Annotated in this window: 357 protein-coding genes, 1 other RNA gene, 1 pseudogene and 1 riboswitch (2 of these 360 running past the window's edge); of the genes and pseudogenes, 129 read left to right on the top strand and 230 right to left on the bottom strand. The window is 53.6% G+C overall.

The features are described 5' to 3' along the window. On the top strand, positions 1–736 hold the 3' portion of the coding sequence (locus H144_RS0106450; protein ID WP_019941234.1) for a nucleoside hydrolase. It extends 206 nt beyond the left edge of the window; the window shows 736 of its 942 coding nt (coding positions 207–942); the start codon falls outside the window, past its left edge; it ends in the stop codon at positions 734–736. Here H144_RS0106450 and H144_RS0106445 read toward each other — a convergent pair. The 18 genes from H144_RS0106445 to flxA form a co-directional block, all read right to left on the bottom strand. Then, entirely contained in the window at positions 733–1,965 is a 1,233-nt protein-coding gene (locus H144_RS0106445) for a multidrug effflux MFS transporter (protein ID WP_019941233.1), read from the bottom strand. The two genes, H144_RS0106450 and H144_RS0106445, sit on opposite strands and share 4 nt — an antisense overlap. A gap of 231 nt (positions 1,966–2,196) precedes the next feature. Beyond that, positions 2,197–4,425 carry a sodium-translocating pyrophosphatase gene (locus tag H144_RS0106440; RefSeq protein WP_026350462.1) on the bottom strand — a complete coding sequence of 743 codons (2,229 nt, stop codon included), beginning with the start codon at positions 4,423–4,425 and terminating at the stop codon, positions 2,197–2,199. Between the two features lie 280 nt (positions 4,426–4,705). Further along, on the bottom strand, positions 4,706–5,866 hold the full coding sequence (locus tag H144_RS0106435) for a DUF2062 domain-containing protein (protein ID WP_019941231.1): 1,161 nt from the start codon (positions 5,864–5,866) through the stop codon (positions 4,706–4,708). Between the two features lie 24 nt (positions 5,867–5,890). Beyond that, positions 5,891–6,247 (bottom strand): ApeI family dehydratase, encoded by a 357-nt coding sequence (locus H144_RS0106430; protein WP_019941230.1) that lies wholly within the window; start codon positions 6,245–6,247, stop codon positions 5,891–5,893. Between the two features lie 2 nt (positions 6,248–6,249). Continuing rightward, complete coding sequence (lolA2, locus tag H144_RS0106425) at positions 6,250–6,882, bottom strand: flexirubin biosynthesis/transport protein LolA2 (RefSeq protein ID WP_019941229.1); 633 nt, start codon at positions 6,880–6,882, stop codon at positions 6,250–6,252. After that, positions 6,869–7,639 carry a polysaccharide deacetylase family protein gene (locus tag H144_RS0106420; RefSeq protein WP_019941228.1) on the bottom strand — a complete coding sequence of 257 codons (771 nt, stop codon included), beginning with the start codon at positions 7,637–7,639 and terminating at the stop codon, positions 6,869–6,871. The genes lolA2 and H144_RS0106420 overlap by 14 nt, the downstream gene beginning before the upstream one ends. Further along, complete coding sequence (locus tag H144_RS0106415) at positions 7,629–8,564, bottom strand: beta-ketoacyl synthase chain length factor (protein ID WP_019941227.1); 936 nt, start codon at positions 8,562–8,564, stop codon at positions 7,629–7,631. The genes H144_RS0106420 and H144_RS0106415 overlap by 11 nt, the downstream gene beginning before the upstream one ends. After that, positions 8,557–9,741, bottom strand: a complete 1,185-nt coding sequence (locus tag H144_RS0106410; RefSeq protein WP_019941226.1) for a beta-ketoacyl-[acyl-carrier-protein] synthase family protein — start codon at positions 9,739–9,741, stop codon at positions 8,557–8,559. Before H144_RS0106410 ends, H144_RS0106415 begins: the two co-directional genes overlap by 8 nt. A 12-nt stretch (positions 9,742–9,753) precedes the next feature. After that, positions 9,754–10,014, bottom strand: coding sequence for a phosphopantetheine-binding protein (locus H144_RS0106405; protein ID WP_019941225.1), 261 nt, complete (start codon positions 10,012–10,014; stop codon positions 9,754–9,756). 23 nt (positions 10,015–10,037) lie between these two features. Then, positions 10,038–10,664, bottom strand: a complete 627-nt coding sequence (locus tag H144_RS0106400) for a hypothetical protein (protein WP_019941224.1) — start codon at positions 10,662–10,664, stop codon at positions 10,038–10,040. Further along, the gene (locus tag H144_RS0106395; protein WP_019941223.1) at positions 10,661–11,743 is read right to left on the bottom strand and encodes a beta-ketoacyl synthase N-terminal-like domain-containing protein; all 1,083 of its coding nucleotides are present in this window, start codon (positions 11,741–11,743) and stop codon (positions 10,661–10,663) included. Before H144_RS0106395 ends, H144_RS0106400 begins: the two co-directional genes overlap by 4 nt. Further along, positions 11,740–12,153: an acyl-CoA thioesterase gene (locus H144_RS0106390; protein ID WP_026350460.1), complete on the bottom strand. Its 414-nt coding sequence runs from the start codon at positions 12,151–12,153 to the stop codon at positions 11,740–11,742. Before H144_RS0106390 ends, H144_RS0106395 begins: the two co-directional genes overlap by 4 nt. Positions 12,154–12,169: 16 nt before the next feature. Next, entirely contained in the window at positions 12,170–12,589 is a 420-nt protein-coding gene (locus H144_RS0106385; protein WP_019941221.1) for a hotdog family protein, read from the bottom strand. Further along, the gene (locus H144_RS0106380) at positions 12,589–13,455 is read right to left on the bottom strand and encodes a lysophospholipid acyltransferase family protein (protein ID WP_019941220.1); all 867 of its coding nucleotides are present in this window, start codon (positions 13,453–13,455) and stop codon (positions 12,589–12,591) included. The genes H144_RS0106385 and H144_RS0106380 overlap by 1 nt, the downstream gene beginning before the upstream one ends. Before the next feature lie 2 nt (positions 13,456–13,457). Continuing rightward, the gene (locus H144_RS0106375) at positions 13,458–13,724 is read right to left on the bottom strand and encodes a phosphopantetheine-binding protein (RefSeq protein ID WP_019941219.1); all 267 of its coding nucleotides are present in this window, start codon (positions 13,722–13,724) and stop codon (positions 13,458–13,460) included. Positions 13,725–13,939: 215 nt separating this feature from the next. Continuing rightward, entirely contained in the window at positions 13,940–15,157 is a 1,218-nt protein-coding gene (locus H144_RS0106370) for a beta-ketoacyl-[acyl-carrier-protein] synthase family protein (protein ID WP_019941218.1), read from the bottom strand. Positions 15,158–15,160: 3 nt separating this feature from the next. Beyond that, the gene (flxB, locus tag H144_RS0106365) at positions 15,161–15,892 is read right to left on the bottom strand and encodes a flexirubin biosynthesis SDR family reductase FlxB (protein ID WP_019941217.1); all 732 of its coding nucleotides are present in this window, start codon (positions 15,890–15,892) and stop codon (positions 15,161–15,163) included. Continuing rightward, entirely contained in the window at positions 15,889–17,418 is a 1,530-nt protein-coding gene (flxA, locus tag H144_RS0106360; RefSeq protein WP_019941216.1) for a flexirubin biosynthesis tyrosine ammonia-lyase FlxA, read from the bottom strand. Before flxA ends, flxB begins: the two co-directional genes overlap by 4 nt. 146 nt (positions 17,419–17,564) lie before the next feature. Between flxA and H144_RS0106350 the strand changes: the two genes are divergently transcribed. From H144_RS0106350 to H144_RS0106340, 3 genes are read left to right on the top strand one after another with little or no spacing between them, the layout of a single operon-like run. Then, positions 17,565–21,413: a trifunctional MMPL family transporter/lysophospholipid acyltransferase/class I SAM-dependent methyltransferase gene (locus tag H144_RS0106350; protein WP_019941214.1), complete on the top strand. Its 3,849-nt coding sequence runs from the start codon at positions 17,565–17,567 to the stop codon at positions 21,411–21,413. Between the two features lie 22 nt (positions 21,414–21,435). Next, positions 21,436–22,965 carry a phytoene desaturase family protein gene (locus H144_RS0106345; protein WP_019941213.1) on the top strand — a complete coding sequence of 510 codons (1,530 nt, stop codon included), beginning with the start codon at positions 21,436–21,438 and terminating at the stop codon, positions 22,963–22,965. A 2-nt stretch (positions 22,966–22,967) separates the two neighbouring features. Then, positions 22,968–24,212 (top strand): NAD(P)/FAD-dependent oxidoreductase, encoded by a 1,245-nt coding sequence (locus tag H144_RS0106340; protein ID WP_019941212.1) that lies wholly within the window; start codon positions 22,968–22,970, stop codon positions 24,210–24,212. 3 nt (positions 24,213–24,215) lie between these two features. On the opposite strand, the gene H144_RS0106335 is transcribed toward H144_RS0106340, so the two are convergent. Then, entirely contained in the window at positions 24,216–25,259 is a 1,044-nt protein-coding gene (locus H144_RS0106335; RefSeq protein WP_019941211.1) for a beta-ketoacyl synthase chain length factor, read from the bottom strand. A 29-nt stretch (positions 25,260–25,288) separates the two neighbouring features. Continuing rightward, positions 25,289–26,920: a glycerol-3-phosphate dehydrogenase/oxidase gene (locus H144_RS0106330; protein ID WP_019941210.1), complete on the bottom strand. Its 1,632-nt coding sequence runs from the start codon at positions 26,918–26,920 to the stop codon at positions 25,289–25,291. A gap of 198 nt (positions 26,921–27,118) precedes the next feature. Here H144_RS0106330 and lysM point away from each other — a divergent pair, with 198 nt between their 5' ends. Beyond that, a complete protein-coding gene (gene lysM, locus H144_RS0106325; RefSeq protein ID WP_019941209.1) occupies positions 27,119–27,586 on the top strand; it encodes a peptidoglycan-binding protein LysM in 468 nt (155 codons plus the stop codon). Positions 27,587–27,740: 154 nt separating this feature from the next. On the opposite strand, the gene rplI is transcribed toward lysM, so the two are convergent. The 4 genes from rplI to H144_RS0106305 all read right to left on the bottom strand — a co-directional run bounded on the left by rplI (position 27,741) and on the right by H144_RS0106305 (position 29,916). After that, positions 27,741–28,187 (bottom strand): 50S ribosomal protein L9, encoded by a 447-nt coding sequence (gene rplI / locus H144_RS0106320; RefSeq protein WP_019941208.1) that lies wholly within the window; start codon positions 28,185–28,187, stop codon positions 27,741–27,743. A gap of 20 nt (positions 28,188–28,207) precedes the next feature. Then, complete coding sequence (gene rpsR / locus H144_RS0106315) at positions 28,208–28,459, bottom strand: 30S ribosomal protein S18 (RefSeq protein ID WP_015811483.1); 252 nt, start codon at positions 28,457–28,459, stop codon at positions 28,208–28,210. A gap of 3 nt (positions 28,460–28,462) precedes the next feature. Next, the gene (gene rpsF / locus H144_RS0106310) at positions 28,463–28,843 is read right to left on the bottom strand and encodes a 30S ribosomal protein S6 (protein ID WP_019941207.1); all 381 of its coding nucleotides are present in this window, start codon (positions 28,841–28,843) and stop codon (positions 28,463–28,465) included. Between the two features lie 131 nt (positions 28,844–28,974). Next, positions 28,975–29,916, bottom strand: a complete 942-nt coding sequence (locus H144_RS0106305; protein ID WP_019941206.1) for a DUF8428 domain-containing protein — start codon at positions 29,914–29,916, stop codon at positions 28,975–28,977. A gap of 140 nt (positions 29,917–30,056) precedes the next feature. Between H144_RS0106305 and H144_RS0106300 the strand changes: the two genes are divergently transcribed. Then, positions 30,057–30,719 carry a YggS family pyridoxal phosphate-dependent enzyme gene (locus H144_RS0106300; protein WP_019941205.1) on the top strand — a complete coding sequence of 221 codons (663 nt, stop codon included), beginning with the start codon at positions 30,057–30,059 and terminating at the stop codon, positions 30,717–30,719. On the opposite strand, the gene H144_RS0106295 is transcribed toward H144_RS0106300, so the two are convergent. Next, positions 30,711–31,784 (bottom strand): glycosyltransferase family 9 protein, encoded by a 1,074-nt coding sequence (locus H144_RS0106295; protein WP_019941204.1) that lies wholly within the window; start codon positions 31,782–31,784, stop codon positions 30,711–30,713. The genes H144_RS0106300 and H144_RS0106295 overlap by 9 nt on opposite strands. Positions 31,785–31,975: 191 nt before the next feature. Here H144_RS0106295 and H144_RS0106290 point away from each other — a divergent pair, with 191 nt between their 5' ends. After that, positions 31,976–32,353 carry a DUF423 domain-containing protein gene (locus H144_RS0106290; RefSeq protein WP_019941203.1) on the top strand — a complete coding sequence of 126 codons (378 nt, stop codon included), beginning with the start codon at positions 31,976–31,978 and terminating at the stop codon, positions 32,351–32,353. A 182-nt stretch (positions 32,354–32,535) separates the two neighbouring features. Here the strand turns inward: H144_RS0106290 and rodA are convergent, their stop codons facing one another. From rodA to H144_RS0106255, 7 genes are all read right to left on the bottom strand, one after another. Further along, positions 32,536–33,819, bottom strand: a complete 1,284-nt coding sequence (rodA, locus tag H144_RS0106285) for a rod shape-determining protein RodA (protein WP_019941202.1) — start codon at positions 33,817–33,819, stop codon at positions 32,536–32,538. Between the two features lie 22 nt (positions 33,820–33,841). Further along, positions 33,842–35,842: a penicillin-binding transpeptidase domain-containing protein gene (locus H144_RS0106280; protein ID WP_026350458.1), complete on the bottom strand. Its 2,001-nt coding sequence runs from the start codon at positions 35,840–35,842 to the stop codon at positions 33,842–33,844. A 120-nt stretch (positions 35,843–35,962) separates the two neighbouring features. After that, on the bottom strand, positions 35,963–37,531 hold the full coding sequence (locus H144_RS0106275; protein ID WP_019941200.1) for an NFACT RNA binding domain-containing protein: 1,569 nt from the start codon (positions 37,529–37,531) through the stop codon (positions 35,963–35,965). A gap of 406 nt (positions 37,532–37,937) precedes the next feature. Beyond that, positions 37,938–39,506: a DHA2 family efflux MFS transporter permease subunit gene (locus tag H144_RS0106270; RefSeq protein WP_229207848.1), complete on the bottom strand. Its 1,569-nt coding sequence runs from the start codon at positions 39,504–39,506 to the stop codon at positions 37,938–37,940. Positions 39,507–39,554: 48 nt separating this feature from the next. Then, entirely contained in the window at positions 39,555–40,658 is a 1,104-nt protein-coding gene (locus H144_RS0106265; protein WP_019941198.1) for an HlyD family secretion protein, read from the bottom strand. Between the two features lie 96 nt (positions 40,659–40,754). Next, a complete protein-coding gene (locus H144_RS0106260) occupies positions 40,755–42,095 on the bottom strand; it encodes a TolC family protein (protein WP_229207847.1) in 1,341 nt (446 codons plus the stop codon). Continuing rightward, entirely contained in the window at positions 42,073–42,717 is a 645-nt protein-coding gene (locus tag H144_RS0106255; RefSeq protein WP_019941196.1) for a TetR/AcrR family transcriptional regulator, read from the bottom strand. The genes H144_RS0106260 and H144_RS0106255 overlap by 23 nt, the downstream gene beginning before the upstream one ends. Positions 42,718–42,964: 247 nt before the next feature. On the opposite strand from H144_RS0106255, the gene H144_RS0106250 reads away from it, so the two are divergent. After that, on the top strand, positions 42,965–46,138 hold the full coding sequence (locus tag H144_RS0106250) for a zinc-dependent metalloprotease (protein WP_019941195.1): 3,174 nt from the start codon (positions 42,965–42,967) through the stop codon (positions 46,136–46,138). 1 nt (position 46,139) lies between these two features. Here H144_RS0106250 and ruvC read toward each other — a convergent pair whose 3' ends face one another. After that, positions 46,140–46,724 carry a crossover junction endodeoxyribonuclease RuvC gene (gene ruvC / locus H144_RS0106245; RefSeq protein WP_019941194.1) on the bottom strand — a complete coding sequence of 195 codons (585 nt, stop codon included), beginning with the start codon at positions 46,722–46,724 and terminating at the stop codon, positions 46,140–46,142. Here ruvC and H144_RS0106240 point away from each other — a divergent pair. Next, positions 46,723–47,727, top strand: a complete 1,005-nt coding sequence (locus H144_RS0106240) for a lysylphosphatidylglycerol synthase transmembrane domain-containing protein (protein WP_019941193.1) — start codon at positions 46,723–46,725, stop codon at positions 47,725–47,727. The genes ruvC and H144_RS0106240 overlap by 2 nt on opposite strands. After that, positions 47,728–48,882: a glycosyltransferase family 2 protein gene (locus H144_RS0106235; protein ID WP_019941192.1), complete on the top strand. Its 1,155-nt coding sequence runs from the start codon at positions 47,728–47,730 to the stop codon at positions 48,880–48,882. Positions 48,883–48,963: 81 nt separating this feature from the next. Here H144_RS0106235 and H144_RS0106230 read toward each other — a convergent pair whose 3' ends face one another. Together H144_RS0106230 and H144_RS0106225 are read right to left on the bottom strand one after the other, a co-directional pair. Then, positions 48,964–51,045 carry a choice-of-anchor A family protein gene (locus H144_RS0106230; protein WP_019941191.1) on the bottom strand — a complete coding sequence of 694 codons (2,082 nt, stop codon included), beginning with the start codon at positions 51,043–51,045 and terminating at the stop codon, positions 48,964–48,966. A gap of 436 nt (positions 51,046–51,481) precedes the next feature. Further along, complete coding sequence (locus H144_RS0106225) at positions 51,482–52,303, bottom strand: XRE family transcriptional regulator (protein ID WP_019941190.1); 822 nt, start codon at positions 52,301–52,303, stop codon at positions 51,482–51,484. A gap of 131 nt (positions 52,304–52,434) precedes the next feature. On the opposite strand from H144_RS0106225, the gene H144_RS0106220 reads away from it, so the two are divergent. Genes H144_RS0106220 through H144_RS0106195 form a run of 6 tightly spaced genes read left to right on the top strand, consistent with a single transcriptional unit; the run spans position 52,435 to position 57,453 of the window. Then, positions 52,435–53,325: a MerR family transcriptional regulator gene (locus H144_RS0106220; protein WP_019941189.1), complete on the top strand. Its 891-nt coding sequence runs from the start codon at positions 52,435–52,437 to the stop codon at positions 53,323–53,325. Next, positions 53,303–54,802, top strand: a complete 1,500-nt coding sequence (gene crtID / locus H144_RS0106215) for a bifunctional phytoene desaturase/3,4-desaturase (protein WP_019941188.1) — start codon at positions 53,303–53,305, stop codon at positions 54,800–54,802. Before H144_RS0106220 ends, crtID begins: the two co-directional genes overlap by 23 nt. Positions 54,803–54,805: 3 nt before the next feature. After that, positions 54,806–55,642: a phytoene/squalene synthase family protein gene (locus H144_RS0106210; RefSeq protein ID WP_019941187.1), complete on the top strand. Its 837-nt coding sequence runs from the start codon at positions 54,806–54,808 to the stop codon at positions 55,640–55,642. 60 nt (positions 55,643–55,702) lie between these two features. Continuing rightward, complete coding sequence (idi, locus tag H144_RS0106205; RefSeq protein WP_019941186.1) at positions 55,703–56,218, top strand: isopentenyl-diphosphate Delta-isomerase; 516 nt, start codon at positions 55,703–55,705, stop codon at positions 56,216–56,218. 30 nt (positions 56,219–56,248) lie between these two features. Further along, complete coding sequence (locus tag H144_RS0106200) at positions 56,249–56,722, top strand: sterol desaturase family protein (RefSeq protein ID WP_019941185.1); 474 nt, start codon at positions 56,249–56,251, stop codon at positions 56,720–56,722. Further along, a complete protein-coding gene (locus H144_RS0106195) occupies positions 56,719–57,453 on the top strand; it encodes a lycopene cyclase domain-containing protein (RefSeq protein WP_019941184.1) in 735 nt (244 codons plus the stop codon). Before H144_RS0106200 ends, H144_RS0106195 begins: the two co-directional genes overlap by 4 nt. Here H144_RS0106195 and H144_RS0106190 read toward each other — a convergent pair. The 7 genes from H144_RS0106190 to H144_RS34235 form a co-directional block, all read right to left on the bottom strand. After that, positions 57,415–58,554, bottom strand: a complete 1,140-nt coding sequence (locus tag H144_RS0106190; protein WP_019941183.1) for an NAD(P)/FAD-dependent oxidoreductase — start codon at positions 58,552–58,554, stop codon at positions 57,415–57,417. The two genes, H144_RS0106195 and H144_RS0106190, sit on opposite strands and share 39 nt — an antisense overlap. Next, positions 58,538–59,233, bottom strand: a complete 696-nt coding sequence (locus H144_RS0106185; RefSeq protein WP_026350455.1) for a methyltransferase domain-containing protein — start codon at positions 59,231–59,233, stop codon at positions 58,538–58,540. Before H144_RS0106185 ends, H144_RS0106190 begins: the two co-directional genes overlap by 17 nt. After that, the gene (locus H144_RS33785; protein WP_019941181.1) at positions 59,220–61,190 is read right to left on the bottom strand and encodes a UbiA family prenyltransferase; all 1,971 of its coding nucleotides are present in this window, start codon (positions 61,188–61,190) and stop codon (positions 59,220–59,222) included. The genes H144_RS0106185 and H144_RS33785 overlap by 14 nt, the downstream gene beginning before the upstream one ends. A 61-nt stretch (positions 61,191–61,251) precedes the next feature. Beyond that, entirely contained in the window at positions 61,252–62,055 is an 804-nt protein-coding gene (locus tag H144_RS0106175) for a serine O-acetyltransferase (protein WP_019941180.1), read from the bottom strand. Between the two features lie 31 nt (positions 62,056–62,086). Continuing rightward, positions 62,087–63,943, bottom strand: a complete 1,857-nt coding sequence (locus tag H144_RS0106170) for a family 2A encapsulin nanocompartment cargo protein cysteine desulfurase (RefSeq protein WP_019941179.1) — start codon at positions 63,941–63,943, stop codon at positions 62,087–62,089. Further along, the gene (locus tag H144_RS0106165; protein WP_019941178.1) at positions 63,927–64,847 is read right to left on the bottom strand and encodes a family 2A encapsulin nanocompartment shell protein; all 921 of its coding nucleotides are present in this window, start codon (positions 64,845–64,847) and stop codon (positions 63,927–63,929) included. The genes H144_RS0106170 and H144_RS0106165 overlap by 17 nt, the downstream gene beginning before the upstream one ends. Continuing rightward, positions 64,810–65,100, bottom strand: a complete 291-nt coding sequence (locus H144_RS34235) for a hypothetical protein (RefSeq protein ID WP_157504471.1) — start codon at positions 65,098–65,100, stop codon at positions 64,810–64,812. Before H144_RS34235 ends, H144_RS0106165 begins: the two co-directional genes overlap by 38 nt. Before the next feature lie 137 nt (positions 65,101–65,237). On the opposite strand from H144_RS34235, the gene H144_RS35245 reads away from it, so the two are divergent. Beyond that, on the top strand, positions 65,238–65,687 hold the full coding sequence (locus H144_RS35245; protein WP_019941176.1) for a transposase: 450 nt from the start codon (positions 65,238–65,240) through the stop codon (positions 65,685–65,687). Between the two features lie 4 nt (positions 65,688–65,691). On the opposite strand, the gene H144_RS0106150 is transcribed toward H144_RS35245, so the two are convergent. Next, complete coding sequence (locus H144_RS0106150) at positions 65,692–66,105, bottom strand: hypothetical protein (RefSeq protein ID WP_019941175.1); 414 nt, start codon at positions 66,103–66,105, stop codon at positions 65,692–65,694. Positions 66,106–66,201: 96 nt separating this feature from the next. Beyond that, positions 66,202–67,311, bottom strand: a complete 1,110-nt coding sequence (locus tag H144_RS0106145; RefSeq protein WP_019941174.1) for a glycoside hydrolase family 26 protein — start codon at positions 67,309–67,311, stop codon at positions 66,202–66,204. 214 nt (positions 67,312–67,525) lie between these two features. On the opposite strand from H144_RS0106145, the gene H144_RS0106135 reads away from it, so the two are divergent. The 4 genes from H144_RS0106135 (at position 67,526) to H144_RS0106120 (ending at position 70,471) form a co-directional block, all read left to right on the top strand. Beyond that, positions 67,526–68,002, top strand: coding sequence for an Lrp/AsnC family transcriptional regulator (locus tag H144_RS0106135; protein ID WP_019941172.1), 477 nt, complete (start codon positions 67,526–67,528; stop codon positions 68,000–68,002). Positions 68,003–68,009: 7 nt separating this feature from the next. Next, positions 68,010–68,957 (top strand): EamA family transporter, encoded by a 948-nt coding sequence (locus H144_RS0106130; protein WP_026350453.1) that lies wholly within the window; start codon positions 68,010–68,012, stop codon positions 68,955–68,957. A 1-nt stretch (position 68,958) separates the two neighbouring features. Continuing rightward, positions 68,959–69,822 carry a chromate resistance protein ChrB domain-containing protein gene (locus H144_RS0106125; RefSeq protein WP_019941170.1) on the top strand — a complete coding sequence of 288 codons (864 nt, stop codon included), beginning with the start codon at positions 68,959–68,961 and terminating at the stop codon, positions 69,820–69,822. Between the two features lie 79 nt (positions 69,823–69,901). Then, positions 69,902–70,471, top strand: a complete 570-nt coding sequence (locus H144_RS0106120) for a hypothetical protein (RefSeq protein ID WP_019941169.1) — start codon at positions 69,902–69,904, stop codon at positions 70,469–70,471. Positions 70,472–70,480: 9 nt separating this feature from the next. Here the strand turns inward: H144_RS0106120 and H144_RS0106115 are convergent, their stop codons facing one another. After that, positions 70,481–70,732, bottom strand: a complete 252-nt coding sequence (locus H144_RS0106115; RefSeq protein ID WP_019941168.1) for a hypothetical protein — start codon at positions 70,730–70,732, stop codon at positions 70,481–70,483. Between the two features lie 261 nt (positions 70,733–70,993). Further along, the gene (locus H144_RS31505) at positions 70,994–72,172 is read right to left on the bottom strand and encodes a cysteine desulfurase family protein (RefSeq protein WP_019941167.1); all 1,179 of its coding nucleotides are present in this window, start codon (positions 72,170–72,172) and stop codon (positions 70,994–70,996) included. 114 nt (positions 72,173–72,286) lie between these two features. Continuing rightward, positions 72,287–72,380: riboswitch (SAM riboswitch) on the bottom strand. A gap of 202 nt (positions 72,381–72,582) precedes the next feature. On the opposite strand from H144_RS31505, the gene H144_RS31500 reads away from it, so the two are divergent. Both H144_RS31500 and H144_RS0106100 read left to right on the top strand, forming a co-directional pair. Continuing rightward, entirely contained in the window at positions 72,583–73,005 is a 423-nt protein-coding gene (locus tag H144_RS31500; protein ID WP_157504469.1) for a hypothetical protein, read from the top strand. Continuing rightward, positions 72,984–73,346 (top strand): hypothetical protein, encoded by a 363-nt coding sequence (locus H144_RS0106100; protein ID WP_019941164.1) that lies wholly within the window; start codon positions 72,984–72,986, stop codon positions 73,344–73,346. Before H144_RS31500 ends, H144_RS0106100 begins: the two co-directional genes overlap by 22 nt. A 33-nt stretch (positions 73,347–73,379) precedes the next feature. Here the strand turns inward: H144_RS0106100 and H144_RS0106095 are convergent, their stop codons facing one another. The 21 genes from H144_RS0106095 to nirB all read right to left on the bottom strand — a co-directional run bounded on the left by H144_RS0106095 (position 73,380) and on the right by nirB (position 102,265). Next, positions 73,380–74,753, bottom strand: coding sequence for a sulfatase family protein (locus H144_RS0106095; RefSeq protein WP_019941163.1), 1,374 nt, complete (start codon positions 74,751–74,753; stop codon positions 73,380–73,382). A 1-nt stretch (position 74,754) separates the two neighbouring features. Next, a complete protein-coding gene (locus H144_RS0106090) occupies positions 74,755–76,218 on the bottom strand; it encodes a sulfatase family protein (RefSeq protein ID WP_229207846.1) in 1,464 nt (487 codons plus the stop codon). Further along, positions 76,215–77,636, bottom strand: a complete 1,422-nt coding sequence (locus tag H144_RS31495; protein ID WP_019941161.1) for a sulfatase — start codon at positions 77,634–77,636, stop codon at positions 76,215–76,217. The genes H144_RS0106090 and H144_RS31495 overlap by 4 nt, the downstream gene beginning before the upstream one ends. A gap of 18 nt (positions 77,637–77,654) precedes the next feature. Beyond that, positions 77,655–79,037, bottom strand: a complete 1,383-nt coding sequence (locus H144_RS0106080) for a sulfatase (protein ID WP_019941160.1) — start codon at positions 79,035–79,037, stop codon at positions 77,655–77,657. 270 nt (positions 79,038–79,307) lie between these two features. Beyond that, complete coding sequence (locus tag H144_RS0106075) at positions 79,308–80,675, bottom strand: sulfatase family protein (RefSeq protein ID WP_019941159.1); 1,368 nt, start codon at positions 80,673–80,675, stop codon at positions 79,308–79,310. Positions 80,676–80,786: 111 nt separating this feature from the next. Then, positions 80,787–82,424 (bottom strand): arylsulfatase, encoded by a 1,638-nt coding sequence (locus tag H144_RS0106070; RefSeq protein WP_019941158.1) that lies wholly within the window; start codon positions 82,422–82,424, stop codon positions 80,787–80,789. A 22-nt stretch (positions 82,425–82,446) separates the two neighbouring features. Beyond that, the gene (locus tag H144_RS0106065) at positions 82,447–84,786 is read right to left on the bottom strand and encodes an arylsulfatase (RefSeq protein ID WP_019941157.1); all 2,340 of its coding nucleotides are present in this window, start codon (positions 84,784–84,786) and stop codon (positions 82,447–82,449) included. A 22-nt stretch (positions 84,787–84,808) separates the two neighbouring features. Continuing rightward, positions 84,809–86,272 (bottom strand): sulfatase, encoded by a 1,464-nt coding sequence (locus H144_RS31490; protein WP_019941156.1) that lies wholly within the window; start codon positions 86,270–86,272, stop codon positions 84,809–84,811. Positions 86,273–86,294: 22 nt separating this feature from the next. After that, positions 86,295–87,722 carry a RagB/SusD family nutrient uptake outer membrane protein gene (locus H144_RS0106055; protein ID WP_019941155.1) on the bottom strand — a complete coding sequence of 476 codons (1,428 nt, stop codon included), beginning with the start codon at positions 87,720–87,722 and terminating at the stop codon, positions 86,295–86,297. A gap of 13 nt (positions 87,723–87,735) precedes the next feature. Further along, positions 87,736–90,765: a SusC/RagA family TonB-linked outer membrane protein gene (locus H144_RS0106050; protein WP_019941154.1), complete on the bottom strand. Its 3,030-nt coding sequence runs from the start codon at positions 90,763–90,765 to the stop codon at positions 87,736–87,738. A 361-nt stretch (positions 90,766–91,126) separates the two neighbouring features. After that, entirely contained in the window at positions 91,127–91,807 is a 681-nt protein-coding gene (locus H144_RS0106045) for a hypothetical protein (RefSeq protein WP_019941153.1), read from the bottom strand. Between the two features lie 57 nt (positions 91,808–91,864). Continuing rightward, positions 91,865–93,256: a sulfatase family protein gene (locus tag H144_RS0106040; protein ID WP_019941152.1), complete on the bottom strand. Its 1,392-nt coding sequence runs from the start codon at positions 93,254–93,256 to the stop codon at positions 91,865–91,867. After that, a complete protein-coding gene (locus H144_RS0106035; protein ID WP_019941151.1) occupies positions 93,253–94,185 on the bottom strand; it encodes a type 2 periplasmic-binding domain-containing protein in 933 nt (310 codons plus the stop codon). The genes H144_RS0106040 and H144_RS0106035 overlap by 4 nt, the downstream gene beginning before the upstream one ends. A 315-nt stretch (positions 94,186–94,500) precedes the next feature. After that, on the bottom strand, positions 94,501–94,899 hold the full coding sequence (locus H144_RS0106030; protein ID WP_019941150.1) for a type II toxin-antitoxin system VapC family toxin: 399 nt from the start codon (positions 94,897–94,899) through the stop codon (positions 94,501–94,503). Then, on the bottom strand, positions 94,896–95,093 hold the full coding sequence (locus H144_RS0106025) for a hypothetical protein (protein WP_019941149.1): 198 nt from the start codon (positions 95,091–95,093) through the stop codon (positions 94,896–94,898). Before H144_RS0106025 ends, H144_RS0106030 begins: the two co-directional genes overlap by 4 nt. Positions 95,094–95,154: 61 nt before the next feature. Continuing rightward, a complete protein-coding gene (locus H144_RS31485) occupies positions 95,155–95,910 on the bottom strand; it encodes a hypothetical protein (protein ID WP_019941148.1) in 756 nt (251 codons plus the stop codon). Between the two features lie 129 nt (positions 95,911–96,039). Beyond that, positions 96,040–96,951, bottom strand: a complete 912-nt coding sequence (locus H144_RS0106015) for a ThuA domain-containing protein (protein WP_019941147.1) — start codon at positions 96,949–96,951, stop codon at positions 96,040–96,042. A 78-nt stretch (positions 96,952–97,029) separates the two neighbouring features. After that, the gene (locus H144_RS0106010; protein WP_019941146.1) at positions 97,030–97,692 is read right to left on the bottom strand and encodes a response regulator; all 663 of its coding nucleotides are present in this window, start codon (positions 97,690–97,692) and stop codon (positions 97,030–97,032) included. A gap of 28 nt (positions 97,693–97,720) precedes the next feature. Beyond that, the gene (locus H144_RS0106005; protein WP_019941145.1) at positions 97,721–99,151 is read right to left on the bottom strand and encodes an ATP-binding protein; all 1,431 of its coding nucleotides are present in this window, start codon (positions 99,149–99,151) and stop codon (positions 97,721–97,723) included. A gap of 52 nt (positions 99,152–99,203) precedes the next feature. Then, positions 99,204–99,557 (bottom strand): nitrite reductase small subunit NirD, encoded by a 354-nt coding sequence (gene nirD / locus H144_RS0106000; RefSeq protein WP_019941144.1) that lies wholly within the window; start codon positions 99,555–99,557, stop codon positions 99,204–99,206. Between the two features lie 179 nt (positions 99,558–99,736). After that, positions 99,737–102,265, bottom strand: a complete 2,529-nt coding sequence (gene nirB / locus H144_RS0105995; RefSeq protein WP_019941143.1) for a nitrite reductase large subunit NirB — start codon at positions 102,263–102,265, stop codon at positions 99,737–99,739. Between the two features lie 275 nt (positions 102,266–102,540). Between nirB and cobA the strand changes: the two genes are divergently transcribed. The 6 genes from cobA (at position 102,541) to H144_RS0105960 (ending at position 112,169) form a co-directional block, all read left to right on the top strand. Next, positions 102,541–103,299: a uroporphyrinogen-III C-methyltransferase gene (gene cobA, locus H144_RS0105990; RefSeq protein ID WP_019941142.1), complete on the top strand. Its 759-nt coding sequence runs from the start codon at positions 102,541–102,543 to the stop codon at positions 103,297–103,299. A gap of 33 nt (positions 103,300–103,332) precedes the next feature. Further along, a complete protein-coding gene (locus tag H144_RS0105985; RefSeq protein WP_019941141.1) occupies positions 103,333–104,685 on the top strand; it encodes an alginate export family protein in 1,353 nt (450 codons plus the stop codon). Positions 104,686–104,720: 35 nt separating this feature from the next. Beyond that, the gene (locus H144_RS0105980; protein ID WP_019941140.1) at positions 104,721–106,034 is read left to right on the top strand and encodes a NarK family nitrate/nitrite MFS transporter; all 1,314 of its coding nucleotides are present in this window, start codon (positions 104,721–104,723) and stop codon (positions 106,032–106,034) included. Positions 106,035–106,326: 292 nt separating this feature from the next. Then, positions 106,327–109,953, top strand: a complete 3,627-nt coding sequence (locus H144_RS0105975) for a nitrate reductase (protein WP_019941139.1) — start codon at positions 106,327–106,329, stop codon at positions 109,951–109,953. Positions 109,954–110,190: 237 nt separating this feature from the next. Continuing rightward, positions 110,191–111,687 (top strand): rubredoxin, encoded by a 1,497-nt coding sequence (locus H144_RS0105965; RefSeq protein WP_019941137.1) that lies wholly within the window; start codon positions 110,191–110,193, stop codon positions 111,685–111,687. A gap of 2 nt (positions 111,688–111,689) precedes the next feature. Continuing rightward, positions 111,690–112,169, top strand: coding sequence for a nitrate reductase associated protein (locus H144_RS0105960; protein ID WP_019941136.1), 480 nt, complete (start codon positions 111,690–111,692; stop codon positions 112,167–112,169). 16 nt (positions 112,170–112,185) lie between these two features. Here the strand turns inward: H144_RS0105960 and H144_RS0105955 are convergent, their stop codons facing one another. From H144_RS0105955 to H144_RS0105945, 4 genes are all read right to left on the bottom strand, one after another. Then, on the bottom strand, positions 112,186–113,640 hold the full coding sequence (locus H144_RS0105955; RefSeq protein ID WP_019941135.1) for a TlpA family protein disulfide reductase: 1,455 nt from the start codon (positions 113,638–113,640) through the stop codon (positions 112,186–112,188). Positions 113,641–113,711: 71 nt separating this feature from the next. Beyond that, positions 113,712–115,283: a M1 family aminopeptidase gene (locus H144_RS33190; protein WP_019941134.1), complete on the bottom strand. Its 1,572-nt coding sequence runs from the start codon at positions 115,281–115,283 to the stop codon at positions 113,712–113,714. Between the two features lie 141 nt (positions 115,284–115,424). Beyond that, the gene (locus H144_RS33185; RefSeq protein WP_019941133.1) at positions 115,425–115,949 is read right to left on the bottom strand and encodes a gluzincin family metallopeptidase; all 525 of its coding nucleotides are present in this window, start codon (positions 115,947–115,949) and stop codon (positions 115,425–115,427) included. A gap of 102 nt (positions 115,950–116,051) precedes the next feature. After that, positions 116,052–116,726, bottom strand: a complete 675-nt coding sequence (locus H144_RS0105945; RefSeq protein WP_229207845.1) for a hypothetical protein — start codon at positions 116,724–116,726, stop codon at positions 116,052–116,054. A 381-nt stretch (positions 116,727–117,107) separates the two neighbouring features. Here H144_RS0105945 and H144_RS0105930 point away from each other — a divergent pair, with 381 nt between their 5' ends. Then, on the top strand, positions 117,108–117,491 hold the full coding sequence (locus tag H144_RS0105930) for a hypothetical protein (RefSeq protein ID WP_157504467.1): 384 nt from the start codon (positions 117,108–117,110) through the stop codon (positions 117,489–117,491). A gap of 31 nt (positions 117,492–117,522) precedes the next feature. Here the strand turns inward: H144_RS0105930 and H144_RS31475 are convergent, their stop codons facing one another. Together H144_RS31475 and H144_RS34230 are read right to left on the bottom strand one after the other, a co-directional pair. Continuing rightward, positions 117,523–117,717: a hypothetical protein gene (locus tag H144_RS31475; protein WP_033402456.1), complete on the bottom strand. Its 195-nt coding sequence runs from the start codon at positions 117,715–117,717 to the stop codon at positions 117,523–117,525. Between the two features lie 85 nt (positions 117,718–117,802). Next, positions 117,803–118,414 carry a KAR9 family protein gene (locus H144_RS34230; protein ID WP_157504465.1) on the bottom strand — a complete coding sequence of 204 codons (612 nt, stop codon included), beginning with the start codon at positions 118,412–118,414 and terminating at the stop codon, positions 117,803–117,805. Between the two features lie 216 nt (positions 118,415–118,630). Here H144_RS34230 and H144_RS0105910 point away from each other — a divergent pair, with 216 nt between their 5' ends. Both H144_RS0105910 and H144_RS34225 read left to right on the top strand, forming a co-directional pair. Next, entirely contained in the window at positions 118,631–119,407 is a 777-nt protein-coding gene (locus H144_RS0105910) for a DUF899 domain-containing protein (RefSeq protein ID WP_019941125.1), read from the top strand. Next, positions 119,367–119,525 carry a hypothetical protein gene (locus tag H144_RS34225; RefSeq protein ID WP_157504463.1) on the top strand — a complete coding sequence of 53 codons (159 nt, stop codon included), beginning with the start codon at positions 119,367–119,369 and terminating at the stop codon, positions 119,523–119,525. Before H144_RS0105910 ends, H144_RS34225 begins: the two co-directional genes overlap by 41 nt. A 1-nt stretch (position 119,526) precedes the next feature. Here the strand turns inward: H144_RS34225 and H144_RS0105905 are convergent, their stop codons facing one another. Further along, entirely contained in the window at positions 119,527–119,898 is a 372-nt protein-coding gene (locus tag H144_RS0105905; RefSeq protein ID WP_229207844.1) for a DoxX family protein, read from the bottom strand. A gap of 99 nt (positions 119,899–119,997) precedes the next feature. Between H144_RS0105905 and H144_RS0105900 the strand changes: the two genes are divergently transcribed. Continuing rightward, positions 119,998–120,396, top strand: a complete 399-nt coding sequence (locus H144_RS0105900) for a winged helix-turn-helix transcriptional regulator (RefSeq protein WP_019941123.1) — start codon at positions 119,998–120,000, stop codon at positions 120,394–120,396. Here the strand turns inward: H144_RS0105900 and H144_RS0105895 are convergent. Continuing rightward, complete coding sequence (locus H144_RS0105895) at positions 120,368–121,315, bottom strand: hypothetical protein (protein ID WP_051100045.1); 948 nt, start codon at positions 121,313–121,315, stop codon at positions 120,368–120,370. The two genes, H144_RS0105900 and H144_RS0105895, sit on opposite strands and share 29 nt — an antisense overlap. Positions 121,316–121,736: 421 nt before the next feature. Here H144_RS0105895 and H144_RS33180 point away from each other — a divergent pair, with 421 nt between their 5' ends. Next, positions 121,737–126,800, top strand: coding sequence for an ExeM/NucH family extracellular endonuclease (locus H144_RS33180; RefSeq protein WP_019941120.1), 5,064 nt, complete (start codon positions 121,737–121,739; stop codon positions 126,798–126,800). Positions 126,801–127,001: 201 nt separating this feature from the next. After that, a complete protein-coding gene (locus H144_RS0105885) occupies positions 127,002–128,594 on the top strand; it encodes a DUF4394 domain-containing protein (protein ID WP_026350450.1) in 1,593 nt (530 codons plus the stop codon). 85 nt (positions 128,595–128,679) lie between these two features. Here the strand turns inward: H144_RS0105885 and H144_RS0105880 are convergent, their stop codons facing one another. The 20 genes and pseudogenes from H144_RS0105880 to H144_RS0105780 all read right to left on the bottom strand — a co-directional run bounded on the left by H144_RS0105880 (position 128,680) and on the right by H144_RS0105780 (position 156,996). Further along, complete coding sequence (locus H144_RS0105880) at positions 128,680–129,939, bottom strand: ankyrin repeat domain-containing protein (RefSeq protein WP_019941118.1); 1,260 nt, start codon at positions 129,937–129,939, stop codon at positions 128,680–128,682. 229 nt (positions 129,940–130,168) lie between these two features. Continuing rightward, positions 130,169–132,142 (bottom strand): CotH kinase family protein, encoded by a 1,974-nt coding sequence (locus tag H144_RS0105875; RefSeq protein WP_084599912.1) that lies wholly within the window; start codon positions 132,140–132,142, stop codon positions 130,169–130,171. Between the two features lie 201 nt (positions 132,143–132,343). Beyond that, positions 132,344–135,312, bottom strand: a pseudogene (locus H144_RS32955) (glycosyltransferase family 117 protein). A gap of 435 nt (positions 135,313–135,747) precedes the next feature. Then, a complete protein-coding gene (locus tag H144_RS0105865; RefSeq protein ID WP_019941116.1) occupies positions 135,748–136,398 on the bottom strand; it encodes a response regulator in 651 nt (216 codons plus the stop codon). A gap of 84 nt (positions 136,399–136,482) precedes the next feature. Next, complete coding sequence (locus tag H144_RS0105860; protein WP_019941115.1) at positions 136,483–137,796, bottom strand: sensor histidine kinase; 1,314 nt, start codon at positions 137,794–137,796, stop codon at positions 136,483–136,485. 338 nt (positions 137,797–138,134) lie between these two features. Next, complete coding sequence (locus tag H144_RS0105855; RefSeq protein ID WP_019941114.1) at positions 138,135–138,341, bottom strand: hypothetical protein; 207 nt, start codon at positions 138,339–138,341, stop codon at positions 138,135–138,137. Positions 138,342–138,703: 362 nt separating this feature from the next. Next, positions 138,704–141,250 carry a zinc-dependent metalloprotease gene (locus tag H144_RS0105850; protein ID WP_019941113.1) on the bottom strand — a complete coding sequence of 849 codons (2,547 nt, stop codon included), beginning with the start codon at positions 141,248–141,250 and terminating at the stop codon, positions 138,704–138,706. A 33-nt stretch (positions 141,251–141,283) separates the two neighbouring features. Continuing rightward, the gene (locus H144_RS0105845; protein WP_019941112.1) at positions 141,284–141,730 is read right to left on the bottom strand and encodes a hypothetical protein; all 447 of its coding nucleotides are present in this window, start codon (positions 141,728–141,730) and stop codon (positions 141,284–141,286) included. 1 nt (position 141,731) lies between these two features. After that, the gene (locus H144_RS0105840) at positions 141,732–142,838 is read right to left on the bottom strand and encodes an ABC transporter permease (protein ID WP_211220676.1); all 1,107 of its coding nucleotides are present in this window, start codon (positions 142,836–142,838) and stop codon (positions 141,732–141,734) included. Between the two features lie 22 nt (positions 142,839–142,860). Beyond that, complete coding sequence (locus H144_RS0105835; RefSeq protein ID WP_019941110.1) at positions 142,861–143,529, bottom strand: ABC transporter ATP-binding protein; 669 nt, start codon at positions 143,527–143,529, stop codon at positions 142,861–142,863. 120 nt (positions 143,530–143,649) lie between these two features. After that, positions 143,650–145,242, bottom strand: coding sequence for an amidohydrolase (locus H144_RS0105830; protein ID WP_019941109.1), 1,593 nt, complete (start codon positions 145,240–145,242; stop codon positions 143,650–143,652). 93 nt (positions 145,243–145,335) lie between these two features. Continuing rightward, positions 145,336–146,976 carry an amidohydrolase gene (locus H144_RS0105825; protein ID WP_019941108.1) on the bottom strand — a complete coding sequence of 547 codons (1,641 nt, stop codon included), beginning with the start codon at positions 146,974–146,976 and terminating at the stop codon, positions 145,336–145,338. Positions 146,977–146,978: 2 nt separating this feature from the next. Then, on the bottom strand, positions 146,979–148,457 hold the full coding sequence (locus H144_RS0105820; protein WP_019941107.1) for a RagB/SusD family nutrient uptake outer membrane protein: 1,479 nt from the start codon (positions 148,455–148,457) through the stop codon (positions 146,979–146,981). 2 nt (positions 148,458–148,459) lie between these two features. Then, on the bottom strand, positions 148,460–151,978 hold the full coding sequence (locus tag H144_RS0105815) for a SusC/RagA family TonB-linked outer membrane protein (protein ID WP_019941106.1): 3,519 nt from the start codon (positions 151,976–151,978) through the stop codon (positions 148,460–148,462). Between the two features lie 171 nt (positions 151,979–152,149). Then, positions 152,150–153,106: a FecR family protein gene (locus H144_RS33175; protein ID WP_019941105.1), complete on the bottom strand. Its 957-nt coding sequence runs from the start codon at positions 153,104–153,106 to the stop codon at positions 152,150–152,152. A 66-nt stretch (positions 153,107–153,172) separates the two neighbouring features. Further along, positions 153,173–153,763, bottom strand: a complete 591-nt coding sequence (locus H144_RS0105805; protein ID WP_019941104.1) for an RNA polymerase sigma factor — start codon at positions 153,761–153,763, stop codon at positions 153,173–153,175. Positions 153,764–154,021: 258 nt separating this feature from the next. Continuing rightward, positions 154,022–154,720 carry a DUF4097 family beta strand repeat-containing protein gene (locus tag H144_RS0105800; protein ID WP_019941103.1) on the bottom strand — a complete coding sequence of 233 codons (699 nt, stop codon included), beginning with the start codon at positions 154,718–154,720 and terminating at the stop codon, positions 154,022–154,024. A gap of 24 nt (positions 154,721–154,744) precedes the next feature. Next, positions 154,745–155,533, bottom strand: a complete 789-nt coding sequence (locus tag H144_RS0105795; RefSeq protein ID WP_019941102.1) for a DUF4097 family beta strand repeat-containing protein — start codon at positions 155,531–155,533, stop codon at positions 154,745–154,747. Between the two features lie 184 nt (positions 155,534–155,717). Then, a complete protein-coding gene (locus H144_RS0105785; protein ID WP_019941100.1) occupies positions 155,718–156,494 on the bottom strand; it encodes a HEAT repeat domain-containing protein in 777 nt (258 codons plus the stop codon). After that, complete coding sequence (locus H144_RS0105780) at positions 156,478–156,996, bottom strand: GFO_1088 family ECF-type sigma factor (protein WP_026350446.1); 519 nt, start codon at positions 156,994–156,996, stop codon at positions 156,478–156,480. The genes H144_RS0105785 and H144_RS0105780 overlap by 17 nt, the downstream gene beginning before the upstream one ends. Before the next feature lie 191 nt (positions 156,997–157,187). Here H144_RS0105780 and H144_RS0105775 point away from each other — a divergent pair, with 191 nt between their 5' ends. Next, positions 157,188–157,532 carry a PadR family transcriptional regulator gene (locus H144_RS0105775; RefSeq protein WP_019941098.1) on the top strand — a complete coding sequence of 115 codons (345 nt, stop codon included), beginning with the start codon at positions 157,188–157,190 and terminating at the stop codon, positions 157,530–157,532. Positions 157,533–157,535: 3 nt separating this feature from the next. Beyond that, positions 157,536–160,166: an ABC transporter permease gene (locus H144_RS0105770; RefSeq protein ID WP_019941097.1), complete on the top strand. Its 2,631-nt coding sequence runs from the start codon at positions 157,536–157,538 to the stop codon at positions 160,164–160,166. An 18-nt stretch (positions 160,167–160,184) separates the two neighbouring features. On the opposite strand, the gene H144_RS0105765 is transcribed toward H144_RS0105770, so the two are convergent. The 14 genes from H144_RS0105765 to H144_RS0105700 form a co-directional block, all read right to left on the bottom strand. Beyond that, positions 160,185–161,819 (bottom strand): hypothetical protein, encoded by a 1,635-nt coding sequence (locus tag H144_RS0105765; protein ID WP_019941096.1) that lies wholly within the window; start codon positions 161,817–161,819, stop codon positions 160,185–160,187. Between the two features lie 36 nt (positions 161,820–161,855). Next, a complete protein-coding gene (locus H144_RS0105760) occupies positions 161,856–164,054 on the bottom strand; it encodes a hypothetical protein (protein ID WP_019941095.1) in 2,199 nt (732 codons plus the stop codon). After that, entirely contained in the window at positions 164,047–165,168 is a 1,122-nt protein-coding gene (locus H144_RS0105755) for a BatA domain-containing protein (RefSeq protein ID WP_019941094.1), read from the bottom strand. The genes H144_RS0105760 and H144_RS0105755 overlap by 8 nt, the downstream gene beginning before the upstream one ends. Continuing rightward, positions 165,168–166,076 (bottom strand): DUF58 domain-containing protein, encoded by a 909-nt coding sequence (locus H144_RS0105750; protein WP_019941093.1) that lies wholly within the window; start codon positions 166,074–166,076, stop codon positions 165,168–165,170. Before H144_RS0105750 ends, H144_RS0105755 begins: the two co-directional genes overlap by 1 nt. A gap of 20 nt (positions 166,077–166,096) precedes the next feature. Continuing rightward, positions 166,097–167,083: an AAA family ATPase gene (locus tag H144_RS0105745; RefSeq protein ID WP_019941092.1), complete on the bottom strand. Its 987-nt coding sequence runs from the start codon at positions 167,081–167,083 to the stop codon at positions 166,097–166,099. Positions 167,084–167,233: 150 nt separating this feature from the next. Next, a complete protein-coding gene (locus H144_RS0105740; protein ID WP_019941091.1) occupies positions 167,234–167,851 on the bottom strand; it encodes a DUF4159 domain-containing protein in 618 nt (205 codons plus the stop codon). 2 nt (positions 167,852–167,853) lie between these two features. Then, positions 167,854–169,191: a TldD/PmbA family protein gene (locus H144_RS0105735; RefSeq protein ID WP_019941090.1), complete on the bottom strand. Its 1,338-nt coding sequence runs from the start codon at positions 169,189–169,191 to the stop codon at positions 167,854–167,856. Between the two features lie 116 nt (positions 169,192–169,307). After that, positions 169,308–170,945: a TldD/PmbA family protein gene (locus tag H144_RS0105730; RefSeq protein WP_026350444.1), complete on the bottom strand. Its 1,638-nt coding sequence runs from the start codon at positions 170,943–170,945 to the stop codon at positions 169,308–169,310. Between the two features lie 137 nt (positions 170,946–171,082). After that, the gene (locus H144_RS0105725; RefSeq protein WP_019941088.1) at positions 171,083–172,399 is read right to left on the bottom strand and encodes a TldD/PmbA family protein; all 1,317 of its coding nucleotides are present in this window, start codon (positions 172,397–172,399) and stop codon (positions 171,083–171,085) included. Between the two features lie 73 nt (positions 172,400–172,472). Then, positions 172,473–174,116: a TldD/PmbA family protein gene (locus H144_RS0105720; protein WP_019941087.1), complete on the bottom strand. Its 1,644-nt coding sequence runs from the start codon at positions 174,114–174,116 to the stop codon at positions 172,473–172,475. A gap of 177 nt (positions 174,117–174,293) precedes the next feature. Further along, entirely contained in the window at positions 174,294–174,647 is a 354-nt protein-coding gene (locus H144_RS0105715) for a response regulator (RefSeq protein WP_019941086.1), read from the bottom strand. A 250-nt stretch (positions 174,648–174,897) separates the two neighbouring features. Beyond that, complete coding sequence (locus H144_RS0105710) at positions 174,898–175,719, bottom strand: sugar phosphate isomerase/epimerase family protein (protein WP_019941085.1); 822 nt, start codon at positions 175,717–175,719, stop codon at positions 174,898–174,900. 11 nt (positions 175,720–175,730) lie between these two features. Continuing rightward, entirely contained in the window at positions 175,731–177,104 is a 1,374-nt protein-coding gene (locus tag H144_RS0105705) for a sugar porter family MFS transporter (protein WP_019941084.1), read from the bottom strand. Between the two features lie 10 nt (positions 177,105–177,114). Beyond that, a complete protein-coding gene (locus H144_RS0105700; RefSeq protein WP_019941083.1) occupies positions 177,115–177,966 on the bottom strand; it encodes a phytanoyl-CoA dioxygenase family protein in 852 nt (283 codons plus the stop codon). Between the two features lie 145 nt (positions 177,967–178,111). Between H144_RS0105700 and H144_RS0105695 the strand changes: the two genes are divergently transcribed. Next, complete coding sequence (locus tag H144_RS0105695) at positions 178,112–179,011, top strand: AraC family transcriptional regulator (RefSeq protein ID WP_019941082.1); 900 nt, start codon at positions 178,112–178,114, stop codon at positions 179,009–179,011. Here the strand turns inward: H144_RS0105695 and H144_RS0105690 are convergent. Then, positions 179,001–181,412, bottom strand: coding sequence for a glycoside hydrolase family 9 protein (locus H144_RS0105690; RefSeq protein ID WP_019941081.1), 2,412 nt, complete (start codon positions 181,410–181,412; stop codon positions 179,001–179,003). The genes H144_RS0105695 and H144_RS0105690 overlap by 11 nt on opposite strands. Positions 181,413–181,701: 289 nt before the next feature. Here H144_RS0105690 and H144_RS0105685 point away from each other — a divergent pair, with 289 nt between their 5' ends. The 5 genes from H144_RS0105685 to H144_RS0105665 all read left to right on the top strand — a co-directional run bounded on the left by H144_RS0105685 (position 181,702) and on the right by H144_RS0105665 (position 186,793). Further along, a complete protein-coding gene (locus tag H144_RS0105685) occupies positions 181,702–182,862 on the top strand; it encodes a homogentisate 1,2-dioxygenase (protein WP_019941080.1) in 1,161 nt (386 codons plus the stop codon). A gap of 142 nt (positions 182,863–183,004) precedes the next feature. Beyond that, the gene (hppD, locus tag H144_RS0105680; protein ID WP_026350443.1) at positions 183,005–184,132 is read left to right on the top strand and encodes a 4-hydroxyphenylpyruvate dioxygenase; all 1,128 of its coding nucleotides are present in this window, start codon (positions 183,005–183,007) and stop codon (positions 184,130–184,132) included. Positions 184,133–184,150: 18 nt separating this feature from the next. Beyond that, positions 184,151–184,879 (top strand): phenylalanine 4-monooxygenase, encoded by a 729-nt coding sequence (locus H144_RS0105675; protein ID WP_019941078.1) that lies wholly within the window; start codon positions 184,151–184,153, stop codon positions 184,877–184,879. 12 nt (positions 184,880–184,891) lie between these two features. Continuing rightward, entirely contained in the window at positions 184,892–186,127 is a 1,236-nt protein-coding gene (gene fahA, locus H144_RS0105670) for a fumarylacetoacetase (RefSeq protein ID WP_019941077.1), read from the top strand. A 63-nt stretch (positions 186,128–186,190) separates the two neighbouring features. Beyond that, a complete protein-coding gene (locus H144_RS0105665; protein WP_019941076.1) occupies positions 186,191–186,793 on the top strand; it encodes a TetR family transcriptional regulator C-terminal domain-containing protein in 603 nt (200 codons plus the stop codon). Positions 186,794–186,831: 38 nt separating this feature from the next. Here the strand turns inward: H144_RS0105665 and H144_RS0105660 are convergent, their stop codons facing one another. The 3 genes from H144_RS0105660 to H144_RS33170 all read right to left on the bottom strand — a co-directional run bounded on the left by H144_RS0105660 (position 186,832) and on the right by H144_RS33170 (position 192,799). Further along, complete coding sequence (locus tag H144_RS0105660) at positions 186,832–187,989, bottom strand: efflux RND transporter periplasmic adaptor subunit (protein ID WP_033402451.1); 1,158 nt, start codon at positions 187,987–187,989, stop codon at positions 186,832–186,834. A gap of 13 nt (positions 187,990–188,002) precedes the next feature. Beyond that, positions 188,003–192,385: a CusA/CzcA family heavy metal efflux RND transporter gene (locus H144_RS0105655; RefSeq protein WP_019941074.1), complete on the bottom strand. Its 4,383-nt coding sequence runs from the start codon at positions 192,383–192,385 to the stop codon at positions 188,003–188,005. Between the two features lie 84 nt (positions 192,386–192,469). Further along, positions 192,470–192,799, bottom strand: a complete 330-nt coding sequence (locus H144_RS33170; RefSeq protein ID WP_019941073.1) for a DUF6660 family protein — start codon at positions 192,797–192,799, stop codon at positions 192,470–192,472. 214 nt (positions 192,800–193,013) lie between these two features. Here H144_RS33170 and H144_RS0105645 point away from each other — a divergent pair, with 214 nt between their 5' ends. Continuing rightward, entirely contained in the window at positions 193,014–193,394 is a 381-nt protein-coding gene (locus H144_RS0105645; protein WP_019941072.1) for a hypothetical protein, read from the top strand. Between the two features lie 104 nt (positions 193,395–193,498). Here H144_RS0105645 and H144_RS0105640 read toward each other — a convergent pair whose 3' ends face one another. After that, complete coding sequence (locus tag H144_RS0105640; RefSeq protein ID WP_019941071.1) at positions 193,499–193,963, bottom strand: hypothetical protein; 465 nt, start codon at positions 193,961–193,963, stop codon at positions 193,499–193,501. Positions 193,964–194,144: 181 nt separating this feature from the next. On the opposite strand from H144_RS0105640, the gene H144_RS0105635 reads away from it, so the two are divergent. Both H144_RS0105635 and H144_RS33165 read left to right on the top strand, forming a co-directional pair. After that, positions 194,145–195,131 (top strand): T9SS type A sorting domain-containing protein, encoded by a 987-nt coding sequence (locus tag H144_RS0105635; protein WP_019941070.1) that lies wholly within the window; start codon positions 194,145–194,147, stop codon positions 195,129–195,131. A gap of 24 nt (positions 195,132–195,155) precedes the next feature. Beyond that, positions 195,156–195,914, top strand: coding sequence for a phage tail-like protein (locus H144_RS33165; protein WP_019941069.1), 759 nt, complete (start codon positions 195,156–195,158; stop codon positions 195,912–195,914). 69 nt (positions 195,915–195,983) lie between these two features. Here H144_RS33165 and H144_RS0105625 read toward each other — a convergent pair whose 3' ends face one another. From H144_RS0105625 to H144_RS0105615, 3 genes are all read right to left on the bottom strand, one after another. Then, entirely contained in the window at positions 195,984–196,886 is a 903-nt protein-coding gene (locus H144_RS0105625) for an oxidoreductase (RefSeq protein ID WP_019941068.1), read from the bottom strand. Positions 196,887–196,967: 81 nt separating this feature from the next. Continuing rightward, on the bottom strand, positions 196,968–197,873 hold the full coding sequence (locus tag H144_RS0105620) for a helix-turn-helix domain-containing protein (protein ID WP_019941067.1): 906 nt from the start codon (positions 197,871–197,873) through the stop codon (positions 196,968–196,970). Positions 197,874–197,934: 61 nt separating this feature from the next. Continuing rightward, positions 197,935–198,486 (bottom strand): carboxymuconolactone decarboxylase family protein, encoded by a 552-nt coding sequence (locus H144_RS0105615; protein WP_019941066.1) that lies wholly within the window; start codon positions 198,484–198,486, stop codon positions 197,935–197,937. Positions 198,487–198,698: 212 nt separating this feature from the next. Between H144_RS0105615 and H144_RS0105610 the strand changes: the two genes are divergently transcribed. Beyond that, on the top strand, positions 198,699–199,067 hold the full coding sequence (locus H144_RS0105610; protein ID WP_019941065.1) for a hypothetical protein: 369 nt from the start codon (positions 198,699–198,701) through the stop codon (positions 199,065–199,067). Positions 199,068–199,076: 9 nt separating this feature from the next. Here H144_RS0105610 and H144_RS0105605 read toward each other — a convergent pair whose 3' ends face one another. From H144_RS0105605 to H144_RS0105540, 14 genes are all read right to left on the bottom strand, one after another. Then, complete coding sequence (locus H144_RS0105605; protein ID WP_026350442.1) at positions 199,077–200,597, bottom strand: RagB/SusD family nutrient uptake outer membrane protein; 1,521 nt, start codon at positions 200,595–200,597, stop codon at positions 199,077–199,079. A gap of 19 nt (positions 200,598–200,616) precedes the next feature. Then, positions 200,617–203,961, bottom strand: a complete 3,345-nt coding sequence (locus H144_RS0105600; RefSeq protein WP_033402448.1) for a TonB-dependent receptor — start codon at positions 203,959–203,961, stop codon at positions 200,617–200,619. A 173-nt stretch (positions 203,962–204,134) separates the two neighbouring features. Continuing rightward, the gene (locus tag H144_RS0105595) at positions 204,135–205,244 is read right to left on the bottom strand and encodes a FecR family protein (RefSeq protein WP_019941062.1); all 1,110 of its coding nucleotides are present in this window, start codon (positions 205,242–205,244) and stop codon (positions 204,135–204,137) included. 96 nt (positions 205,245–205,340) lie between these two features. Continuing rightward, the gene (locus tag H144_RS0105590; protein ID WP_019941061.1) at positions 205,341–205,964 is read right to left on the bottom strand and encodes an RNA polymerase sigma factor; all 624 of its coding nucleotides are present in this window, start codon (positions 205,962–205,964) and stop codon (positions 205,341–205,343) included. A gap of 184 nt (positions 205,965–206,148) precedes the next feature. Beyond that, positions 206,149–207,054, bottom strand: a complete 906-nt coding sequence (locus H144_RS0105585) for a glycoside hydrolase family 43 protein (RefSeq protein ID WP_019941060.1) — start codon at positions 207,052–207,054, stop codon at positions 206,149–206,151. A gap of 26 nt (positions 207,055–207,080) precedes the next feature. Then, positions 207,081–208,130, bottom strand: coding sequence for an ABC transporter permease (locus H144_RS0105580; RefSeq protein ID WP_084599909.1), 1,050 nt, complete (start codon positions 208,128–208,130; stop codon positions 207,081–207,083). A 15-nt stretch (positions 208,131–208,145) separates the two neighbouring features. Next, a complete protein-coding gene (locus tag H144_RS0105575; protein ID WP_019941058.1) occupies positions 208,146–209,711 on the bottom strand; it encodes a sugar ABC transporter ATP-binding protein in 1,566 nt (521 codons plus the stop codon). After that, positions 209,708–210,346 carry a DUF2291 domain-containing protein gene (locus tag H144_RS0105570; RefSeq protein WP_019941057.1) on the bottom strand — a complete coding sequence of 213 codons (639 nt, stop codon included), beginning with the start codon at positions 210,344–210,346 and terminating at the stop codon, positions 209,708–209,710. The genes H144_RS0105575 and H144_RS0105570 overlap by 4 nt, the downstream gene beginning before the upstream one ends. Before the next feature lie 2 nt (positions 210,347–210,348). Then, positions 210,349–211,305 carry a D-ribose ABC transporter substrate-binding protein gene (locus tag H144_RS0105565; RefSeq protein WP_019941056.1) on the bottom strand — a complete coding sequence of 319 codons (957 nt, stop codon included), beginning with the start codon at positions 211,303–211,305 and terminating at the stop codon, positions 210,349–210,351. 67 nt (positions 211,306–211,372) lie between these two features. Next, the gene (locus tag H144_RS0105560) at positions 211,373–212,806 is read right to left on the bottom strand and encodes a DUF1593 domain-containing protein (protein ID WP_026350439.1); all 1,434 of its coding nucleotides are present in this window, start codon (positions 212,804–212,806) and stop codon (positions 211,373–211,375) included. Between the two features lie 87 nt (positions 212,807–212,893). Further along, positions 212,894–213,856 carry a transketolase family protein gene (locus H144_RS0105555; protein ID WP_019941054.1) on the bottom strand — a complete coding sequence of 321 codons (963 nt, stop codon included), beginning with the start codon at positions 213,854–213,856 and terminating at the stop codon, positions 212,894–212,896. 43 nt (positions 213,857–213,899) lie between these two features. Next, positions 213,900–214,727 carry a transketolase gene (locus H144_RS0105550; protein ID WP_019941053.1) on the bottom strand — a complete coding sequence of 276 codons (828 nt, stop codon included), beginning with the start codon at positions 214,725–214,727 and terminating at the stop codon, positions 213,900–213,902. Positions 214,728–214,787: 60 nt separating this feature from the next. After that, positions 214,788–216,257: an L-fucose/L-arabinose isomerase family protein gene (locus H144_RS0105545; RefSeq protein WP_019941052.1), complete on the bottom strand. Its 1,470-nt coding sequence runs from the start codon at positions 216,255–216,257 to the stop codon at positions 214,788–214,790. A gap of 347 nt (positions 216,258–216,604) precedes the next feature. Then, positions 216,605–217,372 carry a DeoR/GlpR family DNA-binding transcription regulator gene (locus H144_RS0105540; protein WP_019941051.1) on the bottom strand — a complete coding sequence of 256 codons (768 nt, stop codon included), beginning with the start codon at positions 217,370–217,372 and terminating at the stop codon, positions 216,605–216,607. A 253-nt stretch (positions 217,373–217,625) separates the two neighbouring features. Between H144_RS0105540 and H144_RS0105535 the strand changes: the two genes are divergently transcribed. Continuing rightward, positions 217,626–218,387: a 3-keto-disaccharide hydrolase gene (locus H144_RS0105535; RefSeq protein ID WP_019941050.1), complete on the top strand. Its 762-nt coding sequence runs from the start codon at positions 217,626–217,628 to the stop codon at positions 218,385–218,387. A 160-nt stretch (positions 218,388–218,547) separates the two neighbouring features. Further along, entirely contained in the window at positions 218,548–218,745 is a 198-nt protein-coding gene (locus tag H144_RS0105530) for a hypothetical protein (RefSeq protein ID WP_019941049.1), read from the top strand. Here the strand turns inward: H144_RS0105530 and H144_RS0105525 are convergent, their stop codons facing one another. The 5 genes from H144_RS0105525 to H144_RS0105505 all read right to left on the bottom strand — a co-directional run bounded on the left by H144_RS0105525 (position 218,746) and on the right by H144_RS0105505 (position 228,764). Continuing rightward, positions 218,746–220,767, bottom strand: coding sequence for an aceric acid hydrolase (locus H144_RS0105525; RefSeq protein ID WP_019941048.1), 2,022 nt, complete (start codon positions 220,765–220,767; stop codon positions 218,746–218,748). Between the two features lie 41 nt (positions 220,768–220,808). Continuing rightward, positions 220,809–222,641 (bottom strand): sialidase/neuraminidase family protein, encoded by a 1,833-nt coding sequence (locus H144_RS0105520; protein WP_026350438.1) that lies wholly within the window; start codon positions 222,639–222,641, stop codon positions 220,809–220,811. Positions 222,642–222,645: 4 nt separating this feature from the next. After that, complete coding sequence (locus H144_RS0105515) at positions 222,646–224,064, bottom strand: glycoside hydrolase family 140 protein (RefSeq protein ID WP_019941046.1); 1,419 nt, start codon at positions 224,062–224,064, stop codon at positions 222,646–222,648. A gap of 55 nt (positions 224,065–224,119) precedes the next feature. Beyond that, entirely contained in the window at positions 224,120–225,532 is a 1,413-nt protein-coding gene (locus H144_RS0105510) for a RagB/SusD family nutrient uptake outer membrane protein (protein ID WP_019941045.1), read from the bottom strand. Positions 225,533–225,617: 85 nt separating this feature from the next. Continuing rightward, complete coding sequence (locus H144_RS0105505) at positions 225,618–228,764, bottom strand: SusC/RagA family TonB-linked outer membrane protein (protein ID WP_229207843.1); 3,147 nt, start codon at positions 228,762–228,764, stop codon at positions 225,618–225,620. A 248-nt stretch (positions 228,765–229,012) separates the two neighbouring features. Here H144_RS0105505 and H144_RS0105500 point away from each other — a divergent pair, with 248 nt between their 5' ends. Genes H144_RS0105500 through H144_RS0105485 form a run of 4 tightly spaced genes read left to right on the top strand, consistent with a single transcriptional unit; the run spans position 229,013 to position 232,404 of the window. Next, a complete protein-coding gene (locus H144_RS0105500) occupies positions 229,013–230,275 on the top strand; it encodes a ribulose-bisphosphate carboxylase large subunit family protein (RefSeq protein WP_019941043.1) in 1,263 nt (420 codons plus the stop codon). Continuing rightward, positions 230,272–231,660, top strand: coding sequence for a four-carbon acid sugar kinase family protein (locus H144_RS0105495; protein WP_019941042.1), 1,389 nt, complete (start codon positions 230,272–230,274; stop codon positions 231,658–231,660). Before H144_RS0105500 ends, H144_RS0105495 begins: the two co-directional genes overlap by 4 nt. Positions 231,661–231,674: 14 nt before the next feature. Continuing rightward, entirely contained in the window at positions 231,675–231,971 is a 297-nt protein-coding gene (locus H144_RS0105490; protein ID WP_229207842.1) for a nucleotidyltransferase family protein, read from the top strand. A gap of 40 nt (positions 231,972–232,011) precedes the next feature. After that, the gene (locus H144_RS0105485) at positions 232,012–232,404 is read left to right on the top strand and encodes a HepT-like ribonuclease domain-containing protein (protein ID WP_169409368.1); all 393 of its coding nucleotides are present in this window, start codon (positions 232,012–232,014) and stop codon (positions 232,402–232,404) included. On the opposite strand, the gene H144_RS0105480 is transcribed toward H144_RS0105485, so the two are convergent. The 14 genes from H144_RS0105480 to H144_RS0105415 form a co-directional block, all read right to left on the bottom strand. Next, complete coding sequence (locus tag H144_RS0105480; RefSeq protein ID WP_019941039.1) at positions 232,385–233,701, bottom strand: bile acid:sodium symporter family protein; 1,317 nt, start codon at positions 233,699–233,701, stop codon at positions 232,385–232,387. The genes H144_RS0105485 and H144_RS0105480 overlap by 20 nt on opposite strands. Position 233,702: 1 nt before the next feature. Continuing rightward, a complete protein-coding gene (locus tag H144_RS0105475; protein ID WP_019941038.1) occupies positions 233,703–234,371 on the bottom strand; it encodes an aspartate/glutamate racemase family protein in 669 nt (222 codons plus the stop codon). A 177-nt stretch (positions 234,372–234,548) separates the two neighbouring features. Beyond that, positions 234,549–236,096 carry a DUF5060 domain-containing protein gene (locus H144_RS0105470; protein WP_019941037.1) on the bottom strand — a complete coding sequence of 516 codons (1,548 nt, stop codon included), beginning with the start codon at positions 236,094–236,096 and terminating at the stop codon, positions 234,549–234,551. Between the two features lie 41 nt (positions 236,097–236,137). Next, the gene (locus H144_RS0105465; protein WP_033402443.1) at positions 236,138–237,649 is read right to left on the bottom strand and encodes an FGGY family carbohydrate kinase; all 1,512 of its coding nucleotides are present in this window, start codon (positions 237,647–237,649) and stop codon (positions 236,138–236,140) included. Positions 237,650–237,773: 124 nt separating this feature from the next. Next, positions 237,774–238,076, bottom strand: a complete 303-nt coding sequence (locus H144_RS0105460; RefSeq protein WP_019941035.1) for a hypothetical protein — start codon at positions 238,074–238,076, stop codon at positions 237,774–237,776. A 27-nt stretch (positions 238,077–238,103) separates the two neighbouring features. Continuing rightward, positions 238,104–238,310 (bottom strand): hypothetical protein, encoded by a 207-nt coding sequence (locus tag H144_RS0105455; RefSeq protein WP_019941034.1) that lies wholly within the window; start codon positions 238,308–238,310, stop codon positions 238,104–238,106. A gap of 115 nt (positions 238,311–238,425) precedes the next feature. Next, entirely contained in the window at positions 238,426–240,789 is a 2,364-nt protein-coding gene (locus H144_RS0105450) for a DUF5703 domain-containing protein (protein WP_211220674.1), read from the bottom strand. A gap of 11 nt (positions 240,790–240,800) precedes the next feature. Beyond that, positions 240,801–241,691 carry a sugar phosphate isomerase/epimerase family protein gene (locus tag H144_RS0105445; RefSeq protein ID WP_019941032.1) on the bottom strand — a complete coding sequence of 297 codons (891 nt, stop codon included), beginning with the start codon at positions 241,689–241,691 and terminating at the stop codon, positions 240,801–240,803. A gap of 10 nt (positions 241,692–241,701) precedes the next feature. Beyond that, positions 241,702–242,790: a sialidase family protein gene (locus H144_RS0105440; protein ID WP_019941031.1), complete on the bottom strand. Its 1,089-nt coding sequence runs from the start codon at positions 242,788–242,790 to the stop codon at positions 241,702–241,704. Positions 242,791–242,832: 42 nt separating this feature from the next. Further along, positions 242,833–244,353: an MGH1-like glycoside hydrolase domain-containing protein gene (locus H144_RS0105435; protein ID WP_019941030.1), complete on the bottom strand. Its 1,521-nt coding sequence runs from the start codon at positions 244,351–244,353 to the stop codon at positions 242,833–242,835. 29 nt (positions 244,354–244,382) lie between these two features. Next, complete coding sequence (locus H144_RS0105430; protein ID WP_229207841.1) at positions 244,383–247,622, bottom strand: DUF6298 domain-containing protein; 3,240 nt, start codon at positions 247,620–247,622, stop codon at positions 244,383–244,385. 7 nt (positions 247,623–247,629) lie between these two features. Then, the gene (locus tag H144_RS0105425; RefSeq protein ID WP_157504453.1) at positions 247,630–249,327 is read right to left on the bottom strand and encodes a pectate lyase family protein; all 1,698 of its coding nucleotides are present in this window, start codon (positions 249,325–249,327) and stop codon (positions 247,630–247,632) included. Between the two features lie 32 nt (positions 249,328–249,359). Next, positions 249,360–251,108 (bottom strand): RagB/SusD family nutrient uptake outer membrane protein, encoded by a 1,749-nt coding sequence (locus tag H144_RS0105420; RefSeq protein ID WP_019941027.1) that lies wholly within the window; start codon positions 251,106–251,108, stop codon positions 249,360–249,362. 15 nt (positions 251,109–251,123) lie between these two features. Next, on the bottom strand, positions 251,124–254,252 hold the full coding sequence (locus H144_RS0105415; RefSeq protein WP_019941026.1) for a SusC/RagA family TonB-linked outer membrane protein: 3,129 nt from the start codon (positions 254,250–254,252) through the stop codon (positions 251,124–251,126). Positions 254,253–254,715: 463 nt separating this feature from the next. Here H144_RS0105415 and H144_RS0105410 point away from each other — a divergent pair, with 463 nt between their 5' ends. Together H144_RS0105410 and H144_RS0105405 are read left to right on the top strand one after the other, a co-directional pair. Beyond that, the gene (locus tag H144_RS0105410) at positions 254,716–255,198 is read left to right on the top strand and encodes a DUF7678 domain-containing protein (protein WP_019941025.1); all 483 of its coding nucleotides are present in this window, start codon (positions 254,716–254,718) and stop codon (positions 255,196–255,198) included. Positions 255,199–255,277: 79 nt separating this feature from the next. Beyond that, entirely contained in the window at positions 255,278–256,303 is a 1,026-nt protein-coding gene (locus H144_RS0105405; protein ID WP_019941024.1) for an ankyrin repeat domain-containing protein, read from the top strand. Here H144_RS0105405 and H144_RS33780 read toward each other — a convergent pair. Beyond that, the gene (locus H144_RS33780) at positions 256,266–256,472 is read right to left on the bottom strand and encodes a hypothetical protein (RefSeq protein ID WP_084599908.1); all 207 of its coding nucleotides are present in this window, start codon (positions 256,470–256,472) and stop codon (positions 256,266–256,268) included. The genes H144_RS0105405 and H144_RS33780 overlap by 38 nt on opposite strands. A 73-nt stretch (positions 256,473–256,545) precedes the next feature. On the opposite strand from H144_RS33780, the gene H144_RS0105400 reads away from it, so the two are divergent. From H144_RS0105400 to H144_RS0105340, 13 genes are all read left to right on the top strand, one after another. Then, positions 256,546–257,787 carry a sensor histidine kinase gene (locus tag H144_RS0105400; RefSeq protein WP_019941023.1) on the top strand — a complete coding sequence of 414 codons (1,242 nt, stop codon included), beginning with the start codon at positions 256,546–256,548 and terminating at the stop codon, positions 257,785–257,787. Positions 257,788–257,813: 26 nt separating this feature from the next. Beyond that, positions 257,814–258,062 carry a hypothetical protein gene (locus H144_RS0105395; RefSeq protein WP_019941022.1) on the top strand — a complete coding sequence of 83 codons (249 nt, stop codon included), beginning with the start codon at positions 257,814–257,816 and terminating at the stop codon, positions 258,060–258,062. A 77-nt stretch (positions 258,063–258,139) separates the two neighbouring features. Then, entirely contained in the window at positions 258,140–258,853 is a 714-nt protein-coding gene (locus H144_RS0105390) for a hypothetical protein (protein WP_019941021.1), read from the top strand. Between the two features lie 64 nt (positions 258,854–258,917). Then, the gene (locus H144_RS0105385; protein WP_157504451.1) at positions 258,918–259,913 is read left to right on the top strand and encodes a TolB family protein; all 996 of its coding nucleotides are present in this window, start codon (positions 258,918–258,920) and stop codon (positions 259,911–259,913) included. A 309-nt stretch (positions 259,914–260,222) separates the two neighbouring features. Further along, positions 260,223–267,296 carry a type I polyketide synthase gene (locus H144_RS0105380; RefSeq protein ID WP_019941019.1) on the top strand — a complete coding sequence of 2,358 codons (7,074 nt, stop codon included), beginning with the start codon at positions 260,223–260,225 and terminating at the stop codon, positions 267,294–267,296. 33 nt (positions 267,297–267,329) lie between these two features. Then, positions 267,330–271,661 (top strand): type I polyketide synthase, encoded by a 4,332-nt coding sequence (locus H144_RS0105375; RefSeq protein ID WP_019941018.1) that lies wholly within the window; start codon positions 267,330–267,332, stop codon positions 271,659–271,661. Continuing rightward, a complete protein-coding gene (locus H144_RS0105370; RefSeq protein WP_019941017.1) occupies positions 271,649–271,948 on the top strand; it encodes a phosphopantetheine-binding protein in 300 nt (99 codons plus the stop codon). The genes H144_RS0105375 and H144_RS0105370 overlap by 13 nt, the downstream gene beginning before the upstream one ends. Beyond that, positions 271,939–272,763 (top strand): alpha/beta fold hydrolase, encoded by an 825-nt coding sequence (locus tag H144_RS0105365; protein WP_019941016.1) that lies wholly within the window; start codon positions 271,939–271,941, stop codon positions 272,761–272,763. The genes H144_RS0105370 and H144_RS0105365 overlap by 10 nt, the downstream gene beginning before the upstream one ends. 77 nt (positions 272,764–272,840) lie before the next feature. Beyond that, entirely contained in the window at positions 272,841–274,037 is a 1,197-nt protein-coding gene (locus H144_RS31445) for a glycosyltransferase (protein ID WP_019941015.1), read from the top strand. Then, the gene (locus H144_RS0105355; RefSeq protein WP_033402366.1) at positions 274,030–275,232 is read left to right on the top strand and encodes a glycosyltransferase; all 1,203 of its coding nucleotides are present in this window, start codon (positions 274,030–274,032) and stop codon (positions 275,230–275,232) included. Before H144_RS31445 ends, H144_RS0105355 begins: the two co-directional genes overlap by 8 nt. A 3-nt stretch (positions 275,233–275,235) precedes the next feature. Beyond that, complete coding sequence (locus H144_RS31440) at positions 275,236–276,531, top strand: condensation domain-containing protein (RefSeq protein WP_019941013.1); 1,296 nt, start codon at positions 275,236–275,238, stop codon at positions 276,529–276,531. Then, a complete protein-coding gene (locus H144_RS0105345) occupies positions 276,528–277,808 on the top strand; it encodes a condensation domain-containing protein (RefSeq protein ID WP_019941012.1) in 1,281 nt (426 codons plus the stop codon). The genes H144_RS31440 and H144_RS0105345 overlap by 4 nt, the downstream gene beginning before the upstream one ends. Before the next feature lies 1 nt (position 277,809). Beyond that, the gene (locus H144_RS0105340; RefSeq protein WP_033402365.1) at positions 277,810–279,084 is read left to right on the top strand and encodes a condensation domain-containing protein; all 1,275 of its coding nucleotides are present in this window, start codon (positions 277,810–277,812) and stop codon (positions 279,082–279,084) included. On the opposite strand, the gene H144_RS0105335 is transcribed toward H144_RS0105340, so the two are convergent. Beyond that, a complete protein-coding gene (locus tag H144_RS0105335) occupies positions 279,077–280,834 on the bottom strand; it encodes an ABC transporter ATP-binding protein (protein WP_019941010.1) in 1,758 nt (585 codons plus the stop codon). The two genes, H144_RS0105340 and H144_RS0105335, sit on opposite strands and share 8 nt — an antisense overlap. Beyond that, positions 280,818–282,563, bottom strand: a complete 1,746-nt coding sequence (locus tag H144_RS0105330; RefSeq protein ID WP_019941009.1) for an ABC transporter ATP-binding protein — start codon at positions 282,561–282,563, stop codon at positions 280,818–280,820. The genes H144_RS0105335 and H144_RS0105330 overlap by 17 nt, the downstream gene beginning before the upstream one ends. A 112-nt stretch (positions 282,564–282,675) precedes the next feature. Here H144_RS0105330 and H144_RS0105325 point away from each other — a divergent pair, with 112 nt between their 5' ends. Then, positions 282,676–284,169, top strand: coding sequence for an arylsulfatase (locus H144_RS0105325; protein WP_019941008.1), 1,494 nt, complete (start codon positions 282,676–282,678; stop codon positions 284,167–284,169). 85 nt (positions 284,170–284,254) lie between these two features. After that, the gene (gene lpdA, locus H144_RS0105320) at positions 284,255–285,664 is read left to right on the top strand and encodes a dihydrolipoyl dehydrogenase (RefSeq protein ID WP_019941007.1); all 1,410 of its coding nucleotides are present in this window, start codon (positions 284,255–284,257) and stop codon (positions 285,662–285,664) included. 31 nt (positions 285,665–285,695) lie between these two features. Here the strand turns inward: lpdA and H144_RS0105315 are convergent, their stop codons facing one another. Continuing rightward, positions 285,696–286,679 carry an NAD-dependent epimerase/dehydratase family protein gene (locus H144_RS0105315; RefSeq protein WP_026350430.1) on the bottom strand — a complete coding sequence of 328 codons (984 nt, stop codon included), beginning with the start codon at positions 286,677–286,679 and terminating at the stop codon, positions 285,696–285,698. A gap of 84 nt (positions 286,680–286,763) precedes the next feature. Here H144_RS0105315 and H144_RS0105310 point away from each other — a divergent pair, with 84 nt between their 5' ends. Beyond that, entirely contained in the window at positions 286,764–287,738 is a 975-nt protein-coding gene (locus H144_RS0105310; protein WP_019941005.1) for a helix-turn-helix transcriptional regulator, read from the top strand. A 3-nt stretch (positions 287,739–287,741) separates the two neighbouring features. On the opposite strand, the gene H144_RS0105305 is transcribed toward H144_RS0105310, so the two are convergent. The 3 genes from H144_RS0105305 to H144_RS34220 form a co-directional block, all read right to left on the bottom strand. Next, a complete protein-coding gene (locus H144_RS0105305) occupies positions 287,742–288,659 on the bottom strand; it encodes a cation diffusion facilitator family transporter (protein ID WP_019941004.1) in 918 nt (305 codons plus the stop codon). Positions 288,660–288,745: 86 nt separating this feature from the next. Then, the gene (locus H144_RS0105300; RefSeq protein ID WP_026350429.1) at positions 288,746–290,062 is read right to left on the bottom strand and encodes a Gfo/Idh/MocA family oxidoreductase; all 1,317 of its coding nucleotides are present in this window, start codon (positions 290,060–290,062) and stop codon (positions 288,746–288,748) included. A 339-nt stretch (positions 290,063–290,401) separates the two neighbouring features. After that, the gene (locus H144_RS34220) at positions 290,402–290,566 is read right to left on the bottom strand and encodes a hypothetical protein (RefSeq protein ID WP_157504449.1); all 165 of its coding nucleotides are present in this window, start codon (positions 290,564–290,566) and stop codon (positions 290,402–290,404) included. Positions 290,567–290,758: 192 nt separating this feature from the next. Here H144_RS34220 and H144_RS0105290 point away from each other — a divergent pair, with 192 nt between their 5' ends. The 6 genes from H144_RS0105290 to H144_RS0105265 all read left to right on the top strand — a co-directional run bounded on the left by H144_RS0105290 (position 290,759) and on the right by H144_RS0105265 (position 299,992). Continuing rightward, positions 290,759–291,412, top strand: coding sequence for a helix-turn-helix transcriptional regulator (locus H144_RS0105290; protein WP_157504447.1), 654 nt, complete (start codon positions 290,759–290,761; stop codon positions 291,410–291,412). 195 nt (positions 291,413–291,607) lie between these two features. Continuing rightward, positions 291,608–293,230 (top strand): L,D-transpeptidase family protein, encoded by a 1,623-nt coding sequence (locus tag H144_RS0105285; protein WP_019941000.1) that lies wholly within the window; start codon positions 291,608–291,610, stop codon positions 293,228–293,230. A gap of 146 nt (positions 293,231–293,376) precedes the next feature. Continuing rightward, positions 293,377–293,976 carry a TetR/AcrR family transcriptional regulator gene (locus H144_RS0105280; RefSeq protein ID WP_019940999.1) on the top strand — a complete coding sequence of 200 codons (600 nt, stop codon included), beginning with the start codon at positions 293,377–293,379 and terminating at the stop codon, positions 293,974–293,976. Positions 293,977–294,071: 95 nt separating this feature from the next. After that, positions 294,072–295,253, top strand: a complete 1,182-nt coding sequence (locus H144_RS0105275) for an efflux RND transporter periplasmic adaptor subunit (RefSeq protein ID WP_019940998.1) — start codon at positions 294,072–294,074, stop codon at positions 295,251–295,253. 137 nt (positions 295,254–295,390) lie between these two features. Continuing rightward, positions 295,391–298,549: an efflux RND transporter permease subunit gene (locus H144_RS0105270; RefSeq protein ID WP_019940997.1), complete on the top strand. Its 3,159-nt coding sequence runs from the start codon at positions 295,391–295,393 to the stop codon at positions 298,547–298,549. 21 nt (positions 298,550–298,570) lie between these two features. After that, entirely contained in the window at positions 298,571–299,992 is a 1,422-nt protein-coding gene (locus H144_RS0105265; protein WP_019940996.1) for an efflux transporter outer membrane subunit, read from the top strand. 127 nt (positions 299,993–300,119) lie between these two features. On the opposite strand, the gene H144_RS33160 is transcribed toward H144_RS0105265, so the two are convergent. From H144_RS33160 to H144_RS0105230, 7 genes are all read right to left on the bottom strand, one after another. Further along, on the bottom strand, positions 300,120–301,586 hold the full coding sequence (locus tag H144_RS33160) for a hypothetical protein (RefSeq protein WP_019940995.1): 1,467 nt from the start codon (positions 301,584–301,586) through the stop codon (positions 300,120–300,122). Between the two features lie 130 nt (positions 301,587–301,716). Beyond that, positions 301,717–302,391 (bottom strand): ribose-5-phosphate isomerase RpiA, encoded by a 675-nt coding sequence (gene rpiA, locus H144_RS0105255; RefSeq protein WP_019940994.1) that lies wholly within the window; start codon positions 302,389–302,391, stop codon positions 301,717–301,719. 30 nt (positions 302,392–302,421) lie between these two features. After that, on the bottom strand, positions 302,422–303,486 hold the full coding sequence (locus H144_RS0105250) for an NADH:flavin oxidoreductase/NADH oxidase (RefSeq protein ID WP_019940993.1): 1,065 nt from the start codon (positions 303,484–303,486) through the stop codon (positions 302,422–302,424). 669 nt (positions 303,487–304,155) lie between these two features. After that, positions 304,156–305,421, bottom strand: coding sequence for an RNA polymerase sigma factor (locus tag H144_RS0105245; protein ID WP_026350427.1), 1,266 nt, complete (start codon positions 305,419–305,421; stop codon positions 304,156–304,158). Then, on the bottom strand, positions 305,396–305,731 hold the full coding sequence (locus H144_RS0105240) for a YciI family protein (protein WP_019940991.1): 336 nt from the start codon (positions 305,729–305,731) through the stop codon (positions 305,396–305,398). Before H144_RS0105240 ends, H144_RS0105245 begins: the two co-directional genes overlap by 26 nt. 81 nt (positions 305,732–305,812) lie before the next feature. Beyond that, the gene (locus H144_RS0105235; RefSeq protein WP_019940990.1) at positions 305,813–306,265 is read right to left on the bottom strand and encodes a carboxymuconolactone decarboxylase family protein; all 453 of its coding nucleotides are present in this window, start codon (positions 306,263–306,265) and stop codon (positions 305,813–305,815) included. Positions 306,266–306,349: 84 nt separating this feature from the next. Further along, entirely contained in the window at positions 306,350–308,032 is a 1,683-nt protein-coding gene (locus H144_RS0105230) for a T9SS type A sorting domain-containing protein (protein WP_019940989.1), read from the bottom strand. A gap of 171 nt (positions 308,033–308,203) precedes the next feature. On the opposite strand from H144_RS0105230, the gene H144_RS0105225 reads away from it, so the two are divergent. Beyond that, positions 308,204–308,641, top strand: coding sequence for an RrF2 family transcriptional regulator (locus H144_RS0105225; protein ID WP_026350426.1), 438 nt, complete (start codon positions 308,204–308,206; stop codon positions 308,639–308,641). Positions 308,642–308,697: 56 nt separating this feature from the next. Then, positions 308,698–309,900: an NO-inducible flavohemoprotein gene (gene hmpA, locus H144_RS0105220; protein ID WP_019940987.1), complete on the top strand. Its 1,203-nt coding sequence runs from the start codon at positions 308,698–308,700 to the stop codon at positions 309,898–309,900. Here the strand turns inward: hmpA and H144_RS0105215 are convergent. Beyond that, entirely contained in the window at positions 309,893–310,300 is a 408-nt protein-coding gene (locus tag H144_RS0105215; protein WP_019940986.1) for a DoxX family protein, read from the bottom strand. The two genes, hmpA and H144_RS0105215, sit on opposite strands and share 8 nt — an antisense overlap. Before the next feature lie 125 nt (positions 310,301–310,425). Between H144_RS0105215 and H144_RS0105210 the strand changes: the two genes are divergently transcribed. Then, entirely contained in the window at positions 310,426–310,761 is a 336-nt protein-coding gene (locus H144_RS0105210) for a winged helix-turn-helix transcriptional regulator (RefSeq protein WP_019940985.1), read from the top strand. 75 nt (positions 310,762–310,836) lie between these two features. Here the strand turns inward: H144_RS0105210 and H144_RS0105205 are convergent, their stop codons facing one another. The 3 genes from H144_RS0105205 to H144_RS0105195 form a co-directional block, all read right to left on the bottom strand. Next, a complete protein-coding gene (locus H144_RS0105205; protein WP_157504445.1) occupies positions 310,837–315,066 on the bottom strand; it encodes a T9SS type A sorting domain-containing protein in 4,230 nt (1,409 codons plus the stop codon). A gap of 18 nt (positions 315,067–315,084) precedes the next feature. After that, on the bottom strand, positions 315,085–316,593 hold the full coding sequence (locus H144_RS0105200) for a glycosyltransferase family 39 protein (RefSeq protein WP_019940983.1): 1,509 nt from the start codon (positions 316,591–316,593) through the stop codon (positions 315,085–315,087). A 114-nt stretch (positions 316,594–316,707) separates the two neighbouring features. After that, positions 316,708–320,172, bottom strand: coding sequence for a ThuA domain-containing protein (locus H144_RS0105195; RefSeq protein WP_019940982.1), 3,465 nt, complete (start codon positions 320,170–320,172; stop codon positions 316,708–316,710). 236 nt (positions 320,173–320,408) lie between these two features. On the opposite strand from H144_RS0105195, the gene H144_RS0105190 reads away from it, so the two are divergent. From H144_RS0105190 to H144_RS0105180, 3 genes are all read left to right on the top strand, one after another. After that, complete coding sequence (locus H144_RS0105190) at positions 320,409–321,143, top strand: NUDIX hydrolase (protein ID WP_019940981.1); 735 nt, start codon at positions 320,409–320,411, stop codon at positions 321,141–321,143. Between the two features lie 147 nt (positions 321,144–321,290). Next, the gene (locus H144_RS0105185) at positions 321,291–321,722 is read left to right on the top strand and encodes a response regulator (RefSeq protein ID WP_019940980.1); all 432 of its coding nucleotides are present in this window, start codon (positions 321,291–321,293) and stop codon (positions 321,720–321,722) included. Between the two features lie 86 nt (positions 321,723–321,808). Continuing rightward, a complete protein-coding gene (locus tag H144_RS0105180; protein WP_019940979.1) occupies positions 321,809–322,459 on the top strand; it encodes a response regulator in 651 nt (216 codons plus the stop codon). Here the strand turns inward: H144_RS0105180 and H144_RS0105175 are convergent. The 5 genes from H144_RS0105175 to H144_RS0105155 all read right to left on the bottom strand — a co-directional run bounded on the left by H144_RS0105175 (position 322,392) and on the right by H144_RS0105155 (position 334,982). After that, on the bottom strand, positions 322,392–325,439 hold the full coding sequence (locus tag H144_RS0105175) for a sensor histidine kinase (protein ID WP_019940978.1): 3,048 nt from the start codon (positions 325,437–325,439) through the stop codon (positions 322,392–322,394). The genes H144_RS0105180 and H144_RS0105175 overlap by 68 nt on opposite strands. A gap of 161 nt (positions 325,440–325,600) precedes the next feature. Further along, positions 325,601–328,624 carry a T9SS type A sorting domain-containing protein gene (locus tag H144_RS0105170; protein WP_169409367.1) on the bottom strand — a complete coding sequence of 1,008 codons (3,024 nt, stop codon included), beginning with the start codon at positions 328,622–328,624 and terminating at the stop codon, positions 325,601–325,603. A 39-nt stretch (positions 328,625–328,663) separates the two neighbouring features. Continuing rightward, positions 328,664–330,322: a RagB/SusD family nutrient uptake outer membrane protein gene (locus H144_RS0105165; RefSeq protein WP_019940976.1), complete on the bottom strand. Its 1,659-nt coding sequence runs from the start codon at positions 330,320–330,322 to the stop codon at positions 328,664–328,666. Between the two features lie 12 nt (positions 330,323–330,334). Continuing rightward, on the bottom strand, positions 330,335–333,781 hold the full coding sequence (locus H144_RS0105160) for a TonB-dependent receptor (protein ID WP_019940975.1): 3,447 nt from the start codon (positions 333,779–333,781) through the stop codon (positions 330,335–330,337). A gap of 190 nt (positions 333,782–333,971) precedes the next feature. Next, positions 333,972–334,982 (bottom strand): FecR family protein, encoded by a 1,011-nt coding sequence (locus H144_RS0105155; RefSeq protein WP_019940974.1) that lies wholly within the window; start codon positions 334,980–334,982, stop codon positions 333,972–333,974. A 146-nt stretch (positions 334,983–335,128) separates the two neighbouring features. On the opposite strand from H144_RS0105155, the gene H144_RS0105150 reads away from it, so the two are divergent. Next, complete coding sequence (locus H144_RS0105150) at positions 335,129–335,728, top strand: sigma-70 family RNA polymerase sigma factor (protein WP_019940973.1); 600 nt, start codon at positions 335,129–335,131, stop codon at positions 335,726–335,728. Between the two features lie 161 nt (positions 335,729–335,889). Beyond that, complete coding sequence (locus H144_RS0105145; RefSeq protein ID WP_019940972.1) at positions 335,890–336,588, top strand: DUF421 domain-containing protein; 699 nt, start codon at positions 335,890–335,892, stop codon at positions 336,586–336,588. A 102-nt stretch (positions 336,589–336,690) separates the two neighbouring features. Here the strand turns inward: H144_RS0105145 and H144_RS31430 are convergent, their stop codons facing one another. From H144_RS31430 to H144_RS0105100, 8 genes are all read right to left on the bottom strand, one after another. Beyond that, positions 336,691–337,920 (bottom strand): mandelate racemase/muconate lactonizing enzyme family protein, encoded by a 1,230-nt coding sequence (locus H144_RS31430; protein WP_019940971.1) that lies wholly within the window; start codon positions 337,918–337,920, stop codon positions 336,691–336,693. Positions 337,921–337,941: 21 nt separating this feature from the next. Further along, positions 337,942–339,363 (bottom strand): sulfatase family protein, encoded by a 1,422-nt coding sequence (locus H144_RS31425; RefSeq protein ID WP_169409366.1) that lies wholly within the window; start codon positions 339,361–339,363, stop codon positions 337,942–337,944. Between the two features lie 103 nt (positions 339,364–339,466). Next, positions 339,467–341,266: an arylsulfatase gene (locus H144_RS31420; RefSeq protein WP_019940969.1), complete on the bottom strand. Its 1,800-nt coding sequence runs from the start codon at positions 341,264–341,266 to the stop codon at positions 339,467–339,469. Between the two features lie 23 nt (positions 341,267–341,289). After that, positions 341,290–342,723: a sulfatase family protein gene (locus tag H144_RS0105125; protein WP_211220673.1), complete on the bottom strand. Its 1,434-nt coding sequence runs from the start codon at positions 342,721–342,723 to the stop codon at positions 341,290–341,292. A 96-nt stretch (positions 342,724–342,819) separates the two neighbouring features. After that, on the bottom strand, positions 342,820–343,062 hold the full coding sequence (locus H144_RS0105120) for a hypothetical protein (RefSeq protein WP_019940967.1): 243 nt from the start codon (positions 343,060–343,062) through the stop codon (positions 342,820–342,822). Between the two features lie 216 nt (positions 343,063–343,278). Beyond that, positions 343,279–344,736, bottom strand: a complete 1,458-nt coding sequence (locus H144_RS0105115) for a RagB/SusD family nutrient uptake outer membrane protein (protein ID WP_019940966.1) — start codon at positions 344,734–344,736, stop codon at positions 343,279–343,281. 18 nt (positions 344,737–344,754) lie between these two features. After that, positions 344,755–348,000 carry a SusC/RagA family TonB-linked outer membrane protein gene (locus tag H144_RS0105110; protein WP_019940965.1) on the bottom strand — a complete coding sequence of 1,082 codons (3,246 nt, stop codon included), beginning with the start codon at positions 347,998–348,000 and terminating at the stop codon, positions 344,755–344,757. A gap of 179 nt (positions 348,001–348,179) precedes the next feature. Then, positions 348,180–349,058: a DUF1684 domain-containing protein gene (locus H144_RS0105100; RefSeq protein ID WP_033402363.1), complete on the bottom strand. Its 879-nt coding sequence runs from the start codon at positions 349,056–349,058 to the stop codon at positions 348,180–348,182. A gap of 243 nt (positions 349,059–349,301) precedes the next feature. On the opposite strand from H144_RS0105100, the gene H144_RS0105095 reads away from it, so the two are divergent. The 4 genes from H144_RS0105095 to H144_RS0105080 all read left to right on the top strand — a co-directional run bounded on the left by H144_RS0105095 (position 349,302) and on the right by H144_RS0105080 (position 354,396). After that, the gene (locus H144_RS0105095) at positions 349,302–350,150 is read left to right on the top strand and encodes an AraC family transcriptional regulator (RefSeq protein WP_019940962.1); all 849 of its coding nucleotides are present in this window, start codon (positions 349,302–349,304) and stop codon (positions 350,148–350,150) included. Positions 350,151–350,232: 82 nt separating this feature from the next. Further along, entirely contained in the window at positions 350,233–351,564 is a 1,332-nt protein-coding gene (locus tag H144_RS0105090) for an amidohydrolase family protein (protein ID WP_019940961.1), read from the top strand. 127 nt (positions 351,565–351,691) lie between these two features. Then, on the top strand, positions 351,692–352,267 hold the full coding sequence (locus H144_RS0105085) for a hypothetical protein (RefSeq protein ID WP_019940960.1): 576 nt from the start codon (positions 351,692–351,694) through the stop codon (positions 352,265–352,267). Between the two features lie 2 nt (positions 352,268–352,269). After that, positions 352,270–354,396: a cation:proton antiporter gene (locus H144_RS0105080; RefSeq protein ID WP_019940959.1), complete on the top strand. Its 2,127-nt coding sequence runs from the start codon at positions 352,270–352,272 to the stop codon at positions 354,394–354,396. A gap of 2 nt (positions 354,397–354,398) precedes the next feature. Here H144_RS0105080 and H144_RS0105075 read toward each other — a convergent pair whose 3' ends face one another. The 5 genes from H144_RS0105075 to H144_RS0105055 form a co-directional block, all read right to left on the bottom strand. After that, on the bottom strand, positions 354,399–356,048 hold the full coding sequence (locus tag H144_RS0105075) for a glycoside hydrolase family 32 protein (protein WP_019940958.1): 1,650 nt from the start codon (positions 356,046–356,048) through the stop codon (positions 354,399–354,401). 86 nt (positions 356,049–356,134) lie between these two features. Beyond that, positions 356,135–357,592, bottom strand: a complete 1,458-nt coding sequence (locus H144_RS0105070) for a DUF1501 domain-containing protein (RefSeq protein ID WP_019940957.1) — start codon at positions 357,590–357,592, stop codon at positions 356,135–356,137. Positions 357,593–357,613: 21 nt separating this feature from the next. Continuing rightward, a complete protein-coding gene (locus H144_RS0105065) occupies positions 357,614–360,877 on the bottom strand; it encodes a DUF1553 domain-containing protein (RefSeq protein ID WP_019940956.1) in 3,264 nt (1,087 codons plus the stop codon). Positions 360,878–361,005: 128 nt separating this feature from the next. After that, entirely contained in the window at positions 361,006–361,800 is a 795-nt protein-coding gene (locus tag H144_RS33155) for a T9SS type A sorting domain-containing protein (RefSeq protein ID WP_157504443.1), read from the bottom strand. Positions 361,801–361,811: 11 nt separating this feature from the next. Beyond that, positions 361,812–362,384, bottom strand: a complete 573-nt coding sequence (locus H144_RS0105055; RefSeq protein WP_019940954.1) for a type VI secretion system tube protein Hcp — start codon at positions 362,382–362,384, stop codon at positions 361,812–361,814. A 217-nt stretch (positions 362,385–362,601) separates the two neighbouring features. On the opposite strand from H144_RS0105055, the gene H144_RS0105050 reads away from it, so the two are divergent. Next, positions 362,602–363,231 carry a LuxR C-terminal-related transcriptional regulator gene (locus H144_RS0105050; protein WP_019940953.1) on the top strand — a complete coding sequence of 210 codons (630 nt, stop codon included), beginning with the start codon at positions 362,602–362,604 and terminating at the stop codon, positions 363,229–363,231. 3 nt (positions 363,232–363,234) lie between these two features. On the opposite strand, the gene H144_RS0105045 is transcribed toward H144_RS0105050, so the two are convergent. From H144_RS0105045 to H144_RS0105010, 8 genes are all read right to left on the bottom strand, one after another. Next, entirely contained in the window at positions 363,235–364,587 is a 1,353-nt protein-coding gene (locus H144_RS0105045) for a hypothetical protein (RefSeq protein WP_019940952.1), read from the bottom strand. Between the two features lie 52 nt (positions 364,588–364,639). Continuing rightward, positions 364,640–365,764, bottom strand: coding sequence for a histidine kinase (locus H144_RS0105040; protein WP_019940951.1), 1,125 nt, complete (start codon positions 365,762–365,764; stop codon positions 364,640–364,642). A gap of 104 nt (positions 365,765–365,868) precedes the next feature. Further along, positions 365,869–366,954 (bottom strand): porin, encoded by a 1,086-nt coding sequence (locus H144_RS0105035; protein WP_019940950.1) that lies wholly within the window; start codon positions 366,952–366,954, stop codon positions 365,869–365,871. 55 nt (positions 366,955–367,009) lie between these two features. Continuing rightward, entirely contained in the window at positions 367,010–367,570 is a 561-nt protein-coding gene (locus H144_RS0105030) for a K(+)-transporting ATPase subunit C (RefSeq protein WP_019940949.1), read from the bottom strand. A 52-nt stretch (positions 367,571–367,622) separates the two neighbouring features. Continuing rightward, complete coding sequence (gene kdpB / locus H144_RS0105025) at positions 367,623–369,662, bottom strand: potassium-transporting ATPase subunit KdpB (protein ID WP_019940948.1); 2,040 nt, start codon at positions 369,660–369,662, stop codon at positions 367,623–367,625. Positions 369,663–369,675: 13 nt separating this feature from the next. After that, positions 369,676–371,364 (bottom strand): potassium-transporting ATPase subunit KdpA, encoded by a 1,689-nt coding sequence (kdpA, locus tag H144_RS0105020; protein WP_019940947.1) that lies wholly within the window; start codon positions 371,362–371,364, stop codon positions 369,676–369,678. A gap of 48 nt (positions 371,365–371,412) precedes the next feature. Then, complete coding sequence (locus H144_RS35065) at positions 371,413–371,490, bottom strand: potassium-transporting ATPase subunit F (protein WP_084599926.1); 78 nt, start codon at positions 371,488–371,490, stop codon at positions 371,413–371,415. Between the two features lie 488 nt (positions 371,491–371,978). Beyond that, a complete protein-coding gene (locus H144_RS0105010; RefSeq protein ID WP_019940945.1) occupies positions 371,979–372,704 on the bottom strand; it encodes a hypothetical protein in 726 nt (241 codons plus the stop codon). 762 nt (positions 372,705–373,466) lie between these two features. On the opposite strand from H144_RS0105010, the gene H144_RS0105005 reads away from it, so the two are divergent. After that, the gene (locus H144_RS0105005; RefSeq protein WP_169409365.1) at positions 373,467–374,531 is read left to right on the top strand and encodes a hypothetical protein; all 1,065 of its coding nucleotides are present in this window, start codon (positions 373,467–373,469) and stop codon (positions 374,529–374,531) included. Positions 374,532–374,573: 42 nt separating this feature from the next. Here H144_RS0105005 and H144_RS31410 read toward each other — a convergent pair whose 3' ends face one another. Next, a complete protein-coding gene (locus tag H144_RS31410) occupies positions 374,574–375,896 on the bottom strand; it encodes an ankyrin repeat domain-containing protein (RefSeq protein WP_019940943.1) in 1,323 nt (440 codons plus the stop codon). A gap of 165 nt (positions 375,897–376,061) precedes the next feature. Here H144_RS31410 and H144_RS33150 point away from each other — a divergent pair, with 165 nt between their 5' ends. The 3 genes from H144_RS33150 (at position 376,062) to H144_RS0104985 (ending at position 381,884) form a co-directional block, all read left to right on the top strand. Beyond that, positions 376,062–378,794 (top strand): choice-of-anchor tandem repeat GloVer-containing protein, encoded by a 2,733-nt coding sequence (locus tag H144_RS33150; RefSeq protein WP_019940942.1) that lies wholly within the window; start codon positions 376,062–376,064, stop codon positions 378,792–378,794. A gap of 49 nt (positions 378,795–378,843) precedes the next feature. After that, positions 378,844–381,009 (top strand): M4 family metallopeptidase, encoded by a 2,166-nt coding sequence (locus H144_RS31400; RefSeq protein WP_019940941.1) that lies wholly within the window; start codon positions 378,844–378,846, stop codon positions 381,007–381,009. A 320-nt stretch (positions 381,010–381,329) separates the two neighbouring features. Continuing rightward, on the top strand, positions 381,330–381,884 hold the full coding sequence (locus H144_RS0104985) for a fasciclin domain-containing protein (protein WP_019940940.1): 555 nt from the start codon (positions 381,330–381,332) through the stop codon (positions 381,882–381,884). Positions 381,885–381,995: 111 nt separating this feature from the next. Here H144_RS0104985 and H144_RS0104980 read toward each other — a convergent pair whose 3' ends face one another. The 4 genes from H144_RS0104980 to H144_RS0104960 all read right to left on the bottom strand — a co-directional run bounded on the left by H144_RS0104980 (position 381,996) and on the right by H144_RS0104960 (position 389,726). Then, a complete protein-coding gene (locus H144_RS0104980) occupies positions 381,996–383,726 on the bottom strand; it encodes a tetratricopeptide repeat protein (protein ID WP_169409364.1) in 1,731 nt (576 codons plus the stop codon). Between the two features lie 47 nt (positions 383,727–383,773). Further along, positions 383,774–385,288, bottom strand: a complete 1,515-nt coding sequence (locus tag H144_RS0104975) for a RagB/SusD family nutrient uptake outer membrane protein (protein ID WP_019940938.1) — start codon at positions 385,286–385,288, stop codon at positions 383,774–383,776. A 2-nt stretch (positions 385,289–385,290) separates the two neighbouring features. Continuing rightward, positions 385,291–388,467, bottom strand: coding sequence for a SusC/RagA family TonB-linked outer membrane protein (locus tag H144_RS0104970; protein ID WP_211220672.1), 3,177 nt, complete (start codon positions 388,465–388,467; stop codon positions 385,291–385,293). Between the two features lie 239 nt (positions 388,468–388,706). After that, positions 388,707–389,726, bottom strand: a complete 1,020-nt coding sequence (locus H144_RS0104960; protein ID WP_019940936.1) for a TlpA disulfide reductase family protein — start codon at positions 389,724–389,726, stop codon at positions 388,707–388,709. Positions 389,727–390,142: 416 nt separating this feature from the next. On the opposite strand from H144_RS0104960, the gene H144_RS0104955 reads away from it, so the two are divergent. The 3 genes from H144_RS0104955 (at position 390,143) to H144_RS0104945 (ending at position 394,819) form a co-directional block, all read left to right on the top strand. Further along, positions 390,143–390,517 carry a hypothetical protein gene (locus H144_RS0104955; RefSeq protein WP_157504439.1) on the top strand — a complete coding sequence of 125 codons (375 nt, stop codon included), beginning with the start codon at positions 390,143–390,145 and terminating at the stop codon, positions 390,515–390,517. 262 nt (positions 390,518–390,779) lie between these two features. Continuing rightward, positions 390,780–393,968 carry a CheR family methyltransferase gene (locus H144_RS0104950; RefSeq protein ID WP_019940934.1) on the top strand — a complete coding sequence of 1,063 codons (3,189 nt, stop codon included), beginning with the start codon at positions 390,780–390,782 and terminating at the stop codon, positions 393,966–393,968. 137 nt (positions 393,969–394,105) lie between these two features. Then, positions 394,106–394,819, top strand: coding sequence for a DUF3891 family protein (locus tag H144_RS0104945; RefSeq protein WP_019940933.1), 714 nt, complete (start codon positions 394,106–394,108; stop codon positions 394,817–394,819). Between the two features lie 44 nt (positions 394,820–394,863). Here H144_RS0104945 and H144_RS0104940 read toward each other — a convergent pair whose 3' ends face one another. Further along, entirely contained in the window at positions 394,864–395,634 is a 771-nt protein-coding gene (locus H144_RS0104940; RefSeq protein WP_019940932.1) for a DUF72 domain-containing protein, read from the bottom strand. A 45-nt stretch (positions 395,635–395,679) separates the two neighbouring features. Beyond that, complete coding sequence (locus tag H144_RS0104935) at positions 395,680–395,880, bottom strand: hypothetical protein (protein WP_019940931.1); 201 nt, start codon at positions 395,878–395,880, stop codon at positions 395,680–395,682. A gap of 182 nt (positions 395,881–396,062) precedes the next feature. Here H144_RS0104935 and H144_RS0104930 point away from each other — a divergent pair, with 182 nt between their 5' ends. Beyond that, positions 396,063–396,680, top strand: a complete 618-nt coding sequence (locus tag H144_RS0104930) for a hypothetical protein (protein ID WP_019940930.1) — start codon at positions 396,063–396,065, stop codon at positions 396,678–396,680. Positions 396,681–396,913: 233 nt separating this feature from the next. Here H144_RS0104930 and H144_RS0104925 read toward each other — a convergent pair whose 3' ends face one another. The 6 genes from H144_RS0104925 to H144_RS31395 all read right to left on the bottom strand — a co-directional run bounded on the left by H144_RS0104925 (position 396,914) and on the right by H144_RS31395 (position 402,343). Then, positions 396,914–397,744: a hypothetical protein gene (locus H144_RS0104925; protein WP_019940929.1), complete on the bottom strand. Its 831-nt coding sequence runs from the start codon at positions 397,742–397,744 to the stop codon at positions 396,914–396,916. 429 nt (positions 397,745–398,173) lie between these two features. Continuing rightward, positions 398,174–399,034, bottom strand: coding sequence for an NAD-dependent epimerase/dehydratase family protein (locus H144_RS0104920; protein ID WP_026350423.1), 861 nt, complete (start codon positions 399,032–399,034; stop codon positions 398,174–398,176). Positions 399,035–399,119: 85 nt separating this feature from the next. Beyond that, positions 399,120–399,851 (bottom strand): helix-turn-helix domain-containing protein, encoded by a 732-nt coding sequence (locus H144_RS0104915; RefSeq protein WP_019940927.1) that lies wholly within the window; start codon positions 399,849–399,851, stop codon positions 399,120–399,122. Positions 399,852–400,046: 195 nt separating this feature from the next. Beyond that, positions 400,047–400,946 carry a helix-turn-helix domain-containing protein gene (locus tag H144_RS0104910; protein WP_308425741.1) on the bottom strand — a complete coding sequence of 300 codons (900 nt, stop codon included), beginning with the start codon at positions 400,944–400,946 and terminating at the stop codon, positions 400,047–400,049. 82 nt (positions 400,947–401,028) lie between these two features. Next, positions 401,029–401,802, bottom strand: a complete 774-nt coding sequence (locus tag H144_RS0104905) for an SDR family NAD(P)-dependent oxidoreductase (protein ID WP_019940925.1) — start codon at positions 401,800–401,802, stop codon at positions 401,029–401,031. A gap of 328 nt (positions 401,803–402,130) precedes the next feature. Next, positions 402,131–402,343 (bottom strand): winged helix-turn-helix transcriptional regulator, encoded by a 213-nt coding sequence (locus H144_RS31395; protein WP_262485417.1) that lies wholly within the window; start codon positions 402,341–402,343, stop codon positions 402,131–402,133. A gap of 26 nt (positions 402,344–402,369) precedes the next feature. Between H144_RS31395 and H144_RS0104890 the strand changes: the two genes are divergently transcribed. The 6 genes from H144_RS0104890 (at position 402,370) to H144_RS0104860 (ending at position 407,339) form a co-directional block, all read left to right on the top strand. Continuing rightward, entirely contained in the window at positions 402,370–402,819 is a 450-nt protein-coding gene (locus H144_RS0104890; RefSeq protein WP_019940922.1) for a hypothetical protein, read from the top strand. Positions 402,820–403,091: 272 nt separating this feature from the next. After that, positions 403,092–403,445: a hypothetical protein gene (locus H144_RS31390; protein WP_019940920.1), complete on the top strand. Its 354-nt coding sequence runs from the start codon at positions 403,092–403,094 to the stop codon at positions 403,443–403,445. A 15-nt stretch (positions 403,446–403,460) separates the two neighbouring features. Then, positions 403,461–404,036 (top strand): Crp/Fnr family transcriptional regulator, encoded by a 576-nt coding sequence (locus H144_RS0104875; protein WP_019940919.1) that lies wholly within the window; start codon positions 403,461–403,463, stop codon positions 404,034–404,036. Positions 404,037–404,181: 145 nt separating this feature from the next. Beyond that, on the top strand, positions 404,182–405,132 hold the full coding sequence (locus tag H144_RS0104870; protein ID WP_019940918.1) for a helix-turn-helix domain-containing protein: 951 nt from the start codon (positions 404,182–404,184) through the stop codon (positions 405,130–405,132). Positions 405,133–405,138: 6 nt separating this feature from the next. Next, positions 405,139–405,963, top strand: a complete 825-nt coding sequence (locus tag H144_RS0104865) for an SDR family oxidoreductase (protein ID WP_308425740.1) — start codon at positions 405,139–405,141, stop codon at positions 405,961–405,963. A gap of 551 nt (positions 405,964–406,514) precedes the next feature. Then, a complete protein-coding gene (locus H144_RS0104860) occupies positions 406,515–407,339 on the top strand; it encodes a hypothetical protein (protein WP_019940916.1) in 825 nt (274 codons plus the stop codon). 259 nt (positions 407,340–407,598) lie between these two features. Here H144_RS0104860 and H144_RS35060 read toward each other — a convergent pair whose 3' ends face one another. Then, complete coding sequence (locus H144_RS35060) at positions 407,599–407,805, bottom strand: ABC transporter permease (protein ID WP_374754581.1); 207 nt, start codon at positions 407,803–407,805, stop codon at positions 407,599–407,601. Between the two features lie 117 nt (positions 407,806–407,922). Beyond that, the gene (locus H144_RS0104850; protein WP_033402425.1) at positions 407,923–409,389 is read right to left on the bottom strand and encodes an MFS transporter; all 1,467 of its coding nucleotides are present in this window, start codon (positions 409,387–409,389) and stop codon (positions 407,923–407,925) included. Positions 409,390–409,551: 162 nt separating this feature from the next. Between H144_RS0104850 and H144_RS0104845 the strand changes: the two genes are divergently transcribed. Together H144_RS0104845 and H144_RS31385 are read left to right on the top strand one after the other, a co-directional pair. Continuing rightward, positions 409,552–410,649, top strand: a complete 1,098-nt coding sequence (locus tag H144_RS0104845) for a glycosyltransferase family 4 protein (protein ID WP_019940913.1) — start codon at positions 409,552–409,554, stop codon at positions 410,647–410,649. Next, the gene (locus H144_RS31385) at positions 410,639–411,712 is read left to right on the top strand and encodes a glycosyltransferase (protein ID WP_019940912.1); all 1,074 of its coding nucleotides are present in this window, start codon (positions 410,639–410,641) and stop codon (positions 411,710–411,712) included. Before H144_RS0104845 ends, H144_RS31385 begins: the two co-directional genes overlap by 11 nt. On the opposite strand, the gene H144_RS0104835 is transcribed toward H144_RS31385, so the two are convergent. Then, positions 411,704–412,534 carry a glycosyltransferase family 2 protein gene (locus H144_RS0104835; protein WP_019940911.1) on the bottom strand — a complete coding sequence of 277 codons (831 nt, stop codon included), beginning with the start codon at positions 412,532–412,534 and terminating at the stop codon, positions 411,704–411,706. The two genes, H144_RS31385 and H144_RS0104835, sit on opposite strands and share 9 nt — an antisense overlap. Positions 412,535–412,872: 338 nt before the next feature. Here H144_RS0104835 and H144_RS0104825 point away from each other — a divergent pair, with 338 nt between their 5' ends. Further along, positions 412,873–414,393: a GH3 family acyl-acid amido synthetase gene (locus H144_RS0104825; protein WP_019940909.1), complete on the top strand. Its 1,521-nt coding sequence runs from the start codon at positions 412,873–412,875 to the stop codon at positions 414,391–414,393. Here the strand turns inward: H144_RS0104825 and H144_RS0104820 are convergent. From H144_RS0104820 to H144_RS0104805, 5 genes are all read right to left on the bottom strand, one after another. Beyond that, the gene (locus H144_RS0104820) at positions 414,370–414,978 is read right to left on the bottom strand and encodes a hypothetical protein (RefSeq protein ID WP_019940908.1); all 609 of its coding nucleotides are present in this window, start codon (positions 414,976–414,978) and stop codon (positions 414,370–414,372) included. The two genes, H144_RS0104825 and H144_RS0104820, sit on opposite strands and share 24 nt — an antisense overlap. Before the next feature lie 107 nt (positions 414,979–415,085). Next, entirely contained in the window at positions 415,086–415,325 is a 240-nt protein-coding gene (locus H144_RS35055) for an integrase core domain-containing protein (RefSeq protein WP_019940907.1), read from the bottom strand. 22 nt (positions 415,326–415,347) lie between these two features. Further along, positions 415,348–415,770, bottom strand: a complete 423-nt coding sequence (locus H144_RS33140) for a hypothetical protein (protein WP_019940906.1) — start codon at positions 415,768–415,770, stop codon at positions 415,348–415,350. A gap of 212 nt (positions 415,771–415,982) precedes the next feature. Beyond that, positions 415,983–416,354: a transfer-messenger RNA gene (gene ssrA / locus H144_RS33685) on the bottom strand. Between the two features lie 101 nt (positions 416,355–416,455). Then, on the bottom strand, positions 416,456–418,750 hold the full coding sequence (locus tag H144_RS0104805; RefSeq protein ID WP_019940905.1) for a TonB-dependent receptor: 2,295 nt from the start codon (positions 418,748–418,750) through the stop codon (positions 416,456–416,458). Between the two features lie 138 nt (positions 418,751–418,888). Here H144_RS0104805 and H144_RS0104800 point away from each other — a divergent pair, with 138 nt between their 5' ends. From H144_RS0104800 to hemF, 4 genes are all read left to right on the top strand, one after another. Continuing rightward, the gene (locus tag H144_RS0104800) at positions 418,889–419,263 is read left to right on the top strand and encodes a BlaI/MecI/CopY family transcriptional regulator (protein WP_019940904.1); all 375 of its coding nucleotides are present in this window, start codon (positions 418,889–418,891) and stop codon (positions 419,261–419,263) included. Continuing rightward, positions 419,256–420,716, top strand: coding sequence for a M56 family metallopeptidase (locus H144_RS0104795; protein ID WP_019940903.1), 1,461 nt, complete (start codon positions 419,256–419,258; stop codon positions 420,714–420,716). Before H144_RS0104800 ends, H144_RS0104795 begins: the two co-directional genes overlap by 8 nt. Positions 420,717–420,791: 75 nt before the next feature. Next, a complete protein-coding gene (locus H144_RS0104790; RefSeq protein ID WP_019940902.1) occupies positions 420,792–421,226 on the top strand; it encodes a PepSY-like domain-containing protein in 435 nt (144 codons plus the stop codon). 106 nt (positions 421,227–421,332) lie between these two features. Beyond that, a complete protein-coding gene (gene hemF / locus H144_RS0104785) occupies positions 421,333–422,244 on the top strand; it encodes an oxygen-dependent coproporphyrinogen oxidase (RefSeq protein ID WP_019940901.1) in 912 nt (303 codons plus the stop codon). Here hemF and H144_RS0104780 read toward each other — a convergent pair. After that, on the bottom strand, positions 422,212–423,312 hold the full coding sequence (locus tag H144_RS0104780) for an o-succinylbenzoate synthase (RefSeq protein ID WP_019940900.1): 1,101 nt from the start codon (positions 423,310–423,312) through the stop codon (positions 422,212–422,214). The two genes, hemF and H144_RS0104780, sit on opposite strands and share 33 nt — an antisense overlap. Before the next feature lie 67 nt (positions 423,313–423,379). On the opposite strand from H144_RS0104780, the gene lpxK reads away from it, so the two are divergent. Genes lpxK through H144_RS0104760 form a run of 4 tightly spaced genes read left to right on the top strand, consistent with a single transcriptional unit; the run spans position 423,380 to position 429,984 of the window. Next, positions 423,380–424,420 carry a tetraacyldisaccharide 4'-kinase gene (gene lpxK, locus H144_RS0104775; RefSeq protein WP_019940899.1) on the top strand — a complete coding sequence of 347 codons (1,041 nt, stop codon included), beginning with the start codon at positions 423,380–423,382 and terminating at the stop codon, positions 424,418–424,420. Positions 424,421–424,441: 21 nt separating this feature from the next. Continuing rightward, a complete protein-coding gene (locus H144_RS0104770; RefSeq protein WP_026350419.1) occupies positions 424,442–426,433 on the top strand; it encodes a putative porin in 1,992 nt (663 codons plus the stop codon). Between the two features lie 19 nt (positions 426,434–426,452). Beyond that, positions 426,453–427,049, top strand: a complete 597-nt coding sequence (locus H144_RS0104765; RefSeq protein WP_019940897.1) for a MiaE family protein — start codon at positions 426,453–426,455, stop codon at positions 427,047–427,049. Between the two features lie 28 nt (positions 427,050–427,077). After that, entirely contained in the window at positions 427,078–429,984 is a 2,907-nt protein-coding gene (locus tag H144_RS0104760; RefSeq protein WP_019940896.1) for a PD-(D/E)XK nuclease family protein, read from the top strand. Between the two features lie 69 nt (positions 429,985–430,053). Here H144_RS0104760 and H144_RS0104755 read toward each other — a convergent pair whose 3' ends face one another. From H144_RS0104755 to H144_RS0104735, 5 genes are all read right to left on the bottom strand, one after another. Continuing rightward, complete coding sequence (locus tag H144_RS0104755) at positions 430,054–430,533, bottom strand: hypothetical protein (RefSeq protein WP_033402361.1); 480 nt, start codon at positions 430,531–430,533, stop codon at positions 430,054–430,056. Positions 430,534–430,653: 120 nt separating this feature from the next. Then, positions 430,654–431,607 (bottom strand): threonine ammonia-lyase, encoded by a 954-nt coding sequence (locus H144_RS0104750; protein ID WP_019940894.1) that lies wholly within the window; start codon positions 431,605–431,607, stop codon positions 430,654–430,656. 93 nt (positions 431,608–431,700) lie between these two features. Next, positions 431,701–432,588, bottom strand: a complete 888-nt coding sequence (locus tag H144_RS0104745) for an OmpA family protein (RefSeq protein WP_019940893.1) — start codon at positions 432,586–432,588, stop codon at positions 431,701–431,703. Between the two features lie 191 nt (positions 432,589–432,779). After that, entirely contained in the window at positions 432,780–433,520 is a 741-nt protein-coding gene (locus H144_RS0104740) for a GLPGLI family protein (protein WP_026350418.1), read from the bottom strand. A gap of 29 nt (positions 433,521–433,549) precedes the next feature. Next, the gene (locus H144_RS0104735; RefSeq protein ID WP_026350417.1) at positions 433,550–436,384 is read right to left on the bottom strand and encodes an outer membrane beta-barrel family protein; all 2,835 of its coding nucleotides are present in this window, start codon (positions 436,382–436,384) and stop codon (positions 433,550–433,552) included. A 277-nt stretch (positions 436,385–436,661) separates the two neighbouring features. On the opposite strand from H144_RS0104735, the gene H144_RS0104730 reads away from it, so the two are divergent. Beyond that, on the top strand, positions 436,662–437,171 hold the full coding sequence (locus H144_RS0104730) for a metallophosphoesterase family protein (RefSeq protein WP_019940890.1): 510 nt from the start codon (positions 436,662–436,664) through the stop codon (positions 437,169–437,171). 211 nt (positions 437,172–437,382) lie between these two features. Here the strand turns inward: H144_RS0104730 and H144_RS0104725 are convergent, their stop codons facing one another. The 3 genes from H144_RS0104725 to H144_RS0104715 all read right to left on the bottom strand — a co-directional run bounded on the left by H144_RS0104725 (position 437,383) and on the right by H144_RS0104715 (position 439,553). Beyond that, positions 437,383–438,606: a M20/M25/M40 family metallo-hydrolase gene (locus tag H144_RS0104725; RefSeq protein WP_019940889.1), complete on the bottom strand. Its 1,224-nt coding sequence runs from the start codon at positions 438,604–438,606 to the stop codon at positions 437,383–437,385. A 166-nt stretch (positions 438,607–438,772) separates the two neighbouring features. Then, complete coding sequence (locus H144_RS0104720; protein ID WP_019940888.1) at positions 438,773–439,084, bottom strand: MerR family transcriptional regulator; 312 nt, start codon at positions 439,082–439,084, stop codon at positions 438,773–438,775. 40 nt (positions 439,085–439,124) lie between these two features. Continuing rightward, positions 439,125–439,553, bottom strand: a complete 429-nt coding sequence (locus H144_RS0104715) for an SRPBCC domain-containing protein (protein ID WP_019940887.1) — start codon at positions 439,551–439,553, stop codon at positions 439,125–439,127. Between the two features lie 287 nt (positions 439,554–439,840). Here H144_RS0104715 and H144_RS0104710 point away from each other — a divergent pair, with 287 nt between their 5' ends. After that, entirely contained in the window at positions 439,841–440,983 is a 1,143-nt protein-coding gene (locus H144_RS0104710; protein WP_033402360.1) for an acyltransferase family protein, read from the top strand. On the opposite strand, the gene H144_RS0104705 is transcribed toward H144_RS0104710, so the two are convergent. Continuing rightward, the gene (locus H144_RS0104705) at positions 440,980–442,089 is read right to left on the bottom strand and encodes an alpha/beta hydrolase (RefSeq protein ID WP_019940885.1); all 1,110 of its coding nucleotides are present in this window, start codon (positions 442,087–442,089) and stop codon (positions 440,980–440,982) included. The genes H144_RS0104710 and H144_RS0104705 overlap by 4 nt on opposite strands. Before the next feature lie 169 nt (positions 442,090–442,258). Between H144_RS0104705 and H144_RS34565 the strand changes: the two genes are divergently transcribed. Then, positions 442,259–442,432 (top strand): hypothetical protein, encoded by a 174-nt coding sequence (locus H144_RS34565; RefSeq protein ID WP_019940884.1) that lies wholly within the window; start codon positions 442,259–442,261, stop codon positions 442,430–442,432. Positions 442,433–442,441: 9 nt separating this feature from the next. Here the strand turns inward: H144_RS34565 and H144_RS0104695 are convergent, their stop codons facing one another. Then, positions 442,442–442,906 (bottom strand): response regulator, encoded by a 465-nt coding sequence (locus tag H144_RS0104695; RefSeq protein ID WP_019940883.1) that lies wholly within the window; start codon positions 442,904–442,906, stop codon positions 442,442–442,444. 387 nt (positions 442,907–443,293) lie between these two features. Between H144_RS0104695 and H144_RS0104690 the strand changes: the two genes are divergently transcribed. From H144_RS0104690 to H144_RS34560, 7 genes are all read left to right on the top strand, one after another. Beyond that, the gene (locus H144_RS0104690; protein ID WP_019940882.1) at positions 443,294–445,576 is read left to right on the top strand and encodes an Rv1355c family protein; all 2,283 of its coding nucleotides are present in this window, start codon (positions 443,294–443,296) and stop codon (positions 445,574–445,576) included. A gap of 6 nt (positions 445,577–445,582) precedes the next feature. Further along, complete coding sequence (locus H144_RS0104685; protein WP_019940881.1) at positions 445,583–446,275, top strand: hypothetical protein; 693 nt, start codon at positions 445,583–445,585, stop codon at positions 446,273–446,275. Next, a complete protein-coding gene (locus tag H144_RS0104680; protein ID WP_019940880.1) occupies positions 446,266–448,446 on the top strand; it encodes a sensor histidine kinase in 2,181 nt (726 codons plus the stop codon). The genes H144_RS0104685 and H144_RS0104680 overlap by 10 nt, the downstream gene beginning before the upstream one ends. Further along, positions 448,443–449,534, top strand: coding sequence for a sensor histidine kinase (locus tag H144_RS0104675; RefSeq protein WP_019940879.1), 1,092 nt, complete (start codon positions 448,443–448,445; stop codon positions 449,532–449,534). The genes H144_RS0104680 and H144_RS0104675 overlap by 4 nt, the downstream gene beginning before the upstream one ends. A gap of 7 nt (positions 449,535–449,541) precedes the next feature. Next, positions 449,542–449,931 (top strand): response regulator, encoded by a 390-nt coding sequence (locus H144_RS0104670; protein ID WP_019940878.1) that lies wholly within the window; start codon positions 449,542–449,544, stop codon positions 449,929–449,931. 394 nt (positions 449,932–450,325) lie between these two features. Continuing rightward, complete coding sequence (locus tag H144_RS0104665) at positions 450,326–450,514, top strand: hypothetical protein (RefSeq protein WP_019940877.1); 189 nt, start codon at positions 450,326–450,328, stop codon at positions 450,512–450,514. Between the two features lie 127 nt (positions 450,515–450,641). Continuing rightward, positions 450,642–450,791 carry a hypothetical protein gene (locus H144_RS34560; protein WP_169409363.1) on the top strand — a complete coding sequence of 50 codons (150 nt, stop codon included), beginning with the start codon at positions 450,642–450,644 and terminating at the stop codon, positions 450,789–450,791. On the opposite strand, the gene H144_RS0104655 is transcribed toward H144_RS34560, so the two are convergent. The 4 genes from H144_RS0104655 to H144_RS0104640 all read right to left on the bottom strand — a co-directional run bounded on the left by H144_RS0104655 (position 450,788) and on the right by H144_RS0104640 (position 455,639). Beyond that, positions 450,788–451,492: an L-ribulose-5-phosphate 4-epimerase gene (locus H144_RS0104655; RefSeq protein ID WP_019940875.1), complete on the bottom strand. Its 705-nt coding sequence runs from the start codon at positions 451,490–451,492 to the stop codon at positions 450,788–450,790. The two genes, H144_RS34560 and H144_RS0104655, sit on opposite strands and share 4 nt — an antisense overlap. A 6-nt stretch (positions 451,493–451,498) precedes the next feature. Beyond that, positions 451,499–452,989 carry an L-arabinose isomerase gene (araA, locus tag H144_RS0104650; protein ID WP_019940874.1) on the bottom strand — a complete coding sequence of 497 codons (1,491 nt, stop codon included), beginning with the start codon at positions 452,987–452,989 and terminating at the stop codon, positions 451,499–451,501. Next, positions 452,989–454,653 carry a ribulokinase gene (locus H144_RS0104645; protein ID WP_019940873.1) on the bottom strand — a complete coding sequence of 555 codons (1,665 nt, stop codon included), beginning with the start codon at positions 454,651–454,653 and terminating at the stop codon, positions 452,989–452,991. Before H144_RS0104645 ends, araA begins: the two co-directional genes overlap by 1 nt. A gap of 281 nt (positions 454,654–454,934) precedes the next feature. Then, positions 454,935–455,639, bottom strand: a complete 705-nt coding sequence (locus tag H144_RS0104640; protein WP_019940872.1) for an NUDIX hydrolase — start codon at positions 455,637–455,639, stop codon at positions 454,935–454,937. 198 nt (positions 455,640–455,837) lie between these two features. On the opposite strand from H144_RS0104640, the gene H144_RS0104635 reads away from it, so the two are divergent. The 4 genes from H144_RS0104635 to H144_RS0104620 all read left to right on the top strand — a co-directional run. Then, positions 455,838–456,425: an RNA polymerase sigma factor gene (locus H144_RS0104635; RefSeq protein WP_019940871.1), complete on the top strand. Its 588-nt coding sequence runs from the start codon at positions 455,838–455,840 to the stop codon at positions 456,423–456,425. Between the two features lie 72 nt (positions 456,426–456,497). Further along, a complete protein-coding gene (locus tag H144_RS0104630; RefSeq protein ID WP_019940870.1) occupies positions 456,498–457,514 on the top strand; it encodes a FecR family protein in 1,017 nt (338 codons plus the stop codon). Between the two features lie 164 nt (positions 457,515–457,678). Next, on the top strand, positions 457,679–461,290 hold the full coding sequence (locus tag H144_RS0104625) for a TonB-dependent receptor (protein WP_019940869.1): 3,612 nt from the start codon (positions 457,679–457,681) through the stop codon (positions 461,288–461,290). Positions 461,291–461,297: 7 nt separating this feature from the next. Next, on the top strand, positions 461,298–461,373 hold the 5' portion of the coding sequence (locus H144_RS0104620; RefSeq protein ID WP_019940868.1) for a RagB/SusD family nutrient uptake outer membrane protein. 1,655 nt of this gene lie beyond the right edge of the window; the window shows 76 of its 1,731 coding nt (coding positions 1–76); its start codon is at positions 461,298–461,300; its stop codon lies beyond the right edge, outside the window.

Raw genomic sequence — 461,373 nt, 5'->3', positions numbered from 1 at the left:
CAAGCCCCTTTTCCGGGAGCTGGTCGTAGCGGATTACGTGCACGGTGAAACCGGTCTGGATGGCCCCGCGCTGCCCGTACCTGTCATACAGGCGCAGCCAGTGAGCGCGGTAGAAGGCATTGCATCTATCCTGTCGGCATCGGAAACGCCCATTACCATTGTACCAACGGGCCCGTTGACCAACATCGCGACGTTCCTTCTGGCCTACCCGCATTTGAAAAGCAAGATCGGGCGGATCTCGCTCATGGGCGGCGGGGCATTCCGCGGCAATATGACACCCCTCGCCGAGTTCAACATCTACTGCGACCCCGAGGCCGCAGCGATCGTTTTCAGGTCGGGCGTGCCCATCACCATGTGCGGACTCGACGTGACGCATAAGGCATTGGTATTCCAGAAAGATATCGACTTGTTCCGGGCGTTGGGCAACAATACCGGCAAAGCGGCCGCCGATCTGATGGATTTCTTCTCCATTTTCTACCGCGAAAACCGCGTGGAACTCAACGGCGGGGCCGCATTACACGATCCCTGCGCTATTGCCTGGCTGATGAACCCCGGCATTTTCACGACCAAATCGTGCTATGTGGATGTGGAAACAAAAGGGGAACTGACCCGTGGGGCCACGGTGGTGGATTTCTATCATACGCTGCAAATGGAACCGAATACGATCGTAGCCTACGATCTCGACCGCGATGCGTTTATGGATATGCTTTTCAATGCCATTAAAGCACTGCCTTAAAGCAGCACCGACACCTCATCTTCCACATCGCGGCGGGAGGCCCGGTAGCGCACCACGGCGTTGCCGGTTTGCAGGATCAACAATCCGCCGAACGCGCAAAATGCCATCATCCCGACCATCGGCATGGCCGTATTGTTGTGCAGGAAGCTCACAATCGCCGAAATCACCGCGCCAGCGCCCATCCGCCAGCTACCCATCAGCGCCGAAGCGCTACCCGTATGCTTGCGGAAAGGCGCAAGCGAAAGTGCGGATGCATTCGGGCCGGTGAGCCCCTGTCCCGTCAGGAACACGAACATGGTACCGATCAGCGAGTAAAGGCCGAACCAGTGGTTATAGACACCGGCAATGAGGATCAGGCCGACGATACTTTGGTAAATGAGGGTAACACGGATGATCTGCTCACTTGTGAATTTTTTGAGCAGAAAGTGGTTCAACTGGGTAGAACCGATCATCGCCACGGCCAGGAATGCGAAAATCCAGCCGTATTGCTGTTCGGAGACCTTATAGATATTCATAAAAACATCCGAAGAGCCCGAAATGTAGGCAAATGGCGCAGCGGTTGCGAGACCGCCCGCCAGCGTGTAAATCAAAAACTGCGGCTGGCTCACCACCGTCATGTAGCCGCCCAAAACCGATTTGGGCCGTAGCGACACCGAGCTATCGGCGTCACGCCCCTGAGGCAGAAAGAAATAGATTGCCGTGATAATGAGGCTGACAATGCCCGCCAGGATCACGAAAATCCAATACCAGGCGATGGAGGCTGTCACATAACCACCGATCGTAGGGGCGATCATCGGCGAAACGGCGATGACGAGCGTGATCAATGAGAAAACTTCCGCACGCTTATCAGATGGAAAAAGGTCGCTGACCAATGCCTGCGACGCAACCAGTCCGACACACCCGCCCATGGCCTGAAAAAAGCGCATGGCAATGAGCGCATCGACGGAGGAAGTCATCGCGCAGCCGAACGACGCGATCACATACAATATCAACCCGGCATACAATGGTTTTTTGCGACCGAAACGATCGAGCAGCGGCCCGTAGAGCACCTGGCCGATACAGATACCGATGAGGTAACTCGTAAGCGAAAGTTGTACTTTATCGATAGTCGTTCTCAGGTCGGACGCAATGCGGGGAAAGCCCGGCAAATACATGTCGATGGAAAACGGGCTGACGGTAGCCAGCGATCCGAGGATCAGGATGATAAAGAAATATTGCTTACGGCTCATGGACTTACAATCACTTAATGCAAGGTTAACCTTTATATGACTATATTAAGTTCCGGCATTTCGATAAGTGCAACATTTTCACCAATAGGCAATAAAAAGCACGTCAAAGTGCTGGATGGACCAGGCAGCGTTTTGGATATATTCAATATACGTTCGCACGAGCGCTGTTACGGCACAAACAGAGAGAGCCCGGCAAACAGCCAGGCTCTCTCTGTTACAAAATAGGTTACCTTACTCCCCTTTCCGCTCCAACCGCACTACCGGCGCGGCCGAATCGGTGCCCGAAGGCACTTCCGCCACGGTTACGACGCGCGCTTTGTCATCGGGTTTCACCTGGCCCATTTCGTGCTTGCCGGTACCGATGTGCGGGGCGATAACCAGGGATACGATGGACATCAGTTTAATGAGAATGTTCATCGACGGGCCCGAAGTGTCTTTGAATGGATCGCCGACAGTGTCACCGGTTACGGCAGCCTTGTGCGGTTCCGACTTCTTGTAGAATGTTTCGCCGTTGATCACCACGCCTTTTTCAAACGATTTTTTGGCATTGTCCCAGGCACCGCCTGCATTGTTTTGGAATATCCCCATTAACACGCCCGAGACGGTCACACCGGCCAGCGTGCCGCCGAGTACTTCCGGCCCAAAGAGGAAGCCGACCGCTACCGGAACGAGCAATGCGATGAGACCGGGCGCGATCATCTCCTTGATCGATGCCTGGGTCGAAATAGCAACGCATTTGTCGTACTCGGGTTTGGTAGTGCCCTCCATAATGCCCGGCAGCTCGCGGAACTGGCGGCGTACTTCTTCCACCATTTTCATGGCGGCACGGCCTACCGCGGCGATGGCCAGGGACGAGAATATGAACGGGATCATCGCGCCTACGAACAGGCCTGCGAGCACATTGGCTTTGTAGATATCAATGGAATTAATGCCTGCCACGCCGCAGAATGCTGCGAACAACGCCAGGGAAGTCAACGCAGCGGATGCGATGGCGAAGCCTTTTCCGGTAGCGGCGGTGGTATTACCTACCGCATCCAGGATGTCGGTACGGCCGCGTACTTCTTCGGGCAAATGCGCCATTTCGGCGATTCCGCCGGCATTATCGGCAATAGGACCGAATGCATCGATTGCCAGCTGCATGGCCGTAGTGGCCATCATACCGGCAGCGGCAATGGCCACACCGTACAGACCCGCCATTTCGTAACTCAGGAAAATACCTGCCGCCAGTACCAGCGTAGGGATCACCGTGGACTCCATCCCAACCGAAAGCCCGCCGATAATATTCGTAGCATGGCCGGTAGATGACTGATTCACAATCGATTGCACAGGGCGCTTGCCCATAGCGGTATAATATTCGGTAACCATCGACATGATCGCGCCTACAACCGAACCCAGCAGGATCGCCCAGTACGCATCCATCGCCGTAAAATCAACGCCGCGGATACTGAGGTTACCCTGCGGCAGCATCCACAATGTCAACGGATAACTAGCAATCAGCACAAGGATAATCGAACCCCAGTTTCCGCGGTTCAATGCGGCCTGCACGTTCCCATGATCGTCGCTTACGCGAACAAGGAACATGCTGATAATAGAAGATATAAGGCCGACACCGGCAATCACCATCGGAAGGAGGATCGGCGCGATGCCGCCGAAGTTATCGGTACCCTCCGATATGATTTCGCGGCCCAGCACCATCGTTGCCAGGATCGTTGCTACATAGGAGCCGAAAAGGTCGGCGCCCATACCGGCCACGTCGCCCACGTTATCGCCTACGTTGTCGGCGATGGTAGCGGGGTTACGCGGGTCGTCTTCCGGGATACCGGCTTCCACTTTACCCACGAGGTCGGCGCCTACGTCGGCCGCCTTGGTGTAAATACCGCCTCCTACGCGTGCGAACAGTGCGATCGACTCGGCACCGAGCGAGAAGCCCGCGAGCACTTCGAGCACGCGCTCCATCGGCAGGCCATTGACGTCGGTGCTATCTCCGATAAAAACGGCGTACAAAATGATAAACAAACCACCCAAACCGAGGACGGCAAGGCTTGCTACCCCGATGCCCATCACGGAACCGCCGGTAAACGACACTTCCAGCGCCTTGGTGAGGCTTGTACGCGCCGCCTGCGTCGTGCGGACGTTGGATTTGGTAGCGATATTCATGCCGATGTAACCGGCAAATGCGGAGATGAAAGCCCCCACCAGGAACGAAACACCGATGAAAGCACTCGAATTTTCAACCAATGTGCCGGAATATCCCAGCAACACACTCACAATCAGACCAAAAACAATGAGTACACGCCATTCGGCTTTGAGGAAGGCCAGGGCTCCGTCGGCGATAGCATCCGCGATGGTTTTCATTTCAGCACTTCCACCATCCTGCCGGACGACCCAGCTTCTTTTGATAAACATAACCAGCAAGCCAACAAGGCCTAACGCCGGCACTAAATAGGTAATGTTACTCATGCTATGATCAAAGATTTGGTTAAATGGTTTATAATTCTCGTAAATATAGAGAAAGGCACCTCATATCAAAATCGCAAAACCCTAATTTTTGATCAATTCGTATAGATTTTATGAAAATTCGGAGAGAATGGAAGGGATTTTAAAGTACCGTTTCGGATAACGAACTGGCTCTCAAGGGATAACAGCGACAGCCAGCGAAGGTAGCCACACCGTCATTTTTTATCACTTTAAAATGAATAAATTGATCTAATCAGAGAAATAGGTCTGAAAAACGGGCGCATTACTGCTTCGGGCGAAGCCATGAGAAGAGCAAAAAACTGACGAGGAACCCGACGGTACCGGCGGCCATTGCAAGGAGCGTGCCACCCAAAAAATATTGTACAATGTTGACATGGATCGACTCCAACGTCAGGTTTTCAAAGGAAGTGAGCTGCACGCCGCCGCGGTAAAACAAACCGCCGAATTTGTAACTGGCATAGATGATAAAAGGAATGCAGGGTGGAATGCTGATGTGCGCGGCAGTCAGGAAAAGCACCTTGTTCATCCGGAAAAGGATCGACAGCGGGATACCGACCATGAGCTGGAAACCCCAGATCGGCACAATACCCATGAAAAAGCCAAAACCGATCGATCTGGCCTTGCTCGCATTGCTCTCGCCGGGTTTCACGGCTTCCTCACGGATGATCTTCCAGAGGCCTTTTTTTTTAATATACTGAAACAGCCGCCGCGGCAGGTAATAGACAAGCGTGAGCGTCACCAGCCAGGTATTGAGGATACTGATGCGGGTAAAATCTCGAAATGGACGGAAATGCGTCACGCGCTCGTTTTTGTCGTAAATGACCTGGATGTTGATGGGGATAATCGGCACGTCGCGCCACGCCATTTTGACGATGACCTCGATTTCCGTCTCGAATTTGGTCGTGAAGAGCGATATTTTTTTTAACGGGCCGAGCGGGTAGAGGCGAAAGCCCGTTTGCGTGTCGGGTAATGTAAGGCCTGTCTCGAATTTGAACCAGAAATTGGAGAACTTGTTGCCGAAAGAGCTTTTGCCCGGCACCCCCTCCTGCTCCATATTGCGCGAACCCATGAGCAAGGCACCCGGATTTGCCTTCGCGGCTGCGATGAAAAGCGGTATATCTGACGGCAAATGCTGCCCGTCGGAATCGATCGAAATGGCATTTTCAAAGCCGAGCCGGATGGCTTCCGCGAACGCTTTCCGCAGCGAAAAACCTTTGCCTTTGTTCACCACATTGTCCAGCACCCGGATTCTGGCGCCGTAAGCGGCCAATATGGAGGCGGTATCGTCGGTGGAGCCGTCGTTCACGACGATGATCTCCTGGCCGGTCGTTTGCTGCAACACGCCGTCGATCACCCGCCGCAAGGTATTGCGGTTGTTGTAAGTGGGAATGATCACGCAGCACTGGATGTCCGACAGGCTCATGGCGATGGGTTTAAGGAAGGTATTTTAAATAAAACTGGCCCTGATTTTGAAAAAAGTCTTGTCGCCTGCGCTGCCCGTGGCCGACACGTCCAGCGCCGCATCGCCTTTGTACTGGATGGAAATGACCATTTCAGGCGTCGCACGCGGGTCGAGGATTTCCAGGAACTTGCAGGTAGTCATGTCTGTCAACCGGATCGGCTTACCCAATGCATTCGCCAGCGCCGCCTTCACCATTTCCACCTGTACCACGCCGGGCAGCACCGGTGAGCCGGGGAAATGCCCCTCAAAAACCGGGTGGCCGGCATCGATCTGCACCCGGCAGGTGATTCGGTTGCCGTCCTGTTCCATGTTTTCGATCGAATAAAGGTCGTGTATTGACATTCTCAGAGGTCTTTGAATAGATTTTCCGCGATCGGCTGGTTGAATTTCTCCTGCTGGAACTTCATGATGCTTTTGTCGCCGCCTTTTTCGAAGAATGCGAGTTCTTTCAGCCGCAGCGTGCTTTTAGGGAATACCATCGTGATTTTGGCATAAATATTCTTCAAACGGCGGTTGACCGGCGTCAGCACGATCTGGTACTCGCCATCGCTTTCCAGGCAGGCCGTAGAAAAGCCCTTATTCTGCTGAAAATCACCATTTACAAGCCCGATCATCAGCTCTTTGATCTGCGCGGCCATGCGACCAGCCTGTCCCACGTTTTTCTCTTTCCCACCCTCCTGCACGCGCAGCTTGTCGCCGTTAATGACAATAATGTATTTCGAAGGCGTCCGCTGTTCCCAGCGCATTTTGTCCTTCTGCTGGTAGTAAAAAACGCCGCTGGATTTCTCGGGCTCTTTGAGCACGGCCAGGTATTTTTCTTCCGTAAAAGACGCCTGAATGGACGTGGTCCCCTGCGAGGTCTTGCGCAGATCGGCCAACGCCTTCTCCGGGTTCGCTGCCGGCTTGAACGACTGCGCACCGGCAAGCGTACACACGCACGCGAGCCAGGTAATGATCAGTAACTTAATGTGTTTCATAAGGTTCCTTCCCGATCAGCCGGGGAAGCGGTTCTATTTTGATACCCATTTCACGGCAATGACCGATGATATCCGGCAGGGTTTCGGCCGTCAGCGGCAGATGGTCATGAAGCAGAACGATGTTCCTGGGCTTTAATTTTGAAACAATAGTGTTGATGAGCTGGTACTTGTTCTTCGCCCGCGTATCCATGCTGCGCAGCGACCATCCGATCGACTGCATTTGCAATTCCTTCAAAACACGGGCGTAGCGCGGGTTCGTCACACCGAACGGGGGCCTGAAAAACACGGGCGCGCGGCCGGTAATGTCACGGATCGCCTCGTTGCAGCGCTGAATGTCCGCTTTGAGCTTCCGGGTTGAAAACAATGCGATGAGGTAGGAATGGCTGTACGAATGGTTGGCAATGGTATGGCCTTCCTCTACGATCCGGCGCAGCAGTTCCGGATGCTCCACGGCTTTTCTGCCAATGACGAAAAACGTAGCTTTCAGGTCGTTTTGCCGCAATGTTTCGAGAATTCGGGGGGTCGAATCCGGGTCCGGACCGTCGTCGAAAGTCAATGCGATAGCCTTGCTGCGCCCTTTATTAATGGATTTGAGAAAATAATTGGCCTGAATCTGCGCCGATCCATAAGCGGTTACACCGACAAACAGCAATGCGATGCCCGCCATGACGATCCACAGGTAATCCGTTTCCCAGAAAATGATGGAACTGAGCGCCGCTGCCGTAATGCAGATGAATATGAGGAGGTTATGCTTCAACGGTCCGCAGCAAGGTTAATCCCAGATTACTTTCCCGCAATGCGTTACAAATCAACACATTCCTGACTCCACGATCGGCTTGCAAAAGATCGGCCGCATAATGCAGTGCAAACGCGGAGGCCGTTGCGTACACGCCCGATAGCGCGAGGTAAGGCACGTTTTTCAACGCACCATCCACCGGATTCCCGGCAAATAGCACCAGATCTACATCTTTCGTAGCCAACCCATTGCGGCCCAGGAATGCGTCCGTTTCCTCCTGAATGCCCGCAACGCCGCCTACCACGTGCACATCTGCCAGTTCTGCCATCGTATAAGCCGTATTTTCACTAGACAATATGAAAAACGAAGCGCCCGACGTGAGCGCCGCACCGGTTTCGAATGCCAGTTGCCCGGTAATGTCATCCAGGATGTCGATATGCTCGTCGGCCGCACCTACCAGCACATTCCTGTCGCCCTCGTGCAGGAGCAGCGAGGCGTCCAGCAACGCGTGTTCGAACGACAATGTGTTTTGTGTGTGCGTCATATTATAACCATGGTTGCCGATGCTGAGCGAAATCTGCCCGGCCATGGTGTTATGCGTCGATTGGATGAATGAGGTCGGCGGAAGCAGCCCCTCGACGGTCAGCGAAGTATTGAGGAACTTCTCCGTATCCTGCAAGCAGCCAAGCCCCGTCCCCACCACGATCGCATCGGGCTGTCCGATACCCGCCTGCGCGATGCATTCTTTGGAACAGGCCACCGACATCCGCAGGATTTTGCTCATCCGGCGCAGCAGCCCCGCTTCAATGTAGGCCTTATAATCAGGACTGATGAGCGCATGATCCGCGCCGACCGGCCCCAATGCCGCCGAGAAGCCCGCATTGCCGAAGGTAGGCTGGTGCGACACCGTGGATGCTGCCGTAATGTACAAGGCCGTTTTATTCATAGCGTGTAAAAACGAGTGATGAATTATTGCCCCCGAAACCGAACGAATTGGACAGTACCGCATTCACAGGGACGGCCGTATTCAGCTGCGCCACCGGTGCGAGGCCCGTTTCGGCGATCGGAGTCTGGTAATTCAGGTTCGGGTAAATGAGGTTTTGCTGAATGGCCAGCACGGAAAATACCGCCTCGATGGCCCCCGCCGCAGCCAGGGTATGCCCGGTAAATGCTTTGGTAGAACTGAATGGCGGGATATGATCGCCGAAGACATTCTTTAATGCCACGGATTCGGAATGATCGTTATTCTTCGTACCCGTGCCGTGCGCATTCACGTATGAGATGTCGCCCAGCCCGATTCCCGCACGGCGGATCGCATTTTCGATCGCCAGCGTGGCGCCTTTTCCGTCGGGCGAAGAAGCCGTTTGGTGATAGGCATCTGCCGCATTGGCCCAGCCGCTTACCTGGCAAACAGGCACATTGCCTGTCAGTTCGAGGCTTTTTTCACCTTCCAGCAAGAGGAAACCCGCGCCTTCGCCCAGGTTCAGCCCCGCACGCGACTCGTCGAATGGCCGGCACCACTGCTCGTCGTAGATCATGAGCGAGCGGAAACCGTCGATTGTGAAGCCGCTCAATGCATCGGTACCTCCTACGAGCACGCGGTCGAGCGTACCTTGCAGGATCAGGCGCGCGCCGAGCATGATCGCGTTCGCACCCGACGAGCAGGCTGTCGAAAGTGTATTGATATAACCCGTAATACCCAGTTCCCTGGCAATGCGCTCGGTGGTACTGCCGCTGTCGTGCGTAGTAAGGAGCTGGTAATCGGGCTTATTTTGGGAAAGGTAATCCTTGTAAAACACCTCGCTGCGGTCCATCCCGCCCACCGACGTGGCCGAGATCAGGCCGGTGCGGATCACACCAGAGCGCTTGTTGTCGCCCCAGGCTTCCCGCGCCGCCTGCAAGCCCAGCAGCGAAGTACGCGAAACATATTCCGTGCTCACGCCCAATGCACGGCGCAGGTCGTCGTTTGAGGCTTTCACCTCTCCCGCCCGCGACGCTTTGGTGCCTTGCAGGTAATGCAGCGGCCCGATGCCCGACTTACTTTCGCGCAACGACCGCAGGTTTTCCTCCACCGACATGCCTATCGCCGACACAACGCCGATACCGGTAATGCTAACGCCCATTCGGTGAAGTAATTAAGCTGCTTTTCTTTTACGGATATAGGCCGCCATCGTGTCGACGGACTTGAATGCTTCCTTGCCCTCTTCGGGGTTCACAAGCTGGATACCGTGGTATTTTTCGAGCAGTACGATCAGTTCGAGCGCGTCTATCGAATCGAGGCCCAGGCCCTGATCGTTGAAAAGCAGCGCGTCGTCCGCGATATCCGCCACCGTCAGATCTTCCAGGTTGAGCTGTTCGATAATCTGTTTCTTAAGGTCTTCTTTTAAACTATCCATTGTGCTGATTAATTGAGCGTCAGTTAAATAGCCGCAGCTTCACGCGCCTGCGACAGTTGAAGGAGGTTATCGTGGCTGAATGCCGGGCCGGTTTCCCGCTCCTCCACCATAAAAAGAAACACGTCCGTACCGGTTGCCGTCACTTCCAGCCAACCGCACAGCAGCGCGCGGCTGCCCGAGGACGACAGTATCTGCCCGTAGTCGAGGTAAAAACCCGGAGCGAATTTAGGCAAAACAGCAAACATATTTTCGCCATACCACTTGTTGGCAATGGCTATTTCCCCCAAAACAATGTTGGGCAATGTGTACACAAAAAGCGATGGACTGGGCGTACCAGCCTCCTCGTAGGACTGCTTAAAACGGCGGTCGGTTTCCGCACTAGACGTCGCATTGGCGAATATCAATGCTATTTCATCGTCGGCGTAAGCATCGACCAGGCCCGGATTTGCCTTCTTAATAAGCTCCGACGCCAGGTAACCGGCCTGCGAGAGCACATCCATTTTATAAAATTTAGGATATGCCAGTGCGTGCTTTTTGTAAATCTGCTTGAACCAGCTATCCTCCGAAGCGGGATCGCGTTCCGCCACCACTTCCCCATTGACCAGGCAGCGATCGGCCCGCAGGTTGCAATATGCCGTTATCACTTTCATATATTCCTGATCATCAAAGAGGCGTTACCTCCACCGAACCCCGAAGCCGTTTTGAGGATGGTATTCAATATTTTCGGCTCGTTTTTTAAAATAATATTCAAAGGCCGGGATGTTCCCGCATCGGTATAACCTAAACTCCTGACAAGCATCCCATTCCGCACCATCTGCATGCAAACTGCCGTTTCGATCACGCCGGCGGCGCCGAGCGTATGCCCGAAATAGCCTTTCAAACTGTTCAGCGGCTTATCCGCCAGCGATAGCCGGTCGAATGCGATGGACTCCATTTCATCATTGAAAAGTGTGCCCGTACCATGCGCGCAAACAAAATCGATTTCGTCAGCCGACACTCCATGCGTTTCGAAAGTACGCTTCACGCTTCGCACCAGCCCCTCCCCCGTCCGCGACGGACCGGAAATGTGGTTGGCATCGTTCGCGCTCGCGCCGGCGAGCAGTTCCAGCGGCGCATTCTCAAATACCGAGCCGGTACCCGAAACGAGCACCGCCGCGCAGCCCTCGCCGAGGGTAATGCCGTTGCGCGCCGCGTCGAAAGGCGCACAGGGCTTGTCGCTTACGGCAAAAAGCGACTGGAAACCGTAGAGTACAAAATCGGAAGCCACATCGCAGCCGACAACGATCACATGCTCGTACTGGCCGGCTTTCACCATATTCGCGGCGACATTCAGTGTGAGTACGCCCGAAATGCAGGCATTGGAGATCACGAGCGGCAAATGCGCCAGCCCGAAATGCTGTTGTAGCAATGCACAGGTAGCGTTGAACTGGTCGTTCATATCGTCGTCCAGCGCGCCTTTGGTGGAGCTGATGAGCACCAGCGTGCGGTTCGAGGGCACGATAGCGGCGTCTATCCGGCTGATAAGGGCGGTTAATGCATTAACGATCAATTGCTGAAAGCGTAACGGCCCTGCAAGGCTGCCGATCCGCGCCAGGTGAATATCCTCGCCGCTGAACCCGGCGGCCGGTACGAGCGCAATACCGCTGCGGTTGGCACTCAGCGCCTGCCAGTTATCTTCCGCATTGTTTCCCAGCGGGCTCACGATCACCTCGGCACCAACGTAAATCATAGCTCGTACTTCACTTTCCATTCCTTGTAAAAATCCGGCGATATCAGTTCCAGCTCGCGCGAATCGCGGTCGAGGAAGACCTGCATCGTTTTGCCCGTAGCGCACAGCTGGCCCGTGGTGACGTTGATCACCTCGTATTCAAACTGGATTTTCGCGGATTTGGCAGGAATATATTTGGTAATGACTTTGATCACCTGTCCGTAATAGACCGGCGCCTTATGATCGATTTCCGACTTGACGATGGGCGTCACGTAGCCTTTGGCGTGAATGTCGAGGTATTCCAAACCGTATTTTTTACCGAAAGCTTCCCGGCCGTCCTCAAAAAATTTCAGGTAATTGCCATGCCACACTACACCCATGGCGTCGGTTTCACTAAATCGGATATCAATATCTATTTCGGAAGAAATCATGCAACAGTTATTAGGGTTATTCGCTTACTACGATTTTCAACTCACAACCCAGCAATATACGCCCATCGGACGAACTTTCGCCTTTTACGAGGTAAATATTTCCCAACTGGTGAAGGGGTGTGACCACCGTCCGGACCGTAGCGCCGACGGGCGGGAGCTCATGCACCACCACCTTGCTCACCGCGCCGATAAACCCGATCTTAGGCTCCCCTCCTTCCGCACTGTCGAGGTAGCCGAACGACGCCGCGCACGTTTGCGCCATGTGCTCGATCAGCCCCGTTTCCAGGAAAAACCCGTTCTGTACCAGCACATTATCCGCGGCAACCGTCAGTTCCGATTCGAACCGCTCGCGGGTGGCGCTTACGAGGCCGTCCACCATCACAAATGGCGCGCGGTGCGGAATGTATCGGGTTATAGCGTCCTTTTCGATGAGCATTATTGAAAGAAATTGAAATAATTAAACCATTGTTCGGGAAATGCCTTCACTTTTCGTTCCAGCTCTTCCACGTACAGCTGCGCGATTTCCTCCGGCTTCATTTTCTTGTCGATCGGCTTCGTAGCACTCAAATGATAGCTGTATTTGCCGTCTTTCGCCGCAAAAACGAATGTCACCGGCGCATTGAATTTCGAGGCAATCACAAACGGGCCGTAGGGAAACTTCGCCTTTCTCCCCAGGAAATCCAGCTCGATAAACTTCGCGCCATCGAGGTACCGATCCGCGTGGATGGCCACGAACTCGTTGTTGACCAATGCATTGCGGATCGAAATAATATGTGAAAGATCGTCCTTGATCGCGATCACCTTGAACCGTGAGCCGCCGGTGGACAGATCCATGTATTTCTTGATGTTTTCGACTTCCGCGTCCAGCATCACAATGTTGATCGTGGGCGTAATGCGGCCTTTGAGCAGGTTACCGGCCGTTTCCCAGTTGCCCAGGTGTGCGCTGAGCAAAATCCCGCCTTTGCCTGCATCCCGGATGTCGATCAGGTATTGTTCGTTTTCAAAAATGTGTGAAAACTGCCGGTCTTTTCCCAGCAGGAACGCCGCGCGGTCGACGAGCGTCTGCCCGAAAATATAGAAGTTCCTGCGGGCCATTGTCCGGGCTTCGGAACCGGCGATGTGAAGGGTGTTCGTATAAAAATCCAGCAAAGCCTTCCGGGGCTTCGCCGCAAAAAGGTAATAGTAGAAAGTAACCACCCGAAGGAGCCCGTATGCGAAGCCGAGCCCCAGGGTATTGATAAAAAACAGGAAAATTTTGTAACCCGTTAACGATCCCTTGGTCTTACCGTCCCAACGGCTCATTCTTACAACGCGAGTTTCTGACGGATAAGCTGATAGAAATCACCGAATGTCACGATTCCTTTAAAGTCCTCGCCGGTGAGCTTTACATTGAGGTTTTCGTCGATGAGCACAACCAGGTCGACGTAGTCGAGACTGTCCAGATCCAAAGTGTCTTTCAGACTGTTTTCAGGAAGAATCGAATCCCGGTCCACCTCAAATTCCTCAGATAAAAAATCTCTGGTTTCTTCAATTACTTCTTCCCAACTCATTTTAACGTCGTTAGCATACATAGCTGCAAAATTAGTTTATTCTTGCCGATAGTTTAAAAATATTCCCAAATTTTCAAATAAATGATAATGGTCACACAATAATTTCCACTGAAAATCATTGCACTTGCATCATGGAATATTGAAGGTTAACAAAAATACAAAATTTCGATAGGCACCGGGTCGCCGTTTACGAAGTTGTAGTAGTAATGCGGCCTTGTCGACGGCTTGCGGGGTGGTCAGATCTTCCGCACGATCAGTGTGGAATTAGTCCCGCCGAAACCAAACGAATTGGACAGGAAACAATTGATTTCCTGCTCCTTAGTTTCGGGAACAATGTTGATCCGGGCCGAATCCTCGTCCGGGTTTTCGAAGTTGATATTGGGCGCGATGAACGAATTCCGCATCATCAGCAGCGAATACACGATCTCGCTCGCACCGGCCATCCAGCACTCGTGCCCGGTCATCGACTTGGTGGAGCTTACCGGCACATCCGCACCGAACACCTCGTAAATCGCCCGCGCCTCGCTGCCATCGCCTACCGGCGTGGAAGTGGCGTGCGCATTAATGTAGTCTACTTCTTTGACGGAAATCCCGGCCTGTTTCAGGGCCATTTGCAGCGAACGGGTCTGGCCGTCGATGCTGGGATTGGAAATATGATCGCCATTGGAAGAGAATCCGTAACCAATGAGTTCGCCCAGGATCGGCGCCCCGCGTTTCACGGCCGCTTCATAGGATTCAAGGATCACCGTAGCCGCACCGCCGCTGGGGATCAGGCCGTCGCGGTCGCGGTCGAAGGGCCGTGATGCCTTTTCGGGTTCCGATTCGCGGACGGAGAAAGTGCCCAGGCCGTCGAAACTCGCCATCGCCGAAGCATTGATCTCCTGCGCGCCCCCGCATATCACGCGCTCCTGCAAGCCCTGGCTGATCATCAGGTAACCCATCCCGATCGAATGGGAACCCGACGCACAGGCGGCGCTCAATGTGAAATTGATGCCTTTCAGCTTAAAAATCGTCGAAAGGTTCATATTCACCGTGCTGTTCATGTTCTGAAAAATGGCACCGGAGCCGATCAGCGTCGTGTCGTGCTTTTCACGGACTTTGTCTACCGCCTCCACCACGGACGCCGCCGTACTGTCGTTGCCGTAGATAATGCCCGTTTCGGTCGTTTCGAGGAAATCGATATCGAGGCCCGACAATGCAAGCGCCTCGTGCGTAGCCATGTACGCGTAGATCGCGGGCTGGTGCATACCAACGCGCTGGCGGCGCGAGAGGTAATTTTTAAGGTCCGGCTCCTCTACCATTCCCGTGAGGGCCGAGCGGAAGCCGAAATCTTTCCGTACCTGATCAAACACGATTCCACTTTTACCGGTATATAATGACTGCGTCACCTCGCCCAGGTTTTTGCCCAGGCAGGAGTAAATGCCAATACCGGTAATGACGACCCTTTGGCTCATGGATTATGAGTAAATTCCTCCGTTGATATTAATAACCTCACCCGTAATGTACGCGGCCTTGTCGGAAACGAGGAAGCTCACCAGGTGCGCTACTTCCTCCGCTTTGCCAAAACGGTTCATCGGTATCATTTGTTTCAATTCGTCCTCATTGAGATCTTTGGTCATGTCGCTCGTGATGAAACCCGGCGCCACGGCATTCACGGTGATTTTGCGCTTGGCGACCTCCTGCGCGAGCGATTTGGTGGCCGCGATAATCGCCCCTTTCGCTGCGGAATAGTTGGTCTGCCCCGCAACGCCCTTCATACCCGACACCGACGCGATGTTCACGATACGCCCCGAGCGCTTCCGCAGCATTTGCTGGATCGCATTCTGGGTCACGTTGTAAAGCCCTTTGGCCGAAATGTTCAGTACATCGTCCCAATCCTGCTCCGACATCCACATAAAGAGGCCGTCGCGGGTAATGCCTGCATTGTTCACCAAAACGCTGATGAACTTGTCTTCGTTCTTTTCGCGCCAGCCATTCAGCGCCGCGTCCACCTCCGTTTTCGTCTGCACATTGAAATGCAGCAGCTCGCCGTCGCCGCCGTTCGAGCGGATCTCGGCCAGCGTTTCTTCGGCGGCAGCCTGGTTGGAAGCGTAGTTGACCAATATATATAAACCGTGGTCCTTGGCCAGCTGGACGGCAATAGCCCTGCCGAGGCCTCTGGATGCACCGGTTACCAATGCGCAATTCATAGGTTGAATGGGGTTTCTTTAATGTATTCAAAAACGGCAGCGATACTTTCGAACTGCGGGACGTCGTCTTTCACAAACTGCGCCCGCCGGCGTATCTGTGCGTACACCGATTTCGCATTCGGCGAAAGCTTCTCCTTCTCTTCCGGATGCAGCAGGTCTATCGCCTGGCAGATCGCCATCATGTGGATCGCCATCACCTGGAATGCGTTTTCAAGCACCTGCTTCGCGATTACCGCCGAGTTGGTGCCCATGCTCACAATGTCCTGGTTGTCGTTGTTATTGGGGATACTATGAATGTAAACCGAAGTCGATAGTGCCTGACTTTCCGCCGTCGTGGACGTAGCGGTGAACTGTACGCCCTGAAAACCGAAGTTCAAGCCCCATGTCCCTGCATTGAGGAAAGGCGGAAATTTGCCGTTCAGCTTGCTGTTCATCAGGAAGTTGAGCTGGCGTTCCATGAGCATGGTCAGCTTGGTCAGCACCAATTTCACCTTATCCATTTCGAGGGAAATATAGTCGCCGTGGAAGTTGCCGCCGTGGAATACATTGTCGTCTTCCGGCCGCACGATCGGGTTGTCGTTGGTAGAATTCAATTCGTTTTCCACCACTTCCTGCGCGTAATGAAGCGTATCCAGCACGGGGCCAAGGATTTGCGGCACGCAGCGGATCGAGTAATATTCCTGTATTTTTCTTTCAAATTCAGTCTTTTGCATCGCGGTATCGTCGCGGAAAAGCTCCTCCCGGTTACGTATGAGCCCGCTGCCGGCCACGAAATCACGCATGTGCTGGGCCACCATCTGCTGGCCTTTGTGATGCTTCACAGCATTGAGCTGCTTCGAAAACGAATCATCGAACGACTCGATGGCCTCGTTGATCATCGACGACGCCGTAATGGCCCATTGCACGAGGCGCTTCGCATAAATAAGGTTGATCGCCGCCATACCCGTCATGCAGGAGGTGCCGTTGATCAGCCCCAGCCCGTCGCGGAGCTCCATTTTAAGCGGTTTGAGGCCTTTTTCCGCCAGTACCTCGCCCGTTTTGCGACGAACGCCCTGGTCGTACACATACCCTTCTCCGATCAGGTTCAGGCCCAGGTGCGAGAGCTGCACGAGGTCGCCGCTGGCACCTACGCTGCCGTGCTCGAAGATTTCGGGAATAACGCCATTATTCAAAAATGCGACCAGCTGCTTGATCACCGCCGTACTCACGCCGGAATTGGCCTGCAAAAATGAGTTCAGGCGCGCGAGCATGACGCTGCGTGCGTATATTTCGTTCAGCGGCTTGCCCACCCCGCTCGAATGGCTGCGGATGAGGTTATATTGCAGATTATTGAGCTGATCGGTCTCAATGCGGTATTGCGCCATAGGCCCAAATCCGGTATTGATCCCGTATATGATTTTGTCCTTGGAGAAATTCGTTAAAAAAGCGAATGATTGGGATACTTGATGGAGGGTGTCTTCGGCTAAGATAAATTCCTTCTTTTCAAAAGCATACTGCTCGATCTGAGCTAATGAAATACGATTCATTTAGTGCTGGCGTAATTAAATATGGTGTAAAATAAATCTTTTTTTGCCGTTTTGGCAAACAGGAACCGGTGACCGGTAGCAGGCATGGAAGTTGCCTGAGTGATACAATTCATTAATTTTGTCGGACATTCACGTTTCCCCTGTCAATGCTAGGAGATCTTCTGTTAAGGCTAAACAAATTCCTGTTCCGTCACAAACCTGCGTTTTTTGTTAGCCTGCTCGTCATTGTCAGTATCCTCGTGGCCGGCATCGGGCGGCTAAAAGTAACCGAAAGTATTTTCGCCACCTTGCCGCAGGGTAAAAGCTTCGAAGAGTTCAACCGGTTGGTAGAAAGTAAAAACATCATCAACCAGATCGTATTTTCCCTCGAAATCCCTGCCGAAACGGACACCGACGCCGCCCGGGAAATAGCCGAAAACTTCACTGATTCGCTGGGGCGCTATACCAACGGCTTCGTGCGCAATATCCAGGCCGAGCGGCCGAACGTGCAGGAAGATGTATATCAATATGTATACAGCCACTTCCCCCAGCTCATCGAGCCTTCCTATTACAAGCATATCACGTCGCGCATTCTGCCCGACTCCATCCGCGCCTCGGTAACATCTACCCATAACCAGCTCATGACGCCGGGCGGCTCGTTCCTGAAACAATTCGTGCTCAACGACCCGCTGGGCATTACCGGCGCCTACTTCCGGCAGCTCAATGCCGCCAACAACAGCAGCGCCATGGTCATGGACGACGGCATGATGTTCACCGCCGACCGCAAAAACATCCTCATTTTTGGCTCCACCAGCTTCGACTCCGGCGCTTCGGACAAGAACGTAGAGCTCTTCGAGCTTATGGAGGCATTCAAAGCCAAATGGAACGGCCAGCACCGGTACAACAAATTCTCCTATTTCGGCACATTCGAAATTGCGGCGCGGAATGCGATCCAGGTTAAGCAGGACTCCTATTTCACGTCGTTCCTCGCACTCGCGGGCATTCTCGCATTACTGATCGCCTATTACCGGAAGCTGCTTATCCCCATATATATAACGATGCCCGGGATTTTCGGGGCGCTATTCGCATTGGGCATCATCGGCTACATCCGGCCGGAGATCTCGGGTATTTCACTTGCTACCGGCGCAGTCATCTTCGGTATCCTGCTCGATTACGCATTCCATTTTTTCACACACCTCCGGCATACTCATTCCATTCCCGTCGCCATCAAGGAAGTAAGCGGGCCGTTGCTCACGGGAAGTTTCACGACGGTGATGGCGTTCAGCGCATTGCATTTCGCCAATTCGACCGTCTTGCAGGATTTCGGGCTGTTTTCTTCGCTCGCACTGCTCGGCGCGGCATTGTTTACGCTTACGGCACTGCCGGTCATCCTCGCCTCCACCCGTTTCGACATTCAAAAAATCCCCGGCGAGCACGGTTCGTTCCGCATTCCCACCATCCCCGATCGCTGGCGCGGCGCTACGTTGGCCGGCATCGCCGTGCTGACGGTTGTGTTCCTGTATTTTTCGGGTGGTACCGAGTTCGACGCGGGTTTTGAAAATCTCAGCATGCAGGACCCTGAGCTGAGCGGCCGGGAACAGGCGCTCACGGGCATCGATCCCCGCAAGCAGAAGCGCATTTACGTGTTCGCGTCCGACCCGCGGCGGGCCGTGGCGGAGGACGTGAATCATCGTACTTACCAGAAACTGGCCGCATTGCACGGCGAAGGCCGCATTGTCAGTTTTGTATCGTCGGGCTCGCTGCTTATTCCGCAAGATCTCAAACGGGAGCGTATGCGCCGCTGGCAGGATTTCTGGACACCCGGCCGCACCGATTCGACATTCCGCGTGCTGAACCAGTCGGCCGCGCAAAATGGCTTCAATGCCTATGCATTCAACGATTTCAAGGGCTGGATTGCCGGTCGGAGCAGTTCGAATGTCTCGCTCGATACCCTTTTCAACGAGCTCGGCGTCGATAACCTGATCGATAGCAAAGCTTCCGGTACGACCTTTATTTCGACGGTGGTCGTGGACCAGGCGAAGCTGGCAGACGTCAAAAAGGAATTGCGGGCAATGCATGGCGTGCAGCTTTTCGACCGCGGAGAGCTGGCGGGCGAGCTGCTCACCATGGTGAAGGACGATTTCAACTACCTGTTGCTGATCTCGGCGGCCATCGTCTTCTTTACACTGCTGATTGTCTACGGCCGCATCGAGCTCACATTGCTGTCGTTCCTGCCGATGGTCATCAGCTGGATCTGGATTCTCGGCATCGCCGCCATTCTGGGCATCAGGTTCAACTTCGTGAATGTGATCGTGACGACGTTCATCTTTGGCCTGGGCGACGATTTCAGCATTTTCGTGACCGACGGGCTTTTAAGTAAATACAAATCCGGCAAAGACACGCTCCGCTCCTACCAGGCCGCCATTGCATTATCCGCCACCACGACATTGATCGGTACCGGCGTGCTGATCTTCGCCAAACACCCCGCCATTCACTCCATTTCGCTCATAAGCGTGCTGGGGATCGTTTGTATCCTGTTCATTTCCTTCGTTTTCCAGCCGGTACTGTTCGATTTTTTTGTCCAAAAACGCATCGCCAAAAAGAAAGCGCCCGTCACGATGCTGCCTTTCCTGATCAGCATTTCGAGCTTTACCTATTTCCTTTCGGGCTGCCTGTTTTTACATTCCAAACTGGTGACGATCCTGCTGCTGCCGATGTCCCGCAAAAAGAAGCAGGCGGCGATCAACAATTCCCTTTCGTTTTATGCCAAAACGGTGATTTACTCCGGCCCCCACGTCAGAAAGAACATTTCGGGCCGGGCAAACCTCGATATGAGCAAACCGGCAATCTTTATCGCCAATCATACTTCGTTCCTGGACATCCTGCTGGCCATTATGCTCCATCCGAAAATTGTGCTGATGGTGAAAGGCTGGGTCTATAAATCACCGTTTTTCGGTCCGATAATCCGCTTTGCAGGCTATGTGTACAGCGAGGACGGTCCGGAAGAAAACATTGAAAAGGTACGCGCATTGGTTGCCGACGGCTATTCCGTGCTCATTTTCCCGGAAGGCACGCGCTCGGAGGACGGCCGCATTGCCCGCTTCCACAAGGGCGCGTTCTACCTCGCCGAGCAGCTGGGCCTGGATATTCAGCCGATATTGCTTCACGGTGCCCACGACGTGCTGCCCAAAAACGACTTCCTCATCCGCCCGGGCGCGCTCAACGTTCGCGTGCTCCCGCGCATCACCTACGCGGACGATCGATGGGGCACGACGCTCCGCGACAAAACGAAGGCCATTTCCGCCTTCTTCAAGCAGGAATATGCCGCATTTCAGTACGAAATGGAGGATGCCCGGTATTTGAAACACAAAATATTCACCAATTACGTCTTCAAAGGGCCGGTACTCGAATGGTATTTCAAAGTAAAATGGCGGTTGGAGAGCGCGAATTTTACTTACTACAACGAGCTGATCGGCGAGCGGAAGCATATTTTGGACGTCGGCTGCGGGTATGGATACCTGTCGTTTTTCCTGCATTATAAAAATGAAGACCGCGTGATCACGGGCATCGACTACGACGAGGAAAAGATCGGGATTGCGGAGAACAGTTACCACAAGACGGATAACCTGCGGTTTGTGCACCAGGACATTATGGCTGCCGGGACCGGCACGCAGGACGTCATATTTTTAAATGATGTGCTGCACTATTTATCCAGGGAAAAACAGCTTATTTTGCTCGATCGTTTAGCGGCGGCCCTCGCACCCGGCGGCATCCTCTTTATCCGCGACGGCATCACCGATCTGACCGCAAAACACGAGAATACACAAAAAACCGAAGCATTGTCGACAGGCCTGTTCGCATTCAACCGCAAAACCGACGATTTCCATTTCTTCTCGTCGCAGGATATCCGCAGCTATGCCGGGCGGCATGGTTTTGGTTATGAAATGCAGGAACATTCGGCCAATACGTCCAATGTCCTTTTTGTATTGCGCAAACCTTCACCGATTACTAACTAGCATTTTTTCAATAGCCATATTAATGCAAACTTCCGCTGTGCAAAAGGAATATGATTTTGTGATTGTTGGGAGCGGACTGGGCGGTCTGGCTTGCGCCAACATCCTGGCAATGGAAGGTCACAGCGTGGCGGTGCTGGAAAAAAACCACCAGATCGGCGGGCATTTACAGGTATACAGCCGCGACAAGAGCATTTACGACACCGGCGTGCATTACGTCGGTGGCCTGGACGAAGGCGAAAATCTCTACCAGTTTTTCAAATATTTCGGCATTCTCGACAAGCTGAAATTGAAACGCCTCGATGAGGAATTCGACGTGATCCGTTTCGGGGACGGCTGCGAATATGCTTATGCGCAGGGAATCGAACATTTTGAGCAGAAACTCATCGAATACTTCCCCGGCGAAGCGGAGGCTATCCGTACCTTCTGCGCGAAATTGGTCGAAGTCTGCAAGAAATTCCCCCTGTATAATCTGGAAACGGCCGGCGAAAGCTACCTCGCCGACGAAGCCGTTCTGAGCCTGAATGCGCACGATTACATCGCCTCGCTGACAGACAATGTACGGCTGCGCAATGTACTCGCCGGCAGCAACTTGCTGTATGCGGGGGTAAAAACTAAAACGCCGTTTTACGTGCATGCGCTGATCATGAAAAGCTACCTGAACGGCGCCTATAAATTCATAGACGGCGGTTCGCAGATCGCGATCCAGCTTAGCCGGTCGCTGCGGCAGCATGGCGGGAAGATTTTCAAGTACAAAAAAGTAACCGGCGCGAACTACGACGAAAAAGGCCGCATTACCGAGGTACTATGCGACAATGGCGAGACTTTCCGCGGGAAAGAGTTTATATCCAATGTACACCCGTCGGTAACGATTGATATTTTTGGGCAGGAGCGGTTTTTAAGTGTATACAAAAACCGCGTACTAGCCCTGGAAGACAGCATTTCGACATTCCTCGTCCATATTTCATTCCACGATCATACTTTCGAATACCTGAATTACAATATTTACCAGCACCACATCGACGACGTGTGGGGCGGTATCGATTACGACCCGGAAACCTGGCCGCAAACGTACTTCATCTGTACGCCTTCTATTTCCAAAAAAGGGAAATACGCCGATTCTATGTCGATCATGACTTACATGAATGCGGAAGAGACGGCACAATGGGCCGGGACATTCAGCACGGTGGCCGAGCCGGGCAAGCGCGGCGAGGAATATGCGCAATTCAAAAAGGAGAAGGAAGCGAAGGTCATAGCGCGGCTGGAAACCGTTTTTCCCGGCATTTCAGCCACAATCAAATCGGTGCACAGCGCGTCGCCGCTCACCTTCCGCGATTATATCGGCAACCGGAACGGCACGATGTACGGGATTATGAAGGATTCGACCTCGCCCCTGCGCACACGTATCAACACGCGCACGAAGATCCCTAACCTGCATTTGACGGGCCAAAACGTGTCGCTGCATGGCATTTTGGGAGTTACCGTGAGCGCATTCGTAACGTGCTTTTCATTTATAGACAAAGAAAAACTCATTCAAAAAGTAAAAAACGCCTGATTATGCAAACTGTCGATGTGCTGGTCATTGGGGCCGGTCCTGCCGGAACGGTCGCCGCTTCTTACCTGAAAAAACAAGGCTACGATGTCACGATACTTGAAAAAGAAAAATTCCCGCGTTTCCAGATCGGCGAAAGCCTGCTTCCCTGCTGCATGGAGCATTTGACGGAATCGGGGCTAAGAGAGGCCATCGAGCCGTTGAATTTTCAGAAAAAAACAGGCGCGGCATTCATGCGGGGCGAAAAACGCTGCGAGTTCTTTTTCGAAGACCAGTTTACCAAAGGCTGGACATGGACGTGGCAGGTAAAAAGGGCCGACTTCGACAGCAAACTGGCCGAAGCGACGCGCGCGAAAGGGGTCGACGTGAATTTTGAATGCGAAGTGACGGCCGTGCAATGCGGACCCGACAAGCAGATTATCGACTATAACGACCCAGCAGGTAACCCGCACCGTATTGAAGCGAAATTCATCATCGATTCGAGCGGCTACGGGCGCGTGCTGCCGCGACTTTTCGACCTCAGCAAACCGTCGGCATTCACGCCTCGCGGGGCGGTTTTCTCGCATTTGGAAGATAAAAACCGCACCGAGAAAGCCAGCAATAACATTTTTGTGCATTCATTCGACAGCAACAAGTCGTGGATCTGGGCCATTCCATTCTCCGACGGCTCCACGTCCGTAGGCATTGTAGGCGACCGCGAGAAGATCGAGGCGCTGGCCGAGAATGGCGGCGAAAAATATAAGGAGTTTGTCAAAAATTTCGAAGACCTCGGCGGCCGTTTTTCCGATTCACAGTTCAAATTCGAACCGCGGGCAATCCTGGGTTATTCCATCGGTGTGAAACAAATGTCGGGCGAAGGTTTCGTGCTTTCCGGCAATAGTACCGAGTTCCTGGACCCTATTTTCTCGTCCGGCGTCACTTTCGCGACGGCTTCGGGGCTGCTTTCGGCAAAAATGACGCACCGGCATTTGCAAGGCGAAAACGTGGATTGGAAAAAGGATTATGAACAGGTGATCCAGAAAGGTATCGACGTGTTCCGAAGCTATGTATCAGGCTGGTACTCAGGAGATTTCCAAACGATTGTTTTTGCAAAATACATCGACGAAGATATCAAGCGCCAAATCTGCTCGGTACTTGCCGGCTACGTTTGGGACCAGAGCAACCCGTTCGTGAAAAAGCACGACACCATCCTGCCTACGCTGGCGAAAGTGATCAAGATGAAGGAAAAAGCGGAAGAAGCCAATTCCTGACGCTCAGGCACTGAGCAATATGAACCCGTGCTGCGAAGCTTTGTAATGATTGTAAATCAGGACATGCTTCGGGGTGCGGGTATTTTTTTGGGCCAACACGCACGCATGAGGCACCTGCCTGCCCGCGATCACCTGCGCCCCCATCCACGTCGCGAACGCGGAAGCCGTCGGGTAATCGCCTACCATGTTCTTATAGGTGTAGCAATTGGCGCCGGCGAACAATGCCTGTTGCAGGTTGAAATACCAATGGTCGGTGCGGTTATCGCCGCTGATACCCATCATAACGGCGTCAATATCTGTCGTATCGAGGTGGTTGTGCCTTAAAAAGGCGCTTACGACGGGCGCCAGCTCCATTTCGGCCAGGTTATTGCTTTGAAATACATCGCGGATCTGCGCTATGGCATTTTCCGGGCGTTCGGCATTCACGACGAACATCGCCGCCCCTTCCCCGTTTGCAGAGCCGGGCGAATCGAGTGTTAACAAGTTTTCCGACGTAAAATGGCCTGTTTTGAATGAACCGGCGAGCAGATCGATGTTATGGTTGTAATCTGAAATCTCTTCAATACTCCCCACGAGGAACTGCTTGCCACGCTTTTCTTCGAGCAGCAGCATGGTATCGAGTAGGGCGGCTTCGAACGCGAGGCCCTTGTGGACGTGCGTGGTGTTGTAGCCCGTCGTTTTGCTCATCAATGCGAGGTTACCGGCCACGGCATTGGGCGTGCTCTGCACGAAATTCGTCGGCGTGAGCGTGCCTTCCTTATAATCGACGATCTGGTTCAGGAATTTGAGACAATCTTCGAGGCCACCGTTGGCAGTGCCGAGAATGATGCCTTCGATCGGCGCATTCTGAATAAGCGGAAGGCCGGCACCGACGCCCATACGGACGGCTTTGCCCATCCTGCGGAGCAATCCGGCGGGAATGAGCTGGCCATAGGCAGGTTCAACGGCCAGGTACCTGTCGCCCTCGTGCACTTTGATATCGCCTTCGAAAAAGGCATCGTCAAAAGTACGCTGGGGTGATATGCAGGCTGAATCGGTAATATACATTCGTGAAAATAACTCCTGGGTGGTTGCTACTATCGGGCGTCGGAGATAAACTTCCCGATTTCCTCGGCGTACGCGTCGGCATATCTCGTCTTTTCCTCGTCCGTCCAGCTCAATTCGCGTGCCATCAGATCAGCAACAACCGGCAGGGAGTTTAAGGTTTCATTCCAATCGGTTATTTCGAGGCGGATACGGCGGGCGAGGAAGTCGCGCGGGGCCACCACCATCTCATTCCGAACGGTGTACACCACCTCGGCGCGGATGTAGGGATAATGCGGACTGAGCCGTTCTTTCAATGCATTATCTTCCTGTGCGAGCAGCGCTACCTGGGGCGCACGCGAGCCGTATTTCAGCACGAGATGCCGTGAAATATCTTCCGGCAACGCATATTTGGCTTGAATGTCCTGCCAGCTTTTTGCACGGTAATTCTCACCACCGGCCAGTACGTAATCCGCTGTTCTACAATCCTTTGCATCACCAAGGACTTTATCGGCCTCATCGAGCGTGTCTTTCGCCATCAGGCGGTAGGTCGTCCATTTTCCGCCCAGCAGGCTGATCAGCCCGGATGCTTCGTCCACCTCCACTTCATGGTCCCGCACGAGGCTTTTGGTCGATTTCGACGGATCCGCCGCCAGCAATGGCCGCAGCCCGCCGAAGCCCGCCCGGATTTCTTTCGGATCAATCGGCTTGGCCAGGTAGGGGTTCAAGGTGGCCGCGAGGTATTCCCGTTCCGCGTGGTTCAGCGTCGGTTCGCGGTTGATTTCGTCGCATTCGGTATCGGTGGTGCCGATCATCGTCGCGCCTTCGAAAGGTATCGCAAACACGACGCGGCCGTCCGAGGTCTTCGGAATGAGCATGGCGTATTCGCTGTTCAACGTATGATATGGCAAAGACAGATGCACGCCTTTGCTCGGGCGCAGCCGCTCGCTCAATGCCGCATTGGCCATCAGCCGCACATGGTCCGAGAACGGGCCGGTGCAGTTGATCACCAGTTTGGTACGGATGGTGATCGCATTCCCGCTGATCGCATCTTTCGCACGCACGGCATTCACCTTGCCGTTTTCCTCTTTCTCAAAACCATTCACTTCGACGTAATTCGCCACCGCGGCGCCGTTTTCGGATGCCGATTGTGCCAGTGCGAGGCAATAGCGGGCGTCGTCGAGCTGGCCGTCGTAATACAGCACGCCGCTATGCAGCTTTTTGCGGTCGAGCGTGGGGATTTTTTCGAGCACTTCCTTTTTACTGAGCCATTTGCTTTTGGGCAAAGTGTCGTTGGTGGCGAAGGTGTCGTAAAGCGACAGCCCGATCTTGAAATACAGGCCTTCGATCCAGGAGCTCACAGGCGTCATGAGCGCGAGGGGGCGTGCGAGGTGCGGCGCATTTTTCAACACAATGTGTCGTTCCTCCAATCCGTGCCGAACCTGCTTCAACTGCGCGAAATCGAGCTTTTTGAATGCCTGTTCCAGGTAACGCACGCCGCCGTGAATGAGCTTGGTGGAACGAGAAGAAGTTTCGGAAGCGAAATCCTTTTTATCGATCAGGGCTACCTTATAACCTCTCAGAACCGCATCCAGGGCACATCCGGCCCCGCTGGCACCGGCGCCGATGATACAGATATCGAACAATTCATTTTGTAACCGGGCAAGCGATGTGGTGCGGTTCATTGATACTTAATGCAGATTCGGCATGGTTGGGACGTGCTGCAAAAGTACAAAGTTGCGCCCGTAAAAACCCATATTATCAAATCAATATCGATTGGCAATTTTGGTATAATAATTGCATCTTACCCCCAGGAAAGATAACATTACCGCTACCTTTCATTCACAAACTCAAATCTATTATTTAACCAAAACCTGAAAAACATGGGCTTAATCTCTTTTATCAAAGGCGTTGGAGAAAAAGTATTCGGCGGCAAGGATGCACCCGCGGCAGCCCCTACCCCCGAAGCGGAACCGCTGCGCGCCAGCGCATTGCTCGCGCACGTGAAGGCGCTCGGCCTTTCCTATAACAGCCTCACGGTGAAAACCTCCGGCGACACCGTCACCCTCGAAGGCGAGGTGGCCAAACAGGAAGATGCCGAAAAAATCGCATTGGCGGTAGGCAATGTGGAAGGCGTTGAAGTGGTAGACAACCGCCTGAAAGTAGCTACGCCCGAACCGGAGGCAACCTATCACACGGTAGTAAAAGGCGACACGCTCTCTAAAATCGCCAAAACCGTGTACGGCGACATGATGAAATACCCCATCATCTTCGAAGCCAACAAACCCATGCTGAAAGACCCGGATCTCATTTATCCCGGCCAGGTGCTGCGGATTCCGGCGTTGAAATGATAGTGACCGCCGACGGCTGATGGCCGACCGCCGATTGTTGAATAAGCTGACGGCTGACCGCCGACCGCAATTTGAAATCGGCGGTCGGCCGTCGGCCGTCAAAAAAAAGGACGGCCCTCTCAGGTCGTCCTTTTTTCATGCATTTCCGAAACGCTTAGTCTTCCGCTGCTACTACGTTCAGGGTAACTTTGTGTTTCACTTCTTTGTGAAGGTCGATCAACGCACCGTAAGTACCGATTGATTTCACGTCATCCACAGTGATTTTCTTACGATCGATATCGAAGCCTTTCGCTTTCAGGCTGTCGGCCACTTGTGTGTTGGTCACACGTCCGAAGATACGGCCGCTTTCACCTACCACAGTTTTGATATCGATTACCAGGTCGCCGATCGCTGCTGCGATATCTTCTGCGTCCTTTTTGAGCTTCTCAGCCTTGTGTGCCGCCTGGCGCACGTTTTCAGTAACAATCTTGCGGTTGGAGGCATTCGCCAGCAGCGCAAAACCTTGCGGGATGAGGTAGTTACGACCGTAACCTGCTTTCACAGTCACGATATCGTTCTTGTAACCAACCCCAGCAATATCCGTTAAAAGTATGATTTCCATTATGATAGCTCTTTACTGTATTATTTCAATTGGTCAGCAACAAACGGCAACAATGCCAGGTGACGTGCTCTTTTGATCGCTTGGGATACTTTGCGCTGATATTTCAGGCTGGTACCTGTAAGGCGGCGGGGAAGGATTTTACCTTGCTCGTTCACCAGCTTCAAAAGGAAGTCAGGGTTCTTGTAGTCGATGTATTTGATGCCTGCTTTTTTGAAACGGCAGTATTTTTTGCGGTTAATGTTTTTTTCAACCGGCTCGTTTACGAGTGACATAGCTTATGCGTTTTCGGTTTTTGACTCAGTTGCTTCTTCTTTCTTCTTGCCTACCAGACCCTTGCGTTTTTTCTCGTTGTAAGCAATTGAATGCTTATCCAGGGCGATAGTCATAAAACGCAAAACGCGCTCGTCACGACGGAATTCGGTTTCCAAAACATCCACCACGTTTCCTTCTTGCGCAGTATATTCTACTACGTGATAGAAACCGGAGTTTTTCTTTTGGATGGGGTAGGCCAGCTTACGCAATCCCCAGTTTTCTTCATGTACAATCTGTGCACCGTTTGAGGTAATGATTGTCGTGAATTTTTCAACGGCGTCCTTTGCCTGGGCCTCAGACAAAATGGGAGTTAGAATGAACACCGTTTCATATTGCTTAGACATACGGTAATTGGTTAATTATGATAAGTTTAAAACCCTCACCTTGACAGAATCGTCAAAATGAGGGTGCAAAAATAGGGCTTGAAATTCAAAATTCCAAGCCCTTGTATGACTTAACCGAAACTTCCGGCAGGTTATTTCACCGTAAAATCGCCCTGGCCGATCTTGAAGCCTTCGCTGTACAGCTCGATCGAATATTTGCCGTCTTTCATCGGAATGCCGCCGCGGCCGTAGAAGATGTCGACGGACTGACCTGTATTCGTGAAGCTAACCGTTTGTTTTGAGCTGTAAATCAACTCCTTACCATTATGAATGAAAGATCCGGAGCCGGTTGCCATGTCGGACAATACCGCGCCATCCGGGTCGAGCACACGCAGGTATATGTCTTTTTCATTCTGCCTTGCTACGGCATTTTCGCCGAGTTTGAAGTTCACTCTCAGCTTATCAATGCGTTTCGCTCGGTATTTGCCGCCTTCGCGTTCTTTACCTTTGGACGACACCGCATTCACGGTTACGCTTTCCGCACGCAGCGCCGATGCCAGCGTTACTTTTTCAGAAAGCTCCTTGTTCTGTGCCGAATAGGTCGACACCGAATCCGCCAGCAGTTGCTTCTCCGATTCGAGGCCGGTCACTTTCTGGTTCAATTCCTCGTTTTTCGTAGTGGCAATACCCAGCTCCTGTTTCAGGCGGGCAATTTCCCCGTCTTTTTCAGACAGCACCGATTCGTAATTCTTGATCTTCTTGTTGTAATTCGCCGCCGAATAGGTATTCGCATTTTTCAGTTCCCGCTTATCCTTTTCAAGCTGTGCTTTCAAGGCCACGAGCGAGTCCACACTACCGCCCAGTTTCTGAATTTCGGCGATCTTAATATCCAGTTCTGTCGAAATGGAATCCAGTTTGGTCTTAATGGAAAGGACTTCCTCCGTTTTGGCGGTGATGATTTCGTCCTTCGCCAGATTTTCCTGCTTTTCGTGATATATAAAGTAAACAAGCACCAAATTAAGCAACAGCAAAACGGCCAGAGCGGCCCATAGGAGTGTCTTTCTGTCTTGCTTTTGTTCCTGGTTGTAGTCCATACAGAAGGTTAAATTTTGAATTTAGTTGGTAAAAGAAGTATGTTTTTTTCAATTTTGAAATAAGCAACCAGCGATTTATAGCGTCCGGTCAATAAATTCTTTGATTAACCGCCTAATTATCAATTTTTTAGTCTCTCCACATGCCTTCCATTGCCGCCAACCTGGCCCAGATCGAACAAGGATTACGAAAAGAAACACGTCTCGTGGCAGTTACAAAAACCAAGCCAACCACCCTGCTGATGGAAGCGTACGAAGCCGGGGCGCGTGTTTTCGGCGAGAATAAGGTCCAGGAAATGGTCTCGAAACACGAGGAACTTCCGAAGGACATCGAGTGGCATATGATCGGGCATTTGCAGACCAACAAGGTCAAATATATGGCGCCATTTGTGGGGCTCGTGCATTCGGTCGACAGTTTCAGGCTTCTCAAAGAGATCGATAAGGAAGCGAAAAAGAACGACCGCGTGATCGACTGCCTTCTGCAAATTTATATCGCCCGCGAGGAGACCAAATTCGGCCTTTCGGAAGATGAGGCGCTCGAAATTATTTCTTCGCCCGACCTTGCTGCATTAGGTCATGTAAGGATCGTGGGTCTGATGGGTATGGCTTCCAACACCGACGACCAGTCCATCGTCCGCAATGAATTCCGCGGATTGAAAGCCACATTCGAATCATTCAAAGCACATGAAAACCAACAGGTTATCATGAGGGAACTATCCATGGGCATGAGCGGCGACTACCTCATCGCCCAGGAAGAAGGCGGCACGCTCGTACGCGTAGGCAGCGCGATCTTCGGTTCACGATAGCACTTTCGGCGCATTATCGGCGCTCTTTTCCAGTACCGCCTTCACCTGGTCGCGCACAAATTCAAAAGATAGCTGCGAGCAGGGCAAACCCGCCTGCCTTACCAGTAATGCATTCTCCTGCCGGCCATATTTACCCGAGTAGGGATTGTAATTCAGAAAGTTGTTGAGTGCGCCCATCAGGATAATGCCGAATGTGCCCGTGGCATTGCCCAAATGCGACGGCCCGCTGTCCAGCCCGATGAAAAACGACGCACGACGGATCACCTCTGCCGTTTCCAGGATGCTCAGCTGGCCGCACAGGTTACGGTAAGCCGGTGTCTGGATAGTCAGATTGCTTTCCAGACCGATCTCAACCAGTTGATAATCATATTCTTCCGACAGCCAGTGCACCAGGCGGTTCCAGCGATCGGCCGGCCAGTCTTTCGGCTCGTAGTTGGAGCGGCAATGCAGCACAATGTATTTTTCCGGCAAATTCAATCGATCGACCTTCTCTTTGTGAGCAGGTTGCAGGTACAGGCGCGGCTGATCGTCGGCCGGGAATGCGGATTTCGGCGGAATGAGGTCGCCTGTTTGCGCGAAAACTTCCAGCAGGTTGCCGTAATCGAAATAATTATGAACGGTAATGTCGCGCTTCAATGCCACCGGATTTTCCGTAAACACCTGGCATTTAGGACAATGGTTATTATTCCTGAATTGCAATTCAATCACTTTATCGAACACGTTTCCTTCCAGCAGGACGCGTCGCTCGGTCACGCAAAACTCCCGGAAAACCTCGTCGACATTCGGATTATGGGCCACCAGCTCGGCAAATGCCGGTTTGGCAAACCACACGATATGCGCATTCGGGTGCTGTTCGCGTACGTAACGCGAAATCGGCTCGGCGGCCACGATATCGCCGAAATGCTCGGTGCGGATGATGGCGATCAGCTCCTGCCCTTTTTTCAGGCTTCGTTTTACGCTGCTGAAATGCGTCCTGGCCTGCCGGCCTTTGATATGCGCCTTGAAAATGTGCGTGTATTTATGATAGCGGTGTGTCCACAGCTGAATGAAGCGTTCTATGGTCATTGGTCGAGTCTTTTCCACGATGAGCGGCATTCCGGAATGCCTTTCCGAAGCGCGCAAGTTAATAAAATTGCCCAAAAGAGTTGGTCGCGCCTGCGCCCGCACCTAACTTTACCCCGATGATTGGGCCGGATTCTATTGAACGGCCGGTCGTCTTCCGTTCCAAATAATCCATACAAATACCGGTTTACGATATGAAATTCATGATACAGGCAGGCGGCATCCTGGGCGCGCTGGCCGTTTCGCTCGGCGCATTCGGCGCACACGCATTAAAAGGCATGCTGGAAGCTGCCGGCAGAACGGAAACGTTTGAAACGGCTGTGAAATACCAGTTCTATCACGCCCTCGCGATGGTGCTCGTGGGCATACTGATGCAGCGTGCAGGCGAAGATGCCGTCAGAATGCTCGGCTGGGCCGGTAACGCCTTCGCGATCGGCGTCATCATCTTTTCCGGCTCCCTTTACGCCATTTGTTTCACCGGCATCACCAAGTTCGGCGCCACGGCACCGATAGGCGGGGTCGCGCTGATCATCGGGTGGGTGTTGCTGATTTTGGCGGCGGGGAAGTTGTAGGTGTGTTTGAGCGAAATAGTCAGGGGTGGTCAGGTATTGCCAGGAATAGTTTCACTGGGCATGGGGTAGATATTGGGGCTTTTAAAATTGCTTACGAAAGCAAAACAAAATCTGACTACTCCTGACTATCTCCGGCAATACCGGACAGCACGCAACAATACCGGACACCCCCCCCCCCCGCATTACGCCCTCGACAGCGTAAACGGCCGCTGCGCGTCGATTTTCAGGAAAATAAAAAGGAGTACGGAAAATGACCAGAGGGATGAGCCGCCGTAGCTGAAAAATGGCAGCGGGATTCCGATTACGGGCATCAGGCCGATGGTCATTCCGACATTCACCAGGAAGTGAAAGAATATAATGCCCGCCACACAGTAGCCATACACCCTCGCGAAGCGGCTGCGCTGTCGCTCGGCCAACACTACCAACCTGGAAATCAATGCAATAAACAGGAATACCACAATAGCGGTGCCTAAAAAGCCATGCTCCTCTCCTACGGTGCAGAAAATGAAGTCGGTGCTTTGTTCGGGTACGAAGTCGAATTTGGTTTGGGTACCCTGCAAAAAGCCTTTGCCGGTAAGACCGCCGGAGCCGATGGCGATTTTGGACTGGATCACGTTCCAGCCGATGCCGCGCGGGTCGGAATCCGGGTCGAGCAGTACCATAATGCGGCCGCGCTGGTGCTTTTGGAGCACATTATTCATAAAGAAATCCACCCCGAACACGATGCCGATCATCCCGATCGCGATGATGATCGTGGCCCATAACCCGCCCCGCCGCCGCGTCATAACGGGCATCAGCCAGATCACCAGCCCGGCGATGACGATAATGGCACCGGCAATATACCATTTGACAAACAACAAGGTGATGATCAGCAATGCCGCGCCGATAATCCCGATTGCCGGGATGAAACCCGGCATTCCCTCGCGGTAGAGCACGATCGCAAACGAGGCGAAAACGAGCATGGAACCCGTTTCGTTCGACAAAAGAATGAGGAATGCGGGCAATGCGATAATCCCCATGATCGGGTAATAATCTTTCAGTTTCCGCGTAAGGCTGATCGCCGGATCGCTCAGGTATTTGGAGATCGCCAGACTGATCGCCAGCTTCGAAAACTCGGCCGGTTGGAGTGAAAAACTGCCCAATTTGATCCACGACCGCGATCCGTTGATGTTCGAACCCGCAAAAAGCACGACGACCAGCAGGAATATCACCACCGCGTAAATGACGAAGGAAAACGTTTCGTAAAATTTATAGTCGATGACAAGTATACAAACAATGAGCAACGCGGCAGTCCCGATCCACATGAGCTGCTTACCGGCGTTGTTCGAAAGGTCGAACATGCTTGTGTGCGCCTCGGGGTTGTACACGGCGGCATAAATATTCAACCATCCGATGGCAAGGCAAGCGATGTAAATCAACACCACCATCCAGTCCACATTCTTGGTAATCGGCTTGCTTTCAGCCATTTCAATATCTGTTTGTAAGTTCTTAAAGCGCTTTCTGCTGATTTCCCTTCGGCAAGGTGGCTACCACCGGCTTTCTCATGGCGGCAGGGTTATTCGGGTGCGGCGTACCGGGCCGGCGGTTTTCGGGACTGTTGGGATCGCCATTTACCGGTTTGGTTTCTTCCGTTTTCTTCTTGGTCGAATCCGCCGAAGCCGGTTTTTTCTGGGTCGGCAAAATTACCTTGCTCATCAGGTCGAGCTTCATCATCCGCTCTTCCAGCGCCTTGTTGGTCACTTTGCGCGAGAGGTATTTTTCAATGATAAGGTTGGCAATGGGTGCCGCTGCCGAACCACCCGCCCCTGCGTTTTCCACGAACACGGCAATGGCGATCTTCGGATCTTCCACGGGCGCGAAGGCGATAAAAATGGAGTGGTCGTCCCCGCGTTTGTTTTGTGAAGTACCGGTTTTACCCGCGATTGAAATGCCTTCCACGCGCGAGCGACGGGCCGTACCGGCCTCCACCGCTCCAATCATCCCCTCGATCACCGGCTCGAAATTGTGCGGTTCCACGCCCGTTTCGTGGCGTTCGAGGAATTCAGGCTTCACGGTCCGCTTGTCGCCGATGCCGTGGATCACGTGCGGCGTGTAGAAATACCCGCGATTGGCGATAATGGCCGCCACATTTGCCATTTTCAACGGCGTGATCAGCAGCTCGCCCTCGCCGATACTCAGCGAGTAGATATTCGAGAATTTCCAGCGGTACTCGCCGTAGAAGCGGTCGTAGTATTTTTTATTGGGCAAATTACCCTTGTATTCGCTCGGCAAATCGATCCCCAGCCGCTGGCCGATGCCGAATTTGGCAATATCGTCGTGCCAGGCATCGAGCCCCACGGCCGACGCGCGGAATGTGTTTTTGATATTGTTTTTATAAATCAATCTCCTGAAAACATTGTAAAAATAAGGGTTGCACGAATGCGCCACGCCCAGGGCCACGGTACTGGTGGCCGGGTGGTTGTGGCAGCCTACCGGGCAGTTGGCATGGGTAAAACCGCTGCCCGGCGTGATCACGCCCTCCTGCAAACCGATCAATGCCTGGATCAACTTAAATGTCGATCCGGGCCGGTAGCTAGCCATAACCGGCCTGTTGAACAAAGGTTTGTAAGGGTTACGGGCCAATGCGGCGAAGTTTTTGGAGAAATAGCGGCTAGCGAGGATGTTCGGGTCGTAAGTCGGCGCCGAAACCATCGAAATGATCTGACCCGTCTTCGGTTCTATCGCCACCACGCTTCCCACCTTGTTCACCATCAGGCTGTCGGCATATTGCTGCACTTCCAGGTCGAGGCCGGTATGCAGGTTTTCGCCCGCTACGGCCATCGTATCGAGCTCTCCGTTCTTCCAGGGACCTTTGTACACGCCATTCACATTCTGCATGACAAACTTGGTACCCCGCTTGCCGCGCAGCTCGTTTTCATAAATCTTCTCTACCCCGCTCTGACCGATGTAGTCACCCTGGCGGTAATAAGGCTCTTCCTGCCTTTCGAGCTGGCCCTTCGTCACCTCGCTCACATACCCGAGCGTATTCGCGAGCGTCGGCGCCGTGTACGTGCGCAGGGAGCTTTTGGCAAATTCAAATCCCGAATAATCAACCATAATATCCTGGATCGAGGCAAAATCTTCTTTCGAAAGCTGCCGCAGGAATAAAGAAGGTTTCACGCGGCTGTAATTGCCCGCAGCGGTCATTAAGCTGTCGAAATCGCGTTTTTCAATACCCAAAACCTTGCAAAAACGCAGCGTATCGTCCATCCGTACCTTGGAAGGCGTCACGAGAAGGTCGTAAACGGGGGTGTTATATACGATGAGCTTTCCGTAGCGGTCATAAATCTGGCCGCGGAAAGGGATTTCGGTTACACGTTTGATGGAGTTGCTGGATGATTCGATGGAATAGCTCTCATCCAGCACCTGGAGGTAGAAAAGTCGTAATAAGTATATAACACCTACTAATGCAAAAAAACCAATAATAACAAATCGACGACTTTCGAGCATTCTGCACTAAAAATTCCGGTTCTCAAATTTCCACGAAGTTCGCAATAGCAAAAGATTATTCAAAGGGTGGCTCGTGTTAATCAATAATAAAAACTTCATTTTTAGGACATTTAACGTAACTCACTCGCCCTTAGCGACGACCATCACGATATCCTCCTTGTCGATCAGCACGAGGCCGTCGGGAAGTCCCTTCGGCTTCCGGACGAATTTCTTCGGCGTCACGATCACCGGGCACAGCGAATCATTCTTTCGTTTGGAGTAAAACGCCGCCAGTTCAGCCGCCCGCTCGATCACCGGCGACGGGAATTTGCGGCCCGGCTGGTTTTTCACCACCACATGCGAACCTGTCACATCCTTGGCGTGCAGCCAAAGGTCTTCCTTATGCGCCTGCTTCGTGAGCAAGTCGCTGTTCTTTGCATTCCGGCCGATCAGTATCGTGTAGCCCATGAAATCCAGGCGCTTGAAAAGTTCGTCTGCCGCCGGCCCCGCATTACCCTGTTCCAGCTTGTTGGCTTTGATGTAAGCCCGCATATCCCGCAGCGATTCCATGCCTTCAATGTGTTCCAGATGCGCCTGCAATTGCTTCCGGTCGGCTTCCCGCGCAGAGAGGCTGTCATTCAGCCGGTCGATCTCGATCTTCTCGTTTTTGGCTTTCCGGTAATACCCTTCCGCATTCTTCTGGGCAGAGAGGTCTTTTTTCAGTTTGATGGTGATGGGCTGATCCCTGTAAAAATCGTAGAGTTCCGCTTTCTCTGCCCGTTCGGGGATAATGTGCAGATTGGCCATGATAATGTTGGCCAATTCGTCATTTTTGGTCGCATTTTCCAGGTCTACCAGCTTTTGAAAGGTATTTTCCAGGTAGTTATCCGTTTGCTGAATGCGTTTTTTCAACAGCCGGACGATATCCGCCTTCTCCTTGTCCAGCCCGCTCAAACGAATGTAAGCGAGGTAGAAGGCATTTAATGCCTCGACCGGATCGTGCAGCAACTGCACCACCTCGCCCGTTTCGAACAGGGTAAGTGCGGGAATGTTTTCTATTTTGGTAATGTAAAAATCCGACGCGTCAAGCTCCGCCAAAACCTCCTGAACGATCGCCCAGCGTTCCGCCAACGCTGCCGTACCTGCGAGTTTTGCCGACAAATATTGATTCACCACCTTCCCGAAAGTAGGGAATAGCGGCTCGAATCGGCCATTATTCGCCACAAACGCTTCCCACGACTGGTCAATGTACCGGTTCAGCGAAGCCACTGTCAGGCTGCGGTCGGTGGCAAGTTTGTTATTAAAAAGCTGCGTCGCCGCCCCTTCCGCATTCAATGCGATGAAGTTGGAACGGTTCCCGAAGAGCTTGAATATCAAATCCCTGCCGCTTTCGAAATGCAGCTGGATCGCCCGTTCATTTTCGCAAACCTTCACAAAATCAACCCGGTCCCCTTCAAAGTCATTGAAGAGGTTCACGCTGTTCCGCCGCGCCCGGTCGAAGCGTTCGGGGAAGCTCAGGCAGGAGAAACTGTTGGTTAATGTGGCTTTGATGAAGAAGGGTTCTATCAACTCCTCGTCGTTATCCTCTTCTGCGAAAACGATGATGAGCTCGTCCTTCTGCTGGCTGAAAGCCTCTACGAAGCGCTTTCCGGCCAGCTCGTCATGCAGCCGCGGGGCAAGTTGTTTGAGGAAATGGTAATTCTGATGCACTTTTTAATCGGGATTGTATGATGGCAAATGTAGGGAGGAATGCAGGAAGGAGGAAAGGGAGGTGCGAATATTCGCTAAGCCAGGGAGCCGAAATTCCGCGAATACAAACTGCCTCCTTATTAGTATCCCTAAACATTCCGCCACACGTGGGTTGTTTGATGCGATACGAACCGGAAAGTTTCAGTTTGCGGTTACCACAGAAATACTGGAAGAATACGAAGAAGTGATCGGCGACTTTTATGCTCCGTCCGTTGCAGCAAATGTCGTGGAGCTATTATGCAAGTGCCGCGGCGCGGCTACCTGGAAACAGGATGGCCCTCCGGGCCAGGTTCCCCTTTCCCATAAAACAAGAGAAGCCCTCCGACACCGGAGGGCTTCTTCTGCAATACTACTACACTTAAAAACACTAGTGCACGGACGATGCGTCGACTTTCGTTTTGCCGCTGCGCGTCCATAACACAAAGGGAACACAAATCAAAAACATCACGCCCAGGTACAGGAACACGTCCATATACGACATTACCTGCGCCTGCTTGGAGACCGTGTAGTCCAGCATTTTGTAGCCGCTGTTCAGGGCCACGTCCGGACTCATGCCTTTCGCCAGGAAACTCCGCTGCAAACCCTCCACGCGCTGCTGCACGACGGGGTTGTTGATGTCCAGCTTACTGACCAGGTCGTTGCGGTGGGCCATGTTCTGGCGTGCGATGAAGGTCGTGATTACCGCCACCCCGAACGAGCCGCCCAATTGCCGCATCATACCGGTGAAAGCGGCGCCTTCCCCGATCTCGCGGCCTTTCAGGGTCGACAATGCGAGGGTGGTAATAGGCACGAACAACAGCCCCAGGCCGATCCCCCGGACGATGAGCATATTGAAAAACGCATCCTTGCCGGTATCCGGCGTCAGGATCAGGTATCCCCAGTAGCTATAAATAAAGAAGAATATCATCCCGATCGCTACCAGGTATTGTTGTTTCACCCCCCGTTGGAGCAGCTGGCCCACTACGGGCATCATCATTGCCGTCACAATCGCGGCGGGCACCATGAGCATACCCGACTGCGTGGCCGTCCAGCCTAATGTGGCCTGGGTGTACAGCGGGATAATGAATGTCGAGCCGTACAAGCCGAAGCCCAGGATGAACGACAGGATCGTCCCGACGCGCAGGTTACCGTTGGATAACACGCGCAGGTTCACGATCGGGTTTTTGTAAGTCCATTCTCTCCAAATAAAGAAGAAGAAGGCAAAAACAGAGGTTACGGAAAGAATAACGATGATTTCGTCGTTGAACCAGTCTTCTTCCTGGCCCTTTTCGAGCACGTACTGCAATGAACCTACGGCCACGGCGAGGAAGATAATGCCCCACCAGTCGATCTCGTTGGCTGCCTTTTTATTGGCGAATTTCGGGCTTCTAACAAATTCCATCGTCAGCATGGCCGCGATGATACCCAGCGGGATGTTGATGTAAAAAATGTAAGGCCAGCTGTAATTATCGACAATATAACCGCCCAGCGGCGGGCCCAGCGTAGGGCCTACGATCACACCCAGACCGTAAATGGCCTGTGCGATACCGCGTTTTTCCGGCGGGTAACTCTCGGTGATCAGCGTTTGCGCCGTTACGAGCAATGCGCCGCCGCCGAAGCCCTGGATCAGTCTGAAAAATACCAGCTCCCAGATATTATCCGCATTACCGCAAAGGAATGAGGCCACGGTAAATATGATGATGGAAGCGGCAAAGTAATTCCGGCGGCCAAACTGCTGCGAGAGCCAGCTGGTCATGGGCACGATGATCACGTTACCGATCGCGTAGGCGGTGATCACCCAGCTCACTTCCGACAACGTGCCGCCCAGGTTTCCGCGCATGTCGTTGAGCGCTACGTTCACGATCGTGGTATCCACGATTTCGAGCAGCGCGCACAATACAGCCGTGATGGTAATAATTACCCTGCGGTAGCCGTATTCGACAAGTGATTCCTGCATTTCCATTGATTATTGATTTTTAGAATCAAAAAATTCCGTTGATGAACCTTAGTTCAGCTCCACATCCACGAACACGTTCATGCCCGGACGCAGCTGCGCGATTTTCTCGTCGTCCGCTTTCGTGAATTCAATGCGGACCGGGAGGCGTTGCACCACTTTCACGAAGTTACCGCTCGCATTATCAGGAGGAAGCAGGGCAAAACGGGCGCCTGTTGCCGGCGAGAACGACGCTACCTGTGCTTCAAATTCGTGCTCGGGATAAGCGTCCACGTGGATCTTCACGTGCTGACCAATTTTCATTCTCGTCAATTGCGTTTCCTTGAAATTCGCCGTCACCCAGGGTTTGTGGGTAGAAATAATGCTGAACAGCGATTGTCCCGCCTGCAGGTACTGGCCCAGCTGCGCATTCACTTTGGACACGCGGCCGTCGGTAGGCGCGGTGATCACGGTGTACGACAGGTTCAACTCCGCATTTGCGATTTCAGCCTGGCGTGCCTTGATATTCGCATTCGCTACGGCCGATTGTACCGAAGTGGCGCGGGTCTGGCGGCCGGCTGCTTTCGCCTGGCGTTCGGCTGCACCTTTTTGTGCTTCCAATACCGCCAGTGCGCGTTCGGCTTTTTGTTTCGTCGCCTGCGCCTGTTCGAATTCCTGCTGGGTGATCGAATGGTCCTTGATCAGGTTTTCGTATCGTGCGAAATCCTGGTTGGCGCGCCATACATTCACTTTCGCCTCTTCGATCTGCGCTGCTACCACCGCAATATTTGCCTCATAGGTAATGCCGCTCGCTGCCGAGGCATTGGTGGTTTCGTGTGCCACGGTAAGGCTGCCTTCCGAACCCAGAAGACCGGCTTTGGCTTGTTCGAGTTTAATGGTCTGGTCGCGGTTGTCGAGCACGATCAGCGTGTCGCCTTTTTTCACGGTCTGGTTGTCTTTCACGCGGATTTCGGTCACATAGCCTGAAATGCGGGGGATTACCGGGCTGATATCCGAATCGATCTGCGCGTCGTCGGTTTCTTCGTGGTGCTGGCCGTGGTTATATTTGGTAAAACCCCAGGTGCCGCCGCCAATGATCAGCACGGCAAGGATGATGAGGAAGCGGGAGTTTTTCTTTTTCGGTGCTTCTTCGGTGGTGTTTTGTTTGGTTTCCATATTAATGACTGAATGAATGACTTGATGACTGAATATCGGGGAGGAAGGAGGATGGAGGAAGCGTCTTCCCCCCTTCGTCCATCTTCCCTTTTTTCCTTAATTAATAATGCCTGCGGTTTGCTCCAATCTCTTGTAAGCGACCACCGCATCTGCTTTCGCCGCTTCATAATCGATGCGGGATTGCACCTGTGCCACGTCAGCGTCGAGCAATTCGGTGGTGGTTACGAGGCTGTTATCATATTTGTTTTTAGTAATGCGATAGTTTTCGTTGGCTTGCTCAACCGCCTTCGCGTACACATCGATCTTTCTTTTGCTCAATACATAATTGTAATAAGCGGTATTGACTTCGAGGTGAATGCGGTCGAGGATGATTTGCTCGTTGGTCTTCATCTGGTAAGCCTTCGTCCGGGCCTGCGCGATCTTCGCACCTGATTTCCAGAGCGATGCCACGTCATATTTGAAGCCGATACCCGCATTCACCGCGTTAGGGACCGTTACCACGCCCGGGATGTTCAGCGCCACATACCCTGCCGACAATGCCACGCTCGGGTACAGGTCCGCTTTGGCTACCTTGATATCCGTATCGGCGGCTTTCTGGCGGATGCCGTTTGCGGCGATATCTTTGCGGTGTGTCAGCGCCGTTTGCTCCCATTCCGCCGCATTGCCTTCCTGTTTCAGGGATACGAAGCTGTTGGAATCGGCGTCGAGGACGGTTTCTTCCGGCAAGCCCAGCAGCAGGTTCATATTAATGGTTGTGATTTTCAAATCATTCTGCGCATTCAGCAGTGCCAGCTCCACGTTCGATTCCTGCAATTTGGCCTTCATGAGATCGTTGCGGGCGAGCATACCGTTCTTTTCCCGGTTGGTAAACTCCTGCACGCGCTCCCGCTCGCTGGCCAGGTTTTCGGTCACGAGGTCAACGGCCTTGCTGGCTTTGTACAAATTGCCATATGCGGCAACGGTATTCTGGATCACGGCGTCACGGTCGTTGTCGGCGTCGAGGCGGGCCGCCTGTTCCAGGTACTTCGCCGATTCGAGGCCGTATTTGAACCGGAAACCGGAAAACAACGGGAGCGATGCGCTCGCCATGCCATACATGGCCTGATGTACATTCGGCATGCTGCCCGAGTTACCGGTGCTGTCGTTGCCTTCCTGCTTGATTTTCAGGTTCACATTCGGTGAATTTACCCGAAGGTATGAACCCGAAACACTCAGGCTCGGGAGCTGGTTTTCCTTCACCTGACGAATGCCCAGCCCGGCCAGGTCTACATTGCTCTGGCTCAATTTCAATTGCTTGCTGTTTTGCAGGCTCATCGCAATGGCCTCTTCCAGCTTGATCGTGCGTGCGCTTTGGGCGTACGAATGGCCGGTCAAAGCAATCCAGACGATCCCGGTTGCCAGACAAACCATTCTGTTAATTCTGGATGTGGTGTTCATTGGTTATTGTTGATTTGAATAAGTTCTTAAGATGCTGGCTGAGCTCCTGCCGGAGGTGCGCCTGAAACTCCTGGTCGGACATGTGGTCCAGGCCATTGATCATTTTGTAAAAATCCTGGGTAGCGATGGCGTAGTTCACCGTGCCGTAAAGCGTCGTCGTGACCAGGCTCACATTAATGTCCTTTTTGAAATCACCCGCTTCCTGTCCTTCGCGCAACATGCGCTGGATCAGCTCCACGTTCCGGAATTTGAGGCTACGGATAAATTCGGAGATCACGGGCGTCCGCTCCGACGACAGTTGCTCGCGCAGCATAATATTGTGAAAGCACTGGTTGCCCATCAGCCGATCGATCACGCTGTCGATGAACATATTGAATTTTTGCAAGGCGGAAAGCTCGCTGGTCATCACGAGCGTTTCGAGCCGGGACCGCGACTCCGTCATACGTAGCTGGAAAAGCGCCTCGATCAGCTTTTCCTTCGAACCGAAATAGTAGGATATCATCGAGACGTTCACATCCGCTTCCTGCGCAATATCCCTCACCGAAGTGCCGGCAAAACCTTTCTGTGAAAACAGCCGCTCCGCCACTTCTATTATCTGCAATTGTTTCGCGTTGTATTCCATTTAAGTACCTCATTAGCAGGGATTATCTTCTTCTTTATTGCTAATGTTGGCACAAAGGTAAAACGCGCTTCAACAAAAATCAAACGATCGTTTGATTTTACTAAACAAACGTTTGATTAATAAAAGCAAATGTTGGATTAGTACCATTAAAGTTTTTTAATGCTGAGATTAAAATCGGTGCAACAGTAGGACGGCGTTTTATGGTCTTAGGATTTACAACTTTCGGTTACATAATCCACAACCCTCGATGAAAGCATCCTTCTTTACTTGTTTTCTATTTTTCATTACCTTACTAAACCTGCCAAAAACGGCATTTCCCCAATCTCCGCCGACTTGCGGCACCAGCGATTCGCTCACCGCCGCTTACCTTGAAAAAATCTCGAAACGCGTCGACCTGACTGCCGCGCGGACACATGCGGGCGAAATGCTGGAATACCGTTTAGCGGTGGATATCAACTATCAAACGGCCAAGATGTATGGCCATGACCAGGAGAAGATCCGGCAGACCGTGTATGACGTATTTGCCGAAACATCCGCCATTTTCGAGCGGGAAATGAATATCAAACTCACCATTACCTATATCCACATCTGGCAGCAGCCCGAGCCGTATGCATTGGTGGACGACTTCGATTATTTCAGTAAAATTCTCGACTACTGGGAACGCAACCGGCGCGAAGAGCGTGATGCCGTCGTGTCATTGTCGGCCAGGAGCGGTACATTCTGGGGCGGTTTCCGCATGTGTACTTCCAATTTTCCAGGCCCCGGCGACCGTTTTACCGTCGACATTCTCGCGCATGAGCTCGGACATACGCTCGGCTCCCCGCATACGCACAGCTGCGCGTGGCCGGGCGGGCCTATCGACCGCTGCGCGCCCATCGAGTACACGTCGGAAACATGCCCGGCGGGCCGTCAGGAATTCGTGAACGGCTCGATCATGTCCTATTGCCGTTCCAAACTCACTTTCCATCCCCTGTGCCGCAACCTGATCAGGGAATTTTCGGAGGGGCGGATCGTCGAGACTTTTTCACTCAAACCCTACGCCGAAAAGCCCACTTCGCCAGGAAGTATCACGGTTTATTCCCCATCCGCCAATGTCACGGGCATAACCCCGTCCTTTGAATGGCAGGCTGCCTGGCGTGCCAAACGGTACCGTTTCCAGATCGCGACGGACGAGGCATTTACCCGCATTGTGGAGGATACGGTTACCAGCCAGTCGTTCTACCGGTCGCCGGGAATGAACGAGGGGAGCTATTTTGCCCGCTATCTGCCGGAAAATGATTTGGGTGGAAGCAACTGGTCGACGCCCGCAGCATTCCGGGTAAATGCCTTTTCCGAAGCAGTAGTACCTTCCCAGCCCTGGGGAATGCGGCGCGACAATTCGGGCATCGTTTACGGCTCGTTCAGGGCATTGGAAGGCGTTTCGGCCTACCAGGTCCAGTTTTACAATACCTTTGACAACGAGTTCCACGAGCGGAGCGGGCAGATTACCCAAGCCGGTACGCACCATTTTGCCGAGCCCTCCGGTTTCTCCAACGACCGTGTTTTTTACCTCCGCTACCGGGTCAGCAGGCAAGGCATTTGGAGCCAGTGGTCGGCTCCGACGTGGTTCGAAACACCGGTATCGACGAGCCAGATTTCATTGAACAGTGATGACGCGCAAGCTACGGCACCCATCCTGGCCATCCGGCAATGGGTACCGTATACCGGCACCCAGCCATTTACCGGCCTGGCGCAAATCGCCACGGATTCACTGTTCCGCAGCATCGTTTTTGAGCAGTCCTTTACCAATAATTCCTTCGGCGATTGGGCTACCGATAAGGAATTACTGCTTCCTTCGCTCAGCGGTAACACCACATACTTTATGCGTTCGCGCATGCTGCAACCAGCCGCGATACAATCTGAATGGGCGGTTTCACGGTTTCGGACGGGTGTCCGCGACAACCGGTTCCGGTTCCTGGGAACGCCGTCCAAAGTGCTGCATACGAGCTCCTACCGTCTGATGTTCTCGCTTTACAACCGGTTTGTAAAATCGGGCGACAAGCTTTATGTATTCAATTTCCAGGGCGGCTACCACCTTACCACCGACCTGCAATCCTGGCAGAGCTTCCTCCCCTCGACGACCAACGGCAGAAGCTCGCAGGTCGTGACCGCATTCGGCGCCTCGCCGGATGGCAATATATTGCTGGCCGACCCTTACCAGGGCTTTCTGTATAAAACGGGAGACCTGTATCAGAGCGTCCCCACGCCGGACGTCATTTATTTTGACGACACCCAGGAAATGATCCATTCGGAGCAGTATGGCTATTTTCTCAAAAATTCGCAAAAACTGATCATTCAGTTCTACAACGGCGGATTTTACTTTCATCGCAACCGGCTGCCGCTGGGCATGGTGCATTGCATGGCCAAAGACAGCAAAGGACGCATATGGGTGATGGGCGATGCCGGTGCCGTATGGCGATTCGAAAACAACGAATGGGCCTACCTGCTCGCGTTCCCCTACCCCGCTAACCTCACCCGAATGGCATTCGACGACAGCGATAACTGCTTCATCTACGGCGATTTTGGCGTGAGCAGGCTTGCAGCGGGGTCAGGGCAATGGGAATTGATTGCGGATTTGCAAAAATTCAACGTCAAAAAGCTGATCTTCGACGACAAGGGAACGATGTGGCTCGCATCCTACCGGCTCAACAGCCAGTTTACAGGTGTAGAAAACGTGGCATTGATCAAATATGCCTACGGCAAGACGACCGCTTACACCGACGGCCTCAATTTCCTGCATGAGCCTTTCGACCTGGAATTTTTCAAGGATCAGCTGCTGATCATGACAACCGGCGGCGAAATACATGCATTCGACGAGCGACAGATATTGTCATTTGTCCCGAAGCAGAAATACTGCCCCGGCGAACCCCTCGACCTGTCCCTGGCGACCAATTCCAGCTTTGGCGCCGGCAACAAAATCAGCGCAGCATTGCGGAAGGCAGGAACGAACCAGACAATTACCTGGCAAATCAGCGGCGACGACAAGCGCAGGTTAAGCGTTTCCCTGCCCGACAGCCTGCCGCAGGGAAATTACTCCTTAGCTATTCAAACGACCAGTCCTGAAATTACCAGTCACCCGAGCGCGGAATTTACCATTCTTCCATCTTCGGCATGCGGCCAGGCGCAGGAGCTGTTACTGCTGCAAAACAAGCCGAACCCGATCGGCACCGGGGGTAGTATTTCCTTTTACCTGCCCAGGCCGGAAACGGTCAACCTGGAACTGTTCAATTTGTCGGGACAGAAGATCAGCGACCTGAAAAGCGGGGAACTGGCGCAGGGCTGGCATAGTGTGGACGTGAATAGCAACTGGCTGGCGCCGGGCCTTTATGTATACCGTTTGAAGGCTGGCAAACAAACCAAATCGCTCAGAATGATGCGCTAGGCTATTTCACGCGCCCGGGATTTTCGGAGACGAATGCACCCCAGCCGCCCTTTTTGGCCTTTTTGGAACCGGGGGTGCTTACGGAAGCAGGGGAATTGGCGTGGTACTGATGGCAAATCGCGATCGCGATGCCGTCGGTAGCGTCCATGAATTCGCGGCTGAGCTCCATTTTGAGGATTTTTTCGAGCATGTAGGCGACCTGTTCCTTGGAAGCATTGCCGCTGCCGGTCACCGACTGCTTCACCTTCTTGGGCGAGTACTCGACGATCGGGATGTTACGCGCCAGCGCGGCAGCCATCGCTACCCCCTGCGCACGGCCCAGTTTCAGCATCGACTGCGCATTTTTGCCGTAAAAAGGGTCTTCGATCGCCATTTCGTCGGGCAGGTACTCTTCGATGAGCTGGGTGAGGCGTTCAAAGATTTTCTTCAACTTCAGTTCGTGCGTACTATATTTGCTCAGATGAATAACACCATACTGAACCAGCGAAATCTGCTGTCCTTTGACCGAAATAACCCCATAACCCATCACCTGCGTGCCTGGGTCGACTCCGATAATGACCTTTTCCGAAACCTCCGTTTTTAACATGGTGCAAGATAAGGAACTCTCCCCTCCAAAGCCAAAAAGCGGCCAGGCAAACCTGCTCTGGGCGATTAAGCTCGTGGTGACGGTGTTGATCCTGAGCTACATCTACCGGACTTTCCGGAACGAACAAAAAGGCATTGCCGACATCTGGAGTGTTTTCGGTGAAATATGGTCTGCTGAAAACATGCCGGTGTTCGTGATAATGGTCTTGCTGGTGCCCGTCAACTGGGCGTTCGAAAGCCTCAAATGGCAGACATTAACCCGCAAAATCATCCCGATCGGCTTCAACGAGGCATTTCGCGGCACATTAACGGGCCTGGCCGTAGGAGTGGCTGTTCCCGCGCAGCTGGGCGATACGCTCGGGCGCGTGGCCGCCCTCAAATCCGACCGGCGGCTGGAAGCGATCGGCGCGGCATTGGTTTCCAATGGCATCCAGTTTTACATATCCGTGCTGGCGGGTGCTGCGGGCTGGCTGTTTTTGCGGGACCAACTCAACATTCCTGAGCGCGTCAAAACTGCGGTGAGTCTTACATTGATCGCCGTACTGGCACTCGGCCCTATTGTATTCGCATTCCGAAAACCATTGCTTGGCTGGCCTGCGCGCAGGAAAGTTTTTCAAAAAATACAGGAATACATCGGCGTGATCGCCAGCTACACGGCGCGCGACGTTTCCACGGCAACATTATACGGGGCCGTGCGCTACCTGGTTTTCCTGTCACAGTTCCTGCTTGCATTGTCCCTCTTCCACTTCCCGGTGCCGGTAGCGGGGCTGGCAGCCTGCGTGACGTTGGTATTTCTGTCCAAAACCCTCATTCCAGCCGTGAATGTGCTGGGCGACCTGGGCTTGCGGGAATTCACGGCGCTGGTCGTTTTTGCCTCCTACCAACTGCCTGCGGAGCAAATCATCGCAGCAACTTTCCTGATATGGATACTGAACGTCCTCGGGCCGATCCTCGTCGGGATATTCCTGATCTGGAAATATAAATGGAAGAAAAACAAAGCGTAAATGGGCAGCTTCGCATTCACTTCATGGATTATCGCGGCCATTTGGCTCCTGCTGGGCAGCTACGCGCTTTTCACCGGTGCATTGGCAATGTTCTGGGCGAGGCTTGCCAGGCCCCTGGCCGGCACAGTCATCCCTGGCGACCTTCTGATCACCGTCATTATACCCGTCCGCAACGAGGCCGGCAATATCGTATCGCTGCTTGAAGACCTCGATCGTCAGACATTACCCGCCGCGCATTTCGAAGTACTCGTGATGGACGACAGCTCCACGGACAACACCGCTGAAATCGTCCGCGCCTTCGCTGCGCATTCCCATGCACAGATCCGCCTCGTTCCCCTACCCGACGTCCGCACCTCTGCACCCAAAAAACGGGCGATCGAAACGGCAATGGCTCAGGCGAATGGCAACCTCATCGTCACTACCGACGGCGACTGCCGGGCGCAGCCGGGCTGGCTTCACGCCATTGCCACCTATTATACCGAAACCGGCGCGAAGCTGATCAGCTCACCGGTCACATTCACGGAAGAGGCATCATTAACCGACCATCTGCAGACCGTCGAATTTGCGAGCCTTATCGGCAGCGGCGCGGCATCGATGTCGGCCGGATACCCATCCATGTGCAACGGCGCCAACCTTGCCTACGAGAAAGCCGCTTTCCTGGAAGTAAGCGGCTATGACGGCGTGCGGCACATTGCATCGGGCGACGATGAGTTCCTCATGCACAAGATTGCCGCGCGTTACCCGGGTGGCGTCCGTTTCCTGCGCCACCCCGAAGCCATTATACGCACGGCTCCCCACCGCAACTGGACGAGTTTTTACCGCCAGCGTAAGCGATGGGCGAGCAAGTGGAAGCATTACCAGAGCAAAACGCCCCTCGTTCTGGCGATCTACATATTTGCCAGCAACTTCGCGCTTATCCTTGCGGGCGCACTTGCCCTCGCAGGCATGCTCCCGCCCGCTGCGTTCGCGGCTATGCTCGCATTGAAATGCATGCCCGAGTGGTTCTTCCTGGGCTCCGTGCTGGCGTTCCTGGAAAAACCTAAATCGCTGGCATACATCCCCGTAACCCAATGCATTTATCCGTTCTATGTGTGCTTTTTCGGCCTGGCTGCCCAGCAGGGTCAATATGAATGGAAAGGCCGCAAACTGGTGTAGTGAGACTGGCATATAAAAAAACTGCCGGCAAAATGCCGGCAGCTTTAAGTTTCACATAACGCTATATAAGATCAATTCATTCTACTTTTTGAGCACTTTGGAGGAGTATTTGCCTTCTGCATTGACCACGCTCACGATATACATTCCCTGTGCAAAAGCCTGAACATTTACTTTGATTTCAGTTTCGTTGGCACCAGGCATTACCTGATAAACCTGTTTTCCTCCCAGTGTGTATATTTCGAGTTTTTTCACCGGTGAGAAGCTCCGGACATTCATTTCATCCTGTGTTGGGTTCGGGTAGAAATCTACTGCCAACCGGCTGTCGCAGCTGCCCGCCTGTACGCTGCGGATCGCGCTGTATTCGAATGTCTCGTCATTATCTACCTGCTTCAGACGATAATAGTAAGCTTTTGCAGGTACAGATTCCGATGAAAATGGTGTGTCGTTGAAACTATAAGTACTCTTAGTGGCGTCGAAATCGATGCGGGCAACCGTGTTGTAAGTCTTGGCGTCTGTCGAGCGTTCAACTTCAAAGTGTGAGAAATTCTTGGCTTCGGTTACCTTCCATTTCAATTCCGCATTGCAATTTACATTTTGTGCGGTAAAATATGCTAATGTTACCGGTAAAGCTGTTGCAGGAGGAGGAGTTGTGTAACATGTTGAGCTTGACACAGGGTAGGTGATGCCTACTTCCACCGATGGGTCCACAGTCACGCGGATGCTTGCGCCGGCTTCGCGAAGTGCGCCGTAACGGTCGCCCGGAACTTCTACCCATTTGCCGTTTTCCTGCTTGAATCCAGGCCATGCGATGCCATTTCCGTTCGCGTCAACCGCTGCACCAGGGAAAAGAACACTTCCGCTCAATGGCAGGCCGCTGTCTTCCTGCACTGTTTTGGCACCGCTTGCGATCCATTCGATCTTCACGCCCTGGCCTTTTGTGTCGTAGTTAGGGGTTACTGTGTAGTCCAGGTAAGCTGCGTTTTTCACGCATTTTGTAGAAACAGCTACTTCAATCTTTTTAGTTACCGGTTCGGCGATCGAAGGCAGGAATGGCCAGAAGTGAACCTCGTCGCCTTTGTGTACGAAGCTTTTTGCGATGATCTGTCCGTTGATGTTACCGTTGTTTTCTTTTACTACATCCGCTTGTGGTGCGAAGATCGTTCCGCTGATCTGTCCGTTGCCGCCCAATGTGATGGATTTCGTTGCGTCAGGGAAGTTGTAAAGAACATAACCGCCTTGTGAATCCGACATTCCGCCGAAGCTTGGGAAGTTGATGCGATCGTTGCCGTTGGATGAAGTAAAGGTTGGAACATCTACAATGTTGATAATCAGACCGAAGTTGGTGTTAGCAGAAGTTTGTCCCAATTGCGGGCCTTGTGGAATGCCTTCGATGTTGGAGTTTCCGATTTTGTTCCAGACGGCAGCCGATACGGTGAGGACATTGATTTTATTGGGGTCTACGATAATTTTAGGGTTGTTGCCGATCACGTTCGGGTTCAGGTAAGGGCCCATCGGCGCAGCCGCCATGATGTTGCCGTTCTGATCGCGGATAGGCAGGTTGTCCGCCATTTCTTTCAGTTGAGAAGATCTTTTGATGAAAGAGATGAATGCGCCGTCGATGTCGATCTGGCCTGCGCCTGTACCGAATACCTGCTCGCAAACAGGGTTGGAAGATTCGCCTACGCTCGGTGACCAGGTGTTGATGTTGGCGTTAATCGTGATGTTGGGGTTCGCATTGTAATCGTTGGTGCTTCCGTTGATGCGGATCGTCGAAGCCGCATTGTTGTTGTCTCTGTACCAAACTTTCAGGGTGTTGCCTGAGCCGTCAGAAGGATTGCAGTTACCGATCTTCACATAGTTGTCGCCATTCACCATCAGGCTTCCGTTGTTCAGCTTTACCGCTCCGCGAACCGCCAGACCGATCGATGCATTGTTTACGAACAGCACTCCGTGTTGTTTGTTGAAGCTGATCTGATACTGGTTAGTGGTTACATTTCCGCCCACTGCGATCGGACCTTCGGTCTCGCTTGATTGCAGGGTAGCGTCACCTTTTACAAATATGTTGAACCGTTGTGCGGCGGAAGTTGGGCTCTGGGCAGATGCTTGATTTGTGTTGAGAGAGAGGAGCGCTAAAAGGCTTACGAATAGGGACTTGGCGTACATGTGTTGAGTCGTTTTGTGTTTCTGACTCGACAAACTTAGACCGCCGTTTTTGATCGATTATTCTTTTTGTGACCACCCCTCGGTTGTTTGGGGTGATGCCGGAGATTTGAGGGGTGACAACTTTTTTAAAAATTGCACTAATCGTAGATAATGTACACTTAGTAACGAAGTTTTCAGATCGGTTACAAACGATTTTTTTGTAGAAAAGTCCGTATTTATTCTACATATTGACCACAAAATTAGGCAGTATTTCTAGAATTTTAAGGGTCACGAAGGTCAAAATGTTCGAAATTGGCGTCTCAACCGCATTTTAACCACTATGACGATTCCAAGACATCGAATCCCGTAGAAACACAAAAAAGCCGGGGTGAAGGCCCCGGCTTGTCCAAGTATTTGTATCGATTTTCAGGGGTTTTCGCCCCGGTTTGAGTGGCGTCTATTTGTAGGTGGATCGTCGCTTCAATTCTTTGATCTCGTTCTGCATTTCGGAGAGCATCCGCATGAGCTGCTGCATGTCGGTTTGCGGCTCCGGCAGGGCCTTGCTGTGGAAGCTGTAATACTCCCAAAGCTCGATCACCTCGCCGATCGGGACGGTGTAGGCAAAGTATTGTTTGTTGAACGATTGCAGGAGCATCGTCCCGGCTTCCTGGTTAATGGTTACTTGTTTGAAAACGAAATCCTGGTCGCCTTTGAGAATGACGATGCAGGGCGTTTCGGGCTTGACGGTCGTCCAGTCCTGCACGTACTTGGTGATAATATCCGCGCCTTCAGGAACGGGCAGCATGGAGTCCCCCACCGTCGGAAACATCCGGAACGTGCCGTTTTTCGGGACGGTCGGCAGGTTGAAACGGGGTAGTGTGGCCAGAAACTCCGGATCGGCGTAACCCGAGCGATAGCCCGCGCGCGCCTGTACGGGTACGTATTCGATATTCTCCTTGTCCTCCTTATCCACCGTAATGGCCAGAACGCGGATCTGGCTGCCTTTCATAAACAGCTCGCTTCCTTCTTCAAGGTCTTTCAGCTTCTGATCGGAAAGCTTGCTCAGCTCTATTTTCAGGAGACTGTCAATGCTCATCCGGAAGTACTCCGAAAAATTGATCAGGTCATCCACCGTCGGATTGGCCGTACGGCCGCTTTCTATCGCGTTGAGCTTCACACGGCTAATGCCGAGCTTTTCCGCCAGGGCCTCCTGGCTCAACTTTTGACGCAAACGAAGGAACTTGATATTGACTGACCAGAATATGTCCTGCGCACCCATGAGATGATATTTATAAAATCAAACATAAGATATTATCAATATCAAAAGTAGCAGCAATTTTTATTTTTCCTACAAAAAAGTAAACAATTTATTTTGTTTAATTATTTTTGAAAAAAGTTAAACAAAACTCTATGTCGACCTATTCGATCCGGGACCTCGAACGCATTACCAGTACCAGGGCGCACACGATACGCATCTGGGAGCAACGTTACGGTCTGCTCGAACCCGAAAGGACCGACACGAATATCCGGTATTACAACGACGACCACGTTAAGAAACTCCTGAATGTGTGTACGTTGCTGAACCGCGGGATGAAAATTTCGCACATCAGTCAGCTCAGCCACGCGCAGATCGGCGAGGAGATAGACCGGATCATCGCGGGCTCATTACAAGACGACCAGGCGGTGGAAGCGTGGATCAACCGGGCCATCAGCGCCGTTGCAGCCTACGATGCGGCTGCGTTTCACCGGCTTTTCGCGGAGGCCGTCGGGCTGCTGGGCATCGAAAAAACCTATCAGCGCGTACTATACCCGCTGCTCGTACGCACGGGACTCATGTGGACGAAGGATGCGATGCTGCCTGCGCAGGAGCATTTCCTGTCCAACCTGATCCGCCAGAAACTGTTCGCGGCGATCGACGCGTTGCCTGTACCTGCGGTGAACGACCAGAAATGGTTGCTTTTTCTGCACGAAGGCGAAGACCACGAGATAGGCTTGCTTTTTGCCTATTACGTATTGCTGCGGGCCGGCAAACAGGCGGTATACCTGGGTACCCGCGTGCCTTACTCCGACCTGCGATCCGTCGCCCGCGATATTACCCCCACCCATATTTATACATTTTTCGTAGGTAACCAGCCCGAAAACCGCGTCCCTGAGCTGCTTGAACGGCTTTCCGCGGACTTCCCGCATTGCAGGATATGCTTTTCGGGTGAAGGCCCCCATTCCCCCCGCATTCATCATATTCAATCCATCGACAAACTGAACGAAATCATTGCAGACAATGCCACACACACCGATTTATAATGGAAAGCGCAATGTAAGCGTCATCGGCGCGGGTTTTGCGGGCATGGCGGCAAGCGCGCTGCTCGCGCGGCAGGGCTGTGAGGTAACGGTTTTTGAGAAGAACGACACCTTAGGCGGCAGGGCGCGCACGTTTTCCGGGCAGGGCTTTACCTTCGATATGGGTCCCAGCTGGTACTGGATGCCCGATGTGTACGACCGCTTTTACGCGCAATTCGGACATACCACGGCCGATTTATATGATCTCAAACAGCTGGACCCCGGTTTTGCCGTCGTATTCTCAGGCAATGAGCTCATGGACATTCCCGCCGATTTCGAGCAGCTCTGCGCGCTTTTCGAACAGACGGAAACCGGTGCGGGTGACAAACTCCGCGAGTTCATCGCCGACGGGGAATTCAAATACCGCGTGGGAATGGATGAAATGGTTTATAAACCCGGCCACTCTTTCATCGAATTCATGAGCCTGAAATTGCTCGCGCAGGCTATGCGGCTGCAATTGTTCAGCTCGTTCAGCCGGCATGCACGGCGGTATTTCAAAGACCCGCGCCTGCTCGCGCTGATCGAATTTCCCGTGCTGTTCCTCGGCGCGATGCCGAGAGACACACCCGCGTTGTACAGTCTGATGAACTACTCGGGCCTCAAACAGGGTACTTTTTACCCCATGGGCGGATTTGGGACGGTGGCCGACGCATTTCGCGACATTGCGCGCTCAGCCGGTGTCAATTTCCGCACGTCCGAAACGGTGGAGAGGCTGGAAACGCACCACGGGAAGGTCAGCCATGTCCATACGGCCAGCGGCTCCATCAAAACGGACGCCATCGTGGGCAGCGCCGATTACCGGCACATTGAGCATGCATTGTTACCCGAGGCCGACCGCCAGTACGCCGACGACTACTGGGAGAGCCGCACGTTTGCTCCCTCCTGCCTGCTTTTTTATCTTGGCATCAATAAAAAAATCGCGAAGCTACGGCACCATAACCTGTTTTTTGACGAGGATTTCGGCCTGCACGCGGAAGAAATTTACAAGGACAAAAAATGGCCGACCGCGCCGCTGTTCTACGTCTGCTGCCCCTCGGTAACCGACTCGTCGGTAGCGCCGGAGGGCCAGGAGAATGTGTTTGTGCTCATGCCCATTGCCACCGGCCTCCCCGACCCGGAGCCTATTCGGGAGCATTATTACCAGCTGCTGATGGACAGGCTCGAAAAGTTTGCCGGTGAAAATATCCGTGACCACGTGGTTTTGAAGAAAAGCTACTCGGTGTCCGATTTCAAAAACGATTACCATGCTTACCAGGGCAATGCCTACGGGCTCGCCAATACGCTCGGCCAGACCGCTATTTTCAAACCCAAACTGAAAAGTCCGAAGGTAAGCAACCTGTTTTTTGCCGGCCAGCTCACGGTGCCGGGCCCGGGCGTGCCTCCGGCCATTATTTCCGGCACCATTGCCGCCCGTGAAGTTCTCAAATACCTAAACAGTTAGCTTATGAAAAGCCTTTTCGATGATTTATCGGCGTCGTGCAGCAAGAAAACCACGCAGCTGTACAGCACCTCGTTTTCCCTCGGTATTTATTTCCTGAAACCTTCGCTCCACAGGGCCATTTACGGCATTTACGGCTTCGTAAGGCTTGCCGACGAGATCGTCGACAGCTTTCACGGCTACGACCAGGGGGTAATGATGGCGCGCATCCGCCGCGAAACGCAGGAAGCCATCCGGGAACGGATCAGCATTAACCCCATTCTCAACAGTTTCCAGCATGTGGTGCACGCCTACGCCATCGAATGGGAGTTGATCGACACTTTCTTGAAGAGCATGGAAATGGATTTGTCCCAAAAAGAACACACGCAGGACTCTTACGACGAATATATACTGGGCTCGGCGGAGGTGGTCGGTTTGATGTGCCTGCGGGTTTTTACGGAAAACGACCACGCCATGTACGAATCGCTGAAACCCTATGCCATGAAACTCGGCGCGGCATTCCAAAAAGTGAATTTCCTGCGCGACTTAAAGGCCGATTATCAAACGCTAGGCCGTACTTATTTCCCGGGAGTGAATTTCAACCATTTCTCCTATGCCGAAAAAGCGGTGATCCAGCAGGAAATCGAAGAGGATTTCGAGGCGGCATTGATTGGCATCCGCAGATTGCCCGCCAGCTCGCGGCGGGGGGTTTACCTGGCTTATTATTATTACAAAAAACTGTTCATGCGGATCAAGGAGACGCCGCCGGAAAAAGTCATGAATGCGCGGATACGCATTCCGGATATCGACAAGTTCGGACTGATGTTTCGGTCGCTGCTGAGGCACCAGTTTGATCTTTTATGACGTTTCTGTGTTGTGTAGGAAGTATATCCCACAATCTCAGAACCTGAAACCCACCATCCTATGACCGACCAAGTTGTCCTCGTAACGGAAAACGACGAAGCCATTGGCCTGATGCCCAAGCTCGAAGCGCACGAAAAGGGTGTGCTGCACCGCGCATTCTCCGTGTTCATTTTCAATTCCAAGAACGAAATGCTGCTGCAAAGACGGGCGTTTGGGAAATACCACTCGGAAGGCCTCTGGTCGAACACCTGTTGCAGCCACCCGCTCCCGGGCGAGGATGTGCATCACGGGGCCGTACGCCGCCTGCGCGAGGAAATGGGCATTGAAACCGACCTGGAATTCATGTACACCTTCCAGTACCGCGCAGACCTTGAAAATGGCCTTACGGAAAACGAACTCGACCATGTGTTCATCGGTACCACCGATGCCACACCGGTAATCGACCCGGCGGAAGCCAGCGATTACAAATACCTGACAATCCCTGAAATACAAACCGATATTGCGCAAAACCCGCAGGCCTACACCGAATGGTTCAAGATTTGTATCCCGGTGATCGCGCGGAGGATTGCGCCCTGATTTTAGTTTTAAACCAAATGGCCAAACATAATGCCCCACTGGATCATTAATTCACTGATTACCCTTGCCGCATTCGTGGCCATGGAATGTGTGGCCTGGCTTGCGCATAAGTACCTCATGCACGGACTTTTGTGGTCGCTCCACCACGACCACCACCAGCGCGACGACGGCGATTTTTTCGAAAAGAACGATTACTTCTTCGTCATTTTCGCCACGCCGGGCATTACGTTTTTATGGCTGGGATTAAATGCGGGGTTCAACTGGCTTTTCTGGGTCGGGTTGGGCATTACCATTTACGGGTTCACGTATTTCATCGTCCACGATATTTTCATTCACCAACGCTTCCGGCTCTTCCGCAACACCGATTCCATTTACCTGAAAGCCATTCGCAGGGCGCACAAAATGCACCATAAGCACCTCGGGAAGCACGGAGGCGAGTGTTTCGGAATGCTATGGGTGCCGCTCAAATATTTCCGCGAAGCCCAAAAAGCGACTGCGAAATGAGGCTGCTCTACCTGCTGGTGGACCTGGGGGCTATTTCGGTACCGCTATTGGCGTCCTTCCATCCCAGAATCCGCCTCGACCGGCATTGGAAAGCACTATGGCCGGCGATCCTGATCACGGCGGTACCGTTTATCGTTTGGGACAGCTATTTCACCAAAATCGGCGTCTGGGGCTTTACACCGCAATATCTGACCGGCATCGGGCTGTTCGGCCTGCCGATCGAGGAGATCCTGTTTTTTATTTGCATTCCATATGCGTGTATGTTCACCTACTACTGTTTCCGGCTTTGGAAAGGGCCGGAAATGCGCGTGAAGGCGACACAGGCCGTAACCTGGACCTTCCTTGCACTTTGCGTAATCATGGGATTAGCGGGTGCCGGGCGTTATTATACGGTTTCGGCGGTGAGCGGACTGGCCATTATGCTGATGTATTTAAAATGGCAGATCAAGCCGAAATGGCTGGGGCTGTTTTACTATTCCCATATGTTTTTGCTCGTCCCGTTTTTCATCGTGAACGGCATTCTCACGGGTACGGGGCCCGAAAAGCCGGTGGTATGGTATAACAATGCGCAAAATATCGGCGTCCGCATTTTAACAATCCCTGTCGAGGATGTTTTTTACGGCATGCTCATGCTGCTGCTGAATGCATTCCTGTTCGAAACTTTTCTTCAAAAATCGGAGAAAAATAATCCCTCAGAACACCGGCCCGTGCGTGAGCGAAACAAGCTTTGAAGTAAGCGCGGGTATGCGATCCAGGAATTTCAATGCCAGATCGGTCGTGCGGCTCTTTCCGAACAGCTTTTGGAGATGGTACCCGGCCCTGATTCTCGTCCCGAAAGCCGCATTCCAGGTGCGTTGATAGTTTTTCAATGCATTATAATGGGTTTGCTTGCCACTTAAAAGAGGTACCAGTTCTGCTGCCAGCAGCTTGGAAGCCCGCATGCCCATGCTCATACCATTCCCGCATAACGGCGTAATAGAGCCCGCTGCGTCGCCGAGCAGAAAGATGCCCTTCGTATCCGTTTGCTTTTTGCTGAATTGCACGTTGCTGATGATGAACGGCTGGCGGTTCACGAAAGTAGAATTCGTAAAGTACTTTTTCAAAAAAGGGTTTTTATACAAAACCGCTTCCTCCATTTGTTTCACATCTTTGCCATTTTCGAGCAAATTCCGCGCGGTAGTAAGGTAGCAAAGGCAATACCAGTCACGGTCGACTTTTGAAATCCCGCAATAACCATCGCTGAAATTATGCAGTTCGATACGGTCGGAAGGAAAATCGGCTTGAATGTGGTATTTGACGCCTATATAGTTCTGGTTATCCGCATTCAATGCATTGGGATTGTCCAGCTGGATAAATTGCGGGGCATATTTCCCGTAGCTTCCGCAAACTGTATTTGAAGTAAAATTTCCGACGGATGTACGGATTTGAAAACCACCATCGAAATTTCCCTGCACGTCTGTCACGCGGCACTCCTGCACGACGCGCGCGCCTTTGCGCAAGGCAATTTCAAAAAGATGGTTATCCAAACTGTACCGGCTGATACCAAAACCGCCCATTCCGAGGGGATGATTCAATAGAAATCCCCGATCAGAGCTAATACCAAGGCTGCTGATCCTGGGTAGCGCGAGATCGCCCAGCGGCAGCCCCAGGCTTTCCAGGAACGGCCAGCTTTCCATCGAGATGTATTCCCCGCAGACTTTGTGAAAAGGATATTTGTGTTTCTCGAATACAATCACGGACCGGCCCGCATCGGCCAGTTGGATCGCCAGACAGAGACCCGCCAGCCCGCCGCCGATGATCGCGCATTCGAAATGTTCAGTCCGCGTTTCCATACACGATCACTTCATGCCTGAATGCCCATTTATTCCGTACCGAAAAGCATTTGGCACCTGCCGCCTGCAAAATTCGTAGCCATTCCTTCTTTTTAAAACCCCGCAATACCGATAATGGCGCGTCATTTTTCACGAGGTAAGATTTCGAGAAAAGTCCGGTAAGCCACCTGATCGAATAATGCGCTATCGGATTTCTTTCCAGATCGTTGATCACCAGGACCGCCCGGTTGTTCAATGCAAATTGTACGAGCTCAATCAACTGGTCGTCCGTGAGGTGGTGGCAAAACAGGCAGGCATGGATCATATCAACCTGCGGTAAGTACCTGTAAATCTGTCGGTAATCATCGCATATCAGCTTTACGCCGCTGCCGTTCAGATTCTCTTCGGCGTAGGAAATGCAATCCGCTTTGAGGTCGATGCCATACAGGTCGAGATCGTAACCGGCCTTCCGGTTCCAGTGGGCAATGCGTTTGAGCGTATCCCCTCCCCCGCAGCCGATATCGACCAGCACGCAGCGCTTGTCTTTTTGCAGCACGCGTTTCAAGGCATCAAATGAAATGCCGTAACCGCCCAGCCAGTGGTTGATAAAATCCAGCTCCCGGAGATTTTGAAAGAGATCCGCCGGCGGAATGTGCTCCGCGTCCAGCAGCTCTTTTTGCAAGCTCCTATGCCTGAACATATTGTAATTGCATGGTTTCGATGCTCAGCCCGGGGCCAAATGCCGCGGCAAATACCCGGTTACCCAAGTGCTCGGATTTCGCTTTTTCCAGTACTTCTTTCAAGACAAAAAGTACCGTCGGCGAAGACATATTTCCATAGTTCCTAAGGACATTGTAGGTAGGCGCGAGCAGACATTTGTCCAATTCCAACGCCGCCGCAAAATCGTCGACAATGCGTTTGCCGCCCGGATGGACAGCCCAATGCCGGTAATCGTCCGCTTTGAGCCCTACCGATCGGAGCATCGGCTGGATGTTGTCGCGGATCAGATCGGGTACATACGACGACAAGTTCATTATAAAACCCGTCTCCGAAAGCTGCCAGGCCATGTCGGAATAGCCATTATGGAGGATCATCGATTTAAAACCATCGATTTTTACCGCATGCTGGTAGTGCATTTCGGGCTGGGACGAAACGATCAGCGCAGCCGCCCCGTCACCGAAAAGCATGTTTGATAGCAGGTAATCGTCATTGTACCGCTTCTGAAAATGGATCGAACAGAGTTCCGTGCAAACGACGAGCACCTTTGCATTCACATTGCTGCGGCAAATCGCATCGGCGTTTTTGAGTGCCAGTACCGCTGCGTTGCAGCCCATGAAATTAACGCTGCTGCGCTCGATGGACGGGTTCAGCCGCAGTTCACGCATCAGTTCCACATCAAGCCCAGGTGCGAACAGCCCCGTGCAAGTGACGGTGATCAAATGGGTAATCTGCTTTTTAGTATATTCAAAATCAGGGATTTGCTCAATGGCCTTCCGCGATAGTGCCGTGGCGTGCTGCTGGTAAAGCTGCATCCGCTGCGAAAGCGTCGGCTCAGGCAGCAGGTCGGCATTGCGGTTGAAAAAAGTGTATTCTTCGGGGCTTTTATCAAAATCCGCGATGACGGAATAGCGCTTTTCGATACCCGTTTTACTGGCTACAATCTTGATTTTCCGACGTGTTGTGAGGTCGTCGGTCGATCGCAGGTAGAAATCGGTGAGCGTTTCCTGTGCATAACCATATTCGGGAACGGCTGTTTCAATAGCGGATAGATAACTCAATGGGATTCTGTTGATAATAATTAAAACGATGAAACAACTATTCATGCAAATCGCCGCGATCCAGTTCATCCGCATCGTGTTACGGAAATTGGCCTGCCGCCGGTCTTTCCACACCAGCGAGAACCACACGCCAAACCAGATCACGATCGGGACGAAGAATACCTGGACGATAAAAAAAATCATTCCAAGCCCCTTGCTGGTAAAGTACAAATAATAGCACACATTACAGAGCAAAAACATGCACGCCGTGAACACAAATGTGCCGATATAGCCCAGTTTGTAACTCAATGTGACCACACCGTCGCGCAGGTCCTGCTCGTGCTGGTATACCTGCGTGAGCGGGTACGCGCCTGCGATCTGAAAAGAGCAGCCCAGCAGCACGAACACATTTGCCATATCCATCCGCAATGCACCGCCCGAAATACCGGCAATCGACATATAGTAGGTAAATGCCCCCTGAAAAAACACTACCGTGAGGAACCCTGCGAACGGGTACTTTTTCAGCCGGACCTGTTTCGAACTATACGCCCGCGATGCGGCGATGTACAACACCATGCAAATAGCGAACAACGTATTTACGAATACCAGCGCCAAAACGGTTGCGGCGGTATCCAGAAATATTGTAAGATAAAAGAGTTGAATGGTAGGCAATGGCGGCTTTTCGAGTCCGCCAATACTGTCCTCGTCCCGGTCGATGTAGCTGTTGTAGCCATTACTGGCCGGATAAACGAGCAAATGGATGATCAGGAAGCTCCACAAAGCCTGCCGGTGCACCACCGTTTCTGCCTGGCTGTAAGCAAACAGAAAGAGCGGTGCCAGGAAAAATGAGAACGGGATTCTCAGCAGTTTAACGGTGTTACGGTCGATGGAAAATGGCATGGAGCCAAGTTAGGGAAAAAAGGGATATGACCGTCGGCGGTCGGCGGCCACCCATCAGCCCTCACCCCTCCGCCTTACTCGTAATGCGCAGCTGGTGCGTATTAAACACCTGCGAATTCGGGGCGACGCTTTTCGTGAGGAACACGCTGCCACCGATCACGCTGTTTTCGCCGATGATAGTGTCGCCTCCCAAAACGGTCGTCCGGGCGTAAATGATCACATTGTCGCCCACTGTCGGATGGCGTTTGGTATTGTGCAACTCCTTCGCAACCTGTAATGCACCGAGGGTGACGCCCTGGTAAATGCTCACATTCTTCCCGATGACCGACGTGGCGCCGATGACGATCCCCGTGCCGTGATCGATCATGAACGGTACACCGATGGTCGCTTCCGGGTGGATATCGACACCGGTTTTGCCATGCGCATATTCTGTCAGGATACGCGGCAGGACGGGGATTTGTAACCGGCTGAGGTGGTTGGCGATGCGGTAAACGGCAATGGCGTAAAAGCCGGGATACGAAACGATCACCTCGTTGACGCTCGTTGCGGCGGGATCGTACTCGTAAATCTTGCTCGCATCGAGGCGGAGGTTGCGGTAGATCGTTTCGAGTTCCTCGTAAAACGAAGCTACTTTCTGCTCGATCGCGCTATGTTTCGGGTCGAGGTAACTCAGCAGGATATTTTCCAGATCGATCTGGTTTTTCTTTAAAATACCCTCATAGGAGGTCTTTTTGGGTAAATGGTTACTCGGGAACAGGAAATGGATCAGGCTGTCGAGCCAGGCGGTGGCATCATGCCAGGAAGGCGTGGCTTCCCATTCGGCATGATGCGTTTTTTTAAGCAAATCAATGAGTGAAGATGGCATTGGGGGTCGTATGGTGAGCGGTCAACAGCAATTATCGGCGGGCGCGGCCTGCGAGCCGGTGCAGCGTCGCTACAAGCACATCGATTTCGCCGCAGGTATTGTAAAATGCCAGCGACGGACGAACGGTGGTTTCGAGGCCGAACCTTCTGAGAATGGGCTGCGCGCAGTGGTGGCCGGAGCGAACAGCGATCCCCTCCTTGTTCAGCGCCGCGCCTACTTCTTCCGTTTTATAACCATCTAAAACAAATGACAATACCGAAGCCTTCTCCCTCGCGGTCCCGATCAGCCGCAGGCCGGGGACCTGCCGCATCAGTCCCGTCGCGTATTCGAGCAGGAAATGTTCGTACTGATGGATATTTTCGATGCCGAGCTGGTTCACATAATCCAGCGCCGCACCCAACCCTACCGCATCGGCGATATTACCAGTACCGGCCTCGAACCGGGAAGGGGCATTATGGTATTGGATATGCTCGAACGTGACATCCACAATCATATTACCACCTCCCTGCCAGGGCTGCGTGGCATTCAGAAGGTCCTCTTTACCGTACAATGCGCCGATGCCCGTCGGCCCGAACACCTTGTGACCGGAGAATACGAACCAGTCGCAATTGAGCATGCTCACGTCCGTGCGCAAGTGAGAAACGGACTGCGCGCCGTCGAGCAGCACTTTCGCGCCCACGGCATGGGCCATTTCGATGATCGCTTTCGCAGGCGTGACCGTTCCCAATGCATTCGAAACCTGCGTGAACGACACCAGTTTCGTTTTGGGATTCAGCAAACCCGCGTAGGCGTCGAGCAGGATCTGGCCGTCGTCGTCGACAGGGATCACGCGCAGTACCAGGCCTTTTTTATCGGCCAATTGCTTCCAGGGGACGATATTGGCGTGGTGTTCGAGGTGGCTGACGATGATTTCGTCGCCGGCTTGCAGGTTCTGGTCGCCCCAGGTCTTGGCTACGAGGTTGATCGCCTCCGTCGTTCCGCGCACAAATACGATCTCGTTGACCGATCGCGCATTCACGAACGCCCGCACTTTCTCGCGCGCCCCCTCGTACGCGTCCGTAGCGCGTGCCGCAAGCTCGTGTGCGGCGCGATGGATATTGGAATTTTCGTGTTCATAAAAATAGCTGATCCGGTCGATCACCTGCCGCGGCTTCTGCGTCGTAGCGGCATTGTCGAACCAGATAAGCGGCTTGCCATTCACCCGTTCCTTAAAAACCGGGAAGTCGTTGCGGACTCGGTTCACATCGAACGGGATCGCGCCGGCAGGCGATTGCACCGACCGTCCGAGCTGGTCCAGGTCGTTACCGACATGGATATTATTGAATGAAAAGGGAGAAAAGCTCTTGGGCACAACATTCGAAGCGCCCGGCACATGCAGCTTCTCCGAAAGGTTTTCATTCAAAAAATAAAACGAAGGCTCGGAAAGGGAAAAGCCCGAAGGCGCTCCGTGCGGCGCACTGCCGAAATTAGGCAGCCGGTTGAAAATCTCCGACAAATCCTGCACCGAATGCGACTGGTACGACGCTACCGGCCCGGATTCGTACGGCAGCGCCGGGTTATGCTGCACTGGGGAAGCGGCGGCATTACCCGGGGATATGCCCGTTCCGGCAGCGGAAGGGGGCACCTTGCCGTCGGTAAAATGCGGGTCGGGCAGGCTGGTTTGCGGCTCGCTGAGATCGAAATCCTCGTGATGGACAGACTGGCCCTGCTCCAATTCCTGCTGGAAAATGCCCAGGATTTTCTGCGCCCGCGGATGGTCTTCCATCCGCGGAGAGAGTACCGGCTGCGGCATTTCGCCCGGCAATGCCTTGAAAAGCTCATTGGCGAGCCGTTCCAGGGCGCCGGTATCGGGCAGGCCGCCCGGTATTCCGTCAATATTTATACTCATGGTAGTTACCGATTTCAACATCCTCTAAAACCGCAATCGCGTCGTCGACCAGCACGGCCAGCGAGCAGTACAGCGACACCAGGTAAGAGGCGATTGCCTTGTCGTTGATGCCCATAAACCGTACCGAAAGTCCCGGCGACTGCTCGCCCGGCAAGCCCGGCTGGTACAATCCTACCACGCCCTGGCGGCTTTCGCCCGTGCGGAGCAGCAAGATTTTGGTTTTACCGTTTTCAATAGGCAGTTTGTCCGAGGGGATCAGCGGAATGCCCCGCCATGTGATGAACTGCGACCCGAAAAGCGAAACGGTCGGTGGCGGGACGCCCTTGCGCGTACACTCGCGGCCGAATGCGGCAATGGCTTGCGGATGTAAAAGGAAGAAGCCGGGTTCTTTCCAGACTTTGGTAAGCAGGTCGTCGAGATCGTCCGGCGTTGGCGGGCCGAGGCGGGTCGAAATCTTCTGCTTGTCGGCCACGCTGGCGAGCAATCCATATTCCTGGTTGTTGATCAGCTCGCTTTCCTGGCGCTCTTTGATACTCTCGATGGTCAGGCGCAGCTGCTCGCTGATCTGGTTGTAGGGCTTGCTGTACAGGTCCGAAACGCGGGTGTGCACATCGAGTACCGTTTGTACCGCCGTGAGGTTGTATTCGCGGGGGTTCTCTACGTAGTCGATAAAGGTATGCGGCAGCTCGCGCTCGTCGCGGCGGGAACAATCCACCTCCGCCGTGCTGCCTTCCTTCACCTTGTTGAGGCGGTACACGCCGGACTCCACGGGAATCCAGTTCAGCAAATGCGTAAGCCAGCGCGGGGTAATCGCCTCGAACTGAGGCACCGTCCTGGTCGCGATCGCGAGCTGCCGTGCTGCTACGTCACCCAAGGCAGTCTGATTTTGGTTTAACTTGGCCATTCTTTATTTGATTATTATTGAGAAACGTGCTGCATTGCGCCGAAAGCGGCGCGGCCGGATTAACGATCACAAACATACGTGAACTATGAATCAGGCATTTAACGAACCCCAAAGCATGCCACCAGCCATATGCAACCCCATTTCCCAAACCGGCCGGCACCCGTAGATTATACCAAGTTAATGCATTTATCCGCCAAACGCCAGCGCTATTATTTGCAAAATCAAAAGATTTCGTTGTTAAAATTTGGCTCATTTTCCTATGGTTTTAATAGAATTCATGGACTGAACGTTTTGAAAGCTTACCACTAAAAATATTCTATATAAATTCGATAGACTTAATATTATATTGTCTTTTTTCTTAGATTTGGATGTCTATATCCATTATTTCATATGCAAGCGGGCAATTTGATCGACATTTACAAGAACGAAACCATAGCCACCGAGGCATTCAAAGATTTCAGGTTACGCAGGGGGATCGTGTGCAAAAAATGCGGCGGCACCCATCATTACTGGCTCGCTCCGAAGCAGCAGTTCCAATGCAAGCAATGCCGGTTCCGCACCACCTTGCAGAGCGGCACCGTGCTTGAAGGAAGCAAATTGCCTATCTCCTACTTTTTCATCGCCGTGTATATGATCCTCAAAAAAGGCAATGCGTTTACTATCCAGGATTTCCAGGAAGAAACCGGCCACAAATACTACGAGCCGTTGTACGACTTTGTGCGAAAAGTGAAGACCTACCTCAACGCCAACGACCCGAACACCGTGCTGATCGATCTGGTCGAATTGTTCAACTACCATCTCGTCAGCCGGAAGTTTCAGGGCCGCGTAGCGCAGGAGTGAAAGGCTAGAAATAAGTAATGATCGGAGGCGCGAAGGTTACATGACCGCCTTTTATTTTCACATATGCCCGGTAACCGAGTGCGTGCACGCCCGCCGGAAAACCGATATTGACTACTTTCTGATTGGAATTCAGCTGGGCGGGCAAGTCAAACACCACCTTCGTGTCGTCAAGGTCCGGGTAGTTGTCTTTCACATCTTCACTGAAAGTATACACAATGCCGTACTCTTCGATCGGTTCGCTTCCCAGCCCTTCAAAAAGGACAGTAAATGTGCTGATCACGCCACCCAGCTGCATGAATACGGCAGGACCGGTTTGAAAAGCGAGTTTAGGCTTCACATGCTCATGCTTCTTCACGCAGGAAACTGACGCTACACTGAAGAGCAAGGCAGTCAAAAGGGTAAATGCTCGGATTTTCATTGCTATCGTGATTTTTGAGGCAATGATAAGTCACCGGGCAAGTCGCCAGGAAATCTAATGTACGAACTAACAGGAATGGTGAGTAAACGGCATTCGCTACTTGTAAACGTCCTTCAAATCCTTCTCGAAAAGCGTGTAAGGATCGTGGTAGAACCTGACAAAATCCGCTTCGCTGAGCTGGCCGGGGAAAGGCGCGTAGTAATGCGTGGGGCTTTTGGTGTCGTTGCGCCAGACGAGCACGTAGGCCAACTGCAGTTTCCGGGCCTTTAACGTTTTCAGCAGGGTTTCGGTCCACCAGGCCGGGTTGGGGATCGATTCCAGGCCGGTTTCCGTGAATGCGGCCAGTTTTCCATGTTTTTGAGCATATTCAGAAACTATTTCCAGCTTTTTCAAACCGGCTTCCAGATTGTATTTGCCGTCGCGGCCGAAGTCGCCGTAGTTGTCCATTCCCACCATATCCACCCATTCGTTGCCGGGGTATCGTTCAAGGAATTCGTATTCGGAGGTGAATTTATTGTCGGGTGAAAATGCGTAAATGAAGTTATGCACGCCGAGCTGGTCGCGGAGGTAAGAGACGGTAAAACGCCAGACCGCGATGAAATCTTCCTTCGAAGTGTGCCCTTTGCCCCACCAGAACCAGTCGCCGTCAAATTCGTGGAACGGCCGGAAAATCATAGGCGCGAGCGTATTGTCCTTCCCTTTAACCGAATGCGCAAAGTCGGCGATCGTTTTAAGGATCTGCCTGTACTGCTCATGATGCGAGCCGCCGGGCTTGATCAGCGCCATCGAGGCTTTCGAAACGCCGTCTTTCCAGTAAAATCCGCCCTCGGAAGCCGGATTGGCGAAATGCCAGGCCACCGTTGTAATGCCGCCCCGGTTATAAGTATCGATCACATTCTTCCGCAATGCCGCCGCTGTCTTCGCGATCTGGTCTTCCGGCTGGCCGGATAGCCCCATGAAATCAACGCCGATCACCGCCGGATGCGAGCCCGTAACCGATTTGACGTCCGAGCGTTCCCCGGCGCCTGTCCACCCGTGCCCGTACTCGGTTGCGTGCTGGTGACCGAAGAGAATGTGTTCCTCCGAAAGCTTTTTCAGGTTGCGATACAACGCCGTCGTCTCCGGCGTAGCTTTCGTATCGATCTGCGCCAGGGCGGCACCCAGGCTAAACCACATCGCTAACAGGCTCATTGCAAGCATTTTCATAGGCTTTTCGGTTCAGGATTGGAAGTAATGCAAATACGGCAATTAATTGAAAACGGACAATTGTTCGCTTTCCGATACCGCTTCCGAAGAAAATTCGAAATTATATACATAGCAACGAACTTTTAGGATATTCACATTGTAATAGCTGAACAATATTCAAATTGATGCAACTTTTTTTGAATATCATTCCAAAAATACCCTAATAAACCGCACAATGATCGGATCGGAAATTGTTCTCGATAAAACAGACCTCAGCATCCTGCGTCTCATGCAGGAAAATGCGCGCATGACCAACGCCGACCTCGCGCGCGAGCTGGAAATGGCGCCTTCTGCTGTGCTGGAAAGGGTCAAGAAGCTGGAACAAAAGCAGGTGATTGTCAAATACACGACGCGGATCAGCCCCGTAGCGCTTGGACAAACGCTCCTGGCATTCATTGCTATGAAATCCTCGGAGGGAATGGGCAGCAACAATACGGCCAAAGAACTCGCCAAAATACCGGAAGTGCAGGAGGTGCACCATGTTGCGGGCGAAGATTGCTACATGGTGAAAGTACGCACGGCCGATTCGGCGTCGCTCATGGAGCTGATGCGCAACAAATTCAGCAAAATACAAAGTATCACATCCACACGCACGACGATCGTCCTCGAAACGGTCAAGGAAGAACAACTATTAGTTATACCAGAAAAATGAAACAGCCATGCAAACATCTGTAAAAACGCCGTCCACACTTATGGTAGTACTGGCATTTGCCACCGTCTACATCGTTTGGGGCTCCACCTATTTCTTCATTCAGAGGGCATTGGAGGGGTTTCCGCCGTTTTTCCTGGGCGCATTTCGCTTCATCATCGCCGGCTTGCTGATGCTGGGTTGGAGCCTTGCGCAGGGAGAAGAAGTATTTTCCTGGAAAGTGATGAAGCCCGCCCTGATCACGGGCCTGTTGCTGCTATTTGTCGGTAACGGTGTCGTCATTTGGGTAGAACAATTCCTTCCGAGCGCCATGGTGGCCATTATGGTTTCCTCGTCGCCGCTGTGGTTCGTGCTGCTGGATAAACCGAAATGGTCGGAGAATTTGAGCAATAAATCGACGATCCTCGGCCTTCTGGTTGGTTTTGCAGGGGTGATATTGTTGTTTTACGAAAAAATCATGGCCACCATCTCGTCGCTGAACAGCGGTCGCGACCTCTTTGCGATGGTGCTCGTCGTGATCGGCTCGATGGCCTGGGCGGGCGGTTCCTTGTATTCCAAATACAATTCCGTTTCCAATTCCGCGACGGTCAACTCGACCTGGCAAATGCTGGCCGCGGGCGTTGCGTTCATCCCGGGCGCGTTGTTTTCGGGTGAATTTTCATCGGTACAACTTTCGGAAATCCCGTTGAATGCGTGGCTGGCTACCGGCTACCTGATCCTGTTCGGATCCATTGCGGCTTTCAGCGCCTATGTGTGGCTTTTAAAAGTGCAACCGGCTACGAAAGTGAGTACTTATGCCTATGTCAACCCCGTCGTTGCCGTGTTGCTAGGCATATTCTTCGCGCACGAAACCATCACGCCTTTACAGATTTCCGGGCTGATCGTGATTTTGGGAAGTGTTCTTTTGATTAATTTACACAAATACAGAAAACCCAAACAAGTAGCTGCTACCTGCTGATATGAAATGGATCACGCGTGAGCGCCCGAAAATTGACCGCCTCGCCTGTCCGTGGCTCATCAGGCGTTTTATTGACGCCCATGCAGAAATTATTTATGTACCTGAAACCGAGGTATTGACTCAGGCGGCGTTGCGCAATGCGACGCCGTTCGATATTCCGGGCGTCGAGTTCACGCATTACGACGACCAATGCACGTTCGATTATTTCATTAAAAAATACGAACTGAAAGATCCCGCCCTGCAAGTGCTGGCACCGATCGTGCGCGGGGCGGACACGGACGATCACGCGCTCGCGTTGCAATCGTCGGGGCTGTGGGCCATTTCGGCAGGACTGGCCTACAATACACCGGATGATGACGAACTGCTGGAAAAAGGCATGGTCATTTACGACGCATTGTACAGCTGGGCGGCACATTTGCGCCAGGAAAAACACACGCAAAGTCCCACGGAGCATTTGCTTTTGCAGATTTACAAGACTTACCTCAGCAACAAAACCGAGAAAAAACCCAGGGTGCCGGCATGGACGACGAATCTCAAAAATATGATCCAGGACCATATTGACACCAATCTCAACCTGAACCTCAAAATTGCGTCCGAAGAACTGGACGTGAACCCGGCCTATTTGTCGCGGGAGTTTTCCAGGTACTTCGATAATCTTTCTTTCGGCGAGTACATCCGCAAGCAGCGCATTGAAAAGGCCATCCAACTGCTTGAATTTTCGGAAGATACGCTGGCAGAAATCGCTTACCTGACGGGTTTTTCCGACCAGAGCCATTTCAACCGCGTTTTCAAGGCGCACACCGGCCAGACGCCGTCGGAATACAGAAAATTTGTCCGGAAAAGTAAAGGAAATACAAAACGTTAAAAACGTTCTATCCTGTCCGGCATTTGGTTTCTAGAATTGCATAGCGGTTTCGGCTGCCTTCATTCTAAAACTGATATTTATGCTCCGTTACTTTACCGGGAAAGTCTTTTTTACATTCATCACATTCATTTGCCTCGCACAGGCAAGCCTGCGTGCGCAGCAATCACAGCCGCAGACGGTAGCGGCAAGCAGCGCTTCCGCAGCCTCGCCCGCGCCCGTATACCCGCGCATAGCCGGCTACGTGGGCATCCTGCACCCGATCGTGACGTTCAGCGACGAGGGCACCACCACCAATTTCAAAAGCTATTACGTGGTGGGGCTGCCTACGGGCATAAATATCTGGAAGAGTCCTAAAATAGGGTTTTCTGCGGAATTTGTGCCGCTGGTGAGGGCTGAAAACGGGAGTAGCAAAATGGCCAACTTCCTCTTCCATCCCGGGGTTCTGGTGACCCTGGCACCCGGACTTACTTTTGCCGGCCGGGCCGCATTCGAAACGTCGGGGCGGTATGGCTTTACGCCGGTTTTAAATAAAATCGTGAAGAAGAACAAGCACAGCGGCTATTTTGTAGCGGTACCGGTGCCATTCCGTTTCGGGAACGGCCACCCGGCTTCCGTTACGGTCGGATTTCAGTTTGGGATCACCTTCTGATCGCGGGCATCAACACATGGAAGCATCCATGATTCTCTCCACTTCGGAAATGTCGCGGTTACGGCGGATCAGCTGCATGATTTTCTCGAAGTCGATCAGCTGGGAAGCTTCGAACGCGATCACGCCCACGAAACTTTTTCCTTTACTGATAAAATTCAAATGCTTGATTTTCGCCCCGTTAACGGATTCCACACTGGAAGTAATTTTGTGCAGATTCCCGGCATTCCGGTAAATAATCCGGAGAAAAAAGGTTTTGCTCATTGTGTTGATGTTTAAATTGGTTTGTTGAGAATATGTTGACTGCGGTATGCTGACGGCTGACGGACGACCGCTGACCGCCGACGGCTGACCGCTGACCATCGATTTTCGTTTGACCGGCCGTCGGTCCGCAGTCGGCGGTCGGCGGTCTGCACTCCCTACTACCATTACGCCCCCCGGCACGGATAAGTGCCGGCACGGTGTATTAAATTTTGTTAAAATTGGAATGCGCCGAACTAAAATCAGCGGCAATGCGCAGGCTCATTATGCCCAGCTGGCAATGCTTTTCCAGGCTTTGCTTGTAGCGATGGCCGGGTCGGATTCGTAAATCCGCACGATGGCATCCACGACATGGTCCAGCTCTTCAAAGGTGTTGAATTTGCTGAAAGAAAACCGCACATTCTCCTTATCGGCCTCGCATGCAAGTGCCTGTATCACGTGCGACGCGCCCCCGCCCGAGCAGGCGCTCCCGCCCGACACCGCGATGCCCACGGCATCCAGCTGCGTCACCACGCTGCCCGAACTCAAACAGGGAAATGATACGCTCAGCACATTCGGGACGCTATTTTCGATGGATTTGCTTTCGCCATTATAACAAATACCCCCTATCCCGCTGATCGCCAGCTTCGAAATCAGGTATTGTTTCAGTTTGCAGACTTTCGCCTGGCTCTCGTCAAGGTTCCGGTACGAGACTTCCAGCGCTTTCGCCAGGCCCACGACCCCGGCGACATTCTCCGTGCCGGCCCGTTGGCCGCGCTCCTGGCCGCCGCCGTAAATCAGCGGTTTAAGTTCGTGTTTTTCGTTAATGTAAATAAATCCGACACCTTTCGGGCCATGGAACTTATGTGCCGAGCCTACCATGAAATCGATGTCGGAATGCTGCAAATCGAAGGCGATCTTGCCCATTGTCTGGGTCGTATCCGCGAAAAAAACGGCATTATAGCGCCTGGCGAGCACGCCGATCGCGTGGATGTCGGTGATGTTGCCGATCTCGTTGTTGCCATGCATGAGCGCGATGAGCGTTCGCGGATTGGCGCGCAGGAGGTTCTCCAGATGGTAGAGGTCCACATTCCCGCGCTCGTCGAGCTTCACGAAACTGGTTTCGATATCGCCCTCCTTCTCGTGGCGTTTCAGCGTTTGCAGCACGGCTTTGTGCTCGATGCGGCTGGTAATGACGTGGTTCAGCTCGTAAGCCCTTATCGCGCCGGTCAGTGCGAGGTTAATGCCCTCTGTCGCACCGGCTGTAAAGTAAATTTCTTCGGGAGAAGCACCCAGCAGGCCGGCAACGGTCCTGCGGGCCTGGTCTACGGCGTCTTTCACTTTCCGTCCGGCCCTGTGCGCCGACGATGGGTTCGCATAATGTGTGGTCAAAAAAGGCAGGATCGCCTCGATCACTTCCGGGGCCAGCGCGGTCGTTGCCGCATTATCCAGATAAATTTCCATGTTCCTCTGGTTGTTGTTGATCAAAGTTTTGGCGGCAAGGACACAGGTCTTCCAAGCCGAAAACAGCCTGGATCACTGCGCATTACCAGTTTTACTACTGTGGTTGGATTTTTAGATTTATCAATAGAATTAGGTTGGGGCACCTTGACGAGTCACAGGTTGCCAGAAGATCACAGAGCCTAACCTCTCCCTTCGTTCTCAATAAATCTACTAATTCGATAGGCAAAGATTAATAAAAGAAATTAGAATGCAAGAGGCTGACAGGAAAGAGTCAGAAAAAATTTCCCGAGGCTCGCCGAACCCCGGTCGTACATCCCTCGTGTGAGTTGGTACATTTGATTATGATTCCAAACCTTAGGAGGGTTAGTTTGGCCGAAGAGTATCTATCTGGCAACTAAACTATCGGATGGTTGGCACGTGCTACTACCTTGAAATTATTAGCGTTGGAACGGCTTTATGATGCGGAATGCCTGATCGCGAATGGTCACGTTGGCGGGGCGTACTATATTGGCGGTTATGCGATCGAATTAGCCTTGAAGGCAATTGTTTGTAAACGGCTCAGAATTGAAATCTTTGATAATAAAGAGATAGTTCGCGGACACATTGCAAAAGCTTTTATGATACATGATCTCCGGGATTTGGCAATTTTGGCGGGCCTGAATGATGATCTGCAAAAAGCCTGCGCAGAAGACGATTACTTTTTAGATTGCTGGTCACGCGTTATCAAGTGGTCCGAGCAGCGCCGGTATGACATGGCTTGCAATGTCACAACCGCCAGAATTTTTGTAAATTCATTAAAAACTGTCCTGCTATGGCTGCAACTGCATTGGTAGAGACGCTCAAAAATGCGTTTCGCTTGGAAAAAAAAGAGGGTCTGATAGTTGATGCCATCGGCCTTGCCCCGGCCTATCATGGCCTTGTAACAGACCAATACATCCTGGGCGTAAGTGCTCCGTCGCTTGCGAACCTGCATGAATCGGACCAAACGCGAAGGATTATAAAATTACTGTTCACCCATCTCACATTGGAAGAGCGGCGAATGATCAATTGTGTCCGCGTTTTCTCCAACGTAAAAGATCTTGATGATCACAAATACAACGATTTTGACGACTACCCCTACGAGGGCTACGAAGGCATCCAACGAAAACTTCCTGATCTGTACCCGGTATACTAAAACGAGGGCGTTTTTCTCTGTTTCTCGCCCTCATCACCGCACCTCCCCCTTCAACTCCTCATACCGCCTCCGCATCGCCTCCAACCGCCCCTGCTCCGAACTTCGCTTTGCCAGGTTCACCGTCTCGTACGGGTCGTTTTTGGTATCGTAAAGTTCCTCATAGCCGTGTTCAACGTAGCGCATATACTTTAAATCCGAGGTAACGACGCCTTCCACTTTCGGCAAACGCGGGCTGCCCAGATAAGTGTGTTCATAGAAAAAATCCTGACGGGGCGGGCGCTTCTTTTGCGCTGCGGCAATGAGGTCGTAGCCCTGCATGCGCGTAGGCGCGGGGATGCCTGCGAAGGAGAGGATCGTAGGCGCAATGTCGATATTCAATGCGAGCTGGGGGGATGACTGCCCCCGCAGAGCGGCGGGTAATGCGCCGCCGGAAATGATCAGCGGCACGCGAATGGATTCTTCAAAACCAAACCACTTTCCTTCCAAACCGTGCTCGCCGAGCGAGAAGCCGTTGTCGCCCATGAAAATGATCAGGGTGTTCTCGTCGATGTGAAGGGTTTTGAGCTGCGCTATCATTTGCCCTACCACTTCGTCGACGCCTGTGATGAGGCGGTAGTAGTCGCGGGTGGTTTGCTGGCGGAGTTCGGGGGTGGAAAGGAGCGGTTTCCAGCGGTCCCGACCGATATTCTGATCCGTGCGGAAGAAGGCGGGGAGACTATCCCAGTACTGCGGCGCGGCGGTAAGCGGATCGGGGATTTTCACATTTTCGTACATGGGCCTGAACCGCTCCTGCACCGGGTAGGTGGGCGGGTTGCCGTCCAGTTCGTGTGGAGCTTTGAAGCTGACCGACAGGCAGAACGGTGCTTCTTTCCCGGCAAAACGGTCGAGAAACTGCGTGATGTCCTTGCCCACGCTATCGGTATGATGGATAGCGTTGCCGCTCGCATTCACCAGCTCATAGGGCGGCTGCCCTTCCTTTTTCGCGGCCCAGTAGTCAAACAGCGTATCCGGCTGGTTCTTGACCCCTATTCCGAATTTACCTACAAAACCAATCTGGTACCCCGCCTTTTTCAGCAAGGCAGGATAAGTCTGCGCCAACGCAGCCGGTTTGAAATCCGTATTGAAATCATTGATCGCATGCCGCGACATATACTGTCCGCTCAACAAACTGGCACGGCTGACCATGCAAATGGCCGTAGTCACGTGTGCATTTTTGAAAAGGATACCGCGCTTAGCCAGCGCGTCAAGGTGCGGTGTTTGAATAATGGAATTGCCCATAGCGCCCAGCGCATCCCAACGGTGGTCGTCCGTGAGCAGGAAGATAACGTTAGGCCTTGTGGCCTTCTGTGCCGCGACCGAAAACGCCTGCGCGAGCAACAGCATAATGATGATGACTATTTTTTGCATACTACAAACCGCTAACCCGGAGACTGTCCTTGCCGTCGTACCGGTAATTCCATTGCTTCATATACGCATCTGCCGTCAGGAAACGGTCCTTCGCTTCGGCCAGTTTCTGACGGAGTTTCTTTTCCAGTTTTGCCTGCACAGCCGCATACGCGGGCGACCCGATGAGGTTCGTCTGCTGATACGGGTCTTTCGCATTGTCATACAAAAGCCAAGGGCCTTTCAAATCTCTCACATAAGTGTACTGCTTCGTGCGGATGCCGCGGTATTCCTTGCCGCCATTCAGGAAGTTGTTTTCATGAAATGGAACGGGCACCTGGATCAGCGAAGCTTCCTCGCCCGTGGGCTTTTGCTTTCCCGCCAGCAATGCGGCATAGTTGGTACCTTCCACCGTTTCCGGAATCCTGATATTGGTGATTCCGAGCAAAGTAGGCAGAATATCGACATTCGAAAACGGCACCGGCAATATGCGCTTGGATTTACCCAAACCAGCCGGATAATGCATCAGGAAAGGCACCAGGATCGACTCGTCCCAGGGTTTCTGCTTTCTCACCTTCCCCTGCGAATAGAGCATATCCCCATGATCCGACGTGAACAGCAGAATCGTATTTTCCTCAACACCAGCCTTTTGCAATGCCGCCACCAGGTCACCGAACGATTTATCCAAAGCCGTACAATGCGCGTAATAACCCGCCAGGTCCTTCCGGGCCCTGGCTTGCAGCGAATCGGGCACATTGGGGCGGAGCTTTAATGTCGCGGGATCGTACATTTTCCGGTAAGCCTCGGGCGCGGTCTGGTAGGGATCGTGCGGCGGGCCCCAGGAGAGTACCAGCAGGAAAGGGTTCGTTTTGTTACGATCGATGAAGCTGACAGCGCTATCGGTCTGGGGAAACGCGTCGTAACCGGGCCATTCGTGGCGGACGTCGTTTTCGTCGAAATAAAAAGAGCTGTTGTAATCGTGCGTCACCTCGCGGGCTTTCCAGTAATCGAATCCCTGGCGGCGGTCGCGGGGCACGGCCCGGTTGCGCGCGGCAAATTGCTTCTCGTAGTTCGCCTGCCCGTTTATGTGCCACTTGCCAATATAACCCGTAGCGTAACCCGCGTCTTTGTAGATTTCCGCCAATGTCAGCGCCTCGTTCCGCAGCGGCCGGTCGTTGTAAAACACCCCGTGCGTAAGCGGGTACTGGCCCGTAAGCAGGCTCGCACGCGCAGGGCTGCACACTGGCATGGACGATACGGCCGTCGTGAGCACCACACTGCTCTGCGCCAGCCGGTCGAGATTGGGCGTTTTTACGTCCGCATTGCCGGCATACCCCAGCGACTGTGCATTCCACTGGTCGGCCAGTACGATCACGATGTTCGGTTTGCGCGAAGGGGCCGTGTTTTGGCCTTTCTTCCACGCAAAACCGGTCGCCAGCAGCAGCATTATGCCCGCCGCCGACAACCGGATTCCATTTCGAAGCCTCATTTACCTGTTTGCTGTTCCGCTTCCGGATACCCTTTTTTCAGCAACGCAGCCATTTCATTCACCGTAATGATCAGGTTCTTATCCTGTGCCAGATTCGTAAATTCGTCCGGGTCTTTTTGATGGTCATACAGCTCCACACCTGCCTTTCCGCCATCCCATTCGGTGTAGCGGAACCGTTCGGTACGCACGCTTCGGCCGAATATCTGTCCTCTCCGCACCTGCGTATAAGCCGGTTTATCCCAAACGGCCGACGGGTTTTTCAGCAACGGCGTGAGGCTTTTGCCCTGTAAATTCTGCTTCGGATCGAGACCGCAAAGCTCTGCCAACGTCGGATAAATGTCCACCAGCTCCACCGTCCGGCCCGACGCTTTGCCTTTGGTACCACCCGGCACCGATATGATCAGCGGCACGCGGGCCGAGTTTTCAAAGAGGCTTTGCTTCATCCACTGCCCATGTTGGCCAACATTGTAACCGTGGTCGCTCCAGAGCACGATGATTGTTTTTTCGGCAAGTTTAAGTTTTTCAACGGCGTCTATCAGCTTGCCTACCTGTGCGTCCATAAAGGTGATCGTGGCGTAGTAGGCCCGCAATGCTTCCCGGCGTTTGGCTTCGTCGAGGCCCCAATGCGGCGGTTTGGTAAACAATGCGGCTTCCGGCACGTCGTCGAGGTCGTTCGGGACTTCTTTCGGCAGCGGTACCTGGTCTACCGGGTACATATCGAAATACTTTTGCGGCGCCACATAAGGCGTGTGCGGCCTGAAAAAGCCCACAGCGAGGAAAAACGGCTCGTTCTTTTTCTCGGTCATGATTTTGATGGCTTCGGTTGCGATCATCCCGTCGGTCTGTTCCTCGTCAGTGCCTTCGGTGGCGCGCCATGCCAGTGCGCTCCCGAGTGCGCGATCGGGCGTGAGGTTCTTAATGAGCGGCTCCTCGGTTTTGTCCCGTCCTTTCGGGTTTATCCGGTGATTCCACGAATCCGGGTCGTCGAGGCCGTCGGTACCGATCTGTCCGGGCACGCCGTAATGGAATATCTTCCCTACCCTCGCACTGTAATAGTTGTTGTTCTTAAAAAGCTGGGGCAATGTCACGATATCCGGCAAATTTTTGCGGAAATGCGTTTGGAGCTCGTAAATCTTCGTCACGTCGGGCCGCTGACCGGTGAGCAGTGACGAGCGGCTGGGGCTGCATAACGGAAACTGCGTATATGCCTTATCGAACCGAACCCCGCGTTTTGCGAGGCGATCGATATTCGGGGACTTGACAAAAGTGTTACCGTAAGTTCCGAGGTCGTTGTTCAGGTCATCGACCGCGATGAACAGGACATTGTACTTCGGTTTGGCCTTATCGTCGCCAGCGAACGATCCCGCCAAAGGGCTCAGTGAAAGCGCCGCGAGCGCGAGCAATGCATATTTGTTCATGATCAATAATGGTTTGATTTATTCCTTGCCCTCCTTCACCGTCGGCGCGTCTTTCGCATCGGTTTTCGGCAGTGACTTCGCCAGTTCCGCCTTCACCGACGCATATTTCGCGTCTTTTGCCAGGTTCTTCCATTCCTGCGGATCGGTATCATGGTCGTAAAGCTCTTCAGAGCCGTCGTTGTAGCGGATATACCGGTACTTCTCCGACCGCACGGCGTGATTGCCGAACCCGTGCGTCGTCACCGACGGATGCGCCCAAGCTCCCGCGGGATTTTTCAGCAGCGGGACAATGCTATTCCCTTCCACGCCCTTTTTGGCAGGCAATTTGCATAGTTCGGTCAATGTCGGATAGATATCCATCAGATTGACAGTCCGTTCCGAAACCCCATTCGTCTTTGACAGCCCCGGCGCATACACGATAAACGGCACGCGTGACGCCTCTTCCCACAATGCGAACTTGCGCCAATGCTCCTTTTCACCCAGATGCCAGCCGTGATCGCCGAAGAAAACGATGATCGTATTTTGGGCATAGGCACTCTTTTCCAGCGCATCCAGCAAGCGTCCAATCTGCCCGTCTGCAAACGTAATGCTTGCCAGATAGCCCTGCACGGCCTTCTCCCACTGCTTATGGGCGACGATGAACTGGTGATCCCCTTTCGGTTTCGCGATTTTCACACCCGCGTCCGGGACGTCCTGCAAGTCGTTTTCAATGGTTTTGGGTAGCTTGATATCCGACAAAGGATATTGGTCAAAATACTTTTGCGGCACGTACCACGGCAAATGCGGCCGCGTAAAACCCACTGCGAGGAAAAACGGCTTGTCGTGTTGGTTATTCAAAAAGCCGATGCCTTCATTGACAACCTTAAAATCACCCATATCTTCATCCTGCACATTCACAGGGCTCCAATCGAAATGCGCGAAACCATTCACCGGCGCTTTCGGCGGCTCAGGCGATTTGGGGATGTCGAAATAGGAAGGCCAGGAAGCCTTGTCGTTGAATGCATTGTGAAAAATCTTGCCCGCGCCCTTCACCTCGTAGCCGTTGGCTGTAAAATACTGGGGGATCGTGACGGCATCCTTCAAGACCGGCCGCCAGGGCTGATTGTTATGGTAAACGCCCGAGCTCGACGGCCTCACGCCCGTCAGCAGGCTAGCCCGCGACGGGTTACACGCGGGCGCTGAACAGTAAGCCTTTTTAAATACCACGCCCTTCCTGGCCAGCTTGTCGATATTGGGCGTATGAATGCCCGGATACCCGCCAAACGGCCCGATCCAGTCGTTCATGTCATCGACCGCGATGAAGAGGACGTTGTATTTGGTGTTTTGGGCGAAAGCGGGGTTAGCCATCGTCAAGATGATCGCCAACAGCGTTCCAAAGGCTTTTTGATATTTTTTTGCCATTTTGTTTATGTAAATTGGTTAAAGTCGACTCCGACGGAGTCTGTTAATCAATCCTTTCCTGTTTGCCAGAAACAGTTTACTCCAGCGGAGCTTACTTCCGAGCTTTAAGGCCGAGCGGCATGCTATTTATCGCATGTTGGCCTGCGACGAGAGCAGACTCCCCAGGAGCCTGCTTCCGCATGTGACCGCCGAGCGGTTTCCTGCTTATAGAAACACGATCACGAACGGCAATTCGGCTCCGTCGGAGCCTCCTAACCACCGGCAGCGACGTTAATCTCCCTTTTCCGCGAATGCCGGATCGGGTTCCAAACCGGGCAATATCACTTTTGGTACGCCGGGGTCGCCGAATTTCCAGGCGGGGAGTTTGTCCATCTCGGCCTGAAAAACCTTTCGGATTTTCTCGCCTTCCGGGCCGGCCTTGCCTATTGCGACGGGATGCTTTTCTTCAATGTCTTTTTGCAAATCATAAAAACGGCCGTCGGAATAGAGCTTGTAGCGGCGATCGCGGAAAAAACGGGCCGAATGCTGGTTGATTGCCTCCACGTGAATGGGCTGGTAATGCGAGAAAATCCATTTGCGCGGCGTACCTTTTTCACCCCTGATCTGCGGTAAAATGCTGGTGCCGTCCGTATTCCAGCCGGCGGGCACTTTCACATTGGCCGCCTGCGCGATCGTCGGGAGAATGTCCGTAAAATCGACGAGGTCGTTGGTTTCGTGGGTTTTATAGCGTCCCTTACCCCAGTTGACGATCAGCGGCACGTGGTGGCCCCGGTCGATCGTCAGGCCCTTGCCGCCTTGTAACTTGCTGCCGTCTTTCAGCTGGGTCACGATGGGCCGGCCTGTACCGTTGTCGCCTGTGAAAATGATGATCGTATTGTCGTAAATGCCCAGGTCTTTGAGTTTCTGCACGATTTTGCCCACATTCTTGTCGAGGTACGAAACCATGTCCCTGAAATTGGCCGTATCCTTCTTGAATCGGCCTTCCACATCCGATTTCCAGCTTTTGCTGTCCGGAGTAGGCAGGAACGGGTCGTGGACGAGGGCCATCGGGTAGTAGGCCAGGAACTTGCGGTCTTTGTTCTTTTCGATAAAATCGAGCATATAATCCACGAAAATATCGGGACCATAATCGTCCGCATCCGTTTTCAGGATTTCGCCGTCACGGTCGATGAGCGGCTTCGCGTAGCGCTCGCCCTCACGCCGGGGCTTGCTGAGCTGCCAGAGGCAATACTGGTCGAAACCGAAGTGTTTCGGCAGCTTCTGGTTGGCGCCGAGCTGCCATTTGCCGGCGATAGCAGTGGTATAACCGGCCTCTTTCGCCAGGTGCGCGAAGGTTTTCTGGTCCTGGTTCAGAAACCCGAACTCGGAGTAATTCTTGTAATTATACTTCCCGGTCATGATCTGCACCCGCGAAGGTGTGCAAAGCGGCTGCGAGAAGCCATAGTTGAACTTCAGACCTTCCTTCGCCAGTTGGTCGATGTTCGGGGTTTGATAACTGCTGCCGTACGTGCCGATGCATTCCTTGCCCATATCGTCGGCGAGGATCAGGACAATATTAGGCGTCTGCTTTTGCGCCAGTGCCGGTACCAGCGCGAAGATCGTCAGCAGCAGGGTGGTCAGGTGTTGTTTCACGGTCATATGTTGTCAGGTGTTGTCATGAAGGTCAGGTGTTATCACGTAGCGTCAGGCGTTGTAAAGTGTTGTTTGTGATCGCTGTTATCTCAGGAGACTCCCAGGGAGTTTCCACTATCAACGCCCTCCACCATTACTTCCGGCGCCGGCTTCCTGTTTGGCTTTGTCATAATCATAAAACCACTTGAAAGTCTTGTCATATTCCTCGGCGCCCACGCGTTTGTACCATTCTTCGTATTTCGCGACGAGCTTTTTAGCAATTTCGGGTTGCTTATCGAATTGGTCGTTCAGTTCCGTGCGGTCCTTTTCCACGTCGTACAACTGCCATTTTTCCGTTTTTTCGGCTACGAGTTTCCATTTGCCGTCGCGCAGGGCACGGTTGCCTTCGTGCTCCCAGAAAATCGGTTTTTTGCGGTTAACAGGCTTGCCGGTAAACGCCGGTTTCAGGCTTGTGCCTTCCAGCGGCTGGATACTGTTGCCCGCATAAGTGGCGGGATATCGGGCATTACCCAAATCCACAAGCGTAGCCATAATATCGATAATGTGGGCCGGCTGGCGCTCGAACCGGCCATTGCGCGACGCGGGGATGCCTTTCGGCCACGAGATAATGCCCGGCGACGAAATACCGCCCTCGTGCGTATGGTGCTTGTAAGCCCAGAATGGCGTGCAAGCCGCCTCCGCCCAACCCTGCCCGAGAAATACCGTCGATTTGGCGGTGCCCGGCTGGTCGCCTTCGTAGCGGCCTTCGATACCCGGCTCGGCATTTCCCCCATTGTCCGACACAAAAAGAATAACCGTATCGTCGAAAACGCCGCGCTTTTTCAGACCGGCCACCAGGTCGCCGATGCTCTTGTCGAGGCGGTAGATTACGGCGGCATAAATGGCCATCATGTCGTCATAGCGCTTCTTCTCGGCGTCGCTCAGGCTATCCCATTTCTTCACATTCGGGTTAATGGGTGGCAGCTTCCACGAAGGGTCGACGAGGCCGAGCCTGATCTGCTTATCGTACCGCTCCTGCCGCAGTTTCTCCCAGCCTTTCAAATACTTGCCCCGGAATTTCGCAATGTCCTCTTCGGGTGCCTGCAAGGGGAAATGCGGCGCATTATGGGCCAGATAGAGCATAAACGGCTTTTTATTCGCCACCGCCTCGTCGATGAACCGCAGGCCGTAGTCCGTCCAGAGGTCGGTCGAATACCAGTCTTTCGGCAGCTTGTCCGAGTCGTTCGGGATTTCCTGGCCGTTCAGGAACAGCCTCGCATTATTTCCATTGGCATAATAAAATCCTCCCGCCGGCGCATGCAGCGAGCGGTCGAAGCCGCGGTTGGACGGGTACACGCCATGCTGGTGGCCCACGTGCCATTTGCCGGTCATCGCCGTGAAATAGCCCGCATCTTTCATCACCTCGGCAATGGTGACGGAGCTATGGTTCAATTGCCCGCGGTATGCCGGGTGCTCCGCGCCCTTGTCGTCCATCATATGCCCGATTCCCGCCTGGTGGCTGTACACGCCTGTGAGCAGCGCCGCGCGCGTGGGGCAGCAGCGGGCCGTATTGTAAAAGTTGGTGAGCCGGACGCCATTCTGGGCCAGCTTGTCGAGATTAGGCGTCGGGATTTCGCTCCCATAGCAGCCAAGATCGGCATAACCCAGGTCGTCGGCGAGGATGACGATCACGTTGGGCTTCTTTTGGGCAAATGCCGCCTGGGCAACTAATGCGACCGAAAGAAAAAGCAGGCGAACGAGTTTCGCGTTGTGCATAGGAATATGGGTATTCAAATGATTAGAGATACTTGATCGTCACCTTCTTCAACTTGCCCGTGAATGCAAACGGTGCCTGGTACTGGTCCGAAACGGCGAACTTCTGGTCGCGGCCCACATCGGTGCCGTCGATCTGCCGGGGACCTTGTACCTGCGCCTGCGTGGCCGCGAAGCTGCGTTCGGCTACTTTTTCGTCGTTGATGTAAACGGTCTCCTTCCCTACCGACTTGCTGCCTTCGGACGGTCCATTGAATTCATAAACCAGTTTGAAATGCACCCGTCCCGTGGGGATATTACCCTGTGCAACAACATGATAGACATCGCGTGCCGTTTTATGGGCGTAGTGCAGCTTACCGTCCTTCAGGAACAGGCTGATCCCGCTCTTTTCTCCGCCCACTGCAAAAAGCACGCCTTCCTCTTTGCCCGTGGCTATATCCGCCTCCGCATCCACGGCGAACGAGCGGCCGTCGTACAGCGGGCTGCTCACACCGACGAGGTTATCCACGCCGGGAAACAGCGTTAGTTCGGGCATTTTGCCGTATACCGTCCGTCCTGCCGGCATGTCGTGCGCCGTGAAATCTTTGAGCGGGTACACATTATATTTCTTCGCTTCCTGGTCGAAAACGGCCTGCAACTCTTTCAGTTTTTCCGGATGTTTGGCGGCCAGGTTCACGCGTTCATTGAAGTCGTCATTGAGATTGTACAACTCCCACACATCCTTGCTGAAATCCACCGACTTACCCGACGGATCGGCCTTGCTGCCCGCATCGAAACCTTCCCAAACCGAATGCCCTTTCGAAGCTTTCCAGCCATCCTTGTAAATCGACAATGCGCCGGCAATCTCGTAGTACTGCACCGTGTGCCGCGAAGGCGCCTTGGCCTGCCCGATCGCGTACGCGAGGCTCGTTCCCTCGAATGGCTCCTGCTTGTAGCCGTTGATCTGCTTCGGTACCTCGGCTTTGGCGAGTTCGAGCGTAGTGGGCAGGATGTCGTTCACGTGGCCGTACTGGTTACGCACGCCGCCCTTTTCCTGAATGCCTTTGGGATAATGCAAAATCATGGGATTGCGGGTGCCGCCTTCGGTGTTAGCGTCGCCTTTCCAGTAACGGAACGGCGTATTGGCCGCCGCCGCCCAGCCGATCGGGTAATCGGTACTCGACTCGTCGGTACCGATCAGGTCGCGGGCGTTGAGTATGGCGTCGATGCGCGCCTCGCCTTGCAGGCGGTTGATCTGCGGGTTAATAGTCCCGTGCTGGGTACCGCCTTTGCTGGCGCCGTTGTCGCCGAGGATTACCGCGATAATGGTATTGTCCAGTTGGTCGATCTGTTCGAGGTAATTCACGATCCGGCCGATTTCATAGTCGGTATAGGAGTAAAATGCGGCGTACACTTCCATGAAGTGCGCATAGGCCTTCTTCTCCTTTTCGGTCAATGCCGCCCATTCCGCTACGCCGGGATTGCGCTCCGGCAGCACGGCGTTTTGGGGGATTATGCCCAGTTTTTTCTGCTTTTCGATCACGATCTCGCGGTATTTGTCCCAGCCCATGTCGAATTTGCCCTTGTACTTGTCGATCCATTCCTTGCCCACCTGGTGCGGCGAATGCGTGGCACCGGTGGCGAGGTATAAAAAGAATGGCCGCTCGGCATCCACCGACTTCTGGTTCGCGATGTATTTGATTGCCTTGTCGGCCAGCAGTTCGTTCAAATGCTTTGTATTCGGCTCGATGTCAAGTTTGGTCACGTCTTCCCAAAGCTCGGGATGCCATTGGTCGGTCGCGCCGGGGAGGAAGCCGTAGTAATGGTCGAAGCCGCGACCGGTCGGCCAGCGGTTGAACGGCCCGGCCTGCGAATTCTCGGTCACGGGCGTCAGGTGCCATTTACCCAATGCAAAGGTGGCATAGCCATTCTCCCGCAGCACTTCCGCGGCTGTCCCTTTCTCAAAGGGGATGTAGGTATCATATCCCGGAAAATCAACCGCAGCGGGCGTTAGCAAACCCACATGTGCCGAATGATGGTTCCTGCCGGTGAGCAGCGCCGCGCGCGTGGGCGAGCAGATGGCCGTCGTATGGAAATTGGTAAACCGCAATCCATTGTTCGCCAGCTTTTCGATATGAGGCGTTTCTACAAGCCCGCCGAATGCCGTCGTCGCACCGAAACCGGCGTCGTCGATCAATATCCAGATGACATTAGGCGCGCCTTTGGCTGCTTTTTTGTTGTATTCGATATGGAACGGTGTCGATTCCTGCAAGGTTTTGCCGGCCTTCCCATTCCAGGGCTGCTGCGGGCTATGCTGCGCCAGTACCGGTTGGATAGCCAAGCTACCAGCCAGCATTGCCGCGCCAATTTTGAAGAAGTTTCTCATTTTATTGGGTTTAAAGAATTGGCTATTCCTCGATATTAACCGTCCGGGCACTACCTGCCTGCACGGCTTTTCCCGGTGCATATTCCGGGTTCAGCTTCGTAGGTACCGGCGCATTCACTTTCTGCTTCCACGCTTCCAGCTTGTCTTTCAGCTCTTTGACTTTGGCGGGACTGGCTTTGGCAAGATTTTTCGTTTCGCCGATGTCTGTGCGGATGTTATACAACTCCACGTGCCCGTCTTCGTAGAACTGGTGCAGTTTGAAATCGCCGGACCGGATCGTGCTCACCGGCCGCGTCCTGAATGCGTCCTTGTTCCGCTTGTCGCCTTTGTAAGCTTCGAGGTATGCAGGAAAATGCCAGAAAATGTCGCGCTGCGCCGCAGTTTGGCCGGAAAGCAGCGGCAAGAAGCTCTGCCCGTCTACCTCCGCATTCAGCGGCTTCCCGATCTTTGCCGCTTCCAGCAATGTCGGATAAAAATCGACGCCGATCACGGGAGAATCCGTCTGCGAACCGGCGCGGGTTTTGCCCGGCCATTTCACGATCAGCGGCACGCGCACGCCGCCTTCGTAGAGCATGCCCTTCGAGCCGCGTAACGGATGCTGGGCCGTAACCGCGCCCATGCCGCCATTGTCCGAGAAGAACACGACGAGCGTATTTTCTGCCAGGTTCAACGCATCGAGCTGCTTCAAAACCCGGCCGATGCCCTGGTCGGCGCTTTCGATCATGGCCGCGTAAACGGGGTTATGGTGGTGGGCGTCGCCCTTTTTCGATTTGTATTTGGCAATAATATCCGCCTTCGCCTCGATGGGCGTATGCACGGCGAAATACGAGAGGTACAGAAAAAACGGCTTTTGCCGGTTGCTTTCGAGGAATTTCAAGGCTTCGTCGGTCAGGCGGTCGGTGAGGTATTCACCTTCGCTTCCGCTGGTAATGCCCTCGTGCGGCGACGTTTTTCCCTCTTTATTATATGGATAAAAATAGGCGCTCGTACCGCCCGTTCCACCGATCACGTGCTCAAAACCCTGCGCATGGGCATCGGCGCCTTTCCCTTTGCCGCCCAGCTGCCATTTGCCGATCAGCCCGGTGCTGTAACCGGCATTTTTAAGCTCTTCGGCGATAGTCACCAATGAGGGGTTCAACACGGTATTGTTCTCGATGGGGATCAGTTTCCGGTCTACGGAATTACCCCGGTCCGAATTGCCGACCGTATAAATGCCGTGGCGCGGCGTGTATTTGCCCGTCATCAGCGACGCCCGGCTCGGCGCGCAGTTCGGTCCGACGGAATAGGCCTGCGAAAACCACATACCCTCTTTCCTCAGCCGGTCGATGTTCGGTGTTTCGTAGTATTTGCTGCCGTTGGCGCTCAGGTCCGTCCATCCCCAGTCGTCGACGAGGATGAAGAGGATATTAGGCTGCTTCGCCTCCTGCGCGAAGGCAGCTGACGTGAGGGCCAGTAACACGATGATTTGTACAAAAAGCTTTTGCATTTCTTCAACTATTTAAAAAACCTCACTCCCACCCCGGATTCTGCACCAGTTTCGGGTTCAAATCCATTTCCCGCTGCGGGATCGGGTGCAGGTAGTGCTTTTCCGCGGCGTTGGTTTTCCCTGCGGCGTGCAGGGCCGTAATCATGCGTTTAGTGCGGACGAGGTCGAACCAGCGCTGGAACTCGAACATCAGTTCCAGGCGTCGTTCCAGGTAAATCGCCTCGCGGAACTGATCTTTAGTCAGCCCGCTCAATGCATCCAGCCCCGCGCGCTTGCGTACGCGGTTCACGGCCGCGAGGGCCTCGGCAGCAGGCCCGCCGGTTTCATTCACGGCTTCGGCGTAAATGAGCAGGATTTCGGCAAAGCGGATCACCGGGATATTCTTGGCTGATTCCGTCGGGTTCACAATCTGCGCCGGGTCGAAATATTTGAAAAAACGGGGCGGGAAGGTGATTTCCTTGCCGGTGGTCGGGCTCACGAGCGACGTAAAGAAGGTGACGGCGCGGCGCTTGTCTTTCTCGCTATACAGCTTGTATACATCGGCATGGGGCTCGTCCGTACCTGCCGAAGCCACACCGGGTATCCCTACCGGCGTAGCCGACGAGGCCAGACGATTTCCCTGCCCATTGACATTAGACTTACATTGTGCCGAGAAAATATGCTCCTTCCCATTCTTGGTAGCCACATTGAACACATCCGCAAAATTTTCGAACAGGTCATAACCGTAGGGCCCGTTGATCACTTCCAGGCTTTTCGCGGCGGCTTTGTCCCACTCCTGGCGGGTGAGGTACACTTTCGCGAGAATGGATTTGGCCGCACCGCCCGTGGCTCGGCCGGCGTCGGCACCCGTGTAGGTATTCGGTAACGCCTCGGCGTCGGTCAGGTCCTGAATGATTTGCTTGTACACGTCTTCTTTCGGCGTGCGCGCCACCTGAATGGCATCCTTGCCCAGCGAACCATTTTCTTCGAGGATCAGCGGCAGGTCGCCCCAGAGACGTACCATGTTGAAATACAGCAATGCACGGAGGAATTTGGCCTCATTCACCAGCCGCGTGCGCAGGGTAGCGTCCATTTCAATGCCCGGAATGCGGGCGATCGCGATATTGGCGCGGTTGATGGCTACATAACTTTCCCGCCACAGCTCATCGACGCGGTCGTTGGTCGTCGAATGTGCGAGCACCGAAATCGTGCGCACGTCGGCGTTCGTCACGCGCAGTCCTGCAATGGCGTCGTCGGACATGATTTCGAATGCGAGGTGAAACAGGCGGTTGTACATCGTGAGGCCGCCGTTGTTAAGCGCGGCGTTGTAAACGGCCGTCACAGCCGCTACGGCGTCGCTTTCCGTTTTGTAAAATTGCTCCGTCGTAATGAGGGACGACGGGTTCTCATTCAGGTCGGTGCAGGCGGTGATGCCGGACAGGCCCAGGAAAAGGAATAATATCTTTTTCATTAATTCAAATCACTTAAAATGAAATACTTAGCCCACCCAAAAACGACTTACTGCCGGGATACACGCTGTAATCGATCCCCTGCGCGAGCGTGCTTTGCTCGTTGCGGCTTACCTCGGGATCGAAACCGGTATATTTCGTCCAGGTCAGCAGGTTAGCGGCCGACACGTACACTTTGATCTGGCTTGCATGGATCTTCGTCGCAATGCTTTTGGGCAGGTTATAGCCGAGCGTCACGTTTTTGAGGCGCAGGAAAGAGGCGTCCTCCACATACCGGCTCGTATTCACCGGCGCAGGATCTTCGAATGCGCGCTGGACGACATTAGTAGGGTTGGTCGGTGTCCAGCGTTCCAGGGCTGTTACCGAGGCATTTTGCTGGCCCGTAAGCAGTTCTAGCTGTTGTTTGTTCTGGTTAAAAAGCTTGTTGCCGTAGGTGCCCTGGAAGAAGAAGCTCAGGTCGAAATTCAGGTAGGAAAGGGTGTTGGTAATGCCTCCCTGAAATTTCGGTTGGGCGTTCCCGATGAGCGTCCGGTCGTCGGCCTGGGTGATTTTGCCGTCGCCGTTAATGTCGACGTAGCGGCGGTCGCCGGGCTTGGTGGTGGCGGGGTTGATGGTCGGCAGGTTGGCGATGTCGTCGCCCGTCTGGAAGAGGCCATTAGCTTGATACCCGTAAAACGACCCCAGCGGCTGTCCTACCTTGGCGATGTTTGCGCCGGAAATGATGTAGTCGGCCCCGTCGCCGAGGGTCAGCACCTTGTTGCGGTTCACGGAAAATACAAAATTGGTGTTCCACGTAAATGCGCCCGCGAAGTTCTCCGTATTGATACCCAGCTCGATCCCCTTATTTTCCACGGAACCATAGTTCTGCAATGCCGTCGATTGCCCGGTAGTGTACGGGATCGGGACGTTCAGGAGCAGGTTCGTCGTCTTTTTGTAATAGGCATCGAAAACGAAATTGATACGGTTTTTGTACAACGAAAGGTCGATACCGGCGTCGTACTGGGCCGTCGTTTCCCAACCGAGGTCGGGGTTGGCGATGCGGTTGGGGGCGAAACCGATGTAAGTCTGCCCGCCGAAGAAATAGGTATTCGAATTCAGCGTCGCCAGTGAAAGATACTGGCCGATTTCCTGGTTGCCCGTCACCCCGGCACTCACGCGGAGTTTCAGGTTGCTGATGGTTTTGTAGGTCGACAGGAAATCTTCCCGCGAAATGTTCCACGCAAATGCCGCGGAGGGGAAATAACCCCACTTTTTATCTTTTCCAAAACGGGAAGAACCGTCGGCGCGGCCACTCACGGTGAAAATGTATTTCTGGTCAATGGAATAGTTGATCCGCCCGAGCCAGGAGTTGAGCGCCCAGGCCGACGAGCCCGAAGAAGGCTGGCTGTACACCGAGCCGCTGCCCAGGTCATTGTATTCCAGCTGGTCAGTCACAAATGCTTCCGAAGCCGCAATGGCGCTTTCCGTTTCAAACGCCTGCTGGGTGTAGCCCACTACGACATTCAGCGAATGACGGTCGTTGATGGTTTTCGAGTAGCTTAATGTATTCTCGTTCAACCAGGTAGAGGAAAACTTGGTCCCTACCGATGCCTTGCCCGTCGGGTTGGAATTTGCGCCCTGGTAAATGTCCGAAGGCACATAGCGGTTCTGCTTGTTGTTGATCACATCCGCCCCGAACGACACCTTGCCGACCAGCCCGTCGAAAAACGTATATTCGCCGTACACATTACCGAGCACGCGGTAGGTTTTCGTCTGGTTCACCTCTTTTTCCAACGTCGCGATGGGGTTACCCAATGGCGTTTCGAATTCGCTTTGATACGTGTACTTGCCATTCGCATCGTACACATTCACGGTCGGCGGCATGGCGAGCAATGCATTCACGACGCCATTGTTGGCCACCTGGGCCGTGATTTTGCTGGCCGTCAGGTTCACACCTACTTTAAATTTGGCAGAAAAGTCGCGATCGAGGTTAATGCGCCCCGAGTACCTTTCGAAATCGGTATTCCGCAGCACGCCGTCCTGTTTGAAATAATTCCCTGAAATAGAATAGCGTGTGCGATCGTCCCCGCCTGTGAGCGATAGCTGGTGGTTCTGGATGGGCGCCGAACGGAATGCCTCGTTTTGCCAGTCGGTGCCCTCGCCCAATGCGTCGAGCTGCGACTGGGTGTAGTATGGCGCTTTGCCGGAATTGGCGCGTGCGTCGTTTTTGAGCAATGCCCAATCTTTCGCATTCGTGAGCACGTCCACCTTTTTCAGCACTTTCTGTGTGCCATAATAGGCGTCGTAGGTCAGTGTATTTTGGCCCGCCTTGCCCTTCTTAGTTGTGATAATCACGACCCCGTTTGCGCCGCGTGAGCCGTAAATGGCTGTTGCGGAGGCGTCTTTCAGTACTTCAATGGACTCGATATCACTTGGATTGAGGCTGGATAGTGCGTTGATGCTAGGCCCGGCCGTCACACCGGCACTGGCGTCGGCGTTGCTGTTGTAGACGGGAAAACCGTCGATCACATACAATGGCTCATTTCCCCCCGTAATAGAGTTTCCCCCACGTATGCGTATGCTCACGGCCGCGCCCGGCTGCCCCGACGTCTGCGTGACCTGGACACCCGCCGCTGCGCCCTGCAATGCCCGGTCAAAAGAACTGATAGGCTGTTTCAAAGCCAGTTGCGGCACCGAAGACACGGAACCGGTAATGTCCCCTTTTTTCTGCGTACCGTAGCCGATCACGACGACCTCGTCGAGCACATTGGCCGTTTTCAATACAATTTCGGCCGGCTCACCGGAGAGTTCGTAGATATCGATTTCCTGCTGTTGGTAGCCGGTCAGGCTCACCTGCAATGTGAAGGGAAAATCAGCGGGCGCGGCAATAGAAAACTTGCCGTCGAGGTCCGTAGCGGCATAGCGCGCGGTGCCTTTCAGCACAACCGTCGCGCCGGGGATCGTCTGCCCGGCAGCGTCCTTCACCACGCCGGTGACGGCTTCCTGGGCATAGGAGTGGCTTAAAAAGCCTGTCAGAAACAGGACCACGTAGAGGTACTTTCTCATTATCAAAGGTTAATCGGGTTTATTGAAACTTTTAACGTAAAACGGGATTGGTTGAATTTCAGAAACTATTATGCGTGCCACTCCCTGATCAGCACGATGGCGCCGACCGGTCGCAGAATGTAACGCTTATCCATATACGCACACGGGCGTATACGCGAAACCCTGCCCCTGTGTTTTCAAGCTTTACAGGCATTTGCAGATGTACCGTCAGGAAATGGTGGTTATTTCCGGTCGACAGGATTTCAATAAAATACTTACTCTATAAATTTGGTGGGCAAAGTAAACTTAACAATCCCAATAATGCAAGGATAGCGTTGCATTATTGGGATATTTTAAGGATTTGCATTTGAATAGGATACAATTAATCCGCTTTGGTTACTTTCAGGTCTGTAAAATGCCCCAGCGTACCCGGCCCGATCCACAATGCGACAGCGCCGCGCTGGTCTTTACCCTGTTTGAGGTCGTTGACGATCAACGCCGGCTGATCGGCTCCATTCACATAGAATTGCGCGGATTCGTCTTTCACGACGACCTTCACCTTCGTCCATTCGGCCGGCAGCATATCGGCGTAGGCCTCGTATTTTTCGGGCGTTTCCTTGCGCAGCTTTTCCCACGGAAAGCCCGGCTGCGACACATACTGCGTTGAATGGTTACGGCGCACCTGATCGTTGGCGCGGCCATTGGTGGGACGAATGTAAAAAAGCTCCATTTTGGAAGTATCGGCCGCTACGCGAAACGCAATGCCTACGAACCCACGCGCACCTTCACCGGAATTGGCTTTGGGCTGGCCGGAAATCGTAGCCTCGATGGTACCGTTATGGAAATCGGTTTCCTTCAATAAGGCAAAAGTTTTCTCGTTGCGGGGCGCTCCGGTCATTTCCAGTGCAACAGCCTGCTTTCCCTTATATTCGACGGCGCTGACGGACACCTGGTAGGGCGTCAGCGAAGCAGGTTTGAGGACAATGTTCTGGGCATGGGCCGCAGTGAACGTGAGCGATAGGGCGAGCGAAAGCCCCAGGGCGGTAGTGACGATTTTTTTCATGGCCTGTAAATGATTGTATTGACATGGTTACCAAATGCGCAACCGTTTCAAAACTACTTATTTGCCATTGTTTTTCCCAGCCGCGCGCTCCGCTCTTTTTTTGATGTGGGAATCGTCCGAAGGCATCCGCTGTACCAGCGCCGGCGGCGTGTCGCCGATCTTCCTTTTGTAGATTTCCAGCGATCCGAGCAGTTCCTTTGCTTTGGCCGGGTTGGATTTCAGGAGGTTGTTCTGCTCGCCAACATCAGCTTTGAGGTTAAACAGCAACGTATCCGTAGCCGGAACGATCACCGCATTGCCTGCTTTCACATCTTTCTGCGGCAGCCTGACCTTCCAGTCGCCCTTGCGGTAGGCTTCGATAATGCCGTTGGAATAATAGGCGAATTCGTCGCCCTTGCGCTTGCCGGTTCCGAACAATACCGGGCTGATGTCCTCACCGTCGAGCGGCTTTTTCGTCTGGGTTTTCTGGCTTCCGGTGAGGCTGATGATCGTCGGGTAAAGGTCCAGATGCGAGGCCAGATCGTCGTAAACCAAGCCTGGCTTGATCTTTCCTGGCCAGTACGCTACCGTCGGCACGCGCTGCCCGCCTTCGAAGGTCGTGCCCTTACCCTGCCGCAACGGCCCGGCAGAGCCGCCTTCCACATCGAATATCAGCCAGGGACCGTTATCGCTTGTGAATACCACCAGTGTATTCTCTTCCAAACCATTCTTTTTCAATGCCTTCACCACCTCTCCCACGCTCCAGTCGAGTTCTTCGATGACGTCGCCATACAATCCGCGCTTCGATTTACCCTCAAACTTAGGCGAGGCGTAAATAGGCACGTGGGGCATATTATGGGTGATATATAGGAAAAAATGCTTGCTTTTGTTCTCGTCGATAAACCGGACGGCCTCTTTCGTGTAGGTCTGCGTGATATAATGCTGGTTGACTTTGATGCTGTCCACTTCGTTGCCGCGCAGGTACGCGACGCCCATCATGTCGTTGCTGTACGGAATGCCGTAGTATTCATCGAAACCGTTTTGCAGCGGTAAAAACTGCCGGTGGTGCCCCAAATGCCACTTCCCGAAAATGGCCGTGCGGTAGCCATTGCCTTTCAGCGCCTCTGCAATCGTTACTTCTCCCGACGGAATACCGGTGAAGCTTTCCGGGAAAAAGACGTGATCGATGCCCAGCCTGCGTGGGTAACGCCCCGTGATGAGCGCGGCGCGGGTGGGGCTGCACACGGGCGATGCGGCGTAAAACGAGGTGAATTTTAATCCATTCGTGGCCAGGCCGTCGATATTGGGCGTGCGGATGTCCGTCGCGCCGAATGTACCGATGTCGCCATACCCAAGGTCGTCGGCCAGGATGACGACGATATTCGGTTTCCGTGCCGTTTGCGCCCGGGCTGCGAAAGCGGAGAGAATGATACCCAGCCCGGAGAGCACGAATATGAAAGCTTTTCTCATTTTACAGCCTGAAATCTTTCCAGTTTTTCCTTCTCCTGGGCCAGACGTTTGGCGTCGGCTTTCAGGTAACCAAATTGGTGGAGGTCTTTGTCGGCATTTTCAGCCACCCAAAGCAGGAATTTTTTCGCCTCCGGGTTGGAGTTATGCTTGTCGATCGAGAAATGGATGTTTTCAACCGGTACGTTTTTCACTTTATCGGTTTCCAATGCCGTAATCACCTGGTCGAGATTTTCCAATGCTTTCTCTTCTTTCGAAACGCGCCCGTTTCCGTCGAAGTCCACCGGGATGATCGTCAGTCCGTCAAGCGGTTTGCGGGTTTGAAGATCGTAAGCGAGGCCGGGCGTCGTATAGGTAATGCCGGTTTCGTCCTTCAAAAGTGCCTTGATCAAATGCTCGTCGGCACCGGCGATGGCTTTGCCCTTGATGTTCTGCTGCTCGTAACCGAAATACCTGGCGAATGTGAGCGGTGCGCCGGCCTTTTGAAGGCGGGTGTAGATCGTGTACTGCGTCGTCAGCGATTTATCTTTTTCTGCGTAAATGTCGTGAAAGAAAATCTGCTTGTAGGTCTTCTCGTTCAGGCCTTTATCGGCATATTCCTTTGCAAACGCCGATTTCGCATTCGCCACCGGCAACAGTGCATACCGGCCGATCGAGATATATTCACGGCTTTCCTTCACTTCTTTTTCCTGGTCATAAGCTTCGATCAGCAGGTCGTATTTGGCAGGATCGGTGATGGTGCGCGTCTCGATCACGATCTGCGCCTTCGGATTGGCAGCGGTGTATTCCTTGATCCACTTATCGACCAGCGGGTAGGCAAACCTTACGCCGGTGATAATGACCTTGTTTTCGTCGGCTTCTTGTGCAAATGCATTCGGGAAAGCGCTCAGTGCGAGACCTGCCGCGAGCAAAACGGATTTAAAGTTTTTCATGATGTGAAATGGTTGGAAGCGCGGACGTCGCCGGCCGCAGCACAATGAATGGTATGTAACAGGGTGAAAATCAGGTCAGCAACAACAGTGCCCTGCTCGGGAATGGCAAAAGGGGAAGCCCACCATAGGCACAGGTGTAACGCGCGAAGAATAACGATCCATCGATTTCATGTTTGAAAAAGATTGTGGTATTGATCCCGTTTGCTGGTGGTTAACAAACAAAATCTACTAATTTGATAGACAAAGTAAGTTTAAAGAAATTGAAATCGCAAGGGGTAGGATTGAAATTCGTAGAAATTTGCCGTAATGAAGCGATTACCAGATCACCTGAAGGCCTTCGGAAGTGTATTTGCGGATGTTTCTATCATCCGTGATGAAGATCAGGTCTTTTCGGATAGCCTGCCAGATCAGCATGCGATCAAACGGGTCATTGTGATAATGTGCTGTCAAATGACTGAAAGTGCTGGCTTGTCCGGGGGTTAGCACTAGCATTTGAAATCCCCAGTCCTTGCAGACCGCAGGGAGCCGTTCCGGACGCAGGCTTCCCAGCGCCAGTTTTCCACAACCGATTTTAATGCAAATTTCCCAAAAGTTGACCGAGCTCACGTAGATTTGATTTGTCTTGTCGGCGATGGTATTGAAACTTTGAACGGATAGTTTTTGGGGTTCCAACAATGTCCAGATTAGAGTGTGTGTATCCAAAAGATATTTCATATATCGAACTCTTCCTTGGTAGTTATGCAAAAATCATCGCTCATAAAGTAACCCGGCATTCCACTGAAAATGCCAAGCTTGCGGCGTCCGGCGTCAATTGTGGCATTAGATTCCTTTGGATATTCTTTTTTCGCTTCGCCGGATGCTATTGTCTTCTTTGTAGCAGCAGTCGATGGATTGCGTACAGCTTTCATGGTAAATGGTTTTTTAGCCAATTTACAAACGACCGGACTGCTATGCAATGCCGAATTAGCACTAATGTCCAACCGGCAACGCTGCGTGATCGAGCGTCTGGGATTTGGGCTTTCGATTGCTCCATTTCCGGAAATCTTTCCAGATGGCTTCCGGGTAGAGGTTGATCCCGTAGCTGTAATAGAAGCCACTGAAACGTTCACGGAAGCCGCCGGAGGAAAGGGCGTTCCGGTAGCCGAGCTGTGAGTTGACGCCGGCCCAGCGCAGTGCACGGTATTCGCCGTAAACACCCACCTGAAGCGGAATGAAATAGTCCTTGCGCGAGCCGGACGTGATGCCGTCGAACAGGTCCCGGAAGCGGGTGCTTTCGTTGCCGATCCCGATTTCAAGCGGTGTGGACAGTACCCAGCGCTTGTTGCGGATGGCCGTGTGCCAGTAGGCGAAGTTTACAAACCGCACATCGGTGGCAGTGTAGTAGGATAAATTGAGGGTATTGGAGAGAATGCGCCGCCAGTTGACGAGCCTCCGTGCCGCATTATATCCAAGCCAGTAGTAGCCTGCCGTAATGCGGTTTCGCTTCTCGCCGAACGTGATCCCGGCATTTACCCCGAAAACATTGATATGCTTTTGCTGAATGAATGTACCCCGCGCGTCGAAGTTGAAGAAGAGCTTTACCCTGGCGGAAGCCCTTGCGCTGGAGTCGGTTTGCGTGGAATCGGTTTGCGCACGTGCCACCTGCGCGCCTGTGAGCAACAGGCAGAATGCAAATAGTATGATTTTGTCAGGGCGCTTGCGTGGTTCGCGGAAACCGTATTTCATCTGGACTTCAAAACAAAGCGGTACGGGCCTGTTTCGTCTTTCGTCTGATCAGGACCACCGGGTATTGTTTCAATTAACGCAAAACCACTTAAAGAAATTTACAGATTAAAAAAATTTAATGCGGACACGTCAAGGAACGCGTTTCGTCAACGCATTCAGCTCATTATCAGTTGGCGTAGCCGAGGGGACACCTTCCGGCGGTATCTCCATTTTCGCAGCCCACACAATGGCATTGAGTACAAGTTTGCGGAAATTATCGTCCTGCCAGTTCCGGTGCATATGCCCGCCCGTGAAACCGAACCCGCGCCCGCCGTCCGGCCGCTCGAATGCCCAGGCGAGGGCCTGCATTTCCTTTCGCACCAGCACCGCTTCTCGAACTGCCGGGTTGTTGGAATGCGTCCCGTCGGGCTGTTTAAGCGTCGATTCAGGGGGTAATGCCTGCAAAATGGGCGTAATACCTTTCATATCGGCGGGGAAGCGCATGTGGTAGTACCACTCGTCGCGGATCGTGAAGGGCTTCACGCCACGGGCAACGGGATGGTCGGGAAAGCTGGCGAAACTGGCCTCCCAAACGGGGTTTACCGACCAGTTGGTTTCGAAATACCCTCCTATCCATTTCAAAAAACGTTCGCCGCCCGCCTTCGCGTCGACTTCCAGGGAAAAATGCAGATTGACAATGCCTGTACCGCGTGACGTAAGTTGCTCCATTTCGGCCGCGTGCACCAGTTCCAGGTGGTCGCTGCCGCCGCCGTCGAGGTAAAAAACAATCGCCGCGGCATTGTCCAGCACGGATTTGTCGCGGGGCCAGCCGTTGCGTACAATGACGGCTTCTACGCCCGGCAGACTGTCGTTCAATGCTTTGGCCAGCAGGGTACAGCCGCCGTTATGCTCGTGCTCGCCCTTGCCGTGGCTGTCGGGGCCTGCGATAAATACGATTTTTTTCTTTTCTGCCGCCCCTTTTGCAGACTGTCCTCTCTCCTGTGCGACCGCAACCGTACAAAGCAGCAAGAGGCTCCATATGAAGGCGCATATCCTGTCCATGATTTTCCCGGTTTAATGAATGGCCCCATCTGGCGGCCGGTAAACGGGTTTCGACAGTATAAAAATCAGGCCACCGGGTTACTTCATAGCGAGGCTGATCAACTCGGCCGTGTTTTTCACATTGGCCTTTTTCATGATGCTGGCGCGCTGATTGGCCACCGTATTGGAACTGATATCGAACTTTTCGGCAATGTCTTTGCTGCTCATGCCCTCGGTGAGGCATTTAAGGATTTGCTGCTCGCGAGGAGTGATAATTTTCCAAATGGATTTTTCCTGCACCGCTTCCTGAGCAGGACGCGTGTCGGGTACGCGGGAGAGCTGTTTGAGCAGATTTTTGATGATGACCGACGACGCGTAGGGAGGAAAATACAGCTCACCTTTCGCAATGGCGCGGATTGCTTTCAGCATTTCGTCGCGGCTCGTGTCCTTTTCAAGATAGCCCGATGCGCCGCTCAATGCCGAGGACAGCACATAGTCGGTGTTGTTGTGCATGCTGAATACCAATATTTTCACCGAAGAAAATACAGGCACGATCTGTTTGATCACATCCAGACCAGGCATTCGCGGCATCGTCAGGTCGAGCAGGATCACGTCGGGCTTTACCTTTTCGACCATATCCCACACCTCGTCCCCGTCCGAGGCTTCCCCGGCGATCACGAGGTCGTCTTCGTCTTCGAGCAGGGTGATGATGCCCTGCCTCACTACCGAATGGTCGTCTACAACTAAAATCCGAATGGGCATACGCGGTAAGCTAATCAGCAATAAGTCACTATAAATCAACCTGAACGACCAGCCTGGTGCCGCTATCTACCTTGGAAATGATTTGCATTTCGCCATGCAGCAGCTGCGTACGGGTGCGGATGTTTTCCATCCCGTTGCGGGTCAGGAACTGGCCTTCTTCTGACTTCAAATTACTAATTAAAAATCCTTTTCCGTCATCGGCGATTTCCAAAACGACGTGATTCTTATTTTGTTCCAATTTTATCTTGATCTCATCCGCATTGGCATGTTTGACGGCATTATTCAAAGCCTCCTGCGCAATGCGGTATAGCCCGATCTCCATCGGCCGCGACATCTGGATGCGCTCGCCCGTTTCGCCCTCAAATACCACCTTTACCCCCGATAGGTCCGCCGCCTGCTGGCAAAGCAGTTTCAAAGCCGACGCCAGCCCGAAATCGCTCAATACCGACGGCATGAGGTTGAAAGATATCTGCCTGGTTGTCTGGATAATATCCTGAATAAGCACCACGAGCTGGTCGAAGCGCTTCTGGTGTTTTTCGTCGTGGAACTGAACGGCTTTCAGTTTTTCCGCGTGGAGTTTCAGCCCGGTAAGCATCTGCCCGATGCCGTCGTGCAGCTCCAATGCAAAACGCTTACGTTCTTCCTCCTGCCCCTCGATCAGCGCCCCGGCACGGACGCGGTCTTCGGTCAGTTGCAGTTCGTATTTTTCTTCTTCCAGCCTGAGGAGTTCTTTTTGTGTTTCAACAAGCTGATTATTAGACTCTTTCAACTTCTGGTTCGAAAGCTGTAATGCATCTTCGGACTCGGTGAGCATCCGCACCACCCGGCGCGTCGTGTTCACCACCGGCCTGAAAATCAGCAAGCCTTCCGCCACGAGCACGAGAATGGTCATGAGATCGAGAATCCATTCGATGCGTTCGAGGTTTTCCAGTCGTTCAAAACTTTCCTTATCGAACTGAAACACAATGCTGTTCATCCGGGAAAGGAAGTCCGGCTCGCTGGCGAGTACCTCCGCCAATGCACGCTCGCGGCCGCCCTGGCCGGATGTGTCGCTGCCGATGATGCTCAGGTTGTTGTAAATGCGGTCGAAAACGGGTGTCAGCTGATGGAACATCGTGTCCAGCGGCGGGCTTTTCCAGGTAACAAATCCCCGGTCGACGGGCAACTTTTTGGAAAGCAGGTCTTCGTGGCTGTCCTTCCACAATGCGAGCAATGCGCCGAAACGCACGGAATCGTGGTGTTCAATATTGTTCACTTTCAAGATGGCCAGCTTGGTAAGGCGCTGGCTGAGCATACGCTGCCGGCCCGCCACATTCACCACGCGGCTGTCGTGGTTGAGGTTACGGATCGTCCTGCGTATCAGGAACAGCCCGCTGATGGTCAGCAAAGCCACCACACACAATGCCACCACATAAAACCGCGTGAGGTTGCCCGCTACACGCTTGTCGAGTCTTTCCATTTGCTTACTGGCCGTGGGTTGAAATCCACGGTAAATGATAGGTCTGCCGCAATCACAGTCCTACATACACGCGATTTTCCTTTACCATCACCGGGAAGGTGTTAATGCGGTATTCGTCGTCGTTCAGGCACTGTCCGGTTTGCAATGAAAAGGTTTTTTTATGAAAAGGACAAGCTACTTTCGGCTCTTCGCCCTGGCTGCCGATCATTCCGCGAGCAATGGCCATCTGCTGGCGGTGCGGGCACTGGTTGTCGGTAGCATACCATTCGCCGCGTCGGGTAAAATTGAAAATCGCGATTTGCCTGCCGCTGATAAACGCACATCCCCCTCCGTCTTCGGGAATATCGTCGACATAGCAGGCCATATGCCAGGTTACTTCATTGATTGTGTCAGTGATCGTTTCCATGATTGCTTGTAGTTTGGTCGTCCAGGCCCCGGGGGTGAAACCCCGGGGTTAAGAATGTGTTTTATCTCTTTCTGATATTAAATCTCCTTGCTGTTGCATTTTTTTAAGGCCTCCCTGGGTTGAAACCCGGGGCATTGGATTGCCGATGCTGTTCATTTGCCATTCCGATTTCGTCGGTTTTAACTGACGGGCAGTGCCCATTCGGCGGCGCGTTTCTGCTCGCGCATACCTTCGAATGCGATGCTCGGATCTTTCATCGGGGTGTTCACGAAATGCGTAAATCGTTTGCGGAGCTCCGGGCTTTCCACTACTTCGCGCCATTCGCATTTGTAGACGTCGATCAGGTTCTGCATGTCGCGTTCGAGCTCGTCGGCGATGCCCAGGACGTCGTCTACGACCACGGCTTTGAGGTAATTCATGCCGCCCTCCATCTTGTTGAGCCACGTCGCGGTGCGGGTGAGCGGGTCGGCGGTTTTGATGTAAAACATGAGAAAGCGGTCGATCAGGCGGAGACAGGTTTCCTTATCCACGTCCGTCGCCAGCAGCTGTGCGTGCTGCGGTTTGGAGCCACCATTACCGCATACGAACAGGTTCCAGCCCTTTTCGGTAGCGATGATGCCGAAATCCTTGCTCTGTGCCTCCGCACATTCACGCACGCAGCCCGACACGGCCGATTTCAGCTTATGCGGCGAGCGTAAGCCTTTATACCGGTCTTCCACCTCAATGGCGAACGACACCGAATCCTGTACGCCGAACCGGCACCAGGTAGAGCCGACGCAGCTTTTCACGGTCCTCAAAGATTTCCCGTAAGCATGGCCGCTCTCAAAACCCGCATTGATCAGTTCTTCCCAGATATCCGGCAGGTCGCCCAGGTGTGCGCCGAAGAGATCGATGCGCTGGCCGCCGGTGATCTTGGTATACAAGCCGTACCGCTGCGCCACCTGACCGATCACGATCAGTTTTTCAGGCGTAATTTCGCCGCCGGGAATGCGCGGAACGACGGAGTACGTGCCGCCTTTCTGGATATTAGCCAGGTAGCGGTCGTTCGAATCCTGCGCCACGGCCCGGTCTTTTGTAAGAATATTTTCATTCCAAAGACTCGCCAGCAGTGAGGCTACCAAGGGCTTGCACACCTCGCAGCCATCGCCCTTGCCGTGGTGGTCAAGCACGGCGCTAAATGTTTTCAACCCGTTCATTTTCACCAGGTCCAGCAGCTCCTGGCGCGAATAATCGAAATGCTCGCACACGACATTGCGGACATACACGCCCTTTTCCTTCAGCACACCTCCTATCAGGTCCTTCACCATCGGAATGCAGCCGCCGCAGCCGGTACCGGCCTTGCAGCATTTTTTGAGCGCATCCACGGTAGTATGGCCATTTTCGCCTACTTCATGGCAAATCATGCCCTTGGTGACGGCCTCGCACGAGCATATGAGCGCGTCGTCGGGCAGGCTCATCACACCCGCGCCCGCTTCCTCGCCCCCGCGGGAGCCGAGAATGAGGTCTTCCGAATCGGGCGGCAGGATCGTTTTGTTTTTGCAGGTTTGAAGGAGCATATTGTACTGCTCCGCCTCGCCTACGAGGATTCCGCCGAGCAAAGTCTTGCCGTCGGAACTCACATTAATGCGTTTATAAATCCCCTTTGCCTTGTTTTCGTAACGGATCGTGCGGCAAGCGGGCTCTTCCACGAACGGATCGCCGAAGCTGGCCACATCGGTACCGATCAGTTTCAGCTTGGTTGACATATCGAAGGGTTGAAAATCCTTTTCCCCTCCGGTGATCAGCGTCGCCACCACATCGGCCATTTCGTAGCCCGGCGCGATGAGGCCGTAGATCATATGGTGCGCCAATGCACATTCGCCGATGGCAAAAATGGCCGGATCGGACGTTTGCAGCTGGTTATTCACGACAATGCCGCCCCGGGGGTGCGTTTCGAGGCCCGCGATTCTGGCGATCTCGTCACGCGGGCGGATACCCGTGGAGATCACGAGCATATCCACGTCGAGGAAGCTGTTATCGGCAAACTGCATGCCCGCAATGCGCTCGTCGCCCTGGATTTCCTGTGTACTTTTGGATAAATGTATCTGCAAACCCAGCGATTCCAGCTGGCTTTGGAGCATCCGCGAACCGGCATCGTCGATCTGCCGGGGCATAAGGCGCGGGGCAAATTCCACGACGTGCGCCTCTTCCAGACCGAGGTCCAGCAGCGCCTTGGCGGCTTCCAGGCCCAGCAATCCGCCGCCGAGCACGGCACCTTTCCGCGCTTTCTTGGCATACGACTGGATCAGTTCGAGGTCCTCGATGGTACGGTACACGAACACCCCGTCCTTTTCGACACCGGGGATCGACGGCACGAACGCGCCAGAGCCCGTGGCCATGATGAGATAGTCATAATAAACTATATGTCCATGGTGCGATCGGACCAGTTTTTCCTCCCTGTCGATATCCACCACGGGATCGGACAAAAACAGCCTGATGCCGTTCTCTTCATACCATCCTGCGCCAGCCATGGAAAGGTCATCGGCCGATTTACCGGCAAAAAATTCGCTCAAATGCACTCTGTCGTAGGCAGCGCGCGGCTCTTCACCGAAAACGGTGATTGAAAATTGCTGACCTTCTTTTCTTTTTGAAAGGAGCTTTTCACAGAATTTGTAGCCCACCATACCATTGCCTACGACTACGATCCGGGTGTCTGAAACAGTTTTCATAGTAAATAATAACTATTAATTTGTGAAAACAGAATTATTTTATTGTATTATTTTAATTTTAGACGTGTTTTATCATCTTATCGATAAGTCAAAAGTAAATCGCATTTTCTCGATTTCCTAATTTTATATTCGTATTTATGGTCAAAAACAAACATAATTTTTGGCAAAATGATTGTTTTATAAAATTTCACTAGTAAATTTGAACCAACAATTGATATAGTAACAAAATACTACATATAGTACATTTCTAATATTCACCCTATTATATATAAGAGATGGAAGCCAAACTGACACTGGTAGGAGCCGGCCCCGGAGATAGCGAACTGATCACCCTGAAAGGCATGCGGGCATTGCAATCGGCCGATGTGGTACTTTACGACGAACTGGCCAACGCGGCATTCCTGGAATTCGCACCGGCACATGCATTGAAAATGTATGTCGGCAAAAAAGTGGGACAGCCTTCCTTCTCGCAGGGCGAGATCAACGGCCTCATCGTACGACTCGCCCGCAAGCGCGGCCACGTGGTGCGGCTCAAAGGCGGCGACCCATTCGTGTTTGGACGGGGGCACGAGGAAATGGAATACGCCCGCGACCACGGCATTCCGTGCACCATGGTGCCCGGCATCACCAGCAGCATCGCCGTACCGGCCTCCCTCGAAATACCCGTAACCCGCCGCGGGGCAAGTGAAAGCTTCTGGGTGATCACCGGAACGACGCAGGCGGGCGAACTTTCGGACGACATCCGGCTCGCCGCCCAGTCCAAAGCGACGGTGATCGTATTGATGGGATTGAATAAACTGGAAGAAATTTGTGCATTATACAAACACTTCGGACGCGGGCATTTGCCGATGGCCGTGATCCAGAACGGCACCCGGCCGGATGAAAAGAGCGTCGTGGGACAGGTTTGGGAAATGCCGCGACTGGTACGCGAAAGCGGTATCAGCACACCGGCGATCATGGTGATGGGCGAGGTCGTCGCACTCAGCCCCGCCTATGCATTGGAATACCTGCAAAATATGCAGATGGCTTTTTGACATGCTTTCACTCCAACCTAAACATGATAAACAATGAAAAAAGCGCTCCTTTTGCTGGGCATGAGCGTGGCCGGTATGCTGGCCACCACGCGGACAATGGCCCAATTCAGCCTTTCGGGACAGCTGCGGACCCGGACCGAACTCCTCGACGGACAGGGCACGATGCTTTCCAAAGGTGAAAAACCGGCCTTCTTCACCTCCCAGCGCACCCGCCTCAATGCGGGCTACAAGGGTTACCGGACGCAATTTTTCGTAGCCGTGCAGGATGTGCGCGTGTGGGGACAGGACGCTTCCAGCAATAACCGCATCACCAATCCGGCATTGAACGGCCTGATGCTGCACGAAGCCTGGGGCGAGATCAGCCTGCTCGACACGAACCAGACGAAGCTCGGCAAGGAGTTCGCATTGAAAATCGGTCGCCAGGAATTCCTCTACGACGACAGCCGCGTGCTCGGCAATCTGGACTGGCTGCAACAAGCCCGGCGCCATGACGCGGCATTGCTGAAATATGGAAATAACGGTTTTACCGCACATCTGGGCGTTGCGTATAACCAAAACCGTGAGCTCAAAAGCGGCACTTTGTACGACGGCGTGCCGGCCGGTTATCCTGCGGGAACGAACGGCATCGGCACGATGTACAAGTCGTTGCAGTTTTTGTACCTGGGCAAAAAATTAAAACAGGGAAATGCCTCTTTCCTCGTTGTGAAGGATGATTTTCAAAAATATACATTGGATACGGCGGGTGTGAAAAAGCTCGCAAACGGCGTACGCAGCCGCGTGACGTTCGGGCCTTACTTGCAAACGAAAATCGGCAAGAGCTGGACGGTGACCGCCAATGCATTCTACCAGGTCGGCAAAGATAAGGATGGCGCTTCGCTAAGCGCGTACATGTATTCTGTCCGGGGGCTGTATGCGATGAACCGGGTATTTTCCATTGGCCCCGGCTTCGACTACACCTCCGGAACAGCATCCGGTTCGCGCAAAAGCCACACATTCGACCCGCTTTACGGCACGCCGCACAAGTTCTGGGGGCAAATGGACTACTTCTATGCCGCGAACGCATTCGGCAAAGGCGGGCTTTCGGACGTGTACATCAGTACGACGATCAAAGCCTCCGAAAAGCTCTCGATCAATACAGATCTGCACCATTTCGCGAGTGCGGCACAGGTACGCGTGGCTGATAACCAGAAACTTTCATCGGCATTCGGCGAGGAACTCGACATCATCGCGAATTACAACCTGACCAAGACCATCAGCTTCCAGGGTGGCTACTGTACCTTCATTTCCACCAGCAGCCTTGCACAGGTAAAAGGTGTGAAGAACCCGCAGAAAATGTCCAACTGGGCTTATCTGATGATCAATATCAAACCTGAATTCCTGAAATAAGTCTGTCCTAACCAACATTTCAAACTCTTATTACTATGGAAACGACCAACAAGCCGCTTGAAAAACTCAACATATTCAGCTTCCGGGGCGTACAGATGCGAACCTTCCACCTCACCTGGATGGCGTTCTTCCTTTGCTTCTTCGGATGGTTCGGACTGGCCCCGCTGATGACGGTCATCAAAACCGACCTGGAACTCACCAAACCGCAGATCGGCAACATCATCATCGCGTCCGTGGCCGCGACGGTGATCGCCCGCATCGCTATCGGCAAGCTTTGTGATACCTGGGGGCCGCGTAAAACCTACACCGCATTGCTGGGGCTCGGCTCCATTCCCGTGATGACGGTAGGTTTGGTGGATTCCTATGAAGGCTTTCTGCTTTTCCGTCTCGCCATCGGGGTGATCGGCGCGTCGTTTGTGGTGACGCAGTACCATACTTCCGTCATGTTCGACAAGAAGATCGTCGGAACGGCGAATGCAGTGGCGGGCGGCTGGGGTAACCTGGGCGGCGGGATCACCAATATGGTCATGCCGCTGATTTTCGCGGCATTCGTCGGCGCTGGCTACCTGCCCGAATCAGCCTGGCGGATCGCCATGGTCATTCCCGGCGCGGCACTGCTGATCTTCGCATTCGTCTATTACTTCTTCACCAAAGACACGCCTGCCGGCAATTTCGAAGACCTGGCCGTTGCCAACGCCAAAGCCGCGAAAACGAAAGGCACATTAGGCATCGCCATGCGCGATCCGCGTACGTGGGCATTGTTTCTTGCATATGGCGCATGTTTCGGCATAGAAATCACTTTCGACAATGTAGCGGCATTGTATTTCTTCGACAACTTCAATACCTCACTGGCAACGGCGGGTATCCTGGCAGGTACATTCGGCTTTATGAACATTTTCGCCCGCGCCGTGGGCGGCATTGTAGCGGATAAGGTAGGCAGCAAATGGGGAATGCTGGGCAAGGGCCGTCTGCTGGCATTGTTGCTCGTCCTCGAAGGGATCGGCATCGCATTGTTCGCGCAGAGCGGCAGTATTGTCGGCGCGGTGATTACGATGCTTTGCTTCGCGATGTTTTTGAAAATGGCGAATGGCGCTACTTACGCGATCGTACCATTCATTAATCAAAAGGCGATCGGTTCCGTAAGCGGGATTGTGGGCGCAGGCGGCAATGTAGGTGCGGTACTGGCAGGTTTCCTGTTCAAATCGAGCACCATCAGCTATTCGCAGGCATTCATGTATATCGGCGTAGCCATTGCTTGTGTGGCTGCTGTTGTGGCATTGATCAATTTTGAGAAAACAGAGCGCATCACGGCAGAAACTGGCCAATTGGAACCAGTGACCATTGATTAAAATCGACTGCAATGAACTGGGAGCTCATTCGCAAAAAATGCCACAGAGTGGCTGCCTGTTTATAGCAAACCCAAAATGCCAATGTATCACCGGACTCCCAAGGAGTTTCCTGATAACAAAAGAGGTGGTGCCACCCAGGAGGCCCGCCGGGGCCAAAACGGCAACCCTCCGGGCCAACAAAAAATCCCATTGCCCCGGGTTTTAACCCGGGGATCCAAATAAAAGAGAAGAAAATATTGCAGCATCAATCCCCATAACCCCAGGTTTCAACCTGGGGATCAACCCAGAAACCATGAAACCAACCCCGGCATCCTACAAATCGACCTGCTGCTACTGTGGAGTAGGCTGCGGGGTCGTGGTGACGAAAGAGAATAATGGGCAGCTGAGCCTGGAAGGGGATCAAGAACATCCTTCCAATAAGGGCATGCTGTGCTCCAAGGGCATGAACCTGCATTATACGGTAATGGACCAGTCGGACCGGCTACTGTACCCGCAGGTGCGGCTGAACCGTTCGATGCCATTGCAGCGGGCGAGCTGGGATGAGGCTTTGGAGCGTACAGCGGCAGTTTTTAAAGCATTAATTAAAAAATTCGGGCCCGACTCCGTGGCGTTTTATGTATCGGGACAATGCCTCACCGAGGAGTATTATCTGGTGAACAAGCTGATCAAAGGCTTCATCGGGACCAACAATATCGATACCAACTCCCGCCTGTGCATGAGCTCGGCGGTGGTGGGCTACAAGCTGTCACTGGGCGAGGATAGCGTTCCGGTTTGCTACGACGACATCGAGGCGGCCGACGTCATGTATGTAACCGGCGCTAACCCCGCCTGGTGCCACCCCATTATCTGGCGGCGCGTGGAAGCCCACAAAACGGCGAATCCGGCTACCAGAATCATTTGCGTGGACCCGCGCGTGACCGACACCGCACGCTCGGCCGACCTGCACTTGCAGATCCGCCCCGGTACCGACATTGTCCTCAACAATGCGATCGGCCGTTTGCTGATCGAAAACGATTATCTCGATGAGCGGTTTATGGCTGACCACACCGATGGTTTTGATCTATTCCGGCTACAAGTAATGCAGCGCACATTGGCGGAAGCGGCCGACATTTGCGGTATCCCTTCCGCCGATATTGCCTTGGCCGCCGAATGGATCGGCCGCTCGAAAGGCTTTCTGTCCTTCTGGACCATGGGATTGAACCAATCGGTAATTGGCGTGAATAAAAACCTTTCGCTCATCAACCTGCATTTGATCACCGGCAAAATCGGTAAGCCGGGCAATGGGCCATTCTCGCTCACCGGCCAGCCGAACGCTATGGGCGGTCGCGAGACGGGCGGCCTCGCCAACATCCTTCCCGGCCACCGCGAGGTCGTAAATGCTGAACACCGTGAGGAAATGGAGCAGTTTTGGAAAACTCCGGTTCGCATTGCCGACAAACCGGGCCTTACCGCTACCGAAATGTTCGAGGCACTGGCCGACGATAAGCTGAAAGCGATTTGGATCATCAACACCAACCCGATGGTGAGCATGCCGGATATCAATGCCGTAGAAAATGCATTGAAAAATTCCCGTTTCGTCGTCGTGCAGGATGTTTCCAATCGCGCCGACACCGTGCAGTTTGCCGACGTGGTGCTCCCGGCGGCGGCCTGGCTCGAAAAGGACGGCACGATGACGAACGCCGAGCGCCGCATCACCTATTTACCCAAAGCCCTCGAAGCACCGGGAGAAGCGCTGCCCGATTCGGAAATTCTTTGGCGTTTCGCGCAGAAAATGGGGTTTGAAGACGCCTTCAACTACCAAAACACCTCAGAAGTTTACGACGAATACGTCCAAACAACCAAGGGAACAACCCTCGACGTGACGGGCGTAAGTCACCATTTGCTAAAAGAAAAACGCAGCATCCAATGGCCGCTACCCGCAACAGGCAGCCAGCCATCAACAATCAGCGGTCAGCCGTCGGTCGTCGGCGGTCAGCCATCAGCAATCAGCGGTCAGCCATCGGCGGTCGGCAGTCAGTCGTCAGCGGTCGGCAGTCAAGAAGGCACCAAACGCCTCTTCACAGACCATCAGTTTTATACCAAAAACAAAAGAGCCCAAATCCACGCCGTACCGGATGAAAACCATTCCGAACCGACAGATAATCTCTTCCCGTTGGTTTTAACAAGCGGAAGAATCCGTGACCAGTGGCACACTATGACCAAAACGGGCCGTGTTGCGAAACTGAACAAGCATATCCCGCAACCTTTCCTGCAAATCCATCCCGAGGACGCGCGCGAGCGGGGCATTACGGAAGGCAGCCTGGTGACCGTGAGCGGCCGCCGCGGGGAGGTGCGCGTGAAGGCGCAGATTACGGAAGATGTGCGGAAAGGCCTGTGCTTCCTGCAGATGCATTGGGGGAAAATACTGGGCAGCAACCTGGCCCGCGCCAACAACCTCACCAGCCCGCTGGTAGACCCGAAATCCAAGGAACCGGATTTCAAATTCACAGCCGTGCAGGTGGCATTATACCAAAAGCCATTTGAAAAAATCATCATCGTCGGCGCCGGATCGGCGGGTTTAGGCTTTATCAATGCCTATCGCCAGCTGAATGCGGACGACGAGATCCATGTTTTTTCCAAAGAAATATACCCGTTCTATAACCGGGTTATGCTCCCCGACTACATCAGCGGCTCGCAAACGTGGGAGCAGCTCGTAAAACTGCGCGAGGACCAGTTTGCCGAAAACCGGATTACCGTGCACAAGGGCGTGAGCATCGTGCATATCGATCGCAAACACAAAACGCTCATCGACAGCAACGGCACGGAGCACCATTACGACAAGCTCATCCTCGGCATGGGCAGCAAGGCATTCACGCCCAAGGGCGTGCCCGACTTGCCCGGGATATTCAATATGCGCTCGCGGCTCGATGCCGACTCGCTGCTGCCGTTCCTGAAACAGCCCGACCCGCACGCGGTGATCGTCGGCGGGGGCATTCTGGGATTGGAACTGGCAGCTTCGTTCCGCGAAATGGACGTGAAAGTGACAGTTATCCAGCGTAGCGGCCGGTTCATGGAACGGCAGCTCGATCCGCTGGCGAGCGAGTTACTGTACCAGGAACTGCTCGACCGCGGGATCGAATGTTATTTCAATGACGAAGTGGCCACCTTCACCGGATCGGACACCGTGGAAGGGATCAGGCTCAAATCGGGGCGGAAAATTGACTGTCAGGTGGTTGTGCTGGCAATCGGTACCGTCCCGACCATTGATCTCGCCAGGGAGGCGGGCCTGGAATGCAAGCGCGGCGTGGTGGTGAACGACTACATGCAAACCTCCGATCCTGCCATTTACACGGCGGGGGAAATCGCCGAATGGAACGGGCAAATGTGGGGCATTACCCTCGCCGCCGAGCAACAGGCAGAAGTGATCGCACATTACCTGGCGGGGGATATTTCGCAGCCTTACAAAGGCAGCACGTCGATGAACATCCTGAAAATGGAAGGGTTACACCTTTGCAGCATTGGTATGACCGACGCCCCGGCCAACGATCCCGCGTACGAGCAGATCGTATTTATAGATAAATCAAAGCATTATTACAAAAAATGCATCGTGCACCGCGACAGGCTCGTGGGCGCGATCCTGATCGGCGATAAGAACGAATTCCTCGAATTCCGCGACCTGATTTCGAACGGTGTGGAGCTTTCGGAAAAGCGCCTGCAACTGCTGCGCGCCAGCCAGAAAGCCGAGCCGCTGATGGGGAAACTGGTCTGCTCGTGCAACAACGTGGGCCAGGGCAACCTGGAAAAGGCCATTGCAGGCGGCTGCGGCGATTTCCAGCGGCTCTGCCAGACCACCGGCGCCGGCACAGGCTGCGGCTCCTGCCGGCCGGAAGTGCGTTCGATACTTGAAAAGGCGTTGGAGGCGAGTTTGGTAACGAATTGAAATTGGGTCAGGTGTGGTCAAGTATGGTCAGATATAGTCAGGAATTGTCAGGTGTAGTCTTTGAGGGCATTTATTGTAAGAAGGAGGGCCCGATGGAGCCGAAAGGTTTCTGGTTACTTAACTCCTATAAACAGGGTGCTCCTCCCGAGCCTACAATGCCCGACCATGTTAATGAGTGAGTGAAATTGGCAACACCTGACCATACCTGACAACACTTACCACAAAACCGTAACAACAATGCGCGACTACTATAACATCAAAATCAACCTGCCGGGCGGCATTGCTTCGCCGGGGTTTCTGAAAGACGTGCTTTCGGCGGCTTGGAACGCGCATGTCCGCAAGGTACGGTTCGGCTCGCGGCAGCAGCTGCTGATGACGGTGCATTATGAAGAAATGCGGTTTTTGGAAAGTGATTTTAAAAAACTCGGCGTTTTTTACGAGGTTAATACCGACCGGCGGCCTAATATCGTGAGCTCCTATTGCGGCGAGGAGGTTTTCCGGACCGGGCAATGGCTCAACGCGAGCGAGTACCATTCGGTCCTCGACAGTTTCGAGCTCGACCGCGGGCTACGGCAGGATATGTTGCCAGGTTTGAAAATCAACATTTCGGATTCCAACCAGAGTTTCACGCCGTTTTTTACGGGTAATCTCAACTTCATTTCCTCACCCGAACCGCATTTTTGGTACTTATATGTACGGTTGAAGCAAACCAATACGGTTTTTAAATGGCATGAACTGATTTACACCAACGAGATCGGCCGACTGTCGAAAGTGTTCGAAGAATGCATGCTCGGCGAAGGCATTCATGATGAAAATGCATTGAAAACGGCGGTGAACGGGCATATCCGCTATGTTTCGAAGCCCGCGCAACACGACCTTGAACTACCTTCTTTTTCATTGCCATACTATGAAGGTTTCAACCGCTACGAATCCCGTACATGGCTGGGCCTGTACCGCCGCGACGAGGAATTTTCGATCGAATTCCTGCTGGACGTCTGTGCCTTGTGCCTGAAAACACGCGTGGGAGAAATATGTACAACACCATGGAAGTCACTGGTTATCAAAGGCATTGAAGACCCGCACCGCGAAGCGTGGAGCAATATTCTGGGCAAGCACAATATCAATGTCCGCCATGCCGCTAACGAGCTCGCCTGGCAGACGGAAGACCATCATGCAGAAGGTGCCGCGCTGAAAAACGAGCTGATCCGGCATTTTTCCAAAAACGACACCCGCACTTTCGGCCTCTGCTTCGGCATTCAGACGCGCCCGAAATCGGAAGTGTTCGGCTCGATATTGATCCGCAAACGGCCGTTGCTGCGGATCGGGCAGCTGCCGCTTTTCAGCGTGTACGACCTTTATTATACCGAACATTTCAACCCCAACAGCCGCTCGCAGGTGCTGTTTGAGAAGGGGTTGTTCAAAATACATTTGCCTGCTCAGCTGGAACGTCTTTGCAGGCGGTTTAACAATCAGCGATCGAGGGAAGCGCTGAAAACTATGCTGTCCGAGCCCGACGAAGCCAAAACGGCCGTCGGATTAGCGAAGACGGTGCACCAATGCCCCGATTGCCTGACCATTTATGATCCCGAGTATGGCGACGTGCTCGGAGATATCCCTCCCGGGACCGCCTTCGAAGACCTTCCGGCAACGTATTGCTGCCCCACCTGCGACAGCGGCAAGGACGCTTTCACCGCCATTGAACTAACAAAATCTTCTCACCTGGAACCCGCCTGATAATGAACACGATAACAACCATCGAGACACGCTATTTCGCATTCGAACGTGATTTTGTCGATAGCCTCCGCTGCATTCCAATGATCGTGCGGTACAAGCTGGATACCTGCCGCGTCAAATTGCAACTATCCGACTGGGCCAAATTCAATTTCGATGAAAAGGATTTGCTTGCCGAAATGCCCTGCCACGCGCCTGATGAAGTTGAAATGTACGCCGATTACGTGAACGAACTCGTATGGAAATACACCAGTACTGTGCCCAGCCTGCTCCAAAACCTCGATCCAGCGTGGGTACGCATGCACGTACCTGCGGAAGTGCACGAGCGCACGCATGAATGGAACTGCCCCGTCATTTCCGCCACCCAATGGACGCAACTCAATGAACTAGAACGCTTTGCACTGGTCAAACTGAGCCGCTCGGGGCACGAAGGAAGAAATTTCCCTCGCGCGCTGGCGGAGTTCGGACTGGCAACGGCTTGTTAGTTTTGAGGCTTCGACTTTACTTTTCTGCAATATGACGGGCGGTAAGCAATTTCCGCAACTCCGCCTGGACATTTCCGGATGATGGCCGTTCCGCATGTGCCGCCACCATCCGTCCGTCCCCATCGATCAGCAAGTAGCGCGGAATGCCCGAGACGTGATACAGATTCCAGATGGATTGCGGGCCATTCGTGCCATGAAGCATATGAAGCCCATTCGGCACTTTTTTGCCGGCCATCATTTTCTTCCAGGCCAGGGTATCCTGATCCACCGACACATACAGGAACGCGACCTTGTCATTGCCTTTAAACTCTTCCTGCATTTTTTGAGAGTCTGGAAACTCTTCGATGCAGTACCCGCACCAGGTTGCCCAAATATCGACGTAAACGATTCTCCCCCGCAAATCCGACAATGCCAGCTTCTTACCGTCGGGTGTGAGGCCGCTAAAATCCGGCGCGGGTTTACCAGGGCCGATTTTTTCCCATTTCGCAACGTCTTCGTGAATTGCATTTTTAAAATCGTCAGAACCGAGTTCCTTTCCAAGTTTCCTTGCCGTTTTCAACAAATCAGGTGTAAGCCCGTTCATCGCAATCTGGACATGAACGCCCATGGCGCGAACGAGATCTTCGACTAGCCCGGGGTACTTCGCAGCTTTTATTTTTTGTTCTACCAATATTGGGAAAATAGTTTCCAGGCTATCACCGTCTACTTCCTTATTTTCTTCATAAATCGCATCGCTGATCTCGTTCCTGTAAAACTGTGAGGCAATCAGGGCGTAATCGAACATACCTGTTTGGATTGCCATTGTATCGACCGGTATTTTCGATACAAACTTCCTGACCTGTGCCGGGATTTCCGCAGAATCTTTTCCAATTGCGAAATTGAATTGGTAGAAAGCGACATGCATATCCATTTGCCGCTTGATCAAATCCAGTCGTTCGGCCGGAATTTGATCGTCCGGTTTCAGTTGAGTCAATAGCTGATCATAATAGCTTCGCAGCGAATCTTTTGCTTTCAGGAATTCATCGGGCGGCAAATGAAAATAATATTTACCATTCCATTTATCGAAGTCGTTCCTATTCTGCTGTGCTTCATGATAAGCCTGATTAATCGCAGCACCATCGCCTTCAAACTGTATATCAACCTTTGTCCCGTTGGCAGAAGGCACAATGACGACATCGTCACCGGGATATAGCAACATACCTGCCGAAATAACATCTCCATTGAGATAGGCAAAGACCGGCGCATCTACCGGAACTTCCAATACGCCTTTTCCGGCACTATCCAACCTAACCCTTCCAAGGATAATGCCATCCATACTCACCATATTCACCCGGCCGACTCGCACCGTATCACCCGCAGCCTTCGGATAATGCACCGATATTCGAACCGAATTACTTTTCTTTCGCCCACAGCCAGCCAATTGAAAAAGAATACCTATAAACAGCAAATACAATAAAAATCGATGGCCCATTTGATCTGACGTTATGTTGAAGGAAGTTTTCGAGTCAATACGCCAATAAAATGGATCTTGTGGAGATAATATTATTCTTTTAAAAATTTAACATTTATTATTTCACCCGTCGTATCGCGGCGAAGTGTGAGGAAATATAGACCGGACGACAGATGCGAGACATTCAAATGCATTGTTCCATTTGCATTAGTAATTCTTTCCGCATTTACAGGAAATCCATTCCCGGAAATGCTGGTGATTGAAACCGGATGCAATACCATTTGCTGATCCGGTAATTTAATTTGCAAAACAGACTGCACCGGGTTGGGTGCAGCTACAATGCCTTTTGCATTCATACATTTAGCCGACACAATCCGTGTTTCCTGCATTTTCCCATCCTCGTCAAATTCCTTAATCCGGTAATAACCATAGTTATAAACCGATTCAACGTTGAAGGAATAATCATTTCTCACATTCGAATTACCAACCGCCTCAACCATTCCGATAGCATTCCATTGCCGGGCGTCTTTACTGGCCTGTATTTCAAAGTAATCCGCATTCACTTCTTCCGCCGTTTGCCATGTCAGCCGTGCATTGCTGCCCTGGCATGCGATGTCAAAGCGGCTAAAAGTTACCGGCAGCGGGCCCGATGTTTTCGTAAGCGTGTTGTTGCGGGTAATAAGCCATACATCCGGGTCGAAAACGACCTCTGTGGCTTCAAATCCCAGATTATCTACAAAAAACTGGCCGTTGACCATGTTGTTCAGCACGACCAGCTTTTGCTGGTTCGTAGTCGTATTTCGGAACAGGAGCGGTACCGGGAGCTGGAAGAAGTTCACCGACGCGTGCGATTGTGTCTGGTTCAGTCTTACCTGCACGGAGTTACCTGTCGGGTACCACTCCACCTGGTACGACGGGTAGCCTTGCCCGGTGAACCACTGGTTGAAAAAATAGGTCAGGTCGATGCCGCTGGCAGCTTCGAGGTGGCTTTTCAAATTGGCCGTCGTCACGTACCCGTAAGCGAGCGCGGGGTCGTGGATGTAGTTGTTCACTGCCGTGAAAAAGGTGGCGTCGCCCAGAATCCAGCGCAGCATGTAGAGCAAATGCGAGCCTTTGAGGTAAGTAAGCCGGTTGCTGAAAATGCGGTTCACGTCGTTCACATTGTCGACCCACACCGACCCGCCCGGCTGCGAAGTGATATTGTTGATCTCGATCGTCCGGCTGGATTTCGTATTGAGCGGATATTTGGCCTCCATATAAATGCTCGCCAGGTGGGTCGCGAAACCTTCGTTGAGCCAGATATCCTGCCAGCTCCCGCAAGTCACCTTGTCGCCAAACCATTGATGCCCAAGCTCATGCGCAATAAGCGTTTCCGACATATTGACCATAAAAGAGCATGTCTGATGTTCCATTCCGCCGCCCCAGCCGAACTGCACATGGCCGTATTTCTCGTTTTTGAAAGGATAATCCCCGAACAAATTGCTGTATTGTACCATCGCATTCAGGGTGTTCTGCACGCCGCCCTGGAAAGTCACCTGGCTTTCGGGGTAACAATAAGTCTTCATCGGCACGCTCGTGCTGCCGATCATGACGCTGGCATCCAGCACATTATAATTTGTCACCGCAAATGCCACCAGGTAGCTGGCAATCGCGTATCGGTGCATCCAGTGCGTCCGGGTTTTCGATCCGGCCAGGGGCGTTTCGCTCCTTAGCAGGCCGTTCGAGGCGGCTTTGTAAGCTGCGGGATGTGTAATAAAAATGTCGACGGAATCGGCCTTATCGTCGAGGCCGTTCTTGCAGGGCCATCAGTCGCGGCTGCCGTAGGGCTCGCTCAGCGTCCATAGCACCGGCGTCGCGGAAGGCCCGTGCGTAGAGACCACAAACGCCCCGTTGGACGCCGGCGGGACACCTTCATAGCTGATAGTGATCGAATCTTTCACCCCCTGCGCAAGCGGTGCGAGTAATGTGATCGTGAGCGCGTCGGCCGCGTGCGTGAATGCCACATTACTTCCATGCTGCTGCACCGACGACACCGTCAGGGCACTTGCAAGATCCAGCGTGATACTATTCCCCGCCGCTGTCATGACAAAATGAGGCGTTACTACCCCTTTTATGTAATTAACTGCCGGATCCACATCCCATTGACAGCGGTAATACCTGACATCAAAGTTATTGGATGCCATGACCCGCAGCGGCGACGCCGCGAGCCGCAAGCCTGCCTGCCGGCTCTCCATCGAGGCAATGTCGGCAGTGGAAATGTCTGTTGCAGGCTCCTGCGCAAACACGCGCAGGCACAGGCAGGTAAAAAGAATCAGGAAAGGTGTTTTCATAGCGCGCCATTTGCTGTAAACAAATCATTGTGAGCACACTAACTTAACCAATCGGCGACAAATCTCCCCGATTTTCCCACTAAATGTTCTAACGGCAGTTTTTTAATCTGTACCGGTCAGGCCCGCGCAAAATCCGATGAGCTTTCGGAGATCCGCCTCATTGTTGTAGTCGATTCGGTTTCTGCTCATGTACCGCGCGAGCCCGCGCCGGTGGCGGGCATACACGGTGAGGAATGTACGTCGCGATGCAGGGCGTACAATTCTGTTTCGATCCATGAGAAAATAAGTCGTTTTTACCCGCGACGGCTGCCCCGAAGCATTGTTCTGCCACTGAAAATTCCCTTCCCTGTTGCTCACCAGCAAACCCGGACTGCCCTCTCCCGCCGATGCCGAATAGTGCTGACCGGAATGGCTAAGACCGTTCCCGGCGGCCTCCGATTGCGTCCTGGCCGCCAGCATCACGTCGCCGGCAACATCGATTACTTCCATATCCGAATCCTTTTCAGTCAGGAGAAAGGTACGTCCCGCCGTTTCGATACGATCGATGAGGTATTTTCCTGTAAAAAGCATCGTATCCGCCTGCAGGCTCAGAAACTGCATTTGACCCTGTATGCGATGATAATTGAGGAAAGCCTCGCGCCGGGTACCGTTGCGGAAATAAACTGTCCCCTTCCCAAACTCCGGAAAACGATAAGGAGCCATCCGACCGGCCTGCGATGCCTGGGCTTTATCGGGAGAATCAGCGGCGCAAACGTTTACGAGAACGTTCAGAAACAAGACAATTTGGGAACTGATAATAGCAAACAAGCGTGTTTTCATGGTGGCCTTGGAAAACGGTGATCACTACAACTATCTGTATTTAAAGACGTTGTAACCTCGTTTCGATACTCTCTTGGATGCTATTTTTTTACAAAAATCTCATAAAAAAAACCGGCACAGCCCGCTTGCCGGATACAGTATGTCGAAATATTCAACAATTCAGGGCCGGAAATTTGCGCGGAATCAAAAATATTCGTCATATTAATACTACATTCATTTTGACAAAACGTATATATTGCCGTTCAAACGGCTAGTTTGAACCAGTCGACGTCAGATCATCATTAAACCTGGAACAGTGGCACGGTTTTGGCGCCTATACGTTCAACATCAACATTGTATATGATGGAAATCGGAACAATCAAAGCGGTACACATTTACAGCCATTTGCAGTATCACGTAACCGCCGAACTAGAACTAAACCTCAAAGGAGTAAAGTATACATTTGGCGGCCACAAAACATTTCTTTCGGGCATGTATGGCGGCGGGCCTTCCGACGCGCCATACCTGGGAAGGTTTCTCTTTCGGTGCATGCAGATATGCAAGGTCGACAGCTGGGACCAGTTAAAAAGCTCCAAAGTACTCGTTGAAGTAAGGAACGGCATTGTCTCTGCCATCGCCGACGTATCGGGCACAAACTGGTTCAATCCCGTCAAGGAATTCCAGGCGATGGATCAGGAAAAAGATCAGACCGAATCTTCGCCGAAAGACGATCGAAATTCGTGACGCTCCGGTTGCTCAGTAATCCTGCCACTGCCTATTCCAACCTGATCTGGTAAACACCATCTTCTGCTCTCTCCGTTACCGCCAGTTCGAGATGTTCCTTCTGATTGGCCCTCAGATAATTCTCGATCACCAGGATCGCCTCATTCTCAGATTCCGCCCCGGATACCGCCAGCACCACCCCCGGTTCCAGCCTGCCTGATTTATCTTGGTTCGTTACGCTTGGCATGATTGGGTTGTTTTTAGTTTGAATTGATTCAATAAGCGCCGGGCGTCCTGAGACACCCGGCGCTGAATTTTCCATACCAGGACTATTATTTCCGGGGAATGCTTGTACCCGTTCCACCCGAACTCGGTGTGGTAGTACTGCCCGGCACGGTCGATGACGGGATCGTCGTGCTTTGCGGTACCGAATTAGGGTTGGTAGTCGTTCCCGGAACGGTGCTCCTAGGGACATTACGGTTATTCGGGTTAGTGCTCTGTTGCATATTACCCGGCGTAGTTCTTGGCACGCTCGTCGGGTCTGTCGGGGTTACCGGCACGGTCGATGGCGAAGTGGTTGAGCCAGGAGATGTTACGCTGCCTGGGGTAGTAGTGTTGCCAGGTGTCGTTGCGCTGCCCGGCACGGTGCTCGAAGGTACTGTCGTGGGCTGCGTAGTGTTGCTTGGCGTCGTTGTCGGCGATGGTTGTGTTACCGTGCTGCCCGGCCTTACTGCACCGGGGAGGTCCGACGGCTGCACAGTACTGCCGGGGACTGTTTTCGGTTGCGTCGTATTGTTCGGATAGGTCGATGGCTGCGTGGTACTTGGTACCGTGCTGCCGGGAACGGTGCCCGATGGCGAGGTCGAAGGCGTCGACGTCTGGGCAAATGCCGCAGATGAACCGATGATCGTTAACGCAATGATATTCAACTTCAAAGCTTTCATGATGATGTATGTTTAGTTGATGAACATTTCAATTATGAGGTGAGACATTAAAAAGAATCGTACCAGCGCCCCGCATTTAACATTAAATTTTCAAATCGGCAGCGACCGTAGACCGTGGTTCGTATTTGGCTTAAACACCCCCCTAAATCGGCGTTTTTACACATCCTATTTGCCTGATTTATTGATGAGATTTGTATAAACTAAATCCGGAAAGGAATGGAAAAGCAATTGGACACCATGGCCGACAGATTGGAGGAAAGCCTCGCAACACATCGCATCGTTTCGCAGGAAGAATGGACAAAAGCGCGCAAAGATCTCCTCAAAAAAGAGAAAGAACTCACCCGCCTGAGCGACGAATTGAGCCGTCAGCGCCGCGACCTTCCGTGGGTGAAGGTCGATAAATCCTACATATTTGAAGGAGTAGAAGGGAAACTCTGGTTTCCGGATCTTTTCTATAGCAAAAGCCAGCTACTCGTCTACCATTTCATGTTCGCGCCTGAGTGGGAAGAAGGGTGCCCCGGGTGCTCGTTCATGGCCGACCATATCGACGGCCCCAATCTGCATTTGAAGCACCATGACGTGTCGGTCGTAGTCGTTTCGCGGGCACCGCTGGATAAGCTGCTTGCATTCAAAAAGCGTATGGGCTGGCAGTTCACGTGGGTATCGTCTTTCGGCAGTGATTTTAACTACGATTTCAACGTTTCGTTCACCAACGAGCAGCTGAAAAATGGCACGGTTTATTACAATTTTGAATACTCCAAACACGACGAAGGAACCGAATCACCGGGTACCAGCGTGTTTTACAAGGACCGGACCGGTAACATTTTCCACACCTATTCCACCTATGCCCGCGGCGGCGATATCCTTATCGGCGCACACAACTTCCTCGACCTGACACCCAAAGGCAGGAACGAGGACGGGATCATGGACTGGATGCGCCATCACGACAAATATGAAGATTTCAAAGGCGATCCGGGGTGTTGCAGCCATTAGCAACAGCCTCCCGCGTCTCTTCCGATACGCCACCATCCGCACCTTCGAAGCGCTCCTGGCCATGCTGAGAGCGCTTCGGGATATTTATCGTAACCTCTTCACCGCTACGACGCCTTAGTTCAGCTGATGCTATTTGATACGCTGGTATTCGGCAAAAAAATCGACCGGTCGCGCAGAAACGCGGCGATCCAGACGAGCGCCATCGGGAGGACCGCGCTGAAGGGCGTTCCATGGGATAGTTCGGTGGCGAGCGCGCCGGCGAAGTAGCAGGTCAGGAGGATGAAGCCGATTTTCATTGTTTTCGGGTAAATAAAGAGGGCTGTAAACCCGATTTCCATCAGGGCGAGGGGCACCAGGTAGTCTCCAACCCCTACTTCTGTCAGCTTGGCGACGATCTCAGGCCCCCGGGTCAGTTTCATGATGCCGCTGAGCACGGCCATTGCCGAGGCAAGTGCGGTAGCCACGATTGCAGCGATTTTTTTAGCTTTCATATTCATTTTGATTTTTTGACAAAACTAGCTACCTTTACTATACAAATGATAGTAGTATACAAAAGGTTAGCAATAACCTTTTGGTTAGCAAAAATCAAAATGGCATTCACCAACCATAACGGCCCAAGGCCTGATACCGCCCAGTGTTACAGCAAGTTGAACGCGGCAGGCGACGCGTTATATGTCATCGGAGGAAAATGGCGGCTGCGCATTATCATCGCCCTTTCGGATGGCAAGCGGCGTTTCAACGAGATCCAGCGGGCCATTAGCGGCATCTCGGCGCGTGTCCTTTCCAATGAATTGAAAGAACTGGAAATCAACGGGTTCGTCACCAGAAAGGTGTACACCGATTTTCCCGTATCCATTGAATATGAACTGACCCCATACAGCGACACGCTTTCACCCGTGATCGAATCGTTGATCGAATGGGGCGAAATGCACCGGCAGCGCATCATGCAGGGTGAGCCAGCTACGGCTGCTCTGGAAGAGACACTGTAATGTGCCACATATCGCCGGAATTGCTCACCTTTTCCGTGCCCCATAGCCCGGGCCCACCGTCTGGCCGCAGGTAGACGTTAAATACCACCGTGCTGATCTGCGAGCCTTTGATCAGCACGCTTCCGCAGGCCGCGCCATTGTCGCAATTGCCGGTAATGGACGTTTTCGCGTGCAGGATCTTCGTTCCGGTCATATCTATCTGCATATCCTCGTTACCGGAAAGGCGCGTAAGTTTGAGCGACTGCGACTGCAGTTCGAGCTCAGTGGCAAAGCCGAGACGCTTGTTGCCGAAATTGGTCGTCGCGCCCAGACCAATGAGCGAAATGACCGGATTGTCGACCGGCCGGCTGAATTGCAGCCGCAGCTTCCCATAATAATAGCGGCTTGTATCGGTTTTCGGCGCATTCGAAGTCAGCAGTGGTTTAGCCGAGAGAAACACCTGCAACCCGGCATTCATAAACAGGTTAACTCCCTTTCCGGCAGGCCCTTGCGGATGTGCCGTAAAAATTTTCCTGGCCGTATCCGCATAGTAGTAATTTGTATTCACGACCGGCACCGCGCGCACCTGGGTACTGCTCGCACCCGAGGCCGCACCGAAAGTCATCCCCGTAACATGCTGCGGCACATTCACATAGGGCTGATCGTCGAAACTGAATGTAACCGTCAACGCCTTTTTCAGGGGGAGGAAGTAGATCCCTTCGTCGGTACTGCCGTTTTTGTTGTAAAAAAATGTCAGCGTCTGGGGAATGGACGTCGGGCCTTTCGGCACCGGCAGCTGGTAGCTGTTGTTGACCCCGTCCTGCACGAGCTCGTAGGTATTCGGTACAATGGCGCCCTGAGCCAATGTGATGTTGCCGGTTACGATGGACAGCGAAATGACCAAAGCCGCCCTAAATAATGATAATGAAGATGTTAGCATGTGTAAAGAGTTAAAGATCGTTGAGAAAACAGATGCCAATATATACTTTCTGAACGACGTCGCCCAGCAATCGGGGCATGTAAGATCATTTTACCTGTATAGTTCTAAATAATACCCGCATCATCCCATCCGGCGCACATGCCAGCCGATTTTCAAACTAAGTATTTGATTATTAATTGAATGTAACGCGACCGTTATTTTTCCCGCTCACTAACCATCATGCGGTACATTTTAGTTTTTCTCCGGCAAAAGGGTTAAGCCAATGTTTCGTCACCAGCCGCATTCATAACACATTGTTGATCCGCTACCGGCCGGCTGCTAAGCCGTTTTGAAGGAAATTTGAAGCCTGATTTTCACCCCACACTGGCAACCCTCCCATCGTTCCGGCTATTATTCAATTTTCCCCAGTTCATTCTAAAACATGAAGAAACGTTTTACCATTTTGTACAAACCCGTACAGACGACCCTGCTTTGGCTATGCCTTATGGTTTCGTCCGTCACCCAGGCCCAGAACCTGACCCAGTCGGGCTTCGTGTCCGTACTCACCCCCCAGTTCCTGTCGAGCGGGAACAACACCCGCCTGCCCGTGATGTACCGGGCTACCGTTACCGGACTGACGCCTTCCACCACGTACCGCTTTTACACACAGGCCGCCATTGCAGACAATCTCGGCGGAACCAATCCCGGGGCCGGTAACCCGCTGCTGATCAGCGCCGATGGGTTAACCTACACTTATACCACCAACCCGGCCGTGACCACCGCGGGTGGTTATGAGTCGTTTGTCACGGATGCCAGCGGAAATTATACGGGCTGGTTCGGTTTTGTCAACACCAGTAATCCACGCTTCACGGCGGGTAATCTTATTCTGCCTACGATCGTGATTGCCAACACTTCGGGTACAATCCTCTCGCGCCGTGCGCTCGACGTGTCGATCCGCGTGCTGGAATACGCCACGGCCGCCGGTGCCAATGCGGGTTCCTTCCTGAAAGAGCAATCGTCGGGCGCTACGGGCAAAAACCTCGTCGCGATTTACGATAACACCGCCGGGACCGGCCGGCCGCTTTACATTGCGCCCGCGGAATCGATCGGCACCACCATTGCCAGCGTGGTGCCGGGCTACACCACTGCCGGCGGCGGCTGGAATGCCATTATCCCCAACAACAACCCGAATGGCGTGCGCCGCATCGAACAACGCAGCGTCACCTCCGGGAATGTCGTAGGCTGCGCCACGGACGACGACGGTACCTGGCCAACCGGATCGACCGATACCTCCGACCCCATCGCAGGCACAGCGGGGCTGACCATTTCCGGAACTGATGCGGCACTCACCTCCTGCACCACACTTCCCGCGGTAACCCTCGAAGTGAGCGCCAACGCGGGTTCGGAAGCCGATCAGACAGTCATTACGGTTACAGCCAGGGCATCTTCCGCCGTGACAGGCAACCAGACTGTTAACCTGGCTATTTCGGGAACCGGCATTACCGCGACGGATTATGTATTGTCCGGTAACACGATCACCATTGCCGACGGCACCACCAGCGGCTCGGTAACTTTCACCATCGCCGACGACAGTGAAGAAGAAAGCCTCGAAACAGCCATTCTGACCATTTCCGACCCTACTACCGGCATTGTGCCGGGATCGCCGGTGAGCCAGTCCATCGCCATCACCGACAACGACGGCGCGCCCAATGCGAATGCGCCGGTGATTGCGGCCGACAATGAGACCGTCATCGACGCAGACCGTACCACGCCGTACCTTTCCATTCCCGACACCAGCCCTGCCGGCGCGGTGGCGGCATTTGTGAGCGGGGTGATCAACGACCCTACCGATCCTGCCCGCACGCTGGGCATCGAATTCAATGTGAGCGATGTGGAAACGGCCGCTTCGTCACTCACCGTAACGGCTACGAGCAGCAATGCAGCGGTGGTGCCGAATGCCAATCTCTCCATGACGACCGGCAATGCCGACAGCCGTAACCTCAAAATCACGCCGGCAGGTGTCGGGCATACCAATATCACCGTCACCGTAAGCGATGGCAGCCTCACCAGCAGCTATGTGATCGCCTACGCCGCATCTGCAGCGTCGGGCACGCCCGCGAACACGCGCTTCCATACCCAGGTGAGCGACGCGTCGACCGCGCAGGCCGTAGATACTGATTATATGCTGGTAGCGGATGACGAAAACCAGGTTTTGAGACTGTACAACCGCCAGAATTCCGGTTTGCCCGTGAACGGTTTCGACTACACGAGCTCGCTCGGGCTGACGGACCTGTCCGGCGGAACGCCACGTGAGGTAGATATCGAATCGTCCCTCATGATTGGCAACCGCATTTACTGGCTGGGATCACATAGCAATGCATCGGGCGGCAACAACCGGCCCAACCGCAGCCGTATTTTCGCAACCGACCTCTCGGGCAGCGGCGCAGCGGCTACATTATCATACGTAGGCCGTTACGACGGCCTGAAAACCGACCTCCTGGCCTGGGATGCTGCTAACGGTAATGCATTAGGCCTTGGCGCAAGTGCGGTAACCGGCAAAATCCCGGAAGATCCTGCCCTCGACGGGTTCAATATCGAAGGCCTCACCGTGGCCCCCGATGGTGTGACAGGCTATATCGGCTTCCGCGCACCTTACCAATCTACCAGCACGCGGACGCTGGCATTGATCGTTCCCTGGACGAATATGACCTCGCTTTTCACGGGAAACCCGACGACCGGCCCGGCCACATTCGGCACGGCGATCCAACTCGACCTGGGCGGACGCGGCATCCGGGAGATCAAACGCAATGCATCCGGTGAATACCTCATCATTGCCGGACCTGCGGACGGCGCCACCGGCACCGCCCCCAAAGACTTCCGTTTCTTCACCTGGACAGGCAATCCCGCCGATGCACCTGTGCTCCGCTCCGCCAACCTGACGGCGCTGAATGCGCAGGGCAGCTTCGAATCGATCGTTGATTTACCGGCAACATTGGCGGCAAACAGCGAAATCCCGGTTTTGGTAGACAATGGCGACAACATTTTTTACAATGACGGTACCATTGCAAAAGACTTGGGTCAATCGAACTACAAAAAATTCAGAAGCGAACGCATTGCCTTGGGTAATGCACCACTCGTGGCAACGAAAATCCATGCTATCCAGGGCTCGGGCAGCACGGCGGCATTGACCGGCCCGCAAACGATCGAAGGGGTGGTAACCCGCACATTCACAGGCTCTACCGGCCTAAATGGCTTTTATGTACAGGAAGAAGATGCCGATGCGGACACCGACCCGGCTACTTCCGAGGGTATTTTCGTATATAATGTAGCCGCCGATCCGGCAGGCGTGGTGCCGGTGGCGCAGGGCGATCTCGTCCGCATTTCCGGCGAGGTGATCGATTTCGTGAGCACGACCAGCGGGTTTACGACTTCATTGACGGAATTAAAAACTATTTCGGCATTTGAAAAGCTGGGCACCGCCCCATTGCCTGCCGTGACGAACGTGACATTGCCCGTGGCCAACACCACCGACCTCGAACGCTACGAGGGCATGCTGGTAAACCTCAGTGCAACGGGCGGTAACTTGTTTGTGACCGAATATTTCCAGCTGGGCCGTTACGGGCAGGTGGTGCTCTCGGCTGATGGCCCGGGCAACCTGGCCGGAACAGACGGCCGCCTTGACCAATACACGCAGTTCAATGCTCCGGGCGTGGCTGGTTACTCGGCTTACCTGGCCGATATCGCCAAACGTAAGATTTACCTCGACGACGGCCGCGCGACGCAAAACCCCGATCCGGTGATTTTCGGCCGCGGCGGCAATCCTTTGAGCGCTACCAATACCCTGCGCGGCGGCGACCAGCTGACCAGCGTCACCGGTATCCTCGATGAGCGTCTGGAAGGTTATCGCATTCAGACATCTGCGGGCGTGAATTTCATCCCTGCCAACGAGCGCCCTACCACACCGCCGAGCCTCGGCGCTACCGCTACTTTGAAAGTGGCGAGTGCAAACGTGCTGAATTATTTCAACGGCAATGGCACGGGCGGCGGCTTCCCTACCTCTCGCGGTGCGGACACGCCGGCGGAATTTACCCGCCAGAGAGCGAAGGTGATCGAAGCACTATACACGTCGCAGGCCGATGTGATCGGTTTGATGGAATTGGAAAATGATGGCTACGGCGCAAACAGTGCCATTCAGGACCTGGTAAACGGCCTCAATGCACGTGCCGGTGTGAGCGGGACGTACGCATTCGTCAACCCCGGAACAATCGCGACGGACGAAATCACGGTAGGGCTTATCTACAAACCTGCCAAAGTCACCCCGGACGGCGCGGCTGCGACCATGCCCGACCATTACGGACAAACGAGCCCAGGCTATCCTGCCGGTCAGACGGCATTCGACGTAACCGGCCGCAAGCCGCTCGCGCAGACGTTCACCGAAGTTTCCAGCACCGAGAAATTCACGGTCGTGGTGAACCATTTCAAATCCAAAAGTTCGAGCGCTGGCGGTGCGGGTGATGCCGACTCCGGCGACGGCCAGGGCGAGTCGAACGGAACGCGGGTGCGCCAGGCACAGGACCTCGCGGCATGGCTCGCTACGAAACCGACAGGCACTACCGATACCGACTACCTCATTCTCGGTGATTTGAATGCTTATGCCAAGGAAGATCCCTTGACGGTACTCGCCAATGCAGGCTACAACAGCGTGCTGCCGGCAACTTCTTACTCGTATGTTTTCGACGGCTTCACCGGCTCGCTCGACCATGCTTTGGCCACATCGTCCCTGGCCCTGCAAGTGACCGGCGCCGATAAATACCATATTAATGCCGACGAACCGAGCGTGCTGGATTACAATACCGAGTTCAAATCGGCCGGGCAAGTGACCAGTTTCTACAATGCCGACCAGTACCGCGCGTCCGACCACGATCCTGTGCTCGTAGGCCTGCACCTGGAACCAGCATTGCCGGTAAGCCTCATTTCCTTCAATGCGACTTCCGCCCAGGACCTTGTGAAGCTGGAATGGGCTACGACGTGGGAAGAGCAGAACGAAGGCTTCGATATCCTGCGCTCTGCCGACGGAAAGAATTTCACGACGATCGCATTTGTCGAAGGTAATGCTACGACGTCCGTGCGTTCGGAATATACCTGGATTGACTCCAATGTGGAACACGGCGTGCTTTACTACTACCGCCTCCGCCAGCGCGATTTCGATGGTTCGACCACGCTCTCCCGTATCGTGGCGGCGCGCGTGAACGCCGGTGCGGATGCATTAGCCTATGTGTATCCCAACCCGAATGCGGGCAGCTTCACCGTATCCGCTCCGGGTGCCACCAGCTTCCGGTTGTGCAATGCGGCGGGAATCCAGGTTCCTGTCGTCATCAAACCGGTTAGCGGCGAAGGGCTTTTTTCAGTAACTGTGAAAGGCCTGGCCGTGTCTGGGATTTATAATTTAGTTATTGAGAGAAAAGCACCTGATGTGTCTTCGAGCGTGAAGGTGTTTGTCCAATAGGCTTAAAAATCAAGTATTTGCAGGCGGCCCGATGTACACCGGGCCGCCTGCTTTTTTAGCTATTCATTAAGATCAGATTGCCTAATCATTAAGATTAAATTAGAATTAAAATTAAATTAAAAATTAATATCCCCAGTTAATCCAAACAGGAATGGACAGCGTATGTGGTTGTGTTCAACTATATCACTAAAACGCGTTCCTATGAAATTACTCGACCTATGCCTGCGGTCAGCATTGATTGCCATGACCGGACTTCTTTCGATCTCGCTCCTTTCCTGCGAAGATCACCGGGTGCCGCCCACAGGGCAGTCGCTGCCCGACAGGATTTTTTATGCCTTGTCGGACGACAACCGCCTGCACGAGATCAACATCAGGAACACCGCAAGCCCCTTGCGCTCATTCGCTGTAATGGGTCTTGAACCGGGAGATATGCTGAAAGCCATCGATTTCCGCCCGGCTACCGGCCAGTTGTATGCCATTGGCTCGCTGAATAATTTGTATCAGGTCAATGTAAATGCCGGCGACCAGGAAGGAAAGGCGACACGCATTGGTATGGCCCCCATTGCTGCTACATTGAGCGGTCATATCGGCTTCGATTTCAATCCGACGGTAGACCGCATCCGCGTGGTGAGCTCTTCGGCGCAGAACCTTCGTCTTCATCCCGAAACCGGCGCAATCGTACCCGGTGACTCTCCTTTAAATGGTTATGCCAACCCGATGATCGGCGCCGTGGCTTATACCAACAGTCGCGCAGGTGTGACTGCCGCACCAATGGGCGCAGGCACCACACTGTACGATATCGACGCGAATACCGACATGCTATACATACAAAATCCGCCTAACCCCGGAACTTTGCTGGCGGTAGGTCCGCTGGGTCTGAACATCCAGGAAGTAGGCGGGTTCGACATTTCGCCGGACGTGAATGCGGCCGACGTGTACCCGATCGCATCCGTGAAGTTCGGCGACAAATGGGAGCTCGACTTTGTGGACCTCGGCACCGGGAAGCTGCAAAAATTGGGAGATCTGCCTGCCAATGTGAATGTGACGGGTATTGCCATTCCGCCGCTTCCCGTTGCCTATGCGCTCACCGATGCCGGCGCATTGAAAATTTTCAACCCGGAAACCGGATTCGAATATGGCTCCAAAATGATCCCGGCCATTCCCGGCGTGACTTTGCAAGGCATTGATATTCGTCCTGCCAACGGCCGCCTGTATGCATTGGGCAGCAACAGCAAAATCTACGGCATCGACCTCGGCACCGGCGCCGCCACCGAGCTGGTAAGCCTGAAACTCACCGACAATACGCCGGTAATGCTCAGCGGCACCTATTTTGGCGTCGATTTCAATCCCGCGGCCGACCGCCTGCGCGTGGTGAGCGACAACGGCCAGAACCTGCGCATCAACGTCGGCGACGGCGTGACGATCGTAGACGAGTCCCTCAAAATCGGTGTAGCAGGCCCTACCCCGTTTGTGACGGCCGTGGCTTATACGAACAGCTACCCCGGCGTAGTCGCAGCGAACACGACGCTGTTCGACATTGATAGTCAATCGAATACACTATACAAACAAACCCCGCCGAACAACGGCATCCTCGTAGATCCGAAAATGCTCGGCGCAGACGTCGACCCGGGCATCGGCTTCGACATCGGCAACAAGTCGGGCAAGGGCTACGGCCTTCTCACCGTTGCAGGCACCACCAGCCTCTACACGATCGACCTGGGCACCGGCGCCGCCACGCACAAATTCCCATTCAGCGGCCCCGTAAAAGGGCTGGCGTTAGGGTTTGGGTTGTAATGGCTTGAATGTGGATGATGGGAATGCAATGCATTTCAAAAGCAGCACAGCCGTCCGGAGCGATCCGGGCGGCTGTGCTGGTGTTTCAATAAACCTTCTCCTGCAATATCTTCGCCACGCTCTCGTGCAAGGGCGGGTGCAGGTCGGCAAGCAGCCACCAGGTATGGATTTTGGCACCGGCGTCCACCAGCTTCCGGACTATCTGAAGATGATGCGGGCGGATGCCTTCGTGCGCGGTCGCCCAAAGCGTCTGGTCCAGTACCGTACCGCCGAATTCATTGCGGGCCTCGAGGGGGGCTTTACAGGCAAGCAGCAAATCCACGACCTCGGGATAGCCGAAATAACCCGCCCAATGCAAGGCGGTCCAGTCGCCGTGATCTTTCGAGGCCGCACTCACGCCGCTTTCGAGCAAAAAATGGACAGTTTCAATGCGATTGAGCATGGCCGCCCACACGAACGCCAATGCGAGGTTGGCCTCGGGCGTCGCGCCTACGCGCAGCCATTCCACATGGATCAGCGGGGCACCGGGTTTCAGCTTGCCGGCTTCGCCCAGGTAACCAGCCAGCTGACCGGTTTTGCCCATGGCACCGGCGGTAACCACATTATCAATCCGTGCGCCACGCCGTACGAGTGTTTCTGCACTGGGTGGATAGTGGAAATAGATCGCCGTGACGAGCGGGGCACCGTCGTTGCGGACGCCGTTGACGGCCGCGCCGTAATCGAGCAGCTTTTCGACCAGTGCCGTTTGCACGCCGGCTTGCGCCGGGTGCGAACTTGATACAAGCAGATCCAGCGTCGTACCCCATTTGGTGTCGTAGGTATCTGCCAGGGCATCCGGCACGGCGCCTGCCGAGAGCAGTATTTCCGCGATTTCTACGGCGTTGGCCGGTGTTACCTGGCGGAAATTTTCGACGCCGTTTGCAGCAATATAATGCAACAATGTAGCCTTGTGCCCACGTGACGATCGTTCGTGCACGAGGCCGGGGTGATTTTGAAGTAATTGTTTTAATACTGGCGCATCTCCGTGGACAACAGCTTCCACGGCGCACTCGAAAATCGCTACCGGCGAACCGGCGTCTTCCAGATCGGCCATGTGCTGGAGGAATGCGGGCCAGTCCGCAAAACCGTGCTCCCGGGCCACCACAAGCCGGGCATCGTCGAGACTGAAATTGGTATCGGGCTTGTTCAGTAACGTAATCCTTTCGGGTTCAGGGTGGTATTTGCGAATGTATTTGGTCGAGTCGGTGTGAATGGAGCGGCAGCTGTCGGCGAGCCGGGCAGCTTCTTTTTCGTAATATTCGGGGGTCGGATCGGATGTGAGAGGGATGATATCGGTAGTGTTCATAAGTTCGGTTTGTTCGCGGCTGAAACATGAGACAATTAGAAAGTTTTCGCATAAAATACAAAATCCGGTTATTATCCGTGGCCAGTTATCGGCATAACAGATACGGGCCATGAAAGCCTCTTTCCCGAAGCTTTCATGGCCCGCGTCCTTTGTACCAAAATTGTTTCAGCATCATCGTGGTTGTTATTGCCTGACTATCCAAAAGCAATGCCAACCCGGAAACGCCGCTTTACCGGTTGATGATAAAATGTTTCTGTAAGTCCACCTTCCCATCCGGCGTCGTTACCGTCAGCACGTAACTTCCCGAATGCAGCGAACCCGTCGCCAGCCGGGCCTGTTTGCCATCTGACGTCGCTCGTTTGACGATTTGCCCGCGGCTGTCGGTGATCAGTAATATAGACCCCACCTGTATATTTTTAACAACAATCTGATCCTGTGCGGGGTTGGGAAACACAACGGCCATTGCGCCCGGCAGCGTGAGCCATTTCACGGACGAGAAACTGGCCGTACCATCCGTATCGACCTGCCTGATTCGGTAATAGCTCGTTCCCGGCAAAGGCGCAACGTCCAGAAAATCATAACGCTGTTCGACGGACGAGTTCCCTTCGCCTTTCACCATACCCAGGCTTTCAAATCGGCGCGCGTCTGCACTTCTCTCCACTTCAAAATGATCGTTACGCAGCTCTTCCGAGGTGGTCCAGCTCACCCGCACTGCCGATTGCTCAGCCGGTTTTACCTCAAAACTTTTGAATGTGACGGGCAGCGGGCCGCAATCCACCGTGGAGATGGACGCGATGTTGGCGTCCATCCAGTTGAGATGGTCTACCAGCCAGGTTTTCAGGTACTGCACTTCCTTCGCGTAGGTATTACCCGGCAGCGGATAATGCTGGTTGAACATTACATCGGTTTCCAGGATGTTCCAGCGCGAAAAGTTGCGCTGCATCGCATTCTGACCGATCAGTTCCGCCTGCTTCTGATCGATAAAACTGCTAATGGACTGATTGCTCCATTGCGTCTGCCGGAGCTGCATATACCGCACGATCAGCTTGTTCTTGAAGTAGCAATCCGTGAGCAGGCGGGCAGGCCAGAAAACCGTCATCGGCGGGCGGTCCGGGCAGTAGTTATTGAACTGCCAGGCCCAGCTGCCCGTCGGCAGCACCGACAGCTCATAGCACCATTGCTGGTTTCCCATCGACTTATCGAAATCCCACGGAGCGCCCATCGCAATCTGTCCGCCTTCGTCATCACGCTGTTTGTAAAAGAACGTACTCGCCCGCCAGTTGTCCGAATTCTTCGTAATCTCCTGCAATAGCAGATAATCGATGAAGGAATCCTCGTCGAGCAGCGGACGGTAGCCAATGTTCTCGTCCGCATAGTTCGCTCCCGCGAGCACGTTTTCGAAGTTATCGATCCGGCCTTTGATATAGTTGAACTGCATATCGCGGACGGCCGTATTCGTGTATTTGTGCAGCTTGGGGTATTCTACATGAAAAAACGGCTTGGGCTGGGCGGGCGCATCGTTGCCGGCGTATTGCGACGTCCATTTCATGTCTTCATCCTCCGATACCTGCAACAGGTAACCGCCTGTGATTTTGGCGGGATCGGTATCGGACTCGGCCAGTTTCTTGATATTGATACGGCTCGATGCCCTTTTGACCTTCTCCATCAAAATATACACACCCTGGTAGGTCATGCCGCCTGTTTCCTGTAAAAATACCTCCACATAGCGCGTCTTGGGCGAATAACGGCCCGTGCGCGTGTACATTTCGTGGGCGAACACGTCGCGGATGAACGATTTATCGCCGTAGCAGGCATTCAGCACCCAGTCGGACTCCGCGGGCATGCCTAGTACGGATACGTCCTCACCGCCGCCCGTGGCGTTGGTGGTTTCTACGCTGTATGACTTTTTGGGCCAGTAAATGGAAGTATTCCCCCGAAGTTCGATCCCGATGGTATGCTCAAACTGGAACACATTCGACGGGGAATTGGCGTCGAATGTGTGCAGTCCGCCGCCACCCGCCGCGGTGATCTTCATCGTCGCGGGGATCTTGTCGATGTCGGGGATCGTGGCGCCGCTGGTGTTGATGACGACGATCGGTAAATTGGAAGTAACGGAAGTCTGGGCAAAACCCATTCTGCTCAGCAGCAGCATCGTGAAAAGGCAAACCCAACTTGTTGCGAAAAAACGTAAACGAGGAGCCATAGATGAATTTGATTAACTTATACACATACCATTTGCGGAGTTTTGTAACCCGCCGAATGATAAAATTAAAAAGTTAACAATTTCTTCATATTCAGTTGATTAATATTCCTATTAAAAGGCACCACAACTTATTTTACGCGCCGGGCTGCTCGTTCAAGGACGCCCTTTCCGCCATGCAGGAAGCGTTTTGCCCGACGGCCGTCACCCGGCGTACATATTGAATGCGAGCAGGTGTTTTTTAAAAATTGCCTCGAAGCGGTCGGCCGCCTGGTCCTGCTTCGCCCGGCGGCATTCGCGGAAGATGCTTTGCAGGATAAACAGGTCCGTATTCACGTCCCTGTTCCGCTGGCCGTTCTTTTCCTTGATCCACGACAGGTTTTCGTCCGAGCGGATCGCCATCGCCTGCGCCGAATCGAGCGCTTTCCGGTTTTCGCCTACATCAAACAATGCCCCCACGAAGCCTGCCGAAATCTGGTCGTACGGGATCGTATCGTCGGGCATGACGGCCATGGCCTTGTTCACGACATGGCGCGCTTTATCCGTCTTCCCTTCGGCGATGAGCTGCTGGGCCAGCCGCAGGAACGACAGCCGTGCCGTAAACACCGGCGAGCCGCGGTAGGTATCGTCGTAATACACTTTCGGGTTGTCCATTTCGCGCCAGTACATTTTGTTCATCAGGTTGTCGTACATAATGTCCGAATTCACGTACCCGTCCGACGCCCCGGCACGCGCACGGGCAGCAGGCGATAGGCATAACCTTCGAGTTGCAGGTATTCCTGCAATCCCAGGTTGTGCGATGAGCCCATAGTCGACGAGAAGTACACGGGCCGCTTCCAGTTATTGCTCGAAATAATATCCAGCATCACGAGATCGCTTTTCAGCAGGTCGGTTTCGCCTATCTTCCAGCTCATGGAATCGCTCAGGTAAGGCAGCAGGTCACTTTTAACGATGTTCAATTTTTTGACATCCTGCGTATCGACGGGTAAAAAAAGCATCGAAGCCGGCAGAATGGACGTCATATCCCCGCTCGTAAGCGGCACCTGGATCGCCTTGTTGTCCTGATGAATCAGTTCCAGGTATTCTTTCAGGTTAATTCCGTTTTTTACGGAGGCGATTTCGTAAAATGGCAGGTATTCATTTTTACCCAGCTGATAGTTACCCGAATCGAGCGATAGCGGCAATGCATCCGACTGGTTGATCTTCCGTTTCAGCTGTTCTATGTACCAGTCCGTGCCCAGGAACGTCTGCACGCATACGCGCACGTCGGTGCGGAAGCCTTCCACTTCCTGCACGTACCAAAGGGGAAAGGTATCATTGTCGCCGCCGGTAAAGAGAATCGCGTTCGGCGCGCAGGAATTGAGGATGTTACGGGCAAAATCCACGGAATGAAAGCGGTCGGTGCGGTCGTGGTTGTCCCACCCGCGCGCCACCATGATCGCCGGTACCGAAAGGCAGGCTATCCCCGCCACGCCTGCCCGCAATGCCGGTTGCTGCACGAGCTTTTCCAGGAACTTCGCCGCAGCCAGTACCCCGAAACCGATCCAGACGCAGAAAATATAGAATGAGCCTACATAAATGTAATCGCGCTCGCGCGGTTCCGTAGGCGGCGAGTTGAGGTAAAATACCAATGCAATGCCCGTCAGCACAAACAGCATTCCCAGCACCAACAGGTCTTTGCGCCGATAGTAATACATATAAACGATCCCCGCCAGGCCCAGCAGGAACGGCAGCATGAGGAAGTTGTTATGCCCGCGGTTTTGCCCGATACGCTTGGGGAACGCGCCTGCCGCCTGCCAGGGCAGCACCACGCCCGCACCCTCCTGGTCGCTCTCCCGCCCGACGAAATTCCAAAGGAAATAGCGCCAGTACATATGTCCGAACTGGTGCGAGAACATGTACGACAGGTTGTGCCTTAGGGTTGGTTTTTCGCCTTCGGCGAGGCCGGTCATTTCCTGATAGCGCTTCGGGTGGCCCGGCTGGGAGCTGTACATACGCGGCAGCAGCATATTGCTTCCGGGCTCGTATTCGTAAATCGGTTTGTAGTCGATCAGTACATACTTACCGTCTTTTTTGGCATAAACCGGCGCCCCGCGTTTCTGGCTGACGGGCCGCGACACGAAAGAAGGGCCGTACAGCAGCGGCCGGCTCTCGTACTGCTCCCGTTTCAAATAATATACAAATCGGAGGACATCGCTCGGATTGTTCTCATTAATAGGCGTTTTGTAGCCTGAACGCACCAGAACGAGTGAATAGGAGGCGTAACCTATAAGGATAAACGCAAGTGAGAGCAGCCCGGTGTTCAGCAGCGCCCGGTTTGAACGGTGCGAATAACGGATGCCCCCTATCAGCCCGCCGAGAAAAAGGACGGTAAAAAATACAATGCCGGTGTTGTAAGGCAACCCGAGTGAACTCACGAAAAAGATCTCGAATTTCGCCGCCATTTCCGGCAGGCCAGGGATAATGCCCACATGGATGACGGCAAGGATAAGCAAGCCTGTCAGGAATGCCGTAGAGGCGCCCCAGAAGCCCGGCTGGGGGTATTTTTTAAAATAATATACCAATGCCAGGGCGGGGATGGTTACGAGGTTCAGCAAGTGAACACCGATAGATAACCCAACCAGGTAGGCAGTCAGGATCAGCCAGCGGTTGCCCGAAGCCGGGTCTTCGATGGTTTCCCATTTAAATACCGCCCAGATCACGATAGCCGTAAAGAAGGACGACAGCCCGTACACCTCTGCTTCCACGGCCGAAAACCAGAACGAATCGGACCACGCGTACGCGAGCGCACCCACGACGGCCGCACCGGTGACGAGCAGCGTGTCGGCGATCGTTGCTTCCCTCTCCTGCTTGCCGGTCAGCTTCCAGGTCAGGAGACTAATGGTTTTGAACAGAAAGAAAATCGTGAATGCGCTGCTCAATACGGAGACCATATTGACCCAGTAAGCGACTTTCATCACATCGCCCAGGGCGAGCAGCGAAAAGAGCCGGCCGATCAGCAGAAAAAGCGGTGCGCCGGGCGGGTGCGGGACCTGTAATTTGAATGCGCAGGCGATAAACTCCCCGCAATCCCAGAAGCTGGCGGTCCGCTCCATGGTAAGGATGTAGGTGGCCAGGCTGACGCCAAATACCGCCCAGGCCGCCACATCGTTCCATTTTTTGAAGGATATCATGTTTGAAGGTGTTTTGGATGAGAACCCAAAACTATTCAACACGACGGGGTGCCGGAAACCCGTAATCTTAAAAAAAGTTAATGAAAGCCCTTGACAATCAGGCTTTAACTTAATTTAACAAACGGCTCAGAAAATGAGTGACAGGCAATAAAACAAGGAGGTCCAGAGAATTGCTCCGGCAGTAATAGTAATGACCACACCACCCAGAAACGGCAATTCAGATTTTGAAAGTTGTACCGATCTTTCCATTCTTCAATTTTTCATTTGTGACAGAGGAAAACTGACTACCAACACGAAGTTGTAGTTTCCATCAGCAAAGTTATAAAATCAAAGGAAAATAGGAAGTAGCCTGAATTAAATTGTAGTTTCCGAATATATCGACGAATATTAGTAGCAATTCGACACGATTATAGTACAACTTCCATAGAACTTGATTTAGCTGGCGCCCGCCTTCCGCCGCTTGTATATTTCCACCTTCTTGAAAAGTTCCAGAATATTGGTCACTTCGAGCTTTTCGAAGATTCGGGCCTTGTACGTGGATACGGTACTTTCTTTGATATTAAGGTCGATCGCGATGTCTTTAGTCCATTTCCCGGTGAGCAGCATATCCATGATTTCCAGCTCGCGGTTGGAGAGAATTTCGAGCGGGCTTTCCTTGCTTTCGCGTTCGAGCAGGGTGTTGTTCACGAGCTGGTCCTGGATCACATTGCTTATGTAGGTCCCGCCTGCCAGCACGGAAGTGATCGCTTTTTCCAGCTCCTCGTTGGAAGTGTCTTTCGGCAGGTACCCGTTCGCACCTGCCTTCACGTAATGTATAGCGTATAATTCCTCATCCTGTGACGAAAAGATCAGGATTTTCACCTTGTTCTGAATGTCGCGGATCTTACTGATCATATTAAATGCCTCCCCGCCCGGGATTTTGATATCCAGGATAACGAGGTCGAAAAATCTTGATTGAAGAAGTTTGAGGGTTTCGCTAAAAGTAGCGGCCTCTATCACCGATACTGAGGGTAAAAAATCTTCAATTAACAACTTTACACCCATTCGCACAATGGAATGGTCTTCTACCAGCAAAACTGTTTTCATTCAAAATGCCTGTTACTTCAAATCAGTTTTAAAAGTAGTTTAATATAAATGAAAAATTGTGTAGAAAAATGACTACATGTCAATTTATTTTGCAAATATAATGTGAACGGACGTTCCCGTGGGTGAGTTGGGTTCCGCCAATAATCGTGCCCTGATGAGTGTACTGATCTCTTTCACGATCAACAATCCCATTCCGAAGTTCTGTGCTGCATTTCCCGAACCGGGCAGCTCCCGGCTGTCGCTGTTGATCCAGTCGCGGACGGAGGCGTCCATACCCGGTCCCGTGTCGTTAACGATCAGGTGCAGCTCTCCCCGATGGTCCTCGTGCGTCACGCTGATGGTCCCGCCGTTTGTCGCTTTATTCGCATTGTCAATGAGGTTATGCAGGATAATACCGACGAGCTGCTGGTTGTTTTTCACAATCACGCCCGGGGGAACCGCGTTGACGAACCGGTTGGCATTCACTTCCGCATCCTGGATGAAAATCGCGAATTTCTGCGCGACCATCTCGTTGACATCCAGGTAAGTAAACTGCACGCCGGCATTCTTGTACCGGAACTCGGTATATTCCAGCAGGTTCTTCATGAAATGGTAAAGCCGGTAGCTCGACTGGCTGATCGCCCGCACGGTCGACAGGTCGGGATGGTTACGGGCCAGGCGGCCGGTGGTGGTCATCAGGAAGCGCAGCGGGCTTTTGATATCGTGCGAAATGCTGGCGATGAGGTGTTTCTGATGGACGTATTCCGTTTCCAGCTTCCGGCGGGATTCTTCCAGGTTCACGAGGCTATGCCGCAGCTCGCCCGTGCGGGCGTCGAGATCGCTGATCGTGTCGTAGAAAGAGCTGAAAAAAAAGTAGTTGATCAGTACGAGCATCGTAAAATTCTGGAACATCAGGATCGAAATCGTAATCCTGCCCGACCCTTCCGGCCCCCAGGAAATGTACGCGCCCAGATGATGTCCCAGCAGCACGAACAAAATGAACGGCACGATCGCGATCGTTGAATAAATAATACCCCACCGGTTGCCTAATCCATAAAAAGCCGCGACGCTGATAATGACCACGTATTGCAGGGTAACCAGGTCGAACCCGTTCTGAAAAAAGTAAAGGTTCGTCCCGATAATGACCAGGTAAATCAGCATGGCCGCGTGAACAGCCTTCCGCCACTGATAGCCGGTCGAGATGGCGACGTAATAGATCAGGATGATGCCGAGCAAAATGCCCGAACGGATCGCCTGCAACTGATAATTCTCCAAGATGTAGAATATCAACAGGAGCGCGGTTGTAAGTATTTTGAGGTGTAGTGCGTAAGAAAGAACTTTGATGCGAGCCCGGTTGAGGATAGTCGGTTCATCCTTTAATTGCTTACGCACAGGCCATTCCAGAAACGTTCGAATCATGTATTCAGATTTAGGTCGATTCAAAAGACGGGGACAAATGACATCGACAAGACCCAAATCTACCTAAAAAACGCAACAGATAATGTAGAGAAATTGCCACAAGCAAAACAATAGCAAACTACAATGGCTTTTTCATGCCAATGCTAAATTTGTAACATTCTGCACGTGAGGCTTAGTGGGATGGCAGCAGGATCACCAGACTTGAACGTAGAAGTACGTTAATAAACGTTGAGTATAACTTACACCTTCCGGTTTTACCGCGAAGGTGTTTTTTGTATACAGAGGGGAGAAACGTAGTAGTGGTAACGAAAGTATGACAACGGACCGGATCAGGATGCTTACTTCCCGGTTTTGTCCTGTGTTTGCTTTTTGGACTTTTTCACTTCGCCCGGTGTAAACTCTCCATTGATCCACCGCACGAAATTTTTTGACTGAACCTGATAAACCTGCGCTGATAGGGGTTTTAGATCTGATTTTTCAATTTCAAGAAGGTAATCAGCCAATAGACGGTTGATCTCTTCCAAATATTTGCTTTGCGTCTTCATGAGAGGATTTATATTTTTACAAAGAAAGAACTATTCTGATACTCAATCAAGTGCGCGATTTTTGTATCACTCTGCAAGTATAAACCTTTCCGGACGATCAGTTCTGGTTTTTGGGGTGAGAACGCTGAATTTGAGGGTGTAATGAGGCCTTCATGGGGAGACGATCAGGCCCTATCAAATCCCTTCAGTGGCCACTAAATTTTTACTACAAAAGCCCATCCAAAGGCCGCTACCGGGCATTTCTATGGTTTTTGATGCGGGCAGTGGACAAAGCTTCGATGCGGCCGTAGCCGCGCAAAAACAAGTCGGGCCGGAACAGGAATGTCCTGCCCCGGCCCGACCGGCACAAATTCGCAATAGTACTATTCGAATGTTTCGCCCGAATGCGTCTGCGAGCAGCCCATGAAATCCATATGGCCCATGATCGGCGCACCCGGCGGCATATCCAGCACCGAACCGGGCTCGAACTTGATCGGATTTTTACCAAATTCATCGATTTGCGCCAGTCCGAAGAGCATGTTTGCCTTCTGCTTGGGCGCAGCCGAAGCCAGCTGCGCTTTCAGCCATTCGCTCAGCTCGCCTACTTTCAGCAATGCCTCCCCGCGCACATTTTCAGGCGCTTTGGGGTCGGCGGCGAGCATAAGCAGGTATTTCAGCGAAAGGTTATTGACCAGTGTTTGCAACTCACCCTTGTAACCCGTCAACGGCGCCGATTTCCACGTTTTTTCAAACAATTTGTCGATCACCGGCATCAGTCCCGGCTGCTTCGCGTCACGCGCATTGTACTCCACGAGCCGCGCGGCGCGCTCGGGATTGAGCAGGTACGACAGGGTAGTTCCCGCGGCGGTTTCGGCGGCGGCAATCGGGTCGAACGTCGGGCCGGTATGGCCCGTAAAAGTTTCCAGGCTGGCCGGATACCCGCTCGGCCGCGGCGGGATTTTGCTGATCAATGCTTCGGGCAACGCCAGGGCATCGGGCGAAATAGTACCCAGCAAAGATTCCAGGGCACGCCATTGCTCTTTCGGCTCCACCATGCGGGTGGTCACCTGGCCGTCGTTTTTCACGGCGTGGGTAAAATACAGCCCGCCCACGGATTTGGCCACAGCTTCCACCTGGTAGCGGTGAAGCAGGTAAATCGGCACCAGTACCTCTTCGATCGTCGCCATCGGTTCGCCCTTCTGTATGGCTTTCTCCGAGAAATTATCCAGCACTTTCCGGCGAACGGCCATGATATTCGTCATCTGGTCGATCGGGTTTGCGCCATCGTCCCACTGGTGCGAGGTAGGGTGCGCATTACCGCCAATGTCCGGAATGTACAAAAAGCCCTGTTTGAGTGTTTCCTGCATAATTTTCTCTAAACCGGCCTCTTCGTCGGCGCCCTTCCCGAATTCGGTGTAGCCCCACATCACGGCGCGCTTGTCCCAGGCCCCGATGCCTTTGCCATAGGCGTCCGAAATATCGATGGTGCCGTCGGCTTTCATGGAGAAACGGGGAAACGGATAGTCCATGACCGAGCCGCGGTCTTTCGGGCTCGCCGCGAAATTGTGGTTAAAACCAAGCGTATGCCCGATCTCGTGGGCCGAAAGCTGCCTTACCCGCGCCAGTGCGAGCTCCTGCATGGCATTGGTCGTCTTCTTGCCGTCTTCATAAGGCTGCAAAAGGCCTTCGGCAATGAGGTAATCCTGGCGATGACGGTCGGAGCCGAGCGTGACCACGCCCTTGATGATCTCACCGGTGCGGGGGTCAATATACGAGGCACCTGAGGAGAAGCCCCGCGGCGCGCCGGTCCGGTTGATCCAGTTCACGACATTGTACCGAATATCCATAGGATCAGCCCCTTCCGGCAATTCCTTCACCTGGAATGCATTCTTGTAACCCGCCGCCTCGAACGCCTCGTTCCAGTAAGCCCCGCCTTCGATGAGCGCGGATTTCACCGGCTCGGGCGCCCCGCGGTCGATATAGTAGACAATGGGCTTCACGGCCTCGCTGGGTGCATTGCCGGGGTTTTTCTTTTCCAAACGATGCCGGCGGATGAAGCGCTTCACGATCGGCTCGGTCATCGGCGCCGAGAAATCCATGTAGCTGAATAGCCCGAATGCCGAACGCGGATCGAAACGACGCGGCTTGTAGTTCCCATCCGGCAACTCTACGAACGACTGGTGCATGTTGATCGTCACCGCACCGGGATCGGGCGCCAGGCCACCACCTCCCCCGCCGAAGCGGTTCACATTCGGTGAGCCACCGATGAATGTCACCAACGCTTCAAACTCGGTATTCTTTGGAAAGTTCTTCGTGTTATCGAGGTATACCACCGAACGGGTTTCATCGAGCCGGTAGCTCCCGCCCCCACCCGACGGCTGCGCCACGCTCACAGGCCCGCTCACGCGACGTACGCCCAGGCGAGCGGCGATGTTCTGGCTATCGCGTATAATAAATGGCGTGAGGTCGATCAGGAACTTCTCCCCTTCGACAGCCACCGGCGCGAAGCCGAAAATGACCGATTTGGCGAACGCGTTCTCCACGGCCCTTTTTTCGTCGGCATTCTGCGTGATGGCCCGGTAGTTGGTCACCGGCTCCACGAGCAGCACTTTCGGCCCCGACTTGATGAATTTGGCCAACGCGGAACTGGCCTGCCCACGTTCGGGGCCGCCATTGCCCACGCCCTCCGAAAGCGACGCGAAATAGAGGAACTCCATGTCGAGCTTGTCCACTTCCAGCAGTACCCTGCCGCTTTTTTCATCATAGTAAAAATTGAAAAAGCCCTCGTACTTTTTCATGCCCTGCGTGGCCGAGGCAATGCTCGTGGCGGGAGCGGCAGTTCTTCCGCCCTGTCCGCCGCCCGGATTCTGGGCAAAACCGACGGAACCAGCCGCCATCAGGACAGCCAATGCATAAAATCTCAACTTCATAGACTTCGGGTTATGGATGATTGATTTTAAATACTACTTCACTTGTTCCGCTTGCAGCAAAAACACCTCCGAGCGGTAATCGCCTGTTTTATTGAGCATTAGCTTACCCCTGATCTTTACCGGCTTGTCGGAATAGCCGATTTCCTTTATCATTTTCACCTCCACCATCGACGGAATGTCCCCCTGCCCGCAATAGGGGCATTGGTCCATCGGCACCACGGCGAGCATAAACTCCTTGTGGTTCAGGTCGGCATTGATCGGGATTATGTAGCCGGGCAGCTCGACGGTCTTGTTCTGCATGGCTTCCAGCGGTGCCGGAAATGCAGGGACCATCTTAAACGCGGCGTTTTTTTGATAGGTACGTTGACCGATGAGCTTCCAGGTGCTGTTCATCAGCGGGATATGCGCCGGCGGCTGGGCCAAACCGGCGTATCCCGACAGCAAGAAAATCAACAACAGCCATTTTTTGATACAATTCATTTTAAATTTTCGACATGGTTTGAGAAATGTCCGTCCGGTAGGCCTGTACGGCCGGTAAAATCGCGGCTGCCAGCCCAATGCCCATCCCAGCCACGAGCAGCCAGCTTTCCTGCGGCAAAAACACGAGGCCGTCCAGCCGTGCCTGCGGTGAGCCCTGCCAGTAACCGATCCCATGAATGGCCGCGTGCCCGAGCAATATGCCCGCCAGCGAGCCTGTGGTGGTCAGCAGCATGCCTTCCACAATGATCATGCCCCATATCGCCCTCCGCGACGCGCCCATGACGCGCATCACCGCGAGGTCGTACACCCGCTCGCGCAGGGAGTTGTAGAGGCTCACGAATACGCTTACCCCGGCCAGCAGCATCAATGCAATGGCCAGCCACCGCACCGTGTCCACACCCACGCCAATCAATGCGAACAACCGCGCGCTTTCCTTGGCCGGCGATGCCGCCTGCATGCCCGTCGACCGGTTGACCATCGCCGGCAAAGCCACCATCGCCAGGCGCGAACGGTACTGCACGAGCATAGCCGTAATTTCCCGGGCTTCCTCCGCCCCGTGCATCTCCCAGATGCTCAGCAGGCTGGTAAGTACCAGGTTATCGGCTACGCTCCCCTTCTTTTTTAAAACACCGCTCACGATGTAGGGATGGTCTTCGTGCACATCCTGCTGCGATGCAAGCCCGTGTGAGCCATACACCCGGTCTCCGGGCTTCAAATGCTGTACCCGCGCCACCTCCGCCCCGATCACGATTTCAAAATCCTCCGACCAGAAGCGCCCCGCGGCCAGTTCGAGGCCGTGCAGGCTCACGTAACCGGTATCGGTCCCCACAATGCGGAAGCCGGCATAATTATCGCCCAATGCAAGCGGTACCGCCTTTTTCACCATCGGGTTCGCCGCCAGCATCCGGGCGTCCTGCTCACTGATGTTGCCGGTTGGAAAATCAATAAAGTAAATGCTGCTGAGTATCAATTGTAACGGGCTTCCCTTCGCTCCCACCACCAGATCCACACCCCTCGCATTGTCGCGCAGGCGGTCGCCTACCTGGCTCACGCCGAGCAGCAGCATTGCCAGCATGCCCGTGCCAAATGCAATGAGTATCAGGTTCAATGCAAGGGACAATGGGTTCGCTCTAAGATTTTTCCAACTGATCTGAAATGCGTTCACGGGAAAGTTCGAATCGGTATTCTTTGAAAAAAGCATCCTTCACCCGGTCGTCGTGGGTGGAAATCACCAGCGTGGAACGCTCCACACCCGCCAGTTCCGACAGCAGCCGCACAACCTGTTCCGCATTGCGATTGTCCAGGCTGCTCGTCGGCTCGTCGGCCAGCAATAATGCCGGCCGGTTAACGAGCGCACGGGCAATCCCGACGCGCTGCGCCTGGCCCTGGCTCAATTCCCCTGGATAACTACGGTATTTATGGCCCATATCCAATGCAGCCAGCAGTTCCCGGATACGCGACGGGTCTTCGGGCATACCCGCGAACGTCTGCGCGAGTTGCAGATTCTCCCCGACCGTCATACTCCTTATCAAATGCGGCTGCTGGAAAATGATGCCGATATTCCGCCCGCGAAAACGGTCGAGCCTGCGGGCCGGAAGCGCGTACAAATCCGTCCCGTTCACCGCGGCACATCCGGCAGAAGGCCGCAGCAACCCGCCCAGCATATGGAGTAAGGTCGTTTTCCCACTCCCCGATTCGCCCAGCAACAGCCATTGCTCGCCTTTCCCGACGGTCCAGTCAGGGAAGTGCAGCGAGGCGCCGTTGGGGAAGGTTTTGGTTAAATGGGTAGTTTGAAGCATCTGGTGGGGTTTGGTCGGGGTGTTGTCAGGGATTGTCTGGTAGGGTCAGGGGGTGTCAGGGATTGTCATTTGTAGTCATTTGTAGTCATTTGTAGTCAGGACTGACCACTCCTAACCACACTATTTCCCCGTCCCCGACGCCTCCCTGACCGTCGGGTATTTGATGCCCAGCTGTTCGAGGTAGGTCGCGTACTTGCCTGGGTCGTAATAGTATTTCTTCATTTCCGGGCGGAATTCGGTCATGATCTTCTCGTTCAGGTGAATCGCCGGCTTGTCGGTAGCGGAAATGAGCGCTTTGTATTTCACGTCTTTGGTTTGGGTATTGTTAAAATAATCCCAGGCGTAGCGCAGCACTTCGGGTTTGACGAACAGGTCCAGCAGCGTCATGGCCTCTACTTTGGCGCCGGCCGTTACGCCCTTGTGGGCGATGGGCGTTGCCATGGCGATGGCGTTGGCCCAATGGTGGCCGGGCAGGCCGGGGATGTTGGCCGGGTAGCGCAACACCACGGTAGGCAGGTTCCACGAAATGTCGGCAATGTCGTCGGAGCCGCCGCCGCCGGTATTGGGCGTGGCCGACGGTTTCGCGAGCTGGCTCAATGTCGTCGCCAGACCATTCGATTCCTGCGGGTTACCTTCCGGGTTCTGAAGTTCTTTCTGAATGGCTTTTGCCAGGGTCTGGTCAGCTTCGGTCCATTTCGGCAGACCTACGGCCTTGATGTTTTCATACATCGTTTCGGCGATAGGCTGGTTGAAATGCCCCGGCCAGGCGCTCCCCAGCACTTCGTAGGTCATTTTCGTTTCGGTCATCTGCGCGGCGCCTTCGGCAATGCGGATACCGTCCTTGAACATCTGGGTAATTTTCGGGTAAGTCCGCTCTCTGAAATAGTACCATACCGACGCTTTCGAAGGCACCACATTCGGCTGGTCGCCGCCGTCCTTGATCACGTAATGCGACCGCTGGGTAGTTTCCATATGTTCGCGATGGAAGTTCCAGCCGATATTCATAAGCTCTACGGCGTCCAATGCACTTTTCCCGCGCCAGGGCGCCGCGCCTGCATGCGAGGCCTGCCCTTCGAAATTGAATTGCACCGATACCATCCCGTTGTTCCCGCCGTCGCCGTAGGATACCGACAGGTTGTTCGCTACGTGGGTAAAAATGCAGGCATCGACATTCTTGAAATAGCCGTCCCGCACATAATAGGCCTTGGTACCGAGCTGCTCCTCGGCCACGCCGGGCCAGAGCATGATGGTGCCGGGGATTTTCTCACGTTCCATGATCTTTTTGAGCGCCAGTACAGCCGTGATATTCAGCGGCTGGCCCGAATTATGCCCTTCGCCGTGGCCCGGGGCACCTTCGATAATCGGATCGTGGTAAGCGACGCCGGGCTTCTGCGACGCCTTTGGAATACAATCAATATCACTGCCGACAGCGATCACCGGCTTGCCCGAGCCCCATTTGGCCGTCCAGGCGGTAGGAATGCCCGCTATGCCCTGCTCGATCGTGAAACCGTTCTTTTTGAGAATATCGGTCAGGTATTTCGAAGTTTCGACTTCCTGGAAACCGAGCTCGCCGAAGCTGAACACCATGTCAACCATTTCCTGCGTGAACTTTTGCCGGCCGTCGATTTCCTTCGCCATCTCGGTTTTCAATGCGTCGATTTTTGCCGGGCTGAGTTTCACTTGTGCCGACAACCCAGTCGGCACAGCCAGCATTGCACCCAGTACGCAAGCTATTCCCCAATGCCGCATCGGCCGCTGCCCGCCATTTGTTTTTAAAAGCATAACCGGAATCGTTTAACTGTGGATCTATTTACCTGTACCTGAATTATTTTCATTTCGAACAGTTGGGTATTTAATACCTAACTGTTCGAGATAGCTGGCATATTTCGCGGGATCGTAGTAATATTTCTTCATCTCCGGCCGGTACTCTTCCATGATCTTTTTGTTGAGGTGAATGGCCGGTTTGTCGGTTTTGGAAATGAGCGCGGTGTATTTGGTATCCTTCGTCTGCACCTCGTTAAAATACTTCCAGGCATTGGTCAGGATTTCTGGTTTGACGAACAGATCGAGCAAGGTCATCGCCTCCGCCTTCGCACCTGCGGTTACGCCTTTATGGGCAATGGGCGTGGCCATGGCGATGGCATTGGCCCAATGATGGCCGGGCAGTCCGGGAATGTTGGCCGGGTAGCCGAGCACGATCGTCGGCAGGTTCCAGGAAATGTCGGCAATATCGTCCGAGCCGCCCCCTCCCGCCGACGCCGTAGCCATCGGTTTGCGCAGCTGGCTGAGCGAAGTGCTCAACCCGTCGTTCGCCCGCTCGCCGCCGAAGCCGGTAGCGGGGCTTTGTACCTCTTTCTGCAATGCACGGGCCAGTTTCTGGTCTTCCTCGCTCCATTGCGGCAAGCCAACGCTTTTGATATTCTCGTACATCGCCTCCGCGATAGGCTGGTTCATGTGCCCCGGCCAGGCGCTGCCCAGCACTTCGTAGGTCATTTTGGTTTCGGTCATTTTCGCTGCCGCTTCGGCAATGCGGATACCGTCCTTGTACATCTGCGTGATCTTCGGATAGCTGCGCTCGCGGAAATAATACCATACCGATGCCTTCGAAGGCACCACATTGGGCTGGTCGCCGCCGTCGGTGATCACGTAATGCGAGCGCTGCGTCGTTTCCATATGTTCCCGGTGGTAATTCCAGCCGATATTCATTAATTCGACGGCATCCAATGCACTCTTCCCGCGCCAGGGCGCACCGCCCGCATGCGAGGCCTGCCCTTCAAAATCGAAACGGACGGAGATCATGCCATTGCCGCCACCATCGCCGTAGGACGTGCCGAGGTTACTGCTCACGTGCGTAAAAATGCAGGCGTCGACGTCTTTGAAATAACCGTCGCGGACGAAATAAGCCTTGGTCGCCAGCTGCTCTTCCGCCACGCCCGGCCACATCATAATGGTACCCGGGATTTTCTCGCGTTCCATGATCTTTTTCAATGCCAGCACGGCCGTCACATTCAGCGGCTGGCCGGAATTATGCCCTTCGCCGTGGCCCGGCGCACCCTCGATAATAGGATCATGGTAGGCGACACCCGGCTTCTGGGACGCTTTGGGAATACAATCGATGTCACTGCCGATGGCGATCACCGGCTTGCCCGAGCCCCATTTGGCCGTCCAGGCGGTAGGTATTCCGGAAATACCCTGCTCGATGGTGAAACCGTTCTTTTTCAGGATGTCGGTCAGGTATCTGGAGGTTTCCACTTCCTGAAAACCCAGTTCGCCGAAGCTGAAAATCATGTCCACCATTTCCTGCGTGAATTTCTTCTGCCCGTCGATGTCTTTCGCCAGTTCCGTTTTCAGCGCGTCGATTTTGGCCGGGGTGAGTTTGGTCTGGGCGGTGGCGAGGCCGGGGAGCAAGGCCAGCGCCGCCAGCCATCTGAATTTATATTTTCTCATGTCTAGATCAGTTTGTTGGTGGACAATTCCGCATTCGGGATCGGGAAAATGTATTCGGGCTGCGTGGGGGCGATGGAGGGGGCTGAAAGGCCGCCGCTGCCTTTGGCGGGGATGGTGAGCATGTTACGCAGCAGATCGTTCGATCGGAGGCCTTCGCCCAGGAGCTCGATGCGGCGTTCGAGCCAGATCGTTTTCACCAATGCATCGGCCGTGGCAATGTCCGCCGCCGGGAATGCGTAGGTCGCGTCGGACCGCAGGCGTACTGCTTTGAGCAGTTCCACCGATTTCGCCAGATCACCGGTCTTGGCCAATGCCTCTGCGTAGTTCAGCAATACTTCCGAATAGCGCAGCAACGGCACGTAATCGATCGTCGGGTTGGTCTGGTTATATTTTTTCAGATAGGTCAATCCGCCTGCTATCCGGGTGAATGCCGTCCTGCGCACGTCGGTAGCGGACCACGATTTTTCCCCCAATATGCCCGTCGGGTTCAGGTTGTATTCCAAATTGAGGTTATACTCGTAAGCGAGTGAATTCTGGCCGCTCACGAGGTTGAGGGCGGTCATCGGCATCGAGAAAATCGATTCCGTAGTCGTATAATCGGTGAAAAACACGGTGGTAATGTTGGCCTGCAACTGGTGCTTCACGCCGGTAGCCGCGCCGAACGGTGCCGCGTCCGAGACGATCTTCTTCGCCTCGGCAACCGTTTTGGCATAATCTCCCATCGTGAGGTACACCCTCGTTTTTAATGCAATGGCCGTGTTTTTATGGGCGCGGGTCGTGGCGAGCAATGCCGTGGAATAGGTTGCAGGCAATCCGGCCTCGGCGTCGTCGAGGTCTTTCAAAATCTGCGCGTACACTTCGGCCACCGTGCTGCGGGCGAGATCGTTGTTGGCCGGCGTGCTCTCACCTTTCAGGCGCAGCGGAATGCCCGGCGAGGCGCCTTTGTCCTTCGCAAAAGGCTGCCCGTAGCGCGTGATCAGCCCGAAATAGCAGAATGCGCGGACAAATTTCGCTTCGGCAATGTACTGCGCGGACGTAGCGGCGTCTACCACGTCCGGGTGCAGCGGCAGGCCGTCGATCAGCAGGTTGGCGGAGTTAATGGCGGTGTAGGACGTTCCCCAGGCCGACGACGCGTCGTTGGAGCCCGACGTAACGGTGTGGCTCCACGCGTCGTAGCCCGTAAATACATTCTGCGTGCGGTTGATAAATTCTTCCCCGCGAATGTCGGCCAGCATAAGATAGCGCCCGCCGTACAGGCTGCCGTTTTTCATGGCGCCGTACAGGCCGTTCACCTGGCCCAGCACCCGCGCCGGGGTGTCGAAAATGTAGGCGTCCTGCAATGCAATGTTCGGAACCGGGTTCAGCAGTTCTTTTTCATCACACGAACTCATCACGCCGGCCATCGGCAATGCGATACAGGCTAGCCTGAAAAAAAACGTATTGACAGGCTTCATAGGAGTGTTTTTGAGGATATTTTTCATGATCAGAAACCGAGGTTTAAACCAAATGTGAATGTGCGGCCTTGCGGAATGGAGTTCTTTTCCACGCCCGGCGTCGTATTGGAATTCCCGTTTACCGAAATCTCGGGATCGGTTCCGGTGTATTTCGTGAGAATAAATGCATTGAAAACCTGTGCGTACAGCCGCACCGAGCTCAGCCCTAGCTTGCTCAGGATCGTCCCCGGCAAGCGGTAACCCAGCGACACCGACTGCAACCGGAGAAAATCACCTTTTTCGGCATTCTCCGAGATCGGCCACGACGAGCCGTTCGAGAGCAAATCGCCATAGACGACCCGCGGGATGTTAGTCACCTGCCCGGGCGTAGTCCAGCGGTCGAGCACCTCGGTGGTGTTGTTCCAGAAACGCTGGTCGCGCCAGGTGCCTTTGGTACCGTTCATGACGAGGTTGCCGCCCGAATAGGTAAAGTTCACGCCCAGGTCCCATTGGCCGTATTTGACATTATTGATAAAGCCCCCGTAATACGTCGGCAGCGCATTGCCGAGCAGGTAGTAGTCGTCCACCGCGATGGCAGGTGCGGGGGAGCCGTCCAGGTACGTCCAGCGGCTGCCTCCCGCAGGTACCACGTGGCTGTATTGCACACGTTCGCCCGCCTTGTTGATGAAGACGCGTTGACCATTTTCGGGATTCACGCCATCCGTTTTCGCCCCGTACAAGCTCCCTACCGAATAGCCAACGCGGGTAATGTTGGTCGCCTCCGCCGCCGTGGACGTGGTACCCACCAGCTCGGTACCCTGGCCGTACAGCTCGGTGACCTTGTTTTTATTATGCGTAAAATTCAGGCTGGTGGTCCAGCTCAGTTTGCCTTTGCGGATAATATTCGCATTCACGCCGAGCTCGATTCCGTGGTTGTACATCGCGCCGATGTTCATGAAGATCGCGTCGCCGGGAATACCTTTCGAAGGCGATTGCGGCACGTTCAGGATCAGGCCGTTCACGCTGTTGGCGTAGTAGGTGGCTTCGAGGGTGAAGCGGTCGTTCAGGAAGCTGATATCCGCACCGACATTGGTCTGGTTACTCGTTTCCCAGCCCAGGTCCGGGTTGCCTCCCTGGCTGAAATTCCACGTAGGCACGGCCGCATACAGGCCCGACTCGTACAATGCGAGCGATCCGTATGCGCTCACGCCCGAGTTGCCCACGCGCCCCCAGCTCGCGCGCAGCTTCACGCTGCTCATGATGTCGGCCAGGGAGGAGTTTTTGTAAAACTCCTCTTCCGAAAGGCTCCATCCGGCCGATACCCCGCCGAAATTCCCGTACTTTTTGCCGCTGCCCAATGCAGAGTTACCGTCGCGGCGGTAGTTGAGCGTGAAGAAGTATTTTTTGTCAAAATCATAAGTCAGACGGGAGAATACTGATACCAACGCACTCTCTGTGAGCACGTTCGCGGTAGGCGAAATTTGTCCGTAGCTCCCCTGAAACTCGTCGAAGAAAGGGTCCGAAAGCTGTGTGCGGGTAGCGCCCCAGCTCGATGTATTGAATTTCTGCACATCGTAACCGGCCAGCAACGACACATTGTGCTTCGTGGCGAAGGTTGTCTGGTAATTCAAGGTATTCGTCCAGTTCCAGTTACCGATGAGCCGGCTGCTGTTGGTGGCGCTGCCGTTGGACGAGTTGCCGGGGCCGTGCACGGGGCTGTTGAAGCTCACGTTTTCCACTTTCAGGCGGTCCATCGCATAGCTCATTTTATATTGCAAACCTTTGAAAATCTTCACAGTAGTACCAAAATTGGCAATAATGCGGTCGTTTTCGGAGGTGTATTTGTTCAAATCCAGCATCGGCACGGGGTTGTAAAAGTTGCTCGCCACTTTGTTGTTGCCCATGCCCAATGTATTCGAAGCACTCACATTGTAGGAGCCGTCGGGGTTCACCGCGTACACGTTCGGGGCCGAAAGCCACGCCAGCCGCGCCGACCCCACCAAACCGAACGCATTGCCGCTGAGCGAGCCGGTATTAGGGGAAGCGTTCAGGCTGGTGTTGTAATTGATATTCCCGGAAAACGACAGCCACGAATTGAGCTTGTGATCGACATTGAAACGGGCTGCCTTCCGGGTAAACTGGTTGGTTTTGAGAATACCTTTCTGGTTGCTGTAATTAGTAGAAAAATAGTACTTCGTCGATTCCGAGCCACCGGACACGCTGATGCTGTGGTTTTGCGAAACGCCGGTCTGGTACACCTTATCATACCAGTTGGTGTTCACGATCGAGCCGTCTTCCTGCACGATCGGAAAAAACAGCGCGGAAGCCACCGCATCGTTATTGGCGTTGCCGCCGAGGATTTTGGCATTCAGCACGGCTTCGTTTTTAATGTCCATAAACTGTTGCGCATCAAGCATGGTCGGCAGGCGGGTCGCTTTGGTCATACCCGTCCAGCCTTCGTAGGTCACTTTCGCCTTACCGGTTTTACCGCTTTTGGTCGTGATCAGGAGCACGCCGGCTGCCGCGCGCGAGCCGTAAATGGAGGTCGAAGCGGCATCTTTCAGCACGTCGATGGATTCGATATCGGCCGGGTTAATGTCGCCCAGCGGGTTGTTGGCTACGGTCGAGTTGGCCGATACATCGCCTGTATTAATCGGTATCCCGTCCACGACAATCAATGGAAACGAGCTCAGGGAGATGGAGTTGATACCGCGGATACGGATCACGGGCGGGTTGTTGAGCACGCCGTTCGGCTGGCCGATGCTCACGCCGGTAGCACGGCCGGCCAGGCCCTGGTCGAAGCTCTGCACAGGCATATCCTTCAATTTATCCCCGGAAACCCGCGCCGCGGAGCCTGTAAACTCTTCTTTTGACTGCGTACCATAACCTACCACCATGAGCTCGCTCAGCTGCCTGGTACTGCTCGCGAGCTTGATGTTGATCGCTGACTGGCTCCCCACGGGTACCTCCTGCGCCACGTAACCCACGTACGAGAACACAAGCACCGGCGCGCCGGAGTCGGACACCTTGATGATGTATTTGCCATTCATATCGGTAATGGTACCGGTGGAAGTTCCTTTCACGAGCACCGCCACGCCTGGTAAGGCATCGCCATTCTCGTTATCGGTTACCACGCCGGCGATCTCCCGGTCAGCCGGGCGTACGAGCGACGCAAGCAATATCTCAGTTTTTTGCAGTTGGCCCGTCGTTTTGGCCTCCTTTTCGATGATCACGACGGTCCCCTTCTGCTCGCGGTAATCGAGGCGGGTGGGGCTGAGCAATTCTTCAAGCACCTCGTCCACCGGTTTGCGGTTGACGGCGATGTTGACGCGGTAAGGCGCCACGAGTTCCTCATTGTAAACAAACTTGAAGCCGGTCTTTTTCTTGATCAGGTTGAAGGCTTCTTTCAGGCTTCTGTCCCGCAGCGTGAGGTCGATCGTCACCTCCTGAAGACTCTGTTTGGTATCGATGCCCGCGTGCGCGGCCGTCGCGGTGACGAAAAGCAGGAAAAACGCGGCCCTGCATGTCCATTTGTATATGGACAGTAAACTTCTGGTACAATTTTTCATACCTTTGAATGAGTTGGGGTTAATCGTGAAACATGGATTCCAGCTTCCGGATAGCAAGATCAGTCAGTGATTGGCGTTACGTTCTGATTTTAACTATCACATGGTCCGGCAGGCTTCGGTTTGCCGGATTTCTTTGTTCTGAGGGCAGTAGTGGCTACATAGGCTCCGGGGTCAAATGGTTTTTCTTCTTTTGCTAAGCGTTATCTGATGGTCTTGCATGCGGTATTCCAGGTTGTTGGCAAGCGATAGCAGGTCGAGTATGCGCGGGAGGGAGTCGGTGGAGGCAAATTCGGCAGACATATGGTATTCCCGTATCGATTCCTCTGCCAGGATCTTTACATCGAATTTGTTTTCCAGAATGGCGATCACATTGCCGAACCGCTCGTTATCGAACAGCAGCTTGCCTTCCTTCCAGGCTACGGCATTGGCACTGTTCACGGTCACTTTCTTAATCTCCCGCGTATCGATGTCGTAATACACCTGCTCGTTCGGGAGCAATATCTTTTTATCGGGTTCCGCGGCACCTCCGGCTTTCTGCACTTCCACCTTACCACGCGTAACGGTAACCCATATACTTTTTAAAAAATGGTACGACCGGATATTGAATGCGGTACCCAAAACGCGGGTCGTGGTTCCTGATGCCTCGACGTAAAACGGCTTTGTCTTGTCGTGCATAATGTCGAAATAAGCCTCGCCATCGAGCAGTACCACCTTCCGGCGGTGGTCCTCGAAATGCCGGGGATATTCCATCCTGCTCGATTCGTTCAGCCACACCAGCGAGCCGTCCGGCAACTTTATTTCCTTTTTCTCGCCCTTCCCGGTGACTACCAAAACCTTGTTTCCAAGCAACTGAAAGGGATTATATTTCCAAATACCTAATGCGATCGAGAGCACGAGCAGCACCGATGCCGCCACGCGGAATGTTTTTGAAACCGTGGACCATGGATGTAGGTGCAGCGGTTTTACCCGCTCCGCTCCTGCCCCGCTTTCCTTGTCGAGCTGTCCCGCCAGCGCGTCGTCCAGTTTACCTTCTGCCATCAGGCGAAAAAAAACATCGAGCTCTTCCCTGCTCAGCGCATTGGCAACGTAACGTTTGACGAGTTCTTCCAGGAATCTCTTGTCGTCCATTTTTCCGGCTATTTATGATGAAGACGTCCGAAGTGGTTTTTAGGGTACCCCGGGGGAAAAGTTTTTTCAAAAATATTTCAACAAACAGATTACCAGCGAATTGAACGACAATCCAAGGCTCTTGTGGGCGGAATATTTAATGAATTTGACAGCTTTCACCATATGCTTTTTGATGGCGTTGCGCGAGATGCCGAGCACTTCGGCGGCTTCGTCGTAGGAATGCTCCATTTCGCGGCAGAGGCGGAAAACCTCCTGGTCGCGGGGGGAAAGCTGGTGCAGGATTTTTTGCAGATAATGCTGGTACTCTTCGTTTTGAAGCGCCTCCTCCACGTGGGTAGCGTGTGCGAGCGATGCGCGGATGATCTCCTCGCGGGCCGTCCGTTCGATAGCGGCGTGGCGCAGGAAATCGAGCACACGGTTTTTGGACACCGTGTACAGGTAAGCCCGGAACGATTGCAGGTTGGGCAGCGTCTCCCGTTTTTCCCATACTTTCAGGAAAATCTCCTGACACAAGTCTTCGGTATGCTCCGTGGATTTGACGAATTTGAAAATATACCGGCTGATTTCACCGTGGTAATGACGGTATACCTCATTGAAAGCCTCACTGTTTCCCAAAGCCAGGTCTTTCAGCAGAACAGTTTCGTCGAGCACGTCCATCGTTGCGGTTGTCTTTTATACCACCAAATATCGTTTCCCTAATTTAGGTACATAATCACTAAAATTTCAAGGTTTTAAAATTTGATAGTGCATTAATTTCGCTATTTCGGAAAATAGATTAGTATAATTATGAATTTTATAAAATAGTTGAAATAATATTCGCAACAACGTCTACTCATAAAAAACAGAGGCTGCCCAAAGACAAGGGGCGCGGCCATTACCTGACCGCGCCCCACTTGCAAAATGTACACCTCCGCACTAATCCTTTTTCCGCAAATACACGTTATTGCTGATCGATTCGAGCTTCACGTCCGGGCCGCCGCCGTTGAATTTGCCTTCGAGCAGGTACCCCACGATCGGGTTTTTCTCTTTTTTGTTGCCGAAATCGATGTCGAGATCCGAATACACCTCGCCGGTGATGGTTTTCACAGCCACATTCGCGCCTTTGGATTTCGGCCACGTCATGTCCACATACCCGCTGATGGTTTTCGCGGCCACGTCGGCCGTAGCGCCCTGGATGTCGATGTTGCCGTTGATCGTTTCGAGTTTCAGCTTCGCATTGCGGGGGAGCGTCACCTGGTAATTGATCTCGCTGCACACATAATAGCGGTTCTTGCCGTCGTCGCTGCTCCATGTGCTTTTCTGCCCCGGGCAGTCTTCGCCTTTTCCTTCTTTCAGTTTTTCCTTGTCAAAATCGGTTTTCAGGATGATTTCATCGGCGGTGGTGCTGGTCGTGACGATAAACCCGTCATTCAGCTTGTTCTGATTGATTTTCACCGACATATGCACCGATACTTCGGCCTTGTCCCAGTACCGCACCTGGATGCTGTCGCCGAAGCGCAGATTGAGGTTCACGGTCTTGCCCGCTTCGTAGGGCAGCTTCTTGTCGATGATTTTCTGGGCAAATGCAGGCGCACAGGCCACGCCCAGCATGGCTATCAAAATGATCTTTTTCATGGTTAACAGATGCAGGTTAGGAAGTTATTTCTGCTTGCGGATGTAAATGTTGCTGCTGATCGTGTTGAGGGTCATCTCCACACCACCGCCGTTGATCGCCCCTTCGACGTTGGCCATACCGCCCACTTTCGACAGGCCGTCCACGCTGTTTTTCTTCCCCAGGTCGAAATCCGTGTACATTTCACCGTTGATGGAACGTAGTTTCAGGTTCGATTTCGCCGTGGCGGGCAGGGTAATGTCGATTTCCCCGCTGATGGACGAAATGGCCGTCGGCTTGCCTTGCGCGAGGCTCGAAAAGCTAGCCGTCACTTCGCCGCTGGTCGTATTGGCTACCACGGGGCCCGTAATGTTGTTCAGGACAATGTTGGAATTATTGGTTTTGATTTCCAGGTCACCGTCCATATTCGACACCGTCAGCCCCGAGCCGCCCTGCCAATTGGTCTCCACGAATTTCACCGACACCTGCCGCGGCATTTTAATCGTGTATTTGATGGATTTCCGGGTCGCTTTCTCAATTTTCAGTCCCGACGCTTCCGGCGTGACAGACAGCCCGATACCCGAATTGTCGACGGCCGAATAATACAACGGTTTCAGCCCCTTGGCCCGGTCCGGAGGCGCCTCGAAGCCCGACGATGCCTGGATAATGACCTCATCGCCATTATAACCTTCGATCTTGACCGAGCTTGCCGAGAGTTCGAGGACGACTTTTTTGTCTTTCGAATTGGCCAGTTTGGTTTTGTACTCCGGGGTTTGCGCACACGCGATGCTCAGGCTCCACAAGAAGCCCGCACTGATTAACAGTACCTTTTTCATGGTTTTTGATATAAAAATTAAAAAAATCCTATCCAACGTCCAGGGGTTAAAATCCCTGGCAATAATATTTTCACCCTTCCAGGATTAGGGACTAAAATTCCCGGCAAAGCAAGGATCAGCGGCCCGGATCATTTTCTATCCAGGAATTTCAATCCCTGTAAAATCCCGGTCGGATGGGACTTTGTCAGACGTCCGCGTTGAGCCTGTTGGCGCCCTCGGTCGCTTTGAGCCGCACGACGTCCAGTACCTCCTGGTTACGGGCAAGCTGCTCGAATTGCTCCACGGCGCGTTTTTCCCTGATCGCCACGAGCGATTCGATGAGCGAAATCTGGATGTTCGGATCGGTCTGGATCGCCAGCGACTGGATCAGTGCTTCCTTCACCTCCGTTTCACCGGCGAAATGGGTCAATGCCTGGCAGGCTGCCAGCCGCACATTCACATTCGGATCAAAGTTCAGCGTGTTGATGAGCAGCTGGGTAATGTCTCGGTCGGCTTCGGAAATGTCGTAGCTCTGGTTCACGGCGTGAATACGTTCGCTGGCCGAAGTACTGTTCATCTGTTCGAATGCGAGCACCTTCTTCATTTCCGTCACTTCCGCATTTTCCTTTCCGCTCAATGCCATCAACCCCTCGCTTCCCTCCTGTTTCGACTGGAACATCCACCCTGCCCCGAAACCGACGACCAGTAATGTAAGCCCTGCGGCAATGCGGATCAGCCAGCCGCCGAACTGCTGTACGGGCCCTTTTTTAGGCGGATCGAGCATGAGTGCCAGTTCGTGGTTGAATGTCAGTGAAGGCTGCTCTTTCCGTGCATTCGCGAAATAGCCGAACTGCGCCGCGTGGCTTTGCAAATGCGCAGGCACATCGCCGTTTTGAAAAAACTGCTTCAATGTGCGCTCCTCTTCCAGCGACGTGTCGCCGTCGTAATATTTTTCCAGTAGTTTCTTAATATCCAGTGCCATAATTTTCTGCTTTTAAATAATTCTCGCGCAGCTTCTGCCTCGCCCGCGAGAGGATCGTCCGGATGTTTGTATTGCTCAGGCCGGTTACCTCCTCGATTTCTTCCAAAGTATATTCCTCCACATCCCGCAGGTGCAGCACCAGCCGCTGCTGCTCGGGGAGCTCGCTGATGAGCCGGTGCATGAGCCCTGCGCTATCGTTGTTCTCGGCCTGCCGGTAAGGCGACGCATCCGCCGCCTGCATTGCTACCATGTCCGCATCGCGGGTTGTTTTCTGTTTGTCATGAGATTTCAGCCGGTCGAGGCAAAGGTTCTTCGTCATCTGTACCGCCAGCGCCTCCACGCTCTGGTAACTTTCCAGCTGCTGCCGGTTGGTCCAAAGCCGCAGGAACACGTCCTGAATGGCATCCTCTGCCTCCTCGCGGTTGCGAAGAAACATCTGCGCCAGTCGGAAGAGGCGTCCCTGAACGGGAAGAATGCGTTGGTTGAAGGCTTGTAAATCCATATTCAATGGCATAGACGATCGCTCCGCGGAAACGTTACAGGATTTACGAAAAAAAAATTATTTCCGAACAACCCTGTCCGGTTTCGGACAGGTGTAACAATCCAAAACCCGCCGTAGCGCGTCTCAGGCGTCATTTTCAAGGTTGGCAAAGTATTTGTTTTGCATAATTACAACTAATAACTTTTCCGGAAATGAAAAGAACTTTTCTAGGGGAATTTGAAGAGATCGTCCTGCTGGTGGTAGCGGGCTGCACCGAAGAAGCCTATGGCGTCACCATCTGGGAGCGTGTGCAGGAACATACGGGCCGCTCCATTTCGCTGAGCGCCGTGCATGCGACCTTGTACAGATTGGAAGAGAAAGGCTTTCTTACCTCCGAAATGGGCGGTGCCACCGCCGAACGCGGCGGGCGCCGCAAACGCTTTTTTACTATTACCAACTACGGCAACCGTGCATTGCAGGAGATCAACGAGATCCGCCAGCAACTCTGGCGGGCTATTCCGGCCGATAAGCTCCAGCCCAAACTCAGCTTTTCTTAAGCCATGGAAAACCGCCCACAACCAAGCCCGCCCCGCTGGATCGACCGCCTGCTGACCGCCATCATCGCGCCGCATTTCCTGGAAGACATTCTGGGCGACCTGCACGAAGTCTATGCCCGGCAAATCAAAAGCGGCCCCGCACGCCAGGCACGCCTGCGCTACCTGCTCGCCGCCGCGCGTTACGTGCGACCCTATTTTATGAAACGAAAACCTGGTTCCTATTCTCCTACCTATATTTTCAGTCCTGCCATGATCAAGAATTACCTCAAAATCTCGCTGCGGACGCTGGCCAAGCAAAAGGCTTACAGCTTTATCAACATTACCGGACTGGCCCTGGGAATGGCCGTGGCGATGCTCATCGGCCTCTGGATTTACGACGAGCTGTCGTTCGACCGGAGTTTTCAGAATTTCAACCGCATTGCCCAGGTGTGGCAGCACCAGACGTTCAACGGGCAAGTGGGCACACAAACCTCGCTGCCGTTCCCGATCGGCGACGAGATCCGGCGGAACTATGGCGCGGATTTCAAACACGTGGTCATGGCGTCGTGGAACAACAAGCATATCCTGGCGGCAGGCGATAAGAAATTCAACAAAGCCGGGTCATTCTTCGAGCCGGACGCGCCCGATATGCTGAGCCTGCGTATGATCAGCGGCACGCGTGCAGGGTTGAAAGATCCCTATTCCATATTGCTCTCCGAGTCGCTGGCGAAGGCCTATTTCGGGGATGCCGATGCATTGGACAGGACCATCAAAGTTGATAACAAGCTGAACGTGAAGGTGACGGGTGTCTACGAAGACCTGCCGCACAACACCTCCTTCCGCGATGTGTCTTTCATGCTGCCCTGGCAGCTGATGGTGATCGCCAACCCGTGGCTCAAAACGATGGACGATCCGTGGCGGCCCAACGCTTACATGACCTACGTGCAGCTCATCGACCATGCGGACATCGACCAGGCGACGGCGCGTATCAAAGACATCAAAAAGCGTAATATCAATAAGGAGCAGCTTAAATATAAACCCGACGTGTTCCTGAACCCCATGCGCGACTGGTACCTCCACTCCGAATTCAAGGAAGGGCACCGCGTGGGCGGCCGCATTGAATTCGTCTGGCTTTTCGGCACGATCGGCCTGTTCGTGTTGCTGCTGGCCTGCATTAATTTCATGAACCTCAGCACGGCACGTTCGGAAAAACGGGCGAAAGAGGTGGGTATCCGCAAGGCCGTCGGATCGGTACGCAACCAATTGATCACCCAGTTTTTCACCGAATCGTTCCTCGTCGTAGGCTTCTCATTTGCCTTATCCATCGCGCTCGTCGTGCTTTTTCTGCCGTTTTTCAATGAAGTAGCCGACAAAAAGATCGCCATGCCCTGGGCCGAGCCGGTATTTTGGCTGGCTGGTATCGGGTTCAGTGCCATCACGGCGATCATTGCCGGCAGCTATCCCGCCCTGTATTTGTCTTCATTCCAACCTGTAAAAGTCCTGAAAGGTACTTTCCGGGCCGGGCGCTTTGCCGCCGTACCGCGAAAGGTGCTGGTTGTGGTGCAATTTGCCGTATCGATCATCCTCATTATCGGGACCGCCGTGGTATTCCGCCAGATCCAGTTTGCCAAAAACCGGCCGGTAGGCTATACCCGCGACGGCCTCATTACCATTTTTACCTCCACCGAAGACATTCACAAGCATTTCGAAGCGGTAAGGCATGACTTGAAAGCCAATGGTGCCATTGCAGAAATGGCCGAATCGGGCAGCCCTACCACGGAAACCTGGTCGTCGACGAGCGGGTTCGAATGGAAGGGCAAAGACCCCGAGCAATCGGTGGATTTCTGGTTCGACGAGGTTTCTTACGAATACGGCAAAACCGTCGGCTGGCAATTTACCCAGGGCCGCGATTTTTCCCGCGAGTTTGCTACGGACTCGGTCGCATTGGTTGTGAATGAAACGGCCGTGAAGTTTATGGGGCTGCAAAATCCCGTGGACGAGCCGATGACGTGGTTCAAAAAGCCTTACAAAATCATTGGCGTGATCAAGGATATCGTCGTCAACTCGCCTTATGCGCCGCACCGGCCGCAATTCTTCTGCCTTTCGGCAGGGCAGGGTAATGTGATCAACATCCGGCTCAATCCTACTTCCGGATCAGCCGCTTCCGTCGCGAAAATCAAGGAAACGTTCGAAAAATACGATCCGGGTTCGCCGTTCGAATACGAGTTTGTAGATGAAAGATATGCTCAAAAGTTCCTGGACGAAGTGCGGATCGGCAAGCTGACCACCTTCTTTTCCGTTCTCGCGATCCTGATCAGCTGCCTCGGCCTATTCGGTGTGGCGTCGTTCATCGCCGAGCAGCGGACGAAGGAAATCGGCGTGCGCAAAGTACTCGGCGCCACGGTATTGAGCGTTTGGGGGCTGCTATCGCGGGATTTTGTACTACTTGTCGGCATCGCATTCCTCATTGCCACGCCCGGCGCCTACTATTTCCTGAACGGCTGGTTGCAGAAGTACGATTACCACACGACCATTTCCTGGTGGATATTCGCATTGACCGGCCTCGGCACGCTGACGATCACCCTGCTGACCGTAAGCTTCCAGGCGATTAAAGCGGCGACGACGAACCCGATCCGCAGCCTGCGCTCAGAGTAGCTCTCAACGCACTGGCTATCACAGCTTCGGCTCGATCCAAAGCGCCGTGAGGCAAAGCATGAGTAATGTAAACCAGACCCAGTCCGGCAGTTTGCGGGTGGCATGCTGCGGCTTCTCGAAGGTTGTATTGAAGGTCGCTTCACCGGCCGTTTGTACGAAATGCTGCATTCCGGCGGCGTGGCGCAATAGCGAATAGTCCTGCACATAGATTTCGGTGTGCAGCGAATCGTGCAACGGTTGCCAGCCGGTCGTGGCCGGCAGAAAAGTTGCATTAGCCGAATGCCCATTCAATGAAGACATTTTTGTGAAAACCGTGTCACTCCCGATGATCAGCCGGCGCGGGATTGCCTGGAAGTTATTCAAATACAATTTCGTGGGAATGCTTTTGAAAGCGGGTGCGTCCGCCGACATAACCGGTCCCTGTGCCGGTCGTGTCCAGGCCATGATTTCATCCCAAACCTTCGCATAGGCCACGCTGTCGCCGGATAACTGCATCGGGAAAGTTTCGTTCAGCAGGCTGACGACCACTTTCCCGGTCGTCTTTTCAGCCGCCACCGGATAATGCGCTGCCTGTGTTTGAAAACTTTGGATTTGAAACCGGAATGGCAGCGCGTTCAATACCGGCGATAATGCGACCGACGCTTCGTTGGACATCCTGACCACCTGAAACCGGGTGCCCAATGCTTCGTTAAGGCCCCGCACCTCGGCCTCGGGATCGGTCATTTGCACAAAAAGCACACTTTTACCATTGCCAATGGCCTTTTTGACCACCGGACCGGACGCATTCGCGGGACTGGTAACGATCAGGTCAGGCTCTTTGGCGCGGTTGATATTCAGGCTGGTTGTGATGTTTTTGGACAATGTAGCGTCATAGCTTACGGAATGGCCGTTTTTCCCGAGCCAGGTAGCCAGGTTACGCGTTTCAAAATCAGGGCTATCGAGTAAAAAACGAATAGTCAGCTTCGCCTCGGGCTGGCTAAAAAACCGGACCGTGTCGATCACCCGGCCATTCAAATGCAAAGTAGTAGTCGTTCTCCCCTCGCTGAATGCCGGGAATGCGAGCCGGAACCGGCTATCCCCCCCGACCAACGCAACGCTGTCAAGCGTGCGGCCGCCGTAACGGATCTGTAAAATTTGCTTTCGCACCGATTGAATAAGTCCCTCCACACGCTGCATTTCGCCTTTTTTCACAATGCCCTTCCACCGCAGGCCAGACAACTCGTCAGGGGCAAAATAGGGTATCCACTTAACTTTCGGCACATTCCGCAGCTGCCGGATCGCGCCTGGCACAGATGCGTCGAATGCCTGCCCCAATATCACCAGTGTATCGGCCTGCGATTCGCGGATTCGGTCCTGCGCAACGATCCGGGCATTCAGCAGACTGTCGCGGAGCCACCCGGTTACCTCGCCGGGCACATTATCGGCCACCAGCAGCCCGACATTTGATTTTGCGGGCGATTTAAAATACGGGCCCAGTACCCACATCGAGACGACAACCCACAACAACACATTCAAAAGCAAACGAATACCGATCCGGCCCGAATGCCGGTGCCGCATGTACAGCCACGCGCATTGCACAGCCAGCAACGCAAGCGCGGCACAGATCAGCAGCAGGTTTACAAGTTCCGTCCAGTTGAAATCGGTATGGATCATTCGGTTTGAATTCATTCAAAAAACTTCCAAATCAGACTAGCGTAATGCTTTCCGGAACGCCGCTTCCAGTTTTTTATCTCCTACCCAGCCCGGCCGGCTCCGCAATGCGGGGCTGGCTCGCTGGTACAAATCGGTTTTAAGATTATTTGCCTCCCTGGCATTCAGCGCCCGGCCGGCAGCGAGTTTCTGCAATGCGGCAATGGTGTTCCAGTTTTGCAATCCGCCATTAAACGGGCCGCTATCCGTCAGCCTTTGCGTCATTTCCATCGCCAGCGCGGCTGTCCGGGCGGCGTCCGCCCTTCGTGATTGGTCCGTTTCCAGGTAACCCAGCAAGGTTGCCGCGAGCTCGGCCGTCGGCTTCTGGTCGAACTGCTTTTCGTACGCCCATTTCGGGACGAGGTCTTTCAGCTCGCCGGTAAGCCGCTTCTCCTGTTCTTTAATCGGCGGCGGGTCGTAACCGCTCTTTTTCACATAGGTACGTGCTTTTTGCTGGGCGGTTTTGAGGTATTCCAATGCCTTATGCTCGAATGGAAGTGCCTTTTCGGGCTCATAAGTACGTAAATGCAGCTCCGACTGCCACATTTGCTCCAAAGCCATTTTCAAAAGGCTGCGTGTCGATTGTTCGTAGAATGTATTCGTCTCGGCATCGTCGTGCGAGTGGGTGTATTGCTCCATCAATGCTGCCAGCGGGTCTTTTTCACCAGCAGGCTCGGCCTTGTGTGCGTGTTCGTCCGCATGCGCAGGTTCGCCCACGCGCGACTCGGCGCCTTCGCCCTGGCCGTCGGAATGGTGCGTGAATGCGTCGATGATATTGCCGTTGTCGGCCGCCGGGTTATCACCGCCGCCGATGCTCGTTTCAAATTCTTCGCCGAGGTATTGCCCGTACCGCAGCCGCAGCACTTTCTGGTCGAAACCGATCTCGTTGGAAGTTGCATTAAACTCATTGGTTTTGAGCCTTTTGCGCTTAGCGATCAACTTTTCCGTGTCGATGATGATCTGGCGCTGGCTGCGAAAATACTCCGGCATTATGTTCACGGCCATCGTCGCCAGCTCGGCTTCCTCCACCTTCGCGGTGTCTTTGTACACGACGAAATAGGTGTCCGACTTACTGAAATTCGCTTCCGGCTGCCGGTTATCGACCGCCGCCCAGTAGTAGTACAGCTCATCGCCCGGCGCGAACTGCAACGCATTCAAGTCAATGGTTTTCTGAATGTTAGCCTCTTTAAAATCGGCTTGACCAAGTCGCATCCTCACTTCCCGGAACTTGACATTCTCCCCCGAACCCCGCGCGACGGTAGCGACAATAAAAGCCTGTTTCACACGAAAATCATCCGATATTCTGGCCGAAACCCGGAAGTTTTTAGGGTCTTTCAAGAAATGGTATCGATATAAATCCTTTGAAGCAGGCTCGATGCGCGGCGCGAGATCGGGCAGCGCTTCGAGCTTGTAAAAATCGGACTGGTACACGAGCGAATCCTTCCAGTAACCCTTGACGGAATACAAACCGGAGCCGGTCAGCCGGTCGCGGTGCACGAACGCCCCGTGCGATTCTTTCAGAAACACCTCCTCACCCCGACTGTTGGCGATGCGGACGCTCAGGCCCTGTGCATGGTCAAAATCCACCGACCATTCTACGACCGACCCCACCAACGAACTGATATTCAAATCCGAAGAATTTTTACCCGGCAATCCCGTGTAGGCGGGCGGCGTTATTTTCACCTGCGCTGCCCGATACCGCGGAGCCTGTGGTGCTGTTTTCGGGGATAAAACCGATGGAGGCCCGGCTGTTTTCACAGGCATTTCACTGCGCGTTTTCCAATGGTCCGCACCTAGATTGATACCGGCGGCAACGATAAAAATCCCGAAATAAACCCAAAATCCGCGGAACAATTCCCTGCGCGGTACTTTTGCAGGGACGGCCGCGATCCGTTGCAGCTGCATTTGCTCAACGGGGTTCAGGTCCAGCCTGTACAAAAGGTCTAAGCTATATTCCAGACCGGGATTATGGCTATGCAGCAGCGTAATAGCATGGCGTTTGCGGTCGGTAAATGCCTTGGTGAGAAAAATCCCGATCAGACAGCCCACGGCGCTGATCATCGTTTCGAGCCACGGATGATCGCCCGGCAGCGCCCTCGCCAGCGACCGGAATGCCAGCCCCAGCAGCAGGCATTTACCAATCGCCACCCACTGGATTTGCATGTTTACCGATTTGATCCGTTTCTGTAAATCAGCCATGAGCAACCGGTTTGCGCAACGCCAGCCAGCGTTCCGTGATCAATAAACCCAAAAAAACCAGCAACAGCCAGGGCCGCAATGCCGCCCCTTTCCGGCCAGTATCCACCCCGGCCTTCTCAAATAATGCATTCAACTGGCTATTAGTCAATGCCGTTATGTCATGATCGAGTCGCGCTTTTTTCAGCATCAACTCCCCCAGCCATTCCGGCAAACGCCCGCTTTCCACGAGCTCATCATCAGCCGATTGCAGCGAATCGGGCAGAAAAATTACCGATGCCGGCGCGCCCCATTCCGGCGCAACGCCCGACACAACATATTGCGTTGCTGCTTTGGCTTGCTTCACGGGTTTATTGGTAAAAACCCAGTCGTAATGCTTGCCGGGGGTAGCATTATTTTCTATTTCAAACGGAAAACCATGCACTTCGTGCAATGCGGCGAGCGCAGCGGCCACCGTCTTATGCTCCTCTGCCTTGGGGTAGTCGAGCAGGATATGGATGTTGTTTTTGAAAACAGGCCTGTTTTCAGATAGGTCGAAACCTGCGCGGCCCGTTGTATCCGGCACCGGGAAAAGCTCGTAATTACCCGGGACATAAATGCGCGGCGCGTCCTCCGGGACGAGGCTGCTGTGAAAATACAATTTGAAAACTGTGCCGTTTTCACTTGCCAACGCATTGATATCTGTTTGCAAATCTGCCCACTCGGCTATCTGCGCAGGTGTTTCTATCAAATCGGTTGTCTTTTGCGGCGAAGCGCCAAGCCAATATACCGGCTCGCCCTTTTGCATCGCACCGTTTAGTTCAAAACGCCAGGCTTCGGTAACAAGCCGGTCGCCTTGTACGATGTGGACGACGCGCAGTCGGTTTGCGCTTTTGAGCCAATGTACCACCGGCTTGCTAAGGACCAATGCGAGTAGTGCCACTACCAGGCAACGCACAAGCATCAGCGCGACCTCGTTCAGCCGGAACCCGCGATGTTGCAGCGTAGTTTGTTCTCCCAGCCAGCGCATGGCCGCCCATTCGATGGTTTTGCCCCTTTTCTGATACCAGAAATGGATCGCCACCGGCACGGCTACGGCCAGCATTCCCCAAAGCCAATAGGATTGCAGGAACGTCATCACCCTTTTCTTCTTGTTAAAAATGCCTTCAATACCATCCCGATCGGGTCGCTCATGTACGCACGCACGAAGCGCACGTGCGGAATCTGCAATGCAGCCTTCAAATCGGCCAGATAGGTCTCCATAGCAGTGCGGTACTGCGTCGCCACGGCGTCCGCATCCAGCTCTACCTCCCGACCGCTTTCCAGGTCCCTGAACCGGTAAAATCCTTTGAGATCGAAATCCGCCTCCCGGTCGCCCAGGATTTGAAACAGCACGATCTCACGGTAAGGCCCGGCCAGTGAGCGCACCCACGACAGCCATTCGTCCTCTATTTGGAGCAAATCGCTCACCAAAATCAGCTGTTCCTTCTTTTTTGACAGAAATTCTCCACCTCCCGGATAAGCCCCGCCCGGCCCCGTCTTTTGCCACGCGCCCGAAGCCGTCGCTTTTTCCAGCCCCACCAATATCTTTTGAAAAGCCTGCCGGGCCGACGCCCCCGAACCAGTTCCGCAGATCGTCTCCGCGGCTCCGTTCTTCAAGCCGTACAGGCTCATCTGGTCGTTCTGAATATAGCACAAATAGGCCAGCGAGGCCAGCAGGATCTGCGCATATTGCAGCCTGCTCACACCATTTTCCGTATAATTCATCGACCCCGACAAATCCAGCACGAACCGAACCTGCCGGTCGCTTTCCGTCGACGATTCCCGCACAAGGTGCTTGTCTGTCCTGGCAAAAAGCTTCCAGTCGATGCGTTTCGGGTCGTCGCCGGGCTCGTAATGCCGGTACTGCTCGAATTCGATCCCGATCCCCGACCGCTTGCTGGAATGAATGCCCAGCATCAGCTCTTCGCTCACCAGTTTCCCGGTCAGTTGCAGGTTTTTGAGCTTTATGAGGCTCGATGCCAGTAGTCCGGTTGTTTTTTGCATGGTTATGTCAAACGGTTAGCCTACCGCAATGCCGCCAGCAAATTATCGATCACCTGATCGGTCGTAATACCTTCGGCTTCGGCGCGGAAATTCATGGCAATGCGGTGCCGGAGCACGGGAAATGCCAGCGTACGAATGTCGTCGGGGACGACCGAAAACCGCTCGTGCAGGACCGCCCGTGCCTTCGCGCACAATACGAGCGCCTGCCCGGCACGCGGGCCCGCGCCCCAGTCGCACCACTCGCGTACGTAATCCGAAGTGGTATTATCGGGCCGCGTCGACCGTACCAGCTGATTGATCAGCACCAGCAGCTCGTCGGCAATATGTACCTGACGTGTGAGTTTTTGAAGTTCCACCATATCCTGGTCCGATAAAATACGCCCGATTTCGGGGCGTGCCGTGCCGGTGGTGGTGCGCAAAACGTCCAGTTCCTCGTCCTCGCTCGGATAGCCGAGTTTGATATACAGCAAAAAACGGTCGAGCTGCGCTTCGGGCAACGGATAAGTTCCCGCCTGCTCGATCGGGTTCTGTGTGGCGATGATCAGGAACGGATTGGGCAATGCGTAGTTCTCGCCGCCGTAAGTAACACTTTTTTCCTGCATCGCTTCGAGCAATGCAGCCTGCGTTTTGGGTGGCGTCCGGTTGATTTCGTCGGCGAGTACCACGTTGGCAAATATCGGCCCCTGGTTGAATTTGAAGAACTTCTTGCCGGTTTCATGATCTTCCTCCAAAATCTCGGTACCGACAATGTCGCCCGGCATGAGGTCGGGTGTGAACTGCACGCGCCGGAAACTCATATGCAGCGCCTCCGACATCGTCTTGACCATCAATGTCTTGGCCAGACCCGGCACGCCTTCCAGCAGGCAATGCCCCGACGCCAGCAGGGCGATCAGTATTTCTTCGATAGCATCCTGCTGGCCGACGATCACTTTCGCGATTTCGGCTTTAAGTAGTGGCAGTTTTGCGACGAGCTCGCGGTAATGGGCTGTTGTCGTTTCGTTTTCCAAGTCTTCAACGTTTTTTGACCGCCGGCCACTGACCGCCGACGGCCGATCACTTATTTGTGATCATTTACAATTGTTTGATTTTGACCGCGGACCACCGAATACTCCCCGCAATCGGCGGTCGGCGGTCGGCGGTCGCGCCGCAGGCGCCCCCTACCCCATCAGCGCATACACGACTATATTCACCCCAAACCGCGTATTGTCAATGGCCAGGAACCGTTTGTTACGGAAATCGTAGTCCCATTCGCAGCCGTAATCCTTATTGCTGTACAGGACGCCGATTTTACCGTTGATGGTGATGGCTTTGAGGTAATCGTGCACGAGGTCGTCGCCCCAGCCGTTCAGCTCGAAGGAGGTGGTCGGCGGGCCGTCGTCGAATTTGAAAAAACTGTGGTAGACAGGGTGGTTATTCGGAATTTTCTGCAATGCTTTCGGGCCGAACGTCCGGGCCATTTCCTGCTCGAACGATTTCGCAAAAAGCCCGTCGATATCGTGGTTGCAATCATCCACAAACACGAAGCCGCCATTCTGCACGTACCGTTTGAAATGGTCGCGCTCCTGGGCCGAAAACTCCACCAGTTTATGCCCGCTCAGGTAACAGAAGGGGCTTTTAAAGATTTCATTACTGCTCAATTGAACCACTTTTTCCTTCTCGTCGACCGGGATTGTGGTGTACTCGACCAGCGAATGCAGCAGATTGGACGGCATTCGCTGGTCGGTATCCCAGTTACCGGAAGTGTATTGGATTCTGGTGAAGAAAAAAGGTTTCAATACTAAACTGCGTCAGATAACGATGAGAATGTGAACTCCCGGATTTTCATCGGCGGGATCAGGTAATTGCTGTTGGTTTCCGTGCTCACGACGCGTTCGGGCTTGCCGAGCGTTTCGAGATTGTTGAGCATGATCACCGGGCTTTCGTTAAAACGGAAGTTTTTGATCGGATGTTTGATCACGCCGTTCTCAATATAGAAAGTACCGTCGCGCGTCAGGCCCGTGAGCAGGAGCGTTTGCGGATCTACCTCGCGGATGTACCACAGCTTGGTAACCAGAATGCCCCGCTGGGTAGATTTGATCAGCTCTTCCATGCTGGCCGTGCCGCCGGCCATGATCACGTTCGTCGGGAATGGTACCGGTTTTACATTGTTTTTCTGTGCCCAATAGCGGGAATACACAAGGTTTTTGACCACGCCTTTCTCAATCCAGTCGATCTTGTTCGCAGGCTGTCCATCACCCGACCAGGGCGACGACGGCAGATCCGGGTGCGTCGGGTCGGAATAAATATGGACGCGTTCGTCGACGATCTTTTCATTCAATTTGCTTTTACCGCCTGCCTTGCTGAGGAATGAGCGGCCTTCGTCGGCGCTTCTTGCGTCGAAATTGAAGAATATGTTTTCCAAAAGCACCGCTGCCGCCGTCGGTTCGAGGATTACCGTGTATTTGCCTGGTTCCAATGCCTTTGCATCGACGGAGCCCTTCGATTTCTGAATGGCGATTTTGGTAGCGGCCGCGGTGTCCAGTTTGGCCACATCGCTATAACCTTTGGCCACGTAACCCGAGCCCTTGCCGTCCGGCGTGCGCACGGTGAGCGAGAAGTTGACGCTCGTGCTTGGGTAGTAGGCAAAGAGGCCTTTGGAATTCATCATCGCCGAATAGCCTTTCTGATTTTCGAGGAAACCCGCGGCGGTCATATTCTGCGTGCGCGTCAGTTCGAGGCTTTTCGATACGGCACCTGCGCGATAGTCGGGGTTAATACCGGCTGTCGATTCGAAGAAACCATTGGATTTCAAATAGGTCTGCGGTTCGAGGACGCCTACATATTCAGGGTTTTCCGGCGCCAGCCGCGCCAGTTCTTCCGACCGGCGCACCACTTTTTCAAAGGACTCTTCACTGAATTCATCGATCGTCGCCACGCCCACCTTCTTCCCGAATGCGGATTGTACCTGTAAATTCTGGTTGATCAATGCGCCGCTGGTCGACACTTCGTTACGGGCATAACGCAGGTTACCCCGCTCCTCACCCAATATATTCACCTCGCATTCATCGGCTTTGGAGTAGCTCAGTACCTTCTGGCACAGTGCTTTCGCTTCTGATTCTGTTAGTATGATGGCCATGTTGGTTTTAAATTTTGAATGACAGAATGAAATAGTCAGATTTGGTCATGAATGGTCAGAATTGTTTTTGTAGTAGTAACTTAATGACTACCCCTGACCTCCTGACAATTCATTCACTATATCTTCCTCCCGGTATTGATCACATTCACCCCGTTAAACCGGGCCGTCGAGCTGCCGTGCGATACGGCGCTGGATTGCGACGGCTGCCCTTTGCCGTCGAAGAACGAGCCGCCGAGGCGGTAGTCGCGGTCGTCGCACACCTGTACGCACGAGTTCCAGAATTCCTGCGTGTTCGACTGGTAGGCCACGTCTTTCAGCATGCCGACGATCTTGCCGTCTTTGATTTCGTAAAACAGCTGGCCGCCGAACTGGAAGTTATAGCGCTGCTGGTCGATCGAGAACGAGCCGTCGCCGATGATGTAAATGCCTTTTTTCACGTCCTTGATCATATCGTCCACAGACAATGGCGTTTTGCCCGCCGCCAGCGACACGTTCGGCATGCGCTGGAACTGCACCGAGCTCCAACTGTCGGCATAGCAGCAGCCGTGCGACTCCTTGGCACCGATAATATGCGCCTGGTCGCGGATGGCCTGGTAGTTCACCAGCACGCCGTCCTTCACCAGGTCCCACTGCTTGGTATTCACCCCTTCATCATCCCAGCCCACGGCGCCGAGCGAACCTACCTGCAACTTGTCGGCCACCAGGTTCACCTGCTTGCTGCCGTACTGGAAGTTTTTGGACTGCCATTTGTCCAGGGTCGCAAAAGATGTTCCCGCGAAATTGGCTTCGTAGCCGAGCACGCGGTCGAGTTCCAGCGGGTGGCCTACCGATTCGTGAATGGTGAGCCACAAATGCGAGGGATCGAGGATGAGGTCGTATTTTCCTGCTTCCACCGATTTGGCGGTCAGCTTATCCTTGGCTTGTTTGGCGGCGGCGGTAGCGTCTTCGAGCATATCATAGCCCTTATTGTAGCGGGTGGTCACGCCGGTAACCTTGTCCGATGGGTTTGCCTGCAAATAATCATAACCCATGCCCATCGGCGCGCTCAATGCATTGCGCGTTTCGAACTTGCCGGTCTTGGGGTCGATGGCCGTCACATTGAAGATCGGCCAGATCCGGTGAATGTCCTGGTCGATGTAGGAGCCGTCGGTAGAAGCGAAATATTTCTGCTCATTCACAAGGAACATAATGGAATTCACATAGTTAGCTCCATTCTTCATCGCCGCATCATTCACCGAAAGCAGCAGATCGACCTTTTCTTTAATGGGTACTTCAAATGCATTTTTCTTGATCGGTGCCTTCCAGCTCACTTCTCCAAATCCCTTCTGGGGCGCGAGCTGTACCGGTTCTTTCATCAACTTGGAATTGGCTTTCGCAATCGCCACCGCATCCTCGGCGGCTTTGGCCATTTGCGCCTCGTTTTTGGCGTCCACCACGGCGGCAAAACCCCAGCAGCCGTTGGCGATCACGCGCACACCTACGCCGTACGATTCGGTATTGACGATATTCTGGACCTTATCCTCGCGCGTAATCACGTATTGGTTCAGGTAGCGGCCAATGCGCACATCGGCATAGGAAGCGCCTTTGGATTTGGCGGCATTCAGGGCGGCGTCGGCTAGCCGCTTTTTCACGGCCACATCGTCGCCCGCGGCCAGAAATGCCTCCGGCGACACCGGACGGCCCGTCGCGAAGCCCGGCAACATGAACGCTCCCGTTCCCAGCCCGGCCAGTTGGATAAAATCTCGTCGTCTCAAAATGTAGATGTTTAGCTAATAGAATTGAATGGGTGAGTTGAAAAAAGTGCAATTCATAAGTTACTGAATGGCTGCACTGAGATCAACTCACCTGGTATGGGTGGCTGGATAGCGGTTTAAATGGATTACGCTTACCGCTAAACCGCGTCGGAAAGGCTTGTAAACGTGAAATCGCGGATTTTCAATGGTGGTATCAGGCTGCCGTTGGTGCGTACGGGCTTGCCGATCGCCTCCACGTTGTTGAGCATGATCACCGGGCTTTCATTGAACCGGAAGTTTTTCACGGGATATTTGATCTGACCGTTTTCGATGTAGAAGGTCCCGTCGCGCGTGAGGCCCGTGTACAGGAGCGTTTGCGGGTCCACGCTGCGGATGTACCAGAAGCGCGTGACGAGAATGCCCTTGTCCGTGCCTTTGATCAGGTCGGCGAGCGAGTCGCTGCCGCCTTCGAAAATAATGCCACCGGGCGACGGAATGGCCTTTACACCCTTCTTTTCAGCCCAGAAACGCGAATAGTACATGTTTTTGACGACGCCTTTTTCAAACCACGTCACTTTTTCCTGAGGACGGCCGTCCGCCGCGAATGGCGAACCGGGGATTTCCGCATTGGCGGGATCGGAGTAAATGGTCACCCGCTCGTCGAGCAGCTTTTCGCCCAGGCGCGTCCCGCCGCCTTTTTTGCCCAGAAAACTCCGGCCTTCGTCGGCGCTGCGGGCATCCATGCTGCGCATCATATTCTGTACGAGGTCGTGCGCGGCGGTGGGTTCGAGGATCACCGTGTACTTGCCCGGTTCCAGCGCTTTCGCATTCACGGACGCAAGCGCCTTTTGCATCGCGATTTCCGTGGCCGTCTGTGTGTTCAGTTTCGACGCGTCATTGTAATCGCGCGCCACGTAGCCCGAGCCCGTGCCGTCGGCGGTCCTCACGGTCACCGAAAAGTCCACGGAGCTGGATTTGTTATAGCCAAAAAGGCCTTTGCTGTTGCCCTGTGCCGAAAACCCGCTATTATCTTCCATATAACCCGCAGCCGTGAGGTTCTTTTTCGCGCAGGGATCGATGCTGCCGAATGCCGCTTTGGCGCGGTATTCAGGGTTAATGGCGGCTGTATTTTCGATAAATGCTTTCGTTTCGATATACTGCTGCGGCCCGAGCATGGGCATGTATTCCGGGTTATCCGGCGCCAGCCTGGCGATCTCCTCGGCCCGGCGCACGGTCTTTTCCAGCGACGCGTCGTCGAACTCATTAATCGTCGCCGTTCCCGATTTTTTACCATAAACCGCCGTCACCGAAAGCGACAGATCGGTCGTTTCTCCACTGGTAGACACCGAATTACGCGCATAACGGATATTCCCTGTACGCTCACCGGACAGCGAAACGCTGATCTCATCCGCCTTCGAATACGCCAGCACCTTATCTATGATTTTCTTTGCTTCTTCTTTGGATAAAATGGCCATTTGATGCTTTTTTATGATCGTTGTAAATGGGAGGAAGGAGGAAAGGGAGGATTCTTTTCCTCCCCCCTTCTTCCTAAATTTTCCGCCCAGTGTTAATAACATTCACCCCGTTAAACCGCGTCGTCGAGCTTCCGTGTGAGACGGCGCTGATTTGGGCCGGCTGACCTTTGCCGTCGAAGAACGAGCCGAACGTGCGGTAATCGTCTTTGTCGCAAAGCTGCGTGCACGAGTTCCAAAATTCCTGGGTGTTCGACTGGTAGGCCACGTCGTCGAGCATGCCGGCGATTTCGCCGTTTTTGATTTCGTAAAATACCTGCCCGCCAAACTGGAAGTTATACCGTTGCTGATCAATCGAATACGACCCTCGACCGATAATGTAAATGCCTTTTTCAACACCTTTGATCATATCGAGCACGCTGCGTTTTTCGGTAGCGGGTTTGAGGCTGATATTCGGCATACGCTGGAATTGAACCGAGCTCCAATCGTCGGCATAGCAGCAGCCGTGCGATTCTTTTTCACCCAAAATCTGCACCTGGTCGCGGATGGCCTGGTAGTTCACCAGAATGCCGTCCTTGATAATGTCCCATTCCTTGCAAGGCACGCCCTCGTCGTCGTAACCGACCGCGCCCAGTGTGTGCGGCTGGGTTTTATCGGCCACAATATTGACCAGCTTACTGCCGTAGTTGAAGTTCCTTGTCTTCCATTTGTCGAGCGTCGCAAAGCTGGTGCCGGCATAGTTGGCCTCGTAACCCAGCACGCGGTCAAGCTCCGTGGGGTGTCCTACCGACTCGTGGATCGTCAATCCGAGGTGGTTCGGGTCCAGTACCAGATCATATTTGCCCGGCTGCACCGACTTCGCCGTCACTTTCTCCTTCGCCTGCTTGGCGGCCATGATGGCATCTTCCACCATGTCGTAAGCATTGCGGTAACCTACCAGCCCGTTCGGGCCGGCGATTTTCTCGGTCGCCATGCCGTCGAGGTATTCGTAGCCCATGCCCATGGGCGAGCTGATCGCGTCGCGGGTTTTGAATTTTCCGGACGCCTTGTCGGTGACCGTCACGGTAAATGTCGGCCAGATCCGGTGCACGTCCTGGTCGATGAATGAGCCGTCGGTCGAGGCGAAATATTTTTGTTCGTTGACGAAAAACAAGTTGGAGGTGACGAAGTTGGCGCCATTGTCGATAGCCGCGCCGTTGACCTTCATCAGCAGGTCGATTTTCTCTTTTACGGGTATTTCAAATGCATTTTTGGTCAGGGGCGTCTTCCAGGTTTTATCGCCTACGCCTGTTTGCGGGGCCAGCACCACCGGTTCTTTCTGGAATTTGGAGTTGGCTTTGGCAATGGCCACGGCCGTGGCGGCACATTTGGCAATGCCGTCGGGCGTCACGTCACTGGTGGCAGAAAAGCCCCAGGTGCCGTTGGCGATCACCCGGATGCCGATCCCGTACGATTCGGCATTCACGATATTCTGGACCTGCTTTTCGCGCGTAAACAGGTATTGCTGCAAATAGCGGCCGATACGCACATCCGTGTACGTCGCACCCTTGTCGCGGGCAGCATTCAGCGCCGTTTCGGCCAGCTTTTTCTTGCTGGCGGCATCCAGCCAGGGCGTGAGCAATTGTTCGGCGTGCACAGGGTTCCCGATGACGGGCACCCCGGGGAGCATCATCGCCCCCAGGCCAAGGCCCGACATCTGCATGAAGTGTCTTCTTTTCATTGGTTAAGGTTATGCCGTTCCGGCAGTAGATGAAGAATTGATCGGATATCGAAACTCCAATGTAGTCAATATATCCTCAACAAATATTGCTGTGGCAATATTTTTGCGGGTTTTACCACCAACAAAAACGCCGGAAGCCTCTCGGGCCCCCGGCGTTCTGAAAATGCCTTTTGGTAATTAGTAAAGTCGTGAAACCATCAGCGTGCGAAGCTGCTGCTCGTCCCAGGGTTTGTTGACATAGCTGTGAAAATACCCCTTACCGGCGGCCCAACGGAATTCGTCGGTGTAAGCGTTGCCGGTGAGCAGTACGCGCATGCTCGCAGGATATTGGTCGGAAGCCAGTTTGAGGAATTCGAGCCCGGTCATTTCAGGCATCTGGTGGTCGGCAAAAATGACGTCGATTTTGTGCTCATCCAGGATTTTGAATCCTTCTTCGGTTGATTTGGCCAGGTAAATCTTGGCATCCCTTCGGAACGTCGCTTTAAAGGAATTCAGATTATTGATTTCATGGTCAACATAAAGGATGCTCATAGTTATTAGATCGATCGGGGTTACTACAAAGCAAATTTATGAATTAACTCATTAACCGGAACTACAATTCCGGCCCGTAAAACAATTGCCTGTACATATTAAATTCCCAAAAGTATACTATTTCTACGCAGCGTCGAAGAAATCAACTCATTGTCAGCATTTTAATGACAAAAAATTTATTTAACGGTAAATACCGATTCCAGCAAAATTTTAAGAAAAATTTAGTGACACTTAACCTTTCGGGCTGTTTTTACAGCGGTATATCCAAATGATAGCGCTCTTTGAGCAAAATCATCATATATACATTTACATCCCACTGGCTCACGAGCGGCATCTTGGTGTAAGGCATCGAGGGCATGTATGGCAAGGGACCGAATTCGGTGGTGATCGTGAGCGACGTGTCGTTTTGGCGGTGCATTTCGACGATGCGGTCCCACCAGTCGAGGTGTGCGTTCACCACTTCTTTCCATTCGGGCGCGCGCGGATCGTTCACCTGCGGGCCTTCGGGATGGCCTACCCGGCTGTGGATATGGTCGGTGCGCGAAATGGCCAGCGCGACTTCGTCGGGCAAATCGGCCAGTAACGACTCGTGAACGCTGCACCAATGGGAAACATCGAAGGCGATTCGCAGGTTGGGATCGGCTTGCAGGTACGGCATCGCCACGTGCGCGGCGAAAAGGCATTTGCCGCGGTGCGTTTCGTGGACGATCGGGATGCCGGATTCGGCCGAAAGCCGGGCAGCCAACGCAAACAACCGCTGATTTTGCGCTTTATTGAAATAGTCCTTACCGGTCTGGCAGTTGATCAGCACCGGCCCGGCCTCGATCAGGTTGCGCAGGTACATTTCGTAATTCCCGGCGTGGGTGTCGAGGTCTTTTTCAAACGACTGCCAGTACTGGCCGATCAGTTTCAGATCATGCGCCTCCAATACATCCAGGATCGCCTGTTTTTCCTCGTCGTCGAGCGGCAGCGCCATTTCCACCCCGTCGTAGCCGGCGGCCCGTACATTTTGACAAAATGTCTCGAAAGGAAGCGTATTACCCCATTCCGGAGCAAAGAATTCGATTTTCATTCAATGGATGGTCAGCTTTTCTGTAATAGTTTTTCAATTTCTTCCAAAGACCTGCCCTTGGTTTCGGGCACGCGGTTCCGGACAAAAAAGAAGTAGATCAGGCAAATGCCTGCATGTACCAAAAAGGTGACCGGCATACCGAAATACTGGTTCATCACCGGGAATAAGGCCGTTGTGAAGAAGTTGGCGATCCATAATGCCAGCGTAGCCACGGCCATGGCGTTGCCCCGGATGCGGTTCGGAAAGATTTCCGAAAGTGCCACCCAGGTTACCGGCCCGAGCGTGGCCGAATACACGCCGATAAACGCCAGTACGAACACGAGTACCCACGTTCCCGACCATTGCAGGTAAAATGCCGCCGACAATGCCACCGCATCTGCAAAAAGCAGGAATGCGCCGTATTGCAGCAGTTTTTTACGCCCGGCCTTGTCGATGGTAGCTATCGCGATGAATGTGAATATGAAGTTGGTAATGCCGATGATGATTGACTGCAAAAATGCCGAATCCTGGCCGACCCCTGCCTTTTTGAACAATTCCGGCGCGTATGAAAAGATGGAATTCTGCCCGACGATCTGTGAAAAAATGGCGATCATAATGCCGATGAACACAATGTGCCACGCGTCCTTCCGGAAGAGATCGGCTAATTGGGACCGGGTCTTATCGGCGAAACTCTTTTCGATCTGCTCCTGCTCTGCCAATGCATAGTCCAGCCCGCCAACGCGTTCCAGCACAATATGCGCCTCAAACTCCCGGCCGGCACGGATCAGCCACCGCGGGCTTTCGGAAGCCGTAAACAGACTGAAATAGAATAGCAGCGCGGGGATCGACTGGGACGAAAACATCCACCGCCAATTGTCCTCGACATTCAGCAGGAGGTAGTTAGACAGGTAAGCCAGCAATATCCCGACCACGATCGAGAGCTGGTAAAACGATACCGTCGTGCCGCGCATGGGTGCCGGCGAGATTTCGGCCAGGTAAATCGGGCATACCAACGCGGCCGCTCCTACGGCGACGCCGCTCAGCATGCGAAAACAGATAAACATCGTAAAGTTTTCGGCCCAGCCGGTGCCGCCGCCGGTGACGGCAAACAGGATCGCGCAGATCATCAGGAGTTTCTTCCGGCCCAGGCGCTCGCAAAGGTACCCGCCCATGATGGCGCCGATGGCCGCGCCGAGGTTAATGCAGCCCACCGCCCAGCCGGTTTCCAGCTCGTTCAGCCCGAAATGCGCCTGAAAGAACGCGACCGTCCCGGAAATGATCACGAGGTCGAAGCCGAACAAAATCCCGCCCAGCGCCGCAATGGCGCTGAGCAGATAAACATAACCTTTGTTGATTCGAACGGGACCGGTTTGCAGGGAGGAAAATGTGCCGGCGGTGTGTGCCATCGTGTGTGTATTATTTGAGTGAAACATCTGCTTCCTTGCTGAGAAAATCGGCGTCCGATTCGGCCAGCCCGGCCGTTTCCCACGTCAGCAGTGCGTCGTCGGGAACGATATCGATGGGCGTAATGCTCGCCGAAGACGACGACGATTCGTTATAACCGATATTGGCGGAGCGGTTGTAGCAGGAAATCAGCGACCAGCGCGCCCGGTCCGACACGTTCGCTTCCGACCGGTGCAGGATATTGCTGTGAAAAAACAGCGCGTCGCCGGCATTCAGCTCCACATACACGTGTTCCATCGTTTTCAGCGCCAGGTCCACATATTTCTGCGACGCCCCTACCTGCTCGCCCGAGAACCCGTGCTCCACGCGGCCCATTTTGTGCGACCCCCTGATCACTTGCAGGCAGCCGTTTTCCACGTTTGCGTCCGTCACGGCGATCATCACGGACATCATTTGCTCGGGAAACAGAAATTCGTTTTTGTACCAGTATCCATAGTCCTGGTGCCATTCCCAGGCCCCGCCTACGCGCGGCTCTTTCTGCATGAGTTTGGAATGGTAATGGCATACTGAATGCCCCTCGTCGCCCCGCTGGCGTTCCAGCAGCTGGTCTACCGCGCCCACGAGCGTTTCGCCGCGGGTCAACAGCCCGTATACATCGTCGCCGGGCTTGTACCAGAGCGAAAGCTTGCTGCGCTTGCCGGTGCTGTCGTTGACATTGATCGCGTGCTTGCTGATTGCCGCGTCGTCGACGGCGATGCGGTACAGGCGGGACACTTCTTCCTCGTCGTAAAACCCGCGGACGATCAGGTAACCGTCTTCGTGGTACTGCTGAATCTGGGCGGGTGTCAAAAGCTGCTTTGCCATGATAGTGGGATTAGAAATAGCCAATTTGTATTATAACCGCACAAAATTCATTTATTCCAAGACATAAACGAATGAACAATTTTGTCCAAAACATGGATTATCTTACCTTTACCCAATCCATTCACGCACATCGGCTACACACATTATGCGCAAAAGCAGGGGCTTCCAGGGCGAGCTCATCATCGAAATACCCAGGGTGGCTACGGCGCATTGCGAGCAACTGCCGCTGATAGGCCAGCTGTACATCGCCCGGATGGGCTATTATCCCAAAGCATTGCACCATTATTACCACCGGCCGCACGGCATTTCCCAGGGCATCCTGCTGTATTGCAGCGCGGGCAGGGGCTGGGTGGAAACCGGCGGCAGCACCTCCCAGGTACACGCGGGCGAAATATTCGTTTTACCGATGGATGCGCCTCATTCTTACGGCGCTGACCCGCTCAACCCGTGGAGCATTTACTGGATGCACCTCGCCGGCGGCCAATGCCAGGCTGCCGTGGCGGCCATCATGGAGCGCGACGGCGAAACGGACCGCAGCGTCCAGGTAGGCTATTCGGAAGAGCGCAATGGGCTTTTCACCCACATTGCCAACACCCTGCTCAAAGGGTACAGCGCCTCCAACCTGCTGCATGCCAACCTCGCACTTCCGCATTACCTGTCGTCGTTCATCGCACCCGAGCATTTCGGCAGGCCGGCGCTGGCGGAAGCCATTGCCAGCCCTACCGAAAAGGCGATCCTGCACATGCAGGAAAATCTTTCAAATTCCCTTTCACTGGATAATATTGCCCGTTCGGTAAATCTTTCCGTGTCGTTTTTTTCCAGGAGATTTAAAAAAGATACCGGTTATGCGCCGATCGAATATTTCAACTACCTCCGCATTCAGAAAGCCTGTCAGCTCCTGCACTTTGGTACGATGCGCGTCAACGAGGTCGCTTCGGCCATCGGTATCGACGACCCTTTCTATTTTTCCCGGCTTTTCAAACAGCAAATGGGCATATCCCCCGCGCATTACAAGCGCGACAAAGGCGGAAATTTCAGTTCTTGAAAATCCGTTGCGTGAAAAGGCGCTCGCTGCCCCGCTCGACCTGCAACAGGTAAATACCCTTCGGCAGATCGGCAATGGACACCCGGCCGCTGCCATTCACGGGGCTGCGCATCAGCTCCACGCCCGACATACTCATGAGTTTCACCGTGGCCGGGCCTACGTGCTTCGGCATTTGCAGGTCTACGAAATCCGTCAGCGGGTTCGGGCCGAGGCGGAATGAAGCGTCGCCGTTGCGGTATAGCGCGATGATTTTGGAATACTCGAACTGCCCATCGGTATCCACCTGTTTCAACCGGTAATAAGTCGTGGTATTGGGCGTTTCGGCATCCGTAAATGTGTAGTAATGGGCCTGCTGCGAAGTGCGGCTACCCGGTACCTCGCCTATCATCCTGAAATCCAGCCCATCCGCCGACCGCTCGACTTCGAAACGCTCATTATCCACTTCCGACACCGTTTTCCAATACAGCTGCGCCTGGCCGCTGGTCAGTTCTTTGACATAAAAATCGGCGAGTTCCACGGGCAGCGGGTCTTCGATCGGCAGGGTCGAATGGGCGAGGAGGCGAACGTAGGCCGCCTGGTAATAGATAGCCGGCTCTGTAATTTCCCAGCTGTTGGTCGGCCAGCCGGTATTGAAATCGAGGTAGCTCTTCTGGCGCGGCTGGCCGTAGGGCGGACTCTGCGTGTTAATGGTATAATCGGCATTCGGGCCGCCGGTGACGTAGCCCGGCGCCGGGCCGTTGGGCGACGTCAGCGCGTTGTCGTATATGGTGCCGTCGTTGAACCACGTATGGTAAATCTCGTTCGCGCACCGGTCGCCGCCCACGCCGTACATATTCGACAGGTATACAATCCCTTGCGGGTTTATTCCATGAAAATAATGGATCTGCTCGGCGGCTTTCCGGCGCAAGCCGGCCGCATTGCCCAGGCCCGCTTTGAGCATCGTGCGGTTCACATTGGCATAATCCGCCTTGGGCATATTGCTGCCCCAGTGGTACGACCAGTCGGGCATGAACGCACGGTATAAATCGGCGTTCGTCCAGCCGAAGAAGTCGTTCCAGTTGTTGTTCACCGCACTGCCGGCCGAATTCAGGATCGCTGTCGCCACGGCCGGGGTCGCATTGGGAAGCCTGGCGTAACGGAGCAGGGCATCCTGCAATTCGGTGGCGTCCACACCCCAGAAGCCCGAGCTCATCACGTCGGTACCCGCGTAATTGTTCGTCACAAACTGGTTGTAAACGGCATTTCCGGTCCTTTCAAACAGGTAAATGGCCGCGATCAGCAGCATGTTCCGCTGCGGGCCCGTGCCCACATCCGCATCGCCCGACACAATGCTGCCGTCGTCGCAATTGGTTTGTAAGGCAGATGTATTGTAAAACGGCAGCACGTAATTGAAACAACTGGCGGCCTTCGCTTCCAGCTGCCCCGCGTACGCGGCGAGCGCGGGGATACCCGCATACACGAGCGACGCGTGCGAGAAAACCGACGCAATGGTGGCGGATGCCGAAGTGCAAACAGGGCCGTAATAGCGGCCGTCGACGTTCACGCTGGGCGGCGAGGAAATGTTTTCGCTGTAATTGCGGCTGCCCATCTTGTTGTGGGTACTGCCATCGGCATTGGTCATTTTAAAAAGCCAGTCGAGCTCCCATTTCACCTCGTCGAGGATGTCGGGGATGCCGTTTTTGCTCTCGGGGATATTGAAATTATCGGTAAAAACGGCCGGATTTTCCTCATAGGCATACAACAGGTCGTGCAGCGGGCTGTGCGTGAACGACACATATTTGTTGTAATCCCCCGCATCGAACCACCCGCCCGTCAGCTCCCTTTCGAGCGCAGCATTGCTCTGGTCGTACACGTAACGGGCATTGGCATCCTGCAATGGATGGGCAAAATTGTTGCCGTCCGTCCATTTGCCGGCAGCATAGGGCGCCGCTTTTGCCATGTTGCAGCGGTTGTAGTAAAACATCTTCATGGCTGCCAGCATCACATTGCCGTAGGGATTAGGGGCAATTTCAAAAACCGCCGAGCGCTGGTTGTTCACCCCGTCGAACACATAATAACTCCCTGCGGCCGTCAATGCCGAAAAATCGAACCACCACCCCTGGTCACCGGAATTGGCTTGCGTATTACCATTGTTCCAGACTGTCACCGGTCCCGAGAATGCGACCGCATGGTTAACACTGTTCCGCACTTCGAGCGTGGCGGGCGGTGTATAGCTCAACGCCGCGTTGTAACCCTGGACGGGGTTGCTCAGCACGGCCACCTTCTCGGCGGCGGGCGCGTAGCCAAACTGGTCGACGTGGATAAACTGGCTAACCTGCGCCCCGGCCCGCAACGTGAACAGCGCGATGAGCAGAAATGTAAAAATGCCCCTTCCGGGCGAATGGAGGTAATGTTTCCGCATGGCTGCGATTTTTTAATGGTGAAAAAAACGGTTGTTAAACAACAGAGCGGCAGGAAGGCCTCGTGAATCAGGATGGGGGAAATCGGCGTTGCTGAAATGGTAGCTGCGACCGAAATGCAGTTCAAATTTATTCTTATTATTTGATCGAACAAATATGAATGCACTTAGAACTTATTAAGCGTTATCAATATTGACATTTTAAAAATAATACAAATTTTTATTTAAATATTGATTTGTTTTTCTTATAATTGCATAGACAACCATTGGCTAACTTACTAATGCGAAGGATATGCCGATTTATCATCAACTAGGAACCATTCCGCCCAAGCGGCACACGCAGTTTCGCAAAAACGACGGCGGGCTTTATTATGAAGAACTCTTCGGAACGATCGGTTTCGAAGGCATGTCTTCCCTCCTCTATCACACCTGGCGGCCCACGCAGGTGAAGTCGATTGGCGAGCCTTACGATGTACAGCCCCGTATTGCAGTCGGCAATAATATGACCATGCGAAAGCTGATTGGCTTCGACATTCAACCGGCGGCCGATTACCTCGAAAGCCGAGTGTCATTGCTCGTGAACCGCGACCTGATATTCGGCCTGGCGGCGCCGCAGGGCCTTCCGATGGATTATTTTTACAAAAATACCGATGCCGACGAGCTGCTGTTCGTACACCGCGGTTCGGGCCGGCTGCGGACGCCGTTCGGGCAAGTGCCGTTTACCTACGGCGACTATGTGCTGATCCCGCGCGGGACGATTTACCAGATCGAATTCGACGGCGCGGACAACCGGCTGCTGTACCTCGAATCGCATTCGCCCATTTACACGCCAAAGCGCTACCGCAACCATTTCGGGCAGCTGACCGAGCATTCGCCTTACTGCGAGCGCGATTACATCCTGCCCCGTCACCTCGAAACGCACGACCAACACGGCGATTTTCTCATCAAAATCAAGAAACAGGGGCATATTCACCCGCTAACCTACGAAACGCACCCGTTCGACGTGATCGGCTGGGACGGTTACAATTATCCCTGGGCATTTTCGATCCATAATTTCGAACCCATTACCGGCCGCATTCATCAGCCGCCGCCGGTACACCAGACGTTCCAGACCGACGCGTTCGTTGTATGCTCCTTTTGTCCAAGGCTTTACGACTACCACCCGCTGGCCATACCGGCCCCATACAACCACAGCAACATCGATTCCGACGAGGTGCTTTACTACGTCGACGGCGATTTCATGAGCCGCAACGACATCGCACAGGGGCATATTACCCTCCACCCCGGCGGCATCCCGCACGGCCCGCACCCCGGCGCATACGAGCGAAGCATCGGTAAAAAAGAAACCCGGGAACTTGCCGTCATGGTCGATACCTTCCGCCCGCTGATGCTGACGGAGCAGGCTGTTGCCATTGATGACGGGCGGTATTTTAGCAGCTGGGCCGAGGGGTAATGTATTCAAGAATTGTCAGTAATGGTCAGGAAATAGTGAGGTGTTGCCAGGAATAGGCATTCAGTTACTTCAACAAAATGACAACACCTGACTAAAAGTGACCATACCTGACCACAACGAACAACCGATCAACAACCACACCATGTCCACCCTGCCAGCACCAACCGCCCCGCCGACAACCCCCGATTTCCTTCCCATCAATGGTACGGATTATGTCGAGTTGTTTGTCGGCAATGCCTTGCAATCGGCGCACTATTTCCGGAATGCATTCGGGTTTCAGCCGCTGGCGATGGCCGGGCTCGAAACCGGGCTCACCGACCGCGAATCCTACGTGGTCGTTCAGGGCAAGATCCGGCTCGTTTTTACTTCCCCACTCCACGGCGGCACGCCCATCGGCGCGCATATCGACCGGCATGGCGATGGCGTAAAGGCCATCGCGCTATGGGTCGACGACGCCCGGCAGGCTTACCGGGAAACGGTGAAACGAGGTGCGCGGCCGTTTCTCGAACCGCTTGCCGAGAAAGACCGCGACGGGCAGACCGTCCGGTCGGGGATCTGCACGTATGGTGACACGGTGCACATTTTCGTGGAACGGAAAGACTATCACGGCACTTTCCTGCCCGGATTTGTGACCTGGCAGCCCGAGCATTCGCCGGAGCCTGCGGGCCTGCGGTATATCGATCACATGGTCGGCAATGTCGGGTGGAACGAAATGAACCGCTGGGTGAAGTTTTATGAGGAGGTAATGGGGTTCAAAATGATGGTTTCGTTTGACGACAAGGACATTTCTACCGACTATTCGGCATTGATGAGCAAGGTGATGAGCAACGGGAACGGACGCATCAAATTCCCGATCAACGAGCCGGCGGAGGGTAAAAAGAAGTCGCAGGTGGAAGAATACCTCGATTTTTACGGCGGACCGGGCGTGCAGCACATTGCCGTCGCAACCGACCATATCGTGGACACCGTGCATGCCCTGCGCGAGCGAGGGGTGGAATTTCTTCGGGTACCGGCGGCCTATTACGACGACCTCGAACAGCGCGTCGGCCATATCGACGAGGATATTGCCAGCCTCCGTGAGCTCGGTATCCTCGTCGACCGCGACGATGAGGGGTACCTCCTGCAAATTTTCACCAAACCCGTGATGCCTCGCCCGACGCTTTTTTTCGAGATTATCCAACGAAAAGGGGCACAATCTTTTGGAAAAGGCAATTTCAAAGCATTGTTCGAAGCGATCGAGCGCGAGCAGATGCTGCGGGGCACGCTCTGATGTAAACCTTTGTCAATCATGAACCAGGACTATCGACATTATACCCCGGCCGACCACCGGATGTGGCAGCAGCTTTTCACCCGGCAAATGGCGCAGCTGCCGCGCATTGCCAGCCGCGCCTACCTGGACGGCGTCGAAAAGGTCGGTTTCGTGGCCGGCCACATTCCCGATTTCGATCGGGAAACGAACCCGGCACTTCACAAATTGACAGGCTGGGAAGTATACGTTGTGCCCGGCCTGATCCCGCACCGCGAATTTTACACGCATTTGTACAACCGGCAATTTCCGGCTACCAGCTGGCTGCGCAAACCCGAGCAGATCGACTATCTCGAAGAACCCGATATGTTCCACGACACATTCGGGCACGTTCCCCTGCTCAGCAACCAGGCATTCTGCGATTTTATGGCGCATTTGAGCGAGGTCGCATTGAAGCATATCGATCAGGAGGAAGTTTTACAGCGCATTTCGCGGCTGTACTGGTACACGGTCGAGTTCGGGCTGATCCGGGAGGATGGTACCTTGAAAATCTACGGCGGCGGCATTATCTCATCGTCGGGAGAGAGTACGTACTGCCTGCGTGAAGACGTGCCCAAGCGCGATTTCGACCTGCCGATGGTGCTGGATACGCCTTACCATATTGACCGCTACCAGGACCATTATTTTGTCATTGATTCCTACGACCAGCTGTACGAATCCGTAACCGGCATCGAGCCATTGCTGGAAGCATATTCGGCCCAGCAGGCTTAACACTTTCAACCTATGCAATCCTGGCTCCCCATCGCACCCGATTCCGACTTTTCCATCCATAACCTGCCGTTCGGGATATTCAGCGACGAACGCCCGGCGCGGGCAGGCGTGGCGATCGGCGACTGGGTACTGGACCTGGCCGCGGCTTACGCATTGGACCTTTTTCCGCATTATCCGGAGGCCGGCGGCGTTTTCCGAAAGCCCGTGCTGAATGACCTGATGACACTCGGCCGGGAATTTTCCGATTATGTGCGAAAAACCGTTCAACACGCGCTTTGCGAGCCTGGCTCCGTATTGCAGCAATATGCCGGCCACTTGCTGATACCACTTCGGGACGTGCAGATGCATATGCCGATGAAGGTCGGCAATTACACCGATTTCTATTCGAGTGAGGAACATGCATTCGGCGTCGGGCAGCTTTTCCGGCCCGAAAACCCCCTGTTTCCCAACTGGAAGCATTTGCCCGTCGCCTATCACGGCCGGGCGTCTTCCATCGTCGTGTCGGGCACGCCGGTACGCCGACCGTGGGGGCAGGTGGGGCAAAAGGACGGGAATCCGGCATTTATCCCTACCAATGCGCTGGATTACGAGCTGGAACTGGCATTTGTGATCGGCAAAGATTCGGTCTTCGGCCGCCCGGTACCGGTGGGCGAGGCGGAAGATTACATTTTCGGGGTGGTGCTTTTCAATGACTGGTCGGCCCGCGATATTCAGCGCTGGGAATACCAGCCGCTGGGACCATTTACGAGCAAAAACTTCGCATCCGGCATTTCACCGTGGATCGTCACGTGGGATGCATTGCAGCTCTTCCGCGTACCCGCGCCAGCGCAATCGCCTGCGCCAATTCCCTACCTTGCCGCAAATCCGCGTACTAATTTCGACCTGTCGCTTTCGGTGAGCATCAAACCGGAGCACGGCGAAGAATCGGTCGTTTGCCAAACCAATGCCCGACACTTGTACTGGACGGCCGCGCAGCAGATTGCCCATCACACCATCACCGGCTGCAACCTGCAAACAGGCGACCTGCTCGCTACCGGCACCATCAGCAGCCGCGAGCTCACCGGCAAAGGCTGCCTGCTCGAAGCCACTGTCAATGGTCAGCAGCGCATTCAACTTGCAAATGGTGCCGAAAGGCGCTTTCTGGAAGACCACGACGTCGTTTGTATGCGGGGTTTCGGGCAAAAAGAAAATGTCCGCGTCGGTTTCGGCGAATTACGGGGGAAAATCCTGCCCGCAATCTCAGCCTGACACCCTTTGACAGCTGCATTTCCATTTGTTAAAATAAATACCAATTGGTATATTTGTAGTACTATGAATGCAGGAACATCGAAAGCCGAGCGTACGCGCAACTTCATTATTGAAAAAACCGCCGAAATTTTCAACCGGAAAGGGTATGCAGGCACATCCATGTCGGATATCACCGAGGCGACCGGCCTCACGAAGGGCAGCATCTACGGTAATTTCGAGAACAAGGAGGAAGTGGCGCTGGCGGTATTTGAATACAACCGCTCGCTCGTTTTCAATACCGTGAAGGCCCAGCTCGACAAAGCCCCGACCTACTACGAAAAACTGATGGTGTACGGCCGTGTATATAAAAACGTGATTTCGAGCGTAGGCAACCGCGGCGGATGCCCCATCCTGAATACCGCCGTCGAGGCCGACGATACCAACGTCCCGCTCCAGTTAAGCGCGGCCAAGGCGCTGAACAGCTGGAAAAAAAGTCTGATGGACATTATCCGGCTTGGTACCGAGGCCGGCGAGTTCCAGCCGGGCGTCAATGCCGAGGAAATGGCCGTTTCCATAATCGCCCTCATCGAAGGAGGGGTCATGTTTTCAAAAGTGACCGGTGATTATCGCCATATGGAGCACGTCCTAGCGACGGTACAGGCGCTCGTCAACCGCATCAAAGCATAGGCAGGCGAGCAGCTTCCCGCTCCCTGCCCATCTCTTCGTTAGTGCTCTTCTTCGTCCGCGTTTTTCAGTTTGGACAATAATGCATAGGCCCCTTTCACAACGAAAGTGCTGTTTTCCTTCGCAGTGGCCGGCATTTTCACCTCGGTAAATCCATTTTCGGAAATACCTCTCGACACTTCCACCATATCGAAGCCACGCTCCTTTTTCGGGTCTTTCACAAACACGTACGATTTCCCTTCAAAGTCCACGACCGCTTCGTCGGGCAAGGCATTCACGGGATTTGCGCCGGTTTCGATGACCGCTTTCACGAAGTTTTGCGGCAGCAGGCTGTGGTCTTCGCTTTCGAGGTGGCAATGCACGCGCACCGTACGGTCGTCGTTGATTTTTTGGTTAATCAAATAAACCTTCGCCAGATCCTCCTGTGCCGGGTTGTTGCTCACCCGGAAACGCACCAGCTGTCCCAGCTTCACTTTGGGAATATCCTGCTCAAAAACAGCCAGTTCCACATGCAAGTGATCGGTATCGACGATTTCGAACATGACGTCCGTCGGGTTTACGTATTTGCCCAGGTTCACATTCACGACCGTTACAGAGCCCGCAATGGGCGAGCGGATGGACGCCGTGCTGGCAATATGGCCCTTTTCCAGCCCGGCCATGTCGATACCGGCCGTGCGGATGCGCTCCTTCAACCCGGCGAGCCGCGCAAGCAGCACTTTCAGCTCGGACGACGCCTGCTGCAATGCCTTTTGCGCATTCACATTCTCCTTGCTTAGCTCGCTCTGGCGCTGATACTCCTGCCCGGCATATTCCAGCTTGCCCTGGGTTTCGAGGTAATCCTGCTGCATGGGGATAAAATCGGGGTTTTCGACCACCGCCAGCACTTCTCCCTTCTGCACTTTCATCCCCTGCAACAATTCCGATTTCCGGACAAACCCGCCGAGCGGCGCAGAAATGCTTACCAGGTTCTGCGGCGGAATGTCGATCACGCCATTGGCGGCTACGGTCCCGCTCAGTTTCCTTACCGAAAAGCCGGCGGTTTCAATGCCGGCCGTTTCGTATTGGGCCTGCGTCAAGTCTACCTGACTGGTTTCTTCGGTTGCGGGCGCTTCCGCAGCCTCCCCGGCTTCCTTGTCCGCGCCCGGCTTGCAGGCGGCTGCGGCGAATGCCAGCAACAGTGCAAATGCTATATTTTTCATGAATGAATGGGGGTTACTGCTCATTTAAAAGAAATTCAATTTGGATAACCGACTGATTGTAAGCATACAGCAAATCGAGCCAGGTGAGGCGGATACCCAATGCCCGGTTCCAGGCCTGGCCGTATTCGATATACCCGATCTCGCCGGTTTCATAGGCACGGCTTGCATTGGACTGGATCGTTCCGGCAAGCGGCAGGGTGCTTTCTTCGTACAGGTCCAGGTTTTGCCGCGCCGTTTCCAGGCTTCTCATCGCCTGCTCCCAGTCGCTATTTAGCTGTACACGGGCCGCTTCCATCCGGCTGGCCGCCACTTGCTCGCCTGCCTGCGCCGCCCTCACCCGGGCTTTCGCCGCCCCATTGAAAATCGGCAGCTGCACGCCCACCTGCACGCCCTGAAAGCGCCTTCCGGCACCGTAATACACCTCACCATTGCCGGTATTCTGAAAACCGGTTAACGACTGGTTGAAATAGCCCACATTCAGTTCGGGTAGGATCGCGGCTTTTTGCACCGCCGTTTGCTTGCGGCCGATAGCCGCTTGCTGGTTGAGGAGGCGCAAATAGGGATTACTGTTCAACATCGCCGTGTCAGGCGAAGACGACGCCGGGTTCCTGCGCAGGAGCGAGTCCGCGTCGGCCTCCGCGAGGGCACTGCCGTTCACCAGCGCCTGCAATGCGCGTTGCAGGTTCAGCAAATCACCCTGGTTCCGGATCTGCTGCGCACGCACATCGCCGAGCTGGCTTTGGGCGGTGGCATATTCGAGCTGGTTGGTTTCACCGGTTTTGAACCGCATTTCGGCTGCTTTCACAAAACGTTCGGCGCGTTGGCGCTCCGCCAACTGTAGTTTGCCCCTTGTTTTCAGCAAAACCTGCTGCTGAAAATTGACCTTCACCTGCCTGATCAGCTCCGCTTTGGTCACCTCCATTTCCGCCTGCACGCCGGCCACTTCTTCCGACAGCAGCGACTTCCGCCGTGCTACCGCAGCAGGGTTCGGCAGATTTTGGGACAAAAGAAAATGGTTGTCGAATTTCACGCTGTTATACTGCCCGCCCATCCATGAAAAGTCGGTTTTGGCAAAATCGGCGGCGGTTTTAGTGAGCGCCTGCTGGTAACCTATCCGGTACACATTGCCCTTGATGACCGGGTTGCGGTCCAATGCTTCGTCCACCGCCTGCCGGAGCGTGAGCTTACGTGCCGCGGCTTCCTGAGCTTGGGTACGTGCAGGTAAAAAGCACATAACCAGGCCGATTACCGCCACACCCACCACTTTTCCCCGGCTCCCGACGCCCCAGCGCCGTTCTACCATGCCATACCATACCGGCAGCACGAGCAACGTCAGCAATGTAGCCGAAACCAGCCCGCCGATCACCACCGTCGCCAGCGGGCGCTGCACTTCCGCCCCCGCGCTCGACGACAGTGCCATCGGCAAAAAGCCGAGCGACGCCACAAGCGCCGTCATCAGCACCGGCCGCAGGCGCGTTTCGGTACCCGTAAAGATCACTTTGCGCAAATCCGTCTCACCCGATTGCCGGAGCGCATTGAACTCGCCGATCAGCACGATGCCGTTCAGCACCGCCACGCCGAACAAGGCAATGAAACCGATCCCTGCCGAAATGCTGAACGGCATATCGCGCACCCAAAGCGCCAGCACGCCGCCAATGGCCGAAAACGGGATGGCCGTCAGCACCAGCGTGCTTTGCCGCAGCGAATGGAACGTGAAATAGAGTAACACAAAAATCAGCAGCAACGCCACGGGTACCGCTACGGCCAGCCGGGCATTGGCTTCCTGCAAGTTCTGAAACTGACCGCCGTAGGTCACGAAATACCCCGGCGGCAGCTTGATTTCCCGGTCGATGCGCGCGCTGAGCTCATTGACAATACTTTCCACGTCGCGGCCACGCACGTTGAACGCCACGGTAATGCGCCGTTTGGCGTCCTCGCGCTGGATCTGGTTGGCGCCGGTTTTCATTTCAATGGCTGCGAGCTGGTCGAGCGGGACCTGCTGGCCTTCGCTGCTGGTCACGAACAGGCCACGGACGTCGTCTATACGCTGCCGGTCGACATTTCGCAGCCGTACCACGAGGTCGAACCGCTTTTCGCCTTCAAATACCAAACCTGCCCCGGCCCCTGCGAATGCGGCATTCAGCGTCCTGTTCGCTTCGGCGACCGGGATATTGAATTGTGCGAGCTTGTCCCGGTCGAACCGCACGACGATCTGCGGCAGGCCGGTAACAGCCTCCACGTACACGTCCTCGGCCCCGCGCACGCCGCCGGCGAGCTTGCCGATACGGGCGGCATAACGTGCGAGCACGTCCAGGTCTTCCCCGAAAATCTTGATCGCTACATCCTGCTTCACGCCCGTCATGAGCTCGTTGAAACGCATTTGAATAGGCTGCTGGAAGCCGAATGTCACACCCGCGATCGATTCGGAAAGGACCGCATGCATTTTTTCAGCCAGCTCTTCCCGGCTATCCGCCTTTTTCCAGGCCGATTTTTCTTTCAGAATCACCATCATATCCCCCGCCTCGACAGGCATCGGATCGGTCGGAATTTCGGACGATCCGATCTTACCGACCACTTCCACCACCTCGTCGGGGAAGTTTTTGAGCAGCACGGCGGCAGCCTTCCGCGAGGCGTCGACGGTTTCTGACAATGAGCTGCCGGTAAGCACGCGTAATTCTACGGCGAAGTCGCCCTCGTCGAGCTGCGGGATAAATTCACCGCCCATGCGCAGGAACAGCCACGCGCTCGCCGCCAGCATGACCACCGCCGTTACCGACACCAGCCATTTCCACCGCAATGAAAAATTAAGCGCGGGCAGGTAAATGCGGTGGAAAAAGCCGACGATCCGATCGGAGATGCCGGGTTTGTATTCATTTTTCTTGCTTAAAAACAGGGCCGACATCATAGGCACGTAGGTTAAGGAGAGAATAAATGCACCCAGGATCGCGAAACTTACCGTCTGCGCCATCGGCCTGAACATCTTGCCTTCGATCCCCACCAATGCCAGGATCGGCAGGTACACGATGAGGATGATGATCTCCCCGAATGCTGCCGAATTGCGGATTTTGGACGCCGATTCGTACACTTCGCGGTCCATTTCTTCCTGCGTGAGGCGGTGCGTATACCGCTTGCCGACAATGTGGTGCAAGGTCGCCTCGACGATAATTACCGCCCCATCGACGATCAGCCCGAAGTCGATTGCGCCGAGGCTCATCAGGTTGCCCGAAACGCCGAAAAGGTTCATCATACTCACGGCGAAAAGCATCGCCAGCGGGATCACGGAGGCCACTACCAGCCCCGCCCGCATATTTCCCAGCAGCAGAATGAGTACAAAAATGACGATCAGCGCGCCTTCCACGAGGTTCCGAGACACCGTCCCGATCGCATTGTTGACGAGTTTCGTACGGTCGAGGAACGGCTCGATGACGACGCCTTCCGGCAAGCTCTTGCGAATCTGCACGATGCGCTCTTTTACATTCCCGATCACTTCCGACGAATTGGCGCCTTTGAGCATCAGTACCAGGCCGCCCACCACTTCGCCCTCGTCGTTGCGCGTCATGGCACCATACCGCACGGCGCTGCCATAGCCCACGTCGGCAATATCGCGGATGAGTACGGGCAGGCCGGCGGCCGTTTCACTCACCTGGATTTTACGGATATCGTCCAGCGTGCCGATCAGCCCCTCGCTGCGGATGAAATAGGCATTCGGCTTTTTGTCGATGTAAGCCCCGCCGGTATTCTGGTTATTTTGTTCCAATGCTTCGAAAACACGGGCAATGGATAGCCCCGCACTACGCAGCCTGAGCGGGTCAATGGCGATTTCGTATTGCTTCAAAAAACCGCCGAAACTGCTCACATCCGCCACACCGGCCGTGCCCAGCAGCTGCCGGCGTACAAGCCAGTCCTGAATGCTCCGCAGCACCATAGGCGAATATTTATTTTCGAAACCGGGTTTCGTATGCAGCACATATTGGTAAATCTCCCCCAGCCCGGTGGTTACCGGCGCGAGGCTGGGCGTGCCGGAACCGGGCGGAATCTGCTCCACGGCGCTGTGCAGGCGCTCGGAAACCTGCTGCCGCGCCCAATAAACGTCCACTTTGTCCTTGAAAACGATCGTGACGACCGACAGGCCGAAGCGCGAGATCGAACGGATTTCTTCCGTTTCGGGAATGGTGGCCATCACGGTTTCCACCGGGAATGTGACGAGCCGCTCCACTTCCTGCGCGGCTAGCGACGGGCTGCTGGTAATGATCTGGACCTGGTTATTGGTAATGTCGGGCACGGCGTCGATGGGCAGCCGCGTGAGGGAATAGCTCCCCCAGGCCACGAGGGCCAATGTAAATATTCCGATCACCAGCTTGTTGCGGATCGAAAAGTGTATGATTTTATCTAGCATTTCTGAGATCAATGAATAGGTATGCGACGTCGCACCGGGTGCCTGCGGGCACCGGAACAACGACTTGTCCGATAAATATGCGGATTATACCCTTTCTTGCGGCGGCTGCCAGATCCCGGCCAGATTACCGGTGTAATGCATTTGAAGATAAGCGAAACGCGCCGGCGGTACCAGCTGGGTAACAGGCGTTTCGGGCAGGGCGGCAAGGGCCGGGCTGATCGTCACGCTCGCGCAGCACGCGCATATGCAGAAGGGAGAACAAAGGTCGATCACCTCCCGATGGCCGATGTCCGACTTGCTGATGGTGGTAGCGGCCGCGTCGCTGCCGGGCCATGCGGGCGCATCGTCCTGGCAGGGAATGCAGGAAAGCGCAAGCACGTAAAAAGCCAACAGATATGCGACCAAAAGCTTCATGTCCCAAAAGTAGGGCAAATGCCAATGCAACAGGTAGGCAAAAACGAATTGACGGGAAATAACCGGGTGGGTACCGTTAATCAGCCGTTAAGGCCGATGGTAATTTAGTTACTGAAAATATAACATTGCCGGGATCGCAAGCTATCTGCTTTTTCCTAAATTGGGCCGCATTGCTATGTAAAATCAATCGTTCAAGCAAAAACCATTTAACACAATGAAAGTAAAGTACTTGCTTACCATGATCCTGGCAGTTACCGCACTCGCGGCAACCGTATCCTACGCGGCTGACCTCAAAACGGCCAATGATTTAATCGGAACCTGGAAATACACCGTTTCCAACGTACCGCCCGAGTATGAAACAGGCGTCATGACATTCGAGCAGAAGGACGACAAGACTACGGGCTACCTCGGCCAGCAGGAGCGCATGGAAATGAAGGAACTGAGCGTGGACCAGGGTAAGGTCACATTCAAGCTGGATTTCCAGGGCGGTCTCCTCACCGTGACCATGACGCAGGATGGCGACAAACTCTCGGGCACCATCGTATCGCAGGACGGGGAATTTCCGATCACAGCCGTGAAAGAGCCCGCCAAGTAGGGCAATCCGCATTGATTTAAAGCCGGGGAACGCATCTCCGGCTTTTTGTTAGGCGTCCGCATGCATTACTCGCCCGCGCTTCCGAACAGAGGATTATTTACCCCTCATTTTACGCGTACATATTTTTCAATGTTCAACCGCTCCACCCCGGCTGCTTCCACCTTCTCCACGCCCTGCTGCACAAGCGTATCGTTTTGAATGGAAACGGTAAAATGGAATTCGTTACCTTCCCATTCGCGCGCGGTGCAATATTCCAGTTTTTCGGTATAGGCGCTGTCTTTCAGCGTGTAAGTCCCGCCGCCGGCGGAAAAGCTGGCCGTCGAATCTTTCCCTTTGTTCAAATCATGGTTCAAAAAGGCGAAATGGCTTTCGTTGATGATCTTGATGAAGGAAACGCCCTTCGTATAGTCAGTCACGGTGGTATCGCCTTTTTCGATCAGCGTGCCGCTCAAAAGCTTCCAGGTGCCTTGCAGCGGCGCGGTTTTGGCTTCCTGTTTTTCCTGCGTGGGACCATTGCAGGCAGCGAGCGCGAGCAATGACAGGAACAGGCCGGGGAGTTGTGTTTTCATAAAAGGTTGATCATGCAGGGGTTATGAATTATTTATTTTATGGCAGGCCCAAAGTCAGTAAAAACCCGCTATTTTCATAGTTTCGATTTCAAAATCAGCCCCCCCCCACTTCGTGAACAGCGCCTTGATGTATGCAGTAAAGCATTCAGCGGGCTTTTTATTTTACGCAACCCAAAAAACGATGAAACAACCTCTCCTCCTGCTGATGGCGCTGGCTTCCCTGCCGGTGACCGCCCAGTTTAGCGCCGGCGCCGAAGGTTTCCACATTACCGGCGACACGCCCGTGGTGATCGACAGCCTTACGCTCACGCCCTCGTCCGACCTGACGATTAGCAACCGGTCGTTATCGCTTTCCTATGTACCCATTCCCGGTACGCCCACGGCCAGTATCGAACGCGTCTACACGTTCGACACGCCGCTTAACTTCACGGGGCTCCTGGGCATTATCTACGACCCGTCCACGGAGTTGAACGGAAACAGCGAAAGCATCCTCGAAATCAGCTATTCCGCGTCCGACAACGGCGTTTTCACGGTCACTTCCGGCAGCGCGCGCAACCTCGTGGGGCACCATGTTTCCCAGATGCTATCCGCACAAAACCTGTCGTCGATCACGGCCACCAACTCCGCCGGCGCATTGCCCGTGACGTTGGTGGATTTTCATGCCAAAAATGAAGGTAAAACAGCCCTGCTGACCTGGACAACAGCTTCCGAAACGAATAGCGGCACTTTTGAAATCCTCCGCAGCCGCGACGCGCGCGACTGGCAAGTAATCGGACAAATGGTCGCCCAGGGCGAAAGCCACTCCCGAAAGACCTACTTTTTCACCGATCCAAGCCCTGAAAGCGACAACTATTACCGGTTGAAAATGGTCGATCTGGACGGTTCGTATGCCCTAACCGCCATTCGCCGGCTTGCATTCGAAGACGTTGCATTGAATGTCTTCCCCAATCCGTCGACCGACAAGGTTACCGTGAGAATCAATGATTTGGCAAAAGTCAAAAGCGTGGAGCTGGCCGACACGAGGGGTACGACGCTGCGTAGTCTGCCCGTTTCAGTGGTAAATCAATCGGTTGAATTCGATCTGAAACATTTAACTCCCGGCACTTATATCGTCAAGGTCTATCACCACGACGGCACATTCCGCACCCTTAAAATCGTTCGCCAGTAATTCATCCTCTTAACCCGGAATCACATGAAAAACTTCTCCATTATCGGTCTGTTTACTGCGTTTTTAATGCTTTGCAATACCGTTTGTGCCCAGGTGGGGGTCGGTACCACCACGCCGCATGCCAGCGCGCAGCTCGACATCAGCTCCGAAAACAAGGGCTTGCTCATCCCCCGAATGGACCTCGACGGGCGCACGGCCATACAGTCGCCCGCCACCGGTCTGATGATTTTCCAAACGGACAACAGCCCCGGATTTTATTTTTACAACGGCACTGCCTGGGAGAAAATAGGTGCACAAACTACGCCGGCACCCGCCAACTTCACCGCCAACGGCACGACGCTGAATCCATTCTTTACCCTTCCCGGCGCCATTATCACGAACTGGACCGTACTCCAAGCCGGAACGAACGGCATTTTCACGCCCGAACTATCCATTTATACCGTCACGGCGGCGGGTACCTACAAATTATCCGCCCGGATCAACTACTCGTCGACCAGCCCGCTACCTATCTTGCTGGGGCCAGACAACGATCCGGCGATTATCATCTTAAATCCGATTACGCTGCAGGAATATGCACGGGGCGTATTTCCCATTACGAATTCGGCTAACGGTCCTACCATGGCCAGTTCCGGCACCATCCTCGTGGAAGGAGCCGTGACGCTGGCGGCTGGCGATCAGCTAATGCTCAGTTTCGATCCCGACGCGCCTTTTCTTCCGATTGTGCTCGGGAGCGACCAGAAACATGTGAACGGCATTCACCTGACGATCAGCAAAATGGATTAATGCCTGTCAAAAGAAATGTCCGGCGCCTGGCAACCGGACATTTCAATTACTCAAAGTGGCACTGCCGCATTAAAACGCGTAGCGGATACCACTCTCATTTTCAGCCCATTCCCACAACCGGGCAGCAACATTCCGATCCATCCCGTGCGGCTCGATCGCGAGTTTCGCGGGGTAACCCCGGTAGCCGCCCGGCTCGTCCGGACTGTAAAATTCGCCTCCCTGCACCTCATCGGCCACCGCCGCATACAGCGAAGGCAGTGCGCCCTGCCACGGGTCCATAAGCTGGCCGATACGGGCTACGGCCGCATTGTAATCGGCCTCGTTCATAAATCGCGAAAGGTCCGTGTTGTTAGCGCCTGGCTGCGCTGCCACAGAAATCACCTGGTCACCGGCGGCTTCGATGCGGCGCTGTAACTCCACGGCAAACAGCACATTCGCCAGCTTGCTTTGGGCATATTCACGGAACGCGTCATAAGACTGCTCCGACCTGAGGTTAGCAAAATCAATGGCGCCGTGAAGGTAAGCCATACTGCTCACCGTCACGATCCTCGCGCCCGGCGTTGCATTCAGGAGCGGGTATAAGTGGCCCGTCAATGCGTAGTGCCCCAGAAAGTTCACCCCGAACTGGAGTTCAACACCATCGTCGGTTTTGGAAGCGGGCGGGGTCATCACGCCCGCGTTATTGATCAGGATGTCGAGTTTTTCGTGTTTTTGGATAAACGTTTCGGCCAATGCGCCGATAGCATGAAGATTCGCCAGGTTCAGCACCGCTGTTTCCAGCCCGCCCTTGCCGCCTTGTGCCTGTATACGCGCGGCGGCGTCCTGCGCATTACGCTCGTTCCGGCACGCGAGTACCACATGTGCGCCCGCTTCGTACAAAGCGAGGGCAGTTTCAAATCCTATCCCGGTATTGGCGCCGGTCACGATCGCCGTCTTGCCAGTCTGATCTCCGATGTTCTTTTTTGTCCACATAGTCATGCATGATTAATGGGACAAAGTTCCGGAAAGGCGGCCCCCCGGCCTATACCGATTCGAAGTCAAAAACTACAAAAATCAATCCAGATCCACCTGCCTGAATTGCTTTGGCGTGACACCCGCAGCATGCTTGAAAAAGCTTGAAAAATGGTTGGGCTCTTCAAATCCCAGCCCCCAGGCGATTTCGTTGATCGTCCAGTTGGTACTTTTCAAAAGGATTTTAGCCTCCTGCACAATGCGCTCGCTGATGAGCTGCGAGGTGGTTTGCCCCGTTGTTTCCTTCAAGGCCTTATTGAGGTGATTAACATGGATATTGAGCTGTCCCGCGAATGCCGACGGTGTATTAAGCCGGATCACCTGGTTGCTCAGCTCGATCGGAAACTGTCTTTCCAGCAGTTCCGCAAACAATGCCGTGATGCGTTCGGCGGCATTCGAGCCCGATAGCGGCTGCCCGGCGGTCGGCACCATTTTCTGCGCGCTGTGCACAAGTTCCATCAGCATGGTCCGCAAGAAATCATATTTATAAAGATAATCCCCTTCCAGCTCCGCCAGCATCCTCAAAAACAAATCATTATAAAAACCCACATCCTCCGCACGCAAGCTGATTACCGCCGCCCCGGCCGACTGGAAGACGGGATAATCCTTCACATGCCCGAACCGGCTGAAAAACGCCTCCGTAAAAATGCAGACAAACCCACTCTGGCGCTCATCGATCCGCTCCCAATGGTAAGGGATCATCGGATTGGTAAAAACCAGCGCCGAATCCCGCACCTCGATGCATTGATCGGCGTAATGGATCTTACTATGCCCGGTGACGAGGCTGACCTTGAAAAAATTCCGTCGGCTATACGTCACCGGCCTGTTTTTCGAAACCAGCAAATCCTCAACTTTAAATACATTAAAATGCCCCACCTCACTCTCCCCCGTCTCCGGCGAGCGGTTAATGTGCTTGTAAAATGATTTGAGTTCTAAGAATGTCGACACACAACGAAGGTACAAAAATCAAATGACACGGAATATTTACAGATTCCGTGTTGTCGAATCGTCACTCATACCCCCTCACCGCCGAGTATCCGTTCGCGATCACGTTTTTTGCCCTGGCGCGATATACGTCCGGGTCGGTGGGCGCGGTGGTGGCCAGGCCGTCGACGTAGCGGTTGAACATGCAGAAGGCGGCGGCGATCAGGACGGTGTCGTGGATGTCGCGGTCGTCGGCGCCGTGGGTGCGGGCCTCGGCGATTTGCTCGTGCGTGACGTACTTGCCGCCTCGCTGGACGCTGCCTGCAATGGATAACAGTGCTTTCATCTTGTCGGAAAGCGTCGTTTCGGGGTAGTTTTCCTTCACGCTTTGGACGAATGACCAATCCTCGTCGCCCAGGTAATCGCTGGCGATGGCGCCGTGGATGGTCTGGCAGAAGAAGCAGTCGTTTTGCGATGAAACGTAAGTGGCGATGAGCTCGCGCTCGCCGCGCGTGAGGCCTTCGTCGGCCTGCATCAACGCATTGGCAAGCAGGTTCATCGGCGCGGCAGTGTGCGGACTGAACCGCATCGGCCCCAGAATGCCCGGGAAACCTTGTTCGAATTCGATGTGTGGCATTGTTAATGAGGGAATAAATTAGCTGCCTGGAACGGGAAGATCCTCCTTAAAGCTACAAGAATGACCTCTCATTTGATGTATCAATTATTCATTTTATTTAAATAAATCCTGAAAAACAATGTGCACAAAAGACTCTCGTCTTTAAACACAAAAAACCCGCCCTGAATCATTACAGGGCGGGTTTTGTTTATTACCAATTAATAACCCAAAATATGATCTTCCCCGAACGCTCACCTTACGTCCGAATCGTGCCTGGCCATGCGTCGCTCGATATGATTCTCAAAAACACCCATTTCCCCGACGAACTCCTCGCCCCGGACGCGCCCATCCGATGCAGCCTGCAATGGGACGGCCCGACCCCGGTGCTCGTTTTCGCATTCAAAACACCTGCCTACGATTTCAGCGAGCCGCTGCCCGCCGAACAACTCGCAGCCGCCGCGCAGGACTTGTTGAACCAGCCGCAGATCAAGGTAAGGCTGTTGCTCGCGGACAGCGTTATCGCGGACCAGGTCGCTGCGCGTAACTTCGTTTTATCGGACGCAGATAGCACAGCGATCCGCAAAGCTTTACTGACGCAGTAGATTAATCAATCAATATCCCGGATTCTGCGGTGCCAGGTTCGGATTTACCTGCAACTCCACGCGGGGAAGCGGCATGAGGTAATCCCGGGCTGCGTTGAAATTTTCATGCGGTTCCAGGGAAGCCGTGCCTTTGAATACCTTTTCACCCAGGTTGCGGCGCTTGATGTCGTACCAGCGTTTGTATTCGAATGCAAGTTCGAGACGGCGCTCTTCGAGGATGAGGTCGATCATCGCTTCCTTGGCCGGTCCGGCTTTCACGTCTTCCGGAAAAGTAACCTGCTTGCCAGCCCAGTTCCGCGCCCGCGCCCTGATTTGGTTGATATAGCCCAATGCCTCCGCATTCGGGCCGTTCACCTCTACCGAGGCTTCCGCGGCGATCAGCAGGATTTCGGCGTAGCGCATGGCAGCATAATTATGGTCCGAATAGCGGCCTTCCGAATTGGAATTACCTGCAAAACGGGCATACTTGGCAATGTGCGGGCGTTTTGTGTTCGGAAACTCGGTATAGGGCACAAGCTTGCCGCCGATCAGCAGCGAATCCTCGAAGCTCACTTCCTTCCGGTAATCGCGGCTATCCCAGGTGCTGTACACTTTCAGCGACGGCACGATCACGCTCCATCCGCTGCGCGGCGCGTCGCCTCCGCGTACACCCGTCATCGGCGCCATAATGTCGTCGTTGGCACCGCCCTCGCCCCATTTCTGGCCGAGGAAATCGATGTCGAAAATATGCTCTTTCATATTAGGGGCCTGCGGCGCTTTGAAGAGCGTCTGGAAATCCGCTTCGAGCGCATAGCCGAATTTGTCCTTATTATCGATCACCCATTTCGCTTCGGTATAAGCCTTCTGGTACTGGCCCATCGTCAAATGCACCGATGCCAGGTAGGATGCGGCCGTTCCTTTCGTCGCGCGGCTGCGGACTTCCGAGGGCTGTTTATCCGGCAGCCATTGTTTGGCAAATTCCAGGTCGGCGATGATGCTGGCGTAAACGGTCGCCGCGGGCGTTTTGGAAATGGATTTCACCGACTCGGGATTGCTGATAAAATAATCGATGTAAGGGATGTCGCCGAATACCTGCACGAGGTGAAAATAGGCGAATGCGCGGATGAAACGCGCCTCGGCGATGAGCGGATTGCTTGTATTTTCAGGTAGGTTCAAACTCTGCGCCCCGAAAATGGCCGCATTCGTGCCGCTGATGACCTGGTACCAGACCGGCCAGAACTGGTTGACCATGTTGTTGTTGTCATCCATATTGAAATCGTTCACCTGCTGGCGCTCGGCCGGGGTACCGCGGTCGCCGATATCCTCCATGTCGCTCCGCAGCATGAGCGCCGACACGAATTGCCGGCCGTACAAACGTTCCGTCGCCATCCAGCCATATGCCCCGAAAATCGCCGTTTCCACATCTTTCGAAGTCCTGAAAAGCGACTCCGGCGCAAGCAGGCCCACGGGCTTTTCGTCCAGGTCCGCGCAGCCGAGCAGCAGGGAAACCGCCGCCGTCAGCAATATTGATCTATTGAATAAATGCTTCATTGTCATGTCCGTTTAATGCTTAAAAACCGAGGTTCAGGCCTACCGTATAGGATTTGGCGTTCGGATAGCTGCCGTAATCGAGGCCGAGGTTGCGGTTCGAATCGGTATTGCCGTCCGACGAGTAATTCACCTCCGGATCGTAGCCTTTGTATTTGGTGAAAGTCAGGATGTTCTGGGCGCTCGCGTAAATGCGCAGCTTGCTGATTTTAAGCTTTTCCAGTACGGGTTTGGGGAAATTATAACCGATCGCGAGGTTTTTCATCCGAACAAAACTGCCGTCTTTCACGAAGCGCGTCGAAACGCGGCGGGTACGGCCTACCGCGGCTTTCGGCACGTCGGTATTGGTGTTCGAAGGCGTCCAGCGATTCAATGCCTCGGTGGTCGCGTTGTTGATCGCCGAGAGCAGGTTGAGTTCCATGAGCGTGTAGCTGAGCAGGTCGTTGCCTTTCGAAGCCTGGAAGAACACATTCAGGTCAAAACCCTTGAAACTGAAATCGTTGTTCATACCCCAGGTGAATTTCGGGTGCGGGTTACCGATGATTGTACGGTCGTCGCTGTTGAGCTGCCCGTCGGGCTCGCCCGTAAGCTGGCCGTTCGCATCTTTTTTACCATTGATATCCCGGAATTTCTCCCCACCAGCCACGGTTTCGAAGCCGCCGCCGGGAATGAAGCTGTCGCCCTGCTGGTACACGCCGTCGTAAATCCAGCCGTAGAAACTACCTACCGGATAGCCTTCGCGCAGCACCTGCGTTTGTCCCATCCCAACCATATGGCCCGGCGCCGAACCGTACAGGATGTCGGTGCCATTCGGCAGTTTCAGGATTTTGTTGCGGTTCACGGAGAAGTTAATGTCCGTGCTCCATTTGAATGCGCCCACCAGGTTGCGGGTATTCAATGTAAATTCAAAACCCTTGTTTTCGACCTCGCCGATGTTCTGCAACTGGTTGGTGTAACCCGAATACTGCGGCAATTGTACGCTGAAAAGCAGGTCCTTGGTCACCCGGCGGTAGTAATCCGCCACGAGGTTAATGCGGTTGTTGAACAAGCTCACATCCGTACCGACGTCGAATTGGTGCGTTGTTTCCCAGGTCAGGTCGTCGTTAGCGACGGTTGTCGGGCGTACCGCATTCACCGGTGTGCCGTTGATGATCGTATACACGTTCGAGAAGCGCGCCATGGTCTGGTAGGGCTCGATGGCCTGGTTGCCCGTCAAACCATAGCTGGCCCGCCATTTCCATTGACTGATCGCCGCAATGTGCTGCATAAACGGCTCGCTCGACATTTTCCAGGCGAATGCACCCGATGGGAACGTGGCCCACTTGTGGTTTTTGCTGAAATTGGAAGAGCCATCCTGGCGGATATTGGCCGTAAAAAGGTATTTATCTGCCAGTGAATATGTGAGACGCGCATAATACGAAGCCAGAACCCATTCCGTCAGGCCCGAGTTAGGACTTTGCCAAACCGACGAGCCGCCCAGGTTCCAGTACGAAACCGCATCGGTAATGAATGATTGCCCCGAGCCACCCCAGGTTTCGCTCGACGATTTTTGGTAGGAATAGCCGGCCATGACGGACAAGTCGTGCAGTGACCCTATTTTTTTGTTGTAGGTCAAATAGTTCTCGTTCAGCAGCAGGGTGCTCTTCGAGCCATTCACCGTCGCCGCACCGCCTACATTGCGGCCATCGTTCAGCGTCGTGGGCGTAAATGTGCCCGTACGGCCGCTATTGGTCGTCGCCCCGAGCGTCACGCGGAATTTCAGGTCTTTGAAAATATCATATTCCGCATAAAGATTGCCCTGGATACGGTCGGCGAGCGATTCGTTTTCCAGCTGCGTGGCAATGGCGTACGGGTTATCGATCGGGTCACTTAATCTACCTACCGTAAAACGGCCATTGGCGTCGCGGATCGGCTGATCGGGCTCGAATTTCAATGCGGCCGACATTACGCCCGGCGTGAGCCCGCCCGAGCCCTCCTGTGTGCGCGACTGCTGCCGCGACACGCGCTGCGCGAAGAGGTTCAGCCCCAGTTTCAGCCGCTTGGCAGCCTGGATATCGATATTGCTCGTAATCGAATAGCGCTTGTAGCCCGAGTTGAGGATAATGCCCTTCTGATCGTAATAGGCACCCGAAACATAGTATTTCACCGCCTCGCTGCCGCCTGCTACCGACAGCTGATGGTTCTGAATGCCGCCGCGGCGGAAAATTTCATCCTGCCAGTCGGTATCCGCGCCTTGCGAAACGATGGTCGGACGTGCTTCCTGCACATAGTCGAGGAATTGCTGCGCATTGAGCAGGTCGAGGCGGTTGATCTCCTTCTGGCTCGACAGCGACGTGTTGAAATCAATGCGCGGCTTGCCCGTCGTCCCTTTTTTGGTCGTCACCATGATCACGCCGTTGGCGCCGCGTGAACCGTAAATGGCTGTGGCCGAAGCATCTTTCAGGATTTCGATGGATTCAATGTCCTCCGGCGGCGGCAATGTACCGCCCACGAAGCCGTCGACGACGTAAATAGGGTCGCTGCTCGCATTGATGGACGTTCCCCCGCGGATACGCACCTTGAAATTCGAACCGGGCTCGCCATTATTCGCCTGGATCTGCACCCCTGCGGCACGCCCCTGCAAGGCTTGTACCGTTCCTAATGCCGGATAAGCGGTTAATTCCTGTGATTTGACGGACGCTACCGAGCCGGTCACGTCGCTCTTTTTCACCGTTCCGTAGCCTACTACGAGCACTTCTTCAAGCGATTTCTGGTCGGTTTTAAGGCTAATATTGATCTCCGTCCGGCTGCCGGCCTGAACTTCCTGCGGCTCATAACCTACAAAGCTGTAAATCAATGTGATATTCCCATTATCCACCGCCAACGTATAGTTCCCGCCGGCGTCCGTGGACGTGCCCGTTTGGGTACCCTTAACAAGAATATTTACACCCGGTAGAGGCTCCTTGCTCTCCGAATCGGTCACGCGGCCTTTGATCGTTACCTCATTCGCAACCTGCAACCCGCTTCGCACGGACGCTTCGGGCTCGCCCGAAGTCCACTTCGGCGATTCCGACGGCCGGATCACGATATTTTTACCCGACACCTCGTAGGTAAGGCCAAGCGGCACGAGGAAATCTTCCAGAATTTTGGAAAGCTCCTGGTTAGATTGCTGGATCGTCACCTTTCGGCCCGACTGGATCATTTTGGAACTGAAAATGAACCGTACACCTGCCTGCTTTTCGATCTGGTGCAGGACTTTCTTTACTTCCTGGTCCTGCGCTTGCAGGCTGATGCGCTTGTTCAGCAGCTCCTGCGCACGCACGTCCGCCGCGAGCGCATTCCCTACCAGCCAAACCGACATTACCAATTGCGCGACGCTTATCCGCATAAGAACTAACCATTTACGATGGAACTGTACCGGTATTTTCATACATTTGAACGGTTTTGTTAATTGAAACTTGGCAAAATCTTCCTCCTCATCCCATTTGCATGAGATGTGACGGTCTGCTAACCACTGAGGATATCGAGCCGGCCATGTTGGCGCATGGGCCGGCTTTTTGTTTACATATTTCTGCAACCTTTTCCTTCCACCACAATGCGCCCGTCGATGCTCTTGTAGCTGGCACCCACGGCTTTGCAGACGAGGTCGAGCTGCTCATAGAGCGACATTTCGGTGAGCCGCGCCGTGAGCGGGCATTCATCCATGATGTTTTTGTCGTAAATGATTTCGATGCCGTAGGCGCTCTGCAAGGCTGAAAACACGTCGGATACCGGCGCTTCGTCGAATTCAAGGTTCGGGGCGGCTGTACCTTCCGCTACGACGGCCGGCTCAGGGACAATGCTTTTCGTGATTTTCACTGTTTTGCGGACAAATACCACCTGCTGGTTCGGCTCGATCACGACGCCCGTGAGCTCGCGCGAGCTTTGCATTTCCACCGCATCCGGGTCTTCCCGCGAGAACACCGCGACTTTCCCCGTTTTCACGGCAACGGAAACATTCTGCTCGTTATCGTAAGAACGCACCGTAAAACTGGTACCCAACACTTTGGTAACCAATTCATTGGCATACACGAAAAATGGTTTCGAAGGATCCTTCCTAATGTCGAAAAATGCTTTACCCGATAAAAATACTTCCCGCTGGCCCTCGCGGAAATGCGCCGGATACCCAACCTTGCTGCCCGGATCTAGTGTAACGCGGCTACCATCTTCGAGTCTGACCATCAGCGGGTTGGGTGTATTATTTACCGTTTCCCGCATTTCAATGCCAGCCGATGCTACGAGCCGGTCATAGTTAAGGGCGCGTGGCTGGTTGCGGAGCCAGAATGCCCACCCCAGCCCGAGGAGCACGACCAGCATAGCGGCAATGCGCACGTTACGACCGGCATACCAGGGCACATAATCGCTTTCCTCATGCTCCGCCGACCGGGATTCAAGACGCTCCACGATGCGTTCAACGGCCTTCCGCTTTTCAGGATGGCTTAATGAGGCATTGGCCGGGCGTATCGACAGCACGAGCTGCCGGGCGCGTTCCACGATTTCGCGTTTATCGGGGTGAGCGGCGAGCCAGTTTTGCCAGGTTTCATCGTCCTCCCGCGTGGGGTTGAGCACCCAGGTGCGGAACGGCTTATCCCATACAAACTCCCCCAAAGTGAAATCGCGGTAACGGTCCATGTTCAAAATTTAGCTTTTCAAACACCATTAGACCGGCCCGATGGCGGGATACTGTATTTTTCTGATTTTTTTTTGAAATTTTTTAAATGGGGTATTTCAAATCCAGAACCGCACGGCCCAGAACAGCGATACAATGGACTTCCAGTGCGATTTGATGAATTTGAATGCTTCCTGTAAAAGGTTGGAAACGGACTGTGGCTGAATGTCCATCACCATCGCGATTTCTTCGCGCTCCATATCATTGTAAAACCGGAGAAAAACGGCTTCCTTCTGCCGCTTGGGGAGTTCGTTGAGCATTTCGGTCATGCGCGATGCGATCAAACGGTCATTCTCCGACTCGATCAGCCGGTATTCTGCATTGAATTCCAGGTCGAAAACAATGTCGGATTCCGTGTAGTAATCCATGCAATCCATGCGCAGGCGGGAGGCCAGGCGGTGCAGGCGGCGGCGCAGCGAAGCCAGCAGGTACGCTTTCGGCGGAATGTCCGCATTCAATGCATTCCGCTTTTCCCAAATACCGAGAAATACATCCTGAATGCAGTCCTTGATGAGCTCGCGGTCGTTGTTGAACTTGGTGCCGTAATGAAAAAGGAGATCGTAAGTGCGGTTAATGAGTTGTTCATAAGCGGTGACATCTCCCGCCAGCATTTCCCTCCAAAGCTTCTGCTCTTCTTCGAAATACAGGTCCGGACGAAGTTCCGGGCTGGGTAATGCCTTCATGAAAACGGATGAATTTTAGATCAGGTTTGAAAACCAAAAGCCGCCGCCGGCTCATTTTTACTATTATCCATCTCATTTAATCTTCATTTTATCATAAATAACACTTGACATTGGTTGTAAAACCGGCGAACGCTACTGATATACGCAATCAGGAAAAAGCTTCGTTGCGCGTTTGTCTGCCCAATTACTTACCAGCTTTCAAATGCTTCAAAGTTTTCCGGTCGATGGGGATGATCGTGCCGTGCTTATGGTCTTTCGGGATGGTTATTTCTTTGGAAATATTGGTAAATGTCTTGAAGTCTTTGGTCCGGACGGCCCCGTAAGTCTTGTCGCGGTACTGGTCGAAATAGATCAGCCAGTCGTCGCCTACCTTCGCGACGGTGGGGCCTTCGGTGAGGAAGCCGGTGAAAGGTTCGGAAATGCTTTGATAAGGTCCCAGCACATTGTCGGAGAATGCCACCTTGATATTCCTTTGCGGGCGGGTATTGTCCTTCAAAACGAGCACATAATCGGCCCTTTTACGTTTCGCGATCACGCAATCGATCACGCTGAAACCCGGATCGAGGAACAATGCGGCTTTGGAAAAAGTCTGAAAATCTTTCGTCGTCACGTAATACATGCGGTGGTTATTCCGCTCGTCTTCCTCGCCTTTCGGAAATTTGAAAGGGATCGTCGACGCCCAGATGATCACGAAACGGTCATTTTCCTCATCGAAAAACAGCTCCGGCGCCCACACATTTACCACCTCCGCCTCATGCTCCATCACCGGCAAAAACCGCTGCGCCGACCAACGCACCAGATCCTTCGAATGCGCATATCCGAAGCCCTTATCCCCCTTCCAGTTCGTCGTCCACACCAAATGAAACGTCCCATCCTTCCCCCGCGCGATGGACGGGTCGCGCATGAGCTTCCCCCCGGCTTCCGGCTTTAAATACCCACCGCCCAAATCATTCCAATGATAGCCATCATCGCTGTAAGCCAAATGCAGCCCGTCCGTAGCCGGCTCCCGAAACGAGGTAAAAAGCCAGGACTGTTTCCGGCAGGAAAACGAGAAGATCGCCAGGATTATGGTAAGGAAAATGCGGTTCATTTTAATGTTGAAAGAAAGCGCCAGCCCTACTCATTTTTGGAATTAGCCTTGTCAATAATCACCGCCAGCAATATCACCAGGCCCTTGACGACCTGCTGCCAGAAGGGCGAGACATTCAGCAGTACCAGCCCATTGTTGAGCACGCCGATGATCATGGCGCCCTGCACGGTGCCGAGGATGCTTCCGCGGCCGCCCGAGAGCGAGGTACCGCCGATCACGACCGCGGCAATGGAATCGAGCTCGTAGCTGATGCCCGCGTTGGGCTGGGCGGAGTCGAGGCGCGATGTGACCATGATCCCGCCCACCGCCGCGAGCGCTCCGGCAATGGTATAGACGATGATTTTTACCTTGTTTACATTAATACCTGAAAGCCGCGAGGCATTTTCATTGCCGCCGATGGCGTAAATATACCGGCCGATACGCGTCTTGTCGGTCAGGAAAACGGCGAGCGCTACGACCACAATCGAAATCCATACCGGCAACGGAATGGCGAGAAACCAGCCCGTACCGATAAACTGGAACGTTTCGCCCAGGCCGCTGATCGGGAAGCCACCGGTCCAGAGCATCGTAAGTCCGCGCGCGACCGTGAGCATCGCCAGGGTGGCAACGAACGGCGGCACGCTGAACCGCGTGATAGCCCAGCCGTTGAATGCCCCCAGCGCCGAGCCCGTAAGCCCGCCCGCCAGGATCGCGCCCAGCACCGTGAAGCCGATGTACAGATTTTGCGTTGGTATTTCAATGCCGTTTTTCAGCAGACCGGCTGTAATGGCGCCGCATAATGCGAGTACCGAGCCGACAGATAAATCAATCCCCGCCGTCAGCACAATCAAAGTCATACCCACCGAAATGCAGATATTGACCGAAATCTGCCGCATGACATTCCATAAATTAGAGACTGTAAGAAACTTGTCCGACAATATGCTTAATGCGAGACAAAGCAAAAAGAGCGCGATCAAAGACTGAAAGCGCGCGATCGAAAACCGGCCCTGCAATGCCACCGATCGGCCGTCGGCGGTCGGTGGTAGGCGGTCGCCAGCTGGTTTCTCTCCCGCTATGGATGGTATGTTTTGTGACATATGCGTTTGTTCATTTTATAGGGTTTGACCGCTGATGGCCGACCGTTGACCGCCGTCTGTCGCCGGGCTCACGCCTATTGCTGCTTTAAGTATTCCGTCTTCCGTCGCCTCGCTGGCTGAAAATTCACCGGTTAACCTTCCTTCCGCCATTACCAGTATGCGGTCCGAAATAGCGAGTATCTCGGGGAGTTCGGAGGAAACGACCAGAATGCCTAGTCCCTCGTTAGCCAGGCGGATGATCAGTTTGTAAATCTCTGTTTTGGCATTGATATCGATACCGCGCGTCGGCTCGTCGAGCAGGAGCACTTTCGGGCGGGTGGCAAGCCATTTGGCGAGCACGATCTTTTGCTGGTTGCCGCCGCTCAGGTTTTTCGCTTTCTGGTCCTTCGACGGCGTTTTAATGCGTAATTCGCTGATATAATGGTCGGCAAGATGGCATTCCTTGGCATCGCTGAGCGTTCCGAGGTTTTCTATTTCCTCCAATGTGGTAAGACTGATGTTGTTCTTCACATCCAGGCCCAGTACCAGGCCGTCTTTCTTACGGTCCTCGGGAACGAGCGCCAGCCCGGCCGCGATCGCGCGCGAGGGCGAGTCGCAGCAAACCGGCTGACCGTCAATCGACACCTTGCCGCTTGAATGCGCCGGATGCAGGCCGAATATCGATTCCAACAGCTCCGTGCGCCCCGCACCCATCAGGCCGAAAAGCCCGACGATCTCGCCTTTACCTACCTCAAAAGAAATATGGTCGAGTACATTACCCGCTTTCAGGCGACTTTTCAATGTGAGATTCTTCACTTCCAACAGCGGTTCGGCTACGGCGCGATCGGCGGTTTTGCGCATGACGTCGATTTTCCTGCCTACCATTTTGCTGATCAACTGGTCGTGCGTCATACCCGCCATTTCACCGGATTCGATGCTTTTGCCGTCGCGGAGGACCACGTAATTGTCGGCAATGCGAAAAAGCTCGTCCAGCTTGTGGGAGACGTAAACGATGGCTTTGTTTAGCGCTTTGAGGTCGGTGATAATGTCGAACAAAACCTCCACTTCACTGCCGGTGATGGCCGAAGTAGGCTCATCCATAATGATCAGCTCGGCGTCGGTGAGCAATGCTTTGGCGATTTCGACAATCTGCTGCTGCCCTACTTTGAGTTTGAAAACCTGCGCATCGGGGTTCACTTTCAGTTTCAGCCGGTCGAGCAGTTCCTGCGTTTTTTTGCGCATCCGGCCTTTGTCCATCGTGCCGTATTGCGTGACGAGCTCACGGCCCAGGAAAATATTTTCCGTAATGGTCAGATAAGGAATCAGGTTGAGTTCCTGGTGGATGATCACTACGCCCTGCTGCTGGGCGTCTTTCGGACCCGTAAACCGTACCGGTTCACCTTTGTAATGGATTTCCCCTTCAAAATCGGGATAAACACCGGAGAGGATCTTCATTAATGTAGATTTCCCCGCCCCGTTTTCACCGATCAGCGCCGTCACTTTCCCTGCTTCGATCGACAGCGAAACGTTGTCCAGCGCGATCACGCCCGGAAACCGTTTGGTAATACCCTTCACTTCCAACAATGTCGCTGTGTCCGTCATGGCTTTTCGATTTGGAGATTCACCGGAATTACCTCAATATCATTCGTTTGCAAATGCCCTCGATTTAGCTCGATTGCCCCGGTGAACACCACCCGGTCGCCTTTCCGCACTTTGGACTTAAAGGGCGGGACGACGGTGTCCCGGATAATCCGGTTGATCTCCGCCGACACATTATTGAAATCCATCGAATTGGTAAATGCATTGATGTCGATCGCCCCCGACGCGTCGCGGACCGCGTTGCCGAAAATGTATTCGGTCGCAATGCGCACGTGAGGCGTGGCTGTCTTTGCGCCTGCGTCTGTCAATTGCACAGAAACTTCGTTTTCATCTACATGGGTCACAACGCCCTGCCCTCTTACCAGGAAATAGCGGATGTTACCAATGCCTAATGCATGCGAATGCGCGTTGAATGCCTTTTCTTTGTCGGCTTCTAAAAGCGAGGTCAATACATTCAAATCCACGGCTTTGGATAGGCCGGGTGTCAGCTTTTTTTCCCAGAAATCTTTGGCATAGCCCGCAGCATCGAAAGCGGTAGTACCCGCTTTCACTTCATCCAGCTTTTTGAAATACACCGAATTATAAGCCAGCAATGCAATCGCGGCCGCGTAAATCAGGTATCGGATCGGTTTCGGCATAGCTATTCTTTTTCGCCGTAAGCGGCATAATTTTCGACATTATCCTTTTTTACCAGCTCCACGGCCACCGGCATTTTGCGCGGAAAATCGCGTTTGCCTTTGAAATATTCGTCGGCGAAAGTGGCGGCCGTCTGCGCCATTACTTCCGGGAACTGCATCCCGGTAGCCAATATGTTACCATCCTGGATGGATTTCACCACATCCTCCGCCCCGTCGAAGCCGAAAACCTTCACGCGATCGGCCTTTCCGGACGCTACCAAAGCCTGGTACGCGCCCATCGCCATGGCATCATTTCCGCAAAACACTCCGTCGATATCGGGGTGTGCCTGCAACAGCGATTCCATTACCTCCATCGCCTTATTCCGATCAAAATCAGCGCTTTGCTGGGCAACCATTTTGAGACCAGGATAAAAATCGACCACGCTGTGAAAGCCTTTCGAGCGGTTCCAGGTATTGTTGTCGCCCACCATACCCAGGATCTCGACGTATTTGCCTTTTTTATTCAAAATCTCGACAAAGTATTTGCCGATCGCGACGCAACCTGAATAGCTGTCGGATAATATTTGAGACGTGGCAACGCCGTTTGCATTCACTTCGCGGTCCATACAAAACACGGGAATACCTGCCGAAACAGCATTTTTCACATTCACGATCGATCCGTCGGCGTCCGTCGGATTGAACAGGATCGCGTCGTAACCCGAAGCGATCGCATTGTCGAAATGGTCGGTTTCCTGGGCCGTATTGTTTTGTGAATCAAAAACTTTGGATTCATAGCCGAGCTGCTTCGCCTTTTCCTCCGCTTTTTGGGCCAGAAAAACAAACCACGGGTTATTGAGCGTCGAGATCACGATCGCGATCTTTTTCGGACGACCTTCGGATTCTTTTGTTTTACAACCGATAAATCCAAGTCCGAAAACGATGCAAAAAAGCGCTATCCGGTAAAACAAGCTGGTTTTCATACTGCAATAAGTTTAAGTGCCCGGCTCAGAACTGCCTGGCTAAGGGTGCCTGACTAAGGGCGCCTGGCTAAGGGTACACGGTCACAATCACGCGCTGGTAACGTGTCAGAGAAGGCGTGCCGTTGTCGGTCACGGCGAGCACCACGTGGATCGTCTCCGGCTTTTCCACTTTGGGAGCGACAAATGACGTCTGCGCCGCTTTGATATCTTTGATCCCGATGGGTTCTTTGATATTGTAACTGCCCGGCTCGGGGTAGTAGATCCATTCGTATACCAATGTGTTACCGTCCGGGTCGGATGAGCCATCGGCGCTGAGCTGCACGGTTTCACCCGTTTTGGCATTCACGCGGATGCCGCCCTTCACGACGGCTTTCGGCGGATGGTTAGCCTCTTTGTAAGGCATGATCGTCCAGTCCATCCGGGCAGCGAAATCGTGCTGAAATGCCTCGCGCCAGCGCCATAATGTCGCCTTATTGCTCGTCTGATAAGCACCGTCGATGCCCTTCACCTCGTCTACCGCGTCGGTGTAGATCGGGCGGGTTTCGGGTTCGTAAAAGTATTTGAGTGTGCGCGGTGTGTAGAGCTCATATCGTCCGCCCCAGCCGCCGTATTCAGGGTGCTCGGGGTCATTCAAGCCATTATCTACAAGCCCTAAAAAAGAGGGCGTATCGCCTTCCATCAGGAATTTGGTGAATGGATATTCCTTACCCATCGGCCCGTGGCTCCGCACGTGCTCGTCGAGCCAGGGGTTATCGACTATTTCAAAATTCGCTCCGGAAAAACGGCCGTGGAACTTGTCGCCGCTGATGCCCGACCACGTGGCATAATGGTACGCACCCGCCGCATGGTAACCCGGACTGCCCACGTAAAAAAGATCGGGGAAATTCTTGCGTAACCACGGGCCCGTATCGTCCTGGTCAGAAATGGTGTAGGTCCTGATCTTGGATACAAATTTCTTCAAATCATCCGGCGAGCGGGTCATTTTGACCTTCCAAAGCGCCTGTGCGAGGCAGTTGGCACCTCCCCAGACGGGAATCCATACCGGCCGGTCGTCCTTTTTATCCACTACTTTGATAATCCACTCCGAGCCTTCCGAATCCTTTCCCTTGCCTACCGCATTCAAGCCGTAATCGGGATAAGCACTTTTGGTAACGCTCAGCAGGTAATCGGCTTCCGGGTATCCTTTTTCGTGCAAAAGCAGGTTCGGCCGCACTTTCCGGTAAGCTTCGATGAGCTCTTTGATCTTTTCCGGCGCAATGCGTTTCTGCTGGTGAATGGAAGTCGTCGCTACCAGCCCTTCCACGTCCCAATGATTGGAATAGGTCAAAAACCGGATCATCGACTGCGTGTCGTCCGGCTCGTTTTCAATGTCCGTCAGCACCAGCACACGGCGTTTCGCGTGATCCGCGACCGGCCCTCCCTGCGCATATGCGGCGTCCTGCGCATGTACACACGTAAGAAGTAATGCAGCGCCACAGAACATTCGTCTTATCAGTTTCATAAATTTTGGCCAAATAACCCTATTTGAAATAGACCCGGTTTTATAACGACTAAATAACCGCTCGTTTACACTTACACGAACCAACGCCTATTTGCCCAAACCGAGCGCCGCCGCCGCAATGCCTTCCTCCGAAATGCCGTAATGATTGAAAATCTCCGTTTGGGAGCCGGTAACCGTATACTCGTCGGGAATACCGATGATTTTGAAGCGGTTACAGAAGTTATTTTGTATTAAAAATGAAGCGCAAGCCTCGCCCAGCCCGCCGTAAACGCTGTGCTCTTCCACTGTGACGATCGGCCGGCCGGTAGCGGCAATTTTTCGCAAAAGATCGTAATCCAGCGGCTTGATCGTGTGCATACTCACGACGGTGGCCGAAATGTTATGCTCCAGTCCGAGCTTTTCGGCGGCCAGCAGCGCGGGTGCCACCGCTTCGCCGGTACCGATAATGGTCAGGTCACTGCCCTGCCGCACGATGCGGCCCTTGCCGAATTCGAACGTCTTCTCATCTTCCGAAAGCAGGGGCATTTGTTTTTTGCCGAAGCGGATGTAGACCGGAATATCGGTTTCCGCCGCCAGCAGAATGGCCTGCTCCGTCTCGAAATTATCGGCCGGGGCTACTACGATGAGGTTATTGATGGTGCGTAAAACGGCGAAATCGTGCAAACTGTGGTGCGTGGAACCTAATGCGCCGTAGCTCACGCCGGCGCTGATGCCGATCAGTTTGACGGGATTATTGGAATAGGCCACGTCGTTTTTGATCTGTTCCAACGCGCGCGCCGTGAGGAAACAAGCCGGGGAAACGGCGAAAACCTTCTTTCCCGCCGACGCCAGCCCCGCCGAAACGCCCACCAGGTTTTGCTCCGCGATCCCTACTTCGATGATCTGCTCGGGAAATTTCTGTCCGAACGGCACCAGCTTCCCGGAGCCGCGCGAATCGCTCGTTACCACGATAATGTCCCTGTCGGTTTGGGCGAGCTGCTGCAATGTGCCCGAAAAAACTTCCAGGTTTGCGCGCTGGCTCACAGCAATATTCTCGATCGTCGCATCCACTATTTCTTCGATTTTAATTCGTTGTCAGGTTTCCGGGAACGGCTCAGGAAAATGTTTCTTCCAGCAAATCCAGTTCCTGTATCGCAGCGGCATATTGCTGCTTATCCGGCACGCCGTGGTGCCACTTCAATTGATTTTCCATATAACTCACCCCCTTACCCTTCACCGTGTGCGCGATGATGAGGCTCGGCTTGTCTTTTTCAAACGGCAGCGCATCGAAAGCCGCCATTAGCTCGCCGATATCGTGGCCATCCACATGCCTTACCGCCCAGCCGAATGCTTCGAACTTGTCGTCCACGGGATCAGTATTGCACACGGCGCTCGTAGGGCCGGTGATCTGCAATGTGTTTTTATCCAAAATCGCGCAAAGGTTGTCCAGCTTGTAATGCGAGGCCGACAATGCCGCCTCCCAGTTGGAACCTTCGGGCAGCTCACCGTCGCCGAGGACGGTGAATACGCGGTAATCGCGCTTGTCGAGCTTGGCGGCAATGGCCGCGCCCACGCTCAGCGAAAGGCCGTGGCCCAATGCGCCCGTATTCTGTTCCACACCGTGCACTTTACGCGTCGGGTGGCCGATATAGTGTGATTGGTATTTGCACAAAGTCTCCAGGTCCGACTCCGGGAAAAAGCCCCTCGAGGCGAGCACTACATATAAAGCCTCCACGGTGTGTCCCTTGCTCTGAATGTACCGGTCGCGGTCGGGCGAGTCAAAATGGCTGGCATCCACATGCATCGTATAATTGTAGAGCACATTCAAAATATCGATACACGACAAGCTCCCGCCGGTATGGCCCGCTTTGGCCTGGTAGATATATTTGAGTATTTTCTTGCGGTACTCCACCGATTTCAGCGCCAGCTCCTTTTCCGACATGACCTTTTAGCATTAGTCCGGCCTCGCGACCGGTATTCAAAATTTTCCGATAGTTCAGGGTTAGTTCTGCGAAACGAGTTCGCGGTCGGGCACGCGCGTCGGGTAAGGCTGTTGTGCCGGTTCATCGAAAACCTGCACCTCCCAGCCCATGTAGTTGCCCAAAGCTTCTTTCAAAATACCCGCTGTTTTCGATGCGTTCATCACCACGTGGTGTTCGAAACCGTTGCGGCAGATGTATTGCATGAGATTTTGCAGGTTCGGGATCTCGGCTACCGCGCGGTTACCGAAGGTTTTCAGCGTATCGTCCGTCAACCGGCCTTCTCCTATGTACGCCTTCATGACCCCACGCGGGTCGTCCGTGCTGATGCGCCCGTACGTGAGCGGCATCGCAGGCGTGCGACCATCCAGTGCGCCCCAGGTATTCTCCTCTCCCACCGACGTGCCGAGGATCGGCGCCGTCGCGATTTCGATATCCGGCAAAAACGATTTCGCCCAGTTACCGCAGTGGAAAAGCACGCATTTGTTATCGTCGTTGGCGTAATTGTTGTTCCAATCCACCAGCGCGCTCGGCGAGCCCGAGGCCAGTTGCAATGCATACATACTTAATGTACCCGTCACATCCACCTCGCAGCCGCTGGGCATCATGTTTTCGCTCATCATGCTCATGCTGGTACACACATTGCAGCCATAGTTCTGCTGCACGGAAGTCCAGCATTGAATGGCCGTCGCGTCCAGCGCATTGGCTTGGATGAAATCATTTAAAACCACATCCAGCTTCGCCATTTGGATCAAAGCATCGTCGGGCGTGCGACCGCGGGAGGCATAGGAAGTGATTTTGTCCAAACGCTCCTTCACTTTTCCATCGTGGGCAGTGAGCTTGTTCGCATGGCCCAATATTTCCGACAGGTCGACGGTCACGACCGAAATGCCATTGCGTTGTAATATTTTCTCGCTATACCGGACGGTATTGAACCCACCCGGACGGGCCCCGATGGCACCGATACGCACATTGCGAAGCCCTTTCGTCACGCGACAGACCGCCACGAAATCATTCAGGTCTTTGACAAACGAAGGGTCGGTCGGGTGCACGACGTGCTTTGTCGTGAGCGTATATTTTATGCCAAACTGGTACAGGTTGTTGCAGGCCGAAATCTTGCCGCACCAGGAATCGCGGCGGCGGGCCACATCCAGCTTATCCAGGTCGTCGGGATAGCCTTGAATGAGCACGGGCACATTCAGGTCCGCCAGTTTCAACGTCTCGGCAATGCCCCGCTCGTCGCCGAAATTGGGCAATATCACGAGCACGCCAATGATCTCGTCGCGGTGGGCGCGGAACAATGCGGCGCATTTCTGCGCATCCTGGAACGTCTCGACGCCACCGAGCTTGGTCGCTTCGGTATCGAGCATAATTCCATTGATATTCATTTTTTTTAGCAAATCAACGATCTCCACCCGTGCCTCGGCCACCAGCCGGTCCGGAAAAAAATCCCTGTTCCCAATAATGACTCCGATACTTCCTTTCATGTTCATGGTATGTTACTTTGTTCGGTCACCGGCGCGTTCGTGTCAATTGTGGTCAATTGTGGTCACGTATTGTCATTTGTAGTCATGTATTGTCATGTGTGGTCAATTGTGGTCATGTGTAGTCAAGCGTTGTCATTTATGTCATGTGTAGTCATTGGTTGCCTATGGAATTTTGACCACCATACCTGACTACTCCTAGCCACCTGACCATTTCCTGACTACTTCCCGACCATTTCCTGACTATTTCCTGACCATTTCCTGACCACTTCCCGACCATTTCCTGACTACTTCCTGACCACTTCCTGACTACTTCCTGACCACTTCCTGACTATTTCCTGACCACTTCCAACGCCCTACTCCGCAATAATCAACTCAATCTCATTATCGTGAAACACCTGCTGAAACTTCTCCTCGATCCCCGCATCGGTGATGATGTAGTCGATCAGCGATAATGCGCCCAGGCTTGCGAATGCACTCTTCCCGACTTTCGTCGAATCGGCCACGAGGTAAGTCGTGTCCGCCGCATCGATCATCGCTTTTTTCACGACCAGGTCACTGATACTCGGGTAAGTAAGTCCGGCTTTCAGCGACAGTCCCGCCGTGGCGAGGAACAGCTTCTGCACATTCAGGCCTTTGAAAAAGTCGGCGGCTTTCTGGCCCGTCAGCGACAAGGTAGGCGGCTTGAACTCGCCCCCGGTCATGATCACTTCGATGCCCGTTTCGGCCCCGAGGAGCAGTGCGATGTTGAGCGCATTGGTAATCACCGTGAGGTGTTTGTTGCTTCCCCGCAGCTTTTTCGCGATCTCCGTCGTGGTCGATCCCGAATCGAGGATGATCGTGTCGCCGTTGGAAATAAATTCCAGGCATTTGGCGGCGATCAGCTCCTTTTTATCGAGATTCTCCTGGTTGGCGAGCGAAAAATTGCGCACCTGGTCTTCGACATTTTTCAAAAATGCTCCACCGTGCTCCTTGATCACCAGACCGTCCTTTTCGAGCTTGTCAAGGTCCTGCCGGATCGTCACTTCCGTCACTTTAAAAAGCCGGGCGAGATCGATCACCTTCGCCGAGCCGTCTTCTTTCAATAGTTCAAGTATTTTTTCCCTTCTCTGATTTGCCAGCATGGTATTAACTTTTGTTTTTTACCTAAAAATAGACGGAAAAGAAACAATTCGTCACATACCGACAAAAAATAAACCTATTCACAGCTCAAATAGAATGCCTAAACTTATCAAAAGCAAATTTACGTAAATAAAAGAAAATAAAAATAGAAAATTGAAAATAATAGTGAGTTATTGTGCTATTATTTCTTTGTATAACCACAGCAGACAGATTTGCGCTTCATTTGCAAAGCGGCTATCTTAACTTTCAAACGGCATGAAAAAACTCCTGATCGGCGTCATATTTCTATATAGCAGCGGATTGGCATTCGCACAATCGGAAAAGGAAGAAAAACTGCCGCCGCCGTCCGCTACGGAAGACTGGTCCGTAAAACCGCCGCTTGTCACGCCCGGCGAGACCTGCGCCCAGCCGCCGTCGGACGCCGTCATCCTCTACGGCGGACCGGCCGATCTCGGCAAATGGGAACACCCGGACGGCGCACCCGTCAAATGGCAACCCGACGGCGAAGCGCTCACCATCGTCCCGAAAGCGACCGATATCCGCACCAAAGAGAAGTTCGGCAGCATGCAGCTACACCTCGAGTGGCGCACACCCGACCCGTCGGAAGACAAGGATTTCAACCGCGGCAACAGCGGCGTCCTCATCATGGGCCTCTACGAATTGCAGATCTACGAATCCTGGAACTATAACACCAGGATCTACTACAACGGCCAAGCCGGCAGCGTCTACAAGCAACACGCCCCGCTCGTCAACGCCGCCCGCAAACCCCAAACGTGGCAGACCTACGACATCCTCTTCGAAGCCCCCGTTTTCCGCCCCGACAAAACCGTAGAAAAGCCCGCATATATGACCGTTTTCCACAATAATGTATTGATTTTGAACCACGTAGAATTAAAGGGCCCGATGGTATACCAGGGTTATCCCAAGTACAAATTCCATGACGCAAAGCTGCCCTTGCAATTGCAGGAACACGGCAGCCGGGTAAGTTTCCGGAATATTTGGGTGAGGGAGCTGTGAGTTTAGCCGCAGAATAACGAAGCAGCACCCCAAAAGCCACGCCCTCACCTCAAAACCGAATAATAATCAGACAAAACCGATAGAAAATCGCGGCTGCGCGAAACAGGGAAAAATTGCCAACTTAAAACCCTATCCCCTGATCACATTCATACGCGCACCCATGGATTCTCTTACTACCGAAAAAGGCTATGAAGCCGCTTTGCATGAGCTGCATAATCTCGTCTCCTACATTGATAACGCCATTCCCGATTGCGAGACCAATCATGCCGAAGAGCTCGTTACCGCCATCCTTGCCTACGAGGAAATCTACTATCCAACTACCAGGCAAATCGGCAGCCGGAATGTGCTTTTCCCTTAATCAGCGCACCAAAGGCAGCCATACCGACATGTCCCCGTGGCCGCGGTTCCCCCAGGCGTAGTACGGTACCAGCCGCACCGGAATCGTTTTGGGGGCGTCTGCGGATACTTCGCGATAGAGTTTTTTATTCCAATCCGAATTGTCGACCAACACGGCGTCGCCCTGTAACGTCATCACCGGGCTGTTTTCGATCGTCAGCAATGCAGGCTTCAAATTATTTTTCGCGGCAATGGCCACGTCGAAAATCGTTTTACCTTTGGGCAAGTCGATGGATTCCACGCAATACACAACCGGACCGCGCTTAACCGCCACCTGGTTGCGCGTCTCCTCCACCAGTGGGTTGGATTCGATGAGTTTGACCGGCATATCGAGCACGAGTTCAACCTTATCGCCTGATTTCCAAGCCCTTTTTACTTCGGCATAACTTCCTGAAACCAGCTTTACAGGCTCATTTTTACCATTAATGCTGAGTAAGGCATTGCTGCACCAGCCGGGAATGCGGAAATTCAACGCCAATACCTCCTTCGGCGTTTCCTCCAAAATAATCGAAACCTTGCCATTCCACGGATAGTCAGTCGTTTGCGTGAGCCGCAGCCGGCCGCCCTTCATGGTTGTCTGAAATTTATTCCCGCCATACAGATTGAAAAACACGCCGCCGTCCGTCAAACTGTAAGCATACTGGCTCACTTCGGCCACGGTACGTACCGTGTTAGGCGGGCAGCAGTTGGATTTGGAAATGTAAGCCTGCCGGTCTTTCTCCCAACGTTGTTTGAACGGCAATGCATCGGAATATGCCAATGGATTGGTATATAAAAACTTATCTCCCTTCAAATTAATACCGGACAACACGCTATTGTACAATGCAAGCTCCACAATATCAGCATATTTGGCGTCGCCGGTAATTTGGAGCATGCGCCAGTTCCAGAGCACGTTGCCGATGTTGGCGCATGTTTCGTTATGGGCGGTGAAGTTGGGAAGCTGGTAATCGCGACCGTAGGCCTGGTGGACTTTCTGAACCTCGTCGGGTTTGTAGGATGTCCCGTCAGGCGAAACGCCGTCATATAGCGACCCGCAGCCACCGGTGACGTACATTTTGTGCTGCGTCACGTCGTCCCACATCGCGTGCAGCTGTGCAAGCAGCGCGTCGTCGCCCGTTTCCGCGTACACGTCCGCCACACCCGCATACAGGTAGTTGGCGCGCACGGCGTGGCCCATTACCTTGGTTTGTTTCAAAAACGGAATGCGGTCCTGGTTATCGTCGGTACCCTCGGTCGCGCCTTTAATGGCGATCAGGTGCTTCACCAGGATCAGGTACTTTTCGTCATGCGTGGTCCGGTACAACTCCGACAGGCCCATGTAATGCGCCGGGCAAATGGCATTGCGGCTTTGTTCGGGAGTGGCCGAGTTATAGAATGTTATAAGAAAATCGGCCGCCTTTTTAGCGACGTCCAGCAGGCTTGTTTTGCCCGTGGCGCGGTAATGCACGCAAGCGGCAGTCATTAAGTGGCCGAAGTTATATGCCTCAAAGCTGAGCCGGTCGGCGAACATTTTGCCCTCGCCATTTTGCCTTTGCTCAATAATCGCTTTGGTATAAATATAGCCGTCCTCCCGCTGCGCTTTGGCGATCACGGCGATGGTTTTGTCCATCAGCTCATCCAGTTCCGGATCTTTGGTGGCGGCATATAGGCTTGCCACGGCTTCAAATGTCTTGTAAAAATCCCCGTCATGGAACGACGGCCCTTTGAAATTGCCGGGCTCCAATCCTGCCGCGATCTCGAAATTGCGGAAAGAATGACTGAGCGACGGGTCGGTATAAGTTTTCCAGAGCTGCGGTACCATCGTTTCGCGGCATACTTTGAAACGGTCGGCCCAGAAGCCCTGCGTCCACTGTACGGAGGCCATATCCGTGCCGTGGAGTTTGGCAAATTTGCTTTGGGAAGTGTTAACGAGCGCTTTCTCCTGCGCAAATGCGCTGATGCTCAGCCCGAGTGAAAGCGCGATAATCGTTTGAGTAGTTTTCATATATTTTCACAAACGGGCCCCGCATTCCTGCAAAATCCGAATTAAAATGACTTAGTAACCAGGTAATCTATTTCAAAAACAGCCTCCGGATCGCTCAAACCGCCATTCGGCAGGTCATACATCTGATCCGTCGGTGTGTCGGCGTCCGGGAAACGGCGCGTATCGCCGGTACGGAATGCAATGCGGCTCACCGATTCCAGCGGCGCAAATAACACGCCGTTACCGACCTGCTTGCCATTGACGACGACGCTGTACAGGCGTGTGGTCGTATTGGCCTGTACCTTGATGTCGTAGCGCTGGCCCTTCCGGTATTCGAGCAGCGTTTTGTTGCGGTACCCGGCTTTCAACCGGAAGACGCCCGTCGAATCAAAAGACAGACGAATGCCCGGCGTACCCTTCGCATCGAGGAATTCGATATCGAGCAAACCGGTATTGCTCTGTCCCGGCGTGACGGAAAATTCCGCGATCAGCTTCTGCGTAGCGGGAATAACACGCTCGACCCGCGCATAGTCAAAATGATCTTTATCTTTAATAATCAACACCTTACCATTACCTCCCTTACCAATAGCAACCGGCGCCTGCAATGGGCTGTAAATATTCCATTCGACCAGCTCCTTGCCTTCCGGCATTTGTGCAAAACGGTCGGCGGCATGCTTTCCGGCCTTATCGCGCACCGGCACCGGAATTTCCGAAACCCAGATATCCTCTTTGTTCATGCTGTATGTTACCCAGAGATTGCCATCGGGCGGGGTGCCGTCGCCTTCCGAAATGCCGCGCACATACTGCGGACCGTAGGATTTGTAGTTGCCGCCATAGCGCATCGAGGTAATTTCCCCGTTCACCAACAGCAGGTTTTTGTAGTTCAAACCGTCGTCGCTCACCGAAACCGCCAGCGGCCAGCGGAATTCCGAGGGATTATACACCGTCGCATACTTACCGTCCGACGTTTTTTGCCCCCATATTTTCGCATTGCTGTTCACAAAGCCCGGCGCACGCTTCGGGTTATACAGCCAGGTTTTGCCGTCGTTTTTACTGATACTGGTCAATGCATTTTTCCAAAGCCCCACCACACGGCCGTCCGGTAAGTGGTAGTAACTAAATGCCTTGTACTCCCCTTTCAAACTCACGAGCGGGTCGTTGCGGTCGGCCTCCTCTACCCATTGCTGGGTTACTAATTTATTGGCTAACAGCTCCTCGCAAGCCTCCACAAAACCCTTGTCGGCACTTTTGGTATACATCGGGTAATCCGATGCCTGCTTCCACGAGGCATTGTGCCGGATGAAATAGATCGGTCCGTAAGTACCGTCTTTGTTGATTTCCCGCACGACCCTGCCGATGCCGTTACCGTCGTTCGGATCGTCTTTCGCGTCGAGTACCATGCCGAAATAGCCTAATGTGAGCAGCCGGTTGCTTTTGGATACATAAAAACCCATACGCTGGTGCATCACCGCGTACAAATCCTTCGCCACGCCGGGATGGCCTTCCTTTTTCGTGCCGTCGGGGATTTTATAAGGCGGGAAAACAGCAACTGGTTTGGTCCAGGTTTTGCCGTCTTTCGAAGTCTGCAAAAGCGTTTGGCCCGGCGGAATGTGCTCGCCCATGGGATTGCTGAGGTAATTCAGGTAAAATGTACCGTTCCAATAGGCCAGCATCGGCGCGTGGTTGTAGGTCCAGGTAATGGCCGAATCCTTGCCGGCATCGGTGCGGTTGGCCCGCAATGTCTGGTACGAATGCACGCCGATGGCCGGACTGAGTTGTCCGTGATGGTAGTCCACATTCACGAGCGTTTTGCCCGAATACCGGATCGTATCCTGCGCATTCAGCGCGCCGGCAGCCAGGCATAATGCCGTCATCTGTAATAATTCCTTTCGCATAAGCCTATTTTTCCAACACCAAAACCCAATCGTTCCCGTTTCTAACCTCCCCCGGCGGGTTAAATGTCTTGATTCCTTTATTTTCAAATTTCCCAATCACCGTCATCTTACCCGTTCTTGGATCAAACCAGCTAGCCTTCAACCTCTTACCAGTAATTTTACCCATTTTCACCTGCATTTCGCGGCCGTTCCAGGTGTATATCAACGCATAATCTTTCCCGCGCGTGGCCAGCAGCCGGTCATAACGCCCGCCATTCTCCGCCAGCAGCGATTGGTCGGGCACCCGGTCGAAGTAGGATTTGGAAAGCATCAGATTTTTCAAATACACCATTTGTCCGGCACCGGGATCATCGATGGCTTCTTCCCAGGAAGGCAACTTTGCCTGCAAAGCCGATTGATCATTCGCAATAACCGGTGACACATTTGCTTGTATCGCAGGCGCATTACCCGGATATCCGCGTGCGTGACGCATCTGCATTACCGCATTGTTCCCGTACGTAAACCCGCACGCCCCCGCAAACACGGACCAGTACGCATACCGCCGTACATCGTCGGCCGTCCATACCGGTAACGTTTTGTCATGCAGCCCGTGCCAGATGTTTTCGTACGATGGCTCGCCATCAAGCACCGGCTTCGCAGGCCGGCGGGCGTAATCCGCCTCCACATACCGCCAGTTGTCTTCGCCATAACGCAGATCCTGAGGCTCGTTATCCTGCGCATAAGTGCGGTGCCCGGATTGGAACATATTGAAATCCAACCACTCACGGCTATGAAACCAGGTGGAAGACTGCGTCCGGCCGAAGGGGTGGTAGGTAATCAAATGGTTCGGATCTTCCGCACGCAGCGTGCTGCCGATCGCTTCCCACACATCCGGGACGACGTCGCCGCGGGTATCGCCGCCGTTGAGCCACACGATATTTGGGCGGTTTCGGTAGCGGTGTGCGAGAAACGCAGCATAGGCTTTGGCCTGCGCCGCGCTCGTCCTGCCGTTTTTCACCGCATTACCCCAAATGGGCACCATGCCAACGATAATGCCCCTTTCCGCCGCCCTATCCACAATGTAATCGACGTGGTCCCAGTAGTCGTACTGCGCCGGGTCGTCGTAAGCAGCCCCTTCCGTCACATTCGGCAAGCCGAGGTCGCGGTGGACAAGCGCAGAATCGCCGTACACATTCGCCGACCGGAGCGCCTGCACTACCATTACCTGCACCACATTGAAGCCTTTCCGCTGTCGATCAGCCAGATAGCGATCGGCATCCTCGCGGGTGAGGCGCGTGAAAAGCAGCCAGCCGGTGTCGGCCAGCCAGAAGAACGGCTTACCCTTCGCGTCCGTAAAAAACCGCTTGTTTTCCGAGATATTGAGCATTTTCGACTGCCCGTAAACAGGCTTTGTGCCGGCGATCAGGCCGGCACAAAGGAGCATTGCGAATTGTAAGTTTGTGCGTTTAAAGTTCATGCGTCGAAAAGCAGGGAACCTGTTAATAACCAGCATTCTGGGTGATTTTTGCATTCTGGTCCCGGACGATGTTCGGGATGGGGAACACCAGCTTGTTCTGCGTCACCGGTTTACCTTTCGCGGCCAGCACATCTATCACGCGGTTGGTCCGTTTGAGGTCGAACCAGCGGTGGAATTCAAAGGCGAGCTCCACGCGGCGCTCGTGCTCTACGGCCAGGGCCAGGGTATTGTATTTCGCAGGATAGCCGCTCTCGCCGTATAGCGGCAGCCCGGCACGCTTGCGCACCTGGTTCAGATAGGTAGCTTCGCCGGTCGCTTCGGCGAGCAGCAGCAGCAGGTCGGCGTAGCGGAGGACCATGAAGTTGTTGTTCGCGGCAATGTTCTGGTTGATCAGCGGGGCGGTTTTGTCCTGCCATTTTTTAGGAAATTTCGCTTTGGTAAAATTCCCTTTCGCATCCGTAAAACCGGTATCGATGGAAGCCTCGCGGCGACCGTCGCCTTTTTCGTATTCATTCCAAATATCCTCCACCACTTGGTTCATACCCGCGCCGTAGAAGCCCAACGCATTGGAATTGGGGAAAAATTCAAGATAATAGTTGCTGTAAGGCGAAGTTGCGGACCCGCCCAGGAACTGGATTTCGAAGATCGACTCCTTCGTATTCTTCGTTTTGGGGTCCCAAAGCGATGCATAGGATGGCAGCAAGTCGTATTGCTTGCTGTCGTAAACTTCTTTCAGCTCTTTCACCCCATTGGTTTTATCGCCGGTAGCGAGGTACACCTTGCCCAAAAGCGTCTGCGCGGCACCTTTGGTCGCACGCCCCGTGATCGTTGCCGTCGCGGGCAGTTTGGTTTTAGCTTCCGCCAGGTCCTTCACAATCTGCGCATAAATCTCCGATGCGGGCGACCGCACGATGTCGTAGGCCTCGGCGGCGCTCACGGGCCGGGTTACCAGCGGAACATCGCCCCAGAGCTGCACCATATTATAATAGTACAGCGAGCGCAGGAACAGCATTTCGCCCTGCGTCTGGGCTTTGTAGGTGGCATCGAGGTCGGCATTCTGTATCTTATCGAGAATGATGTTCAGGTTATAGATCGACCGGTAGAAATCCTGCCAGAACTGGTACACCATCGTGTTAGCAGGCGCGAGCGTGTAGTCGCGAAACTGCCATTTATCGGCCTGGTTGCCCGAAATATTGAAGATCGTCACGTTATCTGACATCAGCTCGCCGGCATACGAAACCGGTCCCTGCGGGTGGTAAACCGTATACAGCGTATTGTAGGCCGCATTGGCAGCAATGTCGAAATCCGATTTTGTTTTGTAAAAATTCTCTGCGCTGGGGTTGGAAACCGGCGCCAGTTCGAGAAAAGAGTCCTTGCACGCCCAGGTAGTCAGCATCAACGCCGCGAGGGCTATGGTTTTGATATGTTTTTTCATTGTGTTCATGTTTTTTGTTGACGCGAAGGAACGCGAAGCGCATTCGTGCTTATTCGCGGCCCGCCGCAGCGGTGTCTTCGTGGCATCAGAAATCAGCCTTAATCCCAACAGTAATTACCCGCGGCAAAGGATACGATCCATAGTCAACTCCCTGAAATGCCCCCGGGACCGGCGCATTGCCGCTGCTGTACGAGCTGGAAGTCTCCATGCTCGACGAATAGGAAGTGGTCCCATAAGTAGTATTCTCCGGATCGTAGCCGATATACTTGCTCCACAAATGCACATTCTCCGCATTCACATACACCCGCGCACCGCTCATTTTCAGCTTCGAAGCCCATTTCGCAGGCACCGCATACGACACCCGCACATTGCGCAACCGAACGAACGACGCATCTTCCACCCAATACGAAGAAAACTGCTTTTGCAAACCGAGGTAGTTTACAGACGGCTTGAAATGCTTCCCGTCGCCGGGATTGCTCTCCGACCGCCAGTAGTTATACATACTTTCGAAAAAATTCCGCCCGTTGTCCCAGGTGCCCAGGTACCGCACATTGTTGTTCGCGATCTCGCCGCCAAACGATCCCTGGAAGAGGAACGACAGCTCAAAACCCTTGTAGCCCACCGTATTCGTGATACCTGCGATAAAATCCGGCTGATAATTACCCAAAATGGTCCGGTCGGCATCGGTGATTTTGCCGTCGCCATTCGCGTCGCGCACTTTCGGGTCGCCCGGCGTCGTGCTGGCGTGGTGCGGGTAAGCATCGATTTCCGCCTGGTTTTTGAAAACACCGTCGAAAATGTAGCCATAGAAGTTGGAAACCGGCTGGCCCACTTCGGTGCGCACCGTTACGACGTTGTCCACATACTGGATCGGTGCATTGCCAGGGCCCAGTTGCAGCACCTTATTGCGGTTCCTGGAAATGTTGAAATCGGTCGACCAGGTGACGGCACCTGTGAGGTTTTTGGATGAAATATTCAATTCCACGCCGCGGTTACGCATTTTACCGATGTTGGTCAGCTGGGTCGAGAAGCCGGTAATGTCCGGCACGGGAACGAAGAGCAGCATGTCGCGGGTAATTGAGTTGTAAAACTCCGCCGAGAGGTTAATGCGGTTATTGAAAAGACCCAGATCCACGCCCACATTGAACTGGTTGGTCTTCTCCCATTTCAAATCAGGGTTCGCCAGACTACTCACTTTCAATCCGTTAGCCAGGTTCTGACCATTCACATATTGCGCCGCGGCCAGCAGACTGATCGCCCCGTAGTTCGGGATCTGGTTGTTGCCCGTCACCCCATAGCTTGCACGGAGTTTCAGGTTGTTCACCGCCGTGACACCCGACATGAATGCCTCGTCGGATAGCAGCCAACCTGCCGATACCGAGGGAAAATACCCCCATTTGTTGTTCTCCCCAAAGCGTGACATCCCGTCGCGACGTAACGCTCCCGCCAGGAAATAGCGGTTTTTGAAATTATACTGCACCCGCGCGAGGTACGAGAGCAGCGACCATTCACTGGCTGTCGTATTACCTGCAGTTACCGTTCCCGCGTTCAAAGTATGCACGAGGTCGTTCGGAAAATTGTTCGCGGCCACGTACATCGTTTCGTCGCGCTGCTTCTGGCTCGTGTAGCCCAATAGTCCGGTAAACGAATGCTCACCTATCTTTTTATCATAGTTTAAGGTATTCTCGCTCAGCCAGTTCAGCATATACGCGTCGCCTGCATTGCCTTGGGCGGCGAGCACGGCCGAGTAGCCGTATTTTTGTTTGTCATTCCAATAAAAATTGCTGCGCGTGTTGTACAGGTTGCCGCTCAGGCTCGTCCTGAACCGCAATCCATCCAGGATTTCATATTCAAGGTAACCCGTCGCCAGCGTGTTGAACGACTTCCGGCCCTTGTCCACCTCGCGTGTGAGCGAGTACGGGTGCCAGAGGTTCATGTCGGCAAATTGGGTGAACCGGAACCACGTCGAGTTCGGGTCGCGGAAACCGAGGTTGCCGTTTTCATTGTATACCGGGAAAATCGGGTCGCTTTGCAGGCCAAGGCTGATCACATCGCTCTTGCCCTGGGTTCCGTCCGTGCGGTCGAAAATGGAGGTAATGCCGATATTCATCCCCGCACTCAACCGTTTGCTAATTTGTGTTTTGAGGTTCGAACGTACCGCGAGCCGCTTGTAATAGTTGGCGTCGAGTACGGCAGTCTGGTCCAGGTAAGCGCCCGAAAACATGTATTGCGTTTTCTCGGTGCCACCCGTAACGGTCACCTGAGCGGTAAACGAAGGCGCCGTGCGGAACATCACGTCCTGCCAGTCGGTACCTTTGCCGAACTGTTGCGGATTGTTGGTAAAGTCCTCCGGAATGCGCAGCGTCGCTGGCCGCAAGCTGTTGGGGTCGCTCGCTTTACCGCCCTGGGCTGTCCATGCGTTGTTTTTGGCATCTATATAAGTCTCGATATATTGCTGCGCATCCATCATTTTCACCCTGCGCGTCACCTTCTGCGAGCCGTACTCCACATTCGCGCTCACATTCACCTTGCCCGGCTTGCCGGTTTTGGTCGTCACGATCACCACCCCGCTTGAACCGCGCGAACCGTAAATGGCGGCCGACGAAGCATCCTTCAAAACCTCGATCGACTCGATGTCCTGCGGGTTGATGAGGTTCAGATTGAAATTTTCCAAAGGTACACCATCGACTACAATGAGCGGATTCGTTCCAGCCGTGATCGAACTGATCCCGCGTATCTTGATGACCGGCGAAGCGCCCGGCGCCCCCTGCGATTGCGAGATATTTACCCCTGGCAATGTCCCGGCGAGCGATTGGGTCACATTACTGAACGAACGGTCTTTGAACTTGTCGTAATTAATGGAAATCACCGAGCCGGTCACCGCCCGTTTGCTCTGCGTTCCGTAACCCACCACGACCACCTCTTCGAGCGATTTGTTTTCAGGCACAAGCCTTACGCCAATGTCGGCACGCGCACCGACCGTCTCTTCTACTGATTTGTAACCTACAAAACTGAATACCAGCACAGTAGCCTGATCCGGCACGTCGATCTGGAATGCGCCGTCGGTGTTCGTAGTCGTGCCGCGCTGCGTTCCTTTGATCACGACGCTCACACCCGGCAGCGGGTCGGCATCGCTCACACCCGTTACCCTTCCTTTCACGGACAGGGTCTGCGCATGTACCGCCGGGACGACGAGCCAACATGCCAGCATGATGCGTAAGAGTTGTTTCATAAACATTTCGAACGGTTAGGGAAAGTAGTGATTTTCTTTTTCTTTCTTTTTTATTCTAATTTTTACGAAAAGTAGGAAAAATTTTAGTTTAAAAAAATATTTGTAAATAATTTCTGTCTTATTTTAATAAAAAGTTGTTGTAAAACAGTTTTTGTCACTTCGGGACGCGTAAATGCATTGCAAAATGCGCTTTAAATCGAATTAAAATGAGCTACATTCGTAAGCATTAAATAGGATTGATCGAAACAATGGAAAGAATTACCGCACGCTACTACATCGAAACGCCCTACGCGGTCGAAAAAGCGGCAGAAGTACTCGCGGGGGAACAATCATCGGGCACCTTCGTGACCGTACCGGGCGAAACGGAAGAACTCAAAAGCCGGTTTGCCGCACGCGTGGAGCAGATAGAAGTATTGGAAACCGTAAGCGAGCCCGCAATTCCCGGCGCGTCCTCGCCCGACGGGCGCTATCGACGGGCATTGGTGGACGTATCGTGGTCCATCGAAAACTTCGGCCAGAACCTGCCGGCACTGGTATCAACATTACAAGGGAACCTGTACGAAATCAGGCAGTTTACGGGGCTAAAACTCATGGACATTCATTTTCCGGAGCATTATGCCGAGCATTATCACGGCCCGCATTTCGGTATCGGCGGCTGCCGCGCTCTGACCGGCGCCCCGGCTGGAAGACCGCTAATCGGCACGATTATCAAACCCAGCGTAGGCCTCGCACCCGAGCAAACGGCCGGTATGGTACAAACGCTGGCCGAAGCCGGTATCGATTTCGTGAAAGACGACGAACTCATGGCTTCGACGGCAAATTCACCGTTTGAAACCCGCGTGGAAGCCGTAATGGCGGTCATCAACCGCCACGCCGACCGGACGGGCAAAAAGGTGATGTACGCATTCAATATCAGCGATGAAATGGACGCGATGCACCGAAAATACGACTATGTGGTACAATCGGGCGGAACGTGCGCGATGATAAGCATCAACAGCGTCGGCCTTTCAGCAACCAGGCGCATTTGCGACCTGGGCCAGCTGGCGATCCACGGCCACCGCAACGGCTGGGGTATGCTGAACCGCCACCCGCTGCTGGGCATTGAATTTCCGGCGTACCAAAAACTCTGGCGGCTTGCAGGCGTGGACCAGCTGCATGTGAATGGCATTGACAATAAGTTCTGGGAATCGGACGATTCCGTCGTGCGCTCCATCGCATCGTGCCTCGATCCGGCGCCGCTGGGTAAGCCATTGCTACCGGTGGTATCCTCGGGGCAATGGGGCGGGCAGGCATTCGAAACTTACCGTCGCACACAAACGACCGACCTGCTTTACATGGCGGGCGGCGGCATTATGGCCCATCCGGGCGGCGCTGCGGCGGGTGTAACGGCCTTGCAGCAAGCCTGGGAAGCCGCCGTCAGCGGATTGACGCCCGAAGAAGCGGCGCACCAATACCCGGAGTTCGGTCAATCGGTTGAAAAATTCGGAAAACTGCCATTCAAGCGTATATGACTCACTCCGGCTTGCTTCTGGCCTACTACGGCGACGATTTCACGGGCTCCACCGACGCCATGGAAATCCTCGAACGCGCCGGCGTGCGCACGGCATTGTTCATCGATCCGCCCGGCCCGGACGATCTCGCGCGCTTTCCAGGCATCCGCGCATTCGGCGTCGCAGGGATGACACGCGCGATGACGCCCGCGCTCATGGAAGAAACGTTGCGGCCGGCATTCCAGTCGCTCGAAAAGGCCGGCGCGAGGCATATTCATTACAAAGTGTGCTCCACATTCGACTCATCGCCCGAAATCGGCAGCATCGGCAAGGCCATCGACATCGGGGCGGAAATATTCGGCCCGCGTTTTGTCTCGCTCGTCGTAGCGGCGCCTTCGCTCGGACGCTATTGTGCATTCGGAAACCTGTTCGCACGCATGGGCATCGGCAGCAACGGCGACATCCACCGCCTCGACCGCCATCCGAGCATGCGCAAACACCCCACGACCCCTTCGGACGAAAGCGACCTGAGGCTTCATTTAGCCAAACAAACAACAAAATCCTGTGGCCTGATCGACCTCGTACAAATCGAAAGCGGCCCTGAAAAGGCATGGCCGGCCTTGGAAAATAGTATCCAAAGCCACGAGATCATCCTGTTCGATGCGCTGTACGACCACCAGATGCCCCGCATCGGCGCATTGATCGATCCTTTCGGCCAGGCGCGAGCGCCGCATTTCTCCGTCGGCTCCTCTGGCGTGGAAACAGCCCTTACCGGCCTCTGGAAAGAGCAGGGAATCATTCAATCCCCCGCGGAATGGCCTAAGCCCTCCGAAGCCTCGCCCTTACTGGTCGTCTCCGGCAGCTGCTCGCCCGTCACCGCCCGCCAGATCGACTTCGCGTTAGCCAACGGCTTTGCAGAAATAGCCCTCGACACCCCGGCTATCGCTGCCGGCACGCACGACAGAAACTTTATGAGCGAAATCGAAAATGCCACCGATATGATCAGAAAAGGAAAAAGCCTCATCATACACACGAGCAAAAGCACCCAGGACGAACGGTTCGAAAAATCCAATAAAATACTCAAAGACAAAGGATTGACACCAACTGACATCCAATCCCTCACCGCATCGCTCTATGGCAACGCGCTGGGGCAGATCGCGCGCGAAACCGCCGGCGCTACGGCACTCAAACGGCTCGTCATTGCGGGTGGCGACACTTCCGGCATCGTTGCCCGCGCATTAGGCATCCGGGCGGTCAGTATGATTGCCCCGTTATCCCCCGGCGCCCCGCTCTGCCGCGCGTTCGCTCCCGGCTCGGCCGCGGATGGTTTGGAAGTGGTATTCAAGGGCGGGCAGGTTGGCGGGGAGGGGTATTTCGAGGCGGTGCGAAGAGGAGACTTTGAATGACAAATTTGGTATCTTTGAAGAAAAGGGGTGATATGACCATTCACGAGCTTGAATCGATATTGAGAAAAGAGCGGATTTTCGAAGAGTTCGGAATCAGCCGCCTCGGCTTGTTCGGATCGTTCGCCCGCGGCGAAGAATATCGCGATATTGATATTTTGCTGGAACAAAATGTCGGACATCGCGTCCGTGAACAATTAAAAGAAAAACTGCAGGCGATCCTGAACATTAAAGTAGATCTGGTCCCTGAAAAATTTGCCGATCCCATTATCCTCCACCGCGCCCGCAAAGATTTGAAGTATGTCACACGCTAGTTCCCGGGACCTTTTGCCAATTTTAGTCATGCTCGAATCGATGGGCAAAATCGAAATCTACACGCAGCATTTAACAACTGCTATCGATTTTTTCCAGAAGGATGACCAAATGCAATTCAATGCGAGTCTACTCCTGCTGATCAATATAGGAGAACAAGCCAATCGCCTTTCCGAGGAGATAAAAAGCCGATACTCGCACATTCCTTTTCAGCAAATCAGAGGTATACGCAACCGCGTCGCACATGACTACACGGGTATCGACTATGAACTCGTTTTCGACATTGTGAACAAGGATCTCACAATTCTCAAACCACGGATTAGTGACCTTTTAAGAGCGGAAATTGCATCTGGAAATTTCGACATACAAGAACTTAAAGCAGCGCAAGATAGCCAGTTCTACAAGCACATTGACTTTAAGTCTTTTGCTCCTTGACAGTTTCGGAAATATCCGTTCCCTGCCGCTGCCCAACCTCCCTCCTCCGCCAGTAATTCGCCAGGATCGACCCCGAAATATTCATCCAGGGACTGAATACCGCTGCCGCCAACCCGACGGTGCCCAATTTCCCCATTGTTCCGGCCAGGCCGGAGGCCATTCCGCCGTTTTGCAGGCCTACTTCGAACGCCATTGTGCGGGCAGAAGCCTTATCGAGGCCCAGCAGGCGACTTAGCCAGTACCCGAAGAAATAGCCCGCGGAATTATGCACGACCGACACGAAAAAGAGCAGAAATCCAACCTGCATCAGGTTATCTCTTCCAGCGGCGGTAGTAACGGTGGTGAAGTATACGATGCCGAACATGGAGATGTAAGGCATATAACGGTCGAGGTTTTTAAAGGATAACGTAATGATGTGGTACAGCAAGCCCACCAAAATCGCGCCGGCGAAAAATGACAGCACTTCGAGTGACTGCAAGCCGGCGCCGGAAACCTGTTTTGAAAACCAAAACCACAATCCCAGCGGTAATGTGCCGAGCCAGATCAGCGATAGCGATGCGACCGCATAAAGATTGCGCTTTCCGCGCGGCGTGGCCGTTTTGAGAAAGTCGTGGATCAATGCGGCGCCGATAGGGACGATCACGATTTTGATAATCTCCATCATCATATCCAGAAAGCGGATGTGAATGAGCGTTCCGGCGAGCATTCTCATGAGAAATGGCGTCAGAAAGGGGGCTGCGAGCGTCGTCATGGCGGTGACGGCCACGGATAGCACCAGGTTGGCCCGGGCAATGTACACCATCACATTCGAGGCCAGCCCGCTGGAACACGAACCGAGCAGAATGATGCCCGCGGCTATTTCCGGGTCGAAATGGAAGATTTTGGTCAATGCGAAGCCGGTTAACGGCATGATGGTGAAATGGCTGCACAACCCCACGATCACGCCTTTTCCCGATGTGGCGAGTTCGGAGAAATCACGCAGGCTCATCTGAATACCCATTCCAAACATCACGAATTGCACCACGATGAGGATAAGCCATTTATTCCGCAAATCAAACGTCCCGATATGCAGGAACGATTGCGGATAGGCCATGCCCGCCACCACCGCCGCGATGATCCAGGCCGTGTACTGGTATCCCTTCAATGCCGGCAGCACCCCGAAGCCGATCGCCCCGGTGATGGCCGTGCCTAATGCGGCTGCTTTGAGCAAATCGGAGGATTGGGTAAGCCAGGCAACCGCCAGCAACACAAGGCCTAACACCGCCAATACAACACATAATTTCCTGATTACCAGCATATTATTTTGGGTTAATAACGGAAGCCAGGTACCGCACCGCTTCGGGCGGACTTGCTATGATCGGTACGGACTTTTCCGCTTGCGATAGCGTTTCCACCACGCGCGCCATCGACGCCTGCGCAAGTAAAATCACATCTACCTGCGCCGCCAGCTCCCGCAAAGCCTCCGCGACCAGCTGATCGTGCAATGCCGGATTGCCGCCCATCAGCGCATCAAACGCCCCTTCGCACAGCCGACTTGTGAGTTCGATCTCTTTCCCGGCGGCCGCAGCGCGTCGCTGCACAAGGTCCGAGGTAGGCTCCAATGTAGTAGGCAAAGTGGCCACCACACCAATCCGCTTACCCTTTGAAACGGCCAGATCGGCCATTGGCTGGTCCACACGCAGTACAGGCACATTCACCAGCGCCGCAGCAGCCTCCACAGCCCGACCGATCGACGAGCAGGTGACCAGGATGTGGTCTGCACCGGCCGCTTCGGCCGATGCCACGTAATCGACGACGCGCCGCGCCGTGCCGGGCGTCAGGACACCCTTTGCGATTACGTCCTTGATCAGACTGTCGTCGACAATGTTGAACAGGTTTACACCAGGCAAATGCTCGCTGCATAACTGCTGGAAAATGGGCACGAGTGTAGCCGAAGTATGGATTAATCCAAGCGTAGTTGGTTTCATAAGCGTACGGAAAAGCAGATTGTAAAGCCATCAAAGTGCCGCGTTACTAATTTATACTTTCTTTTATATTCGAATTGTTTCGAATATTGACAAATAATCGATTAAATAAAAAAAGACCAGACATAATCCGGTCTTTTTAATCCTTTACTATCTATGTTAACCAATCAAAAATCGTGATCACGGTTTGTATTCCCGGATGCGCAAAGCCAGGTAGGGTGTCATGGGCAACCGGATGGAGGTCCTTTTCTTGTCAAAAATGCGATACTCCACGGGTTCGGCTATTTCGAAAACCTCCGGCCTTTCGTCGACGGTCATATTCCAGGTATCAATCACTTCCACTTTAAATCTCCGGCCTGCCTTGGGCCCTCCTTTACGCGGCAAGCTGAACTCCCATTCCGGTTGCATGTTCTTGCCCAGGTAAACGAGGTAGTAACTGCTATCCGCCCTCGAGGTATGGTGATCTTTCCATGGATCAGACAGTTCCAGCGGCCCCGGCGCCTCTTCCAGCACCTTCCGCAGAAATCCTATCCTGGCCGGACTGCTGCCGATCAGCCTCCCGCCCTTTGCCCAAAATATCGTATCGCCCGCGTTCTTGTAGGTTTCCCCATGCGTAACATACGTTCCCGCGATGACGCCCTGCCAGAATGCCTCCGTCATTTCTTCCCCGCTCAAATGCCCCCATCGTTGCTCCAAATCGCCTTCGTAACACACTTCATCATACACCATCGGCTTGAAAAACACATCCCTTAGCAAGGTAGCGCGACCAAAATCTTCGACCGTAGATCCATTTTGAATGCTCACGTGCGTAAACTCCGGCTTCCAGTTATCATAGTAAACACTGCCGTTATGAATCGAGCAAAGGTGGCCGTAAGGGTCGGCATGCACAACCGCCTTCGTGTACGCATCCCAGTCCGCGCGGGGTTTCGTTTTGACATAATCGAATTCATTGGCCATCGACCACCACACATTCCGGAACGAGGCCAGGCGGGCAGTCAGGTACCGGATGTATTTCAAGTCGTTTTCCTTACCCAGACTGTCGAATCCCCAATGCCCTTTATCGTAAGGATGAAAAATAATCACATCCGCCTCAATACCAAGTCTTTTCAAATCGTCGATCCGCTTTTCCAGGTGCTGGAAAAATGCAGGTTCGAACCGCGATACGTCCCATTCGAATTTTGTTTTCCCCTTCGCATCCTTCGTTTCGGATTTTTTCACGTAAGGGTAATACGGCGGCTCATTTTCTACATGGGAGTAATATTTAGGGAAAACGCACATTCTCACCTTGTTGAAAGGCGCATTTTCCAGCGTTTTCAATGTGATTTCTTCCAGACCTTCGGGCTGGTGCGTCCACGCGTACAGCGTCGTACCGAATGGATAGTATTGCTTACCGTCGGCATATTTAAAATGATAAGTATCAGCTACTTGCACCGGCCCGTGATTGTCCGCGCCGGGCGCTGTGCAGGTAAACGAGCCGGTCTTTCCATTCAGCGACTTGTTGTTACTGAACGTTTTATATTTCCACTCCCCCGTTTGCCGGGGCATGAAACGGACTTTGTACCGACCGTCCCCATCATAAAAACCGGTAACTTTTACTTTTTCGCTGCCGTTTGTGAATTCCGCAGACAGGTTCACGTCCGCGAATGGATTGCCCGTTTGCGGACCTGTCAACGTGACTTCAAACCGCTCCCATCGCTCTACCTGTTTTTGGGCAAATAAAAAGGACATGCTGCACAAGAATGCAACAAAAGAAAACAAATATCTCATAATTAATGTGTTATATAAACCTGTGCTGACGCATTAATGGTTTCCTGCCAGCCGCGATAGGTAGCCCTAACCTGCCCATTCCGCAAATCCGGCGATACTGACAAATGCCCTTCACACAAAGTTTTCAAGTAATCAATATTCGGATAAACTCCTGAATGTAAACCGGAAAGGTAAGCCGCACCCAAGGCAGACACCTCCGGAAAGCCAAGGTTCACGACTGGCTTTTCGAGCAAATCTGCCAACATTTGCACGACAAAACCATTGGACGTCATGCCGCCATCGATTTTCAGCTCCTGCAATGCGATACCTGTATCGGACTCTATGGCCGTGATCACATCCTTGATCTGAAATGGGATCGATTCCAGCGCCGCGCGGACAATGTGGTTCTTATTGGAGTTGAATGTCAGTCCGGTGATGGACGCCTTCCGGTTCATATCCCAATGCGGAGCACCCAGCCCGCTGAACGCCGGCACGAGGTAAACGCCGCCGCTATCTTTCACAGCATTCGCCATTGACTCGGTTTCCCGGATGTCGCTGAACAAGCCCAGGTTTGTTTTCAGCCATTCGATCGTCGCACCGCACGTTACGATCACGCCTTCCAGCGCGTATTCGACCCGGTCGCCAGCGCTCCAACCGATGGTCGTGACCATACCCTGATGCGAAGGCTTCGGCTCCGGGCCGATGTTCATCAAGATGGACGACCCGGTGCCCAAAGTCGCCTTGGCAATCCCCGGGCCAAAACATCCCTCCCCAAAAGCCGCCGCATGCGAGTCGCCGATCATAGCCGTCACCGGGATCGGGTTCGGCAACAATCCTTCAAAATCAGTCTCTCCGAAAAACGAAGAAGACGGCTGTATATCAGGCAAATGCAAATTCTCTAAGCCGAACGACCGAAGCAGTTCTTCGTCCCAGGAAAGTGTTTCCAGGTTAAAGAATAAAGTCCGCGATGCGTTCGTATGGTCGGTTAAGTAAGCTTTACCGCCCGTCAGCTTATGAAGCAGCCAGGTATCCACCGTACCGAAGTACGCATTACCCGCGGCCATGGCCGTTTTCACGCCTTCGTGATAACTATTCAGCCAGATTACTTTCGATCCTGAAAAATAGGGATCGGCCAGCAAACCGGTTTTCTGCCGGATCATTTCTTCCAGTCCGGCAGCGCGTAGTTGCTCACAGACAGCCGTCGAACGCTTACATTGCCACACGACCGCCGGATGCAGCGGCTGCCCTGCCCGGTCCCACAGCACAAACGTCTCCCGCTGATTTGAAATCCCGCACGAACGGATATCCTGTATACGTCCACCTTTCGAACTCAAATCAGCCATGCATTTCGAAACGGACGTCAGCACATTTTCAAAAATCGCCTGCGGGTCCTGCTCTACCAATCCTCCATCCAGGTATGTGGTATGCAATGGCTCGTTTCCGCGCGCCACTACCTTCCCCTCACCATCGAAAATGACGGTTTTGGTACTACTCGTACCCTGATCGATCGCCAGAACAAATGGGCCGTTCAACATTCCGGAAGCGTTGTTTTTGAAAATGCTCAATTATCTTTTTCTCTAAAACAAAGAAAAGAAAAACATTCGAAACTAAGCGAAAAAATATTGATTTATTTATGTTTCACATTAACCAGGGTGCAATTTATTTCACCTCTTTAAATTTAGCCTGCAAATTTTTGCATGAGACCAGCAGCATCATATATCCTCCCAGGGAAAGAAACGCCAGGTCGATACGTGATTCCGGCCTGCAAAGGCTGGGATCGAAGGATAGATAGATTATTTTAATTGCTGCACAACAACCCAAGACTTCGGCAAATACCACCACTGCGTCCCGCTCTTGCACGTTCTCGAAACCCTTCTTAACAGCCACATAGACAGTATGTGCAAGGCATCCGATCAGACTTATGACTACCGAAATAGCAAACTGATCCCAGTACTTTTCCATTGACCATCAAATTAAGTTGTTAGCAGCCTATTGATGGTGACAAATGCTTTCGTCTGAATCCTTGGCGGGAACGCCTTCCCTGTATTTCCTATCGTACCAGAAGCCGAGGAGAGTTCCCACTACGGCTGCTGACAAGGCTGCGGCAGGGCCCAAATATGCAGCAAGTGAACCCAGAGCAGTGCCAAAAGTAATTGGGTTTCCGAGCTCGTTTTTATTTTCTGTATTCGTATTCATAACAAGTGCGTGGTTTGAAGTTTGACAATGAACTAACTGAAACAAAGCTAGCACAATTCAAAAAGCTTGTCAAGCCATGAGCCGGTTTTACCCGTTTGTAAACGTTTGCAAACGGCTACAAACGGATAACCCCGCATTTCGAGCAAATCAAGGCACTTTTTCTGTGCTCCGGCGTCACTTTCAGGCGGATCATTTTGCCGCCTTTCCACTCTCCTTCCACCACCGTATTCAGCGGCGCGTGGAGCTTGAATTCCACGTCCCAGTCGTCCGGCCAGGCGGGTAAAATATAAATCGAATCGCCGGGCGTTTGCAGGAGCATTTCCTGTAACCCGATCATACCGGAGCCGCCCCAGTTGTGGTCGGGAACCCAGTCGTGGCCGGGGCCCCAGAAGGCCGGGAAGCGGCGACCGGAGTCCTGGAGCTTTTTGATTGTCAGTGCGGCGGCTTCGTCCGTGAGGCCCAGCCGGGCGCAGAAAATGCCATCCTGGTGCCAGCTCGTGTGATTGCGGTTTTTAATCGCCTCCGTGTCGTATTTCCATGTGTTAATGGCTGTTTGCAGATCGGGCTTGCCGATTCCGTACATACCATAGGGGAAAACCGGGTAAAGTTGGGGGATTTCGGTGTTCTGTATACGTTCCCATGCCTGCGCGGGGGCAATCGTACGATGCCCCTGCATTTCGCGAAAACTCAGCGGCGGCACCCGGCTCAGCATTTCCCCCCAATGCTTGCGCTGCGAAGCGTTTCCATAGGTAGGCGGCAATGCAAGCATTCTTTCCAGCACCGTTTTCAATCCCGCCACGGTCGTTGCCGAATTGTACGCCATCTTAAAGGTTTCCGCCGCACTGCCCGGAAACAGCACCAAATGCCCGTTCTGATCCAGTTTCGCGGCACTGCGCCGCTCGGCCAGATATTGGTAATGTTCATCAAAGAAAACCACGCAGCTTTCAATCAACGGCAGATAACCCGAAATATCCACGCCGGTGAAATGCTGCTGGTCGAGGAGCATCAGGCAGAATTCCAGCGAGGTATCCCACAGATATTCCAGCCATTTGTTGTATTCCACACCCGGATCGAAGCCCGCAGGACGTTTGGAACTGTATTCAGCATAGTTGGGCAGACCAAAATTTTCGATTTGTTCCGTAAATGAAGCCCCCTGGTGCCCCCAGTAATGCTTCGTACGCGCCTCTGCATTGCCCAGTATGCGCTGGTAAAATTCGAATTGCGGCTTCATCATATCAAAATCGCCGCTTTTCAGCATCGGCCAATATACCAGCCGCTGGTTCTGGGCCGTAAAAATCCCACCGCCCCAGTTCCGGTGATCGGCCGTGAAATGGTACGACGAATCCACAAAAACCGGGTCGTAGGTAAAAAGCCCGCCATTGAATTTAGTCGGGTAGCTGCCGAATGCATTGCAGCCCAGCATGTAGCGAAACAGCTGGTAGTTCCGCCCCACCTGCCACACGGGCGAAGCAGTATCTTTCCTACTGGTATTCAGCGCAATATGGCTCCTGTTCCAATACTGCTTCCACCATTCGAGTGTCTTTGTCCGTGCCGTTTTCTCCTCCCGCTGCGCTTTCCCGATCACCTCCCCGAGCCCGGACTTCCAGACCGCCAGGTCTCTCTGCTGGCCTGTGTGCAGGTAAATGCTCAGCTGAACACTTTTCGTGCGTGATCGGGTTTTTAATCCAAATCCTTTGAAAGGCGCGTCGGCATATTTGCCTGTTGTGATCACCGGATCGGCGATCATGTTGCGGCCGGTCATCGAGCCGCCGAACGTCAGGTTTTTCAAGGGGTTCCAAAGTTGCGCTTTGATCGGGCCGAGTTGTTGCTGCCGTACCATCACATCGAAAATCGTGGAATCGCGGTTTTGGTGGTAAAACTGCACAGCATTGTTCTGGTGGCTCACACTGTCGGGATGCATGGTTACGCTGGGCGCGGCCCATTTGTAGGAGCTCGCGCTTTTGGCATTGCCCGTCAGCACCACCGGCCCTGTCCGCCAGCTTTCATACCACGCCTGCGCCGACACCGGATTATTGCTTTCCATATCGAGGTGAATGACAGGGTTAAAAACGTCCACCCAAACTTTCACCGTCGCACTCAACTTGCCTTTTTTACCCGTTATCTCCACATAACCTTCCTCCAACTTCAACTCCTGCGCAAAACTCCCCCCCTCTTCAAAAGGGTTCGGAGCAAGTCGCACCCGTATGCGACCGAGCTTGGGAAACACATTGTTTTCCTCAAAAACCCCGCTGCGCGACATGTAGAACAGGATATCCCCCTTTTCCACCCACACATTCAGCCCGATATCGCCGCCGCCGCAGGGCATCGATCCGCCGGAATTTTTACTCTGGGAAGTCCATTTCAAATGATAAACAGCCGGTGAAAACGACTGGGCCTTGGATACGGCGAAAACCGTGATGATCAGCGCGAATGCCCTCAGCAACGTTTTCAGGAACTTTTGTAAGACAGGAACAGGCAAAATGAATGAAGTTAGGATTGAAACACAGTTTTCATGAAAGCCGTATTCGCTCCGAAATTACCTTTCACATCCCGCGGTTTAGCGGCATCCCGCGAGCGCTCGATCACGAGCCAGCCCTTCCAGCCCATTTTGTCGAGCGTCGATTTGACCTTTTTCATGTCAAGCCGCGTGTTGTTTTGCAGCCATACGCCGTCCTCGTCCGTGCAATGGATCTGGCAAATGCGGTTTTTACCCAAAATCCGTAGCTCTTCGCAAAGGTCGCGCCCCTCTTTGAGCGGGTTCGAGAAGTTGAAATAGATCTGAATATTTTTCGACCCGATCTCTTTCAGCAACTCCACCTCGCCTTTGGCATCCAGCGCCGTCTCGATGCCGATCACCACGCCGGCCTTTTCCGCCATTTGACCAACCGTTTTCAGCCGGTCCACAATGGCCGGACGCAATTCCGGGTTTTTCACGAGATCCCCCTGGATACCCAGCGGCAGAAACGCCGTTTTGATCCCCATTTTTTGCATGGTTTCAATGCAATCGCCCACCATTTTCTCCGCGCCATCGCGTTTCGCGAACGACTGCGCGTAAAAGCCGGTCATCGCGAGCGAGCATATTTCGAGGTTCAATTCCTTCGCTTTAACGAGGTACTGCTGCCGCACGGCCGCGTCGGCCAGCTTGTTATCGAACGTCGGCCGGTCGCCCAGGCCGCCCATATCCACTTCCAGGCCGTCGGCACCGATTTCATCGGCGAGCGGTAATGCGCTCAATTTCTGCCGTTTGAGGATCATCAGGTCGATCACGGCGATCTTATAGCGTCCTTTTTTTGCCAGTGCGGCCATTCCTCCGGCCCACGATGTGCAGGGCAGCGCCGCCATGCCGGCCGCGCACGCATTCAAAAAGTCTCTTCTTTTCATTGTCTTAAAATCAAATAGGCCATTGCTCCTCCGCGATCGGTTTGCCTTTCAGCTTCGCCGGGTCGATCTTCACATGCTTGATGCGCTGCCGCCGCCAGGTGTACACGATATGCACCATACCGTCGGCAGTCTGGATCACAGACGGATACGAATACTGACTGATCGGCGAATCTTCCAGGATCAGCACCGCCTCCCAGCTTTTACCATCTTTCGAAAGAGCCACATTCAAAGGTGTACGCGGCCCTTTCGGCTGGCCGGCAGGCGGCTTCACATGGTTGTACACGAGCAGTTGCCGCCCATCTTTCAAAGTCACGGCATCGGTACCCGAATTGTTGTTCGGCAATGCGGAAGGCGCTACCTCCGACCATGTTTTCCCGCCGTCTTTCGACCACGATTCGACGATCGAACGGCTCTGGCTGCGGCACAGGATCTGCATGTCGCCGTTAGCGTACGTGAGCAGGCTCGGCTGAATGGCCTTGATCGTCTTTCCATCGTTCAGCGGCCCTACTTTTCGCCAGGTTTTGCCAAAATCCGGTGTCACCTCGAAATGCACGCGCCAGCCATTTTCTCCTTCGGTGCTCGACGGGCACCAAAGCTCCCCATTCGCCAGCAGTACCGGCTTGTTTTTGATAGGCCCCCAAAACCCTTCCTGCAATTCCTGCGGCTTCGACCACGTTTTGCCCTGGTCTTTCGAGGTGATCAGGAAGCCCTTCCAGCCCGGCACATTCGGCCCGACTTTATAAAAAAGCATCAGCTCGCCCTTCGGTACCTGGTACAAAACCGGGTTCCAGCACGCATACCGCAGCTTGTCGTTCACAATGCCGTTCGCGACCTCCACCGGGGCCGTCCATTTGTTGTTTTCCAAACGGCTCACCCAGATGCCCACATCGGGATTCCGCTCTTTGGTCCCGCCAAACCAGGCTGCGACAAGTCCTCCCGGCGTTTCGGCGATGGTCGAAGCGTGGCTTTCGGGAAACGGCGCCGTTTCGAAAATGAATTCATCGACGGTAATGCCGTCCTTGAAGTTCTGGGCATGCGCGGAAAGCGCCAGCAGGCCGATCGCCGTACTGAAAATCCATTTGCCTAATGTTGTTCGCATGGGTATTTGCATTGATATGTAGGTTAATGCTTTGATGCAGTTTTAGGGGTTGATTAAAATCCTGGAAATCGTCTCTGCCGAACCCGCTTTTTTGCCGTTTACGAGCACTTGCAGGCCTTTTCCTTTTTGGTAGTGGCTGCCGTCCCTGTCCCAGATGATCGTCAGGCGCTTGCCGTGGTAGTGCACGTCGTCGAGACAGAACCAGTCCCATTTATCCTGCGGCAGTAGCGGGTTGACCTCTATCACTTCGTCCGCACGCGGGCGCAAGCCTACAAGGCCGGTGATGATGAGGTCGTTGAACGTCGAATGGTTATAGTACCGGCTCCGCTCCTGGTCGCCTTTCAGCCAGTAACCGGTCTTCTCGTCGAGGTACTCGCCGATGTATGGCTTGCCTCGGTAATACTGCGATTCCACATACTTTTCCAACAACCCGAAATAGGTCGTATCGGCCACCTGCGCTGGTTTTGGGGCATTCAGTCTGTTCGCCAGGCCCGTCAGGGTTTGTGCCGTCGCAAAGGGCCACACCGCCCCGTCCCATTCGCATTGGCAGCAGCCGTGCGTGCGGAACTCCGGGTGGCGGCGCTCGGCGGTCGTGAGGCCAAACGGCGCGTTAAAGCCCGTTGGATCAGCCGCTTGCTTCCACGCCGCATCATGTTTTTCCTCCGCCAGCTCGAAATACCAGGGTATAAACCCGATCGCCTCGCGTACGCCCGCAAAAGGCCCGTTTCCGCGCTTCTTTACCGTTTCAAAAAAGGCGCTGTCGGCATTCCATAACTTACTATCTACCAGCCGCTTCAATGTATCCGCCTTGCTTTGGTACAAATTGCTCATCGCCTGATCGCCTTTCAGCGACGCAACGGCGGAGAGCGCTTTCGCATTGCCATACATGTAGCTGTTGATGGTCGGCCGGGCATTCTGCTCCCGCCGGCCTCCGCTCAGTGATTCTTCCATGCCGTCCTTCACGTCGGTTTGCCAGAACAGGCCGCTTTCCGTACGGCGGTCTTTTTCCCAGGCCTTGTATTCCGAATCGAGGTCGGGCAGCATATCGAGCAGGAACGCCTTGTCCTGCGTCACTTTGTAGCGGTTATACAATGCATCGGCCGTCCAGCTGCTGAAATTGAGCAGCTTTTTCATGCGACCGCCATTGTTACCGCGGTACCAGATATGCACATTGTCGTTCAGATAGCGCTGATCGTGCAGCCAACGGCCTTCGTAAATGTGATGGCCGAGGGCGCAACTGATCATATTGTATTTATCTGCATAATTTCGGTCAACCAGGAACTCGGTGATGACAAAGCCCTGCGGCGTATTGTGAATGTGCTTCCGGTAAGTCCACCAGCGGTAGTAGTAAATCTCGCGGAAATTATCCTGCGGACAGTCGAACAGCGGCACATTGGCCTTCATCCATTCCCACGACTGGGCATTCGGTATCGCGTTCACCTTGTTTTCACCCTCCATACGGTTGAAATACGCCACATGATGCCGGTAATCCTCCGCTTTCAGCACGGCCGGGCCGGTCGTTTTGCGTGCACAGCCCGTCAGCGCCGCCACAGCGGCAAACATTACGCCCAATCCTGTTTTTAAATACCCCATTACTTTTTCGAAAACCAATAGATAACCGGTCCGGCCTCTTTGAAAGACATGGAAACCACTTTTCCTCCTTTTATTTTTTCAGGTTTACCCAAAACACCCCCCGTTCGTGCATCAATACGCTGCATTTGATAATTTCCATTAAAACCTGTGAGGTCCGCGTGCAATTCCTTGCTTGCCTCCTGATAAATGACCATCCCCTCGCCTGCGCTGGCCATCACGTATTGTGAATTATCCCGCGGTTGAGCCTGCTTTTCTGCCTGCCCTTTTCCCAAAGGTTCCATGCCGGAAACCGCTTCCAGAAAACCTTTCGGTAATGCCGGCACCGCGCTTACCGAGCCGCCAGCCAGCAACACCGCCCAGGCATACTGCTCCGTGCCGTTTGCATGGTACAGCACCGCTTTTTCCGGGAATTTCTTTGTGTATTCCAAAACGGCATCATACACCGAACCGAACGACACCTTGCCCACTTTCTGAATACGTGCATGCTGTCGTGGCGCGAGGTTTTTACCTCCTTCCGGGGCATAATCGGTGCCGTTTTCGCGGCGGTGCCAGTAGCGAATGTCGATGATATCCACCAGTGCGGCATATTTCGCCTCCGCGAGAATGGCGTCCTGCACATCCTTCGTCGTACTCAATGCCACCAATGCATTCTTACCCTTTTCACGTTCCCATTCCCCGATCACATCGAGCCAGAACTGCACGAAATGCAGCGGCCCCGTGTACTCGGCACTAATAAACTGAATGACACCGCTTTGCCCCTCAAAATTATCGAGGCACTGCCGGATGTAAGCCCGGTGCAATGCTTTCCGTTCGGCATTACTGATGTCGTAAAACTGATCGGCGATGAAGATGCGCTTGTCGCCCGCATAAGGTGGCGGCTCGGGGAACCCGACCGCATTGATGTTATTCGCCGTGCGCCAGGGGAAGTCCGCGTAGTGCGCGCCCGCTTCGAGGATATTGTGCTGGAAATAGTTTTGATGATACAACAAAAGGCCCTTTTGGTCGGCGAGCGATACGAATTCGCGCAGGCGGTTCCAGTACCATTCATTATAATGCTGCAAATCGTATTTGCTGAGTTCATCCCAGGCGGCGTCCTTACCGCTCCGTGCAAATGGCTGCTCGTAGAACGGCGGCCAGCTCTCGCCATCAAAACGGCGAATCCGCTCGTGATCGTCGCGGCGGCGGTCGTACCAAAGGCCGTAGTTATGGTCTACGACGGTAATGTGCTGTGCCCGGAGCGAATCGGTCATTTCCGCGAGGTCGTCCGTAAAACCTTTGCCCACCCGACCGGGTACGTAGCGGGTAATGTGCGGCTTCGCGGCGTTCACGTCGTGCGGACGGATGCTGCCGCGCCACCACGGCACCTCGTGGCGAGCGCCGGTAACGAGCGCGTTACCACGCACGATGCGGCCGTTACGGATGGTTAATGCAGGTAGTGTGCTCGTGTTTTTTACGGGTGTAAAGCCGATTTCATCAATGGTTTTCACAGCTGCCGTCAAACCTGTGACTGGCTTTTTGCGGGAATGCCCGCCGTCGGATGCAACTGTTCCCGCATCTGCCGTAATCCTGATCGGGTTGCGCCGCGCTGCCTGACCGATCCAGTCCGTCAGCAAAACAGCCGCCTGGTGCGATCCGGCAACCAATGCGGCAGCCTGCTCAATGCCGGGGCTGCTGGACGCCTCCGTTTCTTTGGGTACTAAAAAAGACTTTGCTAAAACCTGCTTGCCGAGGCGGTCGGAAAGCTGGGCATAATATAAACTGCGGGGCTGGATATGCTCATTCACATTTTCCCAAAATCCATCACCCGCAAAAGCGGCCCATGCCCCGAATGCAAAATTCTGCGTGCCCGGCGGCGAGAAATTCTCGATCCGCGATGCCGCGCATTGCCAGAAAACGGAGTTAGCGGCCGTCCAGCCGGCACCCTGCCCATCCTGGCCCCGGTTTTTAAAACTCAATGCACTGCCGTCCACATTCACGATGTCGAAGAGCACGCCGGAAGCCCAGCTGTCGATCCCCCCGCTGAAACCGTTCGGTAACCGGGACTCGCATTGCACAAATGCATTCGGACCGGGCGCACAGAAGCCTGTCGCGAAATCGTGCATGCCTTGCTCGGCGTAGCACCGCTGGAAAAGCGTCTGCCCGCCTTGTGTAAAAAAGGTATTTCTGCGCTGGCCCGCCAGCTCCGAAACCGGTTCCAGCGACAGGCAATCCTCCACGGTAATCTTCGAACCCGATTCATACACGGCCACGGCGGAGCCTGCCAAATGCCGGAATGTCACCTGCCTTACCCACGTATTTTCAATATTTTCAAACGTGACGCCCATCCAGCGATGGTTTTCGTCTTTCGGGTTATTCGGGTCAAAAGTGGATTCAATGCGCAGGTTTTCAATGCCGACATGGCTCACGCGGCCTGCCCATTGATAAGGCACCACGAAGCCGCCGCCGAACTTGCTGTCCAGCGCCGTCGTAATGGGTGCATCGATGGTAACGCCGTGGCCCGAAACGGCCGTGACCGTCCGGTCCCAGGCTATGTCGCGCTGCCCCGGTTTCCAGCCCAGCCAGCCCGTTTCACCGCCAAATTCCTCCATTTGAAGGCTTTTGATCCATTCCGCCGTAGAAGGCCGCACAATGCGAACCCGGTCGCCGACTTTCAATGAACCGGCATTTTCGACCTCGAAACGCATCGCATTCACCGGCACATAGCTGTCCGTAATGCGCAGCTTAGGTTTTAATACCACGTTATTTTCACCAAAAATACGGATAACAGTCTCCCGCGTACGCCCGTCACCGAGCAGCACTGTCTCATTCACCCCGCTTCCGCGCAAAACAACCCCCGACTTCTTCATGACAATACCTGACAACACCCGATGCGTACCCGCACCCAGCAACACCACGCCCCGCAACCCGTCCGCATTCAAAGGCAGCCCGCCGACGTAATCAATCGCCGCCTGGATGCGCGCCGTGGCGTCGCCCCCGCGGGCGGGGACGGTTACGCGGATGGGCGCGTCCGGGATCGCCTGCGCGCCGGCCATGTAGCCCGCGTACGAGAAATCGACGATGCGGTTGCCGAGCGAATCGGGCGCATAAGCCAGCCGTCCATCCTCGGCGAGTGCCACGGGCGATGGCCTTTTTGGCTTCTTCTGGGCAAATGCGAGGGGTGCTAAAAGAAAATACAATCCTGCCAGAGACAGGACCGTATCGAATTTCATCACCTTAACCAAGTATCTCAGTCTGTCCAAAGCAATACTATTTTTGACCAGGCGCACCTTTCAGCGACGCCAGCGTATCGTGGTTGTTTTTAGGGTTTTTCCAATCCATTTTCTTCTTCGGATCGATGCCGTTGATGAACTTCTCGATATTGGAATACCCGTCCCCGCTCATGTCTTTCTGCGCGTCGGAAGGATCTTTCGGGTTGAGGTCGTACTTGATCTCCCAGTCGTTCGGCATGCCGTCGTCGTCCGAATCCGCATAGGGCGTGCCTTTGTATTCAGGGTAGCCTCCTACCTGCGAAATGTCCGTGATAATGCCGTTTTTGTACGAATCGATCGGCAGGCGGCGGTGCTCGAACTGCTTCTCCGGCAATTTTACATTATCCAGCGGATTGATCTTTCCTGTACGTACCTGTGTGGTTACGCGCGCGTCCACGGGATCGCGGCGCGGGAGCGTGGCGCCGGCATTGGCGATCACGTAATCGAACGATTCCTTCGCGCTCATGATCGGAAATGCTGGCATCGGCAGCGGCTCCTGCCATCTGATGTTGTCGGTGTATTTGCCCGCATCGGCGCGGTCTTCCACCTGCACGCCGCCGTTCCAGTTGTTTTGGGTCACCTTGTCGTTGCCTTCCATGATATTGCCATTCACGTAAGCGCGGCCGTAAACCTGATATTTCAGCTTGCTGCGGCCCGCTTCGGGTTTCAGAATGCGGTAGCCGATCGGCGAGTCCTTCGGCGTTTCAGGGCCCGGTTTGAAATAGTTGTTCACAATGTTGTACATCGCCCGGTAGTCGCCGCCGTCAATCGAACGGTGTACCCAGTTGAACACGACATTATTCACAAAATTAAATATCCCGAACCAGCCGATAGACGGGTTACGGCCTGCATTATTGGCCCACAAATTGCGCATGAACGTACAGTTTTCGCCGCCCAATGTGCTGCCGAACGAGTGGTTCCAGGTATCTAGCGTTTCGGAGAAAATCGAGTTCTGAATGGTAATGTTGACAGTCGGCAGCTTCTGCTCCTGCACACCGGTACTGTCGTTGTACATATGCCGGTACATCGACATGTTTTCGTCCAGTCCCCAGCTCGCCGACACGTGGTCGATCATGATGTTGCCGATCGGGTTACCGCCGATGGAATCGTCGCGGCGGCCAACGAACGTCTCCCCGCGACGGAACCGCATGTGGCGTATCACGACGTCGTGGGTATTGATCCACACACTTTCGCCCGCCACGCACACGCCATCGCCCGGGGCCGTCTGTCCTGCAATGGTAATATAAGGTGCACGGATGATGAGCGGCGTTTTCAAACGGATGATCCCCGCGACATTGAACACGATAATGCGTGCCCCACCCTGCTCGCAGGCATCCCGCAGCGTACCCGGACCGCTATCCGCCAGGCTTTTCACCACATACACTTTCCCTCCGCGACCGCCGAAACTGAACGCGCCGCCGCCCTCCGCACCCGGAAATGCCGGAATGTCGGACTGCGGCAAATCCACCGGCCTCGCCGCCCAGGGGATGTAGGGCTTGCCCTTTTTAGCTTCCGCCTCGATGACCGGCAACGCCTTTTGCCACGCGATCTCCGACTTGCGCTCCGCCTCCGCGAGCAGTGAATCGCTCGTTTTCTTGGCCGCCGCCGGGATTTTCGGATATTGCGCAAAGGCGGCTGTGCCGAGCAGCAGGCCCGCTAGTGCCAGTTGGAGTGAATGTCTGGGGATAGGATTCATTTTGATTTTCAAGTCTATGGATTAGTAGATATTCATTTCAAAGGATCAAACGTGCCGGATGGCCAGCCCAGGTTTTGTTCCAGCCTTGGGTTGTTCGTCAATGCCTGCTGGGGAATGGCGAAGAAGTAGTATTCCGGTTTCCAGTTCACCAGGTATTTGGTATCCAGCTTTTTAGGGACTATTTCGAAGTAATTTTTGTAAACCGAATCCAGATCCATACCGTCGCGGCGCGTGGCGAAATCGGCCGGGGCATTTGCTTTGAGGTTGATCGTCACACCGTTGCGGCTTTTGCCATTCAGTACCGTTTCGAATTTCTTCCAGCGGCGCAGGTCGTAAAAACGCTTACCTTCGAACGCCAGCTCGATTTGTCTTTCAAGCAAAATGGCTTCGAACATTTCCGCCCGCGTCATCTGCGGGTTCAGGCCGTAGTAACCGTCGGCGCCTGCGTCGATACCCGCACGTTTGCGGAGTGCGGTCAATTGCGCATAGGCTTCGTCGAGCTTGTTCACACCGCAGGCGGCTTCGGCGAAATTGAGCATTACCTCGGCATACCGCATTTCGATCCAGTCGGTACCGGCATTGGCGACGGCGCCTGCCGCGAGGTTGGGCTCAATGGCCTTGCGGGCGTAGAAGCCGGTGTTCGTCGCTTTTTGTTCCACGGTTTTGTTATTCACGAAATAGGTCCACAGGCGGTAGTTCGGATTACCGTTGATCTGCCAGGTAGCGCCATTGAATGCGATGGTCTGGTTGAAACGCGGGTCGCGGTTTTTGTAAAACAGCTTTTCGTCGTAGCCGGAGCCTTTTTCCGTAATACGCTTCCCGTTTTTCATGGGAAAAGCCTGCGTGATTTCCCAGGTAGGCTGGTTGGAACCACCCGCCGTACCGAGGTAGGAAGGCCGCGTGTTGTTGTCCCAGGTCATGTTCTTGTTGATCTGGTCGCCTACTTTGTTGTTATAGCAGGTCACCCAGACAGCTTCGGGGTTATTCACCTCCTGGAACCAGAGATCGCTGAAACTGCCATGCAGCTTGAAACCGTTCGCCGAGAGCAGTTCCATCGCCTTTTTGTTGGCGTCGTAAGCCGCCTGCCAGCGGTCGGCCTGGTCGTTGGGATTATGCTGCGGGCTTGCGTAATGCAGGAGAATACGCCCCTTGAAGCCTGCGGCGGCACCGCTGGTAATGCGGCCCCAGTCGTTGGTATTGTTCCAGCGGCCGGGCAGGTTGGCAATGCTGTAATCGAGGTCTTTGACGATCAACGCAACGCTTTCGGACGTGCTGCTGCGGGGAATGGCCGCTTCTTCCTTGGCTTCCTCGCCCACGCCTTCCAGCGGTTCAAGTACCATCGGCACGCCGCCGTACAATTGCACCAAATCCCAGTAACGGAAGGCCCGGAAAAAGGTAACCTGCGCCATCAGGCGTTTTTGAACGTCCTCGCTCAGCCCGCCATTCGGCAGCTTGGCCAGGAACTGGTTGATCGAGCGAAGTTTGCCGTAATTGTTCGTCGCATTCACGCCGATCCCGAAATCCTGCACGGTATTCACCTGCACGGTGCCTTCAAAGAACCGGCTTTCACCGCCGATCTCGTCGGTACATTTCAGGAAATCGCCCGTGGGCCAGGTAGGCAGGTTTTGGTCGTACACGTAATCCACATAGCCTTTGGCCAGCAGGGTATCACTGAAAACCTGCTCCTCGTTGAATGCCGACAAATCCGTTTTGTCCAATATATTTTCGCAGCTCGTCAACGTAAGGCCGATCAATGCCGCTATTATCCCATGTTTTTTCATCACTAAGCCGGTATTTTAAAGTGAAAGGTTTAGTCCCAGTGACCACGTGCGCATCTGCGGGTACACATTGTAATCGCCCGAGGCCGCCTTGTAATCGTAGGGGTTGAAGAACGTGATCGGGTTCATACCCACAGCAATGATTTTGGCAGAACTGATCCCCAGTTTTTTAGCCACATTCTGGCCCAGCTGGTACGAAAGGTTCAGGCTCCGCATATTGAACATGAATGCATTGCGGAACCAGAATGCCGAATTGATCGAATACGTTTCCTCGTAGTAAGGATCGGGATAGTTGGCAGCCGTATTCTCCGGCGTGTAATGGTCGGCCCAGAAAACAGGGCGGGAAACGTCCTTGGCAGCCTTTTTGCGGGCGTCGCCGTCCACAATACCCTGCCCGCCGAACGAGCCGGCCGTTACCACATCCAGTTTGAAGCCTTTGAAACCGAACCCGAACGACAGACCGAAAGTATAATGGTTGTTCTGTTTTTTGGTCAGGAATTCCTGGTCGTCTTCCGTGATCTTGCCATCGGGCGCGGCGTAGGAGCCGTCCGTCTGGCGCGGACCGCGGAGATCCTGGTAATAGAGCATGCCCGGTTTCGGTGCGTAACCCATAATGGTGTAATCGGGGTTCTTTTCCAGGAAACGGTCCACATCCTCCTGCGTGCGGAACATGCCCAGGTAGCGGTACCCCTGCACACCGCGGTCGCTCGACCGGCCCGTCGGATCGAGCCAGGTGTTGCGGTTCGTCGTCGCCACGTCCACGAGAATGTTCTTGTTGTCGCTCCAAGCGAGGAATGCGCCGATATTGTAATCGATATGCTTGCCGATGCGGTCGCTCCAACCCGTCGCGAATTCGAAACCGAACGAATTGACCGTCTCATAATTTTCAGCCGGCATCACCGAGCCGATCGTGAGCGGTACCGAAGAGGCGAGCGTTGTGAGCAGGTTGTAGCCGTGGTCGTGGTAGGCGTCGATCGTCGTCGAAAGGCGGTTGTTCAGGAAAGAGGCGTCGATACCGACATTCTTCTTCGTTACATCGTCCCAGCGGCCGTAATAATTCGGGAGCTTTTCGAGCTTGATACCCACGGTACGGTCGCTGTTGCCGCCGAACACCGCGCCGTTGGAAGCCTGCGGCGTGTAGCGCTGCATCCATTGCCACGCCGCCGTGCGGTCGCCGCCCAGGAAGCCGATCGACGCCCGTAGTTTCAAGCTGTTGATGAAAGGCAATTTCTCCCGGAAAAAACGTTCTTCCGACATCACCCACCCTGCCGAAAGCTGCGGGAATGTGCCCCAGCGGTATTCCGGCGCAAACTTCGTGGAGGCGTCGCGGCGGAACGACACCTCGAACAGGTAGCGGTCGGCGAATGAGTAGTTCAAACGGCCCACATAGGAAAGGATGCCGCTCTCGTTGGCGGCATTAGGCCCGATATCCTTCGCCCCGAATGCCGACATGAGGTAATCGTTACCACCCTCGAAAATTCCTTCCTTCATCGTCGCAATGCTTTCGGTATAAATCTCCGACTGTTCCACGAGCGCCAATGCGCTCACCGAATGCCGTCCGAACTGCCGGGCATAGCTGAGATTGAAATTCAGCTGATAACCATCGGTGTAGCCGGGGTTGAAGCGCAGCCGGTCGCCGTTGTTAAGGCGTGTCGGCGCATTGGGCGTGCCGCCGTAAATGTGCTTGTTGTCGCCCAGCATCGAGAAGCCGTAGGTCTTATAATAGGTACCAAACTGCTTGCCCCAGTCGTTACCGAGGTTTTTGTTATACACGGTCCGGAGTTTCAGGCCCGGCACAAACGGCACATTGTATTCCAGGTAAGCATTCACATTGAGCACCACATTGCGGGAACGCGTGTAGTTGTTCAGTTTTTGTGCTTCGAAAAAATGGAAGCCCGTCGTCCCCGAACCACCCGGCAGCAGCACCGGCAGGCCGTCTACATAGGGCGGGATAAACTGGGGGGTATTCAACAGGTTCGTCACGTCCTTTTCCGCATTCTCCCCGCCCTGTTTGAGGTAAAACAGCTTGTTGTCGGAGAGGTTACCGCTTACGCCGAGGCCGACCTTAATGTGCTTCGTCACATTCACATCCGTGCTCGCGCGGAAATTCCATTTTTTGTAGCTGATATTATCGACATTACCATTCTGATAAAAATAGGTAGCGCCCGCAAAAAACGTCGCCCGTTCGGTACCGCCGCTGATATTCACGGCGTGCCGGGTGTTCAGCGAAGGTTTCCACGCCATATCGAACCAGTTATGGTTGTTGTTTTTAAAGTATTCCAATTCATCCGCCGAGTAATACTCCGGGTCGGTCGGCGCCAGGCCGCGCGAGCGGTTGAAGTCGTTCAGATAGGTGGCCAGCTGTACACCGTTCAGCATTTTGGATTTATAGGAAGCATCCGACACGCCTACGGTAGTCGTGTAACTGACCGTCGGCTTGCCTGCTTTTCCGCGTTTGGTCCGCACCACTACCACACCCAATGCCGCACGGGCACCGTAGACGGCCGCCGCACCGTCTTTGAGTACCGACAGGTTTTCGATCTCGGAAGCATCCAGCAACTGGAAATCGGCTTCGGAGCGGATCACATCGTCTATAATGTAGAGCGGCGAGTTACTACCGCCGTCTTTGGAGGCTTTTGTCGGGTTACGGATCACGATAGACGCAGGCGATCCCGGGCGTGCCGTACCGCCGCTGATATTCACGCCGGGCAGCTTGCCGGCCAGTGCAGATGAAATGTCGCCCACGGGCAGTTCGTCGAGTTCCTTCATTTTCACGGTCGCCACCGCGCCCGTGAGGTGCGAGCGTTTTTGCTCGCCATAACCAACCACTACCACATCTTCCAGTGCCTTTACGTCCGGTTCGAGCACCACTGTCAGCGAACCGCGGTTGGTGATGTCGATCGTTTGCTTCATAAACCCTACATAGCTGATAATCACCGTGCCGCCGTTCTCGGGCACGTTCAACGCAAATTTTCCTTCCGCGTCGGTGGCCGTTCCGGAGGTCGTACCCGAAAGCAGGATCGAAACCCCTGGCATCGGCTCCTTCGACACGCCATCGATCACGACGCCTTTCAGTACGCGGTTCTGCGCCTGTGCCGTGAATACGGCCAGTAGCAGCGTGAGGATGAGTAGAAGTGGTTTTCTCATGTAATTGAGTCATTTAGAATATAACTATTTCAAGACAATCGCCGGATTTCATTGATAAAGTCCAATTGAAACCATGATCAAGTCTATTTACATGCCCCGTTCCTGCCAAACATTTGACCGTATTTATTTCTGCACACGATACCGGGAACGTTTGCAATGGGTAGTAGAACTTCTATACGCCCCTATGTTAGTGTAAAATCGACACAATTTCGATTATTTATTTTTGTGGTAAAATTGAAAAGCATTCGAAGTAAATATTGCATTATTCAAATACTATTTCAGGGCGCGTATGCTTTCGAATGCAATGGTTTGAAAAGACAACGGGCAAAGATTGCGGGTAAAAAACCTTATCAAGAATCGGTATAAATCCAAATTTCTATCCCCCTCGCACAAAAAGCCGGGAAGCCATTGAATCACTCCCGGAAGCTGCGTATGTTTGGATAGATGCAATATGGAACGGGTTATGGTGAAGCAAAAAGTCTATCGAAAACACATACAACTGACTGAATTTCAAATCAAAAGATTATACGAGCTGAGCGAGTTCGACGGCGTTGACCCGGCCGAGCACGCCATGCGCGCTATCGATGCTTACCTGAAAAACAAGAAAACGGACCTGCCGGCCAAGGGCCAGGCGCAGATCCGTACCAAGGTAAAAGACCAAAGCAACGATCCGCAAATCGAAGGGGCGGTGTGGCTTTCGGGGACCGTGAACCAGTACGAGTTTTCGGCACTGATCCTGAAAACGCCGGCCAAAACCGCCATGGAAAAGGGACGGATCTCCAAGCTGGCTATCTGGGACCCGGCTGTGCGCAAGGCCACGAACAATTTTATCGGCGCCTGCATCGTCAACTACGACCGCGGCTGGGACATCCGCCCGAGCCGTCGCGCCGAGATTTACTACCATCCGGTAAAGGCGCTGCTCGACGAATACATCGCGTCGCATTAGGCATCACGGGCAGGCACCGCTTAATAAATAGCTGATTTACAAACTGCCCGCCGGGTTACCGGCTAGCTAATTTTGCGGCATGAAAACAATCACCCTGATCAGCTGGTGCCTGCTCGGCCTCTATACCGCTATTCTGATCGGCCTGCTGCTCTTCGCACGGTCCGGTTCCTCCGATGACCGCATGGCCAGCGGCTACGTGATCATGCTGTTCATTCCCCTGGGCATCCTGGCGGCCATTAACCTGCTGCCGTTCCAGTTTACGCGCATAATGGTGCTGGTACTCAGCATCGCGCCGGCAGTCATGGCGATTTTTATGCTCGCAGCTTCGCCCATCGTCAACAATATCAGGCAGGGCTTCTGGGCCCAGGAGGATGCCGCCTTGGCCGATGGTTCCTATTATTTCAAAGACGAAGCGCAGCGGAAACTGGCGGCGCATATCGCTGTGCTGGATAATGCCAGCCTCCGGGCGGATCTGCTGCAACCATTTGCGGGTATTAACAAAGCAGGCCGCGAGCAAACGACGCTGCTGGATTTCGCGGCGAAACAGGGCCTGCAAGCAGATCCTGCCAAACTCATCGAATGTTTTGAAATACTCGTCAAAAACGGCGCGAAGGTCGATAACGGCGATCCGGCGCACACGCCCACGCATTTCCGGGTCCTCGATTACGACCCTTCCGTATTGAAATGGCTGCTCGACCACGGCGCCGACGCCAATGCGCATGAAGCCGGCACCGGTACGCCCGTGCTGTTCCCCGCCATCCACCGCGACCGGTCCGACAGCACCAAAACCGACAAAGTGCGCCTGCTCCTCGAACATGGCGCGGACCCTAACGTGATCCCGCCGCAGGTCGACGAGCTTGTGATCGTCACATCGATGCTCATGTCCGCTGCCGACGCCGAGGCCTGGGACATATGCAATGCCATGCTCGACCACGGGGCCGATCCATTCTATAAAACACAGAGCGGCTGGGACATTTTCCAGGACGTGGCATACCAGTCGAAACAGTTCAAAAGCTGGGGACAAACGCCGCCGGAAAATTTTTCCGTGCTCGCCGCAAGGCTCGCCGCTATCCGTGCGAACGGAAGTAAAAATACGCCCCGATAAACGTGATAATGGCCGCAATCGGGCCAAGTACAAATGCGCTTGTCATACTCGCTTCCATGGACTTATCGTGGCTGTTGGACGACAACTTAACGATCGCATAATATCCTCCGACGGCGGCTATCAGGTAGGCGGCAAATGCAACGAGCAAAGACAGCAGGAAAATTTTCATAGACAGTAAGTTTAGGTTATCCGGAACCCGGCACCTAAATTTACTAATCCACCTGCTATTACACATTCACAAAATGGTACAACCCGACGACTATTTATTTGCCGATATCGAAAGGGTTCAGCAAATACCGATTGTAAAAACGGTGCTCGAAGTAATCTGCCGCTCCACCGGCATGGGCTTCGCGGCTGTGGCCAGGGTAACCGAAGACCGGTGGATCGCGTGCAGCGTGCAGGACGAGATCGGCTTCGGAGTCGAACCGGGCGGCGAACTGGAAATCGCGACGACGATCTGCAATGAAATCCGCGCCAGCGGCAATGCGGTGGTCATCGACCATGTGGACGAAAACGAATTTTACAGCGGGCACCCCACCCCGAAACTGTACGGTTTCAAGAGCTACATTTCACTGCCGATCGTGCTCAAAAACGGCAGCTTTTTCGGAACGCTCTGTGCAATAGACCCCAGGCCCAACCAGTTGCAGAACCCGCGGGTGATCGGGATGTTCAACCTGTTCTCCGAGCTGCTCGCATTCCACCTGGACAGCATCCAGCTCATGGAACGCACACGCTCGGCTATGCACGAACTGGCCGGCCAGCTGCTCGTCTCTAACGACGAAAACCGCCAGTACCGCCATATTTCGAGCCATAACTTACAGGAACCGCTGCGAAAACTGCGGGTATTCAGCGATATGCTCGTGAATGCGACCGACCGCTACGAAGTGGACAAGGCCAAAGACCTGGCGGTCAAGATCCGCAGCAGCGCCCAGCAGTTTTCAATGATGATCAAGGACTTGTCCGAATTTTCGGAGCTGAATAACAGCAGTCCGTTCGAGAAAATAGACCTGGGCAATATCCTGGCCGACGTCACGGCGCAGCTCATGCCGCAGATCGAGCGCCGGGAAATCATCATCGAAACCGACACCCTGCCCGTCGTGCAGGGCGTCCGCGACCAGATCGAACAGCTTTTTTACCAGCTTATGCACAATGCCGTCAAGTTTGCGGGCTACGAACAACCGCCGCGCATCCGCGTTACGGCGCAGGAACTGGCGCTGCACGAGATCGACGATCTGCTGCCCGAACCGCTGCAAATGAGCTATGCGGAGATCCGGGTTGAAGACAACGGCATCGGCATCGACGATTCGCAACTCGAAAAAGTGTTCGACATATTCGCCCGCCTGCCCACCGGGAGCTTCAAGCAGGGCGAGGGCGTGGGGCTGGCCTATTGCCGCAAGATCGTACGTAACCATAAGGGCATTATCAAGGCCGAGCCCAACCCCGGTAAGGGTACCACATTTGTAGTGACGCTGCCTTTGTTTTAATTCAACTATCGCCCCCCTCTCTGAATATGAAAACCATCGTGTACGCATGTATGCTCGTGGATGCCGCTGCGGCACTGTTTCTCCTTTTTTCACTTTTCAGCAGCGACCAGGATTCTGCCGGGAAAGGCATGGTGTTCCTGCCGATCCTCGCGCTCATCGCATGTGCCGCCGGCGCCTATTTCCTGCTGAATGCCGGTCATCCGGGCTGGGCGCTGACCGTGAGCGGCTTTCCGGTGATCATCATCGCCTACCTCGCATTCATCAGTTTTACGTGAACAATAGCAGGTGGCACGGCGCGTAGAATACGGTCCCCCGGTTCTTTTTGAGATACCAATTACAAAAAAACGTCCGTATGCAAGCCCGAAGCCTCATCCTCGCATTCTTCACAATATGCCCTGCGCTGGTGCAGGCGCAGGTCCCCAAGGTGTTCAAGGTGAAGGCGGGCGAGTATCCCGACAAGGTAATCCCCTATGCCGACCGCTACCAGTTCCCGCAGTTTATGCCGGGTAATGCGGAGTTCGTCAATGGCCGGAGCTCCCAGGCGCGGTTCAACTACAACTATGTCGGCGGGCATGTGCTTTTTGTGGATTTCAAACGGGACACGCTCGAAATCATCGACCAGGCATTGCTGAAACAGATCACGATCGGCGACAAATCCTACCGGTTCGACAAGCGCTTCGGCTACTGCGAGGTCGTGGGCACGTTCGGGCGGGCGAGCCTGGGCAGGCGCGAGGTGCTGGCACGCATCGGTACCGAAAAGGGCGGACCTTACGGCATTTCCTATACGGCTTCTGCGGTAACGACCTACCGCAGCTATTCCAGCGACCGGGGCGCCTCAACCAGTAAACTCAACGCGAATGCCGAGGGGGTGTTTACCTATCGCTCCGCACTGTACCTGGTCGACAACAACAACCGCTTTTACATTCCGACACCCGCAAGCATTAAGAAACTGTACCCTGCGCACCGGAAGCAGATCGACCAGTACCTGAAAACCAATCCGGTCGATTTTGTCAAAGAGCCGGACCTGCTGCGGCTGCTGGGGCATTGCGATGGTTTGGCGAATTAGGCAGGGCAACGTTTGAAATGGATTTTGTGTCAATGCGTATACAAAAACGTTAAACTACCGCGCTATGAGAAAATTAATGCCTGTGATCGTCCTGTTTCTCGTGTTCAGCTGCTGGCCGCCGGGCATGGACCCGGACCGGAAGGACGGTAAATTTCTTTCGGAAGTGCTGAACCTGGAAGAATTCAATTCGGAGTACGACGATTATAACTCATCGCTGCCGCAAAACCGCTCCGGCGATACACACCTGATATTTTCATCGAAACGGGCGCGCAAAGATGTTTTCAACCTGGTTTACTTCCCGGCGCATTTCACATACGGCAAACGGTTGAAGCTGGAAAAAGGAAAATCCCAACCGGGGCTCGACTACTTCGAGATCTACGACAATGCCGAGCATTTAATCGGCAAGGTGAATGGCAATTTCAATGTTTACGGCCCGCGCCTGATTTCGCTCCGACAGGATTTCGTCAATTACGGCACGAAAGACGACCTGCTTCTATTCTACGCGGACGACGCTTCCGGGAAAATGGACATCAAATATGCCAAACGCGGCACGTCCGATCCTGAGCCTGTGCAATACCTCAATTCTCCGGCGAACGATGCCTACCCTACTTTTTCCCGGGGGGGCGACCGCATTTACTTCTGTTCCGACCGCGACGGCAATTTTGACATCTACGAGGTAAAAATCCCGCGCAAAGAACGGGATACCGTCACGGTGGAAAGCCTGGTAAAGCCCTTGAAATACGAGATCAGGAAGGTGGAGGAGCTTTCGGGACCTTATAATGACAAATGCCCGTATCTGCTGTACGATACGATGGTTTTCGTGTCCGACCGCCCCGGCGGCCAGGGCGGTGAAGACCTGTATTACTCCGAATATAAAGATGGGAAATGGTCGGTGCCTGTCAACGCCGGACCGCGGATCAACACACCGCATAACGAGTACCGGCCCGTCCTTCCGGACATGTCGAATTTCAACTACACACTGTTACTCTTCTCATCCAACCGCCCCGGCGGTAAGGGCGGTTACGATCTTTACATGACAGGGCTTAAACAACGCTGGTAATATTATCCAATGACGGAGAAAGCCGCTATCGTCGCAAAATGCGACGATAGCGGCTTTCTTATTGACCGCGGGTTTACCACATGTAACCGAAATCATTAAATTATTTCACAAATAAATACCACACGCATCGCAGTTTCTTGTAGTAAAATTTCAATTTGCTATTAGAAGTAATTTCTCGTATTATAATTTACGTATATTTCGCCATGAACCGGACGATATCAGTTGAAACCATCTGTACTTCTCCTGACCCTGCCAGCCAATATCCTCCAAGCGAGCTGATTAATAGAGATTTACTAAAAAAACTACGTTATGAAAAACCTGGAAATGATCGGTGTTACTCCGATGGAGCGACCGGATGCAACCCTGGCCTTAGCGCTGTCGGAAGCCGGAGCTTTCCCAGTAATCCACCTCGGAAGAGATCAACAAATCGCTACGAACGCTCTGCAAAAGGTGGCGTCGAAAACCAAGAAAGCTTTTGGCGTATGCTTCGCCGACAACACACCGCTTAACATTGCATTACCTGAACAAGTTACACTAGCAATCCTACCATATGGCCTGACTTTTCCTAAACCTGCAGACACGCTTCAAATCATTATCCAGGTTACCAGTGTAGCCGAAGCGAAGCTCGCCAAAGCCGCCGGTGCGGCGGGGATTATCGCGAAGGGAAACGAAGGGGCCGGGGTCGTAAGCAGCGATTCTTCCTTCATTTTGTTTCAACGTATAATGAGGGAGGTTAGCGACATCCCGGTATGGGTGCAGGGCGGTATCGGCGTGCATAATGCCGCCGCCATCACCGCGCTCGGCGGACGCGGCGTGGTGCTCGACAGCCAGCTGCTCCCCTTCCCCGAATGTTCTGCCCCTGCCTCCCTGAAAGCGGTGAGCGAGAAGCTGAACGGCAATGAAACCCGCGTGATCGACGGTTTTCGTGTGCTTGTTAGGCCGAACTCGCCCGCATTGCCCGCTCAACCCGTGCGCGATCATCTGGACGGATTTCTGCACACGATCGACCTCGATCAAGGATACATTCCGCTCGGGCAGGACATTGCCATCGGCACCGACCTCGTCCGCCAATACAAAAAGCTCCCCCGGCTCGTTTTCGCGGTTAAGGAAGCCATGTTCGGGCATTTGCGGCAGGCCAAAAACCTGAACCCGCTGGCAGCAGACAATGCCCTCGCACAGGCGCTCGGCACGCAATATCCTATTGCACAGGGGCCCATGACGCGCGTGAGCGACGTGCCGGCATTTGCCCAGGCCGTAGCGAACGCCGGTGCATTGCCGTTCGTAGCCCTGTCGCTCCTGAAAGGCGACAAGGCCCGCGGGCTCATCCGCGAAACGCGCGCACTGGCAGGCGATAAGCCCTGGGGCGTGGGCATTCTCGGCTTCGCCGACGAGGCGTTGCGCGACGAGCAGCTCTCCTACATTACCGAAGAAAAACCGCCCGTGGTACTCATCGCAGGGGGGCGTCCGTCGCAGGCGAAGCCATTGGAAAAGCTGGGCATCAAGACATTCCTGCACGTACCATCGGCGCCGCTGCTCGATATGTTTTTGAAAGAAGGGGCCAAACGGTTCATCTTCGAAGGCCGTGAATGCGGGGGCCATGTGGGCCCGCTGTCCAGCTTCGTGCTTTGGGAAAAACAGATCAACCGGCTGTTACTGGAAGAGCAAACCGAGCAGCTTGAAGTGTTCTTCGCAGGCGGCATTCATGACGATTTTTCCGCGGCGATGATCTCCGTGATGGCCGCGCCATTGGCCGCACGCGGCGTAAAGGTGGGCGTGCTCATGGGCACCGCTTACCTGTACACGCAGGAGGCCGTAGCTACCGGCGCCATTCTGCCGCAATTCCAGGAGCAGGCATTGGAACATACCGAAACCGTACTGCTCGAAACGGCACCGGGCCACGAAACCCGCTGCCTCGAATCGCCTTTCGCCGCCGATTTCAATGCGGAAAAGGCCCGTATGGAAGCGGCAGGCATGGATAAGAAGGAGATTTGGGCCGAGTTGGAAAAACTCAATGTGGGCCGGCTCCGCATTGCCGCCAAAGGCATTGAAAGACAAAAAGATAACCTCGTAACCATCGCCCCGGACGAACAAATGAGCCGCGGCATGTACATGATCGGGCAGGCTGCGGCTATGCTCAACAAGGTCGTGACGATGCGCGGGCTGCACGAAAACGTGGCGACGGGACACTATGCATACATCGAAAAAGCGGCGCTGCCGAAGGCGCCGAGAAGGAAGAAGAAGGCATTGAATGTCGCCATTGTCGGCATGGCTTGCATTTACCCCGGCGCCCGCAACATCGAGGAGTTCTGGGGCAACATCCTGGCCGGCAAAGACTGGGTGACGGAGGTGCCGGACGATCGCTGGAACAAGGCGTTATACTACGACCCGACCGTTTCCGATGGCAGTAAATCACATTCGAAATGGGGCGGTTTTATTCCGAAAATCGACTTCGACCCGCTGGAATTCGGCATTCCGCCGCAATCGCTGGCGGCCATCGACCCTACCCAGCTGCTGAGCCTGCTCGTAGCGAAGCAGGCGCTCGACAACGCCGGCTACGGCGCGGATAACAACCGCGACAATGTATCGGTGATCATCGGCGCAGAGGGCGGCAACGACCTGGCCAACAACTACGGCTTCCGCTCGCTTTTCACACAATTTTTTGGTGAAATACCCAAAGAACTCGACGACGCATTGCCGAAACTGACGGAAGACTCGTTCCCCGGCGTGCTGGCGAACGTGATTTCCGGCCGCATTACCAACCGACTGAACCTCGGCGGCCGCAATTACACGGTAGATGCCGCCTGCGCCTCTTCCCTGGCGGCCATTGATCTCGCGTGCCAGGAACTGGTGCTCGGCCGCTCCGAAATGGTACTCGCCGGCGGCGCCGACCTGCACAACGGCATTAACGATTACCTGATGTTTTCCAGCACCCACGCGCTCTCCCGCAAGGGACGCTGCGCCACTTTCGACTCCGAGGCCGATGGCATCGCGCTCGGGGAAGGCGTGGCGATGGTCGTGCTGAAACGCGAGGACGACGCCCTGCGCGATGGTGATACGATTTACGCCGTCATCAAAGGTGTGGGCGGATCCAGCGACGGTAAGAGCCTGGGACTCACCGCTCCGCGAAAATCGGGGCAGGTAAAAGCATTGGAACGCGCTTACGATCAGGCAGGTATTTCGCCGGCCGAACTGGGCCTCGTGGAAGCGCATGGTACCGGTACCGTCGTGGGCGACAAGACCGAGCTCAGCGCTTTAACGGAAATGATGCTGGCCTCCGGCGCATTGACCAGCCAGACACACCTCGGCTCCGTGAAAACGCAGATCGGCCACACCAAATGCGCCGCAGGCCTCGCCGGGCTCATCAAGGCCACGCTGGCCGTATACCACGGCATCAAACCGCCGACCATCAACCTGAAAACGCCAAACACTTACTATAATCCGGAAACGAGCCCGTTCGCATTCCAGACCAAACCTGCGCTATGGACCGACAGCCGCCGCGTGGCGGGGATCAGCGCATTCGGTTTCGGGGGTACCAATTTCCATGCGGTCATCGAGAGCGCTTCCGGGAACAAGCCGAAGAAATCGGTGAAAGCATGGCCTGCCGAGCTGCTCGTCTTCCGCGGGGATACGCTGGAAGAAGCTTTGAAACTGGTGAAAGTTGCCCACGATATTCTCGAAAATGACGCGGTTTCGCTGCGCGATGTGGCTCATAGTTTGCATTTGTATTGCGAAAAGGCTGTGCAGGTTTGCATTGTGGCTGGGGATCACGGGGATGCGCTGGCTAAACTAAATAATGTTCTGGAAACCGGGCAGAGCCTGGCAACATCGGCGAACACCAGGCAGAGCTTGGCGGCATATGGGGGTATTTACTATACCAAAAACATCGAAGGTAAAGTAGCATTCATGTTCCCCGGGCAGGGCAGCCAGCGTGTAGATATGGCGCGCGACTTGTTTGTGGCATTCCCGGCAATGCGGAAGTTATTGAGAAAGCATCCTGCCTACCAGCAGATCATTTTCCCGGATGCTGTTTTCAATGAAGCATCGGCAAAGGCACAAAAGGAGAAAATCAAGGATACCCGACTGGCACAGCCGCTGCTGGGCGTCGTGGACCTGGCGATCGCCGAACTGCTCCGCGACCTTGGCATACACCCGGACATGGTGGCCGGCCACAGCTATGGCGAGCTGCCTGCATTGTGCTTTGCAGGGGTGTTTGAGGCCAACCAGCTTGTGCCGCTCAGCGAAAAACGCGCCAAATCGATCCTCGATGCCATCGGTGACGACAATGGAGCGATGGTAGCCGTGAACTGTCCCGAAGACGAGCTGACGCGCATTGTTTCGGAGATCAACCACATTTACCCGGTAAACCACAACTCGCCGCGGCAATGGGTTCTGGCCGGAACTACACCGGCCGTCGCCGAGCTGACGGCCAGACTCACCGAACTGAAAATTTCGTTCCGCCAGCTCGAAGTGGCCTGTGCATTCCACAGCCCGCTGCTGGCCGGCTCGAAAGCACTTTATACTGCTGAAATGCAGGATGTCGCATTCGCCGAACCTGCATTGACGGTGTGGTCGAATACGACTGCCGCCCCCTACCCCGCTTCGCCGGAGGATATCAAGGAGCGCCTTTCCGACCACCTGGTACGCCCGGTGCGGTTTTCGGAAGAGGTGGTGCAAATGTATGAGGACGGCGCCCGCGTATTCGTGGAAGTAGGCCCGGGCAAGGTGCTTACGGGGCTTACCAAATCGATTTTGGGCAAAGATGAGGTCTGCATTTATACCGAAGACAAGGACCAGACCGGCATTACGCAGCTCCTGCACGCGCTGGCGGGCTACATCGCCACCGGTCGCAGCATTGATTTTAACAAACTATTCGAGGACCGCGACGTGCGCGTGCTCGACCTCGACAAGCCGGAACAATACCGGAAAAGCATTACTACCTGGCTCGTAGACGGCCAGATGGCGCTTCCACTCCACGGAAAATTGCCCGAACACGGCGCATTGCCGGTGACCGAGCCGCTGAAACTGGCCGCATTCCAGCAGCCGACGATTGGGACCCCGGCGGCCGGTGCCGAAGCCGAACGTGTGGTTCATGAATACCTCAATAGCGTGAAATACCTCATTCAGGCGCAGCGCGATGTGGTACTGGGTTACCTGGGCCAATCGGTGCCGCCTGCGAGGAATATTGAAATTGAAGAACCGGCATTGAGCGGACTCGCGGCCAATGCACCCGCACCCGTTCCGATCGTGATCGAAAAAGCGGTGGCGGCCCAGGCGGCCGCCAAACCGGTCGTGGTGGACGTGAAGGCGTTGGTGATGCAGGTAATCAGCGATAAAACGGGCTATCCGCAGGAAATGCTCGGTATGGATATGGACCTCGAAGCCGACCTGAGCATCGATTCCATCAAACGCATGGAAATCATCGGCGAGCTCCGCAAACAGCTGGGCGGGTTCGATGCCGGCCAGCAAAATGAAGAGGCGGTGATCGAACAGCTGGCGGCGATCAAGACCTTGAACTTGCTCGTCAACTGGATCACCGAACACCAGCAGCAGGTTGCTGCGACCGTTTCTCCTGCACCACAAACCGCCGGCGTGCCCTTGAGCAAGCTCTCGATCACCCAGGACGGCGTGATCGAAGAATGGCCGGAAAGCCGCATTAAATCGGTGCTGCTGGAAGCGGTAAGCGCCAAAACCGGCTATCCGCAGGAAATGCTGGGCATGGATATGGATCTGGAAGCGGACCTGAGCATCGACTCCATCAAACGCATGGAGATCATCGGTGAGCTGAAAAACAATATCGACGGACTGATCCGGATTTACCAGGAACGCGGCGAGGAGCTGGTGGAAAAACTCGCATCCATTAAAACGCTGAACGGGCTGATCGACTGGCTGTCGGAAGCATTGGGCGGTGCGCAGGATTCTATTCAAAAAGCGGAAAGCCTGCATGTGGCGCCTGCCCCGAAAGCGGTTTTAAACGAAAAACTCTCGCGCCTCCGCTTCGAACTGGCACCCTCGGCCATCCCGGCGCTTAACCCCGCCGCATTGGCAGGCAAACGATTCGCGGTAACCGACGACGCGGGCGGTGTAGCAACGGCCATCAAGACGATTTTTGAGCAAAATGGTGCAGAAGTAAGCATCATTTCCACCGAAGATTCCCTGCAAGGGTTCGACGGACTCATTATCCTGAACATTTTCACTTCACGCCTGAAACCGACGATCATCGAATCGTTTTCGCTCATTAAAAAGCTGGATTTCAGCAAAGTGAAATGGGTTTACACCATTTCCGACACCCAAAGCGCGCTCGACAAAGACACCGACGTGAAGCTGCTGCGGCATTTCCAGGGTTATGCGGGACTGTTGAAAAGCCTCGATAAGGAATACGACCAAACCAAATGCAGGCTGGTGAGCATTACCTCCCAGCTTCCGGCCGCACAGGTGGCGGGCATTACTTTCAATGAAATCCTGCATACCGACGAGCCTTGCGAAGTGGTATATGAGGGCAGCCAGCGACAAACGGTGGAACTGGTCCGCTCCGAAATCGTTACCGGCGCCAACCCGGATATCCACCTCGACAAAAAATCGGTGATCCTGGCATTAGGCGGCGCACAGGGCATTACTTCGGAACTGATTGTGCGGTTTTCGAAAGACTACCCCTGCCATTACGTGCTCGTCGGCCGCTCCGCCGACCCGCGCCAGCACGCCGACCAGTCGCTGGCCGGTCTGAAAAACAGGGAAGATATCCGCAGACGCCTCATCGCGTCGGGCCAGCTCAAATCGCCTGCCGAGATCGAGAAGAAAACGGAAGAAATACACAAGGCCAACCAGATCCTCGGTACCATTTCCGCTTTGGAAGGCAATGGTTCGACGGTAAGCTACCATTCCATGGATTTGCGCGACGAAGAAGCGCTGATCGCGATGGTGGAAGGGCTGTACAGCCGGTTTGGCCGCATCGACGGCGTCATTCACGGCGCGGGGCTGCTGGAAGACAAGCTGTTCCATCAGAAAACACCCGAATCGTTCGAACGCGTGATGTCCACGAAAGTGACGCCGCTGCGGGTTTTGGCCGAGCATTTGAAAGACGACGTTCAGTTCGTGACCCTGTTTTCAAGCGTCGCCTCCGTATATGGCAGCCGCGGCCAAACCGATTATGCGGCCGCCAACAGCGTACTCGATAAATATGCCTGGGAATTGCGCAAGAAGATCAAAGGCAAGGTAACGGCCATTAACTGGGGCCCGTGGAAGGGCACCGGCATGGTGTCGCCCTCGCTCGAAAGGGAATACGAACGCCGCGGCATCCCGCTGATCCCGCTTGGAGACGGCATGGAAACATTTGTCAATGAACTCAAATACGGCACGGAAAGCCAGGTACTGATCATGGCTGAATAAGCGGCGGAAGGCGTTGAACAAATTGCGACCATCATGAAAAGAAATGCAGAGATTGCCGTTATCGGTATGTCGGGGATATTCCCCGGCGCGGGCGACCTTGACGCCTTTTGGGAAAACATCCGCACCGGGGTGGACGCCATCGAAACCGTGCCGGAAAGCCGGATGGACAACTTGTTTTTTGACGAAAAACAGGCCGGAGCAGCCACGGCTGTGGACCGCTTTTACTGCCGCCGCGGTGGCTTTATAGACAATTACGCCGATTTCGATCCGATCCGGTTCGGGATATTGCCGCTGGCTGTGGAGGGAACCGAGCCGGAGCAGCTGCTCGCGCTCAGCCTCGCCCACAAGGCGCTTGCGGATGCCCACGCATTCACCAACGGCGCCAATTTTGCCAAAACAGGCATTATCATCGGCAAAGGCAACTATACCGGCCCCGGCGCGACGCGGGCGATCGAGATCGTGCGTACCGGACAGCAGATCGTGGAAGTGCTCAAAAGCATTCTCCCCGACCTGAAAAACGAAGACCTCGAAAGAGTCAAAGCCGAATTTCAGCAGAAAAAAGGCCGTTTTTCGGCGGATACGGCCATGGGATTGATCCCTAACCTGACGGCTTCGCTCGTGGCCAACCGGCTGGACCTCGGCGGTACCGCGTACACACTGGACGCCGCGTGCGCAAGTTCGCTGCTCGCGATCGACCATGCCGTGCAGGAGCTCAACTCCGGCCGCGCCGATATGATGATCGCGGGCGGCGTGCATGCCAGCCAGAATGCGCCATTCTGGAGCATTTTCCACCAGCTGGGTGCATTGTCCAAAAACCAGCAGATCAGACCGTTTGACCAGCGTGCCGACGGGCTGCTGATCGGCGAGGGCTGTGGTTTTGTGGTATTAAAAAGACTATCCGACGCGATCGGCAACGGCGACCGTATCTATGCCGTCATCCAGGGCGTAGGCGTGAGCAGCGACGGCGCGGGGGCGAGCGTCATGAGCCCGACCGTGCACGGGCAGGTGAAAGCCATTCGCCAGGCCTGGGACATGGCCGGCATCGGCACCGACCAGATCGGCTACCTCGAAGCACATGGCACCGGCACGCCGCTCGGCGATAAAACGGAGCTGGAAACGCTGGCGAAGGTGTTCGGGCAGGGCGGTACCAAAGCGGGGATTGGCTCTGTCAAATCGATGATCGGGCACGCGATGCCTGCGGCGGGCATTGCAGGGGTGATCAAGACGGTACTTGCATTGTACCACGGGCAGCTGCCTCCTACCCTGCATTGCGAGGAGCCTGTGGAAGCACTGGCCGATACGCGGTTTGAGCCGGTAAGACAATTGACCGACTGGAATGCATCGGGCCTGCCGAGGTATGCAGGTGTGAATGCATTCGGCTTTGGCGGGATTAATGCGCACGTTGTCCTGCAAGGTTGGGACAAAAGTCCTGAGAATAAGACTACAAATGCCGTTTCAATCAACACAAATGTCCCCGCCCGTGACGAAGTTTTGCTCCTCGCACGCCCTACGCACGAGGCATTGCTGCGCGCATTGGAAAAAGGCGAAAAGGAGACCGGCACGGGACATCACCGGTTAGCCGTGTTCGACCCGACGCCGGAACGCATGGCGAAAGCGATTAAAATAGTTTCCAAAAACAATGTCTGGCGGAACAAGCAGGACATTTGGTACACAAACGAGCCCTTGCTCGCGAATGGCGGCAAAACCGCTTTCCTCTTCCCCGGCCTGGACGGCCTGGCGGGCGGGGAAATCGACAGCGTGGCGGCGTATTTTCAACTCCCGCGTTTTGAGGCAGGCGAAACCGGCGACGAGCAATCGGTGTTCAATACGGCCATGAAACTGCTCGAAAAGAGCCGGATACTCGATTCTGCCATTAAAAAGCTGGGGGTCGTGCCCGATATGAATGCCGGCCACAGCCTGGGCGAATGGCTCGCCGGCCGCTCGTCCGGATTAGCCTCGGAAACATCGGTATTGCAGCTGCTCACGCGCCTCAACCCGGAGCTTTTTGAGGTAAAAAACACGAAATTCCTCGCGGTAGGCTGCGGTTATGACCAATTGAAACCGTGGCTGGAAGGCAGGAAGGACATCTACCTGTCCATCGACAACTGCCCGCAGCAGGTGATCCTCTGCGGTACCATCGGTGCGGTTGAGGACTTTTCGGCCATTTTACGCACACATCAGATCTTCCATCAGCAGCTACCGTTCCAGTCCGGCTTCCACTCTCCTTTCGTAAAGGATAAGCTGGACCGGATACTGGACGGGCTGGATACGATGGAGTTCCAGCCGACGGCCATTCCGCTCTGGTCGGCCACGACGCTGGACATTTACCCCGAATCATTCGGCGAGATCCGCTCGCTGAGCGTGGAGCATTTGGTAAAACCGGTGCGCTTCCGCGAGCTGATCGAAAAATTATATGCACAGGACGTGCGGATGTTCGTGCAGGTAGGCTCCGGCGGGTTGGTCGGCTTTGTCGATGACACTTTGAAGGGCAAGCCATACAGTGCCATCACCTCCAATGTGCCGATCCGCGGCGGGTTGCAGCAGTTGCAGCGCGTGATGGCCGCATTGTTTGTGGAGGGCAAAAACGTTGACCACACGTTTATGGGCATTGAAAATCAGCCGCCTGTGCAGCGCAGACCGATGAAATTGCAGCTCGGTTCGCCATTTGTGACGGAGCTGGAATCTTTAAAAAAAATCACATTTACCCAGCCGAAAAAGGAACTCGCACTGGATGATATTGCAAGTCCGGTGATGCGCGCATTGAGCGCCAACCTCGACGAAATGGCATTGGTACAATCGGAAATCGCGGAATTGGTGCGTAACAGGCCGTTTGGCGCAACAGGTGCGCAGACTTCGGCCCAGCCTGCCGCTGTCAAGCCACCTCAGGATCGCCTGCCGCAGGAACGCCTGCCGCAGAATCGCCTCGCGTTCAAAAAGCAGCTTGATCTATCGTTGCAGAACAGCCCGTGGCTTATCGACCATTCGCTTTTGAAGCAAAAACCGGGCTGGCATTGCGTGGAGGATATGGATCCGGTGATCCCGATGACGATGATTTTCGAAGTGTTCGGCGACATCGCGCGGGAGCAGGCGCCTGAGCTCCGTGTGCAGAAGATCATGGCGATCAAGGTATTTCAATGGATGAATGTCGTGGAACCGTTCCGCGAAACCGTTACCGGCGAATGGAAAAGCCCCGACCGGGTTTACCTGGATCTTGACAAATACGCCAATGCGGAAGTGCTGCTTTCGGAAACGAAAGGCGTACCCGAAACGAATCGCTACGAAATCGGCGAATCGCTCGGTATCAACATTACGCCGGAGCAGATATACCGCGAAAATATGTTCCACGGACCGGCCTACCAGGGCATCCGGGAAGTGATTACCGTAGGCACAAACGGCATTACCGGCCTTATTTCCGGCGACGCGGGCAAAGGTTCGCTGCTGGATAATGCCGGGCAGCTGTTCGGACTCTGGCTGCAACTCACGCTCACGAAAGACCGCATCGCATTCCCGGTAAAGATCAACGAAGTGGAATTTTATGGTGAAATGGAGGATCAGCAAGGCATTTTCGAATGTACCTGCCGCCTTACCGAACTTACCGAAGATACCGCCACGGCCGATTTCATCCTCAAACGCGACGGCACAGTGTGGTCGATCATCCGCGGCTGGCAAAACCGCCGCCTGGAAATCGACGACAAGCTCTGGAACGTGTCTATGGCCCCGTTGCAAAATATATTATCCGACGAAGTGGCGCCCGGCGTGTTCCTCTTCCGCAATGCCTACCAGCGCGTGGTTTCGTGGGATTTTATTTTGAAAAGGTATTTCAACCAACCGGAAAAGCGGCACCAGCGTGGGCTGATGCCTAACAAAAAGAAGGAATGGATGATCAGCCGGGTAGCCGCCAAGGATGCCACGCGCATGCTCCTGCTACGCACACGTCACGAGGCTTGTTTCCCGATCGAGTTCGAAATCCGCTCCGACGAGGCAGGCAAGCCGTTCCTCGACGGACCGATGACCGGCGGCGTCCACATTTCACTGGCCCACAAGAACCTCGAAGCCGTGGCCATAGCCAGCGACAAGGGCCCGGTAGGCATCGATATTGAAGAAATACAGCCCCGGAGCGCCGGTTTTACCGAGATCGTTTTTACCCCCGCCGAACTGGCGCTGCTCGCAGGCCGCGACCAGGACGAATGGATGACGCGCTGCTGGGTAGCCAAGGAAGCATTCGGCAAAATGCTGGGGAAAGGGCTCATGGGCAACCCGAAAGCCTATCAGATTGAAGAGATTAAGGAAAATGCATTGCGCATTCAAAATACATGGATCAATACTATCAAACATTTTAACTACATCATCGGATGGACCAACTGATACAGGAAAACAAGCTGAGCAAAGAAGAGATTTTTGAAACACTCAACCAGTTTATCACCGAAGTGATCGGCGAGGAATTTGTAGAGGAAATGGATATTACGCCCGCCAGCTCATTTACCAAAGACCTTGAAATGGACAGCATCGAGATCGTCGCATTCTCCGAAAAAGTCAAAAACCATTTCGGCCCGAACATCGATTTCACAGGCTGGCTGTCGAACATGGACCTCGACGAAATTATCCGGCTGAAACTCGAAGATATCATCAATTACATCCGGGAATGCCAGTAATAGACCTGCCCAACATCCGCCTGCACGTACAGGAACTGAACCCCGGAGGCCGTGAGACGATCATCATGGTGCACGGGATGTTCAGTAACCTGGCCGTGTATTATTTCAACATCGCGCCCATGCTCGCGAAGCATTTTCGCGTGGTGCTGTTCGATATGAAAGGCCACGGCATGAGCGGAAAAGTGAAAACCGGCTATGACCTTACCTCGATGACCAACGACCTCCACGACCTGATGGACGCGCTCGGCATTGAAAAGGCGCACCTGGCCGGGTACAGCTACGGCGGGCTGGTGGCATTGAAAATGGCGGCACGCTTCCCGGAGCGCGTCGGCAAGCTGGCGATCATCGAGGGCCCCGACCCGAGCGAGCAGGAAACACTCGCGATCATCGATACGTACAGCAAGGAATTTTTGATCCACTATATCGAAAATTTCGCCGACACGACGCGCCTGCTGGCAGGGAAACGGCAGTTGGAAAAGAACCACCGGATGTATGAGTTTTTGTTCAACGAAACCTCCATCCGGTCGGATATGGAGGCGGAAAAGGCCTTTTTCAACGATCCGTCGGTAGCGGCCATCCCGCACGAAACGCTGTTGATCTATGGCGAGGATTCCAACTGCGTACCCTCGGGCCGCACGCTGGCTTCCCGGATCCCGAACGCCAAGCTCGTCCTCGCCCCCGGCGATCACAATGTACCCGTTCAGCAACCCGAAGTGATTGGGAAGGAATTGGAAAAATTCCTCAAACCGGGCCATCGGCGGTTGCTCGAAAAACACCCCGGCGCCCGTCGGCCGAGGCCAACGGAAATCGATTGAAAAATAATCCTATTGCCCCGGACTTCATTCCGGGCGCGATTCAGAAGCGCACAATAATCTGATACTGACCCGGAAAAATGTCAAAATTCGCTTTCATCGTCCCGCCGCTCACAGGCCATATCAATCCGACCCTCTCGGTGGGTGCGGAACTGCTGGCTTTGGGTCATGAGGTGGCGTGGATCAGCCTGGACGAGCAGTTGCAGGCGAAACTGCCGGAAGGCGGCCGGCTGCTCGTGATCCGCTACGACCAGGACGATTCCGAAAAAAAGGCCAATGCCGAATACCTGGACATGATTACCAAAAAGAACGTCTACGGTATCGAAAGCATTAAGTTCCTGTATGAAGAAGTACTAGTTCCCCTTAACCGCTACATGTTCGACGGGCTTATGAAAATCCTGCAAGCGTATCAACCTGACGTGGTCATCAACGACCACCAGGTTTTTGCAGGGGCTATGGCCGCGCATTTGGCGGATATACCTTACGCCACCTCGGTAACCGCTCCCGCAGCCGTTAAAATGATGGAAGATTTGCCAAAAATCCATGAATGGGAGACGCGGCAGATTGTCGCCCTTCAGCAAGAGCTCGGTATCGGAGGCGAAAAGAGCCTGGCAACTTCGGAGCTGCTGACGCTCGTGTTCACTTCCCGTGCATTCTTCGGGGAAATGGAACTGCCTCATCACTACCGCTTCCCGGGCCCGGTGATTGCTCGCCGCGCTGGCGACGTTCCCTTCGACTGGGGCCGCTTGAAAAGCCAGACAGTGCCCAAAATCCTGATTTCCATCGGTACCACGTTCGATCACCAGTTCAAAAAGGACTTCTTTTCAAAAGTAATCGAAGCATTCGGCGGCGAGGACGTATTTGTTGTCGTGGTGTCCGACGAGGCGTTGTTCGAAAGCTGGCCGGCCAATTTTCTGGTACAGCAGCGCATACCCCAGCTCGAACTGCTTCCCCATCTCGACGGTGTCGTCTGCCACGCAGGCCATAATACCGTCTCCGAAGCGCTGTCGAACGGCCTGCCGCTCGTAGTGATCCCGATCGCCTACGACCAGTCGCACGTGGCGGGGCGCGTGGTGGCGAACGGGTGCGGCGTGCGCCTCAATTTCAACCGTTTTAAAGCCCCGCACCTTAAAAATGCGGTCGGCGATATATTAAATGATCCGGGCTACCGGGCCGCGGCACAGCGCATCCGCCAATCGTTCGAAGAGGCAGGAGGCACTAAAACCGCCGCATTATGGCTCGATCAGCTACCCGTTAAAGTCTTTCAAAATGGCTAGATTTCTATTTGTAGTACCTCCTTTTTTCGGACATATCAGCCCCACCCTGAGCGTGGGGGCCAGCCTGCTCGCCAACGGCCATGAAGTGGCCTGGACAGGCCTCGTTCCCCTCGCCGACAGGCACATTCCCGACGGCGGGCGCTACATTCTGCCCGAAGCCGAACTCGCGCCACACCAGGACGAAATCGCGCGCATCCTCAAACGCCAGGACGACGGCCCGTCGCTTTCCGGCCCGGAAGTGATGAAACTCGCTTTGGAAGAAACCTACATCCCCTTCGCGCGGATCATGGTACCGGGCGTGATGCGGGTGACCGAAGATTTCCAGCCGGATGTGATCGTTAACGACTGCATTACCTTCGCTGGCGCGCTGGCGGCCCACCTCAAAGGCATTCCGTGCGTGACCACCACGCCCGTACCGCCCGACGTGATGGGCGACACGGCTAATTCGGCGCCGAAAATATTTGAATGGCAGCAGAACCTCATCCAGGGCCTGCAACGCGGGCTCGGCATTTATACCGACGAGTTCGTGATCCATTCGCACCAGATGAACATCGTCTTCACTTCGAAGGAATTTGCCGGTTTTCCCTACCCCGACCCGCATATGAAGTTCGTAGGCCCCGTCAAAGGCCGCCCCAACGACACGCCGTTCGACTGGAAAAAGCTTGAAAAAGCCACCGGCCCGAAGGTATTTGTCTCGCTGGGCACCTTGCTCGTCGATATTCGCAAAGAATTTTTTCTCAAACTCATCGAGGCATTCGGCAATGGGCCGATCACGATCGTGGCTGCTACCGACCCGTCGGTGATCGACGAATGGCCGGAGAACTTTATCGTGCAAGGCTTTGTGCCCCAGGCCGATATTATTCCCAAAATGGATGCGGTGATCTGCCACGGCGGGTTCAATACGGTGAACGACACGTTTATGAACGGCCTGCCGATGCTTATCACGCCCATTGCATACGACCATTTCCATACCGCCGCGCTGATCGAAAATGCGGGTTGCGGCATCAAAGTCCGGTACAAGCGCCTGCGCGTGGCCGATGTGCAGAACGCCATGCAGGAACTGCTCGAAAACCCGAAATACCGCCTCGCGGCGCAGCATATCCGCGATACCTTCACCCGGGCCGGCGGCAATGCGAAGGCCGTTTCGCTCCTGGAAGATTTCGCGCTCAGTCACACCGTCACCGAAAATGCCTGACCGATGAAACGCAACCTGCTTTTCCTGGAAAGAGTGCTGTTCGGCGACGGTTCGGAGCCATTTCATGGCGTTTATGCACTGAAAATCACTGGCGATCTCGACGCCGGACAACTGACGGCCGCATTGGCCCGCTTGCAGGAAAAGTACGCGATGCTGCGTACGGCAATCGGCATCGATGCGCACGGAAGGCCCTATTTCCACATGCCAATGGCCCGCCCCGCCATCCCGCTGCGGATCATAGAAAGGACCGGCGACGAGGATTGGAACCATGAAACCGTTCATGAACTCGGCAAGTCGTTTGATATAGCCAATGGCCCCCTGCTGCGCATTGCCTGGCTGCGCTCGGATCGGGTCTCGGACCTCATCATGGCCTTCCACCATTGCATGTGCGACGGCGGCTCTGGCGTGGCGCTCCTCACCGATCTGCTGGCATTGCTCGACGACCCACAGGCCGACATCGGCAAAGCACCCGCGTTCCAAAGCATCAGCGAGCTGGTACCCGCCGAAATCCTGAACAGCCGCCGAAACCGTTTCAAGGCAAGGCTATCTGCCGCCCTCGTACATGCCGGGCTTTCCCTGGGCTCATTGTTTATTTCAACCAAAACAAAACCGGCACCGCGCGCAACCGACTATCTGATCAACTGGAAACTGGATGCGGAGCGGTCGAAGGCCCTTTTTGGCTATTGTAAAAAAGAAGGAGTGACGGTCAATACCGCTATCGGGCTGGCCTTGCTGGAAGCATTCAAAACTGTCAACGGCGCCGGGGCGCATGGTAAGGCCACCTGCCCGGTGGATATTCGCCGGTACATGCCCGAAGTGAAGCGCGATATGCTCTTTTCCTACGGCCTTGCATTGAATATCGGGCTCGCGCAATCGATCGGAAACAGTTTCTGGGAAAAAGCGAAAACATTACAAACACACGTTTCCGCACAAATGGCCAAGCTGAACCCGTATGAATTTACGATGATCATGGAGGCTTCGCACGGCTCTGTGCACAAGCTCCGCCGGTTTCTGACCTATGCCAAGGTGGGCAACGACTTCATGTTTTCCAACATGGGCAAGCTCGATATTCCGGCCCAATACCGGCATTTCAGGGTCGATACGATTTACAGCCCCACGGTCATCGGCCCGTTCGCAAACCCTAATACGATCATTACCACCACTTTCGGCGGACAAATGGATTTTTCATTTGTCTCCAACGAGCAATTTCTCCCGCGCGAAACGGCCCTGCAAATCCGCGACATAGCGATGAAAATCCTCTTTGAAACCGTTACCGAGCCCGACCCCGTGCGTTTATGAAAAGAAGAATGGGTTTCCTGGAAGCTTCCATGTACGCGGGCGCGGACACACCCGTGAACGTCGTGTTCCCCGTTCAGGTAACCGGGCATTTCGAAGAGGGCGACGTGCGTAATGCATTGCAGAAAATCCAGCAAAAACACCCATTCCTGCGTGTCGCGGTAGAAGCCGACGCCCACGGGATTCCCTGGTACATCACCGACGATGGGATCGCACCCATTCCGCTGCGGGTCACGGAGAGGCATGCTGAAAATACCTGGCTAGCCGAAACCGACACCGAATGGGGCACCCCGTTTGATAAACCGCACACACCGCTTGCGCGCGTCGTATGGCTGCGCTCTCACGGCATTTCGGACCTGCTGTTCGTCTGCCACCACTGCATTGGTGACGCCACGTCCATCATCACGCTCATGCGCGAGCTGCTCGAATGCCTCGCCGACCCGCTCACCGAGCTTCGGCCCTACGCGGCCTTTTCGCCCGAGCGGCTGGTACCGGATGCCATTCGCCGCAATGCCTTTAACCGGCTGGCCGGAAAGGCGGTCGCAGGCATTACCAGCCTGTTCCTGCTGGCGGTTTCGTGGATGAAACCCGTCGTCAAAGACCGGTTCTACACCATCCGCTGGAAGCTCGGCGAAGATGAAACAGCTGCATTGCTGGCCGCCTGCAAGCAAAAGGACATTAACCTCAACGCCGCGCTGATCCTAGCGTTCATGCGTGCATTCGAACGGGCACGCAGCGTGCGCACGAGCGGACGGATGTTCTCGTCGGTGGATATGCGCCGCTTTTTACCGGAAATCGCGCGCGACCATTTGTTTGCATTCCCGTCGATGGCGGGGTTAAAAACGCCGGGTGACACCGGCAGCTTCCGGGTGCAGGCAAACGCGCTGAAAGAGAAGCTCTACAAACAAATTGGGCAAACCGACGCGCCTAAACTATTGTTTTTCAGCGAATACCTCGTACCGCTGTACCCGCGCAGCATCCGGTATGCCAGAGCGGGAAAGGGAGGACATGATTTCGCATTTGCCAACATAGGCCGTATTCCATTAAATGATACCTACGGCCCTTTGCGGGTTACCGAAGTACGCAGCCCGCTTTCGCGTTTTCCGATGGGGAATCCGTCGAAGGTGTCGGTATCGACATTCGGCGGGCGCATGGATTTCGCATTTCACTCCGAAGAGGGCTATCTCGCCAAAATGGATAGCCGGCAAATCGCCGACATGGCGATGGCATTACTCAGCAAGCAATTATTGGAACCCATACCCATCACCATTCCGGATTGAGATGAACAGACAAATGATTGTCGGGGAGCGAATCATGTACGCCGACGGCCTGGCGGCGGTCAACTGCGTTTTTGCAGCCACTTTGGAAGGAAATTTTTCTTTCCAGCAAATGACAAATGCGCTTGTCAAAATACAAAACAGGCATCCATTACTACGCGTGAATGTGCAGCGAAACGAGAAAAATGTCCCGGCATTCGTCACCAATCCGGATATTTCACAGATCCCGATCGAGATCATCGAGCGGACATCCGACATACAGTGGCAGGAAATAAGTCTGCGCGAATGGCACAGGCAATTCAACCTGGAAAAAGACCCGGCAGCACGACTCATCTGGCTGAAATCCGACACCCTCTCCAACCTCTTGCTCGTATGCCCGCATTGCGTCTGCGACGGCTCCGGGTTCGTGACGCTCATGCGCGAACTGCTCACGCTGCTCGACGATCCCGATCTGGAATTACAGCCCTATGAAGGTTTTCAATCGGCAGGATCGATTGTGCCAACGGAAATTAGTACCAATAAAATCATCCATTGGAAAGGCAAAGCATTCTCCTGGCTGGCGAAAGGCCTGTTTTTTGTTCTTAATCCGCAGCCTGTCGCCCGCACCGGCAAATATTACTATCTCACCCACACGCTCGACCGCGAAACGACTTCAGCGCTGGTCAGCAAATGCAAGGAAGAACAAACGACCGTCCAGGCCGCATTGTGCACGGCATCGCTGCTGGCGCACCATGCAGTGAGAGGTAAAGAATCGCGCAACAAGGTCATCAGTCCGGTCGATATCCGCCGGTACCTGCCCGAAATCGGCCGCGACCATTTGTTCGCATTTGCGCCGATCGTAGAATTGTCGATCACGCCCAAAGACGGCCAAACCCGCTTCTGGGACGAAGCGCGGCACCTGAAACAAATGCTGGTCGAAAAAACCGGAAAAATCGACGCGGCGGAAATGATATTCGTCACCGAATATTTCCACAATTCCACCCCCGCGCTCCTTCGGCACATGCGCGCCACGAAGGGCAGCCACGACATCACCATCTCGAACATGGGCGTCCTCGACATACCGGCTTCTTACAACACATTCCGTGTGAGGGCAATCCACAGCCCCTCCGTGGGGTTCCCCTGGCGCAACCCCAACACGCTGGTAATAAGCACGTTCAACGGCCGGATGAACCTGTCCTTCTGCTCGCACGAAAGCTTTCTCCCCCAACTCGACGCGGAGAAGATCTGCCGGGAGGCGATGTGGGTTTTGTTGCAGGATATCCCGGTGGCGACTAGCTAGCCCTATTCCCCTTCAGCAACATCGTCATCGCGTCGTCGAGCGAGCCGGCGCGGTTTACTTCGCCGGAGTTGACGAAGAAGATTTCGTCGGCGTTTTCGATCGTGTTGAGGCGGTGGGCGATGATGACCTGCGTGGTGGAGGCGGGGAGCTGTTTCAGGATGTCGCCGAGGAGCTTTTCTGTCACCGTGTCGATATTAGCCGTGGCTTCGTCGAGGATCAGAAGCTCGGGGCTGCGCAAAACGGCCCGCATGAATGCGATGAGCTGCTTCTGGCCCAGACTCGTGCTGTCGCCGGTAGCGGATACCTTTGTTTCGAGGCCGTCTTCGAACAATGCGAGGATCTCGCCCAGGTTAGCGCTGCGGATCACCTCTTCCAGCTTTGCATTGGAATACTCCTTCAACTGCTCGTTGCCGTACAGGATATTATCACGGATCGTGCCCGAAAACAGGAACGGCTCCTGCAAAATGAAACCGATCTTCTGCGTACGCTCTTCGGGCGTGTACGTGCGGATATCGCGCCCGTCGAGCAGGACGGTACCTTCGCGCGGGTCGTACAGGCGGGCGATGAGCGAGGCCGTGGTGGTTTTGCCGCCGCCGGTCGGGCCGATGAGTGCGTAGGTTTTGCCGCGTTCAAGTTTGAAATTGACCTGGTGCAGGATTTCGCGGCTGTCGTAGCCGAAACGTACATCGCGGAATTCGAGCAACGCGCCGTCCGCGTCGTGCGTGGTCCCGGCGAGTGGCACGAGGTCGGTTTCGAGCGCGAGGATTTGCGATATGCGGTCCCAGCCGGCCATTGCCACCTGGAAACTCGCCCACAATGCCGCCAGCTGCCGTAGCGGGTTGTAAAAATTCACCGCGTAGGCCAGGTAACTCACGAGCAACCCCACGCTGAATTCGCCGACGCTGATCAGGTAAATGCCGTAGGTGAGCACCACCAGCTGCGCCACATTGGAAAAAAAGGAATATGTAGGCAGAAAAATGTTGTTCGCCAGACCTGCGCGGATGGCCGTGCGGTAATTATCGAGGTTTGCCACCTGGAAGCGCTGCCGGAAATAATCCCGGCGGTTGAAGGCGATCACGACTTTGAAATTGTTCAAACTCTCCTGGATTTCCGCGCTCAATGCACCCGTGCTTTTCAGGTTTTTAGCGTTGGCCGACTTCACCCAGGGCGATAGTACCAATGTAAATATCAGGATCACCACAGCCGGTGCCAGCGCTGCCCCGCCGAGTTTGACATTAATCACCAATAAAAATATCCCCGCCCCCAGCATCGTGAAAATGCTCCCGATAAACTGCATGAGCGATTGCGAGAAAAACTGGTTCAATTTATCGGTATCATTGTTGACGCGCGAAATGAGGTCACCGGCCTTGTTTTGGTTAAAAAACGCGACCGGCAGTTGCTGTAACTTGTTGAAAATGGCATTTCTGAGCGTAAAGAGCAGGCGTTGCCCTACCCCGCCCATCAGCTTGGTTTGCTGGTAGGCCGTAGCAAGTCCAAGCAAATACATCGCCAGCAGAATGGTGCCAAAAACGAGCAGCCCGTGGAACTGCTTCGTCACCACGTACCGGTCTATCGCATGGCCGATCAGGTACGGCCCGAACAAATTCACGGCCGTATTGAGCGTAATGGCCCCTATCGCCAGCGTGAGGTTTCCGCGTTCGTGGGAGATCAGCGTCAGCAACTTTCCGAGCCCCTTCATGGTGGAAGTTTTCTGCTGTTCCTCCGAAAGTTTGTTAAGATCGTACTTCATAGTTGCTGGTACTTTGTTGCGAATTGTAAATCTGAACGTACTCAGGGCTCGTCTGCATCAGTTCCTCGTGGGTGCCGCAGCCGATGAGCTCGCCTTCCATAAGCACGGCAATCTGGTCGTAATGCTCGATCGCCGCGATTTTCTGGGTCACCGAAATGAGTGTAATGCCGGGGTAATTCCGCTCCACGTTCGCCAGGATTTTCTTTTCGGTATGGGTATCCACGCGTGCCGTGAAATCATCCAGGAGCAGCACTTTCGGGTTCATCGCCAATGCCCGCGCGAGCATGATCCGCTGTTTTTGCCCGCCCGAAAGGCTTGCCCCACGCTCCGAAACGACGGTATCCAGGCCTTCCGGCAAGGTTTCGATAAATGCGGTGAGCTCGGCGGTATCGATCGCCCGTTGCAGCGATTCGTCCGTGACGGTCGTGCTGAACGCGATGTTTTCGCGGATACTCATATTGAATATAATGCTGTCCTGAAACACGAAACCGACCTGCCGGTGGAACGACTCGCTGTCGTAATGGTCGATCGGATACCCGTCGAATTCGACGGTGCCTTCCTGCGGGCGGTTCAGGCCCGTGAGCAGGTAAAGCAGCTGCGTTTTTCCCGCTGCCGTAGGCCCGATAACGGCAATGCGTGACCCGGCGCCGATTGCCAGGCTCACATCCTTCAAAGCAGGTTTCTCTCCGTAGCGCACCGTTACGTTCCGCAGTTCGATGCGCCCTTCCAGCAATGCCTTCGAAGTGCCCTTTTCCACCGGATCATCGGCATTCAGCACGACCGAAATGCGCTGAAACGAGGCTGTGGATTGCGCAATGACATTGCTCATGAAACCGATGACGAGGATGGGGAATATCAGGATGGCGAGGTAGCTGTTGAATGCCGCAAAACTTCCGAGCGTCATATCGCCCTCGATCACGAAATGCCCGCCCAGGACGAGGATCGTCAGCATGGACAGGTTGGCGGTAAACGTTACCACGGGGATCAGCCCCGCAAAGAGGCTCAGGATAGCCAGTCCGAAGCCTTTCGCTTTGGTATTGGCCTCCAAAAATTTGGCATATTCCAGCTGCTGCGAGTTCACGACGCGGATCAGCGCCGAGCCCAGGATACTCTCGTTGATGATCTTGTTGAGCCAGTCGATCACCTCGCGGCTTTGTACGAACAGCGACCGTACCTTCTTCAGGGTAAACGCGAACATCCCGCCGATGACGGGAATGATCGCCAGGACCGTTAATGCCAGTTTCCAGTTAATGCTCAGCAGCAATGCACTGGCGCCCAGGATGATGAATATGGAAGAAACGATGGCAACGATCGCCTGCGAGACGAACAGTTTAATGGAATCGATATCGCCCGTGAGGTTGGTCAGGAGCTTGGCGGCGGTAGTATGCTCGATAAATGCGTGGCTTTGCCGCGAGATCTTGTCCGACAGCCGCGTACGCAGGTCGCGAGCTACTTTTTCGGAAGCGTAGGTCTGGATAATGCTTTGCACGTAGGCAAATACAAACACGAATATCACGGCGGCGGTGAATTCGACGAGTGTCGTATGCAGGTCGAAGCGTTGGTGCGTATAGTCGTCGATGCCGTCGGCGACCAGTTTCGGCAGCCACAGGTTCACGCCATTGCTGAGCAATGCGGATAGCAGCAGCAGGATGATCAACCCTTTGTACGGAGCCACGAGGCTGAATATGCCCGGTTGCTTGGGAGTGGCCGGATCGGCTTTTTCAGACATATGGGTTTAGTATTAATTGCAGCGACAAATATAGCAAGGTATGTTTTTGAATCGCTGCCCGCTGTCGTGGTTAAATTTTGGTTAAATTCCGCCCGCTCTTAAACCACGCCCCATGCGATTCCTGAACCTTCTGATCCTGCTAATCCTTATTGATGCCGGCGCCAGCGCCCAAAACCGCCGTTTACCCAATATCATTTACATCTACGCCGACGACCTCGGTTACGGGGAACTCGGCTGCTACGGCCAGCAGAAGATCAAAACGCCCAATCTCGACCGGCTCGCCCGCGAAGGAGTGCGCTTCACGCAGCATTATACAGGTACGCCCGTATGCGCACCCGCACGCGCGATGCTCATGACGGGCAAACACGCGGGACACTCGGCCATCCGCGGCAACTTCGAGCTCGGCACTTTTCGCGACGACGAGGAACGCGGCCAAATGCCGCTGCCCGCGAAAGAATTCACCGTGGCCGAACTGCTCAAACAGCAAGGCTACGCCACCGCCCTTACAGGCAAATGGGGCATGGGCATGAACAACACCGAAGGCACGCCCACCAAACAGGGCTTCGATTACTACTACGGCTACCTCGACCAGAAACAGGCGCATAACCTCTACCCGTCGCATTTATGGGAAAACGACCGCTGGGACACCCTTGCCCAGCCCTGGCAGGATGTTCACCGCAAGCTCGACCCGGCTACGGCCACCGATGCGGACTTCGACTCATTCAAAGGCAAGGAATACGCGCCCATGAAAATGACTGAAAAGGCATTATCATTTATCGAACGGAGCAAAGGCGGGCCGTTTTTCCTGTATATGCCGTATACCATTCCGCACGTGTCATTGCAGGCGCCCGATGATTATGTCAAAAAATATGTCGGGCAATTTGATGAAAAACCCTACTACGGGGAAAAGGGGTATGCTTCCACCCAATATCCGCTCTCGACCTATGCCGCGATGATTACCTATCTGGACGACCAGGTGGGCATTATTCTCGATAAACTCAAAGCCCTGGGGCTGGACGACAACACGATCGTCATGTTCAGCAGCGATAACGGCGCTACTTTCAACGGCGGTGTGAATGCGCAGTTCTTCAACAGCGTGGCCGGGTTGCGCGGTTTGAAAATGGATGTGTACGAAGGCGGTATCCGCGAGCCATTCATCGCCCGCTGGCCCGGCAAAATCAAACCCGGACGTGTGAGCGATCACATTTCCGTTCAGTACGACCTGCTGGCGACCCTGGCGGAACTAACCGGCCAGTCTGCCCCAGCGACGGACGGCATTTCGTTTTTACCGGAATTGCTAGGCCAAACCAATCGCCAGAAAAAGCACGCTTACCTCTATTTCGAATACCCCGAAAAAGGCGGCCAGATCGCTATCCGCATGGGCGACTGGAAGGGCGTCAAAACGGACCTGCGCAAGAATCCCGGCAATGCATGGCAGCTTTTCAACCTCCGCACCGACCGCAGCGAGACGACCGACGTGGCAGCAAAACACGCGGATATCCTCAAAAAATTCGACGAAATCGTCTTGAAAGAACATCAGGAGCCTGCCAATCCGGCCTGGCAGTTTGTGCTGCCGGTGATTGAAGCGAGCAACAACACCCGCTAAGCAACCATTGAAACTATCGGCCGGAAATACTACATTGGGCGGATTTTGAATCATCACTCATTACTACCAGGTAATTTCCACTACCATGATTAACCAGGACTACGATCTGATCGTTATCGGCTCCGGGCCGGGCGGGTACACCGCGGCCATCCGGGCCTCACAGCTGGGCTACAAAACAGCCATTATCGAAAAGTACAACAGCCTGGGCGGCACCTGCACCAATGTGGGCTGCATCCCCGCCAAGGCCCTGCTCGACAGCTCCGAACATTACCACGACGCCGAAACACGTTTTGCCAGCTTCGGTATCCAGGTAAAAGGGCTTTCGCTCGATGTGAAGCAATTTTTCGGGCGTAAAAGCGAGGTCGTGTCCCAGAATGTGTCGGGCATCAACTTCCTCATGAAAAAGAACAAGATCGCCGTCATCTACGGCACGGCGCGGTTCGTTTCCGATGACCGCATTGCCGTGAAAGCGGCCGACGGCGCCGAGCAGGAGTACCAGAGCAAGTACACGATCATCGCCACCGGTTCCAAGCCCATTTCCCTGCCCAATGCGGTGATCGACAAGAAACGCATTATTTCCTCCACCGAAGCATTGTCGCTGAACGAGATCCCGGCCACGATGTCGGTGATCGGCGGCGGGGTGATCGGGGTCGAAATGGCCTCCGTATATGCGCGCCTCGGCACAAAAGTGACCATTATCGAGTACGCCGCCAACCTTGTACCGACGATGGACAAGGAGCTCACCACCGAACTCAAAAAAATCCTGACCAAATCGGGCATCGACGTACTGCTCAGCCAGCGCGTCGATTCGGCCGTGAGCGACGGTAAAAAAGTGACCGTCAAATACACCGGCGCGGACCAGAAACAGCAGGAAATAACGACCGACTACTGCATGGTGGCCGTAGGCCGTCGACCTTATACCGAAGGGTTGGGCCTGGAAAACACGTCGATCCAGAAAGACGACCGCGGCCGCATTGTAACTAATACCGCCTTCCGGACCGCCGCGCCCAACGTGTACGCCATCGGCGATGTGATCAAAGGCGCGATGCTCGCCCACAAAGCGGAGGACGAGGCCATTGCGGCGGTGGAAGGCATTCACGGCCATGCGCACGAGATCAATTACGACCGCATTCCGGGCGTCGTGTACAGCTGGCCGGAAGTGGCGAGCGTAGGGCTCACGGAGGAGCAGTTGAAAGCGCAGGGCATTCCTTATAACAAAGGCAAATTCCCCTTCTCGGCGAGCGGCCGGGGCCGCGCTGCGGGTGATACCTCGGGCTTTGCCAAGGTCCTTTCCGATCCTAAATACGGCGAAGTGCTGGGCGTCCACATCATCGGGGCCCGCGCCGCCGACCTGATCGCACAGGCCGTGACCATCATGGAATATGAAATCACCGATCTCGCCTCGGCTACGATCTCCTACGCCCATCCCACTTACGCGGAAGCGTTGAAAGAGGCGTTCCTGACGGCCTCCGGGCGCGGGGCATTGAATATGTAATGTAATGGCGCGAAGCAGGGGCTTCGCGCCATTACTCCACCGGAAACGGCCCTTCGTCGAACTCCTGCTCATGATACCCTTTGCTTCCTACCTCGCGCGCCAGCGGGCTTCTGAAATCCGCCCCCTCGCGCAGGCACCGCAGCACATGCGCGAAGTCGTACGCAGGCGCCCACCCCAGCTCGCGCCGTGCGCGCTCGTTCACATACACCCGATCGATTTCCGGGAAAATTTTCCAGCCCCGCGCGTCGAATAGCTCCTCGCATTCAGGGTACACCGAGCGGATCACTTCCGGCGCATTGACGTGCAGTTGCGGCAAATGCGCCGGCAAAAACGGCGTGGTGGCCGAAATAATGTATTTGCCGAACCCGATCGGACCGGCTTTTTCCATGGCTGATAAATGCGCCGTAACGGCATCGGCCATGTCGACGCGGCGGTACAGGAGTTCTAATGCCTGCACGTTGGACGTTTCGAACAGGCGCCGCGTCTCGGCGTTGTCGTCGTCTTCGGGGAAGAAGCGCGAGGTGCGCAGGATCAATACCGGCAGCTTGCTTTTCCGGTGAAAAAGCTCGCAGAGGCTTTCCGCAGCGAGTTTGGTGACACTGTAAATATTTTTGGGCTGCGGGATCACGTCTTCGGTAATCCAGGCGGCCGGCTCGCCTTCGGCGGGGTTCATGGCTGCGCCGAATGTACTGGTGGTACTGGTAAACAAAAATGCCGAAACGCCTTGTAAAACCGCTTCTTCGAGCAAATTGAGCGTGCCTGTGATATTGGTATCCACGAAATCCTGCTTGCTGTGCGTCGCCACGTGCGGCTTGTGCAGGGTAGCGGTATGGATGACGGTACGGATGCCCTGCATGGCTTTGTGTACAAAATCCCGGTCTGTAATACTGCCGACGAGGTCGGTGTAGGGCGACTGCTGAATGTCCAGCCCGGTGGCGGCGGTGCCCTGCGCGCGGAAGGTGCGCATCAGCGCCTCGCCCAAATGCCCTGCGCTGCCTGTTACCAAAATAGCCATGATCGAATCGATTTTCCTGCAAAGGTATGTGCGCCCGGTATCGAAAAATATTGGGATAGCCGATAAAAACATTGAAATTTGTGCATGGCCTATATCATTGATAATGAATCGTACCGGGAGATCGCGGGCAGGAAGTTTCTTTCGCAGCCATCGGTGGATACCTTCGAGCACGATGCGCCTCGAATACCTTTCGTGAACCATCGCGTGAAGAATATTTATGCCCGGAATTTCGGCATTATCCGCTTCCAGGCCGATTTCATGGAGGATATGCAGATCCGCGGTATGAAAAGCGACCCGCATATCAGCCTGCATTTCCAGCTGGCCGGCCATTCCAATGCCCGCTTCCGCGACATTCCGGGCGAACACCCGCTGCGTCCCGCGGAGTACAATATTTACTATTCCGAAAATTTCGATTCCGATATTTTCTATAACCGCCAGAAAGGCTTCGAGTACCTGGCGCTGATCCTCAAAAAAGAGCATTTACTTCAATTTTTACAACAAAACGGCAGCCCGGTGAAGAAGCTGGAAACCGCTTTGGAACAAGGCCAGTCGTTCGCACTTTTCAGCAAATCGGCCCCCGTAAGCGCTGAAATGCACGCCGTCCTGCAACGCATCCTGCACGTGCCCGTCGCCGACGATCTTTCTGAAATGTACCTGAACGGCAAGATCCTCGAACTGCTCGCATTGCAATTGCAGCAGTACCGCGAGGAAAAAACAGTCGGCCAGCTGCGCCCGGACGCCGCACGCCACCTGGACGAAATATTTGAATACCTGAATATCCATTACCTCACGACGCATTCGCTGGAAGATGTTGCCGCCCATTCGCCGCTTTCGGAGCACCAGATCCGGGAAGGGTTCAGGCAGCGGTACAACACGAGTGTATATGAATTGATCCACGAAAAAAGAATGCTGCATGCGCGGCAAATGCTGGATAGCGGCCTTACCGTGGAGGAAGTGGCGGAGGCCGTCGGCTATGCCAACGGGAGCAATTTTATCCAGGCATTCAAAAGGAAGTTCGGCATTACACCTAAACAAATGCAGCTAGGGCGGCTGCGGTAAAGCTCATATCATCCATTTCCGCTCGGTGGTGAACGAAATCGTGAGCCACATTTTGTACTCGCCGCGGATGCGGTCGTACAGCTCCTGCCGGATCCCGTCCAGCTCCTTCACCTGCGTATGCGCGAGCGCTTCCGGGAGCAGGAAATCGATTTCGATCGTGTAGCTGCCGCCCGTTTTCGCTACGCGCACATATTCATCGATAAAACCGTAGCGCTTAGAAATGCCCTCCGCTTCCTGGTGGATCATTTCTTCCACCTCGTCGTCCGGTGCGAATTGCAGGAGTTCACGGATATTTTTCCAGAATGTCCCCACCGGAATCCGCAGGAAAAGCAGGGAAATGATGATGACCATGCCGGGGTCGAGGTACGGGATGAGAAATGCCAGTGAGGTGCCGCGCAGGAAATAGCCCAGCGACAGCACCACGAGCACGCCCGTACTCAGCAGGGCATCGAGCTGCCATTCGGTGGCTTCGATGCGCAAGTATTCCGACCGGATCTGCAGCGCCATTCTCCGGAAATACAGCCATAGCAAAAAACAACCTATGATGGAGGCGATCAGGTAAGGCAAGGCAATGTCCAGCTCGACAGACTTGCCACCGGCGATAATGTCCATGACCGACGTGGCCAGCGAATACAAACAGAGGAAGATGATCACTGCCGATTGGAGCGTCATCGAAAACGGCTCGAACTGCGCGCGTCCGAACGGAAGATCGTCGTCGTCGGGCTTTCGTACGAAGTTGTTTACCAGCAGCGACACGCCTGACAGGCTGATGCCGACCATAGAAAAAAGGGCATCGAAAATGATCGATTTCGAATCGCCGAGAATCCCTACGACAATGGCCCAGATCGTGAAACCCGAACCGGTAATGATCGAAAGCTTGATGAGCCGTCGTTCCCTGAGGCGTTTTTGTCTCTCATTCATAGCAGGCGGGCAATGGCAAAAAGCACCCTATACCGAACAGGTCCCCGCCGCCGGAAGTGCGCTTCTCATGATTGAAATACAAAAAATCATGAAACAGACGGCAGCTTATAGCCATTATGGTATTCTTTCGCGATGAGTTTGTTGGCCTCGGCATCGGTAAATTTCCCTTTTTCCTTATCCCAATAAATTTTCTTGCCCGTTCGGTAAGCGATATTGCCCATTTGCGAAAACACGGCAATGTCGGAACCGACCTGGATCGGCGCATTCAGATCGGTCATTTTGCGGGATTTGACTACTTCGATAAAGTTTTTCGCGTGCAGGTCGAGCCCATTATCTTCGGATTTGCGGAACGGAACGGCCTCCATACGCTTGCCTTCCGGAATCACTTCCCAGCCGTCGCGGCTCAGCACGAGCGTGCCGTTGTTGCCGATGTAGGCAATGCCGTGCTGACGGCCGTAGGGGCCACCATCGATGCCCATCGCGTGCTCCCACTGGATATTGAAGTCGTCGAATTCAAACACGGTTGTGAGCGTATCGGGCGTTTCGGCGCCGGAATCCTGGTTGGCAAACTTGCCGCCGGCCGCCATGATGCTGTTTGGATTGGCGGCTTTCATGCCCAGCAAAGCGTAGTCGAGCAAATGCACGCCCCAGTCGGTCATGAGTCCGCCGGCATAATCCCAGAACCAGCGGAAATTGAAATGGAAACGGTTGGGGTTGAACGGCCGCTTCTGCGCCGGGCCGAGCCACATATTGTAATCGACACCGGCGGGCGGGGTACCATCCGGCAATTTGCTGATCGGGTTCACCCACGCAAAATAACCCCAGACTTTCACCAGCCGTATTTTTCCGAGCTGCCCGGAATGCACGAATTCGATGGCGTCACGGAAATGTTTCTGGCTCCGCTGCCATTGGCCCACCTGCACCACGCGGTTATAGCGCTGCTGTGCGGCGACCATCGCCCGGCATTCGGCGATGGAATTCCCGATCGGCTTTTCTACATATATATCCTTGCCCGCCTGGCACGCTTCGACCATCATCAGGCAATGCCAATGGTCGGGTGTACCGATCACCACCGCATCCACATCCTTGTCGGCCAGCAGCTGCCGGTAATCGCCATAAGTCTTGATTTTGGAACTGCCGCCCTTCGCCAGCTCGGCGGCACGTTTGTCGAGCACATTCTTATCGACATCGCAAAGCGCCACGCATTCCGTGCCCGGATTTTTGAGGATCGCATTCAAATCCGCCCAACCCATCCCATTCACCCCGATAGCCCCGATGCGGATCTTGTCAGCCGCCGGCACAGACGCCAATGCAGAAACCGACGAAGGAACAATAGCCGAAAGGCCGGCACCAGCCGCTATTGCGGAGGCAGTATGAAGAAAATCGCGACGGGAGTGGGACATGGTTTTGCTGGATTGAAATGAACAGACAATTGAAATTTCAAGTCACAACAAAAACAATGGTCTAGTGAAATTATACTTAGCTCAGGACGTGTTGAGTTTGGATAAACATTGAAAAAAAGCTACCGAAGGATAAAGCGATTGCAACAGGCTGCCATGGTTTTGTTAGGTTCGTCCTTTCACCACACACTTCATTTTTGATATCCTTCCATGTTATTGAGCAAAGCTGACGAAAATCTGGATTCCGCGGGAATTTTACAGCCGTATGCGAATGACGGACAGCACTTCGCCATATACCAGCGCGGCGCGAAGGTTTTAGTTTCGCGCCGCGGGCAAGTAGTGTCAGAAGGGGTTACGTGGAGTTGTTACTATGCTGTGAATCAGCCTATCCAGCTCTTTCTCCATATCTTTCAGGCGAGCGAGGATATTAATGTCGCGCGTGGCAGCGTAGGAATTCTGCAAATCCCTCACTTCCTTGATCCGAAGGGCAAAACTGAGGAGCGTCATGGTCCGTTGAATTGGTGTAATGGAAAACTTTGCAAAGAAAATGCGAATCGGGCATCCGTGTAATGCCTATTACATATTATAATAAAAATCTAATCCGCGCATCCGTCGATTTAAAATGCAGGTCGTCGATTGCCGGTTGATCCGCTACCGCCTGGCCGTGTATGTTTGAAAAAACATTCCGAGCCGCAAGCGATGATGCCCCAAACACCCTTAAAAACCCTGCTGATACATCCCTATCCGGTCGAGCGCGAGGCTTTGAGCGCGTGGTTCGGGCGAGAATCCGGCATTCACCTGACGGCTACCCTTCGCGACTTACCGGACCTGCCCTGCCCGGTGCTGGATGCCGCCCACCTGGTTGTCGTGTTTGACTATGACATGGAAAAGCTGCCGTCGCGCATCACCCACTTACGCAAAACCTGCCCGGGCCTGCGTTTTGCCGTCTTCCGCCCCGGCGGCGCGCTCTCCGACATCCGCGATCTCGTGTGCGCAGGCGTAAGCGCCATTCTCGATGCCGCTTCCGACACCGACGAGTGGTACGGCGCCATCCGGGCCATTGCCCGCGGACAGATCTATTTCGACCAGCGTATCATGCAAAATCTCGCCGCACTCACCGCTCCTCACCGCGATTTCGGAACAACCACTGAAACCGACCACCCGCTCAGCCTGCGCGAAATGGAGATCCTGGCCCTCGTCGCCCGTGAATATTCCACATCCCGCATTGCTGCGGAGCTTTTTATCAGCATCAAAACGGTAGAAACCCACCGGCGGAACCTGTTCCAGAAGTTGCACGTGAAGAATGTGGTGGGATTGACCAAGGTAGCCATGCGGTTAGGGGTGCTGGGGTAATTAATACCCCCATAAAAAAGCCCGGAACCGGGCTGGGGGCCGTGGTGTCCGGGCAGGAATCAACAACAAAAAACCAAATCTTCCGCTAATATAGGTTGGCGGAATAGGGGTCGACAATTTGATAATCCTTCGGTAGAAATGGGATTTCTAACGGTAAAGCGATTATATTGGACGTGTCCACGACCTTATTTCAGCATGAAGAAAATCGCATTGTTCCTGATCCTGGCGGTGGCTGGCGCGGCTTGTCGCAAAACGGCAGAGCACAAAACGGAAATCGCCAAACGAGATACGACCATTACCGTCGAAAACTCTTTCACCGAGCTCTTTATCGATACCGCGGCGCTTGCCTCGTACGTGTCCGCGCATACACTCGACGATAGCCTTACGGCCAAGCTGCGCAGTTTCTACAACCACCGGAATTACCAGTACGCGTGGTTTTTCCCCGATGGCGTGGCCGAGTTCGTGCCTATTTTCAGGAGTTTGCGCAATGATTTCATTCATTATTCGGGCGATAGTTCGCTGTATAATGCGGCGCTCGACAAGGCCATCGATTCCCTTTCTCAGCTGAAAAAAATCAGCCCGGATAATCAGCTCGTCATCGATACGGAACTGGCGCTCACCGAGCAGTTTTTCCGCTATACCGACCGCGCGTATTCCGGCGATCACCGTATTAACACCCAGGAACTCAACTGGTTTATTCCCCGCCGGAAACTCAATCCGGAGGTTTTCCTGGATTCGCTTTTAAAGAACAAAGGACAGAACGTGGCCGCTTACGAGCCTGTGAACAGACACTATAACCTTCTGAAAGAGAAAGTCTTACAATACTACTCGATCACACAGAACGGCGAACCCGCCACCGTGGATACGGAAAAGAAATTCCGCGAGGGCGACCGCGACACGCTGATTGTAACCCTGAAAAACCGGCTGCATTTGCTCGGCGACCTGCCCGGGCCGGATAGTACCAAACTGTTCGACACCACCCTGACCAGCGCCGTGAAGCACTTCCAGCAGCGCGTGGGCCAGAAGCAAACCGGCGTCACCGGCCCCGCATTTTTTAAGGAGCTGAACGTCCCGATCGGTAGCCGCATCCGGCAGATGCTGATCAATATGGAGCGCATTCGCTGGATGCCTGCCGCCCCGCCGACAGACTACATTTTGGTGAACATCCCTGAATTTACGCTGCACGCCTATGAAGCTGGCAAATTGTCATTCGATATGGTGGTTGTCGTGGGTTCCGAGGCTAATGGTACTGTCATTTTTTCAGGTACATTAAATCAAATCGTATTTAGTCCGTACTGGAACGTGCCTGCCAGCATCCTTAAAAAAGAAGTTTTGCCCGGCATTAAAAAGAACCCGAATTACCTGGCACGCCACAATATGGAATGGAACGGCGGCTCGGTGCGGCAAAAACCGGGCAAGTCGAATTCGCTTGGGCTGGTCAAGTTTTTGTTCCCGAACAGTTACAGCATTTATTTCCACGATACGCCGAGTAAAAGCCTGTTTAACGAAAGCCAGCGGGCATTCAGCCACGGCTGCATCCGGCTGTCGGAGCCGAAAAAAATGGCGGAATGGCTGCTGCGACGCGATAGTACCTGGACGAGCGAGAAAATTACCGCTGCCATGAATGCGGGCAAAGAAAAGTACGTGCGCCTGCGCGGGAAGAACGAAATCCCGGTTTTTATCGGCTATTTCACGTCGTGGGTGGACCAGCACGGGAATCTGCAATTCCGGAAAGATGTGTACGGGCACGATCATAAGATGGCGGAAAGGCTGTTCGGAACGGCAGAAATGCCTGTGGCCCAGGCAGTCGACCGCTGACAAGCCCGAAACGCAGATGCGCCCGGCATGGTTTTAGTCGAACACCGGACAAGCGAAGGTAACCGGGATGTTACCGGCCGGCGGATTGTTATTGTGAAAAACCCGCAGTACCTTTGCTAACATCGTTAGGTAAATCTTGAATTACCATGGGAATCCTCGAACGAAAAATACGGCAGAAAGAAAATATGCGGACCAATATCCTGGCGGTAGCCTTGCAATTGGTCAAGGAAGAAGGTTGGCAGTCACTGTCGATCAGGAAGATAGCCGATGCCATTGAATACAGCGTACCGGTGATCTACGATCACTTCGAAAATAAAGAAGCGATCTTGTTTGAACTTTCTATGGATGGTTTCCGGTTACTCGATAGATTGCTGGAAAAAGACAAGCGCAAATACGCGGAACCGGAAGAACGGCTAAGGGCCCATGCCGAAACTTACTGGAACTTTGCATTTAAAAATCCCGAATACTATCAGCTCATGTACGGTTTGGGAATGCCCTGTTCAAGCCCGGGCAAGGCGAAACCGGAATTTAACAGCTTCCGGGACCACATCGGTGAAGCCATCGAGGGAATCGTAAAAGAGAAAAAAAATTCAGAAGAGGAAACTTGCTTTAAAATTCATGCGTTGTGGTCGGTACTGCACGGCTTGATTTCAATCGTTATGATGCGCTGCTCCGATATCGACGACTCTCAAATGAACAAAAAAGTAATGGACGAATCTGTTGACGCTTTCATCAAAAACCTCTGATTATTTTTTTCTCACTAGGTTAACACCGTTAGTAATAATAACTTCACTACCTATTCATAATTAACTGATTATCACCGCAAAAGAAGTCCACATCCATGAAAAAGGTCCAATTAAAAACAGCAAAAAGGCTAACTGCACTCCTATTTCTAGCCGCAGGTTCCGCTGCAATTTACAGCTGCGGATCGTCCACTGCCAACGCGCCCGCTACCGCACCGCCCGCCCAGGCGCTACCGGTGTTAGAGGTGAGCGACCACGAAGTTACTTCGCACCGTGAGTTTACGGCTTCCATTCAGGGTAGCCGAGATATCGAAATCCGCCCGCAGGTGGATGGTTACCTGGATCGTATCTCTGTCGACGAGGGTGCTTATGTCCGTAAAGGTCAAGTGCTTTTCCATATCGATGCCCGGCCATACGCCGAGCAGCTGAACAATGCGAAAGCGATTCTCCAATCGGCAAAGGCTTCACTCGAAAGCGCTTCGATCAACGTGGAGAAACTAACACCGCTAGTTGCTAACAAAGTTGTTTCCGACGTTCAGCTGAAAACTGCGAAGGCTGCATATGATGCCGCGAAGGCGAATGTTGCCCAGGCGCAGGCTGCCGTGGATGCCGCGAAGATCAACGTGGGGTACACTTCCATTACGGCACCGGCCGACGGCTATATCGGAACGATTCCGTTCAAAACCGGCAGCCTCGTGGGCAAAGGTACCACCGACGCGCTGACCGTCCTTTCCGAAACGAAAGACATTCACGTATACTTCTCGATGAGCGAGCTGGATTTCCTCGATTTCAAGCAGGAATTTGACGGCAACACCATCGAACAGAAGATCAAACAGATCCCGGCTGTGGAACTGGTACTCGCCGACAACAGCGTTTACCCGCAAAAAGGAAAAGTCCAAATCGTTGAAGGCCAATTCGATAAGACCATGGGGGCGATCAACTTCCGCGCGACTTTCCCGAATGGGAACGGCTTGCTGCGCTCCGGAAATACAGGCAGGATCCGTATTCCGCACAAGCTCGCGAAATCGGTACTGATCCCCCAGGAAGCGACTTTCGAATTGCAGGACAAGGTGTTCGTTTACACCGTGCTCGACAGCAACAAAGTGGAAGGCCGCCCCGTGACGGTTGCAGACCGCAGCGGACGCTACTACCTGATTTCCAAAGGTTTGAAGCCGGGTGAAAAGATCGTATACGCCGGTATGGACAGGCTTAGAGACGGAATGGCCATTGCGCCGCAGAAAATGTCGATGGACAGCCTGCTGCACGCCAACCCGATTTAAGTACCAGGGCGCAAAAGGTTTACAACTATCTACACCAATTGACTGAGCACCATCGCGTTGCAAAATGCGATGGCCAGCTCCCGCTTTGCCAAAACACTCGAAAATGAGCCCCGCGAACGGGGACAAATCCAAATTTTATGTTTCAGAAATTTATTGAAAGGCCCGTCCTTTCGACGGTAATATCCATCCTGATATTACTACTCGGGATCATATCGCTTACCACACTGCCCATCACCAAATTCCCCGATATCGCGCCGCCTACCGTACAGGTAACCGCAGTATACCCGGGTGCGAATGCCGAGGTGGTGGCCCGCGCCGTAGCGACGCCCATTGAAGAGGCCGTGAACGGGGTCGAGAATATGACCTACATGACGTCGTCGTCCAACAACGACGGTACCATGGCCCTGAACGTGTACTTTAAACAGGGTACCGACCCTGATATCGCCGCGGTGAACGTTCAAAACCGCGTTTCAAAAGCTGTAAGCCAGATTCCGCAGGAAGTAGTGCAAGCCGGTATCTCTACGCAAAAGCAGCAGAACTCGATCATCATGTTTGTGGCGCTTTCGAGCGAAGACAGCACTTACGACGAGACGTTCCTTTTGAACTACATTAAAATAAACCTCGTACCTCAGCTCCAACGTATACCGGGGGTCGGTCAGGCGCAGCCGTTCGGCACGCGTGACTACTCGATGCGCATCTGGCTCAAACCCGACCGCCTGGCGGCATTGGGACTTTCGCCTCAGGAAGTGACCGGCGCCATCCGCGAGCAGAGCCTTGAAGCCGCTCCGGGCCGTCTGGGCGAAGCGAGTAAAGAGGTTTTTGAATATGTTTTGAAATACAAAGGAAAACTCACGCAAAACAAAGAGTACGAGGACATTATCATCAAGGCAAACAGCGATGGTTCCGTCATTCGCCTCAAAGACGTTGCACGGGTTGAGTTCGGTTCTTACACCTATTCTTCCAATGGTAAACTCGACGGTAACGCATCGTCCGGTGTGGCTGTGTTCCAGACCGCCGGTACTAATGCCAACGACATCCTGATCCAGGCCGAAAAACTCGTGGGCGAATTTTCTAAAACGCTCCCCAAAGGACTGAAAACGACCATTATGTACAACTCGAAGGACTTCCTCGACGAGTCGATCAACCAGGTCCGTTCGACGCTTTTGGAAGCATTCATCCTCGTATTTATCGTCGTATTCATATTCCTGCAAGATTTCCGTTCGACATTGATCCCGGCCATTGCGGTACCGGTGGCGATCGTCGGTACGTTCTTCTTCATGCAGCTCTTCGGATTTACGATCAACTTCCTGACTCTCTTTGCGTTGGTACTCGCGATCGGTATCGTGGTGGATGATGCCATTGTCGTCGTCGAGGCCGTCCACTCGAAAATGGAACGAACGAACCTGGGCGCCAAGCCCGCCACTATCGAGTCCATGAATGAGATTTCGGGCGCGATCATTTCAATCACCCTCGTCATGGCCGCGGTTTTCGTACCGGTTGGTTTCATGCAGGGACCAGCGGGGGTATTTTACCGGCAGTTTGCATTTACATTGGCCATCGCCATTCTCATTTCCGCATTGAACGCGTTGACACTCAGTCCTGCGCTTACTGCGCTTTTCCTGAAAAATCCGCATGCGGAAGAAGGGCATGACGGTAAACGCAAGGGTTTTGCAGCCCGCTTCTTTGCCGCATTTAATGCAGGTTTCGAATCGATGACGGGCCGCTACGTGAAAAGCCTGCAATTCCTGATCCGCCAGAAATGGGTAACCATCGTTGGGCTGATCGTGATCTCGGGCACGACGTTCTGGCTGACCAAAACGACTCCTACCGGCTTCATTCCTACCGAAGATCAGGGCTTTCTCCTGTACGCGCTCAACACGCCTCCGGGCAGCTCGCTCGACCGCACGTCGAAAGCGATGGCGCAGGTGGACAGCATTGTGAAAAAGTCGCCGATCGCCGACCACCGCTACATCGTGGAAGGTATGAACATCATTTCCAACTCGAACGCGTCGCCTTACGGGGTAGGGTTCATCCGCATGAAACCGAAAGAGGAACGCGGTGAGGTACAAGACTTTAACCAGATCGTAGGGATGATGTCGCAGCAGGTGCGGTCGGTGAACGACGCGAATGCGTTCTTCTTCACCTTCCCTACCGTGGACGGGTTCGGTAACGTCAGTGGTTTCGAGTTTATGCTCCAAGACCGTGGAAACGGTTCTTTGGAAAAGCTCAGCACGACGACCAACGCATTCCTAGGCGCATTGATGCAGCGTCCTGAAATCGCTTATGCATTCACTACTTTCGCAACCGGTAACCCGCAATTTCAGCTGGAAATCGATAATGCCAAGGCCAAACAGCTGAATGTACCTGTGAACGACCTGCTGCAAACGCTGCAAATCTACTACGGTTCAAGTTTCGTGTCGGATTTCAACCGGTTCGGTAAGTACTACCGCGTGATGGCGCAGGCCGACCCGCTGTACCGCCAGAACCCGCAGTCGCTGGATGGTATTTATGTTAAAAACACCGAAGGTGAAATGGTGCCGGCCAACCAGCTTGTGAGTTTGAAACGCGTATTCGGGCCTGAAACCGTGACCCGCAACAACCTGTACAATGCCGTAATGATCAACGGAACGCCGAAACCGGGTTACAGTACCGGTGACGCCATCCGCGCCGTGCAGGAAACCGCCGACAAGGTTTTGCCGAACAATTACAAAACGGAATGGACCGGTATGACGCGTGAAGAGATCAACTCGGGCTCGCAGATCATTCTGATCTTCGTATTGAGTTTGGTATTCGTATACTTCCTGCTCGCAGCACAGTACGAAAGCTACATCCTGCCGCTGGCCGTGATCCTGACAATCCCGCTGGGTGTATTCGGATCGATGGTATTCATCAACTGGATGGGCATTGAAAACAACATTTACGTGCAGGTCGGTTTGATCATGCTCGTGGGTCTGCTCGCGAAAAACGCGATCCTGATCATCGAGTACGCCGTTCAGCGCCGCGAGGCGGGGATGAGCATTGTCGACTCCGCATTGGAAGCGTCGCGCTTGCGTCTGCGCCCGATCCTGATGACCTCGTTCGCATTCATTGTGGGCCTTTTGCCGCTGATGCGTGCAACCGGTGGGTCAGCGCTCGGTAACCGTTCGATCGGTACCGGTGCCGTGGGCGGCATGCTTACCGGGGTGATCTTCGGTGTGTTCGTAATACCCGTACTGTACGTGATCTTCCAGTATTTGCAGGAAAAAGTCGTCAAAAAACCGGTTAAACCGGAACTGGCCGAGGCGGAAGCGCACTAGTCTTTTTATTAGAATAACATCATGAAAAATACATTCAGATTAACGCAAATACCCGTTCTGATCCTGCTGGTAACCCTACTCGCCTCTTGCAAGGTGAGCAAGGACTACCAGCGCCCGGAACTGGCACTGCCCAATGAATACCGCAATGTACCTTATGGCGACACCGCCACCATCGCGGACATGGGCTGGAAGGAATTCTTCCCCGATACCACGCTGCAACACCTCATCGAACGCGGTATTGCCTACAATTATGACCTGCAAATCGCCCTGAAACGCATCGATATCGCGCAGCAGCAAGTGAAACAGGCCAGAATGCTGCAACTCCCCCGCCTCGACCTGCGCGTGGCCGGCACGTACAACCGCCCGTCGAGCAACAGCTTGAACGGGATCAGCGCAAGCAGCTTCCTCGGTGCGAAACACATCGAGAATTACATTGCCGGTGTTGACTTGTCATGGGAAGCCGATATCTGGGGCAAAATCCGCCGCCAGCAGCAAGCGACCATGGGCCAGTACCTGCAAACCTACGAGGCGACCAAAGCCGTACAAACCCGACTGGTAGCCGACATCGCCAGAGGTTTTTTCAATCTGTTAATGCTGGACAAACAGCTGGAAGTGGCGAAACACAACCTCGAACTGAGCAATAACACATTGAAACTCACAAACCTGCTGAAAGACGCCGGCGAAGTGACGTCCCTCTCCGTGCAGCAATCGGAAGCGCAGCGCGAGGCCATTGCGTTGCTCATCCCGCAACTCGAACAGGACATTACCATCCAGGAAAATGCATTGCAGGTCCTGACCGGACAAATGCCCAATGCCATTGAGCGGAAGGTTAAACTCGCTGATTTCAAGGCGAACGACAGTCTCGCTACCGGTGTTCCTGCCGCATTGGTAAGCCGCCGTCCCGATGTGCGTGCCGCCGAAATGTCGGTACTTGTTGCCAATGCGCAGCTCGGTGTAGCGCAGGCGAGCATGTATCCGTCGCTCATCATCTCCGCCAGCGGGGGGATCGAATCGTTCAAATCGAGCAACTGGTTCAATATTCCGGGATCGCTGTTCGGCATTGCTGCCGGTACCATTGCCCGGCCGATATTTGCCCGCCGCCAGCTGAAAACCAACCTGGAAGTGGCCAAAATCGAGCGGGAACAATCGGTACTCGAATTCCGCCAGTCGGTACTGAATGCCGTCGGCGAAGTTTCGAATTCATTGGTCCAAACCAAAAAACTGAAAGAGCAGGAAGCGATCGCCAGCAACCAGGTGAATATCCTGACGCAGGCTATTTCCAATGCGCAATTGCTTTACCAAAGCGATATGGCCAATTACCTGGAAGTGATCACCGCGCAAGGCAATGCCTTGCAGGCCGAACTCAACCTCGCATTCATCCGCAGCCAGTCGCTCGTAGCGCGGGTAGACCTCTACCGCAGCCTGGGCGGCGGTTGGAAATAATATTCCAAATCAGACTGGTACACACTATGGATAAGCATCTTTGTTAAGTGTAGTTAAGCGCAAAAAGCCGTCAGACAAGATCCGACGGCTTTTGTATTTATAAGCACCCATTAATATTCTCTATCGGCTATTCTCGTTCGATGTTCACCGTGAGGTAATGCGGCAACGTTTTCATCGCCACCTCTAACGACACAGTATTTCGCCGCTGCGTTGCCTTGTCGGGCAGGTAATAGTTGTAGTTTTTAAAAAGATAATAGGCAATGGCGCGGTTGTAGTCGTCCAGGCCGGGATCGGTGATCATGTCCATGATCCTCGCCTCCATTTCCTTCGCATTCACGCTCTCCGTAATCGACCGCCCGATCCTGCCTACCGACCCGAAATAATGGTTGCCGTTCACATTACCGGCCCGGAGCACGATGCCCATCATGAGGTCGGGCACGTTAATATCCAGTACTTCCAGCTCGCGGATGTACGTTTTCCGGCCCTCCTGCGCCCAGCTTCCGTCGGAAACACGTTCGAAATAGTCGTTCATGATATCGAGGTGCGCACGGAGGAAAATGTCCCATTGGATCGTTTCGGCCGAAAGGCGGGCAATGTTCATGGCATGTATGCGCGGGCTGTCGTCCATACTGCACCCGCCTACGACAATGCGGTTGCGTTTGAGCTGCAATGCGAGTTCAGGCGAATGGTAACGTTCGATGTACTCGTCGATATAGTCGTTGTCGCTGCCGAGCTGCTTCGCTTCCTCCACCGCGGCGGCAAACAGTTCCCTGAACTTCGACGACGCTTTTTGCAGGCTATCGACGCGGTGCGCGCGCTGTGCTTCCCATGCATTGCTCGCTTCGACCCATTCCTGTATTTCCTTGTCGGTCATTTTTTGCTTCCCTCTTTGTCGCGGGAAAACTTCCAGGATGTATCCATTCAGCGCGTCGGCCGCAGGGTGCAGTTTGGACAGGTAAGTCCTGCCTGCATGCTCCGCCTTTTCTGTAAAAATCCGGCTTGTCGTATCCACGAGACAGTCGACGTACTGAATCCAGCGCCCGTATTTTTCAGGAATCGGCCTCTGGGCAGGGTTTTCCGTAAAATAAAAAGCCTGCACGCTTCCCTCGCCGTATTTGTCAAAACTGGTTACCCATTTGCCGCGAAGATCGCCCAAAGCCTCGGCAGTATCTTTGGGCACTTCAAGACTGTAAGAGCCCTTTCCATTGACATTTGAAAAGGCAACGATCGGCTCGTGCGTTTTGTAATCCTTGCCGTCGTAGGCGACGGTTAGCAGATCGGGATCGACGGTGGCCATCGGGTAACGCGCCAGGAAACGGTCGTAGGAAATCCCCGCCTCCATATCGGCCAATGCGGTTTTCGATTGCAAGCCTTCGAGCGAAATGTGATGCGCCCGGGCCTGCGGTTTGGAAAGATAAACCTTGTTGAGGTCGCAAACCTTGAATTTCAGGTTCAGCGAATCGACGATATGCCGGAGCTTGTTCATGGCCGAAGCCGGGTAGAGCATATCGTCCGCGGGACGATCGGTTCCGGGCTTTTGGTAATTGCCGGTCAGCATGACCAGCGAGATAGCGAGTGCGAAGAGTGGTTTCATGATGGCTGGATGGTTAAGCGTAACACTATTACATCGGGAAGAGCGGGACGCGCCGTCGAAAACGCGTCCTGCCCTAACGCCATCACGAAGAAGCAAGGTTTTTGTTATTTAAACAAGAATTATATAAAATTTAATTATATATCTCGAAGCCGTCGTCCACACCCATGATCACCGTCGTGGCGATATCGATAAACAGCCCGTGCTCCACTACGCCAACAATCCGGATAAGTTGCCGGGCCAGCTCCCGCGGGTCTTCAATCAACCCGAAATCGCCGTCAATAAGCATATTACCCTGCTCTGTAACGAGCGGCTTGCCTTCCACGAGGCGTATCCGGCCGATACCATTAAGTTTTTGTATTTGTGCCAAAACATAGTTCTGTGCGTACGGGACCACTTCGATCGGCACTGTAAATTTGCCCAGCAGCCCGACTTTCTTCGTTGAATCCGTAATGATGATCTCCGCCTTCGACAGCGACGCTACCACTTTCTCTTTCAGCAAAAAACTCCCGCCGCCTTTAATCAGCTGCAAATCCTCTGTAAACTCGTCCGCACCGTCGATGGTAATATCGATCGAATCCACATCCTCGATTTTCAGCAATGGAATATTTAGCGACTCCGCCAGTTCGCGGGTCTTTTCGGAAGTCGGGACGCCTTTGATATTCAATCCATTCTTTACCAACTCCCCTATTTCAGCGATGGCAATATATGCGGAACTGCCTGAGCCGAGGCCGACGATCTGGCCGTCGGAGAGGTATTTGACCGCTTCTTTGGCGGCTAGTGTTTTTTCGTGTTTGAGGTCTTTCATTTTAATATTTCAAATGCATATACCCTAAAATCACCATTTAGCCCGCTCATACTGTACCGGCCAGGCAATTCCTTCTCTTAAATCGCGCGCGGCTTCCAGCGGGAAATAGGGGTTCCGCAAGATTTCGCGGGCCATGATGATCATGTCCGCATCGCCGTTCACGAGGATGGTTTCGGCCTGGGTGGCGCTCGTGATCATTCCGACGGTGCCGGTCAATATCCCGGTTTCGCGCTTAATGCGGGAGGCGAATGGCAGCTGGTACGCCGGCCCGACGGTGATGTGCTGCGCCAGCGACAAGCCGCCGGTCGAGACGTCGAGCAGGTCCACGCCCTTTTCTTTGAGAATGCCTGCCAGTTGTACGGATTCGTCGGTATTCCAGCCGCCTTCGACCCAGTCGGTGGCCGAAATCCGGGTAAACAGCGGCAGGTCGGACGGCCAGACGGTCTGGATACCGTCGACAATGCGGAGGAGCAAACGGATGCGGTTTTCGAAGCTGCCGCCGTAATCGTCGGTGCGCTGGTTGCTGAGCGGCGAAAGGAACTGGTGCACAAGGTAGCCGTGCGCGGCATGGATTTCGATTACTTTGAAACCGGCCTGCAAAGATCTTTTTGCGGCCGCTGTGAAATCCGCAACGATTTTATCGATTCCTGCTTCGTCCAATGCGGCCGGTTTGGGGTAAGTATCGGAGAACGGTATCGCCGACGGCGCGAATGTCTGCCAGCCGCCCTCGCTCGCAGGCACTTCCGCGCGGCCTTTCCAGGGCACGGCCGTACTGGCCTTCCTGCCCGCATGGGCGAGCTGTACGCCTGGCACGCAGCCCTGCGCGCTGATGAACGCGGTAATCTGCGAGAGCTTTTCGAGGTGCTCGTCTTTCCATATACCCAGGTCTTCCGGCGAAATGCGTCCTTCGGGCGAAACCGCTGTGGCTTCGGTAATGATCAATCCGGCACCCCCGACGGCCCGGCTGCCCAAATGCACGAGGTGCCAGTCGGTGGCGAAGCCGTCGACGGCCGAGTACTGGCACATGGGAGAAACAACGATCCGGTTTTTGAACTGGATGCTTTTGATAGTAACAGGTGAAAATAGCTTTGACATGTTGGTGAGGTTAGATCTGGCTAATATAGAAACTAATTCACCCTACCTGCCCGTTCCCGCTGATTTTGTCTTTTCCCGTGCGAGTGTTGTACGGATCATCTTTTCACGATCAGCAGTGTATGCCGGTACTGATGGCCGGTGGCCGCAACTTTCACCGTCACCGGAAACGCCTTGTCCTCCCGCGTGGTGGTAAACGGGAATTACATTGCTTTCACTATTCTCTTTTTCTTCCGAACGGATTAATTCCCGCTAATCAGGCGTCAGGGCTGCGCCTGGCTCCTGCGCCCTGCGCAGCCGGTCATATAAACTCAGCAGGGATTGGACAGTGAAGGCTCCGGACCGGGCGACAATTTCCGATGATAATCCAGCTCACCGGGCGCAAAATCGGTTTGATGAAGCAGAATATCGCCAGCATTTGATTTTACCTGACCGTAAACGAATTGATTGATCTGCACAATTACCTAGAATGCGAATGCAAACCAAAACTTATAAATCCATAGTTTTTCGCCCATTATACCGACACATTTTAAATGATCATCAAATAAAATGGCACCGGAATATCAATCTGGGATTTGCTTTATGTTTCTAAAAAAATAAACCCAAAACAATCCCAAACCGAAAGAAATGATCAACCGGCAGAGATAAATAATCAGGTGAATGGAACTTGAATCAGGACTTGCTTTCCAGGCGCCGGATATTGCGGAATAGTATCGCTTTATCCGCTTCTGAATGTGCCAGTTTGACGGCCGTTTCGTAATGCGCGACGGCCTGGGCGTGGTCGATGCCGGTGTAGAGGTTGCCCAGCAGCGAGTAGTAGAAGTGATTGCCTGTCAGGTTCAGCTGCAACGCATCCCGGATAGCGGAATCCTTCCCCTGCACTTTCGCGAGGGCGTAAATGCGGTTCAATGCCGCTATGGGCGAGTATTCAATCGCCAGCAGGTGATCGTACAGGTCGAGAATGTGCGCCCACTTTTCGGGCGAATCTTCCTTGTGGGTATGCCAGTACGCGATGGCGGCTTCGAGGTGGTAGCGGGTCAGCTTTTCGCCGGCGGATGCACGGGCCAGGTAGTAAGCGCCGCGATCGATAAGGTCGCGGTTCCATAGCGATTCGTCCTGGTCTTCGTAAAGCACCATCTCGCCGTTCGCATTGGTGCGCGCCTCGAAACGCGACGAATGGAAGCACATCAGCGAAAGCAATGCGCTCACTTCCGGCCGGTCGGTATGGTTGTTTTCGGCCAGCAGGAAAGTGAGGCGCATGGCTTCGGCGCAGAGCTCTTTCCGCAATGTGGTATTTTGTGAAATGGAGTAATACCCCTCCGAATACAGCAGATATAAGGTCGTTAGCACGGTTTCCAGCCGCTCGCCGATCTCGCTCACCCCTGGTTGCGCAATCCGGATCCGGCCTTCTTTAAGCTTTTCCTTCGCGCGCTGGATACGTTTGTACACTACTTCCTTATTGAGCAAAAACGCATCGGCGATCTCCTGCACGCCGAAACCGCAAAGCAGATTCAGCGCCAGGGCCACCTGCGAATCGCTGGGGATCAGCGGGTCGCACACGGCGAAAATCATCGCAAGCTGGCTGTCGGTAATGTTTTGCGGCGACATGTCTATATCTATTTCCTCGTTCTTTTCCATCGAATACCGCACCTCCGACGCTACTTTCTGCTCGAAGATCGCATTTCGTTTCAGGTGATTTTTAGTGCGGTTTTTGGCTACGGTGTAGAGCCAGGCCACGGGGTTCTCGGGCACGCCTTTGATTGCCCAGGTTTCCGCGGCAGCCAGAAACGTGTCGCTCGCAATATCCTCGGCAATTTCGACGTGCTCGATCCCGAAAAGGTAACAAAGTACGGCCACCAGCTTCCGGTATTCGGTCCTGAAAAGGTGCGGCAGCAGCTCTTTTTCCTCCATTTTATAATGCCTTACGGATCTCCACATTCCCCCCGACTTCCAATACGGGCACTCCCAGGGCTATCTCGGCAGCCTCTTCGTAACTGGCCGCACGGATAATCACCATTCCGCCGATCGACTCCTTGATTTCGGCATAGGGCCCATTCAGCACCGTTTTCCGGCTGTCTACCACCAGGCCTTCCCAATCCCATTTCCGCCTGAGCACGATCCGGTCTTCGGCGGCCATCTTTTCGTACCAGGTATGCCATTTTTTAAAGTGCTCCTGCAACTCATCGGGCGAAGGCTGGTTTTCCCTATCCGTGAAATCGCGTCGGAATACTAATAAGAACTCGTCCATAACAGGATATCGGTTTAATATAGTCCAATGATCTTTTCAACGCGTAAGCTAATAAGAAATTTGCGGTTCATCCGGGCGGTGTCAGCCGAACATACCCACACGGTAAGTGCCCACTTCGCCGGGGAACGCGATGTTGAGGCGGTTCCAGGTGTTGATTGTCGTGACCACCATCGTCAGGTCCACGAGTTCTTCTTCCGTAAACTGCGCTGCCGCTTCCCGATACACGTCGTCCGTCACGTGCGCGGCCGTCACCGCCTCTGCCCAGGCGAATGCGGCACGCTCGCGATCGGTGTAATAAGGCGTTTCGCGCCATGCGCTTAGTCCGTACAGGCGCTGCTCGGTTTCACCCATTGCGCGGAGCTCTTTGGAATGCATATCGAGGCAGTATGCGCATTGATTGATCTGCGACACCCGGAAATCCACCAGCTCCATCAAATGGCGATCGATTGGTGATTTTTTGAGGTATCCGTTCATGCTAAAAAGCGGTTTCATGGCATTCTGTCCTTTTTCGAAGAAATTAAGTCTGGTTTTCATCTTGGTCTATTTTTAAGTTAAAAAACCTAATGACAACCTGATTTCAGGATCTGGACAGGATCGGGAAAAAATTTTTAGTTTTTTTCAAAACACTACAATGCGCTGCTGTTCTACCACTCCGCCGTGCCGTGTAACCTGCACCTGGTAAGTACCGGAACCCAGGTCCCTGACCGGGAGCATTTGCGGTACGCGGCTCGTTTCATACACCTTTTTGCCGGTTGCATCGATGATCCGGAGCAGCATCGCGTCTTTGCTGTTCTGGACAAAAAGGATATCCGCAACGGGATTCGGGTAAACGACGGCTCGCACAAGGTTTTCAAATTTCAATGGCTCGATATGGCTGTACGTGAAGGTTCCGTCCAGATCCGCCATTTTGAGCCGGTAATAATTGATCCCGTTCACGGGCGCCGTATGCGTCCATTCGTAGTTCACCACCGCATGGCTCTCCCCTTTCGCCTGCTGCCCGCCGACGCGGTGCCAGACTTTGGCGTCGAAGCTGTGTTCTATTTCAAAAAAGTCGCTGTTCTTTTCTTCCGCCGTGGCCCATTGCAGCACGGCCGTTCCCCGCTCTGCCTTGGCCTTGAAATGCGCCAGCGTCACCGGAAGCGCCGCGCATGAGGCCTCTACCGCAGCCTGGCTCTGGCAGCCCGGCCCATTGCCGCTGATCGTCGCCTCGTTGGCGCTCGTGAAGTCGCATACCGCGGCCACTGCGCAGGAAGTTAGCCTGGCATTGTCGCGGATCACCAGGCCGCCGATAGTGAGCGCGGCTACCCTGCCGGTGCTGGACGCGGTGCCCAGATGCGAAAGGCTCTGCAACTCGGGATTGTCGCTGATTTGCAGCCACCCTGCTGTCGCCAGGTTATCCAGCCCCGCCAGGTCGGTCAGCAATGCATTGCCGCGGATAATGAAGTTCGTGGCCGATACCAGGTTATGCAGCCCGTTCAGGCTGGTGAGGCCGCTGCTCTCGCCGACCACCAGCCAATACACCGACCGCACATTTTCCAGCCCCGACAAGTCCGTCATCGCATTATTAGCGCTTAGATAAGCCTCGCTGAGGTAGTTGAGGTTCGTCAGACCATTAAAACTGGTCAGACTTTTATTGGAACTGACATTCATCTGCCACGTAACGGACGTCAGGCTCTCCAACCCGGAAAAGTCGGTTAACGCATCATTTTCGCCTATATTGATCCGGCTCACACTCGTTAAACTGCTGAGCCCGCTGAAATTCACGAGGCTTTTGTTCGAGCTGATCGACAGCAGGTCGCTGACCGTTGCCAAACTGCCCAGGCCCGACAGGTTTGCCAGCAGATCATTATTAGTGATGTAAAATTGATTCGCGCCCGTAAGACCGTCCAATCCTTTCAGATTCACCAGGTTCTTATTATAACGGATATGCAGGGATCCGGAAACCGTATTCAGCTTTTCCAATCCGGCGAGGCTTGTCAGCAAGTCGTTGGTATAAATAAGCAAATGCTGGGTGCCGGTCAGGTTTTTCAGCCCGTTCAGGCTTGTCAGGGCCGGGTTGTTCTGGATCGTCAGCTTACCGTTGATCGTCTGGATATGCTGCAACGGGCTGAGGTCGGTGATATCGGCACCGGAAACGGTAATGTCGCCATTGATAGTCGTACAAGCCGAACTGAATGCATTAACGGAAGCCTGGGATGTGAGGCGTAAATTGACGAATGTGCAGGTTTGTGCGTGCAGGACGGAGAAAACGAAAGCGTTGAGCAAACATACCAGCGCCAGCCGGGATAGAGATGTTTTCATGAGTAGTAAAGATTAACGTTGAGTATTGGGTCGAAGATAACTGATTTACAAAGTGATAGTTATTCGGAGAAAAATTAATTTTACATAATAAAAGATAAAAAACTCCTCTATTATAAAATCCTGCATTACCTTTGTATCCAGGTAAGCAACCCGGTGCCGGGGATCAGTCAAATGGGAGTATTTTCGAAAACATGTGAGTATGCGATGCGGGCGGTATTTTACATCGCGCAAAGCTCGGAAGAAGGCCGGAAGGCCGGCATCCGGGAGATTGCGGAGCATATCAATTCTCCGGAACCATTCCTGGCTAAGATCCTTCAAAAACTGAGCAAAGACGGTTTGGTGCTTTCGTCGAAAGGCCCGAACGGCGGCTTCTACCTCGATTCCAGCGGATTGAAACGCCCTCTGGCCGACATTGTGCAGGCCATCGAGGGCGACAGCATTTTCAATGGCTGCGGAATGGGGCTTAGCTACTGCTCAGAGGCAAATCCGTGCCCGCTGCACGACGATTTCAAGAAGATCAGAGCGCAGATCGTCGTCATGCTGCGTGGAACGTCCATCGGCCAGTTCAACGAAGGGCTCATCCAGGGACAGCTTACCCTGAACAAATAATATTTTTTTACCCAAATAAAGGACAAAAATGTCTTTTATTTTAAACACCCAATATCATGTCCCCACAACAAAAAGACCTCGTAAAAGCCACTGTACCAGTACTGAAAGAGCACGGGGTGCTGCTCACGACCCACTTCTATAACCGGATGTTCACGCATAACCCCGAGTTGAAACACCTTTTCAACATGGGTAACCAGCAGAACAAACGCCAGCAGACCGCCCTTGCGATGGCGGTGCTGGCATATGCGGAGCACATCGAGGACCCGTCGGTACTGCTGCCGGTGGTCGATACGATCGGTCATAAGCATGCGAGCCTGCATATCCGCCCCGAGCATTATGCGATCGTGGGCAGGCATCTCATTGCATCCATTGCCGAAGTGCTCGGCGAAGCGGCCACACCCGAATTGCTCGAAGCCTGGACCGTCGCTTACACCCAGCTGGCTGGCCTGATGAGCGGCCGCGAACAGCAAATTTATGACGAAAAAGTGGCCTTGCCGGGCGGCTGGTCGGGCTGGCGGCCATTTGTGGTGCGCAAAAAAGTGCGGGAGTCCGAGGAAATCACATCCTTCTACCTCTACCCTGTCGACGGCGGCGCGGTAGCCGATTTCAAGCCTGGCCAATACATCAGCCTGCGCCTTTTTTTGCCTGAATACAACCTGCAACAACCCCGGCAGTACAGTCTGTCGAGCGCGCCAAACGGCGAACACTACCGCATTTCCGTGAAACGCGAGGCCGGCAGCCAGCATCCCGACGGCATGATCAGCAACCGCCTGCACGACTTTGTAGAGCCGGGTGATATGATAGACCTATCGGCCCCGTCGGGCAACTTTACATTAAAAGCCGGCGATGGCAAGCCGCAGGTATTCATCAGCGGGGGCGTGGGCCAAACACCCCTCATGGCGATGCTCGAAAGCCTCGTACGCACGGACGCCAGCACGCCTATCACCTGGGTACACGGGTGCAAAAACGAGCGCGTCCATGCATTTAAGGCGGATCTGAACGCCATTGCCGAGCAGGTAGCACGTGTGGAAAAGCACTTTTTCTACGATTCCGCCGAAAGCCTTTCCCATAACGAATACCTCGGCTGGGTGTCGCTGGACCAGCTTCCGGCCGAAACGCTGCATCCCGAAGCCGAATACTACATATGCGGACCGGGCCCGTTCATCCGCCAGCATTACCGCTACCTGGTGGACCGGGGCATCGATAAGGCCAACATTCATTTCGAAGAATTCGGGCCGCTGTCATTGTCTGTCAACTAGCCCGGCACGGGGAGGCAGACTGTCCCCGCCTCCCCCAGGCCACAAATGCCGCCAACAGGCCGAAGGCGGCATTGAATACCGGCGATTCGCCCCGCGAAAGGTGAAAGAACATGGCACATACCATGAGCAGCACCAGGCCCACGGCCGCCGCGAACGTCAGCGCCGGGCCGACGCGCAGCAGTGCCGGTAGTACCAGCCCGATACCCGCCAGCAAATCCAGAGTGCCCGTGAGCTTCACCAGCACGGGCGGTACCTGCCCCGCCCACGGCCACATGGCCGCCAGCGCCTGCGGGGATTGGAACAATTTCATGTAAGCCGCCCACACGAGCGTGACCGATAGCAGCGCCTGCACTACCCAAAGGGTGCTATGCATGGTTTTGGAAGTTTTGTCGATTGCCATATTCCGTTGTTTTTGTGATTGGGCAAAAGTATCTACCTTAGCTATCCGTCCGATAGTACTTTCCGCATTGGATAGTACTATCCGAATGGGTAGTAATGGAGAACCCGCATTCATTTCGATATAACATGCTTACAGGAAACGGCTGCCCTAAAACCGCATTATCCATTCGCGACGCGCTCGAAGCGCTGGAAGGGCGGTGGAAACTGCTCATCCTTTTCGCCCTGTCGTCCGGCCCGAAACGTTTCAAACAACTCGCGGCTGAGGTGACCGGCATTACCGACAAAACCCTGTCCAAGGAACTGAAAGCCCTGGAAATGAACCAACTGATTAACCGGAAAGTATTCGACACCTTCCCCCCGACGGTCGAGTATTCCATCACCGAACACGGCGCCTCACTCGAAAAGGTGCTGGAAGAGCTGCATTACTGGGGTTTGGCGCACCGGGCGAAGATTATCGGTTAGCAACTAAAAGGCGTTCACGAAATTCGCAAACGCCTTCCTTACCACAACTATACATGCACTAGCTTACACGAATCATTACCGGCTTATCAAGATCCTCCGGGTTGTTCTGGAGCCATCGGTTTGAGTAATGACTAAATAGTAAATGCCGCTGGAAAATTGATGAACGTCCACAACAGCTTTGAATCCGGATGCCTGATACTTTATTGCCCCGTCTTGCGCCAGGATTTGGATGTTGCGTACCTGCCCAGCATCGTTGACATGAATGTGCAATCGTTCGGAAACAGGGTTGGGATAAATAGTCGGCAATTCTCCCGTGGTTCCGCTTTCAACGACCACCGATTCACCCGACCGGACTTCCGACGCATCGCCCGCAGCTTGCTCCGGCGTCGGTGCCGTGCTATTACCCATCAGGTATGCCGGCAGATAACGCCACGGTCCATACGTCTGCCCTGTCAGCGCCAGCACCGGGTCATATTTAACCCGTACCCGCACCTTCGTCGACGGCCCTTGCTTATCGATGATATTCTTCAACTCGACCCCGGTGGTTCCCAAACTAGTGTAAGCATTCTGAGAATTGGTGGATTGTGTGCTGTTGGTAATACGGTTATTGCTGCCTTTCGAAAAGGCCTGCGCTACCGGCTTCGTTTCCCAGACCAGCTTGCCTTTGTTTCGGCCGGTGAAGGATTTAGCGAACAGGCCCGCACCGAAGTTGTTTTGGGGGAATTGGGTGTGGTTGATCGGGGTTGACAGGTCGGAGGAGTTGTAGAGGCGGAGGTTGTTGCGTGTGCCTAGTGCGCCGTTGCCGTAGTAGATCGATACACGTCCTTCATTGACTTGATTATTATCATACTGATTGGCACTTGTAATAATGTCGCTGAAACCGTCGCCGTTAATATCACCTGCACTTGCGACAGATCCGCCCAAAAAGGCGCTGTTTTGATTGCTTTGAACTAGGATGTCAAACTTATTGCTAAGCCCATTTGGAGAACCGAGATACAAGTAAAACGCTCCTTCATTTTCCTGGCCGTTCGAATATCCATAGCTTCCAATAATTAAGTCACCATAACCGTCGCCGTTTACATCGCCAGCCGTGGAAACTCTGCCAAAATAACTATTAACAACATTGCTCTCGACAATACTTGGAAGAGTGCTGGGTCCCTTGTCTGACCCGTAATAAATAAATATAGCTCCTTCGGCATTTTCCGGATTAGAATATCCTGTTCCCCCAACAGCAATATCTACAAAGCCGTCACCATTTATATCATTGACAGCTATTCTGTCCCCCATGAGGGCTCCTGTGACATTGCTTTGTAAAATCATAGGATTTATCGTATTTAGGCCATTTTGCGATCCATGATAAATTAAGGCTGCCCCCTCGTAGAATTCGCCGTCCTCAAAAAAGGTTGATACTATCAAAATGTCGCTATATCCATCTCCATCTACATCTGATCCACATACCGAGGAGCCGAAATACGGATAGTTTATCTGCCCGGTGATGTTGGTACCGTCGGGATCAATCCCGTCGGCAGAACCATAGTATACCCAAACACGCCCCTCGTCGGAATACTCAAAATCATCAATGTCGTATCCAGATTCTCCCACAACAATATCGCTGTAACCATCTTTGTTCAAGTCTCCTGCGCAGGAGACAGCTGCACCAAGACACGCTTCATGCTGCGTTCCCAAAAGCGTTGTTTGGTTCAAAGTACTGATCCCGGACGGGGAACCGTAAAGGACGCAGGCTTTTCCTTCATTTGCAGATCCGGTATCGTATAGAGGCATTCCTATAATTATGTCTACAAATCCGTCGCCATTCACATCTCCAGCACTTGATACAACCCCCAGGTTTGCGTGTTGCTGATTACTTTCAATAGTTATGTTTGGCTCCGACGATACTCCCTGAATTGAACCATGAAAAATAAAGGCCGCTCCTTCACCAGGTTGTCCATTATCGTAGTTTTTGGCAGATACTATAACATCTCCGAACCCGTCAGCATTGACATCTCCGGCACTTGCCACAGACCAGCCAAATAAGTTTCCCGGAAGATTCATTTCCAAATGACTGACAACGTACTTTCTTATATTCAGCCCACCCCCATACCAAACAAACACACTCCCCTCATCCTTTTGCCCGTGATCAAATGCGTAGCTTCCCACCAGCACGTCACTAAAACCATCGCCATTCACATCCCCGCCCGAAGCCACTGCACTGCCCAGCCACGCGTCCTGCTGATCACTTTCAATCGTGGATGCCGGGGTGGGATTCAAGCCGCCCTGCGATCCCTGGTAGATAAACGCTGCACCTTCGTTGGACTGCCCTTTGTCGTAATAGCGCGCGCCGACGATCAGATCAGCATAGCCGTCGGCATTCACGTCACCCGCGCAGGCGACCGAAAAACCGAATTGCGCTTCTACCTGATCACTTTCAAGTATTTGCGATGCCACCGCACCAATGCCATTCGGGCCGCCGAGGTGTATCATCACCGCACCTTCGTTGCTGCTGCCTTTGTCATACAGGAATGCGCCGAGCGCGACGTCGCTGAACCCGTCGCCATTGATGTCCCCGGCCGAGGAAAGCGCGTGGCCGAGCCGGGCGTCCAGCTGGTTACCCTCGATAATGGTCGGATTGGCGGTGACCGGTCCGCCCGCGGAGCCTTTGTAGATAAATGCGGCCCCTTCATTGGCATGGCCATTGTCGAACAGCCGCGCACCGACCATCACATCGCTGAACCCGTCGCCGTCCACGTCCCCTGCCCCGGCAACCGCGAAGCCCATCATCGCGTCAGGCTGGTTGCATTCGAGAAACGTCACCATGCCTAATCCGTTCGGGGCACCATAGACGAGCACGCCCACGCCTTCATTGGACTGGTCATGATCAAACTGGTGGGCACCAGCCAGTATGTCGGAATAGCCGTCGCCATTGACGTCCCCGGCCATTGCGACCGATACGCCCAAATTAGATTCGGCCTGGTCCAGCTTAAAAATATAGGGATTGTTCGTTACAAGCCCATTTGCCGAACCTTTGTAAATCATTACCGCACCTTCGTTGGAGCCGGACGCGTCGTAAAAAGGGACCCCAACCAGAATATCGGAAAAGCCATCTTTGTTGATGTCGCCGGCGCTGCTTACCGAGTACCCCATTTGTGCATTCGCCTGATTACATTCCAGCACGGTCGCCGCAAGGCTGATGCCGCTTGCAGTTCCCGGATAGAGCAATGCGGCACCCTCGTCGGACTGCCCGTTGTCGTAGTTCGGCGCGCCGACCAGCACATCGCTGTATCCGTCGCCATTGACATCGCCTGCGCTGGCAACCGAAAATCCTGCCCAGGCGTAGCTTTGATTGATTTCCAGTGTTTTATCGGCATTCGCGGGGTTGCCGTTGGTAATGAGCGGATCGATGGTAACGGGATAGGCCGCGTTTTTCACATCGACATTGATTTCAATTTCATTCCCCGAAAGTACCAACCCCGCAGCAAGCAGTTTGCCATTTGCATCCCAGCATTTGAGGTCGTCGTACGTAAGGCGGTCGGTTTGCTTTCCATTGTCGTTGGAATAAAATACGATTTGACCGGCGTCTTCCCGACGTACACGCAAACCATGCGCAGACAGGCGCACGGAGAGTTGCTGCGCGCGCGCCGGCGCCTTATTGACAATAAAATTTTGCCGGACACCCGACGGATTGTTGATGAACTCCTCCAAGAAATCACCGTGTGCAATCCTCAGCGTATCGTTCTGGTTTTCGGCAGTAGCTTCCGGTTTGGCTTTCGCTATCAACATTCCATCGGCATAAATTCCTTCACTGACGATCTCCATGCTAAAATTCTGCCCTGCGGAGTCGATACGGTTCTGAATGGAAAGGCGGCCCGGCCTGTAATAGGCCCTCAGATTGTGACGACGATTAGGGCTTTGCAGCGCATTTCGAACCGAATCGAACGTGATATGGTATTCCCTGTTTGCAATTTCCTGCTGAATGCCGGCTATCGTAGCCGCCGTCGGGCTGATAGCCAGGGAACTATCCGAAATGGCTGCGTGCGTAACGGCCGTATTGACGTCGCCGTGCGTTGAAGCAACCAGCAGCACCAGTGTAGCGATAACCATCGCGGACAGCCCTGAAAAGATCGTGTAGCGTTTTGTCATAATATCATCCGGTTTGAAGTGGAAGGGGCCTTCGGTGAAGGGACTGTAATTTGAAATTGTATTGGTGAGAAATAAAAATCGGATGTCCGATCGGCTGGGAACCGGTGACTCTTCGGAAAATAAAAATGCTCCCCGAATCCCGGGAAGCATTTCAAATGACTTTTCCAACAAGGCTCATGCATTACCCTACCACCGCTCCGCCTCGATCTCCTTCTCCAATCTCCCCCGAAAATCGGCCTTCGCGTCTTTGAATACATACACCGCCGTGCCCCATTCCCGCGAAAAAAGGTTTGTGACCGAATCGGATTTGAAACCCGATGCGAACAGCGGCCCGGTTTCCTGCATTTCGTCGCCTTCGTCGCCCCACGTTTTGACGCGGATCAGGTGCTTGTAGTTTTTCGTGAGGTCGAACCAGTTGATGTAGTCGGCGTTGAAAGTGACGGCGCGGACGCCCATTTGGGTATAATAATTAATAGCCCCGGCCTGCCCGTAATTGTCGCAAAGCACGAGGGTGAGGTTGTCGTCGGGCATGGCGGCGTAGGCCTTGTCCACTTTGCCGGCCAGTTCGCGCCAGCCTACCATATCCGCGAAATCCTGCGGCAACTGGTGGTCCTTGCCGTCCTCCCAGCGCAGCATGCCGAGCTTCCGGTAAGGCTCCGGGTCGGCGATGATCTGTTCGGGGGTTTTATTGGGAAATGCGACCTGGAAAAGCGGTATAAAAAGTACGACCGGGATTAAAACGAACAATGCGCGCACCCAGGCCGCATTCACTTTTGCCCCCACAAAAACGGCCCCGAAGGCGATGTAAATAGGGTAAATGCCGATCGCATAGTAGCCCTTCGCGCGCAGGTACACGAAAAGGCATAGCGTGATCACCATCGAGAAAAAGAACAGCCGGTACGGTACCAGTGGCCTGTAAACCAGCAGCCCGTACAATCCCGCGACGATCACGGCCAGCGCGCCCATGAAGTGCAGCAATTGTTCTTTGAGGAAATCGGCACGGCTTACGTTCACCAGCTGCGTTTTGGCCAGCAAGTGCATATGATGGATCACCGGGAAGCCATTTTGGTATTGCCAGATCAGGTTAGGCGATATCAATACCAATGCCGCCAGCAAGGCAAAGTAAACGTGCCGGTTCAGCAGCAAGGTTCGCTGGCTGCTGACCAAAATTGCCGGCAGCAAGCCTATCACGGCGAATGCAATGTTGTATTTATTCAAAAAACCGACCGCAAACACCACCGCAAAGCCGTACAGCCAGCGCACGCTCCGCGACTGGATGTATCCGATCAGGAAAAAATAGAGTGAGGTCCAGCAAAGTACATCGAGGGAGTTGGGTTGGAAAAGCTGGTTTAACCGCAATAACACCGAAAAAACAACGCACGAACCCGCGAGCACACATGCGTACAAATTCCCGCCCAGCCGCTCCACGGCTTTCCATACCACGAGTAACGTCAGCGCCCCGAAAAGTGCCGGAAAAAACCGCACGGCCCATTCGCCGTTACCCAATGCCTGGATAATCCACCCGATCAACGACGTCGCCGGCGGCACCGAAAGGTAGCCCCACGCCAGGTGGTTCGCCTGGTCGAGGTGCAAGTATTCGTCGCGATGGAGCTCGTATTCCGGGATAATGAGAAAGTATTGCAGCAGGAATTTAAGGGCAATGAAGGCAAGCAGCAGGGCGGTTCTCTGGTTCATTTCAGTATGGTTTTCAGGCTCGTGAAGCGTCGGCTTCCGAAAAGTATACCGATTATACAAAAAACATCCTCCCGAAACCAGGAGGATGTTACCAGCGGGTGCCTCAGCTTGCGGTTATTGCGCCGCAGACGTGAGCACCGCCTGCGCATTCATGACGACCATCAGACTGCCGGATGCTTTGGAAGGGTTTACAAAAATCATATACACATCGTGCAATTTCGCGTCGGGTGCGGGAAGCTTCACGGGAATGTCCAGCGCCGAAGGCTTGAAATCCAGCTTGTCGCTTGGTTCCAGGTAGGCCGACTCGCCGATGAGCCTGCCGGTCGGGCTATCGAGCCGCAGCTCGATCTTGCCGCCGGCCGCATTGAGTTGCGGTTTCGGGGCCATCGCCATCACGCGGAACGCCGTCACGCCGTTCAGATCCACCTGTTTCAAGCCCATGTAAGCGCCCGTTTTCGCTGGTATGGCGAGGTTATTGCCGCCGTAGGACATTTTATTGACATTGTCATACACATCGAACCCGTGCACGTCCATCGTCGCATTCCGCAGCACAAACGTCTGCTCGGAGCGCAACGCAGGCAGCCCTTTCGCGCCCTTGTCCTCGTACGCGGCGCGCACCACGAACACGCCCTTACCCTTGTCGCCATTCGGCAGTGCGGCCGTGTAGTTGCCTTTCACCGGCAGCGACGCCTTCGCCCCATCGGAAGAGAGACTGAGAATGTATTTCACCATTTCCGACGCATCACCGGCCGATAGCTGCGGGTGGGCGGCCATCGGCGTTTCGCCCCACACACCGCTCCCGCCGTTGATAACCTTCTTCGTAAGCGTTTCCACGGCCGTGCCATTGCCCTTGTATTTGCGGGCCACATCGGCATAGGCCGGGCCGATCGACTTCTTGTTCACGCTGTGGCAGGCTTTGCAATCGCTCGCTTCGATGAGTTTCTTACCCGTCGCATTTACAGCGGCCGCGTCGGCCGAGCGATGTCCCTGCGCGATTGATACCTTGTCGAAACCTTCCGGCAGGTAATCGATATTCACCGCTACACGTTCCTCGTCGATGCCGCTGCCGAGGGTGCCGTCCTCCTTATCCTTCACTTTAACATCGTAGGGAAACGCTTTGCCGGCCTCGAAAAACGACTTGTTCGCCCCCGGCATGTCGAGGCTCAGCACCGGCGCTTCGTTGCCCACGGTAATGTCCGTCGATTGCGTCGAAATGCCGCCTTTGCCGTCGCTTACCGTCAATGCTGCCTTGTATACCCCCGTTTTGGCTAGCGTAAGGGCCGCGTCGCGGGTGTTTATGGTTTTGGTAAAACCGTTTTTGGAAGTGATTTTCCAGGAATAGGTCAATGCGTCCCCGTCAGCATCGTCGGTGCCGGCTGCGGTGAGTTTCAATGCCAGCGGGGCAGCTCCGCCCTGCTTGCTGGCGGCCATTTCGAGCTTCGGCTTGCGGTTGCCGCCGTTGTATTCGATGCGGATCAGGCGGGCATCGTCGTTCGCGCTGAACCAGCCCGAGCCGTATTCGAGCATATACAAGTCGCCATTTTGGGCAAATTCCATATCCATCGGGTTCGAGAACTTATAGCTGGGCATGAAGCGCTCCATCGAAGCATAATTGCCCTGCTCATCCATTGTCACGGCCATGATCCAGCCGCGCATCCACTCGTAAGCGAGCAGTTTGCCATTATAATAAGCCGGAAACGCACCCGGCTGCGGCGCCCCTTCCGCCGTTTTGAAATCATCCGAATAAAACACCGGGCCGGCCATCGCATTGCGCCCGCCCGCACCTACGAGCGGAAACTCGGGCGAGGCGTCGTAAGGATACCATATGAATGCCTTTTGCGCAGGCGGCAGCACTTTCAGTCCGGTATTGCTAGGCGAATTGTTCGTCGGCGCCGCTACGTCCCACTTCTCGCCCGACTGGCTGGCCGTAAAATCGTACTTGTTATAGGCCTTGTTATCACCCACGAAATGCGGCCAGCCGAAATTACCGGCCTTGCGCGCCTGTCCAACCTCGTCGTGGCCGGCCGGGCCGCGGTTCGGATCGGGCTTCGCGGCATCGGGACCCACCTCTCCCCAATATACGTACCCGGTTTTGTGGTCTACCGAAATGCGGAAGGGGTTGCGGTGGCCCATCGTGTAAATTTCAGGGCGCGTTTGCGGCGTGCCTTTTGCGAACAGGTTCCCTTCCGGGATGGTGTAAGAGCCGTCGGGTTGCGGGGTAATGCGGATGATCTTGCCGCGGAGGTCGTTCGTGTTCGCCGACGATTTTTGTGCATCCCAGGCTTCCCTGCCGGGACGTTCGTCACTCGGGCTGTACCCGTTGGAGCCGTGCGGATTGGTATTGTCGCCCGTCGAAAGGTAGAGGTTACCCGCGTTGTCCCAGGCAATGGAGCCGGCCGTATGGCAGCATTCTTCACGCTGCGTAGGCACATCGAGCAGGATTTTACGTGACGCCAGGTCGAGCTCGTCGCCTTTCAGCTCGAAGCGGGCCAGGACATTCTTCGACTCTTCGGGATCGGAATAATAGAGGTAAATCCAATGATTTTTTGCAAAATCCGGGTCCTTGTTCAATCCGAGCAAACCGTCCTCTCCCATCGACTCCTTTCCTTCCTTGCTCACGTATTTCGTACTCACGGGCAGTTTGGCGATCGTTTTCAGCTCCCGGGTTTTGGTATTGAAAAGCCGTACCTCGCCTTTCCGCTGGATAAACAGAATGCGCCCGTCGCCGAGCACGCTGAGCTCCATCGGTTCGTCGAGCTTTTCGGCCAGTACAACTTTCGAAAATCGGTTTTCCTCCGGCCGGGCTTTGGCGAAATCCACGGGTTTCGGTGCGTCCCCGCCCGCGGCATAGCGAATACCCGCCCAAAGGTGGTTCAGGAAAAGCGGCTCCTGGAAGGTCTCGTCGGTATGCCCCATAGCCGTGTAGAACGACCGCCCGCCGTCGAACTCCTGGTGCCAGCTCATCGGGTGAAAATCGGGATTTTTGCCGCCTTTGTAGCTCTTTTCGTCAATTTTCAGGACGACGTTGATTTTCGGGGAAATGTTTTTAAAACTATAAAACTCGTCGCTCCGCTCAAATTCGTCGGGCATTCCCTGTGTGGCCCAGTGGTTTTTCTGCGTCACGATAAACTTCCCTTTCTGCACATTATCCGGCATCGGGTGGTCGAGGAACCACGCGCCGGCCAGGGCGCCGTACCAAGGCCATTCGTATTCGGTATCCGTCGCCGCGTGAATGCCAACATAGCCGCCGCCCGCCTGAATATAGCGTTCGAACGCATTCTGCTGGCCTGCGTCAAGGATATCGCCCGTCGTGTTCAGGAACACCACCGCGTTGTATTTTTTGAGATTGCTTTCCTTGAACTGCACGGCATCCTCGGTAAAGCTGACGCCGAAATTTTTCTCCGCTCCCATTTTCGCCAGCGCCTTTTTGCCCGCTTCGATCGACGCATGTCTGAATGCGGCCGTCTTGCTGAACACCAGCACCTGGAACGGCGCGTTTTGGGCCAGCAAGGTGCCCGGCAATGCACCCGGCAGGAGGCAGCAAAGCATCAGGCCGGCGCGCTGTAAAATCTTCTTCATCTGGTCAGGTTGTTTGAATTAGTGACGCGCAAATGTAAATCAAAAAGTAATATTGTCTATATTTGAGACAATAAATTTTATACTACTTAATATTTTATCAATACAATAATTAGTCGAATTGGCGGCGATATGGGTATGGACTTGAAAAAGCCGGCAAATGTTCGGGCAGGTTTTTGGGCGACGCGGCGCTTTCTGCGATATTGCCGGACCAAACGCACGACCATTTCATGAGAGACATGCATTCACCGAGTGAACAGGACTACATTCAACAGCTTTCGATCGATTGCGTCATATTCGGCTACCAGGACAGCCAGCTGAGCGTTCTGGTCCCGAAGCTGAATTTCAAGGGTGATTTCTGGGCATTACCGAGCGGATTTATTTACCAAAACGAGGGCATAGACGAAGCCGCCCGCCGCATTCTCGAAACGCGTACGGGCATCAAGGACATTTACCTGGAACAGTTCCGCGTGTTCGGCAATGCGCCACGGAGCAACATCACCTTTCTCGAACGCCTCATCCAGCTCAATGAGGACACCCTCGGCGACCAGCGTTTCAACCGCAGGGAATTCGACTGGATCACGCGCCGGTTCGTTTCGATCGGCTATTATGCATTGGTGGATATCAGCAAAGTGGTGCCGCAAAAGACGGAAATCGACGAATCCATCGACTGGTACCCCGTGCGGGCATTGCCGGCGATGATCATGGACCATGCCGAAATGGTGCAGAGCGCGTTGCATACCTTACAGCTCAACCTCGACGAAAAGCTGATCGCATTTAACCTGTTGCCGGAGCTATTTACGATGCGCGAGTTGCAGGAGCTCTACGAATCGATCTTCGACCGGGCCTTCCCGCGCAACAATTTCCAGAAAAAGATCCTCGACCTGAACGTGCTCGAACGCCTCGAAAAGAAGTTTACCGGCGCGGCCAACAAGGCCCCTTTCCTCTACCGTTTCCGTCGGGAAAACGTCTGAATGCCCTATTTCACGATCAGGGTCGACGGCGCGCAGGCCTGCCAGCGGGCGTTGTGGCTCCAAAGCCACAACCGGTTGCGGTGCAAGCTACTTTAAATGCGGCCCGATCGCCGGACTTTTGCACCGGTTTAAAATTTACCCCTGAGAATGAAATTTCAAAAGACCCTCAAAGTACTGGTTTTTGACACCCACCCCATTACGCGTAAAGGAATAAGGATGATGCTCGAAAACATGACCATCATCGCCAACGTGTCCGAAGCAACCACCGACGCGCAGTTTTACCAGCATCTTTCCACCACCGGCTTCGACCTCATTCTCCTCAGTGTGAATGAGCCCGACACGTTCAGCGTTGGCAAGCTCTCCGCCCAGCTCGGCCGCACCGTGCTGCTTTACACCGAGGAAGGCGCCGAGAATGCGATCGACCTCATGACAATGGGCGGCGGCGCATGCATGTCCAAAAAGTGCATTGATGTGGAACTTCGGGAAGGCATTACGGCCGTGCTCGCCAACCGGCGCCATGCGTGTACCTACACACGTGCGATGGCCGACAGGATGATCACCCAATCGATCCACTTCTGACATCCGGCATTTTGTAATTCGGTTTGGAATGTGTTAATTTCAGAATGACGACTGTTTCGTCAGCCTGAAATTACCCTTCGCAACCAATGCCGCTTTCGATACTCATCGCCGACGACCATCAGCTCGTCAGAAAAGGACTTCAGATGGTCGTTAAGGACGTCCTGGGATTCCACGTGCGGATCGAATTCGCGGAAAACGGCAGGCAGGTGATGGAAAAAATCAGCGAAACCGAGTTCGATATGCTCATTACCGACCTCACCATGCCGGATACGAACGAGCTTGCATTGATCCCCGACATCCTTCGCATCCGTCCGAAACTGCGCATTCTCGTCGTGACGATGAAGCCCGACAAGGTTTTTGCCACCCGTTTTTTCCAGGCCGGCGCGTTGGGGTATGTCAATAAAAACGAGCCCGACGAAGTGCTTGCCGAGGCGGTCAGCGTCGTAAGCCAGGGACGCCGGTACATTTCCCGGTCGCAGGGCGAGATTTTTTCCAATGCGTTGATGGGCAATGTGGCCAACACGCCGTTCGACAAGCTTTCGAAGCGCGAGTTTGAAGTAGCATTGCTGTTGCTCAAAGGGTATGGCGCGCTGGAAGTCTCCAATGCATTGCATATCAGCGCCTCCACGGCCAGCAGTTTCCGCTGCCGGGTTTTTGACAAACTGGAAATCAAGAACCTTCTGGAACTGAACCATCTTGCCCAGCAGTACCAGATCGACGCCGATCCGGAAGGCTGATCGTAAATGTGCTTCCTTTCCCCGGTGCGCTCGCCGCGGAAATATCTCCGCCCACGTAATCGAGCATGGCGTGGATGAGCAGGCTGCCCGTACCGCGGTTGCCCGCCAGCCTGTCACGACTCATGAACAGCGCAATTTGCTCCTCGCTCAATCCCTGGCCGGTATCGGCCACCGAAATCAGCAAACGCCCTGCCACCGCTTCGCACGACAGCGTCACGTCCCCGTCATAGGTATTCTTGTTGGCATTGTCGATCAGGTTACGGATCACGACGGACAGGATCTGGTAATCCGAAACGCATTCCTGTCTGGTGCAAACAATATGCAGCCGGTTATGGTTAACCTTAAACAACTCCTTGTACAGCGAAGCGATTTCCTCGAACAGGTCGTCCAGTAAAAAGACCGTCTGGCTCACCTTGAAACCCTCGCGCTGGGCCCCGATCCACATAAAGAACTGCTCTGTAAAACCCAGCAGGTTTTGCGTACCCAAATGCAGGTCCGACAAATAGGTATCCAACTCGGCGGGCGGAAGCTGCGCGTGATTTTTCAAAAGATTACCACTGATGAGCGAAATAAACCGGAGCGGCGAACGCATATCATGCAGTACCATCGTGATCACATGGTCTTTGAACCGGTTGCTTTCCAGCAGCGCCATTTCCGACCTCGCCAGGTCATTTACGGCATTTTTGAGCTCGGAAGTGCGGTTCGAAATGGTATTTTCAAGCTGCGCGGCCTGCCTTTCCAGCTTGGTAAGCCGCCTTTGGAACAACAGATAGCCAATCAGCACCGACGCGCAAATGCAGAGCAGGTAGAACCACCAGGTATTGTAAAACCAGGGTTTCACGGCAATGGGCAGTACCAGTTCGCTGGCGCCGTTCGGGAATGCTTCGCCGCTTCGCCGGACAATGAGCTGGTAATCTCCCGCAGGAAGGCTGTTGATCGTCAGCTGGCCGGTTTTGTCCAGCGCACGCCAGTCCGCATCGAGCCCGGCGACCTGGTATTCGAGGCCCAGGTTTTCGAAATTCCCGAAATAGGGCGATGAAACATGTACGGAAAGCCGCTTGAAATCCGGGTCGAGGCTGATGCCCCCCGCATTCACCGGCGTGAGCTGGTTGTTCAGCATGAGGCTATCGGCAAAAATGCCTTTGACAGGGAAATAGGGCTTCACTTTGCCGGGATAAAACCAGACCAGCCCTTTCATCGTAGGCAGAGATAACAAACTGTCTTTCAGCCACAAATAGGAAGGATCGCAGCCACCATTAAATTCATTGGTAGGCAGTCCGTCGGAACGATCGAAGCGGAAAAAGTACACGTCTTTCGCCCTTTTTTCAGCATAAGCTGTCAGGTCGCCCTTGCGTACTTTGAAAAGTCCGTTGTTGGTTGGCAGCCAGAAAAACCCTTTTCCGTCCTCGACGAATGAATGCACCGTTTTCAGCGCCTGCCGCGGTCCGAGGGGCATGCGGTAAAGGCGGTCGTTTTGCAGGAGGTAAAAACCTTTCCCGTAGGTGGAAATCCATAGTTTCTGCTCCGTTTCGGCATACACGGTGCGTATCTGCATGGAATCCAGCACGGACTTGTCAATGCGGTTACGCGTGTAATCATACCATTTCAGGCCATGATCGGTACATACGAGAAAATATGCGGGCCGGAGCTGCCGGGCGTAGAATATTTCAGCCCTGACCGGAAACGCCTTGAAATCCGTTACCCGGTCATTTACCAGCCGTGCAAAACCGTGGGGTTGACCAAAAAAATAGCCGCCATCCGCCGCCTGACTGAAATGCACGAGCCCGTGCTCCAGCGGCGAAATGTCGCGCACGAGATTCCTTCGCAGATCCAGCTTCCGCAGCACATAATCCTGCGCATAGTAGAGCTGCTCGTCCGGCGTCGTGAAAAGCAAGGCCGAAATATCGTTTTTAACAGGTAAAGCACGCGGCGGGGCATCCAGCGACACGAGCAGGTTTTTCACGACCAGCTTACCTTGTCCCACGGCAGCCTGCGCGTAGATGCTCTGGTGCAGGACGGGCGACGAAAACGGCGGCGCCATAAACCGCGACCGCCGCACCGCGAACAACCCGTCGGTGGCCGACCCCAGGTAGTACGTATCCTGCTGGCGCACGTACCGTATACTGCTTAGCGATGGCATCGCAACATGTTCCAGCACGGTCCGCGACCGGAAAGCACCCTGCCCGAGCCAAACCAGGTACAGGTTTTCCCCCGCATAAATATAAAAACCGTCGTCACCGGGAAAGCATTGAAAATTTCCCGCAAGAAAATGGCTTTCCGACGCCAGAGGGCCGGTAATGGATTGATATTGAGGCAAGCGGCGGCCTTTCCGCCACACTTCGATACGGTTGCCCGGCAAAACGCTGACGAATAACCGCCGTGCCGAGATCGTGTAACGCGGCTTGCGGCCCGTGTAAGTCGCGATCTTCACTGGCGCGGCGTGGTCCGGTGATAGATAGAGCAAGCTATCCTCGTTTCTCAGGTAAATTTCGCTGTCGGAAATGCTGGACGCGTATGGAAACGGGCTCGGACCCAGCCGGCTGTAAAAACCGGCTAGTTTTTTCAGCACCGCGCGGTCCGCGATGGCCAGGCCCTGCTGCCCCACGTGCATGGACGATTTGGGCATCAATACCGGCGCAGGGGCGGCATACTTGCCCGAAACGGCCACTTTCAGGATTTGTTCGCCGTATACCCTCGCGTACACCGTACCGCGTGCGTCGGTGGTGAGGCCCTCCATCCGTTCCGATTCCAGTCCTTTGATCTCTGCCGTGCCATAAGTTTCGAATCGCTGGCCGTCATAGCGCACCAGGCCCATTTCCGTAGCCAGCCAGCAGAAGCCCCATTCATCAAATGCAATGTCCTTCACGCTGCTTTGCGGAAGGCCATTATCCGTATTGTACTGCGATACGATCAGCTGCTGCCCGGTAGCCGGGAAGCTACACAGAATAAGCGACATCAACGCTGATAACAGGGCTTTCATGATCGTTTCGCTTGCTAGGGACTTATTACGGATTAAATAAAATAAATAGCCTTTAAAAAAGCGTTAACCTCCTTTGTAGAAATAATCCATATCGCATCACAAAAAAACGTCTGTAAATCAGGTTCACAGACGTTTTGCATTACTAATTTAACCTATTCCAATCAGTTTTTACTGAATCTGGTATTTTGGACCGTCCCATCCGCGGATTCCACTTCCACGATGTAGTTTCCCGCGCGCAGCGGCCGGATGCCCGGTACCGAAATCACTTCGGCCGGATTGGTATAACTTCTTGAAAGCATGCATTTTCCGCTCATATCCACGAGCCGCACCATCACCTTCCCTTCCAGTGACTGGTTGAGCCGGATGTTCAGCTCGTCAGTGCCCGGATTGGGGTAAATGTTGATGCGCGATTTGGATTCGTCGGCGTCGCGGTAGTTTACCGGCCTGATCACCGAGTTTTCGGAAGTTCCGTCGAAATCCACCTGTTTCAGTCGATAATAGTTGATCGCCCCGCCGACAGGCACGAGGTCGTGGTAGGCGTAGGTTTTTTCTTTGGAAGAATCCCCTGCGCCCGGCACCTTCCCGATCGCCTTGAATGCCTTGCCGTCCGTGCTGCGCTCGATCACAAATTCCTTGTTGTTCGTTTCATCGGCCGTTTTCCATTGCAGCAAAGTGCCGGTATTGGATTTTTCGGCCGTGAAACTGATGAGCGTCACGGGTAATGTCGTGTTGGTCAGCTCCACGATGACGGCGTCGGCATTAGGCACGGTAATGGAGAATGTGCCCTGCACGTTGGTGGCGGCCTGCCGCACATTCTGCGCACCGCTGAACAGTTCGCGGGTGGAATAATTGTCCGTCCCGCTCAGGCCCGCACGCTGCAAATCGATGTTGAACGCCTTCGCCGTACCGCCGTAGTTGAAAATGGCAAGGTACGATTTGGTACCGATCGTTTTCACAAACACCTCATTGGCCTGGTTGCCGGTATTGCCCTCCACGGGCGTAAATACGGTGCCATGGTGCGCGAGGTTCAGCAGATCCTCGTTTTGCAGGAGCGTTTGCGCCTTCGCGGTCCAGGCGCCGGTGGCAGAGAAATCGTCGCCCGTCACGAGCGTACCCGTTACGATGCCCGACGCGAAGCGGGCGCGGTTTTCGCCGTCCGTTTGCGTGCCGAAAACGAGGTGGTCGGCATCGAGGTAGTTGTAAATATGCTGCTGCCACCAGCCGTAGCTCGTGCTGTTGAGCGTGTAGGCGGTTTCGTTAATATCCTTGTACGCGTCGCATGCGATCCTGCGCATGTGTGCGTAACGGCCGGTCGCGAGGTTGGGCGAAATGGCGGCGTACACGAGCATTTTGCCGTCGAGCTGGTCGGTGAGGTATTCCATCCCCTTCCGGTAAGCTTCCATGCCCGTGTGAATGGTATTGTCGTAATAGCTGTCCGCTTCAAGCGACGCGTGGCCGAGGAAATCGATTTTAATCATTTCAAAACCGCAGGCGATGAACTTGCCGATCACCATCGCGAGGCGGGCTTTCGTACCCGGATGCGTCGGGTCGAGCGCATAGGCACCGTCGAGCTCCACCGGGCTGCCGTTCACCTTCGTCCAGGCGTCCTGATAGTTGTAGGTACTGCCCTCCATCTGCCGGCCGAATTTGCCCCAGTCCACGAACGGCGCCCAGTAAATGCCGGGCTTAAAGCCCTTGCTTTTGCAATAGTTGGCAAATTCGGTGAGGTCATTGAAATTACCGTTCAACCCGCCGCCCGACATATTATCCCAATAAGAATCCAGATCGATGTAGAGCGTATTGTCGCTGTTGCGGAAATCGGGGGTGCCTGTCGCGAAGAAATCCACGACCGACCTGGCTTTCGGCAGGTTGATCGACGACTGGATGGCACCCCAGCTATTCCAGCCGAAGGGCGTCCCGGCTGTCCAGTTGAAAATGTAGCGCGGCTCCGCCAATGCATTTGCTTGCCCGAATGTATCGAACCCGGCACGCCAGTCGGCGCCGTAGCTCACGAGAATGCGCGGTGAGCGGCAGGCGGTTTGCCCTACCGACACCCAGCCGTGGCCGCGTTTGTCGCGGGTGATGCTTTCCTGCGTCCAGCCGGCCACTACCGCCACATAGTTGGTCGTGCTTCTGCCCTCGCCCACGAGGTTCACGCCCGTTTTCCATACCGAATGCTCCACGGAGCCTATCACGACGCCCTTCCGGGTTGCATTATCGTAAATCGCGCCCGCTTCCGAGCTGAAAAAATTGGCATAACGCACCTCTTTCGCATCATAGCGCACCCAGGCATCATTATCGAACGGCACGAACAAGGCGCGCCGGTCGGTATTGGACTGGATATCCACGTAATTGGAAACGAGCGGCGTCATTTTGTAGGAGTTGGAACCGTTGCCGGTCAGTACCAGCTCGGTGAAGAAATGTTCCTTGCCTGTGTAGGTGTAAAAAACCTGCTGCATGCCGATGCCGCCGCTTTTGGTCATCGTGATCACATGCTTCGTGCCGTTGCCGAACGCGTCGTTCACAGGCGCCGAGGAATAGGTGCGGCTGGTAAAACCCGTACTCTCGTGCAGCTGGTCGGAGTTGGCGCTGGCCGTGGCTTCGCCGATCACTTTCACGTTGTTGAAATACACCGAATAATGCCCGTTGGCCAGGTCGTAATCGATGCGGTTGTTGGTACCGAATGTAATATGCTGGATATTCGGCGCATTCATGGGCGAGAAGGCGATCTTATCGATGTTCGGGCCGTAGCCGTTCGGGTTATCGAGGCGGATGCTGTTGCTGCCCGCATTCAAAACGATGCCTACGGCAATGGAAGCCGGTGTAGACCAGCCGCCCGATGCGGGGCAGGAAACGACGATCGGCGTGCCGCCATTGGGGGTCGCATTGATCGTCCGCGGGTCGCCGGTGCTGTATGTGACGGTCAGCTTGTAGGTACCCGCCGCAGCCACATTCACGGGGACCACCACGGCGCCATTGCCGAGGTTACCCACCTGGCTCCCGCCCGAGCAGCTGCCGCATCCCTGGATGTCGGCGCCATTGGAAAGCACGCCGCTCTCGGCTTCAAAGGTTTGGGCGGATGCGTGGGTTTGCGCGAGCAGCAATGCGCCCAGGCAAAATGCGCCCACGCTGCCGAACGGGCGGCGCAGTGCCTTCCCGTTCAGCATGGAACGTAGTTTTTTCATACCTAATGGTTTCAGGTTAATGTTTTTCAAAAACGGAGGTTAGTACCCGGCATTCTGCTTCAATGCTCCACCCGACGCCTGGATTTCGCTTTGCGGGATGGGCTGCCAGTAGTTTTTGTCCTGGAATTTGCGCCCCGCCAGTGCGATGATCTTCACATATTCGATCGAGCCGTCGGTTTTCTTTTCGGGCCTGACGCCGTAGGCCGGCACGTTCTCAGTCACATTGGCGATTTTCCAGCGGCGTACGTCGAAGAACCGGTGCTCCTCGAATGCCAGCTCCACGCGGCGCTCGTTGCGGATGCGTTCGCGCATGGCCGCCTGCGTGAGGCCGGCCGGCAAATCGGGCATACCGGCACGTTTGCGGAGCTGGTTAATGGCGCTGTACACCGTAGCGTCCGGGCCGGAAGCTTCGTTGCGCGCCTCGGCGTAGTTCAGCAGGATTTCACCGTACCGGATGTATTTCCAGGGCTGGGTGGCCGTCTGGTTGGCATTGCGGATCGGGCTTTGGTCATTAATGAATTTGTATACATAATAACCCGTCTTCGTCGTGTTCCAGTTTTCATTGCCATCCTTGCTATCCTGCCCGCCCGGGACGAATGTCTCCACTTTCCGCTCGCGGTAAGGGGCGCCGTTGTACAATACGCTCATTGTCAGGCGCGGATCGCGGTTTTTATATGGCTCCTTCGGATTATAGCCAGATTTCGGATCGGTGATTTTGGTACCGTCCATCATTTCGTAATCGTCCACCAGGTTCTGCAACGGTGTATTGCCGGCCCAGCCGCCGTAGCCGTTCGGGCCGTTCACGAGTTCGAGGTTGGTATGTTCGTTGGTAGGCGAATACAACCGGATGAAAATATCTTCCGAAGTATTATTGGTAATAAAAAGCTTCCGGTAGTCATTGTACAGCGAGAATGCATTCTTGTCCATCACCGCCTTCGCAGCATCGGCGGCTTTCTGCCATTTGGCCGCGTCGGTCTGGTCGTTGTTGTACAATGGGCTTGCCGCGTAAAGCAGCAGGCGGGCCTTCAATGCCAATGCGGCATTTTCGGAGCCTCGTCCGGGGATCGCCGGCGAGCCTGCCAGGCCGGACGCAGCGGCATCCAGCTCGGTAATGGCATAGGTAAGGCTTTCTTCGATGCTTTTGCGCTGGTACAATTCGGTATAATCGCGGTCTTCGAGCGTGTATACCTTGTCGCCGATCACGGGAATACCGCCGAAATTGCGGATCAGATCATGGTAGCGGTAAGCGCGGATAAACCGCAGCTCGGCCTTCAACCGCTTCTTGCCCGACTCGCTCATCGGGACCTTATCGATATTCGCGAGCCCGTAGTTGCATTCGCGGATGCTGCGGTAGCCCCGGGTCCAGGTGTTGGAAATCCAGCCCGTCCGGTCCGGCGCGGCATTACCCTGCTGCACGAAATAGGTGTCGTTATCAAAGTTGCAGATCGACTCGTCCGTCACCGAACTCATCCACGCATCTTCGAACCCGCGCCCGAAACCCGGCTTATCGCCCTCCGTCGATAGCTGCACGCCCACATAACGGCCTACTACATACGCATCGGCCAACGCGGAGTCGGCCCAGATGGCCTGGTCGGAGATAATGTCGGTCGGTCGGGTGTCGAGGAACGCGTCGTCGCAGGCGGTGAGCAGCCCCGTGGCGCCGGCCAGTATGCTTAATATCAGTTTATTCAATCTCATGTCTTTTCAGTTTTAAAATGTCACGTTCAGGCCCACGTTATAGATCTTCTGCTGGGGATAGAAGAATGCATTGCCATTGTCCCCTTCCGGATCGAAATCCTTCACCTTCGTGAATGTAAGCAGGTTGAACCCGTTGGTATAGATCCGCAAACCGCCCAGTCCGATTTTCGAAATGATGTGGGTTGGGACATTGTAGGCCAGCTCCACGTTTTTCAGGCGCAGAAAGGCGGTATTCTGGAACCAGAATGTGTTTTTATAGCTCCCGTTCACCCCCGTTCCCGTCCGCGAATCGATACGCGGCGAGTTGCCGTTCGGGTTGGAGGGGCTCCACGCATCCTCGGCCCGCGACTGCATCACGCTGCTGAACTCGCCCGCTTCCACCACCACATACTGCGCCACCCGCGCCTGGCCCTGTAAAAGCACATTCAAGCTGAGGTTTTTCCAGCCGCCGCCCAGGTTCACGCCATAGGTAACCTGCGGAATGTTGCTGAACTCCGAACGGATACGGTCCGCGGCGTCGATCTTGCCGTCACCATTGTAATCCTCGTATTTAAGATCGCCCACGCCCGCGCCCGACACGTGCGGGTAAGCGTCCAGTTCCTGCTGATTTTTGAACACGCCGATGGCGCGGTACATCAGGTCTGCATTGGGGTTGCCGAGGTCGGAGCCGAGGGGCATGCCCGTGGCACGCTGGTAATCGAGCGTGTTGGGCGCTTCGTCGATGAAAATCACCTCGCTTTTGGCAAATGCAAAGTTACCGCCGATGTTATAGGTAAAATTGTTATGGCTGCCCGAATACTGGATCTGCGTTTCCACGCCGCGGTTATGCACCTCGCCGATGTTTTCTTTGGGGATCTGCGCCGAGCTGATGCCCGTCAATGCCGGGATACTTACATTGCGGCTGGCGAGGATATTCGTGCGGTTTTCGTAAAAAAGGTCGAGGTCGAAAGTCAGCTTTTTGAAAAGCGTCGAGTTGAGTCCCACATTGTATTTTTTCGCTACCTCCCAGGTAATGTTCGGGTTGGCGAGCAGCGAGTACTGAATGAGCGGCACATTGTTGGCATTGTTGCCCGTCGAGAAGGCGCCGTTGCGAACCTGGAAATTGTCGCGAAACTGGTTGGCATTCACGCGGTCGTTACCCAGCTCGCCATAGGAAGCCCTGATTTTCAGATCATTGACCGTATTGCCGGTCTGGAACCAAGGCTCCTGCGATACGCGCCAGCCCAGCGAAATGCCTGGAAAGAAGCCATACCGCTTACCCGGAGGGAACACCGACGATCCGTCGTAGCGCAGCTGTATTTCAGCCAGGTATTTACCTAAATAATTGTAGTTCAACCTTCCGAACACATTCCGGCGCGAGGTGCGGTAGCTGCTGCCGCTATTCCCGAAGTCGACCGGCTGTGCGCCGCCCTGGCTGAGGTCGGGCAGCTGGGTGGTAATAAAATTGTTACGCGAGGCGCTGAAAAACTCCTGCGTTTCGCGGCTCTGCTCGTAGGCGATGAACGACGAAAACGCATGGTCCCCGAAGTTTTTGGTATAGTTCAATTTGATATTACCTGTCAGAAGCGCCCGGTTGGTCTGGCTCTCGTACATCTGTGCCTGGGCAGGCCCGCCTAGCACGGTGCTGTACTGCCGCGTCGTTTTGTTGTATTGGTAAACGATCCAGTTGGTGCGCATTTCCTTCGTGAACGCAAAGCTCTGGTCGGCCGAGAAGAAACCGTCCACCGAAAGGCCCGCAACCGGCAGCTGGTAGCTAGCCCGCAGAATGCCGTTCGACACCGTGGTGGGGCTGTTGTTGGTACCGGCCAGCGTCGCCATCGCGATGGGGTTCTTGCCCTGCTCTACGCCTGCGCCCAGTTTCCCGTCGGGGTAATAGGCCGGCAGTGTGGGATAGGTCCTGTATAAAAATTCAAAAACGTTACTCGCCCCGAAACCGGCAATGTAGCTGCGGTTTTCGCGGCGCGTGGCCAGCTGTATACCGAAGCTGAGCTTGTCGTTTACATTCACATTAATGTTGGAACGGACGCTGTACTGGCGGTATTTGTTCACGCCGTTGCGGTAAAGGCCGTCCTGGTACAAAGTCCCGGCCGACACGAAGTAGTTGATCTTCTCCGTCCCGCCCGACACCGACAGGTTATGCTGGTTTTGCTTCGCCACGGGCTTCATGAGCTCTTTCACCCAGTTGGTATTGGGGTAATTGATCGGGTCGGAGCCGTCGCGGAATTGCTGGATCTCGGCGTCGCTGTACCGCTGGTTCATGCCGCCGGTCGGGTTGCGGTAGTAGTCGATCGTGTTCAGGATTCCCGCGTACGTAGGCGCGTCCACAAACCTGGGCAGGCGCGTGGGCTGCACAAAGCCCTGGTTGAAGGAATAGTCGAATCGCGGCTTGCCGGCGAGCCCTTTTTTGGTGGTAATCAAAATAACCCCGTTCGCTGCCTGCGCGCCGTAAATGGCTGCCGAAGCGTCTTTCAGCACCGAAATGCTCTCGATGTCGTTCGGATTGAGGCGGTCCAGCCCGCCGATCGCATTGGCGATACCGTCGATGACGATCAACGGATTGCTGTTGCCCGTCGTGGCACGCCCGCGGATCAATATATTCGACCCGTCCGAACCCGGCTCGCCGGAGCGGTTATTGGCGATCAGGCCCGGCAGCCGGCCCGCAAACGAGTTCGACACGTTGGCCTGCGGGCTGCGCGTAATTTCCGAGCCCTGCACCGTCGCCACCGAACCGGTAATGTTCTTTTTGGATTGCGTACCATACCCTACCACCACCACCTCTTCCAGCGACTTCGAATCCACTTTCAAAGTCAGGTCCACGACCGTCTGGTTGCCCACCGGCACTTCCTGCGACAGGTAGCCGACGAACGAAAATATGAGTACGGCGGCAGCCGGCTGATCGCCCGGAATGTCGAGGGTATAAGCGCCCTGCTCGTCCGTCACGGTACCGCGCTGCGAGCCTTTCAGCACAACGCTTACGCCGGGGAGTTTTTCGCCCTTGTCGTCCACGACAGTACCGCTGAGCCGGATATCGGCCACACCCGCGACCGCGACCGTCTGTGCAGCACCTGATGGCAGCATTTCCTGCGAAAACGACACTTTGCGGCTTCGTTTGAGGATAATCTGACCGTCGCCGGGCTGGTATTCGATCTGTAACGGCGCTAGGAGCTTTTCGAGCACGGCCGACAATTTTTCGTTGCTCGCATTGAGGCTCACCTTCGTGCGGACGGGGATAATGCTCCGGCTGTACGCGAAACGGACGCCGGCCAGGTTTTCCAACCGGTCGAGCGCATTCCCCAGCGTGATATTTTCAACCTGGATGCTCACATTCCTGGCCAGCAGGTCCTGCGCGCTGATGTTCCGCGCATACCCGCCCGCCGCGATCATCCCGATCAGGAAAAGCTGTAAAATCGATAACCGCATAATATGGTATGCCGTCTTGCTTTTTAGAAAAAAGTACATAAGTTTGAAATGGTTAATATGAACAATAGGACGCCTTGCATCACCTGCCAGTGATGATCCATCAAGGTCTTCGTTCAGGATCAGGGGTGGCTCCAACACTCCTGATTTTTTTTGAAGCCGGTATTATTTCAGTTGTCTGGATCTCTTCATAAGGGCGTAGATTGGTGTTAGGTATGGTTGGGTTTAAATGCTATTCCGAAGCGGCACATCCCTCGCCGCGGATCACGATTTCGTCATTTTGCATCTGGTAGTTCGCATCCACGATCTGCATCGTCATTTCCAGGATTTCCGATAACCTGTTATGGTCGAAAGTGGCTTTTACACGGCAATTTTCGAGATTAGGGTTGTCCAGGCGGATCTTGACGTCAAACTGTTCTTCGAGCCTTTTCACGACCTCCCCCAGCTTCGCATCGCGGAATGTGAGCGACACCGGCTGCCATACCGGCGCTTTCTGGGCCGTTTCCGGCACCTGTGCGCTCACCAGCTCGCCCGACGCCACCTTGAAAACCGCTTGCTGGTGCGGCAGGAGCATCACCTCCCTGCCCTTGTCGGCCGTGACGGACACTTTGCCCGTTACCACCGACACCTCATATTCCGCCTCGCCCTTGTTGGCCCGCACATTGAAGCTCGTGCCGAGCACCTTCACCTGCACCGATTCGCTGTGTACGTAGAAGGGGCGCGACGCGTCGTGCGTCACCTCAAAAAACGCCTCGCCTTCGAGGGAAACCTCGCGGGAATCGCCCTGGAAATCGTCTTTCGCGTAGGTAATGCGGGTACCGGGATTCAGCCAGGCTTCGGAGCCGTCGGGGAATGCATGCTTGCGGACCTGCCGCGTTTTATTCACAATGGCAATGGTGTCGGCACCGTGCCGGAAAATGGATTTGTTTTGGGACAACAAATACCAGGTCACCAGCCCTCCGATCAGCAATACCACCGCTGCCGCGTAATTCATGAAAACGCGCAACGGGGCCTGACGACCCTGCGACGGGCGTAATGGCACCACCGGCGCATCCCCCGGCGCCTGGCGGCGGATTTCGTCCTGCACCCTGCTTAGATGTCGCGGCTGGTCGAACGCCGCCCCGCTGCCGGTCTCCTCCGGGAGCGACGCGTACCATTCGTCTACCTGAAATGCTTCTTCCGGTGTGCACTGCCCATCGACGTACCGTTTGAGGAGCTCCGGTGATATATGTTTTTTGTTCATGGAATGTTCGCAACGACCTTTTATTTCAGTTCCCTACAAACAGGACGCACGGCAGCGCCGCATCCCTAGTGACTTTTGAAGAAATTTTATAACAAATACTATTTGAATCCTTATTACTTTTGAAACCAGTTGACTGACTGCACCCAATGAGTAAGGCTTATCGCGATAGAGACGACCTGGATTTATGGCTGCTGGCAAAGGTTTCGGACGATTCGCTGGCCTTTGCCGAGCTGCACCGCAGGTTTTCGGGCAGGCTTTACGCGCTCGCGTTACGCAAGACGGGCAGCAGTGAAGTGGCGGAAGACCTGGTGCAGGACCTGTTCGTGCATTTGTGGTTACAGCGGGCGGGGATTACCATTGAAAAAGCATTCAACCTCTACGTTTTCTCGGCGCTGAAAAACCGCATTATCTCGCATTTGCGGAAGCAGCTCGTGCAGCACACGATTTCACTGAACGACATCGACCTCGAAACGCTTTCGTCGCAATCGGCCAACCTCGTGCAGGAATGGCTCTCGCTGAAAGAAGTACAGGAAATTTACTCCCGCGAGCTGGCCGCATTACCCGAAAAAAGTAAGCAGGTATTCGAAATGAGCCGCAGCGGCGTGCCTAACCGCGAAATCGCCCAGCTGCTCGACCTCTCCGAAAAGACCGTAGAATTCCACATCAGCAAGTGCCTCCGCGTGCTGCGTACCAAATTCGGGTATGTGGTGAATGTGCTCGTGTGGGTGCTGGCGGGTATGATGTAGGGTGTGACCGCCGACTGCTGACCGCCGACGACCGTCCGACGAAGGCCGACCGCCGACGGCTGAATGTTGATGGCGGTCAGCGGTCAGTGATCAGCGGTCGGTGGTCAGCGGTCAGCGCTTCGGCACACATTTTGCACGTATAGTGGTAAACCATTCCACGTATGTTTGAAATAGCCGATCTGCGGAAAATCCTCCTGCACGACCACCCCGTTACCTTTCTGCTGGAAGTGGTGCTGCGGACGGTGATCATGTTCCTCATTATCCTCATCGCATTGCGCGCCTCGGGCAAACGGGGCATCAAGCAGCTATCCATTTTCGAGCTCGTGCTGATCATCGGCCTGGGTTCGGCGGCAGGCGACCCGATGTTTTACGACGATGTGGGCATTCTGCCGGCTTTTGTCGTATTCCTGGTCGTGATCTCACTCTACATTATCGTTACCCGCCTATCCGATCGTTTTGTCAAAATTGAAAAACTACTTGAAGGCGAGCCGCTGTATGTGATCCGCGAGGGCAAATTGCTGATGGACGCATTCCGCGATTCGGGGCTATCGCAGGACGAATTCTTCGCCGAACTGCGGCTGCGTAATGTCGAACACCTGGGCCAGGTGCGCACCGTACTCATCGAAACATCGGGGGAATTCAGCGTCCTCTTCTATGCTGACGACGATGTCCGCTACGGCCTGCCGATTTTCCCGGATAAGTTGCGGCACAAGGTCAGCAGCCATCAGAACCACGAATACATCGCCTGTGCCAAATGCGGCAGCGTGCGGAAGGCCGCACATTCCGAAAAGCTGCCCGTATGTCCGGAATGCGATGTTTGTGAATGGGTAGAGGCTTCAAATGCGAAGCGGGTCGGGTGAGGCTGCCGATTCTAGCCGCGGAGCGGCACCCTGTTTATAGCACCATGCAACCTGCATGCAAGGGGCTCCATCGGGGCCTCCTCTTGCGCATTTGCTATTTACTCATACCCCGTATTTCCGGATCAAATCCGCATTCAACACATGCCCCAGCCCGGGCGCGTCGGGCACGCGGATATGCCCGTTCTCGAACCGTTCGATGGGCGAGAGCAGCTCCGCCCGCCACGGCACTTCGCCGTAGGCGTATTCGAGAATGGAGAAGTTCGGAATAGATGCGCATACCTGGACGCTGGCGGCCGTGGAAACGGGGCCGCTGGGGTTATGGGGCGCAATGGCGATGTTGCCGGCCGTTTCGGCCAGTGCCGCGATGAACCGCAGCTCCTGGATGCCGCCACAATGCTTCACATCGGGCATGATCACGTCGAGCGCGCGCGTGGCGATCAGCTCCGCGAATCCCTGGCGACCGAATATCGATTCGCCCCCGGCCGAGGGCTGCGCGGTCGCATCGGTGATGGCGCGCGTTTCGGTGGGGAATTTCTGCGGGTCTACCGGCTCTTCAAACCAGTAGAGACGGGCTCTCTCCAAGCGTTTGGCCGTGGAAATGGCGAGCTCCTCATTTAAATGGCTATGTACGTCGATCAGCAGGTCGATGTCCGGCCCGATGGTTTTCCGCACGGCTTCGATGCAGCCCACGGCATAGTCGATATCCGAAGCGATCTGTTTTTCGTCCGATGTTTTCAAGGGCTTCATGTCGTCGAAAGGCGCCAGTTTTAAGGCTTTGAAGCCACTTTTCAATGCGTTTTCCGCATTAGCCTGGAATGCGCTCACCAGCCGGCGGCCATTGGCGTCGCGCTGGTTGGTGGCCCGGTTGATATTGGCATACACCTTCAATTCATCGCGCAGCTTTCCGCCCAGCAGCTCGTACACGGGCACGCCGAGCGCCTTTCCTTTCAGGTCCCACAACGCATGCTCGATGGCGCTGAAAGCCGTAACAGCGATCTTGCCCCGCTCGAATGCCTTCTGAAACCCGCGCTGCCGGTACTGCTCCACCGCGAACGGCGACTCTCCTTTGACCAGTTGAAACAAATCTTTCAGTTCCGCCCGCAGCTGGCTGACGCCGTCCTTTGCCGCCGCCGAAAACCCGTGCGAGGCTTCGCCCAGGCCCGTGAGGCCCTTGTTGGTGACGAGCTCCACGAAATGCCAGTTGCCCCGCTGGTTCACCTTCACTTCATGAATGCGGATATCGGTGATGGTAAGCCTGTTGTCGGCATCGGGAATACCGAGCGACAAAGCGGGTAGTAATGCGGTGCCTTTCAGAAAATCTCGGCGGAACATGGGCATGGGGGTTGGTCAAATCTAATTTTCAGGTGCGATGGGCAACGGCAGATAATCGCGGTTCAAAATCATCCATTCCTGCAAACGGGCTTTCAGATCATGCTCGACGGCCGCTACTTCCGCTCTGCCGGAGAGATTGTTCGTCTCGTCGGGATCGGCTTGCAAGTCGTAGATTTCGAACATTTTACGGCGTTCTGCAAAGAGCAGTTGGTCGAACTTCTCGTCCAGTTTGCCCTCGGCGTGCTGCTGTTTCAATTCCAGCCAGAAAGGCTGCCCGGCAAAGTCGACGGGATGGTAAGGGATCTGCCAGATCGCGTTGTAGATCAGCTTGTATTTTTTGTTGAAAATGGTCCTGCCCAGGTCGAAATTGGAGGAGTTGGTCGGTAACCCCTGCCCGTGCGCACCGCGAACGGCGAAAATGTACTCGTGACCGCCCTGCCGGGGATCGGTAAATGCGGAAGTGAGGCTTTTGCCGGTGATTTCTTTCGGGACGGGCACGCCGGCGACGGTGAGAAACGTGGGCGCTATGTCGATGCCGGACACGAGCGCGTCGCTTACCTGCCCGGCTTTGATCAGTTTCGGATGCCGGATGATGAGCGGCACGTGAATGCCGAGGTCGTACAAGGTGCCTTTGCCGCGCAGCAATGCGCCGCCATTATCGCCGATGAACACGACAAGCGTATTTTCTTCCAGCCCGCGTTTCTTCAGATCGTCCAACACCCGGCCTACGTCGCTGTCAAGGCGCTGGATTTCGCCCAGGTAGGATGCAAAATCGGCGCGCACGCCTTTGGTGTCCGGCCAGTGTCTGGGCAATGTGAGCGACTGCGGATCTGGTTCGAAGTTTTTGGCATTAAAAATCCGGTGCGGATCGCTGTAACCCACCTGTACGAAGAATGGTTTGTCCTTGGGCGCCTTGTCGAGGAATTCCGTGTATTGCTGGAAAATGCTGTCGCGGTTGCCGGTGGCATTCAGGTAATCGACGCGATTTTTGAAGGTTTCGAGGCCATATTTTTCCAAAACGGCTACCGTTTCAGGCACGCGGCGGTTGCCGTCGAGGTGGAAATTGCGGCCGAGAATGCCGGTATGGTAGCCACCTTTGCGCAGCAGCTCGGGATAAGACGTCACCGAGGCGTCGAGCGGGGCCGAAAAGCGGGTCATCTGCACGTCGAGCGTGTTACGTCCCGTCATGATGGCCGCCCGCGAAAGCACACATTGGGGCGCAGTCGTGTACGCACGTGAGAAACGGATCCCCTCGGCCGCCAGCCGGTCGATATTCGGCGTTTTGATCTGCGGGTAGCCATAGCTGCTCAAAAACGGCGCGCTATGGTCGTCGGAAACGATCAGGACAATGTTGGGAGGCTTGGGGGCAGTCTTCTTCTGGGCGCTGGCCTGCCACGTTACGGCATGCAGGAGCGCGGTGGCGAACAGGAGTTTTTTGAGCATAGAGATTTTGTTTTTGACGGCTGACCGCTGACCGCCGTTTTCGGGATTATGTTTTTTGTGGCTTTCTAAATTTGTCAGAGCTGTTTCGATGCACATCGGCATTTCAATTACCTGAAACCGACCGCCCTATTTCCAGATAATATGGCCCCGTTACGCCTCCCGGCCCTTCAAACCAGGACTCTACGACATAATCGCCTTTCTTTAACCACACGTTCGGAATAGTTACCGCATGGCCGTCGCCCTTCGCGAGCGCGCTGCGTTGTACGTGGCCGATGCGCACGAGACTGCGTGTGCCTTTGGCAATGGTACCGGTGTGGATAGAGCGGAGGTGATAGAAGCCGTCCTCCGCGATGGCGATATTCCAGTAACCGGTGGCTTTGTCGGCCAGCCAGGCGCCCATGTTGGTACCGCCCAGGTCCTGGCGGGTAAGAATCGAGAGCGGTTCGTGCGTGGAGCCTACGATCACGCGCCGGGGCGTGAGGTTCGGACTGTTTGAAATGTCGGTAAAAATGCTGTCGAGGCCTTTTTTCAATTGCCGTGCCAATGCGGGCTGCGATTGTACGAGGTTGTTTTGTTCATACGGGTCCTTGTCCAGGTCGAACAGTTCGAATGTGTTCAGGTCGTCGCCGTCGGCATTGACGGCTACCAGTTTGAAATGGTCGCGGTAAAAGGCGGCATTGCGGTATGGTTCCGTCCAGCCGCGGTTCCAGGCATTGTAAAAGCTGCGCGGTGCCGGGGCCAGCCTGCCCTGGATGGTTTTCAATGCAGAACGACCGTCGGTTCTGATGTGGGCGGGCAAAGGGATTTTCGCCGCTTCGAGCAGGGTAGGGAGCACGTCGATATGTGCCGTTAATGCATTCACTTCCTTATTTGCTTCGAAAAGCCCGGCACCCGAAATCAGGAACGGTACGCGGGTACCGCCTTCCCAGGCCGAGCCTTTCAGGCCCCGAAAACCGGTGTTGAAGCGCAGCTGCTGGTTGCCATTATCGGTGAGGAAAATCACGATCGTGTTATCTTCCAGCCCCTGTTGTTTAAGTTCGGCGAGAATGCGGCCTACATGATCGTCGATATTGGTGGCCATGCCGTAAACCTTGCGGGCGGCGGCCTTGTCGGCGTCCGTCATGTTGGCCCAGGCTTTGCCCTCCTGCCTGTCGGTTTCCGTGTCGAATGCGAGGTCCTTGTACATATCCTCATACTTTTTCGGCAGTTGCAGCGGCGTGTGCGGCGCGTTGTAGGATACATACAAAAAGAATGGCGCCGACCGTTTTTCGCGCAGGAACTGCACCGCCTGATCGGTGAACACATCCGAACAATAGCCCTGCCGCTGCACCTTGCGGTCGTTTTCCGCTAATGTGGTATTGAAATAGCTGCTGTCGGTGCGGATAAAATTCTCGTAAAAATCTCCCGGCTGCCCTACCCCGCCGCCGCCGTGAACGAGGCTGTATTGAAATCCCTGGTCCGACGGCCTGAACGGATAGTTATCGCCCAGGTGCCATTTGCCGACGATACCCGTTTTATACCCGTTTTTGGAAAGAATTTCAGCCAACGTGACCTCCTCCGCCGCCATAATCGCCCCGCCGTTGTAGGTGTCGTGCACGCCCGTACGCTGGTGGTAGCGGCCCGTGAGCAGGCTCGCACGCGTGGGGGCGCATACGGGAGAGTTGTGGAAATTCGTTAATCGCGTCGAGCGGGCCGCAAGCCGGTCGATATTCGGCGTTTTCACGTGCGGGTTGCCGGTGAAACCGAAATCGCCGTAGCCCTGATCGTCGGTCATGATGAGGACGATGTTGGGTTTTTGACCGACGACTGCTGACGGCTGACCGCCGATGTTGGGTTTTTGACCGACGACCGCTGACGGCTGACGGCCGAGTGCGGGTGGGTGACCGGCGAGGGCTGTTAACATTATTAGTGACCAAATGATCCGTTTCATTTCGCTTCCTGCTTTTTGGGATACACCTTATCGATGGAAGCGCCCTCGTCGCCCTGCTGCTTCATCCAGGCTTCGAGCCCGGTTTTCAATGCGGCAATGCGCTGAGCATATTGCGGATCGGCTGCCAGGTTTTTCAGCTCGAACGGGTCTTTTTCCGTATCATAAAATTCCACTGCCGGGCGGTGCTCGAAACGTTCGGTGATCTTTTTGGCATTCGGGTCGGTCGTATCGTCTACCCACGAAAACCACACGGTATTGCGATCCTTGCGGTTGCGGTCCATCATGAATCGGTTGTAATACGGCTTGTCGGGCGTCAGGTTGAGGATCAGCTTATAGCGATGGTCGCGGATGCTGCGGATGGGGTACGGGTCGCCTTCGGGAATGTTGTTGTGAATGCCATAAGCGTAGCTGCGTGCCTCCTTGCTTTTGCCTGAAATGACGGGTAAAAAGCTGCGCCCGTCAAGCCCCGCGACCGGTTTGCCCCCGGCAATGTCGATCAGCGTCGGGGTAATGTCTTCATATTGTACCAATGCACGCGTTTCGGTGCCCGGCTTCACCCTACCCGGCCATTTTACGAGCATCGAGCTGCGCTGGCCCGTGTCGTACAGGTTCCATTTAGCCCCAGGGAACTGCGCCCCCTGCTCGCCGAGGAAGATCAGGATCGTGTTTTGGTCCTGGCCGGTCTCTTTCAGCAATTTCTGAATATCCCCGACCTGGTTATCCAGCCGCCGCACTTCGGCGAGGTATTTTACAAATTGCCGGCGTGTAACGGGCGTATCCACCCAGTTCGCGGGCAATTTCAGCTTTGCCGCGTCGAATTCCGTCGTGTCGCCTACCGTCCACGGCGCGTGGGGGTTAATGCTCATCACAAACAGGCAGTACGGCTTATCGCCGGTGGTGATATATTTCTTCACGTCGTCGAGGCGGTAATCGTCCGTCGGGGCCACGCAGTTGGGTTCAAAACCGTCGACGATGTCGAACGGGAACACGGTTTTCGGCTTGGTTACGTGGTCTTTACCGGTGAGGCCTACCCGGTACCCCTGGTCGGCCAGGTAATGTCCCACGCTTTTCAGATGGTCGTACACCGGCTTGTGGTTTTGGAACGAGCCGTGACGCACCGGGTACAAACCCGTGAAAAGCGACGCGCGCGTAGGCACGCACATCGCTTCGGAGGCAATGAGGTTATGGAATTTCAACCCGTCCTTCGCCAATGCGTCGATGTGGGTCGTTTTCAGGTTCTGCCCGCCATAGCAGCTCAGCTGGCGACTGTCGAGGTCGTCGGCCATAATAATGATGATATTGGGGGCCTTACCGGCGGGATGCCTGGTGTCGTTGGTGGACTCAGCGCCGACGGCCGAAGACCGACCCACAACTGTGTACATTAAAATCAGTACGGTGAGCGGAATGCAAATGCTAAAAAGGTTGCGCATGGTGATTGGAACTTCGGTGGCTGTTCCGGTCTGTATAAGGTTTAGATTTTAAAAAAAAGAGTCCGTCAATGCAAATAACTACTGATTCACAAGCATTTAAAGTGGCGCGATTTCCGGCTCGTCCAGCAGCACCTCCTGGCGGGAACGGATGCGTTCCACCAGCGAATCATAATGCAGCAGGCCCGACGCTTCCACCACGAGAACGCCCACAAACTCGCGTCCGCGGCCGATGATGTTCAATCGCTGTATCCTGACGCCCTTCACCGATTCCACCAGCGATGTGATGTGATGCACACTCAGTGTTTCGGGGTATGTGAGTTTAAGTTGATAAGTTTTCATACGCCTCGTGATTATGTCTTGTTGTTCCTAGTTCCGATTAATAATCTATTAAAATTATAGATTTAATATACAAATATAACAAAATGAAAAATCCAGCCTTGCTTAATTGCTCAAAGATCTGGGAAGATACCACTAGCCCCGGACTTAAGTCCGGGGCAATGGATGCTGGTGCGAGCGCCGCCATCCGGGGCAGTGGATGCTGGTTTGGGGGATGGCTTAGTCCAGGAGTGCCTTGTTGGTAATGATTTCTGTGTTGGGCAACGGAAAAACATAGTTGCTTTGCGATGGCACCACCTCGGGGGCAATCAGGCCATTGCCGGATTTGGCCGGGAACGGGGAGCGCGTTCGGAGGATATCGATCGACCGGAAACCTTCGCCCAGCAATTCAATCCGCCTTTCTTTGAGGATTGTCGCCACCAATGCCTGCTGTGTACCGGTGGCTTCTTTCGGGAATTCGTAGGCGGCGTCGGAGCGGTTGCGGACGGCTTTGAGCAATGCGGTGCCCGTAGCCAGGTCGCCCGTGCGGGCTGCGGCTTCGGCGTAGTTCAGCAATATTTCCGGATAACGGAGAATGGGCAGGTAGTCGAGGAAGGGCGACGGCTTCGCGTATTTCGTCAGGAATTGTACACCTGACGCCGTGCGTGCGAACGTGCGGCGGAGGTCGGCGGTGCGCCATTCGGTATCGCCCCAGATGCCCGTCGGGTTGAGGTTATATTCCGAATTGGCATTGATCACATACGGGAAGGATGTCTGGCCAGTCACGTTGTCAAGCTCCGTCATTGGTACGGAAAGGATCGACTCCGTGCTCGTGTAATTGGTCGTAAAAATCTCGACGATATTGCCCAGCTGGTGCTTTACGCCCGTTGCGGCCGTGAACGGCGCTGCGGCGGAAACGATCTTTTTCGCTTCCAAGACGACCTTACCATATTGGCCGCTGTTCAGATATACCCTGGTTTTGAGTGCAATGGCGGTGTTGCGGTGGGCGCGCGTCGTGTTCAGCAATGCGCTGCTGTAAGTTAACGGCAGGTCCGCTTCCGCTTCGTCGAGATCCTTGATGATCTGCGCGTAGATTTCCGCAACGGTGCTGCGTTTCAGGTCGTTGTTGGCCGTGGTGGTTTCGGCCTGCAAGCGTAACGGCAGCCCCTTGGAAGCGCCCTGATCCTCATTGAATGGCCGCGCATAGGCGGTTACCAATGCAAAATAGCTTAATGCCCGCACGAATTTAGCCTCGGCAATGTACTGTTTCGCAAGCGTTTCGCTTACCACGCCCGGATGTTCGCCGATACCCTTGATGAGGATATTGGCATTGTTGATCGTCTCGTAACCCTGCGCCCAGAAGCCCGCGATGAAGTTGGAACTCGCATTGAGCGTGTGGTTCCAGGCCTCGAAAGCCGTAAACGTATTGCTCGTCCGATTGATAAATTCCTCCCCCCTCACCTCCGAATAGGTATAATAATTACCCCCGTAAAAATTACCGCCCTTCGCCGATTTGTAAATACCATTCACAAGCCCGAGAATGCGCTCCGGCGTCTGGAACGCGTTGGCACCCGTAATGGACGTTTCGGGAACCGGATTGAGCAATTTGTCGGAATCGCACGATGGCAGCAACATTGCAAACGCCACCGAAAAGCCCCAGCCCAGCGACCTGCGGCCGATTTGATTAAATATTTTCATGATTTTAATACCTGATAATTAAAAACTGACATTAACACCCAGCGTGAACGTCCGGGCCTGACCTACCGAATTCTTTTCCACACCCGGCGTCGTATTGGAATTTCCGTTCACCGACGATTCGGGATCGGTACCATTGTAATTCGTCAGCAGGAAGAGGTTCGATCCCTGCGCGTAAATGCGCACCGGCCCGATGCCCGAGTTGCCGAACGCCGACGCCGGCAAACGGTAGCCGAGCGAGAGGTTTTGCAGCCGCAGAAAATCCGCCTTTTCCGCATTGGTGGACACCGGGAATGAGGAACCGCTCGAAAGCTGGTCGTTATACACGAGGCGCGGGATGTCGGTCACGTCGCCCGGTTTCTGCCAGCGTTGGAGGATTTCCGTCGAGTTGTTGTAAGCGCGCTGGTCGAGCAGCGTGGCACGGGTGCCGTTCATGACGTAGTTGCCGCCTGCGAACGAGAAATTAATGCCTGCATCGAATGCACCGTATCTGAATGTATTCGAAAAACCGCCGTACCATTTCGGCAGCGCGTCGCCGATGAGGTAATAATCGGCACCGGTGATCGCCGCCGCTTTCGAGCCGTCCAGGTAAGTCCAGTTGCTTTCGCCAGGACCGACGATCTGAGTGTACTGTACCTTTTCGCCTTTCGCATTAATGAATATCCGCCGACCGTTCTCCGGGTTCACGCCGGCCGTTTTGGCACCGTAAAGGCTTCCTACCGAATGCCCTACGCGTGTCACGTTAGTGGTTTCGTAGGAAACGTGCGTCGTTCCCACAATGTCGGTATTACCGTCCGAGAGCGCCGTGACCTTATTTTTCAGTTTGGTAAAATTCACCGAGGCATTCCAGGAGAATTCGCCCGAACGGATAAGGTTCGCCGAAATGCCCAGCTCGATACCGCGGTTGAACATGGCCCCTACATTACGCAGGATGGAATTACCGGGGATACCTTTTGATATAGCCTGCGGTGCGCTGAGGATCAGTCCGTCGACATTGTTGTCAAAATAGGTAACATCCACCTGAATGCGGTCGTCGAACAGGCCCAGATCGGCGCCGATGTTGGTCTGCCGGCTCGTTTCCCACCCCAGGTCGGCGTTGCCCGCCTGCGAGATCGCCCACGTAGGCGCGCTGCCGTACAAGCCGCCGTTGTACAGTTCCAGCGACCCGAACGCGTTGCTGATATTGCCGTTTCCGACGCGCCCCCAGCTAGCCCGCAGCTTCACCGAGCTCAGCACCGACGCCAGCCGCAGGTTTTTATAAAACTCCTCCTCCGACAATGCCCAGCCCGCCGAAACGCCGCCGAAATTGCCGTACTTTTTATCGAAACCCAATGCCGAGTTACCGTCCCGGCGGAAATTCACCGTCACGAAATACCGCTTCGCCAGGTCGTAGCTCACCCGCGAAAAATACGACAGGTAGGCCCGCTCGTCGAGCACATTGTCCGACGCCGTGATCGAGCCCCAGTTGCCCTGGTAATTTTCGAAAAACGGATCGGCCCCCTGCGACCGCGACGCACCCCACGACGAATTATTGAATTTCTGTACATCATAACCCGCCAGTACCGACACCGAATGCTTGCCGAAGGTCGGCGTGAATGTCAGCGTGTTGGTCCAGTTCCAGTTGTCGCGCAGCGCCGACACATTGACCGCATTGCCTTTGGTAGAATACCCGTTGCCCTGCAGGGCGCTGTCGAAAGTCTTTGTTTCGGTGCGCAGCCGGTCGATGGCGTAGCTCGTGCGGAATTGAAGGTTTTTCAAAAGCTGCGCCGTAGCCCCGAAGCTGCCGATAATGCGGTCGTTCGAGGAGGTGTAATGGTTCTTGTCCAGCTGCGCCACGGGGTTGCCCCAGTTGCTCACGACCTGGTTGTTGCCCATCCCGATCGTGTTAGGGCTCGCCGGGTTGATGTTGTAGGAACCGTCGGGGTTATACGCGGCCACATTGGGCGGCAGCGCGGTTGCGAGGCGCGCGAGGCCGACGAGGAAGAAGTTCGAGCCGGGCAGCGAGCCTGCGTAGGGAGAGGCGTTGTTGGTGGTATTGTATGAAACGCTTCCGTTCAGTTTCAGCCAGCGGTTCACTTCCTGGTCAATATTAAAACGGGCCGATTTACGGTCAAACTCGTTGGCGCGCAGGAACCCGTTCTGCTTGCTGTAATTGGCTGAAAAATAGTAGGTAGTACTCTGCGTACCACCGGAAACGCTCAGGTTATGGTTGTGCGACACGCCCGTGCGATAAATGTAGTCGTACCAGCGCGTATCGATCGGCGAACCGTCGGGATTATTGTTTTGAAAAAACAGTGCTGCGGGTACTTTGTCATTATGCTCATTTCCTCCTAAAATCTTGGCATTCAGCACCGCCTCGTTCTTGATCGCGATGTATTGTTCCGCATTCAGCAACTTAGGCAGGCGGGTAACCTCCGAAACACCGGCCCACGATTCGATATTGATCCGCGGCTTGCCGGTTTTACCCCTTTTGGTCGTGATGAGCAACACGCCCGCGGCGGCACGAGACCCGTAAATAGACGTCGAAGCAGCATCTTTCAGCACGTCGATCGACTCGATATCGGCCGGGTTAATGTCGCCCAGCGGGTTGTTCGGCACGGCCGTGCTCGTCGACACATTGCCCGTATTAATCGGGATGCCGTCCACCACGACCAGCGGGTACGAGCTGAGCGAAATCGAGTTCACGCCCCGGATGCGGATGACAGGCGGGTTGTTCAGCACGCCATTCGGCTGGGCAATGCTCACGCCGGCCGCGCGTCCGGCCAAAGCCTGGTCGAAGCTCTGCACCGGCTGCTCCCTGATCGCCTCGCCTTTGAGCCGAACCGCCGAGCCTGTAAACTCGCTTTTCGTTTGCGTGCCATACCCCACGACGACGATCTCGCTCAGCTGCCGGGTATCGGGCGCAAGCTCCACGGCCAGCTGCGACTGCCCGCCCACTGCTTTTTCAATGGAAGTATAGCCGATAAACGAAATGACGAGCGTCGCGTTCTCCGGCGTAATGAGCTGGTACTTACCATCTTGATCGGTAATGGTACCATTGGAAGTGCCCTTCACGATTACGGACACGCCCGGCAGCGGCTGGCCGGATTCCTTATCGCGGATCACACCCGAAACAGGCTTGTCGGCCGTGATCAAAACTGCCGGCAATGGCCTCACAGCATATACCTGGTCCGGCGTGGCCATCCCGAGCAGCAGCGCCGCCAGCGCACTTCGGGCCACGTTACCGTAGTAATATATACGTAAATTGGGGTTGTAAGGTTTTATCATATCAAAATGGGTTTTGAAATGGATTTGAGATTAAAAAAAGACATAGAAAGGCACCCCGGCAGCCGGCGTCAGGGCAAAGTCGGGCAGGCACGAACGCACCTGAAAAGCAGGGGCGCCGTGGCCTTGCAGGCCATCCGAAAATGGTGGCCCGCAAGGCATGCTATCAGAAAATCAGCGGATTAATGGTCGCCGTACCGCTTCTCCCCTGCCACAACGGCCAGGGTGAGTTTGTTCTGCTTCGGCGGCAGCGGACAGGTTGCATAAGGGGAGAATGCGCAGGGCGGGTTGATCGCCTTGTTGAAATCGAGCCAGGCGGTGCCGTCCGCCTCGACAGACGAGTACAGGAAGCGGCCCGAGCCGTAGGTTTCGTGTTTGTTGGTCTGGTCGGCGAAGATGATGAACAGGCTTTCCGGCTTGCCCACGGCGTCGAGGTTGTATTCCTTCCCGTCGACGGTAAACACGAGCTTGCCCGGCGAAACCTGGTCGTCGGTACGGCCGGTAATGTCGGTAATGGACACGGTGCGGCCTTTGGTAGGAACGAACTGTGCTTTCACACGCCATTTCTCCTGCACGGGATAGCGCTCGATGCCGCTGAACCCTTTCAAATACTCGCTTTCAAGATCGCGCAGGCGGATTGCATACTTCTCGCCGCGTTTGATCACAAACCATCGGAGCGAGCCGTGGCGAAGCGTGACGGGTTTTCCATCCGGGAAAATGTCGAGCTCGGTCACAGGCTTATCGCCCTGGAAAATTTCGGCATCCGGCCTGGCTTTCAGCGTGATATGGCCCTTATCGAGGGTTATCTCACCCAGCGACGGGCGACTGCGCTCGCTGGGGAAGAGGATGTCGTTTTCCTCCGCTCCACCGAAGGTATTTTTGCCTTCTTTGAGCCAGAATAGCCCCGCCAGGTTCAGCCAGCCCGATTCGGCTTTCAGGCTTTCGATCCGTTTCTGGTGCCAGTCGCGGATCTGTTCCTCGTAAGTATTGTCGGTTACGGCAAATGCGCTCAGCAACCACGCCGCCGTCAGCCCCAGTAGATGATAAACGTACCTTTTCATGTTCAGGTGTTAGTTAAGTGGCACATACTTCCTTTGTCCCCGAGGGGTAGCAGGAAGCGTTGAATGGTGGTGGCTGGTGTGCAAATTTAAATAAACTATTTAGTCTACCAATTTAATAGTTTAATATTTTTTAAGAATGCTATTTTGTCTTGGCAGAACACAGTTTCGACCATCAAAAACCCGCATTTTGCCTTACAATAAGAACAGGGAACCCCCTTGCGGCATTTTTTGTAATTTCAGTTCATGAACACAAAAACGGTTTTCCCTACCCTGGGCATCGATGCTTTCGACTCTTCTGCGGAGTCGGGTTACAAGCTGCTGCGCCATGAGGTGGATGGAAAAAGCCGGATCGAAAAGCCGCACAAGCATGATTTCTTTATGCTTTTTGTCGTCCGAGAAGGGCTCGGCACGCATTCAATTGATTTTGAGGACTATGCGGTGCGTGACCGGCAGGTGCATCTGCTATTTCCCGGCCAGGTGCATCGGTGGGAGCTTTCCCAGGACACCACCGGCTTTCAGTTGATGGTCGGTCGTCGGGCGTTCGAAACCTCTTCGAATTTCCTCCGGTTGTCGTTTATTCTCTACCGCAGTCACCAGGTCATCGACTTGCCGGAAGCGGTGTTCGAAACCTTGTGCTACGAGCTCGAAGCGCTTGAAAAAGAACTTGCGGCATCGTCCGTGGATTGGGATATGGTACAACTTCGCAGTCGGGTGGCATTGCAGCTGGTAAGCCGCGAGGCGGAGCACATTTTCGACGATATCGGCGCTTATCGCGCTAATCCGATCCTTCCAAGATACCACGCCCTGGTGGACGCGCATTTCAGGACGCACAAGAACGTAGCCTTCTACGCCGATCAGCTCAACATCTCCCCCAATTACCTTAACATTCTCTGCAAAAGACACTTACACGTCCCTGCCACTTTCCTGATCCATCACCGGGTCGGCCTGGAATCGAAGCGGCTGCTGCTCGTTTCGGGGCAATCGGCGAAGGAGATCGCTTTCGAACTGGGTTTTAGCGATCTTCCGCATTTTTCCAACTTCTTCAAGGCTCAAACAGGCCTATCGCCACGCGCATTCAGGAATCAGTTATAAAATTCACAAGTTATGGCATAAATGGCGCATCGTTGGAATGCGCTTACGGGACTAATTTTGCAAAAACCTTAATCCCAGGCACATGACTTCCATTTCCCGCAAAACATTTATCCAAAGTTCCGGCCTGCTGCTTGCCGGCGAGATCCTGGTGAAAAAACCAGCCGCACAAGCCTCCGAACCGGGTGACCAAGCCGCACAAACCGCTGCGAAGAAGTGGTCGCTCAAAAATGTGCGGCTGGAAACGGGGTTCGTCTGGGACGAAGGCGAAGTGACCGGCACCGAAACCGGCCTCTTCCGCGTCGACATCGAGGATGGAAAGATCAAGGCCGTGCTGCCGAACGACCCGAAAGCGGACGCCGTCGACGCCAAAGGCCAGCTCATGCTCCCGGCGTTCAGGGATATGCACATTCATCTGGATAAAACCTTTTACGGCGGCCCGTGGAAAGCGCGCCTGGCCAAAAACCGGAGCGTGAAGGACATGATCGCGTTTGAGCAGAAGACATTGCCCGAACTGCTGAAAACCTCCACCTACCGCGCCGAAAAGATCATCGAGCTGCTGCAATCGAAAGGTACCAGCTTCGCAAGAAGCCACGTGAACATCGAACCGACTTCGAAACTCGATTCCCTGAAAAACCTCCAACGCGCCATCGAGAACAAGAAAGGCACGTTCGGGGCCGAGCTCGTCGCGTTTCCGCAGCATGGCGTTTTTTATTCGCATTCGGAGCAATTGATGAAGGAGGCCGCTGCCATGGACATCGATTTTATCGGCGGTCTCGACCCGAATGCCATCGATGGAAGCGTCGAAAAGCAGATCGATTTTATCGTACAACTGGCGCTGGACCACGGTAAAGGCATCGATATTCACCTGCATGAAGGCGGAGAGCCGGGTTTGAAAACCGTGCAATACCTCACGCAGAAAGTATTGGAAAACCCTGCACTGGCCGGTAAAACTTTCCTGAGCCATTGCTTTGTACTGGCCAGGCTGGACAAGCCGGTATTGGAAGAAACCGCCGAAAAACTGGCCCAGGCTCGCGTAGGAGTCATTTCTACCATCCCATTCGGCAGCACCATCATGCCCATCCCGACGCTCTACCGCCATGGCGTCAGTGTGATGACGGGGAACGACAGCATCGTGGACCACTGGAATACGTTCGGGTCGGGCAGCGTACTGCAAAAGGCCAATCTCATGGCGCAATTATACGGTCAATCGACGGAGCTGGACCTCTCGCGCTGCCTGAAACTGGCGACGGGCGACATCCTGCCGCTTGATGAAAAAGGAAAGCAGCAATGGCCCAGGGCCGGCGACGCGGCGAGTGTCGTGCTGGTGGATGCAAGTTGCTCGGCCGAAGCTGTTGCCCGCATATCGCCCGTAACCGCGCTGGTGCACGAGGGGAATGTCGTTTTCAGGAAGTAAGGCGGTGGCGTTTCGCAAGCTCCGTCAACCAAGGGGCCGAATTACTTTGCCCGGAAGGAACAGTTTTTTATCTTACCGTCGTGAAACGATTGTGTAACCGGCCCCGCCTTTCCCCCTGAAATCTCACATGACACCTGTCTATAAAACCTTTTTTCTCCTCTTAATCAGTTGCTTAACATGCTGGTCGTGCCGGGATACGGAGCGGGAACGGCAGCTTGCCCAGCGCGAGCAGCTTCTGCTTCAAAAAGAACAGGAGTTCGCCATCAAGGAGGCTGATTACAAGGCGCTTGTGCGGATGCGTGACAGCGTTTTCGCGCAAAAAAGCGATACGGTGATCATCCGGACCTGGCCGGACGACCTCGCGGGCATGTGGACGAGTAAATCCATATGCCGGGAATCGAATTGCACGGAATATGTGATCGGCGACCAGCGGTCCAATGCCTGGGAATTCGTGAGCGACTCCACGGGCCTTTTCACGCGGGTTTTTAATAACAATAAGCTGATCCGGGTGTACGCCGCAAGCTACGACAGCACAGGCATCCGGCTGCACTACCGGAGCGATTCTTCCGCTGCCAAATTGACCGAGATGAACGTAGAGCTCGGCCGCTCGGGCAACCTCATGAAGGGTATGCAGACGATCGGTATCGACAATGCCTGTACCGCCAAATTTTCGGTTGAACTGACCCGCCTCACAACCCGATAGCCATGCATTTACTGAACATTCATATCAGTACCCTGCCTATCGAAGACCCGGTACTGAAATTCCTCATCGAACTGATCATCATCCTCGGCGCGCCCCTGCTGCTCAACAAAATCAAGGTGCCGCATTTGCTCGGGCTGCTCATCGCCGGGGCGATCGTGGGGCCCAACGGCCTGAACCTCCTGGCCCGCGACAGCAGCGTGGTAGTGACCGGCACCACAGGCCTGCTCTACATCATGTTCCTGGCCGGTCTGGAAATCGATATGGGCGATTTCAAAAAGAACAAGTGGAAAAGCATTGGTTTTACGGCCTATACCTTTGCCATTCCGTTCATTCTCGGGCTCATAGGCGGCTATTACGTGCTGCATTTCTCCATGCTCACCAGCGTGCTTTTTGCCAGCCTTTTTTCCTCGCACACGCTCATCGCGTACCCGCTCGTGAGCAAGCTGGGCATTGCCAAAAACCTCTCGGTGAACATTACCGTGGGCGGCACCATGCTTACCGACGTTCTCTCGCTGCTCGTGCTCGCCGTGGTGGTGGGCATGACGCAAGGCGAGGTCGACAGTGCTTTTTGGATCCGGCTCATCGTGTCGGTGCTGGCATTCAGCCTCGTGGTGCTGTTTATATTTCCGATTATTGGAAGGTGGTTTTTCAAACGGGTGGGCGATAAAATATCGCAGTACATTTTTGTGCTCGTAATGATTTACCTGGCTGCGGTTTTGGCCGAGCTCGCGGGGATCGAAGCCATTATCGGCGCATTCTTTGCCGGCCTGGCACTCAACAGGCTCATCCCGCATTCATCGTCGCTCATGAACCGCGTCGAATTTGTGGGTAATGCCATTTTCATTCCCTTTTTCCTGATCAGCGTGGGCATGCTCATCGACTTCAAGGTGATTGTCAAAAGCTGGGAAACGGTGGGCGTAGCGGCGGTAATGCTCGTGGCCTCGATCGGCGGCAAGTACCTGGCGGCGGTTTTTACCCAAAAAACATTTAAGCTTACCAAAGACGAAGGTACGCTCATTTTCGGGCTCAGCTCGGCCTCGGCGGCGGCTACGCTGGCGGCGGTGATGGTGGGGTATAACATTGTCATTTCCGAAACAGCGGCGGGCGAGCCGGTGCGGCTTTTGAGCGAACACGTGCTGAATGGCAGCATTTTGCTTATTCTCATTTCCTGTACCATTTCTTCTTTCGTATCGATGTCCAGCGGGGAAAAGATCGCCGAGGCCGACCGCGAAGACACGGCTTCGGGCATTAACCCTGAAAGCGAAAGCATATTGATCGCCGTCAATTACGAAGAAACGGTTGAAAAACTGGTAAACCTGAGCCTGCTCATCAAGGCCGGTCATAACGAGAACCGGCTGTTCGCGCTGAATGTCGTGAATGACGACAAGAACGAATCGTCGGTGAAAAATGCAGAGAAAACGCTGCGCATCGCGCTCGATACGGCTGCGGCGGCAGATGTAGCCATCCGGCAGGTCACCCGTTACGACCAGGACGTGGCCAGCGGCATCAGCAACGTGATCAAAGAGCAGCGCATTACCGACCTCCTGATCGGATTGCAGGAAGAAAAAGGTTTCACGCCTTCGTTTGTGTACAACCTGTACAATGGTTATTTGCAAAACGACAATGTGAACACGCTGATTTACCATGCGGCGCAGCCTATTTCCACCGTCAAACGCTATGTAGTGCTCATTCCCGCCCGGGCCGACCGCGAGCCGGGTTTCTTCCACGCATTGCTCCGCGTATGGAACATCGCCAAAAATTCCGGTTCCGAAATGCATTTTTACGGCAACGACTCCATGACCCGCATTCTCCGACGCGTACTGGCAAAATCGAGCATCGAGGCCACCTTACACACGATCGGCAACTGGCGGGAGGGTGAAGAAGCGGCTATGCAGCTCACCGCCGACGAAGGCCTGATCATCTTCATGGCCAAACGCGGGATGGCTTCCTACTTCCCCCAAATGGGCGCGATCCCTGACTTCCTGAACCGGCATTCACAGGAAAACAACTTCCTGCTCATATACCCGTTCTCACAGCAGGACGACGACCAGACCGAACGCAGGTCCGTGAGCAACCACGACGACTTCATTGAAATCGGAAAGATCATCGGGAAGATTTTCCCGGGCTAATGCTATTTCCAGGCGGATTTTGCTGTAAAAATTTCCAGGCTTTTCACATCGATGCGGTTGCCCCAGAACAGCAGCCCGTCTTTTGAATCCGCATTGGGCTTTCGCTGGAATGAATACGAATAAGCGCCGTTGTCAATGAAAACCTCCACCGAAGTGCGGTCGACGTAAATGTCGGCGGTTACTTCCATGCTCGTCATATCCTCGGGCGAATAGAACACGCCGTTGACGAGATTGGAATTCATATCGTAATCCAGAATGCGCTGGCCGAGCAGCGACAAGCCCGCGCTCGTGGCGTGCGAGAGTTTGATAGTCGTTTTGATGCGGAACTGGTCGAGCGAAGGCAGGGATTTCAGTTTCGCATTGGCGTCGTCGGCGGATAGTGCCGTCCATTTACCGGAGGTGGTAAACAGCGGCTCCGTTTCCTTCACGGGCTGGCTCACAAGCCGCACGCCGTTTTTGGTCGTGCGCAGCCGCAGCTCGGCGGGCAGGAGCATCATGCCGTTGAAAGGCATGCCCGGATGGCTCACCCTTCCCCAGCCGATCTGAATGCGGCGCGGGTCGGATTCCGGCATATTGGCGAAAGTTTGCGCCGCGTAAATGCTGCCCGTCGTATAGTAATGCTTGCCCGATTCGGGTTTAAAAGTCTTTCCGTCAAACGTCCCGATCATATAGCTGGCCGACGCGCCGTACATTACCCATTTCGTTTTGCTTTTGTCGCCGTCCACCGGCAGTTCAAACAGGTCGGGGCATTCCCAGAAGCCCGTCAGATGGCTCTGGAATTGCCATTCTTTCAGGTTTTGGGAGGTGTAAATCGAATGGCCGTCGCGCTCGTTGAGCACCATCACCCAATGCTTGCCGGGTTTGTACCAGAACACGCGCGGGTCGCGGGTATCCTTGCTGTTCCATTTGGCTTTGGAATCGATGAGCGGGTTCTTGTCGTACTTCGTCCAGGTACGACCCTTATCAAGGCTGTAAGCCATGCATTGCACCTGTTTTTCAGGGTTATCCACGGTAAAAAAGGCGATCATCGCCGGTGTATTACCCTTGTTGAAACCCGCTGTATTATCATAGTCGATGATCGTCGAGCCGGAGAACATCGTTCCCATTTTGTCGGGCGATAACGCCGTCGGCAGCTCTTCCCAATGCACCATATCCTTGCTCACGGCATGGCCCCACGACATATTTTCCCACTCGCGCTCGTAGGGGTTATGCTGGTAAAAAAGGTGGTATTCGCCTTCGTAGAAAATCATCCCATTCGGATCGTTGATCCAGCCGCGGCGGGTGGTAAAATGGTATTGCGGCCGGTTGCGCTCGCGGTACATCGAGTCCTCACCGGCAATGCGGTCGTCCTGGTAAATTTTCGTCAGGCCGTCCGTCTTTCCGTCGAAGTTAATATCGATTGTCTGTCCCTGCCACGCGCTGACGTCGCAAAACACCCAATAGTCGGGCTTGCCGGATGCCAGCCTTATTTTGAACGACCGTTCCGGATTACCATTGACCTTGAACTGCATCGTACCGCGGTCATCGGACTGGGACACAGGCAGGTTCAGATAACGTTTTGAAATTTTAACGGAAGTATTTTGCGCAAATAGCAAATGGCTGCCCAGCACGGTCATCGTGGCCAGGGCGAGGGAGGTAGGCGTCGGTTTCATCGTTTCGGTAGGTAGTATGCCTTTTGAAGCATTCCCCGGCGTGGTTATACTGGAATTTGGTGGGGAATAATGGCCTGCGGCACCCCCTAGGCGATCAGTCCCTTAACCACCTTACCATGCACGTCGGTCAGCCGGTAGCGGCGCCCCTGGTGCTTGAATACCAGTTTTTCATGGTCGAGACCAAATAGGTGCAGCAAGGTTGCCTGGAAATCATGCACATGCACGCCATCCTTGACGACATTGTAGCTAAACTCGTCTGTTTCGCCGTACACCTGGCCGGTTTTAATGCCCCCGCCCGTCATCCACATCGAAAAGCAGCCGGGGTGATGGTCGCGGCCGTAATTATCCGCCGTGAGCTTGCCCTGCGAGAAGCTGGTACGGCCGAATTCCCCGCCCCAAACCACGAGCGTATCTTCCAGTAGCCCACGCTGTTGGAGGTCTTTCACCAAGGCCGCCGAGGCCTGGTCCACGTCACGGGCCTGTTTTGCGATGTTTTTAGGCAAATCGCCGTGCTGGTCCCAGCCCATGTGGTAGAGCTGGATAAATTTCACGTCGCGTTCGGCCATTCGTCTCGCCAAAAGACAGTTAGCGGCGAAGGTACCCGGCTTGCGGGCATCCTCGCCGTACATTTTGTAGATATAATCGGGCTCACCGGAGGTGTCTACGGCATCGGGCACGGAGGTTTGCATGCGGTAAGCCATTTCATACTGGCTAATCTTCGATTGTATTTCGGGATCGCCCCACAGGGTAAACTGGTGCTCGTTCAGCTCCCGGATGCGGTCGAGCGCGTGGCGGCGGTCTTCCTTGTGCACGCCGTAAGGATTTTGCAGGTACAGCACGGGATCTTTCCCCGCCTGGAGCTGCACGCCCTGGTGGTGGGATGCCAGGAAACCGTTCGCCCAGGCGGCGGTACTTAATGGCTGATCGCCGCTCACGCCTTTGGAAATCAGGACCATAAAATGCGGCAGGTTCTCATTGTCGGAGCCCAAACCGTAGCTCAGCCAGGAACCCATAGAAGGCCGTCCGCTTTGCTGGGAGCCGGTTTGCACGAACATCACCGCCGGCTCGTGGTTAATGGCCTCCGTATATACCGATTTTACAATGCACAGCTCGTCCACGATCGCCGCCGTGTAGGGCAGCAGCTCGCTCACCCAGGCACCCGACTGCCCGTATTGTTTAAAATCATAAATCGATTTCACGAGCGGGAATGTGGATTGCCCCGCCACCATACCCGAATTACGCTGGGTACCTTTAATGGAATCGGGGATCTCCTGCCCGTGCCATTTGGCCAATGCGGGCTTGTAGTCGAAGGTTTCCAGCTGCGATGGCCCGCCGCTCTGGAACAGGTAGATAATGCGCTTGGCTTTGGGAGAAAAATGCGGCCCGCGCACCAACGGCGCGACCGCTGCCTCCGCATTGCCAGCCGCGCCCCGCCCGCCTGCCTGCATAATGCTCGACAGCGCGATGGAGCCGAAACCCAGACCGGCTTTGGTCAGAAAGTCGCGGCGGTTCAGTTGCGTCATTACCTTTTTCAGATCTTCCATAGCGGCTGGTTCAGCGTCACATTATTTGCGAGTATAACCTTCATCGGTATTCATAATGGCGTTGGAAACGGTGGCCAGCGCGGCGATTTCTTCCGGTTTCAGCGCCCTGTCCCATTGCCGCTCTCCTGTACGCAGATATTCGAGCGCCTGCGCCGGCTGGGCGCGGAAACGTTTGAGCTCCCCCGCATAAAAATCGCCGATTATCCGCTGCTCCCTGCGGTCGGGCCTGCGGCCGGTTACCAGCCTGAATACGAGGTTTGTCGGCTCGGTATCGTTATTTTTGCACGCATGCAAAACGCGTTCCGCCAATGTTCTGGCGGCTTCCACATATTGCGGGTCGTTGAGCATGACCAATGCCTGCAACGGCGTGCTCGTAGAACGGCGCTTCACGACGCATTCACCCCGTTCGGGGGCGTCGAAGATGAGCATCGAAGGCGGCGGCGAGGTCCTTTTCCAGATGGTGTAAAGGCTGCGGCGATACAGCCCCTCGCCCGGCTCCTGGTGGTATTTGTACCGCCACACCTTATCGCTCAGCTCGTCCCACAGGCCTGCGGGCTGGTAAGGGTACACGCTTTTGCCGCCTATTTTATGCACCAATAATCCACTGATGGAAAGCGAATTATCCCGGATCATTTCCGCTGTAAACCGGAAGCGCGCACCGCGGGCCAGCAGCTGGTTTACGGGGTCTTTTTCCAGTAACTCGGGTGTGATTTTGGATGTTTGCCGATAAGTTGCCGATAGCATGATCAGCTTGTGCAGCCTTTTGATATTCCAACCGGATTCCATGAAATCGACAGCCAGCCAGTCGAGCAGCTGCGGGTGCGTGGGCAGGTCACCCTGGTTGCCGAAATCGGCCGAGGAACGCACGATGCCGTTGCCGAAATGCATTTGCCAGATGCGGTTGACGAATACGCGGGCGGTCAGCGGATTGTCGCGGCTCGACAGCCATTGCGCGAGGCCGAGCCTGTTTTGCGGATATTTTCCTTCAAACGGCAGCACCGATTCCAGCGCACCGGGCGTCACGCGCCGGGCAGGCGCATTGTACGCGCCGCGCGTGAGCAGGAACGTCGGTCGCGGCTGGGGCAGGTCGCCCATGACCATGATTTCGGGAATGCGGTTAATGACTGTGTTCTGCGCTTCCATGCCGGCCTTCAGGCTGTCTCGCCACGCACGCAAGCGTGGGTTGTCGTGGGCATGGTAGAAGTCCCGCAGCATTTCTGTGTTCGCAGGGCTGTCCGGGGTTGTCAGCACCGCTTCGGCAGCGGCCTGGCTGTGGTTACGCAGCACTTCGAGGGCCGTCAGTTCCTGGTTGTAGATTTTCAGTTCATCGATCCCCCCCTCTTTAAACGGAATGAGCAAATTCCGCTGCCCGAGCATAAACCCCTGAAAACCATAGGTATGAATATCTTTTTCAAATAAAATCCCTTTGTACAGATTGTCATAATCGGTACTGCGCGGCGCTGGCTTGCCGTTGACATAAATCTTCGCGCCTGCTGCCTTGCTGGAACCATCGTACGTGACCGTTACCTGCGTCCATTGCTGCGCGGGCACGGCGGCGAGCGTGCTTACCTGGATGGCGTTCTGCGGATAGGAATGGGCGATGATGAATTGTAACTTATTGTCGGACAGGCGTAACGAATAGCCTTTGTAACCCAGCCGCAAATCTTCGCAATGGTAAAAAATGCCCGCGTCGGGGTACACCGTCTTCGGTTTGATCCAGAGCTCCACGGAAAATGGTTCGGTACGCTCGTGCCAGCCAATATTATGCCCAAGTTTGATCGAATTGTAATCGGACACGAAATACGCATTGCCTTTCATGCCGGGTTTCAAGGTGAGTTCTGTGCATTGGGCAGGTTGCGATTTGTCCAATGCATTGGGCGTGGTGCTTTTGCCGTCGGCGCTATTTGTGGATTTGTCAAACGGGTAATGGGCTACCAAACCGGCATTTGCCTGTTTTTCTAATGTTTTTCCCGTCAGCGTTCCGGCGTGGAGCCAGTTTCTAAAATCAGCTTCGGAATCCGCTTTTACCTGCGAAAGGCGGTTTGTGAAGCCGGTGATTTTTCGGTCGAAGAATTGCAAAAGCGCCTCACTTTCGCGGTCGGTGAGCAGCATCGCCGGGCCAGGCGTCTGGTCGGGGCCGTACACGGGGCTGCCGGTTTCGTTGGTACTATTGAAAAGCCCGAACATTTTGTAATACGCCTCCTGACTGATAGGGTCGTACTTGTGGTCGTGGCAGCGGGCGCATTGCACCGAAAGGCCCATAATCCCCTGCCCCACCGTTTGCACACGGTCGGCGTTGTATTCTACCCGGTATTCCTCGAAAACGATCCCGGCTTCCGAGCTCTTCTTGTGAAGGCGGTTGAATGCCGTCGCCAGAATGCTTTCCTTCGTTTTCGCCGGCAGCAGATCTCCCGCCAGCTGCATGGTAATGAAGCGGTTATAAGGAATATTGCGATTGAATGCACCGATTACCCAGTCGCGCCAGGGGGAGAAATCGCGGTGCTTGTCGTCGAGATAGCCGTCGCTGTCGGCATAGCGGGCCACGTCGAGCCATTCGCTCGCCATCCTTTCGCCGTAAGCGGGAGATTGCAGGAGGCGATCGAGGAGGCGGGCGTACGCGTCGGGAGATTTGTCGGCCACGAATGCGTCAATTTCGGCGAGCGTCGGCGGCAGGCCGGTGAGGTCGAAGCTGGCGCGGCGGATGAGGTCTTCGCGGCTGGCTTCCGGCGAAGGTTTCAGCTTTTCCTTTTCCAGCCTTTCGAGCACGAAACGGTCGATCGGCGTCCGGGCCCAGCCTGTGAGCTCCGGCCGGGGAAGTTCGGATTTTTCAGGTTTGATAAAAGACCAGTGCGGCTTGTACGCCGCGCCCTGCTCGATCCAGCGGGTGAGCACGGCTATTTCCCTGACCGACAGTGCCAGATTGGATGCCGGCGGCGGCATTTTCAGCTTCGGGTCCTGGCTCACGAGGCGGGTGTACATTTCGCTCCCGGCCAGGTCGCCCGGGACGATGGCGTGACGCCCTTCGGCATCTTTCAATGCCTTGTAAGCACCCTCTTCGGTATCGAGCCGCAGCCCGGCCTTCTGCTTTTTCGCGTCGGGGCCGTGGCAGGCAAAGCATTTGTCGGAAAGGATCGGTTTGACGTCGTAATTGAAGTCCACCTCTTCCGGGATGTCCTGCATCGCGAGCGCTACCTCCTTCGGTTTTTCCACCCCGCAGCCGAGCAGCCACAGCAGGCAGCTACCCACGGCAATTTTCCCGTACCTCAAAAAAGCCAGCTCCTTCATGCGCGACCTCGTGGATTGACGTATCTACCGAAAGGTCAAAACGATAGGGTTCTACTTTTTTGCAGCAGGTCAATGTGCAGCGAGGTAAGGCGGCGTCCGGACATGGTAAGGGCCGAACGCCGCTGCATTCAGGGAACGACCACGAACGAGGTAACCGCCTCGCGGTTCTTGCTGTTGATCTTAATACTGTATTTACCGGGCGGCAAATCTGGCAGAATGGCTTTCACGGCCTGTTCCTGCGAGGCCAGCAGGTAGTTATCGTTTTGGTAAACCGCCTTACCCTGCACGTCGTAAACCGCGATAGCGAGCTGTTCGGCATTGCGGAGGCCGGTCACCTTGAAAGTCAGGTCCTGGTAACGGCCGGGGTTCGGGAAGGCGGTGACGGTGAAAAACGCGTCGTTACCTTTGACGGCGATAATGGAGCTATATTCGAAAGTGCTGTCCGCATCCACCTGTTTCAGGCGGTAATAGGTATACACATCGAAGTCGTTCAGATCGCGGGCCTGGTAGCGCATGGTCGTGCGCGTGGAGCCTGCTCCTTTCACCTTCGCCACGGTTTCGAAGCCTTTGGCGGGATTGAGGGTGCGCTCGATGAGGAAATGGTCGTTGTTCACCTCCTCGCTCGTTTCCCAAAACAAATCTACCGTAGTGGCATCGACGCGCTGGCCGGTGAAGGTCACAAGCGTAACGGGCATGGGCCCTTGCCAGTCGCACAACGTTTTGTTGCAAGGATCCGCCGAGAGCGCATACTCGGTTACGAAGCGTTTCGTATAGTATCCCCCCTGCGTTTTGGCCAACAGCTCATCGGCCGTCTGCTGTGCCGGAGGAATGTAGGGCGTGATCTGTCCGCTGGCGGGCATGCCATATGCCAGGCACACGATACAGCACGCGACTAATCGAAGAAAATGCTGATATGATTTCACAGCTGGCAGTGTCAGAAACTTAAAGTGCCCTTCTCCACGTCGAACATAAAGGGCGGGTTCGCCTTCGGGACCCCCTTGGAATCCACGGAGTAGGTGGTAATGCGGATCGCTTTGAACACCAGCTTCACGCTTTCAGCCACTCCCGGACAATCGCTCGCGCACCCATGTACCGAGCTCGTGGAAACATCGGTAACAAAGGCATTCTTGAGTTCCACCTTGTACCTTACCAGGCTTCTCCCGGTTATGCGGTCCGCGACGGTGCTGACGATTTCTATGCTGGTGAAATGCTCGCCCAGGACGATCTTTTCCATAATCTTGGTCGACAGCAAATCGGCATTCTTGGTGATGATCAACGATTTGGGGATCGGCCTTCCTACACCGGGCCCGCCGCCCGGGCCAAAAACTGTTTCAGCTTCCAGGCCGTGTTGCAAACTTGTGATTTCAACATAATCGTCAAAATCCCTGTCATTGGAGCCGCCGTTGGTCAGGTTGTCGGCTTTGAGAAACATTTTTTGCGCGGAACCGGAGGACGCAGACAGGCAGAGGAGAATTAATCCCCACAGGAGCAGGTAGTGTTTTTTCATTATTAGACAAGGGGTTACGTGTTAGAACACAAATATATGATGCGGATCCAGTATTACACATGTATCCCCCTTACATGTCCATTAAATTTCTTTTCACCACCCGGTGGACATGAAATAATAGAAACATTTCTATCCAAAACAGACAAGGCTTTCTACCCCGTCATAAGCAACGACCGCCTAGCTTTGGCAAACGTAAATGTCCTGATCCTGTATCACCATGAAAATCCTCATTATCGACGACCAAACCCTGCTTCGCACGGGCATGCGGCTATTTCTCGGCAGCCTTTCCGACCATTACGAGCTGTTCGAAGCGGCCAATCTGGGCGCCGCTGTGGCCATCCTGGGCAAGGACCCTTGCATAGAACTCGTCATCAGCGAAATCAAGATCGACGGCTCCATTTCCCCCAACATCGTAGAAATGCTCAAAACGGCGCGGCCCGACGTATCGATCCTGTTCTATTCCGGGCTGGCCGAACGCCTGTATGCACTGCCGGTGCTCCGCGCCGGGGCCGATGGCTTTATCATGAAACACGCGAAAACCCGCGAACTGGCGAGGGCCATTTCCGTAGTCGCCTCGGGTGGGAAATACATGAGCGTGGAATTGCAGGCTTCTTTCCTGCCCAAAATCGACGCCGGGCAGCAAATGGAAGAAATCGAGTCGCTCGACAGGCTATCCGACCGCGAACGGACCATTATGGGACAGGTAGCCCAGGGCAAAAGCACGAAGGAAATTGCTTACTCCCTCAACCTGAAATGCAACACCGTGAGCACCTACAAAAAACGGATCTACAAAAAGATGAATGTCGCCGACAAGTTCGAATTACTGCACAAGGCAGTTATTTTCTGACCGTTACTGTACCGCAATGCGCGACCAATATGATTTGCTTTGCGTGCCGTCGGGGAATATCGCGGTGACGGTGTAAGAACCCGCGGGCAGGTCGGCGGGTATTTTGTATTTCCCGAAAACCAAATAGATCCCGGCAATTCCCCAATGAAATGATGCCAGGCCGGGCGTCAGGTCGACCGTACGAGCGGAAGATACCAAATGCAGTTTGGGAATATTGTTCAGATTGATATCCGATTCGCGGTAGGCATAAACAATGGGCGAGGGTTTGGCATAAAAATCATCGCCTTTTTTCAGAACGACGCGTTCGGTATTGCGCGTCGTAGATTGTTGCAATGCTCCTTTCCAGATCGTTTCGATGGATTTCGCCGGTGCATCTCCCAGATAAATATGACCGTTCCCGATCAGCTTGTCCTTTTCATAAAACGACAATAAATAGGATCCGTCTGCAAGCGTTGAAGGGATTTTTTCGAGTGCAATGTGGCTGGAATCTTTCACGACCATCGGCACCGAAACCGGCGCAACCATATTATCACTGGAAAAAGTAATGGTATATTTTTCTTCGGGTAAATAAAAGCCGCCATATACGTGCACACTATCAGTCCGCTTGTGCTGAAATTCATAAGAAGGATAAATAGCGGCATTAGGAACACCCCTTGTAAACCGGATGTTTTCAAAGACAACCGGCGGCTGGTCCACCAGCTTCACTTCGAGTGCAAACGGCCCGTCTGAAATAAATCTACTGGCAGAACTGAAAAGAAAAGTAGCGTTCAGGTCATAAAGAACGGCGTCGGCCGAAAATCCGGTTTTCCTGCTCAAAAACCTCACTCTTGCGCCTCCATCCATAGGGACGGACGGGAGCGTGCCTACCCGAGCTAGGAAGCGTATCGGCACTTGAATGCCATTTGAATTAATAGGTATTTCATTTTTCAAAAGCTCGATATCGGGCCTGCCTTTAAAATTGAAATACACCATGAAATGAAAACGATTTGTATTTTTTTCATCCATTAAACTAAAATCCATTGGGCTTTCTCCCCTGAAAGCATAGCGGATTACCGTGTCAGGCGAAGCTTTCCCACTACTGTCGGACAGGAATATTTTCGGCTGCATTCCCAATAGCACTTCCGCTTTCTCTGCCGTAAAATTATCCGGCATAGTCACCACATAACTATTGGACAGGGAATCGAATTTCACTTCGGTAGCGCCGGCCACTTTCAGCGATTTAATAAATTCACCCGCCTTGGTGAGCGACACCGGGCCCGGGTCGGGATTGGGGGCTATTTCAATTAAATCTTCTTTCTTTTTACAGCCGATCATTATGGTAATCAGCAGAATGATGCAGCAGATATTATTTTTCATAGCCATTGATGAATTTTAAAACCTATTCAATATAGGCATTTATTAAAACACATCACGACAAAATCACCAGATCAATATCCGAACTCGTCAGTTTTTTCAGCAGGTTATTAAAAAGATTCGTCGCCAGGATAACGCGGAGTAAGGTAATATGGGGCTTTCCGATACAAATGGTCGTTACCTGTTTTTGCTCCGCCGTTTCGATGATCGCGCGGGAAATGTTGGGGCTTGAAACGCGCACGACTTCGGCGCCCATTTCGGTCGCGAGCTTGAAATTGTTGATCAAATGCCGCTGCTTGTCGAGCGGAATGCGGTCGCGGCTCTCGCGCGGCGTCTGCACGTACAGGAGTATCCATTTGCTGTTGTAATAGCTCGCCAGCCGGGCGGTTTTACGGATCACGTGTTTGGCCGTGGTTTCGTTGGAGCTGATGCACGCCAGGAACCGCTCGCGGCGCTGGCCGCTCACCTTGGGCACCTCGGTATCGACTTTCCGCTCCACCTGGCTCGCCACTTCCTTCAATGCCAGCTCGCGGAGCTGCAAAATGTGGTCGGAGCGGAAGAAGTTCGTCAGGGCGGTCTGGATCTTGTCGGGACGGTATATTTTCCCTTCTTTCAAACGGGTAATGAGCTCGTCGGCGGTAAGGTCGATGTTCACGACCTCGTCGGCCGCCGCCAGAACGCTGTCGGGAATGCGCTCGCGCACCTCCACGCCCGTGATCTGCTTCACTTCCTCGTTCAGACTTTCGATGTGCTGGATATTGACGGCGCTGATCACGTTGATGCCCGAGTCGAGGATTTCCATCACGTCCTGCCAGCGTTTGCCGTTCTGGCTGCCTTCGATATTGGTATGGGCCAGCTCGTCGATCACGACGATCTCGGGCCGCAGACTGATCACCGCCTGGACATCGAGCTCTTCGAGTTCTTTCCCTTTGTAAAACAGTTTTCGGCGAGGGATAATCGGCAGTCCATCCAGCAAGTCGTGGGTTTCCTGCCGGTTGTGCGTTTCGATAAAGCCTATTTTCACGTCGATGCCGTTGCGGAGCAGCGTGTGCGCCTCTTGCAGCATCCGGTAGGTTTTTCCCACGCCGGCACTCATGCCGATGTAGATCTTGAACTTCCCGCGCCGGGATTTTTTGATGAGGTCGAGGAAATGTTGCGCCCCTGGGTTTGTCTCAGCCATGATGGTATTCGGTAACAGTGGAAAACGAAACAGCCTTTCGGGCGTTTGACCCGAAAGGAACTGGATTTTGGTTTGCTGCCGGCAGTGATGCTATTGATACTATACTAAAAAGATAATGCTAATGACGTCGTCACGAACGTGTTGCGCTTGTTCATGCTTTCGTCGCGTTCCCTGAAAATGGCGTCCTTGCTGCCCAGCGTGCGCGCTTCGAGGCGCCAGAGCACCTGGGGCAGAACGGCATAGTCGAAGTTGGCCGAGAACCCCCAGGTTTTGAAACCCCCGGGGGTACCCGTCGAAATGATAACGCCCTTTTTGTCCTGAAAATATTCCCCGCGCAGGGCCACATTCACCTTCGCAGCCGGCGAATAGCGGACGATCATCACGGGTACGAACCAGGTGTTTTTGGCGCTGCTCCCCTTCTCTTTCTGCTCGGCACCATAGTCGAAACCGGCCGTGATGCCCCATTTCGGACTGAGCTGGAATATCCCGTATACATTGTGGTAATACCGCATTTGGCGCACGCTGTCGGGCTTGTCGTTGCCGATGAACGTGCTGTAATTCAGCGTAACGGCGCCGGTCGGCTTCCAGGTAACCTGCGTCCCGAATGCCGGCGTGCTGTTGCCGTCGACGCGCTGGATGCGCTGCCAGCCGTTCAGGTACAATGCGGCCAGGTACAGTTTGCCGTCGCCCGTCGTGTAGTTCAGCTTGGCGCCGGATTCGAAATAGGGCGAGTTTTCGGCCACCAGACTGCGGGTGAGCGCCCAGTTATCCTTGCCGATGGCGCCTTCGAAGCCGATGTGCGAGGGCATAATGCCCGCGTCGAGCCACAATTCGGCCTTTTTGGACAGTTTAATGCCCGCATTAGCCTCGTAGATGTTGCGCAGCACACCGGGTTCGGCGGCGTAATTGGCGTTCATGTACGTACCCACGCCGAGCGCGAGGTTCGCTCGCACGCGGTCGCCTGCGTAAGCGCCCCGGATGAAACCCAGGTTCAGGTTCACCTCGCCCGTGCGGTTGAAGTTGTAGAGGAACGACGGCGCGGTGTTGTTTTGGGGCCGGTTGAAATCGTGGTTGTAATACGCTTCCACATACCCGCTGATGGTAAAGGACGAGGCCGTGCCGGTCGAGTCCTGGGCCCGGGCTACCTGGAAACAGGCGAGCGCCGAGGCTGCCAGAAGTATTTTTTTCATTGATTAAATTAAAATAGGCGAAAATAACAGGCTGCCGTCACTGCCAGCAGCAGCACTATTTGAGTTGGTCCAAAGCCAGGTTCAGTTTCAGCACATTGATGTGCGCCGGGCCGAAGAGTCCCAGCAAGGGACCTTCGGTATGTTTCGCGATGAGTTCTTTCACGGCTGTTTCCGAAATGCCGCGCACTTTGGCGATGCGGGCTGCCTGCACCCTGGCGCCTTGTTCGGAGATGTCGGGATCGAGGCCGCTCCCGCTGGCGGTGACGAGCTCAACAGGGACGTCGTTTTTTTGCACGCCGGGGTTGTGCAGCAGAAAAGTGTCCAGGCGGGTCTGTACCGATTGCAGGTAGTCGGGGTTAGACGGGCCTTTGTTGCTCCCCGCACTGCCGGCAGCATTGTAGTCCACGGCCGAAGGGCGCGAGTTGAAATACCGGTCTTCGGTAAACTGCTGGCCGACATTGGCATAATAGCGCTTTCCACCGACCGTGATCACCTCTCCTTTTCCATTGTTGGGCGCGAGCTGGGCAATGCCCCAGACCACCGCCGGATATACCACGCAAAAGAGCACCAGCGTGGCGATTGTGAGCCTGATAGCAGGCAATAGGTTCATTTTCATTGTATTAATATTTGATATTTTAAACTAAAACCACATAACCCGTGCGCGAACGTCAGAGCCAGATGCTTACCAGGAGGTCGATGGCCTTGATGCCCGCAAAGGGGATCAGCACGCCGCCGAGGCCGTAGATCAGCAGGTTTCTCCGCAGCAATGCACTCGCACCGATCGGCGTATATTTCACCCCTTTGAGCGCCAGCGGGATCAGGGCCGGGATAATGACCGCGTTGAAGATCACCGCCGAGAGGATCGCGCTTTCGGGACTGCTCAGGCGCATGATGTTCAGGCCCTGCAATGCCGGGATGCTCGCGATGAAGAGCGCCGGGATAATGGCGAAGTACTTGGCTACGTCGTTGGCAATGGAGAAGGTCGTGAGCGTACCGCGCGTCATGAGCAGCTGCTTACCGATTTCGACGATTTCGATCAGTTTGGTCGGGTCGTTGTCGAGGTCCACCATGTTACCAGCCTCTTTCGCTGCCTGGGTACCGCTGTTCATGGCTACGCCCACGTCGGCCTGCGCGAGGGCCGGGGCGTCGTTGGTACCGTCGCCCATCATGGCCACCAGGCGGCCTCCCTCCTGCTCCTGCTTGATGTAATTCATTTTGTCCTCAGGCTTGGCTTCGGCGATGAAGTCGTCCACACCGGCCTTTTGCGCAATGAAGCGGGCGGTGAGCGGGTTGTCGCCGGTTACCATCACGGTTTTGACACCCATTTTGCGCAGCCTTTCGAAACGCTCGCTGATACCGGGCTTGATAATATCCTGCAACTCGATCACGCCCAGCACCCTTTCGTTTTCCGAGACGACGAGCGGCGTACCGCCATTGCCCGATATTTCCCGCACTTTCGCGTCGATTTCCTCGGGGAAGCGGTTACCGGCGCTCTCCACCAGCCGGCGGATGGAGTCGAATGCGCCTTTGCGGATGCGCGTGTCCTCGAAATCCACCCCGGAGCTGCGGGTTTCGGCCGTAAATTGCACGAACCGGGGTTCGTGCAGCGTGTATGTAGTGGGCGTCGCGTTGGCCAGTTCGAGGATCGACTTGCCCTCGGGCGTTTCGTCGGCGATCGAGCTCAGCACGGCACTTTTAATGAAATGGTTGTCGGTAATGCCTTTGGCTGCGTGAAAATGCGTGGCCTTCCGGTTACCGATCGTGATCGTACCGGTTTTATCGAGCAGGAGCACGTCCACGTCGCCCGCGGTTTCTACCGCCTTACCCGATTTGGTGATCACATTCGCCCGCAGCGCCCGGTCCATCCCCGCGATACCGATCGCGGAGAGCAACCCGCCGATGGTCGTCGGGATCAGACAAACGAACAGCGAGATGAATGCTGCAATGGTGATGGGCGTTTGGGCATAACCCGCAAATGGCTCCAGGGTGATACAGACAATGACGAACACGAGCGTAAAACCGGCCAGCAGGATCGTCAATGCGATCTCGTTCGGCGTTTTCTGGCGGCTGGCGCCTTCCACGAGGGCGATCATTTTGTCAAGGAAGCTTTCGCCGGGCGCGGTGGTTACGCGCACCTTAATGCGGTCGGAAAGCACTTTGGTACCGCCCGTCACGCTGCTTTTATCACCGCCCGCCTCGCGGATCACGGGGGCCGATTCACCGGTAATGGCGCTTTCGTCGATCGTGGCGAGGCCTTCGATGATCTCCCCGTCCATCGGGATGGCATCGCCGGCTTCGCAAATGAACACGTCGCCCTTCTTCATCTGGGCCGACATCACTTCTTTCGTCGCGACATTGAAGCCCAAAGCATGATCAACGACCAGGCGGGCACGTGTTTCCTCGCGGGTTTTGCGCAGGCTGTCGGCCTGTGCCTTGCCCCTGGCTTCGGCGATGGCCTCGGCGAAGTTACCGAAGAGCAGGGTGAGGAAAAGGATCAGGAATATGGTGAAATTGTAGCCGAAAGAGCCTTGCGACTGCTCGCCTGCCAGAATCCAGAGGCTAACGACCAGCATCACCACCGTCCCGATTTCAACCGTGAACATCACGGGGTTACGGAACAACAAACGAGGATTGAGTTTGATAAACGACTGCTTGATCGCTTCGTTCACCAGATCCTTCTGGAATAAGGATGCGCTTTGATTTTTCATTTCAATATCAATATTATTTCATGGAGAAATATTCAGCGATCGGACCGAGTGTGAGGGCCGGGAAGAAGGAAAGAGCTGCGATGATCACGATCACGCCGAGGATCATCAGGCCGAACGTGGCCGAGTCGGTAGGCAATGTACCGGCGCCTTCGGGAACGAATTTCTTCCTGGCCAGCAAGCCCGCAATGGCCACCGGGCCGATAATGGGCAGGTAACGCGACAGGATGAGCACGATACCGGTGGTAATATTCCACCACGGGTTATTGTCGCCCAGCCCCTCGAAACCGCTGCCGTTGTTGGCCGCCGACGAGGTGTATTCGTACAGCATTTCACTGAAACCGTGGAAACCGGGGTTGTTCAGGTTTGCCGAGGTGATTTCGGGAAATGCCGAGGCCAGCGCCGTGCCTGCCAGGATCAGCAGCGGGTGCAGCAGCGCCACGATCATCGCGATCTTCATTTCCCGTGCTTCGATTTTTTTACCAAAAAACTCCGGCGTACGGCCGACCATCAAACCGCTGATAAATACGGCCAGAACGATGAATATAAAGAAGTTGAGAATCCCCGCGCCGCAGCCGCCGTAAAATGCGTTGGTCATCATGGCCAGCAGCTCGGTCATACCGGAAAGCGGCATCGTACTATCGTGCATGGCGTTCACAGAGCCCGTAGATATGACGGTAGTGGCTATACTCCAGAATGCCGAAGCAGCGCTCCCGAACCTCACCTCCTTGCCTTCCATCGCACCGGCGGAAATGTCTACGCCCATTTTGCCGATGGCCGGGTTACCATTTATTTCCCAGACCATCGTCGGCACGAGCAGCAGCAGGAAGCCGGCCGTCATGACGCCGAACACCATCCAGCCGAATTTCTTTCTTTGCAGGAAGAACCCGAATGCGAAGATCATCGCCAGCGGAATGATCATCTGGGAGAACATTTCGAGCATATTGGTGAAATAGTTGGGGTTTTCGAGCGGGTGCGCGGAGTTGGTACCGTAAAAACCACCGCCGTTGGTACCGAGGTGTTTGATCGCCACAAAACCCGCCACGGGCCCGGTCGAAACCTGCACAGTGTCGCCCTGGACGTTCACGATCGTGTCCTTGCCGTCGAAAGTCATCGGTGTGCCGTTGAATGCGAGGACAGCGCCCACGACAATCGACATTGGCAGTAAAATCCGCGTGCAGGATTTCACGAGCAGCGCGTAAAAGTTGCCCAGCTTGTCGGTAGTGCGGTTTTTCAATGCGATAAAGACGATCGCGGCCGCGGCCATACCCGTACCTGCGCTTACGAATTGGAGGAACATCAGGAACAGCTGCGAGAGGTAGCTCACGCCGGTTTCGCCCGAATAATGTTGCAGGTTACAGTTGACGATAAACGAAATGCTCGTGTTGAAAGCGAGGTCGGCCGTCTGGTCCGGGTTCATGTCCGGGTTCAGCGGCAGCCAGCTTTGGTTCATCAATACGAATATGCCCAGCAGGAACCACACGACGTTGATCGTCAGCAAGGCGAACATGTGTTCTTTCCAGGTCATTTCACGTTTTTCATTGATCCCGCTCACCTTGTAAAGGAGCTTGTCGAGGGGATTAAAAATCGGGTCGAGGGGCGTTTTATGGCCCGCATATACTTTTGCGATGTACGATCCGAAAGGGATTGCCAACAGCACTGTGATGGCAAACAGGACAATGACGCCCAATAATTCTGTATTCATTGATAGGAGATTTAGTCGGTTCCGGCCGCGACGGGCGGGACCGTCAGGTTAAAACTTTTCAGGTTTGACGAGTACATAGCACATGTACACAAACACGAGGATCGCAACTATGAATAGCGCTGCCATAATCAGATTTTTTCAAAATAATTGACTGAACCATAGAAGATTGCAAAGCACAAAAGCCCGGCAAGAATTAAGAGGATTGTTAACATGATAAAAACTGGTTTGATTGGATATTGTAAATTTTGTGTTGCGTATTCCGGTAATGCTCCCCTTCGGACTCTTCTTCGCCGTCTCCTGCTTCCTCCTCCGCCCCTGGCTGGGCGCCCCGTCCGTTACTGATGAATTGCTGCATTGTATTCATGAGTTAATTCCAATTTTGCGGGAAGTTTTTTCACCGCTGCGGAGGGTTACACCAAACGTATGCCTTTTTCGAAAAGAATATTTATATAACTAACAATCAATGCATTACACTTAAATCACAGAGAAAGAACCCTATCAAAATGATAAGGGTTTATCAAAAAGATATTTGATTGGCGGCAGGGATAAATGCAAAAAGGCCACCCGGAGGGCAGCCTTTTGAAATAATCAGGATTCGGAACGGTCAGGCGGATTTAAAATGGATCGTCCGAGGGAATGATGTAGGGGTGGAACAACAATTTAGCTTCCGCCATGTCCCTGTAAAATTGATAGTTATAAGGAGCCTGGCGCAAAAGCTTCGAAGTCTCGATGTTTTGTACCAAAAAATAATTGTTGCCGCCATCGATGCCATAATTGATATAAGGAGGCTTGTCGGACGCCGCGCCGTACCAGATGTAGCCCGTATTGTAAGTAAATGTGCCGCCGACGGGAATGTTGATATTAACGGGCGTCAGGTCTTCATCGGGCGGCAGCGAACCACCGTAAGTGGGATATTCGACATTGGAAGGACCGCCGGCCGCAAAATCCTTGCGTAACAGGTACCCCGTGGTACCGGCCGGCTTGGGGGCAATGCGTCGGATTGTCACCCGCACCGGTAAGTCGATGTAATACAGCAAACTCACCGAACTAACGATCCATGCCGCATACCGCGGCTCCTCGATCGAAACTTTGGGGCTTGCAGGCGTCGCCGTCGCGTACACGATCGTATCGTACCTCGGCGGGTTGTCTGGATATCTATCCACCGTGTAAAACTCCGCCTTCACAAATTCGAACTCGCAATTAAGAGCCCGCGGAGTGCCGTCGACGCGGTTGCAATTCGTCACAGGATCGGGAATGTGGTGATCCTGGCAGGAAAACGCCATCGCCGTAACGAAAACAGAAGCAAGCGCAAGAAGTTTGAGTGTTGTATAGTGTTTCATAGTGTTGAAAATGATTGTTTACGCAAACTACTAAGTCACCGGCAATTACGCAACATTAAAAATGGGAACTCCGGCTCCATTGTTAGACATTGACCGCAACATTATAAATTGATAAGCAATTAGAATAAATTTTGAAGCCGCATTTCTTGTTTTTAACTTCCGAAGTAATCCCACCTTACCTCATTTAAGATGAAACTATCACTGGCTATACTACTTTTCATCACCACTATTCTGTCGTTCATATTCTGGGCATTCCCACTCCTAACAACTGCAATTTACATAATTGTCAGCTTGGTCACCATACGAATCACATACAGCGTAACACTACGTTTCCGCGACTTTCACCGAACCGTCAAAAATGACGATTTGCACACCGTAACCTTTTTTACAATGCCTCTTAATGAAAGTGATGTAACAAAAAGACTAACTATATTTGCCAGTATCCTAATCGGCTCAATTAACGCTGCGATTGCATGGCCCACATTTTTCCTTATTACAGCTCCAAAACAACACCCAAAAGGTCCATTTTCAGAAAGCACATATCCGCCAATTATAGATACGACTATTTTCTATTTATTATCCAGCATTTTAATTTTCATTGGGTTGCACTATCATTTAGCGTCCGAAATTTATTTACACGTGTTTAACATAGTACTTTCAATTGGAATTCTTTGCACTGTACTATCCTTCTTAATATCGCGGTCTAATCTTGCGGAAGTATTTAAAAATAGGCCAAATAACATTTTTTTATCGCTAATAACGATGTCACTATTGATTACGGCTAGCCAGTTACTGCTCATTTACAATGAGCATCTATTCATCGAAATGTCTCACGAGCAAGCCATCAATTCGATAAAGGAAAATTTTTTTAAGCAAGACATACTACGCAAAGCGCTAACAGGCGTTTTTGAGATGACTCCCGGAATCTATTTAATAACTAATTTTGTAGGTCTATTATTTGCATCATCTATATTCAGCATAATCAAAAGTCCTCGTAGCTTTAAAAGGCGACCAGAAAACCACCACTCTATCAGTCATTTTTACCTCCAAGGTCACAAGTTTGACAACGCATTGCAATGGTTGCAACGAACAGAATCAAGCTCATGGACTGATCAAATGTGGCAAATCATGATTATTGCATACGTTGGCAACCACAAGTTAGATACAGCGATTATGTATACCCAAAGAATAGTTCTGGATAGGGGTGATACCGATTTTATAAATGATATCCGATGGTATTTTTTAATATCCTGGGCTAACATTTATAAATTAGATACGGAAACCATATCGATGATATTTATTAACTGGATAAAGATGTGCAAGAGCGATGGATATTTGTTTATGGCAATTAGCCAGTTTATAAAATCAGAAGAAAGGCACCAGATGGCATCCAAAATTAAACAGGAGCAATCCAAAAATTTAACTACCAGCAACTTCACTCTTTCTTTACATTTGCTAAATATTATGGACGGATCTGGTTCACACCAAGTGTTGGTTGGCGTTTGTAAGAAAATCTGCTCAGATAACACATTAGATTTAGTAACAAGATATTGTGCTGCAACATTTATTGACCCATTTATTTTTATATCTAACACTAGTTCAAAAGATTTGCGAATTGCCCTCATTGGTATAGAGAAGATTATTCGACAGATTACTAAACAGCAAGACCTTGTATTTGTCTTAGCAAACTACCTTGGCATTATTGCAAGCATACAGAATGAGGAGTTAAAAAATCTTTCACGCGATATATATCAACGGAATAAGATTCGAGTAACCGAACCTCACTACCTGCAATATCTAGTCTTCGAAAAAGTAGCGATGAGTTAGTAAGTAGATTTCTAATTTGAGATCTACACAATACAAAACATCTCACCCCTCCCACCCCAGCAATTCGTCCACCGGTGCATAACCGGTAGGCAGCGCTATACCATCGGTTTTTGCGCCGGCTTGCAGCAATATTTCCACCGATTTGGGGGTTCGGCGGTCCATCCAATAGGAATCGGTGCAGGCGCGGGCGGCGAGCTGCATGGGCGTAAGGCCGTTGGCGTCGGGCGTTTCCACGGGCGAACCGCGGCGGATAAGCAGGTCGATCACCTGGGGATAGGCCAGCCATGCGGCGACGTGAATGGCCAGGCTGCCTTTGGGAATGCCCCAGTAGCCGTCGCCGGATTCGAAGGGTTCGTCGACTTTGACGCCCAGGTCGAGGAGCATGCCTACGCCTTCCGCATTACCGCACGAAGCGAACCGGGCGAGCAGTTCCCCGCCCATGGCGAGCAGGTTTTTCAGCAGATAAGGGGCGCTGTTGGCGATGGATTGCGCCTCGGGCGTATCGCCGAATGCACACGCCTGGATGAGTTTGTCGAGCCCCTTCAATGTGTAAGGGATATTGCGTTTTCGCAGCTCGGCGAGCACGTCCGCGCGGCCTGCGCGCGCGGCTTTTGCAGCAGCGGTGAGGCCTTCTACCTGTATTTCGGGGTTTGCGCCGTGGTCGAGCAGGAGTTGCAGAAAAGCGATGTGGTTCACCCTCGCCAATGCGTGGTGGAAGGGCGACGTATTGAACCAGACCGTGTTCGGGTCGGTGCCTTGTTCGAGCAGCCATTTTGCTCCGTGGTAGTCATGGAAATCGTGCTTGCGGATGAGCATGAGCGCGAGGTTAACGGGCGTCACCTTCCCGGTTTCGACCAATGCCTTCATGGCGCTGTTTTCGTCCGTTTCGGGCGAATGGTACACGGCCTCTTCGTCGTTGGGGTCGGCGCCGAATGCGAGCAGCAGTTTCGTCATCGCCTCGTCGTGCGCGATGCCCGCGGCTCCATACAGCGCCGTTTCGAATTCCGGGAACTGACCCGTCGTCCGGAAACCCGAATTCGGGTCTACTCCTGCTTCCAGCAATGCGCGCGCAGCTTCGAGAAATCCGGCACCACGTTCCTTTTCCAGCCGCAGGTATTTCGACATACACAAATACACGAGTGCATTGCCGCCGAACGGTGCCGCCGTGCGCGCGCCGTTAGCAGGGTCGTCTGCCAGCAAACGCGTGACCAATGCCGCATTGCCCAATATCGCCGCCGTAAAAATGCTCATTTCGGCGACTTCGGGATGCTGTTCAAGCAGGGCATTGGCCTCGTCCAGCGGACCGTGCCAGATGGCAGCGCGGATGAAGGTGGTTTGGAGGTCTTCGGACGTATTTTCGGTCATGGCTATCGTTTTTGAAGGTAAATGCCGTGAAAAATAGAAAATTACAGGACGTGATTCAAGGGCGGAAAGGCCGTTGAAAAGAAATGTAGCGGCGCATTGATTTTTGTATCCTGCTGAATACAAATTAGGGCTATATTTACGCCTACTCAACGTTATTCGACAAAAATGAAGCTACACTTCTATATTAAGCGCGCCTTGGCTTCCTTGCTATGCGCATGCATCACACTCTCAGCCAACGCCCAGGCAACCAGCGAGCTCTGGGGAACCACCCGCTCCGACGGGTACCGCAACCAGGGATCGATCTTTTCTACGGGAGCCGACGGCACCAACCTCGCGGTCAGGCACCAGTTCGGATATGAAAGGCAAGGCAGGGTAATAAGCGATATCGTAGCATTCAACGGGGAATTTTACGCCACGGAAACCAACCAGCTCACCGACGATCCGGTCGGGATTGCGGGTACCCTCTTCAAATGGGACCCGGTTACCAACGTGTACACCACACTCCACCGGTTTAACAGTGCGACGGGCAGAACGCCATCGGTGAACCTGTACCTGAAAAACGGCAAGCTTTACGGCAATACCCGGTATGGGGGAGCGCAGGACAAGGGCGTGATTTTCGAGTTCGACCCTGCCGCCAATAGTTACCAGGTAATGGTTGACATTGCCACCCTTCTACCCTCCGCAGAGGGCAGTGAGGAATCTTTCAGCCTGATCAACGGTAAATTTTACGGGGTGTTCACGACCAGAACCGGCTTTACGGGCAATACCCTTTATGAATGGGACCCTGAAACCCGCACGCTCGGCAGCACGTTTCAGGCCGATGGCGAGCTCACTTCGCGGGGCACCCATGAGCCATTTGGCAAAATGGTCGAATACCAGGGGAAACTCTACTCGGCCACGAACGAGGGAGGGCAATCGGGATACGGCGAGATTGTCGAATGGGACCTGGCGACGAATACCTACGTCGGGAAAGCATCGTTCCCGTGGCAGGGTGGCCGGCCCAATTCCGCTTTGACATTGAAAGACGGCAAGTTGTACGGCATCCTGTCGCTCGGCGAGCTGTTTGAATTCGACCCGGCCACGAGCGCGATGACGATCAAAATGAAGCTGCCTTCGGGGATCAGTACCAACAGCCCGGTGGGTTTTACGCTTTATAACGGCAAGCTGTTCGGGCAGGCAAACGGCGGTGCGGGCAATAATGGCTTTATATTTGAATGGGACCCGGCTACGAATGTGTTCACCAACCGGTTCGACTTCACGAATGGCCGTAACGGCGCCTTTCAGGGCCAGATGTTCGAATGGCAGGGCAAATTATGGGGGCGCAGGCCGGTCGGCATTCTCGCCGACAACAACGGGGAATTGTACTCGTGGGACCCTGCTACCAATGCATTCGACGGAAAGTTCGTATTCAATGTCTGTGAGGGGCGCGGCGTTAAGTCGGGTTTCACATTGGTGGGCAGCAAGCTCTACGGCATGGCCTATGGCGGCGGTGCTTCCGACCTGGGCGTGATCTACCGGTTCGATCCGCTCACGGAGGAATTTAAAATACTGCAAAACCTCAATGCGACGAAAGGGTCGCGGCCGCTGGGCGATCTCGTGCATCAGAACGGGAAGCTCTACGGCATGACGCAGGCTGGCGGGACCTACGGCGCGGGCACGCTGTTCGAGCTGGATATTCAGTCCAATACTTTCACCAAAAAGGTCGATTTCGTCGCTACGAATGGCAAACAACCCTCCGGGAGCCTGACGGCGCAGGGCGGGAAATTCTACGGCATGACCACCTTCGGCGGGTTTTACGATCTCGGCGTGATCTTCGAATGGGACCCGGTGACGAATGTTTATACCAAAAAGCTGGATTTCACCGACGCGACGGGCGGCAGGCCTAACGGCGAGCTGCTGTTCAGAAACGGAAAGTTTTACGGCACTACCAGCACCGGCAGCCCCACGGCAGGCGGATCGCTCTTCGAATGGGACCCGGTGAGCAATACCATTACGAAGCAGCAGAACCTGAACAGCACCCAGGGCATGAAACCCAACGGATCTTTCATTGTGTATAACAATAAATTGTACACCCTTTCCACGACGGGCGGCGGGCGCAACCTCGGGACCGTGCTCGAATGGGACACGGAGGCGAACACGATCTGGGCGCCCCTGCACGTGGGCTCGGACCTGAGCGGGGTCATGACCCTGAGCAACGGGAAATTCTACTTCCTCGCCAGGGACCCCGGCTATGTGGTGGAATGGAACCCGGTCAACAATGCGTTCAAATATACCAGCACTTTCTCCGCCGACTATGATAGCCCGCTGGGCCGCTGGCCTTCCGTTTCGACCTTGACGCTGATTCCCGAAGGCGCATTGCCGGTTACGCTGGTGGATTTCAAAGCAAAACTGCAAGAAAACCAGGGCCTGCTCACCTGGCGCACGACGGAAGAATCCAACTTCTCGCATTTTGAACTGCAAAGAAGCCACGACGCGAAGACTTTCACGGCCATCGGCGAGGTAAGCCCCTCCCCGACCGGCCGGTACAGCTTCACCGATAGCCGTTTGAACGAAATAACCGGCCCCCACGCCTACTACCGTTTGAAAATGATCGACCGGGCCTCCGACGATGGCACCGCGGACGGTCAGGACGGCGCTTTCGCGTACTCGGCGATCGTGCAGCTGGCATTGCCGGCAGCGGGGAATTTTGTATACCCTAACCCTGCCGCGACGACGCTGCATGTGAAGCATTCCTCGGAAACGACCGGTGCGTGGCAGCTCACCAATGCGGAAGGGAATGCCGTAATGAGCGGAAAGTCGGACGGCGCGGGGCTCAAACTGGACGTAAGGACACTCAGGACGGGCATTTACTTCCTGCGGTTCTCAAACGGCCAGACGTTCAAGGTGCTGAAAAACTAGCGGTGCCTGTACGCTTTTTTAAACTACACTCACCTTACTCAACACAGGTATGAAACGACAGTTATCAGTCCTCGTGCAGCTGCTGCTGTGCGCGCACATAACCCTTGCCCAAACGTCCACGCGGGAAGAAATCGAGGCATTTGCAACTGCCACCGGCGCCAAAGCGACGATCGATTCGGCCACCCGCTCGCTCTCCTTCCTGCGGTTTCCCTACCCGAATGCATTGCAGGTTACCGGTGCCGATGCACGTGAAAAATCGCTGAATTTTGTCTCGCAGCACCGGGCATTGTTCGGCCTCCGGGCCGGCACCGACGAGCTGCAATTCAGGGAACTGAAAACGGACCTGTTCTTCCTCGACCACGTCACATTGCAGCAGACTTACAAGGGCGTACTGGTTTGGGAGGGGGTCATGCGGTTTCATTACGACATTAATAAGCGCCTTTCGGCGGTAAACGGCAATTACATTGCGGATATCAACGTCAATACCGTGCCTGCAATAACCCGGCAGCAGGCGGAGGCCACTGCCCTGGCACTGGTAACGGCGCAAAATCTGAATAAAACGGGTGCGCCCCTGAAAGTGACCGGGAGCGCATTGTACATTTTCCAAAAAGGCCTTGCGCAGGGCGTGAACGGCGCCAAGGTGCTGGCCTACGAAGTGGAGGTGCGTAACGACGCCGACGTGCGCGAATTCCTGTATATCGACGCCCATACCGGCCAGCTCGCAGAGCAGTTTACCGGCATACACGCGATCGACAGGCGGCAATATGACGGCTCGATAGCCCCGGAAAACCTGAAATGGTCGGACGCCAGCGGCGCGAATGGCTCGTATACCGTTGGCTATGAATCGCGGAAGGCGGAAGTCGATGTATCGGGGCATGTGTACAATATCATGAAGAGCGCATTCGGGTGGGTGTCGTACGATAACCGGGATTCGCCGATGATCACCGTTTTTAACACGCCGAATTTTGAATGCCCCCAGGGCAGCTGGAATGGCGTAAGCGCCAATTTCTGCGCCGACTACTCGACAGACGACATTGTAGGCCACGAGTGGGCGCACGCTTACATCGAACACACGGCCGGGCTCGTCACCAAGGGCCAGCCCGGCGCGATCGACGAAGCCCTGGCCGATGTATGGGGCGAGATCGTGGACCGGAATAACGACGGCTACATGGATAGCTTCGAAGAATACCCGAGAACCAACAATTGCGGCGGTTCATCGTGGAAGATCGGAGAATACATGGGTGTAGGAACCCGAGACATGTTCAAACCGGATTGTATGGGTTATCCCGGAAAGCTTTCCGATCCGCAATATGTGTGTGCCAATGGCGGCGATGTACACAAAAACAGCACGGTACTAAGCCACGCATTTGCATTGATAGGCAATGGCGGCAGCTACAACGGACAGACGTTCAAAGCGACGAGCATTCACAAGCTCGCGCACATTGCCTGGCGCGCGCAATGGGCGTACATGACCAAAACCACCGACTTCGCGGCTATGGCCGACATTCTGGAAGCGGCCGCAAGCGACCTGGTTGCCTTCGACCTTCCCGCACTATCGTCCAAAACCGACGCCCCGCCGACCTTCCGCGAGGCCATTACGGCGGCAGATTTGACGGAGCTGAGCAAGGCTATTACCGCCGTGGAACTGCGGGGAGCCAGTTCCTGCACCCCATTGCCCGTTACACTGGCCCGTTTCGAGGGAAGAAATACGCCGGAAGGCAACCTGCTCGAATGGACCACGAGCTCGGAAAGCAACAATGCCTATTTCGCCATTGAAAAAAGCACCAACGCCCGCCACTTCACCGAAGCCGGCCGCGTGCAGGGCGCAGGAAATGCTTCGTCGACCAGCTCATACAGTTTCACGGACACCTATTTCGACAAAGGTATTACCTACTATCGCCTCAGACAGGTGGATACCGACAGCACTTTCGCATACAGCCGCATCGTGGCCATCGACGCGCCCGCGAGCCGGAATGTCCGCTTCTATCCGAACCCGGTACAATCATCCCTCCACATAGAGCTTCCCGAATGGAAGAATGCGGAGGTGACCGTGCGGGTGACAAACGCATCCGGACAAACGGTGATCGTTCAGAAAAAGGCCCGGATACAAAATGGCAAACTGGATGTGCAGTTCGCCAAACAACCGTCGGGCATTTACCACGTGTCGATCGCCAACGGCGAGAACCGGCACCTGCTGGCGGTGTTCAAGCTTTGATGATTTTACCCGGAATGACTTGGGCGGAAGTAGCTCCCCACTTGCCTCATCCCGCACGGTTCCGCCGACAATCATTTTCTGAGAAAAAGCGACGCGTGTAAATGCAACGATGCAAACGGCTGTTCAAAAATATCTTGTCATCGTACTTCGACCGTCATTCGTTGGTATAACCATCCTCCCTTTGCGTCCGTAATGAAATATTGGGCAATATTATGTGTATTAAGCGGGAGCTTCGATCCATGCAGGTACCAGCTAGCGTAGATTGGTTGTGCTGATCGATCGCACACACTTAATTGTTCACTTTACAAGCTGACTACACAATGAAAAAGCTAAATTTCTTTCTCGCATTGATCACTTTACTCGTGATTGGAAACCATTCGTTCGCACAGGAAAAAACCGTAACCGTTGGTGGAGCGCCCATGTATCCATCCAAAAACATCATTGAAAATGCCGTCAATTCCAAAGACCACACGACACTCGTAGCAGCCGTAAAAGCGGCCGGGTTGGTCGAAACCCTTTCCGGTGCAGGCCCGTTCACGGTGTTTGCCCCCACCAACATGGCATTCGACAAATTGCCCAAAGGCACCGTCGATATGCTGGTTAAGCCTGAAAACAAAGAGATGCTTACCGGTATTTTGACCTACCACGTCGTTGCCGGCAACATGAGTGCAGCCGATCTGATGAAAGCCATTAAAGATGGCGGTGGTAAAGCAATGCTGAAAACTGTGGCGGGCGGTGAACTTACTGCGATGCAAAAAGGGAAAAAGATCGTCCTGACCGATGCAAAAGGAAACAATGCAATGGTGACGATACCCGACGTTTTTCAATCGAACGGCGTAATCCATGTAATCGACACCGTGCTGATGCCGAAATAAAATCAGTTAACCCATCGTCCCGGCCGATTTCGGGGCGATGGGTTAGCATTGGTCTTTGCGACCTGGTACCGCCGGGTGAGAAGCAAGTTTTAGCCGGCCTCCCAGATCACCTCATAGCGGAAACAAAGTTTTGTCACCCTGCTTAATCACTTCGTTCAGCTGCGCTGCCAGTTCTTTCGCTTTCAGGTTGTCTCCTTTCTTTTTATACACTTTGTAGAGTCCCCATAATGCGTTGGCGCTGTTGGGACGCTTCCTGGCCAGGTCTTCGTAAGCTTTGATCGCCAGATCGTATTGGCCGGCCTTGAGGTATACCTCCCCCAAGCTGATCAATACCGGCCTGGCGTAGGACGGCGGCTCGCTGTAACCCAGGTCGTGTTCTTTCTTTTGCGCCACTTTCAGAATGCGGATCGCCTCTTCGTCCTTGTTTTCCAGGCTTTTGATCAGGCCCTGCAATTCCAGCGAAGCCACATTGAGATCGCCCAGCCTTCTGGAAGCAATCACCTCGTCGGGGGACGACTGGGTGCTGTTGCGGAACAAATGCGCGTCCAGAGCATCGGAATATTTTTTGGCCTCCTCGGGTTTGCCGCGTTTGACGGCGTCCATGCCCAACGCAAAATAGTACAAGCCGTCCTTGTAGCCGATGGCCTTGCCCGTAAAAATGCTGTCCTTATCGTTGATCAGTTTCAGGCGGTCGGCGGCTTTTTTGTAATACCCGAAACACAGCTCCATCTTAGCCGGCGCGATAATGCCCTGGTAAAAGAAACGCCCCTCGTATTTGGCTTTGCGTTCTCTGGTCACCGGCATGTTTTGCAGCTTCTCGGCGTAGTAGAGAGCCGTTTGATAATGCCCGTTTTCGGCGCTGTTGGAGAGCAGGTAGTTAATATTGTGAATGTAATTCCAGGTATCCACTTCGGGGATGTGCTGCTTTTTCATATAAACAGAATCCACCGCCACCGCTTCCAGGAAGGCCTGGTGGGCTTTCTGATACTGGCCCAACTTGTAGTACACATGCCCCGGCATATGAACCATATGCGCGGCGCCGGGTGTGAGCAGCCGGATGCGCTCGGAGCTTTTAAGGGCCTCCTCGGGGCAGCAGTTTTCCATTAAATGGATCCAGTAATGATGTGCGCCCGCATTGTCGGGGTCGGATTTGAGAACGTCGCGGAGCAAATATTCACTGTAAATCTGCCCTTCGCGCGGGTTCAGGTCCACGTCGTAGCCGCTCATTTTGCTCAATGCCAGAAAAAGCTTGGCGTCCACGTCATCAGGGTATTTATGCACGATGATTTCGAGTTTTTGCTGGTATTGCTTCCGGCTGTTCTCGCCCGGGGCGTCGCGGACCAGAATGGCTTCGGCGTAGAGCTTTTCGTGCTCGCTGGCCTTGTCTTTCAAAGCTTTCAGTTTCCTGACTGCCAATTTTTTGTCACTGTCAAAATCAGGCCCTTCGGTGGCACCAATGGCACTATACAGGCCCCAGTAAGGCATCACAGCCGACGAATCGAGCCGGATGGCCTCTTTAAACGAACGATAGGCCTCAAAATCCCAGAAATCGTGCAGGAGCGCAACGCCCTGGGCAAAATATTTTTGCGCCTGTTCGGATTTCGTCGTGATTTTAAAGGCGGAAGTTCCGATGCCTTCGAGGAACTGCGCGGGCGGCAGGTTATGCACGTAGGCAGTCTCCTTGCGATAGGCCTGAATGTGGTCCAGGTGGTTGTGGGCAAACTCGTTTTCATCCACGTGATGCGCGTGGTCGTGCGCGCTGGTTTGCGCCTGTCCCTGCCGGTCGCGCTGGGCGAAGGCGGAAATGGAGATCAGGCAGCATAAAACAAATGGGATTCTCATGTTTTCTGGTTGAATGGGCTCGCCCGGCATGCCGGGCACCACTGCTTTCAAAGGTTCGGATTGTTATTGATTTCGTTGAGCGGAATGGGGAAAAGGTAGTATTTGCTGTTGGGTACCAATGGCGTGCCGTCGGGGAATTTGGTGATCCAATGGCCCAGGACGCTCACCGTTGCCCCGCGGGTGTCGACAAACTTCTCTGTCGTTTCCTTCCTTACCGGCGCGGTTTGCAGCCGCAGAATATCGTACAGGCGGAAACCTTCACCCCAGAGTTCCTTGCGGCGTTCGAGCAAAATCTCTTCGATCAATGCCGCCTGACCCAGGCCCGAAATATCGGCCAGGTTACGCTGGCGCCGGAGCTCGTTCAGCGTTGCCGTTGCACCCGGCACGTCATTGAGACGTGCTTTGCTTTCCGCTTCGATCAACAGCTGTTCCGACGAGCGCATCAGCACGATATGCGCGTCGTGGTTCGGGTATTTATTCCTGAATTTCTTGTACCGGTAGCCCCTGTAAAGTGCCTCGGCAGGCTGTTTCGCAATTTCAAAAAGCGATTTCCGAATATCCTTCGCGTCGAACAGGGCTATAAAATTCGGATCGGGCATGATGCTGTTGTAGCCATAGTAGAGATTGGTCCCGGCCGCATCCGTGGCGTAAGGCGTCGTTTCAATGTAAGCCGTATAGGAGGCGCCGCCCTTGTTCTGTGCGAGCGTTTGCGGGTGCCCCCATATCCATTCGGAGTTGCTGACGTCGTTGAAACCCTGGGTATACTGGTCGGCGGACATGATCGGGTATCCGGCGCGGGCCTTAACGGCATAGTCGCGGGCAAGCGCCCATTTCTCCTGTGTCAGGTACGCGCGGGCAAACAGCCCATACACGACATTCAGGTTAGGCCGGTTTTTGACCTGGCGCTCAAACCCGGCGAGCAACTTTTCGGCCTCCGTCAGGTCGCTGATCACCAGGTCGTAGATTTCCTTCACCGTCGCACGCGGGCGCGGCACCGTGGCGGGCGTGGTAGGCTCCGTATAAATGGGCACCGCCCTGGCATTGGCGTCTTTGGCATAGGTAAACTGGTATTGCCGCACGAGGTTCAGGTAATTGTGCGCCCGGAGTGCATGCGCCTGCCCTTTGAGGTGTTTCAGGCTCGCCTTGCTTCCCTCATCGATTTTCACATTGGCAATAATGTTGTTGGCATGGTCGATGGATGTGTATTGCAATGTCCAGAAAAACAATGCGCGGCGGGTAGTGTTATCGAACGGGTCGCGGTATGGATACGAATCGCGGAACCCGTAACGGCCATCGCGTGCGAATGCGTCCTCACCCATTACGTCGTGCGTGAGGAAAATTGTCGGGAGGCCGGGATTATCCTGCGAGGTGCTGTTTTCGAGCAAAAAACGGATTGAACCATTGATAAATGCGTCGATATTGGCTTCCGAGGAGAACACCTCGGGTGTGGTGATCTGGGTGGCCGGGGATGTATTGAAAAACTCGTCGCCACACGAGGTAAGCATGGCGGCGGCAATGAGTAGGATGCTGAATTTCCGTATCATGGTGGGATTAAGCTTCATAATTAAAATGATACATTAAGAACTGCCGAAAAGGATTTCTGTGCCGGATAACGGTAGTAGGTCGATCCTGAAACAGTTTGTTCGGGGTCCATTCCCTTGTGGCCGTAGAAAGTGAGAATATTGTCACCTACGAGGCGCAGCTTCACGTCGTTCAACGTCAGGCGGGATACCAGTGCGCGTGGCAAGGTGTAGGTAAGCGAAATGTTCTTCAACCGCGCATAGCTGGCGTCATACAGGAAGCGCGTGGAGGGAATGCTGTTCCAGGAGTCTGAAACGTAGGAAAGTCGCGGGTAATCCGTTTGGGTGTTTTCCGGTGTCCAGCGGTTGAGCGCCTCGTTCGACCAGGCACGGCCGGGCGCATTGCCCAGGTGCGTCACCATCGGCTGGTCGCCGTCGAACACCTTGCCGCCGATGCTGTACGAGAGCAGGAAAGAGAATTCGAAGTTTTTGTAGGCAATGCTGTTGTTGAAACCGCCGTAGAAATCGGGCAGCGAGCTACCCTGGAAGTAAGGGGTAGCTTCCGTCTGGTTTTCGGTCGTCGTTCTGCCGGTCACATTTTTGTTTTCGTCAAGCACGTCCTTATACCAGGTTGCCTTACCGTTCTGGGGGTTTACGCCGGCCCATTCTTTGATATAAAAATCATAGACCGAACCGCCTTCCACCAGCTTTTTGGTATTGCCATACTGCCCTATCGCACCCGTGAGAATCTCCTTTTGCGGCAGTTTGGTGATTTTGTTGGTATAATGTCCGAAGTTCAGCGTGGTGCTCCAGCGGAAATCCTTGTCGCGGAACGGTACGCCGGTAATCTGGCCGTCGATGCCGCGGTTACTCAATGAGCCGATGTTGGCGCTGATGCCGCCGTAGCCTGTGGAGGGAGACAATGGTCTGTTAAACAACAAATCCTTCGAGCGGCGATCGAAAACGTCGATCTGCGCAATGAGCCGGTTGTCGAACAGCGATACGTCCACGCCGAAGTTCAGGTTGAGGTTGGTTTCCCATTTCAAATCGGGTGTAGGCAGGTCGGATGGCAGCAGGCCCAGCTTGTCGAGGCTGTTGTAAATGGAATAGAACCCGCCGTAAGCGTAATTACCGACCTTATCATTGCCTTGTGCCCCGTAGCTCGCACGCAGGTTCAGGTTATCCAGGCGGGAAACGTCTTTCAGGAAAGGTTCCTGCTTGATATTCCACGCTGCACCCACCGACCAGAAATTACCCCAGCGCGACTGCTTGCTGAAACGCGACGAGCCATCACGGCGGTAGCTGGTCGAGAAATGGTAGCGGCCGAGATAATCGTAATCCAGCTTGGCCAGCCCGCTCGCGAGCTTGTAATCCGAAGAAGTCCCGTTAAAAACCCCGCTTACCGTTCCCGCCGAAGGCTCTGTTTTGCCCAAAACCTGGAAACCGGTGCGGCTTCCCGAAAGTTGCGACAGATTCACGACGTAAACTTCCGGGCCGGCGAGCAGGTTCAGTGAATGACTTCCGCCCAGATTGACCGAATAGTTCAGGAAGCTGTTCACGGTGTAGTTGAGCCCGCGTTCGGCGCTTCGGGATGCGGAACCGGCACCATCGGTGATCACCCCGGTGCTGTAATACGAGTGCGAATAGGTATGCGACGTGATGGCCCGGTAATCAATGTTGGCCGTTGTTTTCAGGAAAAGCCCCTTTGCGAATGTGAGCGTAAAATTCGTTCCGAGCAGCACAGCGTCGGTCTGGTCTCCGGAAATGGCGTTTTCTGCCGAGCCGAGGATATTGGAGCCGCTGGCAGCCGTGGTAGGGCGCCATCTGCCGTAATCCCATTTTTTATTCCCCTGCTCGTCCAAAATGTAGGAACCGTCCGGGTTTCGTTCGTAAACCGGGTAAATATCCGAGATAAGTCGCTGGAAATTAGCGAAGTTACCGGTATTGCTATCTTCCTGGGTAGGCGATTTTTGCAAGCCTGACGACAGCGAGATATTTGCGCCGATATCGAGCCAGTTGTTGACTTTCGACTGCAAGTTGGTGCGCAGGTTGAATCGTCTGAAATCGGAGGTTCTGATCCAGCCCTGTTCATTGAGATAACCTGCCGAGAGGAAATATCTGGTACTCGCACTTCCGCCGCTGACGCTCAGGTCGTACTGCTGGCGTACGCCGGGGCGTGAAATGGCCTTACCCCAGCTGTCGTTCCAGAGCGGCGTCGCACCAGGCACCAGTTTGCCGTCCAGGCCCACCGGCCGGGGATAGCCAGGCCCGAAAATGTTCACTTTCAACGACCCGTCCACGAGATAGTCGGTGGCATACTGCGCTGCCGCCTCGGCGGTTTTGCCCTGATCCACCTGCGTGTTGCGGATCGCTTCCCATTGCAGTTCGTAGTAGTCTTTGGCCGACAAATATTTGTAATCTTTGACGGCGCGGCCGGTAATGCCGTAGTTGACGGAAAAATTAAATGTCGGTTTGGCATTCAGAGAACCCGTTTTGGTAGTGATCACGATTACACCATTGGCCCCTCTCGAACCATACAGCGCACTCGCCGTCGCGTCTTTCAGGACCGAAATCGATTGAATATCCCTCGGATTAAGGTTGTTGGCATTGTCTACCGGGATACCGTCCACCACGTACAATGGTGCCGTGGACGCATTCACCGACCCAACACCCCTGACGTACAGATCGGCGTCGGCGCCTGGCTGGCCCGCCGACGCAATGGATTGAAGGCCCGGAATCGTTCCCTGTAATGCCTTGCCGACCGTTGTAATTTGCAGGGTTTCGATATCTTTCGCATTGACCACGGCCACAGACCCGGTATAACTCGACCTTTTGGAAGTCGTGTAACCTACCACCACGGTTTCATCCAGCTGGTTAGTCGACTCCGCCAGCCGGATGTTGAGCGGTTCCTGTGCAGAGGTGGCGGTAACTTCCTGGGTTTTGTATCCCAAATAGCTTATTGCAAGCGTAACAGGTATCGATTTGCTGGAAATGCTGAAATTCCCGTTCCCATCGGTAACGGTCCCCTCACCTGCCGACCGGATGGTGATCGTCGCGCCAGCTATTACCTGGTTGGTCTCATCGCGCACCGTTCCTCTGATCACGTTTTGGGCGTGGCTGGCGAAGACAACGCCAAGCACGAGGAGCAACGCATATTTCATTTTTTGTAAATAGGAGCCCGCATCATGGCGCCGAGGAGTGAGTAGTAATTGAATTCTCATAAATGGTTTTTGTTTTTGCCGGGTAATGGATTCATGGCGTATTCAGGATTGGTTAATTCGATTTTCACCGCCGCCAATGCAACGCCGCACTGGCGGCTGTCAGACGCAAAGGCCACACGGGTGCCTTCGCCTTTTTGAAGCCTTGGCTGGATAAATAAGTATGTCGCCAGGATGAGAAGGGGGGCTCGCAGGCAACGCGACGCCCCGGTAACGATTATATTTATACGTTTAAGTCCCCCCTATCTGCTGGCCGACGGAGCCGCGGGGTGTCCCAGGAGTTCTTCCAGCTTTTTGTGCAGCTCCTCCCCTCTGAGGTTTTTACCGATAATCTTACCCTGCGGATCCAGCAGGAAGTTGGCCGGAATGGCCCTCACCCCGTAAAGTGCTGCGGGCCCGCTGTGCCAGTATTTGAGGTCGGAAACCTGGGTCCAGGCGAGCCCGTCCTTCTCAATCGCCTTCACCCAGGCTTCCCTGGTTTTGTCGAGCGAGACGCCGAGGACGTCAAAGCCTTTATCCTTAAATGCCTCGTAGGCTTTCACGAGATTGGGATTCTCCCTGCGGCAGGGCCCGCACCAGGCTGCCCAAAAATCGACCAGCAGGTATTTCCCAAAACGGTCCGAGAGCTTCACAGGTTTTCCGTCGGGCGTGTTGGCCGTGAAATCTACGGCGGGTTTACCGATACCGACATTATTCAGTGTCGTAACCAGCTTTCGCAGAGTTTTTACATACGGCGTCTGATGCAATGATGCATCGAGCAAGCCAATATTCCGTTCGATCTCCTCCGGCGAGAGGCGGTAGGCGAAGTTGCGGTACAGCACATAGGCCGAAACAATGGATGTAGGATTTGCTTTGATGAACTCGTCAATTTTCACATCCGGATTGGCCTTGTACTGCTCAAACAGGTCTTGTGCCGGCGAGCCCGTCACCTTCGCCTGCCTGTAACGCGCGGCGGTATCGAGCGCTACGCTGACTTTGGTGGTGTTTTGCAAAAACAGGAACAACGGGTCCTTTTTCTTATCGGCCGTTAGTCCGTATAGCTCCGGAACTTTCAATGAGGTTTTGATGGAGAACCTGCCACCGGTTATTTTAGCGGAGTCGATGGAATGAAATATTTTCTCTTCAAATTTTTGCAGGTACACGTAGCCGGAAGTAATGCCAGGCGCGCTGCCCTCGATGAGTACGGTAGCAGGTTTTTCCTGTGCAAATGCGGCATCAGACACGGCGATCAGCAAGCCAAGTGCGGTAATTTTCAAGCTCATAACTTATGGCTAAGCGGCATTTGAGATGCCGGCGGTTTTTTGTTGAGACAAAATATATTTACCCTATATTTTTAATAGATTTATACAAAGATAGCAATTTCAAAAGCCACCGCGCGGGTGGTTGGAGAATGTTGGCAACTTTACCACGGATCGGGTTTACCGGTCATCGGCGCCGATCGAGCCCGCCTTTGATTTCTCACCGGACGTTCATCGATTTCGCACATTCATTCATCGATTACTTTGGAAACCGGGGTGTTACGGCAATTAGCTTTGAATCTGCCGGAAAGCAAGTTGCGATTCAATAACTATCCTAATTTTCGAAGAACATGAAAACAGTAAACAGTATCCGTTCGATAGCCACATTGTGCCTTTTGCTTGTGTTGTCCTCTGCATGCTCAAAAGATGAAACCGATATCATGCAAGAAGAATCTGAAAAGACGGGCACATTTAAAATTGACGGGACGAGCTACAAAGGAACGACAAGCATCTCCACGATTGGCGGCACATACTCCGTTTCCTGCGAGCAGGATAACCCCTATAAGCTAATCCAGGTGCATTTTGGAAGTAAGGAAGAGGCCGAGAAAGGCGGTACATTCAACGTCAGGGATTTTAGCATCCGTGAAATAAAAGGAGAAGTCGAGGTGGGGGTAGATGGCCTCACATTTGATCCGGATGGAGATTATTCCGTAACGGTCAAAAACAGGAAAATCGTCATGACGAATGTAAAGCTGATCCAGACCGGCCAGGGCACCGAAAAACGGGTGGTCAACGAGTGTTCCATTGACTTTTGACCGGTCATACGGTCCATTCCCGCTTCGCGAAAAGCCGCTTTGAGAAATCATGGCGGCTTTTTGCATTTAAGGAATGGATCAATTGAACTACCGGGCAGCAGGGCGATCTCACATTATCCCGGAAGTTTACCCGGCTTTCGGGCGAACTTTTCGAGCTGAATGATTTAAACAATTGCCCTGACAGTGCACGATCGTGCTCCGAAAATGTGTCATCTTTATATAATTAAAGTTAATATATCATCCAGCACATCCAGCTATTCATATGAAATCCCTTGAACCACACCATGTTGTTGCGATCGGCGCATCGGCCGGTGGCCTGGATGAGCTGATTTCCTTTTTTGAAAACACACCCCTGGATGGTGTTTCCTATATTGTTGTCCAGCATTTGTCCCCGGATTATGAAAGCCGGTTAGCAGAAGTCTTGTCCAGATATAGCCAACTGATGATGGTACAAGCGCAGAATGGAATCGGCGTTGAAACCAATTTCGTCTACATGATCCCTGGCGACAAGTTTATGACCATTAAAAACGGGCATCTGCATTTAACCGAAAAGGGTAACATCAAAGGCCCGCACCTGACCATCAATTCATTTTTCACTTCGCTGGCCGCCGACTACGGTCCGAAGGCGATTGGCGTCATTTTATCGGGACTGGGCTCTGACGGCAGCGACGGGGTAAAGGCGATCAAGCGCGCAGGAGGAATGGTGATTGCCAGAAACCCGGAAACTACCGAATTCGATAGCATGCCATCGAATGCAATTGCCACGGGTATGGTCGATTTCATTGTTGAGCCGGAAGCCATGCCCGGGATTATCGAAGAGTATGTTAAACGGGAAATCGAACTGGCGGCGGCAGCCATGTCAGACGTTGAAAATATGACAGGCTTGATCCAGCTGATCAGCGAGCAACTCCCGCTGGATTTTTCTGACTACAAGGAATCTACCATTTTAAGACGCATTAAAAGAAGGGCCGCTTATAATAATTTTGAAAAGCTTGACAAATACCTGGAATACGCCAAAGGCTCCCCACGAGAAATAGAAGCATTGGCCAAGGATTTCCTGATCAGCGTAACCGCCTTTTTCCGCGACGCAGAAGCATTTGGCGCTCTCGAAAAACGTGTGATCCCTTCCATCGTGCACAGTCTTTTGCCCAACCAGGAAATCAGGATATGGGTTGCCGGCTGCGCAACGGGAGAAGAAGCGTATTCGATGGCGATCATGCTGAGCGAGATCCTGGGGGATAACGTAAAAGAACGCGAGGTCAAGATTTTTGCCACCGATATCGACACTACTGCGCTGGCTCATGCGAGCAAGGGTATTTATGCGCCATCCGTGGTTTCCCAGCTAACGCCCGCACACCTGGAAAAATACTTTGTGCAGGAAGCAAGTGGTTATAAAGTGAGTGCAGAACTGCGGAAGATGGTCATCTTTTCCAGGCACGACCTTGTGAAAAACCCGCCCTACTGTAACATGCACCTGATCAGCTGTCGCAACTTGCTGATCTATATGACGCCGGCCCTGCAACAGAAAATATATCAGATGCTGTTGTTTGGGCTTAAACCTGACGGCTACTTGTTTCTGGGTTCCAGCGAGAACCCGCTACCGATACTCAAAGGCCTGAAGGTGGTCGATAAAAAATCCAAAATTTACAAGAAGCTGGATACGCTCCCGTCCGTCAATTTCGAGGCCTTTACCATACCGGAATACGTATATCACAAGCCCAGCAATTTGAGCCCTGCCCAGCCGGAAATGATAAAAAACCCCGATCGCACCCTTGACGGGGCGATTAATGAAACGGTATTCAGCGAAGAACAGCGCCTGATCATCTGCATTGACGAAAGCAACAAAGTCCTTAAATCCTACGGCCCGACAAGCAGATTCCTCCACCAGAAAAATTTTACGTCAGACCTGACCGAGCTGATGCCGGGACCTCTCAACATTGCTTTTAAGACAGCCCGCAACATGGTGAGCGAAACCCAGCGCAAGGCACAGATTACAGGGATTTTTATTCAGCACAGCCAGGAAACCATCAAGGTAAACCTTTCGGTGAGCCCGATGATATTTAAAGGCAGGCCCAACGGATTTCTGGTTGTCCAGTTTACTGAGGACGTTCAGTCAGAGGAGCTGCCTGGCACCATGGCGTTTGACGAGAAACTTTACCTGGACGACTATTCCAGATTTCTCGAACAAGAAAACAAAGATCAGAAGGAACAACTGGCTGCTGCCAGCGAAAAATTATTTGCCCTCAACGAGAACATGCAATCCTTCAATGAAGAGCTGCTGTCGGCCAATGAGGAAATGCAGAGCACCAACGAGGAAATGCAATCAATTAATGAGGAACTGCACACAATCAATGCCGACTACCAGCTTAAGAACAAAGAGCTTTTAGAGCTTAACGACGATCTGAACAACTATTTTAAAAGTAATATCAACGGTCAGCTCTTTGTCAATTCAGAGCTTCGTCTGATGCGGTTCTCGCCGGGAACGGTACGGCATATCAATCTACTCGAAAGCGACATTGGTCGGCCGCTAAGCAACATTTCAACAAATTTCAGGTTTGAGACCATCGCAGATGACATCACCCAGGTCCTCGAAAATGGTTATCCACTTACCCGGGAACTACAAGCCAACGACGGGAAATGGTACCAGGTCATGACCATGCCCTATATCCGGCAGGTTGGCAACAAAAGGACGGGCGCAATCATCACCTTTAACGACATCACGAACCTGAAAGACATTCAGCGTCAGCTCGACAAAAAAAATGAAATCCTGACGCGCATTAATGCCGACCTCGACAATTTCGTACATACCGCATCCCATGACTTGCTCGAACCACTCGGAAATATCGAAGCCAGTATCGGCCTGATAGATCACATGCACGTTGACGATCCCGAGCTGAAACCTCTTTTAGCCATCATCCGCGGTTCCGTCAAAAAATTCAGTATGCTGGTTAAAGAAATCAGTGCCGTAGCCAGGATTGAGGATGAAGCGGCTTCCATGGAACTGGTAGACTTACACGATATTGTAGAAAGTATTCTTTGGAGCCTTGGAGATAAAATAAAGCAGAGTGGCGCCATGGTCAAAAGCGACCTACAGGTCAGTCAAATCCATTTCTCGAAGAAGAACCTGAGAAGTATTCTTTTTAACCTTGTGGCAAATGGCATCAAGTACCGATCTGAAAATACGCCGGTAGTCAGTATTCAAACTTTGGCAGGTAGCGAATTCACAATTTTGTCTGTTGAAGATAATGGTATTGGAATGGCTGAGAATGATCTGACAAAGATATTCAACAAATACGGACGGGGCACCACTGATCGCGAAGGACAGGGCCTGGGCCTTTACCTCGCCAAAAAAATCATCGATGCGGCTGGCGGAAGTATCAGGGTTGAAAGCACGCCCGGCCTGGGAAGTAAGTTCACGATCTATTTTCCATTGACAGGGAATTTGCCATAAGCTTTCGGCAAGCCATGCAACGGCCTTGGTTGCCGTGGCGCGTATGGCTTACAGACGGGTGATCCCCGGTATACGCCAGGCATGATTTGTGTGGACTAGGAATCGCCCACATCCCGGGGGCACTAACCTACCACCATATGATCGTCAACTACACCCAGCAGGGTTGGTCAATCATTCTCCAACGTTCGCATGGCCTTTTGGCTGCGCAAATCTGTGCCCATTGGCGTAAAACAGAGCGGCCACCACGGTGGATTGAGACAGTCATCGCTACGGCCGAGCATGACGACTGGGGCGACGAGCTGGCAACCCCCGAATTGAATGATGCTACCAGCGGGCCTGTGAATTTTAAAATGAAGAAGTTTGAAATCACCCGGTGCGACCGCCTTCTGGAACTGGCATTTGCAAAGGGCCGGTTCGTTGGGCTTCTCACAGCCAGACATATCCGCTTCTTATATTCCGGCGATGCCGCCGCAAAAGCCTATTGCAGCAAGTTAAAGGCCAAAGAAAGCAAATGGCGCAAAGAGGCGCAGGTTACGGATCAGCACATATCGGCCAGTTACGAACTTTTGGAATTTTGCGACGCATTTTCACTGCTCATTTGCCAGGGGTTAATGCAGCCGCAGGGCCGTAAGATGGAGATCAGCTCCGGCCCCGACGGAAAAAAGTACCAGGTAAGCGTCTCGGAAACGGGAAACCTTCAAGTTTCTCCGTGGCCCTTCGAGGAAAAATCATTCCAGGTCAGCTACGAAAGCCGGCAGCTCCGGCAACTGACATTCAGTAATGCCGATGAATTCAAGGAAAAGCTGCTTGATGCGAAAGTCATCCTGCACCAACTCACTATCGCAGATTAGCTTTCAGATAGGTTCGGAACCAGATCATTTGCACAAGCAAAACATCAGGTTTGTTCCAGTTCGGCGAAGTCATTTTCCAGGAAAGAATGGAGCAATTGAAGGTTTGCCAAAGCGTCCCCGGCTGTGTTATTGAAGTAGATATAAACGGTTTTACCTTCCCGGCGCCATGTGTGGATATAGCCTGCATATTCATAAAGCAGGCCTTGATCATAGCTGCCCCGGTAGTCGCCCCGGGGCCCGTGAAATCTGAGATAAACAGTGTTTGCGGCAAGGGTAGTCAATGGCGACTCACTCCCGGTCTTATCGTGGCAGACCATGGCCGCACCGTTTGCATTCAACAATTCATAACTCTCCTGCCTGTACCACGAATTGTCCCTGAACTCAACGGCCACCGGCCATTTGTCATCAGTCTGTTGCCGTAAGATCGAAAGCAACTCGCCCATGCGCGCCAGGGAGGAAAACTTTGTCGATGGTGGAATCTGGACCAAAATGCAACCGGTATTATTCCCAGCTGCCCTAACAACATCGGCGAATGCTTTTACGTCGGCCCGGTCAAAGGACAAGCCCGGATTATGCGTTAGTTGTTTCCATAATTTAAAAGTAAAGCGAAAGGCTTCCGGCACCGACGCGCTCCAACGAGCAACGGTTTCGGTCCTGGGCAACTTGTAAAAGGTGGAATTGACTTCCAGCGAATTGAAAAGGTGCGCGTACACCTCTAGCCGGCTTTTCCCTTCAAACTCCGGTGGATAATGGGCCTGATTTTTAAACGGTAAGAGAATCCCGCTAGTGCCGATATAGACGCCGGAAGTTTGCATTGATTTCAATGATTTTCGTGAAAGAAGTGAGTCTTAAATCGCTGCTTACCGTTGGTTTGTGGCCGTATTTTCAAGCTCCTGTGTAACCTCCTCCATCGTGCCGCAAACGAAATGTTTGTTTCCATCTTTGAGGATGATCAGGCTAAACCTGAAATCTGCATCAGGAATGATTTCCTGCACTTGACTTTTTTCGATGGTTACGGTTTGCGCAGCATCTTCTTTTAATTGAAATATCCCCTGAGCCATTGTATACATTGTTTTTGTTCCAAAAGAAAATAACGCTAAACCCATGCCAGGACGATAGCTGCTATTGCACGGCCAACACCGCATTCGTGGGATGTGTACTGCACCAGGTGGGTGGCATGTTTTTGTTCTATTCAAAGCCGGGTTGAGCCTCAATGGACGATTCGGGTTAAATACGGATAAACATGGATGAAAAAAATTACACGGGCGCCGTGCCCGAGAATTATCGAGGAGATTCGATCACTGCCGAGTGTTTCAGGGAGTTTGAGAACACCGATGCTGCCAGGGCATGCTTCAGGGAATCAGCGATGAAATTGATGGATGTAGACCATTGGCACGAATGGGCAACCGAGATGTTGGGACGCTTCGTCATCTCGGATGTCTTCGGAAATCCGGTCGGAGGAACTGCCAGGGAAGGTTTGCTGATCAGAATTAACATTCCAGGACCCGGAAGCAGCTCCGGTAAAGGTTATGACTGGGTAAGGATTGAGGAAATCGCGCGGATGGCTTCTGGTACCGTCGAGAGTCTTGCCATGCGCGTGCGCCCGGTCTCCGCCCCCGGCTCGGATGAAAAAGAGCCTGCGCATTTTTACGACAGCCAATCCACCAGCACATTCACGCTCACCCGGGAAAATGCAGTGGTAACGGCCGCTATCTATGACCGCAACATCGTTTCCAACACCACACCCGAATCCCTCATCGATAAGCTAAGAAATGCCATCGCCGGTTTTTTTGGCAAAAAGGCATTTTCCAAAATCCAGTGGCAGGTTCTTGTAGAAGGACTTTTGAAAGTTCGGGGGTAGCTATATAATAAAAAAGCCCATTCAGTGATCTGAACAGGCTTTTGATAACTTTTGGTGGAGATGCGGGAGTCGAACCAAATAGCGGTGACTGGTTTGCAATTAGACCAAAGACAGGAATTATGGCTCTCTATGTGAAATGTCTCGTTGTACCTATGAGCTCTAATCTCTCTGACTAAGGCTTTCCAGTCATTTTTAGTATAGTTGCCAAAAGTCAATTGCTCCGCCTAGCAGTATCAATTGCGGCCCATACGCATTGTATTTCGTCCGCGGTAAACAATAAGTAGTTTGTTGATTTCCCGATGGTTAAGGGTGAAATTTTCAATTTGTAAACGCTCAGACCCGCCCGGATAGTCATAGGTTAGGTAGAACCGGGTATTGTTGCCGGACCCAGATATTTTTATTTCTTCATTCTCGATATCTGCCCATTCAAAAAACGCTGTATCTATGGTTCCTATCCCGTCGTTGTTGACCACTATTTGCGGTTTAGTGTTGACGATTTTTTTATAACCGTCGTATATGCCATACAAGCCTAATAGTGACATTATCGAAACAAATATATGAGTGCCGTCGATCAGAAAGTATATGCCGGAAGCAACCAAACATACGCAAACAGCAATTTCGGTATAGAGTTTGGATTTGGAATAGTAGACTACTGTTTCGTTAGGTACACGTAGGTCATCAGCAAAAGAATCATGATGATCAAGTTTTTTCTCCAACGAAGTTAATTGCATTTGAGACTTTGAGCTGCGAATCTCCGTTTTTTCGAAAATGCTACCATCTGGCCAAATTAAGTTTTCCTGAACAGCTCTTTTCTTTAGCTGATGTACGTTGCGAACATTTTCAAATGCCCAAAGGCGCCATCTTGTTATCATGATACTCCAATACAGCCATGCAAGGCTAAAGGCAAGTAAAAAGCCTACTGGGAAAATCCACCACGATAGTATTTCTTTGACACCTAAATAAAAGCAAATGCTAAATGTGCCGACCATGATCAGTACCACGGGATAGTTCACCATTCGATGCCCTCTAGTGATCGCTTCATCGACAGTTACTGATTTACTCATATTGGGATTGGAAAACGCTAAGTGATCAATAGAGAACTACGCGAATATACTTAGAATACGATTGAACCAATGTACATTCTATGGCTACTCAGATTCGGGCAAGGCCTGCTATGCTGTGGTAGACCGATTATTTGGTTATCCCCACAACGCTCTAGCGGCATTGGAATATTCATAAGGCTCTCCCGCCCGCGACAACCAGGCAAGGGCAATTCCAGCGAATGCTTTGCCCAGCCATTGGTTGGTCACCTGTTGGAAAATACTGTGTCACAGACCATCTCATTCCGTCGCAAATTGACACCACTCATAATTCGCATGTTTAGTGGTAACTTACTGATCAAAAGAGAAATATGGTAGTCAATCTAGACCGAAATAGCCTGATCAAGCCAAATTGAAATCAGGTGGTCAGTTTCACCGTAATTTCCACTATGGCTACAAAATATCAAGGTCGCGGGCCGCGTAGTAGCTAGGCACCAATGGCCGGAAGCCGGTTTTCCTGCGTAGTTTGGAAATATCCTGAACGCCCTGGAAAGGGTCGTTAAGCGGGCCCTCTGTTTCCTCAAAGGTATCTGCTGCTTTTCCGACAGAATCAGCCAGTTCGTACAAAGTGATCGGCGCATCGTCGGCCACGTTAAAGATCTCTCCATCTAATCCTTCGATGGTGAGCAGCAGGATCAGTGCCTGCGCGACATCCAGGTGATGCACCATATGCATGCGCGATCCTGAATGCATGTTCAGCTTTTTAATATATGGGATAATTTCGGCGATGTGCGGGTCTTTGTCACCGTAGACAAAGCCAAGACGTAAGATACGCACGTCAAATCCCTGGACTTGCTGCATCTCGATCAATTCCCTTTCCGCAGCGATCTTGCTGGACGAGTAAGCGCGTGGATCGTTGATATCTACCTGCTCTTCTTCTTTGGCCGGGCGGTGGTAACCCGAACCGTACACATTAGAGGTACTGGTAAAAACAAATCGTTTGACACCAGCTTCTTGTGCTGCCTGCGCTAACGCGATACTTCCCTCACGGTTGGTTTTGATGATACCCTCATTGTCTGTAAAAGTCCGGAAGAGCGCTGCAAGGTGGATCACGGCATCCACACCAGCTACCGCCGCCGGCAACGTGGCTGGCTCAAATAGATCGCCGGTGATGGGTGTCGCGCCGAGTTCGATCAAACTGCCGGCCTTTGCAACGTCCCTGACCAATATCGATACATCATAACCTTTGGCTATTAGTCGTGGCACTAAACGGCTGCCTACTTTTCCTGTTGCTCCTGTTACTAAAATTTTCATTTTTGAATGATTTAATAATGATACAGCAAAATTAGGCCGCAGCTGGGCGGACAGCCAATCAATATCAAACCAATCACTATGATTTTCAAACCTTCCGGAAAGTGTTCGGTGTGCCGCCAGTCAGGCGTTTGAAATAGTTATTAAAGTAGGCTGGGTATTCAAACCCAAGTGCATAAGCGATCTCGGCCACGCTCCAATCACTATGTTGCAACAGCGCTTTCGCTTCCGCAATAATGCGCGAGGAAATATGCGCAGAGGTGGTTTTGCCTGTCGTTTCCCTCACGGACCGGTTCAGATAATTGACGTGTACATTCAAATGCCTGGCATAATCCTGCGGACTGCGCAAGCGGAGCGGTTCATCGCTGCGTTCTATTGGGAACTGCTTTTCGAGCTGCTCATTGAACAGATGTGTAAGCCGACTTTCGCCATTTTTGAAAGAAGAAACATGCTGTGCGGGCTGTATTCGAAGGGCCTCATGGATGATGAGCGTCGTGTAGTTTTTGATCAGATCTCCCTTATAAAGGTAGTCGCCGTCGTAAACAGCCAGCATTTTCTCAAAAAGGCCAGTCATAAATGCAGCCTGTTCTGCATTCAGCGTTACAACCGGATTTTCGCCGACCCTGAAAAGCGGGGAGTCCTGTAAGTCCCGCCCATTGAGGAAGGTTTCGGTAAAGATACAGGCGTAACCACTGGTACGGTTGATGCGGCGGACAAGCGCGTGCGGTACTTGCGGATTGACGAAAAAGAGTGCGGTTCCTTTGATGTCCACCAGCTGGCCACCATAATTAATGGTCATGGCGCCATTGACCAAACCCATTTTGTAAAAGTCCCGCCGCCCGGCTTTGACCGGAAGATCTGTTGATTCCGGAAGGGCGTGAACTTTAAAACCTTTAAGTCGAAGGTCCACTTCATTCAGTCCGGGTATTCCAGTTGTTTCTTCATTTAGCATTTGGCAAAGTTAATAAAATCAATCCTTTACCATTCTAAATTGACTTGCCCTGGGCGATTGGTTTTAGGTAAACGATGCCCTAAACTCCATCGGAGACTGATTGGTTTTGTTTTTGAATAGTTTGCTGAAACTTTGCGAATGTTCAAATCCGAGCTCATAGGCAATTTCGGACATGCTGAGCTGCGTCGTCGTCAGCCGCTCTTTGGCTTTCTCGATTAGTTTTTCATGGATGTACTGCTGGGCATTCTGCCCGATCAGCGAACGGAGCAAATCGCTTAGGTAACCGGGCGAGATGTTCAGTTTTTCAGAGAGAAATTGAACGGTAGGAACCCCGTCATGAAGGGATTGCTGGCTGTTCAAATAATGATCGAGTATGGCTTCCGTTTTCGACAGGATATCATCGTTGACCACTTTACGGGTAATGAACTGCCGCTTGTAGTAGCGGTTGACATAGCTCAATAACAATTCGACATGGGCGATCACCAGTTCCTGACTGAATTCATCCACGCGGCTGTTGAGTTCCTGTTCCATGTTCCTGTAAATCGACAGGATATTTTCCTTCTCCGTGTCGGATAAATGCAGTGCTTCATTGGCTGAATATGCGAAATAGCCGTATTGCCTGATCTTACTCGCCAAAGGATAGCCCAGTAAAAAATCGGGATGTATGAGCAGGATGTAACAATAGGTCCTGCTATTATAATCTGTGCTGCCCACTAATTGGTTAGGCGCCAGGAACAGCATGCTTCCTTCATCGTAATCATAATAGTCCCTTCCATATTTTAGCCTTCCGTTGTTATCGGTAATGAAAGTGATTTTATAGAAGCTAAGCACGTCATAGATCGGCGCCATGCTGGTATTAAAAGGGTTGCGCTCGTTGAAATGGACCAGGCTGATCAAAGGATGCTGCGGTTTGGGCAAGCCAAAAGCCTCGTGCGTTTCCGATATCGTTATGAATCGTATCAATTTGTCGTCCTTAGTTTTCATCCTATAAATGTATCAAAACCCCGCGACTGTTTCCAGCCACGGGATTTTAGCATTGCTACTATTACCACGGAACAATGTTGTCTGCTCCCGCATAATGGGCCGGTCCTGTAAAACTTCCTGTCGGCAGGTCTTCTGACAAGGCCACCCTTATTGGCTCTATAGACCCTTCCTCCACCGAATCGGTCCCCTGAAAATTATTCAGAGCCGTGGCCGTAAAACCAGGACTTACCAGGTGTACTTTGATATTGGTATTCGCTAAATCGATGGCCAGCGAAAGGAAAACACCATTAAGCGCAGTTTTGGATGCCCCATAGACGGCATCGAAGGCTGAGCGGTATGGATTAGCTGGATTGGCGTTCAAAGTAAGAGAACCCAATGCGCTCGACACGGTCACAATCCGCGCCTTCTCAGCCTTCCTTAATAGGGGTAAAAAGGCTTGTGTCACGGCAAGTGTGCCAAACACATTCGTTTCCCAAACCTTCTTCATTTCGTCGATCGGTGCGATGCTGGCGCGCTGGGCTCCCAGGACCTCCTCCATCGTGCGCCCAGGTTTCCCTGCATTCGAGATGGCCGCGTTATTGACCAGCAGCGTTAAGCATCCGGCCTCGCTTTGAATTTGCTTTACTGCTGCGTCGATGGATCGGGAATCGGTAATATCCAGTTGAATGGCTTTTGACTGTTTGCCAATCTCGGTAGCGGCAACCTCCCCTTTGTCGGGGTTTCTGGCACCGACGTAAACGGTATAGCCTTCATCAGCCAGTGATTTAGCGATCTGGTATCCCACGCCTGTATTTGCTCCTGTAACCAGTGCCACTTTCTTTGTTTCTGTCTGCATATCATTTTAATTTTTACGCAGCAAAATTCCGCGATCGTGACACAACGCTTGTAGCCGAAACAGGAAATGTTGTAGCCGAATTGAGGGTGCATCCCATATCGATCTACTATCGTTGAAAAGTAGGCGCATACACCTCGCCAGCAAACTCTTCCGCCGTAGTTGCGGTCGTCGTGGACTCATCCCGCTTCTGGTAATTCATATAACCTGTGCTCATCGCGGTGCCCATCTGAATCAGGTTGGAGACGAAATCGGGCGAAAAGCCATTGCTGAGAAACACCTCTCGTACCTGCTCGACCGGCAGCTGGACGTAAGGCGGTTGTAGAAGTCTTCATTTGCCTACGATTTCGTCCCGGAAGTGCTTGCCCCAGTTCCGTAGTTCGTTCAAAAGTTCGCGCAGCGACATGCCCAGCGGCGTCAGCGCATACTCAACCGTCACTGGCATGCTGTCGTGCAGGGTGCGGGTTATGAGCTTGTTTTCTTCCAGCGCCTTTAATTCCTGCGAGAGCATTTTCGGTGAAATGTCGGGAATATCGCGGTGGATTTCTCCGAGGCCATAGCTTTGGCGGAATGGTTATTTCCGGTGTCGCCGAGCAGGTGCCCGACCGGATTGGCCAGCTCATTTACCTGGACGCGATGGTCCCCGACAACGGCCAGAGCGCCCGCGACGTCTGCGGCCCATTGTGGGACCAGATGATGGCACCCTTCGTCAAAGACAGCGTTATGCAATATCCCTTCGGCAAATCTAGTTCGGGTATCCCAGGCGATCTCCCACAACCCTTCAAGACTTTTACCGAACCTTTGAAAATCGGCAACCCGCAAGTTAAAACGATACCGTCCGCCTTCATTGTGATGACCAAAAACGGGGAATCTAACCCGTTGAATGATAAAATGGGGCTTGATAAAGCGCGGGCACGAAGTTGGAAAATCTACTCGATGGAAGGTGGGCACTACCCCATGCGCGAGCAGCCGGCCCAGTTAGTTAGGAAGCTGGAAGAGGTGATACGCAGTCATGAGTAGAAAAGACCTGCAAAAAAGTCGATTCAGGCAATGAAAAAAAGAGAGGTGTATTTTAACCCGAAAGATGGCAGCTTCGTGAAATATCAGGTTATTATGCTTTGATACCACCAATCTTACTTTTTCAAAATCTTCAACCAGTTGAACTTTTTTGTAGCCGGGTCGGGCGACCTTTGCGTTATGGAAAATATAAAAGTTATAGAAGGAATCATTCTCATTTACACCAGTGCGTGGAATGAGACCGAACATGAAGTCATTTGCAAAAAGACCGACCAATGAGAGTGGTAACAATTCCGGACACCGTGCAAGGCACAGGACCGGTACTAATGCTGAATATGCTTAAATTCAGGGACCGCGGCCTGTACATGGAAGAATACCTCCCGGCATTTAACCGCGTGATGGGAATGTTAGGGATGGAAGCCAAAGTGAATCTGCTGAGCGGCGTATTAGCCAGCGTAGTGGCTGATGAAGGCGAAGACTGGGACGCCATTCTCATTGTGGAATATACGAGCGCCGAAGCATTTCTAACCGTGGCGCAAAGCGATGCTTACCGCGATATAGCCGAACCACTGCGCCTGGCAGCTTTGGCCGACCTAAAACTGTACATGACGCGCAGGTTTGCGTTGTGATACTTATCTTAGCACATGCACCAGCTGATCCTGAATAACTTTGCCATGCACATAGCGCTTGCCCCCTATGAACAGGAGCAGGCGCTTGCCTTCTTTCAGATTAAGGAAGTGAAGAAACGTACCTGGTTGCTGCGTGCAGGAGAAATCGACCGTTACATTTATTTTGTAAAGCGCGGCTGCCTGCGCTTATTTTATACCGATAAGAGCGGCGAAGACCATATCATCGGCTTTTATCCCGAAAACTGGTGGACCTGCGATATTGTGAGCTTTTTTACGGCAAAACCCGCAGTAAATGCTATTCAGGCACTGGAAAACAGCGAAGTATACTATATTTCGTTACCACAGCTGGAAGAACTGTTCCAAACCATCCCGAAGTTTGAGCGCTTTTTCCGTATCCTTAACCAAAATGGCTTTGAGCTTTACCAGCGTCGCATAACCTCCCAACTTTACAAAACCGCCGAAGAACGCTACCTCGAGTTCCGTAAACGCCACCCCGGGATGGAGCAACGCATCGCCCAAAAACACATTGCCAGTTATTTAGGCATCACGCCGGCATTCTTAAGCATGATGCGCAAGGAAAGTGGAGTGTGATTTAACAGTTATTCTACGGCAGGGAGCTATCCAAGACAAAAACCAGAGGCATGGCTGTGAGTGTATTAGTTAGACCGGTATTGATGCAAACTGATATTCGCCTTTTCCTGTTATTTTGTAAATTTGATTTTCACAAAAGAGCATTATGGGCGTAACCTCATTTGAAAAACTTTGCAACAGCTTGTCCAACGGCACGTCAACAGAACTGAGCGCATTGCTGCCGGAGGGAATCCAGCACGAAGTGGGACATTTTAATGTGTTCAATCTGACCGAACTTACACAGTCAAGTCGAGAGAAACCTGCAATACCTTACGCCTGTCGTGCCTTTTATAAGATCAGTTTTCTGACCGGAAAATCACGGGCAGAATATCCCGACCGCACCGTCGAGATCACCCAGCCCTCGCTGATCTTCACGACGCCCAAAAGTCCGTTTACCTGGTGGCCTATTGGCAGGCAAACCGGACAATTTTGCGTATTTACCGCCGATTTCTTCCACCCAACCAAAAGCGGCGTGATCCTCGACGAGCTGCCCATTTTCAAGTCGCCGGAACGCCCTGTTTACGCATTATCAGAAAGCGAGGCTGCACGCGTACGGGGCATTTTTGACAATATGGAGACCGAGATCACATCTAATTATGTGTATAAATATGACCTGTTGCGTGCATATGCACTCGAACTTGTACATATCGGGCAAAAGCTGCAATCGACTACGATGCTACATCCCAATCACAGTGCGTTTGCCCGGACTACTTCTTTGTTTATCGAGTTATTGGAAAAGCAATTTCCGCTTGAGAATCCGCAGCAAAAAATCGCACTGCGCACTGCAAAACAGTTCGCTGATCATCTCGCCGTACATGTCAACCATTTGAATAAAGTGCTCCGGGATTCTACGGGACTGACAACCACAGAGCTCATCTCGGGTCGCATTGTGCAGGAAGCCAAGGCATTGCTCCTGCATACGGATTGGACCATCGCCGAAATCGCCGACAGCCTGGGGTTTTCCGACTTTGCGCATTTCGCCAAATTCTTCAAAAATGAAACCTCTTATTCTCCCGGTGCATTTCGCCGTCAGGCAGAAAGTTTGAATTATACATAAAATTGATTGACAGCAACAAACCGTCATATGCTCATTTGCGGGACTTTTGTATTGGTTTTTATTTTATACAAAAGTTATATGACAACTCAGAAAATAGCACTTATTACCGGCGGAAGCCGTGGAATTGGAAAAAACATTGCGATCAACCTGGCGCAAAAAGGCGTCGATATACTATTTACCTACCGCAGCAACAAATCGGAAGCAGAAGCTACTGTTGCTACAATCCAGGCGCTTGGCCGCAAAGCTGTTGCATTGCCGCTCGACACCTCGGAGACCATGAACTTCCCTGCTTTTTTCGAACAGGTACAAGTGACATTGCAAGATAAATTTGCAACTGACCACTTCGATTTCCTTATCAACAATGCAGGCACCAGCCTTACGGCTCCCGTTACCGAAACAACCGAGGCGCAATTCGACGAAATGATGAACATTCATCTAAAGGGCGTGTATTTCTTCACTCAGCAAGCGCTGAGCCATTTGAGAGACGGCGGCCGGATCGTTAATATATCGTCCGCAGTTTCTCGCCAAACCTTTTCTGGCGTATCTGCCTATGCAATCATGAAAGGTGCGATTGATGTCTACACAAGATACCTTGCAATGGAATTGGGGCCCCGGGGAATCTGCGCCAATGTAGTCGCACCTGGCGCTATTTTTGGTGGCAGTACGATGCAGGACACGCCGGAAATCCGAAATTTCGTGGCAGGCATTACCGCCCTCGGAAGAGTCGGGCTGCCTGATGACATTGGGGGCGTAGTGGCATTTCTATGCAGTGAAGATGCGAAATGGGTTAACGGCCAGCGCCTAGAAGTGACCGGAGGCGTAGGCCTTTAAGGCAACTATTGTTACCAAATATTGGAAAAACATAATGGAAGTGAAACTTTCAGCCGCGAGGTTTCGATTGGTATTACGGCAATCTGCGAAACCAGGGCTTGCTCTGGAATCGTAAACGTGTACTCAGAGTTTACCGGAACATGAACCTCAAACTGAGACGAAAGCGAAAAAGACGTCTCCTAACAAGACCCAAGCAGCCATTAGTCGAGGCCCAGACTTTGAATGACACCTGGAACGGTCCGCCGTAGCGGCATGGATTTTGTCATCGACGCGCTCAGTTGCGGGAGGCGAGTGAGAGTGCTAATTGTCATGGATGATGCTAGTAGAGAAGCACTTGCAGCATTTGCGGACTATTCGATATGCGCTACTGATACAGGTTTGAAACATTCGCGAAGCTTTCCATCAATACCTTGGTTGATATAGTGATTGAATAAATGATGCCGCTTCATTCTGGCACTGGGCAAACAAGTAGTGAAAGCAACGGAGTAAAGATGGGCATTGCATTGTCCTTTCTCATTCTTACATTGATCTGTACTTCACATTATGCATTAATGAAAACTTTCTCCCAAAAGCTGAGTTATGTATTCCTCCTCGCCGTGCCGTTCCTGGTTACGGCGATGGCCTTCATTTTCGGGCACCTTGGTTATTGGATTTACCTTCCGGGCTGGTTCCTGAATATTTTGCTCATGTTTTTGGCTGTCCGGACACTCGGACGCGTAAAAAACGAAACGGTTCGCCGCGTTGCATGGCCCTTGATCATGTCCTGGGCACCTATTTCAATTTTCGCCGGGATGGGCCCGCCGCCGGAAACCGCCGAGGGGTGGGCAGCGCTGGCATGGGAACAGCAGTTGAGATACTGCATTCTGATCGTGAGCGGTACGGGCACCACAATTGGTTTTTTAAGACTTTATGATATGCTTAGAAGCGGCCCGGGTCTGCGTTTCGCAAAGATTGGGAGGACGATGTTTGTAATTGCACTTCCGCTTTTCATCGCAAACATGGTCTACTGGGGATTTTTTCTGACGAATGTGTTTGTGAAATATTCTCAACCAGGGGCGCCCGCCAGGCCCGACTGGCTTCAAACAGTATCGACTGCCTTTACTGCTGTAAGATTGATTGAAGTAACACTGATCTACTGCGGCACAGCTGTGTTCGCTTATGCGCTAAGCAGATCGGGCCATCTAAGTCGGCTTGCCAGCCGTATATATATTTTCTTCTGTTGTTTGGGTGCGATACTAAACCTTCTGCCCGCCAGCCTCCCTGCGCCCCTCGCAATTGCCAATTATGTATCCTATATTCCAGCTATAACCCTGCTTGTGCCCTATTTGATTGGGGTGAATTTGTTGGCGAAAATAAAAAAGCATACAAATAATTGATTAACAGACTTTTAGTGGAGATACAAGGAGTCAAACCGAACACCTGACGAGACTTTTAACCCTGATTCAAAAAATAAAGTTGGAAACTTAGTAGCGATGGATAGAGTGAAAATGCTTCAATCACTTTTATCGCGGCAACGGGAGCCATCAGCGCAGCTCTGATCGTCTGAAAACTGATTGTCAATAATCCAACCAGGAAAGCGAAGGCCCCGGAGGCCACGAAAAGCCAGGGACCTAATTCTGTTTGGTACGCGTAAGACTAATGCCAGCGGTCCATCACATACCAGGAACAGCGAACCGCAATTACCAGCGCGACAGAAATCTGCCTGAGGAGATCTTTCGTCAACAAAGCAAGTATCTCGCTTACCATGGCGCCCAAAACTTTGCGTATTCCAATTTCAGCGGTTCTCCGCCTGATATTAAGTGTCGAAATCCCTACCAGCCCCAGACCTGAAAGGAAGACCACGATGCCGGTCAGCAATGCGAAAAACGCCCGGACCTGGCCTCGGCTTCATATTGCGCATTGTCATTCCGGGATAGTTGGCACTAATTCCTGAAATCCTCAATCTGTTTGCTGCCCTCCTTAATTGACGCGGCTGCTTTTGAGCATCTTGTTCAATGTTGAATGCCAGTTGATCAGCACATCGATCACAAAATAATCCCGCAAGTTGCTGCGCAGGCTGGTGCGCATAATCCTTTTTACCACACTTTTGTGAACTTCCCCGGCTTCGCGCACACGTGGCAGGAATTGCAGGGCTACCACGGCCAGCACTGCGGCAATCAGGAAAAGGAAATTCCATTCGTGCAGCAAAAGCAGCCGGAAGGATTTCTGCAAGTTTGGCCCGCTCCATTCAGCGATCACCCGCAGTTGTCTTAATGTATAGTAATCGGCCAGGTACCCGCCTACCAAGGGGGCAAGCGAGGAAAAGACCGAGGTTATGATATTTTTGACCGATAAGTAAACAATCGCCTCCCGGGAAGGGGCCAGTTTCAAACCTATGTTGGTCAGCGCGAGGTTCGTGCCCGCATTGGCCGACCCGCTCACCATATGGATGGCTGCCAGCAACGCCAGGTTTGAAACCAGGTTGGTATAAATGCCGACAAAACACCAGGCAATGACGCATGCCAGATAGAGCGGCGCAGTAATGGAAATAATCGTTTTGTTACTGTAGCGGTCGGCAAATTTGCCCCAGAAGCCAATGGTGAAAATGCTCGACAACTGGCTCAAAATCGTCAGCGGAATGATGTAGGTCATCGTCAGTCCCAGCGTTTTCAGCATAAAGACCGTGAAAAAAGGCGTCGCCAGATTTACTGCAAACAACCAGAAGGAATTGAAAACCAGCAATTTTTGAAAATTGGTGTCCCGCAGCGGTTTCACGAACATTTTCAGGATATTTTCATTGGGCAAATAAGATCTGGGCTCGGGTACCCGCGCCAATAACGTTACTGCCGCCAGCCCGGCGACACCCGCCATCATAAACATAATCGCATACACATACAGCTCATACTGGGGCGCGTGCCGGCGCATGTAGTCGATCGCGAATGCGAGAATGATGCTGAGTACCACATTCAGGATTTGGGAATTCCGGCTGCGTTTCGAAAAAAATGCACCCAGCATGTCACCTGGCACCAGGTCCTTCATCCAGGCATTCCAGCTCGGGCCGGCCACCGAGCCGAAGAAATAGTAGAAGAATAAAAAGAAAAGCAGCAGGCCAACCGGCGCCTGATCGCGAAAGAAAAACGGCATTGCGCCTAGGAGTACCATCGGGATACGCGCTAGGATGCAGCAAATTACCGAAACAGCCCTCCGGTTATTATACCTGCGGATCAGAAACACCGACAGCAGCTGAAAAATATTGGTAAATGTGGGCAAAGAAGCCAGCAGCCCGATCTGAAAATTACTCGCCCCCAGTAGGATCGCGAATGCAACCATAAACGTGCCCCCGGCAAGGGTCACCATGGCCTCGGTGGTCATCCCTTCTTTCAGAACGGTATTGAGCCCGTTCTTCACCTCCTGCTCGGTAAGGACTTCTTTTGGTTGAAGGATCACATTGCTCCGGATTGATGTTGCCGGAAGGGTTTTAAAATTCATACCAGCAACTACAGAAACACTTTGTCACCGGCACGGTTTTATTTGTCGGGCTAGCGTCGCCGACAGCACAAGCGTCTCATCAACAACCAGTCACTTCATCAAACTATACCTTTACTCAACATGAAAATTGGAATTATTGCCCACCTGAAATATCCGATCACGAAGCCCTTCATGGGCGGATTGGAGGCTTTTACCTATGACATTTGCCAACGATTGCTGGCCCGGGGCCACGATGTGCTGCTATACGCCTGTGCTGGCTCCGACCCTATCCTGAATGTGCGGCCGATCTTATGTGAGGATGATTATCAGCCAATTACCTCATCGCAGTTTACATCCCGCCAGCTGAGCACTGAATATATTTCCACACATCACGCTTACGTAGAAATGATGCAGGAAATTGATAAGGATGAGCTGGACATTATTTTCAACAACAGTCTCAATTATGTACCGATCATGATGTCGGTGCTCGTCAAAGCGCCGATGGTCACTGTACTGCACACGCCACCGATATTTGAACTAAAAAATGCGATACGTCGCGAACAGGCTTATGGGCGTGTCAAATATGTATCCGTTTCTACATCCAATGCGGAAAACTGGAAAGCGTACGCGCCTCAATGTGAGGTTATTCATAATGGGATCGATTTATCGGCCTGGCAATTTTACCCCGAAAATGAGGGCGGTTATATCATGTGGTTCGGGCGCATTCATCCCGACAAAGGATTGCACCTGGCACTAGAAGCCGCTAAACTTTCCGATAAAAAAATGAAAGTTGCCGGGGCGATCAGCGACCAGCATTATTACGAAACAGAAATTTTGCCGCGACTGGACGATTCTATCGAGCTGCTGGGGTCATGCGATCATCAAAAGTTGAATGAGCTCATCGGCAATGCTAACGTTGCATTGATCACGCCATGCTGGGACGAACCTTTCGGGCTGGTAGTGGCGGAATCGCTGGCTTGCGGGACGCCGGTCGCTGGCATCGCGAAAGGCGCATTACCCCATCTGCTCGACGCACAAACCGGCAGTTTATGCAGTGGGGAAGATATTCAGGAACTGGCAGACTGCATCGACAAGGCTTCAAAATTTGACCGGGCGGATTGCCGGAGACGGGCCGAAGAGCTGTTCGACGTGGAGAAAATGGTGGATGCCTATGAAGGTTTATTCAAGAAAATAGCCTTTGAGAGTGTTGAAATGAAGATCAGGTCGGATGTCAGCTAATTTTGCCTTCTATATCCATCACCACGGTTCGGGGCATTTGATGCGTGCGCTGGCGATCGCGTCACGTCTGACAGATGCTCAGGTAACATTTCTGGGAAGCGGGCTGGCCCGTTTCGACACCATTATTCCAAAGGAAATCCGATGTATCCACCTGCCGGAAGATGTGCCGGGTCCCGAAGACCGGTTTGCGTCCAGGATGGAAGTGGGCTTTCTGCATTATGTACCCATCAATGTTGAAAAGGTGGCCAGGCGGGCCGCGTTGATTTCGGAGACGTTGCATGCTTTGTTTCCTGTAATCCTGGTAGTGGATGTCTCTGCTGAGGTTACACTGCTGGCAACATTATGCGGGATTCCTACCGTGGTGGTCCGGCAGAATGGTGACCGGGATGATATGCCACATCTGCATGCCTATGAAAGCGCGCAGCTGCTGGTCGCGCCGTCGTCAGAGCAACTGATGAGCCCCTCTCCCTATGACTGGGTAAATGATAAAACGTTCTTTTCGGGCGGTTTTTCAAAATATTCCGGGAGAGATTGTTTTAAAAATGAAATTGAGCCAGGGGCGATCGGGATTATGGCAGGTTCAGGCGGGACTTCGCTGAATGGGACTGTTGTCAGTGCGCTGGCAGAGCAGTGTCCGGACAGGTGCGTCCATGTGATCGGCAACATTCCTGGAACAAAACATATCCCCGCAGCAAATGTCATTTTTCACGGACAGCTTGACGACCCGGTTACTGTACTTTCCAAATGCGAAATTGTCGTCGGTAATGCGGGCCACAACACCGTAATGGAGATGGCCGACCTGAGGAAAAAATTCATCTGCATACCCGAAGAACGGCCGTTTCAGGAGCAGCTCCGCAAGGCAGCCTTATTAGAAAAAAATAAAATGGCGGTGGTTGTTCATCCCCCGAACCTGGAAAATGTAGCCTGGGGGAAAATCATCGGGCAGGCAGATAACCTGTCGGAAAATTGCTGGGATGGTGTGATCGCCAATACGGCCCTGGAAGACATTTCAAAACGGCTCCACGCATTATGGGATAAGAATTTTCATCAAAGATCAGTTTGATTTAAGTGCCGCTTGAATCAAACTGTCATCTGGCTTACGCAAAATCCGGATCTCATCAGCCTCCCATTTGATGAGCCCTGCATTTTCAAATTTCCGTAGCCAGCCATCCATCGGCCATAGATTCCATTTTTCAAAAAAAGTCCTGGCGTTCATCAGAATATCTTCAAAATGGTTAAGCGGCGGATCGTAGCTGGGGTGGTACTGGTGATATGCCATTGCGTCGACAACGCCAAGCGAAATGCCACAAACTCTGGCCGCAAACCCAAAATCGGTATCTTCTGCCCCATACCCGGTGAAGCGCGTATCAAAGCCGCCAATCCGCTCGTAGGTGCGCCTGCTGCAAGCGAAATTCAGCGACCAAAAAAGCGCATGGCTGATTTGCTCCAAATTACCCCTCACCGGGTCGGGCGAACTTAATTCCATCAATTTGGAAAGAAAATCACTTTCCCTTGTTGCCTCTGGCCGGAGGTACCTGACAGGCCCGATCCAAAGGTCGTCAGACTGCCGATGCGCGTTCAAATACCTCTCCACCAATTGCGGCGATGGGATACAATCCACATCCAGAAATATCATAAACGGGAATTCAGCTTGCTTGGCAGCAAAATTCCGGGCGGCGGCAAGCGGTAATTTTTCTAACGAAACAAATTCAAAAGCACGAACAGGAAAATATGGAGAAGTAAGCTGGCTTGCCGGCTCGTTCATATTTACGATTACAAGCTCGGCAGGATAGAGGACAGACTTTTCCAGGCCACGAACCAGGTTTTCGAGCGCGTCCGACCGGGATTTGACGATGGTTAAAACAGAAATGGCAGCTTGGTTCACTATCGCTTTCGAAAATTGTTTTTTGCACAGGTAATAAAAAAAATCTATACCAAGATCGAGATCAGGCCAATTTCAATTATTTTAATTTAAGCTACTTCCATGGCACGATATTGGCCTAAGCATGGATCAAAACAAACCAGGCGGTTCCTGCCGCTGTTTGGGAAAGGGTGGTTCTGGAAATTTCTCGGTAGGGTCCTTTTTTAATGTTTTCGACTCCTGGTTTTTAGTTTTCAGGTCTGATGTAATTTGGTTGACCCGTCTGGCAATAAAACCATTCCCGTTTGATGGCATAGGTTTTTGAAAGGTGCTGAGTAAAAGCTTAACCACTCAACGAATTTATGGCTGTTATTGGCGACCTGATCAAAAAAGCCCTGGACATTACGGGAAAGATCATTAGCGAACCGCATGCAAATGCTGCTCAAAAGGATGTTTTACGAAACATGCTCGAAAATGCGCGCTTCACCGCTTTCGGGAAAAAATACCAATTTTCTAAAATCCTTGCTGACGAAGATGTTATCAGGTCATTCCAGGAAAAGGTACCCATCCACGACTATGACAAAATATATAACGAGTGGTGGCATTATTTGCTGGAAGGTCACCAGAATGTAACCTGGCCGGGAGGTCAGCAATATTTTGCGCTTAGCAGCGGGACAACCAGCGCCAGTAAATCCATTCCGGTTACTGAGGATATGCTTTCATGCATCCGCAAGGCCGGGATTTCGGAAATCACCAATATCGGTGCATTCGATTTGCCCGGCGACTTTTTTACCCGGCAAATACTCATGCTCGGCAGCAGTACCAATTTGATCGGGCAGGATGATTTCCTTTTGGGCGAGATCAGCGGGATCAGCGCGAGCAACCTGCCGGGCTGGTTTGGCAGCTTTTATAAACCAGGGCTGGAAATTGCATCGATCACCGATTGGGACGAAAAAGTAAAAAGGATTGTAGAGGAGGCGCCAAACTGGGATATCGGCTGTATTTCTGGCATTCCTTCCTGGGTGGAATTGATGTTAAAAGAGATCGTCAGCTACCATAAGCTCACTAACATCCACGAAATCTGGCCGGGACTGGCAGTGTATACCACTGGCGGTGTCGCTTTTGAACCCTATCGAAAAAGCCTGGAACGCCTCTTCGCGCATCCTTTGGTTTACATTGATACCTACCTGGCTTCCGAAGGCTTTATCGCCATCCAGAAGCGACCGGACACGATGGCCATGGCGCTTTTCCCGGACAACGGCATCTTCTATGAGTTTGTACCATTTTCACCTGATTATGTCGACGATGAAGGTCTTATAAAACCTGGCGCGCCGGTCTGTTCATTGGCCGACGCATCTGAGAATGTGGAATATGTACTGCTGGTTACCACTGTATCTGGCGCCTGGCGCTACATGATCGGTGACACAGTGACCATCACAGACAAAGCGAGGGCCGAGATCAGGATCACGGGCCGGACCAAGCAATTTTTGAATGTGACCGGTTCCCAATTATCTGTGAACCAGATGAATGACGGCCTACGGGTGATCGAGCAGGAATTTGATGTGATAATCAAGGAATTCATTGTGGCTGCCGTGCACCGCGGCGATGATTACGTTCACAAATGGTTCCTGAGCTGCGATAAACGCCCTGACGCTGTTCAAGTGGCAGAAGCGCTCGACAAGACCTTACAGGAAAACAACAAAAATTACAAAGTTGCCCGCAGCCGGGCATTGAAAGGTGTGGAAGTACAGCTGATACCAGAAGAAATCTTTTACAAATGGAGTGAGGAAACCAAGAAAAAGGGCGGACAGGTAAAAATCCCGCGGGTAATGAAAGAGGAAGCTTTCCTGGAATTTGAATCATTCGTGGCGGGCCAGCCCTGACGGGTTGCCCTGGGCTTCCAAAGCTCGCACCTGGGCCACAATGTCATCTGGGGAAAGATAGAGGCGCGCGATCTTCTGCTTGTATTTTTCAGGCAATGCTGCGTGGTCAAGGATAAAATATTTGGTTTTAAGAATGTAGTTGCCCAGTCCGTGGTTGACGGCGAAGGTATCCGCTACTCGCTCCGCATTCTTTACAAATGACGAAGAAAACAAGTATCCTGCTCCGAAGCGCAACATTCCCCACAGGTTGCGCTGCTCGTAATCCATGATGTGTCCCAGCTCATGCCCTATCCACCCGATGAGAATATCAGACGGAACCTGGCGAATGGGGATGGCAGTGTGGGTAAGGCGGAACAAGGCACTGATATTGATCCTGTATTCGCGTGCAGTGCCGAACATGGTCGTAATAAGCGGCTGCGCCTGCATGACCGAGCCTTTGATCCGCTGCTTGAACACAAACCGGATTTTCACGGGCACCAGGGAAGGATAAAAAGAAAGCGCCCGCAAAATTTCCGCTTCGAGCACCTGCGGGATTACTTTGTTGGCCTTGAATGCTTCATAATGTTCAATATCGGTTTCCTCCATTGATACTTTGCGTTTTGCCGCCATAAAAACTGCTCTTTGTGCTGCTTTTTTCAAGGCTGTATGTAGTCAAACCAACTCGGACAACAGCTTAGAGCGTATTTTCGGGTTTATAAAGCTATAAATATTTGGTTTAGATACTGAATTTTCCGCTGCTTGAGGGTCTGAGTTTTGATCTGTTCCCTTCTTTTCAAAATGAGCGCACCCCGACCAACATAGACATTAGCGGGCGTCAAGTTGTTCAAGGACCCGTGGTACCGCTGGTTGTTATAGCGGTCTACGAATTGGCCGATTGCCTCCCTTAGCTGGTCTGGATGGAGGAAATTTTCAAGCTTGACGACATTTTTCATAGTGCGATGATAACGCTCAATTTTACCGGCACCGGCCGCCCGGCTGGGTCTGGGGATGGGCCGGCCTACCGTGCACCTGCTGCATTTGAAGCGTATTTTTCAGATATTCGCCCAGTTCGCTGGATATGTAACACGCTCCGTTATCTGACAGTAACTTAGGTTTGGCTTTGGTTTTAATACGCGTCTTTTTTACGGCAAGCTCAACGGTCCTTTTCAGATCGTCATACCGCAAAAACAGGTCTGCCACCATTTCTTTCAGTCGGGCGTTTTCCTTTCGTAGGTCACTGACTTCGTCGGTCGTGGCTTCACGCGTCAGGCCCCTAAAAGGGACGAGTTCGGGACCATTTTCGGTCTCTGGAAATCGGTCCCGAATTCGCCCCTTTGCTTTTGTCAGAAAATGAATAATTTGATGTATCGAGCAGAAAATAAAGAGCCCGCAAATCATTGATTTACGGGCTCTTTAAAATATTCGATTGTAACAGTGCGGAAGCGAAAGGAGCCGAACAATTTCCACAAATCACTAATAATCAAACACTTAAATACCCGTAAAATTCATCTTCCTCGAATTCGCCCCTTTGGCCAGAACTCGGAATGGTGGGAAAAAGCAAAAGCCCGTAAATCAATTTTACGGGCTTTTGAAAGATTTGATTATTACTCTGGTGGAGATGCGGGGATTCGAACCCCGGTCCAGAACAGGGAAAACCTGCGCCTTCTACATGCTTATCCGTGATTAGATTTTCGAGCCAGACAAGGTGCACGGCGGACCCGCGTCTAAGCCTTAGATACTAGGGTCTCGTTGGTTTTACGCATCAATATACCAACCAGCGCTGCGGTTCGACACCTCTGGACCCACCCGGCAGCACGTGAGGTGGAGAGATGATGGCATTTGCTTAATCCTCCGGATTAGGCAGCCATGGCGTAAGTAGATTCGCCAGTTATTGTTTGAGAATATTATTTCCGGGAGGTACTCTCAACTCCCGACATGCTTACACACAAGCCCTCAGCCCGCTGTCAAAACCAGTCACCCCCATTTGGTAGTGCAGCTTCGGACAAAGCCAAAGTTTGATTGCAGAATGGTTACAATTATAAAATGCAGAAAGTTCAGCGGGGCGTAAAAGTTTTTTCGTGCATCAAAATTCCCACCGGTAGCTCAGCACCGGGATCAGCCCCAACTGCTTCTGTTTCACAATCTTCTGCTGAAATGCATCGTAGTAGCTGAATGCCTTGTTTTTTGTGCCCGAAACATTCTGCAAATCCAGCGCGAGCGTCGTGCTGTATGACGCCCGGCTTTTTTTGAGGTAAATGCGCAGGTCGGGGCGGAAGTAGTCTTTCAGTTTCAATGCAAATGGATCGCCGGTCACGTATACCGTTTGCTGGCCGGTTTTGGAGGCTTCGAGATCTATCGGCGTCTCGCGGAAGCCGCCGAGCCAGAGAATTTTGGTATTGACCCCCAAAATGCGCGCGCCGGATTTGAACTCCTTTCCGCCGGTAAAACTGAATGTATGCCGGCCATCGAAACGGCCTTTCCTCCATTCGTTGCCGCCCGTCAGGTACCGGGCGCTGTATACCGAGCCGGCTACCACCATGTAAAAATCGCGGCTGAGCAGCTGCTGGTAGGTGGCTTCCAATCCGTAGTTGCGGCCTTTTCCGGTGTTCATCAGGCCGGTGCTCACCCGCGTTTCGATCAGGTTCAAGGCCGAAAAATCTTCACCATTGGTCGGCACATCCAAATGCTCCTGCCAGTAAGCCTCGATTTTCAGGCTGTTGCTTTTACGGAAATCACGCTGGTAACCCGCTACGAAATGATGTACCCGGGCCGGCCCCAGGTTGGGATTGCCGGAGAAACCGGTGACGGAGAAACCGGCCGCATACAGCTGCGCGAGCGGCAGCTGGCTGTGCAGGCCGTAAGAGAAGGTCAGTTTCTGGCTGTCCGTCACCTGCCAGCGCAATGCAGCGCGCGGTTCGAGTGTACGGTGCGTATGGGCACGCCAGAGATCCACTTTGCTGACGCTGGCCGTCAGCCCGACCTCGCCCGTCAGTCCCGGCGCGATCGGTACCGTCCACTCCGCGAATGGTTGAAATAGCCTGGATTTGAACTCCTCATAGGCGTACAACGGCGCGAGGCGGTCGTACTGAAACGTCAGGAAAGCCCCTATTTTAAGCTTTCCGCCGCCGGCAAAACGGTAGTTGAAAGTCATATTCCCCGTCGCCTTACTTTTGGTCAGCGAATCGTCCTCGATGGGGAAAGCGTACTCGACGGTATTGGTATCGCCTTTATAAAATGCCCGTGAAGTTTGCAGGCCGGACATCACGAACGTCGTATTGAGCACTGCCCGGCGCCCCAGGGGTAGCGCATGCGTTACGCCCGCCGCGCCCATTTTGTTCTTATAAATGATGTGATGCGAATCTTTATAAAACTCCCATTTGGTCGAGTCCGGCTCGGGCTTGAATATGTTACTGCTGATGCCGCCCAGCCCGAAGACAGTCAGATTACCGCCTTTTTTCAATGGAAAATTCAAATTGAACGAAAGGTCCTGGAAACGAATGTCCTCGCCGCCGAAATTGACGCCCATTGCGCCCAGCAGGCCGGTGAACGAGTAGCGGTAATTAACCAGGTATGAGGCTTTTGAACGCTTCGAAAATGGCCCTTCGGCAGCAATATCAAGACCGATCAGTCCCGCCTGCGCCGTAAACTCGTGCCGCTCGTCATTCCCTTTGCGCAGCCGCATATCCATCACGCCCGCCACGGCATTGCCATATTGCGCCGGAAACGCGCCATTGAGGAAATACGAGGTTGCCAGTAGTTGCGTGCTCAGGATATTGACGCCCCCGCCCGCGGAAGTAGGCCGGTCGCTGAACGTCCCCGCGTTCGACAAATGGTTGGGGTTCACGATCTCCACCCCTTCCAGCCGCCATTGCATGCTGTTGGGCGAGTTGCCGCGGATCACGAGACCGTTGGCCTGGTCGTTGGCTGCCGCGACGCCCGCGAACGACGTGGCCACGCGCGCCGGATCGAGGTAGGTAGCGGCATAACGCAGCGTTTGCTCCGCCGTAATGGCCTGTACGCTGTTAAATGCCGGCGGCCTGCTGCCAGATACCGTCGCTTCCTGCAACTGGCGGCCGGTAGCGGCCAGTCGCACCTCTTGCACATTTTCCTTACCCGATTCGAGCAGGATCTCGGAAATGACCAGTGTCTGATACCCCACAAACGACACCGTCAGCGTGTGCCTGCCCGTTTCCACGCCTTCAAACCGGAAACTACCTGCATCGTCGGTCACGCTTCCCTGGCCGTCGAGCTGCACGGTGGCTTGCGCGAGCGGCAGGCCGGTGTCGGCATCTTTGACGTTCCCGCGTACGACAGACCGGAATTGCTGCGCGTGGATAAGCGTGGTAGAAAGCAGGATCAGTAAAAATGTGCGGATCATAGGATTGTGAGAGTGACACTTAAAAACTATCAGTGACAAAAATAGTCCGAAACGCTGCATGAAATATTTTTATTTGTCAATTTTAATTCTACATTTGTAGAGTACAATATGCAATTGTAGAACAAAGCGCAAATAGTCATGGCACTAAGTAAAACCGAAGAACAGCTCATGGAATACCTCTGGCAAAAGGAAAAGGTATTCATGAAAGACCTCATCGAATGCTTTCCGGACCCGAAACCGGCCACGACCACCGTGGCTACGCTGCTGAAACGCATGCAGGACAAGGGTTTCGTCGCGTACACGCTCTACGGCAACTCGCGCGAATATTATCCATTAGTGAAGAAGAGCGACTATTTCTCCAAGCAGGTGAACGGGATCATCAAAAACTTCTTCAACGACTCTGTGGCACAGTTCGGATCGTTTTTTGCGCGGGATACGAGCATGACGACCAGCGAGTTGGAGGAATTAAGAAACATTATCGACGAAGAAATCAAACGCAAGCAAAATGGTTAGCTATCTCATCAAATGCATCGTCTGCTCGGGCATCTTACTCGCGGTGTACCATTTCCTGCTGGAACGGGAGAAGATGTTTCGTTTCAATCGGTTTTACCTGCTGGCAGCGATGGCATTCTCACTGCTGGCGCCGCTGGTAACCATTGAAATGCCGCCGCAAATGGCGCAGGAAGTAGTGACAGTCAGTCGGGTTGTGCAGCCTTCGCACATGACTGCCGCCAACGACTCGCCTCCGCCCGGTCCCGCACAAGAAAGTACGACCCTGCCCGATTGCCTGCCCTGGCTGCTGTACGGGCTCGTCGCGACTGCGCTGCTGACGCGAACGGGCATGCAAATGCTTGCGATGCTTCGGGCCAGGTCCGGTAGCCGTATGGTCCCGTTTAAAAGTGTAAAACTCGTGCTCACGCCGAGAGACATGCCGGTTCACAGCTTTTTCAAATTCATTTTTTTACCTCAAAAAGCATTTGATACCCAGGCTATCCCAAACGAAATACTCACCCACGAGCTTGCCCATGCCAGGCAAATGCATTCAGCCGATATCGTCTTTACAGAGCTGCTTATCGCATTATGGTGGTTCAACCCGCTGCTCCTGCTCTACCGACGCACCATCCGCCTCAACCACGAGTACCTGGCCGACGACTCGGTGCTGGCCGGCGCGACGGATGTAAAAGCATACCAGTTGCTGCTGCTCGACACGCTCCTGGCACAGCGTGCCACGGCGCTTGCCAGTTCCTTCAATTATCCTTTCACCAAAAAACGATTAGCCATGATGACTACCACCATTGATCTCCGCATCCAGTTTGCCAAAAAACTTGTCGTTGCACTGTTGCTGCCGGCACTCGCATTCGCCCTGGCTGAAAAAACCTATTCGCAACAGCCCATCTCGAAGCCAGCGCCGAAACTGGAAAAGAAAGTGGAAATCACCCCTGTTTCCGCAGAAGTCTCCGAAGCGGAAATGCAGCAATTCTTCGCCACGATCGAGCAAAACACCCGGGTAGTAAAGAATGGAAAAGGCCGCACCGATTTTCACATCAATCCATCTCCGGAAGTCGAAAATGAGCTTTATGCCGTGTATGAGCGGATGAACGACTCGCAGAAAGCGCAGATCAAAGCCAAAAAAATCATGCTCTTCCGGATGGATATCCCCGTCAAAAAGGCACCTACGCCGGAAATTTTCGAGAACTGGAAACGCGCCGATGTTTTCGGGATCTGGCTCAACGGCAGGCACGTACCCAACTCCGCATTGAACAAATACAAATACTCGGACATCGTGGAATATGACCTGAGCAAGCTCTACGGCGCGGCATTGAAAGGCAGAAGCTACAAATACCAGCTCGAACTGACGACGAACGAGCATTTCGATAAAACCTACGAGCAGCGCGTCAACGACCGCGTATTTATCGTGCGCGAGGGTTGGTATAACCCGAAAGAAGCGCCGAAAAAGGGAAAATAATTCGGACCGCATAGGGGCAAACGCCAGCTCGGTTGTCAGGATCAAAACAACTACTCAATCTAACTGACAACAATTATGAAAAAACTGGCATCTCTCCTGGCTTTTTTGCTCTTCGTGGTAACGGCTTGCGACAAGGAAAAAGTGGTCGACGAAGCTGATCTGCCGGTCAATGCGAAAGACTACATCGAGGCCCATTTCCCGACCGCGCGCATTTCGCAGGTGGTGCGCGACCGCGACGACCTCGAAACCAGCTACGACGTGATCCTGGACAACCAGGTAAAGCTCGAATTCGATAAAAAAGGTGATTGTTACAGCATCGAAAGTCGGCGTACCGAAAAGCTGCCCGACACCGTGATCCCGCTGAAAGTGCTCGAATATGTGCAGCAGAACTACCCGGACGCGTTCATTACCGACTGGGAAAAGGACCGCACCGACCAGGAGATCAGGCTATCGAACAACAAAGAGCTGGTCTTCAACCTCGCCGGCACATTCCTCCGCATCGACGACTAATGGGTGTTTTATATTGAAAAGGGGCAGGGCACAAGTCCTGCTTTTTTTATGCCCTCCGAGCGCTATTTATCGTACTTTTGCGCCCAGTTAGCATTGATTACCGCGTATGACAGTTGAAAATATAGAATCGTTTTTCAAGGATTTACAGGACCGCATTTGCGCAGCTATTGACACCACCGACGGTACCGCGCGCTTTCACGAAGACCTCTGGCAGCACCACTCGGGCGGCGGCGGGCGGACACGCCTCATCCAGCATGGCGCAGTGATCGAGAAAGGCGGTGTGAATTTTTCGAGCGTCAAAGGCGAAGTACACCCGCGGCTGCTCGCGCAGATGAACCTGGCCGAGGGCGAAAGCCACCAGTTTACGGCCACGGGCGTGTCCATCGTGATGCACCCGCGTAACCCGCACGTGCCCATCATTCACATGAACGTGCGCTACTTCGAGCTCGACAATGGCACCTGCTGGTTTGGCGGCGGCATCGACCTGACTCCGCATTATGTCGTGGAGGAAGACGCCCGCGCATTTCACCAGGCATTGAAAACCGCCTGCGATCAACACCACGCAGATTTTTACCCCAAATTTAAAAGCTGGGCGGACGATTATTTTTTCATCCCGCACCGCAACGAAACCCGCGGCATCGGCGGTATTTTCTTCGATTACCTCAAACCGGACATGCCCGGTAACGGCCAGGGACTGTCGAAAGCGCAGCTGTTTGCATTCGTGCAGGAAGTAGGAGAAAGTTTCGCGCCCATTTACACGGCGTTGATGCGGAAATACGCGGATAAGCCATTTACCGAAACACAGAAACAATGGCAATACCTGCGCCGGGGCCGCTATGTGGAGTTCAACCTCGTATGGGACCGCGGCACGAAGTTCGGCCTGGAAACCAATGGCCGCACGGAGTCTATTCTGATGAGTTTGCCGCCTCAGGCCAACTGGGAGTATAATTTCATCCCGGAAGCCGGGACGCCCGAGGCTGAGACCTTAGGCTGGCTCCGCAAGGGCGTGGCCTGGTAATTCCCAGGCAACCTCTTTGCGGTAGTACAAATGCCCGTTCTCGACCGTGAGCGGCGACTCGAAATTATTGGTATACAGCTGCCCGGTGCCAAGCCCTTGCGGCAGTGGATTGCTGAACCTGGCCGTGTACTGCGCGATGGCATTCAGCCCGATATTCGATTCCAATGCAGAAGTGACCCACCAGCCGATATGCAGCCTGTTCGCGATCTCGATCCATTCGCTCGTGGCTGTAAAGCCTCCCAGCAAGGTCGGTTTCAGGATAATGAACGGGGGCATCAGCTTTTTAAGCAATGCAAACTTGTCGCGGTAGGCCGTTACGCCGATCAGTTCTTCGTCCAATGCCACCGGCATGGGTGAAGCGGCGCAGAGTTCGGCCATCAGTTCGTGCTGGCCGGCTTTTACCGGTTGTTCAATGGAGTGCAGGTCAAACGCAGCGAGGCGTGCAAGCCGCTCCCGTACATTTTCTGCTGTAAACGCCCCGTTGGCGTCCACGCGCAGGGTAATGGTGTTTTTATCAAATCGCTGGCGAACCGCTTCCAGTATCCGGCATTCCTCGTCGAAATCGATCGCGCCTACCTTCATTTTCAAAGTCGTGAAACCCTGTGACAGCTTCTCTTCCACCTGCGCCAGCATATTGTCGTAAGAACCCATCCAGATCAGCCCGTTCATCAGAATGCCTTCATTATTGCCGGAAAAGCCGTTTTTGAACAGGATACGTTGGCCTCCGTTCATGATATCGAGCAAGGCCATTTCAATGCCGGCGCGAATGGACGGCCGGTTTTCGGGAATGAGCTGTTCGAGTATAATGCCTAGGTTGAAAGGAAAAACGTCGAGATCGAGCTCGTTGAAAATGCTGCAGACATTGGCCAGCTGCGCTTCAAAATCAGGCACGTCGTCCACACTCAGGCCGGGCAGCGGCCCGCATTCGCCATAGCCGGAAACGCCCGGTTTTTCGGAGTCGGTGACGATGACGATCCAGGATGTTTTTTGTGTAAGTACCCCGCGAGAGGTGCCCGCTTCCTTGCGAAAGTGAAGCGTATGTGGCTTATACACAATTTTTAACGGCATGATTTTGCGGTGTCAGATTTTAAAAGGGGCACAATATTAGACAAAATTTACGTAATTATGCACCAGGATGAAAGAGCTGCCCTGGATAAAAAATGCATTGCTGCCCCTCTCGTGGCTATATGGCAGCATCACCGACATGCGCAATTTCCTGTTCGACAGCGGCATCCTGCATTCCCGAAAAGTACCGCAAAAAGTGATCGTCGTCGGCAACCTCACCGTCGGCGGAACCGGCAAAACGCCCGTCATCGAATACCTTACCAGACTGTTTTCCCACCAGGTACCCGTCGCGATCCTCAGCCGCGGCTACGGGCGCGCGACAAAAGGCTTTATAGAAGCGGATAGTAATGCCACGGCGGCAACGGTCGGCGACGAGCCCTTTCAGTTTTATACCAAATTCAATCGAAAAGCCATTGTAGCGGTGTGCGAAAAACGGGTGGACGGCGCTTTGAAGCTCCACGAAAAGCATCCGGACATTCCCCTGCTACTGCTCGACGATGCATTCCAGCACCGTGCCATCCGGCGCGACGTGAACATATTGCTGAACGACTATAACCGTCCTTTTTACAAAGACCACCCCTTCCCTGCCGGCCGCCTGCGCGAAAGACGCCGTGGAGCAAAAAGAGCGGACGCCGTGATCGTCACCAAATGCCCGGAAGGATTAGGCATGCAAGAAAAGGAAAATATCCGCGCAAGCATCGGCGCCTGCACGCGCGAGGGTGTACCGGTTTTCTTCGCCACCACCCGCTATTCGGCACCGGTGTCGTACGAAGGCCTGCCTGTTCAGTTAAAGAATGTTAAAATGGCGGCCGGCATCGCAAATCCGGCGCCGTTCGCTGCATATCTTACCACACGGTTCGTCGTTACAGACCAGAACGTCTTCCCCGATCACTACAATTACACGTCCGGCGACGTCGAAGACCTGATTAAGAACTTAAAAAACGATACTTTTGTCGTTACGACTGAAAAAGACATGGTCAAATTAAAACCGTTGGTTGCTTCAAAAGGCTGCGCAGACCGCTTTGCGTACATTCCCGTTTCCGTGGATTTCGGCAGCGACGAACCTGCCTTTGCGCAATGGGTCACTTCACAGACCGGTAACGGGTTTTAACCGCAGAATGTAGTTTCCTCTATGAGAATTGTTTTATATAGCTTCCTGTGTGTTTTATGCAGCTTACTCCTCACCCTACCCAATGCTTATGGACAGGTGAAGCTGCCAGGAAATATACGGATGCCGGGCGGCGGGGGTAGCGGAGGCGGTTCACGCGGCGGCGGCGGAGGCCAGGCCATTCTGGATGATAGTACCAAAACGATCTACGGCCCGCAAACGACCCTGCACTTCTACGAACACGACATTTTCAACAACCGTGATTCGGTACGGTACCGTGTGGACACCGGGCTCACCAATTTCCACCGCTGGATGCCGATGGATAAGGCCTGGGGTAAAATGGCCGACCTCGGAAACCACGTGACAGCCTCCCGGAACCTGTTTTTCCAGCCCCGCGAGGAGATTGGCACCCAGCTGGGCCTGCGCGCATATGACGCCTATGCGATCAAACAGGACGAGGTGGCCTATGTGGACACGAAATCGCAGCACACTGAACTGGATTTTATGTCGGGGCCGAGGAAAACTTCGCTCGGGACATTCGCTTACACCCAGAACGTACACCAGCGGTTCAACTTCGGGATACGGGGTACCAGGCTTACTTCGAACAAAATATACGGCTTCGCCAACACCATCAGTTCGAGTTCCGCCGCATTGCTGGGCCAGAACTGGACATTCCTGGCGCATACCAGCTTTTTTTCCAAGAACAAGAAATACCTTATCCTCGCCAATTACCGGCACCTGAACATGCGCGTACGCGAGCAGGGCGGCGTGATACCCAATGTCGAAAACGGCATTACCGACCCCTATTCCTATGACGGCGCGGCGAAAATCAGCGACAACGCCAATTCCTGGGAGCGGCGGCATGTGTTCCATGTATACCAGCAGTACCGGCTCGCGAATGGCTTCCAGGTGTTCCAGCAGGCGGATCTGCAAAGCGTGATCGACCATTATACCGACCTCCAACTGGCCCGCGGGCTGGAAAAGGGCATCTACCCGGCGGCCCGCTTCGATTCCACGCAAACGCGACAGGACATTTACTACCGGCTGTTTGATAACAAATTCGGGATCAAGGGTTTTTATGAAGGCTTCAATTATCGGGCTTATGTGCGCCAGCGGTTTTACGGCATGCGGGGCGGGGCACAGTCGGCCAATGAAAAGGGCGATCCGTTCCTGACCTACCGGAGCGGCCTGAAATTTGATAACATCATCGGCGCGTGGCTGGGATACTATCTCAAAGATTCCGTGCAGTACCTGACCGCCGAGGCCGATCTGAACCTGGCCCGGAACGTGGAATATCGTTTGAAAGGCGAGCTGAACACCCGCTGGGGTAAGGCCGGATTCCAAAGCATCCAAACGGCGCCCGATCTACTCGTGCAGCGTTACATCAGCAACCATTTCGACTGGCGGACCAACTTCGACCCGACCAAAGTCCAGACCATTTACGCGTCGCTGGCTTTGAAAACGAAGAAAATCGAGTTCGTTCCCGAAGCCCAGATCCACCAGATCAACGACTACATTTATTATGATACCGCCGCCGTGCCGCGCCAGCTCAATGCAGGGTTCCGGTTGCTGCGCGTAGGTTTCAATTCCGGCATTCATCTGAACCGCTGGAACTTCACAACAATGGGTTTCCTTACGCTGAACGACAACAAGGATGTAATCCGCATTCCGACCGTGTTCGCGAGCGGCGAGGTTACTTTCGATTTTACCTATGCCAAAGTATTGTTCATCCAGCTCGGCCTCGCGGCGCGCTACCGCTCTTCCTACCTGGCCGACGCCTATATGCCCATTACGCAACAGTTTCATTTACAGGACAGTACAAGTCTGAATGCAAACGTAGTCGTGGACGGTTTTGCCAATGTACGGATCAAACGCGTACGGTTATTCTTTAAAATGTCTTACCTTAACCAGGGAGGCAGCTTCGGCCTTTTCCCGAAAGGATACTATGTTACGCCCGGATACCTCGGCCTGGCCCGGTCCTTTTCGTTCGGGATCAACTGGCCGCTGTTCGACTAGCTGAACAAACACTGGATTTATGGCAACATCACTCACTACGCTCGGGCTGGAACTTCCCACCGATCCCCGCTGGACCGACATTGCCGCCATGCAGATCGGCGATGTGCTGATAGACCACGCGTATTGCGAGCAGAAGGCTGCGTCGAGCTGCATTTCGCTGATCGTGCATTATCCCGACAAGGCGCTGATGGTGGAAACCCTGACGCCCATCGTAGCCGAGGAATGGGGCCATTTTCAGCGGGTCTTGAAAGAATTGAAGAAAAGAAATATCCCGCTCGGCCGGCAGCGGAAGGACGAATATGTAAACCAGCTGTTGCAGCTCATTACCAAAGGAGATAATGAAAAAATGTTCCTCGACCGGCTGCTGATCTGCGGGCTGATCGAGGCGCGGAGCTGCGAGCGGTTCAAGCTGCTTTCGGAGAACCTGGAAGACGAATCGCTGCAAAAATTTTACCGCGAACTGATGGTCTCCGAGGCAGGGCATTACCGCACATTCCTCGAACTCGCCGAAACCTACATGCCTGCCGACAAGGTACGCGCACGCTGGAAAGAGCTCCTGCATGCCGAAGCGGCCATTATGCAGTCGCTTAGCCCGCGCGGGGACCGCATTCATTGATATAAAAGTACTTACATTCCGCTTCCCGATGCCCTCGTTCCTGAACCTCGTCGCCAAACGCATTCTGGCCAATCATACCTCGCTCGACCGCGTGCAAATCGTGGTGCCGACGCGGCGTGCGGCGTTTTTCCTGATGCAGGAGCTCGCCGGCGAAACCACCGAGGCCATGATGAGCCCCGGTGTTATGGCCATCGACGATTTCGTGGAAAGCATTTGCAGCCTCGAAATCGAAGACCCCGTGCATTTGCTGTTCGATCTCTACGAAACATTCCGTGAAATCGACCCGGACGTGCAGTTCGACCGCTTCATGGGCTGGGCATCGGTACTGCTGAGCGACCTCGACCGGATCGATCAATACCTTGTCAAGGCCGATTTTCTCTTTGAATACCTCTCGGAAGCGCACACACTCTCGCGCTGGCAGGAAAGCCTGCCGGAAGGCAAAACGCTCCAAAGCGAAGGCGGTTCGAAGCAGTATTTCTCGCTTTTTGAGAATATTAATAAGGTATACCAGTCTTTCAGGCAGCGGCTGCTCGCCAAGGGCAAGGCTTACCGCGGCATGGCTTACCGCGAACTGGCCGAGGACATTACGGCACTCACCGAAACCCGCGCGGATGCGGAGCGCATTTATTTTGCCGGTTTCAATGCATTCACGACATCGGAACGGACGATTGTGACGGCATTGATCAAAGCCAAAAAAGCCGAGGTACTTTGGGATTCCGACCGGTATTATATGTCGGAAAATACGGTGGTGGAGGCCGGCAAGAGCCTGCGCGAATACCAGCGCAGCAAGGAATTCGGCGAATGGAACTGGACGGGCGACGACCTGCTTTCTTCCGAAAAGCAGATCACCATTTACGGCGTGCCCAACGCGACCCTCCAAACGAAGGTGGCCGGCGAACTGTACCAGCGTATGAGCGCATTCGAATCCGAAGAGGAGCCCATTCCCACGGCCATTGTGCTTGCCGACGAAAACCTGCTGCTGCCGATGCTCTATTCGCTGGACGAGTCTGTCCGCGACCTGAACGTGACAATGGGCCTTTCCATGCGCAACTCGCTGCTTTACACGCTCGTGGACGGCCTTTTCGAGTTGCAGCAGCACGTGGTGGAATTCCGCACGCGGAGCGGCAAAACCGTTTACATCCCGAAATTCGGGCATAAATCCATTGACAAGATCCTGAACCACCCGTTTATCCGGCATTACGAACACGTGGCGCTTACGCCGCTGGAAGACGGGCAGACGATCATTCAGCGCACATTACGCGAGATTACCGACGGCAACCAGGTATTCCTCAGCTCCGATGAACTGATCGAACTGGGGGATCATCATCCGTTGTTTAAGATCCTGTTTACCCGTTGGGAGAAAAACAATGCGCAACAGGTAATCCGATCGTTTTACCAGCTTATCGAGTTGCTCAGGGAGGTTTACAAGGATTACAAAAATGCCCTTGAAACCGAATATCTCTATCTTTTTTACACATTGCTGAAACAGTTCGAACAGACTATCGAAGAACGGGCGGAGCTTATCACGCTGCGCACCCTGCGGTCTTTTATGTTCGAACTGATCCGCCAGACGCGCATTCCGTTCAGCGGCGAGCCGATCAGCAACCTGCAAATCATGGGTATGCTTGAAACGCGGGCGCTTGATTTCGAGCGGATCATCATTCTTTCGGCCAACGAAGGTGTTATACCGGCGTCGAAGCGGCAAAACTCACTCATTCCGTTCGATGCGGCGCAGGCCGTGGGGCTGCCTACGCACCAGCACCAGGAAGCGGTGATGTCGTACCACTTTTACCGGCTGCTGCAACGCGCGTCGGAGGTGCATATCCTGTATACGAGCACGAACGACGCGCCCGGCGGGGGCGAAAAAAGCCGTTTCGTACGGCAAATCGAATACGAACTGGCCGCATTCAACCCACGCATCCGCATGGAGAACAAAACCGTGGTTTTCGAAGCCAGCCGGCAGCAGGAGCTTGAAGAAGTGGTGCATAAGGACGATGCGCTCATTGCCGCCATTCGCGCCTACCTCGACGGCAAAGGCATTTATCCAACGCATTTGAATGAATTTATCCGCTGCTCGATGCAGTTTTACCTCAAACACATTGCGGGCGTAAAAGAGAAGGAGGAAGTGGAAGAAGAGCTGGGCATGGACAAAATCGGTACCTGGCTGCACGCCTCGCTGGAACGCCTCGACCACGAGTTTTTCCTGCTCGACAATGACCCGTCGGAAGCGCAGATCACGACCGTGCTGCGCGAGGAATTCGACCGGCTTTTCAAAGGCTACGTGACCGACCTTGGGCTGAACCGCATTTACTACCAGATCGGCGAGCAGCAAATCCTGACTTTCCTGCGGCACCATATGGCCCAGAAACCGCGCCGCAAAATCCTGGCCGCCGAACAGCCGCTCCACACGCGCATTCAGCTCGTGCTGCAAGGCGCCTACACACCCGTGCGCCTGGGCGGAAAGATCGACCGCATCGAGCTGGGCGAAGAGGGTACATTATATGTGATGGATTACAAAACCGGCAGCGTGGAGCTGACCGGCAAGCAAAAACTCGCCGACCCCGTAAGCCGCGAGGAAGTGATCCGCTTCGACCCCGACCGCAAGATGGGCTACGTGCGCCAGCTCTGGATTTACGAATACCTCATGTACCGCCGCATGAAGGAGGAAAACGGCCTGACATTGCGTGGTAACACCTATAATTTCGGCGAGCACCCGGTCAAATCGGGCTTCTACTCGTTCCGCGATCCGAAAAACCTGATCGCCAACCCGCTGGAACTGACCGACCAGCCGGCGCCGGAAGAATTCATCGAAAAATCGGAAGTGATACTAACCGACATCCTGAATGTCATGCTCGACCCGGACGTGCCTTTCCGCAAAACGGACGACCTCACCACCTGCAAATTCTGCGATTTCACGGGTATTTGCGGCAGGTAAGGTAGTCTACAATGCAAAAAAGGCGAATGAGTATGTGCTCATCCGCCTTCCGTTCGTATTGCAATGCCGTTATTTCTTCTTGAATTCCAGGTACACTTCCTCGTCGGGCAAGCCGGTGCTGGCTTCGGAAGATTTCAGGGTGATGTTGATCTGTGCTACACCGCTACCGTTCACGATGCGGCTGCCGATACCGCTTAGCCTTACATTGAGCGCCTGGTTGGTACTTTGGGTCACATTCACCTTCTCGTTCACCTCGAAATTGTCCTGTGCCGTCGTTTTCACTGCTACCAGCGGGTACTCCTGCGTGAGAGAAATGGTCGTACCCGACACTTTTACCTCCGTATTCTTCGTGTATTTTACGTTCAGCTGGTTCTTCGCCTCGGTGGTCACGTCCCATTTGTAACGGCTGGTAATGCCGCCTTCCACCGTGGTGGTCTCATAAACTCCTACAAAGCTCGGTGCATAATCCGTTTCCGGTTCAGGGTCCTTCTTGTCATCCTTGCAAGCGCCCATTAGTACTACCAGACAACAAAAAATCAGCTTTTTCATACTTCAATTTTAAGAGTAAACAATTTTCAAATATAAACACGCATCCTAAATTTCCTACTATAACGGCATTGCCCCGGAATGCGCATATCGGGACAACAAAATCTTCCGTTCAATGCCCGGTCAGAACGGCAACCTGCCCAGGTCGACATTCCCGCCGGAAATGATAATGCCCACTTTCTTACCTTCAAATACGGCCTTGTTTTTCAGCACTGCGGCAGTCGAAACGGCTCCCGATGGCTCTACGACGATCTTCATTCTCTCCCACAGATAGCGCATGGCCTGGATAATCTCCTCGTCGGAAACCGTAAAGATGTCCGTCACCTCCGATTTGATGATCGGGAAAGTTTTGTCGCCCAGGTAAGTGAGCAGGCCGTCGGCGATGGTATTGACATACGGCGCCTTCTCAATTTTATCGCTTCTGAAAGACAGTATCGCGTCCGCCGCACCTTCCGGCTCACCGGCGTAGACCTTCGTCCCCGGCGAAAAATACCGGGCCGACAACGCCGTTCCGCTCAACAACCCGCCCCCTCCTACCGGCGCTACAATCGCGTCCAGCGTTACGCCTGCATCTTCTATCAGTTCCTTCGCGGCCGTGGCCTGGCCTGCAATGACCTCGTAATTATTGAATGGATGTAAAAAAGTCGCGCCCGTGCGTGCGACGATCTCGTCGACGGTCCGTTGCCGGTCTTCGGGAGTATTTTTGCAAAATGTGATTTCGGCCCCGTAACCTTCCACGGCGGCTATCTTCACTTTCGGAGAATTTTCAGGCATCACGATGTAACATGTCGCCCCTGTTTTCTGCGCTGAGAATGCGATCGCCTGCGCATGGTTGCCCGACGAGTGCGTGATGACGCCGTTCGCCAGCTGGGTTTCCGTAAGCGACAGCACGGCATTCAACCCGCCCCGCGCCTTGAATGCGCCGATTTTTTGCAGGTTTTCACATTTGAAATACAACTCCGCGCCCGACAGTTCATTCAAAAACTGCGAGGTCATTACCGGGGTGTGGCGAATGTAGGGTTTAACGAGCGCGTGGGCCGCTTCGATGGTCGCGCGGGTGGGTACAGGGCCTGTCATATCGGTGTTGTTTATAAAAATTGAGTAGGCTGAACACAAAAAAGGGCCCGTCATTTGCCGACGGACCCTCCTTGAAAATTTCCTCAGTTGACCTTATTTACCAGCATTTGGCGTGTAAAGGTTGAAGAACTGGTCGAGTTTCGGCGTAATGATGATCTCGGTACGACGGTTCAGGCTGCGGTTAGGCGCTGAATCGTTAGCCACTTTGGGGAGATATTCTCCACGGCCACCGGCGATCATACGAACCGGCTCAACGCCGTATTTCTTTTGCAGGGTACGCGCCACAGAAGTTGCACGCAATACAGAAAGATCCCAGTTATCAGCCACTTTGTCCGTTGCGATAGGTACATTATCCGTGTGACCTTCGATCAGGATTTCGATCTCTTTGTAGTCGTTCAGGATTTTCGCCACTTTGGAAAGTACGGTTTCAGCAGCGGAGTTGATCACCGAGCTACCCGATTTGAACAACATCTTATCGGAAAGGGATACGTAAACGACACCTTTTTTCACTTCGATCTGTACGTCTTCGTCGCTTACGTCAGCAAGTGAACGTTTCAGGTTGAGTACCAGCGCCATGTTCAAAGAATCTTTGTGCTGGATGCTCTTGTTCAGGTCGCGGATTTGGGCACCTTGCTGGTCCATCATCGCGAGCGATTTTTTGATGCTTTCCGAACCTTCTTTCGAGATTACCGAAAGGTCGGACATGCGATCCAAAAGGTTGTTGTTGTTCTTTTTAAGGAATTCAACCTGTTCTTCCAGCTCTTTCAGTTTGGCATTTTTGCTGGTCAGTTCGTCATTTTTGGCCTTCAAATCATTATTCAAGCCAGCAGTTCTGCTGTCACAATCATTCAGGTCGGCTCTTGCTTTGTCCAGTTGGATTTGGATCTCATTGGCTTGCTTCTGCGCAGAAAGCAATTTTTTCTTGCTCGCGCATGAGCCCAGTACAAAGAGCATAGCAACGGCTAAAAGCGTTTGTTTCATAATCGTCTTAGGGTTGTTAAAAATAGATAAACACTGTTAAGTAAAACATTCGGTATAACACTGATCGCTTAAATAATCGAGCCAGAGACCGTAAGGTCGCTATCCCGGGGTGCTTTCAAAACGCGAAAGTACAAAAAAAGGGAAGAATGTCGAAACGACACTTTCCCTTTTTCGTTGTAAGCTAACAACTTTTAATACCGGATGTTCCAATACGGATTCCTGTGCGACTTCATGCTGTCGTTAATGTAGGTTTTCAGTGTTTTGTCATAATCCGCCGTCGTGATCTTTTTGCCTTTCATCTTCTTCGGCAGCTTCACTTCCTCTGTCAGCGGCTTCTTCTCGACCTTGATCGCCGTAAATATCACCTCCCCGTCGTTTACATTCAGCTCCATGATCAGCCCCGGCAAGCCGAAATAGCGTTCCGGTCCTGTGTTAAATGCGAGGTCGTTGGCAAACCAGGCCGTCAGCTTCGCGTCGCGGACCGTATCCTCGGCCACGGCCATCATGCACATATAGCCGTTGATCTCTTTGATCTTGTTGAGCACTTTCCAGGACGGCGCTTTCAGCGAATCGTCGATCACGAGCGTTTTGCCCGCAAATTCCTCGATCTCCGTTTTGCGCTCCGTGTCCAGGTTGCGGTACACCATGAATTCGCTCACGCGCCCGCGCCAGCCGCCGTCGGCTTCGGGTTCCAGGTCGTTGTATTTGCTTTCCGAAGCCGTGGCAAAGAGCTGCCCTTTCGTTTTATAGCCTTCGTCGTGGGTTCCCCAGGTGGTTTTGATGCGGCTGCGCTCTTCTTCGGAAAGGAACGTGAGCCGGTCATATATTTTCGACCAGAAATGCTCCTTTTCATACGTCACCACTACGCCTTCCTGCTGTGCAAATGCGGGTAAACTGCCCAGCATCAAACATATCATCCAGATTTTTTTCATATATACCAATGTAATTTTCTGATAGTTGATCAATAATACCCTTTCCGGCGCACTGAATGCGACATCCCGCGCATATTATACGCGAAGCTCAGCATAAAGTACCGCGCAAGCGTGCGTACCTGCTCCTGCGACACAAAGTTCTGGTAAGCCGACTGCGAAATACCGCGGTTCTTGTTGAAAAGGTCGAATGCCGACAGGCGGATCTCCCCTTTTTTGCTTTTCAGCATTGTTTTGTAGAGCGATACGTTCAGGATCGGCATGTCCTGGTTGAACCCGAACCGGTCGTTCACATAGCGGTTGTAGTTGAAACGGCTATTGAAATAGATCTCTTTCGGCAGCTTCACATTCATTTCCGCGCCGTACGTCGAATTCACGATCTTCTGGTTTTGCGCACTCATGAGCGAATAGCGGGTGTCGCTGATGTTCCAGTTCGCATTGGCATAGAATGTAAACTTGTCGCTCGGTGTGAGGTCCAGGCGCAGGCCGCCATTGTAGCCATTGCCCTTGGTGTCGTTCAGCTCGCCGTTAATGAACGTCAGGTTTTTGTTATTGTAATAATTGGCATTCACGCTGAGGTTGCTCTTGGTTTTTACGAGCGGGAAGCCGTACTGGCCGTACAAATTGAAGCTACGCCCGCCGCTGATGTTCGTCGGCATGGTCGTCGTCACCAGGTTTTCGTCCACGGTCTGGCTGTAAATGACCTGGTCTTTGTACAGGTTATAGTATGCGCCGAAGAACATTTGGGTAAACTTGGTCGCATTGAAATGGTTATACCCGATGTTGAAAGAGTGGTTCCGCGTCGGCGCCAGGTTGGGGTTACCCATTGTGATGTAAAGCGGGTTGCTGTTGTCGACGATCGGCTGCAAGTCACGGATATTCGGCTCCTGAACGGAGAAGTTATAGCCGCCGTACAGGTAGCGGTTGTTTTTCAGATCGTAGTTTAACGACACATTCGGTACCCAGTTCGAGAAGCGGCGGTCAATGCGGGTGCGGGTCGGGTCGTCCTGGTTGACGGCAAACTTACCGTCCAGGTGGATTTGCTGCCAGCCGATTCCGCCGAGGAGGTTCAGTCCATTGTAGGAGTAGCGGAGCGATGTTCCTGCCCGGTGGAAGGTCGTGTTGTTGGTATAGTACCGGCTGAGGTTCAGGTTCCGTACCTGCCCGCTTTCCTTGTTATCAAATACGTCGCGGTCCACCTCGTCGTTTTTTAAACTGAAATTATAGAAGGTTTCCAGTACAAATTTCTTGGACAATGGCTCCGTAAAAAGCGCGCTGCTTTTGATCTGGTTGCGCAAGCTTTTGGTATGGTTTGTCTGATTGATATTCAAGACACTGTCGGCCACCGTTTGTGAAGTGCGGAAAAACTGGTTGGTCGACCGCTGCCGCACATCCCCTTCTGAGTTATTGACGTTGTAGCCGCCGCTCAATGCGAAGTTACGGCCCTTCTTTTTGAATTTGTGGCGGTAAATGGCAGTGTTGGCAATCGCGAACGAGTTAAAGTCCGAGAAATTGGTAATGTCGCTCATGTTGGAAAGCTGGGTCGAATCCTGCACGCCGCGGAAATATTCCTGGTGGCTGCGGTAATCGGCCGTACCGTTGCCGAACCGGAAGTTGGAAATCAACACCAATGTGTTGTTCGAATCGAGCGTTTTCTCGAACCGCAGGCTTCCGCGATGGTTCTGGTTGGAATTCAGGCGACCATTGGTATCCAGCTTGGTAAATGCGGAGTTGGTGAGGAAGTTGGTCTGCCGGGACGTCGCGTCCAGGTCCTGCGTGTTCTTGTTGTAATAGTAGCTGGTGTTGAATTTCGTTTTCTTGGTATCGAAGTTGTAGTTCGCGCCACCTGCCCAGTTTTTGTTGAAACCGCGGTTTTGCGCGCCGCTACCGGCCTGGATCGTGATGCTTTCGTCGTCGCCGCCGCCGAAGTAAATGTAGCGGCCACCATTGAAGCCAAAGTCGCCGTCATCACCCCAGTTGAACGACTGGCTTCCTTTAAAATCCTGGTAGTCGTCCCACGACATGCCGCCCTGGTTGGTGTTGTTCCCCAATCCGATCACCGAAAACTGGTTCTTTTCATTAAAACGGTTGTAGTTGATCTTCCCTTCCAGGCGCTTTTCACTACCCACGCCCGCAGCCACCTTTCCGAAACCGCCTTTTTTGTGGCTGTCTTTCAATTGCAGGTTCAGCGTCTTCTCATGCTTGCCGTCATCGACACCCGTAAGCCGCGATTGTTCCGTTTTTTCGTTGAATACCTGCACTTTCGAAATGGCTTCGGCGGGCAGGTTCTTGGTGGCAGCCTTGGTATCGTCGCCGAAAAACCGCTTACCGTCTACCGTTACACGTTTGACGGTTTCGCCCTGCGCCTTGATGCTCCCGTCCTGGTCTACCTGCAAGCCGGGAAGTCGCCGGATCAGGTCTTCCACCGACGCGCCCGGCGGTACTTTGAATGCCTTCGGGTCGTATTCGATCGTATCGCCCCTGATACTCAGCGGCGCACGGAATGTCTTGATCACCACCTCGTACAGGTTCTGATCCATAAAAGTCATTTTGATATTCCCCATGTCGGTCACATCGCCGTCATTGGGAACCACGTTTTGCTGGTAAGGCAAATACCCTACATAGGTGATTTTCAGGAGGTAATTGCCTCTTTTCACCCCTTTGAACTCGAAACTACCGGCTTTGTTGGTCCGCATGAAATTGACGAGGGTGGAATCTTTCGGCGTGAGGAGCATGACCGTGGCTTCGGGGAGGCCGGTACCGGTGGTATCGCCGACGACGCCCTTTAATGTGAATCGCCCCCCGGTCTGCGCGTGCGCAACGGCCACGAAAAGGCATAAACATAACAGAAGTAGGATTTTTTTCAAGGCTAGCTGGTGGTTATGTGAGTAGAGGTTGTAACTGATAATTACATTTTTGCAATAATAGGGAATGCACAACAAGTTTACAACTAAAAAATTAGTTTAAACAGGTTTTTATACCGTTGGAAGAAAAATTTAACTTTTATTAAGATTAACAACTGTGAAAGTACGCTTTTTGGTATATATAAGTTACTTTAATTCGATAAAATTTTCGTTAAATTATTTCCGGACGGATTTCATTAACCATATTTGCCCTTTAGTTGCTACTGTTTTAGTGTTTGAAATGAAAAGTATCGGAGTTTTATCGGACACACACGGCTATTTGGATGAACGCGTTTTCGATCATTTTGCCAACTGTGACGAAATATGGCATGCGGGCGATATCGGCTCGGTGGAGATCATCGGGCAATTGCAGGCATTCAAACCAACCCGTATTGTTTTTGGAAATATCGATACCCCTCAGGTGCGTGCACTCACGCATGAGAACCTGCATTTCGAAGTGGAAGGATTCCGGGTCTGGATCACGCACATCGGCGGCGCGCCCCCACGCTATAACCCGCAGGTAATGCCCACATTACGTACGCAAACGCCCGACATTTTCGTCTGCGGGCATTCGCATATCCTCCGCGTGATCCGCGACAAGTCCCTGAATAATATGCTTTACATCAACCCCGGTGCCGCGGGCCGGGAAGGCTTTCACAAATTCCGCACCCTGCTGCGCTTCAACCTCCACGAAGGACTGATCAGCCAGATGGAGGCGATTGAGCTGGGGAAAAGAGGGGCGGTTGTTTGAGACCGCCGACTACTGACTGCCGACGGCGGATCGTCGAACCTTAAAGTACCGTCTGCAGACTACTGACGGCCGACGGCCGATCATTGAACCATATCGCGGTCGGCGGTCGGCAGTCAGCGGTCGGCGGTCGGCGGTCGGCAGTCGGCAGTCAGCGGTCGGCAGTCAGCGGTCGGCGGTCGGCGGTCAGCCGTCAGCGGTCGGCGGTCAGCGGTCAAAAAGTCACCTTCGCAACCTTCGTTTCGCCGCCGCGCTGGAATTCGGCTTCTACCGTTTGGCCTTTTTCGTGTTTCCCGAGAATTTCCATGTAGTCGTAAATGGTGCCGATGGGCTCGCCACCGAGCCTGGTAATGATGTCCCCGGCCATCATCCCTGCTTTTTCGGCCGGGCGCGCTTTGGAAACCCCGTCTATTTTGAGGCCTTTTCCGGTATAGCTGTAATCCGGCATGACACCGAGCGTTACCTTGAAATTACTGGTCGTCGTGCCTGAATGCGGATTGCCGGCCGTGAGGAATTCGGGATCGGCCGTTTCCTTGTCCAGGCCTTCCAGCAGTTGAGAAATCACGGTCAGGATTCGCGCTTCGCCTTCGTAGTTGATCTTGTCGGCATCGTCGGAAATTTTATGGTAATCGCCGTGACCGCCCGTGAAGAACTGCACCACCGGGATGTCTTTCAGGTAAAAAGAAGTGTGGTCCGAGGCCCCTACCCCCGACGAATCGACGGTATATTTCAGCTTTTGCCCTTTCGCCAGGTCCGGGATCAGTTTGCCCCACACCTTGCTCGTTCCCCATCCCGACACGATAATGCCTTTCTGCTCATCAAGCCGCCCGATCATGTCCATGTTGATCATCGCCGAGAAGCTGTTCAGCGGCAATGTAGGTTTCCCGGTATAATGCTTGGAGCCGATCAGGCCCAGCTCTTCGCCGGAGAATGTGATGAAAAGGAAGTTATGCTTTTCCTTCACGTTATTGTCCGCGAAATAGCGCGCCAGTTCCAGCACGCCCGCCGTACCCGAGGCATTGTCGTCGGCGCCGTTGTGGATTTTATTCTTGCTGTCGGGCGAGAGCGAACTTCCCTGGAAGCCTTTGCCGAGGTGATCGTAATGCGCGCCGATCACGATCGTTTTCGGTGCACCGTTATCAAGAAAACCCACCACATTGCGCCCGGTGAGGTCGTGCCCTTCGCCATCGATCGCGAACGAAACCTCGAACGGCTGGAAATAACCTTTCGTTCCGGCCGGCTTCAAACCGATTTCCTTGAATGCCGAAGCGATATAGTTGGCAGCCCGCACTTCGCCGAGGCTGGCGGTACCGCGGCCTTCCAGGTCGTCGGAGGCGAGGAATTCAATGTGTTTGCGGATTGGCGCCGTCTGAAAGCGCTGCCCGAAGGTTTGCGACGCCCCGGCCAACGCGAGCAGGGCGGAAAAGAGGTATTTCATTATGGTTTTTTGTTACGTTGATTTGACCGCTGACAGCTGCCCGCCGATGGCTATATTTGAGACGAACGGAATTACTTCGGCCGACGGCTGCCCGCCGGCCGCCGATAGCTATATTTGAGACGAACGGGAAACTACTTCGGCCGTCGGCAGTCGGCGGTCACTCACATTAAAGCACCTCCTGGATGTCCGTCAGGAATTTCCTCACGCGCAGCAGGCGCTGGATGAGCAGCTGCGCTTCCTCCTTACGGCGCAGCTGCTCACGCGTGCCTTTAATGGTACGCCCCTGCTTGTCGCGCTGGTTCATGATTTTCCGGATAATCTCGATATCGCGCTCGGTGTAGCGCCTGCGGTTACGCGAGTCGCGCTTGGGGTTGAGTTGTGGAAATTTCTTCTCCCAGAAGCGGAGCGCGGAAGGCTCGCAGCCCACCATTTCGGCAACTTCGTTGGTGTCGTAGTATAGCTTGGTATTGGGTTCCATATCTTTGAAGCGGTTATTACAAAGATAATCGCCCCGGCTGTTAAACCCTGTTTTCCGACAAATTTTTGATTTTCCCCAAAGCCGTCGCCGCAAATTCTTCCGAAGACGTATAATAATCGCGGCCATCCGGCAGCTCAGCGAAATCGCCTATTTCAAGTTTCAACAATGTACCACCATCCTGCTCTTCCAGCCGGTAACGGTAGGCGATATCGTAATGCGAAGGAGGCTGCTCCCATTTGGAAACATAGAGGGAAAAAACGAGCAGCTCTTGCGGTTCGTAAGCCGTTACCGTGAGCCGGGTCATGCCCGACCAGTCGATTACCTTACCGTATTCCAGGTAATAATCTTCAAAATCCTGGGGGAGATCGTCCCATTGGCGGATGTATTTGGGGGCGATCAAAACCTCCCACACCTTCCCCACAGGTGCCTCGATGAAAATATCTTTGCTTACGGTTAGCTCCTGTGCCATGTTGTTTTCGTTGTTATGTTATGATTTGGGATTAAAACTGTGCCGCGTATAGGTTAACCAGTATTTACTAATTGTGAAGACCCGATTCTTTTTGTTATCTTTCGTTTACAATTCCTACTATCGCACCGTGCAAATAGTTTGAATAAGCTACTCAACACACTGTCAGCCAGAACACTGCACCCCTTCCTCTGTCAGCTCACTGATATTACGCGGCCCTTGACACGGTCCGCGCATTTTTTGTGTCGAATAAGAAGTAACGGATAGAAAACTTATCATTTCCGATTGGTATGGGACAGGAGCTTCGTGTTGCCAGTGAGTCCAGGTTGAACAGTATTCAGGTTCTACGGGGAATTGCCGCACTATATGTAACGGTTTATCATTTAAAAGACGTCATGGCGTCCGATGCCCCTTTCCGCAGGGAAATCGACTTTCTTTTCGGGTCGGGACCTGCCGGGGTGAGCCTCTTTTTTGTAATCAGCGGGTTCATCATGGTGTACATCACACGCAACACCATTCCCACCGGGGCAAATATTCTCCGTTTCATCGCAAAAAGGCTGATCCGCATCTGGCCGGCCTATGCGGTAGTCACGCTGGCTTACACGTTGCTGCAAAGCCGGCTCTCGCTCAGCCCGGAATGGCCAATGCAGCTGGGGAAGAGTCTGCTGTTCCTGCCGCTGGCTACCACGCCTGCCCCGTTTTACGGCTACGCGTTGCTGAATGTCGGCTGGAGCCTAAACTATGAAATCTATTTTTACCTGCTCATTGCCATATCGCTGCTGTTTTCCAGGCTGCGCTGGTATGCATTCTTCCTGATTATCTCCGTCACGCTCGTCGGCATTCCTACCTATTATGGGGTTTTTACATTAAAAGCCGACAAGATGTCCGACCTCGGTATGCCCTACCTGAATATGGTCACCAACCCGATCATCTGGAATTTCGTGTGCGGGGTTTTCCTCGGACTTGCCTACTACCATCGCGCCTGGCACGAGCGAATCAGCGGGTTTTTATCCATAAGCCTGGTGGCGCCTGCCATTCTTTGCCTCGCTATCTGGCAATTTCTTTCGGGCTTTTTCGGCGGTTTCGGGCCGTTTGAATGGGGATTGGGGTCGACGGCAATCTTTTCAGTCTTCATATTCCATTACCAGGAGCGCATTTTGAAATACCCTTCCTGGCTCGTCGCAATGGGCGATATGTCCTTTTCGATTTACCTGCTGCACGTACCGATTGTCGTGGGCCTCGGCTTTTTGTTCCGTAAACTGGGCTTCCCGGTGTACGCCGAGGGCACGGCCATGTTCCTGCTGTCGCTTGCAGTTACGCTTATTGCCTCCCGGCTCACCTACGAATTCATTGAAGTGAAACTTACCTCCTACCTCGGCCGTCTGCTCCATACGGGCAGGCGCGCGGTGCTGAAACAGCAGGTTAGCCCCTAGCGGAGGAGCGTATTTTCTACCGTTTTGTAAGCGTCGTTGGTGATCTGCCGCCGGTTCAGTGACCAGAACCGCTTCATGAATTGCGCGTAGCGCCCTGCAATATAATTTTCGGGATAGCTAAGCTGATGCCCGACCTGATTTTCATAGTTCAGCTCGAACGGCACCTGGAATTTTCTCAACTGATCGGAAGCCGGTTTGGCGCCCACCATGCCCGGATAGGTGGGGCAGGACAGCAGCGTGCCCCCGTAATAAGGCAGCACATTATCCCCGATACGTTGGAAAAACACGGTAGGCATCGCATTGGAAGCATTGATATAATTTATATTGAACAAACCATAGCCAAGCTGTGTCAGCAATGCCCGCACACGGAAGGGACTGTCTTCCGCCTTGGGGTCCAGGCGCCCCAGCGCTTTGGTGATGCCCGGTTGCAGCGCTTCGAAATCGGCTTCATTCATATATACCAGCGCGCTGACGGTAATGGCACCCGCGCTGCTGCCCGCGAGCATGATCTGCCGCGTATCGATCCCGAACTCCTCGGCCCGGTCTACAAAATAGTGAATGGCCGCGTAGGTATCCTGCACGGCGCGGTACACGGCGCGCAGGGCGTCGGTGCTGCTTCCGCCGCAGGCGAACGTCTCACTGCCGCCGTTGAAACCCAGCCGGTAGTTGATGGAAGCGGCCGCGTAGCCGCGTTTCGCAAGCCAGCGGGCTTTCCCCATTTCGTTGCCGGAATCCCCGAAGAGGAATGCACCTTCGTGCACCATAAGCACGAAAGGCCGGTATTTCATCGTATCGTTCGATGGAGCAATGTATTGATAACCAAGCTCCAGCATCTGGCCGCGATAATTGGCGGCGCTCGTGTAAATACCCTGGCTGAGGCTCAGCTGGGCGTCGTTGAAAATCTGTAAAGTATCAAAGCGGGCCGTCCTGGCGAGTAGCGAGTCGGGATTTTTAGGAGGAATGGTGTCTATAATCACCGTATCCGGCTTGGTAGGGGTCGTCGTATCGCCACCACCTCCCCCAGGTTCCGGTGAAGGGTAGCGGCAGCACAATGCCAGGCCGACCAGGATTATCAAACCGCACATGCGGTAAAATTGCTTCAACATGCGGTGCTATTTTCATGCGAAAATAACTGGTTTTCGGTGCAATAGAAACCCTTTCCTGCCTTAAAAAAGTAATTATTTAAATGTAAATGATCCTGCGGCATTTGCAGTTTAGGGAGCGTGCTGGTACGGTTTTTACAAAATGCTGTGCAGTCACCCACTATATAAGGTCATGGACATAATCATTTTTCTCAAAGCCATCGGTAACCTGCTCTTCGCGGCCATACTGCTGCTGGCGGTTGCATTCACCACCGCATTCTCCCTGCTTACCTACATGTTCCGCGGATCGCGGCTGTCGGTGGCGGGGCTCAAAGGCCTCATCCGCAAGCGGTACCCCATGCGCTAGTATGCCGTGCTAGGAAAGCAGGTTTTGCCGGAGCAAAAACTCCAATTGCCCGTTTACGTCGATCAGCTTTTCGATCAGCTCCTTGTTTTCTTCCCGGAGGTGGAAAATCTCGTAAGCATTCTTGATGATGATGCGCAGCTGCTGCTCGTCCCATGGCTTGTTGAGGTAATAATAGATATGCCCCTTGTTCACCGCGTCGATCACAGCGGTAATGTCGGTATAACCGGTAAGCAGGATACGCACAGGGTCTGAATAGTCTTTCAAGACCTCTATAAGAAAGTCGACACCGGTCATTTCGGGCATCCGCTGGTCGGTGATAATGACGTGCACGACATTGTGCTTCAGCAATTCGAGGCCTTCACGGCCTGAGGTTGCGATTAAAATATTGAAATCTCTTCTGAAAGCGGCTTTGAATGAATTGAGATTGTTGATTTCATCATCCACATACAATACGCTTATTTTTCCTTTTTCCATCCTGAATTACTGGTGCTTGACAGGGCGTGGGTTCATACTGCCCCGAACTAATTGATAATATTATAATATTAATTCTATATTCGCATCAACGGCCACAGCACTTTTGACAAAATTTTACAGGTCGTGTCGGCACAAGCATCTGCTAATAAGGGAATATTTGACGTAAACGTCCAAATATTTTGCCCCCCATAGAACCAGGGGTTAGTTTTACAAAAATAAATTCAGCAATTTGTGTACTTATTGAAGCAAGTAAAAATGCGTGAATATACGAGATTCAAGGGATGCGCTAGCCGGTCCGGTGAATTTTATGCGAAGATCGGCACAATTTTGTGATTTGTTTAATCTGGCCACGGCCCATTGAAGGACAGGCTTCACAATTATTCTAAAATGTACAGTAACACAGAGCTCAACTATATCTACAAACCGGTTTTCATCTCACAAGAGCGCTACGCAGATAAAGAAAAATTCCTTTCCTTCATTGAAGATTATCGTGGCAAAACCATCCTGGACCTATTTGCTTCCCAGAAACAAGAACTTATCCGAATCCGGCACCCGAAAAAGCGGCTCAGCGCCGCAGAAACGGAACAAAAGTACCTGCAATGGGCCGAGGGCAAAAATGTCGACACAGAGGGGGTTTGGGTCTATTACCCGTGGTCGGACCGGCTGCTGCACCTGGTGAACGAGGAAGAATTCACCGAGCTCCGCACCAGTCGTAACCAATACAAAATCACGCCCGGCGAGCAACGTCACCTGGCTGCCCGGACGATCGGCATCATCGGGCTGTCGGTTGGGCATTCGGTCGCTTTGAGCATTGCCACCGAACGTACCTGCGGCAAATTGAAACTCGCTGATTTCGATACCATTGAGCTCAGCAACCTGAACAGGATCCGTACCGGCCTGCACAACATCGGCGTCAACAAATGCATTGTTACCGCCCGCGAAATCGCTGAAATAGATCCGTTTCTCGATATTGAATGCTTTCCGGAAGGCATCAGCAAGGAAAACCTCGACACTTTCCTGCTGGATGGCGGCAAGCTGGATATCCTCGTCGACGAATGCGACGACATTGGGCTGAAAATCAGCTGCCGTATCCGTGCCGCACAACTCGGCATCCCTGTGGTTATGGAAACCAGCGACCGGGGCATGCTAGATGTAGAACGATTTGACAGTGAGCCTGATAGGCCCATTTTCCACGGCTACCTGCAAGGGCTGCCATTGGAAAAATTCGACCAGATTTCCGAAGAAGACCGCCTGCCGCTCGTGCTGCGGATCGTGAATGCGATCAACGGCTCGAAACGGGGCAAGGTATCGCTCGTGGAAATCGGGCAAAGCATCGGCACCTGGCCGCAGCTGGCCAGCGCCGTCACGCTCGGCGGCGGGGTCGTAACCGACGTTTGCCGTCGGATCCTGCTCGACCAGTTCCATGAGTCAGGCAGGTATTATATCGACCTGGAAGATCTCGTAGGCGACAAATCATCCCCGGCGCAAGCCCCCAAAAGAGACAATCCATTCGCGCCTTTCGACTTGTCGGAGGCCGTTCGTATAGTTGAGTCGTTACCGGCCGCGCCGGCACATGGCATCGCTGAAAATGTGCTTGCGGAGATCGTGAAAGCGGCCTGCCAGGCACCGTCGACTGGCAACGATCAGCCCTGGAAATGGCTTTACCATCATGGCAGGCTGTTCCTTTTTCACGATCGTTTCCGCTCGTTTTCCTTCGGCGACTTCGACCAGATCGCTTCGAACATTTCTTTCGGGGCATCTTATGAGAACATATTATTAAAAAGCCACGAAGCCGGCCTGGGCGTCACGGCCGAGCTGTTCCCGCTCGGCGAGGATTCGCCGCTCATTGCCGCGATCGATTTCCTCCCGGACGCGCAAGCGGGCGAAAGCGTATACGATCCGGGCGCGGTGAACGTCATTTACGACCGCACCACCAACCGCAACCCGTCGACAGCGGTGCCGATCAGTGAAGAGGTTTTTGATCAATTGAAAGAAGCAGCCGAAAGTGTGCCGGGAGCCGCATTCCATTATTTTGCAGAGAAAGAGCAGATTATGGCCCTCGGCGGGGTCATCGGCGAATGCGACCGCGTGCGCCTGCTCAACCCCGAGGGCCATTACGACTTCGTACACCGGGAGATGAAATGGACGCCGTCCGACGCGGAACAATCGCGCGATGGTATCGATGTACGCACCCTCGGCCTGAACAATGCGCAGATCGCCGCGCTGTCGATCATCCGCGACCGTGAGATTTCACAGACATTAAAAGGAATACAAGGCGGCGGGGCGCTCGTGGATGCGGCGCTCAGGTCGGTCAGCACAGCTTCGGCGCTGGGCATGATCACCATGCCGAAATATAGTTACGAGGATTTTTTCAAGGGGGGAATTGCCATGCAGCGCCTCTGGCTTCGCGCCGAACAGTTGCAATTTGCGATCCATCCATTAATTTCCCCGTTTTATTTGTTCCCCCGCATTACAAAGGGCAACAATGCAGGCCTCGACGACGCCGAAGCAACCCGATTGCGCACATTAAGAAAGAAATTCATGGAGATGGTCCCTTATGGAGAGGACGTGGCGGAAGTGTTTTTATTTAAAATAGCGAAGGCTGAAAAGCCGGCGGTCAAAAGTTATCGGTTGCCGTTAAATGAGACACTTTTCATCGTAAACCCGTAACTGTACATGGTAGCACATATTAAAGCGTACCGTGCGCCGGACGACGTGGAAACCAGCATGCGGTATGTCGAAGGACACCGGAAAGTACTGGAAGCATATGGCGTAAAGCAGGTTACCTCGGCCACCCACACCTGGCTCGACGATCCGAACACGTATGTGATCATTGTGGAATCCGAGGACGGGAAATCCATTTACGGCGGCACGCGGGTGCAGGTGCGCTCCCCGAACCTGAAAATGCCCATGGAAGACGCGATCGCGAAAATCGACAAGAGCATTTACGGCTATGTGGATAAGATCGGGGACTACAACGTGGCCGAGTTCTGCGGACTTTTCAACTCCAAGGAGGTAGCCGGTTACGGCATCGGCAGCGTATACCTGGGTAGAACTGCCATGGCGATTGCTTCGCAAGTAGGGATCAATTACCTGATGGGCCTTTGTTCGCCGATTACCCTGGTCATCAGTCAGCGCATCGGTTTCGAGGTATTGACCGACCTAGGCAACAACGGCACATTCTATTACCCGAAAGAAGGGTTGATCGCGACCTCGCTGATCGCCCGCGACCTGAACAACCTCCCTTTCGCGACCGACGAGGAACGCGAAAAAATATTCAGCCTGAGAGCAAACCCTACCCAAACCGTCGTGGAAACCGGCCGGCGCGGGGACTTAACGATAATTTACGATATCAATAAATGGATGTAAAGGTTTACCGCGCGGTTATTGGAAGTCTTCTTTTGCTCCTGGGCGTCCTCGTTCACGCCCGTGCCGGAGAGGTCGTGTTCAACGGAAACGACGTTACCATCGGCAGGCAGGTGGAAATCATGGAGGACACCACGGCAGCCATGACGATCGACGACGTGAAAGCACGGGGCAAGTTCACGCCGAGCCAGGAGGAAACGCCCAATTTCGGGGTCAGTGCATCCACATTCTGGCTGCGGCTCAATATCAGGAACACGAGCGCCGAGGATAACGTGTTCCTGGAACTGGCTTATCCGCGCATCGAGACGGTTACCTTGTACTCGATGGAAGCCGGCAAAACCAGCGAAGAAACCATTTCCTGGAACGACCCATTCGACAAGCGGCGGGTGAAGCACCAGAACATTGTATTTAAACTCAATATCCCGCGACAATCCGCACAAACCTACTACCTGAAAATCCACGGCAGCGAGCAGCTCGTCGTCCCGCTGATCGTCCGCAGCGAGATGGGGCTCTTCCAGTTTGCATTAACCAACGAAATCATTTCCGGAATCCACATCGGCGTACTGTTTGTGATGATGTTGTACAACTTCTTCGTGTACTTCTCGATCCGTGAAAAGAGCTATTTGTATTACGTTTTATACATTCTCTTCATCGGTCTCACGCAGACGACGATTACAGGTTATACGTTCAAATTCCTCTGGCCCGACGTACCCGCCTTCAACGAATATTCGATCATCCTCTTCCCGGCATTGGCGGGCAGCTTTGCATTGATGTTTTTCCAAAACTTCCTGCATATCCGCGAGCGTTCCCTCACGAACTACCGGATTATTATGGTCATTATCGTGACTTACGGCGTGGCAGTGCTCTTCAACCTGGCCGGGTTGAGCATGGTCAGCTACCGGATCATCGACGTGCTGGCGCCATCGGCAGCCCTGTTTGCATTGGTGGTGGCATTCATCCTCTCGCTGGAAGGCTACCGCCCGGCCAAGTTCTTCCTCGTGGCGTGGTCCATGTTCCTGATCGGCATTGTGCTGTACTCGTTGCGGAACCTGAACATTTTGCCCTACAATACATTTACCAACTACACCATGCAGGCCGGTACGGCGATCGAAGTGATATTGCTTTCGTTTGCGCTGGCAGATAAGATCAACATTTTCAAGAAGGAAAAGGAAATATCGCAGGCGCAGGCGCTGCGGATTTCAATGGAAAACGAGAAGATCATCCTCGAACAGAATGCCTTCCTCGAAAAGAGCGTCAACGAACGCACGGCCGAGTTGCAATTTGCCAATACCGAGCTGAACCTGACGCTTACCAAGCTGAAAGACGCCCAGACCCAGCTCATCGATTCCGAGAAAATGGCCTCGCTCGGTCAGTTGACTGCCGGTATCGCCCACGAAATCAACAACCCGATCAACTTTGTAAGCTCAAACATCCGCCCGTTGAGACGCGACATCGACGACGTGCTCGAAATCCTCGATTCGTACGACGAGGTCCGCCATGTGGAGTCGATGGAAGGGTTGCAGAACAAAGTGAAGGAGATCGAACAGCTGAAAGACGACCTCGACCTGGATTACCTCAAAACCGAGCTCGGTACCCTGCTCAAAGGCATGGAAGATGGTGCTCACCGGACGGTCGAGATCGTAAAAGGTTTGAAAATATTCTCGCGGGTGGACGAAACCGACCTTAATCTGGTCAATGTCAATGAGGGAATCGAGTCCACACTCATTATTCTCAATTACCAGATGGGCAATTCCATTACGCTGGTCAAGGAACTGGGCAATATCCCGAGCATCGAATGCTATGCCGGCAAGCTTAACCAGGTGTTTATGAACATCCTGACCAACTCGATTTACGCATTGCAGAAGGAAAAGCACGAGAACAAAACCCCGACCATCTGGGTAAAATCATGGCTGAAAGACCCGGAAACGGTGGCGATTTCCATGCGCGACAATGGTCCGGGTATGACACCGGAGGTTCGCGCCAAGATTTTCGAGCCGTTCTTCACCACCAAGCAGGTGGGAGACGGTACCGGCCTCGGGCTTTCAATTGTCTTTAAAATTATCGAAGTTCACAGCGGTAATATTCAAGTAAACACGGAAGTTGGAGAAGGAACAGAATTTTTGATCACGCTTCCTGTTAAAAGAAAAGCACGCCCAATCCCTGATTTTCAATGAGCGAAAAAGCTATAACCATTCTGTACATTGACGACGAGGAACACAATCTGCATTCGTTCAAGGCTTCGTTCCGCAAGCAGTACGATATCACGATCACGTCCTCGGTTGTAGAAGCGGAGCAAATGCTGGAAGAAAAGGATTTCTGCATTATCCTGGCCGACCAGCGGATGCCCGTCATGACGGGCGTGCAGTTCTTTGAAAAAATCAGGATCGACTATCCGAAACCGATCCGTATCCTGATCACCGGCCACACCGACATCGGCGCGGCGATCGATGCGATCAACAAGGGGGAAGTGTTCCGGTTTATCGATAAGCCGTGGGATTACAAATATGTCGAAAATGCGATTTCCAATGCATACGACATTTACAAGACCCGTGAAGACCTCAAACAGCGTAATATCGAACTGCAGAAAGCGAACGAGGAGCTCGACAAGTTCGTGTACAGCGCCTCCCACGATCTCCGCGCCCCGCTCATGTCGGTGCTCGGCATCGTGAACCTCGCATTGCTGGAAGACGACGTGAAGTCGCAGAACGAGTACCTGGAACTGATCCGCCAGTCGGTGAAAAAGCTGGACACGTTCATTATCAATATCATCGATTACTACAAAAATGCGCGCGGCGTGCCCGTCGTGACCGATATCAGTTTCGAAGAGCTGGTCACCGAAGTGCAGGCCACCATTCAATACCTGCCCGAATACGGCAACCTGAAAATGACGACCGACATCCAGCAGGACGGCATATTCAATTCCGACGTGATGAAGCTGCGGATCATTTTCAATAACCTGATCAATAACGCGATCAAGTTCCAGGACAAGTCGAAGGCCGATCCATTCGTTCACCTGACGGTCAAATCGACGCCCTCGGAGGCCAAAATCATCGTTGCCGACAACGGAACGGGCATTAAGGAGTCGGATCAGGACAAAATTTTCAAAATGTTTTACCGGGCAGGTGCCACCAACAGCGGCTCAGGGATAGGACTTTACATCGTACACGAGGCGATCTCGAAATTGGGAGGAGAAATCAGCGTAACTTCAAAAATCGGCGAAGGTAGTATTTTTGAAATCAACATTCCTTCTATTAACAAATAAACCCGCCATGGAGCCACTGCTTAACTTCTTTTTGATAGATGACAGTTCGTTCGATCTGTTTATCTACGAAAAGCTATTGATCAAAAGCGGCATCACCCATTCAGTGAAAACCTTCAACTCGGCACGCGACGCGCTCAAACACCTCACCACACAGGGCGACGGCCTGCCGGAAACCATTATCCTGCTCGACCTGCAAATGCCGGATATGAATGGTTTCGAATTTATCGACGAATTCGACCACCTTCCCGAGCCCCTGCGGCAGAAGGTCCGGATCTTCATGCTTTCCTCCACCATCGACACCCGAGACATCGAGAAGGCCAAAGCCAGCCCGCACATCATCGACCTGCTCCCCAAGCCGCTTGAAATTCCTTTCCTGAAAAAGAAGTTGGGATTATGACAACCGTGTAGTATAATTTTTGTAGTATAATCAATTAAGTCGGCCGCCGGGCAAACTTGTAACCAAAGGCTACGGCGGCTGGTTGACCAAAAAGGCCTTTTTTGTACTATTTTGACGTACTATATATTGGACATCCCCTCTAACTGTTGATAGTCAAGCGAATAAGCTGAATTGTGAAGCGAAGCATACCTCCACAAATTGTCCTATAATGTAACAATTTGAACGGTCATTGTTATTGGCAATGAACCGGAAGTACCTTATTGTACATACATTTCCTATAAGGTTTCAAATCAATAATATAATTTTTTTAATATTAAAAGATTTTATGAAGGCCCGGGTACGTGTTTATTGCACACTGACTGACAACCAGTGTAAACCTTAACACAATGTTTTAATGAAAACGGATAGCAAAACCCTGGCCGAGATTTTGAAATTGCACGCACAGTACGTTAAAGAGGTTGAGTTCAGTGGTATCAAACCCTTGTCCATGGAGATTTACAAAACAAACTCCCACAATTTTGTACGCTGGATCCAAGACGAATTTCACCCCGGAAAAAAACTGCGCAAGGAAGCACTTTCGTAATCAACAACCAAAGCACTCATTATACTCAACGTTTTTGACGTAAGCTGCCGGTGAATGGGAACACCGGCAGCTTTTTTTGTTAAGTTTGGGTAGGAATGGGCTGCAAGCCCTGCTTAACAGAAACACGATGCTATTAACCCTTTTCAATCTGCTGAAAGGCCGCTTTTCCAAAGAAGCCATCCAGGAAGCCAAGTCCAACGAAAAAGCGATGACCCGCCAGGAAGCATTGCAGCAAATGCGTAACATCGCCAGCCGGCGATCCGAAAAAAAGAACTAGCAGCCCTGCCCGTAATAGGCATCTTTGCCGTGTTTCCGGAAATAGTGCTTGTCGCACAGGCTCTGCTTGATCGCCGCGGCGGCCGGGTTGATCTGCAACGTCAGGTAAGCCATCTTCGCGATTTCTTCCAGCACGATCGAATTATAGATCGCCTTCGCAGGATCTTTCCCCCAGGTAAATGGCCCATGGCAGGCCACCAACACCATTTCCACTTCTTCATAGCTGAGCTTTTCCTTCGCAAACAGATCGAGGATCTGGTTACCCGTCTCGTGCTCGTAGTCGCGCTCGATGGCTTCGTCGGACATGATTTCTGTCACCGGGACCGACACCGTCAGGTGGTCGGCGTGGGTCGTGCCCAGGTTCGGGATCGGGCGGATCGCCTGCGCCCATGCTACCGCGTACGTGGAATGCGTATGGCATACGCCCCCGATCGACGGGAAATGCCTGTACAGCAGCGTATGCGTTTTGGTATCCGAAGAAGGCCGCATATTGCCCTCGACAAGGATATTATCCAGGTCAACGATCACGATATCTTCCACTTTCAACCGGTGGTACGGCACCCCGCTGGGCTTGATTGCCACCACACCCGCCGAACGGTCGATGCCGCTCACATTCCCGAATGTCACGATCGCGAGCTCCTCCCGCGGGATTTCCATATTGGCCTCGTAGACCTGTTCTTTGAGATATTGATATTTCGACATGCGGGATTATCGGTAATAAGCTTCACTCCATCGCAACTCGTTTTTCAGCTGGCGCAGCGATGTATTTTTATCAATCACCACGAGTTCCACACCCACCATTTCGGCGAAAGCCTCGATATGCTCCGTCGTAAGGTTCTGGCTGAACGCCGTATGGTGCGCGCCGCCGGCATAGATCCAGGCCGCGCAGCCCGTAGCCATATCCGGCTGCGGCTTCCACAGCACGCGGGCAACGGGTAATTTCGGCAGTTGCTCGGTCGCTTCCACGGCCTCCACCTCGTTCACGAGCAGGCGGAAGCGGTTACCCATATCCACGAGCGAAACATTCAGCGCCGGACCGGCAGGAGCATTAAAAACGAGGCGTACCGGATCGTCCTTCCCTCCTATTCCCAATGCATGCACCTCCACCGAAGGCTTCCCTTTGGCAATGCTGGGGCATATTTCGAGCATATGCGAACCGAGAACAAGGTTATTGGCCGGATTGAAATGATAGGTATAGTCCTCCATAAACGAATTACCGCCCGGCAGGCCGCTGGCCATTACTTTCAATGCACGCACCATCGCGGACGTCTTCCAGTCGCCCTCGCCTGCGTAGCCGTAGCCTGCCGCCATCATGCGCTGCGAGCCGATACCCGGCAGCTGCTTCATGCCATGCAGGTCTTCGAAAGTATTGGTGTACCCTTTAAAATTGCCATTTTGGAGAAAGTATTTCAAACCCAGCTCTATTTTCGCGGCATCGCGCAATCCCTGGTGCCTGGCGCCACCGCTTTCCAGGCCGGAAGCGAGTTGGTAAGTATCGCGGTATTCGTCGGTCAATGCGGAAATTTCGTTGTCGGAAACCTCGTTGATCACCGCGACCAGGTCGCCGACGGCATAGGTATTGACGGAAAATCCGAATGTCATTTCGGCGGCCACCTTATCGCCATCGGTAACGGCTACTTCCCGCATATTATCCCCGAAACGAACGAATTTCGCACCTTTCAGGTCATGCCGGCCGGCTGCTACCCGGGCCCATTGCCCGATTTGTTCGGCTACGTCTTCCTGCTGCCAATGGCCTACGATTACCTTCCGGTTCAGGCGCATGCGCGTCATCATGAAACCGAACTCGCGGTCGCCGTGCGCCGATTGGTTCAGGTTCATGAAATCCATGTCGATATCCGCCCAGGGAATGTCACGGTTGTATTGGGTGTGCAAATGCAGCAATGGCTTTTGAAGGATCTGCAAACCCCTGATCCACATTTTGGCGGGAGAAAAAGTATGCATCCAGGCCACGATCCCAATGCAGTTGGCGGCCGTGTTGGCCTCTTGCACAATGCGATAAATCTCGTCAGGCGTTTTCACGACCGGCTTGAAAACCACACGCACCGGCACCTGCGGGGCCTGGCCGAGGTAGCGGCTGATGATTTCTGAATGTTCATCGACCTGGCGGAGCGTTTCCTCGCCGTACAAATGCTGACTTCCGGTGACGAACCAGACTTCAAACTGTTTTAAATCAAGCATCAGGTGAGTTGTAAATGTGCTTTTTGTAAAAATTCGTTTTCGATAAATTCACCTGCTTCGAGGTACTTCTGATAAAGCTGCTGGTAAATGGCCGATTGTGCCTCACGCGGCTGGTACACGGCATCGAACCCGGAACTCATCGCTTCCTGCGCGTCCTGCAAGGTAGGGTGCACACCCGCCGCCACCGCCGCGAACATGGCCGCGCCTAATGCGCAGGCCTGCTCCGACGCAGCTACCTTAATCGGCATATTGAGCACATCGGCCAGGGTCTGCATGACAAATGCCGATTTCTTGGCCACCCCGCCGATCGCGATCACCTGGTGGATCGGCACGCCTTCGCTACGGAACCGTTCAACGATCGCCTTCGAACCGTATGCCGTCGCTTCTACCAATGCCTTGAATACACGGGCGCTGTCGCTGGCGAGGTTCAGGCCCAGCAACGCGCCTTTGAGGGTATGGTTCGCATCGGGTGTACGACGGCCATTCAGCCAGTCGATGGCGATGATATCGTTTTCGGTGACAGGCAATTTCGCGGCTTGTTCGGCGAGGTGCGGGATCAGTTTCTGCGCTAGTTTCGCCGCTTCCTCCTCCCCTAGCAAGGTTCGTACGGGATCGGTGATGATTTTAGAAAACCACGCATAAATATCCCCGAACGCCGATTGGCCGGCCTCCATACCCAGCATACCCGGCACGATGGAGCCGTCGACCTGTCCGCAAATGCCTTTGATCAGCAGATGGCCCACCTCGTCGTTCGGCGCTACGAGCATGTCGCAGGTAGAGGTACCGATTACCTTGCATAATGAATACGGTTCTATCAGCGCGCCTACCGCACCCATGTGTGCGTCGAACGCGCCCACGCCGATCACGACATCGGCCGGAATGCCCAGTTTTTCGGCCCATTGTTTCGAAATGGTCCCCATCGCTTGGTCGGAAGTCTCGGTATGGGCGAAAAGCCGGTCGCGGAGGCCGTCGAGCAGCGGATCGAGCTCTTTGAAGAACGCATTGGGAGGCAACCCGTCGAAATCCTCGTGCCAGAGCGCTTTATGACCGGCGGCGCAGCGCGAGCGTTTCAGTTGCAGCGGATCGGTAATGCCCGTGAGCTCGGCGGAAATCCAGTCGCAATGCTCCACCCAGGAGTATGCTTTTTCCCGCACAACCTCATCCACACGCAGCGTGCGCAGGATTTTGGCCCAAAACCATTCCGACGAGTAAATACCGCCTACATATTTTGTAAAATCAATGTTGTAACCATGCGCGAGCCGATTGATTTCTCCGGCTTCGGCATTGGCGGTATGGTCTTTCCAGAGAATGAACATGCCGTTGGGATTCTCGGCAAATTCGGGAAGTAATGCGAGCGGCGTGCCATTCCGGTCCACAGCCACAGGCGTAGAACCGGTCGTATCCACCGAAATCCCCCTTACCCGCTCCCGCACGCCCCCAGGCGCCTGGTCCAATGCATTCCGCACGGCGCTTTCCAGACTTTCGAGGTAATCGAGCGGGTGCTGGCGAAATTGCGAAATAGCCGCATCACAATATTCCCCCCGTTTCCAGCGCGGATATTCCCGCACGGCCGTACCCACCTGTTCGCCGGTAAGCGCATTCACCACCAATGCCCTCACAGAATCGGTACCGAAGTCGATACCAATGACGTAGTCTTCTTTCATAAATGTCGGTTTAGGATGTTCTCAGACCAATTTGACGCATTTATTTAACTTATCACCTAACAAATATAAATAAATTTGTTTTTAGTGTTAGAATGACACAATTTAATTTTGAATGGGTGAATGGGTGAACGAGTGAATAGTCAGGTATAGTCTTTTGTTGTACGGCTTCGAAATAGTCATCAACCCCTCCCAACAATTCCTGACTAAGCCTGACATTCCCTGACAACACTTGACCATTCAATCATTGAGTCATTCAATCATTGAGTCATTCAATCCTCCCCTCAATTACTCTTCATCGAATCCGGCATAAAATTCCAGAACGAGTGGAACTTTGCCTTGTACTTCTCGGCGTCGAGTTTGTAGAGCGTGGCTTTTTTGGTGGTGCTGTTGTTGTTTTTGTAGCCGGTGTCGATCAGCAGGCCGGTGGATAGCAGTTTGCGGCTGAAATTGCGGCGGTCGATGGGGATGTTGTAGATCGCTTCGTAGAGCTTCTGGAGCTGTGGGATCGTGAAGCGCTCGGGCAGGAGTTCGAAGCCGATCGGATGCAGGGCGGCATTGTATTTGAGGTGCTCGATCGCCCGGGCCACCATTTGTTCGTGGTCGAAAATGAGTTGGGGACGGGCATCGAGGGTGATCCAGGAGGCGTTGTGGCTTTTGACGGCCTCCGAGTCGTGATCGTCGATGTTGATCAGCGCAAAAAACACGACCGATACCGTCCGCTCGCCGGGGTCGCGATCGGCTTTGCCGTAAGTTTCGAGCTGTTCCACATAAATGTCTTTCAGGCCCGTTAGATTGTACAGAATCCGCACGGCACCGTCGTGAAGGTCCTCATCCGCATTCACGAAACCGCCCATGAGCGACCATTTGCCTTTTTCGGGCTCGAAATTTCTTTTAATCAGTAACAGCTTGATATCCTTGCCATCAAAGCCGAAAATTATGCAGTCGATCGCCACGAGAATCCGCGTGGCCTGGGGATAGTTGTTCATTTAATATGGCGTCGTAGATGTGTTCGTCGGTTACAAAATTTTCCCGCAGTTGGCCCCGGAAATTGTTATGTTTATGTTAAGAAAGTAAAAAAAAGAATGAGATTACTTAATCTGTTTAAAGAGTCAAGTCACAAATTTAAGTACGAATTTTGTACCGCTCCTCAGCGAAAATAATCAGATTATTAATAGGCTATCTTCATGATGAACAACTTTTACGCTACCTGTTCCGATGAAAATATCCTTGCGTTGATCAGCGAACAGGACGATGAGCTGGCCTTTGCGGAGCTGTACGACCGCTATTTCAAGACGCTGTTCAACTACGCCTATTCGAAGGTCAACGACCGGTTCACGGCGCAGGAAATCGTTCAGGAACTCTTTGTCAGCCTCTGGCAGCAGCGCAGGCAAAACCGGGTCGAATGCGGCCGCTCATTCTTGTTTACAATTGCCAAACGGCTGATCATATCTTTCTACCGGAAAGAATACACCCGCCAGCATCACTATGGGCAATGGGAAATCCAGCGCAGTGAAACGTCCGACCTCGCCGACCAGCCTACCCTTGCCTCCGACCTTCAGAACCGCTACGAAGAGGGCCTGCATTTACTTTCCCCCAAATGCCATGAAGTTTTTGTGATGAGCCGGCAGGGCTTTTCCAACAAACAGATCGGCGAGCAGCTCGGCATTTCTGAAAAAACCGTAGAACAGCACATTACCAAGGCGTTACGCATCCTCAAAGCGCATTTGAAAGAGCATATGATCTGCGCGCTCCTCCTTTTTGCTACTTTTTAAAAAAATTTTCAGAACCGACTAAGGGTACCCTTTCCGGCGCGCGACTTCTGGGTTGACAACATCCCCGATCTCATGAAGCCAAACGGTATTCCGCCCGCATTGCTCGAAAAATACCTGTCCGGTGAATGCACCGACGCAGAAAAAGAACTTGTAGAAACCTGGTACGCGTCGCTGCGAGGCGAAACGCGTTACCTGGATCACCTACCCGATGCGGAACAGGAAGAAATTCGGCACAAGACATTCGGGAATATCCGGCAGGAGCTGAACATGGCCGAGGAAAAAACGGTACGGCACTTTCCGTGGCGCTGGCTGACGGGCATTGCCGCGTCGATCGCGCTTGTGCTGGGCGTGTACCTGGCCACGCAGCTGAAAAAAACACCGGTGGCCACCGTTTCGCAGCAGCTCGAAAAACGGCAACCCTCGGAGCTCGTCCGATTTGAAAATACCGAAGAGCGGATCGTCAAACACCGCCTGCCCGATAACAGCTCCGTCGCCATGCACCCGCACGCCGTAGTCACCTACCCTGCTGCATTCGACGCAAACCAGCGGCTGGTAACATTCTCCGGGGAAGGTTTTTTTGATATACAAAAAGACAAAAAACGACCATTCTACATCCAGAGCGGCGAAATGGTGATCAAAGTGCTCGGTACCAGCTTCAATGTGAAGGCGCCGCAGAACCGGAAGGTTTTTCAGGTGGATGTCGTGACGGGTACCGTCGAAGTGCGGACTTACGCGGAAACAAAACAATCGCAGCAGGTGATCCTGAAACCGCAGCAGCAGGCATTGTTCGAACTGGATTCGAAGCGGTTAATTTCCAAAACATTGACCAGCCAACCCAAAAAAGAGCTTTTCGAACCGGTCACCATCGTGTTTGAAGAAACACCACTGGATAAAGTAATCGAACAGCTGGAAAAGCGCTTTAACGTATCGATCCATTTGACAAACCCAGGCCTGGCCAAATGCGGGCTCACGGCCAATTTCGAGTCGCAGGCATTCCCGAGCATTCTCGAAATCCTCTGCACTTCCCTGGAAGTAACTTACACCATATCAGGCAATAACATCACCATCAGCGGCGAACCATGTGAATAAATCCGTATACCCACCCATGAACTTATGAACCCGTCCGTACCACCGTAAAAAAGGCCGGAAGTGTACCACCACTACCCGGCCCGAAATGCCATCCTTTGTCTTCGTACCACCGTTTCAAAAGGATGTTTTATCCAATAGTGCCTAACCATCAGACAATCAAAATTATGCAAAAAACAGTACGTAACAAGCCGGTAGACTGGCGAAAAATTATGCGCATTGGACTGCTTCAATGGATTCTTGCCGTCTCGCTCGCAGCCGGCAGTTATGCGAAGGAAACTGCGGCCCAGTCTGTGCTGAGCAAAGACATGACGCTCACGCTCCGCAATGTTTCGCTCAAACAGGCCCTGAATGAGATCCAGGCCCGTGCCAATACCCGCTTCGTTTACAGCAGCCGGGTTTCCGTAAAGGAAAACGTGACGATCGATGTAAAAAACCAGAAGCTGTCCAGGGTACTTGATGCATTGCTGGCGCCCCGGGGGATCAATTACAAGGTGATCAACAACCAGATCGTGCTCGCCAAAACACGCGTAAGCCGGGAGGAATCGGTGATCCCCGAACTGGAAGAGAAACTGCAACAATATGTTTTGCCGACGGAAATCCAGTTGCGCGGGACCGTCTCGTCGTCCGACGGGCAGGGTACGCTACCGGGCGTAAGCATCGTCGTGAAGGGCACCTCGCAGGGAACCACTACCGACGGCAACGGAAAGTTCGAAATTACGGTGCCGAATGTGGAATCGGCGTTGGTATTCAGCTTTGTAGGTTATGTGTCGCAGGAAATCGTTGTAGGTAACCGCACCGAAATCAATGTGACTTTGCAGGCAGATAACAAGGCATTGTCGGAGCTGGTGGTGGTAGGTTATGGTACGCAAAAACGCGTGAACCTCACCGGCGCGGTTTCGCAGGTACAATCCAAAGATCTGGAAAACAGGCCTTTGAACAATATGTCGCAAATCCTGCAAGGCATGGTCCCCAACCTGAACATTACATTCAGCACGGGTCAGCCAGGCAAGGGCGGTTCACTCAACGTACGGGGGGAAACTTCCGTGAATGGCGGGTCGCCGCTTGTGCTCATCGACGGTATCCCCGGCGATATCAACCGCATCAACCCCGGCGACGTGGAATCGGTATCGGTGCTGAAAGATGCCGCAGCCTCGGCCATTTACGGTGCACGCGGTGCATTCGGGGTGATTTTGGTCACGACCAAAACCGCCAAGAACGGAAAGACCACCGTTTCGTACAGCAACAACTTCGGCTGGTCGAAACCGACGATCAACACCGATTTCATGACCAACGGTTATGATTATGTCAAAATCAACGACGAGGCATTTGTCCGCGCCACGGGTAACAGCTATACCCGCTATTCGGAGGAAGATTACAAGGAAATCGAAGCGCGCCGTTACGACAAAACCGAAAACCCCGCCCGTCCGTGGGTGGTGGTGAAGAATGTGAATGGCAAGGACATTTACAACTACTACGGTAACTACGACTGGTGGAATACGATCTTCAACATGAGCCAGCCGTCGCGCCAGCATAACCTGAACCTTTCGGGTGGTACCGACAAGATCAACTATTTCCTGTCGGGCTCGGTGTTCGAAAAGGATGGTATCATGCGCATCAACACGGATAAATTCACGTCCTACACATTGCGCAGCAAGATCAACGCGCAGCTTACTCCGTGGCTGAAAGTGAGCAATAATACCATGTATTTCGACTCGAAATACAAATATCCGGGCCTGGAAGGCGGCGCCAACTCCAACTTCGTAGCCATTACCGTGCATGCATTGCCTATTTACGCCCCGCGTAACCCGGACGGCACGCCGACTTACAATACATTAAAAAACAACTACTCGATCGGCGACGGGTTGTTCGCAAACCTGCTGAAAGGCGTAGCGGGCGGCGAGCAGAAAGTACACGAGCTCACGACGATCAACACGATAGAAATGAACCTGGCCAAAAACTGGAATTTGACGGCCAATCATTCTTACTCATTCTACATCACCGACGACTGGTACCGCTCGGCCGTGGCCACCTACTCGATCCAGCCCGGTATCATGACGACGGTGCCCAACTACAATACCGATCAGCTGAAGAAGACCTTCTGGTTCGATCCGCAGAATGTCGTGAACGTGTTCTCGTCCTACAACCACACATTCGGCAAGCATTATGTGAGTGCCACCGCGGGTATCAACTACGAAACGCGCAAGCACCAGGTGTTGGCCGGCTCACGTAAAAACCTGCTTTCGGAGAGTCTCAACGACCTGAACCTCGGCACGGGCGAGCAGCTTTCTGGCGGCGGCGCCTACCAGTATGAGCTTTTCGGTGCATTCTTTCGCGCCAATTACGACTACCAGGGCAAATACCTGCTCGAAGTGAATGGACGCTATGACGGCACTTCCCGTTTCGGCACGAGCAAGCGTTTCGGCTTCTTCCCGTCGGTGTCCGCCGGATGGCGTTTGAGCGAGGAGAATTTCTTCGAAACGGCACGCAATGTCGTGAACAACCTGAAAATCCGTGCCTCCTACGGTACATTGGGCAACCAGCTGCCGCCACGTTTCAACGACAACCCGAGCTCGGCCAGCTTCTATCCCTATGTCCCGATGATGCCGACGGCGCAGTCGAGCTGGATTACCAATGGCCAGAAGCTGCAATATGTGAGCAGCCCGTCCCCTATTTCGGCAGGACTGACCTGGGAATCGGCCACGACGTCCAACATCGGTCTGGATGCGACCCTGCTGAAAAACCGTTTGAACCTTTCGTTCGACGGATACATCCGCAAGACTACCGACATGCTCATTCCGGGGCAGGTATTGCCGCTCGTTTACGGTGCTACCGTGCCTACCCAGAATGCGGGTGACTTGCAAACGAAAGGTTTTGAATTGTCGATCGCCTGGGCCGATATGTTTAAAGTGGCCGGCAAGCCGCTCAGTTACAACGTGTCCTTCATTGTTTCGGATTCGAAATCCAAAATCACCAAATACGACAACCCGAACAAGGTGCTTTCGAGCCCTTACGTAGGCCAGACCATCGGTGAAATGTGGGGTTACTCCATTGAAGGCATGTTTAAATCCGACGAAGAGGCGCAGGCTTACAAAGTAGACCAGGCGATCGTGAACAAGCAGCGCCTGAGCGCGCCAGGCGATTGGAGCAAACTTCGCGCGGGCGACCTGAAATTCATCGACCTGAACGGCGACGGCAAAATCGACCAGGGCGCCAACACGCTGGCCGACCACGGCGATTTGAAAATCGTGGGTAACAACCGCGTCCGTTTCCGCTACGGGATCAACCTGGGCGCCTCATGGAACGGTTTCGACATTTCGGCACTCGCACAAGGCATTCTGCGCAGAAACTGGTACCCCGGTGCCAACGCGGACAAGTTCTGGGGCCCCTATTCACGTCCTTACTATTCATTTATTCCAAAAGATTTCGGCAACGATATCTGGACGCCTGAAAACCCGAATGCCTATTTCCCTGTGCTGAGAGGTTATACTGCATTGAATGGCGGCGGGGACCTGAATGCGGTAAACGACCGCTACATGCAGAACGTGGGTTACCTGCGCCTGAAAAATGTCGTGATCGGCTACACAGTGCCCGAGCGCATCAGCAAGATGATCCGCGTTCCGAGAGCGAGGATTTATGTGAGCGGCGAAAACCTGCTTACCTACACCCCGCTCCGCTCGAAGTACATCGACCCGGAACAGTTCGACGGAGACGGTACCAACGGCCGTACTTACCCATTGTCGAAAACCATTTCAGCCGGTCTTAACCTGACATTCTAAAATTCCGATGAAAAAAATACTTAGCATTATCGCCATTTCCCTGGGCCTTATGGCTTGCGATCTGGACCAACTCCCGCAGGACG

The organism is Dyadobacter beijingensis DSM 21582 (assembly GCF_000382205.1).
Classification (GTDB): Bacteria; Bacteroidota; Bacteroidia; order Cytophagales; family Spirosomataceae; genus Dyadobacter; species Dyadobacter beijingensis.
The sequence above is the reverse complement of the archived record's forward strand: the minus strand, read 5'-3'. Positions and strand labels throughout refer to the sequence as shown.

Bases quoted from the DNA above. Each gene is read 5' to 3' on its own strand.
- H144_RS0105315 (WP_026350430.1), bottom strand. From the start codon at position 286,679: ATGGCTATTTTGGTAACAGGCAGCGCAGGGCATTTGGGCGAGGCGCTG.
- H144_RS0105155 (WP_019940974.1), bottom strand. From the start codon at position 334,982: ATGAACAAAAAACATATATCACCGGAGCTCCTCAAACGGTACGTCGAT.
- crtID (WP_019941188.1), top strand. From the start codon at position 53,303: ATGCCACACACACCGATTTATAATGGAAAGCGCAATGTAAGCGTCATC.
- H144_RS0106070 (WP_019941158.1), bottom strand. From the start codon at position 82,424: ATGCACAACGCGAAACTCGTTCGCCTGCTTTTTCTTTCGGTCGCATTA.
- H144_RS0105090 (WP_019940961.1), top strand. From the start codon at position 350,233: ATGACTTCCATTTCCCGCAAAACATTTATCCAAAGTTCCGGCCTGCTG.
- H144_RS0105455 (WP_019941034.1), bottom strand. From the start codon at position 238,310: ATGAATACGAATACAGAAAATAAAAACGAGCTCGGAAACCCAATTACT.
- H144_RS0106295 (WP_019941204.1), bottom strand. From the start codon at position 31,784: ATGACCATAGAACGCTTCATTCAGCTGTGGACACACCGCTATCATAAA.
- H144_RS0105800 (WP_019941103.1), bottom strand. From the start codon at position 154,720: ATGAAAAAGATCATTTTGATAGCCATGCTGGGCGTGGCCTGTGCGCCT.
- H144_RS0106015 (WP_019941147.1), bottom strand. From the start codon at position 96,951: ATGGACAGGATATGCGCCTTCATATGGAGCCTCTTGCTGCTTTGTACG.
- H144_RS0105965 (WP_019941137.1), top strand. From the start codon at position 110,191: ATGCGCGACTACTATAACATCAAAATCAACCTGCCGGGCGGCATTGCT.
- H144_RS0105675 (WP_019941078.1), top strand. From the start codon at position 184,151: ATGAACCAGGACTATCGACATTATACCCCGGCCGACCACCGGATGTGG.
- H144_RS31440 (WP_019941013.1), top strand. From the start codon at position 275,236: ATGAAACGCAACCTGCTTTTCCTGGAAAGAGTGCTGTTCGGCGACGGT.
- hppD (WP_026350443.1), top strand. From the start codon at position 183,005: ATGTCCACCCTGCCAGCACCAACCGCCCCGCCGACAACCCCCGATTTC.
- H144_RS0106200 (WP_019941185.1), top strand. From the start codon at position 56,249: ATGCCCCACTGGATCATTAATTCACTGATTACCCTTGCCGCATTCGTG.
- H144_RS0105780 (WP_026350446.1), bottom strand. From the start codon at position 156,996: ATGGATTTACAAGCCTTCAACCAACGCATTCTTCCCGTTCAGGGACGC.
- H144_RS34230 (WP_157504465.1), bottom strand. From the start codon at position 118,414: ATGAAAGCTTTGAAGTTGAATATCATTGCGTTAACGATCATCGGTTCA.
- H144_RS0105735 (WP_019941090.1), bottom strand. From the start codon at position 169,191: ATGGCCATCATACTAACAGAATCAGAAGCGAAAGCACTGTGCCAGAAG.
- H144_RS0104860 (WP_019940916.1), top strand. From the start codon at position 406,515: ATGAAAACTTTCTCCCAAAAGCTGAGTTATGTATTCCTCCTCGCCGTG.
- H144_RS0106255 (WP_019941196.1), bottom strand. From the start codon at position 42,717: ATGGAATACAACGCGAAACAATTGCAGATAATAGAAGTGGCGGAGCGG.
- rplI (WP_019941208.1), bottom strand. From the start codon at position 28,187: ATGGAAATCATACTTTTAACGGATATTGCTGGGGTTGGTTACAAGAAC.
- H144_RS33785 (WP_019941181.1), bottom strand. From the start codon at position 61,190: ATGCCATTTTCCATCGACCGTAACACCGTTAAACTGCTGAGAATCCCG.
- H144_RS0105345 (WP_019941012.1), top strand. From the start codon at position 276,528: ATGAAAAGAAGAATGGGTTTCCTGGAAGCTTCCATGTACGCGGGCGCG.
- H144_RS0105365 (WP_019941016.1), top strand. From the start codon at position 271,939: ATGCCAGTAATAGACCTGCCCAACATCCGCCTGCACGTACAGGAACTG.
- H144_RS0106135 (WP_019941172.1), top strand. From the start codon at position 67,526: ATGATCGGATCGGAAATTGTTCTCGATAAAACAGACCTCAGCATCCTG.
- H144_RS0106130 (WP_026350453.1), top strand. From the start codon at position 68,010: ATGCAAACATCTGTAAAAACGCCGTCCACACTTATGGTAGTACTGGCA.
- H144_RS0104760 (WP_019940896.1), top strand. From the start codon at position 427,078: ATGCCCTCGTTCCTGAACCTCGTCGCCAAACGCATTCTGGCCAATCAT.
- H144_RS0104960 (WP_019940936.1), bottom strand. From the start codon at position 389,726: ATGAGCTTGAAAATTACCGCACTTGGCTTGCTGATCGCCGTGTCTGAT.
- H144_RS0105330 (WP_019941009.1), bottom strand. From the start codon at position 282,563: ATGTCTGAAAAAGCCGATCCGGCCACTCCCAAGCAACCGGGCATATTC.
- H144_RS0104985 (WP_019940940.1), top strand. From the start codon at position 381,330: ATGAAAAAGCTAAATTTCTTTCTCGCATTGATCACTTTACTCGTGATT.
- H144_RS0105710 (WP_019941085.1), bottom strand. From the start codon at position 175,719: ATGAAAATCGAATTCTTTGCTCCGGAATGGGGTAATACGCTTCCTTTC.
- H144_RS0105905 (WP_229207844.1), bottom strand. From the start codon at position 119,898: ATGAAAGCTAAAAAAATCGCTGCAATCGTGGCTACCGCACTTGCCTCG.
- idi (WP_019941186.1), top strand. From the start codon at position 55,703: ATGACCGACCAAGTTGTCCTCGTAACGGAAAACGACGAAGCCATTGGC.
- H144_RS0106260 (WP_229207847.1), bottom strand. From the start codon at position 42,095: ATGAACACCACATCCAGAATTAACAGAATGGTTTGTCTGGCAACCGGG.
- H144_RS0106395 (WP_019941223.1), bottom strand. From the start codon at position 11,743: ATGATTTACGTTGGTGCCGAGGTGATCGTGAGCCCGCTGGGAAACAAT.
- H144_RS0105985 (WP_019941141.1), top strand. From the start codon at position 103,333: ATGAAAAAAGCGCTCCTTTTGCTGGGCATGAGCGTGGCCGGTATGCTG.
- H144_RS0105195 (WP_019940982.1), bottom strand. From the start codon at position 320,172: ATGAAGAAGATTTTACAGCGCGCCGGCCTGATGCTTTGCTGCCTCCTG.
- H144_RS0105030 (WP_019940949.1), bottom strand. From the start codon at position 367,570: ATGAAAATGAACCTATTGCCTGCTATCAGGCTCACAATCGCCACGCTG.
- H144_RS0105635 (WP_019941070.1), top strand. From the start codon at position 194,145: ATGAAACAACCTCTCCTCCTGCTGATGGCGCTGGCTTCCCTGCCGGTG.
- H144_RS0105240 (WP_019940991.1), bottom strand. From the start codon at position 305,731: ATGGACGAGTTCTTATTAGTATTCCGACGCGATTTCACGGATAGGGAA.
- H144_RS34225 (WP_157504463.1), top strand. From the start codon at position 119,367: ATGAAGATTTCAAAGGCGATCCGGGGTGTTGCAGCCATTAGCAACAGC.
- H144_RS0105420 (WP_019941027.1), bottom strand. From the start codon at position 251,108: ATGAAAAAACATGGGATAATAGCGGCATTGATCGGCCTTACGTTGACG.
- rpsR (WP_015811483.1), bottom strand. From the start codon at position 28,459: ATGTCACTCGTAAACGAGCCGGTTGAAAAAAACATTAACCGCAAAAAA.
- H144_RS0105520 (WP_026350438.1), bottom strand. From the start codon at position 222,641: ATGCGAAAGGAATTATTACAGATGACGGCATTATGCCTGGCTGCCGGC.
- H144_RS0106300 (WP_019941205.1), top strand. From the start codon at position 30,057: ATGCCTTCCATTGCCGCCAACCTGGCCCAGATCGAACAAGGATTACGA.
- H144_RS0106170 (WP_019941179.1), bottom strand. From the start codon at position 63,943: ATGAGTATAAATATTGACGGAATACCGGGCGGCCTGCCCGATACCGGC.
- H144_RS33175 (WP_019941105.1), bottom strand. From the start codon at position 153,106: ATGGACGACAAGAGATTCCTGGAAGAACTCGTCAAACGTTACGTTGCC.
- H144_RS0105510 (WP_019941045.1), bottom strand. From the start codon at position 225,532: ATGAAAAAACATATCAAAACCATAGCCCTCGCGGCGTTGATGCTGACT.
- H144_RS0105760 (WP_019941095.1), bottom strand. From the start codon at position 164,054: ATGGCTGATTTACAGAAACGGATCAAATCGGTAAACATGCAAATCCAG.
- H144_RS0105335 (WP_019941010.1), bottom strand. From the start codon at position 280,834: ATGAAGTACGATCTTAACAAACTTTCGGAGGAACAGCAGAAAACTTCC.
- H144_RS0106220 (WP_019941189.1), top strand. From the start codon at position 52,435: ATGTCGACCTATTCGATCCGGGACCTCGAACGCATTACCAGTACCAGG.
- H144_RS0104955 (WP_157504439.1), top strand. From the start codon at position 390,143: ATGCAAGAAGAATCTGAAAAGACGGGCACATTTAAAATTGACGGGACG.
- H144_RS0104975 (WP_019940938.1), bottom strand. From the start codon at position 385,288: ATGAAGCTTAATCCCACCATGATACGGAAATTCAGCATCCTACTCATT.
- H144_RS0105250 (WP_019940993.1), bottom strand. From the start codon at position 303,486: ATGTCAAAGCTATTTTCACCTGTTACTATCAAAAGCATCCAGTTCAAA.
- H144_RS0105655 (WP_019941074.1), bottom strand. From the start codon at position 192,385: ATGCTAGATAAAATCATACACTTTTCGATCCGCAACAAGCTGGTGATC.
- H144_RS31410 (WP_019940943.1), bottom strand. From the start codon at position 375,896: ATGACCGAAAATACGTCCGAAGACCTCCAAACCACCTTCATCCGCGCT.
- H144_RS0105265 (WP_019940996.1), top strand. From the start codon at position 298,571: ATGAAAAATACATTCAGATTAACGCAAATACCCGTTCTGATCCTGCTG.
- H144_RS0106095 (WP_019941163.1), bottom strand. From the start codon at position 74,753: ATGCAAAAAATAGTCATCATCATTATGCTGTTGCTCGCGCAGGCGTTT.
- H144_RS0104770 (WP_026350419.1), top strand. From the start codon at position 424,442: ATGAGAATTGTTTTATATAGCTTCCTGTGTGTTTTATGCAGCTTACTC.
- H144_RS35065 (WP_084599926.1), bottom strand. From the start codon at position 371,490: ATGGCAGCGCTATTCATAGTTGCGATCCTCGTGTTTGTGTACATGTGC.
- H144_RS0105400 (WP_019941023.1), top strand. From the start codon at position 256,546: ATGGTACAACCCGACGACTATTTATTTGCCGATATCGAAAGGGTTCAG.
- H144_RS34565 (WP_019940884.1), top strand. From the start codon at position 442,259: ATGGACATAATCATTTTTCTCAAAGCCATCGGTAACCTGCTCTTCGCG.
- H144_RS0105900 (WP_019941123.1), top strand. From the start codon at position 119,998: ATGGCATTCACCAACCATAACGGCCCAAGGCCTGATACCGCCCAGTGT.
- H144_RS0106280 (WP_026350458.1), bottom strand. From the start codon at position 35,842: ATGCTCGAAAGTCGTCGATTTGTTATTATTGGTTTTTTTGCATTAGTA.
- H144_RS0105875 (WP_084599912.1), bottom strand. From the start codon at position 132,142: ATGGCTCCTCGTTTACGTTTTTTCGCAACAAGTTGGGTTTGCCTTTTC.
- H144_RS0105580 (WP_084599909.1), bottom strand. From the start codon at position 208,130: ATGTCACAAAACATACCATCCATAGCGGGAGAGAAACCAGCTGGCGAC.
- H144_RS0105170 (WP_169409367.1), bottom strand. From the start codon at position 328,624: ATGAAAAAACTACGTTCCATGCTGAACGGGAAGGCACTGCGCCGCCCG.
- H144_RS0104805 (WP_019940905.1), bottom strand. From the start codon at position 418,750: ATGATCCGCACATTTTTACTGATCCTGCTTTCTACCACGCTTATCCAC.
- H144_RS0105225 (WP_026350426.1), top strand. From the start codon at position 308,204: ATGGGAGTATTTTCGAAAACATGTGAGTATGCGATGCGGGCGGTATTT.
- H144_RS0105495 (WP_019941042.1), top strand. From the start codon at position 230,272: ATGACTCACTCCGGCTTGCTTCTGGCCTACTACGGCGACGATTTCACG.
- H144_RS0104930 (WP_019940930.1), top strand. From the start codon at position 396,063: ATGGATGAAAAAAATTACACGGGCGCCGTGCCCGAGAATTATCGAGGA.
- H144_RS31495 (WP_019941161.1), bottom strand. From the start codon at position 77,636: ATGAACAAATATGCATTGCTCGCGCTCGCGGCGCTTTCACTGAGCCCT.
- H144_RS0105300 (WP_026350429.1), bottom strand. From the start codon at position 290,062: ATGTCCCACTCCCGTCGCGATTTTCTTCATACTGCCTCCGCAATAGCG.
- H144_RS0105285 (WP_019941000.1), top strand. From the start codon at position 291,608: ATGAAGAAAATCGCATTGTTCCTGATCCTGGCGGTGGCTGGCGCGGCT.
- H144_RS31485 (WP_019941148.1), bottom strand. From the start codon at position 95,910: ATGAAATACGGTTTCCGCGAACCACGCAAGCGCCCTGACAAAATCATA.
- H144_RS0105600 (WP_033402448.1), bottom strand. From the start codon at position 203,961: ATGCGGATAAGCGTCGCGCAATTGGTAATGTCGGTTTGGCTGGTAGGG.
- H144_RS0104645 (WP_019940873.1), bottom strand. From the start codon at position 454,653: ATGAAAGAAGACTACGTCATTGGTATCGACTTCGGTACCGATTCTGTG.
- H144_RS0106270 (WP_229207848.1), bottom strand. From the start codon at position 39,506: ATGCAGGAATCACTTGTCGAATACGGCTACCGCAGGGTAATTATTACC.
- H144_RS0106195 (WP_019941184.1), top strand. From the start codon at position 56,719: ATGAGGCTGCTCTACCTGCTGGTGGACCTGGGGGCTATTTCGGTACCG.
- H144_RS31445 (WP_019941015.1), top strand. From the start codon at position 272,841: ATGTCAAAATTCGCTTTCATCGTCCCGCCGCTCACAGGCCATATCAAT.
- H144_RS0105775 (WP_019941098.1), top strand. From the start codon at position 157,188: ATGAAAAGAACTTTTCTAGGGGAATTTGAAGAGATCGTCCTGCTGGTG.
- H144_RS0106330 (WP_019941210.1), bottom strand. From the start codon at position 26,920: ATGAACCGCACCACATCGCTTGCCCGGTTACAAAATGAATTGTTCGAT.
- H144_RS0105150 (WP_019940973.1), top strand. From the start codon at position 335,129: ATGAGTAAGGCTTATCGCGATAGAGACGACCTGGATTTATGGCTGCTG.
- H144_RS0104745 (WP_019940893.1), bottom strand. From the start codon at position 432,588: ATGAAACAAACGCTTTTAGCCGTTGCTATGCTCTTTGTACTGGGCTCA.
- H144_RS0105115 (WP_019940966.1), bottom strand. From the start codon at position 344,736: ATGAAAATATTTAATCAAATCGGCCGCAGGTCGCTGGGCTGGGGCTTT.
- H144_RS0104630 (WP_019940870.1), top strand. From the start codon at position 456,498: ATGAAGCCAAACGGTATTCCGCCCGCATTGCTCGAAAAATACCTGTCC.
- H144_RS0106010 (WP_019941146.1), bottom strand. From the start codon at position 97,692: ATGCCCATTCGGATTTTAGTTGTAGACGACCATTCGGTAGTGAGGCAG.
- H144_RS0105830 (WP_019941109.1), bottom strand. From the start codon at position 145,242: ATGCTGGCTGTGCCGACTGGGTTGTCGGCACAAGTGAAACTCAGCCCG.
- H144_RS0105160 (WP_019940975.1), bottom strand. From the start codon at position 333,781: ATGTACTTTTTTCTAAAAAGCAAGACGGCATACCATATTATGCGGTTA.
- H144_RS0106375 (WP_019941219.1), bottom strand. From the start codon at position 13,724: ATGTATGCTAACGACGTTAAAATGAGTTGGGAAGAAGTAATTGAAGAA.
- H144_RS0104750 (WP_019940894.1), bottom strand. From the start codon at position 431,607: ATGACAGGCCCTGTACCCACCCGCGCGACCATCGAAGCGGCCCACGCG.
- H144_RS0106410 (WP_019941226.1), bottom strand. From the start codon at position 9,741: ATGGGCGTTAGCATTACCGGTATCGGCGTTGTGTCGGCGATAGGCATG.
- H144_RS0105340 (WP_033402365.1), top strand. From the start codon at position 277,810: ATGAACAGACAAATGATTGTCGGGGAGCGAATCATGTACGCCGACGGC.
- H144_RS0105465 (WP_033402443.1), bottom strand. From the start codon at position 237,649: ATGTTGAACGGCCCATTTGTTCTGGCGATCGATCAGGGTACGAGTAGT.
- H144_RS0105470 (WP_019941037.1), bottom strand. From the start codon at position 236,096: ATGTCCTTTTTATTTGCCCAAAAACAGGTAGAGCGATGGGAGCGGTTT.
- H144_RS0106040 (WP_019941152.1), bottom strand. From the start codon at position 93,256: ATGAGAAAAGCTTTCATATTCGTGCTCTCCGGGCTGGGTATCATTCTC.
- nirD (WP_019941144.1), bottom strand. From the start codon at position 99,557: ATGGAAACGATCACTGACACAATCAATGAAGTAACCTGGCATATGGCC.
- H144_RS0105975 (WP_019941139.1), top strand. From the start codon at position 106,327: ATGAAACCAACCCCGGCATCCTACAAATCGACCTGCTGCTACTGTGGA.
- flxA (WP_019941216.1), bottom strand. From the start codon at position 17,418: ATGAATCGTATTTCATTAGCTCAGATCGAGCAGTATGCTTTTGAAAAG.
- H144_RS0105910 (WP_019941125.1), top strand. From the start codon at position 118,631: ATGGAAAAGCAATTGGACACCATGGCCGACAGATTGGAGGAAAGCCTC.
- H144_RS0105210 (WP_019940985.1), top strand. From the start codon at position 310,426: ATGCTTACAGGAAACGGCTGCCCTAAAACCGCATTATCCATTCGCGAC.
- H144_RS0105045 (WP_019940952.1), bottom strand. From the start codon at position 364,587: ATGAAAAATAATATCTGCTGCATCATTCTGCTGATTACCATAATGATC.
- H144_RS34220 (WP_157504449.1), bottom strand. From the start codon at position 290,566: ATGACGCTCCTCAGTTTTGCCCTTCGGATCAAGGAAGTGAGGGATTTG.
- H144_RS0105705 (WP_019941084.1), bottom strand. From the start codon at position 177,104: ATGGCACACACCGCCGGCACATTTTCCTCCCTGCAAACCGGTCCCGTT.
- H144_RS35055 (WP_019940907.1), bottom strand. From the start codon at position 415,325: ATGAAAAATGTCGTCAAGCTTGAAAATTTCCTCCATCCAGACCAGCTA.
- H144_RS0106435 (WP_019941231.1), bottom strand. From the start codon at position 5,866: ATGAGCCTGTCGGACATCCAGTGCTGCGTGATCATTCCCACTTACAAC.
- H144_RS0105765 (WP_019941096.1), bottom strand. From the start codon at position 161,819: ATGATCCATACCGATTTCAACTGGACGGAACTTGTAAACCTGCTGCTG.
- H144_RS0105850 (WP_019941113.1), bottom strand. From the start codon at position 141,250: ATGAAGTTGAGATTTTATGCATTGGCTGTCCTGATGGCGGCTGGTTCC.
- H144_RS0105755 (WP_019941094.1), bottom strand. From the start codon at position 165,168: ATGACGTTCCTGCAATCCTATTGGCTTTGGGGAATGCTGGCCGTAGCC.
- H144_RS0106190 (WP_019941183.1), bottom strand. From the start codon at position 58,554: ATGGAAACGCGGACTGAACATTTCGAATGCGCGATCATCGGCGGCGGG.
- H144_RS0106305 (WP_019941206.1), bottom strand. From the start codon at position 29,916: ATGGACTACAACCAGGAACAAAAGCAAGACAGAAAGACACTCCTATGG.
- H144_RS0105805 (WP_019941104.1), bottom strand. From the start codon at position 153,763: ATGGACGTGCTCGACGAAACTGTTCTGCTGAAAGACCTGGCTTTGGGA.
- H144_RS0104755 (WP_033402361.1), bottom strand. From the start codon at position 430,533: ATGAAAAAGCTGATTTTTTGTTGTCTGGTAGTACTAATGGGCGCTTGC.
- H144_RS0105050 (WP_019940953.1), top strand. From the start codon at position 362,602: ATGAAAATCCTCATTATCGACGACCAAACCCTGCTTCGCACGGGCATG.
- H144_RS0105425 (WP_157504453.1), bottom strand. From the start codon at position 249,327: ATGAATCCTATCCCCAGACATTCACTCCAACTGGCACTAGCGGGCCTG.
- H144_RS0105435 (WP_019941030.1), bottom strand. From the start codon at position 244,353: ATGTTTGCCGCTGTGGCGGCGCTGACGGGCTGTGCACGCAAAACGACC.
- H144_RS0105980 (WP_019941140.1), top strand. From the start codon at position 104,721: ATGGAAACGACCAACAAGCCGCTTGAAAAACTCAACATATTCAGCTTC.
- H144_RS0106415 (WP_019941227.1), bottom strand. From the start codon at position 8,564: ATGAATAAAACGGCCTTGTACATTACGGCAGCATCCACGGTGTCGCAC.
- H144_RS0106380 (WP_019941220.1), bottom strand. From the start codon at position 13,455: ATGAGCCGTTGGGACGGTAAGACCAAGGGATCGTTAACGGGTTACAAA.
- H144_RS0106385 (WP_019941221.1), bottom strand. From the start codon at position 12,589: ATGCTCATCGAAAAGGACGCTATAACCCGATACATTCCGCACCGCGCG.
- H144_RS0105230 (WP_019940989.1), bottom strand. From the start codon at position 308,032: ATGAAAACATCTCTATCCCGGCTGGCGCTGGTATGTTTGCTCAACGCT.
- H144_RS34560 (WP_169409363.1), top strand. From the start codon at position 450,642: ATGCTATTAACCCTTTTCAATCTGCTGAAAGGCCGCTTTTCCAAAGAA.
- H144_RS0106150 (WP_019941175.1), bottom strand. From the start codon at position 66,105: ATGAAAATCCGAGCATTTACCCTTTTGACTGCCTTGCTCTTCAGTGTA.
- H144_RS33780 (WP_084599908.1), bottom strand. From the start codon at position 256,472: ATGAAAATTTTCCTGCTGTCTTTGCTCGTTGCATTTGCCGCCTACCTG.
- H144_RS0105660 (WP_033402451.1), bottom strand. From the start codon at position 187,989: ATGAAAAATATAGCATTTGCACTGTTGCTGGCATTCGCCGCAGCCGCC.
- H144_RS0105275 (WP_019940998.1), top strand. From the start codon at position 294,072: ATGAAAAAGGTCCAATTAAAAACAGCAAAAAGGCTAACTGCACTCCTA.
- H144_RS0106080 (WP_019941160.1), bottom strand. From the start codon at position 79,037: ATGGCAAAAAAATATCAAAAAGCCTTTGGAACGCTGTTGGCGATCATC.
- H144_RS0104905 (WP_019940925.1), bottom strand. From the start codon at position 401,802: ATGCAGACAGAAACAAAGAAAGTGGCACTGGTTACAGGAGCAAATACA.
- H144_RS0106065 (WP_019941157.1), bottom strand. From the start codon at position 84,786: ATGAGAAACTTCTTCAAAATTGGCGCGGCAATGCTGGCTGGTAGCTTG.
- H144_RS0106165 (WP_019941178.1), bottom strand. From the start codon at position 64,847: ATGGCCAAGTTAAACCAAAATCAGACTGCCTTGGGTGACGTAGCAGCA.
- H144_RS0105700 (WP_019941083.1), bottom strand. From the start codon at position 177,966: ATGGCAAAGCAGCTTTTGACACCCGCCCAGATTCAGCAGTACCACGAA.
- H144_RS0105280 (WP_019940999.1), top strand. From the start codon at position 293,377: ATGGGAATCCTCGAACGAAAAATACGGCAGAAAGAAAATATGCGGACC.
- H144_RS0106035 (WP_019941151.1), bottom strand. From the start codon at position 94,185: ATGAAAAACTTTAAATCCGTTTTGCTCGCGGCAGGTCTCGCACTGAGC.
- H144_RS31490 (WP_019941156.1), bottom strand. From the start codon at position 86,272: ATGCAAAAGCTTTTTGTACAAATCATCGTGTTACTGGCCCTCACGTCA.
- H144_RS35245 (WP_019941176.1), top strand. From the start codon at position 65,238: ATGCAAGCGGGCAATTTGATCGACATTTACAAGAACGAAACCATAGCC.
- H144_RS0105750 (WP_019941093.1), bottom strand. From the start codon at position 166,076: ATGCAAAAAACAACCGGACTACTGGCATCGAGCCTCATAAAGCTCAAA.
- H144_RS0106250 (WP_019941195.1), top strand. From the start codon at position 42,965: ATGAAAGCATCCTTCTTTACTTGTTTTCTATTTTTCATTACCTTACTA.
- H144_RS0106265 (WP_019941198.1), bottom strand. From the start codon at position 40,658: ATGGAAACCAAACAAAACACCACCGAAGAAGCACCGAAAAAGAAAAAC.
- nirB (WP_019941143.1), bottom strand. From the start codon at position 102,265: ATGAAAACTGTTTCAGACACCCGGATCGTAGTCGTAGGCAATGGTATG.
- H144_RS0105065 (WP_019940956.1), bottom strand. From the start codon at position 360,877: ATGAAGGAGCTGGCTTTTTTGAGGTACGGGAAAATTGCCGTGGGTAGC.
- lysM (WP_019941209.1), top strand. From the start codon at position 27,119: ATGGGCTTAATCTCTTTTATCAAAGGCGTTGGAGAAAAAGTATTCGGC.
- H144_RS0104790 (WP_019940902.1), top strand. From the start codon at position 420,792: ATGAAAAAACTGGCATCTCTCCTGGCTTTTTTGCTCTTCGTGGTAACG.
- H144_RS0106405 (WP_019941225.1), bottom strand. From the start codon at position 10,014: ATGGATAGTTTAAAAGAAGACCTTAAGAAACAGATTATCGAACAGCTC.
- H144_RS0106290 (WP_019941203.1), top strand. From the start codon at position 31,976: ATGAAATTCATGATACAGGCAGGCGGCATCCTGGGCGCGCTGGCCGTT.
- H144_RS0105125 (WP_211220673.1), bottom strand. From the start codon at position 342,723: ATGCGCAACCTTTTTAGCATTTGCATTCCGCTCACCGTACTGATTTTA.
- H144_RS0104715 (WP_019940887.1), bottom strand. From the start codon at position 439,553: ATGGCACAGGAGCTAACCGTAAGCAAAGATATTTTCATCGAGGCACCT.
- H144_RS31425 (WP_169409366.1), bottom strand. From the start codon at position 339,363: ATGCTCAAAAAACTCCTGTTCGCCACCGCGCTCCTGCATGCCGTAACG.
- H144_RS0105845 (WP_019941112.1), bottom strand. From the start codon at position 141,730: ATGAATTGTATCAAAAAATGGCTGTTGTTGATTTTCTTGCTGTCGGGA.
- H144_RS31505 (WP_019941167.1), bottom strand. From the start codon at position 72,172: ATGGAAATTTATCTGGATAATGCGGCAACGACCGCGCTGGCCCCGGAA.
- H144_RS31390 (WP_019940920.1), top strand. From the start codon at position 403,092: ATGAGAGTGGTAACAATTCCGGACACCGTGCAAGGCACAGGACCGGTA.
- H144_RS0105055 (WP_019940954.1), bottom strand. From the start codon at position 362,384: ATGAAAAAACACTACCTGCTCCTGTGGGGATTAATTCTCCTCTGCCTG.
- H144_RS0105795 (WP_019941102.1), bottom strand. From the start codon at position 155,533: ATGAAAAAGGTACTGTTAATCAGTGCGGGCTTCTTGTGGAGCCTGAGC.
- H144_RS0105550 (WP_019941053.1), bottom strand. From the start codon at position 214,727: ATGTCGGAAAAGGAGCTGGCGCTGAAATCGGTGGAGTACCGCAAGAAA.
- kdpA (WP_019940947.1), bottom strand. From the start codon at position 371,364: ATGAATACAGAATTATTGGGCGTCATTGTCCTGTTTGCCATCACAGTG.
- H144_RS0105085 (WP_019940960.1), top strand. From the start codon at position 351,692: ATGACACCTGTCTATAAAACCTTTTTTCTCCTCTTAATCAGTTGCTTA.
- kdpB (WP_019940948.1), bottom strand. From the start codon at position 369,662: ATGAAAAATCAAAGCGCATCCTTATTCCAGAAGGATCTGGTGAACGAA.
- H144_RS0105930 (WP_157504467.1), top strand. From the start codon at position 117,108: ATGATGGAAATCGGAACAATCAAAGCGGTACACATTTACAGCCATTTG.
- H144_RS0105540 (WP_019941051.1), bottom strand. From the start codon at position 217,372: ATGCTGGCAAATCAGAGAAGGGAAAAAATACTTGAACTATTGAAAGAA.
- H144_RS0105625 (WP_019941068.1), bottom strand. From the start codon at position 196,886: ATGTGGACAAAAAAGAACATCGGAGATCAGACTGGCAAGACGGCGATC.
- H144_RS0104685 (WP_019940881.1), top strand. From the start codon at position 445,583: ATGGTAGCACATATTAAAGCGTACCGTGCGCCGGACGACGTGGAAACC.
- H144_RS0106345 (WP_019941213.1), top strand. From the start codon at position 21,436: ATGCAAACTTCCGCTGTGCAAAAGGAATATGATTTTGTGATTGTTGGG.
- H144_RS0104635 (WP_019940871.1), top strand. From the start codon at position 455,838: ATGATGAACAACTTTTACGCTACCTGTTCCGATGAAAATATCCTTGCG.
- H144_RS0105645 (WP_019941072.1), top strand. From the start codon at position 193,014: ATGAAAGTAAAGTACTTGCTTACCATGATCCTGGCAGTTACCGCACTC.
- H144_RS0106050 (WP_019941154.1), bottom strand. From the start codon at position 90,765: ATGAGAAAGTACCTCTACGTGGTCCTGTTTCTGACAGGCTTTTTAAGC.
- H144_RS0106210 (WP_019941187.1), top strand. From the start codon at position 54,806: ATGAAAAGCCTTTTCGATGATTTATCGGCGTCGTGCAGCAAGAAAACC.
- H144_RS0105720 (WP_019941087.1), bottom strand. From the start codon at position 174,116: ATGAAAAGAAGACACTTCATGCAGATGTCGGGCCTTGGCCTGGGGGCG.
- H144_RS0105855 (WP_019941114.1), bottom strand. From the start codon at position 138,341: ATGAAGACGCAAAGCAAATATTTGGAAGAGATCAACCGTCTATTGGCT.
- H144_RS0104780 (WP_019940900.1), bottom strand. From the start codon at position 423,312: ATGCCGTTAAAAATTGTGTATAAGCCACATACGCTTCACTTTCGCAAG.
- H144_RS0106340 (WP_019941212.1), top strand. From the start codon at position 22,968: ATGCAAACTGTCGATGTGCTGGTCATTGGGGCCGGTCCTGCCGGAACG.
- hmpA (WP_019940987.1), top strand. From the start codon at position 308,698: ATGTCCCCACAACAAAAAGACCTCGTAAAAGCCACTGTACCAGTACTG.
- H144_RS0105370 (WP_019941017.1), top strand. From the start codon at position 271,649: ATGGACCAACTGATACAGGAAAACAAGCTGAGCAAAGAAGAGATTTTT.
- H144_RS0104980 (WP_169409364.1), bottom strand. From the start codon at position 383,726: ATGAGAATCCCATTTGTTTTATGCTGCCTGATCTCCATTTCCGCCTTC.
- H144_RS0104710 (WP_033402360.1), top strand. From the start codon at position 439,841: ATGGGACAGGAGCTTCGTGTTGCCAGTGAGTCCAGGTTGAACAGTATT.
- H144_RS0106430 (WP_019941230.1), bottom strand. From the start codon at position 6,247: ATGTCAATACACGACCTTTATTCGATCGAAAACATGGAACAGGACGGC.
- lpdA (WP_019941007.1), top strand. From the start codon at position 284,255: ATGATTAACCAGGACTACGATCTGATCGTTATCGGCTCCGGGCCGGGC.
- H144_RS0105820 (WP_019941107.1), bottom strand. From the start codon at position 148,457: ATGAAAAATATCCTCAAAAACACTCCTATGAAGCCTGTCAATACGTTT.
- H144_RS0105785 (WP_019941100.1), bottom strand. From the start codon at position 156,494: ATGGCACTGGATATTAAGAAACTACTGGAAAAATATTACGACGGCGAC.
- H144_RS0104920 (WP_026350423.1), bottom strand. From the start codon at position 399,034: ATGAAAATTTTAGTAACAGGAGCAACAGGAAAAGTAGGCAGCCGTTTA.
- H144_RS0106045 (WP_019941153.1), bottom strand. From the start codon at position 91,807: ATGAAAAAAATCGTCACTACCGCCCTGGGGCTTTCGCTCGCCCTATCG.
- H144_RS0104690 (WP_019940882.1), top strand. From the start codon at position 443,294: ATGTACAGTAACACAGAGCTCAACTATATCTACAAACCGGTTTTCATC.
- lpxK (WP_019940899.1), top strand. From the start codon at position 423,380: ATGAAAGAGCTGCCCTGGATAAAAAATGCATTGCTGCCCCTCTCGTGG.
- H144_RS0104825 (WP_019940909.1), top strand. From the start codon at position 412,873: ATGGCTGTTATTGGCGACCTGATCAAAAAAGCCCTGGACATTACGGGA.
- H144_RS31475 (WP_033402456.1), bottom strand. From the start codon at position 117,717: ATGCCAAGCGTAACGAACCAAGATAAATCAGGCAGGCTGGAACCGGGG.
- H144_RS0105475 (WP_019941038.1), bottom strand. From the start codon at position 234,371: ATGAAACCAACTACGCTTGGATTAATCCATACTTCGGCTACACTCGTG.
- H144_RS0104720 (WP_019940888.1), bottom strand. From the start codon at position 439,084: ATGGAACCCAATACCAAGCTATACTACGACACCAACGAAGTTGCCGAA.
- H144_RS0105270 (WP_019940997.1), top strand. From the start codon at position 295,391: ATGTTTCAGAAATTTATTGAAAGGCCCGTCCTTTCGACGGTAATATCC.
- H144_RS0105040 (WP_019940951.1), bottom strand. From the start codon at position 365,764: ATGGCTGAGACAAACCCAGGGGCGCAACATTTCCTCGACCTCATCAAA.
- hemF (WP_019940901.1), top strand. From the start codon at position 421,333: ATGACAGTTGAAAATATAGAATCGTTTTTCAAGGATTTACAGGACCGC.
- H144_RS0105415 (WP_019941026.1), bottom strand. From the start codon at position 254,252: ATGAGAAAACCACTTCTACTCATCCTCACGCTGCTACTGGCCGTATTC.
- H144_RS0104765 (WP_019940897.1), top strand. From the start codon at position 426,453: ATGGCAACATCACTCACTACGCTCGGGCTGGAACTTCCCACCGATCCC.
- H144_RS0105595 (WP_019941062.1), bottom strand. From the start codon at position 205,244: ATGGACCGTTACCGCGATTTCACTTTGGGGGAGTTTGTATGGGATAAG.
- cobA (WP_019941142.1), top strand. From the start codon at position 102,541: ATGGAAGCCAAACTGACACTGGTAGGAGCCGGCCCCGGAGATAGCGAA.
- H144_RS0105575 (WP_019941058.1), bottom strand. From the start codon at position 209,711: ATGACGGACACAGCGACATTGTTGGAAGTGAAGGGTATTACCAAACGG.
- ruvC (WP_019941194.1), bottom strand. From the start codon at position 46,724: ATGTTAAAAACGGAGGTTTCGGAAAAGGTCATTATCGGAGTCGACCCA.
- H144_RS0106030 (WP_019941150.1), bottom strand. From the start codon at position 94,899: ATGAAATATCTTTTGGATACACACACTCTAATCTGGACATTGTTGGAA.
- H144_RS0104940 (WP_019940932.1), bottom strand. From the start codon at position 395,634: ATGCAAACTTCCGGCGTCTATATCGGCACTAGCGGGATTCTCTTACCG.
- H144_RS0106370 (WP_019941218.1), bottom strand. From the start codon at position 15,157: ATGAGCCAAAGGGTCGTCATTACCGGTATTGGCATTTACTCCTGCCTG.
- H144_RS0104925 (WP_019940929.1), bottom strand. From the start codon at position 397,744: ATGAGTAAATCAGTAACTGTCGATGAAGCGATCACTAGAGGGCATCGA.
- H144_RS0105215 (WP_019940986.1), bottom strand. From the start codon at position 310,300: ATGGCAATCGACAAAACTTCCAAAACCATGCATAGCACCCTTTGGGTA.
- H144_RS0104740 (WP_026350418.1), bottom strand. From the start codon at position 433,520: ATGAAAAAAATCTGGATGATATGTTTGATGCTGGGCAGTTTACCCGCA.
- H144_RS0104695 (WP_019940883.1), bottom strand. From the start codon at position 442,906: ATGGAAAAAGGAAAAATAAGCGTATTGTATGTGGATGATGAAATCAAC.
- H144_RS0104970 (WP_211220672.1), bottom strand. From the start codon at position 388,467: ATGAGAATTCAATTACTACTCACTCCTCGGCGCCATGATGCGGGCTCC.
- H144_RS0105545 (WP_019941052.1), bottom strand. From the start codon at position 216,257: ATGAACATGAAAGGAAGTATCGGAGTCATTATTGGGAACAGGGATTTT.
- H144_RS33140 (WP_019940906.1), bottom strand. From the start codon at position 415,770: ATGATTTGCGGGCTCTTTATTTTCTGCTCGATACATCAAATTATTCAT.
- H144_RS0105825 (WP_019941108.1), bottom strand. From the start codon at position 146,976: ATGAGAAAATATAAATTCAGATGGCTGGCGGCGCTGGCCTTGCTCCCC.
- H144_RS0106445 (WP_019941233.1), bottom strand. From the start codon at position 1,965: ATGAGCCGTAAGCAATATTTCTTTATCATCCTGATCCTCGGATCGCTG.
- H144_RS0104730 (WP_019940890.1), top strand. From the start codon at position 436,662: ATGAAAAGTATCGGAGTTTTATCGGACACACACGGCTATTTGGATGAA.
- H144_RS0104935 (WP_019940931.1), bottom strand. From the start codon at position 395,880: ATGGCTCAGGGGATATTTCAATTAAAAGAAGATGCTGCGCAAACCGTA.
- H144_RS0105560 (WP_026350439.1), bottom strand. From the start codon at position 212,806: ATGAAACTGATAAGACGAATGTTCTGTGGCGCTGCATTACTTCTTACG.
- H144_RS0106055 (WP_019941155.1), bottom strand. From the start codon at position 87,722: ATGAAAAAGATATTATTCCTTTTCCTGGGCCTGTCCGGCATCACCGCC.
- H144_RS34235 (WP_157504471.1), bottom strand. From the start codon at position 65,100: ATGAGCCAAATTTTAACAACGAAATCTTTTGATTTTGCAAATAATAGC.
- H144_RS0105480 (WP_019941039.1), bottom strand. From the start codon at position 233,701: ATGCTGGTAATCAGGAAATTATGTGTTGTATTGGCGGTGTTAGGCCTT.
- H144_RS0105100 (WP_033402363.1), bottom strand. From the start codon at position 349,058: ATGAAAAGGTACGTTTATCATCTACTGGGGCTGACGGCGGCGTGGTTG.
- H144_RS0104890 (WP_019940922.1), top strand. From the start codon at position 402,370: ATGGTTATTTCCGGTGTCGCCGAGCAGGTGCCCGACCGGATTGGCCAG.
- H144_RS0106335 (WP_019941211.1), bottom strand. From the start codon at position 25,259: ATGTATATTACCGATTCAGCCTGCATATCACCCCAGCGTACTTTTGAC.
- H144_RS33160 (WP_019940995.1), bottom strand. From the start codon at position 301,586: ATGAAACCACTCTTCGCACTCGCTATCTCGCTGGTCATGCTGACCGGC.
- H144_RS0105395 (WP_019941022.1), top strand. From the start codon at position 257,814: ATGAAAACCATCGTGTACGCATGTATGCTCGTGGATGCCGCTGCGGCA.
- H144_RS0105770 (WP_019941097.1), top strand. From the start codon at position 157,536: ATGGAAAACCGCCCACAACCAAGCCCGCCCCGCTGGATCGACCGCCTG.
- H144_RS33150 (WP_019940942.1), top strand. From the start codon at position 376,062: ATGAAGCTACACTTCTATATTAAGCGCGCCTTGGCTTCCTTGCTATGC.
- H144_RS0105075 (WP_019940958.1), bottom strand. From the start codon at position 356,048: ATGAAACCGACGCCTACCTCCCTCGCCCTGGCCACGATGACCGTGCTG.
- H144_RS0105585 (WP_019941060.1), bottom strand. From the start codon at position 207,054: ATGAACCGCATTTTCCTTACCATAATCCTGGCGATCTTCTCGTTTTCC.
- H144_RS0105695 (WP_019941082.1), top strand. From the start codon at position 178,112: ATGCGCAAAAGCAGGGGCTTCCAGGGCGAGCTCATCATCGAAATACCC.
- H144_RS0105405 (WP_019941024.1), top strand. From the start codon at position 255,278: ATGAAAACAATCACCCTGATCAGCTGGTGCCTGCTCGGCCTCTATACC.
- H144_RS0104655 (WP_019940875.1), bottom strand. From the start codon at position 451,492: ATGTCGAAATATCAATATCTCAAAGAACAGGTCTACGAGGCCAATATG.
- H144_RS0105175 (WP_019940978.1), bottom strand. From the start codon at position 325,439: ATGAAAGCCCTGTTATCAGCGTTGATGTCGCTTATTCTGTGTAGCTTC.
- H144_RS0105305 (WP_019941004.1), bottom strand. From the start codon at position 288,659: ATGAATGAGAGACAAAAACGCCTCAGGGAACGACGGCTCATCAAGCTT.
- H144_RS0105515 (WP_019941046.1), bottom strand. From the start codon at position 224,064: ATGCTCCTTTGTGCCGGCCTGATCGCCGGCACAAAGCCTGTTTACGGG.
- H144_RS0105185 (WP_019940980.1), top strand. From the start codon at position 321,291: ATGAAATTTCAAAAGACCCTCAAAGTACTGGTTTTTGACACCCACCCC.
- H144_RS0105505 (WP_229207843.1), bottom strand. From the start codon at position 228,764: ATGAAACAACTCTTACGCATCATGCTGGCATGTTGGCTCGTCGTCCCG.
- H144_RS0105885 (WP_026350450.1), top strand. From the start codon at position 127,002: ATGAAATTACTCGACCTATGCCTGCGGTCAGCATTGATTGCCATGACC.
- H144_RS0106440 (WP_026350462.1), bottom strand. From the start codon at position 4,425: ATGAGTAACATTACCTATTTAGTGCCGGCGTTAGGCCTTGTTGGCTTG.
- H144_RS0105165 (WP_019940976.1), bottom strand. From the start codon at position 330,322: ATGAGATTGAATAAACTGATATTAAGCATACTGGCCGGCGCCACGGGG.
- H144_RS0105880 (WP_019941118.1), bottom strand. From the start codon at position 129,939: ATGAACACTACCGATATCATCCCTCTCACATCCGATCCGACCCCCGAA.
- H144_RS0105895 (WP_051100045.1), bottom strand. From the start codon at position 121,315: ATGCTAACATCTTCATTATCATTATTTAGGGCGGCTTTGGTCATTTCG.
- H144_RS0105615 (WP_019941066.1), bottom strand. From the start codon at position 198,486: ATGCCACACATCGAATTCGAACAAGGTTTCCCGGGCATTCTGGGGCCG.
- H144_RS0104945 (WP_019940933.1), top strand. From the start codon at position 394,106: ATGATCGTCAACTACACCCAGCAGGGTTGGTCAATCATTCTCCAACGT.
- H144_RS31400 (WP_019940941.1), top strand. From the start codon at position 378,844: ATGAAACGACAGTTATCAGTCCTCGTGCAGCTGCTGCTGTGCGCGCAC.
- H144_RS0105080 (WP_019940959.1), top strand. From the start codon at position 352,270: ATGCATTTACTGAACATTCATATCAGTACCCTGCCTATCGAAGACCCG.
- H144_RS33165 (WP_019941069.1), top strand. From the start codon at position 195,156: ATGAAAAACTTCTCCATTATCGGTCTGTTTACTGCGTTTTTAATGCTT.
- H144_RS33180 (WP_019941120.1), top strand. From the start codon at position 121,737: ATGAAGAAACGTTTTACCATTTTGTACAAACCCGTACAGACGACCCTG.
- H144_RS0105535 (WP_019941050.1), top strand. From the start codon at position 217,626: ATGAAAAAACTCCTGATCGGCGTCATATTTCTATATAGCAGCGGATTG.
- H144_RS0105380 (WP_019941019.1), top strand. From the start codon at position 260,223: ATGAAAAACCTGGAAATGATCGGTGTTACTCCGATGGAGCGACCGGAT.
- fahA (WP_019941077.1), top strand. From the start codon at position 184,892: ATGCAATCCTGGCTCCCCATCGCACCCGATTCCGACTTTTCCATCCAT.
- H144_RS0106115 (WP_019941168.1), bottom strand. From the start codon at position 70,732: ATGAGCAAAACCTTTTTTCTCCGGATTATTTACCGGAATGCCGGGAAT.
- H144_RS0105685 (WP_019941080.1), top strand. From the start codon at position 181,702: ATGCCGATTTATCATCAACTAGGAACCATTCCGCCCAAGCGGCACACG.
- H144_RS0105200 (WP_019940983.1), bottom strand. From the start codon at position 316,593: ATGAACCAGAGAACCGCCCTGCTGCTTGCCTTCATTGCCCTTAAATTC.
- H144_RS0106005 (WP_019941145.1), bottom strand. From the start codon at position 99,151: ATGGAAAGACTCGACAAGCGTGTAGCGGGCAACCTCACGCGGTTTTAT.
- H144_RS0105110 (WP_019940965.1), bottom strand. From the start codon at position 348,000: ATGATAAAACCTTACAACCCCAATTTACGTATATATTACTACGGTAAC.
- H144_RS0106185 (WP_026350455.1), bottom strand. From the start codon at position 59,233: ATGTTCAGGCATAGGAGCTTGCAAAAAGAGCTGCTGGACGCGGAGCAC.
- araA (WP_019940874.1), bottom strand. From the start codon at position 452,989: ATGCTTGATTTAAAACAGTTTGAAGTCTGGTTCGTCACCGGAAGTCAG.
- lolA2 (WP_019941229.1), bottom strand. From the start codon at position 6,882: ATGAAACACATTAAGTTACTGATCATTACCTGGCTCGCGTGCGTGTGT.
- H144_RS0106075 (WP_019941159.1), bottom strand. From the start codon at position 80,675: ATGACCGTGAAACAACACCTGACCACCCTGCTGCTGACGATCTTCGCG.
- H144_RS0105960 (WP_019941136.1), top strand. From the start codon at position 111,690: ATGAACACGATAACAACCATCGAGACACGCTATTTCGCATTCGAACGT.
- H144_RS0105005 (WP_169409365.1), top strand. From the start codon at position 373,467: ATGTCACTATTGATTACGGCTAGCCAGTTACTGCTCATTTACAATGAG.
- H144_RS0106350 (WP_019941214.1), top strand. From the start codon at position 17,565: ATGCTAGGAGATCTTCTGTTAAGGCTAAACAAATTCCTGTTCCGTCAC.
- H144_RS0105180 (WP_019940979.1), top strand. From the start codon at position 321,809: ATGCCGCTTTCGATACTCATCGCCGACGACCATCAGCTCGTCAGAAAA.
- H144_RS0104795 (WP_019940903.1), top strand. From the start codon at position 419,256: ATGGTTAGCTATCTCATCAAATGCATCGTCTGCTCGGGCATCTTACTC.
- H144_RS0106025 (WP_019941149.1), bottom strand. From the start codon at position 95,093: ATGAAAGCTGTACGCAATCCATCGACTGCTGCTACAAAGAAGACAATA.
- H144_RS0106090 (WP_229207846.1), bottom strand. From the start codon at position 76,218: ATGAGGCTTCGAAATGGAATCCGGTTGTCGGCGGCGGGCATAATGCTG.
- H144_RS0106390 (WP_026350460.1), bottom strand. From the start codon at position 12,153: ATGATTTCTTCCGAAATAGATATTGATATCCGATTTAGTGAAACCGAC.
- H144_RS0105690 (WP_019941081.1), bottom strand. From the start codon at position 181,412: ATGCGGAAACATTACCTCCATTCGCCCGGAAGGGGCATTTTTACATTT.
- H144_RS0104640 (WP_019940872.1), bottom strand. From the start codon at position 455,639: ATGAACAACTATCCCCAGGCCACGCGGATTCTCGTGGCGATCGACTGC.
- H144_RS0105610 (WP_019941065.1), top strand. From the start codon at position 198,699: ATGATCTTCCCCGAACGCTCACCTTACGTCCGAATCGTGCCTGGCCAT.
- H144_RS0106235 (WP_019941192.1), top strand. From the start codon at position 47,728: ATGGGCAGCTTCGCATTCACTTCATGGATTATCGCGGCCATTTGGCTC.
- H144_RS0104705 (WP_019940885.1), bottom strand. From the start codon at position 442,089: ATGTTGAAGCAATTTTACCGCATGTGCGGTTTGATAATCCTGGTCGGC.
- H144_RS0105665 (WP_019941076.1), top strand. From the start codon at position 186,191: ATGAATGCAGGAACATCGAAAGCCGAGCGTACGCGCAACTTCATTATT.
- H144_RS0104950 (WP_019940934.1), top strand. From the start codon at position 390,780: ATGAAATCCCTTGAACCACACCATGTTGTTGCGATCGGCGCATCGGCC.
- H144_RS0105715 (WP_019941086.1), bottom strand. From the start codon at position 174,647: ATGAGCATCCTTTATGTTGACCATGAAATCAATAATCTGAATTCCTTT.
- H144_RS0105605 (WP_026350442.1), bottom strand. From the start codon at position 200,597: ATGAAGCATTTATTCAATAGATCAATATTGCTGACGGCGGCGGTTTCC.
- H144_RS0105325 (WP_019941008.1), top strand. From the start codon at position 282,676: ATGCGATTCCTGAACCTTCTGATCCTGCTAATCCTTATTGATGCCGGC.
- flxB (WP_019941217.1), bottom strand. From the start codon at position 15,892: ATGAATTGCGCATTGGTAACCGGTGCATCCAGAGGCCTCGGCAGGGCT.
- H144_RS0106100 (WP_019941164.1), top strand. From the start codon at position 72,984: ATGGCTGCAACTGCATTGGTAGAGACGCTCAAAAATGCGTTTCGCTTG.
- H144_RS0106230 (WP_019941191.1), bottom strand. From the start codon at position 51,045: ATGTACGCCAAGTCCCTATTCGTAAGCCTTTTAGCGCTCCTCTCTCTC.
- H144_RS0105570 (WP_019941057.1), bottom strand. From the start codon at position 210,346: ATGCCGAAACCGATCCGATACCTGATTTACGCGGCCGCGATTGCATTG.
- H144_RS0104800 (WP_019940904.1), top strand. From the start codon at position 418,889: ATGGCACTAAGTAAAACCGAAGAACAGCTCATGGAATACCTCTGGCAA.
- H144_RS0105290 (WP_157504447.1), top strand. From the start codon at position 290,759: ATGATGCCCCAAACACCCTTAAAAACCCTGCTGATACATCCCTATCCG.
- H144_RS0104845 (WP_019940913.1), top strand. From the start codon at position 409,552: ATGAAAATTGGAATTATTGCCCACCTGAAATATCCGATCACGAAGCCC.
- H144_RS0104665 (WP_019940877.1), top strand. From the start codon at position 450,326: ATGAAAACGGATAGCAAAACCCTGGCCGAGATTTTGAAATTGCACGCA.
- rpiA (WP_019940994.1), bottom strand. From the start codon at position 302,391: ATGAAAGACCTCAAACACGAAAAAACACTAGCCGCCAAAGAAGCGGTC.
- H144_RS0105095 (WP_019940962.1), top strand. From the start codon at position 349,302: ATGAACACAAAAACGGTTTTCCCTACCCTGGGCATCGATGCTTTCGAC.
- H144_RS0104915 (WP_019940927.1), bottom strand. From the start codon at position 399,851: ATGGGTTTGGTCAATGGCGCCATGACCATTAATTATGGTGGCCAGCTG.
- H144_RS0105235 (WP_019940990.1), bottom strand. From the start codon at position 306,265: ATGAAAACCAGACTTAATTTCTTCGAAAAAGGACAGAATGCCATGAAA.
- H144_RS0106400 (WP_019941224.1), bottom strand. From the start codon at position 10,664: ATGAAAGTGATAACGGCATATTGCAACCTGCGGGCCGATCGCTGCCTG.
- H144_RS0105525 (WP_019941048.1), bottom strand. From the start codon at position 220,767: ATGAAAACTACTCAAACGATTATCGCGCTTTCACTCGGGCTGAGCATC.
- H144_RS0105035 (WP_019940950.1), bottom strand. From the start codon at position 366,954: ATGAAAAAAATACTTCTGGCAGCCTCGGCGCTCGCCTGTTTCCAGGTA.
- H144_RS0105120 (WP_019940967.1), bottom strand. From the start codon at position 343,062: ATGAAAACTTATCAACTTAAACTCACATACCCCGAAACACTGAGTGTG.
- H144_RS0105640 (WP_019941071.1), bottom strand. From the start codon at position 193,963: ATGAAAACACAACTCCCCGGCCTGTTCCTGTCATTGCTCGCGCTCGCT.
- H144_RS0105245 (WP_026350427.1), bottom strand. From the start codon at position 305,421: ATGTGGAGATCCGTAAGGCATTATAAAATGGAGGAAAAAGAGCTGCTG.
- H144_RS0105190 (WP_019940981.1), top strand. From the start codon at position 320,409: ATGCATTCACCGAGTGAACAGGACTACATTCAACAGCTTTCGATCGAT.
- H144_RS0105310 (WP_019941005.1), top strand. From the start codon at position 286,764: ATGGCCTATATCATTGATAATGAATCGTACCGGGAGATCGCGGGCAGG.
- H144_RS0105410 (WP_019941025.1), top strand. From the start codon at position 254,716: ATGGTGAAGCAAAAAGTCTATCGAAAACACATACAACTGACTGAATTT.
- H144_RS0105010 (WP_019940945.1), bottom strand. From the start codon at position 372,704: ATGAAACACTATACAACACTCAAACTTCTTGCGCTTGCTTCTGTTTTC.
- H144_RS0105865 (WP_019941116.1), bottom strand. From the start codon at position 136,398: ATGAAAACAGTTTTGCTGGTAGAAGACCATTCCATTGTGCGAATGGGT.
- H144_RS0104725 (WP_019940889.1), bottom strand. From the start codon at position 438,606: ATGAAATACCTCTTTTCCGCCCTGCTCGCGTTGGCCGGGGCGTCGCAA.
- H144_RS0105440 (WP_019941031.1), bottom strand. From the start codon at position 242,790: ATGCGAACAACATTAGGCAAATGGATTTTCAGTACGGCGATCGGCCTG.
- H144_RS0106240 (WP_019941193.1), top strand. From the start codon at position 46,723: ATGGTGCAAGATAAGGAACTCTCCCCTCCAAAGCCAAAAAGCGGCCAG.
- H144_RS0104820 (WP_019940908.1), bottom strand. From the start codon at position 414,978: ATGGAGGAAACCGATATTGAACATTATGAAGCATTCAAGGCCAACAAA.
- H144_RS0106225 (WP_019941190.1), bottom strand. From the start codon at position 52,303: ATGGGTGCGCAGGACATATTCTGGTCAGTCAATATCAAGTTCCTTCGT.
- H144_RS0105835 (WP_019941110.1), bottom strand. From the start codon at position 143,529: ATGCTTCAAACTACCCATTTAACCAAAACCTTCCCCAACGGCGCCTCG.
- H144_RS0104675 (WP_019940879.1), top strand. From the start codon at position 448,443: ATGAGCGAAAAAGCTATAACCATTCTGTACATTGACGACGAGGAACAC.
- H144_RS0105355 (WP_033402366.1), top strand. From the start codon at position 274,030: ATGGCTAGATTTCTATTTGTAGTACCTCCTTTTTTCGGACATATCAGC.
- H144_RS0106125 (WP_019941170.1), top strand. From the start codon at position 68,959: ATGAAATGGATCACGCGTGAGCGCCCGAAAATTGACCGCCTCGCCTGT.
- H144_RS0104875 (WP_019940919.1), top strand. From the start codon at position 403,461: ATGCACCAGCTGATCCTGAATAACTTTGCCATGCACATAGCGCTTGCC.
- rpsF (WP_019941207.1), bottom strand. From the start codon at position 28,843: ATGTCTAAGCAATATGAAACGGTGTTCATTCTAACTCCCATTTTGTCT.
- H144_RS33185 (WP_019941133.1), bottom strand. From the start codon at position 115,949: ATGAAAACACCTTTCCTGATTCTTTTTACCTGCCTGTGCCTGCGCGTG.
- H144_RS0105070 (WP_019940957.1), bottom strand. From the start codon at position 357,592: ATGGAAGATCTGAAAAAGGTAATGACGCAACTGAACCGCCGCGACTTT.
- H144_RS0105385 (WP_157504451.1), top strand. From the start codon at position 258,918: ATGAGAAAATTAATGCCTGTGATCGTCCTGTTTCTCGTGTTCAGCTGC.
- H144_RS0105375 (WP_019941018.1), top strand. From the start codon at position 267,330: ATGAAAAGAAATGCAGAGATTGCCGTTATCGGTATGTCGGGGATATTC.
- H144_RS0105815 (WP_019941106.1), bottom strand. From the start codon at position 151,978: ATGAAAAATTGTACCAGAAGTTTACTGTCCATATACAAATGGACATGC.
- H144_RS0105390 (WP_019941021.1), top strand. From the start codon at position 258,140: ATGCAAGCCCGAAGCCTCATCCTCGCATTCTTCACAATATGCCCTGCG.
- H144_RS0106145 (WP_019941174.1), bottom strand. From the start codon at position 67,311: ATGAAAATGCTTGCAATGAGCCTGTTAGCGATGTGGTTTAGCCTGGGT.
- H144_RS0105955 (WP_019941135.1), bottom strand. From the start codon at position 113,640: ATGGGCCATCGATTTTTATTGTATTTGCTGTTTATAGGTATTCTTTTT.
- H144_RS0106175 (WP_019941180.1), bottom strand. From the start codon at position 62,055: ATGCCATCTTCACTCATTGATTTGCTTAAAAAAACGCATCATGCCGAA.
- H144_RS0105500 (WP_019941043.1), top strand. From the start codon at position 229,013: ATGGAAAGAATTACCGCACGCTACTACATCGAAACGCCCTACGCGGTC.
- H144_RS0105530 (WP_019941049.1), top strand. From the start codon at position 218,548: ATGGATTCTCTTACTACCGAAAAAGGCTATGAAGCCGCTTTGCATGAG.
- H144_RS33170 (WP_019941073.1), bottom strand. From the start codon at position 192,799: ATGAAGCTTTTGGTCGCATATCTGTTGGCTTTTTACGTGCTTGCGCTT.
- H144_RS0105485 (WP_169409368.1), top strand. From the start codon at position 232,012: ATGGGCAAAATCGAAATCTACACGCAGCATTTAACAACTGCTATCGAT.
- H144_RS0104680 (WP_019940880.1), top strand. From the start codon at position 446,266: ATGGATGTAAAGGTTTACCGCGCGGTTATTGGAAGTCTTCTTTTGCTC.
- H144_RS31420 (WP_019940969.1), bottom strand. From the start codon at position 341,266: ATGTTAACAGCCCTCGCCGGTCACCCACCCGCACTCGGCCGTCAGCCG.
- H144_RS0105590 (WP_019941061.1), bottom strand. From the start codon at position 205,964: ATGAAGGCATTACCCAGCCCGGAACTTCGTCCGGACCTGTATTTCGAA.
- H144_RS0104670 (WP_019940878.1), top strand. From the start codon at position 449,542: ATGGAGCCACTGCTTAACTTCTTTTTGATAGATGACAGTTCGTTCGAT.
- rodA (WP_019941202.1), bottom strand. From the start codon at position 33,819: ATGGCTGAAAGCAAGCCGATTACCAAGAATGTGGACTGGATGGTGGTG.
- H144_RS31385 (WP_019940912.1), top strand. From the start codon at position 410,639: ATGTCAGCTAATTTTGCCTTCTATATCCATCACCACGGTTCGGGGCAT.
- H144_RS31430 (WP_019940971.1), bottom strand. From the start codon at position 337,920: ATGTTCCGCCGAGATTTTCTGAAAGGCACCGCATTACTACCCGCTTTG.
- H144_RS33190 (WP_019941134.1), bottom strand. From the start codon at position 115,283: ATGCACCGATACGCGATTGCCAGCTACCTGGTGGCATTTGCGGTGACA.
- H144_RS0105860 (WP_019941115.1), bottom strand. From the start codon at position 137,796: ATGATTCGAACGTTTCTGGAATGGCCTGTGCGTAAGCAATTAAAGGAT.
- H144_RS0105145 (WP_019940972.1), top strand. From the start codon at position 335,890: ATGTTTGAAATAGCCGATCTGCGGAAAATCCTCCTGCACGACCACCCC.
- H144_RS0104625 (WP_019940869.1), top strand. From the start codon at position 457,679: ATGCAAAAAACAGTACGTAACAAGCCGGTAGACTGGCGAAAAATTATG.
- H144_RS0104870 (WP_019940918.1), top strand. From the start codon at position 404,182: ATGGGCGTAACCTCATTTGAAAAACTTTGCAACAGCTTGTCCAACGGC.
- H144_RS0105725 (WP_019941088.1), bottom strand. From the start codon at position 172,399: ATGGCCATTTTATCCAAAGAAGAAGCAAAGAAAATCATAGATAAGGTG.
- H144_RS0105445 (WP_019941032.1), bottom strand. From the start codon at position 241,691: ATGAAAAGAAGAGACTTTTTGAATGCGTGCGCGGCCGGCATGGCGGCG.
- H144_RS0106120 (WP_019941169.1), top strand. From the start codon at position 69,902: ATGCTCCGTTACTTTACCGGGAAAGTCTTTTTTACATTCATCACATTC.
- H144_RS0105460 (WP_019941035.1), bottom strand. From the start codon at position 238,076: ATGGAAAAGTACTGGGATCAGTTTGCTATTTCGGTAGTCATAAGTCTG.
- H144_RS0105565 (WP_019941056.1), bottom strand. From the start codon at position 211,305: ATGAAAACCAGCTTGTTTTACCGGATAGCGCTTTTTTGCATCGTTTTC.